Source organism: Streptomyces sp. KMM 9044 (assembly GCF_024701375.2).
In the GTDB taxonomy this organism is placed as follows: Bacteria; Actinomycetota; Actinomycetes; order Streptomycetales; family Streptomycetaceae; genus Streptomyces.
On record NZ_CP113910.1, the window covers coordinates 57,672 to 515,963 of the forward strand.

The following is a 458,292-nucleotide window of genomic DNA, read 5'->3' on the forward strand; positions in this document are numbered from 1 at the left end:
GAGCCGCCCGCGGTGAGGCCGGGCGCGTAGGGGTTGCCGGTGGGCGGTGCGACGCGGCCGAGGGTGGAGGCGCTCCAGCCGTACTCGGAGGTCGTCGTCTTGCCGATGACGACGGCGCCGGCCGCCCGCAGCCGGGCGACGGCCGGGGCGTCCTCGCGGGTCCGCCGGTTCTCCAGCAGCGAACCCCGGGTGGTCGGCAGGTCGCGGGTCTGCAGCAGGTCCTTCACCGAGACCGTGACGCCCAGCAGCGGAGCTCCGCGCCAGGCGTCGGGGCCGCGCTCGCGGATGCGCCGGTCGGCCTGCTCGGCCGTCTGGAGGGCCTCGTCGCCCGCGGCGGTGACGAACGCGCCCAGTGTGTCCCGCTCGCGGACGGCGGTCAGCACGGACTGGACGTGCTCGACGACGGTGGCCTCCCCCCGGCGGAAGCGTTCCGTGAGCTCGCCGATACCCGGGGCCGTCATCGGGTGGCGCCCAGGGGGTCGGGGCGGGCCGCGTCTACGCCGACGATCGTGCGCCGGTGCCACCCGGCATCGAACGCGGTGACCTGCACCGGAACCCCGTCGGCGGCCAGTTCGGCAGCCAGGCCGGTGGCGCGGGCGACGAAACGGGACGCCCGGTGGGCGGCGAGCAGGTCCTGCTCCTCAAAGGGGGTGTCCGCGCAGCGCAGCAGGCGCAGGTCGACGAAGCCGTTGAACGTGCGCCCGGCCACCTCGACGGACTGCGGGGAACGGACGGAGAACCGCACCTTGTTGGTGACGTGCCCGTGGTGGTGCTGGTCGGAGAAGAACGCGACGTCCGGGATGGTAGGCGGCACGAAGTGGTCCCGGGCCACCACGGCGGGGTGCCGGGGCAGGTTGCCGGGGACGAAGTGCCAGGAGTTGTACTGCATCCGGGAGGACATCGCCCACGCCGCGTCCGCCACCGCCTCCGCCGAGCCGCCGAAGTGGGCGTGCGCCTCGGGCCGGGGCACCACGCAGCAGAAGTAGTGGGTGATGTCCCAGTCGCAGATCTCGGCCCAGCTCTCCGACCGCAGCCCACTGATCAGGGCGGGCAGCGAGCGCATCCCGCGGCTCATGGCGAAGTCGGCGCGGAAGACCTCGGCGGCGGCTGCCACGGTCTCGTGCACCAGCGCTTCGAGACCGGTACCGAACTCCCCGTGCGGCTGGGCAAGCCATTGCGGGGACGCGGCGGCGCTCCGGCCGAGCTCGTCGAGGGTGACGCCGGTCAGCGGGAGGCGCTCGGTCAGCCACGCGCTGATCTCCTCGTCGCGCCTCCGCGTCCTCTCGTCGTCCGTGGCGATGCGCTCCACCTTGTGCATCAGCGCGCCGTGGATCTCGCGGTAGAGCGGAGCCTGCTTGATCACCTGGCGCCGACGGACGCCCAGCGCCTCGGCGAGGGCCTTGAGGTCCTCCACGCCGTGCGACGCGGCGGGGCCGACCGGTTCGCCGGGGACGCTGTTGTAGGACCGGCGCACCCGCTCCAGCATGGCCGCGACGTGGTCCACGCTCAGCTGCGTGCCGTTGGCCTCCTCAACCCGGCCGAAGCCGGCCGAACGGATGAGCAGGGTGAGGCCGACCACCAGTTGGACGTCGTTGTCCGACCACAGCTCGAGCGGCAGTTGCTGCAGGCTGCTGAGGGCGCAGTCCGGGTGTCCCGGCCACAGGGTCTTGCCAGTGATGTTGTTCTGGTCACGGAAGTTGGTGTACTGCCGGTGTTCCTGGTACAGCACGAACGGGGCGGTGCGCAGGGCCGCTTCCTTCGCCCGCTCCAGGAGTTCGTCGCGGCCCTTCTCACCCTGCCTGTCCAGCCACGCACGGCAGTCGGCGACCGAACGGGCGGTCCGCGCGGCCGCGCGGCTCATCTCGGCGTGGTAGGCGCGGGCGGCCTGCAGCGACCACGGCACGCGCAGCACCCCGCCGACCAGTTCCCGCCGGGCCAGGGGATTTTGTGCGGGGCCGCGCATGACGATCCGGCCGCTGGTGGCCAGCGCCAGTTCGCCGACGAACACGGGCTCCTCGTCGGCCGCCTCGATGAGGTCGGCGGCTGCCGCGGTGCCGGGGTCCTCCGCGCTGTCGCCGGGGCCGTCCTTTCGCCAGGTCAGTCCCCACAACGCCCTGAACGCCGCCTCGTCGGAGGTGCTCAACGCCCGCAGTTGCACCCCTTCGGGCATGTGCCCGTCGAGGCTGAGCAGGACCTCCACGGACGCGCGCAGGTCTCCGGCGGCCCGGGCCCGTTCCCAGACCCGGCCGAGGAGCCCGGGGAACCCGGCGCCGGGCTCGCGTGCGCGATCCGGTCCTGCTGCGGTGCCCGCGAACGTGCCCAGCCTGCTGGGGCGGCGGCTGATCCGCTTCCTGGCATTGGCTGCGCGGCGGCTCTCGCGCTCCGCGGACCCGCTCATGAGGTGCCTGCGGACAGGTCGATGTGGCTCCACAGACTCTCGTCGGTCGGGGTCCAGTCCTCGTCGACGTAGATGCAGTCGACGGGGCACTCGAGCACGCAGGCGGGGCAGCCCGAGCACAGTTCGGGAATGATGACGACGTCCAGACCACGGTCGAATATGGCACCGAACTCCTCGGGACAACTGCGCAGGCAACTGTCGCAGGTGATGCACTCCGAGGTTTCTATGCGGCGCGGTGGTTTCTTCCAGTTCTCGCCGCGAGTCCGCGCGGCGATCCGCTCGGAACGGGCGGATTTCGCCGCCGAAAATGCGTTCTCGCTCACGGACACTCACCCTTCGGGTCGGTTCGAAACGACCATCACTGCCGTCCATATCGTTACGGCGTCGTCTCGACCAATCCATGAGCTTCGGTGGTGGCGTACTCGACCGCTTCGTTCAACCGGAGAAATGCCCAGTTGAACAGCGGTGACCGGCGGATAACGTCGTCACGGGAAAACAGCCCGGGCAACCGAACACGAACAGGAGCAGCCACGATGCCTGCAACGCCGGCGCCGAAAATCATGACGTTCCTGACTTTCAGGAGGGATGCCGAGGAGGCACTGCAGTTCTACACCTCGATCTTCGACAACTCCGAGGTGCACCGGATGATCCGGGCACGCGCCGGAGAGCCGGGGTGGGAGGAAGGAACGCTGCAGCACGCCCTCTTCACTCTCGACGGGCAGATGTTCATGTGCACGAACATGCCTCCGCCCGGGGCCGTCGGATACGATCTGGCCCCGTGGGACTCGTACGGTTTCTCCCCGGCGACCGCGATATACGTGCAGTGCGAATCGGAGAGCGAATTCGACCGGTTCTACACGGCCCTCTCCGAGAAGGGTGAGGTCATCATGCCGGCAGGCGCGTACGAGTTCAGTGCCCGGTTCGCATGGTTGACCGACCGGTTCGGGGTCTCGTGGCGCATCAACCTCGTGCCGTCCAGGGGCGCCCGCGGGCGGTGATTCACCGGACACGGCTGAGGCCCGGCCCACCACGTGGTGGGCCGGGCCTCAGTCGTGTCCGCGCCTGTCAGCCCCAGGCGCCGGCCACCTGCTTGGTGGTCACGTTCAGACGGTTGAAGAAGTTGGTCAGTCCGACCATCAGGATCAGCGCCGCCAGGCCCTTCTCGTCGTAGTGGGCGGCGGCCCGCTCCCAGACCTCGTCCGGCACGGGGTCGGTGCGGTCGGACAGCCGGGTGGAAGCCTCGGCCAACTCCAGCGCGGCCCGCTCGGCGTCGGTGAAGTAGGACGTCTCGCGCCAGGCGGCGACGGCGGACAGACGCTCCTCGGTCTCGCCGGCCTTGCGGGCACCGCGGGCACCGGAGTCCACACAGGGGCTGCAGCCGTTGATCTGGCTCGCGCGCAGGTGGACCAGGTCGAGGGTCGCCTTCGGGACACCGCCGGAGTAGATCGCCTTGTACATCTCCTGAATGGGCTGCGTGGCGTCAAGGATCATCGCCGGGTTCTGCAGGCGCGCTTCCATGGTCATTCCTCTCTTCGATCAACATCCGACGCCGCTGGCCGACGGCGTCACTTCTATGACGAACGGGGGTGGGCAAGTGTGACAGAGGCAGGTCACCGGGTCTGTGGAGACCTGCCGGCCCGCCCGTGCGGGCGCCGCGCCGCGGGGGATTCGGCGCGGCGCCCTTCCGTCCGGCGCGTCGGTCAGGCACCGACGTCGACCCGGGCGGTCTCCAACGGGCGCTCGCTCCGGGGCGGCGCCTCGTCCTCGGGGTGACCCGGGCGCCAGATGCGTGGGCCGATGCCGAGGGAGAGTGCGGGGATCAGCAGACTGCGCACCAGGAAGGTGTCCAGGAGGATGCCGATCGCGATGAGCAGGCCCTGCTGCAACGACGCCACAGTCGGGATCGCGGCGAGGACGCAGAACGTGGCCGCCAGCACGACTCCTGCGGACGTGATGACCCCGCCGGTGACCGTGAGCCCGGTGAGGGTGCCCTCGCGGTGTCCGCGCAGCCGGACCTCCTCCCGGACCCGGGCCATCAGGAAGATCGTGTAGTCCACCCCGAGAGCGACCAGGAACAGGAAGCCGATCAGCAGCAGTCCGCGGTCGATGCGCGGGTAGTCGATGGCGTGGAAGAGCAACGAGGCCGCGCCCACGGCGGAGGCGTAGGAGAGCACCACCGACGCCAGGAGGACGAGCGGGGCGACCACCGCGCGCAGCACCAGGATCAACATGAGCAGGACGACCACGAGGATCAGCGGGATCAGCAGCATCTCCTCGTCCTGCTGGGCGTCGGAGGTGTCGAGCGCGATCGCGGCCTGGCCTCCCACGACGGCGTCGGCGCTGTCCTCCTGTCCCTTGTCGAGTGCCGTGCGCATCCGCTCGACGGTGTCCTTGGCCGCCTGGGTGTCGGGGGCGTCCTCGAACACGGCGGTCAGGTGGGTCCAGCCGCCCGCGGTCCGCTGCGTGGCCGCAGACTCCACACCCGTTACGGCCTGGACGGTCCGCAGCGCGGCGTCCGCTCCCCCGGCGGGCACGTAGATGTCGGCGGGCGCCGAGGAGCCCGCGGGGAAGTGCTCGGCGAGGAGCCGCTGGCCCTCGACGGAGTCGACGGTCTTGGTGAACTGCTCGGCCTGGGTCTGGCCGGTCTCCACTGTGGTGGTCCCGATGGCAAGGACGGCCAGGACGCCGAGGGAGGCGGCCCAGATCAAGCGGGGCCTGCGCCCCACGGCCTGCGCCACGCGGGCCCAGGCTCCGTGCTCCTTCTCCACGCCCGCGTCGTAGCCCGGGGCGTAGCGCGGTACGAAGGGCCAGAACGTCCACCGGCCGAGGATGACGAGCAGGGCGGGCAGCAGCGAGGTCATCGCCAGGAACACCACCGCGACACCGATGGCCACGACCGGGCCGAGACCGCGGGTGGAGTTCATGCTGCCGAAGACCAGGCAGAGCGTGGCGACACCCACGGTGGCCGCGGAGGCCGCCAGTGCCGGCAGCGAGTGGCGCACGGCGATCCGCATCGCCTCGTGACGGTCCTCGTGGCGGTGCAGCTCCTCACGGTAGCGGGCGATGAGCAGCAGGGCGTAGTCGGTGCCGACGCCCACGCACAGGATCATCAGGATGTACGCGCTGAGCCCGTTGACGAGCAGGCCCGCGTGTTTGGCGAGGAGGTAGACCACGCCACTGGCGACCTGGCTGGCCAGGAAGACGGTCAGCAGCGGGACCAGCCACAGAACCGGGCTGCGGTAGGTCATCAGCAGCAGCACCGCGACGACCCCGAGCGCGGCACCCAGCAGCGCCCCGTCCATACCGCTGTAGACCTCGGCGAAGTCCCGGACGCTGCCGGCTTCGCCGGCGATCCTGATGTCGAGGCCGTCCGGCGCACCGTTCTTCACGATGTCCTCGGACTCGTCCACGGCGTCGGTGAGCACCCCGTTGTCGCTGGGGTGCGTCCGCAGGGGGTAACCGAGGAAGGCGGCCTTGCCGTCCTCGGACACCTGGGGCTGGGCCACGTCGCCCACGGCGACGTCGTCCTGCAGGGCGCTCCGGTCCGCCTCGATCTTCTCCTGGTCGGCGGCGGTGAGTCCGCTGCCGCGGGCGTAGATGATGACGGCGGTGCTGCTGTCCTTGTCGGCGAAGTACTTCTCCGCCAGTTCGACCGCCTGGGTCGACTGGGCACCGGAGGGCAGCCACGTCTCAGGATCGTTGTCCTGCACGTCGCCCAGCTTCGCCGCCAGGGATCCGCCCGCGGCGATCAGCACCAACCAAATCACCAGCACGGCCCACTTCGAGCGGCGGCCGCTGACCAGCCGGGCGTAGCGGGCCAGAAAGCCGGCTCCGATGCCCGGATCATCACTCCGAGTGACTGTTCGTGAACGCAAAGTCGTCATGGATGCTCACAAAGGGTCAGGGAGCCTACTCGCGACGGCTCCGATCGGAATCCGGGAGAGCGCGACAGGGGGCGCGGCGCCCTCAGTAGCCCTGTGGCCGCATCCCGTCACACGCGGATGGTCCCGTTCGTCACTGCTATGACGGCCGGCAGCGCGAAGATGTGACAGGCGTTGGTCACACACCGACCGAGATCGAAGGGGACGACGGTGGTCATACAGGAGAACGAATGGCTGGCACGCACGTTCGAGGAGAAACGCCCGCGGCTGCACGCCGTGGCCCACCGCATACTCGGTTCGACCGACGAGGCCGAGGACGCCGTGCAGGAGGCCTGGATCAGGCTGCACCGCAGCGACACCGACACCGTGGAGAACCTCGACGGCTGGCTCACCACGGTCGTCGGCCGGGTCTGCCTCGACATACTCCGCGCCCGCAACCGCCGCGAGGAGTTCCTCGAGGAGCATGCCGACCCGTCGGCCGGGCCCCTCTCCGAGAATGTCTCCGACCCGGAGCAGGCGGCCATGCTGGCGGACTCCGTCGGCCTGGCGCTGTTGGTGGTCCTGGACACGCTCGACCCGGACGAGCGGCTCGCCTTCGTCCTGCACGACATGTTCGCCGTGCCGTTCGCCGACATCGCCTCGGTCATCGGGCGCAGCCCGGCGGCCACCCGCCAGCTGGCCAGCCGCGCCCGCCGACGCGTGCACGGCGCCTCTCCGCTGCCCGACCTGCGGCGCCAGCACGAGATCGTGGACGCGTTCCTCACCGCCGCCCGCAACGGCGAGTTCGAGCACCTCCTGACCCTGCTGGCCCCGGATGCCGCCATGCGCGCCGACGACACGGCGGTCCGGATCGGTGCCGCGCCGGTCACCCAGGGCGCCCAGGGCGTGGCGAGCGTCTTCTCCGGCGGCGCCGAAGCGGCCCGCATCGCGCTCGTCGACGGGTCGGTGGGAGCCGTGTGGCAGTCGAAGGTGCGCCCGATCGTGGTCTTCAACTTCACCATCGAGGACGGGAAGATCGCCGCCATCGACCTGGTGGCCGAGCCCGAGCGACTGAGGGAACTGGATGTCGTGGTCCTCGACGGCTGAGCCACCGCCGGGGCGGTCAGTCCCCGGAGCCGCCGGGCACGGCGGCGTCCGGGAGCAGGCACTCCTCCAGGAACGCCAGGGCCCGCAGGTGGTAGGCGCGGGCCGCCCAGCCCAGGCTGATGTTGTGCCCCGCGTCCGGCTGCCGTTCGAGCAGGACGCGGGGGGAGGCGGTGAAGCCGGCCGCCAGGCCGGCCAGTTCGGCGTCCTCGTGCCGCCACCACAGCTCGTGCTCGGCGAAGGTGACCCGTACCGGAACCCGCACCCGGGGGGCGAGCCGGGTGAACAGCCGCGGCCAGTGCGCGAGGTCCGCCGCCTCCCGCGCGGGCATGGGCGCGACCATGCCGACGCTGGCACGGAAGGTTCCCGGCGGGTACAGCCGCAGCGGCCCCCAGTGCCGCCGCCGGTCTCCGGGACTGCCGGAACGCACGTCGTCCTCGGTGGTCGGCGCGTACCGCCGGCCGCAGCCCGAGACGTCCACGCCGAGCAGCCCGTCGCCGTCCTCGGCGTGCGCGGCGACCGAAAGGGCCAGCTTGCCGCCGAAGGAGTGCGCCAGCAGGAAGACGCCCGCGCCGACGGGGTGGCGGCGGGCGAAGTCGGCGATGCCGGCGCGGAGCAGCGGGGTCTGCTCCGCGACGCTCAGCCCGTCCGGCAGCGCGGCGGCGGACCTGCCGTAACCGGGACGGTCCACCGCCAGCACCGTGTAGCCCAGCCGAGCCCCGAGCCGGAGCAGGGACAGTCCCGGCCGCGCCTGCCCGTCGAAGTACCCGGCGGTCATTCCGCCGCCGTGCACCGCCACGACCAGCGCGCGCGGGGCGCCGCCCGCGGGTTCGCTCAGCAGGGCGGACAAAGTGACCCCGGCCCCATCGAGGACGGCCTCGCGGACGTCGTCCACGGGCTCGTCGCGCCGCAGGCCGGCCGCGGACGCCCCGGTGGCCGCCGCCACTACGCGGCTCGCCCGTCGCCGAACCACCGGTCCAGCGCACCGGCGAGCCCGTGCGGCGAGCCCTCACCCGTCCACACCACGTGGCCGTCGGGCCGGACGAGGACCGCGTCCAGGCCGGCCACCACGTCGGTGACGCCCTCCACCGGCTTGGCTGCGACCGTCACCACGTCGACACGGCCGTCCCAGCGGGCTGCGGTGTCACGCACCTCCACGTCGTCGGCCAGGTCGAGCAGGACGCCGCGCGCCGGGTGCAGCAGGCGGAAGGTGTCGGTCTCGCCGTCAGCGCCGGTCAGCGGGCGCTTGGCGAGACGGCGGCCGAGCAGGGGGTGGTGGGTGGGGGCCGCGTCCTGGCCGGCTCCCTCGGATGCGCCGGCCACGTCCACGTCGTAGCGGATGTCGAGGTGGCTGACGATCCCCGCGAGGTGCTTCTTGACCGCGTCGTGCTCGATGAGCTCGGCGAACAGGGCGCGCAGCGGGTCCGACTGCTCGCCGCCGAGGAACACGGTCCCCTGCGCGCGCGTGTTCATCGTCAGCCGCTGCCCGACCGGGTGCCGCTCCCCGTGGTAGGTGTCGAGCAGGCCGGCCGGGGCGGTGCCGCGTACCGTAGCGGCCAGCTTCCAGCCGAGGTTGGCCGCGTCCTGCACGCCGGCGCTCAGCCCCTGACCGCCGGCCGGGAGATGGATGTGCGCCGCGTCGCCCGCCAGCAGCACCCGGCCGCGCCGGTACTCGCCGACCTGGCGGGTGGCGTCGCTGAAGGAGCTCACCCACTCGGCGCTGCCGCCGCTGATGTCCTCGCCGGTGATGTGCTGCCAGGCCGCCGCGACCTCGGCGAAGGTGATGTCGTCGTCCCGCTCGCGGGCCGGGGTGCCGTGCGGGCAGACGATGATGCGGTCGACGCCCTCCTTCAGCGGCGCCGCCATCACCATGCCGTTGGGCAGCCGCTCGCCCAGGAACCGGGGCTTGAGCCCGCAGCCCACGACGTCGGCCAGGAACATCGCGCGGCTGGCGAGGAGTCCGGGGAAGTCGAAGCCGGCCGCCTTGCGGATGCCGCTCTGCCCGCCGTCGCAGCCCACGAGGTAGGCGGCGCGTAGCCGCTCGGTCCCCTCGGGGGCCTCGACGGTGACCTCGACGTGGTCGCCGTCGAGGAAGCCCTCGGACAGGCCCACCACGTCCCAGCCGCGCCGGATGTCCGCGCCGAGCTGCCGCACCCACTCCTCCAGGACGGCCTCGGTCTCGTTCTGCGGGATCCCGCGGGCCCCGAAGTGCGCGTCCTCCAGCGCGGTGTAGTCGAACTGCACCCCGCCGAAGTGGCCCATGGGGCTGACTGCGAGCGTCTCCCCCTGCCCGAACCGCGGCAGCAGCCCGCGCTGGTCGAACACCTCCATGGCCCGGACGGTGAAGCCGAGCCCCCGCGACTGCCCGGTCGGCTCCGCGAGGCGCTCGACGACGATGACGCGTGCTCCGCCCAGGCGCAGTTCCCCTGCGAGCATCAGCCCCGTCGGTCCGGCGCCGACCACGATGACGTCGGTGTCCACCGCTGTCCCTGCCATGATTGTCCTGCCTCTCCTCGCTCGGGTCTGGTCTGTTCGTTCGTACGCTCGAAGGCGGCCACGCACCGGGGCGGTGGCCGGCGAGCCAGGGCCGGGCCGCCGGTCAGCGGGATGTGCCGAACCAGCGCTCCAGCACGGCCGGGAGGCCCGCTACGCCTCCGGGGTCCGCGCTCGTCCCCGGGCCGGCCGCCCACACGACGTAGCCGTCCGGCCGCGCTGCCACGGCGCCCACCCCGTCCAGCTCGCCCGGGTCGCTGCCCGGCTCGGGACGGGCCACGACCAGGTCGACGCGGTCGGCCCACCGCTTGCCCACGGCCGGCACCCGGCCGTCGAGGCCGAGCAGCAGCCCGCGTCCGGACCTGAGCAGTTCGAGGGTGGTGCAGGTGGAGCTGCCCACCCGCAGCCGGGCGTGCGGCAGCCGCAGGCCGACCAGCGGATGGCCGGACCCGCAGGTGTCGTAGCGGATGTCGAGGCCGCTGATCATCCCGGCGAGGCGGGTGCGCACCTGCTCATGGGGGATCAACTCCGCCAGGACCGCGCGCAGCGGCTCCACCTCGCGGCTGCCGAGCAGCAGCGCCGCCTGGGCGCGGATGTTGGAGAGCACGGCGCTGCCCACGGCGTGTCTCTCGTCGTGGTAGGTGTCGAGCAGTCCGTCGAGGGCGTGGCCCGCGATCACGGCAGCGAGTTTCCAGCCGAGGTTGAACGCGTCCTGCAGGCCCAGGTTGAGCGCCTGGCCGCCGATGGGCATCTGGCGGTGCGCGGCGTCGCCCGCGTACAGCACACGGCCGTGCCGGTAGTGCGTGAGCTGGCGGTTGGCGTCGTCGAAGTGGTTCACCCACAGCGGTTTGCCGCCGCTGATGTCCTCGCCGGTCACCCGCTGCCAGGCGGCGGTCATCTCCTCGAACTGCGGGGGGCCCGTCCGCTCCCGTACGGCCGCTCCGAACTCGTGGACCATCACCCGGGTCACGCCGTCCCGGCGGCGCGCGGCGATGGCCAGGCCTCCCGGTAGCCGCTCGAAGCGCCGGTCGGGGATGTCGATGCCGTCGACGTCTGCGCGCAGCAGCTCGCGGGACGCCTCCTGGCCGGGGAAGTCGGCTCCGGTCAGCCGGCGCACCGTGGAGTCCTGGCCGTCGCAGGCGACAAGGTAGCTGCCGCGCAGCCGGACCGGACGCCCGTCGCGCCCGACGGCCTCCGCCTCGACGACCTCGCCGTCCTGGGTCAGGTCGAGCAGTTGCAGCCGGTGGCCGCAGCGGATGTCCGCGCCGAGCGACAGCGCCCACTCCTCGAGCACCGACTCCGTCTTGGTCTGTGGCACCTTCCACTGCCCCGGGTAGGCGCCGGGCAGCATGAGGTCGAGGAGCATGCCGCCGAAGTGCCCCCGCGGCTCGTTGGGCGGGCTGCCGAGGTCCGTCAGCAGACCACGGCTGTCGAGGATCTCCATGGTGCGGGCGTGGAGGGTGGAGGCGCGCGACTCCGTGGTGGGGCGGTGGCGCTGCTCGACGACGGACACCCGGACGCCGCGCAGGCACAGCTCGGCAGCGAGCAGGAGCCCCACAGGCCCGGCACCGACGATGATGACCTGGGTCTCCATCACGTCGGTGCGGCCCGTTCCGGCCCGGTGGGTGCGGTCCGAGTCCTGCGCGGCCATGTCAATTCTTCCGCTCCGCGTAGTCCTTGGCGTGCCCCAGCGTGGTGCGGCTGTTGGTGCTCAGCGCGCTGTGCACGTACTCGCGGGCGTCGGCGACCGTGGCCTGGTCGCCCAGCACCTTGGCGATGTTGGCGGTGTTGATCGACACGGTGTGCTGCGAACTCGCCTCGGTGGTGCCTCTGCCAGTGCCGGCGAACGTCCACACACCGGTGTGCAGGGTCATCAGGGCGGGCAGCGTGACCTGCTTGTACGCGATCTTGCTGGGCTCGAAGGCGACCCGGTACGACTTGGTGGTGTGCACCGAGCCGTCCTTGGCACGGGTGTCCATCTCCAGGGTCTGCAACCCCGGGGTGGGCTCGTCGAACCGTACGGTGGCCACGTGCGGCAGCCGCTCGGGCCACCGGCCGGCCTCGTTGACGAAGTCGAAGACGTCCTTCGCGGCGCCGTTGATCTCCACGGTGTCGGTGAACGAGAAGAGCAGCTTCTCGGACTCCGCGGCGTGGGCGCGCTCGACGTTCTCCTTCAGCGCCGCCAACTCCGACGTGCTGTTGGTGTCCACGGCCTTGTCGATCCACTGCAGCTCCTGCGGGTCGTCGTCGACGGCCCGGTAGTCGTGCAGCAGCCGGACCCGGGACGTCTCCTCGCCCAGGGGCTCCACGATCCAGGTGCCGCCCATCGCGGCGACCGGCGGAGTCGTGACCTCCTGCCGGAAGGCGATGCGCAGGCCCTCCGGGTCCAGGGTGCGGCGCGACGTCCAGTTCTTGGCCTCGCCGTTCGCGGTGGCCCAGATGCGGATGCGCTCCTCGTTCTCGCCCGTCTCCTCCCGCTCGACGTGGATGGTGGGCGGGAAGATCTGCGGCCAGTGGCTCACGTCCGCCAGCAGGCGGTAGACCGTGGCCGTGGGCGCGCCGATGGTGATCTCGTGCTCGACCTCACGCGTCGTCATGACAGCTGCTCCTTGTCCGGGGCGGTCAGAAGTTGCCGAGTCCGCCGCAGACGTTGAGCGCCTGGGAGGTGATGGAGGCGGCGGTGTCGGAGGCCAGGTAGCCGATCAGGCCGGCGACCTCCTCGGGGGTGCTGTAGCGGCCGAGCGGGATCTTGGCCTGGAACTTCTCCAGGATCGCCTCCTCGGTGGTGTCGTAGGCGGCCGCGTACCCCTGCCGCACCCGCTGCGCCATCGGCGTCTCCACGTAGCCGGGGCAGACGGCGTTGACGGTGATACCGGTAGGGGCGAGCTCGTTGCCGAGCGCCTTGGTGAAGCCGACGACGCCGTGCTTGGAAGCGGAGTACGGGGCGCCCAGCACCACGCCCTGCTTGCCCGCGGTGGAGGCGACGTTGATGATGCGGCCCCGGTCCCGGTCCCGCATGCCTCCCGTGGTGAGCACCTCGCGGGTCATCCGGAAGACGCTGTTGAGGTTGGTGTCGATCACGTCGTCCCACAGCGCGTCGCCGATGTCCGCGGTCACGCCGCCGCCCGAGCGACCGGCGTTGTTGACCAGCACGTCGATCCGGCCGTACGTGCCGACCGCGGCCCGGACGAAGGACCTGACCGAGGTGCCGTCGCGCACGTCCAGGGCCTGGCCCTCGGTCTCGAGGCCATCGTTCCTCAGGGACTTGACGGTCGCAATGACGTCGGACTCCGTGCGCGCGCCCAGGAAGACCCGGTGGCCCTGCGTGGCCAGCAGCCGGGCGGCCGCCAGGCCGATGCCGCTCGTGGCGCCCGTCACGAGCGCGACGCGGGAAGGTGGCTGTGTCATGTCGGGTGTCCTCTCAGGCCACACGAGCGGCGGCCAGCCGCTCGTTGACGGTGTCGATCAGGTCCCGGGGGGTCAGGGCGTCGGTCAGGGTGTCGTCGTCGAGCGATATGCCGTACTCGCGTTCGATACAGCCGCCGGTCTCCAGGAGTGCGAGCGACTCATAACCCAGCAGGTCGAACGTGGTGTCCAGGATGTCGTCGTCGAGACCGGTGGCCTCGTCGGCGCCCGCGGCCTGGAGGAGGATCCGCTTCAGGTCGGCGAGGGTGAAACGTTGGTCCGTCATGTCGGTCTGTTTCCTTCGTCTCGGGCTCGGTCGGCTGAGCAGTGCTCTCCCGCCGGTGCGCCGCGGGCAGCTCACCGCCCGGCGCGCACGACCATCGCGGAGTTGAACCCGCCGTGGCCCCGGGCCAGCACCAGCACGGTGCGCACGGTGGCCGGGCGCGCCTGGTGCAGAACCAGGTCCAGGTCGTACTCGGGGCAGGGGTCGATGTGGACGGTGGGCGGGATGGTGCCGGCCTGCATCGCCAGCAGCGCGCAGGCCACGTCCAGTGGCGCGGCACCGGAGTACAGGCGGCCGGTCATCGCCTTGGGCACGGTGACCGGGACCCCGCCGGAGCCGAAGACCTCGCTGATCGCCTCGGCCTCGGCACGGTCCAGCTCGGGCACGCCCGCACCGTCGGCGAAGACCGCGTCGACGTCGCCGGGAGCGGCGTTCGCGTCGTCGAGGGCGATGCGGACGGCGGTGCGCAGAGTGGAGCCTCGTCCGCTGCCGGGCGGCGGATCGAAGGTCGCTCCGTACCCGGAGATCTCGCCGTACACCTTGGCGCCGCGGGCGCGGGCCGCGGAGGCGGACTCCATGATGAGGATCGCCCCGCCCTCGCCGGGCACGTAGCCGCGGGCGTCACGGTCGAACGGCAGGTACGCGCGGGTCGGTTCGTCACTGCCGCTCATCCGTCCGCCCGCGAGCTGGGCCACCCAGCCCCACGGGCAGACCGAGGCGTCGACGGCGCCGCACACGATCAGCGGGGTGCCCTTGCGCACCAGCCGCCTGGCCTGCGCCAGCGCGTCCAGGCCGCCGGCCTGGTCGCTGACGACGACGCCGCTGGGCCCCTTCATCCCGTGCCGGATGGAGATCTGGCCGCTGTTGACCGCGTAGAACCAGGCGAAGGACTGGTAGGCGGAGACGAACTGGCTTCCCTTGGCCCACAGTTTCTGCAGCTCGCCCTGGCCGAACTCGAAGCCTCCCGCGTGGCTGGCGGTGACGACTCCCATGTCCAGCGGGTCGAAGGACTCCGGGTCCACGCCGGCGTCCGCGAGCGCCCAGTCCGCCGCGGCCAGCGACAGCCGGGTGACGCGGTCCGTCTGCGGCAGCAGCCTGCCGGGCAGGTGCTCCGCGGCCTCGAACCCGGGTATCTCCCCCGCCAGTTGGGTGGGATAGCCGGAGGGGTCGAAGCGTGTGATGCGACCGATGCCGCTCTTTCCACCAAGGGTCGCCGCCCAGTAGTCGGCGGCTCCCAGGCCGTTCGGGGCGGCGACGCCCATGCCGGTGACCACGACCGGGGTCATATGGTGCTCCTTTGTGCGGAGGTGAGCACCATGGCGCTCTGGAACCCGCCGAAGCCGCTGCCGACCGTCAGCACGGAGTCGACCCGCTGGTCGCGGGCCGTCAGCGGGACGTAGTCCAGGTCGCACTCGGGGTCCGGCGTGTGGAGGTTGGCGGTGGGCGGTACGACGTCGTACTCCATCGCCAGTGCGGAGGCGGCGATCTCGATGGAGCCGATGGCTCCCAGCGAGTGACCCACCATCGACTTGATCGAGCTGACCGGCGTGCGGTAGGCGTGGTCGCCGAGGGCCTTCTTGAACGCGGCGGTCTCGTGCCGGTCGTTCTGCTTGGTGCCGGAGCCGTGGGCGTTGACGTAGTCGATCGCCTCGGGGTTCATCCGGGCCTCGCCCAGGGCGACCCGGATGGCCTCGGCCATCTCCGCGCCGTCCCGTCGCAGTCCGGTCATATGGTAAGCGTTGGAGCGCGTGGCGTAGCCGGCGATCTCGGCGTAGATGTGCGCGTTGCGCCGCCTGGCACTCTCGAGTTCCTCCAGGACGAAGAAGGCGGCGCCCTCGCCGAGCACGAAGCCGTTGCGGGTGCCGTCGAAGGGACGCGAGGCGCGTCCGGGCGCGTCATGCCGCGGTGTGGTCGCCTTGATCGCGTCGAAGCACGCCATGGTGACCGGCGAGATCGGCGCGTCCGACGCCCCGGCGACCATGACGTCGACGGACCCCTCCCGCACCAGCTCGACGGCGTAGCCAACGGCGTCGATGCCGGAGGTGCAGCCGGTGGAGACGACCGTGGCGGGTCCCTCGGCGCCGACCGCCCAGGCCACCTCCGCCGCGAAGGAGCTGGGCACCAGGTAGTTGTACAGGTGCGGGACGGCGTAGCGGTGGTCGACCAGGTCGAGTCGGCCGCCGTCGCTGACGACGCGGTACTCCTCGTCGAGGCCCATGGTGGCGCCCACCGCACTGCCGACGACCACGCCGATCCGGTGAGGTTCGAGCGCGGCCAGCTCAGCGCCGCTGTCCTCGACCGCGCTCCTCGCCGTCACCACGGCGAACTGCGCGGCACGGTCCATCCGCCTTGCCTCCTGCGGGCTGAGCCCGTGTTCGAGGCCGCAGAAGTCGGCCTCGGCCGCCACCCGGGAACGGAACGGCGAGGGATCGAAGAAGGTGATGCCCCGGGTCGCGGTGCGTCCCCCGCTGATGAGCTGCCAGAACTCCTTGCGCCCGAGGCCCCCGGGTGCGAGGACCTCCAGCCCGGTGATGACGACGCGGCGCTCCGTCATGCGCCGGCCTCCCAGGAGTAGAAGCGCCGGGCCATGGCGTCGGCCGGGGAGCGCCAGGTCGCCGGGTCGTAGGCCTCGATGAAGGGCTTCAGGTCCTCGCTGATTCTGACGAAGCGCGGGTCGTCCTTGGCCTCCTCGATCCGCGAACCTCCGTCGTCCGCGTCGAAGTCCTGGAGGTGGAAGTAGAGGCCGCGGTAGGCGAAGAGCTGGCGGCGCCGGGTCCCCATCCGGTGGGGCATGTCCGTGGCGTCGAAATCGGTGAACAGTCGGGCGACGTCGCGGCTGGAGCCAATCGCCATCCGGGCCACGATCAGCGTGCTGTGCATACCTCGCTCCTTGCGGTGGACGCTGTGCACGACGGGGGCGGGGACCGGCGGGCCGGCCGTCGAGCGGCCCGGGGCCGGGCGGGGCGCCCGGCCCCGGAGAGGAACCGGGCGTCCCGTGTGCTCGACGTGCCTGCCCGCGCGGTCGGGCCTGGCGGTGGTTACTCGCCGGCCCCGCGGGTGTGGATCACCCGGTAGGAGTTCCAGTCGCTCTCGGTCTTCAGGGCGTTGACGCGCGCCTCGGACTTCTGACGGACCTCGGACTTCTCCGTCTCCGCCTGGTCACGGTGGGCGTCGTACAGCTCCTTGCTCGCCCACTGCGAGTAGACGACGGCGAAGGGGCCGTCCAGGAAGCGCGCGCGCAGCCCCTTGAAGACGCTGTGCGACCGGTAGCCGGGCGCGTCGACGAGCCAGGACTGGCCCTCGCCCAGTTCCGCGATCAGCTCGTCCTGGTTGCCTTCGGAGACCTTGAAGATCTCGATGACGGTGTAGTCGTCGCGGTCGGGCGAGATCTCGGTCACGTCGCCCTCGGACGGGTGCCGCTGGGTGTGGACAATCTCGCTCTGCAACAGCCGGATCGAGGTCGTGATGTCCTGGAAGACCGGCAGCGTGCGGTGCCTGAACTCCTCGCCGGAGTAACGCTTCTCCAGGTCCTCGCCGCTGCGCCACTGGATGAGGTTGGCGGTTCCCGGGCTGTCCTGGCCGGCGTGCACGGTGGAGGAGATCCACCCCTCGTAGGTTGCGGCGTCGACGATCTTCCGCATCTCCTGGATCAGCTTGTCCTGCTTCTCCGGCTGGTCGGTGGTGAACAGGTTGAGGACGGTCAGGTGCTTGTCCTGGGGGGAGAGGTAGGGCATGGCTTGGTTCACTTCCTGTCAGGAGTGGACGTGGAATGCGCGGCCGGGCTCACCCGACGGGGCCGAACCAGCGCTCCAGTGCTTCGGTCAGGGTGCTCGCACCCTGGTCGGGAGAGATCCAGGCGATGTAACCGTCGGGGCGCAGCAGGATCCCGTCAACCGCAGGCAGGTCCTCGCCGCGTTCTGCCCCGACGGTGTCGACGCGGTCGGACCAGGGCTTGGCGGTGTCCAGCAGCGGGCTGTCGCCGCCGAAGTCGAGCAGGAGTCCCCGGCCGCTGCTCAGCAGGTCGTAGACGGTCGTCCGCTGCCCCTCCCGGGTCAGTCCACCGTCCTCTAGACGCCGGCCGAGCAGCGGGTGCTCACCCGGCCCCACCTCGTGCCGGATGTCGAGTCCCGTGACCATGCCGACGAGGTGACGCTGCACCGACTCGTACTGCGTGAGCTCGGTGAAGACGTCGAGCAGAGGGGTGATCTCGTCGCCGCCGAGGTAGAGGATGCGCTGCGCCAAGGTGTTGGTGAGGATGCGTGCGCCGACCGGGTGCCGCTCCGTGTGGTACGTGTCGAGCAGTCCATCAGGGGCCAGCCCCTTGAGGGCGAGCGCCAGTTTCCACCCGAGGTTGACCGCGTCCTGCACTCCGGCGCTCATGCCCTGGGCACCGATCGGCAGGTGGATGTGCGCGGCGTCGCCCGCCAGGAACACCCGGCCGCGCCGGTACTCGGCGGCCTGCCGGCTCACGTCGGTGGTCGAGCTGACCCACAGCGGGGTGGCTCCGTGGATGTCCTCGCCCGACAGCTTCTGGAAGGTGTCGGCGACCTCGTCGAAGGTGATCGGGTCAGCGCTCTTCCGCAACGGCTCGTCGCGGTCGTAGTAGATGATGCGGCAGCGGTCGGGCCCCAGCGGCAACACCATGATCATGCCCCCGGGCACCCGCTCCCCGGCGAAACGGGGCCGCAGCCGCACGCCGGCGACGTCGGCGAAGCGCAGCTCGATGGCCGGCCCGGTGCCGGGGAAATCGATCCCGGCGGCCCTGCGCACGGCGCTGCGGGCGCCGTCGCACCCGATGGCGTACCGCCCGCGCAGCTCGCCGCCGTCGGCCCCGGAGAGCTGCAACGTCACGCCGTCGTCGTCCTGGACCAGGCCGGTGACCTCGACGGACCGGCGGATCCGGGCGCCCTTCTCGGTGGCCCAGCCGGCCAGCATCGCCTCGGTGCGGGACTGGGGTATGCCCCGTGCGCCGTAGGAACCGCCGCTGAGCACCCGGTAGTCGAGCGGCACCCCGCCGAAGTGCCCGGCGGGGATGACGTCGACCTCACCGAGGCGGGACAACAGTCCACGCTGCCCGAATTCCTCGATGGTGCGCGCGGAGAATCCGAGAGCACGTGACTGCTGCATCGGCTCAGCGAGCCGGTCGACCACGAGAACGGAAATTCCGTGCAGGCCGAGCTCACCGGCGAGCATGAGTCCGGTGGGGCCGGCACCTACGATGATCACGTCCGTGTCATAGTTGTCCATCGTCGCCCATCTGCCCTCTTCTGGTTGATGTTCCACGAGTATGGACAGCACCGGACCGGGCGGTAAAGAGATATCGGTACAGGGCTTCTACAGGCCAGTACAGAAGCGTGCCGAAAATGTCAGATCTTCTACAGGCGGGGTTGGTCGAAACGTCTTTCTGGGCTCATGCTCAAGCATGACCTCAACTGACGATGAATCATTCGCTCCGGGCGCGGCCATGGCGGACGCCTTTACAGTGGGCGGACTGCTGGATCGGTATCTCCTCGCATTGGACAGCGAAAAGCTGGACGACGTGTGGGCGCGCAGCCTCTTCACCGCGGACGCCGTCGTCGCGTTCCCTCTGAGCCAGCACGAGGGAATAGACGGACTCTCGGAATGGCACCGCAACTCGCTGGCGCATTTCGCACGCACCCAGCACCTGAATTCTCCCGCGGTGGTGGACTGCGCGGGAGACGAGGCGACGCTCCGCGCCAATCTCGTCTCCACACATGTCCACCATCCCGGCGGCAGGGGACCCGAGTTGTTCACCGCAGGCACCTCGGTGAGCGGCGCGGCCCGCCGCACCCCGGACGGCTGGCGGCTCACCCGGCTGTCGTTCGGACTGATCTGGGTGGACGGCGAGCCGCCCGGCGCGCGCGGCTGATCCCCGGCCGGCCCGCCGCACGCGTGGTCACGCGAAGGTGCGCCCTCAGCAGTTGAGGCTCAGCACACGGTCGACCGCGATCTCCACGACCACTCGTCCCGGCGGGTTCGGCGGCCCGGAGCAGTAGCGTTCGGCGTAGCGGCGGACCCCTTCGGCGACGCGCTCGGGGACGTCAAAGACAAGGGCGGTGCCCTCGAGGGTGACCCAGCGGAAGCCGTCCACCTGGCAGAGCGCGACGCGTGCCTGCGGTGTGGCCAGCACGTTCCTGACCTTGCGCGTCGTGTTCACCGTCAGGACGCGGGCAACGCCCGCCCAGGGGTCCCAAGTGAACCGCACGGGCGTCAGGTGGGGCGACCCGTCGGGTCTCAGCGTGGTCAGCACGGCGGTCTGCGGCGCCGTGAGGAACTCGTTGACCGAGGGGGACACCGTCGTCGTGCTGCCGCGCTGCGGGGAGAGCGTCATCGTCTTGGATTCCTCTTTCGGTCACCGGCGCAACGCGCCCTGGTATACCACCGTCGCGGTTCGTCGGCCGTGCCGGAAAGGTGGTCGGTCAGTCGATTCCACGGACCACGTTCGGCTCCGACGGGTCGTCCTCGTCGTCGTCCACCCCGGCGAGCCGGAGCACCGGCGCCGCCCCTTCGACACCGCGTGCCTGCCGCTCACGTTCGCCCTCGTCCATGGGCCTCTCCTCCCGCGACCGTGCGCCCTGCGGAGCCCGACTGCTCCACCCGGCAACGTTGGCAAGCCGCTCTGGAGGCTGGGCGGATGCGCGACTGGAGCCCGCCTCGACACCGCGTCGACCGGAGCGGGGAGCGCGTGACCGTTCCCCCGGCGTGCGGTGACCGGCGAGGCGGGAGTGTACGGAGCGGGACTGCGGGCTTGCCGGGGGCGCGGTGCCGCCGCAAGGGCTCGGGAGCAGCCGGGCAGCAGCACTCTGACGGCTCGGCGGCCGTGGTACTGCCGTGAGGCGCGGGCGCAACTCGGTACGCACGGCGCGACGGCGGCACGAGGCGTCCTCGGCTGCGGTGCCACCGTGAGGCGCGGGCGCCGCCCGGTGCGCACGGGATCCGCCCATGGCCGGCTTGATCAGACGTCTCCTGCACGGGGGGTACGAAGCCCTGCGGGCCCACGGCGCCATCCACATGCCGGGAGCCTGGGCCCCACGAGCACACCGTCGCCGGACGAGGAGCCGACGAGGCCGCACGGCCCGCCCACGGCCCATCCGGAACGGCTCCGCCCGGACGTCGCCCTGCCCCTGGTGGAGTACACGCCCAAACGGCAGCTGGAAGCCGGATCCTGACACCCCCGCCGGGACGTCACACCGCTTCCTGCCGGCTCCTCAGCCGCTCGGCGAACAGGCTCCATTCCTTGCTGACGCTCTCCGCGATGGGAGCGATGACACTGAGCCAGTGCGTCGGAATGGCGTTCACGAGTTCCTGCCACCCGCCCGGATCGGTCGCGTGCAGCGCCATCCACTGGAGAAACTCCTTGCCGCCCTCGGTGTACCGGATGCACGGGTCGTTGGCCACTTTGGCCGCGACCACCTCCCAGGCAGAGGGCACGCCGGTGGGGTTTCCGCACCGCAAGGGCGTCCCGTCGGTGTCCGGAGCGTCGACACGGCCCGCCACCGGAGCGGCGTCCGCGACCCGGTCGGCCGGGTGCACAGCCAGCCGTGCACCCGGCCCCCGGAGCCCGTTCCGCTCCGGGCTGATACCACGGCGCAGCCGGGCGCTCACGTCATGGACCGTGCCGAGGGACACGCCGGTCTCCCTGGCAACTTCCCGGAGCGTGGCGTTCGGATGGGCGTTGATGTATTCGGCAGCGCGGCGCCGGCCCTCGCCGGCGGTCACCGAGCGCAGCTTCCCGTCGCGGCCGAGGCGTTTCCCGCCGGACGGTGTGCCGCCCGCGGAACGGTCGCGCAGTGACGCGATCGTCTTCGCGCTCAGTCCCGTGACGCTCGCAAGGGCACGGTCGGACCATTCGGGATGCGCCGACAGAACGCGTTCGGCTCCGGAAACGCGATCGGTCTTCGACAACGGCAGTCCGTGCGAGCTGTTGGCCTTCATGGCGAGGACGAGCGCTTCGGCGTCCGTGCAGTCGACGAAACGTGCTTTTATGCTGTGGTCGCCGCGGAGCTTCGCGGCCTCCAGCCTGTGCAGCCCGTCGATGACACGCCAGCCGTCTTTCCGAACGAGAATGGGCGGCAATTCCGAATGACCCGATGCGTCGATGAGCATTTGGACGTGAACGGCGTTGATCCCGCCCTGACGCAGATGCAGTCCGGGCGACAACGCATGTACCGGGAGTTCCTGTGCCGGCGTCTTCTCGATGTTCTTGGAATTGAGTCCGTCACCGGCCGCCGATTCTCCGTACCTCAACCTGGCGGAACTGAAGCCGTCTGCGATCACCATAGCCCGCCCATCTTTGAAAGCCATCCGGTGTGCCCTTCTCTGCTGCCGTTCCTGACGAGGGTCGCAGCGGGGTCTTTAGCCGCAGTCGAGGGTTGGTTGACGAGCCTCGGGCCGCGGCCAGGCGGATGGATAAGGAGCGTTGAGGGCGACGAGAGCCTCCGGAATGGCTCAGCTCTTCACCAGCAGGCCGCGGCTGCGCAGGACCCATCGTTCCAGGGGGCTGAAAATGAGCAGGTCGATGGCGACGCCGACGATGAGGATGAGCAGGATGGCTTCGAAGACCATGGCCATGTCACTGGCGTTGCGGCCGTTCTCGAGCAACTGGCCGAGGCCGACGCCGAGGTCGGGGAAGGAAGCAATGATCTCGGCGGCCATGAGCGAGCGCCAGGAGAACGCCCAGCCCTGCTTGAGACCGGCGACGTAGCCGGGCAGGGCGGCGGGGAGCACGATGTACCAGGTGCCTTTCAGACCGGTGGCGCCCATGGTGCGCCCGGCCCGCAGGAACAGCGGCGGCACCTGGTCGACGCCGGAGACGAGGCCGTTGGCGATGGAGGGGACCGCGCCGAGCAGGATCACGGCATACATCATCGAGTTGTTCAGGCCCAGCCAGATCACCGCGGGCGGCACCCAGGCGACGGAAGGCAGGGATTGCAGGCCGGACAGGATCGGGCCGATCGCCGCGCGGATGAACTTCACCCGGGCGACGAGCAGGCCCAGGGGGGTGCCGATGATCAGGGCGAGGCAGAAGCCGAGCAGGCCGCGCGAGACGCTGGTCCAGATGTAGCCGAGGAGTTCGCCTTCCAGCCACGCCTGCTGCACCACGTCCCACACCGCACCCGGGGAGGGCAGCTTGCTGGGGTCGTCGACGACCTTGAAGGAGACCAGCGCCTGCCACACCACCAGCACGAGCGCGACGGCGGTGATGGGGGGCAGGATCTTTTCCCGCAGGGTCTGCGCGAGAGGCTTGCGGGTCTGCTGCTGCGTCTCGAGGGCGTCGAGTCCTGCTTCGAGGCCGGCGAGGTCGTTGCCGTCCTCGGCCGCCGTCGTGTCAGTGCTGGCCATGTCGGCGGATCTCCCCCCGCAGTTGTTCGGTGATCTCGACGGACAGCTCCGCGACGGCGGTGTCCTCGATGCGGCGTGGCTGCGGTATGTCCACGGTCCACTCGCGGGCGATGCGCCCGGGGCGGGAGGACAGCAGGATCACGCGCTGGGCGAGGCGCACGGCCTCGCGCACGTTGTGGGTGACGAACAGCACCGACACCTGCGTCTCACGCCAGATCCGGGTCAGCTCGTCGTGCAGCACATCCCGCGTGATGGCGTCGAGGGCGGCGAAGGGTTCGTCCATCAGCAGCAGGTTGCTCTCCTGCGCCAGTGCACGCGCCAGCGCAACCCGCTGGCGCATGCCACCGGACAACTCGTGTACCCGCTTGCCATAGGCACCCTTCAAGCGGACGAGCTCCAGGAGCTCTTCGGCGCGTTCGCGTCGCTCCTGTTTGGCGACGCCGCGGAGTTTGAGGGCGAGTTCGATGTTCTTGCCGGCGGTCAGCCAGGGAAACAGGGCGTGTTCCTGGAACATCAGCGCGGGTCGGCCGTCGGTGGTGATGTCTCCGGCGGTGGGCCGGTCGAGGCCTGCGACGAGGTTGAGCAGGGTGGATTTACCGCAGCCCGAGGCTCCCAGGAGGGTGACGAACTCGCCGGGTGCGGCATCGAGGCTGATGTCGTCCAGCACGAGCTGCTGCCCGGCGGAGCCCGGGAACGACTTCGAGACGTGCTCGATGCGGGCGGCGTGGAGGGCCGTCGCGGTGCCGTCACCGGCCTTGGCGAGGGTCGTGGCCATGGTCGTCGCCTCCTGGAAACTCATCGGGACGGGTTACTTGACGCCGAGACCGGCGTCGTCGACCGCGCTCCCACCGGCGGTCTTGAGGACCTTGTTGAGCAGCGTGAGGTCGTAGATGCCGGTCAGGTCGGGCTTGTCGAGCAGGCCGGCCTTGACGGCGTGAGCCGCTTGGGTGTCGAGGGTGGCGGCCAGCGGGTCGTTGATGAAGTCGATCGACTCCCACGCCGGGTCCAGCACCTCCACGGGCAAGGGCTTGCCGGAGTCGGCTTCCAACTGCTTGTTGGCGGAGGCCTTGGCTTCGGCGGGGTTGGCGTCGATCCACTTGTTGGTCTCCACCGACGCCTTCAGTACCGCCTCGACGACCTTGGGGTGCTCGGTGAGGAACTTCTGCGACACTATGGTGTTCGTGATGACGAACTTGCCGTCGGGCCACAGCGTCCTCTCGTCCAGCAGGACCTTTCCGCCCTCGGCGGCCAGCTTCGACGCGATTGGCTCCGGCACCCACGCACCGTCGACGGAACCGGCCTTGTAGGCGTCCGGAGTGACCTTGTTGTCACTGCGCACCACGGTCACGTCGCCCTTGCCGCTTTGCGGGTCGACCTTCCAGCCCTGCTCCGCCGCCCAGTTGAGGAAAGCCACGTCCTGGGTGTTGCCGAGCTGCGGGGTGGCGATCTTCTTTCCCTTGACGTCCATCAGGGACTTGATCTTCCCGGGGTTGACGACCAGCTTCACACCGCCGGAAGCCGAACCACCGATGACCCGCAGGTTCTTGCCCCCCGACTTGGTGAACCCGTTGATCGCCGGAGACGGACCGATCCAGCCGATGTCGATCGAACCGGAGTTCAGTGCCTCGATCTCGGACGGACCGGCGTTGAACGTCGCGTACTCCGCCTTCGTGGCGCCCAGCGCCTTCTGGAAGAACCCCTTCTGGTTCCCCACCAACGCGGTCGCGTGAGTAAGGTTGCCCAAGTAGCCGATCTTGACGGAGTCGAGACCGTCGATCTTCTCCGCGCCGGCAGCGACCTTCGCGGTGTCGTCGGCCTCGGCCTCGGAGCCGTAGCCGCAGGCGGCGAGGGCGAACAGGGGAAGGGCGGCGAGGGCCGCGGCGCCGCGGCGGCGCAAGGTGAAGCGGTTGGCAGGCACGGGGGATCTTCCTCTCGTCGGCCCGGGTCCCTGACGGCCGGGGGCACCACTGCCGACACGATCGCCCTCCTTCGCGGACCTTGCGTGGTGGTCGGCGGGACGCATGCTCAGAAGCCCCACCCGTCGTCCTCCGCCCTGTCCCTGGCCGGATGCGGGGCGGCGAAGGACGCGCCGACCATGCCCGCGGTGAGCGTGGTGCCGTCGCTCGGGTCGATCAGGATGAACGAGCCGGTGCGCCGTGAGTCGGCGTAGGAGTCGACCGGCAGCGGCTCGGCGGTGCGGATCTTCACCCGGCCGATGTCGTTGGCGGCGAGCGTGCCGGGGTGCGGATGCAGCGACAGGTCGTCCAGCGTCAGCCGGGCCGGGATGTCCTTCACGATCGCCTTGACCGTGCGGGTGCCGTGTTTGAGCAGCACCCGGTGGCCGACCGTCAGGGGCTGGTCGGCGACGTGGCAGACGGTGGCCTCGACGTCCTGCGTGGTGGCCGGCGCGTCCTTGCTCGGCACGAGCAGGTCGCCGCGGGAGATGTCGATGTCGTCGGCCAGCAGCAGCGTCACCGACTGCGGCGTCCAGGCCGTCTCCACGGGCGTGCCCAGCAGGTCGATCCCGGTGACCGTCGTGGTCCGGCCGGACGGCAGCACGGTCACCTCGTCGCCGACGCGGAACGTGCCCGCGGCGATCTGGCCGGCGTATCCCCGGTAGTCGGGGTGCTCGGCGCTCTGCGGCCGGATCACGTACTGCACGGGCAGCCGGGCGTGGCAGTGCGTCAGGTGGTGGCTGACCGGCACTGTCTCCAGGTGCTCCAGGACGGTCGGGCCGCCGTACCAGTCCATGTGTGCGGACGGCTCCACCACGTTGTCGCCGGCGAGTGCCGAGATCGGGATCGCGGTGACCTCCGGAACGCCCAGCTCGGTGGCGTACGCCGTGAATTCCTCGGCGATCCGTGCGAACACGGCCTCCTCGTAGTCCACCAGGTCCATCTTGTTGACGGCGAGGACGACATGGGGCACGCGCAGCAGGGCGGCGATGGCCGCGTGACGGCGGGTCTGCTCGACGACGCCGTTGCGGGCGTCGACCAGGATCACCGTCAGCTCGGCGGTGGAGGCACCGGTGACCATGTTGCGGGTGTACTGCACGTGCCCCGGGGTGTCGGCGAGGATGAACCGGCGCCGAGGGGTGGCGAAGTAGCGGTAGGCCACGTCGATGGTGATGCCCTGCTCCCGCTCGGCCCGCAGCCCGTCGGTGAGCAGGGCCAGGTCGGGAGCCTCCTGGCCGCGGCTCGCCGACGCCCGCTCCACGGCCTCCAGCTGGTCGGTGAGGACCGACTTGGAGTCGTGCAGCAGCCGGCCCACCAGGGTGGACTTGCCGTCGTCGACGGAACCGGCGGTGGCGAACCGCAGCAGGGTGGTCTCTGCGAGCGCCTCGCTCGTGATCGTGCTCATGTCTAGAAGTACCCCTCGCGCTTGCGGTCTTCCATCGCGGCCTCGGAGAGCTTGTCGTCGGCGCGGGTCGCGCCGCGCTCGGTCAGCCGGGAGGCGGCGATCTCGGTGATCACCTTCTCGATGGTGTCGGCGTCGGAGTCGACCGCGCCGGTGCAGGACATGTCGCCCACCGTCCGGTAGCGCACCTGCCGCTTCTCGACACTCTCGCCGTCCTTCGGGCCGCCCCACCCTCCGGCGGTCAGCCACATGCCGCCCCGCTGGAACACCTCGCGTTCGTGGGCGAAGTAGATCTCCGGCAGTTCGATGCCCTCGCGGGCTATGTACTGCCACACGTCCAGCTCGGTCCAGTTGGACAGCGGGAAGACCCGGACGTGCTCACCGGGCGCGTGCCGGCCGTTGTAGAGGTTCCACAGCTCGGGCCGCTGACGGCGCGGGTCCCACTGGGAGAACTCGTCGCGCAGGGAGAACACCCGCTCCTTCGCGCGGGCCTTCTCCTCGTCCCGCCGGCCGCCACCGAACACGGCGTCGAACCGCTCCTGCTGGATCCTCTCCGTCAGCGGGACCGTCTGCAGCGGGTTGCGGGTGCCGTCGGGGCGCTCGCGCAGCACACCGCGGTCGATGTAGTCCTGCACCGAGGCGACGTGCAGCCGCAGCCCGTGCCGGCCCACCGCGCGGTCCCGGTAGTCCAGGACCTCGGGGAAGTTGTGCCCGGTGTCCACATGCAGCAGCGAGAAGGGCACCGGCGCCGGCGTGAACGCCTTCAGCGCCAGGTGCAGCATGACGATCGAATCCTTGCCACCCGAGAACAGCACCACCGGGTTCTCGAACTCGCCCGCGACCTCACGGAAGATGTGCACCGCCTCCGACTCCAGCGCGTCCGGGTGCGAGAGGGCGTGCGGGGTGTCCGTGCCCCCGTCGTCCCCCGTCTCCGGGTCGACGGTCGGCGTCATAACAGTCCCCTTTCGGTGAGCACGGCGTACACCGCGGCGGCGGACTCCTGGACGGTCTGGTGCTGCGACTCGATGCGCAGGTCCGGCGACGCGGGCTCCTCGTACGGGTCGTCCACCCCGGTGAGGCCCTTCAGCTCCCCGGCGGCCTGCTTGGCGTAGAGGCCCTTCACATCCCGCTCGCTGCACACCTCGACGGGGGTGGCGACATGCACCTCGGCATACGGTGTGCCGTTGCTGTCGTGGTGCTTGCGTACCGCCTCCCGGCTGTCGGCGTAGGGCGCGATCACCGGGACCAGCGCCAGCACGCCGTTGCGGGCGAGCAGTTCGGCGACGAATCCGATGCGCTGCACGTTGGTGTCCCGGTCCTCACGGGAGAAGCCGAGGCCCGCGGAGAGGAACTCGCGGACCTCGTCGCCGTCCAGGACCTCCACGCGGTGGCCCCCCGCACGGAGCCGGCCGGCCAGCTCGTAGGCAATGGTGGTCTTGCCGGCGCTCGGCAGACCGGTGAGCCAGACGGTGACTCCGGTCGTCACGTGTGTCTCCTGGGGGTTGGTGGTCGTCATCCGTGCAGCTCGTACTCGTCTCGCCGCGGGCCCGGCCGTGCGCGGGTCGCGGCACAGACCGGGGATCGCGGTCGAGCGGTTCCGGTCCGTACACGGCGTCCCGCTCGGCGACCGTCCGCGGCCCGGGCATGAGGGATCGAGGTGTCTCACGGCCTCGGTCGCGTCGCGGAGGCCGGTGGTCTCATGGTGCGAGGGCTAGGCAGGCTGTGCGGTGGCGCGGGTGGTGCCGAACCAGTGGGCGAGTACGTCGGTCAGGTCGCCGTCGCTGCCGGGGGACGTCCAGGCGACGTAGCCGTCGGGCCTGACGAGCACCGCCTCCGGCGCGGCCTTTGGGCCGTCCGCCCAGGCGCCGGTGACGATGTCGATCCGGTCCGCCCAGTCCTCGGCCGACTGCGCGGCCGCGCCCGCGCCGTCTGTGGCGACGAGCACGCCACGCGCGGAGTGCAGCAGACCGGCGATCCGGGTCCGGCTGCCGTCGGACAGGACCAGTTCGCGGTCGGGCGGCATGCGCCTGCCCAGCAGCGGGTGATCCCCCGGCCCCATGCCGTAGCGGATGCCCAGCCCGCTGAGGATACCGGCCAGGTGCGCCGCCGCGTCCTTGTGCGCCACCAACTCGCTCAGCACACCGCGCAGCGGAGCCGTCTCCTCGCCGGTGAGCCGTAGTTCGATCGCGGCGCGGGCGTTGCGCGCCAGTTGCTGCCCGATCGGGTGGCGTTCGGCGTGGTAGGTGTCGAGCAGCCCTTCGGGCGCCCAGCCGTTGACCGCCGCCGCCAGCTTCCAGCCGAGGTTCACCGCATCCTGCACGCCCACGCTCAGCCCCTGCGCCATCGCCGGCGGCTGTACGTGCGTGGCGTCACCCGCGAGGAACACCCGGCCGCGCCGGTACTCGGCGGCCACCCGGGAGGCGTCGGTGAAACAGCTGATCCAGCGGCACTGCCCGTGGTGGATGGACTCGCCGGTGAGCCGCTGCCACGCGTCGGCGAGTTCGGTGTACGACAGCGAGTCCCGGTCCTTCGGCCGCATGCCCCTCTCGTACGCGACGACCCGGGTGACGCCGTTCTCCAGGTCCATCGCCATGATCATGCTGCCGTCCGGCAGGTTCTCGCCGATGCGCCGACGACGGGTCTCGATGCCGGTCACGTCGGCCGTGTAGAAGCCGCGCGTGGGCTCCGGGCCGGGGAAGTCGATGCCGACCAGCTTGCGAATGGTGCTCCGTCCGCCGTCGCAGCCGACCACGTACCGGGCGGTGTCCTCGCCGCGGCCCTCCGGCCCCTCGAAGCTCACGACGACGCCCTCCGGCGTCTCGCGCACACCGGTCACCTCGTACCCGCGGCGCACCGGCACCCCGAGCTCGGCCGCCCAGTCCTCCAGCATCCGCTCGGTGCGGAACTGGGAGACTCCCCTGGCGCCGCGGTGGTTCTCGTCCAGCATGCCGAGGTCGATCGGCACCCCGCCGAAGTGGCTGTCGGCGGGCTCCGTCTCGCCGAGCCTGCCGAGCAGCCCTCGCTGGTCGAAGCTCTCGGCTGTGCGCCGGGTGAAGCTGGCGCCGCGGGACTCCCGCGGCGGGGCGGGCAGCTTCTCGTAGACGACGACGTCGACGCCGCCGAGGCGCAGTTCGCCGGCCATCATCAGCCCGACAGGACCCGCGCCGACGACTATCACGTCCCTGGTCATGCTCACGCTCCTGTCCGGTGGGTGCCGCTGGTTGCAGGCTGTGCGGTGGCGCGGGTGGTGCCGAACCAGTGGGCGAGTACGTCGGTCAGGTCGCCGTCGCTGCCGGGGGACGTCCAGGCGACGTAGCCGTCGGGCCTGACGAGCACCGCCTCCGGCGCGGCCTTTGGGCCGTCCGCCCAGGCGCCGGTGACGATGTCGATCCGGTCCGCCCAGTCCTCGGCCGACTGCGCGGCCGCGCCCGCGCCGTCTGTGGCGACGAGCACGCCACGCGCGGAGTGCAGCAGACCGGCGATCCGGGTCCGGCTGCCGTCGGACAGGACCAGTTCGCGGTCGGGCGGCATGCGCCTGCCCAGCAGCGGGTGATCCCCCGGCCCCATGCCGTAGCGGATGCCCAGCCCGCTCACGATACCGGCCAGGTGCGCCGCCGCGTCCTTGTGCGCCACCAACTCGCCCAGCACACCGCGCAGCGGGTCCATGTCGGCGTCGCCGAGGTACAGCATCGACGCCGCCTGGGCGTTGCGAATCAGTTGCTGCCCGATCGGGTGGCGTTCGGCGTGGTAGGTGTCGAGCAGCCCTTCGGGCGCCCAGCCGTTGACCGCCGCCGCCAGCTTCCAGCCGAGGTTCACCGCATCCTGCACGCCGGCGCTGAGCCCCCAAGCGGCCAGCGGCGGCATCTCGTGCGCGGCGTCGCCTGCCAGGAGCACCCGGCCGCGCCGGTACTCGTCGGCCAGGCCGGCCGCGTTGCCGCAGGCCCACATCCACTGTGCCTCGGCATGGTGGACGGACTCGCCGGTGAGCCGCTGCCACGCGTCGGCGACCTGCGCGAACGTCAGCGAGTCGGGGTTCTGGTGAGGGGGCAGGCCCTTGTCGTGGATGACGATGCGGTAGCGGCCGTCGCCCAGGGGCGTGCACACCACCATGTGGCCGCCGGGCAGGCGTTCACCGATGGGCCGCGGGCGCAGCGTCACACCGGTGATCTCCGCGGTGTACATGCCCCGGGTGGCCTCCCAACCCTGAGCAGGGATGCCCGCCGCCGCGCGGACGGTGCTCCGGGGGCCGTCGCAGCCGACCACGTACCGGGCGGTGTCCTCGCCGCGGCCCTCCGGCCCCTCGAAGCTCACGACGACGCCCTCCGGCGTCTCGCGCACACCGGTCACCTCGTACCCGCGGCGCACCGGCACCCCGAGCTCGGCCAGCCGACCGCCCAGCATGCCTTCGGTCCGGGCCTGGGACAGACCCAGCACGCCGCTGTGGTTCTCGTCCAGCATGCCAAGGTCGAAACGGACACCGCCGAAGTGTCCCATCGGGCCCCACCGGAATTCACCGAGCTGGGGAAGCAGTCCGCGCTGGTCCAGCGATTCGGCTGCCCGTCGGTTGAAGCCGAGCGCGCGGGATTCCCCGGACGGGGCGGCGAGCTTGTCGTAGACGGTGACATTCACACCGCCCAAGTGGAGTTCGCAGGCCAGCATCAATCCGACCGGCCCGGCACCGACAATTATTACGCCAGTTTCCATTTTCGACCTTCCACGCGGGGCGGCTGAGGAATCGTCGGTGTCAAACTACACATCACCATGTTCCGCTGCAATGACGTGATGAATTCATAAGTCGGGCCGGTCACTTGGGCGTTCAACCGCGGATTTCACGCGGTTGAACGTGGAGGACGGGTTCTACGGTGTCGGCACCGGCGCCGGGTTGGCCTCGCAGGTGGCGTCGGCGCCCTTGCCGGAAGCTGGGCGGCTGCCGTCCCTCAGGTAGGCGCTGACGTAGCCGTTGACGCACGTGTTGGCGTTGCGGGACAGGGACGTTTCGTGCTCGTAGCCGTTGCGCTCCAGCACCAGCCGGGAGTTGGGAAACCGCTTGTGCACGTCGTGGGCGCCCGCCAGCGGGGACCCGGCTACGTGCTGACCTTGCACCACCAGGACGTCCACCCCCTTGGCGCCGACCTTCTGCGGCTTGCCCGCGGGCACCGGCCAGAAGGCGCACGGCGCATTGTACCAGACATTGTACCAGGTCAGGAAGGTGTTGCCGGCCCGGTACTGGCGTGAGTAGTCGTTGTGCCAGCGCTTCCAGTTGCGCGGCCAGGGCGAGTCGCTGCACTGGACCGCGTTGTACATGGCCTGCTTGTTCTGCGTCGGGTAGCCCGGGTCGTTGAAGTTGGCCTTCAGCCCCGCCGGGTCCTTGCGCAGCACCCAGTCGGCCAGCGCCTTGGTGTGGCCGACCCAGGAGGAGCGGCGGTACAGGTTGACCAGAAACACCTCGGTGTACTCGGCCGGGCCGATCCTGCCGTCGACCGGCGCCTCGCGCACCATTGCCATGCCTTCGTAGTACTTCGCCTCGACCTCGGCCCGGGTCGCGCCCAGGTGGTAGGTCGCGTCGTGCCCGGCGATCCAGGAGAAGTAGTTCTCGGCGCTCTTCTCGAAGGTCACGTTCTGCTCGAGGACGCCCTTGTACCAGCCGTTGCTGGGCTGCACCACGGTGTCCAGCACCATCCGGCGCACCCGGCCCGGGAAAATCGAGGCGTAGACCGAGCCTAGGTACGTGCCGTAGTCCCAGCCGAAGTAGGTGAGTTGCTCCTGACCGAGTGCCTGACGGATCAGGTCCATGTCGCGGGCGGCGTCCTTGGTGCTGAGGAAGTTGAGCGCGTCACCGTAGGCGCGGCCACAGCTTTCGGCGAAGTCACGGGCCTTGTTCAGCCACGTCCGCTCCTCGGCGGCCGTGCTCGGCACCAGGTCGGGACGGGCCGCGCCCGGCCAGACGTAGGTCGGTTCGCAGGTGACCATCGGCTCACTGGCCCCGGTACCGCGCGGGTCGAAGCCGATCCAGTCGTAGGTGGCGCCGACGGCCGGGGACAGCCCGGACGTGCCCTTGGCGAACCGGGTGGGCAGGTCACGCCCGAACTGGCCGGGCCACTGACCCCGGTTCAGCAGCACGATGCCCTGGTACTGATCGTCCGGCACGGTGTGCTTGGCGCGGGTCAGCGCCAGCTTTATCTTCCGGCCGCCCGGTCGGCCGTGGTCGAGCGGGACCTCGAGCGAGCCGCATTCCAGCCCTTTCAGGTAACCCCCGATGACCGGGTCGTCGTCCGGGCAGGGCGACCAGGAGACGCCGGTCACCGGCAGGTCGGCCGACGCCTTCGCCGGTGCCGCGACAGCCGCGCCTGCCAAACCGGTGGCAGCCGCCATCGTAATTGCTAGGAACTTCCTCACGTGATCCCCTTCTTGAGCGCAGGCCCGCCGCCGGACCCGAATCACGGGCAGGTCGACGAACCCGATTTTTACGGGCATTTACAGGGGGGCGGCGAGAGACTATCGGAGTGAGAAGTGGCGTGAAAACAACTACGGTTGAACACCGACTGCGGTCAAGCGAGGCTGGAATGGCACCCCGGGCCGACCACGGAAAATAACCGTCATCGGGCGGACCGTAAACGCGAAAAACCCCGCGGAGCAGCCGTCGGCTCGGCTTCTCCGCAGGGACAAAGAAAAAAGAGGGCGGCGTCTAGCGCACTCCACCGGGTGCGAGCGGGCCGCCACCGGCGGCCATCTGCTGCATCCTTTCGCGCATGTTCGCGGTGGTGTTGACGTGCGGGAATTCCGCTGCCGGCGCGCCGGTCCCAAGGAACGCGCACAGCGGTTCCCAGCCCTGCTTCACGTCGTAGACGAGGAGGTTGTCCGCGGGGACCGCGTCCATGATCTCCTGGTTGCGCCGATGGTAGACCTTGATGGCGTGGTCCTTGTCGGAGAACCGTCCGTCGAACAGGCCGTCCCAGGTCATGACACTGGTCATGCGGTAGACCCGGGCCTGCCTGGATCCCTCCTCCGAAGGGTTCTCCTTGTTCTTCAGGACGAACTGGTACAGCGTGTTGTACGTGCTCTCGTACCAACCGTCGGCGTCACGCACCGTGAGGACAACCTTGGCGTCGGGGAACGCCTCCGTGATCTGGCGGTAGTAGAAGGAAGGAGGGCCGTCCACCGCGGACGTGTACCCGTCGAACACCGCTTCCCAGTCGGGCTGGTGCTCATCGCAGATGATGCGTTCCCACTGCTCCAGACGCTTCTCGTGGCCGACGATGTCGAACATGTGGTAGCAGGGTCCGTAACCGAGCTGTTCCAGCGCCACCTGCAGTGACGTCGTCCCGGTCCTGCCTAAACCGGCGTTGATGAGCTTCAACAAGGTGAGGTCCTTCCCTCCGGCTGGGTGGTCGGCTGGGAGCATGCTTTCCCGCGGCCCTCATGGAGTCAACAGCCTCGCCCGAGGCCGAACTTGACGTCGGGCGCGGCGACGCTCGGGGTCGCTCAGCGCCAGGCTGCCGGCACCTGCCTGGTGGAGACGTTGATGCGGTTCCAAAGGTTGACCAGGCCGATGTGTATGACCAGCGAGGCGAGTTCCTCCTCGGTGTAGTGCCGGGTCGCCTCCTCCCAGACCTCGTCGGACACCGGGTCCTCCTGGCCGCTGAGGTCGGTGGCGCCCTCGGCCAGCGCCAGCGCGGCGCGCTCGGCGGGGCCGAAGCAGGCCGCCTCCCGCCAGCCGGCCACCAGGGGCAGGCGCTCGTCCGCCTCGGCCGCCTTCCCGAGATCGGCGGGGATCGTGTAGACGCGGCCGTTGATCTGGCTCACCCGCAGCCGGACGAGGTCGAGCGTCTGCTGCGGGACACCGGCCTTGCCGATCACCCTGGTCAGCTCGAGCAGGGGCTGCAAGGCGTCGGGGACGACCAGCGAAGGGTTGTTCATCCGGGGTGGCATCGGGGCTTCTCCTGTGAGTCGGTCCTGCTCCGCCGCTGCTCTGGCGCCCCCCGGCTGGGAACGGAGGGGCGAAGAGGGGGCGGAGGCGTGCAGCGGCGAGTGCCGGTGCACCAGGCTGCCGCCGCTCTGTCCGTCCTGCAAGTGCCTGCCGGGCCGTGCGGCCCGCCACCTGTGTTCGACCGCGGAATTCCCGCGGTTGAACACCACGGGCGTTCACGACGGCATCGGGTGTGCCGCCGAAACTGTGTGACTCTTCGGTGAGTTCCGACGCACGTGCCCCCCTACGACGGAAGGGACTTCAGACGTGCCGGTCGAGAAGATTGCACTCATCACGGGCGCCAACAAGGGCATCGGACACGAGACAGCACGGCAGTTGGGCAAGCAGGGAGCCGTCGTCCTCGTCGGCGCCAGGGACGAGGTGCGCGGCAAGCAGGCGGCCGCCTCGCTGACGGACCACGGCATCACGGCGGTGTCGCTGCGGATCGACGTGACGGACGCGGCCTCCGTGACCGACGCCGCGGCCTTCGTCGGGCAGCGGTACGGCCGCCTGGACATCCTGGTCAACAACGCCGGCGTCGCCGGAGGTTTCACCGGTGCGCCCAGTCAGGCGGTCGCGGGCGACCTGCGGGAGGTGTACGAGACCAACGTCTTCGGCGTGGTCACCGTGACCAACGCGATGCTGCCCCTGCTGCGCCGCTCCGAAGCCGGACGCATCGTCAACTTGTCGAGCCACCTCGGGTCGCTGACCCTGAACGCCGATCCGGTGTCCCCGATGGCCCGCGTCAGCATGATCGCCTACCAGTCCTCGAAGACCGCGCTCAACGCGATCACGGTCGCCTATGCGAAGGAGCTGCGGGACACACCGATCAAGGTGAACGCAGCCCATCCCGGAGTGGTGGCCACGGACATCAACGGCCACCGGGGGCAGCGGACTCCCGCGGAGGGCGCCGTGATCGTGGTCCGGCTGGCACTGCTGGACGCCGCGGGACCGTCGGGGGCGTCCCTGTCGGAGGACGGCCCCGTTCCCTGGTAGCGGACCGGACCCGCCCACCGGCCCGCGAGCGCCCGGCCGGCCGGGAAAGGCTCCAACGAACTTCGTCTTCTCCTCATCTCATCCTCAAGAGCCGGGGCGGAAGGTGGATCGATGTGCGTGAGACCAGGGATATGCCGGACCGATTCAGGAGGAGAGCCGAACCGATGAGCTTCGTCAAGGTTTGTCCGGTGGACAAGATCCCGGCCGAGGGCGCGATCGCGGTGGAGGTCGACGACACACCGGTCGCACTGGTGCGCAGGGACGACACGGTGTACGCGGTCAGCGACCTGTGCTCCCACGCCGAGGTCTCCCTCTCCGAGGGGGAGGTCTACGACACGACGATCGAGTGCTGGCTGCACGGGTCGTGCTTCGACCTGCGCACCGGCAGACCCGTCAACCCGCCGGCGACACAGCCGATCGCCACCTACCGGGTGAAGGTCGAGGACGGCTTCGTCTACGTGTCTCCGGACTCCGAAGGCTAGGGACAGGTGGTCATGAAGTCAGCACCCGAGGGCTTTGACCGGCAGCCGGTGATCGGGATCACCGCACGGACGGTCCCGGTCACACTGCAGGGCACCGACATGGTGGTGAGCCTCGCGCTCCAGTCGCACGTGGACTTCCTCGCCGCCGCGGGCTGCCTCCCCGTGCTGCTCCCGCTGCGGCACGGGGTCGAGCGGATCGTCGGTGACCTCGACGGCCTGCTCGTCCCGGGCGGCCCGGACGTCGATCCGGCGCTGTACGGACAGAGCCGGCATCCGAGGACCCGCGGCGGCAGCCCGGAGATGGACCGCGCCGAACTCGCCCTGCTCGGTGCGGCACTCGAGGCCGGCCTGCCCCTCCTCGCCATCTGCCGCGGCATGCAACTGCTCAACGTGCAGTGCGGAGGCACCCTGCACCAGCATCTGCCGGAGATCACCGACAACGACACCCATCGCCCGCAGACCGCCGGGTTCGAGTTCGGCCGGCATGTCCTGGACCTCCGGGCCGACAGCCGCATCGCCGGGATCTTCGGCGACGACACGCCCAAGACCGCCTGCCACCACCACCAGGCGGTCGACCAAATCGGCACCGGCCTCACCGCCACCGCCTGGGCGCCGGACGGCGTCGTCGAGGTGGTCGAGGCGGTCGGCCACCCCTTCGCGATCGGCGTGCAGTGGGAAGCCGGCCAGACCGAGGACGACCGGCTCCACCTGGCACTCGCGAAAGCGGCCGGGCGCAGCTGAACCACCCGGCGGGGTCCACCCGTCGTTGACCGGGGCTAAAGAGACCCCGGTCATATTACGCAGGAATCTCCAATCAGGACGCACAGCCGAGCACGACCACATTCCGTGTCGATTTCAATCCCGGCACATGCGGCAGTCCCCGTGAGCGTGAGGCTGTCACCTTCCGGAAGGACGAAAATGGGAGCAGTCGAGGTTCCGGTTCTTATCGTGGGCGGCGGCGGATGCGGTCTTTCCGCTTCCAACTTCCTGTCCGATCACGGTGTGGACCATCTGCTCGTCGAACGGCACGCGGACACCTCGCACGTGCCGAAGGCTCACTACCTCAACCAGCGCACGATGGAGATATTCCGTCAGCACGGGCTCGACGGGCCGATGGTGGAGCAGGGGGCGCCCCTGGAACTGTTCGGGAAGCTGCGCTGGCTGACCTCGCTCGCCGGTGACCGGGCGATGGACGCGCAGCACATCCATGAGATGGACGCCTTCGGCGGCGGCTCGCTGCACGAGAGGTACACGGCGGCCGGCCCCGTCCTGCCCGTCAAGCTGCCGCAGGTCCGGCTGGAGCCGATCCTGCGCCGCACCGCCGAGGAACGCAATCCGGGGCGCATCCTGTTCGGCCACGAAATGGTCGGCTTCTCGGACGAGGGCGACCGGGTAATCGCCGAGATCCGCGACACCGCCACCGGGGAGACGGCCACGGTCACCGCGCGCTACATGCTCGGAGCCGACGGCGGCCGCACGGTCGGCAGCGCCCTCGGCATCGAGATGCAGGGCGTGCACGGCCTGCTCGACGTGACAACCGCGTACTTCACCGCCGACCTGTCGGAATGGTGGCAGGAGGGCACACTCCTCACCCACCTCCTCAACGCGTACGACCCGGACCTGTGCAGCAACCTCATCGAGATGGGGCCGAGCTGGGGGAAGACCTGCGAGGAATGGGTCCTGCACTTCCCCCCGATGGACCCGGACCACCTCGACGAGGAGGCGGTCGTCGCCAGAATCCGTGAGCTGCTGGGCCTGCCCGGCCTGGAGCTGACCCTGCACCACGTGACGAACTGGACCGTGGAGGCGCTGATCGCCGAGCGGTACCGCAAGGGACGGGTGCTGCTGGCCGGCGACTCCGCACACCGCCAGCCGCCCACCGTCGGCCTCGGCCTGAACTCCGGCATCCAGGACGCCCACAACCTGGCGTGGAAGCTGGCCGCGGTGCTCAGCGGGCGCGCCCACGACAGCCTCCTCGACACGTACGAGACGGAGCGGCGGCCCGTGTGCAGGCTCAACGTCGACTGGGCGGTGTCCGCGGCCTCCCACCATCAGGCCGTCCTGGACACCGTCGGCCTCGGCCCCCACGCCCCCGCACAGCGCCGGCAGCGGATGTTCGCCGCGTACTTCGACCAGTCCCCCATCGGTGAGGTCGTGCGGGCCCGGACCTCGGAGATCCTGGACACCCACCGCGCCGGCTGCCAGGCGCACGACTTCGAGATCGGCTTCAACTACGAGGAGGGCGCGGTCGTCCCCGACGGCAGCCGACCGCCGGCGCGCGTGCCCATGCGCGACGTGTACCACCCCACGACCCGGCCCGGGCACCGGCTGCCTCACGCGTGGATCGAACGGGACGACGGCCAGCGCCTGTCGACCCACGACCTGACCGGCTCCCCGGCCGGTTTCGTGCTGCTCACCGGCCCGGACGGGGCGGCGTGGGCCGAGGCGGCCTCGCAGGTGGCGGAGAAGTTCTCGGTCCCGATCCACGCGGTCCGCATCGGCGAGGGCGCGGAGTTCGCCGACATCGACGGAGGGTGGGAGACCGTCCGCGAGATCTCCGGGGACGGCGCCGTCCTGGTGCGCCCCGACAACCACGTGGCGTGGCGCAGCATGAGCGCCGGCGAGAATCCGGCGGGCATTTTGGCAAACGTGTTCTCCCGCGTTCTCGACCACAGTGTCACTGAAGGTTCCGCTTCCTGAGCTCAGAACACATCCGATTGGCGGGGCTCCTGTGATGTTGCTGTCGGCGCATTCGACATCCCCGCGGCAATGAGCAGGACCTCCGCCTTGTCACGAAATTCCCGGCAGACCGGGATGACGCATCGACGAGGCAATGGACGACGGAGGAATACGGTGACGGTAGACGGAACGGTCCTGGTGCTGGGCGGAACCGGCCGGCAGGGAGGCGCGGTGGCCCGCGAGTTGCTGTACAGGGGGCGGGCCGTGCACGCCCTGGTGCGTGATCCGCGGGCGCCCGCGGCGCTCGCGCTCGCGGAGGCGGGTGCGGTGCTCGTGCGCGGGGACCTGGACGACGGGGCGTCGCTGCGAGCGGCGATGCAAGGGGTCCAGGGCGTGTTCAGCGTCCAGACGTTCAGGGGCCCCGGCGGGGTGGAGGCGGAGGAGCGGCAGGGCAAGGCGGTGGCGGACGCCGCCGCCGAGGTGGGCGTGGCCCACCTCGTGTACAGCTCGGTGGGCGGCGCGGAACGCTGCGACGTCATCCCCCACTTCCGGAGCAAGTGGAACATCGAACAGCACATCCAGAAGCTCGGCCTCCCGGCGACGGTGCTGCGGCCGACCATGTTCTACGACATCCTCCTCGACCTCGGTCCCCGGCTGGTGGACGGGGAGCTGGTCCTGGGCCTGTGGCTGCGCCCCGAGGTCCCTGTCCAGGTCATCGCGACCAGCGACATCGGCGCGTTCGCCGCGGACGCCTTCGACAATCCGGCCGCGTGGCTCGGCCGGCAGATCGAGATCACCAGCAACGAGCTGACGGGTCCGCAGATCGCCGAGGTGTTCGGGCGCGTGGCCGGCCTCCCGGCCCGGTACGAGCAGCGGTCCTTCGAGCCGCTGCGCACGGCCCGCGGGGACCTGGCCGCCATGTTCGACTGGCTCGACAACGAGGGGTACCGCGCCGACCTGGCGGAGCTGCGCCGCGTCCGGCCCGACCTCGTCAGCCTCGAGACCTGGCTGCGGAGCAACTGGACCATCCCGGTGGGCTAGTCGCACCGCCGTGGCCGACACGACGAAGCCGGCTCCCCCGCTGACAGGGAGCCGGCTTCTCTGGCGCCGGCCACGCCCGCGCACCCGTCCTCAGGTGGTGGCGAACCCGGCGAGGACCCGGCCGAGAATGTCGGTGTCGATGCGGTGCCACGAACCGGGCAACTGCATCCCCCAGCCGTTGGGCAGCGCGGTCGCGGTCGTCCGGGCCGCGTCGCGCAGCCAGTCTCCGGTCGCGTCGCTGTTGACGACCAGCGTCGGCGTCCGCAGGATGGCCAGGCGCTCGGCGGGCACGTCGAAGTCACCGAGGATGGTCGTGTCGTACAGGAGGGTGTGGGCGTTCGCCTCGTTCGTCGCCCACAGAGGGGCCTGCCGCCAGTCCGCGATGACCTCGGAGCTCAGTCCCAGCAGTTCGGAGAGCCAGTACTCCGCGGCCTCGCCGCGCCTGCCGTCCGCGAGCAGTGCCCGCAGGGTGTCCATGCAGTCGGCCGGGGGCTTCGGGTGGGGGGCGGTACGGAAGTACGGTTCGTGCAGCGCGAGTTTGGTGATCGGGACGCCGGCCAGGGCCGCCTCGAGCGCCAGGTTCGCGCCGGTGGATCCGGCGAAGACGACCGCCTGCCCGCCGGCCTCGTCGATCACCGCCGCGAGGTCCTCGATCTCGCGCTCGACGGCGTACTCGGGGGAGTCACCGCTCTGTCCCCGTCCCCGGCGGTCGTAGACGTAGGTGGTGCAGCGCGGTGCCAGCTCCGGGACCAGCGGATCGAAGATGGTGTGGTCGCGGAACGCGCCGTTCATCAGCACGATCGGCGGACCGTCGCCGGTGCTGCGATAGGCGATCGTCGTGCCGTCCCGGGAAACGACCTTCCGCATGCCGCTCTCCTCATGCTCCATGGGTGGGTTGTCGCAGCGGTAATGTCCAGCAATCCGGTCGACGGCCGGTCGAGGATGGATCGGACGCGGCGCCGGGAGCGTGCGGCCCCGGACGGCGGTACGGCGGGCACCGCGCGAAGGTGACGCCACCGCACGGGCCGCCCCTCGACCAAGCCGAATCCACCCTCGCTCGACCGGGATTATCGGCGCCCCTTCGAGACTGGTGCGACACCGTATCCACGAAGGAGCAGGTCGAATGGCGGACAACGAAATGGCTCAGGCCGGCGGAGCTCCGCATGTCGTCGTCGTCGGGGGCGGTGTCGCGGGTCTGGCGGCGGCGTTCTTCCTGCGCGACAAGCCGGTGCGGGTGACCGTCCTCGAGGGCGCGTCCCGGCTCGGCGGGCAGTTGGCCGTGTCGGAGCTGGCGGGCGTCGTCGTCGACGAGGGCGCGGAGTCGATGTACGCCCGGCGTCCCAAGACCGCCAGGCTGCTCAAGGCGGCCGGCCTCGAGGACCGGGTCGTGGCGGCGGGGACCAAATCGATGGCGATCTGGACCCGGGACCAGATTCGGCCGCAGCCCGACCGCCAGTTCATGGGCGTGCCCTCCGACATGGACGAGCTCGCCAAGTCCGGCATCCTGTCCGATTCCGGGGTGGCCCGGGCACGGGAGGACCTGACGCTGCCGCGGGCCGAGCGGGGCGGGGACGTCTCGGTGGCGGCGTACGTCGGAGGGCGGCTCGGCCGCGAGGTTGTGGACCGTCTCGTGGATCCGTTCCTGTCCGACGCGTACTTCGGCCGCGCCGACGAACTGTCGTTCGAGGCCACGCTCACCCCGCTGGCCGCCGCGTCCCGCCGGCACACGTCGCTCGCCGAGGCGGCCGGGGCGATGATCCCGGCGCCGCTCCCACCGGGGCAGGAACCCACGACGGGCATCTCTACCCTGACCCTGGGGCTCGGCTCGCTGCCCCAGGTACTCGTGGACGGCCTGCTCGCCGCCTCGCCGGACTCGGTGGTGCGGACCGGGACCACGGTGCGGGAACTGGCGCGCCGCGAGCACGGCTGGCGGGTGACCGTCGGCATCGCCGCCGAGCCGGAGCACATCGACGCGGACGCCGTCATCGTCGCCGTTCCCGCCGCCCGGGCCGGCCGGCTGCTCGCCGGGGCACCCGGGAGCGCCCGGGCCACCGCGGCGCTCGCCGAGATACCGTACGCCGGCTCGGTGGTCATCACGCTCGCCTACCCCCGCGAGGCGCTCGCCGGGATGCGCGCCCTGGGGCACAGCGGCTACCGGGTGCCGGCGGTGGACGGGCGGGCGCTGAAGGTGGTCACGTTCTCGACCATGAAGTGGCCGCACCTCGCGGGCGAGGTGGACATCGTGCGATGCCAGGCCGGGGGCAGCGGCGGCGAGGACCTGCTGGAGCGCGACGACGCCGACCTCGTCGCACTCGCCGCGTCCGAGGCCGCCGAGGCCACCGGGGTGACCGGCGGGCCACTGGCCTCGCGGGTGAGCCGGTGGAACGACGCGGTGCCGCAGTACACGGTCGGGCACCTGGATCGGGTGGCGCGCATCCGTGCGGCGGTGGAGACCCAGCCCGGGCTCGCAGTGTGCGGCGCCGCGTACGACGGCGTCGGGGTCGGCCAGTGCGTGGCCAGTGCGCTCAAGGCCGTCGAGCAGGTGCTCGGCGAGCTGCGCAAGAACGCCTCCGCCCCTTCGGCATGACAGGGTCGCACGCCACCGGTAAAACAGGATCTCTGCAGAGGGGGCTGACGTGTCTCAGGGCAACGTGACCACCGTCGACTTCTGGTTCGACCCGCAGTGCCCGTGGGCATGGATCGCGTCACGATGGATCCACGAGGTGGAACGGCAGCGGCCCATCAGCACCCGCTGGCACGTGATGAGCCTCGCCGTCCTCAACGAAGGGCGCGACGTGCCGCGCAGGTACCGCGAGGGGATGGGTTACGGGCCGGTGCGGGTCTGCACGGCCGCCGAGCAGAAGTACGGCCCGGAGGTACTCGGTCGGCTCTACACCGAACTGGGCAACCGGTACCACCACGAGAAGGCGCCCAAGGACCGGGCCACCGTCGAGGCCGCGCTGGAGGCGGCCGGCCTGGACCTCGGGCTGGCCACGGCGATGGACTCCACCGAGTACGACACGGCGCTGCGCAAGTCGCACCACGCCGGCATGGACCGGGTCGGCTACGACGTCGGCACGCCCGTGATCGCCGTTGACGGCAACTCGTTCTTCGGTCCGGTGGTGACGCCCGTCCCCCGTGGAGAGGCCGCGGCGAAGCTCTGGGACGGCGTACTGCTCGTCACCGCGACGGACGGGTTCTACGAGCTCAAGCGCACCCGGGACCGCAAGCCGCTGTTCGACTGACACGGTCCCGGCCGTCGGCCCCGCCACACGGATGGTGCCGATCCCCGCCCCCAGGACGCCCGCCCCCGTCAGGATGTGACACAGCACGGTCACCGATGGACGGACATGACCGTCACACCGCGAGCTGACACACGTTGACAGGAGCAGATGATGAAGTTCCGAACCTACGTCGAGCCTCCGGAGCCCATGCGGGGTTTGGAAGTTCCTCCGGAGGTCGTGGAGGAGCTCGGCGGAGGCAAACGACCAGCCGTGACCATCACGGTCAACGGCCACTCCTGGAACAGCCGGATCGCGATCATGCGGGGCCGCCACCTGATCGGCTTCAGCAAGGCCAACCGGGAGGCCGCCGAAGTCGAGACCGGCGAGGAGGTCGAAGTGGAACTCGCACTCGACACCGAACCCCGTGTCGTGGTCGAACCGCCCGACTTCGCCGAGGCCCTGGACGCCGATCCGATCGCCCGCAAGGTCTACGACCGGTTGTCCCCGAGCCGCAAGAGGGCGCACGTGCACGCCATCGAGAGCGCGAAGAAGCCCGAGACGCGCCTGAGGCGGATCCAGAAGGCCCTGGCGGCCCTGCGCGACGAGGCGTTCGCGTGAGGGGGAACCGGCCGGCCAGCGGATTGGGCAGCAGCAGGTAGCGTGCGTCGGCGCTGTCCGCACCCGTCCAGCGCAGGAGCCGGTTGGTCCTGCCGGACAGGGTGGGGGGCGGTGAGCAGGGCTGTGACCCCGGGCAGACAGCGCACGGCGGACGGCGGGCCGGGGGTCTGGGGGTCTGGGCCCCAGTGCTGTTCGGCGAACGCGCCGGCCGGTTCAGCGAGGTGGTTGACGACCAGGCAGTACACCAACCGCTCCACGTCCGTCAGCAGCTTCACGCCCTCGGCATCCCGGAACAGCGCCTGCACCGGGATGCTGTAGGCGCCGACGGCGACCAGGGTGTTCTGCAGATGCGCCTTTGGCACGACGCCCTGGCCGGCACCCAGCAGACCAGGGGCGTTCTGGCGGGGACCCCGGGCCGCATCGCCGTCCCGGTCGCGGCCGACTCCGACGAGGCACGGCGTGTGACCATGCGCCTCGTGGACGACACCGGCTTCGGCCCCCTCGACGCCGGCGCGCTGCCCGACTCCTGGCGCCAGGAGTCGGGCACCCCCGCCTAGCCCTTGAGGACCTGGAGCCGGCCCTGGCCGCAGCCGACCGGGCCGAGGCACCGCGCACGCGTGACCGCCTGATGGAGCGCTTCGCCACCCTCACCTCCACGCCCACCCTGGAGGAGGTCGTCGAAATCAACCGCTCCGCCCACCGCTGGCGCCTTCCGCTGCCGCCGCGCTCGTGCCGTGGAACGCGGCACGAGCGCAGGCCCGTGGTACCGGCGGCGCGGCAGGGACGCGGAGAGCCTGAGTTCCGCAGCTGAGGTGGCGCTCTAGTACGCGAGTACGGGGTTTGACCTGCGGATATGTGTGAGCGCATGTCGGATCGGCGTGTGTCTAGGCGGGGGTGTTCGTGGAGGTCAGGTGGGTGTGCCGGGTTCCAGGGTGATGATGCGCTTGGGCTCGGGGACGCCGAGTTCGGCGAGGGTCGCGCGCTGGGCGGGAGTGGTCTCGGTGCGCTGGCGGAAGGTTCCGGCGGGGCCGGCGAAGGTGCCGACGTGGATGCGTTCGAGTTCCTCGCGCAGGTTCGTCCAGGTGTTCTCGCAGGTGGTCTCGGCGATGCGGATCAGGAGCAACGCGAGCCAGCAGAGCAGGACGTGGGCGCGTATCCGGTCTTCCTTGCGGTGGTAGACGGGCCATAGATCGATGATCGTCTCCATGTCGCGCCAGCCGCGTTCCACTTCCAGCAGTTGTTTGTAGCCGGTTGCGATGTCTTCGGCGGACAGGTGCGGGGCGCTGCAGCGCAGGGGGAACTTGCCGTCCAGGCGTTCCTCGGCTTTGATCACCGCCTCGTCGATCCGCAGCAGCCCTTTCGGGGTGACGCGCAGGAAGCGGTTCGGGCCGGGCTTGGTGGACAGGCGTCCGCGCAGTTCGGCGCGCTTGGTCGCGCTCAGCTTGTCGGTGTCGGCGATCGTCCCGCCGAGCTGGGCGAGGAGGTCGACTCGGATCGCGGCGTCGCGTTTGGCCTGCTCGGGGTTGTGGCAGATAACGAACCGGTCGGCGGTGTCGTCGAGTTGGACCTGCTTGACCTGCATGTTGTCGGCGACGTGCGCGTATCGGCCCTGGCGGGACAGTGTGGCCTGGACGGCGGGTGAGGTTTCCTCCGTCCGGGCCGCTTCGTCGCCCTCCACCGCGGCGCCCACCGCCGGGCCCGTGCCAGACTCCGCTGGACGTCCGGCACCGGCCGCCCGACCTCACCCGCCTCAGCCGGCCACGGACTCCGGCTCCCACGGGCGCGGCCCCACGCCGTCCTGCCAGCGCAGGAGCTCTTGACCGTCCATACACACGATGCCGCACTGCTCGGCGTACTCGATCGCGGGAGCGGTGAAGTCGCTGGTGGTGACCACGACGGCGACATCGGCCCCATGAATGGTGAAACACGTGCCGCCGAACCGCTGCACGTCCTGGGAACCGACCCGGTTGGCCTCGCAGTACTGCTTGCACTGGATGACGACCAGGCGCCCGTCCGGCGTCCTCGCCACGACGTCGGCGCCCAGGTCACCGGCCCCGCCCACGACATCCACGTCGAGGCAGCCGTCGCGTCGGCACAGCTCGGCTATCGCCTGCTCGAACTCGGTGGGGTCCAGTTCCTCGTAGCCGGTCTCCCCGGTGTCCGCGGACACCTCGTTCACGGGCTCAAGGAGGGCGACGGTCCGTTCCGCATCGATGCGACCGCCGCAGGGATCGGTCCGTGCTGCTACGGGACCGGCGGCAGGAGGCGGTGAGGCAGTGTCGAGGGCTCCGGCCGCCGTCCTTGTGGCCTCGTCCAGGGCTCCCGCGGCGTGGCGCGCGAGCCTCGCCGCCGATATCCGGCGCCTTCTGCGGCAGGCGGCCACGACACCGCCGGTGCCAACGAGAACGAGCGCGACGGCCCAGGCAGGACGATGTTCGGCGGCGGCCGTCGCGGTACGGACAACCGTGCCCACCAGGGTCAGAATGACGGCGAGAAGGACGAAGTACAGGGCTGTTGCCCGTAGTTCGAACCGGCGGGAGCGGCGCACGGCACGCGGGGCACGTGTGGGTACGGCCATGGTGATGCTTCCCCTCCAGGGACGACAATGAAAATCAAGAGGCGTCTGCCCAGGTACGGAAGGTTCTATCGAGCCGGCGCGATCACCCGTGTCGCCGAGCTTCCACACTGTCGACGAGGCCCGCGCCGCTGTGCCGGCTGCATCACCGCATGAAGAACCGCTGCCACTCGAACGGTTAGTCGGAGGTCAGTCCGCGTACACGAAGATCAGGCACAGAGCCCGCGAACGGCACGACGGACGAGCCGAACAGCGTCAGCGCTGCCGGGACCGCCGCTGTCAGCCGCTCGCTGCCCTTGTGCCGGCCCGAACGGAACACCACGCGGGCCAGGACGAGCGGCAGCGCCACGAGGGCGAGGAGGATCACCGGGACCCAGAGCCTGCTGAACGCGGTAGTGCCGGTGTCGGTGACCAGGTGCCAGGCAGTCGTGCCGAAGATGACTGAGGATCCCCCGCTGTGCGGGAGGTGGTCGTCCCGGATCCTGGGGGCGCCGGGGCCCGTTCCCGCCGCTGAGGACGGCCGGGGATGGGTGGCGCCAGTGGATCCGGAGGGGAACGGGTTCTGTGTCGAGCGCGGCGCCGCCGAACGTACGGCCTGGCGGCCCAACGACCGCCGGGCCCCGGATCCCCACTCTGCAGCCGGTCCTTGCCGACCGGAAAGAGCGGAGTCCAGGGCAGTGCCGTACGCCAACTGTCGCCGCCGCGCATCCAGTCCCCGATGACCTGCACGTCGCCAAGAAGCGGTAGGTGCAGGGGAAGGCGCGCAGCTTCCGGTCCGGCCCGGGTTCCTGACATGTCCGCCTGCTCATGTGCTCGATCAGGCCGGGCGGCGCCGGTTGCTGTCGGCATGCAACGAAGCCGGGCGGGCAGACGGAGGTTCGGAACGGGAGGAAACATGAGCTTGACTGTGGAGTCGACCGAGCGGTCGGAAGTGGAGACCGACCGGTGCGGCGGGTGCGGCGGTCACGCCACCTCTCCTGGGGCCGAGGCGTCGGAGACCCCACATGAGCGCGTCAATCGCCGGTGGAACGAGGTCATGCAGGAGACGCGCGTCGCGCAGACAGGAGTCCAGATCCTCTTCGGTTTCCTGCTCAGCGTCGCCTTCACGCCCCTCTTCCACGACTTGGGCACGTTCGACCACGTCGTCTACGTCATCACGGTGGTGTCGGGTGCGGCGGCGACCGCATCCCTGATAGCGCCGGTGTCGATCCACCGTTTCCTGTCCGGGCAGCGCATGAAGGACGAGATGGTGGAGGTGGCGCACCGGCTCATGATGGGCGGCATGGCTCTACTGGCCATGACGATCGGCTGCACCCTGCTCCTGATCCTGCACGTTGTCGTGCCGGGCCTCATGGCGAAGCTGCTTGTCGGCGCGGTGATGCTGTGGTTCGCACTGTCCTGGTACGCCCTCCCCCTGTGGCTGCGCCGTCGCTCGAACCGCCGAGCAGCACAACAGGACTCTTCCTGACGGATGCTCTGCAGGCATCGCTTCGACTGCTTGTCTTGAGGTGCCCCGAGGTTTCCGGACGGAGACCCAATAGGATCTCTGTCCAAAGGAAACGAGGTAACTGTGGCGCCACCCAGTAAGTACTCACCGGAATTTCGCGAAGAAGCCGTCCAGGTCACGCCGAGGTCAAGTAAGACCATCACCGAGGTTGCTCGGGAGTTCGACCTCAATTATGAAACCCTTCGCGGCTGGGTGAAGAAGCATCAGATACAGCAGGAGCCTTCAGTGGGTGCGGAACTGACAGTAAATGAGCGCGCACGCCTGAAGGAACTTGAACGAATGAACCGCGAGCTCGAGATGGAAAACAGTTTCCTGAAAAAAGCCGCAGCGTACGTGTGTCCTGAACGGAGGCGACTGCCGGTATAGGTCGGTAGACATCGATGGTGCTGCACAGGTGATGAGGGTTTGGCCCCTTGGAGTCGCTCGGCGGAGAGAGGCTTCAAACGTAGCTGTTCAGCAGGGGTGACGGATCTTCAGGCTGCTGTGGTGAGGTGACCGGGTGTGAGGGCAGGCGGGAGCCACGCGCCGGTGGTGAAGAGCTCCTCCAGTGCGTCGAGTTTGTCCCGGCCCCACTTGCCCGCGGTGGACAGGTAGGACTGGACGACAGCGAAGTCGATCAGTCCCTGGAGGGTGCGTCGGCAGCCGCCGGAGGCGCGTTGTTGCACCTTGACGGGGCGTTGGTCACGTTCGGCGACATTGTTCGAGAAGGGGACAGCTAGATCGGTGGCGAAGCGGAGGATCATGTCCTCGTTGGTCTCGAACCGGCGGATCAGGGTGCGGGCTTCCTTGGCCGGCAGGCTCTGTCTGCCGAGGTTGTCGTCCCGGCCGCGGGCCAGCGCGCCGAGGTAGCGGCTACGGATACCGGCCAGGACACGGGGGCGAGCGTGTCGCAACCGGCCGCGCGGGCGGCGTGGGCAGCCTTGTTCGCCTCGCACAAAGTGGTGGCCATCGCCTCGGCCCACAACTGCCCGTCCGCATCGCCCTCGTGGATGCTGTGCAGGTCACGCAACAGGTGGGCACCGCACCAGGCGTGCAGGATGTGGTCGAGGTGGGTGTAGCCCGCGTAGCCGTCGCGCACCAGGATGCCGTCGAAGGCGGGCCAGATACCGCCCTCGTCTATGGCCTCCATCGTGCGCTTGCCGACGTGCATCGCGGTCAGGTACTCGGTGCAGGCCACGTGCAGATAGCGCAGGGCGCCCTCGGCGCGGGCGCAGGTCTCGTCCGCGTGCGCGACCGGAGCCGCAGCGATCAACTCCCGCACCCGGGGCGGGAAGCCGGTCTCCGGCAGGCGGGCGGCCCTGCCGCGCAGCGCGGCCACCCAGCCACCGGAGACTGATGCTCCCAGCAGGGCGGACAGCACGGAAGCGGCCCGGCGGACGGGGAGATGGTGGGCACACCAGCCAAGCGGCCCGCGCCATCAGCGCGGGGCCGTACTGCACCCGTCCGCGCGCCCAGTCCAGGATGTCACCGACCGTGGTGGTGCCACAGCCGGTGCAGGTCCGCGATACGGCCTGGTACTCGGTGACGTGGGGGCGCGGCGGAGGCGGCGGGGCGTCGAAGACCTGGTGACTGCGCTCGTCGAAGACCGGGGCATCGGTCAGGGAGGCACCGCACCCGCAGTAGGTCCGCGGATCGTGGCGGACGACCTCATCCGGATCCCCGACCCGCTTCAGCGTGCTGCCCGGGGTGCCGTCCTGCTTACCCGGGCGACGCCCCGAGCGGGTACGCGAGGACCGCTTCGGCGCCGGCCTGGTAAACGGAGTGTCCGAAGACGGCGGCTGCGAAGAGTTCGACGAGTCCTTGCCCAGCCGACGCTCCAACTCCGCAACCCGCGCGACGAGCTGCTCGACCAGCTCAGTCAAGGACGTGATCGTGGCATCCTTCGCCGACAACAGGAGCAACAACTCCTCGCGCGTCGGCTCACCTTGGGACTCCACACCACAAGCCTACCGATCACGCGATAGCGAGGTCCAACAGACCGTCACCCCAGCTGAACAGCTACGTTCGAGGGCACCTCCGGACTCGAGAGGGAAGACCTCGCCACCCTGCACCCCGACCCACGAAGATCACAAACAGCAAACTTCCAGGTCAAACACCTGGCTGGTTGAACAACAGCTAGTCAGTGACCGGTGAGCATGCCTTCCCGCAGCCGGGTGAGAGTGCGCGACAGCAGTCGGGAGACGTGCATCTGGGAGACACCGAGGCGTTCGCCGATCTGGGCCTGGGTGAGTTCTTCCACGAACCGCATGTGGATGATCTGCCGGTCCCGCTCATCGAGTTCCGCGATCAGTGGGGCCAGGGTGTGGAAGTCCTCCACCAGCTCCAGAGCCTGGTCCTGGGCGCCGATGAAGTCCTGCAGCGCGGCTTCGCCGTCCTCACTGCCGCTGATGGTGGCGTCCAGGGAGGAGGAGTTGTAGCCGTTCGCCGCGAGGCGGGCCTCCCGTACCTCTTCCTCGGGAAGGTTCATCAGCTCCGACAGTTCCTTCACCGTCGGGGTACGCCCCAGGCGGCTGCGGAGTTCCTCAGTGGCGCGTGCGAGCTGGACGCGGGCTTCCTGCAGGCGGCGTGGAACGTGCACGGCCCAGGTGGTGTCGCGGAAGAACCGCTTGATCTCGCCGACGATGTAGGGGATGGCGAAGGAGGTGAACTCCGCCTCCCGGGAGAGGTCGAACCGGTCGATCGCCTTGATCAGGCCGATCATGCCGACCTGGACGATGTCCTCCATCTCCTCCGGCCCCCGGCTGCGGAACCGGCCGGCCGCGAAGCGGACCAGGGACATGTTCATCTCGATCAGCGTGTTCCGCGCGTAGCTGTACTCCGGCGTGCCCTCCTCCAGCACCGCAAGCTGGTCGAAGAACAGCCTGGACAGCTCGCGAGCATCCTTCGGCGCCACCTGAGAAGGATCGGCAACCTCCGGCAACTCGTGCGCCTGCGTGTCCGTTGCCGTCACGTTCATGAGCGCCATGACAGATCCCTCCCACCGTCGAAGCCAACCGCGCCGCCAGTCCGATGCAGTCGACGCCGCTGCGCGGATACCCCCTCGTCCTGCCTCTATGCCTGCACTCGCGCAAAAGAGGGAACACACTTGTCGAGCGGCCCGGCACCCAAGGGGACGATCCAGTGCCCCCCGGTCAGGCAGCACGACGGAACGGCATCACGGCAGCCGGGCCCACCGAGCGGGGCCCCGACTTGCCGCGGACCTTGTCCATGACCTGTCCGGAGACGAGTCCGGCCTCGCGGGTGGCGTCCAGGCCGATCCGTTGGGCGACCAGGCCGGCATCGATGAGGTCCTCGGCTCCCAGGCCAATCCTGGTCAGGCGGACACGCCGGAGACCGGCGGCGTCCATCGGCTGGCAGGCGAGGGGGCGCAGGTCGTCATCATGTGCGGAGGGCCCGGCAAGACGGCTGGTCTTCTCCCAGCTGTGCCGCCCGCGAACGTCAAGGTCAGGGTGAGCGCTCGTGCGGCCTGACCGCAGCGGCGCGGCAGTCGGAACGGACGCCCAGGTCCCGCAGGGTGGCCCGGACGGTGGCGCTGTCAAGGGTGTGGGCTCTGTTGCTCAATTGCGGAGAGTGACGCCGGCCTGTCGACGGGGCGCAGGGAACGGGTCTCGCGAGGAGGCGGTCCGGCCCCGGACCCTCTCGGATGCGGTGCGTGACCATCCCCTGAATTGAGCAGCAGAGTCGGCGTGGTGGGCAAAGCGGTGCCGCACGGCGGGCCGCTGCGGCTCAGCGCTGCGGGTCCGGTCTGGTCTCGGCCGGTCTGGGATGTTCGCCGTGCCAGTCCAGTATCAGGACCGTGGCGTCGTCCTTGAGGTTGCCATGGCAGGCGTCGAGCACCGCGGCGGTCAGGCTTCGGACGGCTGCTCTTGGATGCAGCGTGCGGGTGTCGTGAACGATCGAGGCCAGGTCGACGGCTGCGGCACCGCGCTCCTGCATTCCGTCGGTGAGCAGGATCAGGCGGTCTCCGGGCTGCAGTTGCAGTTCCTGCAGACGATAGGAGGCGGGTGCCGCCACACCGAACGGCAGGTTGACGGCGAGTTTGACCTCTTCGACGGTGCCGTCGCGCAGCCGCAGTGGCCAGGGGTGGCCGGCGTTGACCAATTCACACAGGCCTGTTTCGAGGTCGACGCACAGCAGTTGCCCGGTGGCCAGGCCCTGGCTGTGGCTCAGCAGGGTCTGGTGGGCGTGCTGGGCTTGCGTGAGGGCGTCACAGCCGCTGCGGCGTGCCCGCCGCAGCGCGCCGACCAGCAGGGTGGCCAGCAGAGCGGAGTCCGTGTCGTGGCCCATGGCGTCGGTGATGGACAGGTACAGGGTGTCGCGGTCGAGGGTGTAGTCGTAGGTGTCGCCACCGATGTCGTCGGCCGGGATCAGCCCGGCGGCGAGGGTGAACTGGGCCGCCTCGCAGCAGGGGGCCGAGGGAAGCAGTTGGTGCTGGATCTCCGCGGCCAGGCTGGTCTCGGTGGTGCGCCCGCCCAAGTGGTACAGATCGGTGAAGCGGCGGTCCGTGACGATGACGTAGGCCAGCGCGTGTGCCGCCTCGCGAACCTGTCGGAGCACGGTGTCGTCGGCGGACTGCAGGATCATCTCCAAAAGGCCGATGCAGTCGCCGCGGTTGGTGACCGGCGTGATGACGCGCCGTCCATCCTGGCCCTCCGGTTCCACATGCTGGCACTGGCTCTGCAGAACGGTGTCGTAGACACTGCCCTGCAGGTCGATCGGCTCGGCATGGTCCACGGCATCACCGCTGGTCGCGGTGAGCCGTACCAGCCGCCGACCGACGAGATCGACGAAAAGGAAGGACACGCATTCCGCACCGAATCGCTTTTGCAGGTCGCGTGCTATCACATCCACGGACTCACTGGGCGGCGCCGCCTCCGCAGAGGCCAGCAACTCGCCCAGCTCCAGATCTCCACCCTCCACGGCAACCTCCGATCGACTGCCGAAACCTTTTCCCCAAGTTTCCGCGATATCACCCGACGCACCCGTCGTGACTGGTCAGGACGGTTAACTCTTTCCAGCCCCGGTGACAGGTCGGGCCGTTGGAACTCCCCACGAACTCTTTTCCGGGCGACTTCGGGTACCTCCGGGAGACACTCAGCCATGGCGCGGAGTGGCCGCTGCACGGAAGTCGAGCCAGAACCGGGAAACACGAACGCAGCCATGGCCGTCACCGCCCGAGCGACCTCGCCCCGGTCGAAGTACAGACGGTTCCTCCCGGTCTTCGGCATCAGCGGTGGACCACCCCACGTGATCTTCGGGCCGCCTAGTAGTCGGGTCGCCCGGGGGAATCTCACCCCCGGGCTCCCACGGAACGGAACGTGACAGTCTCCCGTCATTCCGCTCTTGTCGTCCTGGTCCTCAGCCCGTCGGGGCCACCCAGGTCCAGTGAGCGAAGTACTTCGGACGGCGTGCATGGCCCTCGGTCAGCCGCCGCAGGGCTTGCTTCATCCCCACCCGGTACTTCTTCCCGATCCACCGCAGCAGGTAGGTGTTGATGCGGTCGAACAGCGGGTACAGCGCCGAGCGATAGAAACGCCCGTAGTAGTTCGCCCATCCCCGGACCACCGGATTCATCATCCGGGCCAAGTCGGTCGACTCCCACGTGGTGCGCCGGTGCAGTCGCCAGGACCGCACCGTCCTGCTCAGCCTCTTCAGGGCCTGCTTGCTGATCGCGGGCAGAAACGCGGTGAACATCACCCCGTGCCTGTCCTTGGCTCCTCGCGGCCGGAACGTGAACCCCAGAAACGTGAACCCGGTGACCGGGAACCGGCCACGTCGGTTGTCGTCCTTGCAGTACACGATCCTGGTCTTGTCCGGATGCAGCTCCAGACCGACCTCCGCCATCCTCGACCGCAACGCGGTCAGGACCCGTTTCGCCCCGGCCAACGTGCGGCAATGGATCACCGCATCATCGGCGAAACGCTCGAACGGGCAGTCCGGGTACTCCCGGACCATCCACATATCGAACGCATAATGCAGAAAAAGGTTCGCCAAGACGGGCGATACCGCAGAACCCTGCGGCGTGCCCTCTGCCCGTTCAGTTGTGGACCCGTCAGGAAGCCGCAGTCCGGCGGCCAGCCACCGCCGGACGTACAGCACCACCCAACGAGCGTCGGTGTGCGCCTCAACCGCGGCTACGACCTTGTCCCATGGGACGGTGTCGAAGAACTTCCGGATGTCGAACTCGACCACCCAGTCATACCGCCAACACCGCTCCCGGCAGACCTGGACCGCATCCAGGGCCGACTTACCCGGCCGGTATCCGAAGGAATCCGGATGGAACACCCGCTCCACCCGTTCCGACAGGTGCCGGGCCACCACCGTCTGCGCCACCCGATCAGCAACAGTGGGCACACCGAGAACACGCGTACCTCCTGCACTCTTCGGGATCGGCACCGCCTTGACGTCCGGCGGGAAGTAGGTGCCCGAGGACATCCGGTTCCAGATCTTGTACAAGTTGTTCTTCAGATCCTTCTCGAACGCCTCGATGGACACTCCGTCCACCCCGGACGCGCCCTTGTTCCCTCTCACCTTCTCCCAGGCGTCCCACACCTCCCGCTTGGAGATGTCGAACGGCTTGGCTGACGCTTTCAACTCGTCCATCCCGCTCCTCCCGGAGAACTTCCGGTTGACGACACAAACCAGTCACGAACGACCCGGCCCCTTCGCTCCACTCCCATTACAGGAGCTTCGGCACTACTACGAGCCGGTCCGCCGGCGCGCCGCGCGACGATACTCAACGCCCAGCCGGAGCACTTCCGCACCGGGCTCTCCCTGTCGCCCCGGCCGCTGAGCCAGGGCAGTATCGCGACACGCCTTCCCACGTTCCGCACGGAAGCCGCAGACCGGGCTCGCGCCGCCTTCATGCCGGACACCGCCTGGCCAGTAAGCGGTCACCCGCCAGGCTCATCCCGGGATCCTGTAGACACCCCGGTTTCGATGTCACCTACTACTCACGACACGTCATCAGCGGTTCACTCGCGTTCGCCTTCCCGGTCCCCACCTGACACCTGACCAGCGCCTTTTCCCCGGACGCTCACCACGACGGTCTTCAGCCAACGCAGCTCGGGGTGGTTTGGCGCCTCCCACCGCAGGGCGACGCCGAAGGGCCACAAAACCTTCATCTTCCGTGCAGCACCACATCAAGCAGGGTCTCTACCCACATCAACCTCACTCTCTGCGTTCGTGGCACACCTACAGCCGTAGATCGTGATCTTGCTTGGCCTCTGACTGAATCTTGGCCGTTTGCCAGGAGGTCTGGCGGTGTGTCAGCAGCTCCTGGTCACAGTCGCTCCGCCGACCGCGCGGCAAACATGCAGGTCGCGGCGCAGACTCGCCCTTGGCGTCGAGCGGGTCACCTGTCACCATCAAGCCGTGGTCAACCTTTCGAAGATCGTGAGGCAGGCAGACGTCCTCCTCGACCTGATGGGCGTGGCAGTCGGCTCGATGCTGTTGGTGGTGGGCATCGAGACGTACCGCGACGGTGGATCGGTGGGCTGGCCCATAGCCGGATCGGTGCTGTTCCTGATCAACCTCTGGGTAGCCGGGCGTCGATTCGCCCGGTGCAGGAGGCCGCCTCCGTCGCCGTAGCGGCACCCCCGCATTTCCCGCCCGCTGCCGCCCGATCGGGCACGTAGGGGACACGGGCGGCTGCCTGGGACGGTCAACGGTCAAGATCACTTGCCGAAGGTCATTGCTGGTAGAGGTCGGCGTGGAGACGGGTGCGGCTGGGGAGTGTTCAATGAACGGCGGATCCGATGATCGAGGAGACGCCAGATGGGCGACATCACCATCGAGCGGATACCGGGCAGCGAGCCGGTGGTGGCCGTGCCGGCGAGTGATGAGCAGTTGGTTGCGATGCTCGTGGACCGGGCCCGCAGCGAGGGGCTGCAGCCGGCTGGGGAGGGCGGGCTGCTCCAGCAGTTGACCGAGCGGGTCCTGGAGTCCGCTCTGGGGGGCGGGATCACCGATCGCCTCGGCCACGAGAAGCACGACGCCGGGGGCCGGGGCGGCGGCAACTCCCTCAGCGGGGCCCGGGCGAAGACGGTGCCGGCCGATGTCGGTCCGGTCGGGGTGGAGGTCCCCCGTGTCAATCCCCTGGTTTCGTAGAGACCTCTTCTATGCGGCCTGACGCCTCTGGGCACTCTGGTCGCGTGCTTCGATGATGATCCGTTCGAACTCTTGCGGCGGCACCCCGCCGGCCGCGCTGTGCCTCCGGCACGGGTTGTAGAACCCGGTGATCCAGGTAGCGATCTTCAGTCGAGCCTCTGTCCGGGTCTCGAATTGGTGCCGGTGAATGTACTCGACCTTGATCAGCGAGTTGAACGATTCCGCGGCGGCGTTGTCCAGGGCTGACCCCACTCGCCCCATGGACTGCACCACGCCCAGCCGGTCACACAGGGTGTCGTACGCCTCGGACGTGTACTCGCTGCCCCTGTCGCTGTGAAAGATCGTTCCCTCCACCTGACCACCCCGTATCGCGGCTGCCATCTTCAAGGACGCGCCGACCAGAGCCGCGTCGTGGTTCTCGCCCATCGCGTAGCCGAGGCAACGGCGAGAGAACGCGTCGATGACCGTGGCCAGGTAGATCTTGCCCTCACCGGTCGCAATCTCGGTCATGTCGCCGTACCAGAGCACGTCCGGAGTGACCGCTTCGAACCGGCGGTGCACCAGGTCAGGAGCCGCTTTCCGCTTGCCCTGCCAGGTCAGCGACCTGCGTCGACGCGGAAGCTTGCGGCCCTGCAGGCCGAGCTCGGCCATGATCTCCGCGACGGTGTCCACCGAAACCTTCCAGCCCCCTGCCCACAGGTCCAGCGTGATCCGCGGTGAGCCGTAGGTCTCACCGGACTTCCGGAAGAAGTACACGATCTTCTCCCCCAGCTCCGCGCGTCCGACCTCGCGCCATGTGGGCTCGTCCGGGCGCCGGCGCCACTTGCAGAACCATGCCTCGCTCACCCCGACCACCCGGCAGATCACCCGGTGCGGGACGTCGTGCTCGACCCTCTGGCCACCGATGAAGGCGACCAGCGCCTCCGGGATGTGCTCGGTCACTTCACCCAGAGGGCCCTGCATCGCTTGAAGACATCACGCTCCGTCCCCAGCCCCCGGATCCGCTTGTTCTTCTCGCTCATCTCGCGTCGCAGCCGATCCAGCTCCGCGCGCTCGGCCTCCCGCAGACGCCCGCCAGGCACAGTCGACGCGGGCGGCGCGGGCGGCGCGGGCCGGTCCGACGACGTCGTCCCGTTGCGGCGCCAGCGCGAGACCCAACTGTGCAGGGTGCCCGGGTTGATCCCCAGCTCCTCGGCCACATCCCCGACCGGCTTCCCCGTCTCGACCACGATGCGGACGGCGCCCTCACGGAACTCGGCGTCGTACAGCGGCTTCTTCTTGGACCCCATGAACCCCAACTTCCCCTGCAATCACGGGCTCTACGCCACGAGGGGATAGTCAAACGCGACAGACCGCCTGCGGCGCACGTGCTCGTGTCCCGGCTCGCCCTGCCGCCCTTCCGCATGCGTCGAGGTCGCGGCCGGGAAGCCGGCCGGGGTCGGCCGCTGGCGGGACGTACGGGAGCGGAACCAGTGGGCCTGCTCCTGCAGGAGCGCGATACACCGGCGCAGTGCAGGGCCGGCGTCGGCGGCGATCAGCAGGCCTGCAGCAGTCAGGCGCGTGACGCACGGTAGCGGAGGACACGGAATCCCGCGCGGCGGGCGTGAATGGCCGGCGGCCGGTCGTGAGACGGCCGATGAGGGGTATAGGAAGTGCCGTCAGGACAAGAACTTCTCCTGTGAGGAACCGAAGATGACCGATGACGCCTACCTCGTCCTGCTGAACGGCACGGCCGTGACGCTCGGCGTGCCCCCTTCGGCCGTCGGGGAACTGACCTGCATGGAGGCTCCCGCGGTCCGGGCGTGGCTGCAAGCGCAGGGGGTCACCGCGACCTCCCCCGGGCTACGGCTGGTGCCGCCGGAGGAGACGGCAGCCCTTCCCGACGATGTCGAGCGGCTGCCCGTGCCCCTCGGGGAGGAGGAACTGAGCCACGTGCGCCGCCATGCCGCGCCGCACGACGTCGCCCGGCTGGAGAAGGAGTTGCTGGCCTACCGTTCCTACTCGGACGGCAGGGACGCGCTGCTCGCCCGTGCCCTGGCAGCCGGGGTGCCGGCACACCGCATCGCGGAACTCACCGGTGAAGACCTGGTCACCGTCAAGGCGTTGGCGCACTGACACCGCCCCCGCCGGGCCGTGACCGCGGCTGGAGGCCGGCTGACGGTGACGCGCCACAGGCCGGTGTCCCATCCTCCGGCCGCCGTGGCCCCGCCCTGGTGTCCTCGCGTCGGCGAGGACGGTGACACAAGGCCAAATGTTGCCCTCTGCAATCGCTTTCGCTGCAAACAGGGGCGTCGGGATAGCACGCCGGTACCGCGGTGGACCGGCACGCGCACACCTGGAAGGAGACGCATCACATGGTCAGGTCGGGCGGCAGCAGCCGGGGGGCAACGGCGACCGTGGCCGGTGTTCTGGCCGGCACAGTGCTGGTCGGTTGCGTCAACGAGGGCGGCTCGCCGGAGGAAAAGGACCGGCCGGTCGGGGCGGGGAGGTACTGACGGCCCGGTTCCTCACCATGTCAGGGCCAGCGAACCCCCGACCGGCAGCGCGTGCCAGCGGTCGGCGCAGTCGTCGAAGCGGGACACGATCCGGTCGACCACCGTGGGCATCTCCCCCGCCGTCACATATGCGGGCAGTCCCTCCGCATGGCCGCGCCGCACTTCCCACACGGGTACGGCGATGCCCGCCAGGTACTCCGAGCGGGCCATGTCCGCCTGCGCCCGGGGAGAGGGTTTCACCGGTTTCGACTTGCGACGCCGCGCGGCCTTGGCGCGCTCCGCGGGATCGATTGGCCAGAACAGGCCGTTGTCACCGGCGGCCAGCCGCCCATAGACCCCGAGCCTGATGCCTGCCTCCGCCTCGACCAGGAAGTGCACCAGGTCGTGGGGCAGGTACGGATGCCCGCCCGGCCCATTGCGCGGGGCGAGCCGCGCCCCGGTCTCACGATGCACCGCGATGTCGTAGCTCGTGGCGGGGCCTTTGGTGAAAACGACGCGCATGACCGCACTGTAGGAGATCCTCACGGCCGGGCGCACCCTGATATTCCGGCACATGGTGCCCCCCCCAGGACGGGACACCGTCCTCGGGGGCGTTGCGGGCAAAGGACCGGAAGCCACCGTATTCACCGGCGGGGTCCGCAATACGCTGCACAGGCTGCTGCACAGGCGCCCTTCGGGGAACCGCTGCCGCGGGCGGTGCCGACCACCGGGATGGGGGTGCTCGGAGTGTTCGCGGCGCCCCCGAGCACCCCGTCACGCGGGTCAGCGGTCGCAGGGTCCTCCGGGGTCAGCGCCGGCTCCTGGAAGCCCAGCCCGCACCGATTCCCGCCACATGCAGAGCCAGGGCAGTCAGCCCCAGCAGCATCACATTCGTCGAAGAGAACACATCATTGGTGCCGATGTCCGCCGCGTTGATCAAGAACGCGAAGAAGAACAGCACGGCGGCCACTATGCCAAACATGAACAGGCTCCTCCCAGTCAGGTGAAGCCCGTCTGCCCCGACAGCCCCCTCACAACCCTCTCTGCCAGCCTTGGCGGGCCGGGCCTCTTCGACGGGAGAGGCCCGGCGGGACCGCCGGGCGACTCGGAGAACACGTGCCGGAAGGCTTTCCGTTGAGATGACCGCGGCGGTCCACAGGGGGAGAACCCTGGCCGGGAGTGACTTGATGGAAGCCTGCTGAGCCGTCACCATCCGCCCAGGCTGAGGACTACGACTTCACGAAGGCAAGAAGGTCGGGGTTGAGGATCTCCGGGTGGGTCGAGAGCATGCCGTGTGGGAGCCCTTCGTACGACTTCAGGGTGCCGTTCTTCAGAAGTTCGGCAGACAGGGGCGCCGAGTCCGCGTAGGGCACGACTTGATCGTCCGTGCCGTGCGCGACGAGGACCGGGACGTCGATCTGCCTGAGGTCGTCGGTGAAGTCGGTCTCGGAGAACGCCTTGATGCACTCGTAGTGCGCATTGGCCGCGCCCGCCATCCCCTGCCGCCACCAGTTGTCGATCAGGCCCTGGTGCACCTTTGCGCCGTCGCGGTTGAAGCCGTAGAAGGGACCGGACGGCACGTCGATGTAGAACTGCGCGCGGTTGGCGGCGAGGGCTGCGCGGAATTGGTCGAACACCTCGATCGGCAGACCTCCGGGATTGCTCTCGGACTTGACCATGACCGGTGGAACGGCGCTGACGAGCACGGCCTTCGCGACACGGCCCGGCTCGGCGCGTGCCACATAGCGCGCGACCTCGCCGCCGCCGGTCGAATGTCCGATGTGTACGGCGTCATGCAGATCGAGCGCGCCGGTCAGTGCCTCGACATCGGCCGCGTAGGTGTCCATCTCGTGGCCCGTCGAGGGCTGGCTTGAACGCCCGTGACCGCGGCGGTCGTGGGCTATCACACGATAGCCGTGGGAAAGGAAGAACAACATCTGGTTGTCCCAGTCGTCGGCGCTGAGCGGCCAGCCGTGGTGGAAGACGATCGGCCGGCCCTCGCGCGGCCCCCAGTCCTTGTAGAAGATGGTGGTGCCGTCGGAGGTGGTGACTGTGCCCATTACTGGTCCTTCCACGTGTACGGCTGAGGCGGCTGGGTCGTGCGGAAACCGCTGGTGTACACAGCGGGAGGGACGGGCGGACCCAGTCATACGAGGGCGCTGGACCCGCGGCCTGGCTGCCACGGACGAAAGTCCGTGGCAGCCATCCTACGCGCATGTCCGGCATACCTCATGTTCCGTCATGCAGCGGTCAGTGATCCGGTCCGACGGTGGACCGCAGGGCACGTGCCACGGGCTCACCGGCCCGGGAGGTCCTGTCCCTTGTCCAGGGGTCTCGTGGCCGGACCGAGGGGGCGTGGAAGACCCGGTGATCGGCATCGTGCACGCGAGGCACCGTCGGGGCCGACCGCCGACACGCGCAGAGACCAAGGCCGTCATGGCCACCTCAGCCCACTGTCCGGTCCGCTGTGACCGTGCCCGACGAGCGGCTGCGGGTGATGGCGTAACCGAAGGCCGCCGCCAGGACGTACATGAGCACCGAGTAAACGGCACTGGGGACTGCCGCCTCCGAGTTGTCCAGGACGCTCAGGGCGATGGTGAGGGCGACGGTCGTGTTGTGGATCCCCACTTCCATGGCGTTGGTGATCGCCTGAGGTTCGTTCAGACGAAGGACCTCCGGCACCGCCGCACCCGATGCCAAGGCTCGCCAGACAGAAGATTCCGGTGACCAGACCGACCTGCCGAAGGTAGTCCGCGAGGTTCTCCCGTTCCCCCAGCAGCGCCGCCAGGGACACCACGACCAGGACGGTGACGGAGAATACGCGGGCGGGGCCGTCGGCCCGGGCCGCGAAGGCCGCGGAGCGGCGCCGGACCAGCATGCCGACCCCGACCGGGACCAGCACGATCGCGATCACGATGCGCGCCGAAGCGCCGGCGAGCGCGTCCGGGTCGGGACGGTGGCCGCTCACTCCGCCCACGAACAGTCGGAATCGGTCTCGGTTTGGCCGGCCCTCGGGTCGTGCAGGCGGCAGGGCCGAAGAGGTGACGTCGTTCTGGGATCCCGCTGTCGACCGGTGCGAGAGCGGGCACGCGGACGGGTCGGCCCCGGGCAACTCTCCTGCCCGGGGCCGACCTCCGGGTTCTTCCTGTGCGCGTATGCCCCGCCGCACAACCCCCTGCAGAATGGAGCAATGCTGCCTTCCGACGCTTCCGCCACACCACCGCACTGGCACGCCTTGCCCGCGACCGACGCGACGGGCCGGCTCGACGTCGACCCCGGTGCGGGGCTCTCTTCGGACGAAGCGGCCCGGCGGCTGGCGGAGCACGGGCCGAACCAGTTGGACGAGGCTCCGCGTGAACCCCGGTGGCGAGCCTTCCTCCGACAGTTCCAGGATCTCCTGATCATCATTCTGCTGGTGGCCGCCGTGGTCAGCCTGCTGGTGTCCCGGGAAGGGGAGACCCCGATCGCGATCGCAGTGGTGGTGCTGCTCAACGCAACGATCGGGTTCGTGCAGGAGTCCCGGGCCGAGGCGGCGCTGGACGCCCTGCGGGAGATGACGGTCACTCATGCCACGGTCCGCCGCGACGGCCGTCTGATGCAACTGGCCGCCGGTGAGCTGGTCCCCGGGGACGTGGTCACCCTCGCGCCGGGTGACCGGGTTCCCGCGGACGGGCGGCTGCTGACGTCGGCTTCCCTGGAAGTGCAGGAGTCCGTCCTGACAGGCGAGGCGCAGGCCGTGGCCAAGGACGCGGATGCCGAGGTCGCAGAGGACGCCCCGCTGGCCGACCGGTCGACGGCGGTGTTCATGAACACCGCCGTCACGCGCGGCCGGGGCGAGGTCACGGTCACCGCCACCGGTATGGACACCGAGACCGGCCGCATCGCCGACATGCTGCACTCGGCCAAGCCCGGTCCGACGCCGTTGCAGCGTCAGATCGACGCGCTCAGCCGCACCCTCGCCCTGATCGCCGGGCTGGTCATCGCGCTTGTGTTCGTCCTCGGCCTGGTGCGCGGGCAGGACTTCGGCGACCTGTTCATCAGTGCCGTGTCGCTGGCGGTCGCGGCCATCCCCGAGGGCCTGCCCGCGGTGGTCGCGTTCACCCTCGCGATGGGCACGGGCCGGATGGCCAAGAAGGGGGCGATCGTCAAGAAGCTGGCGTCGGTCGAGACTCTCGGCAGTACCACCCAGATCTGCACGGACAAGACCGGCACGCTGACGCTGAACCAGATGACGGCGCGGGAGATGCTGCTGGCCGGCCGTCGGCTCACCCTCTCCGGCGAGGGCTACTCCTCCGAAGGGCGGATCCGCACCACCGACGGACAGCCCCTGCCGCAGACGCTGGACCACGCGCTGACCGCGATGGCCCTGTGCACCGACGCGGTGATCCGCGACGGTGACGTCATGGGTGACCCGACCGAGGGCGCCCTGGTGGTCCTGGCCGAGAAGGGCGGCGTCGACGTGATCGGACTGCGGCAGGAGCGGCCGCGGCGGCTGGAGGTTCCCTTCGACTCCGACTACAAGTTCATGGCGACCTTCCACGACTGGACAGACGACTCCGGGCGCGCGGTGGTCCGGTGCTTCGTCAAGGGTGCTCCCGATGTCCTGGCCGGCCGTGCGGACCGCCTCGTCGGCGAGGAGGGGATCCTGCCGTTCGACGACGCGGCCCGCCGTCGGTTCGACGAGGGCAACGCCTCGCTCGCCGAGCAGGGCATGCGGGTCATGGCGCTGGGCACGGAGGATTTCCCCGCCGACGGCTTCCGGGCTCCCGAGGACCCCAAGGATCTCCTCGACCGGATCGTGCTGACGGCCATGGTGGGCATCGTCGATCCGCCCCGCCCGGAAGCACGCACGGCGATCGCCGAGTGCATCGATGCCGGAATCCGGGTTCGCGTGATCACCGGTGACCACGCGGTGACCGCGGGCGCCATCGCCCGCGAGCTCGGTATCCCCGGAGGCGCCGTGACGGGGGCCGATCTCGACCGCATCGACGACGAAACCGCCCTGGCCGACCGGCTGGACGAGGCGGGTGTCGTCGCCCGGGTGTCCCCCGAGCACAAGATCCGTATCGTCCGGGCGCTGCAGGACCGCGGTGACGTGGTCGCGATGACCGGTGACGGCGTCAATGACGCCCCCGCGCTGCGCAAGGCCGACATCGGGGTGGCGATGGGCGTCACGGGGACGGAGGTCACCAAGGAGGCCAGCACGATGGTGCTGACCGACGACAACTTCGCCACCATCGTGTCCGCGGTCCGCGAAGGCCGCGGCATCTACGACAACATCGTGAAGTTCACCCGGTTCCAGGTCTCCACCGCTCTGGGTTTCGTGGCCGTTTTCCTGATCGCCTCACTGACCGGTCTGGCGGGCGGGGCACCGTTCACCGCCCTGCAGATCCTGTTCGTCAACCTGGTCATGGACGGGCCGCCGGCCATGACCCTGGGCGTCGACCCGGTCAGTCCGGACGCGATGAAGCGCGCGCCTCGCGCGGCCGGCGAACGGATCCTCAGCAAGCAGCGTCTCACCCGCATCCTGCTGGCGAGCACAGTGATGGCGGCCGGCACACTGGCGGTGCTGATCTGGGCCCCGGGCCCGGAGGCGGAACTGGGAGAGGCGACCGTCGCGGGCACGATGGCCTTCGTCACCTTCGTGTTCTTCCAGGTCTTCAACCTGCTCAACGTGCGGCATGACACCCGCAGCGTGTTCAGCCGGGAAACGCTGCAGAACACCTCCGCGTTCGTCGCCACGGGTGCCGTGATCGCCCTGCTCATCGCCATCGTCGAAACCGACGCGCTGCACGGCTTCTTCACCACCACCGATCTCGCTCCCGGTCAGTGGCTGGTGTGCGCTGCCGTCGGCTCGGCGATCCTGTGGACCGGCGAGGTGCTCAAGACCGTGCTGCGTGCGCGTGCGCACGGCACGCGCGGCACCGGTTCGCAGCAGCCGACGCCCCGGCAGGCGGCGTGAGGGCAGTGCGCTCGGTGCGCCCCCGTGTCCCCGCGATCGCCGGGGTCGACGGCCTCTCACTGGTGTCACGGCCGCCGGGCGTGAGCGAGGGCCGCGGGTGTCTCGCAGCCCACGATGGCCGGGGCCTCGTGGATCAGTTCGTCGTCGGTGACCGCCTCCACCATGAACAGCGCGAAGTCGACCCGCCGGGTGAGGTTGTCCGCGAGAACCGGGGCACCGACGTGCCCGCTCCGCAGTGGAGGTGATCACCGACGACGCCCGGCAGCCCTGGCCCCCGCCCTCCTCCAGATCGTTCCCGCGTACGACCGTTCAGCGGGTGTCGCCGGCGAAGACGCGGCGGCGTGCCTCCACCTGGTCGCGCAGGTCGGCGAAGCGCGCCAGCCGTGCCAGCCGTGCCGAAGACCACGACGAGCGCACGCAGCTTCAGCGAGTGCGCATCCTTGCCGTCACGGGTGATGTGCCGGCCGCAGGAGAACACCAGCCGCGCCCCCGCGGGGGCCAGGCCGAGCACCGCCTGGGCGGTCTTGCTCGCGTAGCCCCGCACTCCCCAGGGCGCCAGGGCCGTCAGCACCGCGTCACAGCCGGCGACCGCCCGACGGATGGCCTCACGGTCGTCCGTCGGGCCCGCGACGACGGTCATCCGCACGGCGAACCCGTCCAGTCTCGGCACACTCCTCTCACGGCAGACGCCCACGACCTCGTAGCCCCGCTCCAACGCGTGCCGCACCATGTACGTCACCGACTTGCCCGAGGCGCCGACGATGCAGACCCCCAGGCTCCGCTCCCCGTCCGTGGCTCGTCCTGGTCCCGTCGCGTCCATGGCTGCCCCGTGACGCACCCACACCTCGCGGGGGTTTCGCGCTGTCCGCGACCACCGCGGGAAGAGGCGTGCAAGCCCACAGGACAGGGCCCGTACGCCCCTCGGTTCTAACTGGACCGCTGTGATGCCGCCGCCAATTCCGGAACCGGTTTCCGCGCAGGTGCCGAGGCCGCCGCGGGGACCTGCTGCCGGAAGGCCCGGTCCATCTTCGGCTCGAACACGGGGCGGAAGACCTTCCGCACCGGTGCGGTGCACAGGGCGGTCACGACCACGGCGGCGATCGCGGTGACGGCGGTCTCGCCCACCGGGGTGTGGAACCAGTCGTTGCGGGACCAGTGCCAGTGGTTGGCGGCCTGGATGAAGAAGCCGTGCAGCAGGTACCCGTACAGTGTGCCGGCACCCAGTGCGGTGAACCACGTGCGGCGCCGGGGGACGAGGGCGACGAAACAGGCGACGAGGACCGCCGAGCAGCCGAAGATCGCCAGGGTCATGAGCGGCCCGTGCCAGGCGGGCGACCCGAGATCCTCGGCGCTGGAGTTGTGAAAGAACCAGGCGTAGTCCATCCAGGTTACGGACCAGTAGGCCACAACCAGCGCCCCCGCGAACACCGGTACAGCCAGGATGCGCACCTCACGGCGCCGCACCATCTCGAAGTGCTCCTTCTTCAGCAAGAGGCCGAGCACGAAGTACGGCAGGAACTGCAGGGTGCGGTGCAGGTCGAGATCCTTGCCGATGGACGGGGCAAGGGTGGCCAGTGCCGCGACGGCGAGGGCGACGGGCAGCGGCCGGCGCAAGGTCTGCCAGATCGGGGTGGTCAGCCGCCAGATGAACAGCGCGGCGAGGAACCACGTCAGGTACAGGGGGTCCAGCAGGCTGATCGAGCGGTCCGGTTCGTTGTCGCTCCACCGGGTGAAGAAGGTGTACGCCACCTCGAAGACGACATACGGCACGGCGACGCCGGTGATCAGGCGCTTGATCTTCGCCGGGCTCCAGTCGAAGCCGCGCGAGAAGTAGCCGGAGATGATGATGAACGTCGGCATGTGGAAGGCGTAGACCAGGGTGTAGAGCGCCGTGACGGTACGGCTCTCGCTGCGCAGCGGTTCCCACGCGTGGCCGACCGCCACCAGCACGATGGCCAGGTACTTGGCGTTGTCGAAGAGCGCGTCCCGCGGTTTCGCCGGCCGCCTCCCCCCGTCTGTCCCCCCGCCGGCCCGCGCGGTGCCGGCGGCGCTCTCGTCCTTGTCCGGTCTCGTCGGAGGCCTGTCCGTCTCCCCGGAGCTGCGCGAGGGCAGCGTTTCGTTCACGATTCCTTCCTTCGGGAACCCAGACAGAGCAGAACACCTCTTACAGGAGCTGTGTAGGTAACACGAGAGTAACGACCCCGAAAACCGTAGCCGTGGCCGACGTCCGGGTAAACCCGAACCCATCATCCGACCATCACACTCGCGTACGGTGGCGGTGAGGGAGCTCCCGTCTCAACCGCCGGCGCGGGTGCCCACTTTCGGCCATTCCCGCCGCGTCGGCAGCGAGTGCACGCCTGCCCGGACATCGCCACCCTATGCTTCTACGTGCTTGTAGAAATTCTGTGCCGTGCACCCACGGGGCGCGCGGCACTGCGTTTACGGAACACTCGCACGTGAAGGAGTGGACGCCCCGATGGTGTTCAAACGACTGCTCGGCTCGCTCGGCGTGGGCGGCCCCACGGTCGACACGGTCCTCGACCCCGGTGCGCCCCGGCCCGGAACCGCACTGACCGGACAGGTCCATCTCAAGGGCGGTGAAACCGACTTCGACATCGAGCACATCACGCTGGAGCTGGTGGCCCGGGTCGAGGCCGAGCACGAGGAGGGGGAGAGTGAGGGCGTCGTCGTCTTCGAGCGGTTCACCGTGGGCGGCGGCTTCCGGCTCGGCGCAGGCGAACTGCAGAGCGTCCCGTTCACCGTGGCACTGCCCTGGGAGACCCCCGTCACCGAGCTCCACGGCCAGGGCCTCGGCATCGTCCTGGGAGTGCGGACCGAACTCGCCGTGGCGGGCGCCAGGGACAAGGGTGATCTGGACCGGCTGAGCGTCGGGCCGCTGCCCGTGCAGGAAGCGATCCTCGAGGCGTTCGGCGGGCTCGGGTTCGGCTTCCGGTCCGCCGATCTCGAGTACGGCCGCATCGGCGGCACCGGCCAGCAACTGCCCTTCTACCAGGAGATCGAGCTAACCCCTGGGGCACAGTACGCCCACCAGGTCACCGAGATCGAGGTGACGTTCCTCGCCGGCCCGGGCGGTATGGAGGTCGTGCTGGAGGCGGACAAGCGCGGCGGGCTCTTCTCCTCCGGCCACGACGCGGTGAACCGGTTCACGGTCTCCCACGACGGTGTCGAGCACCAGGACTGGAACGCGATCGTCGACGAGTGGATGCGCCGGCTCGTGGAGCACCGGGCTTCGTACGGCTCTCACGCCGGACACCACGGGCACGACGGGCACCACCACGACGGCCACCGCTCCGGCCCCGGCATGGGGACGGTCGTCGCGGCGGGCGCGGCCGGGCTGGCCGTGGGGGTCGTCGGTGGCATGGTCGCGGCCGAAGTCGTCGACGAGGTCGGGGACTTCTTCGAGGGTGACGAGGAAGAGGCGGAGGACGAGGGCTGACCGCGCCCGGGCGGGCCGGGCGCGGTCAGGGCCCGGCCCGCCCGGGCGCGTTTCGTGCCCATGGCCATGGGCACAGCCCGACGGTCACCGGGACCTCTCGTCGCACGACACCCCCACCCCGAAACTTCTACAAAAATGTAGAGGTTAGGCTTGCCCGTGCACGGATGCCCGCTGTGCCGCGTTGCCGGCCGGTGGGCACGGCACGACGACACGGCAAGGAGGGGGCGTCATGGGCGTCATCGCATGGCTGGTCCTGGGGCTGCTCGCAGGGGCAATAGCCAAGGCCGTCCTGCCCGGACGCGATCCGGGCGGGCTCATCGGGACGACGGTCATCGGCGTCGCTGGGGCCTTCCTGGGCGGCTGGCTGTCGTCGCGGTTCCTGGACCGGCCTGTACAGCGGGAGTTCTTCGACGCCGCCACCTGGGGCTCGGCCGTCGTGGGCGCGCTCGTCCTGCTCATCGGCTACCGCGTCCTCTTCGGTAACTCGCGCAGTTGAGTGTCGGCCGGGAACGGCCCATCGATCGCGGACACCGCGAATACTCGATACCACCGAGAACGACCGAGAAGGAGTACCCAGTGGGAGTTTCCCTTTCCAAGGGCGGCAACGTCTCTCTCAGCAAGGAGGCCCCGGGCCTGACCGCGGTCGTGATCGGCCTCGGCTGGGACGTCCGCACCACCACCGGCACCGACTACGACCTCGACGCCTCCGCGCTGCTGCTCGACACCTCCGGCAGGGTGCCGTCCGACCAGCACTTCGTCTTCTACAACAACCTGAAGAGCCCGGACGGTTCGGTGGAGCACACCGGGGACAACCTCACCGGTGAGGGCGAGGGCGACGACGAGTCCGTCAAGGTGAGCCTCGCCGGTGTCCCCGCCGAGGTCGACAAGATCGTGTTCCCGGTCTCGATCCATGACGCGGAGAACCGCGGCCAGAGCTTCGGCCAGGTCCGCAACGCCTTCATCCGAGTCGTCAACCAGGCGAACAACCAGGAGATCGCCCGCTACGACCTCTCCGAGGACGCCTCCACCGAGACGGCGATGGTCTTCGGCGAGCTCTATCGCAACGGCGCCGAGTGGAAGTTCCGCGCCGTCGGCCAGGGGTACGCCTCCGGCCTCGCCGGAATCGCCGCCGACTTCGGCGTCGGGGTCTGAGGACCGGCTGTCACATCCGGCCGGGGTCACCCGGCCGGATCGGCCGCCTGGCCGGCTCCTTCGTGGCCGCTTCGGGTCCGTCCGGGCGCAGGTCGAGGCGCATCAGGACCCGGGGGGTCCGGCAAGCACCGAGGTGGTGTCGGCGGCATGGGTGAACCCGGCGCGCTCGAAGTTCTTCCGGATGCCGGCGTACGCCATCGTGAGGTCGACCCTGGCGTCACCGTTGTCGAGGGGGTACGCCTCGATCGCGGGTGCCCCCTGGGTGCGGGCGAACTCGACCGCACCGGTGATGAGGCCGTGGGAGATCCCTTGTTTGCGGTGACCGGGGCGGACCCGGATGCATCACAGCGACCACACCGGCAGGTCGTCGACGTGCGGGATCGTGCGGTTGCGGGCGAAGGACGTGGCCGAGCGCGGCGCCACCGCGGCCCAGCCGGCCGGTATGTCACCGGCGTAGGCGAGCACCCCCGGCGGGGGCGAGGCACTGCACAGTTCGGCGACGTGCTCACCGCGGGCCGGGCCGCGAAGCTCCCGGTCGAGCTTGGACGGGATGCGATAGCTCAGGCACCAACAGACTTCGGCCGAAGGGGACTTGGGGCCGAGTACGGCACGGACGCCGCCGAAGTCGAAGGCCGGGCGCACATCAATGCTCATGGCACCACGATGTCACGGGGCGGGCGCCACGGCCCGCCGGGAAGTCCTCTGCGCCGGCCTGTCTCCCGGGCTCGGCCGAAGGCTTGGCCGGGTACGCGGATGCGGGCGGACGGCAGACGGCAGACGGCAGACGGCAGACCGACACGTGGGAGCGCGACTCGACGGTGAAGGAGGCGCCCGTCCAGTCCGCGTGCCTGGTCTCCAGGCCGAAGCCGGCGAGTTGAGCCATGAGGCCGAGTTCGGCCGGCCAGATATAACGGTGCGGGGTACGGTCCAGCCGCGCCTGCCGGGACCCGTCGAACCGGAAGTGGTGCGACACCACCCGCTGGTGCAGGACGTCGTACGTGTCCAGGAGGATGCGTCCGGATTCGGACCGCCTGACCGTGGCCGCCTGGCCCGGTGGGAGCCTGCGCAGCTCCGGCACCCAGAGCTCGACCACGAACCGGCCACCAGGGACGAGGTGGCGGGCCGCGTTACGGAAGCGCTCGACCTGCTCGGCCTGGGTGAGCAGGTTGGCGATCGTGTTGTAGACAAGGTAGACGAGGCGGTACTCCCCCGGCGCGGCGGTGGTCGCCATGTCGCCGATGACCACCGGGATCGTCGCCTCGTCCGCCTTGGTGCGCAGCCGCTCCGCCATCGGGCGCGACAGCTCGATACCGGTGACGGGAACGCCTCGCTCGGCGGGGGGCACCTCCACCCTGCCGGTCCCGACGGCGAACTCGAGCGCCGCTCCGCCTTCGGCGAGCCGGGCGAGCCGGGCGAGCCGGTCCACGGCCGGCCGCAGGGTTTCGGACGCGAACATGCCGGTACCGGGCGTGTCGTAGCGCTGGGCGTCGTCGTCCCAGAGGTTCTCCTGCTTCACTCCGTCAACGCTCTTCTGCGGCAGAGGAGTTGTCCAGCGAATTTCGGGGCGGGGTGGGGCCGTTGTGCTGTGCGGGCACGGGGGTGGCCGGCGCGGTGGGCGGGACGGCCGCACCGGCAGCTGTGCAGCGGCGGCCCAGGCGGGTGAAGGCGGCCCTGAGTTCGGGCGGGCCGACGACCTCGATGCCGGCGTCGAAGAGGCCGACGGTGGCGGCGAGGCCTGCCCATGACCACGCGCCCAGGGTGAGCCGGCAGCGGTCCGGGCCGAGTTCCTCTACGGCTCCGTCGTGGGCGTGGCGGGACACCTCGGCGGCGGGCAGGTCGAGGATCACCTCGCCGCGGCAGGGCCACTCCCCCGAGTCCCCGGAGCCCCGGAACCTGGCGGCGACGAAGCGGGAGACCTCGCCTCCGGGCAGTCCACGCGGGGTGAAGCGGGGGCCTGTGGGGGTACGTGGGGTGATCCGGTCCACGCGGAAGGTGCGCCAGTCGTCGCGGTCGAGGTCCCAGGCGACGAGGTACCAGCGTCCGCCCCGGGCGACGAGATGGTGCGGTTCCACCCGGCGCGGCGGGGGTCCTGCGGGGACCTGTCCGCCGTGCCGGGACGAGAAGGCGGGGGTGTAGTCGAAGCGCAGTACCTCCCGGGCGTGGACAGCGCCGCCGAGCGTCATGAGGACGCCGCTGTCGGCCTGGAGGTCCGGGCCGGCTCCCGGCCGTTCGACGGCGGTGACCCGGAGGGTGTCGACACGGTGGCGGAGCCTGGCCGGCATCACCTGGCGGACGGTGTTCAGCGCGCGCACCGCGGCCTCCTCGATGCCGGCGCCGGTGACGGTGGCGGTCCGGAGGGCGACCGCGAGGGCGACGGCCTGCTCGTCGTCGAACAGCAGCGGAGGGAGGTCCGTGCCGGCGCCGAGCCGGTAACCGCCGTCGGGTCCCTTGACGGCCTCGATGGGATAGCCGAGCTCGCGCAGCCGGTCGACGTCGCGGCGCACGGTGCGCGGGCTGACGCCCAGCCGTCCGGCCAGCAGCGCCCCCGGCCAGTCCCGGCGCGCCTGGAGGAGAGAGAGCAGGGCCAGCAGTCGCGCTGATGTCTTCGGCATGGCGTCCATGGTGCCCCGGGTAGAGGCCACATCCTGACGGGCCTTCCCTCCGCGAAGTGGACGCGTTTCGTGTACTTATGCGGCAAGGTCCATACTTTGTGAATGTTCGTAGGCCACGGGGCTGATCTGGCCGTTGGTCGAGTGCCGGCGAAGTGAGTTGTATCGCACCAGCCGGCGGAACACCTCGCCGCGGCACTGCTCCGTGCCCTGCCAGCGGCGCCGGTCCTGGAGCACCTCCCGTTTGAGGGTGGCAGGGAAGGACTCGCACGCCGCGTTGTCCGCCGAGGTGCCCACCGCACCCATCGACTGGGTGACGCCCAACTCGCCGCACGGAGCGGCGAATTCGGTCGAGGCGTACTGCGCTCCGTGATCGGAGTGGAAGACGGCATCTTTCAGGCCGCCGCGCAGCGCCGCGCCCCCCGTGAGGGGGTCGGCGACCGGCTCGGTGCGCATGTGGTCGGCGATCGACGAGCCGGCCACCCGGCGGCTGAAGCCGTCGATCGCCGTCGCCGGATACAGGAACTCTCCGTCACCCACCGGCAGGCAGGTGATGTCGTCCATGTGCTTGATGTTCGGCGCATCCGCGGTGAAGTCCCGCCGGAACAGGTCCGGGACCGGCTGCATCGAGGGGTCCGGGATGGTGGTGACGTGCCGGCGCCTCTTGCGGTATCCGGCGATGCCGAAGGCGCGCATCACCCGCGTCACCTTCTTCTCGTCGATCTCCATTCCGTGCACCTCGCGCAGCTCGGCGGTGATCCTGGGCGAGCCGTAGGTACCGCCCGACTCCGTGTGGATGCCGGCGATCAGCTCGGCCGGAGAGGCGTCCGCGCGCTCCCGCTCGGCGCGGGCCGGCTGGGCGGCCCGCCACTTGTGGAAGCTGGAGCGGGCGACGTCCAGCACCTCGCACAACCGCTTGACCGGGAAGGTCTTGTGGTGGTCCTCAATGAACTGGAAGCGGTTCACCAGTTCATCTCGGCGGCGAAAAACTTCGTCGCCTTTCGCAGGATGGCGCGCTCCTGGGCGAGCTTCTGGTTCTCCTTGCGCGCGTCCTTCAACTGCTCGCGCAGGGCGGTCGGTTCGGTCTCCAGGTCCTCGCGCGTGGCTGTTTTCGCCACCGTGCTGCCATCCCTTGTACTTGTGGTGCCGGTGTTCGGTCCGTGGCCTGTGGCGGCGCGGGTGCGGTGGGAGCGCACCCGGTTGCGCAGCGTCTCGCGGCTGACGCCGAGGTCCTTGCCGATGCCCTCACACGTGTGGCTCGGGTCCGACAGGTACAGCGCGACCGCATCCGCCTTGAACTCGGGCGAATAGACCTTCATCACCATAATCGATCCACCTTCTGCCGGCCCTCGGCGGGGCCGGCCGTCGGGTGTCCACCAGGCGGGGGGAAGTGCCGAGTTGGTGATCGCCGGGCGGGTGCTGCACCGACTGGCCGAACGGGACCGGGCCGAGGTTGAGGCCGCCGCCCGGGTGGCTCCGGTGAAAGCGCAGGTGGCGGGGCGTGCGGTGTTGCTGATTCCGCACCGCGGCGATGCCCCGGACGAGACCGGGCTGCCCGATGACTACCGCAAGATCCTGGCGATCGTCCGGGCCGCCGATGGTCCGGTGCAGGTCAGGGCGGTGGGCGAGGAGCTGGGGCTTGAGGTGGGGTTGCGCGGGAAGCTGGAGCCGCTGCGGGCGAAGATGACCAAGCTCGCCGACCGTGGGTGGCTGCACAAGCGGCTCGACGGACGGTTCACCGCACGCCGGTAATCTGCGCCGGGATGACGGCCGTCGGGGCGTAACCGGCGGGCCCCCGGCGGCAGTTGAGTCTGGTGTGAAGAAGAACAGCCCTCGCGCCGAGGGCCCTGACGGCCTTGTCTGCACTGCCCGCCTGCCGCTGTCGAGCGCCATCCTGAACTACCTCGCCATCCTGTTACGCGGCCACCTGGAGAAGATCGGCTCACCATGGCGGGCCCTGCCCGCGGGGAAGATCGCGGGGATCGTGCTCGCAGTACTGCGCTGTGACCAGCGGCCCGGCGATCTGGCCGGCGGAAACGGGGTGCACCGCACCACGGTCACCCGCTGGGTCCGCGAGGTCGTCGGCCTGCCGGCCGCCCGCGCCCCGCGCCTGGACCGCGCGTTGAAGAAGATCGCTCGAAAGGGTGGCGGGATCGTACTGCTGGACGGCTCGCCGATCCGCACCCGGCGGCGCACCGGGACCGATAACCGGACGTCCCGTCAGTCCGTTTTTCCGCGAGCAGTTCCGCTAGGGTTCCGTCCGGGTTCCCTGTTGGTTCCGGCCTGGTTTCCCTCGCATCCGCCGACACGCGTTCCGTGTCGGCGGCGTACGGAAGACAGGCGTGTGAGGGTCTGGTGAGGGTCGCCAAGTGGGTGAGAGGGCATGGGTTTTGTGCATATGCAGCTGATAAGATCATCGAACTTTCAGTAGACTGACGGCGCGTCATGAACGCGTACGGGGGACAGTCTCTAAGGCCCCATCGCCAGGGAGTGAGGTGTGGTCCGCCCGTGGGCCCGAGCCGTTCGGCGGCCGGGTCGCTCTGTGCGGATCGGCGGACCTCCCGCATTCCCGGCACGATGCGACTTGAAGAGAGTCTCATGACGTCATTGATCCGGGATCCACTGTTGTGGATCTTGCTGGTAGTGCTCATCGCTGCGTCGTTCGCAGTGATGAGGGCGCGGAGAACCAATCTGGCTCTCCGCAGAACGAGGAAGGACCTGGAAGCAAGCCTGGGGCAGACCCAGGGTCAGCTCGCCCAGCAGCAGGGGCAGATCACCGCGCTCAACGCGCGGCACCAGGGCGACCTCGCCGACGTCCGTGCGGATGCCGAGTCGTCGACCAAGGCCGTACTGAAGTCGGCGATGGGAACGCTGCAGTCCCTCGCCGAGGAGCAGCAGCTGCTGCTCGACGAACTGCTGAAGAAGTACGGCAACGACACCGAGGTCCTCGCCGACCTGATGTCGGTGGACCACACCGGCAGCCAGTTCAGCCGACGGGCCAAGGGCATCTCCGTACTGTGCGGCGGATGGCTGGGCCGGCGTGACGGCGCGGCGACCGTGTACGACGTGGCGCGCAGCGCCCAGGGACGGATCAAGGACTTCGACCGGGTCGGCATCCATGCCCAGGCCAGTGTCTCCGTCTCCACGAAGGCCGTCGAACCGGTGGCCGTCGTACTGGCCGAGCTGCTGGACAATGCGACCACCTACAGTGCTCCGGGCACGCCGGTCGAGGTCAACATCCAGGCCGTCCCGACGGGTGTGTGCTTCATCGTCGACGATGCCGGACTGGGCATGGACCAGGAGACCAAGGACCGGGCGGCGGCGTTGCTGTCCCCCGAGGGTGCGGTCGACATCACGGGGCTGGGCGATCCGCCCCGGTTCGGGTTCGCGGTGTGCGGCATGCTCGCGGCGCGGTACGGCTTCGCCGTCTCCGTAGGCTCGGTGTCCCCCTACGGCGGAGTGCGTGCAGTGATCCGTGTGCCGGAAAGTCTCCTTGCCGCCGAAGCGCCCGCACCTGCCGTGCCCACCCAGGAGACCTCCGGGGAGGAGGCCGCCCCGCAGCGGCTCGCTCCCGTGCCGGTGGGTCCCTCCCATGTGGTGGGCAAGACCAACGGAGGACTTCCCAAGCGGCGCCGACGGCAGGGCCCCATCTCGGTGGTGCCCTCGCCGGACGCCACGGTCACTACCGACGAGCCCACGTCCGAGCAGGCCAGCGGGGTGACCGCGTCGCGCCTCGGCGCGTTCGCCCGCGGCACCCAGCTCGGTCGGATCACGAACACCATGGAAGGACCTGATCAGCAGTGAACACCGACCTGTCGTGGGTGCTGAACGACGTGCTCGAGGTGCGCGGTGCCCGTCACGCCGTCCTCGTCTCGGGTGACGGCCTGCTGCTGCAGCGTTCGGACGACATCTCGCGCGACGACGCGGAGACGAACGCTGCGGCGATGAGTTCCATGCAGTCGCTCAGCCGCGCGGTCTCCGGCTTCGTCGGTTCGGGCAAGGGTGTCTGGAAGCAGACACTGCTCGAGTACGACGGCGGCTGGATCTTCCTGAGCGCCGCCGGGCAGGGCGCCTACCTGGCCGTCTCGGCGGCTCCCGACGTGGACATGGAAGCCGTGTCGTTCCGTATGCAGAAGACGGTGGTGGCGCTCAGCAAGGCGATGAGCGTCGCACCACGCTCGGACCACGGTGGCGGCTCATGACGGCTCCCGGCGAGGAGGAGTCCGTCTCCAGCGACTTCGTCCGCTCCTACGTCATCACCGGTGGCCGGAGCCTGCCGTCCTCGGACGATCTTGCACTGCACACCCTCGTCACGCTGGCTCCCGAGCGGACTCCTCCGCTCGGGGCCGGGCCCGAAGTGACGGCGATCTGGGACCTGTGCTCGGGGGGCTACCTGTCGGTGGCCGAGGTGGCCGGTCACCTCGGGCTGCCGGTCGGGGTGGCCCGCCTGCTGCTGACCGACCTGTTCGAGCAGGGGCACCTGCTCCACCGCGCCGAGCCGCCCCGAGCCCAGAACGTTGACAGAGCGACCCTCGAGAAGGTTCTGCATGGACTCCAATCCCTCATCAGCTGAGACGGCCCAGGGCTCCATCTACGTCTCCAGCGCGGTGACCAACGCCGCCAAGATCCTCGTCGTCGGGCATTTCGCCGTGGGCAAGACGACACTCATCGGTTCTCTGTCGGAGATCACTCCGCTGCGCACCGAGGAGAAGATGACCCAGGCCTCCGTGCACGTCGACGACCTGCGGGGCGTGACGGGCAAGACCACTACCACGGTCGCCCTGGACTTCGGCCGTCTCACGCTGAGCGAAGACCTGGTGCTGTACCTCTTCGGCACACCGGGACAGCAGCGCTTCATGCAGCTGTGGGAGGACATGGCCCGCGGTGCGCTGGGAGCTCTGCTGCTGGTCGACCCCGCGCGGCTGGAGGAGACGTTCCCCGTCATCGACCTCGTCGAGGGGTACGGCCTGGAGTACGCCATCGCCGTCAACACCTTCAACCCGTCCGACACCTACGGCGAGGCGGAGGTGCGTGAGGCGCTCGACCTGCTCCCGGACACCCCTGTCGTCTACTGCGACGCCCGCGACCAGCGGTCCTCCGCGCAGGCACTGATCGCGCTCGTCCGGCATCTGCTCGAGCGTGCGGCCTGACTACCGCGCCCACCCCGCCCGGGAACGGCCGTTCCCGGTTCACCAAGGAAGACTTCATGGATCTTCAGCAGACATCTGCGCCCACAGGCAGCAGATGCCCCATGCACGACGCCACGTTCGCCGCCGATCCGCAGGCGCTCTACGACCGGTTGCGGGCTCACGCTCCGGCCGGTCCGGTCGAGCTCGCCCCCGGCGCGGACGCCACGCTGGTCGTGGGGCACGAGATGGCGCTGCGCGTCCTGCAGAACACCGAGCTCTTCGCCCGCGACGCCCGCCGCTGGAAGGCGCTGAACGAGGGACGCATCGGGATGGACAACCCGGTGCTGCCGATGATGGCGTACCGGCCGAACTGCCTGTTCACCGACGGGGCGGTGCACCTGCGGCTGCGCAAGGCGGTCACCGACAGCCTGTCCCGGCTCAACCTCACCCGGGTCCGCCGCGACGTGGAGCCGATCGCCGACTACCTGCTCGACCAGTTCAGCGAGCGGGGTCGTGCCGACCTGCTCAACGACTACGCCAAGCTGCTGCCGCTGCTGCTGTTCAACAAGCTGTTCGGCTGCCCCGCGGACATCGGTGACACCCTCACCGCCGCGATGTCGGCGATCTTCGACGGCAAGGACGCCCTGCGCGCCAACGAGGACCTCAACGCCTGCCTCATGGAGCTGATCGCCCTCAAGCGGCGCCAGCCGGATGACGACGTCACCTCGTGGCTGATCCAGCACCCGGCCGGGCTGACCGACGAGGAACTCAAGGACCAGTTGGTGGTGCTGATGGGCGCCGGAGTGGAACCCGAGCGCAATCTGATCGGCAACGCCCTGTTGCTGCTGCTGTCCGGCGAGGGCGGCCGGCAGAGCGGCATGATGATCGAGGAGGCCCTCGATCATGTGCTGTGGAACGAGACGCCCATCGCCAATTACGCGACCCACTACCCGGTCCAGGACGTCGACCTGGGCGGCCATGTGGTGGAGGCCAACACCCCGGTCGTCATCTCCTTCGCGGGTGCCAACAGCGACCCCGCGCTCGCCGAGGCCCGCCGCACGCACAGCAAGGGCGCACACCTGGCGTGGGGGGCAGGACCGCACGCATGCCCCGCCAAGGACCCGGCGACGGTGATCGCGACCACCGCGATCGAGCGGCTGCTCAACGCACTGCCCGACCTGGCGCTGGCCGTACCGCGGGAGGAACTGCAGTGGCGGCCGGGACCGTTCCACCGGGCCCTGGTGGCGCTGCCCGCGACCTTCGGCCCGTCACCGGCCACCCGCATGGCGGCGGCCCTGCAGAGCCGTGCCTCGCTGCCCGGTGCGGAGCAGCCCCTGGCCGTGGCGCCGTCCGCCCCGGCCCGGCAGGAGTCGGGACGGAAGAAGGGGTTCTGGAGCAGCTTCCTCGACGTCTTCCGTGTCTGATGCACGGCATGTGACGGCGGCAGCACTCCGGGGGGCATGACGGGAGAGGGCAGAAGGAAAGGTTCCGGTGGTATCGGCGGTGCCCGGTGAAAAGGGCTCCGCGCGACCTCCCTTGGCGGCGTACGTGGTATCGGCACCATCCCTGGTGCCCCGGCCCCGGCCACCGGCAGCCGAACCGTCGTCCCCCTCCTCCGTCGACCGGTTCCAGCGAGGGCGGGCAACCCTCTTCCCGCCCGCTCGGGGCTGCGTTTTCCGCAGGCCGTCGTACGCGCCCTCCGGGGCGGCTGCTTCGGCACGGATTCGAGGAGTGCAGCCGGGGTCTGCGTGCCCGGGGCCGTAACTGTTCTTGACGTCCTGGCCCGCGGTCGCGGACCGCTACGGGCCTCAGTCCAGGACCGCGACGGCCTCGATCTCGACCAGGTGGTCGGGGATGTCCAGTGCCTGTACACCCACCAGCGTGGCCGGCGCCGCCGGGGTGGTTCCCAGCTTCTGTGCCGCGCGGGTGGCGCCCTCCATGAACTGCGCCATCTTGTCGGGCGTCCAGTCGACTACGTAGGCGGTCAGTTTCGCGGCGTCGGCGAACGTGGCGCCGGCCGCGGCCAGGGCGGTGGCGACGTTGAGGTAGCACTGCTCGACCTGGGCGGCGAGATCGTCCGCGCCGACGGTGACGCCGACGGCGTCCCAGGAGACCTGCCCGGCGATGAAGACCATCCTGGAACCGGACGCGATCGCCACCTGCCGGTAGACGTCGATCTCCGGAAGCCCTTCGGGGTTGATCAGGGTGATGGCCATGCTGTCTGCCTCCTTGTGCTGTGAGCCCGTGGGCTCCCCGCCGTCGGGCCGGTGACGGTCCCGGCGGCCGGTCCTGGTCACCTTTGGTTACTCGGAAACCATAAGAGAGTCGCTGCTGACATGGAAGAACGCACTTTCTGGTGACTGGGGAACCGGAAGGTGACCGAGCATGGAACCCGCGCCACGCGGGAGCACGTCCTGAGGACAAGGATCGTGTGGGCGGGGCGTCGGGACAGCGGGGAGGAACGGGTGGGCAACGGACGGTGGGGCGCTCGCGGCGGGTCGGTCTGGACGCGGGGACGGGTGATCGCGGCGGCCTCGGGACTGACGGCGGGACTGCTGGTGTTCCACCGCGCGGTGCCCAACTCCGTGGGCCGGGTGGGCAGTCTGCTGGAGTCGTTCCTGCCCTGGCTCGGGTTGGTGGTCGTGGTGCTGTTCGCGGCGGCGCTGCTGCGTCGTTCGGCGACCGCACTGCTGGCCCTGCTGCTGCCGGTGACCGCCTGGACGTATCTCTTCGGCGGGTTGCTGCTGCCCGAACCGCGGGCCGGTGCGCGGGATCTGGTGGTGGTGCAGCACAACGTCAGTGACGAGAACACCGACCCGGCGGGCACCGCCCGCGCCCTGGCCGACGTCGGCGCCGACCTCATCGCGCTGGAGGAACTGGTGCCGGCGGCACTGCCGGTCTACGAGCGGACACTCGCCCGGCGCTACCCGTACCACGAGGTCCGGGGCACCGTCGGCCTCTGGTCGAGGCACCCGCTCACCGGCGCCCGGCTGCTGGACATCAAGCCCCGGGGGATCACCGAGCCGTGGAGCCGAGGGCTGCGGGCCGTGGTCCGCAGCCCTCACGGGGACATCGCGGCCTACGTCGCGCACCTGCCCTCGATCCGGGTCGTCCCGGGCGGCCTCGCCTCTGCCGACCGGGACGAGAGTGCCCGTCTGCTGGGCCGGGCCATCGATGCCGAGGAACTGGAGCCGGTGATCCTTCTGGGCGATCTCAACGGCACCGTCGACGACCGCGGCCTGGCTTTGCTGACCTCCTCGATGAACGTGGCGGAACGCGGCTTCGCCCTCAGTTTCCCCGCCGCGCTGCCCCTGACCCGTATCGACCAGGTGATGGCCCGCTCGGCCGCCGTCCGCCACCTCCGCACCCTGCCCGAGACCGGCAGCGACCATCTGCCGGTCGCCGCGCGGATCACCCTCGACCGAAGCGCCCGGCCAGAACGGCAGGCCCGACGCGGGTCCGGAACGCGGTGTCCACGGCCGCCTCGTCGGCCGGGCCGAGCACGGAGGCCCTGACCGCCGGCGTCGCTCCCGCCACGGCTCCGGTACGCTTCCCGGCCGTTGGCCACGCCGGGCAGGTGCCGCCCGGTCACCATCGCTACGATGCCTGGTCACACCGGCCGGCGCGCGGTACTCCGCCGTGGGGGCGCCCCAGGAGCCGGCGAGCTCGGCGGTGCGGCGGACCGCCGAGGAAACCGTCGCGAGACACGGACCCGTGCAACGCGAGCCTCGCCATGACGTCCTCCGGAAAGGATCCCGGGTTCTGTGTTCCGCGTTCCGGGGCCGGTTTCCTGGTTCCGTACGAGGTGGGCCCGCTGCGGGCCCACGGACCCATCGGCCGCGCGGCGGGCGGGTGAGTGTGCACGCGGGGTAGGGGGCCGTGGGGCAGACTGAACCCATGGGCGATCTCAATGCCCCCGGGGCACCCTCACAGCGGTTCCCCCCGGAGCCGGAGAGCGTGGCGGAGGCCCGGCGGTTCGTGCGGGCCAAGCTCGGCGACGCCGCACCGGGGACGGTGGACACCGCTCAGCTCCTGGTCAGCGAACTGGTGACGAATGCGGTGCTGCACGCACGCACCGAGATCGAGGTGACGGCCCGGACGGGCGACGGCGGAGTCCTGGTGCGGGTGAGCGACCGGCGGCCGGAGCGCGGGCTCGTGCCCTACGGAGGTCCCGCGTACACCGGTACGGGCCAGGGGCTGGCTCTGGTCGAGCGGCTGGCGTCCCGGCACGGCGTCGACATCGGCGACGCGGTCAAGACGGTGTGGTTCGAGCTGTGGCCCGAGGGACCCACGTCGCCGCCTCCCTCGGACGGGTGGGCGACCGCCACGTCCTGTCCCGGGCGGGGCAAGACCGTGACACTCCTGGATGTACCGGCGGCGCTCTGTCTGACCTGCATACAACACCGGCACACGCTGCTGAACGAGGTCGTTCTGGCCCTGGCCGCCGGGGAGGTGCCGGGTGTGACGGCGGAGGACCTCGCGGTCGCCCTGGACATGAACGACGTGATCAGTGCGGGGGTGGCTGCCACGCTGCGGCAGCAGCACGCCGAGACGGAGTTCGGAGCTCTGCAGCTGTGGGTGCCGTCGGACGCCGGAGCGTCGGTGAAGACCCTGCTCTCGGTTCTCGACGTGGCCGAGGAGGCCGCCCGGGACGAGCGTCTGCTGACGCTGCCGGCGCTGCCGCGTGGCCGGGGCTTCCAGGAGTGGCTGTTCGACCAGATCGGCGGCCAGCTCGCCGGCGAACGCCCCACTGCGTGGGCGGTGATGCCCCGGGAACCGGGCGCCGGTGCCTCGGAGCCGGTGCTGTGGGACGCCGGTCAGGTGCAGGCCAGCGGGGTCGCGATGATCGCCGCCGACGAGTCGAACCGGATCATCGCGGTCAGCGGACCGGCGGCTGACCTGCTCGGCTGGCCCGTGGACGATCTCATCGGGCAGCCGCTCACCACGCTCATCCCGGAGCATCTCCGCAAGCGTCACACCGTGGCGTTCACGTCCCTGCTGCTCAGCGGGCGGCCACGGATCCTGGGCCGGTCACTGCCGCTCCCCGCGTTGCACCGCGACGGTGAGCTGGTCCCCGTCCGGCTGTTCGTCGAGAGTCAGGAGACCGCCGACGGCCGCACCGTGTTCGTGGCCCAGTTCTCCCCGAGGGGATCGGTGCCGTCGCCCCCGGCCCGTCCGCCCGGCCGGATGCGGCCCGGGGCCCGGCGGGAGGCGGGAGGAGCCCTCTGGTCCGCCTCCCCCGGGCAGGACCGGAGAACGGGCGTGGGCCGGGCCGGCGGCGCATCCGAGCTGGAACGGCTTTCCCTGCTGGCCGACACGGGGACCGCCCTGAGCTCTCTCGCGGACCTGAACGAGGGCCTGCGGAGGGTGGGCCGGGCCCTGACCCGTTGGCTGGCCGACTGGTGCCTGGTGGACCTCTTCACGGCACAGGACGAGGTGGAGCGGGTCTGCGTCGTGCACCGTGTTCCCCAGGGGTCGTGGCCCGCGGAGTACGAGGGCCGGCTTCCGCCGCTTTCCGAGACCGCCCAGGGGCCGCTGGCCCGCGCGCTGCGCGGGGCGGGTCCCCTGCTGCTCAGCGAGCCCCCGCCCCCGGGCCGGGCCCCGAGCCCGCTGGACGCCCACTACGTGGAGCTGTTCCGGAGGCTGGGTGCGAACAGCGCGGTGGTCGTCCCGCTCCGGTCGCCCCGAAAGGTCATCGGCGCGCTCACGATCGCGCGGATGGGGCAGGGAAGGCCGTTCACCGAGGGGGATCTGCCACTGGTCGACGAGCTGGCGCGCGCGATCGCCCTGCGGGTGGAGAACGCCCGCCTCCACCAGGAGACGCGGACGATCGCCGAACGCCTTCAACGCTCGCTCCTGCCGCCGCTGCCCGAGATCCCGCGTCTTTGGCTGGCCGCCCGCTACGCGGCCTCCTCCGCCACGGCCGAGGTCGGCGGCGACTGGTACGACTGCTTCGCCCTGCCCGACGGGGACACGGCGCTGGTCATCGGTGACGTCGCCGGGCACGACCTCGACGCAGCCATCGCCATGAGCCAGCTGCGCAGCATGCTGCGCGGTATCGCCGTGGACCGGCAGGAGCCGCCGGGGGAGGTCCTGCGCCGCCTGGACATGGCGAACCACACCCTGCGTCAAGAGACCACCGCCACCTGCGTCTACGGTCTGATCAAGGAACTCGGAACCGACCTCTGGGAGCTCGTTCACTCGTCCGCGGGCCATCTGCCGCCGCTGCTCGTCAGCCCGGACGGCCGCACCCGCTACCTGGAGGACGGGGCGGGGCTGCTGCTCGGCGTCGACCCCGCGCTGGTCCGTCCCCAGGCCAACGACGCGATCCCGGCCGACTCGACCGTGCTGCTGTACACCGACGGCCTCATCGAACGCCGCGCCGAATCCCTGGACCACGCCCTGGACCGGCTCCGCGGACACGCTGCCGGGCTGGCCCACGAACCCCTCGACGTCTTCTGCGACGAGCTGCTCATCGGACTGGCCGCCGGCAGCGACGACGACATCGCGGTCCTCGCGGTCCGCCCCGGGGCTGTTCCCTGACCCGACGGGGCGTGCGGCGAGGCCGTTCATCCCGCCAGTCTCGCCACGCTGCTGAGCGTCGTACTCGGGGTCAGGGACGGGGTGACCGGTGGAAATCTGGTCGCCGTACTGGCGAGCGTCACCCTGGCCAGCAGCCTGGCCGGGGCGGTGCGCACACGCCGCGAGCGTGTCCTCACGGCCGTCCGCTCCGTCGCCGAGACCGCGCAGCACGCCCTTCTCCAACCGCCGCCTGCCGCCGTCGGCCCCTTCCAGGTGGCCGTCCACTACAGCGCCGCCGCGGAGGCCCGGGCCGGCGGGGACCTCTACGCCCTGATTCCCGCCCCTCACGGGGTGCGGCCGATCGTCGGCGACGTCCGGGGCAAGAGTCTGCCGGCCGTGGGGACTGCGGCTCCCGTCCTCGGTGTCTTCCTCGAGGCGGCTTGCGACGAGCCCGACCTGCTGGACGTCGTCGGCAGGATCGAGCGGAGTCTGGCCCGCAACCTCGGCAACGACGACTGCGTCACCGCCGTGGTCGCCGGATACCCGGAAACCGGACGTCCGAAGCTGGTGAACTGCGGGCACGTGCCTCCGTTGCTGGTCCGGGGAGCCGGCGTGACGGCGGCGGAGTCCGAGCAGCCGGCGCCCCCGCTGGGGCTGCGCGCCCTGGCCGGTGAGGCCCCCGGCCTCCAGGTGCTGCCCTTCGGCGACGGGGACCAGCTGTTGCTCTACAGCGACGGGGGCACCGAGGCCCGCGACGCCGGCCGCGCGTTCTACCCGCTCGCCGAAGGGCTTGCCCGGCACCTGTACGACGATCCGGCGCGCACCGTCGCGGCTCTGCACGAGGAACTGCTGACGCACGAGGGCGGCAGGCTGCACGACGACGCGGCTCTCCTCCTGCTGCGCAAGCCCGCCGTCACCCGGACCGTCCGCCCCGGCTCCGGCGTCCACCCCGCGGCGGGGCCCGGCGGCGGCACGCCCGACGGCGCCGCCGAACGAAGGAGCACCGTCTGACCACCCGCCGGGGCTTGCACGGCGCCCTCTTCGGCCGGTCGATGCCCCCGCCGGACACCCATCTGCACTGCCCCCGCACCGCGCAGGGATGGCCGAGTGCGAGGAGGGCCCGGTGGCGGCGGCGGGCCTGCCGAAGGCCGCGCTCAGCCCTGAGGTTCCTGCGGCCGGACGTCCACCTCACGCAGGTTCTGGTCCTTGCGTTCGGTGCGGGTCTCCGTGCGGTGGCCGCGGGCGATGTAGTCCCGCACCACGGCCTCGACGGCATCCTGGGGCGACCCGACTCCGGCCAGCACCATGACTTCCACGACCAGCTCGGCGTCGAGCGTGACGGTGACCCTGGCCATGGGCTCCCCCTCTCGGCATCTCCGGGTTGCGCGCCGGCCCGGATCACCGCACCTTACAGGGGGCCGCGTCGCCGTACCCACCGGGCACGTGCACTTGCCCCCCCTGCGCACACGCGTCGCTCCTCCCGGCATTCATCCGGTCTTTCCCGAAATCTTCCCCTGCCGAGCCCCCGGGCGCTGAACTGCAGACAGCGACCTGCACCGACATCACCCGAAGACAACGTCGTCACCACGTGAGGGCACTGGTGACCACCACGGGACGCAACCGGGCCTCGGCGGTGTCGACACCGTGGAGACCAAGGCCTTCGCCACGCGGCCCCGGCTGCTGGATCCGGCCAAGCGGGTCGCCGTCGTCGTGCTGCCGCAGGGCAGCGACCGCGGTGTCATGCATGTGTTCGACGTCGCGCTCACCGGCAAGCCGGACCTGGAGACTCCGGGCGCGGCTCCGGAGCACATCGTCCTGACGCCGACCGGGACGCCTCGGACCTCGCAGGCCGTCACGTGGAGCACGACCGCCGCCCCCACCTCGGGCGAGGTGCGGATCCGCGAGGCGGGCGGCGAACAGCGGCGGACCGTCCGGGTGCACGCCAACGGGAGGGCTGACCGCCGGCGGAGAGCAGGTGCGGACTCACTCCGCGGTCCTCGACGGCCTGTCCCACGGCACCGAGTACGAGTACCGGGTGGGCACGGGCGACCGGTTCGGCCCTGCCCACCGGTTCACGACGGCGCGCCCCGCGCGTGAGGAGGAAGCAGGCCTACGAGCGCTGTCCGGACGCCGTGAGCAGCGTGAGCGCGGGTGACCTGGTCAACACCTCGGGCGACGACAGCGGGTGGCGCGACTGCTTCGGTGCGATCGACGGCCACAGCCAGACGACGAACGTCACCGCCGCGCCCGGCAACCACGAGTACGCGGGCAGCACCTTCCCGAAGAAACGGAAGTCGACGTTCCCGTACCCGGCCGACGGTCCGCGCGGTACCCCGGCCCGTGACGACAGTCCCGCCGAACGGCAACGGGCCACGTACGAGGCGCACATGGCGAAGGCGCTCGCCGGGACCGCGTGTTACACCGACTACCAGGGGTGCGGCTCCTCTCCCTCATCGCCGGCACGGGTGACGCACGGCAGCCGATGCCCCCGGACGACCTGCCGGCGTGCAGCGAGAACTGCCCCCGGTCCCGAGAAGCTCTGACTGGACGCGCAGGGCCGCCGGCTGGACACGGCCGTCGAGGGGAAGCCGGGCAAGTGGGCGGTGGCGGTCCTCCACCAGCCGGTCCTCCCCGGTGCCGGGGGCCTCGACGGGAAGGCGGTGCGCGACGCCTGGCTCTCCGTGTTCCGGAGCAGCGGAACCGACCTGGTGCTGATGGGCCACGACCACGTGTGCGCCCGCGGATTCGCCGACGAGGACGCCACCGGCACCCCTGGCGTGACGACCGGGCCCGTCTGCACGTTGTCGTCCTCGGGACCGAAGTACTACGAACGCGTCCCCGAGGACGACACCATAGGGGCCCGCAAGGTGCGACGCAGGTGGCCCGCGCCGGTCACACCTCCACCTTCCAGGGGGGGGGCAGGGTCACGCAGGACCGGCTCCACCACGAGGCCGTCGTCGCGGCCGAGTGGGACGGCCGGTCGACGACCGACAAGGAGGTCGGCGAGGTGCTGGACTCGTTCACCGTCACCGAGTAAGACGACGGCACCACATACTGACGGAGAAGGGGATCGAGGTGCCGCCCGCGCCGTAGGCCGGCCGCTGAGGCACGGCGATGGGCATCGGCCCATGCTTTCGTCCGGCTCCGTCCTGGTTGACACGGGCCGATGCCGTGCCGGGGCCCCTGGCGGCCCGGCGGCCTCACACGGTCGGGGGAAGGGGGACCCGACGGGGCCGGAACGTGATCCTCCTGTTCTCGTTCGATGCTCCCGACCGGCGATGATGTCGGTGACGGCCGCGTGCGCACAGCGGTCGTCCGTCGGTCGGACCTGTGCCAGGAGCAGAGAGGAACTGCCGCAATGAGCCACCAGAAGGTGCGCGATGTGATGAGTGACGCCGTCGTCCGTATCCAGGGCGGAACGCCGTTCAAGGAGATCGCGCACCTGCTGCTCGAGTACGACATCACCGCCGTCCCCGTGGTCGACGCCGAGGACCGTCCGGTGGGTGTGGTGTCGGAGGCGGATCTGCTGCACAAGATGTGGGGCCGTCAGGAGGGCGATGCCGGTGGGTCCGGTGGGGCACCCCGGCCGGAGAAGGCGTGGGCCACCGACGCCGCCGGGCTGATGACGTCGCCCGCGCTGTGCGCCGCCGAGGACTGGAGCGTGGTGGACGCCGCCCGGGTGATGGCACTGCACGGGATCAAGCGGCTGCTGGTGGCCGATGCGGCGGGACGGCTGAGAGGTGTGGTGAGCAGGAGCGACCTGCTGCGCGTCTTCGTGCGCGAGGACCGGGCGATCCGTACGGAGATCGTCGAGGACGTGCTGGTGCGGGCGCTCGGCGAGGCACCCTCGGCGGTCGAGGTGAATGTGACCCACGGTCACGTCAGGCTCATCGGACAGCTGTCGTCCCAGACGATGGCCGAGGAACTCGAGGAGCTGTGCCGCAATGTCGACGGCGTCGTCGACGTGGAGTTCCGTACGGTGCCCGAGTCCGGCGCCGACGGCCCGGCGCAGGCGGGCTGAGCACCGGCGAGCCGGGTACGGGGCGGGCCGGCCGCGGCACCGCGAGGCCGGGAAGGGGCCGTCGCCGCACGGGACGGCCCCGGTGCCCGTCGTGCGGGGCGGCTCAGGGGTGCTGTGCGGCGATCATCCGCCGGTACCAGTGGTAGCTGTCCTTCGGGACGCGCCGCTGGGTGTCGTAGTCGACGCGGACGATACCGAAGCGCTTCCCGTAGCCGTAGGCCCACTCGAAGTTGTCGAGCAGGGACCAGACGTAGTAGCCGCGCACGTCGACGCCCCGGTCGATGGCGGCGCGCAGGGCCGTGAGGTGGTCGCGCAGGTAGGCCACGCGGTCGTGGTCGTGGACGGCGCCATCGGTGACCCGGTCGTCCTCGGCGGAGCCGTTCTCGGTGATGTGGACGGGCGGCAGAGCGGCCCCGTACTGCTCCTTGAGGTCCACCAGCAGGTCGGTGAGGGTGTGGGGCACCACCGGCCAGCCCATCGCGGTGTGGCGGGCACCGGGTGTCCGTACCTCCTCGTACCGGTTGTCGGTGGCCACGCGCCGGGCAGGGTCGCTCTCGCGGTACGGGGCGTCGGCGACGGTGATGGGGCGGTAGTAGTTGATGCCGAGGAAGTCCAGCGGCTGCGAGATCAGCTCCAGGTCGCCGTCTCGGCGGAAGTCCTGGCCGATGATCAGCTCGCCCCAGGTGTCCTGTTCGGTACCGGGGTAGCGGCCGGCCAGGACGGGTTCGGTCCACGCCAGGTTGTGCAGGGTGTCGGCGCGGACGACGGCGGCCCGGTCGGCGGCGGAGTCGGTGGCGGGCAGGTGGTGGTCGAGGTTGAGGGTGATGCCGACCTCGCGCACACCGGCCGTCCTCAGTGCCTGTACGGCGAGGCCGTGGGCGGCCAGCAGGTGGTGGGCGGCGGCCAGGGCGCCTCGGCCCTCGCGGGCGCCGGGGGCGTGGCGGCCGACGGAGTAGCCGAGGAAGGCGCTGCACCACGGTTCGTTGAGGGTGATCCAGCGCGGTACGCGGTCGCCGAGCCGGTCGGCGACGGCGGCGGTGTACTCGGCGAACCGCTCGGCGGTGTCGCGCACGCGCCATCCGCCCCGGTCCTCGAGGGCCTGCGGGAGGTCCCAGTGGTAGAGGGTGGCGGCGGGTTCGATGCCGGCGGCCAGGAGTTCGTCGACCAGGCGCTCGTAGAAGTCCAGGCCCTTGGGGTTCACCGGTCCGCTGCCGTCGGGCACGACGCGCGGCCAGGCGACGGAGAAGCGGTAGGAGCCGACGCCGAGGTCGCGCAGCAGGGCGACGTCCTCGGGGTAGCGGTGGTAGTGGTCGCAGGCGGTGTCCCCGGTGTCGCCGCCCTCCACCAGGCCGGGGGTGTGGCTGTAGGTGTCCCAGATCGACGGGCCGCGGCCGTCCTCCCGGACCGCTCCCTCGGTCTGGTAGGACGCGGTCGCGGCGCCGAGGACGAATCCGGGCGGGAATCTCGGGAAGTCGGACATGCGCTGGAGGCCCTCCTCGGGTCGTGCGGTGGTCACTTGACGGAGCCCCCCGTGATGCCGGCGGCGATGTACTTCTGGGCGAGGACGAGCAGGATCGCCGCGGGCACGGCGGAGAGCACGGACGCGGCCATCACCGAGCCCCAGTCGCCGACGTGGGCGCCGATGTACTGATAGATGCCCAGGGTGATCGGTTTGACGTCGTCGGTGGTGTTCAGGGTGAGCGCGAACATGAAGTCGCTCCACGAGAACAGGAAGGCGAACAGGCCGGAGGTGATCAGGGCGTTGCGGCTCATCGGCAGCACCACGCGGACGAAGGTGCGCACCGGGCCGGCGCCGTCGATCTGCGCGGCCTCGACGACCTCGCCGGGGACGGACACCATGAAGGCGCGCATCAGCACGATGGAGAAGGGGATGCCGAGCGAGGCGTCGGCGAGCATGAGGCCGAAGTAGGAGTTGACCAGACCGAGGTCGACGTAGGAGTTGTAGAGCGCGTTGGCGATGACGATGCCCGGGACCATCTGGGTGATGAGGGTGCCGAACACGATGGTGCGGGTGCCGCGCAGCCCGAAGCGGGCCAGCCCGTAGGCGGCGGGGGCGGAGACGGCGAGGCATATGGCGACGGCGCCGAGGGAGACGACCAGTGAGGTGAGCAGGTGTCCGCCCTGGTCGCTGACGGCCTTCGAGAATCCGGACAGGTCCAGGCTGCCGGGAACCGGGTCGACCTGGAGCAGTCCGGACTCGGGCTGGAGTGCCGTGTTGAGCATCCAGTAGAGCGGGAAGAGCATGACGCCCAGGACGAGCAGGCCCGCCACGGTGGAGCCCAGGCGGCGTCCCCGTGCGCGTGGTGCGGCGGGGGCGGGTGTGTGAGCGGCCATGTCGGTCACTTCCCGTCGGTGCGGTTGGCCCGCAGGTAGAACACGGCGAACGCCGCGGAGATGAGGATGAGGACGTTGCCGACGACGGCGCCCGCTCCGAAGTCGAGCTGGACGAAGGAGTTCTGGTAGGTGAGCGTGCCCAGGGTCTGGGTGGCGTCGGCGGGGCCGCCGTCGGTGAGGGCGAGGATGAGGTCGAGGATCTTCACCGTCGACATGAAGCCGAGGACGAGGACGACTGTGATCACCGGCCTGAGCATGGGCAGGGTGACGGAGCGGAAGGTGCGCCAGGCCGAGGCGCCGTCCAGGGAGGCCGCCTCGTACAGCTCTCTCGGTATCTCCTGGAGGCCGCCGTACAGGATGACCATGTTGAACGGGATGCCGATCCAGATGTTGACCAGGATCACCGACAGCAGGGCCACGTCCGGGCTGGTCAGCCACGGGGTGTCGCCGCCGAGGCCGATGACGCCCAGGAAGGTGTTGAGTACGCCGGTGTCCTGGTCGAGGATGCGGCGCCAGACAATGCCGGAGACCACCATGGGCACCAGCCAGGGCAGCAGGATCAGGGACCGCAGGACGCCGTTCAGGGGGAACCTGCGACTGAAGAAGACGGCGAGCGCGAGCCCGATGCAGAACTGGCCGAGCAGGGAGCCGGCGGTGAAGACGAGGGTGTGCCACAGGGCCTTGCCGAAGAGGGCGTCCTGGAGGACGGCCGACCAGTTGTCGGTGCCGTTGAAGGGCGCCTCCGATGTGAAGAACGTCTTCGGCGTGTAGTGCTGGAAGCTCATCACGACGTTGCGGACGAGCGGGTAGCCGAAGAAGAGCAGCATGAAGACGACGGCGGGGGCGACGAAGCCCCACTGGGCGAGCCGGCGCCGGCGGCGCAGCCGGGCCGGGTCCGGGGCGGCGGCCTTCCCGGGCGCCTTCGCCGCAGCGGTGACGGTGGACGTGGTCATGGGCGCGTACCTCAGTTCCCGCTCGTGGCGCGCTGCTGGGCGCGCTTCAGGGCGGCCTCGCTGGACTGGCCGGTCAGGGCGGACTGGAAGGCGCTCTGCAGCGCGAGGGAGGCGGAGGACCAGCCGGCGCCGAGCTTGCCGGTGCGGGAACGGGCCTCGGCGACCTGGTCGGCCAGCGCGTCGAGTTCGGGCACGCGGTCGCGCCAGACGGCGGCTGCCTTCTCGTTGGCCGGGACCATCCAGCTGTTCAGGGCGTAGGTGAGCTGTTCCTTCTCGCCGGCGAGGCAGGCGACGACGCGGCCGGCCGCCCTCTCGCGGTCCTCGTCACCGGTTTTCGGCACAGTGAGCACCGCGCCGCCCAGCGGTCCCACGGAGGCGTCGCCGGCCTGCGGGACGGGGATCTGCGCGATGCCCCAGTCAAGGGACTCGTCGGTGTTAAGGGTCTCCACCTGCCACGGGCCGTTGATCATCATGGCGGCGTTGCCGGCCATGAACTGGTCGTTGACGTCGGCCTGGGTCCAGTTGACGGTGGACCTGGACAGCGAACCGTCCTGGAGCAGCGCCTTCCAGTAGTCGAGCGCCTCGACGACCTGCGGGCTGTCCAGCTCGGTCTCGTCGCCTTTGTTGGACCACATGAACGGGGTGAACTGGAAGACGCCGTCCTCGGCGCCGCCCGCGCTGAGTGCCAGGCCGTAGCGCCTGCCCTCGGTGAGCTGTCCGGCCGTCTCGCGCAGTTCGTCCCAGGTGGCGGGGACCTCGAGACCGGCCCGGTCCAGGATGTCCTTGTTGTAGAAGAGGGCCAGGGTGTTCACGGAGCGGGCCGCGCCGTAGTACGTGCCCCGGTAGGAGCCGAACTCGACGATGCCCTCGGGGATGCCGTCGGTTTCGAGACCGAGGGTGCGCAGGTCGACCAGTCCGCCCGCCTCGGCGAAGGTCGGCATCTCGGAGGCGTCGAACTGCACGATGTCCGGCAGTGACTTCGACGAGGCCATGCGCAGCGCCTTCGTCATCACCTGCGCGGCGGGGACGCTCTGCTGCTCGATGCGGATGCCGAGCTGCTTGCCGCAGCGGGCCATCGCCTCGGCGTCCCAGCGGTGGTAGGACTCGTCGGTCGAGGAGTTCATCACGGTGTACACGTCGCTGTCCCGTTGCTGTGCGCAGCCGGTGAGTGCCGCCCCGGTGACCAGGACGGCGACGGCGGCGAGGGACGTGACGGCTCTGCGGGGGCGGCGGGGCCCGCGCTGTGCGACGACCAGGGGATGTGCTGTCACGGTGGGTGCCCTTGGGTGGGACCGGCTCGGCGTTCACCGACCCGGCGGCTCGTGGGAGGGGTGGGGACGAGAGGGAGCCCAAGCCGGCGAAGCAACTGGTGAAGCGCTTCGACGATTAGTCGGTCCCGCTCGTGGGAAAGTCGGCTCTGAGGTCGGGTGTAATTTGTTTTCCCTGATTACTAATACGTCAGCGGAAGCCGGTCACGCTAGCCCCCCAGCGAGGCGATCTGCGTGCACCAGGGCGTGACAGGAACCCCTGAACCTGTCATAGTTCCTGGTCAAATACTGCTTCCCTCCCCGCCATCGCCCGCTCCCCCTCCGAGGAAGATCATGAAGTTCACCGACGGCTTCTGGCGCATCCGCGAGGGCGTCCAGATCTCGTACGCCACTGAGGTCCGCGAGGTGCGCCCCGAATCGAAGCGCTTCACTACGTACGCCTCCGTACGGAAGGTGACACGGAGGGGCGACACCCTCAACGCGCCACTTGTCACGGTGGAGTGCTTCTCTCCCGCCGAGGGTGTCATCGGTGTCCGCGTCACGCATCACGCGGGCAAGCGGCGACCGGGGCCCGACTTCGCCCTGGGCGCCGACGCCGACGGCGCCGGGACGGTACGCCAGGACGGCCCGGTCACCGAGCTGACCAGCGGTCCGCTGACGCTCCGCCTCGACGGGTCCGGCCCCTTCGCGCTCGCCTTCCACGACGCGCTCGGGCGCGAGCTGACCCGTGCGGACGCCAGGAACACGGCCTTCGTCACCACCGGGCACGGGGCACGGCACCACATGCTGACCCGGCTGGCACTGGGTGTCGGGGAACAGGTCTACGGCCTCGGCGAGCGCTTCACCCCGTTCGTCAGGAACGGCCAGACGGTCGACGTGTGGCAGGCCGACGGCGGCACGAGCAGCGAGCAGTCCTACAAGAACATCCCGTTCTACCTGTCGTCCCGTGGTTACGGCGTCTTCGTCAACCACCCCGGTGCGGTCTCCTTCGAGGTCGGCTCGGAGTCGGTCGGCCAGGTGCAGTTCAGCGTCGAGGACCAGTCGCTCGAGTACTACGTCGTCGCCGGTCCCACCCCGAAGGACGTCCTCAGCCGTTACACGACCCTCACCGGCCGCCCCGCCCTGCCGCCCGCCTGGTCGTTCGGCCTGTGGCTCAGCACCTCGTTCACCACGTCGTACGACGAGGCGACGGTGACGTCGTTCGTGGATGGCATGGCCGAACGCGGCATCCCGCTCACGGTGTTCCACTTCGACTGCTTCTGGATGCGTGAGTACCAGTGGTGCGACTTCCAGTGGGATCCCGACGTGTTCCCCGACCCGGACGGCATGCTGGCCCGGCTCAAGGAGAGGGGGCTGCGGATCAGCGCCTGGATCAACCCGTACATCGCCCAGAAGTCGCCACTCTTCGACGAGGCCGCCGCCCTCGGGCACCTGGTGCGCCGGGCCGACGGCGACGTGTGGCAGTGGGACCTGTGGCAGGCCGGCATGGGGCTGGTCGACTTCACCAGTCCCGAGGCGCGGGCCTGGTTCCAGTCGAAGCTGAAGCCCCTGCTCGACCAGGGTGTGGACTGTTTCAAGACGGACTTCGGCGAGCGCATCCCCACCGACGTTCTCTGGCACGACGGCTCGGACCCCGAGCGGATGCACAACTACTACACGCAGCTCTACAACCGGACGGTGTTCGAGCTTCTGGAGAAGGAGCGCGGGCAGGGTGAGGCCGTGCTCTTCGCACGGTCCGCGACCGCGGGCGGGCAGCAGTTCCCGGTGCACTGGGGCGGCGACTGCTGGTCGTCCTTCGAGGCGATGGCCGAGTCACTGAGGGGCGGGCTGTCGCTGTCGCTGAGCGGGTTCGGTTTCTGGAGCCATGACATCGGCGGTTTCGAGGGCACGCCGGACCCTTCGGTGTTCAAGCGGTGGCTCGCCTTCGGTCTGCTGTCCTCGCACAGCCGGCTGCACGGATCCACGTCGTACCGGGTGCCGTGGGAGTTCGGTGACGAGGCGGTGGACGTCGCCCGGCGGTTCACCCTGCTCAAGCACCGGCTGATGCCCTACCTGTACGGCGCTGCCGTCGAGGCGCACGACACCGGGGTGCCGATGATGCGGCCGATGATGCTGGAGTTCTGGCACGATCCGTCGTGCCGTCAGCTGGACCGCCAGTACATGCTGGGCCCCGACCTGCTGGTCGCCCCCGTGTTCGACACGGACGGGGAGGTGGAGGTCTACCTGCCGGAGGGCACCTGGACCCACCTGCTGAGCGGGGAGAAGGCCACCGGCCCGTGCTGGCGCACCGAGCGGCACGGCTACGACAGCCTGCCGCTGTACGTCCGGGAGGGCGCCGTGCTGCCGCTGGCCGGGGACGACACCCGGCCCGACGGCGACTGGCTGGACGCGCCGGTGCTTCTCGTCCACCCTTCCGCCTCGCCCGGCTACGAGGCCGAGGTCACCGTGCCCGACACGACGGGTGCGCGGGCGGCGGGCTTCCGGGTGGTGCGGGACGGCGACGTGCTGCGGGTCACCGCGTCGGGCACCGAACGGCCGTTCACGGTGCGGGTCGCGGGCGGTGCCCAGGCCCGGGGGACGGGCGAGGTGGCGGTGCCTCTGGGCTGACCGGGGCCGGGTGCGGCCTCCGGGAAGGCTGTCGGCGGCTCTGCCCACCCGGGGGGAAGCCCTCGGGCGGGCAGAGCCGGGCGCGACGGTCCGGCACCCGGGTGATGTCCGGCCGGACGAGGTACCGGGCGGGTACCTGCGGGGCCGGGCAGCGTGAGGTCAGCGGAGCCGGGCGACGCCCGCGTAGATGCCGCTGTCCTCGGGTGCCGGGGCCTCGGTCTCCCGGAACCACTCCGTGGCCGTGACCAGGCCCGGCTCCACCAGGTCCAGGCCGTCGGGGAAGAGGGCGGCTTCAACGCGGGAGCGGAAGCCGAGCCGTATGCCGGCCCGGGCGTACTCGGCGGTGACCTGGGCGGCCAGTTCCGCGTGGCGGTCGGACGCCGCGTGCGACAGCACCAGGTAGCTGCCCGGCGGGAGTGCGGAGAGCAGCTCTTTGACAATGGCGCGGGGTTCCTGGCCGTCGGGGATGAAGTGCGGGAGGGCGATCAGGGACAGCGCGACGGGACGGCCGAGGTCGAGGACGGTCCGGGCGTGGTCGACGATCTCCCCGGGACTGCGCACATCGGCCTGGAAGTAGTCCGTGGCACCCTCGGGACTGCTGATCAGGAGGGCCTCCGCGTGCCGCAGGACGATCGGGTCGTTGTCGGTGTGAACGACCTTCGCGGCCGGGGCGACGGCCTGCACGATCTGGTGCGGGTTCGGCTCGGTGGGGATGCCGGTGCCGACGTCGAGGAACTGGTCGACGCCCTGCCCGGCGAGCCAGGCCGCGGCCCGGTGCATGAACCGGCGGTTCTGCCGGGCGGCGTCCCGGGCCTGGGGTGGCAGCCTCTCGCCGGCGGCCTCGTCCACCGGGTAGTTGTCCTTACCTCCGAGCAGCCAGTCGTAGACCCGCGCGGGGTGCGCCTTGCTGGTGTCGATCCGCGGAGGGCTGGACCTGCCGGCCGGCATGACGAACTCCGTCCCACGGTGGAGCACTGCCGATGGTGATCAACGAGTCTCGCACATCAACATGCGATCAGGCAGAGCGAGTTGAGTCAGATCGAGCCGCCTCACCCACCCGCCCACACCTTCTCCGCCGGCGGCGGTGCCGTACTGGCGCGCGTCACCAGGCGGGTCGGGACGAGGGTGGTCCCCCGCTCGGGGCCGCCATGGCGCACCTTGCCCAGGACGGCCGCCACGCAGCGCCGTCCCACCTCGGCGAAGTCCTGGTGGACGGTGGTCAGCGGGGGCAGGAACGAGGACGCCTCGGGGATGTCGTCGAAGCCGATGACGCTGACGTCCACGGGGACGCGTCGGCCGCGCTCGTGGAGGGCACGCAGCAGGCCGAGGGCCATCTGGTCGTTGGCCGCGAAGACGGCGGTGCACTCGTCGCGGGCGGCGAGTCCGAGGCCCGCACGGTAGCCGGACTCCGCGGACCAGTCGCCGCGGACCAGCTCCGGCGGGACGCGTCCGGCGTCGGTGAGGGCGGCGTGCCAGGCGTCGGTGCGGCGCTGGGCGGCGAAGGAGTCCTCGGGGCCGGCCAGGTGCCACACCGTGCGGTGGCCGAGGCCGAGCAGGTGGCGCACGGCGGTACGGGTGCCGCCGGCCTGGTCGGTGTCGACGACCGTGTAGTGGTCACCGGCGTCGGAGTCGACGACCACGACCTGGGCGTGCGGGGGCAGCTGGATTGTCGCCGCATCCAGCAGATGGACCTCCATGATGACGATCACCGCGTCGACGGCGAGTTCCTCCAGTCGGGAGAACGCGCCGCGCACCTCGTCCTGGGTCGGTATCGCGACGGGCAACAGGGTCACCGCGTAGCCCTCGTGTGCGGCGGAGGTGGCGATCGCCTCCAGGGTACGCACATTTCCGGTCGTGGACAGCGAGAAGGTGATGACGCCGATGGTGCGGAACTCTCCGCGTTTGAGCGCGCGGGCCGCGCTGTTGGGCCGGTAGCCGAGCTCCTGCATCGCGGCGAGCACCTGCCGCCGGGTCTCCTCGTTCACCCCGGCGTAACCGTTGGACACACGGGAGACCGTCTGGGACGAGACCCCGGCGAGGCGGGCCACGTCCGCCATGGAGGCCCGGGTGTGTCGGCCGCCGCCCCGCGGGCGGCGGCGCGGCGGGGCATCGTCGGCCGGGTCCGTTCCTGCGGGGTCCACACCCGCGGACTGCCCGCCCGCCTGGTCCGCGTCGGCCGGATCCCTGCCGACTGCGGTCGCCTCGGGGCCGAGAGCCCGTCCCGGCGTGCTGTGCACCGTCTCCACTCGCTTTCCAGCCGCCTTCCCGTCGCCACCCGCCGCGTCAGGGTTTCCCGGAGGACTCTTGACCGTCGTCATCGGGGCAGTGTAGACATGCCGCCACCGAATGTTTACGTAAACATAACACCTCGCCGCATTTCTGCGGCGTCCGGTGTTCACGTAAACATCGGCTGTGGGGAGCACGGTTCCCGGCCCGGGACAGGGCGCCGTGATCGCCTGGCCCGAACGTGGACGAGCGAGGAACGACATGACAACGCTGCAACCGCCGGCGACCGCCGAGCCGCGGCCGGCACCACCTCCGGCGAGACGGGACCGCCGCTCCTGGACGGGGTGGGGGTTCGTCGGCCCCTTCGTGGTCGTGTTCGCCCTGGTCTTCCTGGCACCGATCGTGTATTCGGTCCACCTGAGCCTCTTCCGCGACCAGCTCATCGGCGGCACCAGCTTCGTCGGGCTCGACAACTACCAGCAAGCCCTGCAGGACGAGCGGTTCTGGGCCGCGCTCGGCCGGGTCTCGCTCTTCCTGGGCGTCCAGGTACCGATCATGCTCGGCGTCGCCCTGCTGGTGGCCCTGGCGCTGGACAGCGGACGGCTCTACGGCAAGAGCTTCTTCCGCATCTCGATCTTCCTGCCGTACGCGGTGCCCGCCGTCGTCGCCACGCTGATGTGGGGCTTCATGTACGGCACCCGGTTCGGCCTGGTCGGCGACGTCAACGAGGCCTTCGGGCTGTCGCTGCCCGACCCGCTCTCCCCCGACCTGGTACTGGCGTCGATCGGCAACATCGTCACCTGGGAGTTCGTCGGCTACAACATGCTGATCTTCTACGCGGCGCTGCGGGTGATCCCGCACTCTCTCTACGAGGCGGCCGAGATCGACGGCGCCGGGCAGCTCCGCGTCATCACCGCCATCAAGCTGCCCGCGATCCGCGGCGCCCTGGTCATCGCGACGATCTTCTCCATCATCGGCAGCTTCCAGCTCTTCAACGAGCCCAGCGTCCTGCAGAAGCTGGCGCCCAACGCCATCACCACGGACTACACGCCGAACTACTATACGTACTCGCTGTCCTTCTCCGGCCAGCAGCACAACTACTCCGCGACGGTCGCCATCATCATGGGTCTGATCACCATGGTCGTCGCCTATGTCGTCCAGCTGCGCGGCATGCGCAAGGGAGTGTGAAGCAGCGATGACCACCACCGTCTCCCCCGCCTCCGCGGACCGGACCGGCTCCGCGTCCGGCGCCCCGGATGCCGTCCCCCGGTTGCGTACGCGCCGGCGCGGCTCCACGCCGGGGCGCCCCCGCCGCAGTGTGCTGCTGACCGTCCTCACCGGCCTGGTGCTGCTCTACAGTCTGGTGCCGCTGGTGTGGCTGGTCATCAGCGCCACCAAGACCCAGGAGGGACTGTCCCGTTCGTTCGGCCTCTGGTTCGACGGCGACTTCGCCCTCTGGGACAACATCGCCGAGACGTTCACCTACGACGACGGCGTCTTCGCCCGCTGGCTGCTGAACACCATGCTGTACGTGGGGCTCGGCGCGGGAGGCGCGACCCTCCTCGCCGTGCTCGGCGGCTACGCCCTGGCCAAGTTCGAGTTCCCCGGCCGCCGGGCCGTCTTCGCCGTCGTCATCGGCGCCGTGGCCGTACCGGGTACGGCCCTGGCGGTGCCTACCTTCCTGATGTTCAGCAACATGGGGCTGGCCAACACCCCGTGGGCGGTCGTCATCCCGTCGCTGATCTCTCCGTTCGGCCTGTATCTGATGTGGGTGTTCGCCAGTGAGGCCGTCCCGAACGAACTCCTCGAGGCGGCCCGGATCGACGGCGCGGGTGAGCTGCGCACCTTCTTCCTGGTGGTGCTTCCGCTGCTGGCGCCGGGCATCGTCACCGTCTCGCTGTTCACCATGGTCGCGACCTGGAACAACTACTTCCTGCCGCTGATCATGCTCAAGGACCCCGCCTGGTATCCCCTCACCCTGGGCCTGCACAGCTGGAACGCCCAGGCCGAGACGGCCGGCGGGCAGCCCGTCTTCCACCTGGTCATCACCGGCTCGCTGATCACCGTCGTCCCGCTGATCGCCGCGTTCCTGCTGCTGCAGAAGTACTGGCAGTCGGGACTCGCCGCCGGAAGCGTCAAGGAATAGCACCGGCTGCCGCCCCTCCTGGGCGCGCGGCCCTGTGCCCCCCCCACCAGCCCCACCGCCACGGCACACCACCCCAGGGCTCCGGAATCCAAGCCCACGAAGAAGTGGAAGCACGCCCATGCACAAGCAATCCCGCCGCCTGCTGCGCGGCATCGGCATCATCTGCGCCCTGACCCTGGGCGCCACCGCCTGCGGCGGTTCCGACGACGGGGACGCCGCTCCGAAGGCAGTCTCCGAGTCGGACGTCGAGGCGGCCCTGGAGAAGGGCGGCACCGTCACCGTCTGGGCGTGGGAACCCACGCTCGAGCAGGTGGCCGCCGACTTCGAGAAGGAGCACCCCGGTGTCGAGGTGAACCTCGTCAACGCGGGCACCGGCAACGAGCAGTACAAGGCGTTGCAGAACGCCATCTCCGCGAAGAAAGGCGTCCCCGACGTCGCCCAGGTCGAGTACTACGCCATGGGCCAGTACGCGCTGACCGACGGGCTCACCGACCTCAGCGGCTTCGGCGCCGACCAGCTCGCCGACCGGTACTCCCCCGGCCCGTGGAACGGTGTGAAGGCCGGCGGCGAGGGGATCTACGGCCTGCCGATGGACTCCGGTCCGATGGCGCTGTTCTACAACAAGAAGGTCTTCGACAAGCACAGGATCGAAGTGCCCACCACGTGGGACGAGTACGTGGACGCGGCCCGCGCCCTGCGCAAGGCGGACCCGAAGGCGTACATCACCAACGACGCCGGCGACGCGGGCTTCACCACCAGCATGCTGTGGCAGGCCGGTTCGCGCCCCTACAAGGTGAACGGCACCGAGGTAAAGATCGGGTTCGGCGACAAGGGGGCCCAGGACTTCACCGGCACCTGGCAGAAGCTGCTCGACGAGGAGCTGGTCGCCCCGGTCACCAGCTGGTCCGACGAGTGGTACAAGGGCCTCGGCGACGGCACCCTCGCGACCCTGGCCATCGGGGCCTGGATGCCGGCCAACCTCGCCTCCGGTGTGAAGGAGGCCTCCGGCGACTGGCGCGTCGCCCCGCTGCCGCAGTGGACTGCGGGCGCCGACGCCGGTGCGGAGAACGGCGGCAGCGCCCTCACCCTGCCCGAACTCGGCAAGAACGAGGCGCTCGCCTACGCGTTCGTGGAGTACGCCAACTCCGGCGACGGTGTCGACACCCGGGTGAAGAGCGGTGCCTTCCCCGCGACTACGGCACAGCTCGGCTCCGAGGAGTTCCAGAACACCGAGTTCCCGTACTTCGGCGGGCAGCAGGCCAACAAGGTCTTCGCCGAGTCGGCCGCGAACGTCGCCGACGACTGGGCGTACCTGCCGTACCAGGTGTACGCCAACTCGATCTTCAACGACACCGTCGGCAAGGCCTACGTCTCCGGCACCACGCTGGCGGACGGCCTGAAGGCCTGGCAGGACGCGTCGGTCGAGTACGGCAACGAGCAGGGCTTCACCGTAGCGAAGTAGCCCACCGGGGCGGCACGCGCGCCGTGCCGCCCCGGTGCGAGACCCCCGGAAGGACCGCCATGATCTCCACCCTCCTGTCCCGTTCCAGCAGAGCTGACGGTGACCGTGCTCCCGGTCTCCTGTACGGCGCCGACTACAACCCCGAGCAGTGGCCCCCCAGCGTCTGGGAGGAGGACGTCCGGCTGATGCGGAAGGCCGGAGTGAACGTCGTGTCCGTGGGGATATTCTCCTGGGCGCGGCTGCAACCGGCCGAGGACGCCTGGGACTTCGGCTGGCTCGACGAGGTACTGGACCTGCTTCACGCGGGCGGCATCGGCGTCGACCTGGCGACCGCCACCGCATCCCCGCCGCCGTGGCTGACCACGGCCCACCCCGAGATCCTTCCGGTCACCGCGGACGGCGGGACGCTGTGGCCGGGGGCGCGCCAGCACTGGCGTCCCACCTCCCCGGTGTTCCGCGCCCACGCGTTGCGCCTGGTAAGGGAGTTGGCGACCCGCTACGCAGACCACCCGGCGCTGGTCGCCTGGCACGTCAACAACGAGCTGGGCTGCCACAACGTCTACGACTTCTCCGACGACGCGGCGCGTGCGTTCCGGCACTGGCTGCGGTCCCGTTACACCACGCTGGAAACACTCAACTCCGCCTGGGGAACGGCCTTCTGGTCCCAGCGCTACACCGACTGGGAGCAGATCCTGCCGCCGCGGCAGGCGGCGTCCCATCCCAACCCCACCCAGCAGCTGGACTTCAAGCGCTTCTCTTCGGACGCGCTCAAGGAACATCTGCGGGCCGAGCGGGAGATCCTGCGGGAGATCACCCCGGACGTCCCGGTCACCACCAACTTCATGGTGATGGGCAACACCAAGGGGATGGACTACCCCGACTGGGCGCAGGAGATCGACTTCGTCTCCAACGACCACTACGTCCACCCGGGTCCGCAGGACCGTGACGAGCTGTCCTTCTCCGCGAACCTCACCAGCGGCATCTCCGGCGGCCGGCCCTGGTTCCTGATGGAGCACTCCACCAGTGCCGTCAACTGGCAGCCGGTCAACGTGGCCAAGCGTCCTGGCGACCTGGCCCGTGACTCGCTGCTGCACGTGGCGCACGGGGCCGACGCGGTGTGCTACTTCCAGTGGCGGCAGTCGGCGGCCGGCGCCGAGAAGTACCACTCGGCGATGGTCCCGCACGCCGGTGAGGACAGTGACCTGTTCCGTGCGGTGGCCGAACTCGGCGCCATCCTCAAGGCACTTGCCCCGGTCGCGGGCAGTGAGCGGGAGGCCGCCCGGGTCGGCATCCTCTACGACTGGGATTCGTGGTGGGCGAGCGAGCAGGACTCGCACCCTTCCGCGCTGCTCGACTACCGGCAGGAGGCGCTCGACTGGTATTCGGCGCTGCTGGCCCTCGGTGTCCGCGCCGACCTCGTCACCACCCGCGCCGACCTGCACCGCCACCAGGTGCTGGTGGCACCGGTGCTGCACATGGTCCCCGCCGACCTGGCCAAGACGCTGACCCGGTACACCGAGCAGGGCGGGCACCTGATCACCACGTACTTCTCGGGTGTCGTCGACGAGCACGACCACGTCTGGCTCGGCGGCTATCCGGGGGCGCTGCGCAATCTGCTCGGCATCCGCATCGAGGAGTTCGGCCCGCTGCTCGCCGGTGACACGGTGGAGCTCGACGACGGGACGACCGGCAGTCTGTGGACCGACCGGATCGACGTCGTGGCCGGGACGGACGTCCTGGCCCGCTACCGCACGGGCGTGCACGCCGGCCGGGCGGCGGTCACCCGGAGGGCCACGGGCGCCGGTTCGGCCGCCTACGTCTCCACCCGGCTCGGTGTCGAAGGGCTCACCTCGCTGCTGCCCCGGCTGCTCGCACCGGTCGGCGTGGAGAGCGAACTACCTTCCGAGGTATGCGGGTTGGTCGAGACGACGGTACGCAGCGGTCCCGGTGGTCGGTTCCTGTTCCTGGTGAACCGGACCGACACGGCCATCCCTGTGCGCGGTCTCGCCGGGGAAGTGCTGCTCGGCGCCACGGAGGGTGGCGACGGTGCCCTCGTCCTCGGGCCGCGCGCCGTCGCCGTACTGCGGCAGCCGGCCGGCTGAGTCGGGGCGACTGCGCGCAACTCCCCGCAACGCCCCTGGAACGGCAAGGCCGTTCCAGGGGCGTTCCTCTCCTTCGGCCCGTGCGGTGGGCGTGGGTCGAAGGGTTCCACCAGAGCGCGACCACACCTCAAGGTTGGGAGCACACCGATGGCACGCCGCACCCGCAGAAGACGGCTCCTGTCAGCCGCCGGACTCACCGCCCTGGCCACCGGGGCCGTCCTGATCCCCGCCCCGTCCTCCACCGCTCAGGCAAAGGGCGTCGTCCCCTCCGTCACCGTCCGGCCCGATCCGTCCTACCAGCAGGAGGAGTTCGAGGGCTGGGGGACCAGTCTGGTCTGGTTCGCCAACGCCACCGGCGACTACCCGCCGGAGATACGCGAGAAGCTCGCCGAACTCCTCTTCGGCGACGAGGGACTCGCCCTGAACATCGCCCGCTACAACGTGGGCGGCGGCAACGCCCCCGACGTCAAGGACTATCTGCGCGCGGGCGGCGCCGTCGAGGGCTGGTGGAAGGCGCCGGAGGGAATCACCCGCGAGGACACCGACTGGTGGGACGCCGAGGACCCGGCGGGCCGCCCATGGCCATGGTGTGGCAGCGGCTGACCGGACCGGAGCTGCGGGCCACGATGAGCACGTTCTTCCTCATCGGCTCCCTGACGAGCCTCGCCGCGCTGGGGGCGGTCGGGGCTGGCACCCTGCGCAGCACCGTGCTGCTCGCGCCCGCCGCCGCGGCCGGAGTGCTGCTCGCCCGCCCGCCGGCCCACGGGTTGGACGTGCGCCGGACCCGGGCAGTCGCCACGGTGCTCGCCGTGGACGGCGCCTCGGTGCTGGTGCTGCGGCAGTTCGTCTGACCCTGGCTCGGCCGACCGGGCCGGCGTCGTCGGGCCCTGCCTCGATTCACCGACGCCCGGCCTCGGTTCACCGGCTGCCGGGGGCCTCGTCGAGGGGCACCACCCGGGCCCGGCAGGGTGGTGCGTCCGGCCGGTACTCGGGGTTGTCCTCGTCGTACGAGGAGGCGTCCGCGCGGCGGCGCGGGAACAGGCCGGCCACCGTCCGGCACGAGGGACGCCTGTCCGGCCGGGGAGCCTGACCGCCCGTCAGCACCATGAGGGCGTCCGGCAGGGGACGCGACCGGAGGGCCGTGGCGAAGCCCGCGCGCAGATCCGTACCGCCGCCGCCCAGCCGGTTCCGGGAACCCCGAAGCAGGAATCCCGCGACCCGAATCCCGTTCGGCAACCGTGGAGTTCATCCGTGCGGCGTGATCACGACGCCTGGCCGAGCCGAACGTTGACGGGCTGTTAAGCCGGCCGGGGTGTGAAGGAGAGGACACCACGGGCACCTCCTTGTCATGCACCTGTAGCCCGATGGTCGGGTCACAGTCCCTGAAGGTGTGGGATGCACCGTAAGCTCGCCACCGCTCTGGCCACCTCGGCTCTCGCCGCCGTCGGGGTCCTGGGCACCGCCACCGCCGCCGAGGCCGCTCCCTCCGACAAGCCACAGGCACTCTCCGGCTGGACGCAGACCAGCGCGTCGAACTACAACCAGTGGGGCGCCGCCCGGTCCGACCAGGCCGCTTGGAGCGCCTACGGGTTCGACTGGAGCACCGACTACTGCTCAGCCTCCCCCGACAACCCGTTCGGCTTCCCCTTCTCGGCCTCCTGCGCACGCCACGACTTCGGTTACCGCAACCACAAGGCGGCCGGCTCCTTCGACGCCGACAAGGCACGCCTCGACAGCGGCTTCCACGAGGACCTCAAACGCGTCTGCGCCCGCTACACCGGGGCCACGAAGACCGCCTGCAACAGCACCGTCTGGACCTACTACCAGGCGGTCAGGGCCTTCGGGTGACCCGTTCTGCCGGTCTGCCGACCGGGTGCCGCCGGTCACCCAAGTGCCCGGCGGCACCCCCGCTTCCTCTTCCGCTACCGCCGGCTGCGCACGAGCACGTACAGGAAGTACGGCGTGCCGATGACGGCCGTCATGAGACCGGCGCCCAGTTGGGCCGGTGCGATCACGGTGCGGCCCAGCAGGTCGGCGGTGCAGACCAGTACGGCACCGAGCAGCACCGCGACCGGAAGGACGCGGGTGTGCCGGCGTCCGACGAGGGCCCGTGCCGCGTGCGGGGCGACCAGACCCACGAACCCGATGGTGCCCGCGGCGGCCACCGCGGTCGCGGTGAGCAGGACGCTGACGACGAGGAAACCCAGCCGGCCGCGCGCCAGCCGGAGTCCGAGAAGCCGCGGGGTGTCCTCGTCGAGCGAGACCAGGTCGAGCTCCCGGTACCGCACGGCCGCCACCGCGAGGCCGGCGACGAGGACGGCGGCCAGCGGCAGGACGTCGGGGAGGGTCCGGCCGTAGGTCGAACCCGACAGCCAGGTAAGGGCCTTCGTGGCGTTGAACGGGTCGGTGAGCACGATCAGCAGACTGGTCAGGGCCGTCGTCCCGGCCGCCGCACCGACGCCGACGAGCACCAGCCGGTTCTGCTGGAAGCCCCCGCGCGCCGCGAGCCCGAAGACGACGACGGCGGTGACGGAGGCTCCCGCGAACGCCGCACCGGCGACGCTCCACGCCCCGGCGACGGGCACGGTCGTCACGAGGATCACCGCGCCGAGCGCGCCGCCGCCCGAGACGCCCAGGACCGCGGGCTCCGCGAGCGGATTGCGGGTGACGGCCTGCACCAGAGTGCCGGCGAGCGCCAGGGCCGCCCCCGCGAGAAGCGCAGCGAGGACGCGCGGAACCCGGGTGTCGAGGACGAAGGAGATGGTCCGGCCGGCCCGGCCCTGCATCCAGTTGAACACGTCGCCCAGCAGGAGCACGCTGTCGCCGACGAGTGTCGCGGCGATCGTCAGACCGGCCAGGGCGACGGTCAGAACGACGAGCCAGGCCACGAAGACGGCGCGGCTGCGGATCCGCAGTCTGTCCGGCGCGGGTGAGCCCGCGGTGTCACGGAGCCGGGCCGCCATGACGACCAGGAACACCGCGCCGACGAGGCTGGTGACGACGCCGGTGGGTACCGCGACGGAGATGTCGGCGCTCACGAACGTACGCAGCAGCACGTCCGCCCCGAGGACCAGCGCCGCGCCGACCAGCCCGGCGACCGGCACGCCCGCACGCAGCCGGTGGATACCGCGGAACCAGCGCGCCAAAGGGCGGACCAGGGCGGGGGCGCACAGGCCGACGAACCCGATGGGCCCGGCGAGGGTGACGGCCGCCGCGGAGAGCAGCGTCGCCAGGACCACCGCGGTGACACGGGTCGCGCGCACCGGGACGCCCAGCCCACGGGCCGTGTCGTCGCCGAGGGCGAGAGCGTCGACCCGGCGGGCGACGAGCAGCAGGCCGACCAGGCCGACGGCCGCGACGGGCAGCATCTGGAGCACGCCGTCGAAGCCGTTCTGGGCGATGCTGCCCTGGTTCCACTGGTACAGGCCCTCGGTCTGCTCCGGGAACAGCAGCAGAAGGCCCCCGGTGACGGCCGTGAGGCCGAGGGCGAGCGCGGTGCCGGCGAGGACCAGCCGTACCGTTCCGGACCCGAGCCCGGACAGCCCGAGGACGACGGCCGCCGCCATGAGACCGCCGGCGAAGGCGACTCCGGAGGAGGCGAGCAGGGGCAGCGGGACACCGGCGACGGCGACGACGCTGAGGGCGAGGTAGGAGCCCGCGTTGACGGCGAGGGTGTCCGGGGAGGCCAGGACGTTGCGGCTGACGGCCTGCAGGGCGAGGCCGGCCATGCCGAGCGCGGCGCCCACCAGCAGCCCGGCGGCCATCCGGGGCAGCCGTGAGGCGATGATGACGGACGCGTCGTCCGGATCGGCGCGGCCGGTGAGCGCCTTGAGGACCTCGGCCGGGCCGACGGCCGCCGTGCCCTGGGTGATGTCGACGACGGCGAGCACGGCGACCAGGAGCACGAGTGCCCCGGTCACCACGGCCGCGCCCGTCCGGGACACGGCCGGGGCCGGCACCGTCTTCGGACGGACGGGACCGGGCGTGGCGGTGACGGCCATCGCGCTACTTCGTCAGCGCCTCGACGACGGCGTCGGTGTACGCCCCCATCGAGCCGGGACCGCCGAACATCCAGATTCCGTCGGGCAGCCGGTGGACGTCACCGGCCTTGACGAACGGCAGGGACTTCCACACGGAGTTCTTGGCGAGCTGGTTGCCGAACGGGTCGCTGTTGGCGTCCCCGTCGCTGCCGATGTACGCGAACTGCACGTCCTTGCCCAGATCGGTCAGTCCCTCGACGTCGGTGGCGGCCAGGCCGTAGGCCTTGTCGCCCTCCATCTTCCAGGCGCTCTCCAGGCCGAGCCGCTCGTTGACCGCACCGATGAGGGAGCCGGAGGTGTACGGGCGTACGGAGACCTGGTTGGAGGTGACGTAGCCGTCGGCGAAGGCGATCTCGGAACCGTCCAGACCAGCATCGGCCAGGACCTTCTTGCCCTCGGCGAGCTTCGCGTCGAAGTCCTTCTTCAGCGTGGCGGCCTGCTCGGTGGTGCCGGTGGCCTTCGCGACGAGGTCGACGTTCTCGAGTATCTGGCCTATCTGGTCGGAGGCGTCGGCGGACGTGACCGTAAGGACGGGGGCGACCTCGCGCAGTTGCTTGATGGCATTGGGCTGCAGGTCGCTGGTGGCGACGATGAGATCGGGCTTCAGCGAAGCGATGGTGTCCATGCTGGGCTCGCCGCGGGTGCCGATGTCCTTGGGCTCGTTGGTCAGCGGGACAGCGGTGTTCCAGGTCTTGTAGCCCTTGACGTCCGCGACCCCGGCCGGTTCGACGCCGAGCGAGATCAGGGTCTCGACGACGTTCCACTCGGTGCCGACGACGTTCCTGGCGGGGCCGTCGAGTTCGACCTTGGTGCCGGAGGCGTCGGTCAGGGTGATGGTCTCGGTGGACTCCTTCGACTCGGTGGCGGCGGGTTCGGTGGTTCCGCAGGCGGTGAGCAGGAGGGCCGTGGCGGCCATGGGCGCGGTAAGCAGGAGTCGTCTCATGAGAGGGTGCTGAGCCTTTCGGTGCGGGTGTGGTGGCGGCCGATCGCGCGGGTGCGCAGCCGGCCGGTGAGCGGGTCGGTGCCGACCTCGATCCGGATGCCGTAGACCTCGGTCAGGCGCTGCGGCGTCAGGACTTCCTCGGGCGTGCCCTCGGCAACGATGTGCCCCTCGGCGAGCAGCACGATCCGGTCGGCCACGGCCGCCGCCTGGTCGAGGTCGTGCAGGACGACGCCCACGGCGATGCCGTGGGCGTCCGCCAGATCGCGGATCAGGTCGAGGAGTTCGACCTGATAGCGCAGATCGAGGTAGGTGGTGGGTTCGTCGAGGAGGAGGACTCCGGTCTCCTGTGCCAGGCAGCCGGCCAGCCAGACGCGCTGGAGCTGTCCGCCGGAGAGGTGTTCGGCGCCCCGGTCGGCGAGTTCGGCGACGCCCGTCATGGTAAGGGCGCGGTCGACGGCGGCACGTCCGCCCGGGTCGGCGCCGCCCCAGCGGCCCCGGTGGGGGTAGCGGCCGAACTCGACGACGTCGCGCACACTCAGACCGCTGGGCGTGGACCGTCCCTGCAGCAACAGGGCCACGCGGCGGGAGAACTCACGAGGGCTGAGGGCCAGGCCGTCGGTGTCGGTGTCGATCGTGAGCGTGGCCCGTCGGGGCGACTGGAGCCGCGCCACGGTGCGCAACAGGGTCGACTTGCCACTGCCGTTGGGGCCGACCAGTACCGCCACTTCACCGGGCCGCAGGGTCAGCGCCGCGGCGTGGACGACGTCCACGCCGTCGTAAGCCACGGTCACATCGGTCGCCGCCAGTTCATGGCCGCGCAGGCCCGGGGACGCCTCTTCACCAGGTTTCACGCCGCAAGGTTAGCCTACCCTTAGTTTGCGTTATGCGCCGGTGACCTGCTTGCGGTCGTGATCGTGGTCCGGCGTGTCGCCATGTCGTCACGCCGGGAGCACCCCTCGGCCCGTCGGGCTTCGAACCCGGGAACCCCGAACCCGGCTCCCCCTGACCGCTGTTCATCCCTCGTACGTGTGGAGAGCGGCCGCTGATATCGTCCGGACGGGTGACGGCCGACCGGATGAGGGCCGTCGTGCCGATACGGTTTCGCGGTGTCCACGACCTCCACCTCAGCGCAGTCCTGGAACTCCGCCGACCTGGGTTCCGTCGTCGTCATGGCCTGGCGCAGGGAAACACCGGACGGCGGCATCCCCTTCCTTATCGCCTGTTCCCTGGGGGACGGGGCAAGCGGCCCGGACGTCACCGCGGACGCCGTACGGCACCTGCTGCGCGGGGCGGGCCTGTCTCCCCAGGGCCGCCTCGTCGACGCCACCGAGGAGGACGGCTCGTCCGGTGTCGTCGTCGTGCCAGGAGCGGCTGCGCTCACCATGCCGGGCTTCGACGCCCAGTTCGTCCCGCCGCCGAAGTGGGCCGACGCCGCCGGTGAACGCGGTTACGTGTATCTCGTCTTCACCACCCGGCCATGGCCGTCCGGCGCCGAGCCCGGCGACCTCGCCACCCTGGACGCGTTCACCTCCGACCAGGACACCCTGCGGTCCGCCGCCCACGTCCTGCTGCCCGCCCGCACCCTGCGCGACGGCTGACCGCGTGCGGCGGCGCACCGGACCGGATCAGAACAGGTGCTCCTGCTCGGCGGGCACGCCGCCACGCAAAGGACGGTGCGGGCCGGGACGCCGGACCGGCGGCTCCTCGCCGAACAGGGGCGCCGTGCCGTACTCGTCGGGCTCCGCCGGGACCACGACGGGTCCGGTGCCCACGTTCAGGCACAGCGGAGCGTCCCGGTCGAAATCTCCTGGCGTCATGTCCGTCCAGTCGCATTCCTGACGCTCGCTCACCGACGCTCCGCTCCCCGTCCGTGCTTTCTGTCCGGCTTCCCGGCCCTTCATTGCCCCCGTACCCGGGCCGGGTTTCAGCGGGTGCCCTCTCGTGAGGAGGCGTGATCCTGCACGCGGCCAGGCTATCGCCCGTTCGCCGCTTCCCGATCGTGCCTCCGCGGCTGCGCCCGTCCCGTCCGGGCCCTTTCCGGCAAGCGCACCCCACCAGGGAGACGTACGTCACACCCCGGTCCTGTCACATCCCGGCGGGCTGTCCCATCAGGAATACGGCACCACCATCGCGCCACGGGAGATCACCATGGACGCCCGTCTCAACTTCTTCGGCAACGCACTCGGCGCCAAGGTGCTGAAGCACATCAACTCGGCGGGCAAGGTGGCGTCCGACTCGGGCCTGCCGCACGCCACCCAGGAACTGGTGAAGATCCGCGCCAGCCAGATCAACGGCTGCGGCTTCTGCACCGACATGCACACCAAGGACGCCGCCCGCGCCGGTGAGACCGCCAGCGTCTCCACCACGTCGCCACCTGGCGCGAGGCCATCGTCTTCACCGAGGCCGAACGCGCCGCACTCGAACTCGCCGAACGGGGAACCCGTATCGCCGGCGGCGGCGTCACGGACGAGGCACGGGCCGTGGCGGCCAAGCACTACGACGAGGACCAGCTCGTCGCCCTCATTTCCCTCATCGCCGTCATCAACACCTACAACCGCATCAACGTCATCAACCGGCAGCCCGCCGGCGACTACCAGCCCGGCCAGTTCGGCTGACGGGCGCCTGCCCGCCCTCCCGGCCGAGGGCCCAGTGACCGGTACCGGCGGGACCGACCCTGCTGCTCAATTCGAGGGAGGGTCACGCACCGCATCCGAGAGGGGCCGGCCGGGGCGCCGGACCGCCTCCCCGCGAGACCCGTTCCCTGTGCCCCGCCGACAGGCCGGCATCACTTTCCGTAGTTGAGCAACAAAGTCGGGACCGACTCTGCTGCTCAATTCGGCGAGCGATCACGTGCCATGTTTTCAGGGCTCGGCCGCGCCCGGCCTGCCTGCATCTGCGACGCGCTCTGAAGGCCGTATCGGCACGGCGTCATCACGCCGGGTAATTGCGCAGCAGAGTCGGGACCCGCCCCAAAGCGGCGGTCGAGCCGGCCGGAGCCGGTCCGGGCACCGCTCTGGGCACCGGCTGAACGCCGGTGCTCCGGCCCGGAGCCCCGGCGCCGCGCACCTCGGCGACTCAGGCCTCCGCGCGCCGGGGCAGGCGCCAGCCGGGGCGTACGAAGTGGCAGGTGTAGCCGTCCGGATACCGCTGGAGGTAGTCCTGGTGCTCGGGCTCGGCCAGCCAGAACGGACCGGCCGGTGCGACCTCGGTGACCACGGGCCCCGGCCACAGACCCGACGCGTCGACATCGGCGATCGTCTCCTCGGCGACGCGCTTCTGCTCGTCGCCGAAGTAGAAGATGGCGGAGCGGTAGCTCAGCCCGATGTCGTTGCCCTGCCGGTTCCTGGTGCTCGGGTCGTGGATCTGGAAGAAGTACTCCAGGATCGTGCGGTAATCGGTGACCGCCGGGTCGTAGGTGATCTCGATCGACTCGGCGTGGGTACCGTGGTTGCGGTACGTGGCGTTGGGGACGTCGCCGCCGCTGTAGCCGACGCGTGTGCTCAGGACACCTGGGAACGTGCGGATCAGCTCCTCCATGCCCCAGAAACAGCCGCCCGCCAGCAGCGCCTTCTCCTCGGTCCTCGTCATCTCGTCTCGCCCTTCTGCCGCGTCCTTCGACGGACACGTCCGCCTCGCACTCATGGTCCCGTACGACCGCCGCCGTACGCGCACCGGTCTCAACCATGCCGGGCCCCCTGTTGTTCCGTCCACGCCCGCCCACTCCGGGGATTCCGCCCTGGCCGGACAGCGTTCGTGTGTACGATTTCGCACATGCCCGGTACACCCGCCCCGGCACAGCGGCTGCGCGATCTCGCGCGACGGCGCCGGGTCCGCGACCGGATCGACCGGAAGGACGCGCAGCCGCTGGACGTGGAGGCACCCGCTCGGGTCATGTGCATGTCGGCCGGGCATCTGAGCCGGGAGTTCCGGACCACGTACGGCGGGTCTCCGTACGGCTGCCTGATGACGCGGCGCATCGAGCGGGCCATGTCCCTGCTCCGCCGCGGCGACCCGAGTGTGACCGAGGTGTGTTTCGCGGTGGGTTCCTCGTCGCCGGGCACGTTCGGCGCGCGCTTCACCGAACTCGTCGACGTCCTTTTGAGCGCCTGCCGGCGCCTTGCAGCGGACACCGCGGAGGGAACGCCGGTGCGCGAGGCGAAGCGGGTGACCAGACCGGTCAGGAACCGAGAGGCTTCCGGAGCCGGGCCCTCTGGTGTGACACCCACGGACATCGCCGTTCAAGCGAGCTTCCTCCCACACGACGCCCCCCGGGCCTCCCCGGCCCTCCACCGCGACGCCCTCGGCTTCGAGGCCCGCAAGGACGTCGGGCACGGCGGCATGCGCCGGATCACCGTCGCTCCCGTCGGCCGGCCCGCCGCGTCCATCGTGCCGGCCCCGCCGGCCGCCGGTTCCGGTGTCACCGACGACGAGCGGCGGCGCATGGTCACCGGGATGACGGCCAAGGCGCCTACGTCGGCCTGCTGCTGTCCGAGACAACCTCGACGGTGTGTCCGCGGAGCCGCAGGGGCCGAGAGCGCCGAAGTCCGAGCGGCCGTACAGCGTGCGCGGCTGCGCCTTCCGTGACCCCTCGGGCAATCCGATCCGCGTCCAGGAAGTGCGCTGAGCCCGTCCCCAGACCACGGATCGAACCACGGAACCTACGAGAGGACTGAGCCCCGGCATGGCCACGAGAACGAAGACGCAACCGCCGGCACCGCACGGCGCCGACAGCCATGAACTGATCCGTGTGCACGGCGCGCGCGTGAACAATCTCAGGGACGTCAGCATAGAGATCCCCAAGCGCCGGCTGACCGTCTTCACCGGCGTCTCCGGCTCGGGCAAGAGCTCGCTGGTGTTCGACACGGTCGCGGCGGAGTCGCAGCGGCTGATCAACGAGACGTACAGCGCCTTCGTGCAGGGCTTCATGCCCACCCCGGCGCGGCCCGACGTCGACGTCCTCGAAGGGCTGACCACCGCGATCATCGTCGACCAGCAGCGGATGGGGTCCGACCCCCGCTCCACGGTCGGCACCGTCACCGACGCCCACGCGATGCTGCGTATCCTCTTCAGCCGGCTCGGCACTCCGCACATCGGCCCGCCCAGCGCGTTCTCCTTCAACACCGCCTCGGTCCGGGCGAGCGGGGCGATCACCGTCGAGCGTGGGGACAAGAAGGCGGTGAAGGCGACCTACGAGCGCACCGGCGGGATGTGTAGGCGCTGCGAGGGCCGGGGCAGCGTTTCCGACATCGACCTCAGCCAGCTCTACGACGACACCAAGTCCCTGTCCGAGGGCGCGTTCACCATCCCGGGCTGGAAGTCGGACAGCTTCTGGACCGTCCGGGTGTACGCCGGGTCGGGCTTCGTCGACCCGGACAAGCCGATTCGGGAGTTCACCGAGCAGGAGATGCAGGACTTCCTGTACCGGGAGCCGGTCAAGGTGAAGGTCGAGGGCGTCCATCTCACCTACGAGGGGCTGATCCCCAAGATCCAGAAGTCGTTCCTGTCGAAGGACAGGGAGTCGATGCAGCCGCACATCCGGGCCTTCGTGGAGCGGGCGGTCGCCTTCACCACCTGCCCCGAGTGCGACGGCACCCGGCTGAGCGAGGGGGCCAGGTCGTCGAAGATCAAGGGCGTCGGCATCGCCGACGCCTGCGCGATGGAGATCCGGGAGCTGGCCGAGTGGGCCCGCGGCCTGTCCGAGCCCTCGGTGGCGCCACTGCTCACCTCGCTGGGCGGCACCCTCGACTCCTTCGTGGAGATCGGGCTCGGATACCTCGCGCTGGAGCGGCCGTCGGGCACCCTGTCGGGCGGTGAGGCGCAGCGCGTCAAGATGATCCGCCATCTCGGTTCCCCGCTCACCGACATCACCTACGTCTTCGACGAACCCACCATCGGCCTGCACCCGCATGACATCCAGAGGATGAACGACCTGCTGCTGCGGCTGCGGGACAAGGGCAACACGGTACTGGTCGTGGAGCACAAGCCGGAGACGATCGCGATCGCCGACCATGTCGTCGACCTCGGCCCCGGCGCAGGTGCGGCGGGCGGCACCGTCTGCTTCGAGGGAACCGTCGAAGGGCTGCGGCGCGCCGGCACGGTCACGGGCCGCCACTTCGACGACCGGACGACGCTCAAGGAGTCGGTACGCAAGCCCTCCGGGGCGCTGGAGATCAGAGGGGCGACGACGCACAACCTGCGCGGCGTCGATGTCGACATCCCGCTCGGTGTGCTCACGGTCGTCACCGGTGTTGCCGGTTCCGGCAAGAGTTCGCTCGTGCACGGGTCGCTGGTCAAGCAGTCGGGGGCCGGCGACGAGGGTGTGGTGTCGGTGGACCAGGGCCCGATCCGCGGCTCACGGCGGAGCAACCCCGCGACGTACACGGGGCTGCACGAGCCGATCCGTAAGGCGTTCGCCAAGGCCAACGGCGTCAAACCGGCGCTTTTCAGCGCCAATTCAGAAGGCGCCTGCCCCACCTGCAACGGTGCCGGTGTCGTCTTCAGCGACCTGGCGATGATGGCCGGGGTGGCCGGCACCTGCGAGGACTGCGAGGGCAAGCGGTTCCAGGCGTCGGTGCTGGAGTACCGCCTCGGCGGCCGCGACATCAGCGAGGTGCTCGCGATGTCGGTGGCCGAGGCGGAGGAGTTCTTCGGTGCCGGTGAGACCCGTACTCCGGCGGCGCACCGGGTCCTCGGCCGACTCGCCGACGTGGGGCTCGGCTATCTCACCCTCGGCCAACCGCTGAACACGCTGTCCGGCGGCGAGCGGCAGCGGCTCAAGCTGGCCGTGCACATGGCGGAGAAGGGCGGCGTGTACGTCCTGGACGAGCCGACCACCGGCCTGCACCTCGCCGACGTCGAGCAGTTGCTGGGCCTGCTCGACCGGCTGGTCGACTCCGGCAAGTCGGTGGTCGTCGTCGAGCATCACCAGGCGGTCATGGCGCACGCCGACTGGATCATCGATCTCGGGCCGGGCGCCGGGCACGACGGCGGCAAGATCGTCTTCGAGGGCACACCCGCCGACCTGGTCGCCGCCCGCTCCACCCTCACCGCCGAGCACCTCGCATCCTACGTCGGTGCCTGAGCCCCGACTCGGGTCATCGGCCCGGACGCCGGGCTCCTGCCCGGCGTCCGGGCCGGGTGTCCGCCGCGCGGCACCCGTGCGTCGCCTTGGCGGGTGCCGTCACCGGCCACCGGTCTCCACGAGGGAGACCAGGGCCGTGATGCGTTTACCGGTCGGCTCGGGCTGCACGTCCACCCCCTGGGCGACGGCCAGCACGATCTCCAGGCCGTGCCGGCCCACTCGGTCCGGGTTCGCGCCCCCGGCCACGGGCAGCACGGTGCTGCCGTCCCGGACCATTACCTCGAGGGTGTCGCCGGCGATGCGCAGATCCAGTTGGACGGAGCCGGGTGCGTACTTGCGTGCGTTGGTGACCAGCTCGCTCACCACGAGCTGGGTGACCTCCACCGCGTAGCTCGACACGGTCAGTCCGTCCTCCGTCCGAACGCGTGTCAGGAACGCCTCGGCAAGCCGCCGGGCCTCCGCTATCCATGCGCCGTCGCCGTCCAGGGCGTAGGACGCTCGCCGCGGTGCGCCGGGCACCGGGGCCCCTTCGCCGACAGGAACTGGTTCCATCCAATCCGCCCTCACTCACCGATCACACGGCGCGACTACCCAAGATGCCCGGCCGCACTCCCCCGGGCCCACGATGGCGGGCCGGGCTGTCTCCTGCCTCCTCTGCCGGGGAATGCGCCAGGTGCCTCGACACCCTTCAGGCGCTCCCGACGGGGTGGCGAGCGCCTGGTGCCCGGGTGTCCGCCGGTTCGGCCGGTTCCGCCGGTTTCGGAGCGCGGCACTCGGCGGGCAGGCGGCGTCCCGCGGCCGCGGCGGTCACCGCCGCGTTCGCCCCCGGCCGCGGCGCGAAGGCCGTCGCCGTGGTCAGCCGGAACTTCGTCCGGGCCCACCGGTGCCTCGCCCATCCCCATGGAATGCCCAGGAACAGCGGCAGTCCGCTGATCAGGGTGAGCCGGGCAAGGGGAACCACGAGCCGTCGGCGACGAGTTTCATCGCGCGGCCCGAAGTCTGCCGGGTGACCGCAGAGGCCGTGGTGGCGGCGGCACTGAGTGCGTGCGGCCCGGGGAGCCCGAGTCGACTCGCAAAGGGGTGCCGTGGACGAGGAAAGCCCGGCGTGCGGGGCGGCGGAGTTTCGCCTGCCCCACGGCGCCGGGCCCGGACGGCGCGGGCCCCACAGCGGAAGGAGCCCCGCGCACCGGCCTCGGCGCACCCGAGGAGTTCCTCACCGGTGGCGCAGCCGCCCCACCCCCTCCAGGGCACGCCGGGCCGCACCGGCCGGCCGGGGGCGGTACCGGGCGTACCATGGCGCCCTCGTAGACGGACGGTTCCCAGGTTTTCAGCGAGTCGTTGTAGCGGGCCGGCCCGCCGCCCAGGTCGACCATGCGGATCCCGTTGACGAAGACGAGCGTCTGTGCCGAAGGCGGCGACTCGGGCGGCTCGTTCATCAGTGGTGACCCGGCGCGGGGCGTCACCTCCGGCGGCTGGGGCAACTGCTCCTCCGGCGGCCAGACCTGGTTCCAGCCGATCAACGAGATCCTGAGCCGCTACGTCCTGACCCTGCACACGGCGTGACCCGGCCCAACGTCCCGAGCGGCCCTCGATGCACGTAGCGCCAACGACGCAAGCCCCACCCCCGGACGATCCTTCGGGGGCGGGACTTGCAGTGGAGCGCTGGGCAGGCCTTGCACCTGCATTTCCCCGCAGGAAGCGGGGCGTCTTTCCTTGGACCACCAACGCACGGGAGGGCTCCGGAAGTTCCGGCGCCTTGACCTGCGTCAACCATAACCGCATTCGCCTCGGTAGTCACATCGGACAGGTGAGCAGCGTGCGGGGTGGTCCGGTGCGCACGGCGGGACTGCCGGTCAGTCCCTGATCAGCACGGCTCGAGGCACCGGCCCCGTCGGCCCTGTCCGTTCCGTCCGTTCCGGTGTGCCGGAGAGGGCACCCGCGAAGTTGTCCTCGACCTCCGCCTTCTCCGCCGTGTTCGGGTGACGATTGGTGCACGCGGTTCCCGCGCTGGAGCCGGACATCAGGCTGGAGCAGGGTCCTGGCTTACGGTCCGGCAGGCCCAGGATGTGACCGAACTCGTGGGCCGAGATGCGGATCGTGTCGTAGCCCTGGTTCACGGCCTGGCGCCCGATGTAGACAGTGCCGTTGCCCAGGGTGGTGGGCAGGGCGCGCGGCCAGCCGTTGTCCGCCAGGACCCGGATGTTGGCGCGCTGTCCGGACGCGGCCGGGCGGAGTTCCACGGCGTCGACGCTCTCGTTCCAGATCGCCGCGCCCCGGTCGACGGCGGACCTGAACTCCGCGGAGCCGCTCGCGTCGTAGGTGAGCAGGCGGGCGGCCGACGTCTGTTCGGGCGCGCCGGACGGGGCGGCCACGGCCTGGCCGCCCCACAGCAGGGGGGAGGAAAGCACCAGAACCGCGGCCAGGCTTCCGGTCAGCGTACGGATGTGCATGGTCGACCTCCTTGTGGGGGCAGGTTAGTCGTGCTCATGACACTCATTGCCTCCCTGCCCACCCGGCGAGGGCGGCAATCCGTCAATCGACCCGCGCCGGTCCCGCACGTTGGCCCCTGCTCCCCACCGGGCCCGTACCTGCTCCCTCGGTCCAGAAGCGGCATCGCTGAATTCCATGAAAAGGATCGGTTGGACTTCCGGATCCTGCGGGGGCACTGTGGGCAGGGTTCCCCAGCCCCTGGGACACCCCTGAATCGCACCCGGAGACCAGCCGATGAACCACGTGACCAACCCCGAGCGCTACGACGGCACCATGCGCTACCGGCGCACCGGGCGTTCAGGGCTCGACCTCCCCCTGCTGTCCCTGGGCTACTGGCACAACTTCGGCGACGACCGGGCCTTCGGGACCCAGCGTGAGATCGCGCTGCGCGCCTTCGACCTCGGCATCACCCACCACGACCTCGCGAACAACTACGGACCGCCCTACGGTGCCGCGGAGGTCAACTTCGGCCGACTGATGAAGCAGGACCTCGCCCCGTACCGGGACGAGCTGGTGATCTCCACCAAGGCCGGCTGGGACATGTGGCCGGGTCCCTACGGTCAGGGCGGCGGATCACGCAAGTACATGCTCGCCTCGCTGGACCAGTCGCTGGAGCGGATGGGCCTGGACTACGTGGACATCTTCTACTCCCACCGGCTCGACGCCACCACTCCCCTCGAGGAGACCATGGGCGCACTGGACACCGCGGTCCGCCAGGGCAAGGCGCTCTACGTCGGGATCTCCTCCTACGACGCCGAGCGCACCCGTGAGGCGGTCGCCATCCTCCGGGACCTCGGGACTCCGCTGCTGATCCACCAGCCCTCGTACAGCATGCTGAACCGCTGGATCGAGACCGAGGGGCTGCTGGACGTGGCCCAGGAGGAGGGCTTCGGGATCATCGGGTTCACGGCGTTGGCCCAAGGGCTGCTGACCGGACGCTATCTGGACGGTGTGCCACGGGATTCACGGGCGACGCAGGGGAAGTCGTTCGACACCGCGTGGCTGACGGACGACATGCTGCACCGGCTGCGCGCCCTCAACGACATCGCGGCCCACCGTGGGCAGACGCTGGCGCAGATGGCGCTGGCCTGGGCCCTGCGGGACCGGCGCGTCACCTCGCTGGTGATCGGCGCGTCCCGCACCGAGCAACTGGAGCAGAACGTCGCCGCGCTGAAGCGCCTCGACTTCAGCGGCGAGGAGCTGGCCGAGATCGACAAGTACGCCACCGACGGCGGCGTCGACCTGTGGCGCGAGGCCCGTCGCGGCAACCTGGGCTGAGCCGCGGGGTGTGCACCGCGGCGTAAGGGGAACTGCGACGGGGTGGGCCGCGCGTTCCGCGGCCACGGTGACCCCAGCCCCCGGGACGGCCCGATGCAGACGTTCCTGCCCTATCCAGGCTTCCAGCGGTCGGCGTCGGTACTCGACCGCCGTCGGCTCGGCAAGCAACGGGTGGAGGCCCTCCAGGTCCTGCGCGGCCTGATCGTGCCGGGCTACGGGTGGCGCCGGCATCCGGCGGTTCGCATGTGGACCGGCTACGAGGAGGCGCTGGTGCGTTACGGCCTCGAGATCTGCCGGGTCTGGCGCGACCGGGGGCACCAGGACAACTGCGCCGCCACGCTCGTCGCCGATCTGGCCACCGTCCGGCCCGGCGCACCGGTGCGCGGTCAGGGGGAACTGGCCGAGGCGGGTGAACTGCCACCCTGGATCGGGGACGACGCCCTGCACCGCAGCCACCGTTCGGCCCTGGTACGCAAGGACCCGGCCTTCTACACGGAGTGCTTCCCCGGGGAGCCGGACGACCTGCCGTACGTCTGGCCGGCCTCGGACCGTTCTCCCCGGGTCCTCCCCGGCTGAGGCCACCGTTCCGTCACCTTCGCACCGCCCGTTCTCTGCCCCGCTCCGAACGCACGGACGCCCCGGCGTTCCCCTCCGCGGGGTCCGCCGGGGCGGACCGGACGGTAGGCGCGGTGCGCCTACCGTCCGGACAGGTACTCCTCGACGCCCGGTGCGGTGTACGCGTCCTCGGCGTTCACCACGGCACCCGTCGCCTTCGCGTCGGGCTTGAGGACGTACGTCTCGACGCTCGCCGGGCGGTCGACGTCGGAGAAGTTCTGTGCGGTGCCGAGGCCGATGTCGGCGTTCTTCTGTGAGCGGTGCGCCTTGACGACGTCCTCACGGCTGAGGCCGCCGGCATCGCAGGCCGCCTTCAGGTCGGCACCCATGAGCTGTGCGGCGTTGTAGCCGGACAGCACGCCGGAGTCGACGGGCGAGTCCGGGTACTTCTTCTTGTACGAGGTCACCATGCGCTGGACCATCGGCAGTTCGGAGCTGACCGCGGGTGCGGCGCTCACCACGTGCAGCATGGCGGCCAGGGCCGGCGCGGCCGGGGTCTCCATGAGCTGGGGCGCGTAGCCCGGTGCGCTGCTGACGACGGGGACGCTCAGACCGCGGGAGGCGGCGACGCCGACGAGGGAGGCCGTCTGGGCGGGTCCGGCACTGATCAGGACGGCCTTGACGCCCTCCTTGCCCAGGGCGGAGACCTGTGCGGACAGGTCGGTGTCCGTGGCCTGGATCTTCTGCCCGGCGATTTTCAGTCCGGCCTGTTCGGCCGCCCAGGTGGAGCCTTCCAGCGCGTTGGCGCCGTAGTCGCCCTCGAAGTAGACGTGACCGATGGTGTCACCCTTCTTCACTCCCTTGGTGCGGGTGAGGAAGTCGACCGCGGCGATCATGTCGATGTCGTAGGTGGTGCCGAGGACCTGAATGGCGTCCTTCCCGAGCAGGGATGCGGCCCAGGCCTGCGGGAAGGTGAGCACCTTGTCGCGCTCGATGTCGTCGAGCAGGGCCGCGACGACGGGCGAGCCGATGACCTGGGGCAGGGCGACGACGTCCGGCGCGATGTCGGCGTAGGCGGTCACCGCCTTCTGCACGTCGTAACCGTGGTCCTTGACGACGATCTCGATCTTGCGGTCGCAGATGCCGCCGTCGGCGTTGGTCTCGTCGGCCCACATCTGCTGGACCTGCACGATGCTCTTGCCGAGCGTGGCGTACGGGCCGGTGAGGTCGGTGAGGGCGCCCAGCCGGATGGTGTCGGCGCTGACGCCGGGGCCGGTGCGGACGCCGTCGGCGGATTCGCTGCCCCCGTTGCCGTCGTCCGCCTTGGAACTGCACCCGGTGGCCGCGAGCAGCAGGACGAGGGCTCCGGCGAGGGCGGCGCCGCTGGTGCGGCGCCGGGTGCGGGGCCGGTGATGCATGGTGTTCACGGGGTGTGCTCCTTGGGTCGTGCGGCTGCGGCCGGTTGCGGTGGTGTCTGGGCTGGGTCGGTGGCGGGGGCTCGGGTGCGTCGGCGCCGTACGCGGTCGCGGGCCCGGCGGGCCAGCCCGTGCAGGCCGTCGGGCGCGTACAGCAGGACGAGGACGATCGCGGCCCCGTAGAGGTAGCGGGCGGCCTCGGTGGGGCCGAGGGAGCCGTCGCCCGAGCCGGGGGCTGCCACCAGGGGGAGTTGGTCGGCGTAGCGGGCCATGAGCAGCGGGAGCGCGGTGACGAAGACGGCTCCCGCGGTGGCTCCGGCGGCGGAGCCGAGCCCGCCGATGACGATCATGGCGAGGTAGTCCACGGAGAGGACCAGGGAGAAGTAGTCCGGGACGACCCGGCGGAAGGAGAGGGCGAGGAGAACACCCGCGAGCCCTGCGTACATGGACGACACCACGAAGGCCGCCGAACGGTGGCGGGCGACGTCGACGCCCATCACGGCGGCCGCGGTCTCGCTGTCGCGCAGGGCGGCGAGCGCCCGCCCGGGGCGCCCGCGCAGCAGACCGCGGGCGGTGAACCAGGTGACCGCGAACAGCGCCAGGCCCAGGAACCACAGCCGCTCCTCCGCGCCGAACGGCACACCGAGCACGGTGAGTTCGGGGCCGTCGGCACCGAAGGTGAAGCCGCCGAGGTTGAGCGGGGGCACGGAACGGCCGTTGAACCCGCCGGTAACGCCGTCGGCGGTCAGCAGCACGTGGTGGCCGAGGAAGACCAGCGCGAGGGTGGCGATGCCCAGGTAGATGCCGCGCACCCGGGCGGCGACGGGGCTGAACAGCCCGCCCGCCGCGCCGGTCAGCAGGACCGCGAGGAGGGCGGCGAGGGCGGTCGGCAGTCCCGGGCCGGGCTCGCCCGCGAGCCAGGTGTAGCCGTAGGCGCCGACGGCGAGGAAGAAGGCGTGGCCGAGGGAGAGCTGTCCGGCGGTGCCGGTCAGCAGGGCGAGACCGATGGCGCCGATGGCGGCCGCCATGGAGAACAGGCCGATGCGCAGCCAGAAGGCGTCCAGGTAGAACGGCGGGAGGCACAGGACGACGGCGAGGAGTGCCATCCGTGCCCCCCGGCCGGTCAGGACTGTGGGGATGCGGTCAGACACGGGCTGCTCCCTTCGCGCCGAACAGTCCGGTGGGCCGTACCAGGAGCACCAGCAGCATCACTGCGTACGGGGCGACGTCGCCGAAGCCCTCACCGAGGACGTGCAGGTCCGACTGGTAGCCGACGACCAGTGCCTCGGTCAGGCCGATGAGCAGGCTGCCCGCGAGGGCTCCGGTCGGGGAGGCGAGGCCGCCGAGGATCGCCGCGGGGAAGGCGTTGAGCGCGATCAGGCCGGTGCTGCGTTCCAGGCCGGGTGCCGGGAAGGCGGCGAGGAACACGGCGGCGAGTGCGGCGAGCGCGCCCGCCAGGCACCAGGCGATCGCGCGGACCCGGCCGAGCCGTACGCCCATGAGGGACGCGGCCTCGATGTCCTCGGCCGCCGCCCGCAGGGACAGCCCCCAGGAGGTGAACCGGAAGAGCGCGAACACGCCGCCGATGACCACGGCGGACACCACGATCGCCGCGAGCCGGCTGTCGGCGACGGTCACCGGGCCGAGTTCGGTCACGGCGTCGCCCCAGGGGTCGCCGAGGTTCAGCAGGTCGCCGCCGATGCGCCGGGCCAGGTCGGTCAGCAGGACGATGTCGATGCCGATGGTGACGATGGTCTGCACATGGGCGGAGTGTGCGTCCTGTCCGCCGCGTTGCAGCAGGAACCGGTCGAGGGCGCCTGCGAGGGCGGCGGTGGTGAGGACCGCCAGTGCCAGCGCGCCGGCGAAGCCGAGGTCGTCGTGGAGGACGGCGGTCAGGTAGCCGCCGAACAGGAGCAGGGAGCCGTGGGCGAAGTTGAGGACGCCGGACGCCTTGAAGATGACGACGAAGCCGAGGGCGACCAGTGCGTAGACCGCGCCGAGGGCGATGCCGCCGAGGATGTTGTCCAGGAATACGGTCATGCCGCGTCCTCCCCCTTGGTGTCGGTGCCGAGGTAGGCGCGCAGCACCTCGGGGTCACGGCGGACCTCGTCGGGGGTGCCGTGGGCGATGGACCGGCCGAAGTCGAGCACGGTGACGTCGTCGGCGAGGCGCATGACCAGTCCCATGTCGTGTTCCACGAGGACCACGGACAGGCCGAGTTCGGCCCGCAGTTCGCCCACGACCTCGGCGGTACGGGCGCGTTCGGTGGCGTTCATGCCGGCCACCGGCTCGTCGAGCAAGAGCACGCGTGGCTCCAGACAGAGGGCGCGGGCGAGTTCCACGCGTTTGCGGTCGCCGTACGACAGGAGGGTGACGGGGCTTTCGAAGTGGGCACCGAGGCCGGTCAGTTCGGCGATCTCGCGGGCTCGTGCGAGGTGTTCGCGCTGTTCGCGCACGGCGCCCGGCAGACGCAGGGCGGTGGCGGCGAAGCCCGCGCGGGTCAGGGCGTGGCGGCCGAGCATCAGGTTGTCGGCGACCGTGCCGTGGGTGGTGACGATGTTCTGGAAGGTGCGGGCCACGCCGAGTGCGGCGATGCGGTGCGGGGCCAGCCGGGTCAGTTCGGTACCGCCGAGGGTCACCGTGCCGGCGGCCGGGCGGCACAGGCCGGACAGCACGTTGAAGCAGGTCGACTTGCCGGCGCCGTTGGGTCCGATGATCGCGTGCACCGTGCCGGGTGCGACGGTGAGGGAGACGGTGTCGAGGGCGGTGAGTCCCGCGAAGCGCACGGTGACGTCCCGTACGTCGAGCACGGGCGGTGCGGTGGTGGTGCGGTCGTTCACGCCGCCCCCCGGCCCTCGGCCACCCGGTCGTCGGCCGTCTGGTCCTCGGCCGCCTCGCCCAGGTAGAGGCGTCGTACGGCGTCGGTGCGGGAGAGTTCGTCGGCGGGGCCGGACAGGCGGGTCTCCCCGACCTCGAGGACGTGGGCGTGGTCGGCGAGGGAGAGTGCCATACCCGCGTTCTGTTCGACCAGGAGCACGGCGGTGCCCTGGGTGTTGATCTCGCGGATCACCTCGGCGATCCGGTACACCATCTGCGGTGCGAGGCCGAGGGACGGTTCGTCGAGGAGCAGCAGGCGGGGAGCGGCCATCAGTGCGCGGCCGATGGCGAGCATCTGCTGCTCGCCCCCGGACAGCAGCCCCGCGGCCTGGTGAGTGCGCTCTGCGAGCCGGGGGAAGAGCGTGAACACGCGCTCCCGTGCCTCGTGGACCTGGGCCCGGCCCCGACGGCCTAGTCCGAGTCCGCCGCTGCGCAGGTTCTCGTCGACCGTGAGCCCGGCGAACACCCGCCGTCCCTCCGGGACCTGGACGACTCCGGCGCGTACCGCCCTCACGGGGTCCTTGCCGTCGAGCACGGTGTCGCCGTAGCGGATGCGGCCGGCCGTGATGGCACCGCGGTGCAGGCGCAGGGTGCCGGACACGGCCCGCAGCAGGGTCGTCTTGCCCGCACCGTTGGCGCCGAGCAGGGTGACGACGCCGCCGTGCGGCACGGTGAGCGACACGGAGCGGAGGGCGGACAGGGCGCGCCCGTACGTCACGTCGACGTTCTCGACGTGGAGCGCGGGCCGGTCGTCCGGTGGTGCTTCGGGCATCACGGCTCCTCGGGGCCGTACCGCACGGCGGCGACGGCTTCGACGGGAAGGGGAGCTCACGACAGCACGGGCGCGGGCGGGCGGAACAGGCTTCCGGCCCCGCTCGCTGCGACGTCCCAACGGGGGCGCGCGGGGGTTGTGCGGCTGCCCAGGGACGGTCCCGGGTCTCAGCCTCGGGCGCGCAGGTACGCGTCCAGTTCGGCGGCTCCGGTCAGCATCGTCCGCCCGCGGGCGGACAGCCGGGCGTGCCAGTCCTGGAGGGTGGCTTCCAGGGGCTCGAGGCCCCCGGCGGACCGCACCTGGGCGATGAACGGGGCGATCTGCCCCAGCAGGTAGCCGCCCCGCCGGAGCTGGTGGACGAGGCGGGCGTCCCGTACGTCGGCCTCGTCGTAGACGCGGTAGCCGGTCAGCGGGTCGCGGCGCGGGCTCACCAGTCCGGCGCGCTCCCACTTGCGCAGCGTCGCGGGCCGGAGGCCGAGCCGACGCGCCAGTGGCCCGATGAACGTGCCGTCGGTGCCGGGCACCGCGCGGGACACCGGGCCCGGCACCGGGCCGGGCCGCTCCGTGCCGGGCGCCAGGTCACCAAGAGTCCGCTCCACGGCGCGGAGTGTGCGGCGGTCCTCGAGCAGTTGGGCGTGACTCTCGTCGACGATCCGCAGCGCCTCGTCGACCGCTTCCTGGTTGACGGCGCGCATGATCGCCGTCGCCGTCGCGTGGCCGTGGCCGGGTACCAGGGCGCGGAACGCGGCCAGGGCCTGCGCGTGCAGCGGGGTGTAGGTGCGGTAGCCGTGGGGGGTGCGGTCGGCGGGCGGGAGAATGCCGGCCTTCTCATAGTTCCTGACGGCCTGCGTGGACAGACCGTGCCCGCGTGCCAGGTCGACCGGTCGAAGTCGCCCCCCACTTTGAAGGTTTTGCCCCATGGAACCAACGGTATCGCGGAAAGTTTCCACTGGAAGTTCAGCGATAGCGTTGACGGCGTGACTATTCGCATCGAGGACGTCGTCCGTGCCGCGGACGCCGGGAGCGTCAGGGAGCTGCTTCCCGGCCGGCCGCGCGTGCTCGCGCCCGGGGAACCCACACACGGTGAGAACGCTCTGCTGGGCCTGCGCAACGAACTGTTCCGACAACTTGTCGAGCAGGAGGGCTACCGGACGATCGCGAGCGAGAGCGACTGCCTCATGGGCCTGGTCGTGGACGACTACGTCACCTCGGGCACGGGCGCCCTCGACGAGGTGGTGGAGCGCGGATTCAGCCACGGCTGGGGCGCCTTCGCGGCGAACCGCGAACCCGTGTGCTGGATGCGGGAGTACAGTGACGGCCGACCCGTGTCCGAGCGGCTCCGTTTCGCCGGTTTCGACGGCCCGCTGGAGATCAGCGGCGCCGCGAGCCCCAGGCAGGCCCTCACCGCACTTCACGGCTACCTCGCCGCCCGGGTCGCCCCGGACCTGCTCCCCTGCGCCTCGGAAGCACTGGACCGTCTGCTCGGCGCCGACGACCGGTGGACCCGTCCCACCGTCATGATGGAACCGGCCCGGTCCGTGGGGCGGTCGGCAGAGGCCGGGGAACTGCTGCTGCTCGCCGACGACCTGGTGGCGCTGCTCGACGCCGAGACGCCGCATCTGATCGCGGCGACCTCGCGGGACGACTGGGACCGGGCGCGCCTGCACGGGCGCACCGCCACCGGCCTGCTGCGCTACCACTACTGGCTGGCCGGCACCTCACCCGGCCGCATGACACGGCTGCTGGGCCAGCGGGACCGGATGATGGCCGACCACCTCCTCTCTCGCCGAACGGGGCCCGGTCCTGGTCTTCGCCCACAACAGCCATCTCCAGCGGCACAAGAGCACGATGCGCATGTGGGACCAGCCGCTGCTGAGATGGTGGAGCGCCGGCGCGCTCGTGAGCGCCTGCCTGGGCGAGAAGTACGCCTTCCCGGCCACGGCTCTCGGCACCATCCGCCACCAGGGAGTGGACACCCCGTCCCTGGACACCGTCGAGGGAGTGCTGTACGCGCTCCCTCAGGACCCCTGCCTCATCGGCGGCCCCCGGCTGGCCGGCCTCCTCGACTCTGTTGCTCCATTGCGGAGAGTGACGCCGCCCCGTCGACGGGGCGCAGGGAACGGGCCTCGCGAGGAAGCGGTCCGGCCCCGGCCGGCCCCTCTCGGACGCGGTGCGTGCCCCTCCCCCGAATAGAGCAGCAGAGTCCTCCTCGACTCTGCTGCGCAATTACCCGGCGTGATGACGCCGTGCCGATACGGCCTTCAGAGCGCGTCGCAGATGCAGGCAGGCCGGGCGCGGCCGAGCCCTGAAAGCACGGCACGTGATCGCTCGCCGAATTGAGCAGAAGAGTCCTCCTCGGCGACAAAGTGCCCCCCGCCCGCGTGTCGCCGTGGTTCGGGTACAGCCCGTTCGACCCGGCCCGCCTGGAGGAACCGACGGGGTCCTGTTCGTCGGGGACGTCCCGGAACGCCGGAGGACGGCCCCCCCTCCCGGGCGAAGCCGAGAGGGTGAAGTGACGACAACGCGGCCGGGGGCACCCCCTGCTCGAAGAGCTGGGGAAGTGTGTGCCGGATCACGCGTCCTCGGCATGATCCACCGGACGGGCCCCGAGGCGTACGGCCCGCCCCGGGGGGGCCGGTCAGCGTGGGAGGAGCCTGCGGGCGGTCAGGGCGAGGGTGACCTCGACCAGGTCGAAGGGGCGGGAAAGGGAACGTCCGGTCAGCTGTTCGTAGCGGCGCAGGCGGTTGAGGACGGTGTTGCGGTGGCAGTACAGCAGTCTGCTCGCCCGCTGGGCGGACCCGTCGCAGGCCAGCCAGGTCGCCAGGGTGTCCAGCAGGACCTCCGCGTCGGCGGGCTCCAGCCGTGCCAGCGGGCCGAAGAGCCGGTCGGCCAGGGCGGCGCCGAGGTTGGGGGAGGACACCACCAGGGCCGCCGGCAGGTGTTCCGTCAGCCGGACCGTGCCGCCGGTCTCCGGGCACAGGCTCAGCGCGGTGTCCGCCAGCCTGCGTGCCTCGCCCACCGCGGCGAGCCCTTCGACGGCGCTGCTGACACCCGCCCGTACGCCCGGCGGCTGCTCGTCCGCCACCACCGGCTCCGCGTCGTCCTGGACCAGAACGATGCCGTGGTCGGCGTCCACGCCTGTGTGCCAGTGCACGCGCACACCGGGAGCGAGCACTGCCTGGGCACGGGGACAGGCGGCGAACCGGCCGCCGCCGACCGCGACGACCACGTACCGGCCGTGCTCCGGCAGGTCCAGTGCCAGCGCGGCCTCGGGCAGGTCGACGATCCGGCTGGTCCCGTCGAGCAGCGCCGCGGCCAGCAGCCGCACCCTGTTCTCCCTCCGCCAGGACATCTGACGCTCGGTCTGCCGGTAGGCGTCCGCCACGACGATGCAGTGCTCGTCGACGAAGTTCCACACGTCGGCCGCCACGTGCACCAGCAGCCGTACGTCCTCGGGGGCTGTCCGTGAGGTCTCGTCGACCAGGCTCTGCCACACCAGGGAGCCGCCCAGCCGGAAGGCGTGCAGCAGCGCGTCCAGCGGCAGCCCCTGTCCGGCGCGGGTGGCGCCGATCTTCCAGGAGCAGCGACGGGCCGCGTCCCGGACACCGCGCGGGTCGAGAAGCGCGGAGACGCTGTGCCGCAGCGAGCGGTGCACCTCCTGCCAGATCTCGGTGGCGTCGTTCTCGATCGCCGACCGGTAGGCGGGCTCCTGGTCCTGGAGCAGGGCGACCAGCTGGTCGGAGAGCCGGGGCAGGTCGTCGAGCAGCACCCGGGCGGCCCGGTGCAGCACACCCAGTGCGTCGGCGTCGATCAGTGACCGCACACGCGGTGCCCGCGGTGCGGGCACGGGTCCGGGGCGCGGCAGGCTTCGTGGCCGTACGGCGTGTTGCATCGCGCATCTCCCCCAGGGTCGGCTTTCCCGGTGGCGCCCGCGTGGCGGTCCCCGTACCGGCTCCACGGCCGGCCGTGGAGCCGGTGAGCGGACCGCCACCCGACTCGTCCTGCCCCGAAGGATGACATACCGTCCGGTCGGTCCCTAGAGTTGTGCACCGGTCTTTTCCGCCTGTTCGACCAGTCGGACCAGCTCGACCCGGGAGCGGACGCCGAGCGTGGCGAAGACGTTGCGCAGGTGGTAGTCCACGGTGCGGGTGCTGACGGACAGGCTCAGCGCCACCTCCCGGTTGGTGGCCCCTTCCGCGACGCACCGTGCGATCCGCAGTTGCTGCGGGGTCAGCCGGGACAGGCCGCGCGCGCCGTGCCGGGACGCTTCGCCCGTTCCCGGCCCGTTCGGCGCCACGCCGTTGGCGCGCAGTTCCGCGGCCGTCTGGTGTGCCCAGAGCTGCGCGCCGCAGCGCTCGAAGTCGGCCAGCGCTTCCCCGAGCCGGGCGCGGGCTTCTCGCAGTCTGCGCCGGCGGCGCAGCCACTTGCCGTGCAGCAGTCCGGTACGGGCCCGTTCGAAGTCGCCGAACGTCTCGTCGTGCCGGTCCAGGGCGCGCAGGTACAGCTCGTCGGCGTCCTCCGGTGCGGCCAGCAGGGCGCGGCAGCGCAGTAGCTGGGCGGGGGCCTGCGGGTCGGCACCGCTGCCGGCCCACAGCTCGAACTCCTCGACCACCGCGCGGGCGTGCTCGGGCCGCCCGGCCAGTGCGGCGGCCTCCACGAAGCAGGGGACGGCGAGCATCCACACCGCGAAGTGGCCGCGCCGCGCGCCGGGACGGACCAGCGGGCCGAGCCGGTCGGCAGCCGCCTCGGGGCGGCCCGCACCCAGATCGGCGCGGGCCGCCGCCCACTGGGCGAGCAGGGCTGCCTGGGCCAGGCCGTGCCGGCGGGCCGTGGTGAGCGCCGCCGTCGCGTGCTCGGTGACGCGCGTCCGGTCGCTCTCAATCGATGCCGCCAGCGCCAGTACGGCGTGGTGGTGGGCGGCCGTGTTCCGCTGTCCGGCCCGGCGCGCGGCACGCAGCCCCTCCTCGGCGTGGGTACGGGCCAGTTGGTGGCAGCCTGCGCGCAGCTCGGCGTAGGCCAGGTACTCCAGGGCTCGCGGTTCCAGGGACGCGGCGCCCAGCGTGCGTGCCGCCGCCAGGGCCCGTGCTCCGGCCCGGCGGGCGGCGGCGACGTCGCCGAGCATGAGGGCTGCTGCGGCCGACCGCAGCAGCCGTTCGGGCTCGGTGGCGGGACGGCCCCGGTCCACCACGCGGGTCAGCGGGTCGGCAGCGAGGTCGAACCGCCCCAGCAGCACGGCGCGCATGCCGTCCCGGTGGTCGCGGAGCAGGGCGGGCAGGGAAGCGGAGGGCCGCGCCGGGACGGTGCCGTGGCGGGCAGGGCCGCCCCGGGATGCCTCCCGTGCCGGCGTCTCCTGCGGACCCGTCGTGGTCGCAGCCGCGGCACGGGGATCGAGCGCCCCCGCGACGGCGGGACAGGCGGAGGCGTCATCGTGGGTGAGAGCCCGGAGACAGGCCTGCCGGTCGCCGGCGGCCCAGGCCGCGTCCGCCGCGCCGAGGACCGCCGCGTCGGCCTCCGCCGGGCTCGGGCCCGCCAGGATGCGGGCTGCGAGCAGGAAGGACTCGCGGGCGTCGTCGACCGGGCCGTCGGCCAGGAGCACTCTGCCCCGGAGCAGTTCGGCGCGGCCACGTACCGGTGCCGGTGCCGGCCGGCTTCCGGCGGCGTCGAGCAGGCGCAGTGCCCCGCGCGGATACCCGGCGAGGAGAGCCTGTTGGGCGGCGGCTGTGTACCGCAGTGCCCGCTGCGCGTCGTCCGGCGTCAGTTCGGCGGCCCGCACCTGCGCCGTACGACGCAGGGAGGACGGTATGCCGGAGGTCAGGTCGGTGACCGCGCGCTCAAGTCGGGTGGCCAGGGCCGCGTCGGGGCCGAGGACGGTCCATGAGAGGTGCAGCAGTGCGGGCACGCCATGCGGGTCGGGGTGCGCCGCGGCCAGCGCGCGGTGCGCGGCGCGGCGGCGTTCGGACGGCGCACCGGCGTACACCGCCCTGCCGAGCAACGGGCTGCGGAACCGGAGCCGGCCCTCGGAGACCGTGACCAGCTCGGGCTCCTTCGGCGGCTCGGACGGTTCGGGCGGTCCGTCGTCCTCCCGGCCGCCGTAGCCGCTCGTCGCCCGCCGTACGAGTGCGGCCTCGGCATCCTCCTCCCCCGTGGCACGCATCGCCGCGGCGACGGCCAGCAACAGGCCAGCCCGATCGGGCTGTCGGCCGCTCAGGCATCCGCCCGCGACAGCGGTCAGCGTCACGGCGTCGGCCAGAGGGCGGGGCAACGCGTGGTCGCCTCGGAGCTGGGCCGGCGAGAGGCGGTGGGCCAGGGCCAGCAGCAGCGCGGGATTGCCCTGCGCCTCGGTCACCAACTCGTCGCGGACGACCGGGTCGACCGCGCCGTCCGTCAGATCGTGCAGCAGACCCGCCGCGTCCCCGGGCGTGAGCGGGGCGAGCTCCAGTACCGGAAGCCCCTCCAGTTCCTTTCCCACGGGCTGGTGTCCGGGCACGCTGACGAGCAGACCCACCCGGTGGACGCCGTCCGCCGCGTGCACGCACGCCGCCGCCCGGCCCAGCGCCGCGCGCGAGGCGGTGTCCCACAGGTGCGCGTCGTCCACGCACACCAACAGGGGCGATCGGGCGGACGCCGCCCGCATGATGTCCAGGAGCACCTCCCCGCCCGCCGTGCCCTCGCCAAGGACGCGCCCGGCGTGACCGGCGGCGCGCAGCAGGGTGCGCAGACCACTGTGGGGCTGCGGAGACCAGGTCGGTTCGGTGCGGACGTGCCACACCGGTCCGGCGTGGAAGGAGCGTGCCGCGAACTCCAGGAAGGCCGTACGACCGCCGCCGGGTTCGCCGGTCACGACGCGGGCACCGCCGTCGGTGCGCAGTCCGTCCAGCAGCGCGGCGAGCGCCTGCCGGCGAGGTCCCGCGCGGTACCGGAGCGGAGCGGGTCCACGGATCGTCTGTCCGGTCATTTCCACGACGTTACTCACGCGTAAGAACTGGTGGAAGGTGTCCGTCCGGGTGCCGGAGGCAGCTCATCCGCCGTTCCACCAGCGGATTCTCGTGGCGTGTCCGGTGGACTTCGTGTGCCGCCGCCCAACTGGGAAGCCTCTCGGTGGTGCACGCGCACAACGCCGGTGGCGGCCCGCACCGTACGCGGGCCGCCACCGGAGCCTGCCGGTGTCCGACGGGACGTCAGGAGGTGTGCGGACAGTTGCCCCGCGCCTCCTCGATCGTGAGACTCCGCTGCGGCAGCGGGCACAGGAACTGCTCATAGCGGGTGTCGTTGTCGATGAACCGCTTCAGCCACGAAATGCTGTACTTCGCGATCGTCGTGTTGCTGGAGGTGGGCGTGGAGTGGGAGGCGTTGTTCAGCTCCAGGTAGGCCCGGTCGAGGGAGGACGGCAGGCCGGTGTAGAGCGGTTCGGCATGGCTGGAGACCGGGGCGACCGTGTCACCGTCGGCCCCGAAGATCAGGGTGGGGGTCCTGACCTCGGGCCATGTCTTGTCGAGGTTCCAGGGCGTCAGCGGAATCGACGCCTGGAGCGAGGGCCGGTCCTTCGTGGCCTCGAGGCTGCCGCCCCCGCCCATCGAGTGGCCCATGACGCCGAGGCGGCTGCTGTCGACACGGCTGCGGACCGAGCTGCGTCCGGTCAGGTAGTCGAGCGCGGCGAGCAGCTGGTCGCCGCGGGAGGCGGGCTGGTCGAGGGTGGTGTTCGTGTCGATGGTGAACACGACGAACCCCTGGGAGGCCAGGCGGGGGCCCAGCCAGGCGATGGAGGACTTGTAGGCGGTGAAGCCGGGCGAGACGGCGATCGCGCCGAACGTGCCGTCGGCGGTGCTGCTCGGGTAGTAGACGGTGCCCCCGCCGAAGCCGGTGACGGAGAGCGAGGAGACCGAGGTCTCGGAGACGGCGTACGGGCCGCGCGACGCCTCGATGCTGGACTCGGTCGGCGCCGGACCGCGCTCGTAGGGGTTGTCCGCGGCGTGTGCGCCGGGACCGGTGAGGGTGCTCAGGCCGACGACGGCCGCGACGGCCGCGGCCAGTCCGGCGAACCGTCCGGTCCTGCCGCGCCGGGTCCGGGAGGGGCGTGCGGTCGGGCCTGCGGTGCCGGTGTGGGGGTGCTGCTGCACGGCGGGTGGTCCTCTCTGTCGCGGCGGTCCGCCCGGTGGCCGGTGCACGGGAGTACGGCGTGGGAAGTGACCGTGCACCGGCCGTGGGCGCCGCCGAGGGACTGGGGGTTGCCACTGTCGGAGAGGAGGGCGCCCGCGCGGACCGGCAATCTCACCGGTCTCATCGGCCCGCCGGGCGAGCGGCAGGGCAGCGGTGACCGACCGGGGGTCCTCGGTGTCCGGCACCGTAGGCGCCGGCAGGGCCGGGGTGGACGAGGAGACGCGGTCACCCGCGGAGTCGGCGCCGGCGGTGGCCGCCGTACGGAAACGCACCCGCCCCGCACATCACCCGCATGGCCCTCCCCGGACGCCACATCGGCCCGCGCCGTGCTCGTATGGAAGCGGCCTGCCTACCCGGAGGGAGCTGGGAATGCACGAGATGTGGTGCGGTGCGGACACTTCGGGGGAGCCTGTGTGGCATGTTCTGACCGTCGACAGAACGACCACGCTGTGCGGGGTCGAGAAGGAGGACGAGCCCCGTCGCCGGGACACGACGGACCGCCACTGCTTCCCCTGCATGGAGTCGTTCCAGGAGGTCGTGGAAGCCCGCTGAGGACCCCGGCACGCCGTTCGCCCCGTTCGCCCCGTTCGCCCCGGACGCCCCGGCGCCGGGGCGCCGGGGCGCCGGGGCGCCGGGGCGCCGGGGCGTCCGGGGCGTCCGGGGCGTCCGGGGCGTCCGGGGCGTCCGGGGCGTCCGGGGTCTTCGGGGCGTCCGGGGTCTTCGGGGTCTTCGGGGTCTTCGGGCTCAGGCGCAGTGGCAACCGTCCCCGGTGGCGCCCGCGTCCGCGCCGGAGGCCGCCGGCCGGGTGTCCAGCCGGCAGAAGCAGGACGCTTCGATCGGCACGTCCGCCAACGCGGCCGCGGCCTTCAGCTGCTGGGCCACGATCGCGGCCTCCCCCGTCCTGCCGGTGCGCGTCAGACACTCGTGGAACCCGTGCAACGCCCAGACGTTCCCCGGGTGTTGCAGTGGCCGGGGCAGGGTGGGATCGAGGCCGAGGTCGGCCCGGTAGACCACCTCCGCCTCGTCCACGCGACCCTGTTCCAGCAGCAGGGCCCCGTACGCGTGCCGGGTGGGCTGCATCCAGCCCCAGGGCTCGTCGTAGGGGAGGTTGTCGTCCAGCTCGATGGACCGCTCCAGTGCGGCGAACGCCTCGTCGTGATCGCCCTTGCGGTAGGCGAGTTCGCCGTCCAGCATCGCGGCGGCGATGGCGAGGATGTCCTGGCAGGTGTTGTTGAACAGCATCCGCGTGTCCGGCACCCGGTCCACCGCGGCGCGAAAGCTCTCCCGCTCCGCCTCGGCCCGGTCGGTCTCGCCGGTCGCCGAGAGGGCGACGCCACGGGCGTAGTGGAGCATCGCCGTGGTCACGCGGTACAGCGTCGGGTCGACGGGGAACGGCAGCGCCAGGATGTCGTCCCAGCGGCCGAAGCGGATGAGGACGTGGAAACGCATCGCCATGAAGCCCTCGAGCCAGTCGGCCATCGGCGGGCTCTGCACCCTGAGCAGTTCCTCGGGGACGGCGGCTTCGAGCTGCGCGGTGGCGTCCAGGGCCACCTCCGAGAGGCCCGCGAACAAGGCGCCGTAGATCCTGAAGTGGTGGTTGTGGGCGCGGTAGAGGGTGTAGAAGTTCATGGCGCCGGACCGCGCGAGGTACTTCTCGTCGGCGGCGATCGCGAGGGTGTTGTCGGACACGACGCGTCGGTAGTCGCCGCACAGCACCTCGAGGTGCGAGGGCATGTGGCGCAGGTGCCCGGCGTCCGGCACGGCGCCGCGCAGCCGGTCGGCGACCATGAGGGCCGCTTCCGGAGTGGGGGACATCTCCATCAGGTGGATGTACAGGTGCAGGATGCCGGGATGCCGGGCGCCGCTGTCACCGGCGAGCGCCCGGTCGAGTACGGCCTTGGCCTCCAGGGTGCGGGCACCCGCGGCGGGGCGGCCGGTCCTCAGGTCCCACAGCTGCCAGGGGGTGAGGTTCATCAGGGCGTCCGCGCAGAGCACGGCGACGTCCGGGTCGTCGGGGGCGCTCTCGTACACCGCGAGCATGCGGTCCGCGTAGGGCTCGTTCCACACCGAGCAGTCCTCGACTGCCCTCTCCTGGGGGTAGCGGGCGCGCAGGGCTCCGATGAGGGCCCGTTCCACGGGCGTGGCTCCCGCGGCCCTCTCGTGCGCCGATTCGACAGCGGTATGGGTGCGTTCGACGCTGCGGACGAGGTCGTCGCTGTCGAAGGCCTCCCAGGGCTTGTTGTAGTTCGGGCCGAGGGCGTAGGCGATGCCCCAATAAGCCATGGCACAGTCGGGGTCGGCCGCGGCCGCCCTCCCGAAGCAGGCGACCGCTTCCTCGTGGTTGAACGCGTAGGTCCACAACAGTCCACGGTCGAACCAGAGTTGAGCCTTGGCCACGGCAGTCGTCACGGGGCGGCGATAGCTGCCCAGGTCGTAGTAGTCGTCCATGGCGTCCATGACTGCCTCCCGGGAAAACGACTGAATCGGCCGGCCTGCCTCGCCCGCCGCACGCGCCGACGGGGATGAAAGAGACGATACCGGCACATCAATGCCGATACAGATCATCGCTCAGTGCGGTCACCCGGTGACAACCGGTGCCGACAACGATGGCCCCGTCATTCCCGCGGGGCCTTGTGCACCGATGCGCTGGCCCCACACGCGCAGCGCCACCTAGGATGTATTTCCTTTCCAGCCAGCCCAGTTGGCGCGGCACTCCGCAGGGGGAACGATGCACACCGGCAATCAGCTGTCCACCGAGATCGACGCAACCGTGCCGACAGCCGCACGCATGTACGACTACTACCTGGGCGGCAAGGACAACTACGCGGCCGACCGCGCCGCCGTGGAAGAGCTCGACAAGGTGGTACCCAGCACGCGCCGCCTGGCTCTGAACAACCGGCGCTTCCTCCAGCGGGCGGTCCGGGTCCTCACGCAGGAGTACGGGATCCGGCAGTACCTCGACCACGGCTCCGGCCTGCCCACCCGGGACAACGTCCACCAGGTCGCCCAGCGCATCGACCCGACCACCCACGTGGTCTACGTCGACAACGACCCGATGGTGCTGGTGCACGGACGCGCACTGCTGGAGCAGGACGAGCGCACGGTGGTCATCCAGGCCGACATGCGGGAGACCGGATCGATCTTCGACCACGCCGAGACGCAGCGCCTGATCGACTTCTCGCAGCCGGCCTGCGTGCTGTTCAACTCCGTGTTCCACTGCATCCCGGACAGCGACACCGACGGCCCGGTCGCCGTGGCCCGCCGGGTCCGGGAACGGCTCGCGCCGGGCAGCTTCCTGGTGATGTGCCAGCTGGTCAGCGAGGACCCCGAAGTCCGCAGATCCGTCACGGAGTTCATGGACCAGGCGACCCAGGGGAACTGGGGCCGGGTGCGTACGGAGCGCGACGTCGCGTCGTACTTCGAGGGTCTGGAGGTCCTGGAGCCGGGCCTGGTGGAGGTGTCCACCTGGCGTCCGGACACCGAAGTGGCGCCCCGTCAGCTCACCCAGGAGTGGATCGAGTTCGGCGGCGTGGGCCGGATCCCGCTGTAGGTTCCCGCGGGCGTATGCCCCTTCCGCGCGGCCCCGCCGAATCCCCTTCCGCGCGGCCCCGCCGAATCCCCTTGTGCGACCCCGGTGATCCGGAGCGGGCAGGGGGCGTTCGCGTCGCGTTCCGGCTCGAGGTGCCGGGTGTTACGAACCGGACTGCGGCTCCGGGTAGCGGTCCCGCATGGTGGCACGCAGCAGGTCAAGGGATTCGCGGGGGCGCAGGGACTCGTCGGCGAGGCGGTCCAGCGCGATCCGGTACTCCTCCGTCTCGTCGAGGTCCTCGAGGAAGTTGGCGCTCTTGATGTGTTCCAGATAGACCACGTCGGGAAGATCGAGACCGCCGAAGCGCAGATACGTCACCGGGATGGCGGGAGCCGACGCGTTCGTCACGCCCAGCGGCACGATCTGCACGGTGACATTGGGGCGCTCGGCCATCCGCACCAGGTGGGCGAGTTGTTCCCGCATCACCTCGGCACTGCCCAGCACACGCAGCAGAATCGACTCGTCGATGACCGCCCACAGCTGCGGGGCACCCTCGCGCATCAGCAACTCGGCCCGCCGCATTCGGAGTTCGACACGACGCTGCACCTCGCTCACCGGCGCGTTGGGCAGGCCGCGCTTCACCACCGCTCGGGTGTAGGCGGCGGTCTGCAGCAGACCGGGGACGTACTGGATCTCAAAGGTGCGGATGGTGGCGGCGGCCTCCTGCAACCCGACCAGCCGGTCGAACCACTCGGGCATCAGCCGCTTGTCGTACCGCTGCCACCAGCCCGGCTCACCGGCCCGCCGGAGCAGTTTGACCAGGACGGAGACCGCGTAGTCGTCAGTGCCGTACAGCTCCAGCAGGGCCCGGACGTCGCTCTCCGTCGGTGGGCGGCGGCCCTTGCCGGACTCGATGCGGGACAGCTTCGCCGCACTGAAGCCGACGGAGCGCGCGGCCTGGTCCTGGGCCAGCCCGGCGTCCTCACGGAAGCCGGCCAACTGCACACCCACCAGCATCTTCAGCAGGGTCGGAGCCGGTTCGGGCCGGTCCAGATAGGGCTCCAGGCGGGAGATACGATGCGACGCGGCGGACATCCTGACTCCCAGCAGGCCGGCACAAGGGCGGTTTACACTATCGCACCTCGCTGTGCCGCAGCGCATGCGTCTCGCGGAAGCCTTACGCGAGTGGCCAGTTGAACTCCACTTCACCGCTCCGGCAGGACGGGCGGCGCGGACCGGGCCGCCCCACCGGGCCGGCCGACCGCATCAGACCAGATGGTCGAACTCGCCGTCCTTCACCCCGGCCAGGAACGCCGCCAGTTCCGCCGGCGTGTAGACCAGCGCGGGCCCGTCGGGGTCGCGGGAGTTGCGCATCGCCACATCCCCGCCGTCCAGCGGGGCCACCTCGACGCAGTTGCCCTCGGCGTTGCTGCGCCGGCTCTTGGTCCAGCAGGCGTCCAAGGAACTCGCCCGCACCCCGTTCCGCACTCCTGGCACCGAAGCCTCCTTGCTGTTCCTGTGCGCTGCCGGGCGGTGCCCGGCCGTTCGCCGGGACGGGCCGAGCCGGATCGCACTCGGTCCACCCCGGCCCGTTCCTGTCCACCCCAAAAAACTTCACGCAATTTCTCATGCAATTGCACGCGAGCGTTCTCGGTGTGGATAATAGCTGGGGCGTCAACCCCCTTTTTTGGCGCCTTGTCCTGACGCCGCATCGAGGAGATGGCATGCCCTCACCTGCGCACCAAGTGATCCGGTCGACCGCCGGAGCCGATGCCCCGTCCGAGGCGTGGGGCCGGCCCCCGGCACCTCCGGCGCACAGGACGGTCCGGGCCCGGCTGTCGGCCCGGCCGCCCGCCTGACCGTCCCCCCATCCGACACGACCGCCGCGAAAGGCCCCACGCGATGCGCAGCGCTTCTACGGAACAGTCGAGCAGCGAGCGCCCTGTGCGCCACACGTCCCCGACCGGAATGGCCCGTACGACACCGCTCACGTCACTGTCCCGCGTGCCGTGGCGCGTCCTCCAGGACTCCACCGGATCGGCGGCGGCCGTTCCCCTGCTGCTCAACGCCATCGCCTGGGGAGACGCCGACACCGCGCGGTCCGCCCTGGAGGACCTGCGGAAACGGATCTGCCAGTACGGCTTCGTGGTGGAGCAGGCGACGGCCGCCACCGTCCCCTTCCTCTGGGAGCTGGCGCAACTGCCGCGCGTGACCTGCCGTGCCGAGATCATCCGGCTGCTCAAGGCCATCGCCGACGCCCGGCAGTGGGAGAGCACCGCCGCCGCGTATCCCAAGCTGCTCAATCACCGTGAGAACCCGGTCGTCTGGGAGCGGGCTGCCCGGCAGGCCGTGCGCGCCCGGCGGAGCGACCTGCGCCGCCTGATGGACGACCAGGACACCACGATCGCCCGTGCCACGACGGAGCTGGCCCACGCGCTGGCCGAATGAGCCCCGCTCGAGCGCCGTTGGGGGACGAGCGCCGGGGGGCCAGTGGCACGGGGAGCGGGCCGCGCGACCGGTAACGCACCACCGGTCGCGCGGTCCGTGGGGGGCCGGCCGATCCCCGGCCCCCCGCACCGAGGAGTAACGCGCTCCGGGCCGCCTCTTCGGCCTGCTTCACGAAGCGGTGCTTCAGGTAAACGGCGACGGGCGAGTCGACCACCCGGACCGCCTCGGGGGTCCGCCGTTTTGCACCGGACTCCTCGAAGAGCCGCAGTCCCGCTCCGAGGAACGCGGGCACCACGTGCGACGGCAGCCCGTCGATGAGCCCCTTCCCGGGGTACTGCCGCACTGTGCTCGCCCTGCCCTTGAGGCCCGCGTTCCCGCCCCCGGCAACGAACTTCGCCCGGTCGAGGCGCTGTGGATGCCGTCGGTGACGAAGGTGAAAGCGGTTCCGCCCTCCTTGGCCGGGATCGGCCGGGGCCGGTGGGTGAGCACGAAGACCGGGGTGTAAAACGGCGGGTCGTCACCCCCGGAACTCCTCGCCCAGGTCATACGCCGTCCGGCCCATGACCATCGCTCCGGTGGCATCGAACCACTCGCGCACGCTCTCAAAGCCGCGGTTCCCCTCGGCGCCGGCGCCTTCCGGGTTGTCAGGGCGACACCGGTGCCGGCCACGTGGCCGTGGAGGGAGACGGCCGTTCCTGCGGCCATGGTCACTGTCACGGTGGATTCTCCCGGAGCGGTGGGAACGTACTGCTTCCACTCCCACCTCGACCGTGAACCAGCGCTTCCGGCATACTCCGGCGGTTCCTCCGCCTGCTGCTCGGTCCCCGGCTCCACGTCCCCGTCCTGCCGAAAGCGCGCGTTTCCGGGCTGTGGGTAAGCTCGGCACATGGTCCGACTGATGGGTCGATCTCCGGCCCGGTCGCCCCAGCGGCCCAGCACCACGGTCTCCTCCGTACGTCGGCAGCGACAGGACGGCGGTGGCTCGCGGTGGCGCCCACCGAAGTGGCTGCGGTCCTTGCTGAGCGCCCGCAGCGTCGCCGGACAGGTCTTCATCCTGCACGTCGTGATCGTGCTGCTGCTGGTCGTGTCCGCCGTGTTCGCGCTGGTGCTGCAAGTACGGCACGACAGCACACTGGAGGCCCGCAACCGCTCCCTCGCCGTGGCTGAGGCCCTGGCCCACTCGCCGGGCATCGTCGAGGCACTCGAGTCCCCCGATCCCACCCTCCTGCTCCAGCCGCGGGCGGAGGCCATCCGCAAACAGGCCGGGGTCGACTTCGTCGTCGTCATGGACACCGACGGCATCCGCTACACGCATCCGAAGACGGACCGGATCGGCAAGAAGTTCGTCGGCGCCCTCCAGCCCGCGCTGGCCGGACGGCCGATGACCGAGGAGATCACCGGTACGATCGGCCCGCTGGTCCAGGCCGTGGTGCCGGTGAACGACCCCGACGGCGTCGTCGTGGGTCTCGTGTCGGCCGGCATCACGACCGAGAACGTCGGCGGCGTCGCCGAGGAGCAGCTGCCGCTGGTGCTGGCCGCGGGGGTCGTCGCGCTCGTGCTGGCCACCACCGGCGCGGCGCTGGTCAGCAGGCGTCTGCTGCGGCAGACCCACGGGCTGGGTCCGCACGAGATGACCCGTATGTATGAGCATCACGACGCGGTGCTGCACGCGGTACGGGAAGGCGTGGTCATCGTCGACGACGGCACCCTGCTGCTCGCCAACGACGAGGCGCACCGGCTGCTCGGCCTGCCCGAGGACGCGGAGGGCCGTGACGTGCTCGACCTCTCCCTCGACCCCGGCACCGCCGACCTGCTGTCCTCGGGACGGATCGCCACGGACGAGGTGCACCGCGTCGGCGACCGGCTGCTGGCGGTCAACCAGCGGTCCACCGACCGCGTGGGGGGCCCGGCCGGCAGCGTCGCCACGGTCCGCGACTCCACCGAGCTGCGCGCCCTGTCCGGCCGGGCCGAGACCGCGCGGGAGCGGCTCGACATGCTCTACGACGCCGGTGTGGGCATCGGGACCAGCCTGGACATGACGCGCACGGCCGAGGAGCTGACGGAACTGGCCGTACCGCGGTTCGCGGACTTCGCCACGGTGGACCTGTTCGAGACGGTGCTGGCCGGCGGTGAGCCGGACGTGACGGGGTCGGTGCGCCGCACGGCGATGACCGGCATCCGCGAGGGCACCCCGTTGTACCCGGTGGGTACCCAGAACCGGTTCGTCGCATCGTCCCCACAGGGCCGCAGCCTGGCCTCCGGCCGGTCGTTCATCGAGCCCCGGCTGGGCGACGCCCCGGGATGGCGGGCGCAGGACACGGAGCGCTCCGGGCAGATCGTGGCGTACGGGATCCACTCGCTGATCACCGTGCCCCTGCGGGCCGGTTCCCTGGTGCTGGGCGTGGTCAGCTTCTGGCGTTCCGAGAAGCCCGAGCCGTTCGACGAGGAGGAGAGGGCCCTGGCGGAGGAGCTGGTCGCGCGGGCCGCGGTGTCCATCGACAACGCACGCCGGTACACGCGCGAGCACAGCATGGCGGTGACGCTCCAGCGCAGCCTGCTGCCGCGCACCCTGCCCGAGCAGAGCGCGCTGGAGATCGCCTACCGCTATCTGCCCGCGCAGGCCGGGGTGGGCGGCGACTGGTTCGACGTTCTGCCACTGTCCGGTGCGCGGGTCGCGCTGGTGGTCGGCGACGTCGTCGGGCACGGGCTGCTCGCGGCGGCCACCATGGGCCGGCTGCGCACGGCGGTGCACAACTTCTCGGCGCTCGACCTGCCGCCCGACGAACTGCTGGGCCTGCTGGACGAGCTGGTCGGCCGCATCGACCAGGACGAGACGGAGGAGGAGCACAGCGCCCCGGTGACCGGGGCGACCTGCCTGTACGCCGTCTACGACCCGGTCACCCGGCGCTGCACCGTCGCCCGCGCGGGACATCCGCCGCCCGCGCTGATCCGTCCGGACGGCACCGTGCAGTACGCGGACGTGCCCGCCGGCCCGCCCCTGGGCCTGGGCGGGCTGCCGTTCGAGACGGCCGAACTGGAGCTGGCGGAGGGCAGCCGGCTGGTCCTGTACACGGACGGTCTCGTCGAGGACCGGGCCCATGACATCGACGTCGGTCTGGAGCTGCTGCGCGAAGCGCTGTCCCGGGCCGGGGACTCCCCCGAGGACACCTGCCGGGCCGTGCTGCAGGCCCGGCGCCCGGTCAGGGCGCGGGACGACATCGCCCTGCTCGTGGCGCGTACGCAGGCGCTCACAGAGGACCGGATCGCCCGGTGGCCGGTGCCGTCCGACCCGGCGGCGGTCGCCGAGATGCGTGCCACGATCGCGCGGAAACTGTCCGAGTGGGGCCTGGACGAGCTGGTCTTCACCACGGAGCTGATCCTGAGTGAGCTGGTCACCAACGCGATCCGCCACGGCGGCGGCCCCATCGAGGTACGGATGCTGCGCGACCGCAATCTGATCGTCGAGGTCTTCGACAACAGCAGCACGTCTCCGCATCTGCGGTACGCGACCATGAACGACGAGGGCGGGCGCGGCCTGTTCCTGGTGGCGCAGATGTCGGAGCGGTGGGGCACCCGCTACCTGCCGGCCGGTAAGATCATCTGGGCCGAGCAGCCCATCCCCTGATCCGCGGAGGGCCGCCCGGAGATCCACAAGGGCAGTCATAAGGTCCGCTTATGAGCCCATAGACCGGACCCGCGTACCAGGTTAGGCATGCCTTAGTTTAGGATTTCCGGCGAGGCTCTTGTCACCGCTCGAAGGGAACCTGACCATGCCCCGCCCCCTGCGGGTAGCCGTCGTGGGATCCGGCCCCGCCGGGATCTACGCCGCCGACGCCCTGCTCAAGTCCGACGTCTCCGCCGATCCGGGTGTCTCGATCGACATCTTCGAGCGCATGCCGGCACCGTTCGGTCTGATCCGTTACGGCGTCGCTCCCGACCACCCGCGGATCAAGGGCATCATCACGGCCCTGCACCAGGTGCTCGACAAGCCGCAGATCAGACTGTTCGGCAACGTGGACTACGGCACCGACATTCACCTCGACGATCTGCGCGCGTTCTACGACGGTGTGGTCTTCGCCACCGGCGCGACCGCCGACCGGGCCATGCCCTCCCTCCCGGGCATCGGCCTCCACGGCTCGTACGGTGCCGCAGACTTCGTCTCCTGGTACGACGGACACCCCGACGTGCCGCGCACCTGGCCGCTGGACGCGGAGAAGGTCGCCGTACTCGGCGTCGGCAATGTCGCCCTGGACGTCGCGCGCATCCTCGCCAAGACGGCGGAGGAACTGCTGCCGACGGAGATCCCGCCGAACGTCCACGAGGGACTGCAGGCCAACAAGGCGCGGGAGATCCACGTCTTCGGCCGCCGTGGCCCCGCGCAGGCGAAGTTCAGCCCGATGGAGCTGCGCGAGCTGGACCACTCCCCCAGCATCGAGGTCGTCGTCGACCCCGAGGACATCGACTACGACGAGGGGTCGATCACCACCCGGCGGGGCAACAAGCAGGCCGACATGGTCGCGAAGACGCTGGAGAAGTGGGCGATCCGTGATGTCGGCGACCGCCCTCACAAACTGTTCCTGCACTTCTTCGAGTCGCCGTCGGAGATCCTTGGCGAGGACGGCAAGGTGACCGGCCTGCGCACCGAGCGCACCGAGCTCGACGGCACCGGCAACGTCAAGGGCACCGGTGAGTTCAAGGACTGGGACGTCACTGCTGTCTACCGCGCGGTGGGCTATCTGTCCGACAAACTCCCCAAGCTGCCCTGGGACATCGACTCCGGCACCGTTCCGGACAAGGGCGGCCGGGTCATCCAGGAGAACGGCGAGCACCTGGCGTCGACGTACGTCACCGGCTGGATCCGGCGCGGCCCCATCGGCCTGATCGGTCACACCAAGGGCGACGCCAACGAGACGGTCTCGAACCTGCTGGACGACTTCGCGAACGGGCGGCTGCAGACGCCCGCGACGCCCGAGCCCGAGGCCGTGGACGCGTTCCTCGCCGAGCACTCCGTCCGCTACACCACCTGGGACGGCTGGTACAGGCTGGACGCCGCGGAGAAGGCACTGGGCGAGCCGCAGGGGCGCGAGCGCGTGAAGTTCGTCGAGCGCGAGGACATGCTGCGGGAGAGCGGCGCGTGACCTGATCCCGGTCGTGACGGCGCGCACGACGGAGCGCCCGCCCGGTCCTGACGGACCGGGCGGGCGCTCCGTCGTGCGCGGGGAGGGCTCGGCCGGGCCCATGGGGCGGCCCCACCGAGGCTGCGAGACCCGCTCGGTGGAGGCGGGATCAGAATTGCGCACCATCCGACCCTTCACCGAATCACCACACGATCCTCACGCAAGGGCCATGCAGGGGGGATGAGTTCATGCGTATACGCACCGCTGCCGTTGCGACCACCGCCGTCGCGGGGGCCCTGGCCACTCTGACGGCCGTTCCGGCACACGCCGCCGAGTACACCTCCGCGCTGAAGGTCCGGGGCGTCCAGTACGACGCCCCGGGGCGCGACTCCAACAAGTGCTTCACGGGCAACACCCACCAGGAGTACCTGACGGTCAAGAACTACTCGCCGACGAAAACCGTGAACCTCAAGGGCTACGTCGTCGAGGACACCGTCGGGAACCGGTTCGTCTTCGAGGCCGATCACTACCTCCAGCTCCGCGACTACGTGAAGCTGCGCGGCGGCTCCGGCTCCGGCTCCGGCTCCGGCTCCGGCAAGAACAGCGTCGTCTACCGCGACAACTGCAATTTCATCTGGAACAACGACAAGGACACGATTTACCCCGTCAAGCCGACGGGGAGCCGCGCCGACGCGCACGCGTACACGAAGCGCGGCTCCGACCGGGACGGCAACGGGTACATCTCGTTCCACAAGTGACCTTCACCTGATGGCCTGTTGCCGCCGGACCGTCAGTCCGTGAGGGGCAGGTGGCCCGTCTCCCCCGGCTGGAGGCGGGCCGTACGGTCCGGGAGACGCACGTCCACGGGCCCGGGCCCGGACGAGGGTACGGCGATCTCCACACGCCCGCGTTCCAGCCGCAGCCGGACGCCCCAATGGCCGTGGTAGCGCAGGGTGAAGCCGTAGGAGGACAGCTCCGGCAGGGGCACGGGGTCCAGCCGCAGGTCGCCGTTGCGCGTCTCCAGACCGGGCAGTCCGCGCTGGACCAGGTCGAGGGTGCCTGCCATGGCACCGAGATGGATGCCCTCGCCGGTGGTGCCGCCCTGGATGTCGGCGATGTCCCCGCGCAGGGCCTCCTGGCAGAAGGTCCAGGCCTCGGCGCGCCGGTCCCGGGCAAGCACCCATCCGTGGACGAGACCGCTCAGGGTGGACCCGTGACTGGTGCGGTGCAGGTAGTGGTCCACCGTGAGGCGCCAGGTCGCCTCGTCCATCCCGTACCCCAGCCGGCGGAAGAGGCCTCGCAGTTCGGCCGGGGAGAACAGATACCCGAGCATCAGGACGTCCGCCTGTTTCGAGGCCCGGTAGCGGTTGACGGTGTCGCCCTCGGCCTCCAGGATCCGGTCCAGTCGCCGGATGTCCTCGTAACGCCGCCGGTAGTCCCGCCAGTCGAGTTCGGCGAGCTTTCCGTACCCCTCGAACTGGCTGACGACACCGTCGTGGAAGGGCACGTGCAGAGCTCGGGAGACCTCCTCCCACCTCTCTAGTTCGCTCCGTTCGAGGCCCGTGTGTTCGTCGAGTTCCCGTCGGCGCGGCTCGGGCAGGTTGCGCAGCACGTCCAGGGTGTGGGCGAGCACCCAGGCCGCGGTGACGTTCGTGTAGGCGTTGTCGTCGACTCCGGGCCCGGAGGCGTCGGGGTAGGCGTCGTGGTACTCGTCGGGACCCATCACCCCCTTGATGCGGTAGCGGCCCAGGAGCGGGTCGTAGACGGCGGCGTCCGACCAGAAGCGGGAGATCTGCAGCAGCAGTTCGGCGCCCTTGGTGTGCAGGAACTCGGTGTCGCAGGTGGCCTCGCAGTACTGCCACACGTTGTACGCGATCGCCGATCCCACATGGTGCTGGAGGCGGGAGTGATCGGGCACCCAGTGACCCGACCGCGGGTTGAGGTGGACCTGTTGGGCCTCCTCCCGGCCGTCGCTGCCGCTCTGCCAGGGGTACATGGCCCCTCGCCGTCCGGCGTCCCGGGCTGCGGTGCAGGACCGGTCGAGACGTCGGTGGCGGTAGAGCAGCAGGGCCCGGGAGACCTCGGGGAAGTGCAGGTTGAGGTAGGGCAGCACGAACAGCTCGTCCCAGAAGACGTGTCCGCGGTACGCCTCTCCGTGCAGGCCCCGGGCCGGTACGCCGACGTCCAGGTCGGCGGTGTGCGGGGAGAGGGTCTGCAGCACGTGGAAGAGGTGCAGGCGCAGGATGGTGCCGGCCTCCCCCGGCACGTCCAGCTCGCCCCGGCGCCACAGCCGGCCCCAGGCCGTCCGGTGGGACTCCACCAGCTCCGCGAAGCCGGCGACGCGGCCCACCCGGTCGATGGCAGCGTGCAGGGGGTCGCTGATCGCCGGGTCACGTGAGGTGTACAGCGCGACGATCTTGTCCACGGTCTCCGTACGGCCCGCGGTCAGGTGCAGCCACGTCAGCTGGACGGCCCGCGGGTTCTCCTTGTGGAGAGTGACGGGCGCCTCGGAGAGCAGCCGGGACGCCTGCGCGATCCGGAGGTCGGAGGTGCGGGTACGGCAGCGCAGCCACACGGTGTCCGGTGTCGTGCTGCCGCTGTGCACACGGGTCAGGTGACGGCCGTCCAGGTCCCGGTAGCGGGCCACCCCGGCGTTGGTGACGCCGCCGTCGAGGGCCGCCTCGACCTCGAGTGGGCCGGAGTGCCGCTCGGGCGTGAACTCGGTGCGCAGCGCGGCCAGATGAGGGTCGGCCATGTGCACCAGGCGTTCCTGGCGCACCCTCAGTACCCGGCCCTCCCCCAGGTCGTACCGGGTCAGGCGCTCCAGCAGCCCCGCGGAGAGCAGGAGGATCTCACGGTGGTCGAGCACGGTCGTCGTGTCGGGGGTGAGCCACGGCCCCCCGGGCAGCCGGAACCGCAGGGACAGCCAGTTGGGCAGGTTGACCAGGTCCTCGTTCTCGATGCGCCGTCCGGCCACCTCGGAGGTGAGCCGGTCGTAGCAGCCGGCCGCGTACGTTCCCGGGTAGTGCACGTCGTCGCCGGCGCATTCCGGCAGCGCACCCCGGGTGGCGAAGAAGCCGTTGCCGAGCGTGCACAGCGACTCCCGCAGGCGTACCTCAGCGGGGTCGTATCCCTCGTACTCCCAGGTCCAGCCGACCACGTCGACTCCTTCCCCCACCAGGCCCAGCGGGCTCCGGTGGTTGCGCACGGGGTACCCGCGCGGGACAGGAACACACACCGGCCGAACCCGCCTACGGACCACCGGCGCAAAGCGCGTACGGGGCGGCTAGCTCCGTCCTCCGCAGGTCACCCGTTCGGGAAGATCAACTGATCACAGCTGGTCAGCCACCGATCAGCGCAGCGGTCCGCGGTGCAGAACCCGCCGAAGCACGACCGCTTCGGGACCGTGATCAAGCCCGGAGACTGTGCAGAGGAGTGACCCGCGGAGGACGCATCTAGCCCTCCCGCACAGGCACGCGCCACACCAGGGTGGTGCCACGGCCGGGGGCGCTGTCGATCTCCAGATCGCCGCCCAGCTGCGCGGCGCGTTCGGCCATGTTGCGCAGGCCACTGCGGCGGCCGTCCTCCGGGATACCCGCACCGTTGTCGGCGACGGTCAGCCGCACCTCGCGGCCGTCGGTCTCGAGGGCCACCTCCACCCGATCGGCACGCGCGTGCCGGGCGATGTTGGCCAGGGCCTCGGACAGGACGGCCACCAGATGGTCGACGGCCCCCATCGGCACAAGGGTGTCGACCAGGCCCTCCATCCGCACGCTGGGCGCGAAACCCAGCACGGGGGCCGCCTCGCCGACCACCCGTACGGCGCGGGCCCGCAGTCCGGCCCCGGATGCGGCGGCGTGGGCGCGCAGGCCGAAAATGGTCGATCTGATGATCTTGATGGTCTCGTCCAGGTCGTCCACCGCCCGGGAGACCCGCTCCGAGGCCTCCTTGTGCTCGATGAAACGGCCGGCGCTCTGCAGCGTCATCCCGGTGGCGAACAGCCGCTGAATGGCCAGGTCGTGCAGGTCCCGGGCGATCCGGTCGCGATCCTCGAGCACCGCGATCTGCTCGGCGTCGCGGCGACGCTCCGCCAGTTCCATCGCCACCGCCGCCTGCGCGGCGAAGCCCTGCAGCGGCTCGATCTCCTTGTCGGAGAACTCGCCGCGGCCGGCGGCGCGCACCAGCAGGAGGATGCCCCGTACCCCGTCCTCCGACCCGACGGGCACGGCCACCGCCGGGCCGAGGCCGGCGAAGCTCGGTGGTCCGGACGACACCCGCTCGTCGCAGGAGACATCCGGACTGGTGACGGGGGCGGCGCTGGTGAACGCCCGGCCCAGCAGGTTGTCGTCGACGGGGACGACGAGCCCCCGCTGGGCCTCGGCCTCCTGGCCCATGGCGAGTTCCACGGTCAGCGACGCGGTGCCCTCCATCGGCACCGCCACCTCGGCGAGCGCCGCACCGGTGATCTCCATGGCTCGTTCGGCGATCAGCAGGAGAGCCTCACTGCCGCCGCTGCCGGACATCAGGGCGTGGGTGATCTCCGTGTTCGCCTGCAGCCACCGCTCCCGCAGCCGGGACTCCTCGTACAGCCGGGCGTTGTCGATGGCGACGCCGGCGGCGACGGCCAGGGTCGACAGGACCGACTCGTCCTCCTCGTCGAACTGTGCCCCGGCGCGCTTCTCGGTGAGGTACAGATTGCCGAAGATCTGGTCGCGGACCCGGATGGGGACTCCGAGGAAGCTGTTCATCGGTGGATGGTGGGCCGGGAAACCGAAGGACGCGGAGTGCTCGGACAGCTTCGCCAGCCGCAGCGGCTGAGGGTGCCGGATCAGCTCCCCGAGGATGCCGTGGCCCTCGGGGTAGTGGCCGATGCGGGCGATCTCCTGGTCGCTGACGCCGACCGTGTGGAAGGCCGACAGCCGCCTGCCGTCGGGGCCGATCACGCCGAGAGCGGCGTACTCGGCGTCCACCAGTACGGCTGCGGCGTCGACGATGCTGTGCAGGACCTGTTTCAGGTCCAGTTCGCGGCCCACCTCGAGGACGGCCTCCAGCAGGCTGTGTACCCGGTCGCGCGTGCCGCGGGCCGCGTCGATCCTCGCCTGGAGCTCCTCCAGCAAGTCGTCCAGCCGCAGCTGCGGCAGCAGCGGACGGGGGGCCCCGTCCCGCTCGGAGCTCTCCACCCGTGATCCTCCCGTTCGCTCGCTCTACCGGCAGCCTGCCCCCGGCAGGTGCCACGCTAACGGGCGAGGCCCGGGCGTATCCGGCCGGTCGGCGAACCCGCGCGTCAGCGATCCGTGCGCCGCAGCCGGTCCTGTGCCTGGGTGGCGATCACGGCGGCCTGGATACGGCGCTCCACGCCGAGCTTCGCCAGCAGCCGGGAGATGTGGTTCTTCACCGTCTTCTCCGCCAGATAGAGCCGCTGGCCGATCTGACGGTTGGTCAGCCCCTCGCCGATCAGGGCGAGGATCTCCCGTTCGCGTTCGGTCAGTCCGGGCAGGACTTCCTGCTCCTTCTCCGGCTCCTTCTCCTGCCGCAGCCGGGCCATCAGGCGGGTGGTGGCGCTCGGGTCGAGCAGGGACTGTCCGGAGGCGACCGTCCGCACGGCCGTGACCAGGTCCGAGCCCTGGATCTGCTTCAGCACATAGCCGGAGGCACCCGCCATGATCGAGTCCAGCAGGGCCTCCTCCTCGTCGAACGAAGTGAGCATCAGGCAGGCCAGGTCCGGCAACGTCGAGCGCAGCTCACGGCACACGGTCACACCGTCGCCGTCGGGCAGGCGGACGTCGAGGACCGCCACGTCGGGGCGGAGCGCGGGGACGCGGGCCAGTGCCTGCTCTACGGTGGCGGCCTCGCCCACGACGGTGATGTCCGGTTCGTCGTTCAGCAGGTCGTGCACTCCGCGGCGGACCACCTCATGGTCGTCCAGCAGGAAGACCTGGACGGGCCGGTCGGATCCCGGCCGTTCGCTGTCCGCCATCTGACGCTCCTTGTCCTCATGTGCCGGACCCTCGTGTACCGGGCCGTACACCGTGTCCCGGTGCCCCGGCCGGCTGTTGCCGGAAAGTCCCTCACCGGGATCCTTCTCGATTCCGGGCCGAACGGCCAGGGCCGGTCGGCCTTGATTCCTGTCGGCCACCCGTTCTCCGCGGAGGGCCCGCGCCCTCCCGCCGGCCGGATCCCCGCGCTCCCGACGCGCCGCGGACCGTACGGGCGTGAGCGGGCCGGACGGCCGGAGTGCCGGGGCCCTCGGCACCTGGAAGGTGACCGGCGGATGGACCATCCTCGGAGACAGGAGCGGCACCGATCCCCCGCGGCCTCGCTCCGTCCACGGTACCCGGGCGGCGAACCACTGGACCGCCGGACAACTCCCGACGCCCGTAAGACACCCGCGCAACGCCTGTCCGGTGCCCGTCCGCAGGTCCCCTACCGATCGGTAGCGCCATTCGGCTCCGGCGATCCCGGCCGGTAGGGCCGGGCGGCCCTACCGGCCGGCCCGCCGCTGCGGGTTGGCTGACCTGCATGTCCGAAAACCATGGCAGTTCCGCGGCGGAGCCGACCGAGCGGGTCGCCGCCGGAACGACGGTCGTCGCACCGCGGGGAGTAATCGACCTGCTGACCCTGACCGCGCCGGTCCTGGCGCGGCGCCTGGACGTGTTGGCCACCGGCACCTTTCCGACCTGGTGCTCGATCTGCGCGACGTGTCGTTCATCGGCTGCTCGGGCCTGCGCGTGCTGTGCCGTGCGCGCAGGCTGGCCCTGTCCCGTGGGGGGGTGGCTGCGGCTGATCACGCGCAGCCCCGGTCTGCTGCGGCTCCTCCGCCACGCCCGGCTCGCCGGCGCGTTCGAACTCCTCCCCCGCCTGCCGGCGGAACTCGACGCAGCCGCCGTCCGTCCCGGAGTGCGCAACGGGGCCTGCTCCCCGAACAGCGCGCCATGAGTCCCCGGGGCCGAGCCGACCGGCCCCGTTCTCCGGGCTCCGCCCGGGACGGAAGGTTCTCCTCTGCCGGGCCGATGGACCCGCAGCACCCCCTCGAACGGGGGTTACCACCAAAAACACGCTCGTCGGATTGCTCTACAGAAGTGCCGCCGGCCCGGGCCGGACAGTACGTGAGCGTGCGGCTGCCCGACGGGGTGCACCGGCTGCGCAGGTACGGCCTGCCCTCGGACCCGGGCGGCGATCTCCGCCGTATCACCGTCAAGCGGGTCACCGGGGCCCGGGGACGGGCGTGGGCCCTTCGCGCCTGCTGTGCGCGAAGGGCCCACGCCCGTCCTGCGTCCTGACCGGACCGGCCTGGTCCCTCCCGGGCGGGCCCGGCTCAGACCTCCAGATCGTTCTCGATCCGGCGCAGTTGATGGCGGGCCATCGCCATGTTGGCACGGCTCGCGTCCAGCACGAGGTACAGGAACAGACCGTTGCCACCGCGCCCCTTGATCAGGCGGATCAGGTGGTACTGGCTGCCCAGGGTGATCAGGATGTCCTCGATCTCCTCCTTCAGCCCCAGGAGTTCCATGGTCCGCAGTTTCGAGCGCACGATGTCGGTGTTGCCCGCGGCGGCGACCTCCAGGTTGAAGTCCTTGCTGCCGCCGATCGTGCCGAGCGCCATGCCGCTGGTGTAGTCGACGAGTGCGGCGGCCGTGGCACCGTCGATGGAGCTGAGGCAGTCCTTGAGCGAGGTCTCGGTGTTGGCCATGAGAGGTGTCCTTTCGATCGTGGTGGTTGGTCCGGCCGGTCGCCAGGTCGTGTCACGGCGGCCGACCGAGGGGAGAAAGCCGGTGTTCAGCCGCCGTGCTGGGGCCGGGGCTGGTGTACGGGCCGCTGCGGGGTGCGCACCGGGAGGGTGCCGATCCGGCGGTCGGCGTCCGGAAGCGGCGGGGCGTGCGCGTCGAGCGCCGCACGCTCCGCGTGCCTGCCCCCGCCCGGACCGACGCGGGTGTCGATCAGCTCCGCGATCCGGGCACCGCTGCGCCTGCCCTCCAGATGCAGCCGGCCCACGTTGACCCGGTCGTCGGCGAGCAGGGTGAGCACGGCGGTGCTTCCGGCGGCGTAGGTCGCCACGTATCCCCCGGTGCCGCGCACCAGCAGCTCGCGGAACTCGCCGCGGGCGGCCGCATCCGTCATGCGGTACGCGACCCCGAGCGCGGCGGCGGTGAGCGCGGCCAGTCCCTCCGGCTCGGTGTCGGGCACCTCGTGGGCGAGGACGAGTCCGTCGACGGTGGCCGCGAGCGATCCCGCCAGCCGGGGGACTCGGGTACGGAGCCGACGCAGTTCGTCCAGCACGTCGGTCTCGACGGCCATGAGCAGTCTCCTTTCGGCACGCTGTCGACGCGCGCGGATCACAGGGCCTCCAAGGCGTCCAGGAGCCGTCGCAGCAGTGCTGTGTCGGGCTCGTCCCACGCGCCGCCGGGTGCGCCGGTGCCCGGACGGACGGAGACGACCGGCGGGGGCGGCGCGGGGGTGATCAGTCCGTCGGCGGCCAGGCGGCGCAGCTCGACGAGGGTGTGGAAGGTGCGGCACGCGAGGGCCGAGGCGATCTGCGCGGCGGTGCTGGCGCCGTCGACCCGGGCGAGGGTCCGGCTTCGGCGGGGCGGCAGGTCCGCCTGGCCGACGCCGGGAGCGCGGGTGAGCGGGGCGGTGTCGACGGCGGGGTCGGGCCAGATGCGGTCCAGCAGGTCACGGCGGCGCCGCGACTCGCGCAGCACGCTTGTCACCGGGACGGGGCGGACCGCCCCGAGCCAGTGGGCGGCCTCGGGTCTGAAGCGGAGCGCGACGGTGTCCCGGGCGAGCGCGAAGTACGCGGCGTCGAAGAGCGCGCCCAGATGGCACAGCTCCAGCGCGCCGGCGGTGAGCCGGCCGCTGTCCACGAGCTGGCGGCCGACGCGGTGGCGGGCGCCGGCCCGCTCGACCGCCTCCCACCAGCCGTCGGCGGGGAGCGCGCCGCTGCGGGTGAGCAGATCGCCGAGGTCTGGGCTGTACGCGGATTCGACGTGGACGACGTGTCCCGCAGCCAGGTAGAAGACCCCGGACCCGGTGGAGAGGGCGCCGGTGGCGCGGTCGGCCGCGAGGCTGCCGAGCATGGCGGGCGCCGGTCCGTCGGTGGCTGCCGCGGTGGTCATCCGAGCACCAGCCGGTCCGCCATCTCGGCCAGCCGGATGCGCGCCAGGGCCAGGTTGCCTTCGCTGCGGTCGAGCCACAGATACAGGAACACGGTGCTGTCGAAGGTCGTGATCACGAACCGGAGCAGGTGGTAGGCGTCGACGGTGGTGAGGATCAGGTCCTGGACCGGTGCTTCCTTTCCCGACAGGACGGACGCCCCTCCGTCGGCCGGTGCGAGCGTGCCGCTCTCCATGGCGAGGCGGGCGAGTTCGGCGGTCTCCGCCGCCGTGGCCTCCGAGTCGTCGCCCGGCGCCTCGCCCACCACGCCCAGCGCGAGTCCACTGATCCAGTCGACCACCAGCGCTCCTCGCGCACCGGGCAGTCGCATGGCTTCCAGCAGACTCTCGTCGATTCCGGGCACGCCGGATCCCCCTCCCTCGCACGGCTGTACCGCGAACGTGACGTCGAAGCTACGCTGCGTGCTCGACCGAGGTGAGGGCTTTGGCGTTTTCCCTTGGAATATGCGACACGGTCCCTTCGGCGCTGGTAAGGTCGGCGCTTTTCGAGGTCCGGCACGATCACCGGGAAGGGCCCGCGGCCCCGCCGGGAGGGGTTCCGACGACGGGGGCAGGGTGCGGGCAGGGCCTTCCCCTGGCGGATGGCGGGCCGGCCCTGCTCGCGGGAACCCATTGCGGTCACGGGGTACCGTCGCGACCACGAGTGACGGCCCTCCACCACGTGTGCGCTCCGCACACCCCGTGCGCGGCACACACCCGCGCGCAGAACATCGAAGGACGACACGTACGGGCTGACACGTGAGGGCCCCGCCACACGGGTGACGGGGACGAGAAACGCCGCCCGGCGGACCACCCGTGTCGGTTCCGCCGTCCGACAGCGACGACAATGGCAGGACGCACGTGCCCCCGTTTCCCCCTGGACCCATGCCGACCTCACGCACAGCCCGCCCCGTGACCCCGCCCTCCGTCTGGCTGACCGCCGGCCGGCACGCCGGGGGTTCCGCCCACGACGTACTCCGGCGCACCCTGCGCCGGCTGGAGGGCGGCGGGGGCATCGACTCGTTCCTGGAACTGCCCGAAGAACCGCCCGAGGCAGGGCCGGAGCCGCGGGGTGACGCGCCGGACCTGGTGTTCCAGGCCCGTGTCCGGGTCGCCGGCGCGGTGACCGTGCGCGCCCGGCTGAGTGTCGGACCCGGTACCGGCGAGGGGCAGCCGTGGATCCTGGTCGCCGAGGCCGAACAGCGGTGGGACCACATGTGGCCCTCTCCCACCGGCATGTTCTGGCCCGTGGACGAACCGGACACGGGCTGGAACCACGACGCGGCCACGGGACTGCGGCTGGGAGAGATCAGTTCGCTCCCCGAGGACAACAAGGCCGTACGACGGCTGATGCGCGACTGCGCGCGGAGCGCGAGCGGGTGGAACATCCACGTCGTCGTCCACGAGGCGATGACCACGGACGACCGTGGCCGGGTGCCGCTCTCGCACTGGCTGCCGCCCGGCCTGCAGCACCGCGTGGTGGAGCACCGCGCCGCGCCGCACCAGCTGCGGGTCGTGAACTGGGCGCTGCGCGACTGTGGCGTCGAGGTGCCGCGCGGTGGTGCGGTGGTCCTGCCCGGCAGCCCAGTCCCGGAGGGCTACGACGCCGGGGATTTCTCGGTGCGAGCGGTCTTCCTGGACGGCACCCGGCCGGCCGGCCTCGTCGATGCGGTGACCCGGTTCGCGGCCCTGCCCCGTGCACTGCCGGACGGCGCCGAGGCGGCGCTGACCGCGCTGCGGGAGGACTGGCGTCTGCTGAACCTGGAGGAGGAGCTCGCCCGGGAGCGCCGGCTGGTCGCCCTGTACACCGACGCGCTGGAGGCCATGACCAAGTCCCGCGACCTGTACCAGGAGGCCGCCGAGAGCGCCCACGAGGCGCTGGCCGCGTACCGGGAGGCCGCCGGGGGCCCGGGCGTCCGGGCTCTGCCGTCCGGTATCCCCGCTGCGTCCCCGATGCGGCAGCTGACCCGCACGTTCGAGCGCCTGAGGTTCGGTCCCAGGGGACGCCGTCCGTCACCCTCCGGGGAGGAGCACCAGGCCCCGCCCGCCGCCGGCGCGCAGTCGACGCCTTCCGGTCCGTAGGGCGGCCTGTCCGGCGCACCGTGCCGGACGGCCGAGAGCCGGACAGCTGGGAGCAGGCCGCGCGCCGGGGCAATGCGCCCGGACCGTACGGCGGTCAGTCCGGCATCCGGGGGGTGCCGGGTTCCGGCCACACCGCCCAGTGTCTGCCGGGGAACGGGGAGGCCACCCGGACGACCAGGGCCGTCAGCGCCAGGAGCGCGGCGACGACGGCCGCCGCGCCGGCGAGCCACTGCGGGGCGAGCGCGAGGCCGACGGCCCGGGACAGGGCTGCGGACGGGAAGGAATCACCGTAGGCATGGGCTCCGGCCAGGGCGGCCGGCAGTACGACCGCCGCCGCCAGGACGAGTGCGCCGGGGCGTACGACCAGGATCAGGGCCAGCACCGTGCAGAGCACCGGCAGGCCGACCGCGAGTGCGTGTGGGACCAGGGAGGAACCGTCACCGCGGAGCGGGAAGTGGACCACCGCGCACACGGCGAGTGCCACCACGGCGGACCAGCTCGACCAGGTCACGGACCGGACGGCCTGCGCGTGCGCCCGGCGGCCGGGGCGCCGGGCCCTTCGCCGCGAATGCAGGGCCGCCGCGCCCCGTGCGCCGCGGCGCACGGGCGGGAGGCCCGCCCCCGGTCGCTCCCGGCGCTCGTCGTCCCGGACGCACCCGCGTTCCTCCCCGCGCCGGTCCCCGTCGGCGTTCCCGGTCCCGTACCCGCCGTCCGGGTCCCCTCGCTCACCCTCGTACCGGAACGGTTCCGGCGTGGGGCGGCCGGTGGGGTCCGGTGAGGGCTGCGCGGCCAGACGGTCTATCAGCTCGATCAGTTCCTCGACGGAGCGGCCGGAGGCGGCGGCCCGCAGTGCCTCCTCACGGCAGTGGGGGGCCAGTTGTTCACTGTGCAGCAGTGCCACCAGCCGGGTCACGTCCTCCACCGGACGGTGCGCCGCCGCGGCCCGGATCACCTCGTCCGCGCTGTCGGCGTCGCGGGGCGGCCGGGTCAGCAGGACGACCAGACGGGCCACGTCCTCCACGGAGCGGCTCACCCCGATGGCCCGCAGGACGTCGACCACGGCCCGCGTGTGTTCGGGTGAACGGGCCAGCGACGTGATGAGGTCGGCAACCTCGTCCAGGGGGCGGTCCGACACCGCCGCGTACACCAGGTTGCCCACGGGGTCTCCGTACTCCTGCCGGCGCTGCCCCTCGCCGGGGCGCAGCGGCTGGGCCGGATCCCTGTCCGCACGCAGTCCGCCGATACCGTGAACCGTCCCGGCGGTCGGAGGGGGCGTCGGTGGTGGTTCCGGCGGGAGGACCACGTTCGTTCCGCCGGGTATCTCGGAGGCAGTCGAGACGGTCGAGTTGTTCGAGGGACTCGAAGCACTCGACGGAGGTGTCGATGAGCAGGTGGTCATGCTCGGCTCCATGAAGAAGGCTCAGGCCGCTCCCCGCCCCCGAGCGTACGAAGAGCGACGTTACGTGGACCATTACTAGGCGCCCGCGCCCGCCACGGCCACTCGGCTGGGCCACCGGTATGACCTGCGCCACTTTGCCGGCTCCCGCGGGGGCCATACCGAAGCCGTTCCCGGGCATCCAGAGGGAGAGACCCGTCTCCCGCCGCACCCTGAGGAGGACAGCCCGTGGACGCCACCACCGTGGCACTCGTCGTGGCCGCCGTCGCCGCGGCCGCCGTGCTGGCCTGCGCCGTGGCCGTCACGGTGCGGCTGATGCGCACCCGGCGCGAGCTGCGGCGCGCCGGTCTGCCCACGGGCCCGCGCTGGGTGTTCTGGGGCGCGCTCCTCTACCTCGTCCTGCCGGCCGACCTGTTGCCCGACCCGGTGTACCTGGACGACATCGGCGTACTGCTGCTCGCATTGCGCTCGATGCGCGGTTCCCTCGGCGCGGGTTCGCCCGGGGCGGCGTCCCGGCGACCGGATCGCGAACCCGCCGATGACTACGCTCCGTGAGGAAACCAACCACCCGTTCGATTCGTATAAGTCTCTGGAAGCCAAAACAAGTCGGCGGACCAAGCGGCTGCGCGCAGTGGGCCGTCGCCTGGTCGGCGTAGCACCGACGAGGGAGAGACGATGCAACCGTTCGCGCTCAACTACGCACGTCCGGCAATGGAGTTGGCTGTAAATACTCCGTATGTGTACGACTCCGGAATGCAGTTGAACGTTCTCGCCGACGGACGGGTGGCGGCCTGCGATCACGCACTGTTGCGAGAGGTGGGCACCACGACGTCCACAGCGGGCTCCAAAACCCACTTCGACGACTGACCGTGGGCCACAGACGATGACCATACTGATCCTCACCTGCGAGGAGGACGTGACCGCCGACATGGTGGTCGTGCACCTGCACGACTCCGGGGTTCCGGTGGTACGCCTCGACCCTGCCGATCTGACCGGCGGCGTCTCGCTCTCGGGTGAATACGTCCACGGCCGCTTTCGCGGCCATCTCTCCGCCGGTGGGCGGCTGGTGAGCATCGGCGGGCTGCGGTCCGTGTGGGTGCGCAGGCCGGGCACCCCGGCCGGGCGGGCGGCCCGGCCGTCGCCCTGGCTGACCGAGGAGGCCACTCAGGCCCTCTACGGGATGCTGCGCAGCTCGGACGCCCGCTGGATGAACCACCCGGACGCGGCTCGGCAGGCACGCCACAAGCCGTGGCAGCTCCGTCTGGCGCAGCGCTGCGGCCTGCCCGTGCCGGCCACGGTGATCACGACCTTCCCGCGCGCCGCCCGGGAGTTCGCGGAGCGGTTCCCGGACCTGGTGGTCAAACCGGTCTCCGGAGCGCATCCGCAGGATCCGCCGCGGGCCGTGCCGACCAGCAGAGTGGCACCGGACACCGACTTCGCCTCGGTGGCGCTCGGACCGACGCTGCTCCAGCGGAGGATCGCCAAGCGCGCCGACATCCGGCTCACCGCCGTGGGCGAGCGGCTGATGGCCGCCCGCAAGGCCGCCGACCCAGGAGCCGACCCGGCGGAGGTGGATGTGCGTTTCGCGCCGCCCGGGGCGCCCTGGGAGCCGACCGACGTACCGCCGCGCGTCGCCGACTCCGTCCGCGCCTACCTACGCAAGGCCGAACTGACCTACGGCGCCTTCGACTTCGCAGAAGATGCCGACGGGACGTGGTGGTTCCTGGAGTGCAACCAGTCGGGACAGTTCGGATTCGTCGAGGTGGAGACGGGACAACCGATCGCGCGCACCGTCGCCGAGTGGCTGGCCCGGCCCGTTCCCGAGGAGACGGCGAAGGCCGACAAGACGCGCACCACGGCAGGATGAGGGCCCGTCACCACGCGGAGGCGTGGTGACGCGGGCACGTCCTCCGGTCGGGTGCCCGGATCAGCGCGGCCTGGGGCCGGGCAGCAGGGCCGCGGTGCGCTGCCAGCCGTTGCCCGGGGACTGCGGCCGGTCGAGGCCGCCCTGGGAGTACCCGGGGGACTGCAGGGGACGCATGGCCTGCTCCAGTTCCCTGCTCACTCGTTCGGCTTCGCTGCGGACCTGTGCGGGCACATCACCGCGCTCCGTGACAAGTCGGTCGTAGATGGGGGATTCCTTGAACACCCGGCAACGTGCCTCTCTGTCTCGTCGGCCCCGGGGCGGGGACGCGACTGACGAGTGTAAGCGCCCGGACATCATTCAGGGGGAATTCACCCATACGGCTTGACGCAGACCTGCACACGAAGGACAGCCGCCGCGTCCCGGGGCGGGGCGCACGCGCACCGGCACCGGCTTCGGTCAGGCGCCCGTGGTCGAACCGGGACGGACGATCATGAGGACCGTGACGGTCGCCCACAGCAGGTTGAACACGCCGGTGAACATGGCCAGTCGCACTGTCTTTTGCCGGTCGACGGACCGGTGCCGGACCAGCTGCTCGACGAGTTCGTCCTGGCGGGGCAGTACGAACCCGATCAGGACGGCCGCGGCCGCCGCCGTCAGGCCGATGGAGGTGACGAGCCAGCCGTCACCCAGGACGCCCATGGCGAGCGCCGTGGCCAGCCCCAGCACGGGCACCACGATGCCGACGCGGGCGTAGACCCCGCAGATGCGGTGCAGCACCTCGACGGTGGTCCCCGCCGTCGCGACGGGCCCGTCGCCCCCGGCGGGGACGGCACGGCGCGCGGCCGGCGGGAACATGCTCGCCGCGACGGTCACGGGGCCGACGGCAAGGATGGCGGCAAGGACGTGGAGGGACAGCAGGAACTTGGTCACCGGGGCTCTTTCCTTGGCGTGATCAGCGGCGAGGGCTCACGCTAAGGGTCTTCCGGACCTCCCCCCAGGGGCTGGATCGACAGCTTCCGACGGGTTCCCGCCAACCTCGGCCATCCGCTCTCCCTCGGGCCGCCGTACCGCAGTGCCTCCGCCACCCCGGTTTTCACGAGTGGCGGGAATCCGATTACCGTGGCGTTCATGCACTCCGTGGCGATTCTGCTGCTCGACAAGGTCATCCCCTTCGACATGGCCGCCCCCATGCAGACCTTCGACTGGACGCTGCTGCCCGACGGCCGGCCCGCCTACCGGGTGCGGCCGTGTGCCGAGACGCCCGAGGTGGCCGCGGACGGCGGGCTGATCCTGCGCGTCGACCGCGGGCTGGAGGCGCTGGCGGACGCCGACACGATCATCGTCCCGGGCCGCGCCGAGGGCGCCGCTCCGCCCTCCCCCGCCGTCGTCGCGGCGCTGCGCCGGGCGGCCGGGGCGGGCACGCGGATCGCGTCGGTGTGCGTGGGCGCGTTCGTGCTGGCGGAGGCGGGGCTGCTGGACGGGCTGCGCGCCACCACGCACTGGGCGGCCGCGGACCAGCTGGCCCGCGCCTTTCCGCACGTCGAGGTAGAACCTGACGTGCTCTACGCCGACAACGGGCAGATCCTCACCTCGGCCGGTGCGGCAGCCGCGCTGGACATGTGTCTTCACATGATCCGTCGGGACCTCGGCTCGGCCGTGGCCGCGAACGCGGCCCGGATGTCCGTCATGCCGCTGGAACGGGAGGGCGGGCAGGCCCAGTTCATCGTGCACAAACAGCCGCCCGTGCCCCGCGGGTCAGCTTTCGAATCCCTGTTCGAATGGCTCGAGGACAACCTGGCCCACGAGGTCACCCTCGGGACAATGGCCGCGCGTGCCGGGATGAGCGAGCGCACCTTCGGCCGCCGTTTCCGCGAGCAGACGGGCACCACACCGGTGCAGTGGCTGTTGCGGACTCGGGTGCGACGCGCCCAGTACCTGCTGGAGAACAGCGACTACACGGTCGAGCGCATCGCCCAGCAGTCCGGGTTCGGCTCGCCCACGGCGTTCCGCGAGCGGTTCCGCAAAGTGGTGGGCACTACACCCCACGCCTACCGGTCGGCGTTCCACGGGCGCCGGGCCGTCGCGGACACCGGCGGCTCGTAGCGGACCGTGTGACCGGCCGGTCACACGGTCAGGCAGCGGCCGTTCTCGCCGTCCGGGTCCGCGGTCCGGCCGTCGGCCACGGTCCGCTCCCGGGCGAGCAGCGCGTCCGCGTGGGTGACGGCCTCGCGGATACCGGGCGTTCCCGTCATCACGCAGAGCGTGTACGTGACATCCTCCAGCTCACGCGACGCGACGGGCGAGGGCCGCTCCGCCTGCGCGATCTGCAGCGTCGCGTAACGCGTCAACAGTTGCCTCAGGGTCTTCGGATCCGGTACCAGCACGAAGGCGCCTCTCTCTGGGTGTGTGGCTGCGCCTACCCGCACCGCGTGCAAACATTCCGTCAGGCCGCCTGCCCACTGTGCAGCGCGGTGTACGCCCCTCCCCGGCGCACCAGTTCGTCGTGGGTGCCGATCTCCTGGATCCGGCCGTCCGCCATCACCACGATCCGGTCAGCACCCCACGACATTTCGGCCGGCGCCGGTACTCCAGTCGCACTTCGTGATGTGACGAGGTGCCTGGTCGGTTGGGGGCGCCGGGGCGTGGGCGAGGCCACCTGTTGATCATGGTGTTGTGACGCAACATGAAGATCAGGCGGCCTCTGCCGCCAGCATGGATGCGCTGCTGTTCCAGGAGAAGTTCGACGAGCTCTCCGCCGGGTTGGCCCCGCTGTCCGCCCGCCGCGAGCCGCGGGCCCACGCCGCGGACTACCTGCGCGGCCTGCTGGCCGGCCTGCCGCGCAAGAAGGCCCTGTTCTCGTATGGCTTCGGCGAACGGACATGTAGCGCTGCGTGACCGGTGTAGTCGTCGTTTCCCCTCGTTGGGCGTCTCATTGAGCTGAACGAGTGATCTCGGGTGGAGTAGAGGAGCACGGGTGCGGCAGGACTGGGAACCGGAGGACCTGATCGAGGTCTGGACGCTGCTCGAAGACGACATGAAGAAGGTGCGGAACAAGTCCGGGACGACCAGGCTCGGGTTCGCGCTGTTGCTGAAGTTCTTCGAGGTGGAGGCCCGGTTCCCGGAGTCGGCCAAGGAGGTGCCGGCCGCCGCAGTGGAGTACGTGGCCCAGCAGGTGAAGGTACCTGCGGAGGCGTGGATGGACTACGGCTGGCAGAGCAAGGCGATCCAGCGACACCGGGGGCGATTCAGGATCATCTCCCCGGCGCTGATGAACGTGGCCTTGCACGGGATGGAAGAGGCTGCCGGAGTCCGCTGCCGGCTCACCGGCCCACGGGCTGGTGAACCGGCAGTCGGCTCGCCGACTCTGATCAGGTACGCCGACGACCTGGTGGTTCTCTGTCACAGCCATGACGAGGCCCAGCAGGTCAAGGAACGGCTCGCCCGGTGGCTCGAGCCCCGAGGTCTGGCGTTCAACGAGGACAAGACGCGCATCGCGCACCTCGATGAGGGCTGTGACTTTCTGGGCTTCACCGTCCGCCGCTACCACGGCATGCTGCTGATCAAGCCGAGCAAGGCATCCGTGCGACGGATCCGGGCACGGCGCACCGCCGAAGTGCTGGCCCTTCGGGGACAGAACGCGGCGGCGGGGAGCGCCAGGCTCAACCCGATCATCCGGGGGTGGGCTGCCTACTTTCGGGGAGTGGTCTCCAGCGGGGTGTTCACCTCGCTGGACAACCACGTGTGGAGGCTGGTCTACAAGTGGGCCCGGCACACACACCCGAACAAGCCGAACGGCTGGGTGACCTCCCGGTACTTCGGCCGGTTCAACGAGTCCCGGCAGGACCGGCGGGTGTTCGGCGACCGCGAGGGCGGCCGCTGTCTCACCAGGTTCGCCTGGACCAGGGTCGTCGGACATCAACTCGTCATCAACCGGACGACCACGGGGTGGAGCGCTCTCCGCACGTTCCGTCTCCTGCCGCCCGACCGGACTTAAGCGACCCTTAAAAAGCACTTAAGCACTCGTGTGGCCCCCTCGAGAAATTCAGGAAACCGCTGTTCAGAGCGGAGTGAGGGACAAGTCGGACCCGTTGGCGGAAGTAGTTCCGGTCCGTACCATCAGGGCCACGCGCCGGCGCCGATGTACGACAGGAGAGCGCTCTCACCACATGAGTGAGGGAGCACTCGAGACCTCGGCCCCGCACCCGGCCGGCGCGTTACCAGCCGCCGCTCACCAGGAACGGCTCGTCAGGAACCGCTCGATCACTCCAGGAAATCCCCCACATGCCCCCCCGTCACCAGCGCTCCCTCGGCCGCCGGAAAGTTCTTTTCGCCCTCGGCGGGGCGGCCGTGGCTGTGCCCGCCGCCGCCGCGCTCGCCCCCCACGCCCTCGCGGAGGTCTCCCCGGACACGCAGCCCGCGGCGGCTGCCGCGGGCCCGCTCCCGCTGACGATCGTCAACAACAGCGGCTCCTTCGGCAACGCGAACGTGCACCTCTACATCGTGGGCAACCAGGACGGCCGTCAGGTCCGGGTCGCTCCGGACGGCAGCCTGGCCCCGGTCTCCCTGTCGGACAACGGTGCCGACGGCTTCACCGACTACGCGATCGGCCTGGCCGGCGGTGGCGAGACCCGGCTGTCCCTGCCGTACATGTCCGGCCGCATCTACGTGGCCCTCGGCCAGAAGCTCAAGTTCAAGGCCGTCGCGGACGGCAACGGCAACGCGGCGTTGCAGTACCCGGCAGGCTGGGTCACCTCGGACCCCAACTACGGCGTGTTGCACGACTGTGCGGAGTTCACCTATAACCCCGCCGGCATGTTCTGCAACACCACGATGGTCGACATGTTCAGCGTGCCGATGAACATCCGGCTCACCGGTTCCAAGGACCAGTCCGTCGGCGTGTTCCGGGACGGGGGCCGCGGTGCCGCGTTCGACGCGCTCAGGCAGGTGGAGGCGTTCTCCCGGCTCGTCGTGGACGACACCCGGATCATCGCGCCGGGACACGGCCTGGATGCGGGCCTGTTCGCCGCGGACTACCTCGCCCCGTACATCGACGAGGTGTGGAGCACCTACACCGGACGTGACCTCAAGGTGACCACGAACGCCGGTACCTTCACCGGCCGGGTGCGCGGCGACCGGTTCACCTTCGACGGGCCCGCCCAGGTCTCCTTCGCCAGGCCGTCCACCCGGGACGTCCTCTTCTGCGACGGGGCGCTCGCTGCCCCGAACGACGGCACGACCGGTCCGGTAGCCGCCGTGCTCGGTGCCGGCTTCAACCGTTCGACGCTGCTCAGCCACCCCGACCAGCCGACCACCGACGCCTCGGCCTTCTACCGGACCGAGCTCACCAACCACTACTCCAAGGCCGTGCACACGGCCACGGAGGACGGCAGGGCGTACGGCTTCGCCTTCGACGACGTCGCCGACTTCGCCTCGTACATCCAGGAGACGGCTCCCACGGGCATCCGCCTGACGCTGTCGCCCTTCTAGTCCGAGAGGCCGAAGCACTGAAGGACCGGAAGACGGGCGGCGCCCTGCCTGGCGTCTGCGGTGGCCCGAACGGCGTGCGCCGCCGACGCGGGCAGGTTTTCCGCGGGCCGGGGAAGGTACCCCTGCACATGAGGAGCGGCCCCTTCGAGGCGGCGCCCCCCGTGTTCCGGATGCACAGCGGGCTCCCGCGTTGAATGGTGATACCGGACCCGAGGACCGCACCGGGGCCGCCACGTCCATCCGGACCCGAGGAGTCAGAGATGTCGACGTCCCAGCCCGAGGAGTCCCGGCCGCCCGAGGACCGCACCACCCCGGACGGCCTGCTCCACGCCCGAACCGGTACCGATGTGTCGCCGGAGGACCTCGTCCTTGCCTCCGGCAAGGATCTCACCCCGCACAATCTCGAATGGGCCAGGCGCAAGCTTGAGGAGGAAGGGCCCGCCGCGCTGGACAAGATCCTCCCCTGACCCCGGGCCGGTCCTTCCTCGTCCGTCACCCCGGCCCGTCCGTCACCCCGGCCCGTCCGTGGCCGCGGCCCCTGGGGCGGCCTGCCCCGGCGTCGGCGCGATCCTGACCTGGAGGTCGCCGACCGTGTGCGCGGGCCAGTCGCGGACATGGCCGGGCGGGGTTCTGCCGGGGGCGGTGGGCGCGGCGACGGGCACGCGGTTCGCGGCGCTCAGGATCTCCGCCACCGTGATGTTCTCGTTGTTCCCGCCCGTCCCGCCGGAGGAGCAGCCGGTGGAGCAGCCGGTGGAGCAGCCGGTGGAGCAGCCGGTGGAGCAGGCCACCGGGATGGCTTCGTGGCCGGTGATCAGGCAGGGCGGGCGGACGCCGAGCCGGTGCAGTTCCCCGGCGGTGCGGGCCCCGTCCCGGCGGCTGTCGGTGTTGCGGTCCACGGTGTGCACCAGGACGGTCAGATGCCCGGCCAGCGCGAGCGCGACCAGTGACGTCACGACCGACCGCCATGCCCCGGCCGATGTTCTGACCAGATGCCACAGCACGTCGGCGACGGGGATCTCGAGCAGGGCGTAGGCGGTCTGGAGGAAACGGGGCGCCGCATACCCGATCATGAAGAGATACGGGAGGGCGGCTGTGGCGGCGCAGGCCGGCGGCAGCGCGGTGCGCAGAGCGCGCCGGGCCCGTACGGCGACGACCGGCGCGAGAACGGCCGGGAGCGGCAGGGCGAACCACCAGAGGGCGATCACCGGAGGGGGCATCGCCCCGGTGCACGGACGGCACAGACCGCGCCCGCCCAGGCTGCGCAGTGGGTCGTCGCCGGCGAGGTGCAGGCCGAGCCCGCCCTGGACACGGGAGGCCTCGGCCAGCCGCTTCCCCGGGCCGCCGTACCAGGCGCAGGCCTCGGCCAGCCACTCGGCCGCGCCCGCCCCGAGACCCGCCGCGAGTGCGAGCAGCAGGCGGACGTGCCGGCCGGCCAGGGCGAGGACCAGCAGCGGAACCGTCACCCATACGGCGTCGGTGGGCCGCATCAGTGCCATCAGCGCGGCCCCCGCCACGATGCCCCGGAGCGCTCCGCGCGCGTACCGGTCGGCATGGGGGCGCAGGAAGCAGCCGACGGTGATCAGGGCGCCGAGTGCGACCCACTGGTTGGGCATGGCCTGGGGGCCGTAGAAGAGGGTCACCCACAAGGATGGGAAGAAGGCGGCGCCTGTGACCAGGACCCGGGTGGGGAACAGGCCGTGCCAGGCACGCAGCGCCAGGTACAGGCCCAGGCCGGACAGGACGGCGAGGTAGACGCGCAGCAGTGCGGTGGACTCCGACCAGGAGGCGACGGGTGCCACCAGGAGGGGGACGCCCCGGGAGCCCGGGGCGCTGAAGAAGGCGGCCGGATGGTGGGAGGTGACCTGGCTGACGTAGACGATCTTGTCCCAGCCGAGTCCCAGCGCGGGGCGGACGAGGGCGAGTTGGGCGACGGTGAAGACGGCGGCCAGGACCGCGAGCGGTGCGGTGCCGCTCGTGGCACGAAATGCGCGCGGCGAGGACGTACGAATGTGCGCGTCGCCGTCCTCCGGTGAGAAGGCCGCTCTTGCCGTCGGCCATCGTCCGCCCCTCGTCCCGCGCGCCGTCGATCCAGCCGATCATCTGCGTGCAAGCAGGAACGAATTAACCCGTAGGGCGCGCCGAGGCAGGCGGGGCGGCGGATGCGGTCACCGCTCTGCGGGGTCCTTCGGCCCTCCGGGTTCTCCGGTGAGCTCGGCGAGGTCCGTCACGACCCGGTCGGCGCCATGGGCGTAGAGCGCGTCCGGCCGGCCGACGCGGTCCACACCGACGACGTATCCGAAGCGACCGGCGCGGCCCGCGTCCATGCCGGCCAGCGCGTCCTCGAACACGGCGGCCCGGCCGGGCGGGACGCCGAGGTCCCGGGCGGCGGCGAGGAAGGTCTCGGGGCGCGGCTTGCCGGGGAGGCCGCGCTCGGCGGCGACCACACCGTCCACGCGGGTGTCGAAGAGACACTCGGCGTCGATGGCGTGCAGCACGTCCCGGCAGTTGGCGCTGGCGGAGACGACGGCAGTGCGCAGGCCGTCGGCACGGGCCGCCCGGATGTAGCGCAGAGTGCCGTCGTAGGCCTCCACTCCGCCGGCGCGGATCCGTTCCAGGAACAGCTCGTTCTTGCGGCGGGCGAGCCCGTGCACGGTCGTGGCCCCGGGTGGGTCGTCCGGCGCGCCCTCGGGCAGGTCAACGCCGCGGGAGGCGAGGAAGGCGCGTACGCCGTCGGACCGCGGGCGGCCGTCGACGTACTCGGCGTAGTCGGCGTCGGTGAACGGCCGGAAGTCCGTGCCGTCCCGCTCGCGGAGGAAGGCGTCGAGCGCCTGCCTCCAGGCCGCCGCGTGAACGGCGGCGGTCCTGGTGATGACACCGTCGAGGTCGAAGAGGCAGGCCAGGATGTTCTCGGGCAGACCCAGATCCGTCATACGGGACATGGTCCCCCGTCCCGGTGGACCGTACCCGGCGACGGGCAGGCAGCGGGCGGGGCGGGCAGGGGTGGCACACTCTGCCGTATGGCGCCGACCTTCGACGATCTCCTCCACCGGGCCCGATCCCTCGGCCGGGACGGCCGGCGCGCGGTACTCGGCATCGCGGGCAGCCCCGGGGCCGGGAAGTCCACGCTCGCCGGGGAGTTGGTGCGGGCGCTGAACGGCACCGGGGAGCGGTGGGTCGCGCACGTCCCGATGGACGGCTTCCATCTCGCCGACGTCGAACTGGACCGGCTCGGCCGCCGGGACCGCAAGGGTGCCCCGGACACCTTCGACGCGGCCGGGTACGCGGCCCTGCTGGGGCGGCTGCGCGGGGAGACGTACGGGGACGTCGTGTACGCGCCCGGTTTCGAACGGGGGCTGGAGCAGCCGCTCGCGGGGGCCGTTGCGGTACCGCCGACGGCCCGGCTGGTGGTGACGGAGGGGAACTATCTGCTGCTGGAAACCGGTGCGTGGGCGCGGGTGCGGGCGCAGCTCGACGAGGTGTGGTTCTGCGAGCTGGGCGAAGAGGAGCGGGTCCGGCGGCTGGTGGCCCGGCACGTGGAGTTCGGCAAGTCCCAGGACGAAGCGGTGGCCTGGGTCGCGCGCTCGGACGGGCCCAACGGCGAGCTGGTGGTGCGGACCCGGCACCGCGCGGACCTCGTGGTTCCGGCGTCGGCGGTGCCGTGTGTGCGCCGTTGACGAGCTAGATTGAACCGTCGTGGGAGACGAAGGAGGCGCCCCGGTGCCATCGCCGCAGCAGGCACGCGCCCAGGCATCCGCGATCACCTCGGGGAAGGCGGACCAGGACACGGAGGTGTCCCCGACGTCCCAGCTCCGCACGCTGTTCGACCGTCCCCGGCTCTCCCCCGGGCAACGGCGCATCGCCCAGTATCTGATCGAGCACCTCACGGAGGCCGCGTTCCTGTCGATCACGGACCTCGCCGAGCGCGTCGGGGTGAGCCAGCCCTCGGTGACCCGGTTCGCCTCGGTGGTCGGCTTCAGCGGCTACCCCGCACTGCGGGAGAAGCTCCAGGCGATCGCCCTCGGCACGCTCCCCGGCGGGCTGGCGGAGGAGAACCGGGGCAACGAACTGCAGGCGGCGGTGGACGCCGAGATCGAGAATCTCGAGAACCTGCGGCGGGACTTCGCCGATCCCGACCGGGTCATCGAGATCGGCCGCATGCTGGCGGCGTCCGTGCCGCTGACCGTCCTCGGGCTGCGCATCTCCGGGTCCCTCGCCGAGCACTTCGGCTACGCCGCCCGCCGTATCCACCCGGACGTCCGTCTGGTGACCCGGGGCGGCAGCGTCGCCTACGACGCACTGCTGCAGTCACGGGAGGCCGGCGGCTCGTGGGTGCTGGCGTTCTCCATGCCGCGGCACGCCCAGGAGACCCTGACGGCGGTGCGGGTGGCCCGGGACGCCGGGCTGAAGGTCGCGCTGATCACCGACCTGACGCTGGGCCCTCTCGCGGACGAGGCCGACGTCGCCTTCGCGACCGGCACCGGGTCACGTCTGGTGTTCGACTCGTACGCCACTGCGGGCGTGATGTGTGCGGCGCTGCTCCAGGCCATGACGGACGCGGACCCGGAGCGGACGCAGGCACGGCTCGACGCATACGAGCAGGTCGCCGACCAGCGTCAGTTCTTCCTCCGGGACTGACGGCGCCGGCGAGTAGACCCTCGACTCTGCTGCTCGATTCGAGGGGGGGCACGCACCGCGTCCGGGAGGGGCCGGCCGGGGCCGGACCGCCTCCTCGCGAGGCCCGTTCCCTGCGCCCCGTCGGCAGGCCGGCGTCACTCTTCGCAATGGAGCAACAGAGTCGACCTGGACTCTGCTGCGCCATTCGGCGAGCGATCACGTGCCATGCTTTCAGGGCTCGGCCGCGCCCGGCCTGCCTGCATCTGCGACGCGCTCTGAAGGCCGTATCGGCACGGCGTCATCACGCCGGGTAATTGCGCAGCAGAGTCACCCTCCACTTCAAAGCGAGCATGAATGTTTTCATACGCCTTGAAAACCGGATGGCATATATAAATACTGCTGGCGGATCACGACATGTCCTGCGCGAACGCCCAAGACCGTCGGATCGCCCCCTGGACCGGGGCAGCCCCACCCGTCGCCCACCCCAGCGACGCCGCACACCCGGAAGCGATGATCATGACCGTGACGTCCACGCGCCTCAGTCCGGACTGGCCCTGCCAGGTCAAGGCACCCGGCAGCTACGACTGGGAGCGCTCGGCGGCCAGGTGGCTGCGCGAGCTGGTGCCGGCGCGCTACGCGAGCTACCCCGCGTTCATCCGGCACCCCGTCCTGCTGGCGCGGCACGCCCAGATCCAGGTCGAGCACGAGATCCGGGTGGCGCGCACCGCCCTGCAGACGGCACGGGCCGACCTGCCCCGGCTGGGCCTGCACGAAGGGGTCATCGAGCACACGATCAAGCTGTACGCGGCCGAGGTCATGCAGTTGCAGCACATCGCCCGCAGCGTGCGCGCGGTCACCCGGGCGCTGGTGGAATCGGGCCGCTGACCGGGACGGCGGGCAGCCGCTCGGGCGTCATCCCGTACGGGACTCCAGCGCGCGGCGGGTGTCGTCGCCGTAGACGCCGGTCTCGTCGCCCTGGACGCCGTACCAGAGCTGGAACCGGGCGACGGCCGCCGACAGGGTGGCGTCGTAGCGGCCGTTGGCGGCGCCGTCGCGGTAGACGTCCGGAATGCGCAGGAGCCGTTCCTGAAGTTCGGTCACCTCAGGGCCCGAGTCACCCTCGCTGAGGAACCCGGGGGTGGCCGGAGCCCGCACGGGCGGCGTGGTGGGAGCGGTCGCGGGCGGGCTCGCGGAGGGGCGGGGGCCGGGCGTGGCACGGTCGTCGGAGTTCTGCCCCAGAAGCAGGACCGCTCCGCCGAAGCCGAGTACCGCCGCCGCGGCCACGGCGATCGCCAGGGCGGCCCGCCGCGTCGCGGGGCTGTGTGTGGAGGCGTGCGGGGGCCGGCCGGGCGCGGCGCTGTCGTCCGAAGGGCCGCGGGGCGAACGGCGCCGGGGGGCCGTGCGGCCGGATGCGGGAGCGTGACGCGTGAAGCTCTCGTGCGCCGGGCCGGGCACGGCCGTCGGCGGCCGGGTGGGCGGTTCGGGGGCGAGCGACGGGAACTCCTGTGTCTCGTCCTCCGCACCGGTCGGGGGCCGGGACAGGGTGACGGACTCGTAGCCCTCGTGCTCCTCCCGTTCGAACTCCTTGAACAGTTCGGCGAGCGCGTCCGTGCGGCGGGGGCGCAGGACGCGGACGGGCTCGAGGGGTGGCGGGCCGTCGTGCGGCTGACCGGGGTCGGACGGCGTCGGCACGCTGCTCTCCTTCCGCTGCCCACGAGGGCGGGGCCGCCCACGGGAGGAGATACGCGCCGGGAGCGGCGGAGGTTCAACCGGCGGCACGCAGAAAACGGTGCAGGGAAGCCGTCATGGCGGACACGAAGGACTCCCGGGACGCCGCGTCCAGGACGTCGAGGGACAGGTACGGGTTCAGGTCCTCCAGCTCGACCAGCAGCAGTTCGCCGTCCGGGGCACGGCAGGCGTCGACCCGCTGGATGCCGTGGTCGAGGGTGTTCCAGCCGACGAAGCCCCGGGCGAACTCCAGGTCGCGCGGGGTGGCTTCGTACGACTCCAGCTGCCAGCGCCGGCCGGAGTCCGGGGCGTACAGGGCGCACTGGATGTCGTGGTCGACGAAGGAGAAGGAGACCTCGTACGCGAAGTCGACGTACGGCTGCACCAGCACGCTGCCGCCGACGAGCTCCCGCACCGCGTCCGCGGCGACGACACGCAGCCCCATCGAGTCGGCGCCGAGCCTGGGTTTGACCACGTACCGGTCCGCCGGGGGCAGCACGTGCAGGTCCTCCGCACGGCCGACGGTGGGGATCACCGGCCACCCGGCCGCGCTCAGTTCGAGCAGATACTGCTTGCCGGCCGTGTCGCCCCGGCCGGCAAGCGGGTTGTAGACCGGTTTCCCGGTCTCCGCGGCCCGCTCGCGGAAGGCGTCGTAGGCGTCCCCGGGTATGTCATGACCGGGCCGCTGTTGCGGACGATCACGGCGTCGAACCCGTCCGTCGGCGCGGCGGCGTCCCTCGGACGACAGAGCGTCAGGTCGAAGTCGGCGCGCAGTCGGGAGGCGAGCTGGACGTCCTCGTCGCCGTAGCGACGCCCGCGGGCCGGATACGCCGGATCGGTGACGTACAGGAGGCGGGGACGGGGGCGGACGGGCGCCATACAGGGCTCCTCGAGGGGACGACAGCGACCTGATCATACGAATGATCCATAGGTGCCGAAACGGCGCAGGAACACGGGTGACACAACCGAGGGGTACAGAGTGCCTTTACCGGTGGCACTGAGTGCCATACCCTGTCGCCGTGCACGGTGGCACAAGACACGCCGGGTGCATGCGTGCCGGGGCACCGTGCACGCGGGATGGCGACCGAGTGCAGGGAGTTGACCAGCGTGCACCACCACTCAGGAAGCGTGGCTCAGCAGACAGCCGGCGCCACGACGGGGCTGCTCGAACCCCGGGGCACGAACAGCGCGGAGGCTTTGGCCTTCCAGCGGTGCACCTGGTGCGGCACCGCGATGTACCACCGGCTGCTGTGCCCCGTCTGTCAGGGCAGCGACCTGCGCACCGAGCGCAGCGCGGGCGTCGGCACGGTCCGTCACTCCACGACACTGCACCGCAACACGCCGGCCGCCCGGAACGTGTCCTTGATCGAGATGGCCGAGGGCTTCGTCGTCCGCGGCAGGGTCATGGGCCCGCCGATCGGCATCCACAGCGGGGACCGGGTGCGGCTGTCCACGGCCAAGGACCCGGTGCGCGGCGAGCCGGTCTTCCAGCTCGTCGACGAGCCCTACCGTGCCTGGACCTGACCGTCCGCCCGGCATCCTTTGGACAGCGGGAGTCGGGCCGGCCGGAGTTCAGCCGTCGAGTGTGACGCGGATGCCGACGGTGCCGTCCCGGCCCCGGCGCAGCCGACTGCCGAGCAGCGCCAGCCGGCCCGACAGGCCGTACTTGCGGGCGATCAGCTCGCGGTAGCGGGCGGTGGTGGCCGCATCGCAGAGCGCCGCGGTGGCCGGGACCTGGTCACCGCTCGGACGGCCGCGCACGTCACAGGGGCCGACCAGGACATCGGCACGGGCCCGGATCCGCTTCACCTTCCAGGAGCCGGCGGCGGTCCAGACCCCGAGCGCGTCCCCGTCCCGCACCACCCACACCGGGGTGGCCACCGGCGTGCCGTTCCGCCGGTGGCTGGTGACCAGCAGATACTTTCCCGCTCCCAGCCGTTCGAGCAACGCGTTGTCCATACCCTGCAGTCTAGGCCAGCCGTCGCCTCCTGTGGTCGGTGCGCGGGCCGGTCGAGACCTCCCGGCACCGGGTCGCTCCGGCGGTGAACACGACGGGGTCCGCATCCGTATGGACTGAGGGCACTCGACTCAGGGGAGGCCCCGCGGTGTTTCGCACCGCGCTGCTCTGGTTCGGGAGTCATGCATGAGGCACGCACGACGACGGGTCGTTCGGCGAGTGACACGGCTGGCGGCCGTCGGCGGACTCCTCCTCGGAGCGACGATGGTGACTCGCGCCGTCGCGAGTGAACCCCCGGCGCCGGACCCGGTCCCGTACGCCGCGTCCGAGGAGGACACCGGACCCGGCTCCGCACTCGTGTCGCGGCTCGGTTCCTCCCGCACGGCGGGCAGCTGGCTCGGCGAGAACGGGCGGACGGTCGTCGCGGTCACCGACGAGAAGGCCGCGGCCGAGGTGCGGGAGGCCGGCGCGGACCCGAAGATGGTGCGCCACAGCATGCGCGACCTGAAGTCGGCCACTCGGACGCTGGGGTCGGCGCCACGCGTGCCGGGGACGGCCTGGGCCATGGACTACCGGTCGAACGAGGTGGTCGTACGCGGCGACAGCACGGTGTCCGCTGACGACTGGTCCGATCTGACCCAAGTGGCAGAAGGAGCAGGTGGTTTTGTCCGTATGGAACGCACCGAGGGCACCTTCACCACACGGATCAACGGGGCTGAGCCCATTCTGTCGACCGCCGGACGCTGTTCCGCGGGCTTCAACGTGACCGACGGCAAGCGTGAGTTCATCCTCACGGCCGGGCACTGCGGGCCGGACGGGTCGGTCTGGTTCGCCGACGACGGAGGCAGGAAGAAGGTCGGCACCACGGTCGGCGGCAGCTTCCCCGGTGACGACTACTCCCTGATCGAGTACGACGGCGGCCGGGCCGGCGAGGGTGCCGGCGTCGTCTCGGTCGGCAACGGCCAGGGTGTACGGATCACGGGTGTCGGCGACCCCACCGTCGGCCAGCGGGTGTTCCGCAGCGGCAGCACCAGTGGGCTGCGCGACGGCGAGGTGACGGCACTCAACGCGACGGTGAACTACCCGGAGGGCACGGTCGGCGGCCTCATCGAGACCAATGTGTGCGCCGAACCCGGTGACAGCGGCGGCCCGATGTTCTCCGAGGGCATCGCGCTCGGTGTGACGTCGGGCGGCAGCGGCGACTGCCGGCAGGCGAGCGGTACGACGTTCTTCCAGCCGGTCACGAAGGCACTGGCGCAGCTGAAGGTGGACCTCCTCGTGGCCCCGACTGGCGGGGGCGACGCGGACACGGCCGCCCCCGCTCCGTCGGGGGAGGGTGCGGCGGCTCCGGGCGCCGCGTCACCGGGTTCGTCGGCGGGGATCAGCGCGTCGACGCTGCTGCCCCGCCTGGCCGACCCGCGGAACGTGGGGCCCGGGATGCTGGTCATCGGGGGCAGCCTGATGGCTCTGGTGGCGACCCGCTGGATCCGGTCGGAGCAGGACCGCAAGGCGTACCAGCGGTACTACTCGGCGACATGGGGCTGAGCCGGTTGCCGGCCCGAACCTCGGTGAGGAGGCTCACACGTGACCCGGGCAGCTCCAGCCACGAGGACGGCGGACGCGCCCCGGCCAAGGTTGGGGCGGGCCGGGCGGCAGGGCAGGCGGAAGGAGGAGCGGCGAGAGTGGAAGACTCTGTTGCTCCATTGCGGAGAGGGACGTCGGCCTGTCGGCGGGGCACAGGGAACGGGTCTCGCGAGGAGGCGGTCCGGCCGTCGGCCGGCCCCTCCCGGATGCGGTGCGTGACCCTCCCCCGAATGGAACAGCAGAGTCGATGGAAGGCGGCAAAGCCCGTGCGGCGCCTCAGGCCGCCTCGGCCCGCTCGGGGAAGGCCTCGGCCCACTCCTGGACGAGGCGCTGGTACTCCGCGCGCTGCTCGCCGCTCAGTGTCCCGCCCGACCGGAGCCACAGGGCCCGGATCTCCTCGTTGACCTCGGCAGCCGATCGCTCGGGTGACGGTTCAAGAGTGGTGGACATGCTGTGAAGCATAGGGCCGTCGGCGTGAAAGCCGCGCGAGCATTCACGAACCAATCGGACATAACCGACAGTGTCGCTGATCACGTCCATCTACCATGGAACGTGGGCGAGTTCACATCCCGGGCTCCCGTCCGGAGCCGTTCTGGGCCCTCCCCAGCCTTTTCGACTCCGCCTTCACAGCCAAGGGGCCCACGGGCGAGCGCACGACGACGAACCCGACCGGGCCAGCAGCCGGACCAGTCCGATCGTCTCCGGTGAAGGGCACGCGTTCATGACGTTCTCGCTCGGCATCGTCGGCGCCGGCCGGTTCGCCGCCCTGTTCCAGCCTGTTCCAGGCGTACCCCGGCGTCGGTGACATCCACGTCACCGACCTGTTGCCGCAACGGGCCCGGCAGCTCGCCGCCGCGCACGGACTCGCCGGCACCTTCCCGCGCCGTACGAGGCCGTGCTGGGGTCGGCGAGGATCGACGCGGTCGGGGCGACCGGTCCGGCGTACACCATGGGCGAGACCGGTCGGCACCACCCCACCCGGCCACGGTCCACGCCCGCAACCGGACCGCCGAAGGCGCCTTCGGGCGGCTGTTCCACGCCGAGGGCGGCTACGTCCACGACATGGACCCCGGCTTCTACGAGGCGTACCGGTGCAGCGACGACGACGGGAAGGCCACCGCCGGCTGTCCCCCGCTGCTGTACCCCACGCGCGCGGTGGGCGGAGTGCCGGGTGTCTGGCGGACGCACGCGACCGGTGTCTCCGCGACCGGTGTCGGGGACGAACGCGGGGATGGCGTCCTCGACAGGGAGATCAGCCGGTTCGACAACGCCACCGCCCTGTTCGAAGTGGCGGGCGGCGGCGCGTTCCGCACGAACGAGTTCCGGCGGGTCGGTTCCTCGCACCCCGGGGAATCACGGTTCCGGTTCTTCGGTACGGAGGCGAGCATGGAGCAGCTCGCCACGGTCTCGGTGTGGCAGGACAAGAGCAGCGTCCAGGGGCTCCGCGAGCTGCTGCAGCCCGCGGAGCCCCTGGACCCGAACGCCCCTCCGCGCATGACTCTGCTGCTCAATTCGGGGGAGGGTCACGCACCGCATCCGGGAGGGGCCGGCCGGGGCGCCGGACCGCCTCCTCGCGAGACCCGTTCCCTGCGACCCGTCGACAGGCAGGCGTCACTCTCCGCGTTGGAGCAACAGAGTCGCGCATGACTCTGCTGCGCAATTACCCGGCGTGATGACGCCGTGCCGATACGGCCTTCAGAGCGCGTCGCAGATGCAGGCAGGCCGGGCGCGGCCGAGCCCTGAAAGCACGGCACGTGATCGCTCGCCGAATTGAGCAGCAGAGTCGCGCATCGCGCCAAAGCCCCGCTCGGCCCTCGCCTCGGGTTCGGCGGCGCACGACCGCTCCCGGCTCCTCCGCGAGTTCGGCCTGCTGTCCGACGGGTACGAGAGCAGCCACCACCGTCCCGCGGACGACTTCGTGACCGCCGTGAGCACCTGTGTCCTGCCCTCGGTGAGCGCCCGGGTGGCCGCCCGTCACACCCTGCCCGGCATCGTGGCCCACCAGCCGGCGCTGCGGGGCGGCACCAGGCTGGAGATCCCGGACTTCGGGGACGCGCCGCAGGTGTGACCGCGGCACCGCGGAGGTCGGACCGTCAGCGGTAGCCCGTGGCGTCCGCCGGTCTGCCCGGGTCCTGGACCTCGACGAGGTAGCGCCAGGCGTCCGGGCGGCTGCCGTCGAGGTCGGTGAAGCCGTACTCCCGGGCGAGGCCGCCGCTGGAGAGGGAGGCACCGTTGAAGCGGGACACCCGCGGGTCGGCGGCGAGCGCGGCGACGGCCCGGCCCACGTAGCGCGGGGACTCCGAGATGGCGAAGTGGGGGACGCGGGCCAGGGCGTCCCTCCAGTTGTCCTCCCCCACCCCGAACTCGTCGAGCATGATCTCCGAGCGGAGCCAGCCGGGGGTGAGCGCGAGGGCCGTGGCGCCGCGCGGGCCGAGTTCGTGGCCGAGGGCGAAGGCCATGCGCAGGACGGACGACTTGGCCAGGTCGTAGAAGAAGGAGACGCGGTAGGTGTCGCGGTTGTAGTCCGCGGTGCCGTCGGTGACCTCGACGACCAGGCCGCCGGGGTGGCGTAGCAGCAGGGGCAGGGCGTGGTGGCTGGTGACGGCGTGGGTGTCCACCGCGAGCCGGAGCAGACGCAGCCCCTTGTCGAGGTCGTGCTCCCAGACGGGGGTGTCCCATTCGAAGAGCTTCTCGCCGCCCCAGATGTCGTTGACGAGGACGTCGAGGCGGCCCTGCTCGTCGGCGATGCGGTCGACGAGGGCCTTGACCTGGGCGGGGTCCAGGTGGTCGGCGGGGACGGCGATGCCCCGGCCGCCGGCCTCGGTGACCAGGTCGGCGGTGTCCTCGATGGTCTCCGGGCGGTCGTACTCGGAGCGCTCGGCGCGGGTGCTGCGTCCGGTGACGTAGACGGTGGCGCCCGCCGCGCCCAGTTCGACGGCGATGCCCCGGCCGGCTCCCCGGGTCGCTCCCGCGACCAGTGCGACCTTGTGCTGCGACGACCCGTCGTTGTCCGACGAGCCGTCGTTGTCCGACGACCCGGTGGTCGACTCCGGCATGATCCGGCCTCCCGTCACGTGCGACAGCGATCTGCTGTCACCATGAGCGTGACGGGTAAGCCGGACATCCTCTGTCACCTTTTCCCGGGAGCCGCCCGGTCGGACTCGACCGGGGTGAAGTCACCGGAGCGGGGTCGCCGAAGCGGTCTCAGTGGCCGCGGGCGATCCACGCCTCGAGGTGCGGGGTCTCCGCGCCGATGGTGGTCGGGTCACCGTGGCCGGTGCGGACCGTCGTCCGGGGCGGGAGCGTGAGCAGTCGGCCCCGGATCGAGTCGATGATCGTCGGAAAGTGGGAGAACGAACGGCCGGTGGCACCGGGGCCGCCCTGGAACAGGGTGTCGCCGGTGAACACGGTGGCGAGCCCGGGGTCGTACAGGCAGACCGCGCCGGGCGCGTGCCCCGGCGTGTGCAGCACGGTGAGGTCGGCGCCGGCCGCCTCGATCACCTGGCCGTCGACCAGCCAGGCGTCGGGGTCGCGGTCCGGGTGGGTCTGCCTCCAGAGAGGCAGGTCGTCGTGGTGCAGCCAGATGGTGGCCCCGGTGCGCTCGGCCAGGGCAGGTGCGGCGTCGATGTGGTCGTTGTGGGCGTGGGTGCACACGATCGCCTTCAGGCGGCGGTCACCCACGGCCTCGGCGATGGCGTCGGCGTCGTGGGCGGCGTCGATGACGATCACCTCGTGGTCGTCGCCGACGATCCACACGTTGTTGTCGACGTCCCAGGTGCCGCCGTCGAGGCTGAACTGCCCCGAGGTGACGAGGTGTTCGATGCGGGTGGTCATCACAGCACCACCACCGAGCGCAGCACGTCGCCGTGGTGCATCCGCTCGAAGGCTTTCTCGATCTCGTCGAGCCGGATCGTCTCGGTGACGAACGGCCCGAGGTCCAGGCGTCCTTGCTGGTGCAGGTCGATCAGCATGGGGAAGTCGCGCGAGGGCAGGCAGTCGCCGTACCAGGACGACTTCAGGGAGCCGCCGCGGCCGAACACGTCGGCGAGCGGCAGTTCGAGCTTCATCTCCGGGGTGGGCACGCCGACGAGGACGACGGTGCCGGCCAGGTCACGGGCGTAGAAGGCCTGTTCGTACGTCTCGGGGCGACCTACGGCCTCGATGACGACGTCGGCGCCGAAGCCGCCGGTGAGTTCGCGGATCGCCCCGACCGGTTCGGCCGTACGGGAGTTGACGGTGTGGGTGGCGCCCATGGAGCGGGCGGTCTCCAGCTTGCGGTCGTCGATGTCGACGGCGATGATCCGCGCCGCTCCGGCGAGCCGGGCTCCGGCGATGGCCGCGTCGCCGACGCCGCCGCAGCCGATGACGGCGACGGAGTCGCCCCGGCCGACGTTGCCGGTGTTGATCGCGGCGCCGATGCCAGCCATCACGCCGCAGCCCAGCAGTCCGGCGACCTGCGGGGAGACCGCGGGGTCGACCTTGGTGCACTGTCCGGCGGCGACGAGCGTCTTCTCTGCGAATGCTCCGATGCCGAGCGCCGGGGAGAGTTCGGTGCCGTCGGTGAGGGTCAGCTTCTGCTTCGCGTTGTGCGTGTCGAAGCAGTACCAGGGGCGTCCGCGCAGACAGGCACGGCACCTGCCGCACACCGCGCGCCAGTTGAGGACGACGAAGTCACCGGGGGCGACGTCCGTGACGTCGTCGCCCACCGACTCCACGACGCCCGCGGCCTCGTGGCCGAGCAGGAAGGGGAAGTCGTCGCTGATGCCACCCTGCTTGTAGTGCAGGTCGGTGTGGCACACCCCGCAGGCCTGGATGCGGACGACCGCCTCGCCCGGTCCCGGGTCGGGTACGACGATCGTCTCGATGCGTACCGGTTCGTCCTTGCCCGATGCGATCACGCCGCGTACTTCCTGCGCCATGGTGCTGGCTCCTTCGTCTCCCGGTGGTACGTCCTGCCGACCCTACGCGACCTGCCCCGACCCGGCCGGTCGGCTCCACGGCAGGCCGTGACGTCCGTACCGGTATTCCGCGCCCGTGTTCCGTGCCGGACGGACGGAGGCCCCCGGCGTGTCCCGGGGCCACCACGACGACGTAGCCTGAACTCTCCGCCCGACGTCCAGGGAGTGACGTGACCAGCGCAGCACCGAAGGCAGTGCACAAGTCCGGTCCGCCCGCCTGGCGGACGCTCCTCGGTTACGTACGGCCGCACCGGTGGGCCCTGCTGGGCGGCGCCTCGCTGTCCCTGCTGACGGGCGCGACCGGTCTGATGCTGCCGCTGGTCGCCCGGGACCTGATCGACGACCTGTCGGACGACCGGGCCGTCACCGGCGCCCTGGTGCTGATGTCCGCCCTCGTCGTCGCCAACGCCGCGCTGGGCGCGCTGGGTTCGTACGTGCTGCGACGTACCGCCGAATCGGTGGTGCTGGGGGCCCGGCGTTCGCTGTCGTCGTATCTGCTGCGGCTGCGGATCACGGCCGTGGACCGCAGTGAGCCCGGCGACCTGATGGCTCGCATCACCTCCGACACCACGCTGCTGCGGGAGGTCACCACGGACTCGCTGGTGGGCCTCGGTACGGGCGGTCTGACGCTGGTCGCGACCGTCGCGCTGATGGGCTTCGTCGACCCGGTGCTGCTGGGGGTCACCCTGGCCGTGATCGTGGGCGCGGGGACGGTCCTCGCGCTCATCGTGCCGCACATCAGCCGGGCCAGTCGGCAGGCGCAGGACGCGGTCGGCGTGATGGGGGCCTCCCTGGAACGGGTGCTGGGCGCGCTGCGCACGGTGAAGGCGTCCGGTGCCGAGCCGCGGGAGGAGCGCGCGCTGCACGAGGCGGCCGAGGAGTCGTGGCGGCAGAGCGTGCGCGCCGCCAAGTGGTCGGCTGCGGCGGGCAACACCGCGGGGCTCGCGATGCAGGTCGCCTTCATCACGGTACTCGCGGTGGGCGGGGCGCGGGTGGCGACGGGCGCCATCGACATCGGCACACTGGTGGCGTTCCTGCTGTTGGTCTTCTACCTCATGATGCCGATCCAGAGTGTCGTCGGCGCGATCACGCAGTACCGGACGGGCAGCGCCGCCCTGGCCCGTATCCAGGAGGCGCTGCGGCTGCCCGCCGAGCCGGTCGCGGACCCCGTGCCCCTGCCCATGCCGGGTGCCGCGCCCGCCGCACTCGCCTTCGACGACGTGCGCTTCCGCTACGCGGACGATCTGCCGTACGTGCACCACGGGGTGTCGTTCACCGTGCCCGCGCAGGGCATGACCGCCTTCGTCGGCCCATCCGGCGCGGGCAAGACCACCGTCTTCTCACTCATCGAGCGCTTCTACGACCCGGACTCCGGGGTGATCACCCTCGACGGGCAGGATCTGGCCGACTGGGAGCTGTCGCGGCTGCGGTCCTCGATCGGCTACGTGGAGCAGGACGCGCCCGTCCTGTCGGGTTCCCTGTGGGACAACCTCCTGCTCGGGAACCGGGAGGCGGACGACGACGCGGTGGCGCGGGTGCTGAAGACGACCAGGCTCGACGGTCTCGTGGCCAGGCTCCCGGACGGGCTCGGCACACTGGTGGGACATCGCGGCACCAAGCTCTCCGGCGGCGAGCGCCAGCGGGTCGCCATAGCCCGCGCGCTGCTGCGCAGCCCCCGGCTGCTGCTGCTCGACGAGGCCACCTCTCAGCTCGACGCGGTGAACGAGGCGGCGCTGCGCGACACCGTCGCCGATGTGGCCCGGACGACGACGGTGCTGGTGGTCGCGCACCGGCTGTCGACGGTGACGATGGCCGACCGGATCGTCGTGATGGACGCGGGCCGGGTCCGCGCGGTCGGCACGCACCGGGAACTGGTGACCGCCGACCCGCTGTACGCGGAGCTGGCGGCGACGCAGTTCCTGGCGACGAGTGGGTGATCCCGCACGGCCGGTCCGGCCCGGACCCGGACAGAGGGTTCCGCTCCCCGGCGCCGGGGAGCGCGCGGGCCGGGCTTGCCGTACTCACCGGGCAGGGGGAGGCTCGTAGGTGAGGCCCGGTGTGGCCCGCTCCGGACCGGGCCAAGGCCCTCGAAGGAGGTCATCATGACAACCTCGGCAGAACCCCGCTTCGGTACCGACACACTGCGCCGAGGTCTCGAGGCCCCGACGTCCGCGCCCCTGATGGCGCTCTACGCGGACGGCGCCGAGCTGCGCGTCGTGGACCGCACCACCCAGCCCAGTCACCCCATGGTCCTGCACGGCCGGGACGAGATCGCCACCATGCTCGACGACGTCTACAGCCGTGACATGACACACCAGCTGGAGCGGTGCGTCGTCCAGGACGACCAGGCCGCCTTCAGCGAGACCTGCGTCTACCCGGACGGGGTGCGGGTGTACTCGGAGTCGATGGTCTCGCTGCGCGACGGCAGGATCACCGAGCAGACGATGATCCAGGCCTGGGACGAGTGACCGGTCCGTTCCGTCCGGGCGCGACGTAAGGCGCGAGGAAGCACAGGACACGGTCGGGCACCCGCCCTCCGGTCGTGGAACGCGGGTGTCTGCGCCGCGGATGTCGGCCGTGAACGGCGGCGGCCGTGGCCCGGATCGGCGGCTTCCCCGGCTACCGTGTCACCTCGTCCGCGACGTCAGCCCGGTGTTCGCCGCGCCCCGGCGTTTCCCGGAGGACGTCGAGGTGCTCGTGGACCGGCCGCACCGGTATCCGCAGGGCGCGGAGACCGATGAGCGCACGGTGATCCGTGTCCTCACCCGCGGTCCGAAGTTCGATGTGCCGCTGCTCCAGGAGACGCCGCGCCGGCCCCCGCCCGCGTCGGCGCGACGGGCAACCGCCGCACCCGCACGGAGCGGAGGGACCGGCTGAGGCCGCCACGACCGGCGCGGCGCAGACCGTCCGGCGTGCCGAGGCCCCGCCGGACGAGCCCCTCGACCCGCTGCGCACCGCCGGTCCGCGGCCGCCGAGCGGGCCGCCGTAGCGCTCGCGGACGCGGCCGTGACCGGCCTGCCGGTGGTGCGGCTCTGCAGGCGGCACCGGATCTGACACCGGGATTGACAAATCCACACAAAAGGCGCGTGTGAACCGCGCCGGGCGGGGTAACCGGCCCCATGACACCTCCGATCGCGGAAGGAGGTCCGTGAAGAGCGCATCTGTTCATAGCGTCCGGGCCGCTTCCACCGACACGAAGCGGTCCGGCCCTCCACGTGTTGGCGCACCGGCCCTTCAAATGCCTGATCAACCATCAAGTGCCCCTCGCCGCAAGCGGATAACCCCTTCGCGCGAGAGCTGATCACGGCACGGTCTCGACGGCGTTTGGAAGGCGGGACCGGGGTGGCCGCGGGGTTACGATCGGGCAACGCGTACCAAGCCGCCCGTTCGACGGCAAGCGACCCGAAGGGCCACAAATCCAGATGCCGGTCAAGGTCAGCGTCATCGTCCCCGTGTACAACCCGGGGATCTACATCGAGGACTGCATCTCCTCGCTGCGACGGCAGTCCCTGCCCCCCGAAGAGTACGAGGCGATCTTCGTCGACGACGGCTCCACCGACGGGACTCCCGCACTGCTCGGCCGGCTGGCCGCCGAGGACCCGCGGATGCGGGTGATCCACCAGGAGAACTCCGGCTGGTCGGGCAAACCGCGCAATGTCGGGATCGCCTCCGCCCGCGGCGAGTTCGTGATGTTCGTCGACAACGACGACTACCTGGGCGACGAGGCCCTGGAGCGGATGTACGCGTACGGCGTGGCCAACGGCGCGGATGTCGTCGTCGGCAAGATGGCCGGCAAGAACCGCGGTGTGCCGGTGGAGTTGTTCCGCCGCAACCATCCGCGGGCCACGGTGGAGAACGCACCACTGATCGACAGCCTCACCCCGCACAAGATGTTCCGCCGGGCGTTCCTCGACGAGATCGGGTTGCGTTTCCCGGAGGGGAGGCGGCGGCTGGAGGACCACGTCTTCGTCACCGAGGCGTATCTGCGGGCGGCCAACGTCTCCGTGCTCGGCGACTACGTCTGCTACTACCACGTCCGGCGTGACGACGCCTCCAACGCCGGTTTCCAGCGGTTCGATCCGGTGGGCTACTTCACCAACCTCCGCGAGGCACTCGACGTGGTCGAGCGGTACACCGGGCCCGGCCCGGTGCGTGACCGGCTGTTCCGCCGGTGGCTGCGGGTGGAGATGGTGGAACGACTGCGTGCCCGGCGGCTGCTGGGGCTCCCGGAGGACTACCGTCAGGAGCTGTTCGTCGAGATCCACAAGGTGGTCGTCGAGCGGTTCGGGCCCGCTGTCGCGGCCGGGCTGCAGCCGACGCAGCAGGTCGTCGCCTCGCTGACGGCGGCGGACCGGTACGACGACGTGGTGGCCTTCGCCGAGTGGGAGGCCGGCATCGCGGCGACGGCGACGCCGGCCGGCGTGGAGTGGGAGGGCGGTTCGCTGCGTCTCGGTTTCACCGCCGAATACGCCTCCGCGGGCACACCGATGACCTTCCCCGCCGGTGCCGTCCGTGCCCCGCTGGCCGACACGCCGAAGAACGTGGAGGAGGCGGTGGCGTGGGTCGGCGCCGAGACCGCGGCCCGCTTCACCGAGGCGACCGTCGATCTGCTGCTGCGCGAGCGCTCCAGTTCCGCCCAGTACTTCCAGCCCGTGGAGTTCACCCGGGAGACGGTTGCGGTGGACGGCGGGGAGCAGGTGCGGCTGGTGCTGCGTGCGACGGCCTCGGTCGACCCCCGCGTGCTGCCGGGTGACGGGGTCTGGGACGCCGTCGTGCGGGTCAAGCTCGGCGGCTGGACCAAGGAGTGCCGTCTCGGCCCGGCCCCGCACGCCACCCGCCCGGAGCCGTACGCGGGCGTCGCCGCCGGCCGGGCGGTCCTGCCGTACTGGACGGAGCCGCACGGCGACCTCTCCCTGGACGTCGCGGTGAGGGGCAGGCGACTCGGCCTCGGCCAGGTGCGGCGGCCGGACGTCACGGTCTCCGGGGCGCGGCTGCGCGCCCGGATTCCGCTGCACGCGGCGGACGGCACGCCGGTGCGGCTCCGGTTCTCCTCCGCGGGCCGGACCCTGTGCGCGCCGGGCACACTCACCGCCGAGCCCCGGCGGCCGGGGTCGCGGCTGGAGGCGACGCTGCCCTCGGGACTCCCCCGCGGTGTCTGGCGAGTGGCGCTCGGCCTGGATCCGGACGCCGCCGAACCGCTTTTCTCCGGGCTGCCGTTCGCGCTCCGCGCCGGCCGGGGCGGGGTACTGGTGGTGCGGGTTCCGCGCCCCGGTACCGGACAGAAACTACTGCGCAGGGCACGGCGGATGCTCGGTGTCGCCCGTGCGAGGGTGGCGCCGCTGATCAAGGGAAGGCGGTGACCGGTGCGCGCACTGGACCTGGAGGGTGCCTGGGTGCTGGAGCCCAAGGTGTTTCCGGACGGCCGGGGCAGTTTCCACGAGTGGTTTCGTGGTGAGGAGTTCCGTGAGACCACGGGCTACGACCTGTCGCTCGCGCAGGCCAACTGCTCGGTGTCGCGCCGCGGGGTGCTGCGCGGGGTGCACTTCGCGGCCGTGCCGCCCGGCCAGGCCAAGTATGTGACCTGTGTGCACGGCGCGGTCCTCGACGTGGTGGTGGACCTGCGGATGGGGTCACCGGCGTACGGGAGCTGGGAGGCTGTCCGGCTGGACGACGACAGCCGGCACGCGGTGTTCCTCGCCGAGGGGCTGGGGCACGCCTTCATGGCGCTCACCGACGACGCGACGGTGGTGTACCTGTGCTCGACGAGCTACACGCCGGGCCGCGAGCACGGGGTGCACCCGCTCGACCCGGCCCTGGGCATCGGATGGCCGCAGGGCATCGACCCGGTGTTGTCGCCGAGGGACGGGCAGGCGCCGACGCTGGCCGAGGCGGAGCACCTCGGCCTGCTGCCGTCGTACGAGGCCTGCCGCGCACGCTCGAAGGAGTTGCGCGGCAGAGGGCTCAGCGGCTGACGCCGACCTGGTCGAGAGCGCGGCGCAGGGGCTCCCAGCCCAGGCGCCGCGGCAGGCCGCGGTTGCGGGCCTGGGTGAGCGGGCGCCAGAAGCCGGCCTCGGTCAGTGCCTCGGGCGGCACCGCGCCGGCCCGCTCCAGGATCGTCTCGGGCACCTTCTGCGGGTCGGGCACCTTGTACTCGGCCATGATCTCGTCGTACTTGTCGTGCAGCACGGTGTTGTCCGGGTCGGCGCCGAAGATCGCCAGCTGGCCGGTGGGCTGGGTGTCGACGAGAATCGTCACCAGGTCGGGGCGGTGGCGCGCCAGCACCTCGGTGATCTTGTAGACGTCGCCGGTCCAGGCCGTGGTGTGGCGGTCCCGGGCCGCCTCGTCGACGCTGCGCGGCAGCATGTCGTCGAGGACGATCACGCTGGCCCAGTCGGAGTACTTCTCGACGTTCATGAAGTCGCGCAGGGCGTACTCGAACAGGTGCATGCCGTCGATGAAGGACAGGTCGAGTGTGGTGCGCCGCCAGTGCCCGATGGGGCTGCGGCCTCGGCGGAGGTTGCGCAGCGGGTGCCGGCCGCCCTTGAGGTGGGCCAGCGGGTTGTCACGGGCGAAGAAGTCGTCGCTGGTGGCCTTGACCAGGTGGACGTCGCACTTCAGTTCCGAGACGACCTTGAAGGCGGGGTCGACCGCGATGCTGGGGACGCGTGACAGGCGCAGGCTGCGGCCGTCGTTGACGCCGATCTCCAGGTAGTTGCGGTTGGCGCAGGTCTTGTGCAGTGCGCGCAGGAACTCATGGCGTTTCACGAAGGGGGGCTCTCCTTGCGGATCCGGGGCAGTGCTTCGTACAGGGCGACGCGCCAGTCACGCGGTGTCGGCAGGCCGATCTCCTGCCAGCGGTCGTGCGCGAGGACGCTGTACGCGGGGCGCGGGGCGGGCCGGGGGAAGGCCGCCGAGGTGGTGGGCCGTACCCGGTCGGGGTCGGCGCCGATCAGCTGGAACACCTCCCGGGCCAGGTCGTACCAGGTGGCCTCGCCGGAGTTGGTGGCATGCAGGACGCCGCGCACGTCGTCGCCGAGACGGGGGCCGAGGTCGGCCATGCGTGCGGCGACGTCCACGCTCCAGGTGGGCTGCCCGCGCTGGTCGTCGACGACGTCGACGGTGGGGCGGTGGGCCTCGAGACCGATCATCGTCCGCACGAAGCTGATGCCGTGGACCCCGTACAGCCAGGCGGTGCGCACGACGGCGCTCGCGCCGGGCAGTTCCTCCAGCACGGCCCGCTCTCCGGCCAGCTTGGAGCGGCCGTAGGCGGTGCGCGGGGCGGTCGGGTGGTCCTCGGGATAGGGGGTGGCGCGGGCGTCGCCGGAGAAGACGTAGTCGGTGGAGACGTGGATCAGCCGGGCGCCGTGCGCGGCGCAGGCGCGGGCGAGCAGGCGGGGTCCGTCGCCGTTGATCCGGGTGGCCCGGTCCTCGTCGGTCTCGGCGTCGTCGACGGCGGTGTACGCGGCACAGTTGACCACGATGCCGGGGCCGTGCTCGGACAGGGCGTGCTCGAGCGCCTCGGCCCGGGTGATGTCGAGGGCGGCCCGGTCGAGGCCGGTCACCTGTTCGCCGCGCCGGGCCAGTTCGTCGACGGTGTCCCGGCCGAGCATCCCGCCCGCGCCGGTGACCAGCCATCTCATGGCTTTCCTCCGGTGACGCGCTGCTTGAGCGGCTCCCACCAGGTGCGGTGGTCCCGGTACCACGCGACGGTCTCGGCGAGGCCGGCGGTGAAGTCGTGGCGGGGGCGGTAGCCGAGTTCGTCTCGGGCCTTGGTCCAGTCGACGGAGTAGCGCAGGTCGTGGCCCTTGCGGTCCTCGACATGCTCGACCCGGTCCCAGCCGGCGCCGCACGCTTCGAGGAGGAGGCCGGTGAGGTCCTTGTTGGTGAGTTCGGTGCCGCCGCCGACGTTGTAGACCTCGCCGGCCCGGCCCCTGGTCCGCACGAGGTCGATGCCCGCACAGTGGTCGTCGACGTACAGCCAGTCGCGGACGTTGAGGCCGTCGCCGTAGAGCGGGACCTTCGCACCGTCGAGGAGGTTGGTGACGAAGAGCGGAATGACCTTCTCGGGGAACTGGTGCGGGCCGTAGTTGTTGGAGCAGCGGGTGACGCGGACGTCCAGGCCGTGGGTGCGGTGGTAGGCGAGGGCGAGCAGGTCGGAGGAGGCCTTGGAGGCGGAGTACGGGGAGCTGGGTTCGAGCGGGTACGTCTCGGTCGCCGAGCCCGACGCGATCGACCCGTACACCTCGTCGGTGGAGACGTGCACGAAGGTGTTCACGTCGTGGCGCAGGGCTGCGTCGAGGAGGATCTGGGTGCCGAGCGCATTGGTGAGGACGAAGTCGGAGGCGGTGAGGATGGAGCGGTCGACGTGCGACTCGGCGGCGAAGTGGACCACCTGGTCCGCCTCGGCGGTGAGTTTGCCGACGAGGTCGGCGTCGCGGATGTCTCCGCGAACGAACTCGAGTCGGGGGTTCTCGAGTGGGAGGTTGTCGAGGGTGCCGGCGTAGGTGAGCGCGTCCAGCACGGTGATCCTCGGTGCATCGGCGGCGTCGGGCGCATCGGCGGCGAGCAGCCCGCGGACGTAACGGGACCCGATGAAGCCGGCGGCTCCGGTGACGAGAAGGTTCATGAGTGGATCTGTACCTTGCTGTGGTCTCCGAGGACGAATCGGTGGGCGCTGGGAACGCTGGGGGCCGGGGTCACCTCGACATGGCGGCCGATCAGTGAGGACTCGATGCGGCGGACGCCGTCGATCGAGGAGTCCCGCAGCACGATGGAGAATTCGAGTTCGCTGTCGGTGATCCGGCAGTTCTCCGCGACGGAGGTGAAGGGACCGACGTAGGAGTCGCTGACGACCGTGCCTGAGGCGATGACAGCGGGGCCGACGACGCGCGAGTTGGTGATCCGGGCCCCTTCCTCCACGACCACCCGGCCGATGGTCTCGGAGGCGTCGTCCACTTCGCCGTCGATCCGGCGCTCGACGCCTTCGAGGACGGACCGGTTGACCTCCAGCATGTCGACCACGTTGCCCGTGTCCTTCCAGTAGCCGTGGACGACCGTGCAGCGCACCTCGGCACGGGAGTCGATCAGGTGCTGGATGGCATGGGTGATCTCGAGTTCGCCGCGCCAGGAGGGCTTGACCGCGCGCACCGCGTCGTGGATGGCGGGGGTGAACAGGTAGACGCCGACGAGAGCGAGGTCGCTCTTGGGACGTTCGGGTTTCTCCTCGAGGCCGATCACCTGTCCGTCCGCGTCGAGTTCGGCGACGCCGTAGGAGCGGGGGTCGGCGACCTGGGTGAGCAGGATCTGGGCGTCGGGCCGGTGCCGGCGGAACTCGTCGACGAGTCCGGTGATGCCGCCGACGATGAAGTTGTCGCCGAGGTACATCACGAAGTCGTCGTCGCCGAGCCAGTCGCGGGCGATCAGCACCGCGTGGGCCAGCCCCAGAGGGCGTTCCTGGGGGATGTAGGTGATGCGCAGGCCGAACTTCGATCCGTCGCCCACCGCGTTCTCGATCTCCTCGGCCGTGTCGCCGACGATCATTCCGACGTCGGTGATGCCGGCGTCCGCGATCGATTCCAGCCCGTAGAAGAGCACGGGCTTGTTGGCCACGGGGACCAATTGCTTCGCCGAGGTGTGGGTGATCGGCCTCAGCCGGGTGCCGGCGCCGCCGGACAGCACGAGAGCCTTCATCTGCCTCACCATAGTGGTGTGCGGCGTACGGAACATCACTTGTTTTAACGCTTCACGACCAAATTCCGACGAGCCCCCTCCCGTCACCGCGCTTCCGGCCGGTGACCGCCGATTCGCGCCACGCGGGAACGTCCGCCCGGGCTGTCGGGCGCATCGGCCCCCCGGCCCGGTGTGTCAACGCCCTTACGCGGACGAGGGGTTCTCGCGGTGCGGTTCGGGCAGGTCGGGTGCGGAGGCCTACCGGGCCGGTGACGGCGACGCGGGACCGGGTCGCCGTCACCGGCCGCCCGTCACCCGAAGGGATGACACCGGTGCCGGGAGTGCTGTCGACGCCCGGGACCGTGCCTGCTCACCGGTGCGCGCCGAGTTCCGCCCACACCTGTTTGCCGCCGCTGACCGGCAGGGTCCCCCAGGCCGCCGACAGAGACTCGGCCAGTAGGATGCCTCGGCCGCCGGTGGTCTCCCATCCGATGCTGCTCGGTCTGGCGGAGCTGCGGGGCGAGCCGTCGGCGACCGCGAGGCGCAGCCGGTCGCCGACAAGGGTGAGGTCGGGGCGGATCTGCCCCTCGGTGTGCACGAGCGCGTTGGTGACCAGCTCGGAGACGACGAGCAGGACTGCGTCGAGGTCCTCGGTCGGGCCCCAGGAGCGCAGGGTGCGCCGGGTGAAGCGTCGGGCGTGGCCGATGGCCTGCGGCACCCGCCACACCGTCCAGGTCTCCCGCAGCGGGCGCAGGGTCATGCCCTCGTAGCGCATCAGCAGCAGGACGACGCCGTCGCTGCGCGGGGCCTTGCCGAGCAGGCCGTCGGCGACCAGTCCCAGGTCGGCCGGATCGGCGGCGGCCGGCCAGCGGGCGGGCGGGCGAGGTGGTCCATGCCCTCGTCGATGTCGGCCTCGACGGTCCCGACCAGGCCGTCCGTGGTGAGGGGCGACCACCGTGCCGGGCCCCAGCCTCAGCGGGCTCATCGGGAAGTCGGCCTGGGCCGTGACGCCGAGCGGCGGGCCGCCCTCCACCTCCGCGATCTCGGTGGTACCGTCCGGGTGGCGCAGCACCGGCGGCAGATGCCCGGCGCGTACGCACCAGGCTGATCCCTGTTCCAGGTCGACGTCGACGTCGCAGCAGGTCGCGAAGAGGTCGCTCTCCATGTCCACGAGCAGCCGGTTGGCGTGCGACACCACCACGTCGGGCGTGTGCTCCTCGACGGCGTAGGCGCGCAGCGCGGTGCGCATCTGTCCCATGAAGGTGGCGGCGCCGGCACTGTGGCCCTGGACGTCGCCGATGACCAGGGGCACGTGGTTGTCGGGCAGGGGGATCACGTCGTACCAGTCGCCGTCGAGCTCGAGGCCGGCGGTGCTGGGCAGGTATCGGGCGACCGCGATCCGGTCGGCCCTGAGCGGCCCGCGCAGGGCCGCGACCATTGCCTTGCCGACGTCGCGGACGGTGACCGCGGTGGCGAGTGCGCTGCACCCGGGCCACGTCGGTGACATCGGCGCGCAGGGTGGACGCGTCGGCGACGGAGCCCACCAGGCGGGCCGGACGGCCCTCCCCTCCCGGCAGCAGCCGGCCGCGCGGTCTGAGCCGCTTCGGCGGGCGGGCGGGCCGGCGGGCTGCACGACCTGGAGCTCCAGTTCGCGCTCGCCGATGGCCATGTGGTCGGACTCGACGACCGACATCACGGAGGGCAGGTCCTCCGGCACGGTCAGGCCCACGAGGGTCTCGACACGTCCGTCGAAGTCGTCCGGGCCGAGGCCGAAAAGGTCCAGGATGTCGTCGCCCACCCGGATCCGTCCGGTGTCCATGGCGAGGACGAGGGCATCAGGTGCGGGGGCCCTGTCGCCGTCGGCCGCGGGCTGCCGCCCGGGAAGGGCGACCGCGTCGGCGACGAGTCCGAGGCAGACGCGGTCGTCGGTGTCGAAGCCGCCGGGGCGCTCACTGACGGCGAGCAGGCAGCCGCTGAAGGCGTGGCGCACGGGCAGCGCGGCGAGAAAGAAGTCGCGGGCCGCGACGCGCCGTGCCGGGGCCTGGGCGGCGAGCCCCTCGGGGCCGAGCCACACCGGGTGCCCGCCGCGTACCGCGTCGGCGGCCGGGGAGTGCCCGGCGACGGAATAGCTGTCCCGCACCCCGCACAGGGTCCGCGGGATCCCGGCCGACTCCACCAGGCGCAGCTGCTCGCCGTCTCCGCTGGGCGTGTACCCGGCGACAATGGCGGTGCCGTCGAAGACCAGGGCCTGTTCCAGGATCCGGCGCACCCGGTGCGGCGACTTCGGCTCAGCGGTGATCGTCGTGAGGGCGGGCACCTTCCGCACGCAGCGTTCTCGTGCTGCGTCCCGCAGCGCCCTCACCGACCACGTTGGCCATTACAGCGCTTATACGACACCTGCGCAGCCCCTGCGGCGTTCCCGCCCTTCCGGTGGGGCGCCGGGACAGGGGCGGACGGCAGACGGCCGGGGCCCGGTCCGCGGGCTGGGCCGGCCTCGGCCCTCGGGCGGGCGGGACGCATGCGGGTCGCCGCTGCCGGCGTGCCGCCGCCCCCGGTCCGCCACGGTGTGTCGTGGCGGACCGGGGGCTCGGCAACTCTTCGGCGGGTGACCGTCAGTGGGTCTCGGTCAGGCCGTCGTCGGCCGCGCCGTCCTCGGCGCCCTGGCCGGCTCCGCCGTCCTGGCCCGCTTCCTCTCCGCCGACGGCGGCCTCGCCGGCCTGGTCGCCCGCACCGGCGTCCTCGCCGCCGACGTCACCGACGTCCCCTTCGCCGCCTGCCTGGTCGCCGGCCACCGCGCCGCCGTCGCCGAGGGTCGCGCCGACCGCCGCCAGGGCGGTGGTGACCGGCTGGAAGAAGGTCTCGCCGCCGACCGTGCAGTCGCCGCTGCCGCCCGAGGTGAGGCCGATCGCGAGGCCGTCCTGGGTGAACATCGAGCCGCCGCTGTCGCCGGGCTCGGCGCAGACGTCGGTCTGGATGAGGCCGGTGACCGTGCCCTCGGGGTAGTTCACCGTGGCGTCGAGTCCGAGGACCTGGCCGTCGGCGAGCCCGGTGGTGCTGCCCATCCGGAACACCTCCTGGCCGACGGCGGCCTCCGCGGCCTCGGTGATCTGGAGCGTCTGGCCGCCCACGTCGACGTCGCTCGGTGCGTCGGTTGCCGGGTCGTCGTACCGGACGAGTGCGAAGTCGCCCTCACCGGGGAAGACCGCCTGGTCGACGGTGGCGATCGGCTGGCCGTTCTGCACGTCGGACCACTCCTCGGCCGCGACCGCGCAGTGACCGGCGGTCAGGAAGGCGGGCGCACCGTCGTCCGCGGTGACGTTGAACCCGAGGGAGCAGCGTGCCCCGCCGGAGAAGATCGCGTCGCCGCCCGAGGCGAAGGTCCTGAACGTGCCCGCGGACTTCTTGATAGTCGCCATGCCGGAGCCGAGGCCCTGCACGGTGGACTCCAGTCTGTCCCAGTTCTCGCCGGTCACCGTGGAGTCGGCGGTGACCAGGATCTTGTTGGTACGCGGGTCGACGGCCCACGAGGTGCCGGGGATGGTGGCCTCGGTCTTCAGCGTCCGCTCGCCCGCGGCCAGCTCGGTCATGCTGTTGTCGACCTCGCGGACGGTCGCACCCGCCTTCTTCGCCTGCACGACCACGTTGTTGTTGTCGCCGGGTACGACGTTGACGACGAGCTGCTGCTTGTCGCCGTCGTAATAGGAGCCGGCGAACGCGTCGCCGAGGAGCCCGGCGAGCTGTGAGGCGAGGTCCGAGGCGTCCGCCGCCTTGAGGGTCCTCGGCGCGGCTGCCGCGTCGTCCGCCGCGCCGTCCTGCGACGCGTTGGCGCTGGGGAGCAGGATCGCCGCGGCGCCGAGCGCCACCACACCGCCCACCGCTATCGCGGCCTTGCGCTTCGGAATTCGCTTGTGACTCAAACTTCTCGACCTCCTGGGGGACCGGAGTCGTGCCGCCGTTCGACGGCTGTCGGGGCGCCTGGATGGCTGTTGGTACGCACGGGTCCGGCGGAGCGTTCAAATCCCTTTGCGGTCAGTCGGTTTGCATCACGGAATCGACCGGTCGGCACGTGCAGCACGGCAGCCCGCCAATCCTCGGGACGGAGACACCCACCGCAATCACGCGTGCACGCTCCGCCCCTTCCCCCGCCCGGGATCCCGGCTTCGGTGAATCTGCACATCGCATGCCCAATCCGGTCACCCCAGCGGGGGGTCACCCACGGGCCGGCCGCCCCCCTCATACCTTGCCGATGGGGCTGCACACCATCGTCTCGGGCAGCGGGGCGGTCTCCGGCGGCAGCGGCAGCGGCAGCGGCTGACGATCGCCCAGGCCCTGATCCGCCGGCCGCGCATCCTCTTCTTCGACGAGGCGACCAGTGCCCTGGACAACGAGACGCGGCGCACGGTGACCGAGAGCACCAAGGCGCTCCGGGCGACCCGGGTCGTCATCGCCCACCGGCTGTCCACCGTGCTGGACACGGACCGGGTGGTGGTGATGGAGGACGGCAAGGTGGTGCAGCAGGGCCCGCCGGACCGGGTGTACGCCGATCCGGGCGGCCGGCTGTACGAACTGGTGCGTCGTCAGCCGGCGTGACGGGGGCTGGACACCGCGGCCGCGGGTCCCGGACGCCCGCCCCGGACACGCCGGAGGCCGGCGGGCGGCCCCACTCCGCCCGCCGGCCTCCCTCTACGGGACCGCACGTTCCGCGAGGAGGTCGGCACTCCCCAGTACCCGACCGCCGCGCGGTCACGGGAACCGCGCGGTCCCGGTCTCAGAACGCGAGGACGCCCGAACCGTGGGCGTTCATCACGCACTCGTTGGCGAAGGTGCGCTCGTACGAGAGCCGCTGTCCCTGCCACACCCCGTCGACAGTGACGACGACCGGGTTGTACTGATGGGTGCAGAAGACGCCCTCTCTCGGCGCGAGGGCCTGCAGATCGCCGTCCACCTCGGCCAGTTCCCCGCACGCGGCGGCCACGGCCGGGTGGGTGCCGGAGGGCCCGGGGGCGCAGGTCAGGGTGACCGCGCGCTCCGGTGTGACGGCCGTGGCGCTCTCCCCGCGGCCCATGGTGAGCACCAGGGCCGACGGGGCGTAGAGCGCGGACGGTGCGCCGCCCGGCGCGGCCGACGCGGCCCCGGACTGGGGTGCGCAGACGGCTGCGGCGGTCAGGCCGATGGTGGTGGCCCAGCGCGCGGTGTTCCGCATTGTGTGCATCCTTCCGCTCGTTTCGACGAGTCGCCGGTCCGTGCTCGGTGGTGCCGGACCGGCGAGCGGGAGTCTGCCGAGTCCGCCGCGGAAGCACACGTCAACCGGGCCGCTTTCGGTAACATTAAGTATTGAATCAGTGGCGTGAAGTCACGGAACGCGCGGGCGTGAACCCGGTAACCGCACGGGCGGTGCTTGCACGAAGTGGCCAGCTGGCCGAATTCCCGCTGCTTCGCAATAGGCCTGAAACATTTCGTTTCCGTTGCCGACAGACCGTTCCGCGATACCTTCTGTTCATGATTCAGTCGGCTTGACGAGGAGAGACGGAAACATCGTATGGTCAGGCACTGGGCGGACTTCCAGTACGAGATCTACCTGGACGAAATGACGGGTGCCGTGCCCCGGCTGCCCACGGACCTGACCCGGCTGGAGGAGCTGACCGAGCGGCGGCTCGGGCCCGGTCCGGTCGGTTATGTGGCGGGGAGCGCGGGCGACGGCAGTACCGCGCGCGCCAACCGGGCGGCTCGGGCCCGCCGCCGGATCGTGCCGCAGCATGCTGCGGCACGTGCACGAGCGTGACCTGTCGGTGGAGGTGCTCGGCCGCGCGCTGCCGGCACCGGTGGCGCTGGCGCCGGTCGGAGTGCTGTCGCTGATGCACCCGGACGCCGAGCCGGACGCCGAGCCGGACGCCGCGCAGAGTGTGCCGTTCGTGCTGTCCTGTGCGTCCAGTACGCCGATGGAGCAGGTCGCGGAGGCGATGGGGGACGCGGAGCGCTGGTTCCAGCTGTACTGGCCGAAGGCCCCCGAGGTGGCCCGGCGTTTCCTCGGCCGGGCGAAGACCGCCGGGTTCACGGCTTTGGTGGTCACCCTGGACACCCCCCTGCTGTCCTGGCGTCCGCGCGATTTGGACCAGGCCTTTCTGCCGTTCCTGCACGGGGTGGGCAACGCCAACTACTTCTCGGACCCCGCGTTCCGGGCCGGCCTGGCCAAGCCCGTGCACGAGGACCCGAACGCGGCGGTGATGCATTTCGTCGGCATGTTCTCCGATCCCGCCAAGACCTGACCGGACCTCGCGTTCCTGCAGGAGAACGGGGACAGCCCGATCGTCCTCAAGGGTGTGCTGCACCCGGACGACGCCCGGCTCGCGGCCGACGCCGGGACGGACGGGGTGGTGGTGTCCCACCACGGCGGCCGTCAGGTGGCCGGGTCCGTCGTGGCGGCGGACGCGCTGCCCGGCGTGGTGGCCGCTGTCGGCGACCGGCTGACGGTGCCGTTCGACAGCGGTGTCCGCACCGGTGACGACGTCTTCACGGCCCTCGCCCTCGGCGCGCGGGCGGTGTTCCTGGGACGGCCGTACGTCTGCGGACTCGGCCTCGACGGGCAGGCGGGGGTCGAGCATGTGATCCGCTGTCTGCTCCCGGAGCTGGACCTCACCCTGGCTCTGTCCGGGCATGCCACCCCGGCCACGGTCGGGCCCGGCGACCTCGTGGAGGGCACCGGCTGACCCGGCCGGGACGGTGGGCGCCGGGCTCCCGGGCCCGCTCCCCCGCCCCGGCCGCGCGCTTCACGTCACCGGCCCGGCCGGTTCCATGTGCTGTACCGCCGCGGTACGGGACCGGCCGACCGACAGGACGTCCTCGGCCGAGGACACCGGCTCGGTCAGCCAGCGCTGGTTCTCGGTCCGGTCCCGCACCCCGATGACGATGTCGGCGTTCGCATCGGGGGCGGCCGGCACGAGCGCCAGCCGTTCGTCCCAGCGGGGCAGCAACTCGCCCTGCCCGGTGAGGTCGTAGCGCACGTCGTCGGCCCGGCTCTCGCCGGCGTCGGCACAGGTGGCGAGGACGACGACCCCGGCGTCCTTGTGCGCGTCCAGGCACAGGCCCGGGTCGGCCACGCTGCGCAGCAGCCCGTCTTCCTCATGGGTCCACTGCTGGCTCAGCCTCGAGGAGCACCCCGCGAGCCGGGCGCCGGCGCCGTCCTGGGGCTCGCCCCGGGTGTCGAGGCACAGTCCGGAGGCGATGTTGCGCAGGAGGACCGGTTCCGGTCCTGCGGGCAGTCCGGCCACGCCCGGCGGGGACTCGGTCGGTACGACCCCCCGGCCGCCGACCGCGCTGGTGGCACCGGTCGGGTCGGTGCCACTGCCGTCGGACGGGGAGCCCCCGGCGATGAGTACACTCGCCAGCACGCCGGCCGAGACGGCTCCGAGGCCGGTGAGCAGGGTCCTGGTGGAGCGCACGGCGTCCGGGCGTCCGAGACCGGTGAGGCGCGTGGGGGCGGGGATCCGGGACAGCAGGCCGTGCCGGCCGCCACCGGACCGGCCGCTGCCGGAGCGGTGCCCGCGGCGGGCCGCGCGGCCGCCGCGCGGGGCCGGTGCCGCCCGGCCGGGACGCGAGTCGAGGTAGCGGCGGGCACCCCAGCCGAGAACGGCCTCGGCGATGAGCGTGCCGAGGTCCCCCTCGAAGTGGCTCAGTTGCTCGGCCGCGTTCCGGCAGTAACGGCATTCCACCAGGTGCTGCTGGACATCGGGAAGCAGTGTGCCGCCACGGCGGATGGGAACGTCGAGGAGCCGGTTGTAGAACCGGCAGTCCTTCGTCGGCGCGAGTTCCTGATGGGCGTGGACACAGCCCTGACGGAAGGTGTCACGCGCCTGCTGGAGCGCGCCCGAGGCGATGTCGACATCGATGCCGAGGAGGCCGGCCGGGACGGACACGGGTTCGGCCTCGACCTCGACGTGCCAGAGCACACAGCGGGCGAGGGCGGGCAGGGACCGGAACGAACGATGGGCCAGTGCGCGGTTCTCCGGCGTCATCGTCTTGGCCGCACGCATGCCGCGCCCGCCGGCCGGCTTGAGCAGTTCCGGCAGGGCACCGGCGGTCCGGTCGTCCGAGGCCCATTCCCGGACCGTGTCCCGCACGGCCACCAGCAGCACCGGCCGCAAGGCCACGGCCGGTTCGCCGAGGGCGACCCGGTTCAGGACGCGGTGCTGCGCCGCCGCGGTGACCACGGCGGCGGCCGGCCCCGAGGAGGCGAGGCAGACGGTCGCGTAGTCGTGCATCGCCGGCCAGTGACGTGCGGTCAGCATCGCGACGGAGTCGGCGGCCTCGCCCTCCGGACGGCCTCGCAATCGTGCGGCGAGGGACTCGTCGGACCTCCCCGTATCCCCTCCGGGAGGGGGATACGGGGACCGGGGGGAATGAGGAGTGGGCACTGAGGTGGTTCCTTCCCACGCGCAGGTGACACAGAAGTTCTGACGCCAAAAGGGAGGTCCCACGTGGTCCACACCTCTTTGGCGGCGTTGCGCGGAAGGGGCCAATTCACGACGGTGAAAGCGGACCCGGTTCATCAACGCGCGTGCGGCCTCGTATTTTACCCCCTCACGGGTGGCTCACTCTCGCACAACCGGCACACGACCAACAAGGCGCCGGGGAAGCCTCCGCTCGTTGACAGGAAGTCAGAAGGAAAACCGTGAACGGAGTCACTGGAATCTTCTTTCCACCTGCGTTTTCCTGTGGTTCACCCGGTTCTCGTATTCCGGCGGTGGCGTCAGATCTGCCAGGAGCGGAGCCGGTCGGCAACCCCGTGGACGTCCGTCGTGCCGGACGTCAGATCGCGGGCGAGGTCGACGATGGCCCCGTAGGGCGGGTCGATGCCGACGCCGCTGACGAACATGTATGCCACCGCCGTGGCGCACGCGAAGCGTGCGTTGGCCGAGGGCAGGGGGCGGAGCAGGGCGAGGGTGTGCAGCAGGGCGGCGGCCCGCCAGGCCGCGTCCGAGTCCACACCGAGGCGGGGCGGGTCGACACGGTGCCGGGCGACGGCCGCGACCAGCGCCGAGAAGTCGTTGATGACGGGCTGGTCCGGAAGGACCTCCTCGTGCCGCTGGAGCAGCCAGGGCACGTCGATGTGCAGAACGGACGTCATCGGTCAGGCGGCCCGTCCCGCGCCCTTGGCCTGCGGTTCGTCGTCCGGGAAGGCGGCGGCGAACTCGTCGGCGTGCGAGTCGAAGAACCGGCGGAAGGCCTCCGCGCCCTCCTGGAGTGCCCGGTGGCGGGCGATGCCGGCCGCGGCCGCTTCACGTACAAGCGCCTTCATCGATGTACCGCGCTCCTTGGCGATCTGCCGCAGGTCCTCGAGTTCACGGTCACTGAACTCCACATTCAGAGCAGGCATGCCATTACGGTACCGCTCAGGTACTCGATCGTAAATACCACCAGCTCAGAGCGGTTATGAGGCGGTACCGAAAGGGTGCGCCGGAAGGGCCGCCCCGGAAAACGGGACGACACCTCCGGCGCCGGCGCGGGTACCCCGGTCCGTTACCCCTGATCGGCCACGAAGGAGGCCATGCGGGTCAGGGCCGCGTTCCAGTTGACGGTGTGCTCGTTGGTCGACCAGGACTGGATGTCGTCGATGAAACAGAACTGGCCGACGCAGCCCTGGAGCATCGACTGGGCGTAGGGGTCCTGGATGCTCGAGTTGGGTCCGCCGGAGAGGGTCCCGGCGGGCGGGTTCGGCAGCGCCGGGTCGAGCTGGCGGGCGTACCAGCGGCTGTGCTGGTTCTGCGCGCTGACCTCGCCGTACCCGGTGACGTAGGAGATGTTCAGGGCGTTGCGGCCGAGGATGTAGTCCATGCTCTGCAGCGCGCCGTCCCGGTACTTGGCGGCGCCGGTGAGGTCGTGGGCCGTGGCGAGGACGACCGCGTTGTTGAGCACCTGGTGGCTGGAGCCCCAGTCGTAGACGTTGCCGGCCGGCGCGTACGGCATGCCGTACGGGTGGGCCTTCAGCGTGGCCAGGTAGCGGTCGGCGCCCTTGACGACGGAGCTGCGGACCTTGTCCCGGCCGGGCAGCTTGTTCGGCACCGTCGCGAGGTCGAGGCGACCGGCTGCCGCGGTGCGTGACCAGTCGAAGCCGAGGGGACCGAAGATGTCGGTGGTGTGCACCGGGGAGTTCAGGACGTACTCCTTGAACTGCTTCTCCTCCGTGGTGAGATACAGCTCGGCCGCCGCCCAGTAGAACTCGTCGCTCACCTCGTCGTCCGGGTAGGCGCCGCCGCCGATGCCGTCGTCCGGGCTCGCGTACTCTTCGGGATGGGCCAGCGCGGCCGTCCAGGCGGTGCGCGCCGCGGCCAGGGCCTCGGCCGCGAACTCCCTGTCGTAGGGCCGGTACAGGCGGGCCGCCTGGGCAGCCGTGGCCGCGAGGTTCAGGGTTGCGGCGGTGCTCGGCGGGTGCAGTTCGCGCTTCTGCGGGTCGTCGCCGGGCAGCAGCGGCAGCCCGGTCCACTGCTCATCGTGGATCTTGTGGTGGGCCATGCCGGCCAGCGGCTCGCCGGCGGGCACCTGCATCTTCAGCAGGAACTCCAGTTCCCAGCGGGCCTCGTCGAGGATGTCGGGCACCCCGTTGCCGCTCTCCGGGATGTCCAGGGTGCCGTCGCCGAGCTTGTCCGCCTGGCCGGTGCGGGCGTGCCGGGCGCGTTCGTAGGTGCTGAGCACCTCCCAGGCGCTGATGCCACCGTTGACGACGTACTTGCCGTGGTCGCCGGCGTCGTACCAGCCGCCGGTGACGTCGAGGGAGTAGTCGCAGACGCCCTGCTGGCAGGGCACGGCGCCGTCGCCCTGGTTGGGGGCCGTGTCCAGGTGGCCGGCCGGGCGGGCGTAGCCGGGGCGTAGGGCGTGGCGGATCTCGATGCCGCTGCGCTGGGTGTAGTAGTACTTCACCGAGTCCAGCCGCAGCCTCTCGTAGGCGCCGGCGCCGATGTCGAACGGCCGGCTGGTCTCGCCGTCCGCCGTGAGGGTGTAGCCGGTGCCCCGCGCGCGGTGGGCGCCGAAGTCGACGGAGTGCACGTTCTGCCCGGAGGACCCGTCCACACCGCGCGGCAGGGTGGTGCCCTGCCGGACGACCTTGCCACCGGCGTCCTTCAACTGCCAGGGCAGCCGCTCGGTCGCCCCGGTGACCAGCGTGGCGTTCTTCGGGCCGGCGGGGAGGTAGCCGACCTGGTTGACGCGGACCCGGGGTCCGGTGTCGGGCTCGTACGGCTCGGGCTCCACGCCGCCCAGCAGGGACACGTCGTCCATGCAGAAGCGCCAGGGGTCAGGACTGCCGCCGAGTTGGAGAGCGACCTGGCCCTGCGCGGTGTCCACGGGTGCGGTGAAGGTGTAGGAGTACGTGTCGCCGGAGACGCTGAGCTGCGGGGACACCTCGTAGTAGGTGTCGTACGGGGCCACGGACAGGCCGACGACCGCCCGGACCACGTGGCCCGCGGGCGTGCCGTTCGCGGCGAAGGAGAAGCGGTACGACTCCCCCTTCACGAGGGTGATGTCGTTCTGGCCGACGGCGGCGTCCCACCGGTTGGCGGTGCCGCCGGGGACGTCGGCACACAGGCGGCCGTCGGACAGGTTCGTGGTGACACCGGCGGAGGCCCACCAGGGTTCGGTGGTGGTGTCGAAGGCGCCGTTACGAACCTGCTCGGTCTCGTCCGCCCCGGCCGGGGCGGCGGGCAGCGCGGTGAGCGCGGTTGCCAGCAGGCCGGTCAGGGACAGCAGAGCGGTTCTGCGTCTGTTCACGTCTGGCTCCTCTGGTGGGAGGACACGGCGGCGACTACGGATGGGAGCGCTCCCATCCGTACGGAGCCATCGTTGTGGCAGGTGTGACGCTCCGTCAACGGGCGGGACGGGACTGGTGGCAAACGCCGGTGGGCGACGCGCGAATACCGGCCACGTGCCGGACCGGCACCGGACAGAGCCCGGACAGGACCCGGACGGTGGGCGTCCCCGGGGCCGCTCCTGCCCCCTCCCCTCCCGCCCTTCCCCTCCCGCCCGCGGGACCCCGCCGGGGCGGGGTCCCGATCCACGCCCGCCTCCGACGCACTAGGGTGGAACTCTGGCGATCGACCGGTTCACGGTGAGTGTGCGCGATGGAGTGACGACGATGAGGGCGGACGACTCGTTCGACGATCCGGTGGCGGCTCGTGCCGTCATCGCCGCCGACGGCACCGTCACCCGGTGGAACGAAGGCGCCCGGCAGCTCCTGGGTCACCGGGCCGAGGACGTGGTCGGCCGCCCGGCGGCCCTTCTGCTCGCCGACGGTGCGCAACCGCCCCCGCCACCGGCCGACCCGCGCTGGAGCGGCACGCTCGCGCTGCGGCACCGGGACGGCGGCACCGTCACCGTGTGGATGCTCGCCCACCGCGGCCGGCCCGAGGACGGCGGCACCGGCGACTGGCTGGCCGTCACCCCACTGCCGTCCGGGCGCACCGATCCCACCGGAGATCCGGTGCTCTGGGCTGCGATGGTCCAGTCCCCCTGTGCCACCGTCGTCTTCGACACGAAGCTGCGCCTGCACGGTGCCAACAAGGCGATGGCCGATCTCCTCGGGCTGCCGGCCGCCCACCTGCGCGGTCTGACACCCGGCGACATCGGCGGCCGGCCCCGGCACGCGGAGCTGGAGCGCCACATGGCCCAGGTGCTGCGGACTGGCCGGGGACACGACGTGCAGACGCGCGTGCGGGCGCTCGGCAAGGGCCGCGACGAGGCCTGGCTGGCCCGGATCGCGCCTCTCACCGACGACGCCGGCCGGGTCGTCGGTGTCTGCGTGACGGCCCACGACTTCACCGAGCAGAGCAGGGCGCGGGCCCGGCTGCAACTGGTCAACGAGGCCAGCATGCACATCGGCGCCACCCTCGACGTCACCCGGACGGCACAGGAGCTGACGGAGGTCTGCGTCCCCGCGCTCGCCGACTTCGTCAGCGTCGACCTCCTCGATCACGACCATGGTGCCGACCCCACCGGCCCGCTCGCCCTGCCGGTCTCGCTGCGCCGGGTCGCCCACCGGTCCCGCACGGCGGGCAGCCCCGAGTCGGTCGCCGACGCGGGCGAGGTGGTCGTCTACCCGGCCGCCGCGCCTCATGCCGACTCGCTGATCGCCGGGCACAGCGTCGTCGCCTCGGTGCCCTCCGGTGACCTCGATCCGTGGCTCGCGGTCGACGACGCCCGCGCCCGGCAGGTCCGGGAGTTCGGCATCCACTCGATGCTGTCCGTCCCGCTCCAGGCCCGCGGTGTCACCCTCGGTGTCGCGGCGTTCACCCGGTTCCAGCACCCCGAGCACTTCACCCACGACGATGTGCTGCTGGCCGAGGAGATCACCGCACGTGCGGCCGTCTGCATCGACAACGCCCGCCGCTACTCCCGCGAACGCGAGACCACCCTCACGCTCCAGCGCAGCCTGCTCCCCCGCGGCCTGCCCCGGACGGCCGCGGTGGACGCAGCCTCCCGGTATCTGCCGACCGCGCGCACCGGTGTGGGCGGCGACTGGTTCGACGTGATCCCGCTGTCCGGGATGCGGGTGGCCATGGTGGTGGGGGACGTTGCCGGCCACGGCATCCAGGCCTCGGCGACGATGGGCCGGCTGCGTACGGCCGTGCGCACCCTCGCCGACATCGATCTGGCGCCGGAGGAACTGCTCACCCACCTCGACGACCTGGTCCTGCACCTCGCGCACGAGTCGGGCGGCGTCGCCGGCCCGGGCGAGGTCGGCGCGACCTGCCTGTACGCGGTGTACGACCCGGTGTCACGGCGCTGCACCCTGTCGAGGGCGGGGCATCCGCCGCCGGCCCTGGTCCCGCCAAAGGGGCCGGTGCGCATGCTGGACATGCCGTCCGGGCCACCGCTGGGCCTGGGTGGGCTGCCCTTCGAGTCCGTTGAGGTGGAACTGCCCGAGGGCAGTGTGCTGGCGTTCTACACGGACGGACTGGTCGGCGGCCAGGGGGACGACAACGACGCGGACGCAGGCTCGCGCATGTTGTGCGACGCGCTGTCCCACGCGGCCCCCGGGTCGCTCGACGAGGCCTGCGACCGTGTCCTGCACGCCATGCTCCAGCCGGGTCCCGCCACGGACGACGTGGCGCTGCTGCTGACCCGTACCCGCGGGCTGCCGTCCTCCCAGGTCGCCACCTGGGACATCCCGGCCGACCCGTCGCTCGTTGCGCCGGTGCGCAAGCAGGTTCTCGACCAGCTGGGCGTGTGGGCGCTGACCGAGGCGTCGTTCACCGTCGAACTGGTGGTGAGCGAGCTGGTCACCAACGCGATCCGCTACGGGGCGCCGCCGATCCGGCTCCGGCTGATCAGCGACGCGTCGGCGCTGATCTGCGAAGTGTCCGACACCAGCCACACCGCCCCGCATCTGCGGCGTGCCAAGAGCTGGGACGAGGGCGGCCGGGGGCTGCTCCTGGTCGCCCAGCTCACCCAGCGGTGGGGCAGCAGACACACCCCCGAGGGCAAGACCATCTGGGCCGAGCTGGGTCCGACGGAGGAGCTGTGAACGCCTGACCGGCCCGCTCCTCCCCCGGACCCCGGACCCTAGCTCGCGTCCTCGTCCTCGACGAGGTCCCAGGTGACGACCTTCATCTGGAGATCGGGATCCGGGGCGTCGATCGCCCAGCGCTGGGCGTCCGTGTCGTCACGGGCCTTGAGGACGAGGGCACCCGAGCCGTCGGTCGCCGCGGGTGCGAGGCCCAGGTCCTGGCCGGAGCGGGGCACCAGGGTGCCCTGGACGGTGAAGTCGTAGCGTGCGCTGTCGGCGTCCTTCGGGGCCTCGCCCGTGCACCGGGCCAAACGCACCGAGTAGCCGAGGCGGGAGTCCAGGCACAGGTCCGGTTCCGCGGCGTTGCGCAGCCGCCCGTCGGTCTCGTACGTCCACTGCTGGACGCTGCCCGCCGAGCAGGCGGTGAGTTCGGTCTCGGCGCCCGCGACGGCCCGGCCGCCGACGACACCCACGCACAGGCCGGAGGCGGTGTTGTGCAGCCGGCCGCGCAGGGCGCCCTTGGCGGCTTCTCCGGAGTGGAACCGCGACGGGTCGTCGGGCGGGTTGCCCACGGCGGCACCGGGGGATTCGGAGAGGCGGTCCTCGCCCCGTGCGGCGGCGTCGTCGGTACCGCCCGTGGTCCACAGCACCAGCGGGAGGACGACCAGCCCGCTGACCGTGAGGATGCCCGCGGCGAGGTTGCGCCGGCGCGCGGCCCGGCGGGCGGCCTTCCGGGTGACACGGGAGCCGGCGCGGAGCACGGCACCGCGAGGACCGGTACGGGAGGCCGCGCGCCGCCGGGAACGGGTACCGGGCCGGGAGGCCGTCCGCGCCGCGGTGGTCGGGGGGGCGCCGGCCGGAACCGGGGCCGTCGGGGCAGTGCCCTGTACCGGGGGCACCATGAGGGCCGCGGAGATGGTGGGCGTGGTGCGGGGGGCCTCGGTGGGGAGGGGTGGGATCGGCCTCCCCGTCTCCGTGAACGACTCGCCCTCCACCGCCGGAGGTTCGCCCGCAGACACGGCGAACCGACCACCCGCGTTGTCCGGACGTCCGTCGGCGGGGCCGGGGAACGCCGCGCCGATGACGCCCTCGGGCGACGGCCGCTCCTCGGCGGCCGACTCGTCGGTGACGTCGGCCGTCTGTGCCTGTGCCCTGCTCTGTGCGTACTCCCGCGCGCTCCAGCCCAGGACCCCCTCGGCCAGGGCCGTACCGAGTCCGCTGGTGAAGCAGGCGAGTTGGTCCGCCGCGTGCCGACAGTGGATGCAGTTCTCCAGGTGGGTGCGCAGGTCCGGGTCGAGTTCGGTGCCCGCGCGCCGGTAGCTCACCTCCAGCAGGCGCAGATACCGCCGGCACTCCTGATCGGAGGCGAGCTCGCCGTGAAGCTGGAGGACTTCGTCTCGCAACCGCTCCTGGCCCCGGCGCAGTTCGATGCGGGCACCCTCCTCGTCGAGGGCGAGCAGCCCGGCGGGTACGTGGAGCGGTTCGGATTCGACCTCGGTGTGCCACAGCAGACAGCGCGCGGACTGCGGCAGTCGTTGGAACGCCCCTGACAGTAGGCGCCGTTCGGGCGGTGGCAGAAGCCGTGCGGCCGGCCGCCGGCCTTCGTCGGCGGAGGCGGTGAGACCGGGGTGGAGCATGTCGCGCCGGTGGTCCGTGTCCCACTCTGCGGCGATCCGGCGCACAGTGACGAGGAGTTGGGGCCGCCATGCGGAACTCGGGCCGTTGTGCCGCAGGGTCTCGCCGAAGAGCCGGGTGAACGCGGCGGTGGTGAGCATGCCGGCGGAGCGCGGGCCATCGGTGCACAGCCGGGCATAACCGAAGACCGATTCCCAGTGTCGGTCGAGGAGTTCACCGACGGGGTGCAGTGCCGGGGCGACCCCGGTCCACTTCCGCAACTCGTCGCCCAGTTGTTCGTCCGTCACGTCGAACGTGTGGGCCGGGGCCTGGGAATCCGACAGGCCGGTGTCCTTCACGGATGCAATCCTCTCGGGGACGCGCGAAATAAAGTCTGTACCAGCGGACGCGGGGCCTCGCCGAGGATACGACGGGACCCCGCCCGTACTGGATTCGAGATCTCGAACACCCGCACGGAAAAGCTCTTTCGAAGCCTGGGTGGCACGCTGGAGCGGCGTCACGCTCCCCAGGACAAAAGGTATTGTCCGCGCGACGGCAGGACCCACTTTTGCACAGGCCAACGACCAGGAACAAGGGATTCCGAGGTTTCCCGCATTCCCCGTACGCCCGCAGTTGTTTGACAGCCCGTCAACGACTTTCGAGCCGCTTAATTCACGCGCCCAATCATCCGATTCGACGGCCGGTGTCCGAAAAGGCAACGCGCACGCACACCGCGCAACCCTCTCCGTTCCCGTATGCGCGTGCGCGGGTCCCGGCACCCGGGGTCTGCGGGTGTACGCAAAATCACTCGGCGCCTGTCGCACTCATCGCGGACGTACGAGGTCCAGAGCCCGCTCCCAGTGGAACCCGGGCCGTCCGGCGTCGTCTCCCCGGTGCACGGCTCGCCGAAGCGGACGCCCATGGCGGTGAGCCGTTCCAGGCTGTCCCGGTAGGCGGGGTGGGCGACCAGCGCGTCGCCGACGCACGGCAGGACGGCGATCGGCACACCGAGCCCCGCCGCCTCGCACAGGGTGCCCAGCGCGAGCGTGTCGGCGATTCCGGCCGCCCATTTGTTGACGGTGTTGAAGGTGGCGGGCGCGACCACCACCACGTCGGGCCCCGGGAAGGGGCGCGGTTCCCCGGGAGTACGCCAGGCGGACCTGATCGGCCTGCCGGTCTGCGCGCGGACCGCGACGGTGTCGAAGAACCCGTTCATGGCGGTGGGTGTCGCGATGAGGCCGGCCTCCCAGCCCCGCTCCTGCGCGGCGGTGATCAGCTTGCTGACGTCAGCGGCGACACCGGCGGCGCAGACGACGACGTGGAGAAAGGGCTTCCGGGTTTGTTCGGCCACCCGGAAAGCCTATGGCCCGGCCGGCGGCCGCGGTGCGAATGCCCGGTGCACGGAGAGGCTGTCCTCGTAGACGTGGTGGCGGACGACCAGGCCGTCCCGGACGCTGAGCAGCAGGGCGAAGCGCGCGTGGTAGGGCCGTCCGGTGGGCCGGGCGGTCTGCCGGATCTCGCCGAACACCACCGCGTCGTCGCCGTCGACCAGGATGCGTCCGATCTCGGTGGCGACCGCGTCGGGCACGTGGTGGGCGGCCAGTTCCCGGTAGTGGGCGGCGGCGTCGGCGCGGGTGGCCCGGTGGCGGATCCACGGGGTCGCGGTGCTGCCGTGCTCGTCCTCCGGCCAGTCCAGCCGCCAGTCGCAGGGGTCGGCATACAGTTCGGCGACGTGGTCCGGGGCGCCGCGGCCGATCCGGCGCAGCAGTTCCTCCACGGTGGCGCGGGTGCCGGCGGACGGGGCGGCCGGGGTCGGCGTGGTCTCGGTCATGGCAGGGGTCTCCTGTGGCCAGGGGTGGCCGGAGCCAGGAGCTCCGGTCCGGGGAACGGTCATGACTCTGCCGTGGACACGCCGATGACGCCATGACGTCGGAGGTCATGTGCGGTCCGGCCGACACTGATACGGAAAGAGTTGGTCTGCTTGGTCCGACGGCCGTCCCGAAGACCGGTCCGGCCACGGGCCGCGACGACGGGACGGATGGCATGCCCCTTCAGGGCGAGTACGAGCCCAGCCCTACGCAGTGGGGGCACGACCAGGTGGAGCTGTACGAGAGCTCCGGCGGCACCGAGGGGACAACCCTGCAGGGCAGGCCGGTGGTACTGCTGACCACACGGGGGCCAAGAGCGGCAAACTGCGGAAGACCCCGGTGACGCGCGTCGAGCACGAGGGACGCTACGCGGTGGTGGCCTCGCTGGGCGGAGCACCCCGGCACCCTGTCTGGTACCACCATCTCAAGGCCGATCCACAGGTGGAACTGCGCGACGAGCAGGTCCTGAGGGACACGACAGCCCGTGAGGTGACCGGGGAGGAGAAGGCGCAGTGGTGGGAGCGGGCCGTCTCCGTCTTTCTCCCGTACGCCGATTACCAGGAGAAGACGGACCCGGTGATCCCGGTCTTCGTGCTGGGGGCGCGCGACTAGGGTCTTTCGTCCGGGAAGGCCGCAGGGAGCGGCCCGGACGGCATTCTCCCGGTTCGCTGTGCATGAGGCACCGGACGGCGGGCACCCGCGGTTCAGGCCCCGCCGCGTTCCCCCGTCGCGGCGGGGCCCGCCCCTGCCGCCCTTCTCGTGGGGGTGCCCCGATCGGGCCCGGTCGGGCCGTGCCGGGGGCGGAAAACGGGGAACGTGGGTCGCAGGGACTTTCCGAACGCCGACACCGACTGGGAGATCCACGTGGCGAAGATGAAGAGCAAGAAGAAGCTGCCCCTGGCCTACAAGCCCATCGGGTTCGCGTTGGGCTGGACGAGTGGCGCCGTGGCGGGGATGGCGTTCCAGAAGACGTGGAAGCTGATCCGGCACGAGGACGACGCGCCCGACGCACTGGACCGGGACCGGCGCTGGGGCGAGATCCTGCTGGCCGCCGCGATCCAGGGCGCCATCTTCTCGGTGGTGCGCAGTGCGGTGAACCGGGCGGGCGCCAAGGCCGTCGAACGCTCGACGGGCTCCTGGCCCGCCGGCGACAAGGGCAACGCCTGACCACCCCCGGCCCGTCCCGCCGTACGAGGCCCCCGGCCCCCAGGGGGCCGGGGGCCTCGTACGGCGTGGATCAGCCCAGTTTCGGCGCCACCGGCACCTCGCAGCGCAGGATGAAGGAGTGCCCGGACGGATCGGAGTAGCCGCGTTCCTCCAGGGGGCCCGTGGCGTCCTTCGTCTCCACCGGGCGGCCTCCAAGGCCCACGATCCGGCGTTCCGCGGCGTCCAGGTCGTCGACCTCGAACTCCAGGTGTGCCTGGAGCGAGTTCTCGGGGCGCGGCCAGCTCGGCGCGGTGGCGGTGGCGTCCCGGCGCAGTGCCAGCCGAAAGCCGTCGGCGGCCCGGATCTCGACCCGGTTGGCGTTGGCCTGCACCACCTCCGCCGCCAGGAACTCGCGGTAGAACTCGGCGAGTTTCTCGGGCTCGGCGCAGTCGAGCACCACCACTGCCGCAGGCACGGTCGACATGTCTCCTCCACAGGGTCCGGGGTCGTCCACGGGTCGGGGCGGCTCCCCGGCCTGTACTGGGCGCCTTTCCCCGTTCCGGGGATTCAATCAGTGGCAAGTCCACTGACTCCTGGGTCACTTGATGCGACATGTACCTCAAGTTCCTTGTGCGGTAACGAATATCACGACGGTCATTGGGTGTAGATCATCTAGGATCTGGGCAACCTCGTTCCGCTTACCGGTTCAAATTTTCTGCTGTGTAGCAGAGTTCGAGTGTGCGGGCCGTCTCCGCGACGGCTCGCCCGCAGGACGGGGGATTCCGCGTTCCGTCTCCCGAAAGGAAGCACATGTCTCAGGACGTCCGGTTCGACCTCCCTTTCAACACCCCGGTCAGCGAGCACCTGGAGTACGCGCGGGCGCGTCATCTGCGCTGGGTGTGGGACATGGGGCTGGTGCGCAGCCGGGCCGGTTTCGACGAGTACCGCTCCTGGGACCTGCCACAGGCCGCGGCTCGCACCTACCCGTACGCCTCGGCCGAGGACATGGTCGTCCTGATGAACTGGTTCTCACTGGCTTTCCTGTTCGACGACCAGTTCGACACCGGACGGCCGGACCGGGCGGACGTGATAGCCGACGTGGCGCGGGAGCTCGTCGTCGTCCCCCTGCGGCCGGCGGGGAGTACGCCCCGGGTGGTCTGCCCGGTCACGGTGGCCTGGGCACAGGTTTGGGAGCGCCTCTCGCATGGCATGTCCCTGACCTGGCAGAACCGGTTCGCCGCGTCCTGGGGCCGGTTTCTGGTGGCCCACTGTGAGGAGGTCGACCTGGCGGCCCGCGGACTGACCGGGACGCTCGGCCTCGACGAGTACGCCCTGTTCCGGCGTCGCACCGTCGGCATTCACCACAGCATCGACGCCGGTGAGCGCAGCCGCGGATTCGAGGTGCCGGCCCGGGTGATGGCCCACCCCCTGATGGAGCGGATGCGTGATCTGGCCGCGGACACCATCGGGTTCATGAACGACATCCACTCCTTCGAGCGGGAACGGCGCCGGGGGGACGGCCACAACCTGATCGCGGTACTGCACCGGGAGCGCGGCTGCTCGTGGGAGGAGGCCGCGGCCGAGGCGTACCGCATGACGACCGCCTGTCTGGAGGAGTACCTGGAGTTGGAGGCACGGGTGCCCCGTATGTGCGACGAGCTCGGGCTCGACGCGGACGAGCGCGAGCGGGCGGACAAGGGTGTGCAGGTCATCCAGCACTGGATCGGGGGCAACTACGAGTGGGCTCTGACCAGCGGCCGGTACGCGGCGTCGAAGGAGGGTGCGGTGGCCACGGCCGAGCAGGCTGGCCGCGGCTCGGTCGACGATCTGCTGACCGTGTGAGACGGCCGTGCTGCCCGGCCCCGGGGCGGGGCCGGGCGGCACGCCGGTCGCGGCGGCAGGTGTCAGGCGGCGCTGAACTCGACCGGCAGGCGGTCCAGCCGGGTCTCCCAGGTGGAGGCCGTGGAGGCCAGCTCGTCCGGCGGCACCGCGAGGCGCAGGTCCCGCAGCCGGTGCAGCAGCACGTCCACGGCGATCTCGATGATGGCCCGGCCGATGTTCTGGCCGGGGCATTCGTGCGGTCCCCCGCTGAACGCCAGGTGCGACTGGTTGCCCTGGACGGACACCCCGGTGTCCGGGCGGATCTCGGGGTCCCGGTTGCCCGCCGCGAGACCCAGGAGCAGCAGATCGCCCTCCCGCATCCGGTGTCCGCCGATCTCCAGGTCGCTGGTGGCGAAACGGCCCGGCAGCACCGCGAGCGGCGGGCTGTTCCACATGACCTCCTCGACCACCGCCGAGATGTTCAGCCGACCGCTGATCAGCCCGGACAGCCGGGCGGTTTCGGTGAGGACCAGTTGGAGCACCCGGGCGAGCAGGTTGCTGGTGGTGGTGTGCCCGGCGATCAGCACCAGGCGCAGATGGCTGACCACCTCGTCCTCGTCGAGCCCGGCGTGGTGGGCCATCAGGGCGGTGGTGAGGTCGCTGCCGGGTTCGGACCGCTTGCGGACGACGAGCGCGCCGAGCATCTCCTGGATGCGTATGTCGTGCGTGACGGCGTCCTCGCCCCCCTTGAGGACCTGGGCGCAGGACTCGACCAGGTCACGCCCCTCGGCCTCGGGCAGCCCCAGGACTCGGGTGATGACCAGCATCGGCAGATAGTCGGCGTAGTCGCTCACCAGGTCGGCACGTCCGGTGTCGGCGAAGGCGTCGATCTCCTTGTTGGCGAAGTGCGTGGCGTGCCGGCGGATACCGCGGCCGGTGGCGGCCTGGAGCCCGTCGGTGACGGCCCCGCGCAGCCTGCGGTGCGGTTCGCCGTCCTGGGAGACGCAGTCGGGGCGCCAGCCGAGCATCGGGACAAGCGGTGAGGTGTCCGCGACACGCCCATCACGCTGGTCGCGCCAGATCCGGGCGTCCCGGGTGAACTGGCGGGGGTTGTCGAGGACCCGCCGGTTGTCCCGGTAGCCGAGCACCAGCCAGGCCGGCACGTCGCCTTCCAGGAGCACCGGCGCGACCGGTCCGTGTTCCTTGCGCAGCCGCTCGTGGAGGCCGACCGGATCGGCGGCCAGATCCGGCCCGTACAGCCGGGCGAGGTCCGCGCCGTGGTGGGCGACGGGGCAGCCTCGGGTGGCGCCGGGGCCGTTCCTCCCGGCCGGGTCGCTCACCGGGACTCCGCGGCCACGGCCGAGCGGTCCCGCAGATGGTGGATGAGGGTGACGAGCACGTCGCGACTGGCGGACCGGTCGCGTGCGTCGAAGGCCACGACCGGGATGTGCCCGGGGATGTCCAGGGCGTCCCGGATCTCGTCCACCGGATAGTCCTTGGAGTCGGGGAAGACGTTGAGAGCGATGACGAAGGGCACGCTCTGCCGTTCCATCTCCTCGATCGCCCGGAAACTGGAGGCAAGCCGCCGGGTGTCGACCAGCACGACCGCGCCGAGCGCCCCCTTGAACAGCCCGTTCCACAGGAACCAGAAGCGTTCCTGGCCGGGCGTGCCGAACAGGTACAGCACCAGGCTGTCGTTGATGCCGATCTTGCCGAAGTCCAGGCTGACGGTGGTCTCCGTCTTGTCGGCGACGCCCACGAGCCGGTCGACGCCGGCGCTGGCCTGGGTGAGGGTCTCCTCGGTGGTGAGCGGCTTGATGTCGCTGACCGACCGGACCATCGTGGTCTTCCCGGTGCCGAAGCCGCCGGCGATCATCACCTTCACCGAGCGGGTGTCCCCGGCCGTTCGGGGGCCGGCTTGGTCAAAGCCTTTCAAGTCCACTGAGTACCTCCTCAAGGAGCGTGAGGTCGGGCCCGCGGCCGGCGTCGTGGGCCGGAACGGGGTCACGGACTTCGACGCGGCCTCCGTCCAGCAGGTCCGACAGCAGTACGGCGAGAATGTTGAACGGCAGCCCGAGGTGGGCGCCGAGTTCGGCCACGGAGAGCGGTTCACGGCAGCGCCGGACGATCTCCTCGTGCTCGTGCTGCATCCCCGGTACGGGGACCGAGCGGGAGACGACAAGAGTCGCCACGTCGAGACTCGACGCCGAACCGCCCGGTCCGCTGCGCCCTCCGGTGAGGACGTAGTAGCGCTCAAGACCGGACGGGTCCGACGGCCGTCGGGGAGCACTCATCCAGAGTGCTCCTCCAGGCGCACGGTGGTGCCGAGCAGCTCGCCCATCCTGCGGGCGAGGTCCCTCATCTGGTGCCCGAGCAGGCCCTGGTCCAGGCCCTCGCGGGCGAGGACGCCGAGGTAGGTCTCCACGCCCGCGCGGACCACGAACAGATGGCCGCCGTCCACCTCGATCATCGCCAACCGCAGTTGCCCCGCGTAGACGGGGAACTGTTCGGCGACCGGCTGGGCCAGTGCCTGCAGGCCGGCGACCACGGCCGCGAAGCGGTCCACGTCGTCGGGGTCCTCCGCCCCGAAGGAGGTGATGGCCTTGCCGTCGCTGGAGGCCACAAGGGCGAAACGGATCTCCTGGATACTCTCGACGAGATCGCGGAGTGCCCAGCTCACGTCGTTTCCCTGATGCGTCATGGGGTGTGGTCGCTCTCCTCGGTGCGGTGCTTCGTGGGCTCACGTCCTGCGGGGGTGTCATCGGCGGCCGCCCCGGGCGCCGTGTCGCGCCCCGCGATGTCTCGGCCGGCGGTGGCGAAGGCGGCGAGTCCGGTGAAGGACGCGTCCGGTGGTGCGGCGGTGACGGTGCTCCGGTCGCCGTGCCCGGTCCGCCCGGCCTGCCGCGGCTCGGCCTCGGTCCGCCTGTCACTGCGGCGGCGGGGCAGTCCGCCGGGTGTGGTGTCCACCGCCCCGGCGGACTCGGGGAACGTGCCGGAGCCGGGTGCCTCGGCGGAGCAGGCCGGCCGGAGACCGGCCTCCCCGTCGTCGGCGACCGCGGTCCACGGCAGGACGGGCGCCCCGGCACGAGCGTCCACGGCAGGGGCGGATGCGGCCGGGGCCTCGGTGGCCGTGGACAGCGGGCTGAAGTACTTGTGCGGTACGACGACCACCACCGAGGTGCCGAGCCAGGGCGAATCGGCGAAGGTGACGCGGATGCCGTAGCGTCGGACGAGGACACCGACGACCCGCAGGCCGATGTTCGCGTCCTCGGTGATGCCGCCGATGCCCGCACCGGGCGCGGTGCCCGCGAGTGCGTGCTCGGCCTCGCGCTTCTTCTCCCCGCTCAGGCCCTTGCCGGAGTCCTGGATCTCGATGCCGACGCCGTTCGGGACCTCCTTGCCGGAGACGACCACGGGCTCGGTGGGCGGTGAGTAGCGGGCCGCGTTGTCCAGCAGGTGGGCGAAGATCAGCGTGAGGTGGTCCACCAGGCCGCCGTCGACGCCGAGTTCGGGCAGCCGGCGCAGCTGGACGCGGTGGAAGTCCTTGATCCGGCCGATACCGCCGCGCATCACGCTCAGCAGCCGCTGCGGCTCCTGCCACTGCCTGCCCGGCCGGTCCGAACCTCCGAGGACGCCGACACTGGCGGCGAGACAGTCGGCGGGGCCGATCTCCTGGTCGAGTTCCATCAGGGCCCGGGCGACGGCCGGGATGCGGCCGTGCTCCCCCTGCAGCTCGTGCAGCCGGCCACGGAGTTTACTGGTCAGCACGTGGATGCGGTTGCCGATGCTGATGACGGCCTGTTCGGCGGAGGTGGAGCGGTCGAACTCCTCCTCGAGCGCCATCAGGGAGATCCGCAGGATCTTGCGCAGTTCTGTCTGGAATTCGGCACCGGCCGCGACGCACGGGGGGACGCTCGGCAGCAGGTCGTCGATGGTGTCGCCGGCGCGCAGCCGCTCGATCGCCCCGGGCAGCTGCGTGCCGGCGAGATGTGCCACCGCGGCGAGCTGGTGCGTCAGCCGCTCCTCCACGCGCCCGGCCTGCTCGGCGAGCCGGGCCTCGTGTTCCCCCGCCTGCTCGGCCAGCCGGGCGTCGTGGCGCTCGGTCAGTTCGGTCAGCCGCGCCTCGAAACCCTTTCCCTGTTCATGGAGTCGACTCTCATGGGCCATGCTCCGTTCAGCGAGAAGCCGTTCGTGCGCGGCGTTCTGCTCGGCGAACCGCTCCTCCTGGGCGGTGCGCTCCGCGACGAAGTCCCGCTCGCGGTTCGCCGCCTGCTTTTGCCATTGCAGTGACTTCTGCGACTGCTCGACTCCGGCGGCGCGGAGTGCGTCCTCGGTCCGGGACAGCCGGGTACGGGTGCGGAGCAGCAGCCGTACGCACAACGCGCCGGTCGCGGTGGCGGCGGCGCCGGCGACTGCGGCCGTTATCCGCTCCGAGCTCACGAACGTGGCGGCGATCGTCCCGCTGCCCAGGCCCAGCGGCATCAGCCACCAGCTGTACCAGGCGACAGGGGGCCGCGCCGCCGGTGGCGGAGGGGCGAGTTCCATCTGCATCCTTCGAAGCAACACGATCAGACATGGGGGGATGTGCAAGGGGATCGCACTCATGGGTACGTATCGCGGACCGACACGGCGCGATCACTTCAACTCGCAGCGCTGACAAGGAGCTTATCGGTTCCGGCCGCAAAAGGATCAAGTTCGGAAGATGGCGGAGGTGAGGGTTCCGTCACGCCGGGGGGAAGATGCGGTGCCGACAAGTGGCTTGATTTATATGGGTAGTTCACCGCCCAGACGGATTCCGACCGCCCAGGAGCGTGCCACGCCGCACCGGACCGGCCAGAACCAGAAAATTCGGTCGCGATTCGAAGACGCATGACGATCAAGCATGCCCACATTCCGGCGCCTGAGGTTAACTTGCAGTGCGGGGGCTGGCGTTGGGGACCGGTCCGTGCACGAAGCAGGCTGGAGGCGATGGCGTGGTGCGGCACCAACCTGCACCGCCGACCCGGTTTCTCCACGTCCGTCAGGACCGGGGGTACACGGTGCTGGATTTCCGCGGCGAGATCGACATCGTCGCGGAGGTGGAGGTCGTCCCCCACCTGGACGCGGCGACCTCGGCCCCGAAGTGCCGCGTCGTGATCGACCTGACCCGGGTGGAGTTCCTGGACGCCTCCGGTCTTCGTCTGCTGTACCGCGCCCGGCAGCGGGTCCTGGAACAGCACGGCAGGCTGCACCTGGTGTGTACGGACGCGCTGACACTGCGTGTGCTGCGGATCACCGGCCTGGCCCGGCTGCTGCCTCCGCGACCGACCCTGGAGGCGGCCCTGGGCCGGGCCGAGGCCACGCCGGGCCCGGTATGACGGGCAGCGGGCGGCAGGGCAGCCGGTGCTACTCGGCCGACGGTGCGTCGAACAGGGCGCTGACGGACTCACCGTTGTGAGTGCGCCGTACCGCCTCGGCGAGCGCCGGGGCGATGGACAGGACCCTCAGCTTGTCCGTGCGCTCCTCGGCAGGCACCGGAACCGTGTTGGTGCACACGATCTCCAGTACGTCGGCTGCTCGCTCAGCCGCTTGAGCGCCCCGGCCACGAACAGGCGGTGGGTGCAGGCCACTCGGATCGTGCGAGGGCCCAGTTCCCTTAGCCGGTCGAGCAGTTCGAGCACCGTGCTGCCCTTGGCGATCTCGTCGTCCAGAACGATGACGTCCCGCCCGGCGACCTCACCGATGACGGAACCGATCCGCACCCGGCCGGGGCGAACCGCTGCTTCGCCCCGGCCGCGGCCTGCGCTCCGATGAGACGGGCGAGCGCCGCCGCCTCCTTCGCTTTGCCCAGGTCGGGGACTCTGCTGCTCAATTCGGCGAGCGATCACGTGCCATGCTTTCAGGGCTCGGCCGCGCCCGGCCTGCCTGCATCTGCGACGCGCTCTGAAGGCCGTATCGGCACGGCGTCATCACGCCGGGTAATTGCGCAGCAGAGTCGTCGGGGACTCTGCTGCTCAATTCGGGGGAGGGTCACGCACCGCGTCCGAGAGGGGCCGGCCGGGGCCGGACCGCTTCCTCGCGAGGCCCGTTCCCTGCGCCCCGTCCACGGGCCGGCGTCCCTCTCCGCAATCGAGCAACGGAGTCGTCGGGTGAGACGACGGTGGTACGGCTGAGGTCGTACTGCCGGAAGTGCAAAGCGATTTCACGCAGTGCGTGCAGATGGTCCACGGGCACCGAGAAGAATCCGTGCGCCTGTGGCGCATGCAGGGTCATCGCCAGGACACGGCTCGCTCCGGCTGCCACCAGCAGGTCCGCGACCAGTCGTCCGCCCATGGAGATGCGCGGGGCGTCCTTCTTGTCGGAGCGGGCGTAGGAGTAGTGCGGCATCACGACGGTGATCCGGGAGGCGGACGCCCCGCGGGCCGCGTCGCACATCAGGAGCAGTTCCACTAGGTGTTCCTGTACCGGTCTGACCAGCGGCTGCACCAGGAACACGTCGCGCTCGCGGCAGTTGGCCAGCAACTGCACCTCCAGGCAGTCATTGGCGAACCTGCTGCTCCGGACGGGGCTGAGCGGAACGCCGAGATGCGCGCAGACCTCCGCCGCCAGTTCCGGATGGGCGCTGCCGCTGAACACGGCGATGTCTCACACGGGTCGGCTCCTCGAATGATCATGTCGACCGGAAGGCTCATGCTACTGGCCTCGGGCCCTCGGGCCGCCACCGTCCGGCCGCCGCGAGGCCGCCGGACGGTGGCCCCTTCGGCCATCCTTTCGACGACTCTCAATGCCTCCGGGCGCTCCCGGCACACCGTGCGCCCCCGCGTGCCCTCACGGTGTCCTTCAAACCTCAACTCACTTGTCTGTTCGGTGAAGTGAGGGGCATCTGGTCAGTAGGAAGGAGGGCCGTCCCCATGACGACTGCCATCAGGCGCCTCCCGGGGCGCATGCCGGGCTGGGCGAAGGTACTCACCGCGGTGGTGGTGGTGCTCGCCGTGCTCTTCGCAGGGATCCGGCTGAGCGTGCTGCCGGGCCTGAAGGACCTGTTCGGTACGGAGACCCACGACCGCTCCGGTCCCGCCCTGCTGGAGTCCATCCAGGACATCAGCCGGTACGACGCCGCGACCGGCAACTTCCAGGTCGTGGTGGACTTGGAGAAGGACACCAGGTTCCTGCCCGACGCGATCCGCGGCACCCGCACCCTGTACGTGGGCGCGGGCACTGTCGACGCCTATGTCGACCTCGGCGAACTCGGCAAGGACGACGTACGGGTCGATGAGGACCGTACGTCCGCCACCCTGCGGCTGCCGCACGCCCGCCTCGGTACTCCCGCGCTCGATCCCGAGCGCTCCTACGCCGTGTCCAAGGAACGCGGGCTGCTCGACCGTCTCGGCGACCTCTTCTCCGACAACCCCAACAGCGAACAGGCCGTGCAGAAGCTCGCGGTGCGGCACATCGGCGCCGCGGCGAAGGAGAGCGAGCTGACCACTCGCGCCGAGAGCAACACCACGGGGATGCTCGAAGGCCTGCTGCGCTCCCTGGGGTTCACGAAGGTGAACGTCTCCTACGGCGACTGACCGGCAGAGGCATCCCCACCGGCCGGGCGTGAAGACGGCACCACGGGACAACCGGCCTGTCCCCTCCACGACAGCAGTCGACGACCGGAGAACGAAATGACCCGTACAGCCTCACGCTCGCGCTTCGGGTGGCGCCGGAAGCCGGGCAGCCCTCCGGCCGGACACGACACCGGCGGCGGGAGCGAGCGCCGTCCGCTACCGCTGCCGGTCCGGCTGCTGGTGATGCTCTGCGCCTTCGCGTTCATGGTCGTCTTCGCAGTGGCGCTGGCCCGGGTCACTCTGCAGCCCTCGCCCGCCTCCGAGGCGCTGATCCACACCAACCTGCATCCCGGCCGTTCCCTGCGGGCCTATCTGGACCAGCCCGCGCTGCGCGACGCCCTCCGCCAGGTCGGCGGAAACCTCCTGCTGGGTGTGCCCTTCGGCATCCTCACGCCGGTGCTGGCGCCGCGCACCCGGGGATTCATACAGGTGCTGCTGCTGACCGGGACCGTGATGCTGTTGGTCGAGTTCGCGCAGGGCGCGCTGCTCACCGGCCGTGCCTTCGACATCGACGATGTCATCCTGAACACCAGCGGGGCGCTGACCGGCTATCTCCTGCTGGGCCGCCGGCTCGGCCGGGCCGTGCACGCGCGCAAGCCGAGGGCCGAGAAGGCACCGAAGAGGAAGACCACGAGCAGGACCAGGCCGGCCACCAAGCCGAAGAGCGCGCCGAAGGGCAAGGCACCGAGCAAGCTGCGGAGTCTCGTAAAGGGCAGGGTCCGGACCGAGACGGGATCCGACGCGAAGTCCAGGACAGGGACCAGGACGCAGGCGTGACCCGGGCGGCGGCGACCGCGCGGCATCCGGACCTCTACCGGCGCGGGGTCCAGGTGTGCTTGTCCCCGCCGACCCAGCGGACCACGTCCGGGTCGTCGAGATCATGGACGGTGATCCCGAACGCGGCGGCGGCCAGCAGCACGTCGGTGATGGTCCTGGCCTCGCCGATCACCTCTCCGTCGATCTCCACGATCCGGAACGGCGGCTTACCGGGCTGGACACCGAGCACCATGATCCGCGGATGGGCCATGTACGGGCTCACGCTTTCGGTCATGCATACGAGCGTAGAGCGCAAACCGGACAAGCGCGGGCCGCGCACGGGCGCCGGGGCGGTTCGACCGGCAGATCATCGGGTGCGTCCGCACCCGGGAACGCGTGGTGGCAGGGGTCGGCGAGCAGGCCGGGAGAGTGACACACATCACCGCAAAGTCGGAGTATGGGGCGGAGTACCCGGAACACACCGGGGCCGGTCTCCGTTGAAGAGAACGTGGGTGCGGAAGGAACAGTGCCCCCGGGCCACACCTTCCGCCCACAGGGACGATCGTTCGGCCGAAGCCCTGTGGAGCCTTTGCCGCGAGGCGGCCGCCTTCCGTACCCGTCATCAGGCCGCCCCGACCGTGATTCCCCCGTCGCGGTCGGGGCTTTCCCTTTGCGCGCTATGCGGAGGACTCGTCCGGTACCGGCTGCTCGGGGTCGGCGGAGGCCGAGTGCGGCGCACCCCGCCGACCGGTCCCGGCCTCGTCGGTGTCCGGTACCTCGGGCCGACGCTCACCGGAGTCGTCCTCGGACTCCTCCCTCGCGGTGTCCTCGTCGACGCCCGGGGCAACCTCCCATGGGTCCTCCCCCTCGCCCGCCTGCTGGTCGGGCAGATCCCGGGGGACGCCCTGGCCGTTCTCTCCCGGCCCTTCGTGGCGGTGGTCGGTCACGGCACACTCCCTTCTTCCCCGCGCCTACGTCCGTACGCGTGCCCCGCCGGGTACCGCCTCGGCACCTGGCGAAACCCTCAGCGCGACGTCCGTTCCCTCAGGGCCCTGCGCCAGGCAAGGGGCGGGGACTGCGGGTCCGGGTCGGGGCGACGTCCGCCGCGGGCGAAGAAGTCGGCGAGCGGCAGGACGGCGGCGCCGACGGTGACGGCGTCGGGGCCGAGGCCGCCCAGTTCGATCGTCACGTTCTCGGCGGGATGGCGCAGCGCGTACGACAGGGCGTGCTTGCGGACGGCCGGCAGGAAGCGGGAGCCGAGCTGGAGGCCGGCCCAGCCGCCCATGAGGATGCGTTCTGGCTGGAAGAGGTTGATCAGGTCGGACAGGCCGGCGCCCAGGTACTCGGCGGTCTCCTCCAGTACGCCGAGCGCGACCGGGTCGGCGGCGCTCCCGTCGGGGGGGTAGGCGGCGGCGAGCATCGCGGCCAGCGCCGTCTCCTCGTCGGCGCCCCCAGGGGCCGGGCCTCCCTCCTCCTGCCACCGGGCGAGCAGCGACTCGGCGCCCGCGTAGGCCTCCAGGCAGCCGAGTGCACCGCAGCGGCAGCGCCGCCCGCGGACCCGTACGGTCAGGTGCCCCCACTCGACCGCACGGCCGTGCTCCGCCTCCGGGGTGACGAGGCAGGCACCGACGCCGGAGCCGAAGAGCACGACGAGGGCGTTGCGCGCGCCGCGTCCCGCCCCGAACCACATCTCGGCCTGGCCGAGGGTCCTGGCGCCGTTGTCGATGAAGTAGGGAACGCTGTCGGGCAGGGGCGAGCCGCCGCGCAGCAGGGACTCCAGCTCGATGGCGTCCCACCCGATGGTCTGCCCGTGCACGACGGCGCCCCGGTCCGGGGTGTGCTCGACGGTGCCGGGGACGCCTATGCCGACACCGAGCAACCGCTCGGGGGCGAGACCGGCGGCGGCGAGCACCTCGGTGATTCCGGCGCGGATGTGGTCGACGATGGCGTCGACCTCGTAGCGCTGCTGCTCCAGCGGGCGCTCGGCACGGGCCAGTTCGGCGAGGGTCAGATCGAACAGTTCGACGCGGACCCGGGTCTCGCCGACGTCGACGCCGACCATGTGGCCGCTGACCGGCGCCACCCGCAGCAGGGTGCGCGGACGGCCGCCGTCGGAGTCGACGCTGCCGGCCTCCTCGACCAGGCCGTCACCGATCAGGTCGGCGACGACGTTGCTCACCGAGCCGGAGCTGAGCCCGGTCACCGGGCCGAGTTCGAAGCGGCTGAGCGGTCCGTCGAAGTAGAGCCGCTGCAGCACGGCCGTACGGTTGGCCCGTCTGAGGTCGCGTACCGTGCGCCCGTTCCGCCCCGTCATGTGGCTGCTCCTCCCGAACCCCTGCCCGACCTGCAACATACCGCCGGGAGCCATCTCGGCACGACTTTCCGACACCCTTATTTAATGTGGTGAACTAAAGGAGTGTCGGCCCGGTCCCGGGAAAATGGTTGGCTCGGGCACCTTCCAGATCCTTACCGTGGGACGGGAACCCGGGTCTTCCTGGTTTCGCAAGCCGTCCCAGGAGAACGCCGGAGCCCTCCATGAGATCACTCACTGAACAGGACATCCGCGGTTCCTTCGTCAATTGCTCGAAGGGGGAGGCCAAGCGCCTGTTCGTGCCACCCGATCTCGGGGAGCTCGCCTGGGACGATCTGGACTTCTTCGGCTGGCGGGATCAGGGTGCGCCCGACCGCAGTTACCTGGTCACCGAGCGCGGGGACCAGGGACGTCTGGTCGGGGTGGCGCTGCGGTTCCAGCCCGCGCGGCGCGGCTTCCTGCATCGCAGCATGTGCTCACTGTGCCTGACGCCCCACCCGCGTGGGGGCGTCTCCCTGATGACCGCGCGGAGGGCGGGCGCCGCCGGGCGCGAGGGCAACTCAGTGGGTGCCTACATGTGCACCGACCTCGCCTGTTCCCTGTATCTGCGGGGCAGGAAGGTGTCGAAGTCGGGGATGCGGATCGAGGAGTCCCTCACCCTGGACGAGCAGATCGCCCGCACTCTGGGGAATCTGTACGGCTTCCTCGAAAGGGTGTGAGGTCCCGGCGGCGCCGGGGTGCCGGAGGTCCGTGAGCGTCCCCCAGGGTGCGTCTCCGGGGGGTCCGCGGCCTCGTCCCTTCCCCCGGGCGGCTGTGGCGCCCACCGAAGACGTTCGGCACTTCCGATGAGAGGGAAGCGTCGAAGGATGCGAGTGGTACGTGAGTGGACGGCACGGGTCAAAGAGTTCGTCAGGCAGCGCCGGGATCCGGTGGCCGTGCAGACGACCCGCTCGGCGGCCGCGGCGACGGTCGCGTACGTCATCGCGCTGCGGTTCAGTCCGGAGGCCGCCCCGCTCACGGCGCCGCTGACGGCACTGCTCGTCGTCCAGGTCACGCTGTACTCCACGCTCACCACCGGCTTCCGCCGGGTGAACGCGGTGGTGGCCGGGGTGGTCGTCGCCATCCTCTTCAGTCTTCTGGTGGGCCTGACCTGGTGGAGTCTGGGTCTGCTGATCCTGGCGTCGCTGATCGTCGGACGGATCGTGCGCGTGCACGAGTTCGTGCCCGAGGTGGCGATCAGCGCGATGCTGGTGCTCGGCGTGACGTCGGTCGGGGACATGGCGTGGGCGCGCATCCTGGAGACAGTGATCGGCGCTGTCGTCGGGCTCTCCTTCAACCTGCTCCTGGCCCCGCCGGTGTGGGTGGAGGAGGCCGGTGAGTCGATCGAAGGGCTGGCCCGGCGGGTGCGGCAGCTGATGCTGCGCCTGGGTGAGCAGGCCGCCGAGCACACCCCCCACCACGAAGCGGCGGCCCGGCTGCACGAGGCCCGTCGGCTCGATCACGACATCTCCGAGGTGGACGCGGACCTCCGGCAGGCCGAGGACAGCCTGCGGCTCAACCCGCGGGTGCGCGAGGGCCTGCTGAACCGGATCGTGCTGCGCACCGGACTGGACACCCTCGAGATCTGCACGGTCGTCCTGCGGGTGCTCGCGCGCACCCTCACCGACCTCGCGAAGGAACGCGAGCCGGGCCCCCTGTTCAAGCCGGAGACGGGCGTCCTCGTCGAACAGCTGCTGTCCGAGATCTCCGACGCGGTGGTCAGCTTCGCGGTGTTGGTCACGTCGAGCGTCAGTGAGAGCGCGGAGTCGGCGGAGGACCGGCTCAGCGCCGAACTGAGGCAGGCCGCCACCACCCGCGACCGGCTGGCCCGGCTGCTGCTGGAGGACGTGCGCGCGGACGCCCGGCAGTGGCAGCTGTACGGCGCTCTGCTGGCCGAGGCGGACCGCATCCTGGACGAGATGGACACCGAGCACCGTTCGAAACGGCTGTTGGAGGAGCTGGACCGGCACACGCGTGAGCAGCGGGAGCGCCTGCCCCGGATCACCCGGGCACGGGACCGGCTGCGCGTTCCCGGCCTGCCACGCCGGAACCGTCGGAGCCACTTCGGGCGTTCTCAGTGAGGGAAGCCGGCGGCGGGCGGGTACGCCGCCGGCACGAGCACACGAAGGGGCGCGAGGATGACCGACACCAGCGTGCGGATCGACGGGAACGCCTTGCGGCTGCCGGGCGGGGCGGCGGTGCGGTTCGTCCGCACGCTGCGGCTGCCCGGGACGGGGACGCACGCCCTGCCGCCGGGCCTGGGCGAGTTCCCGGTGCGGCGGGTCGCGGACTACGCGGACTCGGTGCCCGAGGCCTGGCGGGCGCGCGGCGGCGTGATGCTGCCGGTGTGTCTGCGCGAGGCGATGTGGCTGAGCTTCGCGGGGACGAGTGAGCCGGCCGCGCTGCAGGTGGGCGTCGGCAAGGTCTGCGCGGTCTCGGGCCGCCCGTGGAGCGACCGCCTGGCCCGCTCGCCACAGAACTACGTCGTGCCGCCCCGGCAGCGCTGGCTGGACGGCATCAACTCCGGCAAGGGCACGGTCCGCCAGTTCGTGGCCGTGCCGCTGGGCCTGGGCGCGACAGTGGAGGGCCAGGTCACGGGCGAGGAGGTGTGGGGCGGCGTCCAGCTGCAGTCCTTCGCGCTGAACGAGGGCGCGCTGGCACGGTGGCGCCGGGCGGAGCAGGAGCGGCTGGAGCGGCGGCGGGCGGAGCTGGCGGCCCGGCCGCCGGCCCGTACCGGAGGGTACGGTCTCGCGCGCGCCGCGGCGGCGCCCGCCCCGAGCGGGACCCCCACGGCGTTCAGCGGCACGCCCCGGCCCGTCGCGGCGATGGGTCTCGGTGTCGGCGGCTCCATGCGCCAGGAGATCTACCAGGACGAACGGCCGCTGACGGACTGGGCCGAGCAGCCCTCGGGGCGGTTGTTCGTCCACCTGGTGACGCCCCCCGAGTGGCGGCGCATCACGGGCGGGGCCCCGCCGCCCTCCCCGGTGGACCGGGCCGCCTACACCCGGGCGGGCCTGCCCTGGTTCGACTACTACGACCAGGAAGCGCAGGACCTCGAGCCGGCCGACCCGCTCCAGTCGGTCAAGCCGGTCGGCGACTGGCTCGGGGACGACCACGAGCCCTGGCAGCCCCCGTCGCCGCACCAGGTGAAGCAGCTCGGGGACGCGCCGGGCAAGCCGGTGGAGGACGGTGACTGGTAGCCGAAGGGCGTCAAGGGCAGGAGTGGGCGGCGGCCGTGTGGTGCGGCGGCCGTTCAGCCGTCGCCGTCGGCGCGCTGCCGTTGCGGCGGGCGGGGGCAGGTGACGGCGCTCGCTTGGGAGAGGAGGACGTGCATGCGTTCGGTGAGCTGGCCGAGGTCGTCGGCGGGCCGATGGAACGGAAGCCGTACGTCGCCGCCCGCGCGGACGCGTTCGATGCGCAGCGTGAGTCCATGGCGGTCGACGGCGAGCGGCTGGACGCGGACCACGCCGTGCAGGCTGTCCGGGTCGACCAGGCGGGTCAGCCTCTCGACCGCGCCGCCGTGGCAGTCGGCGAGGTGGGTCAGCAGCCCGGCCTCGGCGGTGGCGAGCGGATCGGGTCGCGCCGCGGCGAACTCACCCGGATCGACGACGACGGCTCCGGACTCCCGCCGCAGTACCACCCGGGTGGGGGAAAAGGCGAGATGGCCGTCCTCGACGGCGAACCAGCCGGCGAGCCACAGCCGGGCACGGACCCTCTTGCGCACCGGGACGGGCGCGACGTCGGCGAACTCCAGTACGGCGGACGGCTCCCCGCGGGGGGCGCAGATCGCGGCGGTGAGCAGCGCGCTGTCCTCGGGCACGTGCAGCAGGATGCGGCCGTCGCCGGCCACGCTGTGCGCGCCGACGAACTCCTCGCGCGAGCCCTCCGCGGTCACCGCGCAGGACCATGCGGCGGCGAGCACGGAGCGGGCCCGCTCCGCCGCGCCGGGTTCGGCCGTCCAGCCGTGCGTGTCGTCACCCATCCTCGAACCTCCCATTAGGTAAGCCTCGCCTAACCTAGCGAAGATCGAGGTGTACGCCAAGCGGATCACGTGACCTCCGCGCCCTCTTTCAGGACGCGAGCCGGACTACGAGCAGGTGGCCAGGCTGCGGTAGGTACGCCGGGTGCTCGACGAGTCGCTGCGGCTGTGGCCGACCGCGCCCGCCTTCGCCCGGGAGGCCCGCGCGGACACGGTGCTGGCAGGGGAGCGTCCGATGCGGCAGGGAGCGTGGACGATCGTGCTGACGCAGATGCTGGACCGGGACCCCGTGGTGCGGGGCCCGGACGCCGAGCGGTCCGACCCGGATCGTTTCGACGCACCGGCCGTACGGTCCCGTCCCCCGCACACCTTCAAGCCGTTCGGCACCGGGGCGCGGGCCTGCATCGGCCGGGCAGTTCGCGCTGCACGAGGCGACGCTGGTGCTCGGGCTCCTGCTGCGTCGCTACGAGCTGCGGCCCGATCCGGCCTACCGGCTGCGGGTGACCGAACGTCTCACCCTGATGCCGGAGGGGCTGCGGCTCCGCCCGGAGCGGCGGACGGGGCCGACGCCGGTCTGACCCACGGCGGATCAAGGGCTGTCGCAGGTCGGCCGTGGCGGGCCGCCCGGCTGGACATTCGAGGGTCCCGCACAGGCAGTGGCCTGTGGGCGAGGCGGTTGTCAACGGAGCTCGCCCGACGCGCGACCGGCTCTCGTTTGGCTCAAGCTCTCCGTCGGCGGCCCGCGCCACCCCCTTCAGCACCCGTGGGATGTGGCCCGGCCGACGACGGCGAGCCTCCTGTTCGGCGGTGTCCAGGGGCGGATGGGGTGTCCCGGCCCGGCGGCGGGGGCGGCCGACGCACCCGGCGTCGCCCGTACCCGCCGGCGCGGTGTCAGGCTCCCGCCGTCCAGTGCGCGGGGCGGGTGACCGATCCCGGCAGCGTGGTGCCGACGCTTCCCCGGGCCGCGTTCAGCTGTGGCTGCGTGAGGAAGAACGCCCCGGTGAGATCGGCGTCCGTGAGGTCGGTGTCGCGCAGGTCGGCGCCGATCAGGTCCGCGCCCCGCAGATCGGCGCCGGTGAGGTCGGCGGCGATGAGGTAGGCGCCGCGCAGACTCACTCCGCGCAGGTCGGCCCCCTTGAGGCGGGCGCCCATCAGATCGGCGCCCCGGCGGTGCTTGCGGCGCCCGCGTACCCCGGACCGGGCCAGTTCGCTGGCCTTCAGCAGCAGCACGTTGACGTCCTGCCGGTGCGCACCCACGTCCAGCTCCGCCAGCTCCTGCGGAGTCCCCCGGGTGAGCCGCTCCGTCGTCTCCAGCGCACGATGCAGGTCCGCGTGCACGGGGCGGGCCGCGGGCAGGGTGAGCGCCTCGGTCAGGTACCACAGCAGCTCGTGCAGCTGCCGGACGACCGGGAAGACATCGAGCATGCGGCGGGCCCGCTCCGGTGGACCGGTGCGCCAGCCCTCTCCGCCGAAGGTGACCTGCGAGACCTTCTGCCCGGCACCGAAGCAGTCGTACACCGTGCAGCCGCTGAACCCCTCCTGCCGCAGCCGCGCGTGGATGCCGCAGCGGTGGTCCTCGCGCAGGTTTCGGCAGGGACGGCCGGCCTGCTTGTCCACCGCGAAGGCGGCGGAGGCGGTGAACGGCAGAGCGACGCAGCACAGTCCGAAACACTGTGCGCAGTCACCACGCAGTTCGGGCAGGCCGGTCTTCGGTTTCGACATGCGGTTCAGGATACGGACCCGGGGCGGGCGCCCGCCCCGGGTCGGGAGGGGCTCTTCCCGCCGGGCCGTACCGCCGTCGTCACTGGGGGAACACCTCGAAGGCGACCGCGGGCCGGTCGCCGAACCGCCTGCCCGTCTCCCGGGCGTTCTCCGTCAGGAAACCGCGCACGTACTCCTCGGGGTCCTGGTCGGTCAGCGCCCCGATGTAGGTGCGGTGTTCCAGCAGGGAGAGCACCGCCCTGTCCAGACCGTCCGTCGCGTCGACGGCGTGGGTGGGAGTGCCGGAACCCGCCACCGCGACCCAGCGCACCCCGTTCCAGGGTTCGAGGCCCTGCTCTGTCAGTTCCGGGAAGATCCACCGGTTGCCGGCGTCGCCGGCCGCGTCGAGCACCGCGCGTCCGACAGCCACGTGGTCCGGGGTGTTCCAGAAGGTGCCGTCCCAGGTGTCCCGGTGGTTCAGGGTGATCACCAGCTCGGGACGGTGGCGGCGGACGGCGGCGGCGATGTCCCGGCGCAGGGCGGTGCCGTACTCGATGACGCCGTCCCGGTGGTCCAGGAACTCCACCGTGGCCACGCCGACCACGGCCGCGCTCGCCCGTTGCTCCCTCTCCCGGAGCGGGCCGCACTCGGCGGGCGCCAGGGTGTCGATGCCCGCCTCACCGCGGGTCGCCAGCACATAGGCGACCTCGCGGCCTGCGTCGGTCCAGGACGCGATCGCCGCGGAGCAGCCGTACTCCAGGTCGTCGGGATGGGCGGCCACGGCCAGCGCGCGCTGCCAGTCGTCGGGCAGGGGAGGGAGTCGAGTGGGTGTCACCTCGGTCATGCCCGCAGACTAGCTCCCACCAACGACAACGCTCCGGGACGCACACGGCGCACCCGATGCGCGGAACGTGCGGGGCGTGCGGGCTCAGACCTCGTCGCGAGCCATCCCCAGCAGTCGGTCCAGGACGCGGGGACCGCCCGCGCGTATGCCGTCGTGCTCGAACTCGTCGGTGACCCAGGTGCGCAGGCCGCGGATCGCCCGCGCGGTGCGCAGCGAATGGGCCGTGTCGACGTACATGTCGTCGTGGTAGACGGCCGCCACGGCCGGGATCTCGTTGGCGGCGAGGCGGGCCGGGTCGTACAGGGGGGCCCAGCCGGTACGGGCGGCGAGCAGTTCGGCGGTCTCGCGCAGCGGGCGCAGGGCGGGGTCGCAGTGGAACATCCAGGGGTGCACGGACTCCCCGGTGAACAGCAGCGGTCCGTTGCCCGCGAGGGCCTTCTGCGCGTCGAACCGCGGGAACTCGGCCCGGACCCGTTCGGCCGACCAGGCGGTGGGCCGGTCGTCCTGGCCGTAGGCCGGCTCGTGGATGAGTGCGTACAGGGGGTGGCCCGCGTACGAGAGCAGACCCTGCGCCTGCTCCTGGAACGCGTCGGAGAGCGCCGGGCCCGCCGGGGTGGGGACGAAGGCGTCCTCCAGGAGGTGGTGCAGCTGGTGGCTGCCGTCGCCGCCGCCCAGCATGCGGCCCAGGGACTGGAACGCCTCGACGGTGAGCCGGTAGCCGTTCGGGAGGACGACCTCGTGGTCGAGGAGGTGCCCGGCGATGCGACGGGCGCGTTCGACGTCCTGCGGATAACGGGCGTAGTGGGCGGCGACCTTGCGCTCGATGCGCGGGTAGGCGGCCCGGTAGACGTCGTCGGCGTGGGCGTCCAGGGAGGGCAGGCCACCGGTGATCACGGCGGTCTCGAGGCCCTCAGGTGCCGTGGAGAGGTAGGCGACGGCGCAGAATCCGCCGAAGCTCTGGCCGAGGACGGTCCAGGGGGCGCCGCCGGTGACCTGCGGGCGGATCGCCTCGCAGTCGCGGACGATCGAGTCGGCGCGGAAGCGGGCGAGGTAGTCGGCCTGCTCGGCGGGGCCGCCGCGCAGCGGGAGCGTCTGCCGGTTGGCGGGGGTGGAGCTGCCGGTGCCGCGCTGGTCGAGCAGCAGGACACGGTACTCCTTCAGGGCCCTTCCGAGCCAGGACGGCTTCCCGACGAATCGGTTCGCCCCGAATCCGGGGCCGCCCTGGAGGTACAGCAGCCACGGCAGGTCCTGGCCCGCCCGGTCACCGGCGACGGCCTCCCGTGCGTACAGCTCTATCGTCTCCCCCGAGGGCACGTCGTGGTCGAGGGGGACGGTGAAACGGCGGTCGGTGAGGACGACGCCGGGCTGGCGGTAGCTGACGGTCAACGGGGCTCCCGGAACGGACGGACGGACCGCGACCCATTTCAGCACATGGTGGTCCGGCTGTCGGACCCGGGATCACGGCATGTGTACAGGACCCGCTGGTCAGCGCGCCGACAGGCTGGAACGCCGGACGACGAGTTCCGGGCGCAGCACGACCCTGCGGTGTTCGTGGGGCGTGGCCGCGGTCCCGGTCTTCGTCTCCTCGATCAGCAGTTCCGCCGCCAGTGCGCCCATGGTGACGGCGGGCTGGCGTACGGAGGTGAGGGGGACGGCCGCGGCGGCGGCGAACTCGATGTCGTCGTAGCCCACGATCGCCAGATCGTCCGGGACGCCGACCCCAGCCGCGTACATCGCCTGGAGCACGCCGAGGGCGAGCAGGTCGTTGGCGCAGAAGACCGCGGTGGGGCGGTCGGCGAGCCCGAGCAGTCGCGCGCCCGCGTCCCGTCCGGCGGCGACGTCGAGCCGCTCGGTGGGCAGTTCACGCAGTGCCTGTGGGCCGAGTCCGGCCTCGGCGAGGGCGTTCAGCGCGCCGGTGCGTCGGTCCCTGACCTGGTTCAGGCCGGGCGGCCCGCTGACGTAGGCGATGGACCGGTGGCCCGCGTCGACGAGGTGCCGCACGGCCAGTGCGCCGCCGGCGACGTCGTCCACGGAGACCGAGCACTCGGTGGTTCCCTCGGCGACCCGGTCGACCAGGACGAAGGGGATGCCGTGCCGGCGGAAGGCCTCGATGTTGCGGCCGGTGGCGTCGGCCGGGGTGAGCAGCACGCCCCGCACCCGCTGCTCGGCGAAGAGGGAGAGGTACACGGCCTCCTCGCTCGCGTTCTGTGCGCTGTTGCAGACCATCACGCCGAGGCCGGCCGCTCGTGCGGCGCGTTCGGCGCCGCGCGCCACGTCGACGAAGAAGGGGTTGCCCATGTCGAGGACGAGCAGGCCCATGATCCGGCTGCGGCCCGCGCGCAGTTGTCGTGCGGACTCGCTGCGGACGTAGCCGAGCCGGTCAATGGCGGACAGCACCCTGGCCCGGGTCTCGGCGGCGACCGTGTCCGGGCGGTTGATCACATTGGAGACCGTGCCGACGGAGACTCCGGCGACGCGGGCGACGTCCTTGATACCCACCGACTGGGCCATCGGGCAGGGACCTCCGAGGAGACGAGGGTGACGGGTGAGGGGCGGCCGGTGGTCGTTCACATTACCGGCCCGGCCGCCCCGCGATCGGCGGTGGGCGGGCGGGGTGCGTGGAGGAGGGCCAGGTGGGGGGGACGGAGGGTCAGGCGGGCAGCCGGAAGTCGGCGACGTGGAGCGCCGACGGGGTGGTGCCGCCGGAGCGCTCCTGGTACATGACCGACAGCACGCCGTCCTGCGCCGGCCAGGTCTCGTCGATCAGGACCTCACCGAAGGCGTTCAGGCCGGCGCCGTCATACAGCAGGGTCCAGTCGGTGTGCTCCGAGGCCGCGGAGGCGGGTAGGACACGAAGTGGACGGCCCGGTCGTCGAGGGTGGTGCGGCCGGCCAGGGTGACCGACGGGCCGGGGCGGCGGCGCAGGCGGCGGGCCCGCCGAGGGCGGGTCCGGTCGCAGTGCCGAGCAGGGCTCCGGCCAGCAGGGTGCGTCGTCTCATCTCGGGGCTCCTCGGGTGGGGTCCGTGGTCAGGCGAGGTGGAAGACTTCGGTGAGCGGTTTCATCGCCTCGTCCGGGCGGGCGCCGTCGAGGGTCTCGAAGAGGGGGGCCATCTCCGCCTGCCAGCGTGCGTTGACGTCGGTGGCCTCCATGGCAGAGCGGGCGGCCTCGAAGTCCGGGGTCTCGAGGTAGCCGACGAGGAGGCCGTCGTCGCGCAGGAAGAGGGAGTAGTTGTGCCAGCCGGTGGCCGAGAGCGCCTCGCGCATCTCGGGCCACACGGCGGCGTGACGTACGCGGTACTCCGCGATCCGGTCCTGGCGGACCTTGAGCAGGAAACAGACACGCTGCATGAAGTGCCTACCCTCCAATACGAGTTCACGAGTTCACGAGGTGACACAGCGAGCGTCCGAACGGGGGGCGTGCAGCGTGACCACGGCGATCGCGAGCAGCACCAGGAACGGCAGCAGCGCGTACGGGACGAAGGTGTCGCCGATGCGTCCGGCGGCGAAGTCCAGGTACGGGGCGGGGAAGTCGGTCACCGCGTCGGAGCCGAGCACGATCTGTGCGATGCCCCGGTAGGCGGCGAGGGTGCCGAGGGTGACGACGAGCGCGGGCACCCGGCCGAGGCTGACGAGCAGTCCGTTGAGCAGTCCGAAGCCGATGCCCAGCAGCACCGCCAGCGCGAGGGCGACGACCGGGTTCCCGCCGCCCTGGAGGTAGAGCCCGGCGACGAGGGCGGAGATACCGAGCGTGGAGCCGACGGACAGGTCGACGTTGCGGGTGATGACGACGAGGGCCTGGCCGGTGGCGACCAGGACCAGGATGGTCGCATGCAGCAACAGGTCCTTGATGCCCTGCCCGGACAGGAACTCGCTGTTGCCTGCCTGGGTGAAGGCGATCATCACCAGGAAGACGAACAGGATGGCGAGTTCGCGCACCTTGAACACCCGGTCGGCCAGCCGGGTGCCACTGGACTTCGGCACCTCGACGACGGGGGGTGGGGTCGGGACCGACGACCGTCATGCGGCCCTCCCCGTGGCTGCGGCCATCACGGTTTCCTCGGTGGCGTCGGTGCGGGGGATCTCGGCGGTGAGGCGGCCTTCGTGCATCACCAGCACGCGGTCGGCCATGCCGAGGATCTCGGGCAGGTCGGAGGAGATCATCGGCACCGCGACGCCGTCGGCGGCGAGCTGGCAGAGCGGCCGGTGCACCTCGGCCTTGGTGCCGACGTCGATGCCCCGGGTCGGCTCGTCCACGATGAGTGCCTTGGGGCCGGTGGCGAGCCACTTGGCGAGAACGACCTTCTGCATGGTTGCCGCCGGAGAGCGTGTTGACGGTGTCGGCGATCCGGGCGTACTTGACGTGCGGCCCGACCGCCCAGTCCAGGGAGCGGCTGCGTTCCGCGCCCCGGTCCATCAGGCCGGCGCGGACGGTCGTACGCAGTCCGGTCAGGCCGATGTTGCGCTCGATGGACATGTCCATCACCAGTCCCTGGGCGCGCCGGTCCTCGGGGACCAGGGCGAGGCCCGCGGCCACGGCGGTGGACGGGGCGCCGTTGGTGAGCGCGCGTCCGCCGATCTCGACCTCGCCGGCGTCCCAGCGGTCGATGCCGAACACGGCGCGGGCCACCTCGGTGCACCCGGCGCCCACGAGCCCGGCGAGGCCGACGATCTCGCCGCGGCGCACGTCGAAGGAGACGTCGGTGAAGACGCCCTCCCGGGTCAGCCGGCGCACGCTCAGGGAGATCTCGCCGGGACGCACCTCCTGCTTGGGGTAGAGCTTCTCGAGGTCGCGTCCGATCATGCGGCGCACCAGGTCGTCCTCGGTCATACCGTCCAGCGGTTCACTGGCGGTCCGGGCGCCGTCGCGCAGGGTGGTGACCCGCCCGCAGATCTCGAAGATCTCCTCCAGGCGGCGGGAGATGAACAGCACTGCCGCGCCATGTTCGCGCAGGCTGCGTACGACGCCGAAGAGGCGGGCGACCTCACTGCCGGTGAGGGCGGCGGTCGGCTCGTCCATGATCAGGACACGGGCGTCGAAGGAGAGCGCCTTGGCGATCTCGACGATCTGCTGGTCGGCGATGGACAGGCCGCGGGCCGGGCGGCCGGGATCGAGTTCTACGCCGAGCCGCCGCATCAGGGCGGCGGTCGCGGTGCGGGTGGCGCGGTGGTCGGTCCGGCCGAGGGCGCGCCGGGGCTGGCGGCCCATGTAGATGTTCTCGGCGATCGACAGGTCGGGGAAGAGGGTGGGTTCCTGGTAGAGCACGGCGATCCCGGCGTCGTGGGCGCCGCCGGGTCCGTGGAAGAGCACGGGCGCACCGTCGAGCAGCACGTGGCCGACGTCCGGCCGGTGCACTCCGGCGAGCGTCTTGATGAGGGTCGACTTGCCGACCCCGTTCTCCCCGGTGAGGGCGTGCACCTCGCCGGGGAACAGATCCAGGGAGACGTCCCGCAGGGCACGGACCGCGCCGAAGGACTTGGAGATGTCCCTCAGCGCGAGAACCGGGGCCGAACCCGTGTCGGACGGGTGGGTCATGAGGTCTCCTCGACGACGTCCGGCGGGCGGCCCTCGCGGCGTCGTGAAAGGTTTCAATTGGATTGCCGGGACGGTAGGCGCGCGGCGCACGTCACGTCAATGGATCCCGGTCGAAAAACTTTCGACAGCTTCAGGTCACGCCCTGATCACGGAGGGCGGTCTTGGCCGGAGGGGTTGACACCTCTTCGAGGGCGCCATAGCTTCCCGTTCTGAATCGTTTCACTCAGTCATTTCACTCAGTCGTCTTATCCAGTGGTCGATACGACCCGATGTCACAGGAGCCCTGACGTGACCGAGTTCGCCGCGGCGAAGGCCGCTCTCAAGACACAGGCCGTCGAGACGCCGTCGTGGGCGTACGGCAACTCGGGGACCCGTTTCAAGGTGTTCGCGCAGCGGGGTGTGCCCCGCACGCCGCAGGAGAAGCTGGACGACGCGGCCAAGGTGCACGAGTTCACGGGGGCCGCGCCCTCCGTCGCGCTGCACATCCCGTGGGACAAGGTCGACGACTACACCGCGCTGGCCGAGCACGCCGAGGACCGCGGTGTGCGGCTCGGCACCATCAATTCCAACACCTTCCAGGACGACGCCTACCGGCTCGGCAGTGTCTGCCATCCGGACGCGGCGGTCCGCCGCAAGGCCGTGGACCATCTCCTCGAATGCGTCGACATCATGGACGCGACCGGTTCGACGGACCTGAAGCTGTGGTTCGCCGACGGGACGAACTATCCCGGCCAGGACGACATCCGCGCCCGTCAGGACCGGCTCGCCGAAGCACTCGCCGAGGTGTACGAACGGCTCGGCACGGGCCAGCGGATGCTGCTGGAGTACAAGTTCTTCGAGCCGGCGTTCTACACGACGGACGTCCCGGACTGGGGCACCGCGTACGCGCACTGCCTGAAGCTCGGACCGCGGGCCCAGGTCGTCGTCGACACGGGCCACCACGCGCCGGGCACCAACATCGAGTTCATCGTCGCGACGCTGCTGCGCGAGGAGCGGCTCGGCGGGTTCGACTTCAACTCGCGCTTCTACGCCGACGACGACCTGATGGTGGGCTCCGCCGACCCGTTCCAGTTGTTCCGGATCATGCACGAGGTGGTGCGCGGGGGCGGGTTCGCCTCCGGGACCGCGTTCATGCTCGACCAGTGCCACAACATCGAGGCGAAGATCCCGGCGATCATCCGGTCCGTGATGAATGTGCAGGAAGCCACGGCGAAGGCGCTGCTCGTCGATGCGGAAGCGCTGGCCGCCGCGCAGCGGGAGGGGGACGTCCTCGGCGCGAACGCCGTGTTGATGGATGCATACAACACGGATGTGCGGCCGTTGTTGCGTGAGGTGCGGGAGGAGTCGGGGTTGGCCCCGGAGCCCCTGGCCGCGTATGCCCGTTCCGGGTGGGCCGAGAGAATCGTCGCGGAGCGGGTCGGTGGGGAGCAGGCGGGGTGGGGGGCGTAGGCGTCTGCCGGGTTCTGCACCGTGCGGGCCGCGGGCCGTGTGCGGCCGGTCGCACCCACGCGGCGGTAGCCGCATATTGACACCGCCCCGCGCCCCTGTGGGGCGCGTATTTCCTACCCTCCTTCGACAAGGACTGATCACTTATGCCGACCCGGCCCGAAGCCGACGCCCTCCTCGCCCGTTCCCACCGTCTCGGTGCCGACCCCCGGAACACCAACTACGCCGGCGGGAACACCTCTGCCAAGGGCACCGCTACTGATCCCGTCACCGGGGGCGAGGTGGAGCTGATGTGGGTCAAGGGGTCCGGTGGAGATCTCGGGACGTTGACCGGGGCGGGGCTTGCCGTGTTGCGGCTGGACCGGCTGCGGGCGCTGACCGACGTCTACCCGGGCGTCGAACGCGAGGACGAGATGGTCGCCGCGTTCGACTACTGCCTGCACGGCAAGGGCGGTGCGGCTCCCTCGATCGACACCGCGATGCACGGACTGGTCCAGGCCCCGCACGTCGACCATCTGCACCCCGACTCCGGGATCGCGCTCGCCTGCGCGGCCGACGGGGAGAAGCTGACCGCCGAGTGCTTCGGCGACACCGTCGTGTGGGTGCCGTGGCGTCGGCCCGGTTTCCAGCTCGGCCTGGACATCGCCGCGGTGAAGGAGGCCAACCCGCAGGCCGTCGGCTGTGTCCTGGGCGGGCACGGGATCACCGCGTGGGGCGACACCTCCGAGGAGTGCGAGCGCAACTCGCTGCACATCATCCGCACCGCCGAGCGGTTCCTCGCCGAGCGGGGCAGGCCGGAGCCGTTCGGGCCGGTGCTCGACGGGTACGAGCCGCTGCCCGAGGCCGAGCGGCGGGAGCGTGCAGCGGCTCTCGCGCCGTACGTGCGGGCCGTCGCCTCCCAGGACCGGGCGCAGGTCGGGCACTTCGACGACTCCGAGGCCGTCCTGGGCTTCCTGGCCCGGGCCGAGCACCCGCGGCTGGCCGCGCTCGGCACCTCCTGCCCGGACCACTTCCTGCGCACCAAGGTCCGGCCGCTCGTCCTCGATCTGCCGCCGGCGGTCCCCGTGGACGAGGCCGTGGCCCGGCTGAAGGAACTGCACGCCACCTATCGCGAGGAGTACGCCGCCTACTACGCGGCCCACGCCCTGCCCGACTCCCCCGCCATGCGCGGCGCCGACCCGGCGGTCGTGCTGATCCCCGGCGTGGGCATGTTCAGCTTCGGCAAGGACAAGCAGACCGCGCGGGTGGCCGGCGAGTTCTACCTCAACGCGGTCAACGTGATGCGCGGTGCCGAGGCGGTCTCGACGTACGCGCCGATCGAGGAGTCGGAGAAGTTCCGCATCGAGTACTGGGCCCTGGAGGAGGCCAAGCTCCAGCGGATGCCGGAGCCGAAGCCGCTCGCCACCCGGGTGGCGCTGGTGACCGGGGGTGGCAGCGGGATCGGGAAGGCGATCGCGCGGCGGCTGGCGGCCGAGGGCGCGTGTGTCGTCGTGGCGGACCTGAACGGGGACAACGCGGCAGCCGTCGCCGGGGAACTGGGCGGACCGGACAAGGCTGTCGCCGTGACCGTGGACGTGACGTCGGAGGAGCAGATCGCAAAGGCGCTGCGGGCGGCGGTGCTCGCGTTCGGCGGGGTCGACCTGGTGGTGAACAACGCCGGGATCTCCGTCTCCAAGCCGCTGCTCGAGACGTCCGCGAAGGACTGGGACCTCCAGCACGACATCATGGCCCGCGGTTCCTTCCTCGTCTCCCGTGAGGCGGCCCGCGTGATGATCGCGCAGCGGCTGGGCGGCGACATCGTCTACATCGCTTCCAAGAACGCGGTGTTCGCCGGTCCGAACAACATCGCCTACTCGGCCGCCAAGGCCGACCAGGCCCACCAGGTACGTCTCCTCGCAGCCGAGTTGGGAGAGCACGGCATCCGGGTCAACGGCGTCAACCCGGACGGTGTGGTGCGCGGCTCGGGCATCTTCGCCGGCGGGTGGGGCGCCAAGCGGGCGGCGGTGTACGGGGTGCCGGAGGAGAAGCTGGGCGAGTTCTACGCGCAGCGCACGCTGTTGAAGCGGGAGGTGCTGCCCGAGCATGTCGCGGCCGCCGTTTTCGCGCTGACCGGCGGTGACCTCACTCACACCACGGGCCTGCACGTACCGGTCGATGCCGGCGTCGCCGCCGCGTTCCTGCGATGAACGCGGACGTGCGGCCGTACGCGGCGGTCGACCTCGGCGCGTCCAGCGGGCGTGTCATGGTCGGCCGCGTCGGCCCTGGCAGTCTGGAGCTGACCGAGGTCCACCGCTTCCCGAACCGGCCGGTGCGGGTGCCCGAAGGGCTGCGCTGGGACGTTCTCGGACTGTACGCCGGAGTGCTGGAGGGGCTGCGGGCGGCGGGCGGCGGGCTCGCATCCGTCGGTATCGACAGCTGGGCCGTGGACTACGGCCTGCTGGACGCGGACGGCGCGCTGTTGGGCAGCCCGGTGCACTACCGCGACCCCCGTACGGAGGGGGTCGCGGAGAAGGTGTGGGCGACCCTGCCGGCCGGGGAGCTGTACGCGGCGACCGGTCTGCAGTACGCGCCGTTCAACACCCTCTACCAACTGACCGCGGCCCGCTCCACCGTCCAGCTCGCTCAGGCCCGGCGTCTGTTGCTGATTCCGGACCTGCTGACGTACTGGCTCACCGGCACGCAGGGCACGGAGCTGACCAACGCCTCGACCACGCAGCTGCTCGACCCGCGCACCCGCGACTGGTCCCACGAGGTCGCGGGGCGTCTGGGCATCGATCTCTCCCTCTTCGCACCGCTGCGCCAACCCGGTGATCCGGCTGGGGAGTTGCGACCCGAGGTGCTGGAGGAGACCGGGCTGGCCGGCCCCGTGCCGGTGACGGCGGTCGGCTCGCACGACACGGCGTCCGCGGTGGCCGCCGTGCCCGCCGCCGGTGAGCGGTTCGCGTACATCTGCACCGGCACCTGGTCGTTGGCCGGTCTCGAGCTGGACGCCCCGGTGCTGACCGAGGAGAGCCGCACCGCCAACTTCACCAACGAGCTGGGGCTGGACGGCACGGTCCGGTACCTGCGCAACATCATGGGCCTGTGGCTGCTCCAGGAGTGCGTACGGGCCTGGGGCGAGCCGGATGTTCTGGGGACGCTGCTGCTGGACGCGGCCGGGGTGCCCGCGCTGCGGTCGGTGGTGGACGCCGGGGACGCGGCGTTCCTGGCACCGGGACGGATGCCGGAGCGGATCGCCGAGGCCTGCCGGCTCTCGGGCCAGCCGGTGCCCGGCTCGCCCGCCGAGATCACCCGCTGCATCCTCGACTCGCTCGCGCTCGCGCACCGCAGGGCCGTCGAGGAGGCCCAGCAGCTCGCCGGGCGGCCGGTCGACGTCGTGCACATCGTGGGCGGTGGTACCCGCAACGCCCTGCTGTGCCAGCTGACCGCGGACGCCTGCGGGCTGCCGGTGGTGGCCGGCCCGACCGAGGCGGCCGCGCTGGGCAACGTCCTCGTGCAGGCCCGGGCGCACGGACCGGCCGGTGACCTGGCCGGGATGCGGCGCCTGGTCGCCCGCACCCAGCCGCTGACCCGGTACGAACCGCGCGGTGACACGCGGCGGTGGGAAGCCGCGCGGGCCCGGCTCGCCCGGGGCTGACCGGGGGCTGCCCCCGCGCGGCACCCGCGCACTACCCTGCATCCACTCGACGATCGATCCAGAAGGAGCCGCGATGCGTGTCGCCCTGTTCCTGACCTGCGTCAACGACACGCTCTATCCGGACACCGGGCGCGCCGTGGTGAAGCTGCTGACCAGACTCGGTGTCGAGGTCGACTTCCCGATGGCGCAGACCTGTTGCGGCCAGGCGCACTACAACACCGGGTACCGGCACGAGGCCGAGCCGCTTGCACGGCACTTCTCCGAGGTCTTCGGGGACTACGAGGCGATCGTGACACCGTCCGGGTCGTGCGGGGCGATGGTGCGGGAGCTTTATCCACGGATGGGCGAGCGGGCCCGTGCCCAGGGGCGCGGAGACGCCCTCGCGGCCGCCCTGGCGCCGGTGGTGCCGAAGACGTACGAGCTCACCGAGTTCCTGGTGGACGTGCTGGGGGTGACGGACGTCGGCGCGTACTACCCGCACACCGTGACCTACCACCCCACCTGTCACGGCCTGCGCTCCCTGGGGCTCGGCGACCGGCCCCGGCGGCTTCTGGAGGCCGTGAAAGGGCTGAAGCTGGTGGAGCTGCCGGGGGCCGAGGAGTGCTGCGGCTTCGGCGGCACGTTCGCGCTGAAGAACTCCGACGTCTCCGCGGCGATGGGAGCCGACAAGGTGCGCAGCGCCGAGTCGACGGGCGCGGAGGTGCTGTGCACGGCGGACAACTCGTGTCTGATGCACATCGGGGGGACGATGAGCCGGCTGCGCACCGGCATGCGGCCGGTGCACGTCGCGGAGATCCTGGCGAGCACGGAAGAGGAGAGGCAAGGGGAGGAGGTGGCGGCCGCATGAGCGGTACGAGCGAAACGTTCGTCGGAATGCCGGCCTTCCCACAGGCGGCGCGGGAGGCGGTACGCGACACCACTCTGCGCGGCAACCTCCGACATGCCACGCACACCATCCGGGCCAAGCGGGCGAAGGCCGTCGCCGAGGTGTCGGACTGGGCCGGGCTGCGGGAGGCCGGCAAGCGGATCAAGGATCATACGCTCCGTCACCTCGACGAGTACCTGGTGCGGTTGGAGGAGACGGTGACAGCCGCGGGCGGCACCGTCCACTGGGCCGCCGACGCCGCCGAGGCCAACCGGATCGTGACCGGACTCGTCAAGGAGACGGGCGAGTCGGAGGTCGTCAAGGTCAAGTCCATGGCCACGCAGGAGATCGAGCTCAACGAGGCCCTCGAGGCGGCGGGCATCCGCGCCTATGAGACCGATCTGGCCGAACTGATCGTGCAGTTGGGCCAGGACCGCCCCTCGCACATCCTCGTCCCGGCGATCCACCGCAACCGCGGGGAGATCCGGGACATCTTCGCCCGCGAGATGGGCGGCTGGGGCCGCCCGGCGCCCGAGGGGCTCACCGACACGCCCGCCGAACTGGCCGAGGCCGCGCGGCTGCACCTGCGGGAGAAGTTCCTGCGGGCCAAGGTCGGCATCTCCGGGGCCAACTTCATGGTCGCCGAGACCGGCACGCTGGTGGTGGTGGAGTCCGAGGGCAACGGACGGATGTGTCTGACCCTGCCCGAGACACTGATCTCGGTCGTCGGCATCGAGAAGATCGTGCCGACCTGGCGGGACCTCGAGGTGTTCCTGCAGACGCTCCCGCGCTCCTCGACCGCCGAGCGGATGAACCCGTACACGTCCACCTGGACCGGCACCACCGACGCGGACGGCCCGCGCGCCTTCCATCTGGTGCTGCTGGACAACGGCCGCACCGACACCCTCGCCGACGAGGTGGGCCGACAGGCGCTGCGCTGCATCCGCTGCTCGGCCTGCCTCAACGTCTGCCCGGTCTACGAGCGGGCCGGCGGCCATGCCTACGGCTCGGTCTACCCGGGCCCGATCGGAGCCATTCTCAGCCCTCAACTGCGGGGCACGGCAAGCGAGATCGACGCGTCCCTGCCGTACGCCTCGTCGCTGTGCGGGGCCTGCTACGAGGTGTGCCCGGTCGCCATCGACATCCCCGAGGTGCTGGTGCACCTGCGGGAACGGGTCGTGGAAGGCGGCCAGGTGGTCCGGGACGGCAACAAGGTGGTGCTGCAGCCCGCGAGGGGCCACGCCGCCGAGCGCGCCGCGATGCGCGCGGCCCGCTGGGCGTTCTCGCACCCGGGCGCGCTGCGCACCGGCCAGCGCCTCGCCTCCCGCACCCGGCGCCTGCACCCGCGCACCCTGCCGGGCCCCGGCCGCGCGTGGAGCGGGACCCGGGATCTTCCTCCGGTGCCGGCGGAGCCCTTCCGCGACTGGTGGCAGCGCACACACGGCGCCGGGGCTCCCCCCTCGTCGGGCGCGGCCGGGGCCCCGGCGAAGGACGAGGACAGGAGCAAGGACAAGGACGGTAACCGGTGAGCAGCAGGGAACGGATCCTGGGCCGGGTGCGGCGCGCCCTCGCCGACGTCCCGCGCGCCGACGACAGGCCGTACGAGCAGGCTGTCCCGCGCGACTACCTGCGCGAGCACGGTGACCGCACCCCGGCCCGGACGCTGGACCTCCTCGCCGAGAACCTCGCCGACTACCGGGCGGTCGTCCACCGCACCGGCGCCGACAAACTGGCCGAGGTCGTCGCCGGGCTCCTGGCCTCACGCGGTGCGTCGTCGGTGCTCGTACCACCGGGTCTTGACGAGAGCTGGCTCGCCCGGACCGGGGTGACACGGGTCGCGGACCGGGCGGAGAGCACTCCGCAGGAACTGGACCGGGTCGACAGCGTGGTCACCGCCTGCGCGGTCGCCGTCGCCGAGACCGGCACGATCGTCCTGGACGGCTCCCCCGACCAGGGCCGGCGCCGGATCACCCTTGTCCCGGACCACCACATCTGCGTCGTCCGCGCAGCCCAGGTCGTCCCCTCCGTCCCGTACGCGCTCGAACGTCTCGATCCGGCCCGCCCTCTCACCTGGATCTCCGGCCCGTCGGCGACGAGCGACATCGAACTCGACCGGGTGGAGGGTGTGCACGGCCCGCGCACCCTGGAGGTCGTCCTGGTCGGCTGATCCCGCGGCCTCCACCCGGACCCCGACGGCCCGGGCGCGAGATCGGCCGCGGCTCCGGCGGCACCGGCCGGTGCCGCGGTGGGCCACCACTGCCCGGCGCGCTCGTCTCGTTGGAGGGTTAAGTCGGCGGCCTTCGCATAGCTCTGGGCCATGGCGCCCGCGAAGTCGTACACCACGACCTGTTCCTCGCCGACAGCCCAGGCGTCGTGGCCGGGTGTGCAGACGAAGGCGTCGCCGGGGCCGACCTCGCTCTCGGCGCCGTCGTCCATGCGGATGTGCAGCCGGCCCTGGAGGACGTAACCGTTGTGGTGGATCCAACAGCTCGGGGTTCCGGCGATGGGCCCGACGGATTCGGACCAGCGCCACCCGGGCTCGAAGACGGCCACGGCGAAGTCCGGTCCGGTCATGTGGACGGCTTCGAGGTGTCCCCTGGGGAAGTCCCGCCGCTCGTCCGGCTTGTCCGGTGTCTTGATATCGAGCATGTCCCTGCTCTTCCGGCCGTCGCTCTGAGCGGCCGGGGCCGGTCTCCGTCCGTCCGTAACAGCACCGGCGGGGCGGGCCTGGCCCCACCACTCCATCGTCCGTCCGTCAAGGCGGGCGCGCCATTCGGGTGACGGGGCCGGTACCGGTGTGTCCAAGGGGTGCCCGGCGGTCACGCGTGTCCGATTCGTTCAAGAGGACGGAGACGGTGTCCCGCTACCGTCGCTGCCATGAAGAGCACCCGGAGAGAATCGCGCCACCTCAGCGTCCTCGTCGACCGCACCGTCGCCGATGTCTACGCCTATGCGTCACAACCGGCCAACCTGCCCGCATGGGCCCATGGCCTGGGCGGCTCCGTCGAGAGGATCGAGGGGCAGTGGGTCGCGGAGTCCTCCCCCCCCTGGGCCGGGTCGTGGTCGCCTTCGCACCGCACAATGAGTGGGGTGTGCTCGACCACGACGTCACGCTGCCTTCCGGGGAGACCGTCCACAACCCGGTCCGCGTGCTCGTCGACGGTTCGGGGAGTGAGGTGGTGTTCACCCTCCGCCGGCAGCCGGGGACGAGCGACGCCGCATTCGAACGTGACGCCCGTATGGTCGCCGCCGATCTGACACGGCTCAAGGAGTCGATGGAGACCGCCTAGCCCCATCCTCCGCAGGTCCCCCATTCGGGAAGATCAACTGATCACAGCTGGTCGGCCACCGATCAGCGCAGCGGTCCGCGGTGCAGAACCCACCGAAGCACGATCGCTTCAGGACCGTGATCCAGCCCGGAGGCTGTGCAAAAGAGTGACCCGCGGAGGACGGACCCAGCCACCGGAGCCGCGGAGAGGAGCGAGGCGCGCGGACCCGGCGACGAGGGGCTGCGTCGGCCTGCGCAGCACGTTCCGCCGCGTGTCCTTCGGCGCGGCACTCAGCACGCCCACCGGCATCCAGAGCGCCGGCCAGCGGCAGCGCGACGGCCACCCACCGCAGCACGGCCGGCCCCCTCCCTCCGCCGGATGCCCGGGCCGCCGCCTCGATGAGCTGGTGCACGCCGAGCAGCAGCGGCAGCGCGGCCTGCGGAAGGTCACCGCTTCGCCCGAGCGCACCGCGCGGGCCCCGCAGGCCGCCGCGATCCCGACACCCGCCACAAGTCCGGCCTCCGCACTCCAGCACGTCACTCCGCCTTCGGGGCACCGGCAGGAAAGCCCATCCTCGCGAACCCGGGGCAGCCGGAGGCCGACGGCACGAAGGCGCGGCCCTCCTGTTGCCCGGTGCGCTCCCCGCCCCGCTTCGGCTTCCGGGTGCCGGGGGCGGTGTCGCGGCTGCGGTGGACGACGTACGCGGGTGGAATGGTCGCGCACCGCGTCGGGGGCTGCCCGCTGCTCGGTGCAGAGGGTCGCGAGCGCGGCCGGGAAGACGCCGTCCTGTTCCTTGAGGATGTGGTAGCGCGGCATCGCCATCGCTTCCATCAGCCGGCCCGGCCCGGCCGGGTCGCCTGACGTACCACCGCCGACGGGCCGGACCGGCACCTCGTCGACGTGCCGGTGTTCCGCATCCAGGGTGGCGGTCTGCTCGGGGAAGTCCTCGGCCGTGGCGGGGAACAGCCGGCGTTCCTCCACCCGGGTGTGCGGGCCGAGCACGGCCGCTGTCCCCCGGGCCGCCCGCGCCGTCCGGGAACGTCGCGGGCCTCGTGGGCGGGACGCAGGTGACTGATCAGGCGGGCGGCCCCGTCGTGCTCACGGGCCAGCCCGTCGGTCGACGCCAGGGACCGGCGGCCGCGTACTCGTACGCGGGGCTTCCCCTCTGCCTCCTCCCCCGGCCCTGACGACGTGTCCGGTACTCGTCCTCACCCTCTTCCGGCCGTACCGGAGCACCTTGCTGCGGTCCTCGGGCCTCTCCCGGGGCGTCGCCGGGCCGGATGCGCGGATCCTCGCCGATCAGTACGGTGGCGTCCAGGTGTTCGACCTCGGAGACCTTGGAGAGAATGACCCGACCGCCGATGGCGCGGGTCACCGGGTGGTGGAGGCGGCGGCATGGCCGGCAAGAAGATGACGAAGCTGCCCCGGGCGGCGTACGAGAGCGAGTTGCTGCGGCTGCAGACGGAGCTGGCGAAGCTCCAGGAGTGGGTGCGGGCGGAGGGGGCCCGGCTGGTCGTCGTCTTCGAGGGCCGGGACGCCGCGGGCAAGGGCGGCACCATCAAGCGGGTCACGGAGCACCTCAACCCGCGCGTGGCTCGGATCGCGGCCCTGCCCAAGCCGACCGGGCGCCAGCGCACCCAGTGGTACTTCCAGCGCTACGTCGAGCACCTGCCGGCCGCCGGTGAGATCGTGCTGTTCGACCGCTCCTGGTACAACCGCGCCGGCGTCGAGCGGGTCATGGGCTTCTGCACGAAGAAGGAGTACCAGCGCTTTCTGCACCAGTGCCCGATCTTCGAGCGGATGCTGGTGGAGGACGGGATCCTGCTGCGCAAGTACTGGTTCTCGGTGAGCGACACCGAGCAGGAGACACGGTTTCGCAAGCGGCTGGAGGATCCGCTGCGCCGCTGGAAGCTGTCGCCGATGGACCTCGAGTCGATCACCAGCTGGGAGGCGTACTCCCGGGCCAAGGACGCGATGCTGGTGCACACCGACATCGTCGAGGCTCCGTGGTACATCGTGGAGAGCGACGACAAGCGCCGTGCCCGGCTGAACATGATCGCCCATCTGCTGGGCACGGTGCCCTACCAGGAAGTGGGGCCGCCGGTCATCGAGCTGCCGGAGCGCCCGCCGTCCACCGGCTACCAGCGCCCGCCCCGCGACCTCCAGACGTACGTCCCTGACCACGCGGACGGCCTCCGACCCGGGGACCGGACGACGTGACCGGGTGATGCCCCCGGCGGCCCGGGCGTTCACGCTCTTCGTGCATGATCGGTGATGGCCCCTCGACCTTCACGGCGGGGAGGCGACTCACCGGACCCCGAAGGAGATGGCCTTGTCCATCTGGGAGGCGCTGGCGGTCTTCGCCGCCGGAATCGGCGCCGGCACCATCAACACCATCGTCGGCTCGGGCACGCTGATCACGTTTCCCGTCCTGCTCGCCACCGGGCTGCCCCCGGTGACCGCCACCGTGTCCAACGCCCTCGGGCTGATCCCCGGTTCGGTCAGCGGCGCCATAGGCTACCGGGCGGAGCTCAAGGGCCAGCGCCGTCTCGTCCTGCGGCTCGGCGCGGCCGCGGCGGTCGGCGGACTCGCCGGGGCGATGCTGCTGCTCACGCTCCCCGCGACCGCCTTCGAGACGATCGTTCCCGTGCTGGTCGCACTCGCGTTGGTCCTCGTCGTACTCCAGCCCCGTGTCTCCGCCCGCGTCCAGCGCCGCCGTGCGCGCACGGGCACGGTCACCAGGGCCGACGGCGGCCCCGTCCTCTTCGGCGGGCTCCTGCTCGCCAGCGTCTACGGCGGCTACTTCACAGCGGCCCAGGGGATCATCTACCTCTCCCTGATGGGCATGCTGCTCGACGACACCCTTCAACGTCTGAACGCCGTCAAGAACGTCCTCGCCGCCGTCGTGAACAGCATCGCGGCCCTGTTCTTCCTGTTCGTCGCCGACTTCGACTGGGCTGCCGTCCTGCTCATCGCCGCGGGCTCGGCGATCGGCGGCCAGGTCGGCGCGAAGGTGGGGCGCCGGCTCCCTCCGCGCATCCTGCGGATCTTCGTCGTCGTGGTCGGCATCATCGCCATCGTCCAACTGCTTCTGCGCTGAACCAGCACGCGGCGCCATCTCCTGACTTCCAGGAGTTCGCGAGCCCTCCTACTGGGACCATCTCCCTCGCGTTTCCGCAGGCAGGAAGGCCCTTTTGAACCCACTCCCCCACAAGGAGCCACTCACGCTTGCATATGGCGCCACAATGGCGCCATCATGGCATCATGGATCTCACCCCGTATGTCGACTCCATCCGCCGCGAACTCGCGGTGGCCGCCGAAGCCGGCGGCGACGAAGCGCGCGAGCTGGCCGAGAGGCTCACCGCTCCCCTGGAGTCGGCGACCCGGCTGACCCTGCTCAACGTGCTCTCCGCCGCGATGGACGAGATCACCCGCGAACTCGCCCCCGGCTCGGTCGACGTACGGCTGCGCGGACTCGACCCCGACTTCGTGGTGACACCGCCGCCCACCGACGGCGGCACCCCCGTGGAGCCGGCCGCGCACAGGGAACCGCTCAGGACCCCGGCTCCGGCCGACGGCGACGAGGGCGGCACCGCTCGCGTCAATCTCCGCCTGCCGGCCCACCTCAAGGCCCGCGCGGAGGAGGCCGCGACCCGGGAGGGCCTGTCGGTCAACGCGTGGCTGGTGCGCGCCGTGTCGGCCGCGGTCGACGGCGGCGCCCGGCCGCACACGACGGAGAAGACCCGGACCATCGGACAGAGCTTCACGGGCTGGGTGCGGTGACCGCGCCCCGTCGGCTCCACTCCACCGCAGCGCTTCACCCACACCACGCCCCACCGGCGAAGACGACCTGAAAACCCAGGAGGACGGGACAGCCATGCCTTCTTTCGACACTCCCGAACCGATCTCGGCCACGGCGCGCGTGGAGGCCGGTTCCATCCGGTTCACCGCGGGCGACCGCCTCGACACCGTCGTCGAGGTGCGGCCCCGCGACCCGAAGCGGGACCAGGACGTACGGACGGCCGCCCAGACCGAGACCACGTACGCGAGCGGCGTACTGACCGTCAGGACCCCCAAGCCCAACCTGCTCGGCCGTACCGGCACCGTCGACGTGACGGTCGAACTGCCCTCGGGCTCGCGCGTCGAGATGGCCGGCGCCTGGGCCCAGGTGCTCGGCGAGGGCCGGCTGGGCGAGGTCCGCGTGAAGGTCTCGTCCGGCGACGTCCGCCTCGACACCGCCGGCCCGCTGCAGCTGACCGCGTCGCACGGCTCGATCACCGTGGAGCGGGTCGAGGGCATGGCCGAGATCACCACCAGCTCCGGCAGCCTGCGCGTCGGTCTCCTCGACGGCCCCGCCGTCCTGAAGAACTCGCACGGCACCACGACCGTCGGCGCCGCGACCGGCGAATTGCGGGTGAGCGGCTCCAACGGTGACATCGAGATCCGGCGTGCCGAGGACTCGGTCACCGCCACCACCGCGCACGGCACCTTGCGCGTGGGCGAAGTGGCCAGTGGGACGATCCAGTTGGAGAACTCCTACGGCGCCATCGAGGTCGGCGTCCGCGAGGGCACGGCCGCCTGGCTGGACGTCAGCTCGGGCTCCGGCCAGGTACGCAACACACTCACCGCGTCCGAGTCCCCGCAGGAGACCGAGGACACTGTCAAGGTCCGCGCCCGCACCCGGCACGGCAACATCGACGTCCGCCGTGCCAAGGCCTGACCCCCACTCACAACCGGCTCCACCTCCCACCCGCTTCAGCCTTCGAACGGAGGACCTCATGCCTTCATCTGTCATGCCCATGCCTAATACCGGGCAAGGTGACGGTCGCCCGTCGCCGGTCGCCGTCTCCACGGTCGGTCTGCGCAAGTCGTACGGCGACAGGACCGTGCTCGACGGCATCGATCTGCGTATCCCGGCCGGGTCCGTGTTCGCGCTGCTCGGCCCGAACGGCGCCGGCAAGACCACCGCGGTGAAGATCCTCTCCACCCTCGTCACCGCAGACGCCGGCGAGCTGCGCGTCGGCGGCCACGACCTGGCCGCCGACCCGCAGGCCGTGCGCGCCGCGATCGGCGTCACCGGCCAGTTCTCCGCCGTCGACGGCCTGATCACCGGTGAGGAGAACATGCTCCTCATGGCGGACCTGCACCACCTCTCCCGCAGTGAGGGCCGCCGCACCGTCGCCGGACTCCTGGAGCGCTTCGACCTGGTGGAGGCCGCGAAGAAGCCCGCCTCCACCTACTCCGGCGGCATGAAGCGCCGCCTCGACATCGCCATGACCCTGGTCGGCAGCCCGCGGATCATCTTCCTCGACGAGCCGACCACCGGCCTCGACCCGCGCAGCCGCCACACCATGTGGGGCATCATCCGCGAACTCGTCTCCGACGGCGTCACCGTCTTCCTCACCACCCAGTACCTGGAGGAGGCCGACGAACTCGCCGACCGCATCGCGGTGCTGAACGACGGCAGGATCGCCGCCGAGGGCAGCGCCGACGAGCTGAAGCGCATCGTCCCCGGCGGGCACGTCCGGCTCCGCTTCACCGACCCGGAGGCGTACCGGTCGGCCGCCGTCGCCCTGCGCGAGGCCACACGGGACGACGAAGCGCTGTCCCTGCGGATCCCCAGCGGCGGCAGCCAGCGCGAGCTGCGCTCCGTCCTCGACCGGCTGGACTCGGCCGGCATCGAGGCGGACGAATTGACCGTGCACACCCCCGACCTCGACGACGTGTTCTTCGCCCTGACCGGCCCGGCCGACGTCACCGACCAGCCCAAGGAGAACGTCCGATGAGCGCCCTCTCCCTCGCCGTCCGCGACTCGAACACGATGCTGCGCCGCAACCTCCTGCACGCGTGGCGCTACCCGTCCACCACCCTGAACCTGCTGCTCACGCCGATCATGCTGCTGCTGCTCTTCGTCTACGTCTTCGGCGACGTGATGAGCGCGGGCATCGGTGGCGGCGGCGCCGACCGCTCCGAGTACATCGCCTACATCGTCCCGGGCATTCTGATGATGACCATCGGCAGCACCGCGATCGGGGCCGCGGTGTACATCTCCATGGACATGAACGAGGGCCTCATCGCCCGCTTCCGCACGATGGCGGTCTACCGCGGCTCCGTGATCGTCGGGCACGTCGCCGGCAGCGTGCTGCAGTGCGTCGCCAGCGTGGTCCTCGTCGGTGCCGTCGGCGTGGCCACCGGCTTCCGGTCCACCGACGCCACGGCCCTGGAGTGGCTGGCGGCATTCGGGCTGCTCGCGCTGTTCGCCCTGGCGCTCACCTGGATCGCGGTCGGCATGGGCATGGCCAGCCCGAACCCCGAGGCGGCCAGCAACAGCGCGATGCCGCTGATCCTCCTCCCTCTCATCTCCAGCGCCTTCATCCCGGCCGACACGATGCCGGGCTGGTTCCGGCCCATCGCCGAGTACCAGCCCTTCACCCCGGCCATCGAGACCCTGCGCGGACTGCTGCTCGGCACCGGGATCGGCCACAACGGCTGGATCGCGATCGCCTGGTGCGTCGGCCTGTCCGCCCTCGGCTACCGCTGGACGACGACGCTGTTCAACCGCGACCCGAAGTAACCGCCATGACAGCGCGGACCGCCTCCCGCAGTTCGTCCCGTTCCAGAGCGGCGTACTCCGACACCGCGCCGGCGTACGCCGCCCCGGCGGCGTTCCCGGTGCCCGCCCCGGCACGGACCTGGAACACGGCCCTCCTGCGTCTCTCCCAGAACCGCGGGAACGCTCCGGGCACAGCGCCCGTGCGTGAACGAGTGCCGGAGCCGACCGGCCCGGTCACCCGTCCGGACGGACCGGGCCGGGCCTGGGGACGGTGGCCGGGGCGGGAGGCACCGTGCTGCCCGTGGCCCCTGTGCGAGGGAGAGCCCACGGGCACACGCGCCCGGGGTTCAAGCGGGACGCTCCGCAGCGACAAGCGGCTTCGGCCGTCGCACGCGGAGCCGGTCACGTCGCAGCAAGGGCCGTTCGAGGAGGACGTACGAGGCAAGGGCCGCCGCGACCGTCACCGAGAAGCCCGCGGGGAGCAGCCAGCCGCCGTCCACCCCGAGGTCGAAGAGCAGCCGGATGACGGGGTAGTGCCACAGGTACATCCCGTAGCTGAGACTGCGTCCGGCCCAGGCCAGCGCGGAGAAGGACAGCAGACGGGAGGGCCACGACCGGGGGCACAGTTCCATGGCGGCCACCACGACGGCCGCCAGAACGGCGGCCGTCAGGAATCCGGCCGTGTACCACACGGGGTTCCACGCGCCCGCCTCGGTGATCGGGACCTGCCAGGCGATCAGCCCCAGCAGCGCGAGCGCGGGCCAGCACAGCCGCCCCGCCCATCGGCGCAACAGCGCCAGTCGGGGGTCCTCGGCGCGCAGCCGGGCCAGCACGAGGGCCAGCAGAGCCCCGACGAGGAGTTGGTCGAGGCGGGTGTCGGGGCCGTTGTAGATGCGGTGCGCCGCCGTCGGATCCCAGAGCACCGTCCGCCAGAGCATCGGCAGGACGCACAGCACCGCGACCCAGCCCAATACCGTCCGCGCCCCGGTGCGCCGTAGCAGCACCAGCAGCAGGAGCGGCCAGACCAGGTAGAACTGCTCCTCCACCCCCAGGGACCAGGTGTGGCCGAGCGGCGCGGTGAGGTCCGAGTACGGCCCGGACTCCCCGGCCCGGACGAGATTGACCACCGAGGCCGCGGCCAGCCCGGCCGCCATCCACGCCCCGTCGAACAACGGCAGCGGGAAGGCCACCGGCAGCAGAGCGGTGACCGCGCACACCACCAGCAGTGCCGGCCCCAGCCGCAGCCACCGCCGACGGTAGAAGGACCGCAGGCCGATGAGGCCGGTCCGCGTGTACTCGGCGACCAGCAGCCGGGTGATGACAAAGCCGCTGAGTGTGAAGAAGACGTCCACGGCCACCGCACCTCCGGGCACCGCGTCCGGCTCCACGTGGTAAACGATCACCAGTACCACCGCGACCGTCCGCAACCCGTCCAGCCCTGCCACCCGCCCGCCCCGCGGCGCCGACGGAAATCCCCGCTCCCCGTCCCTTCGCCGCTCCGCCTGCGAGAGGACGTGGGGTGGCGACGCTCGCGCGCCCGGGCTCTGCTCCGTGGCCTCGTCCGCCGTGCTCGGATGGGGAGTGCTCATAGAAGCGGCGTCTGCCCCGGCTCGGCAAAGACCACGCCTTTTTTCCACTTCTCCCACCCGATCGGCGCCGTCACTCCTCACCGCATGGAGTGGTTTCCGCCTCGGCCGGACGTGTACCGCAGGCCCGGCGTGAACGGCCGCGGCGGCCCGGGACGGTCCGGCGCCCCTCAAGCTCCCCCGTCTCCGGGGCAGCGGCCGGTCACACCGCAGTGGAACTCGGCGGAGAGGCGCCCTTCGCCCCCTTCACTCCCCCCTCTCGTCCGCCGGTGGCACCTGGTCGTCGGATCCGATGTGAACCGCTGCCTCCTCGGCACCTGCCGCCCCGCCGTCAATGCCCCGGTCATCAGCGACGAGTTCTCCGGTGGCGTCCGTTCGTGTGCCCTCGTCGGGCGCCACCAGGCGGCCGGCCCGGCCGGTGCCGACCTCCTGGTCGCCCGGTTGCCCCACGTCGTCGAGTGGTTCGCCGATGCCGTCCCCTGCCGTCTCCTCCACGTCGGGGACCTCCTGCCGTGTCTTCTCGTCGAGGGATTCGCCCTCGTACTGCTCGGACGCCGTAGTGCCGGTTTTGGTGACACCCAGCGGCCTTTCGGGCGGCGAGTAGCCCTCGTCCAGTATGTCGTCATACGTCCGCTCGTCCACAGCGTCCTGCAGATCCAGCGGGGACGCGTCCTCCTGTTCCTCATTGCCACCAGTGGGCTGATAGACGTCGTCCGCCATGTTCTCGTCGCTCATGTTCGCCTCCCGTCCGTGATCGGCTCACGCTTCCTGTCAGGGAGGAGGCGGGTACCCGGTTCACGGCCCTCTAGCCCCGTCCTCCGCAGGTCACCCATTCGGGAAGACCAACTGATCACAGCTGGTCAGCCACCGATCAGAGCAGCGGTCCGCGCAGCGGTCCGCGTTGCAGAACCCGCCGAAGCACGATCGCTTCAGGACCGTGATCAATCCCGGAGGCTGTGCAAAAGAGTGACCCGCGGAGGACGGATCTAGCGTGACCGCCCCCGTGAGCGACATGCCGTCGCGACCGACTGAGCACAATGTCCACTTATGGGTGATGTCGGGCGTGGTGCGCCGTCGGCAGGCCGCCGAGGACGCGCGGCGGGACGTGGCCGTCACCCGGCAGAGGACCTGGCTCTCTTCGGCTGTGCGGGCGGAAGCGTGGCGGCTTCGTCCCCCTGTGTGTTGGGTGAACAGCTGATGGATGCGCAATGGTCGCCGCGGTCGGGGACAGGGGCGCGTTCGGGGGGGTTGCTGCACGTGCCGCCGCACGGATGGGCGTCGACCCCGCCGCGTACGTGGTGGTCGAGGACAGCCGCCCGGGCGTTCTGGCAGCCCGGGCCGCCGGTATGCGCCGCCTCGGGTACGGGGGAGGCGTCACCCCCGCCGGCCGGCTGGCCGGGCCCGGGACCGCTGTGTTCCACGACCTGCGCGAGCTGCCCGCCCTGTTGACCGGGCGGGGCGCCGTCCTGACGGGGACTGATAAGACGGCAAAGGCTTCTCGAGCTGCCCGCGCCAGGGGCCCACCGGCCGGTGGCCCGCACAAGCGGCGCGGCTGATGCGCCGCTCAGGCCCTGCGGAAATCGAGTCGGTTCAGAAAGACGAGTTGGGCCCGCTTCCCGGGGAGCTCGATCTCCGGTCCTTTCACAAAACCGGCCCGCAGAAAGCGTGCGATCGCCCGGTCGTTACGGGCGTCCGGCTCCGCAACGATCCTCGTGCGGCTCCGATCCTCCAGCAGGTGGGTGAGGAAGGAGCCGAGCAGGGCGCCGGTGAAGCCCGGCGTGACCGGGCCGGCGGGCGGACCGATCAGTACGTGGATGCCGAAGTCTCCGGGCTGGACCTCGTAGCACTCGGCGACCGGGTCGTGTTCGGGCTCGTAGGTCTGGAACAGCGCGACCGGCCGGTCGTTCAGATGGACGAGGTAGGCATGATGAGTGGCCAGGGAGTCCACGTACTCGTAGATTTCCCGGACCCGCTCCCGGTCGGTGCCGAGCATGCCCCAGTATCGGGCGCGCTCCTGGGTGACCCAGGAGTGAAGGACGTCGACGTCCGCGCGCGGATCGACAACGCGCATACGGACGGTGCCGAAACCGTCGATCACCTCCTGATGGGCAGTTGTATCGCGTCGTGGGGAGGCTGTTTCACCATGGTGAGCGTGCGTCATTCGCCTGCAATTCTCTCGGCCGACAGCCCGGACCGGGGGCCGTGGTGATCTCGCGGAAGGTGGTCACAAAGGAACGGAAGTGCCTACTTCGAATACATGTAGGGTACCTACGGAATGCCGCCGGGAGAGGCAGGGAGAGAGAAGGGGACGCTGCCGTGACCATCAGGGAGATCCGGGTCGACGGAACGACGCGCGTGGCTGACGGCCCGTCAACGTTGCTTCAGGAGATGCTGTTCACGTCGATGTCGGCGAACCCCGGCGAGAACCGGGCCTTCAACGTGGAGAACGTCCACACCATCCGGGGCCCCTTGGACGTGGCGGCCTTAGCAAGAGCCGTGGACCTCGTCGTCGAGCGCCACGAATCCCTGCGTAGCGTCTTCGTCCCCGGCCCCGGAGGAGTCCGGCTCCGGACGCTGCCCGCCCCCACCGGTGCGCTGATCCAGTACGGCCGAACCGGAGCCGGTAGCCCGTCACCGGCCGAGGTGGACACCGCCGTCCGCGCCGACGCCGAGCACCTCTTCGACCTCGCCCACGAACGGCCCAGCCGATTCACGCTGCACCGCATCGACGAGGACGAGCACGTCCTGGTCGTCGTCGTGCACCACCTCGTCCTGGACGGTTGGTCCATGGGCGTTCTGCTGGACGACCTCGCGACGGCGTACGAAGCAGTCCGCGTGGGCCGGTCGCCCTTCCACGGCCGACTTCCCTGCCGGCTGACCGACTTCGCCCGGCATCAGCGAGCTCTGATCGCGTCCGCCGACGTCGTGCCGCTCCTCGACTTCTGGGCCCGGCAGTTGGCCGGCCTCCAGGACGGCTCCACCGTCCCTTACGACCGCCCCGCGCGTCCCTACCAGACCTTCGCCGGTGACCGGCTCGACTTCGAGCTGCCCGCCGCGCTCGCCGGCGGAGTCCGTGACGTGGCGCGCACCGAACGGGTCACCGTCACCGCCGTCGCCCTGCTCGCCTACCAGATACTGCTGCGCGAGTACACCGGTCAGGAAGACGTCGTCGTCGGGGTCCCGACGGCGAACCGGTCCCGCCCGGGGACCCAGGACTGTGTGGGGCTCTTGATGAACACCCACTGCGTCCGGATGGGGCTGCCCGACCGCGCGCCGTTGCGCGACCTGCTGCACTCGAGCGCGCGGACCCTCACTGCCGCACTGCGGCACCAGGAAGTGCCGCTCGTCACCGTGTACGAGGACCTGATCGCGCGGTACGGCGCGGACAACCTGCCGCCCTACCTCTTCCGAACGCTGTTCATCTGCCACACCCACCGGGTTGGTCCGCTGACGCTCGAGGGAACCGTCTGTGAGCGGAGGCCCTTCTCCCAACATGCCAGCAAGGCCGACATCACACTCAATGTCTGGCCCGACGACTCCGGCATCCGCTGCCAGATCGAGTACAACACCGACCTGTACGACGCAGCAACGATCCACCAGGTGGCCGACCGTTACCAGGCCCTCATGTCGCGGATCGTCAACGACCTCGTCTGGTAGCCGTCGTTCTTCGCCCGAGTGAGTATCCGCCCGCTCTCAGCAACCCGTACCGCTTCTGTGTCACCTCGTCCCGCCTCGCACGGCGGCAACGCACCGTGCCGCCCCCCCACCGCGCCCTACCAGCGCCGTCCGTCCACCGACCGAGGAATCACGATGCCCACGACCAGTGGCCCCCCGCCCCCCACCCTCCGGCCCGACCCCGCCGAGCAGGCGGTGACCGCACTACTGACCGCCCTCGGCGTGGGCCTGAGCGGTGCGTCCCTCGCCGACACCCCGCGCCGCGTCGCCGCCGCCTACCGCGAGCTCCTGGAGCCACACGAGTTCACGGCGACGGCCTTCCCCAACGACGGCGGCTGCGACGAACTCGTCCTCGTCCGGGCCATCCCTTTCAATTCGCTGTGCGAGCACCACCTGCTGCCGTTCTTCGGCGTGGCCCGTGCGGGCCACGTCCCCGGCAAACGCGTGCTCGGTCTGTCCAAGCCGGCACGCGTGGTCCAGGCGTCGGCACGCGGTCTCCAGATCCAGGAGCGCATGACCACCCGCATCGCCGACTGGCTGACCGCCGAGCTCGAGCCGCTGGGTGCGGGCGCGGTGATCGAGGCCCAGCACACCTGTGTGTCGATACGGGGCATCAAAGCGATCGGCTCATGGACCACGACGTCCGCCCTGCGGGGCGTCCTGCGCGAGGATCAGCAGCGCCGCGAGGAGTTCATGCGCCGTACGGAGAACACGGGCGACAGCGGAACGGGCTGGTGATGACCTTCCGGCAGCCCGTCCCGGCACCGGAGCGGGTCGACCTGCTCGGCCTTTGCCTCGGTGCCGCACCCGCCCAGGACGCTCCCGCCGCAGACGCGCCCGCCCTCCGCGATACCCTCGGCCACACCCTCTCCCACCGGCAGCTGGCCGCCGCGGTCACGAGACGTGCCCAGGAACTGAGAACCGCCGGGGCCGGACCGGGCCGGCTGGTACGCGTGGACGCGGAACGCACCACCGCGGCGATCGTGGACGTCCTCGCCGTTCTCGCCGCCGGAGCGGCCTTCGCCGCCCTTCCGCCCGGCGCGCAGCCCAGCCCGGGCGTCACCGAAGCCCTGGCCGGCCGGCGTGACCTGCCGGCCGGCGCCGCGTACGTGATGACCACCTCCGGCAGCACCGGTGTCCCCAAAGAAACCGTCGTGACCCGCGAGGGCCTGCGGCACGTCTTCGGCGCCCTGCGCGACGCGCCGCAACTCGGCTTCCCCAAGGACCTGGTCTGGGCACAGTTCCACCCGCTCTCGTTCGGCTACTCGATGTGCGAGATACTCGGCGCCCTCGCCTTCGGCGGCGAGATCGCCCTCGTGGAGCGTGAGGCACCGCTCACCTGCGACGGACTGCGCGCGCTCATGGGACCGGTACGGGCCGAGGGCCGCAGGACGGTGCTCTGCCTCACCCCGTCCGAACTGTCCCTGCTCACCGCGCGGCTGCTCGAAGCGAACATGGCCGCGCCGGAGTTCGTGCTGCTGAGCGGCGAGCCCGCGCACCGGGGACAGCTCACCGAGTTCCTGGCCCTGCCGGGCGGTGACGACAGCGTCGTCGTCAACACCTACGCGGCCACCGAGACGGCCGGGCAGATCACCGCAGACCGGGTCACCACCGCCTCCGTGTCCAGCATCATAGCCGGATACGTGGGCCACCCCCTCCCTGGTACGACAGTCACCCTGCTCACGGCCGACGGCACACCCGTCCCCCCGCGCGACCACGGAACCACCGGCGAGGTCCATGTCCAGGGCCCCGGCGTTGCCGCCGGTTACCTCGACCCGGGACAGACAGCGGCCCGCTTCGTCCCCGCCGGCCCACTCGGCGAAACCGCCTTCCGCACCGGTGACCTGGGCCGTTGGGCCGAGGACGGCGGCCTGCGGATCGTGGGCCGGGGTGGAAGGCGCCTCAAGGTCGCGGGCCGCTGGGTGTCGCTGGACGCCGTCGAACACGCCCTCCTCACCGGGGGGTGCGTCCGCGAAGCCTTCGCCGCGGCTGCGGAGATCCGCCTCGACGGGCCGGCCCCGCAGGAATGCCTCCAGGTCGTGGCCGTTCCCCGGGACCGCTCCGGGGTGACGGCGAAACGGATCCGCGGCCAGGTCGCCGCCGCCCTCGGCACGCCCCTCACCGTCCGCCTGGTGCTCGTCGACGCGCTGCCGCGTACGCCCCATGGCAAGGCCGACACCCGGGCACCGGCCATTCCCCCGGCCAGTGTGGCGGCCGTCGGCGGTCCGGCGAACCTGGTGCGGGCGGTGTGGGAGGAGATCCTCGGCGCCGGAATCCCGTACACCACCAACCTCTTCGAGGCGGGAGTGGACTCCCTCGGTGTCGTCACGGCCGCCGCCCGGCTCACCCGCGTGCTGGGCCGCCCCGTCACCGCGGCCTTCCTGCTCGACCACCCCCGCCTGGACCTCCAGATCGCTGCGCTGGCCACGAGCACCAGCCCCCCGGGGGCCGCCCCGGCGGCCCGTGGCGCGGCGGCCCGGCGGCCCGGGCTCGCCGAGCAGCGCACGCGCCGACGGGCCGCACGAGGCGTCACCCCCACTTCTGAAGAGCCGTCCACCCACCCCACCCTCGGATCTCAGGAAGAGGAGTCAACGAGTTGAACGGCAAAGGTACAGCCGTCCTCGGTTACGCGTGTCGCGTGCCGGGCGGACGCGACGTGGCGGACCTGTGGAGCATCGTGGCCGATGGCCGTGACTGCGTCACCCGGGCCTCCACCAACGTCGGCGCCACCACCGGGGGCCGCGTCCACGCCTATGGCGTACTGGACGACATCGGCCTGTTCGACGCTGGTTTCTTCGGATACTCCCCGCGGGAGGCAGCCGAGATCGACCCACAGCAGCGACTGCTGCTGGAGTGTGCCGTGGAAGCCCTGGAGACAGCCGGTGTCCGCGCGGACGGACTCGGCCACGACATCGGTGTCTACGCCGCCACAGGACTGAGCGGCTACCTGCTCGCCACCCACAACGGGCAGGCGGCGGCCGACGACAGCCTCTCCACCCTCATGGGCTCTGACGGCCACTACGCCGCCACCCGCATCGCGTACAAGCTCGGGCTGACCGGCCCGGCCATGTCTGTCGGCTCCGCGTGTTCTTCCTCCCTGCTCGCCATCCACACCGCCGCGCAGGCCATCGCCGCCGGCGAATGCGATCTGGCTCTGGCCGGCGGCATGGACGTCGAGTTTCCGCAGCCCGTCAGCTACCTCCACCAAGAGGGCGGCATCATGGCGCAGGACGGCGTCTGCCGCCCCTTCGACGCCGCCGCGAGCGGCACCGTCTTCGGCTCGGGCGGCGGCCTGGTCCTCCTCGCCGATCCCGATGTCGCCGAAGAACGCGGCTGGCCCGTCCGCGCGGTCCTGATGGGCTCCGCCGTCAACAACGACGGCTCGGAGAAAGCCTCGTTCACCGCCCCGCGCGCTTCCCGTCAGGCAAAGGCCATCGCCCAGGCCATGGAGATCGCCGAGGTCGAACCTGCCCAGGTCAGGTACGTGGAGTGCCACGGCACGGGCACCCAGCTGGGTGACCGCAGTGAACTCTCCGCGCTGGCGGACGCGTTCGGCGACACCCCGCTGCCGCCACTCGGTTCCGCCAAAGCCAACTTCGGACACCTGCGAGTCGGCGCCGGCGTCGTCGGATTCATCAAAGCCTGTGAGGTCGTTGCGCACGGCGTGATCCCTCCGCTCGCCAACCTCGACCGGCCCATGGACGCACTCCGCCCCGATGACGCCCCGCTGCCGCGTCAGGCCCGCGCGCTGGATCTGCCCGCCGCCGAGCGGTTCGCGGGCGTCAGCTCCTTCGGCTTCGGCGGCACCAACGTACACGCGGTCGTCCGCGGTCACGAGGACACCCGGCCGGCCACCGCCGTCTCCGAGGGGCCCCATGTGCTGCGGGTCTCCGCCGCCGACCCCGACTCCTGCCTGGCCACCGCCGGCGCCCTAGCCGGTGTGCTGCGCTCCGCGCAGGCCCCCCTCGCGGCCGACGTCGCGCGCACTCTGCGCGACGGCCGTGACGACCACGCCTACCGCCTCGCCACCGTCGGGGACGACCCCGCCACGCTGGCCGCCGGACTGGAAGGAGCCGGTGAGCACACCGTCGAGGGGTGGCACCGGCCGGGCGCCGAGACCCTGCTGATGCTGCCCGGTCAGGGCAGCGACCTGCTGCCCACCGCTCGCGCGCTGTACGGCTGGGAGGCCGTGTTCACCACGGCCCTCGAACGCCTCTGGGACACGGCACGATCGATCGAGCCGACGCTGGCCCCCCTGGAGGCCGCGCTGAGCGCGACCCCGGCAGAGACCGGCGGTCCCGGCCTGCCCACCGATCACGCCCTGCACACAGCCGTCCTGCTGGCCCTGGCGGAACAACTCGCCGCTCGTGGTGTGCTCGCCGACCGGACCGTCGGGTATTCGCTGGGCGAGTACGCCGCCGCTGCTGTCGCCGGCGTCATCACCGGCGAAGACGCTCTCCGCCTCGTCGTCGCACGCGCCCGCGTCCTGCGGGACGCTTCCCCCGGCGCCATGATCGCCGTACGACTGCCCGCCGACGGTGTCGCTGCCGTCCTCCCCGAGGACCTGGCCTCCCCCGCCGTCACCCTGAGCGCGGACCGCACCGCCGTGTCCCTCGCCGCCGACGCCCTTCCGCAGGTCACGGCCCTGCTCACCGAAGCCGGCGTCCCGCACCGGGTGCTCGGTCCGGCGCTGCCCTATCACTCCTCCCTGCTGGCCGGGGCCGCTGCGGCATTCGCGCCGGTCGCCGATGCCGTCCCCGTCCGACCGGGGTCGGCCCGCCTCGTGACCACCGCCGTCGGACGCACCGGCCTGTCAGCCGGATACTGGTCCGCCCACCTCTCCGGGCCCCTCGACCTGACGCCGGCCGCCGAGGCGGTCGCCGAGGCCACCACCGGCCGGGGCTGCGTCATCGTCGATCTCAGCCCCGACGGGTTCCTCGCCCGCGCAGTGGAGGACCCGGCCGCCGGCGCCGCCGTGCGCCCTCTCCGCGCAGACAAGGATCCGCGCGTCGCGTGGTTGCACGGCCTCGCCGCACTCTGGGTCGCAGGCGTCCCCGCCGACACCGCGCCGGCGGGCCGCCCCGACGGCGCCCGGACGATCGAGCTGCCCGCCCGCGTGTTCTCCCGCGAGCAGCACCTGAAAGAGCCCTCGTCGCCTGCCGGTACCGACGGCCTCTCCCAGGCCGGGGGCACCGTCCGCCGCGAGAAGTCTCTGGACCGCTGGGCCTACTACCCGAGCTGGCGGTTTCGCCGCCGGGGGCCGGGCGTGCACGACGCCGTCGGCGAACGCTGGCTGGTCCTGGCGGAGAACGACGGCGAGAGCGCACGGGTCGTCGAAACCCTGCGAGCCCGGGGTGTCGACTGCATCCACCTGGTTCCGGACGAGGCCGGCGCCGGCCGGAACGGCGACGGCGTCTTCGTACGTCCGGGCGACGAGGAGTCCGTGAAGACGGCCATCCGCGGCCTCGGCCTGGACCACCGTCCCGTGGACCGGGTCGTGCACCTGTGGTGCACCGGCCCGGTCACCGACGGTGAGACGCTGGACGGCCGGCTGGCCGTCCTGAACACCGAGTACGACCGCGGCTTCTACACCCTTCTGTACGCCGTTCAGGAGATCGGCCTGCTCCAGGGATCGCGCCACGTGCGCATGGACATCGCCGCCCGCGGCATGCACCCCGTCAGCACGGACGCCGCCGGCATCGTGCCGGACCGGGCCCTGCTCGCCGGCCCCGGCCTGGTCGTCCCGCAGGACTTCCCGGCGATGTCGGCCCGGACCCTCGACATCACCGGACTCCCGGCGGACGGCTGGTCCGCGGAGCTCGTGGCGGAGCTTCTCGGCACGTCCACCGACACCACCGTCGCGCTCACCTCCGGCTCGCGTTGGGTGCGTTGCTACGAGCGGGACGAGCTGCCTCCCGTCCCCGAGGGCCGGCTCCCCCTCCGTCTGCGCGAGAACGGCGTCTATCTCATCACCGGTGGCCTCGGTGGCATCGGCATGACCCTCGCGGAATACCTGGTTCGCGCGTGCCGGGCCCGACTGGTTCTCACCGGCATGGAGTCCGTCCCGGACTCCTCGCTGTGGGAGGACGGCAACAGCGACCCCCTGGACAGCGACGACGAAGCCCTGATCGAGCGGGTGGCCCGTATCCGCAAACTGGTCGCCCTCGGCGGTGAGATCTTCGCCGCTCGTTGCGACGCCGCCGACCGCGAACAGACCGCCGGACTCTTCGCGACCGTCGAGAAGCGGTTCGGCCGCCTCGACGGTGTCGTGCACGCCGCGGGCGTCTTCGAGACCCAGCGGGCCTTCCGCGGTCTCGACGACACCGGACGTGAGGACTGCGTCCGCCGCCTGCGCCCGAAGGTCGAGGGCACTCTCGTGCTCGCCGAGTTCCTGCGCGGCCGGAAGCTGGACTTCGTCCTCATGCAGTCCTCCCTCTCCTCGCACCTCGGCGGCCTCGGCTTCTACGCCTACACCGCGGGCAACGCCTTCATGGACGCCTTCGCCGAACGCCACCGCGACGCCGACATCCCCTGGATGACGGTCAACTGGGACGGCTGGATCTTCCGCGAGCGCGACGACGACACCCTGCACCAGTCCGTGGTGTCGCCCTCCTTCGCCTCACCGGACTTCGGTGTCGTCGCCGAGATCGCCATCCGCCCCAGCGAGGGCCAGGACTTCTACAGCCGGCTGATGAACATGACCGAGCCACACCAAGTCCTCATCTCCACAGCCGACTTCGAGCGCCGCATCGACCAGTGGGTGCGCGCAGCCGCCGAGCGGCAAGCACCGGCCGCCGCCACCGATGAGACCGCCGCCACCGCCGGCACCGACATCGAGACCGGCATCGCGGAGATCTGGACAGACGTTCTCGGCGTCGGTGACCTCACTGGCAGCAGCGACTTCTTCGCCCTCGGCGGGGACTCCCTGCTCGGCGTCACCGTCGCACACCGGCTGAGCCTGCGCTTCGACGTCGTCCTGTCGGTGATCACCATGTTCGACAACCCCACCATTGCCCAGACCGCCGCGGAGATCCGCCGCCTGCGCGGTCGTGCGGCCGCCGGAGGAGCCAAGTGAGCGCCCACGCCCACGACGAGACCGCGACGTCGGTCGCCCGCGCCGCCGCGCCTGGCGGGCACCCGGCCGCCGCGTTCACCGTGACCAAGCTCTTCGACGACCTCCCCTGCTGCCACCGTTCGTGGGCGCACGACGGCAAGTGCCGCTTCCTGCACGGCTACGAGCGGTCCTTCGAGATCGAGTTCGCCTGCGCCGAACTCGACCCGACCACCGGGTTCGTCGTCGACTTCAGTGCCCTCAAGAATGTCAGGGACCTGCTGAACCGACAGTTCGACCACACCACCCTGGTCGCCGGGAACGATCCCGAACGGCCTCTCTTCGAGGAGCTCGCCGCCCGCGGCGTCATCGACCTGCGGATCATGGAGCACACCGGAATGGAGGGAGCCGCCGCCTGGGTCATGGACGAGGCCGGACGCCTGATCCACGAGGCCACCAGCGGGCGGGTATGGATCCGCCGTGTCGAGGCCCGCGAGTGCCGCAAGAACTCCGTCACCCTCAGCGCCGTCCCGGGAGACTCTCCGCGGTGAGCGCTTTCACCCCGCGCACGGACGCGGCCCGCGCGGCCGCGTCCGTGCGGGCCGTGCTCCCCGGTGCCCGTAGCGCCGGGGAGCGCCTCCTCCTGCTGCCCGGACTGGGCCAGACCCCGGCGCACTGGGGGCCGTTCGCACGCTGGCTGACCGGACGGGGCCTGACTCTGCTCGCCGCCGAACCAGCCGCCCTCGCCGCGGGCAGCACCGCGCCCCGGGGCTCGTACGCCCGTGTGCGGGAGATGGCGGGCGCGCTGGCGGCGGCCTGTCGTGAGCACGGCGTCGCGGGCGTCCTGGGGCATTCGGCGGGTGCCCCGGCCGCTCTCCTCACCGCCTCCCTGGCCGGTTTCGCCACCGTCACCCTGATCGAGCCGGTGCCGGCGCACTTCGGGCTCCGCGCGGCGACCCCGGACCCGGTCCTTCGTCGCCACGGCCCCGGTGGCCCGGAGACCTCCCATCTCGTCGCCCTGCCCGACGAGGAACCGGGTGACTCCCTGCGGCGGCTCCACCCGCTCGCCGCCGAGACCACCCTGCGGGCCATCACCGCGGCCCTCAGGGCCCAGAGGCCGGCCCCGGCGCCCCCGCCTCCGCTCCCGGCGACGAAGCACTCTCGTCTCACCGACCGGGCGGAACAAACCGCGGCAGCTCTCGCCTCCCACCATGGCCAGGTGCTCGTCCTGCGCGGGGCTCACTCCGCCCTTCTCACCCGGGCGGACGCCGAGACGCTCACCGCCCGCGCGGCCAACGGAACCCTGCGTGTGGTCGAACGAGCCGGGCACTCACCGCACATCGACGCCCCCCGGGCAACCGTCGCCGCCCTGCTGGAAGGCCGGTCGTGACGGCCGTGACCGCCAGGACCTCGGCCCTCCGCAGCCGTGACTTCCGGCTGCTGCTCGCCGGGCAGAGCCTGTCCATGGTCACGTACGGGGCCTACCTGGCCGTACTGTCGTGGTACGCCTACCGGCTCACCGGCTCTCCGAGTGCCTCCGGCCTCGTCCTGGGCGCCGCCGCCGTGTCGGAGGTGACCACCCTGCTCCTCGGCGGCGCGCTCGCCGACCGCTGGGACCGCCGCTCGATGATGATCCTGGCCGACACCGGCCGCCTGGTGTCCGTGCTGGCACTCGCGGTCCTCACCGCCGCCGGGCACACCGACCTGGCCGTACTGACCGTGTGCGCGTCACTCGTCAGCCTCTTCGACGGCCTCTTCTACCCCGCTTTCGGCGGGATGGTCCCGGCCACGGTGCCCGCCGAGCTGATCGGCTCCGCCAACGCCGCGCTCGGCTTCGTTCGCTCCGTCAGCGCCGTCGCCGGACCGGCCCTGGGCGGGGCCGTGTACGCATCGGCGGGGATGGCGGCCGTACTCGGCCTGACCGCTGCCGCCTTCCTCGTCGCCCTCGGCACCGCCATGGCGCTCCGGTCCCCACCGCGCACGCTCCCGCCCGCTCCGTCCCGCCCGCTGCGGGACATCGCCGAGGGTGCCCGGTACGTCGTATCCGTACCGCTGCTCGTCTCCATACCCGTCGCCGCGGTGGCGCTGCTGCTCTCCGAGGGCCCGACGCAGACACTGCTGCCACGCCTGGTCGAGGAGCACTTCGCGGGAGGCGCCGGCACCCTCTCCCTGCTCACCACCGCCTACGGTGCGGGGGCCGCCGCCGGAGCACTGCTCTACGCGCGCCTCATGCCCGTACGACGGCGAGCCGTGATCGTGTACGTGTCGTGGACCACGGCCCATGTCCTGTGCGCCGTCATGGCCCTGACGACGTGGCTGCCCGGTGCGGTCGCGCTCGCCGCCGTGCGCGGACTGTGCGGCGGATTCGGGTTCGCCGTCTGGGAGACGCTGCTGATGCACGTCGTCGCACCCGACAAGCTCTCCCGGGTCTACTCGGTGAACCTCTTCGGCACCAAAGCACTCATGCCGATCGGGTTCGCGATCGGCGGCTGGCTGGGCGCCCACGCACCCGCCGCCACGGTGATCGCCTGCGGCCAGCTCGCCGGTGCGGCGCTGATGGGCTCGCTGCTCCTCGTCCGTCGGATCCGCACGGTCCACTGAACGCGCACCTTTCACGAAAGGCACCACGATGAAGATCGTCATCCTCGGCACGGGGCCGGTCTGCCAGGTCCTCGCCCCGGCCTTCCTCGCCCTCGGCCACCAGGTCGTCGTCGGCACGCGCGACCCCGGGGCCACCATGGAGGTCAACCTCGGCTTCCGCCGCCTCACCGCCCGCCACCCCGCTCTGGAACTCGCCGGCTTCCGGGACGCCGTCGCCGCGGCAGACCGGGCCGGCCTGGTCGTCAACGCGATCTCCGGGCCGGCCTGCCTCGACGCCCTCGCCCCGCTCGCCGGCAGCCTGGCCGGACACGTGGTCGTGGACGTGTCCAGCCCGTACGACTGGTCAGGGGAGGACGCCGTCCTCGACCCGGTCAACACAGACAGTCTCGGCGAGGCGATCCAGCGCGCCCTGCCCGGCGCGTTCGTGGTCAAGACCCTCAACACCCTGGCAGCCGAGGTGATGCCCGACCCGGACGTGGCAGGGCAGGACCACACGGTGTTCGTGAGCGGCGACGACTCCGCGGCCAAGGCCCGGGTGGGTGACCTGCTGCAGTCGCTGGGCTGGCGGGACGTCCTCGATCTCGGGGGCATCCGCACGGCCCGCGCCACCGAGATGATGCTGCGGATGTGGATCGACACCTCCCAGGCACTGGGCACCCATCTCTTCGGGTTCAAGATCGTCCGCTGACGTCGCCGGCCGCGTACCGGTCGGTGACTCAGTGTCCGGCGCCCCGCCCGGACGCCCGCCTCGCGGGCGGGACTCCTCGGTGAGCACGGCCCAGTCGGTGACGACCGGCAGCGGTTCGCCCCGCAGCCACAGCGGAAACTGGTGGGGGGGGAGGAGGCGGAGCTGTCCGGGGCGCCGAGCGGTGTGGTGCACGCGCTGCCGGACACTTCCGGGCGCGAGTGAACCCTCCTGCCCGAGCCCCGGCCAAGATCCGGGCCGTTCCCGGACCAGCGGCCCTTCCCGATATCCCCCACTGGTACCCCAGCTCTGGCCAGCAACTCCGGGGCGTTTCCGGGCCGAGGCCCCGCCAAGTCGCCCTCCGCGTCGCCCATCGGCGCCTTCCACCGCTGCATGGACTCCCCGATCAGCCGGTTCGCGTGGTTCCGCGCTTCGGCCGGGAACTTGACGTGGTAGCGGAAGGAGACCTGGGTGCTTTGTCCGGCCCGGCGCGCTCGACGTGTCGGGACGGGTGAATCGTGGTTCTGGATCACTTTCAGTGCAGGAACCACGGAGGGTCACCACCACCGCGATCACGAACGGCCCCGTGCTGTGAGAGGACCCGTTTGCGGAGCAGGTCGGAGTTGGCGCGGCCGAACATCCGCCGCTTGATCGTCCTGATCTTGTTGTCGTGGACTTCGACGGCGCCGGAGCTGTAGCGGAGGGTCTGTCAAACGAGTGGTGTGTCCAGGGTGGTTGGGGTTACTGGCGGGCTGAGGGGAAGCGGCCGTCGAAGGTGATGGCGAAGGCGTTCGAGGCGGTCTTCCAGCACATGGCCCAACGGGCCCGGGCCCTTGCCGGTGGATCCCGGCGACGTGATGGCCATGCAGACGCGCCCCAAGGCCGCGGTCTCGTTCGGGAAGTGGCCGCGGGCCTTGACCGCCCGCCGGATCCCGGACGTGACCGACTCGCCCTCGGTCACGTCGTCGCTGGTCATCGATGCATCCTCCTTGATCAGGAGTTGTACCGATCGTCTTACAGCCCCTCGGCAGAGCGGGCTACGGCGCAGTGAAAACGATCTCGGATTTCCTTTCCTGCCTGTCTCTTTCCCTCTTGCCTCTCGTACGTTTCCGGCCAATAATTTGAGCCGTTGCCGTCGGTCCGGCGATATCCAGGCAGCTGGATTCCGGATAGCGCACGGGCCCGCGCGCTTCCGCCGGGGTCTTCTCCTCCGGCGGGGTGCGCGGCGTACGGCGCGTCGGCGGCGGGGTCGCGTTCGCCATCGGGAAGGCTGCGTATGCCGTCGGCGACGGGCGTGGCGGTCGTGTCCGGCGGTCGTGGCGGGGCGTCGTGGCGCGTGGTGCGGCCGGGGCCGGTCGGCAGCGTCCCGTCCCGCCCCTCACACAGTTCAGATGCCGTCCCCCGCACGGAGCGGAGAATTCCGGCTCATGTCCGGCGTGGTCGGCGACGATCCACAAAGGGCTCCACCCGCCCGGAAGATTCATTCGGCGCCGCGAATGCCAAAGCGAAGCGGAAACCCCGGGCGCCGTGCCGTCACCGCCCGAATTCACCATCCTGGCACGGTGATCGCGGATGGCGGGCACGGCAAGAACCACTCGCCCCGATGCCGATGCGCAGGGGCCCAGGCGCGCCCCACACCACTCGTGTGAAATCGAACCAGCCCTCGCCCAAGCGTCCTTGTCCTCCGCATCGGCTCCTGGTTAAGCTCCCGAGTGTTTCAATTCCTGCACCTTTTCTACGCATCTTTGTCGACTGTGGCGCTATTTCGCATGCGCCTTCGAGTGTGACGGCGGAAACGGAGAGGGCTCTGCATGGGATCTTCTGTTCCCGAAACAGGGGCCTCGCGCGTCCAGGCCGTTTCGACCCCGCCGGTCCTGATCAAGGACACCGAGCCCTCCAAGGACACCGACCCCGCCACCCGCGACGTCCGGCTCTTCTGGTGCGCGAACGCTGCCGACGCCCTGGGCAGCCAGGCGTCCGGGGTCGTCCTGCCGCTGCTGCTCCTCGGGCTCGGCTACTCGCCGGCGGTGGTGGGGCTGGTAGCGGGGGTGTCCACGGCGACCGGGCTGGTGCTCGGCCCGCTCGTCGCCGTACCCGCCGACCGTGGCGCGCGTAAGCGGGTGATGTTCTGGTCGGCGGTGGTCTCGGCGCTCGCAATGGGCTCCGTGGCCGTGGCCCTGGCCGTCGCGGAAGGGCGGCCGTCACTGGTCCATCTACTCGCCGCCGTACTCGTGGAGCGTACCGCCACCTCCTGCTACGAGGCTGCGGCCCGCGGCACGGTGGCCCTGATCTCCACGCCCGGGAACCTCCCGCGCGTGGTGGCCGGGCTGGAGGCGGGTGACCGGGGCGCCCTGGTCGCGGGCCCCGCTCTGGGCGGCATGCTGTACCAGGTCTCGCGCACGCTGCCCTTCGTGCTGGACGCCGTCTCGTACGCCGTCACGGCCGTGTGCGTCCGGGCCATGCGCTCGAACCTGCGGGCCGACCGGACCGACAGCGCGGACGCGGTGGACATGACGAACCGGGTGGACGGGGCGGACCGGGCCGACGGCGCGCCGGAGTCGGCCGGGAGCGCGGCCCAGGACGGTCCCGTGCCGCGGCACGTGCCCCAACCCTCGCCTCGCTCCGCACGCGGCACCTGGTCCGCTCTGGCCGCCGAGGCGAGCGCCGGAGTCCGGCTCGTCCGGGCGACGCCCCTGCTGCGGCTGGTACTTGTGTGGACCACCACCGTCAACGGCGTACTGGCCGCGCTGTACTACGACGCCGTCTTCACCTTGCAGGAGAGCGGCCACGGCGGCACGTCCATGGGGCTGGTCCTGGCTCTGTCCGGCGCCGCCGGACTCGCCGGTTCGCTCGCCGCGCCCCGGCTGATGCGCGGACTCAGCCCCGTGCGGGCGGTTGTGACGGTGTCCTGGCTCATGATCCCGCTCGCCGCCGCGCTCGCGACGGCCGGGGGACCGTGGGCGTACGGGGCGCTGTTCGGCGGGTTCTGCCTGATCATGCCGCTGGCCACCGTGATCCTCCAGGCCCGGGCCATCCAACGGACGCCGCCCGAACTCCAGGCCCGCGCGGGATCCGTGCTCGCCACCGCCGCCGGCGGGGCCGCCGCTGTGGCGCCCGCGCTCGCCGGGTTCCTGACGGCTCACGCGGGGGCTGCCGTACCCGCGCTCGCCTCCGCCGGAGTGCTGGTCCTGCTCGCTCTGCACACGACCCTCGGCGCGGGACGCATGCTGGCGCCGGGCGTACCGCCGAAGGGCACACCGGCGGGAGACGTTCCGGCGAGGGGGCGAAGCGTGTGACCGGCTCCCGCTACCAGGTCTACCTCGCCGCCCTGCCCGAGGTCTGCGCCGCCGATCCGGCGCTGATGGCGTTCACCGCGGACGCGAAAGGCCGGTGCGAGGTGTTCGCCTGGGACGCCGGGACCGGGCGCGCCCGTCAGGTCACCGACCGGCCGCGGGGCACGCTGCACGGAACGATCGACCGGGACGCGAACGTGTGGTGGTTCGACGAGGACGCGTACGGCGAGGGGCACTGGCTGTTCCAGCCCTTCCACGGCGGTCCCGACCTCCCCGGGCTGACCGGGGTGCCCCCGGGCACCCCGCGCGGTCTGGCCGTGAGCGACGACGGGATCGTCGCCATGGGGCTGGGGGACGGCCGGACGACCACCGTCCACCTGGGCCGGCGTGGCGCTTCCGCACGCGAGGTGACGCGCGTCGACCAGCACGCCACGCTGTCCGGGATCACCTCCGCGGCCGGTCTGCTGGCGATCAGCGGACCCGCCGGTTCCGCGCACGCCGTGACCGTCCTGGCCGCGGACGGCACACCGCGCGCCGTACTCTCCGGCTCCGGGGAACACGGCAGACTCTGGTCGCTCGGCTTCGCACCCACCGCCGAACGCGACGAACTGCTGCTGGTGCGCGAGGACGACGACCGCTATCTGCTGGCCAGTTGGCGGGCGGAGACCGGGATCCGTACGTACCCGTGGTGCACGTTCGACAGTGAGATCACCGCCCGCTGGTACCCGGACGAGGACGAGGGGCGCACCGTCCTGATCCGCGAGGACCGTCACGGCCGCAGCACCCTGCACCGGGCCCGCCTGGACACCGGCGCCCTCACGCGCGTGCCGACACCGCCCGGCAGTCTGCTGGCCGCGGCGCCGCGAGCCGGCGGCGATGTGCACTACCTGTGGACGGACACGGCCCACCCTCCGCGTATGTACTCCACGGCCGGTACCGCGCTGCCGGCCCTCGGCACCGTGCCGGGTCGCGTACCGGGCGACCACCGCGACCTGTGGACGCCGACCCCGGACGGCCCCGTGCACACATGGCTCAGCCTTCCCGAGGGCCACGACCTGCCACAGGGTCCCGGACTCCCGCGGCGCGAAGCCTCCGAGGGCCGGGCAGCCAGGGGGCGGGGCGCGCCGCCGCCCGTCGTCTTCCTCGTACACGGCGGTCCCGCCGACCACGACCGTGACGCCTACGACGGTGTCGTGCACTCGCTCGTGGCCTCGGGCTTCGCCGTCGCACGCGTCAACTACCGCGGCTCCACCGGCTACGGCCCCCGCTGGCGCCGTGCCTTCGGCGCGGGCGTGGGACTCACGCAGGTCCAGGACCTGGTGGCGGTGCGCGCCGACCTGATCGGGCGCGGGCTGGTGCGCCCGGACGCCGTCGGGCTGTGGGGCACCTCGTGGGGCGGCTACCTCGCGCTGCTGGCCCTCGGCACCCGCCCCGGGCTGTGGCAGGCGGGGGTCGCCGTCAAGCCCGTCGCCGACGGCGTCGCCGCCTACCGCACCACCACGTCCGCGCTGCGCACCCTGGACGAGCGCCTGTACGGAGGCACACCCGACGACGTGCCCGAGGCGTACGCCCGCAGCTCGCCGATCCGGTACGCCTCGCGCGTGCGGGCACCGCTGCTGGTCGTGGCCGCCGCCCGGGACGCCAAGTGCCCGCCCGGCCAGGTGCGCGGCTACCTCGCCGCGCTGCGCGCCGCCGGAGCCCGCCACGAGTCGATGTGGCTCGACAGCGGGCACGACGGCTACGAGGGCGGCGACCACGTCGCCGTACTGCGCCGCGCCGTGGTCTTCCTCGACCGCGAGCTGCGCGGCACGCACCGCACCCCCACGACGTCCCCCGCCGACCGGAGGGGGGATCCCGGCCGCGTCCGTACCGCGGCGGCGGCCGGGACAGGTACCGCCGAACACACCGAGAGGAGAACCGCCCATGCAGAAGGACATCATCCACAACGACCCGCTTGAGGGTGACGAGGAGAACCGGAAGCCGAGCGTCGGCGTCACGGTCACCATCCCGTTCCGCAACGCGGAAGACGCGGAAGAGGACTGATCCTCGCCGGCCGGCCCGGCGGCCACCGATGCCGGGCCGGCCGGTCGGCCCGTCACCACAGGGGCGTCTGCCGCAACGGGGGTGTCCGTCCCAACGGGGTCGGGTGCGTCCCGCCACGGCCGCGGCCGGTTGCCCGAAAAGCCCCGCCTCGCGCCTCCCTTTTCCGCCGTCTTCCTCCGTTCCCCGTCCTCCGGCCGTCCCACGTGGAGCTGACATGCGCGTACTGCTGGTCAACATGCCCTGGTCGCCCATCGACCTTCCGTCGCTGGCCCTGGGAATCCTCAAGCGGAGTGTGGACGAGCACGTGCCGGACGGCAGTGCCGAAGTCCTGCACGCCAACCTCGAATTCACCGACTGGATCACCCGGCGCATGGAGTTCACCGCCGAGGACTACGAGTACTACGCACTGGCCTCCTACTTCATGGGCTGCGGCGACTGGGTCTTCTCCTCCGCGCTCTACGACGACCCCGGCTGGCGGGACGACGAGTTCGCCGCCGCGATGAAGGGGAAGCTCGGCGCGTCCCGGATGCGGATGACCCGCGAACTGCATCGGCTGGTACCGGAGTTCGTGGCGGATATCGCCCGGCGGATCGTCGACGAGGCACCCGACGTCGTGGGCTTCACCTCCACCTTCCAGCAGAACACCGCCGCGCTCGCGGCCGCCCGCCAGGTCAAGCAGCTCGCGCCGCACATCGTGACCGTCATCGGCGGCGCCAACTGCGACGGCGAGCAGGGCGAGACGGTCCACCGCAACTTCCCGTTCGTGGACTACGTGATCCGGGGCGAGGGCGAAGCCGCGTTTCCGCGGCTCCTGTCCGCACTCGGTGAAGAACACCCGGACCTCTCCACCGCAGCCGGGCTGTGCCACCGCGGTCCGGACGGGGTGAGCACCGCCAACGCGATGGCCACCAGCCCGCTGCCGCCCGCCGCCATCCTGCCGCCCGACTACAGCGGCTACTTCGAACGCCTCGGCGCCTCCGTGGCCCGCAACTGGGTCGAGCCCAAGCTCGTCGTCGAGGGCGCCAGAGGCTGCTGGTGGGGCGAGAAGCACCACTGCACGTTCTGCGGACTCAACGGTTCCTTCATGCAGTTCCGCAGCAAGAGCCCGGACACCTTCTACGACGAGATCATGGATCTCGCCCGCCGCCACCGTGTGCTGGACATGTACGTGGTCGACAACATCCTCGACATGGGCTACCTCTCCACCGTCCTGCCCCGGATCATCGAGAGCGGCTACGACCTGCGGCTGCACATCGAGATCAAGGCCAACATGCGCCGCGCCCAGCTCCGTACGCTCTCCGACGCGGGCCTGATCTACGTGCAGCCGGGCATCGAGAGCCTGAACAGCCGCGTACTGGACCTGATGGACAAGGGCGTCAGCGGCTGCCAGAACGTACGCATGCTCCGTGACGGCGCCGAGACCGGCCTGTCGGTGTCCTGGAACTATCTGCACGGCTTCCCGGGAGAGAGCGCGGAGGACTACGACCCGGTCATCGCACAGATACCGGCGCTGGAACACCTCAACCCACCGGTCGACCTCTCGGCCCGCATCGCCATCGAACGGTTCAGCCCTTACTTCAACCGGCCCGAGCTGGGCTTCTCCGGCTTGCGCCCGGAGGCGCACTACCGATTCACCTACGACCTGCCGGAGGAGGAGCTCTACGGCCTCGCCTATGTCTTCGAGGCGCCGGAGCGGGGCATCGGCAAACCCACCGTCACCGCGCTCAACGCCGCGCTCGCCGCCTGGCGCAAGCACCACGCCGACGCGCGCCTCACACAGGCCGATCTGGGCGACCGCATCGTCCTGGTCAGCAAGCGCCGGACCTTCGAGTGGCGGGCCATGGAGCTGACCGACCCGTACGAGATCGCCGCGTTCCGGCTGCTGGACCAGCCGCACACGCCGTCGGCTCTCACCCGCAAGGCCGCGGGCCGGGTGCCGGGCGGGGCACTCCAGGAGGACGAGGTGCAGGAGCTGCTCGACCGCTGGGTGGGGCTCGGGCTGGTCTTCACCGACAACGGGCAGTACGTGCATATCGCACCCTCGGCGGTGAACGAGGACCTGCTGCGGCTGGACTTCATGCGGCACCGGCACGCGGCGCGGGTGGAGTCGCCCGTGGCGGCGCCCGTGGCGGCGCCCGTGGCGGCGCCCGTGGCGGCCGAACCGCACATGACCGGAGTCTGACCCGCCTTTTCTCCTCCCTCCCTCTTTCCTCAGCCCTCGCCCGGGCGTTGTCCGGCCCTCGCCCGGGCGTCGTCCCACCGCCGTCCGACCGTTCAGGCGTACCTGGAGGCCAGTCCGATGAGTCCCAGCTCCACCCTCACCCCGTCCGCCGCCGTCTGGCGTGACTACGACCCCGTCGCCTGCGCGCTGCCGGGGATGTTCCTCGGCGACATCGCGCTGACCGGTCCCGTCGCCGAGGAGTGCGACCGGCTGTGGGAACGGGGCGCGCGCCGCGTCCGGCTGTCCGGCGTCGTGGATCTCGGGGACACGGGAACGCCGGACACGGCGGCCCGTGCCGTACGAACCCTCAGTCTGGTCAGGGACCTGACAGCCCGCGCGGTACTCGTCGAGTGGGACCTGCGACCGGATCCGGACGGGGGGCCGACGGCCGCCGAGGACATCAGCCGCCTCCTGAGCCACCTCCAGCCGCCGCAGCGGATCGAGGGGGTGGACCCGGCGAGGGCGGACGAGGCGCTGCGGACCTGGCGCAACGGCCACTACCTAGGCAAGTGCCTCTGGCGGCAGGGGCCGGGCTTCGTCCAGATCCGCGACCGCCGCTGGGGGGATCTCCGCCGGTTCACGGTGGACGAACCGCACTACCAGGAAGCGATCGAACGTCTGGCGTACGGCGCTCCCGCGTCGGCGGTGTCGTCGGAGGCGCTCGCCGACCTCCGCGAGGAGCGACTCGTGCTCGCGGTCGGCGGGGTGGAGTGGTGGCTGCCGTACCGCGTCAACCGCTGGATACAGGAGGCGATGACGATCTGAGGCGTCCCCCGGAGTGGGGACACGGGGCTCATGCTGCGCGTGTGACTCCGCGTTCTCTCTGATGCTGCTGTTCGAACTCGGCAGGTGAAGGGGAGTGGAGGGCGTTGTGGTGCCTTCGGGCGTGGTGGTGCCTTCGGGCGTGGTGGTGCCTTCGGGCGTGGTGGTAGGTGAGCCACTGGAAGATCTCCAGCCTTGCCTGGCACATCGCCGAGAACAGCTTCTTGTGCACCGTCTCCCTCTTGAGCCCCTGCCAGAACGATTCGGCGAGGGCGTTGTCACCACTCGAGCCGACTCTGCCCAGGCTCCTGCGGATCCCGACACCGTCACAGACCTGCGCGAACGCGCCCGACGTGTCCTGCGAACCCCGGTCCGTGTGGAAGATCACCCCGGCCACGCTGCCGCCCCGCGTGGCCGGGGCCGTCCTCAGGGCGCCGGTGACCGGTCCGGCCCGCACGTGGGAGGCCATGGAGCAGCCGAGCATCGGCGTGAGCAGATGTCCAGGACGCAGGCGAGATACAGCCACGAGCCACCGACCTGCACGCATGTGATACCGCCGCACCACTTCTCGTTCAGTTGCTCGGCGAAGAAGTCGCGTTGGACGAGGTCCGGGACGGGCGGTGCGAGGCGGTCCGGGACGGTGGCGCGCCTGCGCCGGCGCAGGCGGCGGCCCTCGATCCGGTGCAGACGCATCGACCGCTCGACACGCTTGCGATTGACTGTGTGCCCGGCGCCCCGCGGTTCGGCATGGACGCGCCTGACTCCGTACGTTCCCCTGTGCGTGGTGTGGACTCCGCGGATCTCCGCGACCGGGGCGCCGGCAGCGACCTGCCGCTCCGTTCGGGCTTTCGTACCGGCGGCCCACCGGCAGTGGCCGGGGCAAGAGACCCGAGGAACCCGGCCCTGGCGCACCCGGCTCCGCGAGGTCCCCCCCCCGGCATCCGCCGCGACCGCCGCGTACCTGCGTTTCCCGCCCGCAGCGCGGTACAACACCACCACATCGTTCCCGAACTCCTCCCGACACGGAGACTGACGTCCCACCAGGGCACCCTTCCGCAGGGCACCCTTCCGCAGGGCACCCTTCCTCGGATCAACAAGATCCATCGCCGGAGTGCCCACACCGCCGGGGCACCTCAAGCCCGGTACGCCCCCGCGTAGGCAGCGGGCCCGCGACCGGCCCGGCCTTGTGCAGTGATGTCACGCGCGCCGGTGCCCGGTTCCTCCCGGAGGGAGGCCGGGCACCGGCGCGCGTGCGGTTCGTCCGGACGTGCGCTCCGGCTACGGCGTCCGCGCCGCCCCGGCCGGTTCACCGTGCTCGGCTCCCCCGGCCGCCTCCACTCCCTCGGCTCCCCCGGCCCCTACCTTCCTCCGGCCCCGCCGGTGTGCGATCTCCCCGAGGACGATGTCGACGGCGAGGAAGGCGGCCAGCGGGATGCCGAGCAGCGGAACGAAGTAGCCGACTACGGCGACCAGTGCCAGGAGCGGGACGAGGATGTGCGGCGGGACCTGCTGCCAGGCGCCGCGCGGGATCGGCCGGCCGAAGACCGAGCCCCGGCCGCGCTGCCACCACATGCGGTAGCCCCACAGGATCAGCAGGACCAGAGAGGCCGCGAGCAGCATCAGCACGATCTGGTTGGGCAGACCGAAGAGGCTGCCGGTGTGCAGGTCGATGCCCCAGCGGCTGAGCTTGGCGAGCACCGGGAAGTCGGCCCACCGTACGACGTCGGTGACCTGTCCGGTGGCCGGGTCGACGGCGACGGCGTCCTGCTTCTCCGGCCAGCTGCGCTGGATCTGCTTGACGACGTACGCGGAGTCCGCGTCGGCGGGCGGGACGATCTCCACCGGGTTGTCGAGCCGCTCGGCCCGTGCCGCCGCAAGGACCTGGTCGAGGCCGGCCCCGTGCGCCGCGTCGCCCCCCGTGCCCCCGGCCGTGTCGTGCTCCGCGTGTTCGCCGCCCGCCGCGGCCGACACCGCGGGCGTCTCCTGGCCGAGCGAGGTGCGCAGGTCGGCGATGTTGGCGCCGGTGTACGTGGACCAGGTCAGCCCGGTCGCGGAGAGGAAGAGGAAGCCCACTGCGGCCCAGGCGCCGATGCCGCCGTGCAGACCCAGCGTGCGCCGTCGGCCGCTGGTGCCGCGGACCCTGCGCAGGGCGCGGCGGCGGGAGAACCACAGCACCAGGCCGCCGCCGGCGATCACCCACAGCCAGCTGGCCGCGAACTCGCTGTAGAGGCGGCCCGTTTCGCCGAGGTGCAGGTCGCGGTGGAACTCGTCGATCCAGGTGCGCAGCGGCAGCGCGCCGCTGGAACCGTACTGCTCGAGCGCGCCGCGCACCTCCCCGGTGTACGGGTCGACGAACACGGCAAGGGTGTGGTTCGGGTCCACGCCCGCCACTCCGGACAGCATCACCCTGGTCGTCGAGTCCGCCTCGGGCGAGGGGCGTATCGCGGACACCGCGCCCTCGGGGTGGGCCTTGCGGGCGGCGGCGACCTGTTCGGAGATCGGCAGTTCGCGGTCACCGACGGGGACGGTCAGCTCGTGGTCGTAGACGATCTTCTCGGCCTGGAAGGACGCGGCGTACAGCAGGCCGGTGAGGGCCGCGACGAGCAGGAACGGGGCCACCACCACGCCCGCGTAGAAGTGCAGGCGCAGAACCAGGGGGCGCAGGGTGCTCCAGCCGGATCTCTGCCGTGCGGGGGCGGAGGGCCGGGGGGCCTCGTCCGTGGTGGTAGAGGGGACGGTTGTCATCGGTGAGCTTCTTTCGAGGGAACTTGGCGGCCGTGATGCTGCTCCAGTGGTCGGAGCGACAGGGCGCCGAGTTCCCGGAGGAACGTGTGGCCTGTGCCACTCAGGGCGGCGGCCGTCCGTCCGGCCCATGGCATCCTGACGCGATGGGAACTCCGAACGATCGCGTGCCCCTGACCGAGCGGGTCGAGCAACTCATCTCCGGTGACGGGCCGTTGCCCATCGTCACGGCCGGGGACCCGGTGCTGCGGCGGGTGTCCGACCCCTTCGACGGCCAGTTGGACTCCACGCTGCTGGCCCGGTTCGTGGAGGCGCTGCGGGTCACCATGCACGCCGCGCCGGGGGTCGGGCTGGCCGCGCCGCAGGTCGGGGTGGGGCTGCGGATCGCGGTGATCGAGGATCCGGCGCTTGTCCCCACGGAGGTGGCGGTGGCGCGCGCTCGGGTGCCGCAGCCGTTCCGGGTGCTGGTCAATCCGGTCTGCACGCCGGTCGGCAGCAAACGGGCATCGTTCTTCGAGGGGTGCCTGAGCGTGCCCGGGTACCAGGCGGTGGTGGCGCGGCACGCCGAGGTGAGGCTGACCGGACAGGACGAACACGGACGGGCGGTGGACGAGGTGTTCGGCGGCTGGCCCGCCCGGATCGTGCAGCACGAGAGCGACCACCTCGACGGCACGCTCTGCCTCGACCGGGCAGAGCCGCGCTCGCTGTCGTCCCATCAGGCAATGACGGAGCACTGGGCGCAGCCCACACCGGAAGAGGCCGCGCGGGCACTGGGTTTCGAACTGCCGTGAGCAGGTTCGGGTTCGGGGGGAGGGCGGGTCCCTGGACCGGGCCCGGGCGGGGCGCAGGAGCCCTCCACCCCCCACCTCCCGTTCCGCCCCCTCAGGCGTCCCGGTACGCCTCCAGCAGCCGGAGCCACACCTCGCTGATCGTCGGGTACGAGGGGACCGCGTGCCACAGACGGGCGACCGGTACCTGGGCGGCGACCGCGACGGTGGCCGAGTGGATGAGTTCGCCCACGCCGGGGCCGACGAAGGTGACGCCGCGCAGTGTCTCGCTCCCGAGGTCGACGACCATGCGGGCGCGGCCCTTGTAGCCCTCGCCGTACAGGCCTGCGCCCGCGACCGAGGCCAGGTCTACGTCGACGGCACGGACGCGGTGCCCCGCTTCCTGCGCCTCGGCAAGGGAGAGGCCCACCGAGGCCGCCTCCGGGTCGGTGAAGACGACCTGGGGGACGGCGTCGTGGTCGGCGGTGGCGGCGTGCGCGGCCCACGCCCGGTCGGCCACCGGCTCTCCTGCTGCCCTGGCGGCGATGGCGGCGCCCGCGATACGGGCCTGGTACTTGCCCTGATGGGTGAGCAGGGCGCGCTTGTTGACGTCACCGACCGCGTAGAGCCAGTCCCGGCCGGTCACTTGGAGGCTGTCGTCCACGGCGAGCCAGGAGCCGGGTTCCAGGCCGACGGTCTCCAGACCGATGTCGTCGGTGCGCGGGGCACGGCCGGTGGCGAAGAGGATCTGGTCGGCCTCGATCCGCTCCCCCGTGTCGGTGACGACCGCGACGACACCGTTCTTCCTGGTCACCGAGGTGGCGGAGGTGCCGGTACGGAGGTCCACGCCGGCCTCGGTGAGCGCCTCGGCGACCAGTTCCCCGGCGAAGGGCTCCATGCGGGGCAGCAGGCCCTTGCCGCGTACCAGGAGGGTGACCCGGGAGCCGAGCCCCTGCCACGCCGTGGCCATCTCGGTGGCGACGACACCGCCACCGACCACGACCAGCCGGCCGGGCACGGTCTGGGCGCTGGTGGCCTCCCTGCTGGTCCAGGGCGCAACCTCGTCGAGTCCGGGCATGCCGGGCAGCAGCGCGCGGCTGCCGGTGCAGACGGCGACGGCGTTCCGGGCGGTGAGGACGCGCCGTGTTCCGTCGGCGGCGGTGACGGTCACCGTGCGCGGGCCGCTGAGCCGCCCGACGCCGCGGTGGAGGTCGACGCCGACGGACTCCAGCCACTGGACCTGGCCGTCGTCCTTCCACTGGGAGGTGTACTCGTTGCGGCGGGTCAGGACCGCGCCCGCGTCGAGCGCCCCCTGCGCCGACGCGCTCAGACCGGGAAGGCGGCGGGCGTCGGCCCGCGCGAGGACGGGGCGCAGCAGGGCCTTGCTGGGCATGCACGCCCAGTAGGAGCACTCGCCGCCCACGAGTTCGCTCTCCACGATCGCGGTGGTCAGCCCTGCCGCGCGTGTGCGGTCGGCGACGTTCTCCCCCACGGGCCCGGCACCGAGCACGACGACGTCGTAGTGGAAAGTCCCCGATTCCGGCGATTCCGGTTGTGTCTGTGTCATGACGCCAGTCTGGTGGGTGGTGTGCGTGGTGGCCACATGGGTAGGGGCGCGGAATACGTGACCCGACGGCCGTGGTTGTACCGACCGCCCGCCCCGACATCAGGAAGAGGGACATGAGCGATGAGCAGCACCGTGGAGCTCACCAAGGAGAACTTCGACCAGTTGGTCACGGAGAACGAGTTCGTTCTGATCGACTTCTGGGCGTCCTGGTGCGGACCGTGCCGTCAGTTCGCGCCGGTGTACGACAAGGCGGCGGAGGAGAACCCGGACCTGGTGTTCGGCAAGGTGGACACGGAGGCGCAGCCGGAGCTGGCCGCGGCCTTCGACATCCAGTCGATTCCGACGCTGATGATCGTCCGTGACCAGGTCGCCGTGTTCGCGCAGCCGGGCGCGCTGCCCGAGGCCGCGCTGACTGACGTCATCGGGCAGGCCCGGAAGCTGGACATGGACGAGGTCCGCAAGTCCATCGCCGAGCAGCAGGCCGCGCAGGGCGACGGTAAGACGGACGCCTAGAACCGGGGGCGGGTGACCGCCCCCGGCTCCGCAACTAGAACGGGTACTGGGCGACGTCCCCGCGCACGGTGGTCCAGCGCACGTCGGTGAACGCCTCGATGTTGGCGTCGCCTCCGAAGCGGGAACCGGTGCCGGAGGCGGCGACGCCGCCGAACGGGGCTACGGCCTCGTCGTTCACGGTCTGGTCGTTGATGTGCACGATCCCCGTCGGAATGCGCTCCGCCAGTTCCAGGCCGCGGGCCGCGTCCCGGGTGACGATGCCCAGCGAGAGCCCGTAGGGGCTCGCGGCGGCCAGGGCGGCGGCCTCGTCGACACCGCCGAAGGACCGTACGGGTGCGACGGGCCCGAAGACCTCCTCCGCGTAGGCGGGGGTGTCGTCGTGGGTGTCCGCGAGGACGGTGGGCCGGTAGAAGAGCCGGTCGTGGGTACCGCCCGCAACGAGTTTCGCTCCGTCGGCCGTGCTGGACTCGACGAGGGCGTGCACCTTCTCGAGCTGTCCCTGGTCGATGAGCGGGCCGAGGTGGACCTGGTCGCGGTGCGGGTCGCCGACGGCGAGCGAGTTCGCCTTGGCGGCCAGCCGTTCCACGTACTCGTCGTAGAGCGAGGCGTGCACCAGGTGGCGTCCGGTCGTCATGCAGATCTGGCCCTGGTGGAAGAACGATCCCCAGGCGGCTGCGGAGATCACCGCCTCGATGTCGGCGTCCTCGAGCACGACCACCGCGGAGTTTCCGCCCAGTTCCAGGTGGGCCCGCTTGAGGTGACGGCCTGCGGCCTCCCCGACATGCCGGCCCGCCCCGGTGGAGCCGGTGAACGAGATGACGGGGATGTGCGGGTCGGCGACCAGTGCCCGGCCGGTCTCGGCACCGCCCGGCAGGACGTGCAGCAGCCCTTCGGGCAGTCCTGCCTCGGCGAACACCGCGACGAGCGCGAGTCCGCCGCAGACCGCGGTGCGCGGGTCCGGCTTCAGGACGACCGCGTTGCCGAGCGCGAGGGCTGGTGCGACGGAGCGGATGGACAGGATCAGCGGCGCGTTGAACGGGGCGATGACTCCCACGACACCGACCGGCACCCGCCGTGTGTACGACAGCCGGGACCCATCGGTGGGCAGCACCTGGCCGACCGGGCGGGAGGCCAGGGCCGCGGCCTCGTAGCACTCCTGGGCGGCGACATGCAGTTCGAAGTCCGCCTTGCCGGGGATGCTGCCGGACTCGCGGACCAGCCATTCCCGCAGCTCGTCGGCGTGCGCGGCGAACAGGTCGCCGGCCTTGCGGAGCACCGCGGCACGGACGAAGTGCGGGGTCCCGGCCCACTCGGCCTGTGCGGCGTGGCCCGCTTCGGCTGCGGCCCCGACGTCATCGTCGGTGGCGAGGGTGACGGTGGCCAGCTGTTCGCCGGTGGCGGGTTCGCTGACGGTGCGGCCGGGTCCCGAGAGGGGGCGGGACTGCCAGGTCGTGGGGTCGAGCAACGGCATATGACGGCTCTCCGATCAGCCGCCGGGGCCCCGCGCGAGCACGAGCCCGGCTGTCCTTGTGCGCACCACATGGTTGAGCGCACAACACCCTAGTCACGCCGCATCCGAGGCGCAGGACGTCCGGCGTCCGTCCCGGCCGACGGCTTCCCGTCCGCCGGGACGGTCCGGCTCCCCCCATCATGCGACGAGGTGATCGCGCTCCGCATGCCCACCGGCCCCGGGCCGCCCGCGTCATCCCTCGTCGGCCCGTGTCAGCCGGAATCGCGCTGGATCACCGACGCGCCCAGCACCTTGTGCGCCTCGGGGGCGGCGGCCGGATCGCGCACCGCGCGGTCGACGAGTTCGGCGAGCTCGGTGCCGGACGGCACGTCGAGGTGGACGGTGGTCAGCCGGGGACGCAGCAGCCGGCCCAGCATGAGGTTGTCGGCACCGACCACGGCCGTTTCCTCGGGGACGCGGACGCCGGCGTCCTGCAGAGCCCGCATCAGCAGCATCGCGTACTCGTCGTTGTACGTGAACACCGCGTCGAGGCCGAGCTCGCGCCAGCGGGCGGCGAGCCGTGCGGCGGCGCCCTCGTCGTGGGCGAGGGGCAGTGCGGTGACCGTGGCGCCGGTGCCGCGCAGGGCCGCCCGCACTCCCGCGAGCCGGGGCGCGGAGAACGCCTCCAGGCCGGGCTCGCGCGGGACGACGACGCCGATGCGGCGCCGGCCCCGGTCGAACAGGTGGGCTCCGGCGCTGTGGCCGACGACGTCGTGGTCCATGAGCAGGGCGTGCGCGCCCTCGACGGTTTCCGGTCCGAGGGTGACCACGGCCCGCGCGCCGGAGCGTTTGAGGACGGCGACGCCCCGGGGGCCGAGTCCCGAACCGGGGACCAGCACGGCCACGGGACGCAGCTCGGCCCAGGCACGGGCGGCCTCGTCGTCGTGCACGCCGACGGTGCCGTACTGCACCACGGTGTAGTCGAGGCGGCCGAGCGCCACCTGGAGGTCGTTGATGAACTGGCTGTAGACCGGGCCGACCGGGAAGGCCGGGGCGGGCATCAGCACCATGCGGCTGTGCCCGGCGCGTAAGCTGCGGGCCGCCGCGTGCGGCACGTACCCGAGTTCTCTGGCGGCCTCGCGGACACGGCGGCGGGTGGGCTCGCTGATCCGGACGGCGTCGGCCTTGTTCAGGACGTAGGAGACGGTCGCGCGCGACACGCCCGCCAGGCGGGCCACATCGGCGCTCGTGGGCACCGCGCCCGGCAGGGGGCGGGCGGGCACGGAACGTGCGGGCACGGGTTGCGCGGGCACGGCACCTGCGGGCACGGAGCACGTCGGTGCGGTGGATGCGGGCGCGGGCGGGTTCGGTATCTGCACCATGACGTAACGCATCCTTGCAGAAGCGTGAACGGGCCGTTCGCCCGGGGGAGTTGAGTGCGTGACGCACCGCGTCCGCCGCAGTTCAGGACGGTCTTGCCGGTCCGGCGGCCGGGCGGACGCGGATGGCCGCCCCCGGGTCAGCGGGCGGCCGCGGCGGGCGCAGTCAGACGGTCGACGACGTCCATCCACGCGGTTTCGAGCCGCGGCAGCGGCATCCCGCACTGCCGGGTCAGGTGGTGCACCAGCGCGGGGTCGAGCTGGGTCATCAGGGTGTGGGCGAGGAGGCCGCAGTCCGCGTCCGGGACCGCCGCGCGCAGCAGCAGCGTCACGTGCCGGTGCAGCACACGATAGGGCGGGTTGGTGAAGCGGCGGTCGGCGCAGGGCTGGGCGGCGAGCTGAAGATCCAGCTCGTCGGCCGTGCGGCGCAGCATGGCGACGCCGAAGGCCCGCAGCCGCTCGGCGGGCGGCGCGCCGGGGCCCAGCGGCGGGGGGCCGCTGAGGAAGGCTGCCTGGAACTTCTTCTCGGAGTGGTCGAGCAGGGCCGTCAGCAGTCCGGTGCGGTCGCCGAAACGACGGAAGACCGTCCCCTTGCCCACCTGCGCCGCCGCGGCCACCGCCTCCATGGTGAGACCGTCCGCGCCGCGCTCGGCGACCAGCAGAGCGGCGGCCTCCAGGAGCCGGGCACGGTTGCGCGCGGCGTCGGCTCGCAGACAGGGTTCGTCGGGCTCGACACCGAGTTGCAGCAACTCCTGCGGCCGGACTGGCTCCTGCGGCATCGGGGCGGGCGGCGGGACAGCGGACATGAGGCCAGCGTAAAGCATCGGGAAGAAATTGGACCGCGGTCCGCTTGGAGTGCTAGAAACTTAACCGGACCCCGGTCCGGATGATTGCGGCAACGTTTCGCCGGCGGCCTCGCCCTGCGTTCCACCGGATGATTCACCCTGCCCGCCGCCCTCCGTGCCACACCTTCACACCCCCAGGAGTCTCGTATGTCTGTTCGCATCCTCGCTCTCGTAGGCAGCCTTCGTTCCGGTTCGCACAACCGTCAGCTCGCGGAGGCCGCGGTCAAGTTCGCACCCGAGGGCTCCGAGATCGTGCTCCACGAGGGACTTGGGGAGATCCCGTTCTACAACGAGGACATCGACGTCGAGGACACCGTCCCGGCCGCCGCCCGGCTGCGCGAGGCCGTGGCGGGCGCCGACGCCCTGCTGTTCTTCACTCCCGAGTACAACGGCACGATCCCGGCCGTCCTGAAGAACGCGATCGACTGGCTGTCCCGCCCGTTCGGCGCCTCCGCCCTCGGCCAGAAGCCGGTCGCCGTGGTCGGCACCGCCTTCGGCCAGTACGGCGGTGTCTGGGCGCAGGACGAGGCCCGCAAGGCCCTCGGTATCGCGGGCGGGAAGGTGATCGAGGACATCAAGCTCTCCATTCCCGGCTCCATGACCCGTTTCGCCGGGATCCACCCCGCCGACGACTCCGAGGTGGCAGGCCGGCTCACCGAGGTCATCGTCCGCCTGAACAGCCACGCCACCGCGGCGACCGCCGCCTGACGGGACCCGCACGACCTGGCGCGACCTGGCGCGACCTGGCGCGACCTGGCGCGACCTGGCGCGACCGCGCCCAAGTCGCCCGGAGGGGCCGAAGCCGCGCCGCGGGACCACGGCTTCGGCCCCTCCGGGCGTGCGGTCTGACCGGCGCCCCCGCTCAGACCCCCGCCGCCGCCCGTTCCTCGCGGTGGATCGGTGTCCGCGTGCCGGTCAGCGGCGCGCCCGTGCCGCCCCGGCGGGCCGCGACGATCTCCGCCGCGATGGACACGGCGGTCTCCTCCGGCGTGCGCGCTCCGAGATCGAGGCCGATCGGCGACCTGAGCCGGGCCAGCTCCCGCTCGCCCACACCTGCCTCGCGCAGCCGCCGTTCCCGGTCCGCGTGAGTACGGCGCGACCCCATCGCCCCGACGAACGCCACCGGTAGCGCCAGCGCCAGCGCCAGCAGCGGCACGTCGAACCTGGCGTCGTGGGTGAGCACGCACAGCACCGTGCGCCCGTCGGTGACGGCGGTACGCAGGTAGCGGTGCGGCCAGTCGACGACGAGCTCGTCCGCCTCCGGGAAACGTGCCCGGGTGGCGAACACCGGCCGGGCGTCGCAGACGGTCACCCGGTAGCCGAGGAACTTGCCGGCCCGCACCAGCGCCGCCGCGAAGTCGACCGCACCGAAGACGATCATGCGGGGCGGCGGCTGCGCCGACTCCACGAACAGGGTCGCCCCGCCGGGGCAGTGCGATCCGTCCGCCGAGAGGCCGACGGTGCCGGTGCGTCCGCCGTCCAGCAGGGCCCGTGCCTCGGCCGCCGCCGTACGGTCCAGCTCCGGATGTCCGGCGAGGCCGCCCTCGTACGACCCGTCGGGGTGGACGAGCATCGCGCCGCCGAGCAGTCCGGCCGGGCCGCGGACGACCCGGGCGAGGGCCGTGGGCTCGCCCTCGGCCACCGCGGACAGAGCCGACCGGAGCACCTCGCGGGCGGGGGCGTGCGCGCCGACCGGGGCGACCACGATGTCGATGATCCCGCCGCAGGTCAGACCGACCGCGAAGGCGTCCTCGTCGCTGTACCCGAACCGCTGGACCCGCGTTACGCCGTCCGCGAGCGCCTCCGCGCACAACTCGTACACCGCTCCCTCGACACAGCCGCCGGAGACCGAGCCGATCACCGCGCCCTCACCGTCGACCGCGAGCGCCGCGCCGGGCCCGCGCGGTGCGCTGCCGCTCACGGAGACGACGGTGGCGACGGCGAACTCCCTTCCCTCAACGAGCCATTGACGCAGCTCACCGGCGATGTCAAACATGCGGCCCGCCCGCGGTGAGGATCCGGTCCGGCCGGATGGGCAGGGCCCGGTGCCGCACTCCGGTCGCGTGCCAGACGGCGTTGGCGACGGCCGCCGCGACCCCGACGATGCCGATCTCGCCGATGCCCTTGATGCCGACCGGGTCGTCGGGGTCCGGGTCGTCCACCCAGTACGCCTCGACGAGCGGTACGTCGGCGTGACTGGCGATGTGGTAGCCCGCGAGGTCACCGCCGTAGTGGGAGCCCGAAGCCCGGTCACGGATCCCTTCCTCGTGCAGGGCCATGGAGATGCCCCAGATCATTCCGCCGACGAGCTGGCCGCGCGCGGTGAGGGGGTTGACGATCCGCCCGGCGGCGAACACTCCGAGCAGGCGGCGCACCCGCACCTCTCCGGTGGTGACGTCCACGGCGACCTCGGCGAACTGCGCCCCGAAGGAGTGCCGTTCCACCTGCGCCAGGGCGCCGAGGGCCGCGGTGGTGTCGGAGCGTACGGTGACGCCCTCCGGCGGGATGCCCTCCGGGGGAACGCCGGCCCCCGGCGCGAGGCGTTCCCGCAGTTCGTCGGCGGCGACGGTGATCGCCCAGGCCCAGGAGCGGGTTCCCGTGGAACCGCCGGCGATCATCGCGGGACCGAAGTCGCTGTCACCGATCCGCATCCGGATCCGCGCGGGCGCCACCCGGAGCGCGTCGGCGGCGATCAGGGTGAGCGCGGTACGGGCCCCGGTGCCGATGTCGGCCGCCGCGATCCGCACGGTGAAGGTGCCGTCCGCCTCGGCCGTCACCGCGGCCGTGGAGGGGCCGGCGCCCGCGGGGAAGGAGGCCGCGGCCGTGCCGGTGCCGATCAGCAGGTTCCCCTCCCGGCGCAGGCCGGGTCGCGGGTCGCGGTCGGCCCAGCCGAAGCGGCGGGCGCCCTCCCGGAAGCAGGCGTCGAGGTTGCGGCCGCTGAACGGCATCCCGGAGACCGGGCCCCGGTCGGGTTCGTTGCGCAGGCGCAGCTCGATCGGGTCGACGCCGCACCGCTCGGCGAGTTCGTCGAGCGCCGCCTCCAGCGCGAAGGCTCCCGGGGCCTCGCCCGGCGCCCGCATCCAGGTCGGTGACGGCACGTTCAGCCGCAGTGCCTCGTTCGCGGTGCGGTGGGCGGGGGCGTCGTACATCACCCGTGCCACGCCGGCGCTGGGCTCGACGAACTCCCAGACCGTCGACGTCTGGCTGAGCGAGCGGTGCTCCAGGGCGCGCAGCCGGCCGTCGGCGTCGGCGCCGAGCCTGATCCGCTGGGCGGTGGGGCTGCGGTAGCCGGTGAGCGAGAACATCTGACGACGGGTCAGAACCACGCGGACCGGGCGTCGCAGCGCGGTGGTGGCCATCACCGCGGACACCTGGTGGGCGCGCAGGCCCTTGCTGCCGAAGCCGCCGCCGATGTGCTCGGAGCGCACCCGCACGGCGGACGGGTCGAGGGAGAACATCCGGGAGAGTTCGTCGGCGACCCAGGTGGTGCCCTGGTTGGAGTCGACGACCTCGAGCCGCCCGCCGTCCCACAGGGCGGTCGCCGCGTGCGGTTCCATCATGCTGTGGTGCTCTTCTGGGGTGGTGTACTCGACGTCCACGACATGGGCGGACGCGGCGAGTTCGGCTTCCAGGTCGCCCTTCTCCGTCACCCCGGGCATGTGGCCGTCCACCGGATACGCCTCGGGGCGCTCCCCGTGGAACTCGATGTCGTGCGGCTCCTGTTCGTACGTCACGACGAGCGCCTCGGCGGCCTCGCGGGCCTGCTCGGAGGTCTCGGCGACGACGAGCGCGACGGGCCAGCCGGCGTGCGGGATCCGGTCGTTCTGGAAGACGGCGGCGGTAGGGTCCGGCGGGACGCCCAGCAGACCGACGTAGTCGAGGTGGAGGCGCGGGGCGTTGCCGTGGTGCAGCACGGTGAGCACACCGGGCATCGCGAGCACGGGGGCGGTCTCGACGGAGCCGATCCGGCCGCGGGCCACGGTGGACAGCACCAGCCAGCCGTGGGCGAGGCCGGTGAAGGGGATCTCGCCCGCGTAGCGGGCGGCTCCGGTCACCTTGTCACGGCCCTCCACGCGGGTGTGTGCGGTGCCCACCGCGCCCGTGAGGGTGGCCCGGTCGGTTGTGGTGGCGGTCATCGGGCGGTCTCCTCGGCGAGTTCGGACAGGACGGCCACCGCGAGGTTGCGCATGAGGGTCACCTTGTACGCGTTGCCGGGCAGCGTCCGGGCCCCGGCCAGTTCGGCGTCGGCGGCCGCGGCGAAGCGGTCGGCGGACGCCGGGGCCCCGTTCAGCACGTGTTCGGCCGCGTACGCCCGCCACGGCCGGGACGCGACCGCGCCGAAGGCCAGCCGCGCCTCGCGCACGACACCGTCGCTGACGTCGAGGGCGGCGGCGACGGAGCCGATCGCGAAGGCGTACGAGGCGCGTTCGCGCACCTTGCGGTAGCGGGAGCGGGAGGCCGACGGCACGGGCGGCAGCGTGACGCCGGTGATGAGCGCGCCCGGCGGCAGGGCGGTCTCCCGATGCGGTGTGTCGCCGACGGGCAGGTAGAAGTCGGCGAGAGGCACCTCGCCTGCTCCGTCGGCGGTCCGATACGAAACGACGGCGTCGAACGCAGTCAGTGCCACCCCCATGTCGGAGGGATGGACGGCGATGCAGTGCTCGGAGGCGCCCAGGACGGCGTGGTTGTGGTGCTCGCCCTCGACGGCGGGGCAGCCGCTGCCGGGGAGACGCTTGTTGCAGGGCTTGGTCACGTCGGCGAAGTAGCCGCAGCGGGTGCGCTGCAGCAGATTCCCGCCGACGGTGGCCATGTTGCGCAGTTGTCCGGAGGCTCCGGCGAGCACCGCCTGGGACAGCGCCGGGTAGCGCCGGCGGACCTCGGGGTGGGCGGCGAGGTCGCTGTTGGTCACGGTGGCGCCGATGCTCAGCCCGCCGTCATCGGTCGACTCGATTTGGTCCAGGGGTAGTTGACGTACGTCGACGAGCCGCGCGGGGCGTTCGACGCCGGTCTTCATCAGGTCGACGAGGTTGGTGCCACCACCGAGGTAGCGGGCGTCGGGGTCGGCGTCGAGCAGGGCGACCGCGCCGGGGACGTCCTCGGCGCGCCGGTAGTCGAACTCCCTCATGCGGCAGCCTCCTCGGCGGCTCCGGCGGTTGTGACGTCTTCGGGGACACCGGCGCCCCCGGGGCTTTCGGCAGCGGCGCGGGCGACGGCCTCGACGATCGAGACGTAGGCGCCGCAGCGGCACAGGTTGCCGCTCATGCGTTCGCGGATCTCCCGCGGGGTCAGCGGCGGCGGTCCCGCTTCGGGCCGTACGTCGTCGGTGACGGCGCTGGGCCAGCCCGCTGCGTGCTCCTCGATGACGGCGACGGCGGAACAGATCTGGCCGGGTGTGCAGTAGCCGCACTGGAGGCCGTCCAGGTCGAGGAAGGCCTGCTGCACGGGGTGCAGCCGCTCCCTCTCGGCGAGGCCTTCCACGGTGGTGATCTCCCGGTCCTCCGCCGCCACGGCCAGTTGCAGGCAGGAGAGGGTCCGACGGCCGTCGACCAGGACCGTGCAGGCGCCGCACTGCCCCTGGTCACAGCCCTTCTTGGTGCCGGTCAGATCGAGGCGCTCACGCAGGGCGTCGAGCAGGGTGGTGCGGGGGTCGACGGACAGCACGTGCTTCTCGCCGTTGATGTTCAGGGTGACGCTGCTGAACGTCGAGGGGGGCATGAACAGCCTTCTTTCGCGGATCCGTGCAGGCCTGCGGGGCCCTCGGGAGGCGGACGGAAAGGAATCGGTCAGAAGGTCGGCAGGGGGATCCTGCACACGGACCGGGAGCGCCGGCGCCGGCCGTCCGCGGTCACGCCTGCCCGCTCTCCCGCACCGTCCGCGGTCACCGATACGATGCGCCGAAGCGGACGGTTGTCCGTTACCGGAAATTTAGTGGACAGCTGTCCGCTTAGCAAGGACGGGTTTCGGCCATGCCCGGAAGGAGGACGGACGAATGGGTCAGGACACGGGGCAGACGCCGGGCGGCGAGGACAAGCCTCGGGACAAGCCCGTACCCCCGCGCGCGCAGGCGCCCCTGCGGTCGGACGCGCAGCGCAACCGCGAGCGCATTCTGGAGGTCGCCCTGGTCGAGCTGACCCGGTCGGCCGACACCCCGCTGAGCGTGATCGCCAAGAGGGCGGGCGTCGGTCAGGGGACGCTCTACCGGAACTTCCCCAGCCGGGAGGACCTCGTCCTGGAGATCTACCGCCACGAGATGCGCCAGGTCGCCGACAGCGCTGCCCGGCTGCTGGAGACCCGGGAGCCCGACCATGCCCTGCGCGAGTGGATGGACCGGCTCGCCCGGTTCGCGATGACCAAGGCCGGGCTGGCCGATGCCATCAGGCAGGCCACCGGCGCGCCGGGCGGCCCGGCGAAGCCGGGACCCAGCCCCGTGATCGAGGCGGCCGGCCTTCTGCTGCGCGCCTGCGAGGAGGCGGGAACCATCCGGCCCGGAGTGACCGTGGACGACATGCTGCTCGCGATCGGCGGCCTCTGGCAGCTTGATCCCGCCGCAGACTGGCAGCCGAGTGCCGCCCGGGTGCTGGACATCGTCATGGACGGGCTGCGCGCCGGGGCGCCCGGACGGCGGTAGGCGCGGACAGCCGGTGCCGGCGGGACCGGAGGCCCTCTGCGCGACGTGACGACCGGAGGCTGTGCGCGTGGCGGGTGCTCCGGCCGGGGGTACGGCCCGGTTCGCGTATCGGCCCCGCCGGCCTGACCGCCGCCCTCGTCGGCATCGCCCTCGTCCCGGCGGCCTGCGGGAGGTCCTGGAGGCAGTCGGCTGCGCCGCGGGAGATGCCCCGTTCCCCTCACGGCCCCTCTCGCATTGCGGGTTCTTCGGCCTGCGGCTGAGATGGACGGCAGGCCACGGCACTCCCGCGGGTTCCGCGGGGCACGGTGCGGGCGCCTCCACGAAGGACCTCGGCCCCGCTCCCCCACGCCGTGCCCGCACGGCGGCCGCCCAAGACCCGGCCGCGGTCCACCGTGATTGCCCCCGCCCGACCGGGATACATGGGTTGCCCCGGGACTCCGCCGGGCCGGACCCCGGACCGGATTGACTCAGCGGCTCCGGGGCACGCGACCTACCGGGGTCGGGCGGTCCGGAGCAGGTGCTCCGGGTCTCCGGGTCCCGGGGGGAAAGCACCGGGGCTCCTGTGTCACAGCCTCCGGACAGTGCCGAGGAGACCCGGGTCCGTGTCGTGCGGAGCCCGGCACGTCACCACCGAACGACGAAAGGCAGACCCATGACAGACACCTCGCCTGCCACCACGACGGACTCCGGTGCCCCGGCGGAGAGTGACGAGCACTCGCTCACCGCGGGCGCGGGCGGTCCGGTACTGCTGCAGGACGCCTACCTGATCGAGCAGATGGCCCAGTTCAACCGGGAGCGGATCCCCGAACGCCAGCCGCATGCGAAGGGAAGCGGCGCTTTCGGTCATTTCGAGGTGACCCACGACGTGAGCGCCTACACGAAGGCGGCCGTCTTCCAGCCTGGCACCCGTACCGATCTGCTCATCCGCTTCTCGACCGTCGCGGGCGAGCGTGGCAGCCCGGACACCTGGCGCGACCCGCGCGGCTTCGCGGTGAAGTTCTACACCAGCCAGGGCAACTACGACATGGTCGGCAACAACACGCCGGTGTTCTTCGTCAAGGATCCGATGAAGTTCCAGCACTTCATCCGGTCGCAGAAGCGCCGGGCGGACAACAACCTGCGCGACCACGACATGCAGTGGGACTTCTGGACCCTCTCACCGGAATCCGCCCATCAGGTCACCTGGCTCATGGGGGACCGCGGCATCCCGCGCACCTGGCGCCACATGAACGGCTACACCTCCCACACCTACATGTGGATCAACGCCGACGGCCGGCGGTTCTGGGTGAAGTACCACTTCAAGACGGACCAGGGCATCGAGTGCTTCACCCAGCACGAGGCCGACCAGATGGCGTCCGCCGACACCGACTACCACATGCGGGACCTCTTCGAGCACATCCGTGACGGCGAGTACCCGAGCTGGACCCTGTACGTGCAGGTCATGCCGTACGAGGAAGCCGCGGACTACCGGTTCAACCCGTTCGACCTGACCAAGGTGTGGCCGCACGGCGACTACCCCCTCGTCCCGGTCGGCCGCATGACACTCGACCGCAACCCGACCGACAACCACGCCGAGATCGAACAGGCCGCCTTCCAGCCCAACAACCTGGTCCCGGGCATCGGCCCGAGCCCGGACCGCATGCTGCTGGCACGGCTCTTCTCCTACGCCGACGCCCACCGTCACCGGATCGGCGCCAACTACCAGCAGCTCCCCGTCAACGCCCCGGTCGTCGACGTCCACACCTACTCCAAGGACGGCGCGATGGCCTACCGGAAGACGACCGATCCGGTCTACGCGCCGAACTCCAAGGGCGGTCCCGCCGCCGATACCGGGAACTACGGCACCCCGCCCAGCTGGGAGACCGACGGGGCCATCACCCGCACCGCCTATGTCAGCCACGCCGAGGACGACGACTGGGGGCAGCCCGGCACCCTGGTGCGCGAGGTCATGGACGACGCCGCACGCGACCGGCTGGTGGACAACGTCGTCGGCCACCTCCTCAACGGCGTGAGCGAGCCCGTCCTCCAGCGGGCCTTCGAGTACTGGTCGAACATCGACAAGACCATCGGCGACCGCATTGCCCGGGGCGTGCGCGCGAAGGCGGACGAGAAGGACCCCAAGGCCGCCGCACAGGCCAACCCGGCCCGGAGCTCCATGCAGGACAAGGCCTGACGCCTTCGGCGAAGGGCCAGGGGCCGTCCTGGGGTCCCGCCCCGGTGCGGGGCATGCGCCCGCAGCGCATGTCCCGCACCCGCACACCCCTCACCCTCACCTGCACGCACGCGCCGAGGCCGGCACCGCGCAGGAGTACCGGCCTCAGGCGACGGCCGTCGGCGCGAGCTCCCGCAGTTCCCGCAGCGCGGCCTCGACCGCAGGGCGGGCGTGGCCGCCCCCTCGGGTGCAGGTCAGCAGTTTGCGGTGCGGGTCACCCGCGCAGCGTACGCGGGTGACCGGCAGGTGCGGGGACAGCTGGGCCAGCCGCGGGATCAGGGCGACGCCGAGCCCGTGCGCGACGAGATGAGCGGTGACGTTCCAGTCGAGGGCGTGGTGGACGACGTCCGGGGTGAACCCGGCGGCACCGCAGGCCGACATCACATGCTGCCGGCAGGGGCTCTCCGGCACCGGCACGATCCACGGTTCACGCGCCGCCTCCTCGAGGCCGGCCCGCTCCCGGCCTGCCAGCGGATGCCCTTCGGGAACCACCAGGTCGAACGGGTCGTCCAGCAGGGGTTGTTGGTCGAAGCGCGCGTCGCTCAGCGGCGGGTTGTGCGGGGTGGCCTCGACGATCGCCAGATCGGTGGCCCCCTCGAAGAGCAGGTCGAAGCTCTTCGGTACCTCCGTCTCCAGAATCCGTACCGTCAGCCGCGGGTGGCGGGCGCCCAGCCGGGCCGCCACCGGGGCCAGCAGGACCGAGATCGCCACCGGGAACCCGGTGACCCGCAGCAGTCCGGTGGGGGCGCCATGGTCGGCCCGCAGGTCCAGCTCCGCCTGTTCCCAGCGGGCCTCGATGGCGTCGGCGTGCGCGAGCAGGCTCTCGGCGGCCGGGGAGAGCCGTACACCGCGCCCCTGCGGTTCCAGCAGGTCGACGCCCAGGTCGCGGGCGAGCTGGCGGATCTGCTGCGAGGCGGCGGACGGGGTGAAGTGCAGGGCGCGGGCGGCCGCGGTGACCGTGCCGTAGTGGGCGACCGCCCTGAGGACATGCAGCCGGCGGAGGTCAATCATGTAGCTCAGGCTTAACGGTCGGATCCACAAAGTCAACCTGGACGTGTACGGAGAATGCGACGCACCCTGGTCCGTGTCACGACGGCCCACCGGGCCATGCCGTCCCGGGAGCCGAGCACTTGAGAAGCCGAGGAGCCACCATGACCAGCGCGCACAAAACCACCGGCACGACAGGCGTCGTCTGCCCCTACTGCGGATGGCCGGACGACGCCGAGCCGTTCCAGCTGGTGTCACGGCACGGCACCGCCGACGGCAGCACCGTGTGGACCCGTTGCGGCTGCGGCTCGCTCCAGGTCCGTGCCGTCGACGGCCGCGGCACCCGCGTCGTCACCCGCAGCAGGCCGCCCGCCGGCATCCCGCCGGCCCGGACATGCGGGACACGCGGCTGAGCGGGCCGGGCCGTCCGGCCCGCTCAGCCGCCCGGCTCCGGACGGATCAGACCGCCCCGGGGACTTCCTCCGTGACGCCGTTGAGGGGGGAGTCGGGGTCGGTGCCGTAGGGGCGGGTGATGACTTCCAGGCCATGGCCCGCCGGATCGAGGAAGTACACGCCGTGGCCGCCGTCGTTGCGGTTGACGCGCCGCGGGTGACGGCCGTGCGGATCGGCCTGGATGGGGATCCCGTCGTCCACGAGCCGGGCGAGGACGGGGCCGAACTCGTCCTCGGAGACGAGGAACGCGTAGTGCTGCATGGGGATGTCGGCGTCGATGGTCGCGAAGTCCAGGGTGACGCCGTTGGCCGTCGTCACCGGAAGGAACATCCCGGCCGGCTCGCCGACCTCCAGGCTCAGGATCCGGGCGAGGAAACGGGCGGACTTCTCCCGGTCGCGGGTGAGAACGATGGTGTGGTTGAACTCGACTGACACTGTTTCAATGCCTCCACGGGCATCCGCGGCGCCTCCATGCCTCACCCGACCGGTGACCGACACGCGATGCCGCACCGGCATGGTAGTCACCTGCGCCGGGGTCGTCGAGGCGTTTTCCACGAGGGCGGCGGGCCGTCGCCCCGTCGGCACCGTCCCGACATCTGTCAGGGGCCCGTCGACCGTGCTTCTCCCCAGGGTGCCGAGCACGGACCGCGTCGGCCGACCTCCGATCCGGGCCGCGCGAACAACCCGCACCGTCGCATGTCCGGGGGGACGGAATGAAGAACCTGACGCGCCGCACCGCCACCGCGCTTGCCGCGACCGAAGCGCAGGGCGACCGGGTCCAGGCGGGCGCGCTTGGCCCCGGTGCGGCCGCCGTCCGCCGGGGTTCCGGTGTCCTCGCCGAGGTCGAGCCTCAGCTTGGCGAAGGCCGGGCAGCCGATGTGACAGTTCACCGCGGAGCGGGTCAGACCACGGCAGGACTCCAGCGGGCGCAGTCGCCGGGCGATCTCCCCGACGCCGGGCAGCGCCGCGTCGGACGGGTCGCGCAGCAGCGGTTCGCAGAAGGCGACGAGGACGAAGAGGACGAGGAGGACGAGGAGGACGAGGAGGACGAGGAAGTACTTCGCCGTCGGATCCAGCACGAAGGGGTGGACGGTCGTTCCCCGAGGCCCTGCACGGACCGCTCGCCTAGATAGGCGTGCTGAGGGGGGCGAACACCTTGAAGGCGGCGGCTTCGGTCAGGGCGGGTGGCACCACCCGGGAGAACTCGGAGGGCACGGGTGCGCCGAGCCGGCCCGGGGCCACCGTGATGTACTCGCCGGCGCCCTCCGGGTTCTCCATCACGTAGGACACGCTGCGGCTGAAGTTGGACAGCCGCCGGTAGTCACCGGCCGCCTCCAGCTGTCCGGCCCGGCGGGAGATTCCGGGATCGCCCAGGGCGATGGACACTCCCCCGCCGACGGCCGGCCCCCGCCCGAAGTCGACGACGTCGCCCGGTCCGGGGTGGAGCAGTTCGGGCTTGCCCGACCGGCCCGCGCTCCGGCGGCCGTGCGGGTTCCGGTAACCGGACGATGATCCTTTCCACGGCCTCTCCCCCGGTCGGTCGCCGAAATCACCGGAATTGCAGGGGCGGGAGATGCCCGGGAGCCGAGGCGCGCCGGTATCGGGCCGGTGTCGTCAATCCGCCCACAGTTCTGCGCTGTCGCACACGTCCACGTTCATGTCGCGCTCCATCATCCGCAGGGCGGCGTCCGCCAGGTCGGCGTGGATGTGGGCGACGGCGTCACGTGGAACGGTCACCTCGACGGCACGGATGTGGGCATCGAGCGAGGAGTACAGCACGCACGGTTCGGTCACCTGGCCGCACAGGACGAGCCGGTCGATGCCCTGCTCGTGGAGCAGGTAGTGCAGCGGGGTCTCGAAGAAGATCGAGTGGCGGGCCTTGACCACGAAGAGGGAGGAATCCGTCGGCCGCAGCGGTTCGACGAGATCCGCGTGAGGTCCCGACAGAGCCTTGTCGAGCAGTTCGCCGTGGTGCGATCGCCGTGGTGCGATCGCCACTCTCCGAAGTTGTCGTTGACATAGATCACCGGCACGCCCCGCCCCCGGGCCCGCCGCAACAGGCCGGAGATGACGGGTACCACCGACCGTGCGGCCGGTATCAGCAGCCCGGCGTCCGCGTGATCATAGGTGTTGATCATGTCGATGGCGATCAGTGCGGTCTTGCCCATGCCGACGGGCCCTCTCGGACAGAACTCGATCGGAACTCACGGCAGGGCCCGGCCGTCCCTGCCGGGCCCTGCCGGAACCGGGGTACCCGCTGGGAGCGCCCTCAAGCGCCGGTACGCCTCATCAGGGCCGTCCGGCCCTAGTCCGGCGGGTTTCCGCCACCGACGATGGACTGATGTTCCCCAGCGATGGTTTCCGCGCGCTCGACCGTCAGGAGTGCCTGCGCCTGCTGGCCGAGGTGCCGGTCGGTCGCGTGGTGTACACCCGGCAGGCCCTGCCCGCCGTCCTCCCGGTCAACTTCTCCCTGGACACGGACGACTCCGTGCTGCTGTGCACCTCGCGGGACTCCGACCTGGTGCGCGCGATCGACGGTGTCGTGGTGGCCTTCGAGGCCGACGGCTTCCGGCCCGAACGCCGGTCCGGCTGGAGTGTGGTGATCACGGGCCGGGCCTCGGTGGTGACCGACCCCGCCGAGCACGAGCGGCTGCTGCGCACCGGTCCCGACACCTGGATGCCGATGCGGGACGGGGTGTTCGTACGGGTCGAGGCCGGGATGGTCTCGGGACGGGAACTCACGGGTCTGCGCGTCCGCCGCACCGCGTGAACGGCCTGAACGGTTCGAACGGCGCGGGACCACCGCTGCCGCACGGCGGTTGATCACGGTCCCGGGGCATCCCGTACCGTACGCCCGTGACCGAGTACAGCACTGATGAAGTCCCGGGACGCTTCGGCCCCACCGCCACCATCGAGGCCGAACCCGGTGAGGTGGGCAGGGTGCGCACGGAGTACTCGCCCGAGCACGACGGCGACCCCGATCCCGGGGAGATCGTCTGGACCTGGGTGCCCTACGAGGAGAACGACGGCAGGGGCAAGGACCGTCCCGTGCTCGTGGTCGCGCGGGAGCCGGCCGGAACGTTCCTCGCGGTGCAGCTGTCGAGCAGGCAGCGCAGCGGGGACCGGGACCGGGTGCCGATCGGCAGTGGACCGTGGGACCGCGCGGGCCGTGATTCGTGGGTCGCCGTCGACCGGGTGCTGCGGCTGCACGAGGACGGCATGCGCCGCGAGGCGTGCGCCCTGGACCGGATGCGGTTCAATCTGGTGCGTCACCGGCTGCGGGAGCGGTACGGCTGGAACTGACCTCCCCGGTGACCTCGGTCCGGGCCCCCGCCGGCCGGAACGCCGAGGACGGCACCCGGCCGGCATCCTGGGCCGGGCCCGAGGAGTTCGCCGAAGCCGACATCGGCACCGGCACATACGCCGGGACCCGCACACGCAGCGGCTCCGGCCCGTACATCCGCGTACCGCGTCCCGTGCGGCCCCGATCGCCGCCGCCAGGCGCACCTCGCGGCCGTCGGCCGGGGCGCGGTAGAGCCCGGCCGCCACGATCTGCTCGGTCGCGCGGGCCATGCCGCGCAGGCGCGCGCTCACGCCGCGCCCCCCGTACGCGTCGTGACCGCGTGCCCCGCGCTCTCCCCTGTGGTGCGCGCCGGCGTGTCCGCCGGCTTTTCCCCCGTCGTGCCCATACGGGCATCGTGAGCGATGCTGAGGAGGCGACGCAACGGAGTTTCCTCCCCGGAAGGCCCGGGGAGGCGGTGGGAGGGCCCCTGGAAGAGCCCTCGGAAACGGACTGGACGGAAAAGGTTACCGACCCGGGACGCCCCGCCAGGCGCTCTTGTGCCGAGCCTCGTGAGGGTTTTGGGTGGACGGGTTGATGCCCGCCCGGCCGAAGGGCGCCGGGCGGGCGACATGGCGGCATCTCAGGAGGATTCCCACATGTCCGATTCGGCAAGTGGCTGTACCGAACCACGTCCCGCCGTCACCGAAGCCGAGGTGGAGGCCCTCGTACGAGGCATCTGCTTCAAGACCGGACCACCGCGCCGCCTCGGTGTGGAGGTGGAATGGCTCGTCCACGAGCTGCGCACCCCGCGGCTCCCCGTGACACCCGAACGACTCGAAGCGGCCTACGCCGCTCTGCGGACCGTGCCCTTGGATTCGGCGCTCACCGTCGAACCCGGAGGCCAGCTGGAGCTCAGCTCGCAGCCTGCCGCCTCCCTCATGGAGTGCGTCGGCACCGTCCGCGCCGACCTCGACGCCGTCCGCGCGGTTCTGCGCGAGGACGGGCTCGGCCTCGTCGGCCTCGGCCACGACCCCTGGCACACTCCGCGCCGGTTCCTGCGCGAACCGCGCTACGACGCCATGGAGACCTGTCTCGACCGCACCGGGCCCGCCGGCCGCGCCATGATGTGCGCGTCGGCGTCCGTGCAGGTGTGCCTGGACGCCGGGTACGAGGAACCCGGCACCCTCGGTCATGTACGGCGCTGGTGGCTGGCGCACCAGCTGGGCGCGGTGCTCGTGGCCGCGTTCGCCAACTCCCCGCTGGCCGGTCGCCGGCCCACCGGCTGGATGTCCACGCGGCAGCTGCGCTGGACGCAGCTCGGCACCGGCCGCGCGGGCGGCCCCGTGCTGGACTCCGATCCACGCGGCGCCTGGGCCCGGCACGTCCTGGACGCGCCGGTGATGTGCGTACGGCAGGACAGCGGGCCGTGGGACGTGCCGGAGGAGCTGACCTTCCGCGAGTGGACCAGGTCCGGGGCGCCGAGGGTGCCCACCCGGGAGGACCTCGACTACCACGTCACCACGCTGTTCCCGCCGGTCAGGCCGCGCGGCCACCTGGAGCTGCGGATGATCGACGCGCAGCCCGGTGACGACGGCTGGATCGTGCCGCTGGCCGTGACGACGGCGCTGTTCGACGATCCGGAGGCCGCCGAGACGGCCTACCGGGCGGTGAAGCCGCTGGTCGAACGGACCCATGGCAGGCCCGCGCCGCACAACTCGCTGTGGCGGGACGCGGCCCGCGGCGGCCTGGCCGACCCGGAGCTGCGCGAGGTGGCCGCCGTCTGCTTCGCGGCAGCGCTGCGGGCCCTGCCCGGGCTCGGTGCCACGACCGATGTCGTGGAAGCGGTGGCCGCCTACCAGGACCGCTATGTCGCCCGCGGCCGCTGCCCTGCCGACGACACGCTCGACGCCCTGCGCACCGGAGCGGTCGCGAAGCACCCGCGAGGCACGCCCGGCGCTCGCCCCCGGACCGCGCCCCGCTCCCCGGGCGCTCCCACCTCCTACGCGCACGGAGCACGTCCACACGGGAAGGACACCTCCTCATGACCGACCCCGCTTTCGACGCCGAAGCCCTGCGCGAGCGCGCGGTCGCCTCGCTGGTCACCGCGCGCGACCGGACCACCCTGCTGACCGGCTGTGTCGACGGGCCCGATCTCACCGCGCAGCACTCACCGCTGATGTCGCCGCTGGTGTGGGACCTCGCTCACATAGGCAACCAGGAAGAACAGTGGCTGCTGCGGACCGTCGGCGGTCAGGAGGCGCTACGGCCCGAGATCGACAACATGTACGACGCCTTCGAGCACCCGCGGGCCGAGCGGCCGAAGCTGCCGCTGCTGCCTCCGGAGGAGGCCCGCCGGTACGCCTCGGAGGTGCGCGGCCGGGCGCTGGACGTGCTGGAGAGCACCGCCTTCCACGGTGAGCGGCTGACCGAGGCGGGGTTCGCCTTCGGGATGGTCGCGCAGCACGAACAGCAGCACGACGAGACGATGCTGATAACCCATCAGCTGCGCAGCGGCCCGCAGGTCCTGACGGCCCCGGACCCGGAGCCGGTGCCGCTGTTCACCGGTCCGTCCGAAGTGCTCGTCCCGGGCGGCCCGTTCACCATGGGCACCTCTGACGAGCCGTGGGCGCTGGACAATGAACGTCCCGCACACCGGCGCGAGGTGGCACCGTTCCGCATCGACACGACGCCGGTGACGAACGCCGCGTACCAGGCGTTCATCGAGGACGGCGGCTACGACGAGCCACGCTGGTGGGCCGCGGAGGGCTGGGCCCACATCCGCCGGAACTCCGTCGGCGCCCCATTGTTCTGGCGCCGGGACGGCGGGCAGTGGCTGCGTCGTCGCTTCGGTGTCACCGAGGCCGTGCCGCCCGACGAGCCGGTGCTGCACGTGTGCTGGTACGAGGCGGACGCGTACGCCCGCTGGGCCGGGCGCCGGCTGCCCACCGAGGCCGAGTGGGAGAAGGCCGCCCGGCACGATCCGGCCGGCGGCCGCGCGGCACGTTACCCCTGGGGCGACGCCGAACCCGGTCCGGAGCACGCCAATCTCGGCCAGCGCCACCTGCGGCCCGCGCCCGCGGGCAGCTATCCGGCGGGTGAGTCACCGCTCGGGGTGCGCCAGTTGATCGGTGACGTGTGGGAGTGGACGTCGAGCGACTTCCTGCCCTACCCGGGGTTCAGGGCATTCCCCTACAGGGAGTACTCGGAGGTGTTCTTCGGGACCGGGCACAAGGTGCTGCGCGGCGGTTCGTTCGCGGTGGACGCGGTGGCCTGCCGGGGCACGTTCCGCAACTGGGACCATCCGGTCCGGCGGCAGATCTTCTCCGGGTTCCGCACGGCCCGCTCGGAGAACATCTGATGTGTCGCCATATCGCGTACGTGGGGCCCGAGGAGTCACTCGGCCGACTCCTCGTGGACCCGCCGCACGGGCTGTACCGCCAGTCGTGGGCGCCCCGGCACCAGCGGTACGGGACGGTCAACGCCGACGGTTTCGGGGTGGGCTGGTACGCGCCCGGGGACCCGGTGCCGGCCCGGTACCGCAGGGCGGGACCGGTCTGGGCGGATCTGTCGTTCGCCGATCTCGCCCGGGTCGTCCGCACCCCGGCGCTGCTCGCGGCCGTACGGGACGCGACCCTGTCGGGTGCGGACGCCGAGGCCGCGGCGGCCCCGTTCGCGGCAGGGGCCTGGCTGTTCAGCCACAACGGGGCCGTGCGGGGCTGGCCGGGCACGCTCGCACCGCTCGTGGCCACCCTGCCGCCCGAGGACGTGCTGTCACTGGAAGCCCGGAGCGACTCCGCGTTCGTGTGGGCCCTGGTGCTCGCCCGGCTGCGGGCGGGGTACCCCGGGGAACCGGAGGGGCAGGCACTGGCCGACACCGTGCTGGAGATCGCCGCGGTGGCCCCCGGGTCCCGGCTCAACCTGCTGCTCACCCAGGGCGACACGATCACCGCGGTCGCGTGGGGCGACACGTTGTGGTACCTCGCCCGGCCGGGCGGCGGTACCGTCGTGGCCTCCGAGCCCTACGACGACGATCCGCACTGGCGCGAGGTCCCCGACCGCACCCTGCTGGCCGCCAGCCGCACGGACGTGCTCCTCACGCCGCTCAAGGAGCCGGGCGACGTCCTGGCGAGCACCGGCACACCGGCACGACCCGCATCGGTACGACACACACCGGCGTCACCGAAGGAGCCCCGCACGTGAGTCCGTTCCGTCTCACCCGCACCCTTGCCGAGGACGCCACCGGCGCCGCCCTGCGCGCCGACGTCCGTGAGGGCCTGACCGGCAGTCCCAGAACGCTGCCGCCGAAGTGGTTCTACGACGCGCGGGGCAGTGAGCTGTTCGAGGAGATCACCGGACTGCCCGAGTACTACCCGACGCGTGCGGAGCGCGAGATCCTGCTCGCCCGCTCCGGTGAGATCGCCGATGCGTCCGGTGCCCGCACCCTCATCGAACTGGGCTCCGGTTCCTCGGAGAAGACCCGCCACCTGATCGACGCGCTGGCCGGGCTGCACACCTACGTCCCCGTCGACGTCAGCGAGAGCGCCCTGACCCTGGCGGGTCAGGCGCTCGCCGCCGAGCGGCCGGGGCTGAACGTGCACGCCCTGATCGACGACTTCACCGGCCGCATGACGCTGCCCGACACCCCGGGCCCGCGCCTGGTGGCGTTCCTCGGCGGCACGGTCGGCAATCTGCTGCCCGCCGAGCGGGCCGCGTTCCTGGTCTCCGTGCGGGCGATGCTCGCCCCGGGGGACGGGCTGCTCCTCGGTACGGACCTGGTCAAGGACGAGAAAGTGCTGGTCCGGGCGTACGACGACGCGGCCGGGGTGACGGCCGCGTTCAACAGGAACGTCCTGGCCGTCGTCAACCGGGAGCTGGGCGCCGACTTCGATCCGGCCGCCTTCGACCACGTGGCAGCGTGGGACGCCGGGCACGAGTGGATCGAGATGCGGCTGCGCTCGCGCGAGCGGCAGACCGTGAAGATTCCCGCGCTCGGCCTCGCCGTCGACTTCGGTGCGGGCGAGGAGCTGCGCACCGAGATCTCGGCGAAGTTCCGCAAGGAGCGCGTACGGGAGGAACTGACTGCCGCCGGGCTGGACCTGACCCGGTGGTGGACGGACCAGGAGGGACGGTTCGCGCTGTCACTGAGCGTGGCGCGCTGACCGGGAGGGGCCGGCGCGAGGCGGGCGTGTACCCCGTACGGGTGCACCGTGCCTTGGTGGGCCGATGCGCGGGTCGAGGGGTGCCGGACATCCGGTGCCCGCTACACCCGACGTCTCGCGCCCTGGCACCGCTTCGGGCACGTTGGAGGGACGTGTGACACAGGAGGCGGCTCTCGAACCGGTGGGAGCCGCCGACGAGAGGAGCACCCGTATGTCGAACCACACCTACCGGGTCACGGAGATCGTCGGCACGTCGCCCGACGGCGTGGAACAGGCCGTCCGCAACGGCGTCGAGCGTGCCTCGCAGACCCTGCGTCATCTGGACTGGTTCGAGGTGACCCAGGTGCGGGGCCGGCTCGAGGAGGGCCGCATCGCGCACTGGCAGGTGGGTCTGAAGGTCGGCTTCCGCCTGGACGACTCGGCCTGAGCCACCCGTCTCCACAGGAGAGCGGGAGGGACGGATGTCAGGTCCGCCCCTCCCGCTCCTGCGCCGCTCTCAGTTCCCCCGACGGTGCCGTCCAGCGGGCGTGCACGACGGTGAATCCCGCCCGCCGGGCGTCCGCGCAGACCAGTTCGTCGTCGTCCACGAGCACACGGATCTCCCGGGTGCGGGCGAGACGGCGCAGGATCGCCAGCTTGGTGTGCCGGGCGGGCCGCCGGTCCGCGTCGCCGCGCATGTGCACCGGCCCTTCGGGCAGCTCCTGGGCGGCCAGCCACTCCAGCGTGTCGCTCCGACAGCGCTCGGGACGCCCGGTGAGGTAGACGATCTCGCACTCCCGCGCCCTCTCGCGCAGCAGCGCGATGCCCTCCGCGAGGGGCGGATCCTCGGGCGCGGCGGCGAAGAAGGCGTCCCAGTCCCGTGGCCTGCGCTCCAGGAACCGCTGCCGGTGCGCGGTGTCGGCGAGGGTGTTGTCCAGGTCGAACACGGCGAGCGGGTGCTTGTCACGGTTGGTCACGCCGCCCAGCCTAGACAAGCGACGCGCTGCTGCCCGCCGTGCCCGGAGGGAATGCGGCCACAGGGAATGCCGCGCCCGTCCGGACGTTGAACCGGATGTGACCCCGCTGATCTCCCGGACCCGTTTCTCCGTCCTCGACCGTTCCCGCACCCGTGAGGGGCACAGCGGTCCCGAGGCGCTGCGCGACACCGTGCGCCTCGCGCGGGAGCTGGAAGGGCTCGGCTACCACCGGCTCTGGGTCTCGGAGCATCACGGCGTGTCCGGGGTCGCCGGCTCCGCGCCGACGGTGCTGGCCGCCGCCGTCGCCGCGGCAACCCGGACGATCCGCGTCGGTACCGGCGGGGTCATGCTGCCCAACCATCGACCGCTCGTCGTGGCCGAGCAGTTCGGCGTGCTGGAGTCCCTCTTCCCGGGGCGGATCGACATGGGCCTGGGCCGCTCGGTGGGATTCACCGACGGGGTGCGCAGGGCCCTGGACCGTGACAGGGGCGACGCCGAGGACTTCGGCGCGCAGATCGACGAGCTGCTCGGCTGGTTTCGCGGCACGTCCCCCACCGGCGTGCACGCCCGTCCGGCCGAGGGCCTGACCGTGCCGCCGTTCGTGCTGGCCATGGGCGAGGGCGCGACGATCGCCGCCCGCGCGGGTCTGCCCATGGTCATCGGCGACCTGCGCGGCCGCGACCGGATGCGGCGCGGCATCGACCACTATCGGGAGCACTTCCGCCCGTCCGCCTGGGCGGGCGAGCCGTACGTGGTGATCTCCGGGACGGTCGCCGTGGCGGACACACCCGAACGGGCCCGCCGGCTCCTGGTCCCGGAGGCCTGGTCGATGGCGTATTCACGGACCCGCGGAATTTTCCCTCCGCTGCCGCCCGCCGAGCGCGTCGAGTCGCTCAGCATGACGGCGAAGGAACGCGGCCTGTACGAGTCCGGGCTCGGCGGTCACCTCGCCGGCACGGAGGAGCAGGTGGCCGACGAGTTGGAGACGGTGCTGAAGGAGACGGAGGCCCAGGAGGTCCTCGTCACCACCAGCACCCACGACCGTACGGCCCTGCTGGACTCCTACCGGCGGCTCGCCGCCCTGACGGGTCTCGCCGGGCTCACGGATCTCACGGACACGGAGGACGGCAGCGCGGTGCGCCGGTGAGCGGACTCACCGGCGCGCTCACGGTGTGCCATCCGGTCATGGGCGGCCCCGGCGTGGAACGTCGCGGCCCTGTCCGGCGGCGTCGTCCCGCCGCGTGGTGTCGTCCGGTACGCCCTCGCTCTCGATGCGCTCCTTGCGGACCCGGCCCCGTACGGTCTTGTTCTCGGTGCGCTCCTCCATGGTCAGCCGCACCCGCTCGACGGGCACCGCCCTGGTCTCCACGACGGGCCGTTCCTCGTGCAGCGTGACCTCGTAGTCGGCCTCACCCATCTCGGCGCCGGGCATCGCGGCCTCGCGGTCGGCCTCCGTGATCGGCTCGCGCACCACGTGTACCTCCTCGTGGCGCACGGGCACGGTCTGTTCGACGTCCTCCGTCACGACGTACTTGTGCAGCTTGGCCCGTCCGGTCTCGCGCCGCTCGACGCGGACGTGCATCTCCTCCTCCATGCGGGTCATGGACTCGGCGCCCTGCCCTGCCCGCACGCCGGTCCGGCCGGTGGTCGCGGCCGCACTCGCGGGGCCGGCCTTGCCGGTCGTCGCCGACGTGCCCGCCGATGCCGTTCCCGCGGTGGTGGTCGTCCTCGTCGCCGTCCGGTCCTTGCCCGGCGTAACCGCGGCCCCGGCGGCACCCGCGGCCCCGGCCATACCCCTGCCGGGGTTCTTGTCCGTGCGGCCCTCGCCCGAGTCCTTGGCGTCGTCACGCAGCACACCGCCCCAGTCGATGCCGTAGTAGTCGAACAGCCGGTGTTCCTCCGACTCCGACAGGTGGCCCTGCGAGTCGACGTCGACGTCGGGTGCGCCCTTGATCTTGTCCTTGAGATACGGGACTTCGAGGTGGTCCTCCACCAGTTCGGCGTCACGGATGGGAATGAACGACTCGCTGGTGCCGAACATGCCCGTCTTGACGCTCACCCACTCGGGGCGACCGCTCATGTCGTCGAAGAAGACATGCTTGGCCTCACCGATCTTGTTGCCTTCCCCGTCGTAGACGGGGTGGTCCAGGAGGATCCTGACCTCATCACGGGTGATCATCTGGCCTCACCCTCCTTTCAGGTGTCACTCCCGTCCGGATGTCCTCCTCAGCGCGGTAAAAACTTCACATAGAGAACAAAAGCCACTTAATTTTTGGTAGCGCTCACTTCCGGTGACCGCGACCGACGGTTCTCGCCGGGGTTCCGGCCGGGTCCCCGACCCGGCACCCGTCCTGGTGTCCGAACTTGGTGTCCGATCCGCTGCCCTGCCACCCGCACGGCTCGCGGACCGGCCCGATGGTCCCGTACCGAACCGTCGTACGGCTGCGCGGCGGCGGCCAGAGTCCGGCGGTCCGGGTGGCTGCCCGGCGGGATGGCGGCCCGTATCCCGACCTCGGCGACCAGACCCCGGGCCGAGACCACCCGCCACAGGGACACCACCAGGGTGTCGGCCCCCACGAAGGCCGGGGCGGTGGCAGGTGCTCCGTACGCGTCGCGGTAGTGGATGCGGACCGGCTGGACCGGGACCCCGGCGTCGAGTGCCGCCTGGAAGGCGGCCCGGCGGAAGGAGCCCTGGCCGCGGCCGCACCAGGTGCTGCCCTCGGGGAAGACCGCGACGGCCGAACCCTCGCCGAGCGCCCCGGCGATCCGGGCGACCGTGCCCGGCAGGGCGCGCAGCCGGTCACGGTCGATGAACAGGACGCCGCTGCGCTCGACCAGCGCCCCCGCCAGCGGCCACTGCCGTATCTCGGCCTTCGCCAGCATGCGGGCCGGACGGACCACGCCCAGCAGCGGGATGTCCAGCCAGGAGATGTGGTTGGCGACGAGCAGCAGCCCGCCGGCGGGTGCGGCGCCGCCGGTGACACGGACCCGGACCCCGGCGGCCCGCACGATCCACCGGCACCACCGGCCGACAAGACCCGCCGGAATCAGTTGCCCGACGGGCAGCAGCAGGACCCCGGTGAGGACCAGGGCGAGGACCGCGGCCAGTCTCAGCACCGCCCCCGGTACGGCCCTCGTGGCCCCCGTCGGCTCCACGCAGCCGTGCGGGGTGCAGGGAGCGCCCGGCAGCCAGACGCTCATTTCGCCGGTACGAGGGAGAGGAAGTGCCGCAGATAGCGCTGGTCGACCCGGCTCATCGGCAGCAGCACGTACAGGTCGGCGACGCCGAAGTCCGTGTCGTGCGCGGGCTCGCCGCAGACCCAGGCGCCGAGCCGGAGGTAGCCGCGCAGCAGGGCGGGCAACTCGGTGCGGGCCGCGGGCGCCGCGGCCGTCGGCCGCCACGGGTGCAGCGGACGCACTCGGTACTCCTCGGGGGCGAGGTGCTTGCCCTGGACACGGTCCCAGGTGGCGGCGGCGAGCGCGCCACCGTCGGTGAGGGGGATGGAGCAGCAGCCCGCGAGCCACTCGTGGCCCCGGTCGGTCATGTAGCGGGCGATGCCGGCCCAGATGAGGCCGATGACCGCACCGTCGCGGTGGTCGGGGTGCACGCAGGAGCGGCCGACCTCGACGAGGCCCGGCCGGATCGGGTCGAGGGCGGCGATGTGGAACTCGGTCTCCGCGTACAGGCGGCCGGCGACCGCGGCCCGCTCGGGCGGCAGCAGCCGGTAGGTGCCGACCACCTGGCCGCTCACCTCCTCGCGCACCAGGAGGTGGTCGCAGTGGGCGTCGAAGGGGTCGATGTCCAGGCCCGGCTGGGGAGTGGTCAGCAGGGCGCCCAGCTCGACGGCGAAGACGTCGTGCCGCAGCCGCTGGGCGGCACGCACGTCGTCCTCGTCGCGGGCGAGGGTGACGGTGTAGCGGGTGGGTGCCGGGGGCTTCACGGGGTGGTCTACGGTCAGGACGCCGGTCATGGCTCTCTCCTGGTCACGCGCCGGAGCGGGGAAGGTGGGGTCTCCCCTTGTTTCTGCCGATGCCGGTTGGCGTGTACGTGACCTGAGCCGGGAGCGCGGATGTGGGAATGCTGAATGCCAGGCGTTGCCCGGCCGGCATCGGACGTCGCCCGGACAGCAGACGGGACCGGGGATGAGCACCACTCCCGGTCCCGCCCGTCCGCCCTCTGGCGGACGTCTCCCTGTTGCCCGCAAAGGTGGCTACCGGCCGGCTCCCCTGGCCGTGGCGCGCAGCCACTCCTTGTTCATCCCCGTGATGGAGGTCAGCGGGATGCCCTTCGGGCAGGCTGTGGCGCACTCCCCGGCGAGGGTGCAGCCGCCGAAGCCCTCGTCGTCCATCTGCGACACCATGTCGAGCACCCGGGTCTCGCGCTCGGGCGCGCCCTGCGGCAGCACGTTGAGGTGGTTGATCTTCGCCGAGGTGAAGAGCATCGCGGCGCCGTTGGGGCAGGCCGCGACGCAGGCGCCGCAGCCGATGCACTCGGCGTGCTCGAAGGCGAGGTCCGCGTCCGGCTTCGGGACGGGCGTGGCGTGCGCCTCGGGCGCGGAGCCGGTGGGGACGCTGACGTAGCCACCGGCCTGGATGATCCGGTCGAAGGCCGTCCGGTCGACGACGAGGTCCTTGACCACCGGGAAGGCCGCCGCCCGCCACGGTTCGACGTCGATGGTGTCGCCGTCCTTGAAGGACCGCATGTGCAGCTGGCAGGTGGTGGTGCGCTCGGGGCCGTGGGCGTCGCCGTCGATAACCAGCGAGCAGGCGCCGCAGATGCCTTCGCGGCAGTCGTGGTCGAAGGCGACCGGGTCCTCGCCCTCGAGGGTGAGTTCCTCGTTGAGGGCGTCGAGCATCTCCAGGAAGGACATGTCGGGCGAGATGTCGTCCACTTCGTACGTGGACATGGCGCCGTCGGCGTCGGCGTTCTTCTGCCGCCAGACGCGCAGGGTGAGCTTCATGCGTAGCTCCGCTGGGTGGGGTGGACGTACTCGAAGACGAGGTCTTCCTTGTGCAGGACGGGGGCGTCACCGGTGCGGGTGAACTCCCAGGCTGCGGCGTAGGTGAACTCCTCGTCCCGGCGGGCGGCTTCGCCGTCGGGGCTCTGGGACTCCTCGCGGAAGTGGCCGCCGCAGGATTCGGCGCGGTGCAGTGCGTCGAGGCACATCAGCTCGGCGAGCTCGAGGTAGTCGACGATGCGGTTGGCCCGCTCCAGCGACTGGTTGAACTCCTCGCCGGTGCCGGGCACCTTGATCCGCCGCCAGAACTCCTCGCGGATCTGCGGGATGCGCTCCAGCGCTTTGCGCAGGCCGGAGTCGGTGCGGGCCATGCCGCAGAACTCCCACATGAGTCCGCCGAGTTCGCGGTGGAAGGAGTCGGGGGTGCGGTCGCCGTCGACGGACAGCAGCAGGTTCAGCCGGTCCTCGGTCTCGGCCAGTACCTCCTGCACCACCGGGTGGCCGGCATCCACCTCGGCCTTGTGCGGGTTGCGCGCCAGGTAGTCGTTGATGGTGGCCGGCAGGACGAAGTAGCCGTCGGCCAGGCCCTGCATCAGCGCGGAGGCACCGAGCCGGTTGGCGCCGTGGTCGGAGAAGTTGGCTTCGCCGATGGCGAACAGGCCGGGGACGGTGGTCTGCAGGTCGTAGTCGACCCACAGGCCGCCCATCGTGTAGTGCACGGCGGGGTAGATCCGCATCGGCACCCGGTAGGGGTCCTCGTCGGTGATCCGCCGGTACATGTCGAAGAGGTTTCCGTACTTGGACTCGACGGCCTCGCGGCCCATGCGCTCGACGGCGTCGGCGAAGTCCAGGTAGACACCCTGGCCGCCGGGGCCGACGCCCCTGCCCTCGTCGCAGACGTTCTTCGCGGCGCGGGAGGCGATGTCGCGGGGCACCAGGTTGCCGAAGGACGGGTAGATGCGCTCCAGGTAGTAGTCGCGCTCGTCCTCGGGGATCTTGTTCGGCGGGCGGTCGTCGCCCTTGGCCCTGGGCACCCAGATGCGGCCGTCGTTGCGCAGCGACTCGCTCATCAGCGTCAGCTTGGACTGGTGGTCGCCGGTACGCGGGATGCAGGTGGGGTGGATCTGGGTGAAGCAGGGGTTGGCGAAGTACGCGCCGCGCCGGTGCGCCCGCCAGACGGCGGTCGCGTTGGAGTTCATGGCGTTCGTCGACAGGTAGAAGACGTTGCCGTAGCCGCCGGTGGCGAGGACGACGGCGTCCGCGAAGTAGGTGTCGGTCTTCCCCGTGACCAGGTCCCGGACGACGATCCCGCGGGCCCGGCCGTCGACGACGATCAGGTCGAGCATCTCGGTGCGCGGGTGCATCTCGACGTTGCCGGCGGCGATCTGCCTCGAGAGTGCCTGGTAGGCGCCGAGGAGGAGCTGCTGGCCCGTCTGGCCGCGGGCGTAGAAGGTGCGGGAGACCTGGACGCCGCCGAAGGAGCGGGTGTCGAGCAGGCCGCCGTACTCACGGGCGAACGGCACGCCTTGGGCGACGCACTGGTCGATGATCTCGACGGAGATCTGTGCGAGGCGGCGCACGTTGGACTCGCGTGAGCGGAAGTCGCCACCCTTGACGGTGTCGTAGAAGAGGCGGTGCACGGAGTCGCCGTCATTGCGGTAGTTCTTCGCCGCGTTGATGCCGCCCTGCGCGGCGATGGAGTGGGCCCGGCGCGGGGAGTCCTGGTAGCAGAACTGGATCACGTGGTAACCCTGTTCGGCCAGCGTGGCACCGGCGGAGCCGCCGGCCAGGCCGGTACCGACGACGATGACGGTCTGCCGCCGCCGGTTGGCGGGGTTGACCAGCCTGGCCTCGAAGCGGCGCCTGTCCCAGCGCTCCTCGATCGGCCCGGACGGGGCCTTGGTGTCGACGACCGGCTCACCGGTCGTGTACTCGACATAGGTAGTCATATCAGCTCACCACTCCGGTCATGACGCCCACGGGGACGGCGAGGAAGCCGATCGTGAGCAGCAGCGCGAGGACGTTCGCCAGGTACTTCAGGGCGCGGTCGCGGGTGCGGCTGCCGACACCGAGGGTCTGGGCCGCGCTCCAGAAGCCGTGCCGGATGTGCAGGCCGAGGGCGAGCACCGCGATGCCGTAGACGACGTTGCCGTACCAGGTGGAGAAGGTGTCCACGACGTTCTGGTAGGGCTTGCCCGTCTCGAAGCCGCCGGAGTGCACGTGTCCGGTGGTCAGGTCGAGGATGTGCCAGACGATGAACAGGGCGAGGATGATCCCGCCCCAGCGCATGGTGCGCGTGGCGTAACCGGCCCGCGCCTTCTTGTGGACGTACCTGCTGGGACGCGCCCTGATGTCGCGACGGCTGAGCTGGTACGCGGAGACGGCGTGCGCGACGACCGCGACGACGAGCACGAGGCGGACCGCCCACAGGGCCCACTCGTGGTGCAGGAGGGGCTCGCCCAGGGTGCGCAGCCAGTGCGCGTACTCGTTGAACTCGAGCGCCCCGAAGTAGATCTTCAGGTTGCCGAGCATGTGGACGACCAGGTAGAGCAGCATGATCAGGCCGCTGACGGCCATCACTGTCTTCTTGCCGACGGTCGAGTCCCACACGGTGCGTGCCATGGACGGTCGTCGGTCCGTCCGCGTTGCCAGAGCCATGCCACAGCACGCTAGGGCCGAAGGCCCCCATCGGTCCAAGACATGAAATACCTCGTTTCCATAGGTTTCTCCTATAGCGACACTATGCTGGGCCCATGCAGTTCCAGCAGCTCCAGTACTTCGTGGCGGTCGCCGAGACCCGGCACTTCACCCGGGCCGCGGAGAGGGTCCATGTCGCGCAGCCGTCCCTCTCCCAGCAGATCAAGGCGCTGGAGCGGGAACTGGGAGCGGATCTGTTCCTGCGGGCCCGTGGCAACATCACGCTGACCGACGCGGGCGAGGCGCTGCTGCCGCTGGCCCGGCGCATCCTCGCCGACGCGGACACGGCCCGGCACGAGGTGCAGGAGCTGGCGCAGCTGCGCAGCGGCCGGGTCAGGCTGGGGGCCACCCCGAGCCTGTGCACCGGTCTGCTGCCGGACGTGCTGCGCGCCTTTCACGACCGTTATCCGGGCGTCCGGCTGCTGATCGAGGAGGGTGGCTCCCACGACCTGGTGCGCGAGCTGGCCCGCGGCGCCCTGGACCTGGCCCTGGTCGTGCTGCCCCTGCCGACCCCCTCCCCCGCGCTCACCACGGTGGAGCTACTGCGCGAGGACCTGGTGGTGGTGTCCTCCCCGGACGTCCCGAAACCCGGCCGGGGCCGGCGCACCGTACGCGTCGCCGACCTGGAGGGTGAGCGTCTGGTGATGTTCCGGCACGGCTACGACCTGCGGGAGCTGACGGTGGCCGCGTGCCGCGCGGAGGGCTTCGAGCCGGACTTCGCGGTGGAGGGCGGGGAGATGGACGCCGTGCTGGGCTTCGTCCGGGCGGGCCTTGGCTTCGCCGTCGTGCCCCGCATGGTCGCCGCGCGGTCCGGTCAGGGGCTGCGGGTCACCCCTTTGGCCAGCCCCGGCTTCGACCGCACCATCGCCCTGGCCCACCGCAGCGACGTGGCTCCGCCGCGGGCGGCCCGGGAGCTCCAGCGGATGCTGCTTGAGCGGTGAGCGCTCCGGCCGCGCCGCATCGGGCGACACCGGCCGGCGCCACGGCCGACGGCCCGGCGATCGGCCGGTTGGCCGGTCGGGCGGGCGCGGGACCGGGCCGTCGCGGAGGCCGCCGTCGGCGCGTTGTGACGGCCGCTGCCCGGCGTCGCCGTGCCGCCTCGGTCAGGACGTCGGCACGAGGTGGTCACCCCGTCGCGTCCACCAGGGCCAGTTCGTGCAGCCGCTCCGGTGGCCCCGGGCGGGCGTAGTACCAGCCCTGGGCGGTGTCACAGCCGAGTATGCGGAGCTGTTCGGCCTGGGCCCCCGTCTCGACGCCCTCCACCGTCACCGCGAGGTCGAGGCTGTGGGCCAGGGAGACGATCCCCTCGACGATCTTGAGGTCGACCGGATCCGCCGGAAACTGCTGCATGCTCTGGGTGAAGGAGCGGTCCAGCTTGAGGACGCTCACCGGGAGGCGGCGCAGGTTGGCGAGGTTGGAGTAGCCGGTGCCGAAGTCGTCCAGGGCGATGTCGACGCCCATCTCCGCGAGCCGGCGCAGCGGCTTCAGCAGGTCGTCGTCCGCGCCGATCAGCGCCGACTCGGTCACCTCCAGGCACAGCACGTCCGGCTCGACGCCGGTGCGCTCCAGGATGTCCACGGTGTCCTGGACCAGGCCGGGGTGGGTGAGCTGGCAGGGCGAGAGGTTCACGTTGATGCGCAGCGGGCCGAGCACGTCCGAAACGCCGTGCCGCTCCTGCCATGCGCGGGCCTGCCGCACGGACTGCTCGAGCACCCAGCGGCCCAGCGGGACGATCAGCCCGGTGTGCTCGGCGAGCGGGATGAACCGGTCCGGCGACAGCACCCCGTGCTGCGGGTGCAGCCAGCGCACCAGCGCCTCGGCGCCCCGGACGCTGCCGTCACCGAGGTGGACCAGAGGCTGGTACTCGATGAAGAACTCGCCCCGTTCCAGCGCCGCGGGCAGCGCCGTGGTGAGGCCGTGCCGGGTGATGGCGCGGGCGTCGGACTCCGGGTCGGCGAGCTCGAAGCGGTTGCCGCCCGCCGACTTGGCCCGGTACATGGTGATGTCGGCACTGCGCAGCACCTCCGCAGGACTGCGCTCCCCGGCCGGCCCCTCGACCACGCCGATGCTGCCCCGCACGGTCAGATCCCTGCCGTCGACGCCGATGGGGGCGAGCAGCGCGTTCATGATGCGGGCGGCGAGTTCGTCGACCGTGTGCTGGGTGTCGGGGCCCGTGGTCAGCGCCACGAACTCGTCGCCGCCGAGCCGGGCGACCATCTCACCGGGCGCGGTGGCACAGGACTGGAGCCGGTCGGCGACCTCGACGAGCAGCCGGTCACCGGCCGCGTGCCCGAGGCTGTCGTTGACGGTCTTGAAGCCGTCCAGGTCGAGGTAGCACAGGCCGAAGCGCTGTTCCTCGCCCGCGTTCAGCGCCTTCTCGAGCCGCTCGAAGAAGAACGTGCGGTTGGGCAGACCGGTCAGCGCGTCGTGGGTGGCCTCGTAGCGCAGCCGGAGGTTGAGCAGCCGCCGCTCGGTGGTGTCCTCCATGAGCGCGAGCTGGTACTGCGGTTCACCGTCGGCGTCGCGCAGCAGGGACACCGTGAGGTTGGTCCACAGCACCGTGCCGTCGGGCCGGTAGAACGCCTTCTCGAGGTGGTAGTGCTCGCGCTCGCCGCGTACCAGCTCGTCGTAGAGGGCCCAGGTCTGCGGAGCGTCGTCGGGGTGCGTCCACTCCGGGACACTGCGGCTGCGCAGGCTCTGCTCCGACAGGCCGAACATGCGCCGCAGGGCGGCGTTGACCTGGAGGATGTTGCCCTTGAGGTCGGCGATGCCGATACCTATGGCCGCGCCCTCGAAGACCGCACGGAACCTGGCCTCGGTGTCGTGCAGGGCCTGTGCCACCACGCCCTGCGCCCGCAGCGCGGCCTGGGCGATGGCCTCTTGCTCGGCCAGCGTCCGCTCGCGCAGCGCCTGCGCGTATCCGGCGGCCATGGCGTGCTGCAGCCTGGCACTGCGCGCCCGCAGGTCCTCGCGGTCGCCGTCGCCGCCGCAGTACAGGACGAGGTAGGCGTCCACGCAGTCCAGGGTCCGGCTGAGCGCCTCCGGGTCGGTGCACTGCGCCTCCACCAGGGCGGCGCCGACCGCCTTGCCGGTGTCCGGGTCGAAAGCCCTCGCCCGCAGCGCCTCGCTCAACCGCCTTGCCAGCGGCAGCAGCTGCTCCTCCAACTCCGGCCGGGTCGATGAGGTCGAGGTCACCGGGAAGACCGCCCGGCTCCAGATCGTCGCGAACCGGCGCAGTCGGTCCTCCGGCCCGTCCGGCTCCGCGCTCACGCGGTACGCCCCACGCCCGCGTAAGCGGAGAAGGCATAGGGATCCTCGTCCTCCGGTGCGGTGTCCGGCCGCCACTTCGGCATCGGCACCAGTCCGGGTTCCACCATGTCGTACCCCTCGAAGAACCGCGCGATCTCGTCGCGCGAGCGCATGATCAACGGGTTGCGGATGTCCTTGTACACGTCCACCGCGCCACCGGCCCGCTCCGGCGGCAACGGAATTCCCTCGTAGGAGGCATGGGTGAGCATCAGAATACTGCCGGGCGCGAGCGCGTCGCGCAGCTGGGCCACCGCCGCGTACGGGTCCTCCGCGTCGTCCACGAAGTGGAGGACGGCGACGAGCAGCAGCGCCACCGGGCGGTCCGGGTCGATCAGGCGTCCGACCTCGTCACTGCCCAGGATCTCCTGGGGTTTGCGGAGGTCCGCGGCGACGACGGCCACGTCCTCGTTGCCCTCGAAGACGGTCCGACTGTGTGCGACGGCCACCGGGTCGTGGTCGACGTATACCACCCGCGCGCCGGGAACGGCCGCCTGCGCCACCTCGTGCACATTACCGAACGCCGGGATGCCGGAGCCGATGTCCAGGAACTGGGTGACGCCCTCACCGGCCGCGAACCGCACCGCCCGGCGCAGGAACCCCCTGTTCGCCTGCATGACCTTCGGCAGCCCCGGCATGAACTCCATGGCCCTGCGGGCCGCTTGCCGGTCGACCTCGAAGTTGTGCGAACCGCCCAGGTAGTAGTCGTACATCCGGGAAACGCTGGGCACCGTGATGTCGATGCTCCGTGGGGCCCAGGCGGGACGCTCCATCTATCTCTCCACAGCGTTGGCGATCCGGTGTCCGAGCCGAGGCTACTGATCGCTCGCCAATGGAGCGACCCCAAACGGAAATTGACCATCCGTTCCCGGTCACTGCCTACGGCATGTGCCGAATGGACAACTGCGAGCACACTACGAAAAGTGTGCACGGCATTCCGGAGAGTTCCGGCACACGGAGAAGCCGGGCGTACGGAATGGCGTGACGCGCGGAGAATCGGGCGGGTGGCACAGGAACAGCGAAGAGCGCCGGAAATTCAACGAGTTACGGTGAATCGCGGCAAAACGGTCCGCCCCTCCGCAGGACACGGAGAGGCGGACCGGGCTCGACGGTACCGGAGGGAAACGACGCCCCGGGGAGGCTGCGCTACTTCTCCGGCGCGCCGACGGGCTCTCCGTTCGGCCGCACCGCGTACCAGGTTCCGCCGACACCCTGGCCGTTGGTGTCACCGGCGGCCTCGTCACCCACGAAGGTGTAGATCGGCCAGCAGTTGATCGTCTGCTGCTCGGCCTTGTTGTCGGGGCGGGTGAAGGTCATGTAGTTCTTCTTCTGGATGCCCTTGGTGTCGTTGATGTCGACCGGCGCCACCACCGGCCACTTCTCCAGGCAGGCACCGGTGCAGGCGGAGACCGGCTCCGGCCAGGCCTCGTCCTTCATGAAGCGGTAGACGGTCCTGCCGTCCTTGTCGACGACGATCTCACCGAGTTCGGGGTCCTGCCGGGTGGACAGGCCGGGCTGCTCGCCGGCCTCCTGCGCCTTCTTGCCCTCGGGGGTCAGCGCGAACCACTTGCCGCCCACGCCCTGACCCTTGACGTCACCGGCGTTGACGTCCTTGATGTAGTGGTAGGCGGGCCAGCCGTCGACGGTGAGCTGCTTGGTGCCGTCGGCCCGGGTGACCTCGCCCAGGAGGGACTCGTCGATACCCTCACCGGCCGCGGCGTCGGCGGCGGGTACCGGCGGCCAGGTCTCGGCGCAGTCCCCGTCGCAGTTGGACTTGGGAGGCTCGGCGGTGTCCTGGTCGAAGCGGTAGAGCGTGAGTCCGAGCTCGTCCGTCACCAGCTTGCCGAGTTTGGCGTTGCTGGCGACGGCCAGCTCGCCCGCGCCGCCGGCCGGGCTCGCGGAGGCCTCCGCACCGGCCCCGGTGTCGATGCCTCCGAGGTCTCCGGGCGCGGCCGAGGCACCCACGTTCTGACTGCTGGCGGGCGGCGGAGTGTCCTGACCGCACGCCGTCGTCAGCGTCAGCACCGCCGCGGCGCTCACCACCAGTGAGGCGGTCCGCCAGGAGGTCTTCATCTCAACTCCAGATCATTGCAAGGGTGTTGCAGCGCCCTGCTGCGCCGCCGCTCGACGTGGAGTACGCACGAGTGCACCTGCCGTGTTCAACGCGGGCCGATATTTCTTTTGAAACCCGCGATTCCTCCCCTTCTCGCCCGGTCCGCCCCTTCCGCATCGCACATCCGCGCGCACGCCACCATCGGGCGATCAATACCGGACCAAACAGGAGTTGCCGGATTTACCTCTATCGGGTTAATCATCCGGCACTCGCGCGCGTTCCGGCGGGACACGGCTCATGATCTTCGTCGTGCAAGGACTTGTACCGAACCGATCCGCCCTCGTCGCCCGGGCGCTGGCGGCGGCCACGCTGACCTGGGCGCTCACCGGCGCGCCGGGCACGGCGGTGGCCGACGCGTGCGCCTACGCCTCGACGGGCCCGGGGGGAACGAAGGCGGTGGCGATCACCGGAAACATGACCTGGCCGCTCCCTCCGGCCTGTTCAGCCCCCGCACCCCCACCCACACCTACGCCCACACCGGACCCACCCTCTCCGCCGCCCGCGCCCGACCCCACTCCGCCTCCGACACCGCCAGCCCCTCCACCGCCGAAGCCCGTGCCCACCACCACGAAGCCCGAACCCCCATCCCCACCCCCACCGCCTCCGCCTCCGCCTCCGCGCCAGGCCCGCCCGGCACCACCCCCCGCTCGTCCGACCCCACTCCCTCCTCCCGCCCCTCCCCCGCCGCCACCGAGCCCCTCACCCACACCGTCGGCCACCCCCACCCCCACACCCCGCCCCTCCGTGACGCCCGTGCACTACCCCCGGTATCGCGCGGCGCTTCCGGTCAAGCGGCCGTCCGGCGGCGCCATGGCACCACTCACCTTCGTCCTGCTCATCACCATGCCCGCGGTCGTCGCCATCGCCGCGCTGCGGCCCCGCTGAGTGCCGGGCCCGCGTGTTTCTGCCGAACCCCACAACCCGCCGTGGAGGCACCTCTTGCCGGAATGGCTTGTTCTCACCCTCGCGATGCTGGCCGTCTGCGCCGTGGTGGTCGCCACCACCCTCGTACGTCACCGCGCGGCCCCCGACGACGAGGACCCCAGCGAGACCCCGGACGTCATTGAGTACATGACGATGTGGATCGGCGTGGTGTACGCCATCGTCCTGGGCCTTGCCATCGCCGGAGTCTGGGAGGGGCGCGGCGCCGCCCAGGACCACGTACGCGCGGAGGCGGTGGCGCTGCACGAGATCTCGGAGCGGGTGCGGATCTATCCGGCCGACGTCCGTGACCGCATTCGGGACGATGTCAACGCCTATGTCGGTCACGTCGTGACCACCGAGTGGCGCGCCATGGCCGACGACGGGCAGGTCACCGCTCGTGGGAGCGAGTTGCTCGACCGGATCCGCCGGGACGTCACCGACTACCAACCGCGGACGGACTTCGAGGCCCAGGCCTATCAGCCGCTCGTCGACCAGGTGTCCGCCGCCGACCAGGCACGCGCGGCCCGTGCGGAGTCGACCGGGGAGACCATGCCGGGCGTGGTGTGGTTCGGGCTGATCGGCGGGGCCGTCATCACCATCGGGATGATCTTCGCGCTGCAGATCCGGCGCACCCGGCGGGAGCTGATCCTGGCCGGCCTGTTCTCGGCGCTGATCGCCTTTCTGCTCTTCCTGATCTGGGATTTCGACGCGCCGTTCAGCCGTGGCCTCGCCGCGTCGGCCGATCCGTTCCGCCTCCTGTTCCCCGACGTCGGGAGTTAGGTGTATCGGCCCGCGGCGTTGTTCACACGGCCGACCGGGGGCCGGGGCGTCCAGCCCCACGGCGGACGGGGTGGTCGACGCCGGGCGTTGGGGCCCTCCCGCTCGGACGACGCCGAGAGTGGGGAGTGTGACGGCAACGCCACTGGGCACACCTCCTGCTCGAAGAGTTCGGGGGCGGGCGTGCCGACCGCCACGTCTCCGGCATGATCCGCCGGACAGGCCCTGACCCCCTGCACCACGGTTCAGGTCCCGGGGGCGTGCGCCACGCCGTGCGCGTCCCCCTCCCGCAGTATTGGTTGTCCCTCGTGCGGCCCACAGAAGTGACCCGTTCGCGCGACTGCGATCGCGCCACTCGATGCGACTTCCTAGCGTTTCGGACATCAGGGCGTATTCCTGGCACGAGCGGAACAGGTCCGCCGCTGCTCCTCGGGACCCGGAGGACTCACCATGCACGCGATACGCGTCACTTTCGCCGCACTCCTGGGCGTCGGTGCCCCGGCTCTCGCCTCCGCGCCGGGTGCCGTAGCCGTGGGCGGCGATGTCGCACCGTTCTGCTTCGGTGTCCGGCCCGCCCTCGTCAAGCCCGGCGGCCAGGTCACTCTGTGGGTGGACCGGGCGGACGGCGAGTGCGAGGGGCAGGTGGCGGTCTCCTCGCCGACCCTCGACACAGTGGCCATACCGGAGGAGCGCTCGAAGGCGACGACGGAGGTGTACCGGGACGCCGGACCCGGCGCGGTCCACCGGGTGGCATTCGCCCGTGAGGGTGTCACCGGTACCACGAGCCTGACCGTCGCCGGTGGCCACCCCGTACCGCTCTCCCCGCTGCCCGTGGAACCCGGGGGCGCGACCGGCCACCCGGGGGGGTGCGCACGCCGGGGAGGGCGGCAGTCCGGCCGACCTCGATGTCGGCGCGATCGGGCTCGGCGCCGTGCTTGTCACGGGCCCGGTGGGCGCCGCCTACCGCTTCACCCGCCGTGACGGTGCACGGGACGGCACCTGAGGGTCCCACACGACTGCGCCCCGGGTCCGTCGGGGACCCGGGGCGCGGCCTCCAGTCACACGTGCGAAACGGCCGCCGGAAAGGGCTGGGCTCAGAACTGCTTCTCGGCGCGGCGGCGCATCCAGAAGACACCGCCCGCGGCGGCCGCGGCGGCCACCAGTCCACCGCCGATGGCCATGTCGGTCGGGGTCGCGCCGTCGGTGCTGCTGCCGCCGAGGCCGCCGCGGACCCCACCGATGACGGTGAAGGCGGCCGGCCGGGTCAGGCTCCGGCCGGAACAGTGCACCGTGATGTCGTACGAGCCGGGGCGGGCGTCGTCGTTGACGGTGGCGGTGCCCTTCGCGGCGTCGCCGGCACCGTGGACCGGAGTCAGGTCGGTCCTCGGGAAGGCGTTGGACGCGGCGTGGCCACCGTTGGGGCAGCCGTCGACGGTGATGGTCAGCTGGCCGCCACGGGCGATGACGCTGGGCAGGGCGACGATGTTGGACGGGCTGGGGACCCGGCCGCCGTCCGCGACGGCGGCCGGGGCGGCGAGCCCGAGGGCGGCGACCGCGGCGCCGATGGACGCCAGGGCACGTGACTTTCGCATGTGATCCTCCGCGGAAGGCGCCCCGGGGCCGGTCCCCGGTCGATCGGCGAGAAAGCGCCTCCCAGCAAGACCCTCAGTTGCCCTGCCCCGGCGCGCATTTCGGCGATGGTCCGTCCCGGTGAGGCCGCGGCCCTCCCGCATCCGTGATTTCGGATATCACCGCAGGTCACGAACCGTCAGAAGATCTTCGTTCGGCGGCACCCCGGATGGCTTACCGATCACCGCGCGGCCACCCGTTCGCCTTTGCCCCGTCGCCGGTTCTCCGCACCGCCTCTAGCGTTTCTGCCATGCGCGAGTGATACGGCGACGGCCGTGTCGAGAGGGGAAAAACGAATGTCTGCTTTCGAACCGGCCGAATTCGAAGAGGAGGCGCGGCGGAAGAAGCGTGCTCCGTGGGGCGTGATAGCGCTGGTCCTGCTCACCGGCCTCGCGCTCATCCGTAACGGTTCGGGGGAGTTCGACGAGGGACCGCCGCAGCCCGCCGGTGCCGCCGCCACGGACAGCCGGGTGCCGGGTGCCGCCACGGCCGCGGCGGTGCGACCGCTGCCGTACTCGGTTCCGGGCCAGGTCCGGATTCCGGCGATCCAGGTGGACGCGCCGGTGATGGCGGTGGGCCTGGACGCGGAGGGGTGGGTGGACGCGCCGCCGCCCGAAGACCCCAATCTGGCGGGCTGGTTCACCGGTGGGGTCACCCCCGGCGAGAAGGGCACGGCGGTCGTGGTCGGCCATGTCGACAACCATCTGGGCCCGGCCGTCTTCTACGGGCTCGGGGCTCTGCAGAAGGGCAATCGCGTCGAGATCGAGCGCAAGGACGGAAAGACCGCGGTCTTCGAGGTCTACGGCATCGAGGTCTTCGCGAAGAACGACTTTCCCGGTGACCGGGTCTACAACTCGAAGGGCGCGGCGGAACTGCGGGTCATCACCTGCGGCGGTGGTTTCACCCAGCAGGACGGTTACGACGGGAACGTAGTCGTCTTCGCCCGCCTTGCCGAGGTCCGCTGAGCGGCCGGCTCCCGCCGGCCGGGCGGACGGGACCGGCCGGCGGGGCGGTACGCGCTCAGACGTGCTGTCGGCGGGGCACCGTCACCCGGTAGCCGGAGTCGAGCAGTTCGGGCAGGTACGCGCGCAGGGCCTGCACGCTCTGGGAGCGGCCGGCTCCCGCCGGCCGGGCGGACGGGACCGGCCGGCGGGGCGGTACGCGCTCAGACGTGCTGTCGGCGGGGTACCGTCACCCGGTAGCCGGAGTCGAGCAGTTCGGGCAGGTACGCGCGCAGGGCCTGCACGCTCTGGGAGCGGTCGCCCCCGGCGTCGTGCGAGAGCACCACGACGCCGGGAGCGGCACCGTTCTCCACCCGGTCGACGATGGTGCGGGTGCCGGGACTGGTCCAGTCGAGGGTGTCGACGGTCCAGGCGAGCGGCTCCATGCCCAGTTCTGCGCCGAGTTGGAAGGCGGCACGGTTCCAGGCTCCGTAGGGCGCGCGGAACCACTGGGGGCGCTCGCCGTACCCCTCCTCGATGATGTCGCAGGTGCGTTCCATCTCGGAGCGGATCCTGCCGCGGGTCAGCCGGGTGAGCAGGGGGTGGGACCAGGTGTGGTTGCCGACGACGTGTCCCTCGTCGGCCATGCGGGCGAGCAGGTCCTTGTTGTGGGAGACCATTTCCCCGCACACGAAGAACATCGCGCGGACGTCGTACGCGGCGAGTGTGTCGAGGATGTCCGGGGTGTAGCGGGGGTCGGGCCCGTCGTCGAAGGTCAGCACCATGGTGCTGCCCCGTCCGGACAGGCGCAGCAGCGGTGCGCTCCGCACCTGGGTTCCGCTGGGCAGAGCCTGGGGCGAGCCGTAGCCGGTGAGGGGTCTGAGGCGGTACGCGGAGGGCTTGAGCGGGCGGCCTGCGGCCTGGGCGCCGGCGGCGGGTGTGGCGGGACGTGCCGCGTCGGTGCCGGAACCTGTCGCGAGGAGTCCGGCCGCGCCGGCCGCCCCCGCGACGGCGGCGCCGGCGAGCAGGGCCCGGCGCCGTGTGAGCAACTGATCCTTCTGCATGACTCATCAGTCGCCCGCCCTGTGGCGGTTGGACCTCCCCGACACCGGTACGGCGGGGCCTTTCCACCCGCTCGGCCCAGTACGACCACCGTACAGACGTCCGATGACCTCGGCGCCGTGACGGAGAAGCGCCCGACGCAGTTCGAACGGGGTACGGACGGCCGGAAGGTGATCGTGGTCGGAGTGGACGGCTCCGGTTCTTCCCTCCGGGCGCCGGCCCACGTCTCCGGTACGGCCCGGCGTCGGCACGCTCCGCCCGCCGTCGTGTACGTGCAGCCGGTACTGGCGGCAGGCGCGGTTCGGGGCGCCGGTGGCGACCGACGAGATGCCGAGGACCCGGTGAGGCAGGTCAGGGAGGTGTCCGAGCGGATGCGGGGGTGTCGACTTCCGCTGGGAGTTCCGCACGTTCCGCGGCGACCCGTACAACGGCATGGCGCAGACCGCGGACGGCCTCGGGGGGGGGACGCCTCGGAGCAGGCGGGCCACCGGTTCGTGGGGCCGGTGGCGGTCCGGCTGGTGAAGGCGGGACGCCAGCCGGTGACGGTGGTGCCGTAGGTACCGCCGCGCCAGAAGGTGCGCGGGAGGGCGGGCGGTATCAGAGGGTGCGCAGAAAGCCGAGGAGGATCTCGTTGAAGAGCTCGGGCCTTTCCATGCACGCGTAGTGTCCCGCCCCCTCGATGGTGGCGGAGCGGCCGTCGCGTACACCGCGGACGAGACGCTCGGCCGCCGCGGTCAGGTCGACGGGCTCGAGTGAGCCGTTGACCGCGAGCACCGGCACATCGATCGTCGGCACACGGTCCCAGGTGCCGGTGACGGGGACACGCCGGTCCTTCTCGTCCGGAGTGTGCTTGGAGAGCGTGTGCAGCGCCATCTCCCGCAGCCGGCGCAGGATGTCCGGGTCGACGGCGTCGGTGCCGCGGTGCTCCCCCGCCGCGCCCCGCACGAAGGCGTTCAGCCAGCCCTCGATGTCACCGGTGCCCAGCGTGCGCGTGAACTCGGCCAGGATCCGGCGGGTCCATGGATCGGTGTACTCGAACTCACTGGTGGCCGCACCGCAGACAACGACCGCGCGTGCCAGATCCGGATGTTCGAGGACGGTGTCGGTCGCGATGGCGCCGCCCATCGACACCCCGACCAGGACTGCCGGCCCCGCGTCGAGGTGGCGCAGCAGGGCGGCGAGGTCGTCCGCCCAGCGGAAGGGTTCCGTGGCGTTGGCGGAGGAGCCGTGGCCGCGTACGTCGGGCGCGATCACCCGGTGGTGGGCGGCGAGGGCCGGGATCTGGCGCTCGAAGAGCCGGTGGTCGACAAAGCCGGAATGGAGGAGGACGACCAGGTCTCCCGCACCGCTGTCGTGGTAGGCGAGGTCACCGTCGGAGGAGGTGAAGTACCGGAGTCCCGCAACCGTATTCATGACAACCAAGGTGTCACATTCGACAAGCTTTGGCAACCCAGGTGTCATGATGAGTGGGTGAACGACACCGGGAACGACACCGACAAGCCCCTTCCGTCCGACGAACTCGGCCCGCGCCTGATGGAGGTGTTCGATCTGCTCGGCCCGCTGTACCGCCGGGTGCAGCGCAAGGTCGAGCAGGGTGAGGCAGTCGAGGGTCTGTCCGTCGGGGTGCGCGCCGTGCTCGACCTGCTGCACAAGCACGGCCCGATGACCGTGCCCCAGATGGGCCGCGCGCAGGCGATCAGCCGCCAGTTCGTGCAGCGTATGGTCAACGACGCCGCCGCGCGGGGCCTGGTGGAGACCACTCCCAACCCCGCCCACCAGCGGTCGTCGCTGATCCGGCTCACCGACGAGGGCCGGGCGGCGATCGCCGCCGTCGTCGCCCGTGAGCACGCCGTACTGCGGGAGGTCGGCGGGGACCTCACGGACACCGACCTGCGCACCTGTGTACGCGTCCTCGCGCAGATGCTGACGCTGTTCGACACCGTGGACGTGAACTGATCGCCGCCCTGACCGGTGCGGGCCGCTCCCCCATGACCGGGCAGCGCATGGCCGCGCCTCGGCTCGGCACCACGTTCCGGACGCGGTCGCCGACGGAGCAGCGGTGAGGGAGCGGGCGGAAACGAACCGCTGTCCGTCGGGGGTCTCCTGCCACTCGGTGCCCCGGCGCGGGGAGGCGGCAGCCACGGCGGCGCCCGCCTCCCGGACCGCCCGTACCTCGGCGAGGCCCCGGGTCTCGTCGGTCAGGCCCACGGCCCAGGGCACGTCGGGCGGGAGCGGGAGACCGTTGGTGCCGTGGGCGCGGGCGGGACGGGCGGCCTCGGCCTCGCCGCTCCGGCACGTTCCCTGGACCGTCTTCAGGCCGTCCGGCGCGCGAACGGCTGCCAGGACCGTTCGTCGAACCGTTCGTCGACGCGATCGACCGTCCGCCGCACGCCGCGGTGCGCTCTCTGTCCCCGGCGGGCGCCGTACGTTGCCATACCGCCATGACGGCCGGAATGACACTCATGAACGGGACAACCGCCGAGCACGAACTCGCAGCCCTGCAACGCGAGCACGGCCGGCCTCTCTTCGCACTGCTGCTCCGGCTCTGCGACGGGGACCGGCAGCGCGCCGAGGATCTCGTCCAGGAGACGCTGGTACGCGCCTGGCAGCATCCCGAGGCACTGCGCGCCGCCGGCTTCGAGTCCGTACGGCCCTGGCTGATGACCGTGGGCCGGCGGCTCGCCATCGACGCGCGGCGGGCCCGGCAGGCCCGGCCGCCCGAGGTCGGCGACGCGGTGCTGGAGAACGCACGGGTGACCTCCGACCACGCCGAACGGGCCGCGGCGGCGCTCGATGTCCGCCAGGCTGTGAAGACTCTCACGCCGGAGCACCGTGAGGTCCTGGTGCTCGTGTACTTCCAGGGGGCGAGTGTCGCGGAGGCCGCAGCGGCACTGGGCATACCACCCGGTACCGTGAAGTCCCGCGCGTACTACGCGCTGCGCGCCCTGCGCCGGATGCTCCCGGGATACGCCGCCGACCTGCGGTGAAACCGACAGCCAGGTCAAACCTCCGTAAAGCACCTTGCAGAGGACCCCTGTTGGGTAATCGGCTGTCCTCATGCGTGCTGCGGACCGGGGGCCCGGGTTCGGGCGACGCGCACGTACCGGAGGAAGGCTGCAAGGGATGCCGCACAGAGGTCAAGAGAGCACCGACTGCACGGGCGACGGCGAACTGACCGTCCCCATGGCCTGGTTGTACGCCGAGTACATCGCCGACGAGCTGCTGCGCAGCGGCGATCTGATGCCGACGACGTCCTTCGAGTTCCGGGCCGGCCGGGAGGCGCTGGCACTGACCGTCTTCCTGTCCGACACCGACGGCGAGCTCTCCGGCATCCGGGTGATCACCCAGCTGGAGACCTGGCTGTCGCTGACCGCGTACGACCAGCCGTGGCAGGAGTGGGTGGGGGAACGCCTGGCGGAGCTGACCGCGGACGCCGCTGGCCTGGCCTCGGCGGATCCCGACCTGGAACTCGCCCGGTCGGCCTGGCGGTGGCTGCGGGAGACGGAGCTGCTGGCACCCGATCTGAACGCGGTGCCGGGCGGCGTCGCGGGGGCCGGGGAGGACGAGGGGCCGAAGGTGTGGACGCCCGCGTGGCAGCTCGGGCTGCCGCTCGGGCACCTCGCCATCCACCTTTTTTAGTCTTCCGGTGAATCGGACCAATCCGCGGGCCGGAGGGCTCCGAATCATTTGGTTACGATTCGGCATGCGGCTTGAGTGAATCGACTGCCTGGTGCGTACCGGTGGGAGCAAGGAGTAACCCCACCCACACCCAACGGCACGAGGATTCGGCATGAGGTCCCTGGAAAGGCATCGCGACGTCGGCGCGTACGTGCTCGGCGTGCTGGACGAGGCGGAGGCCTTCCGCTTCGAGGACCACCTCATGGAGTGCCCCAGCTGCGCTGCACAGGTGACCGAATTCGGTGCGACGACACGGCAGTTGATGCTGTACCGGCGCTCCACCCCACCGCTGACCCACCCGATGCCCAAGCCGGGCCCGAGGATGCTGGACCGGCTGCTGTCCGAGGTGGCGATCCGGAACCGGGCGGTGCGCCGTCGGCTGCTGTTCGCGCTGGCGGCCTCGGCGGTGCTCGCGACCACCGCCCCGGCGCTCGCCGTGCTGTCGTCGGACGGCGGGCAGGAGCCGGCGAGCATCGCGGCGACCGATGAGCGGTCCGGGGTGTGGGCGGAGATCACGACGGCGGACGAGGACTGGGGCAGCCGGCTGCAGCTGAAGGTCAAGGACGGCGCGGGGCCCCGTGTCTGCCGGCTGGTGGTGGTCGGGCAGGACGGCTCCGAGGAAACCGTGACCAGCTGGAGCGTGCCCCGCCACGACGCCCGCCCCAACACCATGACGGGCGGCTCCACCCTGCACGCCGGGCAGGTCGACCGCTACGAGCTGCGCTCCGCCGAGGGCGAGCACCTGGTGACCCTGAAGCCCGGGTGACATAAGGGTCCCTGAAACTCCGCGGTCACCGGCCCGGCACGGGCCGGACGCGGGGTCGTCTCAGCAGTCGGGAGAGTCTGCGGTCCGCCAGGGGTCTTCCCCGGTCCGGCTGGTGGGGCAGTACTGCAGCGAGGAGTCGCTGCACGCGGCCTCTCGGACGGTGTCGCCGCACACCGGGCACGCCTCGCCGGTGCGGTCGTGGGCCCGCGGTCCGCTCTTCCTCCCAGCCTTCGGCCGCCCGGCGCTGAGCCCGTGCGCACGCCCGAGCGCTTCGGTGAGGGTGGTCCGCAGCGCCCGGTGGAGCCGGGTGATCTCCTGCGGGGTTGAAGAACGCGGCCAGTCCGGACGGGGGCGGCCTCGCCGCGTGCAGGATCTCGCCGCTGCAGGCGTTCCCGATGCCCGGGACCTGCCCCGGGTCCGCCACGCCGTACACCGCGAGACGCTTGTGCGTGCCGGCCTCCGCCAGGTCGAGGTCCGCCCCGGCCTCCGGCGCCACGCGCAGCGTGCGGTGTGTCCCACGGCGTGGTGCGGGGGACCAAGCGCTCGCGTTCCGGTACGAGGCCCGTGGCGGTCTTCGTGGAGGCGGCAGCCCGAGAAGTGTCCCGTTGGGGCGGGTTGAACACCCGAGCCGGCGGGACCGCCGTCCCCGGCCTGTGGATTCCGAGGTCCTGATCCCCTACACCACCTGGCGGGACGCCTTCCCGGCGCGAGCGGCTCCTCGCCGGGGCGCGGCAGTCCGCCGGGCAGCGGGTCCTTCCGGCGCAGCCGGCCCGCGTGGGCCGGACGGGTGACGAGGTGGGGGCCACCCTCCGTCACCGGGGCGAGGAACTTGCCGTGCCGGTGCACGGCGGTGCCCTCGTGGCACTCGACGGCAGTGAGCGGCGGGTCGTAGGTCTTCGGGGCGCCGGTCACCACGGGCGGGGCGCGAAAAATCTCGTGGCCCACCAGCAGCTCGGCGGGGGACGCCCGCAGCGCCTCGGCCTCGGGAAGTTCCGGTACACGCCCGGAGGGCCACCCCGGACCGGGCCGGTCAGCGGGAGCCGCGCCCCGTGCCGTCGGCGGCACGGGCACCGCCACCGGGGTCGTGGTCGTGGTCGTGGTCGTGGTCGGAGGCCTTGGTCACCGAGAACTCGCACCACACGCATTTGCCTCCACCGCGTGCCTCCACACCCCAGTCGTCCGCGAGTATCTCGACCAGGAGCAGGCCGCGCCCCGAGATGCCCGACTCCCCCGCCTCACGGCGTCGGGGCAGGGCGCTGGAGGAGTCGGCGACCTCGACGCGCAGCCGCCGCTCGCCGCCGGTGAGCACTCGGAGGGTGACGACGGCGGACCCCTCGGTGTGCATCAGGGCGTTGGTGATCAGCTCGTCGGCGACCAGTTCGATCTCGTCGGCGCGGTTCCCGGTGCCCCAGGCACCGACCCCGGCGCGGACCATGCGCCGGGCCTCGACGAGGGCCTCGGGGTCGCCGGGGGCCACGTGCTGCTGCACCCGGCCTCCCGCGCGCGGGCTGTCCGGCGGGCGGCGGCGCAGCAGGAGCAGGGCCACGTCGTCGTCCACGTCGCGCTCCTCGGCCACGTCGATGAGCCGGTCGGCCAACTCGCGTACGTCGTCGGGGCCGGTGGTGACGAGCGCGGAGAGGGTCTCGATGCCGTCGTCGAGGTCGGCACCGGGCTGCTCGACCAGACCGTCGGTGCACAGCAGCAGCACGTTGCCGGGGTCCAGTTCCATCGTCCCGACCGGGTACTCCAGCCGGTCGAACTCGGCGGACAGGCCGAGCGGCAGCCCGCCCGGCACGTTGACGCGGTGGCAGACGCCGTCGGCGCGCCGGACGAGCGGGTCGATGTGGCCCGCCCGGACCATCTGGAGGACGCCGGTGGACAGGTCGGCCTCGGCGTACAGGCAGGTCGCGGAGCGGTCGGTGTCGAGTTCGTGCAGGAAGACGGAGGCACGGGCCATCACGGTGGCCGGCGGATGCCCTTCGGCGGCATAGGCCCGGAGCACGATACGCAGCTGGCCCATGACGGCGGCGGCATGGGTGTCGTGGCCCTGGACGTCGCCGATCACGGCACCGACCCGGCCCCCGGGCAGCGGGATCAGGTCGTACCAGTCCCCGCCGATGTCCCGGCCGAGGCCACCGCCGATGCTGGCCGCGCGGTAGCGGACGGCGATGTCGGCGCCGGGCACGCTGGGGATGGTGCGGGGCAGCATGGCCTGCTGGAGTCCCTGCGCGAGGTCCGTCTCCTGCTCGTAGAACATGGCCCGCTGCATGCTCTGGGCGATGCTGCTGCACAGGGCGACGAGGATGTTGCGCTCCTCGGGAGTGAAGCCGCGCCGGTCGCTGTAGAGCAGGCCCATGGCGCCGATGGGACGGGTCTGGACGATGAGGGGCAGGTAGGCCGCCGAGGTGATGTGCAGGTCGGCGAGGTGCGGCCACAGCACCGGGTAGTGTTCGGCGAATTCCTCCGGCGACTCGATGAAGCGCGGGCTCAGGGTCCGTACGGCCTCGCTCATCGGGTACTGCTCGTCGATCCGGGTGATGCGGGTGCCCGGGACGAAGCTGCCGACGGGCCCCTCGGCGACCAGCCGGATCCGGCCGGCCTCGACCAGACCCATGACGAGGCTGGTAGCGCCCAGAAGGGTGAGGCCGTGGGTGTCCTTGGCGACGTCGATGACGTCCTGCACGGTGCGTGCGTGCGCGAGGGCGGCCGTGGTGAGCTGGACGATGTTGGTCTGCTGGCGCAGGGCGTCCTCCTGGGAGGTCTGTCCCCCTCCGGCCTCGCTGTCTCCGAGTTCCTCCGTGGCGTCCCGGACGATGCCGAGGATGTGGCGGGGCAGTCCGGCCGCGTCCCGGCTGATGTAGCCACGGACGTGGGTCCGGCGCAGGGTGCCGTCGCGGCGGCGGACCCGGAAGTAGACGCCGTAGTTCTCGCTTCCGTCCTTCAGGGCCTGCGAGACGGCAATGTCCAGGCGCACCGTTTCGGCGGGCGGGATCCGGGTCGCCAGTACGTCGGGAGCCCCGGATTCGTCGGGGCGCAGGTCGAAGATGTCGCGCGCCTGGGCGTCCATCAGCATCACCCGGGTGTCCAGGTCCCAGTCGAACCTGCCCATGCGGTTGAGCGCCAGGATCGGATCCGGGTGGTCCGGCCAGTCGTCCGGGAGTGACAGGGCGCTCGCTCCCCGATCAGCCATGGACCCACCTTGTCAGGATTCATCCGATTCTTCGACCGGGGCGCCCCGGAGCCCACGGGGCGGACAATGAGCGGGAAGGGAGCGCACCGCCGTGGACTGGTTCACCGCATCCGACTACTGGCTGAGCCGGCTGGTCTTCCAGCGGGCGCTGGCCGGGCTGTACCTGGTCGCCTTCCTGACGGCGGTGCTGCAGTTCCGTGCGCTGGTCGGCGAGCGCGGGATGCTGCCGGTGCCCCGGTTCGTGGAGCGGACCCCGTTCGCGCGGGCGCCCAGTCTGTTCCAGGTGCACTACTCGGACCGGTTCTTCGCGGGGTGCGCATGGACGGGCTGCGCGGTGTCGGCGGCGTTGCTCGCGGGGGCGGACTCCTGGCTTCCGCTGTGGGCCGGGATGCTGCTGTGGCTGGTGCCGTGGGCGTTGTACCTGTCGATCGTCAACGTCGGGCAGACCTGGTACGCCTTCGGCTGGGAATCGCTGCTGCTCGAGGTCGGCTTCCTCGCCGTGTTCCTCGGCAACGACGAGGTGGCGCCGCCGGTGGTCGTACTGTTCCTGCTGCGTTGGGTGCTGTTCCGGGTCGAGTTCGGCGCGGGTCTGATCAAGATGCGCGGCGACGCCTGCTGGCGCAAGCTCACCTGCTTGGACCATCACCACGAGACCCAGCCGATGCCGGGGCCGCTGAGCTGGTTCTTCCACCATCTGCCGAAGCCGCTGCACCGGGTCGAGGTGGCCGCGAACCATGTCACCCAGCTGGTCGTGCCGTTCCTGCTGTTCACTCCGCAGCCGGTCGCCACGGCCGCCGCCGCGCTGATGGTTCTCACGCAGCTGTGGCTGGTGCTGTCGGGCAACTTCTCCTGGCTGAACTGGATCACGATCGTGCTGGCCCTGTCGGCGGTCGCGTTCCCCGTGCCGGCGTTCCCCGCCGGCCCGCCGGACACGGCCGGCGCCCCGCTGTGGTACGCAGTCGTCGTCCTTGTGGTGTCCGCGCTGCTGCTCGCCCTCGGCTACCGCCCCGTGCGCAACATGCTCTCCCGCCGCCAGGTGATGAACCGGTCCTTCGACCCGCTCCACCTGGTCAACAGCTACGGGGCGTTCGGCAGTGTCAGCCGGGTCCGGTACGAGGTGGTGATCGAGGGCACCGCGGGCGACAGGCCCCGGAAGGACTCGCACTGGCGGGCGTACGAGTTCCGGGGCAAGCCGGGCGATCCCCGGCGCTGGCCGCGTCAGTTCGCGCCGTACCATACGCGGCTCGGCTGGATGATGTGGTTCGCCGCGCTGTCGCCGTCCTACGCCGGGCCGTGGTTCGGCGCGCTGGTGGAGCGGCTGCTGGAGGGGGACCGCGACACGCTGCGGCTGCTGCGCGACTCTCCGTTCCCGCCGGGCGCGCCGCCCCGGTACGTCCGTGCCCGGCTGTTCCGCTACCGGTACACGACCTGGCGCGAGCTGCGGGAGACGGGCGCGTGCTGGGAGCGGACGTACGTGCGCGAGTACTTGCCGCCGACCCGGCTGGCGGGGGCGGGTCACAGGCCGTAGACGCGGGTGGCGGTGGCTCCGAAGACCTCCCCCCGTCCGGTGGCGTCGGGGCCGGCTGTCAGTGCCCGGGCAGCGGCCAGGACGTCGCCGTAGGACGCGGCGAGGGTGCACACCGGCCAGTCCGAGCCGAACATCAGCCGTCCGGGGCCGAAGGCGTCCAGGACGACATCGGTGTACGGGCGCAGGTCGTCGACGCTCCAGATGGCCGGGGCGGCCTCGGTGACCAGGCCGGAGGCCGGAGGTTCGCAGACCGTGTTCGGCAGCGCGGCCAGGGCGCGGACGTCACGGGCCCAGGATTCGAGCCGGCCCGAGGCGACGGGCGGTTTGCCGGCGTGGTCGAGGACGAAGGTGAGCCGGGGCAGTGACGCCGCCGCGCGTATGCAGGCGGGAAGCTGGTGGGGCTGGACGGCCAGGTCGTAAACCAGTCCCGCGTCGGCGACGGCGGCGAGGGAGCGCTGTACGTCGGTCCGCAGCAGCCAGGCGGGATCGGGCTCGCCCTGGACCTGGTGTCTGACGCCTTTCAGGAACTGTCCGCCGGGCTGTTCACGCAGCCGGGCCAGCTCGTCGGCGAGGCCGGGGCGGGTGAGGTCGGTCCAGCAGCCGGCGACCCCGGCGATCAGGTCGTGCGCGGCGGCCAGAGCCAGCAGCTCCGGGGTCTCCTCGGAGATGGTGACGGTCTGGACCAGGACGGTACGGCAGCCCCCGGCCGCGCGGGCCTCGGGAAGCAGGTCGTCCATCGTGAACTCCCGTCGCAGGGACTGAAGCCGGGGGCCGGTGATCCAGTCCTGGCTGCGGACGGACGGTTCCCAGACGTGGTGGTGCGCGTCGACGGTCACCGCGTCAGGGAGCATACGGGCAGGAGTCACGGCAGCTCCCCCGGCGACTGCCCCACCCACTCCTCGGCCGGAACAGGGGCCTCGGCGGCAGAAGGCCGGTGGTGCGCGGCTCCTGCCACAGGGCGGCGGGTACGGGGGCGGTGAACTGGTCCGCGCAGTCGTGGACTTCGGCCGCCGAGCGGGCCCCGGCTAGGTCCGTCCTCCGCGGGTCACTCCTTTGCACAGCCTCCGGGCTTGATCACGGTCCTGAAGCGATCGTGCTTCGGCGGGTTCTGCAACGCAGACCGCTGCGCTGATCGGTGGCCGACCAGCTGTGATCAGTTGATCTCCCCGAACGGGTGACCTGCGGAGGATGGGGCTAGGACGCTCGCGACAGCCGGGGGCGGCGCCGAAGGCCAGGGAGGTGGCCTTCGGCGCCACTGCGGCCGAGCCGGTTCACCGGGCTGCCGGGCGCAGCCGCAGGCCCTGCATGCCGCCGTCGACCGCGAGGGCGGTGCCGGTGGTGGCACTGGACAGCGGGCTCGCCAGGTGGGCGATGGCGGCGGGAACCGGACGTCGCACGTGTCGACGGCGGTGACACGGGCGGGAGTCGGAGGCACGAAGGGCCTTTCGGTGTAGGGCAGAAGCGGCACGCGGTCGCTCCTGGCACATATTTGTCAGACCACTTGCGGGATACAACATCCCTGAGCCGCGACTGACGCACCCTGGACCTTCAGTGGTCGGACCACTGTGATGGCTGGGTCCGTCCTCCGCGGGTCACTCCTTTGCACAGCCTCCGGGCTGGATCACGGTCCTGAAGTGATCGTGCTTCGGCGGGTTCTGCACCGCGGACCGCTGCGCTGATCGGTGGCTGACCAGCTGTGATCAGTTGATCTTCCCGAACGGGTGACCTGCGGTGGACGGGGCTGGACTGCGCGCACCGGCGACGGGGGGGGGAGCGGCGTGGACGAGAGACCTCGACCGGGGACACGGGCACCGGCTCGGCCCCGCGGAAGGGCACCGTGACGCAGCGTGCCATCGAGCGGATCAAGGAGATGATCCGCGAGGGGCGGCTGCAGCCGGGCGAGCGGCTGCCCACCGAGCGGGATCTCGCCGTCCGGCTGGGCATCTCCCGCAGTTCGATGCGGGAGGCCATCCGCGCACTCACCGTGCTGGGCGTGCTCGAGGCCCGGCACGGCTCGGGCATCTACGTGAGGCGGCTGGAGGCCGGCGGCCTGCTGGAGATCTTCGGGGTCGTGGCCGACCTGTCCCGGGGACCGCGTCTGGTCGAACTCCTCCAGGGGCGCCGGGCGCTGGAGTCGACGGCGACCGCGCTGGCCACCGCGCGGATCACGCCGGACCAGCTGGCCGAGGTCGCCAGACACCCGGCCGCGAGGAACTCCACCGACGTCCCGGAGGAGTTCCTCGCCGTGATCCTGGGGCTGGAGGTCGGCGCCCCCTTCGGCCCGTTCCTGCCCGTCGACCTGGGCACCGGCGTGACCCTCGACTACTACGAGCAGCGCGACGAGCCCGTCCAGTCCCAGCACTACGCGTTCCTCGTTCCCGAGGACCGGTTCGACACGGCGATCGCCCGCCTGGAGGCGGTCGGGGTCACCTACTACGCCGACCCGAACCACACCGAACCCGGCAGGGTCAACCGCCTCTTCGGCGGTCGCGGCGCCTACTTCGACGATCCGGACGGCCACAACCTGGAGATCATGACCCGGCCCTACGTCCGTCCCTGAGCGAGGCCGCCGGCCAGCTCACAGCGCCCGGTACATGACGTGCAGACCGACCCGTCCGTGCCGGGGATGCTCGTACGCCTCGGGGACCGTCCCGAGGACCGTGAAGCCGAGAGAGGTCCACAGCCGTACGGCGGGGTTGGTCTCGACGACGGCATTGAACACCATGCCCCGGTATCCGGCCGCGCGGGCCTCGTCCAGCAGATGCCCGGCGAGGGCGCGGCCGTGTCCCCGGCCGACGTGGCCGGGGTCGACCATGAAGCCGGCGTTGGCGATCCGGGCCGCCGGGCCACCGTAGTTCGGGGTGAGGTAGGCGGAGGCGACGACCGCTCCGGCGTCGTCCTCGACGACGTACACCTGTTTCGCCGGGCTCATCCACAGGACCCGGGCGTCCTCCTCGGAGGTGTCCGGGTGCCAGGTGTACGTCTCGCCCGCGGCGACGATGCGGTGCCAGAACGGCCAGATGCGCGGCCAGTCGTCGGCGACTGCTTTCCTGATCGGCATGGACGCGAGTCTGGCACGCTCCCGCACCCGGCGATCGTGCGGGGCGCGGGCGGGGGCCGGTGTCAGTCGACGCTGGGCAGGATATGGGGCTCGGCGAGGTCGTCCTCGTAGCCCGCCAGGCGGATCGGGGCCGACCTGGCCCACACGTCGAGGCTGCCGAGCTCCCCGGCCGGGCGGCCAGCTCGCTCGGGGCGTTCCTTGACGGGCTGCTCCCCGTTGGTCTTCTCCGGTGTCACCGCGCACTCCTTATGTGTCGGTCACCCTCGGGACGTGCCGCGCCGGTCCTGCCGCGCCCGCGTCGCACGTCCGCTCGGGCATGATGCGAAAGCCGTTCGGACGCGGTGGCGCCGGTTGGTCGTAGGAGAGCAGGCCGTTGTGAGGCGGCGTGTCCCATGACGGACCGGTGGGTGTGGGTAGGACCCTTTACTGCTGCCCGTCCGCCCCAGATTAGCCAAATGAGCGGACCCCCGCTCGATGGGGCTGAAAACTCGACGTAACGATCTCTTGCCGGACCGCACCCATTCCACCCCCATATACCGCTATTTCACTATGGAAACCGCTGCAACCGGTCACTCGATCGGACTACAGGGGTGTCCACGTTTCCGGGAAGGCCCTGCGGTCATGGCGCAGTTCAAGTCCTGTTGGCCGGCACGCAAGCTCGTCATGGTGTGCTGCCGCACGGCAGAACGGCTGTCTTCCAGGAGGACCGGCGCATGGAGCTGCACAGTGTCGAGGAGCTGATGGACCTGCTGTACGCCTGCCGGGGCGCCCGGGACGTCCCGGTTCCCGGCGGGGCCCCGGTCGACGCGTACGACCATGCCCTGCGCACCGCCGCGCTGCTGCGCCGGGGGCGCCCCGCCGACAAGGAACTTCAGGCAGCGGGCCTGGTCCTGCCGGTCGGACGGCTGCTGCGGCCGGGCCAGCCCGCCGCACGGGCCGACCGGGCCGCGGACGCGGTGCGCACGCTGCTCGGCGAGCGGGTGGCGGAACTGGTCCGCCGCCAACCCCGGCACGGCCTCCAGGGTGAGGAGGACGACCTCCTCGCCCTGTGCACGGCGGACGAGGAGGCCCGTACCGCCCGCTTCGACGCCGGGGTCCTGGAGGACTGGCGCACGGTGCTGGAGCTGCTGGCGGCGCGCAACTCCCGGCTCGGCGCGGTGGACTGACTCCCCGCCGGCCGCCGGGGGCAGCGTCACCACCTGCCGGGCGCGTAGTCCTTCAGGAAGACGCCGTACAGGTCCTCGCCCGCCTCGCCGCGCACGATGGGGTCGTAGACGCGGGCCGCGCCGTCGATCAGGTCCAGCGGCGCGTGGAAGCCGGCGTCCGCGAGGCGGATCTTGTCCGGGTGGGGCCGCTCGTCGGTGATCCAGCCGGTGTCGACGGCCGTCATCAGGATGCGGTCGTTGTCGAACATCTCCTGGGCGCTGGTACGCGTGAGCATGTTCAGGGCGGCTTTGGCCATGTTGGTGTGCGGGTGACCCGCGCCCTTGTAACCGCGGTCGAAGACGCCCTCCATGGCGGAGACGTTCACGATGTACGTCCGCTCCGCCGCTGCGGACGCCATCGCCGGGCGCAGTCTGCTGATGAGCAGGAACGGTGCCGTCGAGTTGCAGAGCTGGACCTCGAGCAGTTCGACCGGGGTGACCTCCTCGACCGTCTGCACCCAGCTGTTGGTGTCGTGCAGGTCCGGGACCAGACCGCCGGCGTCGATCGCGGTGCCCGCCGCGATCCGCTCCAGGGAGGCCGCCCCGGAGACCAGGGCGAGGCCGGTCACGTCCTGTGCGGTGAGCGCGCCGGAGCCCCCGACCGGGAGCTCGGCCACCACACCGGAGCCGAAGCCGCCGATCGCCTCGGCGGCGGGCAGCTCACCGGCGGGCAGCGGCGCGGACTCGGCGGCGACCAGTTCGCTGTAAGCCTGCGGGGAGCGCCGTACGGTCTGCGCGGCGTTGTTGATCAGGATGTCCAGCGGACCGGCGGCGGACACCGAGTCGGCGAGGGCGACCACCTGGGCCGGGTCGCGCAGGTCGATGCCGACGATCTTCAGCCGGTCGATCCACTGGTCGCTGTCGGGCTGTGCCTTGAAGCGGCGAACGGCGTCGTTCGGGAAGCGGGTCGTGATGGTGGTGTGGGCGCCGTCGCGCAGCAGCCGCAGCGCGATGTACATGCCGATCTTGGCCCGGCCACCGGTGAGCAGCGCGCGCTTGCCGGTGAGGTCGGCGCGGGCCTCCCGGCGGCTGCGGTTCTCCGCGGCGCACTTCTGGCAGAGCTGGTGGTAGAAGTAGTCGACCTCGACGTACCGCTGCTTGCAGATGTAGCAGGAGCGGGGGCGCTGGAGTATCCCCGCGATCGCGCCCTCCTCGGTGCGGGACGAGGGCAGGATGCCTTCCGTCTCGTCGTCGATGCGCTCGGTGGAGCCGGTGGCGGTGGCCTCGGTGACCGCCTTGTCGTGGGCGGTCTTGGCGGCGCGGCGCTCCTGGCGGCGGCGCTGCTTGACCATGCGGTAGATGTGCGAGGTGGCGCGGCGGACCGTGATCGCGTCCGGGTGGTCGACGTCGATCGTGTCGAGTTCCGCGAGCACGTCGAGGCACACGGCCAGCCGCTCCGGGTCGATGCCGGGCCCGTGCGCCACCACGTCCTCGCGCGACACGGTGTCCCCGTGGGCTACCGTGTCCGTGGCCCGGGGGCCGTCCTCTGTCACCGTCATCGCCGTTGCCGTTCCTGGTCTGCCGTGGCGGCGCTCCGGTCGCGCCCGCTGTCGAACGGGCGATTTTACGGAGCGACGGGCCGCAGCGCCAAACCCGTACCGGCCTGCGGTCGGGGTGGTGGACGGCGACGGTCGCGGTGGGAGCCGCGGCGGCCGGTCAGGCGTCGCATGCGGTGAGGAGCGTCTCCACCTCATCGGTCGCCGCGGCGGCCAGCCGGTCGAGGTCGGGGACGGCGGCACCGTCGGCGACCAGTCCGTAGTGGACGTGTCCGCGGTAGGTGGAGACGGCGACCGCCAAGGAGTGTCCGGGCGCCAGCGGCGCGAAGGGGAAGACGGCGCCGAGCGGGTCGCCGCCGAGCCGCAGTCCGAAGCCGGGCAGCGGCACGCTGGTGACCAGGACGTCGAACCAGAGCCGGGCCGCCTGGCCGAGCAGCGGTCCGCCGAGTCGGTGCCCGAGCGGCGGAACGTGGTCGGCGAGCAGGGCGACGGCGCCGGCACCCCGGTTCGGCCCTGCGTCCTTGTTGCGGTCCATGGCGGTGCGTACCAGGGCGAGGCGGGCGAGCGGGTGCGCCTCGTCGACCGGAAGCCTCGTCAAGTAGCCGGAGAGCCGGTTGCCCTGGGGATGCGCGGTGCGGGGACGACGTCGGGAGACGGGGACGAGGGCACGCGGGGTGACACCCTCACTGCCGTCGCCGCGCTCGTCGAGCCAGCGGCGCAGGGCACCGGCGACGACGGCGATCAGCACGTCGTTGACGGTGCCGCCGACGCTCTTGCGGATCCGGTGCACGTCGTCGAGGTCGAGGACCACCCCGGCGGTGCGGCGGGTGCCGCTTGGTTCACAGGTGAGCGCGGGCGACGAGCGTACGTCGAGCGTGGAGCGGGCGACACAGGCGCCGATGTCCAGGGCCCGGCCCGCGTCGGACAGGGCTCCGCGGACGAGGCCGGGCACCTCGCGCACGTCCGGGAGCAGTCCGCGCGGAGGCACTGCGGGGATCGGCCGGGGGGCGGGCAGGTCCATCGGGTCCATCAGGGCCGCGGCGAGGGTGAGGGCTCGCAGTCCGTCGGCGAGGGCGTGGTGGAACTTGAACAGGACGGCGAAGGAGACCCCGTCCTCCCCCGGCAGCACATGGGCCTCCCAGGGCGGCCGGGTGCGCTTCAGGGGGTGTCCCATGAGCCGGCCCGCCGCCGCCTGGAAGTCGGCGGCGGGGGCGTGCAGCCGGACGTGGTTCAGGGGATCGAAGCCGGGGTCGGTCTCCCGTTCGGCGCCGCCGAAGGCGAGCGTCCCGCGCAGCGCGGAACCGAGCGGCCGGCGGAGGGTGGCGCCGAGCGCGGTGGCGAGCGGGCGGCGCAGGGCCGGCGGGGAGGAGGGGCGCGTGGCCAGGGGCCGCCACACGTCGCGGATACGCATCCGCAGGCCGGGCACGGCGGCGGCGCGGGCGGCGAGCAGATCCGCGGCCTGGGCGGCCGCGGCGGGCGAATGGGCCGAGAAGACCCCGAGGGCCCCGAGGTGCATGGGGTGCTCGGCGGACTCGATGTTCCAGAACGCCAGGTCGAGAGGAGCGAGCAGGTCTGCGTTCACGGGCTTGCCTCGCGTCGACGACGGGGGGGGACCAGTAGTCAACCGTCCGTGACCGATTACGGTCAAGTACGATCTCACCACACACAGTTAACATCAGATTACGCCTCTGCCCCTCCCGCCTGCCCGGCGGGAGGGGCAGAGCTCAAAGGGCGGACGGCGTCACCGCAGTACGGCCGGAGTCTCCCGACGGAGCGTCAGGAGTCTTTCCCGGAAAGCCATACGGGCGACATCCGGTGCGACTCCGGGAGTGAACCCGCAGCGGCACCCGGGGGGAGGAACGCCACCCGGACGGACGCGCGCCGCCGGAGGAACCGTTCACCTCGCGGCACCCCGTGCCGGGCGCCCCTCGGGCTGCGTACGCGAGGCGTCCCGGATCAGGGCGTCATGGACGGCCTTCACCCGGGCGACGTCCGGCTTCAGTACGCGTCGGTCGTAGGTGAGCAGGCCGTTCAGTTCGCCCTCCACGTCCGAGATCTGCGTGTACACGGCGCCGTTGCTGCCCCGGCAGACCAGGGCCCGTACCTCGTCGAGCTTGGTGAGGTAGTCCTCGGTGCAGGTCTCCGGGTCGGCGTCGGCGTCGGCGTCGGCGTCGGCGTCGGCGTCGGCGTCGGCGTCGGCGTACGATGCTGGACCGCCCAGGCATGACCGGGCACCGCGAGACCGAGGCCGCCGTACTCACCGGTGACCAGGGCGCGCCGTCCGTCCGGGCCCGGTGGGAGCGCCGGGCGGGGATAGCCGTGCTCGTCCATGATGTCGCCGGCGTTGCCGTCGGCGCCGAGGTTGAGTCCCGACTGGTTGTTGACCAGGCGCGACGGGTCCCAGGCCTTGGCCTGTTCGGCAACGCGGCCGACGTCGTACTGGCGGCTCCAGCCCTCGTTGAAGGTGACCCACGTGACGAGGGACGGGCTGCTGAGGTGCTCGTCGATCATCTGCTTCATCTCGCGCTCGTAGCGGGCGCGGGACGAGGCGTCGGGGTTCACCCCGGCTCTCATGGAGGGCATGTCCTGCCACACCATCAGACTCAGCCGGTCGGCCCAGTAGAACCAGCGGTCCGGCTCGGCCTTGATGTGCCTGCGCACCGAGTTGAACCCGAGCTCCCTGTGCACGCGCAGGTCGTACGCGAGGGCTTCGTCGGTGGGCGCGGGTCGCACCGACCGGGGCCCGCCCCTCCCCTACCACCGCGCCCGTCCCTCAGACGGGCGCGCGCACTACGGCACCAGTTGGCCCTTGCCGAGGACGATCACTCCGCCCTCGGACACCGTGTACAGCTTCGCGTCCCGCTCCGGGTTGACACCGATGGTCGCGCCGGGCGGTACCTCCACGTTCTTGTCCAGGACGGCACCACGCACCACCGCACCCCGTCCGATGTACACGTTGTCGTGCAGTACCGAGCCCTGGACCACGGCCTCCTGGTCGATCACCACACCCGGTGACAGCACGGACCGGGTGACCTGGCCGCGGATCAGGCAGCCGGCGCTGATGATGGACTCGCTCGCCATGCCGCCGGCGTTGAACCGGGCCGGCGAGAGCTGGCCGGAGTGGGTGTAGACGGGCCACTGCCGGTTGTAGAGGTTGAAGGCGGGGCGCTCGGCGATCAGGTCCATGTGGGCCTCGTAGTAGGCGTCCAGTGTGCCGACGTCCCGCCAGTAGCCCTGGTCGCGGCTGGTCTCGCCGGGCACGTGGTTGGAGCTGAAGTCGTAGAGACAGGCCTCGCCCCGCTCGGTGAGCCGGGGCAGGATCGAGCCGCCCATGTCGTGCACCGAGTGCTCGTCCTCGGCGTCCCGCTGGAGCACCTCGACGAGGGCCTTGGTGGTGAAGACGTAGTTGCCCATGGAGGCGAAGACGCGCTGGGGATCGCCGTCGAGGCCCGGAGGATCGGTGGGCTTCTCCAGGAAGCGCTCCACGGTCCGGCCGTCCGAGCCCGGGGTGATCACGCCGAAGGAGGAGGACTCGGCGCGCGGCACCCGGATCCCCGCCACCGTGACGCCGGCGCCGCTCTCGATGTGCTGGGTGAGCATCTGGCGCGGGTCCATGCGGTAGACGTGGTCGGCGCCGAACACGGCCACGTACTCCGGCCGCTCGTCGTGGACCAGGTTCAGCGACTGGAGGATGGCGTCCGCGCTGCCCAGGTACCAGCGCGGGCCGAGCCGCTGCTGGGCGGGGACGGGGGTGACGTAGTTGCCCAGCAGGCTGGACATCCGCCAGGTGGTGGTGATGTGCCGGTCCAGCGAGTGCGACTTGTACTGGGTCAGCACACAGATCCGCAGGATGTCGCCGTTGACCAGGTTGGACAGGACGAAGTCGACCAGCCGGTAGGTGCCGCCGAAGGTGACCGCCGGTTTGGCGCGGTCGGTGGTGAGAGGCATCAGGCGTTTGCCCTCGCCGCCCGCCAGCACGATTCCCAGGACCGAAGGACCACCACGACGCATGGTCGCTCCCCTCACGCCGAATTTCCCCATCCATGCCCCTGGGCGGCTACCGTTAAGCCTGCTTGCGGATCTCCTCGTAGAGCAGGGCGGTACGGCGGGCCACCGCGTCCCAGCCGAACCCGCCGACCGCACGCTCCCGCCCGGCCTCGCCCATCCGCCGGGCAGCCACCGGGTCGCCGATGACGGAGTCCAGAGCCCGCGCGAGGCCCTGCTCGAAGGCGTCGTCCATGGGGACGGGCACCCCGGTCACGCCGTCCTCCACGACCTCGGGAATGCCGCCGACCCGCGAGGCGACCACGGGAGTGCCGCAGGCCATCGCCTCCAGGTTGACGATGCCGAGCGGCTCGTACACCGACGGGCACACGAGCACGGTGGCATGGGTGAGGAGTTGGATCACCTCGGGGCGCGGCAGCATCTGCGGGATCCAGTGCACGCCCGCGCGCGCCCGGCTCAGTTCCTCGTACAGCTCACGGAACTCCCGCTTGGTCTCCGGGGTGTCGGGGGCGCCCGCGCAGAGCACGACCTGCACGGTCGGATCGATGCCGCGCACCGCCCGCAGGAGTTGGGGCACGCCCTTCTGCCGGGTGATGCGGCCGCCGAACAGGACGTACGGCCGGGACCGGTCGAGACCCATCCGCTCCAGCGCGTCGGTGCCGGGATCGGGCCGGTACAGCCGGGTGTCGATGCCGTTGTGCACGACGTGCACCCTGGCCGGGTCTCGAGGGCCGGGTAACAGCCGAGGACGTCCTCGCGCATGGCCGCGGAGACGGCGATCACCGCGTCGGCGGCCTCGACGGCGGCGCGCTCGGCCCAGCCCGACAGGGCGTAACCAGCCCGGGAACGGGAGCGGTGCTGCGGAGTGTCCCGCAGCACCCGGGGTACCGCGAGGATGCCGGTACGAAACCCCCTAGGGGAATCGCCGGGGTTCCGTCCGTCCCCGTCGCCCCCCCGGGTGCCCACCCAGGGGATGACGGGGACGGCTTCGTACTCCATCGGCAGTAGGACTCATTGGGTGCTCAGGGACGACGACGGGAACACCGGGAAACGGCATCGTGTTCTTCATGGAAGCAGACTGTTCGCCGCCCCGGGGCCGGCACCCCGGTCTCACGCAGAGGAGCTGCCGATGAGCGCCCTCGCGTTGTCCGTGCTGCTGTCGTTTGTCTCCGCCGTGGCGTACGCGGGCGGAGCGATCGTGCAGGAGCAGGTCGCGGTGTCCTCACCCGGTGAGCAGTACGCACCGCTGCGCCGGCCGGCCTGGTGGGCGGCGGTCGCGCTGAACGGCCTCGGCGGTCTGCTGCACGTGGTGGCGCTCGCCTACGGCCCGCTGAGCCTGGTCCAGCCGCTGGGCGCGCTGACGATCGTGTTCGCGTTGCCGATGGCGGCGCTGTTCGTCGGCCGCAGGGCGGGAGCGACGGCGTGGCGCGGTGCCCTCATGGCCACCGTCGGTCTCGCCGGTCTGCTGTCCCTGGTCGGTGCGTCGGACACGCAGTCCCTCGACACCGGCCAGCGGGTGGCGGTGGCACTGGCCACGGCCGTCTCGGTCGTCGCCCTGATGGTCGCGGCCCGGGCCGTGCAGCGGCATCCGGCGGTGCGCAGCATCCTGCTCGCCGTCGCCTCCGGTATCGCCTTCGGCATGTCGTCCGTCTTCACCAAGACCGTGGCGGTGGACTGGGCCGACGGCGTCTCGGCGGGTGACGTGTTGTCCCTCGCGGTGATCGGTGTGCTGGCCACGGCCGGCCTGCTGCTCTCCCAGGCCTCCTACCGGGACGCGGGACTCGCGGCTCCGCTGGCCACGCTGACGGTGGTGAACCCGGTGGTCGCGGCGGCGGTCGGCCTCACGATGTTCGGTGAGACCTTCCGCTACGGCGCGACCGGCACGGCGCTCGCACTGAGCTGCGGCGTGGTGGCGGCCGGCGGTCTGATCCTGCTGACGACGGAGCGGCTGGCACACGAGCAGCAGCAGGCGGGGAGCGCCGGGGCGGGCTCCCCGGCGGCGCCGGCCGACTCGGAGGCTTTTCGGGGCGCTGCGGGTGTCCCGGTGGCTTTGGGTGGTGCGGGTGCTGCTCCGGAGGTGGCGGTCACGATGGCCGAAGTGGCGGCCGGTGGGCGGTCCGCGGGGGCCGGCGCCGATTCGCTGTCCGGTTCCGTCGAGCGGCTGCTGCGCTCCGAGCTCGCCCGGGACGTACGTGTACGGGTACCGGCCCGGTCCGCCCCGGCCACCGGGGCGGAGGCCGAGGCCGCTGAGCCGTCGCCGCTGGTGTTCGTGTACGCGCCCTTCTACGGCGGCCCGTACTTCCCGACACGCGTGCCGGACCGGCACCGCACGCGCGTCACATCCTGACGCCGCCCGCCCTCAGGTAGGCGACCGGGTCGATGTCCGATCCGAAACCGGGCCCCGTCCGCACCTCGAAGTGCAGATGCGGGCCGGAGCTGTTGCCCGTCGAGCCGGACCGGCCGATGCGCTGGCCCGCGGCGACCGACTGGCCGCTTTTCACCGAGATCGCCGACAGGTGCGCGTACTGACTGTAGCGGCCGTCGGTGTGCCGGACCACCACCTGGTAGCCGAACGAGCCTTCCCAGCCGGCGCTGACGACGGCGCCCGGCGCGACCGACTTGACGGACGTGCCGGTGGGCACGGGGAAGTCGACACCGGTGTGGTAGCCCTTCGACCAGGAGGAACCGGCCTGGTGGTACGGCGTGCCCAGGGGTGCGGCGACCGGGGCCACGTGCGGGCCGCTCTTCTGGGTGGCGCGGTCCGCCCGTTCCTCGGTGCGCTGCGCGGGGGCTTTCTTCTCCGGCGCCTTCTTTTCCGCCGTCCTCTTTTCGGGGGCCTTCTTCTCCGGCGTCTCGCTCCTGGGTTTCTTGGTCGTGTCGACCGTGTCCGCGGGTTTCGGGGCGGGGCGGGCCTGTGCGGTCTTCCCGCTGGGGAGGGTGAGCCGCTGGCCGGGCAGGATCAGGTCGGGGTCGGTGCCGACGGTCGCGCTGTTCGCGCCGTACAGCCCGCGCCAGCCGCCGCGGACCCGCTCCTCCTCCGCGATGCCGGAGAGGGTGTCGCCGTGGACCACGGTGTACATCTCGGCACGGCCCGCACGGGACTGGGGTGTGTTCTGCGGCTTGACGTCCTCGACGGTGGTGGCGGTGCCCGTGCTGCTCTTGCCGCCGGCCTTCGCGTCGGGCTTGGCGTCGCTCTTCGCGTCGGTGCTGCCGGAGCGGCCGGCGGACGGGCGGATGTCGGGGGCGTCGCCGCCCCGGGTCAGTCCGGCCCGTTGCGAGCACACCGGCCAGGCGCCGGGTCCCTGGCCGTCCAGGACCTTCTCGGCGATGGCGATCTGCTGGTCCTTGGTGGCCAGGTCCGCGCGCGGCGCGTACCGGGTGCCGCCGAAGGCCTCCCAGGTGGACTGGGTGAACTGGAGTCCGCCGTAGTAGCCGTTGCCCGTGTTGATGTCCCAGTTGTCGCTGGACTCGCACGCGGCGACCTTGTCCCACGTGTCCACGTCGGCCGCCTCGGCGACCCCGGTCCCCAGAAGGGGAAGCGCCATTCCGGCACCACCCGCGGTGACGGTGAGCGAGGCCCGGTTGATCCTGTTCGGCTGGTACCGGCGATGCCGACCGCGCACGGCCATGGAGCCCCCCTCGACAACGCGTCAGAAGTGGCCAAAGTAAGCGTTGCGAACCGGCCGTGACAAGAGGGCTATCAGCCGCGCGGATGCGCCATGTGGCCGGTACCTTTCATCCGTTGCGCCCCGCTTGGCGCCGTCGCCCGGCATGCTCTCGGCCGGGCGCGGCGCGTACGCCGGGCGCGTACGCGTGTGCCGGAGGAGCCCGGGCGAGCCCGAACCGGTCCGGAGCGTACGTACACGGGTGCGGATGAGTACGGAGAGGGCTCCCGCCCGTATGTGGCGGCGGGATGTCGTACGACCCGCGTGTGCGGACGCGGTAGCGGCACGTCAGGATGGTCAGAATGGTCGACGGGGGAACTGGCGGGCAGCGACCGGCCGCACCGACAGCCCCGCGGTACCGATACCAAGGTCACTAGGAGCCAACCCAATGAGCAGTTCAGCGCAGATCGGCGTCACGGGCCTCGCGGTCATGGGCCGCAACCTCGCGCGTAACTTCGCCCGCAACGGCTACACCGTCGCGGTGCACAACCGGACGGCGGCGCGTACGCACGCCCTGGTGGAGGAGTTCGGGCACGAGGGCGGCTTCGTGGCGGCCGAGACGGCGAAGGATCTCGTGGCGGCGCTGGAGCGTCCGCGGCGGCTGGTCGTCATGGTGAAGGCCGGTGAGCCGACGGACGCGGTGATCGAGGAGTTCGCGCCGCTGCTGGAACCCGGTGACATGATCATCGACGGCGGCAACGCCCACTTCGCCGACACCCGGCGTCGCGAGCGCGCGCTGCGGGAGCAGGGCATCCACTTCGTCGGTACCGGTGTCTCCGGCGGCGAGGAGGGCGCACTGAACGGGCCGAGCATCATGCCGGGCGGCTCGAAGGAGTCGTACGAGTCGCTGGGCCCCATGCTGGAGAAGATCTCGGCGAAGGCGGCCGACGGCGCGCCCTGCGTGACCCATGTCGGCCCCGACGGCGCCGGGCACTTCGTGAAGATGGTGCACAACGGCATCGAGTACGCCGACATGCAGCTGATCGGCGAGGCGTACCAGTTGCTGCGCGACATCGCCGGGTACACGCCGGCACAGATCGCGGACATCTTCCGCACCTGGAACACCGGCCGGCTGGACTCGTACCTGATCGAGATCACAGCCGAGGTGCTCTCCCACGTGGACGCGGCCACGGGCAGGCCGTTCGTCGACGTGGTCGTCGACCAGGCGGAACAGAAAGGCACGGGGCGCTGGACCGTGCAGATCGCACTCGACCTGGGCGTGCCGGTGTCGGGGATCGCGGAGGCCGTGTTCGCGCGTTCGCTGTCGGGGCACGCGGCGCTGCGCGAGGCCTCCCGCGGGCTGGCGGGTCCGACGGCCACGCCGCTCGGCGAGGCAGAGGCCGCGGCGTTCGCGGACCGGGTGGAGCAGGCGCTGTACGCGTCGAAGATCGTGTCGTACACGCAGGGCTTCCACGAGATCGCCGCGGGCAGTGAGGAGTACGGCTGGGACATCGACCTCGGCGCGGTCTCCGCGCTCTGGCGCGGCGGGTGCATCATCCGCGCGGCCTTCCTGGACCGTATCCGCGCCGCGTACGACGCCCGTGCCGGTCTGCCGAGCCTGCTGTCGGACGAGACGTTCGCGCGGGAGATCGCCGACGCGCAGGACGACTGGCGCGAGGTGCTGATCGCCGCGACCCGCCAGGGCGTGCCGACCCCCGGTTTCGCCGCGGCCCTCGCCTACTACGACGCGCTGCGGGCGGAGCGCCTGCCGGCCGCGCTCACCCAGGGGCAGCGGGACTACTTCGGCGCGCACACCTACCGGCGTACGGACCGCGACGGGTCGTTCCACACCCTGTGGGGCGACGACCGCAGCGAGGTCTCCGCGTAAGCGGAGGCTCCCCCGCGGGCGCCCGCGGGCTGTGCCGGCCGTCAGGTGAGCGGCGGGCCCGGCTCCGGGCTCGGTACGGGTTCCGGACCCGGCGGAATCGGCGAGGGGGACGGGCCGGGAGCGGGCGGGCCCGGCATCGGCGGTGGGGGCGCCGGTGCCGGGCCGGGGGGCGGCTCCGGGAGCGGGACCGGATCTGGGTGGGGCTGGGGAGGCTGAGGATCCGGGCCCGGTGCGGGCCCCGGCGGAACCGGGTCCGGTGCGGGTCCGGGTGGGGCGGGGTCCGGATGCGGTTGCGTCATGACGGTGTCCTCCGGCCAGTCGGTCGGCGTGGGCTCTCGACTACTCCCCCGCATACCCGACGGCCGCGTCCCCAGTCACCCGTCCGCCTGAAGCGGAGAGACCCGGGTGGCTCTACCGGCGACCCGCCGCCGCGCCCGCCGCGAGCCCTGCCCGCGGGCTGGACGGCACCGGGACGGTGGTCGTGATGAAGCGCTCCGCAGGGGCCATCGAGACCTGGGCGAGCACGATCACGTCGGCACCCGTGACGGCGTCGGCCGCAGCGGCGACCTGACGTACGTACCTCCGGGTCACCCGCCTCGAAGTGGGCCCAGGCACCCTCGACCAGCAGCGTGCGCGCCTCGACGGGGCGGCCGGCACGGTGCGCCTCCTCCTCGGCCAGGGCCGTCGTCGGACCGAGGGTGCTCGACAGGGCGGCGAGGACGCCCACACGCGGCCCGGCGGTCACGGCTGCCCCCGCCATCGGCCGGTCGACCCGCAACACCGGCACACCGATCCGGTCGGCCGACGCCTCCGCGACCGGGCCGATGGTCGAACACGTGCACAGCACGGTCCGAGCACCCGCGGCGACGGCCTCCCGCAGCCTCGCCCGTACCTCGCGAACCACGGCCTCGGGCCCTTCCACACGGGCCCGGACCAGCAGTTCCTCGTCGACGAGGTGCCGCAGCTCCAGCTCCGGACGGGTGTCGTCGCGCAGGTCGTCGAAGACGGGGACGTGGACCGGTGAGGTGTGCAGGAGGGCGATCACGGGGGCGTCCAACGACCCAGAAGCGCTCGGGGTGCGCCGCCGGCCGCTGCTCCGCCGCCCGGATCAGGGCCGGGGAGACGGCCGGGGCCCGGTCGGGGTGGTGTGCGGCCCGCTGGGTGACGTACGGGCGCAGCGGGGCTACCACGACACCCTCGCAGGCGGCGATGACGTACAGCTCGCTCGCCAGGGAGCCCGCGATGCCCTTGCCCTCGTGGGCGGGCTCGACGACGGTGTGCACCGGCACGAGTGCGCGCTCGGGGGATTCGAGGACGAAGTACCCGATCCGGCCGACGACCTCGCCGTCGCCGCTTCCAGACGGCCCGCCGGCCGGTCGTCGCGGATCTCGATGTCACTCATGGATACGTCATGCTCCTGCCGCTGTCTGTCACGGTGGCCACCGCCCGCAGCGGTCACGCCTTTCAGGCCGTGGCGGCCTGCGGGCTGCGCTGCTGGCCCGACCCCGGCACCGGTGCGGACGGGTCGGTCCCCAGGGCGACGATGCGGTTGTCGCGGTCCACGTGTACCACCCGGGGTTCCAGCGCCCGCGCCTCGGCATCGGTCACCTGAGCGTAACTGATGATGATCACCAGGTCCCCGGGGTGGACGAGATGCGCGGCGGCCCCGTTGATCCCGACGACACCGGAGCCCCGCTCCCCCTCGATGACGTACGTCTCCAGCCGGGCCCCGTTGGTGATGTCGACGATGTGCACGAGCTCACCGGGCAGCAGGTCAGCGGCGTCGAGCAACTCGGCGTCGATCGTCACGGATCCCACGTAGTGCAGGTCGGCCTGGGTGACGGTGGCACGGTGGATCTTGGACTTGAACAGAGTACGCAGCACTTTGGACTCCTGTAAGACGGCTCCCTGCCAGCTTTCTGCAGGTCAAGGGCGGTGTCGACTGTACACCGGAACACGCCGGTCGAGAATTGTGAGGAACATCGCTCCGCTCGGGCGAGACGGCTTCACGCCTGAGCTTTCGCGCCGCACCGGCGTCTGTTCAAGCAATCCTCCAGGACAGGCCGGCGGCTCATGCTGACCGGATGCTGACTTGCCTGACGACACTTCAGGTAGACAGGCGCTGCCTCGAGCACTGGGCCATCCTCGGCACCGGGCCCCGAAAATGTTCAAGCCACCCCGCCGCCTCGCGCCACCAGGTACCGGTGTCTGACTGCCCGTGTAGAACTGGCGCTCTCGGAGAGCACACGGGAAGACCTTCCTCAGGAGCAGGCAGACGAGGCACGGGTACGGCGGCTGCGGTTCTCGCGCACGAACCTGTACGAGCAGCCTGACCTCTTCGTGCCCGACCGGATCGAGCGGCAGGGCGATGGGCCGGGCGCTGCGCAGATTGCCGAAACTCGTTGAGTCAGGCCGGGAGGAGTGGTGATCAGCGTGGAGGACTGGGCGGAGCTCCGTCGGCTTCACCGGGCCGAGCGGATGCCGGTGCGGGCGACCGCGAGGAAGCCGGGAATCTCGAGGACCACCGTCTGCAGGGCGATCGCGGACGACGCGCCGCCGACGTACCAGCGGGCGCCGAAGGGCTCGGTCGTGGACGCGGTCGAGCCGCAGATCCGTGAACCGCTCGAGCAGTGGCCCGATATGCCGGCGACGGCGATCGTTGAGCGGATCCGGCTGGACCGCAGCCTGACCGCGCTCAAGGACCGGGTCCGAGATCTGCGGCCAGCCCATCGGCCCGCGGATCCGGCTTCACAGACAGTCTTTGGGAGCGGGAGCGGGATGCAGTGTTTGACCGTTGCCGCAGCCCAGCTTCGCCGTGAGTCCGCTGCGGGGCATCGCTCAGCTGCCCCTCGCGATGCCCCCTTCTCAGGCGTTCTCGTCATGGATCCGCGCACCCAGATCCTCCGCCCATTCCAGTGCCCACGCCTTGAGTTCGTCGATCTGGCGGGAGGTGAGCCCATACGCGGTGTAGTCCTCATCCTCGTACCACTCCGCGCCAATAAGCCTGTCCCGGAGGTCTTCAAGGCTGAACTCGTCGTGGGCACGACGGCGGCCCAGGGATTCGAGGTCGGCGGTGGAGCGGTGGCGGGAAGCAGCCTGGACGTCGATGAGGTCACGGACGGTGCCGCGGTCGGCGAGGGCACGGACCTTGGTGCCGATCACGTCATCGAGGGAAAGAACAGGGCCGTAGGGGGTCTGAGCGGGAGGGGCCCAGAACGCCTCCTTGAGGACGTCGACCTCGCACTCCTCGCCGGTATCCGGCTCGGTGACGAGGAAACGGCCGCTGAGCGGATCGGTCTGGACGTGCGTGGTCCGCCATCCGCGCTCGCTGAGACCCGCTGTGAGTGAGGCGACGATCTCCTCCATCGGAGCGGGGTTCTCGGTGGCGACGTCGAGGTCGCGGCTGAAGCGTTCGACCAGGCCGTGGGCCTGCACGGCGTATCCGCCGGTGAGGACCAGAGGGTAGGGGGAGCCGATGTCGAGGATGTCGGCGAGGAGACGCTCGTGGAGCGGAGTGAGCTTCACGCGGCGGCCGTGTCGGCCGGAGCGGTGCGGAGCAGCTCGGGGAAGGCGTCCTCCCAGACCTCGCGGATGTAAGGGCTGATCAAGCGCCGCAGCACGGGCCACTGCTCGGCGAGCAGCCGGTGGTGCAGGAGGATCATCAGGTCCTCGCGCAGTCCTTCGGCGAGGACGGTCCGGTAGAGCGTCATGCGGGACTTCGGACGGTCCAGGCTGTAGCTGGTCCGCCCGGACCAGACGATGTGGAGCGGCAGGTCCACGTTGCCCTCGACGGGACCGGCCAGCTCCTGCAAGCGCTCGGGCAGTCGGCTGCGGTAGCGGTCCCGCAACACCTCGGCGCGGGGTGTGGTGATCGTCGTGTCCATGCATCCAGTATCGCTGCTGGGAGGCGGCGGCATGGCGGATACGGGGATCCCCTGTCGTACGTACGGGTTGGGCGGCCGCTCGCCCTTCACTCGGACATCCGACCCAGTAGGAGCTTGACACAACATCTCCTACCCGCGTCGGCCCCCAGGTGGCGCGGCGACCGACGACCCTGCAGACCCGGAACCAGCCCCGCTCGTGGGCGCGGGCGATCATGACGCAGCAGGTCACGGGGAGGGCCGCCGCGGTGGGTCCGGCTGCGGCCTGGTGGGAGCCAGAGACCTGTCGAGGTCACCCGTCATGGCGGCCACCCGTCAGCAAGCTGGGACGCTCCCACGCCCGATGCTGACCGTTTGCTGACCTGAGTGGGGCCATCAAGCCTCTGACCTGCAAAAACACCCAAATGCTAGATCTTGGACTTGAACATGGTACGCAACATCGGGGCACTCCCACAAGTAGGCTCCCTGCCTGCGTTTTTGCAGGTCAAGGGCTGTTTCGACACCCTACAACGAGTCGCATGTCCGGGCAGCTGTCCCCAGGTTTTTCAGGACTCGCGCTGACCGCTTGCCGACTTTTCTGACGCTCCGTCAGGTGACTGGAGGAGGGCTTCGCCCCCTCTCGCGGACCCCACCGTGGCGACGGCCCAAGCCTACGCAGCACCCCCCGAAGGACGTCCGTGATCACCGTCACGTGGACGGTCCGGACGGCGATCAGGAGCGAAGGCGCTCGACCGGAAGTCGGATTACGCACCGCCACGGGTCAGCCGGCCCAGGCCCCTCGTATCCCGTCTCAAAGGAGGAGGCGCCCACAGCCCCATGCATCTGAGCGGCCGAAGCAGCGCGGCTGCATAGCGCCTGATCGCCGGTTAGCCAAACCGGCGATTCTCACGACCATGGCTGTGGCTCGTCCGGTGACTCCTGGCGGTGGCACAGGACGGGCGTCAAGGATGTGGGGAATCCGGCCAGAGCAGACCACGCGACGCTGCCGCGATCAGGTTGCCGTTCGCTCCGGCGATCTCTTCCCACCGGCCCTGGCGCCAGGCTTCGTATTCGGCGGGGATCCGTGGTGCAGTCACGAAGATGCTCCCTTTCTTCTCCGCCGCACCACGGGGGCACGGGGATATTCGCGCTGGGTGCGCGGGCCGGGTCGCTCGGACCGACACGGCGCACACCGGTGCATGGGCATGCTTGTGCATGAGGTGAGAACTTGGGTGTTGGGGCTGGTTGCGGTCGGCAGCCTGGGGTACCGGGGCGTCAGTCTCGGTGGGCGGCCCAGACGGTGCGCTCGGTACGTACGGCGAGATCGTCGCGGCGCAGGATGCTGTTCGGGCTGTCGGTGTCCAGGAGTTCGTCGAGCGCGGTGAGGTCCTCGGGGCTGAGGGCGGGTGCGGCGACGCCACGGATGCGCCGCAGGCTGCCGTAGGCGTAGCGGCCGATCGTTTCGCTGCGCCCGCCTTCGATGTTGACGGTGATGGCGTGCTTGTCCGTGACGGTGAAGCCGGCGGCGGTCAGCATCGGGCCCCAGTCGGCGCCGCGGTGCGGTACGTGCTCGGCGTGGAAGCTGTCGGCCGCGGCATGGGCGCGTTCTTCAAGTCCGGCCCGGTTCTCCGGGGTGTCGGCGGGCAGGAAGCGGGGGAAGCCCGCGAGTTCGACGACGGCGAACAGGCCGCCGTGGGCGAGCAGATCGTGGACGTTCGACAGGGCGCGGTCGGGGTGGGCCATGTGGTGCATGGAGGCCGAGGCCCACACGAGATCCGGTGTGCCGAGGTCGGGCCAGTGGCGTGCGTCGAGGTCGGCCTGCACGGTCCGTACGCGGTCCTCGACTTCGCGGGCGCATGCCTTCTCGCGCAGGAGCTGGAGGTGCCCGGCCGAGGTGTCGACGGCGGTGACGTGTGCGTCGGGGAAGCGTTCGAGGAGCGCGAAGGTGCCCGCTCCCGTGCCACAGCCCAGGTCCACGATCCGACGCGGCTCTCCCTTCAGAGGCAGCCAAGCGGTGATGGACGCTATGTGCTCGGCAAGCACTTCGGCATCGAGGTCGAGAATCTCCGCCTGGCCGCCATCGCCATGCTCCTGGTGGCTGCCATGGCCGTGGTCGAGGAGGTGAACTCCTTCGCCGTGGTGAGAGGTTGACTGGTGCGTTCGGATCATGGGCAACACCGTAGGCCGACAATGCGCCCACCGCACGACTACTTGCCTGAAACGCAAGAAGGTGGCCTGGTGCGCTGCCCGTCGCGCAAAGCCCCTCGGCGGAGCGAGGCCTCCGGCGAGGCCGCCACGCTCTATTCGCAGGAGCCCCGCATGCCCCCGCACTCGGCTTCGTCGCCGGCTGCACCGACGGCTTTCTGGTGACCGCGGCGAGCGTCGCGGTCGAAGATGCCCATGATCTCGCAGGGTCCGCCATCGGCGCCGATGGCGTGCGGCATCATGGTGGGGAACTCGGCCGCCTGGTTGGTCTCGACGCGGAAGCGCCGGTGGCCGAGCATCAGGATGGCGGCGCCGGACAGCACGACGAGCCATTCGCGGCCGGGGTGGGCGCGCATGCGGGCCGGGTTGCCGGGCGGCGGCTCGGTCATCCGCTGACGCACCACGCTCATGCCAGGGTCGCCCTTTATGGGCCAGCGCATCAGCCCGTGGGTGCCGTCGACCATCGGGCTGATGACGACGTCGTCGGCTGCGTTCTCCACAAGCTGGTCCAGCGTAGTGTCCAGAGCCCGGGCGAGGGTGACGAGCTGGTCCAAGGCGAGGCGCCGCTGACCGTTCTCGATGCGGCTCAGCGAGGACTGGCTGAGGTTGGCCCGGGTGGCCAGTTCCTCCAGGGACCAGCCCTGGGCAACGCGCAGGGCGCGGATCCGCTTGCGTACGAGGCTGTCCAGCTGTCCATCTTCTTGCGTCATGAGCAACACTGTATGCCCTTGATGCAATACGGGGTTAACGTCGTGGGCAGATGGTCCGGTACGGGGCCACGCACAACGAAAGGGCGCGACATGTCTGCGCAGATTTCCCACGCCGAAAGCGACGCGCTGACCGGCACGATCGTGGATGTGGTGATGATCGGCAGTGGCGCCGCGGGCCTGAACGGTGCGCCGATGCTCGCGCCGCTCGCTCGTCGTGATCGACAGCGGCGCCCCGCGCAACGCGCCCACCGAGGCCATGCACGGCTTCATCGTCCTGGACGGCACACCGCCGGCCGAGATCCTCCGGCGCGGACGGGCGCAGGTAGGCGCGTACGGTGGCCAGGTCGTCTTCGGCGAGGTGGTCTCAGCCGCACCTGCCGACGCGTCGCCCGAGGTCGACCTGCGGTGCACCATCTGCCTGGTCGACGGCCGCACGGTGACGGCACGCCGGGTACTGGTGGCCACCGGCCTGCGCGACGAGCTGCCCGACGTACCCGGCCCCGGCCGACCACTGGGGCCACAGCGTGGTGCACTGCCCCTATTGCCACGGCTGGGAGGTCCGCGGCGAGCCGATCGGCATCCTGGCCACCGGCCCCGCCCCGGTCCACCACACCGGGCTGTTCCGCCAGCCCACCGACGACCTGGTCTACTTCACCCGCGGCACCGAGTTGGACGCGGACACCCGCGCCCGCTTCGCCGCCCGCGGCATCCGCGTGATCGAAGCCCCGGTCAGCGAAGTCGTCGACGACGAGGACGGTGCCCTGGCAGGGGCGCGTCTGGACGACGGCATCGTCGTGGCACGGTGCGTCCTGGCCGTGGCCACGCGGATGCAGGCCCGCACCGAGGGGTTGGACGGGTTGAACCCGCCGATCGAGGAACTGTCCGACAACATGGGCCGCCGCTTCGCTTCCACCATGGCCGGCACCACCGCGGTCCCCGGCGCGTGGGTGGCGGGCAACGCCACCGATCTCACCGCCCGGATCGGCGCCTCCGCGACGGCCGGAGCCCTGGCCGGCTCCCACCTCAACGCCCTGCTGGCCACCGTGGACACCGACGCCGCGCGCGCGACCACCCGTTGACACAGCAGCCCCGCTGCTGACGAACCGCGCGACCGTGATCCAGCGGTCCGCGCGGTCAGCACGCCCCTCTCTCACCAACGTGGCGACCGGCCTGCCCCGGCGCGGCAGCCGCGCGCGACCACCCGTTGACACAGCAGCCCCGCTGCTGACGAACCGCGCGACCGTGATCCAGCGGTCCGCGCGGTCAGCACGCCCCTCTCTCACCGACGTGGCGACCGGCCTGCCCCGGCGCTGCTTCAGCATGCCCCTTTTCGGAAGGAAAACATGAGTACCCATCAGCCTCTTCAGGCGGCGGCCGCACAGACCAGCAGCGAGGACGCGCCGGATCCGCGTCAGCTGCGCGCGATCCTGATCACCGTCTCGATCGCCCTGATGGCCGTCATCGCCTCGGTGTCCGGACTGAACGTCGCCCAGACCCACATGGCCGTCGAGTGGGGCGCCTCGCAGACCACCGTCCTGTGGATCATCAACATCTACACCCTCGCCCTGGCCGCCCTGCTGCTGCCGCTCGGAGCGATCGGAGACCGCCTGGGCCGTAAGCCCATGCTGATCGCCGGGCTGATCGTCTTCACTGCGGCCAGCGTCGTCGCGGGACTCGCGCCGTCGGCCGGGGTGATGATCGGCGCCCGCGTGGCGGCCGGGATCAGCGCCGCGACGATCATGCCGATCACTCTGGCCGTCATCACCTCCACCTTCCCCGAGAAGGAGCGGGGCAAGGCGATCGGCGTGTGGACTGGTGTCGCCGGAGGCGGCGGCATCCTGGGCATGTTCCTCTCCGCCCTTCTGGTCGACGTCGCCGACTGGCGCTACCTGTTCGTCCTGCCCGTGGCCCTGGCCGTCGTCGCACTGGCGATGACGCTGAAGTCGGTGCCCAACTCCCTTGAGCGCTCCGCCCATTCCTTCGACACCATCGGTGCGCTGCTCTCCACCACCGCCGTGATCGGCCTCATCTTCGTGCTGCAGGAGGGTCCCGAACGCGGCTGGACCGCCCCCGTCACCCTGATCAGCCTGGCCGTCGGCATCGTCGCCGCCATCGCTTTCGTCGCCTGGGAGCTGCACCGCCGGGACGCCTCCCTGCTGGACGTACGTCTCTTCCGTGAGCGTGGCCTGGCCTGCGGCTCGATCACGCTGCTGGTCGTCTTCGGTGTTCAGGCCGGCATCGCTGTGGTCCTCTTCCCGTTCTTCCAGGCCGTCCTGGGCTGGTCCGGGCTGCTGTCGACCGCAGCCATGATGCCGATGGCCGTCATGATGATGATCACCTCCGGCCTCGCCCCCAAAATGGCCGCCAGGATCGGCACCCGCTCCACCATGACCGTGGGCGTCGCTCTGGCCACACTCGGTCTGGCCCTGATGGCCCTGTTCGTGTCCGTCGACGGCGGCTACCTGTCCATCCTGGGCGGCATGCTCGCCATGGGCATCGGCATGGGACTGTCGATGACACCCTCCACGGAGGCCATCACCAGCTCACTGCCTCGCGCCAAGCAGGGGGTTGCCTCCGCGCTCAACGACGTCACCCGCGAGTTCGGCACCGCGCTCGGTGTCGCGATGCTCGGCGCGCTCCTGGCCAGCGGCTACCGCGGCGCCATCGACGGCAAGCTCGACGGTCTCCCCACCGGAGCCGCGGACACCGCCCGCGAGGGCATCGCCAACGCCATCGAGGTCGCCCCGGCGGCCGGCAGCCGCTCCCAGGACTTGGTCCACGCCGCGCAGCAGTCCTTCGTCGACGGCTGGCAGCAGGCCATGTGGATCGGCGCCGCCGTCATGGCCGTGCTGCTCGTCTACGTAGCCCTGCGCGGGCCGAAGAGCACCGCTCCCCTTCCGGCCGACGACGCAGCGACCACGGAGGGCATCCCCGCGGAGAACGTCACCGCTCACTGACCTCGCAGAACCCCGGTCCACGGGCGGTGTACGAGCACCGTCACGTGCCAGCCGGCCGCTGGGTGCGACACGGCCTCGTGACGCACCCAGCGGCCCTCCAGCTCCCGAGCACGGCCCACCACCCCTGTTACCTGCAGGAGTAGCAATCATGAGCACCTTCGAGCTGACCACGGAGACCTTCAAGGCATCGTCCGCTGGGACGTCCCCCTTCCGGCCGGCGGCAGGCGCGCGGTCACGCTGGTCTACGAGCTGTCGGCGAGCGCCAAGGTCGCCGGGCTCCGAGCGGATCCAGCCCGCCCGTGGATCGCTTGGTCGGGCCGCTCGGTCAGCGGGTGTACCGGACGCCCAGCCAGGGCGCACGGTCGGCGATGAGCCCGGGCGGGGTGTGCACCGCGTCCGCCTTGACATGATTCTCGTAACGGACGTTCGATGCGAAATCGCTCGACGGGTGACCGCACACCGATGTCGGCGATCACGGTGTTGATTCGGGTTCGGGGTGTTGGCGTGGCAGGCTGTGCCTTCTTACTGTCCGATCCCAGGAGGTCATCATGGCTGGCGAGTCTTCATCGCACGAAGGTCCGGAGCCGGTCGAGTCCGAGAGCTCTCCTCTCACACCCGAGGAGGAGGGCAACGACGACCTCAAGCGCAAGTTCCGTGAGGCTCTGGAGCGTAAGCGCGGCGAGCAGGTGCAGGGTGCCGCGCACACGGATGCGTCGAAGATCCGCGGCACGCACGGTCCGGCCGCGAGCCAGCGGTCGTTTCGGCGTAAGAGCGGCGGCTGATTGTCACGCCGACGACCTGAGGCCCGCCGCCGCACCCTGCTGGGCGCCGTCGGCGTCGACGGCGGCCCCGCACACCACCGGTCCATGCGTCCCACCGGCACTCCAGTCACGCTGCCTGTGACGGCGGCGGGGAGCGGTTCGGGCTGGCCGCCGTCCTGCTCCACGACGGGCACCTGCGCTGCCGAGCCGGTCGACCGGTAAGCATAGGGGCTGCCGACAGCACGGCGAGGAAGATCAGCGCAACTGGTGCTGGTTTCCTCGCCGTTTGTGACTGGGCTGAGCACTTCAGTTGGCCGTGTGAGCGTCACAGTTGGCCATCACGTGATCTACTCGGCGCGGGTCGGGCACCCGGCCGCGGGGGGCACTGGCTCATCCGGTCTCACCAGTCCGACAGGACCGCGAAGCGGATGCGGCGGGCACGCCGCTGACTCGTCAGCCCGCCGCTTGCTGAAGACCGTCGGGTATGAGGTCCAGTCCAAATTCGAAACCGACCGCGCCTGAGGTTCCTCCTGCCGGCCGCCGCACACGCCGCAGGGTGGTCCGGCCCGTTCCGGGAGCACCTTGTGGGCGGCACGCCCGGCTTCGCCGTCCGGTTCGGCGGCGTGACGCGTCCGGCGGAGCGGGGCGCTCGTCCGCGGCGGCAGGGCCCGAGCGGTACGGAAGCACATATGCACGAGCGCACCGCCGCACCTGACACGGGGCGACGCTCCCGACGACGTCCCCCGCGGGACCGGGGACGCCGCTCCACGGGACCGGGGACACCGCTCCGCGGCGCGACTTGCCCGTTCAGCCGGTCGGACACTCCCTCCGGGCGACACGCATCGAAAGGGTCACGGACGGCGCACCCGCGGCACCGGGAGCCCGGCGGGGAGACTCAACAGACCACATGATTCACGTATGCACATTCACTGAATCGTTTTCTGACAACGTTCGACAATCCCGTCCCGTGATCGGTAAAGCCAATTCTCGCAGGTAGAGACCACCACTCCACACCCTCGCACTGTCGATAACGGTTTGTGTTTGGTTCCGTGATTTCCCGATGGACTGTGTTGACTTTACGAGTCGTTAACAGTCAATGTGTGCGCACCCCGACCGCTCTGGGACACATAGCAGAGCGGCGCGCACCTGAGGAGACGTCATGTCACTGCGGACCCAACGCCCCATGTTGCGCCGGACCCTGGCGGCCCTTGCCGCCCTTCCCCTGCTCGCCACGGCGGCGTGCGGCGGCTCCGGCACCGAGGACAGCGCCTCGGGCGGTCAGGGCACATGTGAGAAGAGCGAGGGCAAGGTCGAGCTGACGTACTGGTCCTGGATCCCCGGCGTCGAGAAGGCGGTGGCCGAGTGGAACCGCCAGAACCCGGACATCCAGGTGTCCGTCAAGTCGACCCCGAACGGCAACGCCGGCACGTACCAGAACATGGCCAACGCCCTGAAGACGGGCAACGCCCCCGACCTCGGTCAGATCGAGTACGACTCGCTGGCGAGCTTCCGCCTCCAGGAGGGCCTCACCGACATCGCCGCGTGCGCGGGCGTCAAGGAGGCCGAGGACGACTTCGCCGAGTGGACCTGGTCGCAGGTGACCTTCGGGGCCGGCGGCGAGGACGGGGTCTGGGCGGTGCCGCAGGACACGGGCCCGATGGCCCTCTTCTACCGCAAGGACCTGTTCGAGAAGCACGGCATATCCGTCCCGGAAACCTGGGAGGAGTACTACGGGGCGGCCAAAAAGCTGAAGAAGGCCGACCCGAAGGCGTACATGACGCACTTCTCGCAGACGGACCCGAACTGGTTCAGCGGCCTGCTGTGGCAGATGGGCTCGAACATGTTCGCCCAGGACGGCGACGCGTGGAAGGTCGATGTCGACAGCCCGGCCGCCGGTGAGGTGGCGGACTACTGGCAGAGGATGATCGACGAGAAACTGGTCGCGACCGATCTGCAGGGCTTCTCCCCGGCGCTCTACAAGGCGTGGAACGACGGCGAGGTGGCGACCTGGGTCAGCGCCGCCTGGGGCTACAGCACCATCCGCGACAACGCCAAGGCGACCTCCGGCAAGTGGGGCGTCGCGCCGATGCCGCAGTGGTCGGCGGGCGACGACACGGCCGGCAACTGGGGCGGTTCGACTACGGCCGTCCTCGGCGGGAGCGAGCACCCCCATGAGGCGGCGAAGTTCGCGCTGTGGCTGAACACGGACCCGAAGGCGCTGGAGATCCTCAACCGTGAGGGCGGTCTCTACCCCGCGGCCATCGAGGGACTCGAGCTGGAGGCCCTGCAGCAGCCGGTGGACTTCTACGGCGGCCAGAAGATCTTCGACGTCTTCGCGGACGCCTCCCTGAACGTCACCACGGACTGGACCTTCGGTCCGACGATGACGGACACCTACCGCTTCATGGGCGACGGCATAGCGGAAGCGCTGGGCGGCAAGGGGACGCTCGAGGACGCGCTTGCGCAGACGGACACCAAGACGGTGGACTCCCTGGAGAAGCAGTCCCTCGAGGTCGCCAAGTAAGTGACGTGGACCGGCGGCGCGTTGGAATGCGCCGCCGGTCCTCTCCCCCCTCGTCAAGGAAGCCTGGGAAGAGACCACGACATGACCGTCGACCGGACAGCCGCGACAGCGGCGCCGCCAGCGAAGAACACCGCAGCTCCCGCTCCGCCGCGCCGCAGACGGAACTGGGCGCCCGTCTTCTTCCTCCTGCCGTTCTTCATACCGTTCGTACTGTTCACCCTGGTGCCGGTCGGCTACGCCTTCTACCAGAGCCTGCTCAGGACGGAACGGACCGGCGGCACCTTCGGCCGCAAGACGACCGTGTTCGCCGGTCTCGAGCAGTACAGGGAAGTGTTCGGCGACGCCGAGTTCCTCGGCAGCGTCGGCCGGGTACTGCTCTTCGGCCTGGTGCAGATCCCGGTGATGCTGGCCCTGGCCCTGGCGCTCGCGCTGCTGCTGGACTCCACGGTCGCCCGCCTCAAGCGCTTCTTCCGCATCGCCTACTTCGTGCCGTACGGCATCCCCGGCGTGATCGCCGCACTGATGTGGGCCTTCCTGTACGACCCACGCCTGTCGCCCGTCGTGGACCTGCTCGAGAAGGCCGGGTCCGCGCCGGACTTCCTCGGCTCGTCGATGATGCTCTGGTCCATCGGCAACATCGTGACCTGGACCTACACCGGGTACAACATGCTGATCATCTACGCCGCGCTACAGGCCGTCCCGTCCGACATCTACGAGGCGGCGCGCATGGACGGAGCGGGCGAGGCGACGATCGCCTGGCGCATCAAGATCCCCATCCTGCGCCCGGCCCTCATCCTGACGGGTGTCTTCTCGATCATCGGGACCCTGCAACTGTTCACCGAACCACAGGTGCTGCGCTCCATCTCCACCAGCGTCACCAGCACCTACACACCGAACCTGGCGGCCTACTCGCTCGCCTCGTCGGACAACTACAGTGAGGCCGCCGCCATGTCGGTGACGCTGGCCCTGGCCACGTTCGTCCTGTCGTTCGGATTCCTCAAGCTCACGGGTCGAAAGGCTGGATCATGAGCCTCCTCACCGACACCGCGGGCGCCCACGCGCCCGCGCCGGCCTCCGGGACGACACCGCGCGGCCCGCGGGAGAGCCGCCTCTCGGTGGTCGTCGCCACCGGTTTCCTGGCCGTGATCGCCCTCTACATGCTGCTTCCGGTGTTCTGGCTGGTCGTCTCGGCCACCAAGAACCAGGGCGACCTGGTCGGCTCTTTCGGCCTGTGGTTCTCCGACTTCCACCTGATCGACAACCTGCGGGCACTGTTCGCCAAGCAGGACGGGGTCTATCTGCCCTGGCTGCTCAACAGCCTCCTGTACGCCGGCGCGGGTGCGGCCGTCGGCACACTGCTGTCCGCCATGGCCGGCTATGCCTTGGCCAAGTACCGTTTCCGCGGGCGGGAGTTCCTGTTCTCCGTCGTGCTCGGCGGTGTGCTGGTCCCGGCCACGGCGCTCGCGCTGCCGCTGTTCCTGCTCTTCGCCGAGGTGGGCGCCACCAACACCTTCTGGGCGGTCTTCCTGCCCAGCGTCGTCAGCCCGTTCGGCGTCTACCTCTCGCGTATCTTCGCTGCCGCCTCCGTGCCCGACGAACTCCTGGAGGCCGCCCGTATCGACGGGTCGGGAGAGCTGCGGACCTTCTTCACCATGGCACTGCGGCTGATGTCGCCCGCCATGGTGACGATCTTCCTGTTCCAGTTCGTGGTCATCTGGAACAACTTCCTGCTACCGCTGGTGATGCTCCAGGACGACCGCCTCTACCCGGTCACCCTGGGCCTGTTCACCTGGCAGTCCCAGGTCAGCCGCGACCCCTCGCTGCAGATCCTCAGCATCACCGGGTCGCTCGTCTCGGTCGTCCCGATCGTCATCACCTTCCTGGTGCTCCAGCGCTACTGGAAGGCCGGTCTCGCGGCGGGGGCGGTGAAGTCGTGAACGACGCGTTCAAGCACCTGTCCGACCGGTCCGGCGGGATCGCCCACGGCGGCGGCTACGACAACGACCGCGTCTGCCGCGAGGTGCTGGAACGCGGCGTCGGTGAACCGGCCGTGGTCGGGCCGGCCCGGCTTTCGCAGAGGGCGGCCTCCTCCGCCCGCCCCCACCCCGGACCTACCGAAAGCGTACGCACGTGACCGCCGACCGTTCTTCCCCTCTCCTCCATTTCCGTGCGGGGGGCACGAGCCTGGTCCTCGACTGCTCGGGGCCCCGCCTCCCACGGGTGCTGCACTGGGGAGCCGACCTCGGAGACCTGGGAGACGGCGCACCGGACGGCGCGGGCGACCTCGCCTCCCTCGCCACGGCGAGCATCGCCGAACTGGGCACCAGCGTTCCCGACGTCCCGGTCCCCGTGAGCGTGCTGCCCGAGCAGTCGGCCGGCTGGCTGGGTACACCGGGGCTGTCCGGGCACCGCGAGGGCGCCGACTTCTCCTGCGCCTTCACCGTCCGGGAGCTGCGGCTGACGGCCCCTCGCTCACTGACGGTCGAGGCCACGGACGGACAGGCCCGGCTCGGCCTGCGGTGGGAGCTGGAGCTGACCTCCTCCGGTCTCGTCCGCCATCGTGCGTTCCTCACCAACCAGGGTGAGGGCCCCTACACGCTGGAGGCACTGCAGCTCGCCCTGCCGGTACCGGCCCACGCCGCCGAAGTGCTCGACATGACCGGCCGCCACCTGCGGGAGCGCTCTCCGCAGCGGCACGGGTTCACCCGAGGCACGCACCTTCGGGAGAACCGTCGCGGCCGCACCGGCGTCGATGCGACGCTCGTCCACACCGTGGGTGAGCGCGGTTTCGGCTTCCGCGGCGGTGAGGTGTGGGGTCTGCACGTGGCGTGGAGCGGCAACCACCGCACGTTCGCCGAGCGGACGAACTCCGGCGTCTCGCTCCTGGGCGGCGGTGAGCTGCTCCTGCCGGGCGAGGTGCGTCTGCGGCCCGGCGCCACGTACGGGACTCCGTGGATGTACGGCTCCTACGGCCAGGGCCTGGACGACATGGCGGCCCGCTTCCACGCCTACCTGCGGCAACGCTCTCGTCATCCCGCCGCACCGCGGCCCGTCACACTCAACACCTGGGAGGCGGTCTACTTCCGGCAGGACCTGGACACCCTCACGGCCCTGGCGGACGCGGCGGCGGAGGTCGGCGCCGAACGGTTCGTGCTCGACGACGGCTGGTTCTGCGGACGCCGCGACGACCGGGCCGGGGTGGGCGACTGGTACGTGGACCCCGAGGTCTGGCCGCAGGGGCTGCATCCGCTCGTCGAACACGTCCGTTCCCGTGGGCTCCAGTTCGGTCTCTGGGTGGAACCCGAGATGATCAACCCGGACTCGGACCTGGCCAGGGCCCATCCGGAGTGGACACTGTCCGCGGCCGGGCGCATGCCGCCGGAGGCCCGGCACCAGCAGGTGCTCGATCTGGGCCGCCCGGAGGCGTACGCGTACGTGCTCGAACGCCTGGACGCCCTGGTCACCGAGTACGCCATCGACTACCTCAAGTGGGACCACAACCGCGACCTCGTCGACGCGGGCAGCGGTGCGCGCGGCATCGGCGGGGTGCACGCACAGACCACCTCGGTGTACGCGCTGATGGACGAACTGCGCCGACGCCACCCGGCACTGGAGATCGAGTCCTGTTCCTCGGGCGGCGCACGGGTGGACCTCGGAATCCTCGAACGCAGCGACCGGGTGTGGACGAGCGACTGCATCGACGCCCTGGAACGACAGCAGATCCAGTGCTGGACGGGCCTGCTGCTGCCTCCGGAGCTGATGGGCGCGCACGTCGGCGCGCCCGTCTCGCACACCACGGGCCGCACGCACGGTCTCGACTTCCGTGCCGGCACCGCGCTCTTCGGCCACATGGGCATCGAGTGGGACCTCACCCGGGCGACGCCCGGGGAACGCCGTCGGCTCGCCGACTGGATCGAGGCCCACAAGCGCCTCCGCCCGCTGCTGCACGCCGGGACGGTCGTCCACGCCGACCACCACGATCCCGCGCTGCTGGTGCACGGCGTCGTGGCCCCCGACCTGTCCCGTGCCGTCTACGCCGTGGTACAGACGGCGACGAGCGTGCAGGCCCCGGCGGGCCGCGTGCGCCTGCCCGGCCTGGCGCCGGACGCGCGCTACACCCTTGCCCCGCTGCCGCCGGGGGACGAGTTCCGGGGGCCGACGACGAGCCCGCTGCCCTGGTGGACACCGGAGGGTGTCACGCTGTCGGGCCGTACCCTGTCCGTCCTCGGCGTCCAGGCGCCCACCCTCCACCCGGAAAGCCTGGTGCTGATCGAGGCCCGGCGGCTCGCGCCCTGATCGTCGGCCGTCGGCTCCTCGCCGGGGCCGAGCCGGCCCGCGACGAGTCGGACCGCTCGCCGTCGGCGGCGGACCGGGGCTGATGTGCCGAGGCCGTCCGCCGAGCTCTGTCCGGCACGGTGCGGGCCACTGATCGCCGGCATGTGCGGCGCGACCTGTGCGAAGCCGCCCCGGGTGCCGGTCAGCGGGCGCGGGCTCTCGCCCGTCAGGGAGTCGAGGGGCCGGGCCAGACGGCGGAGGCGTCGTCGCGATGGGGGCCGGGCAGCCGGATCGGGCGGACCGGGACGGGGTGTTCGCGTCCTTCGGTGACGGCCCTCCACGGGACGGGGTGTCCGGAGCAGCACGGGGTGTTCAGGGCGAACACGTTGTCGGCGTAGACCTCGGCGTGCGCGCCGACCGTGAGGATGCGCAGCGAGGCGGCAGGGTCCGTCAGGACGGTTTCACCGAGCCGGGTGCCGCCGGAGCCGGTGCCCCAGAGGTTCCTGCCGTCGCAGCCCACGGCAAGGGCGGGGCCGTCGCTGTCCGGGGTGTCTGTGCGCAGGGTGATCTCGGCACGGCCGGTTGTGAACCCGGGTGGGCACTGAGCCGCGTGGCTCGGCCCGGCACGGTGCCATGCCGTTGGGACGACGTGCCACGCCCGTCGGCTCCGGTCGCATCAGGCGTTGAGCTGCCAGATGGCGAGGTTGAGGGCCGCTGCGTACAGCGTCCACAGTGCGTAAGGGACGAGGACGAGGGAGGCGGCCTGGCTCGTGCGCCGGAAAAGCAGCATCGTGGTGCCGAGAGCGGCCAGGAGCAGGCAGATGTCGAGGAACGCGAGGCCGTACCGGCCGGCGGTGAAGAACAACGGCGTCCAGGCCAGGTTGAAGGCAAGCTGCGCGCCCCACAGGACGATCTCCGCCTTGACCTCCGCCAGTGGCCGGCGGCGCAGTACGAGCCAGGCGGAGACGGCGATGGTGGCGTACAGCGCCGTCCAGACCGGACCGAACAGCCAGGAGGGCGGGGCCCACGCGGGGCGCTCGAGTGAGCGGTACGTGCTGCCCGGGTCCGCGGCCGCGACACCGCCCAGAGCGGCCACCGCGTAACAGATCGCGAGAAGCAGGAGCAGCAGCAGGAGCGAGGAGGAGCGGGGGCGCAGGTCCTTCCCGGGCGGGGCTCCCGTCATCTGCTGTCTCCTTCCGTTGCACCGACGCTGTCGTGGCCGGGTGCCCCGGAATCCGCCGCCTGATGCGACACGTGGCACGCGGTGTCCGCTCATGCCTGTCCCGTGTGTGGCCGTGCCGAGGCGTCGCTGATGCGACCCGACGCCCGAGGACGCCGAGCGTACCGGCCCTACCGGGCGTGCGGTGGGAGGCGCAACCTCTGCCGATCCCGCGGCACACCTGTGCCGCAGCCGTCTGCCGGTTCGGCCGACGCCCGGCGGAGGCGTGCCGTGCCGGACGGCTGTCGGCCTTCCCTCTTCGGCTCCGACCTGTTCCCCGCCGCACGCGGGTGGATCCGCGAGGCCGCGTGCGTGGGCGGGGACCCCGAGCTGTTCTTCCCTCCGGCCGAGCGGGAGAACGAGTCCCAGGTCGCTCGCGCCCGTGCGGTCTGCCGTCGCTGCCGCGTCCTGCTCGCCTGCCGCCGGTGGGCCGTCGAGCATGGGGAGGACACCGGTATCTGGGGGGCGATCACCGCCGCGCAGCGTCGCGCCATCCGGCGGGAGCTGCTCGACGGCCCGGAGAGACGACGAACGACGGGGAAGACGGTTCGCGCGCGTCGGGAATGACTTCGGCCGCCGCGGCGTCGGAAACGACGACTCTGTTGCTCCATTGCGGAGAGTGACGCCGGCCCGTCGACGGGGCACAGGGAACGGGCCTCGCGAGGAGGCGGTCCGGCCCCGGCCCCTCTCGGATGCGGTGCGTGACCATCCCCCGAATTGAGCAGCAGAGTCAACGACGAGGGCAAAGCCTCGAGGGCCGAGACGGGCGAACAAGTGCTCGGCATTCGGCGTGAACCCTACGAGTCCGCGGACGGCATGCCGGACCATGCGTAACGCGTGCGCAGCTCGCGGACGACGCCGAAGGCGGCAGCGGTGACCGGGACCGCGAGGAGCACTCCGACGATCCCGCCCACGGACGCGCCCGCGGTGAGCGCCACGAGGACCAGCGCCGGGTGGATCCGCACGGTCCGGCTCTGGACCATCGGCTGGAAGACGTTCCCCTCCAGCGCCTGCACCACGAGCACCACCCCGAGTGCCCACAGCGCGACGGCGAACCCCCGGTCGGCGAGCGCGACCAGCACGGCCGCGGCCCCGGAGACGAAGGCGCCGATATAGGGGACGTAGGCACCGATGAAGACGATCGCCCCGAGCCCGAGGGCACCCGGCACGCGCAGGATCAGCAGACCGGCGGTGATGCAGACGGCGTCGGTGAGCGCGACCACGGTGGTGCCCCGCATGAACCCCTCCACGCCCTCGAAGGCCCGCCGGGCCATCGCCTCGACGGCGTCGGCGCTGCCGCGCGGGACGAGCGAGCGCAGCGTGCCGACGGCCTGGTGGGAGTCGCGCAGGAAGAAGAAGACCAACAGCAGCGCGAGCACGGCCATGCCGAGGGCCTGCGCGACGAAACCGGCCCCGGTCACGACGCCGGAGGCGGCCGTTCCCCCGAACCTGCCCAGCAGGTCCAGGGCGTCGTCGGCGAGGTCCCCCAGCGAGGTGCCGTCCGCCCCGAAGTGGTCGGCCAGCCCGCGCACCCCCCGGCGCAGTGAGGCGACGATCTGGTCCCAGGTGTCGACCAGCGCGGCCGTGAGGACGTACACGGCGCCGCCGACCACGGCGAGGACGGCGGTGCAGGCCAGCCCGGCGGCGACGGACCGGTTGATCTTCGCCTTCACCATCCACCGGTGCAGAGGGAGGAGCAGCGCGGTACCGAGCAGGGCGAGCAGCACGGGAACGACAGCCGACCGCAGCGCCACGCACACCTGGATCCCGATGTAGCCGACCCCGACGGCCAACAGGATCACGGCGCACCAGGCGGCGAGCCGGCGAACGGGCTCCGGGAGCAATTGCACATATGCACCGTACGTACCGGCCGCGCCGTTCTGGGTGAACGGCCCGCCCGCTTCGCATGTCGTCGGCTTCCCGAGTCGTTGATCCGGAGGAGGGATTCACCCGAACGCCTCCAGGAGGCGGCGTCACCCGGGGGTGGGCAGGGAGGCCGGGGACGTGCGCGCCCCTGCCACCAGCATGGTGGAACGGATGACCGGCCTGGAAGTCGTGGAGGGGGCTTCGCCGCGGACGGCATTCACTTGCCGGACGAGGGGGGCCGGAGCAGGGCGAGAGACGGGTGACGTGACCGAACGTCCGGGGCCGGACCGCCCGGCGGTCCGCGTCCCGCGACCGGACAGCGGACGGCCTGAGCACACGCCACCGAACATCTCCGGCAGCTCCCCCCACCTGGCCCAAGGAGTGCTGCCACACCGCGGTGGGCGTGGCATGCCTGTCAGCGGCGGCCTGCAGTCCGCCGGAACTCCGGGAGAGAGGGGGCACAGGGATGTACGCGAGAACGGCGGGTGCGTGGCGAAGGGCGGTGCCCCTCCTCGTGGCAGGCTGTCTGGCCCCGTCCTCCGCAGGTCACCCATTCGGGAAGACCAACTGATCACAGCTGGTCAGCCACCGATCAGAGCAGCGGTCCGCGCAGCGGTCCGCGTTGCAGAACCCGCCGAAGCACGATCGCTTCAGGACCGTGATCAAGCCCGGAGGCTGTGCAAAAGAGTGACCCGCGGAGGACGGATCTAGCCGCCGCGGGTACGACGGGATGCGGCAACGATGAGGGCGAGTACAACTCACCGGGCGCCAACGCCCGTGTCGGACCGGTCCTGATCCGCGACGCGCACATCGCCGAGCCCTCCCCCGACGGCCCGTGGGATCCGGGGGACGACGCCCCCTTCTATCTCTGGCTGTTCAACCAGGGGCAGAGCGCCGACAGACTGCTCGGCGCCGAGACGACGGTCGCACGGTCCGTGGACATCGTGAGCGTGGACGGCACGGTCCGGGGCCCGGCCGAGGTACCCACCGGGAAACCGGTCGAACTGGGGGAAGGGCGCGTCCACCTGCTGCTTCGGGACCTGCGCCAGCAGATCCGCGGCGGGGACTACGCGTGGATCACCCTGCGTTTCGAACGAGCGGGCGAGGTCGCCCTGCGGGTGCACTCCCCGGTCCCCGCCTACGTCGACGATGCCACCGACGCGCCGGGACTGCCGTCCCCCTCGCCGGATGAGTGACGTCCACTGACCCGTCCCGCGCTCACGGCGCGCGTCGACGGCCGCCCGCACCGCGCCGGAGGAACGGGAGGAAGAGCGGTGAGGCCGCGGGGGAACCGGGCGGCACCTCGGAAACCTGGTGACGTACGGCATCGGGTGGCGGTCGGGGGAGGGCCGGACGGTGCGGGTGGGCGCCGCACCGTCGTGGTGGAGTCCGACCGGTCCTGTACCGGTCCTGTACGGAGCCCGGGAGACCGTGGTGGCCACCGGGGCTGGTGCTGCTTCCCCCGGCCGCCTGGACGGGCATGCGCTCGGCGTGACCGGACTTCACAGCAGACGGGCCGTGAGCGCACCACCGTGCGTGCGGGACCCGCGGAGCACTGGCCGCCGGCCGTCCGGCGCCGGTGTTCCTGTCCGTGTCACGCCGGGCGGCACTCCAGGATCTCGCCGGTCTTCGCGTCCACCACATGGACCGTCGCCGACTCGTCTGCCACACCGAGGGCATCGACCCGCCAGACCGGATCGCCTTCACGCCCCTGCAGTTCGAGGGCGGTGACGAGTTCACCGTTCGCCGTGCCGGCCGCTTCACGAGCCGCCTCGTCCGGCAGGAGCTGAGCCTCGTCCAAGAGCCGCATCAGCTCCTGGACTCTGTTGCTCGATTCGGGGGAGGGTCACGCACCGCGTCCGAGAGGGGCCGGCCGGGGCCGGACCGCTTCCTCGCGAGGCCCGTTCCCTGCGCCCCGTCGACGGGCCGGCGTCCCTCTCCGCAATGGAGCAACAGAGTCCTCCTGGACTCTGCTGCGCAATTACCCGGCGTGATGACGCCGTGCCGATACGGCCTTCAGAGCGCGTCGCAGATGCAGGCAGGCCGGGCGCGGCCGAGCCCTGAAAGCACGGCACGTGATCGCTCGCCGAATTGAGCAGCAGAGTCCTCCTGCCGCTCAAAGTCCGCCAGGTCGGGACCGGGGCTCGTCCCCAGCACCTCGCCCCGGGTGGCACCGAGCCGGACCGTCGTGAGCCGTCCGTCCTGGTTCGCGATCCGGCTCTCCCACACGGCCGACTTCGACTCGGGCTCCTTGAGCTCCCGAGCAACCAGTTCACCGGCGGGCACCTCGGCCACGGAGAGGCGAATGGCGCGCTCGTAGTCGATGTCGGCCATCCCGAACCGCTCGGCGGGCTCGTTCGGCGGATCCCCCCGGCTACAGGCCACGAGCGGCGACAACGCGGCGACCGGTACACAAAGGGCCACCACGAGTGGCCTCCACGCCCGTCCGCCCTCTTGCCGGAAGATGACTCCCGCCATTCCCATGCGAGTCGCATATCCGCCCTAAATGATATGCATAACACATGTATAGAAGATCCACTGCGCTGCATCAATACGACATCCACCCACAGCACTGTTCTGCGAGTCGCCCTGTTTGCGGTGGTCTGTAGTCTGAGTTCGTGCTGATGCGTGACACACTCCGGGTCCAGCTGTGGCCCGTGCCGACGCTGGGTGTCGTACTCGCCGTCGCCGCGGGCGTGGCACTGCCTCGGCTGGACGAGCGGCTTCAGCACGAGCTCCCGTCCTGGCTGAGTGACTACTTCTTCGGCGGCAGCTCGGATGCCGCACGCGCGGTGCTGGAAGCCATCGCAGGCTCCCTGATCACGGTCACGGCGCTGACCTTCTCGCTCACCGTGCTGACGCTTCAGCTGGCGAGCAGCCAGTTCTCCCCCCGTGTGCTGCGGACCTTCAACTCGGACCGGTACGTCCAGACGACCCTGGCGCTCTTCCTCGCGACGTTCACCTACGCCCTGACGGTGCTGCGCACCGTACGCACCGGCGAGGACGAGCAGGCCAGCTTCGTCCCCGGGCTGTCGGTCACGGTCGCCCTCCTGCTCACCCTGGCCAGCCTGCTCGCCCTCGTCCTGTTCCTGTCCCACCTGGCGCGCGAGATCCGGGTCGAGACGATGATGAGCAGCATCCACTCCGCCGCCGGCCGCACCCTCGGTCGGCTCCTCCCCAAAGAAGAGGACACGGACCGCGGGGACTCCGACGGCGCGCACCCCTCCGACGCCCCGCCGGGACCGCCCGCGGGCGCGCTGCCCCTGAGCGTCGGCTCTTCCGGCTTCTTCACCTCCGTCGATGAGGCGGCCCTTCTGAGGGCAGCCGTCGAAGCCGACGCCGTCCTGCTCATCGACCGCCTCCCCGGGAGTTCGCTGATCGCCGCCACGCCCGTGGGAGCCGCCTGGCCGCGCACCGGGGAGCCCTTCTCCTCCGACGCATGGACCCGTCTGGCCGAACGAGCCGCCAAAGCGGTGAGGACCGGCCCTGAACGCACCGGCCTCCAGGACATCGCCTTCGGGCTCCGGCAGCTCACCGACATCGCCACCAAGGCGCTCTCCCCCGGGATCAACGACCCGACGACCGCTGTGCACGCCCTGTCCCACTCCGCCGCGCTGCTGTGCGAGCTGGCCCGGCACGACCTGGGCCCCCGGCTGCTGCGCGACGACGGCAGGCAGGTCAGAGTCGTGCTGCGGCGCCCCGGCCTGGAGGACCTCCTGGACCTGGCCATGACCCAGCCCCTGCGCTACGGCGCCGCCGAGCCCGCCGTCCTGGCTCGCATCGCGATGCTGTTGCGCGAACTCGCCTGGAGCACCACGCACGACCGGTATCCGCCCATCGTCACCGCCCTCGCCCTGCTGCGTTCCACCATCGGCGCCCAGAACCTCGACGCCACCGAGCACTTCCGGCTCACCGAGCTGACCGGACTCGTCGACGAGGCCCTGGCCGGCCGGTGGGCACACGGCCGCACCCACTGACCGCACGGCCGGCCACGGCCCGTCACGGGCACACCCCGCAGAAGAAGACATGGAGCCGGATCGAGGGCGCGGGGACTGCGCCGTGGCGTTCCGGACCGGTTCCCGGTGTCAGTCCGGGTCCGCCGCCGGGATCACCACCGGCTTGGTCACGGTGCCGTCGTCGCCAACCACGTCGCGCACGTGCCGGAAGCCGAAGCCCAGTCGGCGGCACATGGCCAGGCTGACGGTGTTGTCGGCGCCGACCATGCCGTAGGCCTCCTTCAGGCCCAGGTTGTCGGCGACGTGGCGGAGCAGGCCGCGGACCACTTCTGTGCCCAGGCCCCGGCCCCAGTACTCGGGGGTGAGAGCGGTGATCAGTTCGTGGCCGTCGGCGTTGCCGGTCTTCTTCACCTCCGCGTGGCCGACGTAGACCTCCTCGCGCCACAGTCCCCACACGTCGAACCTGTGCTGCGGGTAGACGTCGGTGAGAATGGCGCGGAACAGCGTGCGCAGGTCGGTCTCCGGCACGCGCTCCTGGCCCATCCAGCGGCAGACCTCCTCGTCACGCAGCAGGGCCACGAAGACGTCCTCGTCCTCGGGGCGGTAGGGCCGGAACGTGAGGCGTTCAGTGTGCAGGACCGGTGTCATGACGGCTCCTCGGGATGAGGCAGGGCGGGTGCAGGGCGGGCGGGGCACGGGCCGGGGGTGCGGTTGCGGACGCGCCCCCGGCCCGTCCTTCGTGGCTGCGCGGGACGCGTCGGGCTCCGGTGTTCTCCATGCGCTCCCGCAGGCTGCGCGGGCGCATGTCGGTCCAGACCTCGTCCACGGAGGCGGAGCACTCCGCCTCCGTGCCCTCCTTGCCGACGGGCTGCCAGCCGGCGGGCACCTCGATGTCGACGGGCCACAGCGAGTACTGTTCCTCGTCGTTGCGCAGCACCTGGTAGCGGGTGTTCTCGTCCATGTCTGTCGGTCTCGCTCTCTCGGGTCGGACAGGTGGCGGGCAAGGGACTGGTGGCGGAGTGTCCGGCGGTGGGGCGCGGATCGCGGGGTGGGGCCTCACCGGCTGTTCCGGGCGGGGTGGGCGATGTGGCGCAAGGCCTCGGCGAAGTCGTCCGCGACACCTCGCACGGTGTCCGTGGGGTGGGAGGGCGGGCCGAACTCGCGCGGATCCACGCGGACCGCTGGCACGTGGAGATCCTCTTCCGTCTGGTTAAGGTGGACCTGCGCACACCGGGAGAAGTCCTGCACTCGCGCACCGCCGAGGGGGTCCGCCAGGAACTGTGGGCCCTGCTCTGCCTCTACCAGGCACTCCGCTCGCTGATCACCCGAGCCGCCGTGATCGCCGGAGTGGACCCCACCCGCATCAGCTTCCCGCCCGTCCTGGATGCCGTCAACGACTCCGTCACGACGGCTTTTCCCCCTGAACACCTCGCCCAGGCCCTGAAGTTCTTCATCGCCGACCTCCCCCGCTGGGTCATAGGCGACCGCCCCGACCGCACCGCCCCGATCAAGACCAAACGCCCCAACCTGCGCTACCAGACCCGCAGCTCAGAAGATCCAGGAACCCGCCTCGTCACCCACACCCTCACCCTGCACCCCCTCGAACCAAGGCCTATCGCGATTTAGATGTTTTTAGGCCATTTGGTCTAGTGGGTTTTTGTTGGGCTGTTCGACTCTGCTGCGCAATTCCCTGTGGGGTGACGGCGGGCACGGGATGATCGCTCGTGCGGTCGTTGTCCTGTCGTGCGGCCGTGGGGGTGGTGTGGGTGTCGATGCGACCGAAGGAGCTGCCGGAGGTTTTGGAGCAGACGGCGGCGGTGGCCCGGGCGGCGTTTCCGCAGGGGAGCCTGGTGATGCGGGCGCGGGACCGGCTCACGGAGGTGTTCGCGGACGAGCCGTTCAGCGACGCGTTCGGGGTTCGGGGTGCTCCGGGGTTGTCGCCGGGGGTGTTGGGCCTGGTCACGGTGTTGCAGTTCGCCGAGAACCTGACCGACCGGCAGGCCGCGGCGATGGCGGTGCGGGCGATCGGCTGGAAGTACGCGGTGGGCGTGGAGCTGACGGACACCGGGTTCGACGCCAGTGTGTTGAGTCGGTTCAGGGCTCGGCTGGCCGAGCACGGCATCCGCATGGAGCGGGTGCTCTTCGACCGGCTCCTTGAGCACTGCAAGGCCGAAGGGCTGGTCGCTGCCGGTGGGATGCAGCGCACGGACTCCACCCCTGTGATCAGTGCGGTGCGGGACTTGAACCGTCTGGAGCTGGCCGGGGAGAGTGTGCGGGCCGTGTTGGAGGCGCTCGCAGTCGCGGCGCCGTCCTGGCTGGCCGGGGCCGTGGACGTCGCGGAGTTCGCTCACCGTTACGGGCCGCGGGTGGACAGCTGGCGGATGTCGTCCTCGCAGACCAAGCGTGACAGGCTCGCGCAGGTCTTCGGCCGGGACGCGCTGGCGTTGTGCCGGGCCGCGTGGGCGCCCGGGGCCCCGGAATGGATACGCGAGATCGAGGCAGTGCGGGTACTGCGGCAGATCCTCGTGCAGACCTACTACCTCCGCACCGGCGCCAAGGGGCGGGAGGTGATCGTGGAGCGGGCCGCCGATGACGAGGGCGTCCCGCCCGGCCAACCCCGCCTCGCCTCGCCCTACGATCTCGACGCACGCTGGGCGGCCCAGAGCGAGGACCTGTGCTGGCTCGGCTACAAGATCTATCTCATGGAGAGCTGTGACACTCCCACCGAAGCCGAAGCCGGTGCCCGGAGGGCACCGAACCTGATCACGGACGTGTTCACCACCGACGCCACCGTGCCCGATGTGAAGGCGACGGCTCCGGTCCGGCGACGTCTCGCCGAGCGCGGTCTGAAGCCCGCCGAGCACTACTTCGATTCCGGCTGTCCCTCGGCCGACCTCATCACCGCCGCCGCCGGCCAGGGCGTCCGCAGGGTCACCCCGGTCCCTCTGAATGGTCACCCCGGTCCTTCTGAACCACTCCGCCCAGGCCAAGGACGCCGCCGGCTTCGACAAGAGCGCCTTCACCATCGACGGGAAGGCCCGCCAGGTCCGCTGCCCTGCCGGGAAGACCAGCGCGCACCGGAACCCGCTCGAACAGCACGGGACGGACGCGATCGTCATCACCTTCGGCGTCCTGACCTGCCGCCCCTGCCCCTTCCGTGAGCAGTGCACCAGCTCCGCCGCAGGCCGCCGCATGCTCACTCTGCGGCCGAGAGAACCCGAAGAAGCCCTCGCCAGGGCCCGGGCCGAGCAGAAGACAGAGACCTGGAAGACGAAGTACGCCCTGCGCGCGGGAGTCGAGGGCACCATCCACCAGGCCCTCGATATCACCGACATCCGCCGGGCCCGCTACCGCGGGCTCCCGAAGGTCCGTCTCCAACACGCCTTCTCCGCAACCGCCCTCAACGTCGTCAGACTCGACGCCTACCGGACCGGTCACGACCAGCACCGCCCCCGCAGCAGCCGCCTCGAACGCCTCGCCCACCGACTCACGGCCTGACTCGCGAATTGCGCAGCAGAGTCGCCGCCGACTCTGCTGCGCAATTCGAGGGATGGTCACGCACCGCATCCGGGAGGGGCCGGCCGGGGCCGGACCGCTTCCTCGCGAGGCCCGTTCCCTGCGCCCCGTCGACAGGCCGGCGTCATTCTCCGCAATGGAGCAACAGAGTCCACGTGACCACCAAAACCCTGATCAACTGGCTGTCCGACCCCGAATACAACATCCGCCGCAGCTACCGCGACCTCATCCACACCGCCTACGAGAACGCCGCCGTCGTCCCCGCCGAACCGATTCCCGGCCATGTCAAGAGGGGCCAGTTCGAGATCAGCGGCATGGTCAAGACGAGCGATGACGAGCGTGAGCGCGGCAGCCGGCGGGCCGCACCTCTGCGTATCGACGGCAGCAGGGGCAGCTGGGACGAGATCGAAGAACTCTGGCTGGCCGACGACGAGTTCGAGGACCACTTCGTCGACGACATCATCGTGGCGGACATCGGTGAAGACACCGACGGATGGGAGTTCCCCGGCGCCTCATACTCCATCGAACTCAGGTAGCAGCAGGCCTTCCTCGGACTCGCCGTCTGCCTGATCACCCACCGGCACATCCAGAGTCGTTGTCAGGGCCAGTTATGGGATGGGCTTCGTCAGCCGGAGCGCTCCTTCCAGCGGGACGCCTCCCTGAATGCCTCCAAAACCCGGGGGTGGTCAGCCCCAAACAAGGATACACAGTCCTGCCCCAGACGCTGACAGAGCGCTGCAGCACCCCGAGGATCGCCCGACTCGCCGGTAAGCCGGGCATGGCGGGCACGGGCGTCTAGTACATCTGTGCCCATAGCCCGGGGGCCGTCGGCATGGCGCTGGATGAACTGTTCCAGGTTCTGGATCTCGGCGACGTGCCGAGTGTCGACGTGTGGATCCCCAGCGTCGTCCGAGACGTATTCGATCTGTTGGATGGCCCAGGCTACGGCCCTGGCGTCGCGCGGGCGGTCCTTTGGGGCCTTCTCCAACAGCCTCAGCACAAGGGCGTCGAGGGGCCTGGGGATACCAGGACGCAGCGCGCTTGGCGGGGCAGGTGTTTCCTCCATGTGGTGCCACATGACGGCGGCAGGCTCCCGGATGTAGCCGAATGGGGACCAGCCGGTGAGCATCTCGTACACGACGCAGCCAAGTGAGTAGAGGTCGCTGAGAGCGCTGCCCGACTGCTCACGAAACCGTTCCGGGGAGGCGTAGTGCGCGGTGCCCCAGCCTGGACCATGCGAGGAGGAGGCATCGAGGAAGCGGGCGAGGCCGAAGTCGACGACCTTAGCTGAACCGGTTGCGTCGATGACGATATTGCTGGGTTTGACATCCCGGTGTACCACGCCGGCTTCGTGAGCGTCGGCGAGGCCGTCGCAGATGTGCCTTGCCCAGCGGACGGTCTGTTCTAGGGTCAGCTGTCCCTGCCTGATGTGAGTGGAGAGCGGGCTCCCCTCGATGTACTCCATGACGGAGTACAAGACGCCGCTGTCCTCACCGTAGTCATGAATGGCAGCGACATGGGGCCGGTTGCGGATGCGCGCCATGGCCTGTGCCTCTTTGTGAAACCGCTCGACGCGCCGGTTCAGCTCCTCAGCGGGCTGGCCCTGCCCGGAGTGGCGGTGCAGCGTGGCTACCTTCACGGCAACTGGGCGGTCGAGGCGCAGGTCGTGACCGAGCCAGACGGAGCCCTGGGCGCCGCTACCCAAGGGCGAGTTCAGTTTGTAGCGCCGGTCGAGTACACGTCCGGATTCCATGGTCACGTCACTTACCCATCGGGTCCCAGGCGCGCAGCTCGGGAAGCCGCGCGGCGTGTTCGTTCCATTCGGCGAAAAACTCGATGCGCTGGCTGAGAACGTCCTGCAACTGATGTTGTGCACGCTGCCGCCTTGCCACGCCGGCCTCGCGGATCCTGCCACGCTCGGCCGGTACGCGAGCAACGTCCAGCAGACCCCACACAGCGGCGACGACACCGAGCAGCAGCATGAGCACCAGGAAGAAGCCGCCCAGGACGAAGGGGGCTAACACGAGGGCGGATAGTCCACCGGCGGTGCCCCCGATGCGACGCGCAAGGTTGCGGTCGACAGCATCGACCTCGGCTTCGGTGCGCGTGAGCAGGTCAGCGTCGAGCGCTTCGGCAAGGGCCCTCGCGTCGACCGGAGCGGCGGGATCGGTCGGCAGAAGAGTGGGCCAGCCGTCGATTTCGATGGAAATCTCCCGGGGACGGTGCCGCAGCGAGGCTGCCACCAGTTCCTCGGCGGCGGCGCGCAGGTTGGGCAGGACCAGCATGAGCGCGAGTCGGCGTGCGTCGTCACCGAGCGCAATCTGACTGGGCTTGAAGACGGCGTTGTCGAGGAGCGTTGCGAAATCCATGACCTCGGCGTCCGCCTCTTGATGCAGCTCGTGCTCCTCCTGCGCCGCACGGCCGTTTCCACGGTGCTCGATGAATCGGCGGAGCGCTTCCTTCCTGGTGTGCAGGGCGGCCTCGTCGGGTTCCAGGTGTCCGATGAGGCGGTCGATAGCCGTCTCGGCATACCGGGCACGCCCGTGGACGGGCGCTGTTTGCTCCGGGGGTGGGAACTCCTTTCGGAGGTAACTGAGGGTGCAGGTCGTGACCGTGGCCATTCGCCATTGGCCGAGAAGTTGTGTCCAATCCCCGTCGTATGCATGGGCCAGGGATGCGAACCGGTCGCCGGGCGAGGCAAGCAGTCTGCGCAGGTGGGGTTTCCAGCGACCCACGCTGGCCCTGGACGCCATGCCGTCCGCGGCCGCCTCCGTGCCCCAGCGCACCATCACCTGGCGGGCATAGCTGTGGGCGAGGTCGCCGAGTTCCCGACTGGCGACGGCGTCGAGCACGACGAGGAAGTCCCTGCCGAGCCGGTCCGGGTGGACTGCGTCCTGGAGGTAGCCATCCATCCAGTTGCCGGCCCGCTGATGGTCGCCCATCCTGGCCGCAGCGAGCGAGAAGAAGAGGTTGGCTTTACCGAGGTCTAGTGCCTGCGCCAGCCCCATGGCTCCGAGCTGACGGTCGTCATCACCGGTGAGCCGGGCTGCGACAGCCAAGGTGGCGTGGGCGAGCCAGAAGTCGGGATCGTGGACGAGGTGTTCCTCCACGAAAAGTCGCAAGTTGTCGGTGCTCAGGATCCCGCCGTCCACGAGCTTCGGGGTGAGCTTTCTGACCAGGCCTCGGGCGAGGGAACGCACCTTGTCCCGGCTGCCGAACCTGCGTTGCCAGTCCTCGGTGATCCGGTCCAGCTCGAACTGTGCTGCAAGGACAGACTGGTCTCGTTCGTACTGGGAGCGGAACTCTGTGAGGTCGGTACTGAGTTGGCTGAGCTCGGACTGAGTTCTGGTCAGATCTTCCCTTACTTGTTCGGTAGCTGCGCCCACCGATTCGACGCCGATGGCGAGTTTGTTCGATTCGCTGCGTAGGGTCTCCAAGCCCTCGGACAGCGTGCCGAACCGCTCGTGGAGGGCCTTCAGATCATCCTCGCGGCGTTGTTGTGCCTCGTGTATCTCCTTGAGGCCGCGCCCCAGCTCCGTGAGGCGGTCATCGGCCTCGGACTGCTCATTCACACCGCTCCCCATTCACCCGGCTGTCCGGTCCTTCCTCAGAAGAGAAAGCTTCTGGCGACGCACCGGGGAGTGCAAGAGCGCGCTGGGGTGCGAGCAGCGCCCAGGCTGCGGCGCTGCCCCCAAGAGCAGCCCGCTCCCGGGCCATGTCCACGTCGTCCAGGATGGCGACGCCCACCCGGCTCAGGTGCTGCTGATGACCGACGCCGAAGCCGCCGGCTGGCTCACCGTCACAGCGGCCGGAGAGAACTGACCCCACTCCGGACACACTACGGGCCCCAGAGAGTGAAAGCATCCCCGGGGCCCGGTGTATGGAGTCGCGTTGCTCAACGACGCCGCGAAGCCGACGTTCACGGAGTGTGCGCACCCGTCGGCGCGTTCAGCCCGCCTCGGGCTGCAAGGGCTCGACCTGGCGCAGGCAGCACGCGCATCTGGACTCCGCATCGACGCGACCCATGCACCGCCGGCAGTCCCCGCGCTCGCGGACCAGGGGCCCGGCCGTCTGCGCAGCTCGGGCAGGTCGTCACCGGCTGTCAGAAGCCGAAGCTGACCACCCACCCCTCGCCCTGCGCGGCGTCGCGCGCCAGCTGCGAGACTCGAATTGTGTGCTTGTGGCCCCGTGGCCCGGCACCAAAGGAGCACATTCCTAACCGGGTTGACGAAGTCACCCCTGCGGCCCAGGAAGCCGCTATGCGGTCGGACTGTCCGTAGCCGGGTACGGAGCCGCTTCTGTCGTAGGTGAGGGAACATGCCCACTGAAAAAGCGTGCCTTTCGCCATGGCAGAAGTAGCGCGCTCGCCATGCACAGCAGGCCGCCGATGAGCAGGGCGCCGCGTACCCCCACTGCCACGGCGATGAAACCACCGGCAACCACGAATGCGGCCTGGCATGTCTTCGCGCCCGCCGACCAGGAGGTGACGACTCGGGACATGTACGCATCCGGTGTGGCCGCCATGCGGTAGGTGGTGAACGACGGGTTGAAGACCCCGGCGGAGAGGAGCAGGCCGAAGTCGGCGGCCACGATGACGAACAGGCCGAGGGCGCCGGAGGGCGTCAGCGGCAGCAGGATCGTCCACACTGTGCGCGCAACGCCAGACACCAGCAGAATGCGGCGCTGTCCGAATCGCCGGGTGAGGAGCGGAGTCAGGCGTGCGCCCAGTACACCGCCCAGGCACGGCAGTCCCAGAGCGAGTCCGTACTGCCACGGTGCCAGACCGAGGTCATCCAGCACGAGGACGGCCATCAGCGGGGAGGCCATCATGACGGATCCGCCGAAGAGCAGCGCGTTGAAGAACAGTGGCCGTAGTCCTGGGTGGCGCAGGAGGTACTGCCAGCCGGCCGCAATGTCCCGGCCCAGGTGAGCGGCGGCGGCGCGTGCCGGTGGCGGGGATTCGGCCTGCCGGATACGACGGATGCCCACAGCCGACCCGAGGAAGGACAGAGCATCGACCACCATCGTGGCCGCCGCGCCCAGTGCTCCGATCAGAAGCCCTCCAACGGGCGGGCCGGCACTGACGCTGATCCAGTTGGTCGTCTCGAACAGGCTTGTGGCACGTAGCCGGTGCTCGGGCAGGACGAGTGCCTTCAGATGCGCTCCACTGGCCGCGTCGAACGCGACAGACGCCGCGGTCTGGAGAATGTCGACGACACACAGCTGGGTAAAGGTGAGCCTGTCGAAAGCCATGGCGACGGGAACGCTGGCCAGCACCACGCAGCGGGCCAGATCGGCAGTGATCATGACCGGCCGTTTGTACTGGTGCTCGATGCGTACACCGAGCGGCAGAGCGATCACCGTGCTGGCCACCGCAGACAACGCAGCCAGCACCGAGACCTGAAACGCCGAGGAATCCAGCACCACAAGGGCGATCAGCGGCAACGCCCCCATGCCCACGGCACTGCCCGCTGCACTGACCACGTAGGCACCCCACAACCGCCGGAAGTCCTGCCCGAGCGTGCTCCGCCGTACCAACCGAACCTCCCGACGCGCGAGGGCGCTCAGCGTGGTCAGCCGGACCAACGACCACCTCGTGATCAAGCCATCAAAGCCGGTCGGCCACAGGTCCAAAGCCTGCTACTCAGTCCTGTCGTTGCCGGATGCGCACGCCGTATCGATCTTGTTGGGCGCGGGCGGGTCGCGGCAACTGCACGATCCTGGCCACGACCTCCGCTTCCCCGTCTACGCCTCGGGCTGCTGTTTGAGGTCCAGGTAGTAGCGCAGTCGTACGCCGGGTTCGCCGGGTTCGTGGGTGGTGCGGTCCGCCGGTACTACAGCCGTGACTCGTGTCCGTGTCCGGTAGTCGTGTGACGCGTTGTTCCCTCCGTGAGTACGGAGCGGGCGGTACAGGTCTGGGCGGGCTGGTTCGATGACTTCTTCGCCGGGTTGGCGGGGGTCTTCGGGAGGGTCGAGCCGCGCCTGATGGCGATGGCCTATCGGAAAGCGCTGGTGGCGCCGGTCGAACGCAAGAACGGGTGGGTGCGCCACGAGGCGCCATGTGACCGAGTGGAGGTGGGAGACCTCTACCGCCGGGCCGTCGCAGCGGCCGGGTAGAAGCTGAGGGCAGTCCGGGCCGGGGAACGCCGGTGAGGACGGGAAGCAGCCCTGACAACGCCGGGACGGCGCGGTACTGCCAGACGCGTCGGGTTCGGCAAGCAAGGCCAGAAGGCGTACGAAGAGGAATCCGTGTAAAGCCCCGTAAGTCTTGTCACCGGGCTCCAATCTGGCGGATATGGGCCCGGGGTGCAGTGCGTGACCGCTTGCTTCGGCTGGGGCGGTCAACTCCGAAGCCGGTCTCCAACTGCCGGTGGGGAGGCCACGCTGAAGGTCTGCGGCGTAGGCGTGGTGATGCTGCCGGGGTAGTAGCGGGACGCCGACCTGGCCGATCGGCACATGGTGAACGTGGGAACCGCCTGCGGTCGCCCTTTCCTTCCGGACAGCCGGTCCGGCGAGGAGGGCAGGCCCGTTGCCGGCTGAGGTCCGCAGGTGGGGCGGAGGCCTCGTAGTAGTCCGAGCGGAGGAAAGCTCCGTGCATGGCGAAGGGGGCCAGCAAGTCGGCAGGGAGGATGCTGCAATGCCAGGAGGTCGCTGGTGAATACCGACGCGCTGGAGTTCGGGCTGCTCAAGGCCGAGCGCCGGGTACTGGAGATGCAGACCAAACTGCACTGTTGGGCGACCGACGATCGTGATCGCCGGTTCGATGACCTGTTCAATCTCGTTGCTGATCCCGCGTTCCTGCTGGTCGCGTGGGTTCGGGTGAGGAGGAACAGGGGCGCTCGCTCGGCCGGAGTGGACGGGCAGACGGCCCGTTCCGTGGAGGACGGGCAAGGCGTCGAGGCATTCCTCGACGAGGTGCGGTCCGACCTGAAGGACCGCACCTTCCGTCCGCTTCCCGTGCGGGAAAGGATGATCCCCAAGCCGGGGACGGCCAAGCGCCGTCGGCTGGGTATTCCGACCGTGCGGGACCGGGTGGTCCAGGCGTCCCTGAAGCTGGTACTGGAGCCGATCTTCGAGGCGTATTTCCTCCCGTGCTCCTACGGGTTCCGCCCGAAGCGCCGGGCTCACGACGCGCTCGCCGAGGCGCACCACTTCGCCAAGAACTCCTATGAGTGGATGGTGGAGGGGGACATCGAGGCGTGCTTCGACTCGATCGACCACGCGGCCCTGATGGGCCGGGTGCGTCGCCGAGTCGGAGACCGGCGCGTCCTTGACCTGGTGAAGGCGTTCTTGAAGTCGGGCATCCTCAGCGAGGCTGGCCAGTCCAAGGACACCGATTCCGGCACTCCGCAGGGTGGGATCCTCTCGCCGCTGCTGGCCAACATCGCCCTGTCGGTTCTCGATGAGTTCATCGCGGCCGGTCCGGGCGGGCCGAACTCCACGCAAGGCCAGCGGGCCCGGCGACGTCGGCAGAATCTGCCCAACTACCGGCTCTTCCGGTATGCGGACGACTTTCTGATCGCCGTGACCGGGACACGCGAGCAGGCCGAAGACATGCGCACCCAGGTGGCGGAAGTACTCGCCCCGATGGGACTGCGTCTGTCGGTGGAGAAGACGGCCATCACCCATATCGACGAGGGGCTGGACTTCCTCGGGTGGCGCCTCCAGCGTCACCGCAAACGTGGGACCCAGAAGCACTACGTCTACCTCTACCCCTCCAAGAAGGCCCTCCAAGCCGTCAAGGAGAAGGTCAAGACGCTGTGCCGACAGGACACGAACCTGCCGCTGGCAGTCGTGCTGCACCATCTCAACCCGGTGTTGCGCGGCTGGACGGCGTACTTCCGGCACGGGGTGTCGTCCGCGACCTTCCAGTACCTGTCGGCCTTCACCTGGCGGCAGGTCTTCGGGTGGCTGCGGCGAAAGCACCGCCGGTCCAACTGGAAGAGTCTTCGCCGTCGTTACTGCGCGGGCCGATGGTGGCCTGCTGATGACGAGGTGGTCTTGTTCAGGTGCGCGAAGGTGCGAACCAACCGCTATTTGTATCGCGGGAACAAGATCCCCTCGCCCTGGCCCAGTGGGAGCACGACGGCCGCGGCCGTCTGAGAGGGCTTGTGGAGAGCCGGATGCCTGGAGAGCGGGCACGTCCGGTTCGGGAGGCGGCTCGGGGAAACCCGCTGGTGGAAACACCAGCAGGGCGCCCCGAGTCGACCTCACCAGATCGCCGAGCACGTCGGGCACACGAGTCCGGATCGGGTGCAGTGATTCCTGGCCCGCTCGACCTGGTGCACGGATCAACTCCGCGACGCGCTGCGGTCGTTCGTAGTCCAGTTCCTGGCCCGGCCGGATGGGGTGCTGGTGCTGGATGAGACCGCGTTCTTGAAGAAGGGACGGATGTCGGCCGGGGTGGCCCCGCAGTACGCAGGGATTACCGGACAGATCGAGAACTGCCAGGTCGCGGTGTTCTGCGCGTACGCCTCCGACACCGGACGCGCTCTGATCGACCGTGAGTTGTACCTGCCCGCCGCCTGGTGCCAGGACGCCGGCCGCTGCCGCACCGCGCGCATTCCCAAGCCGCGCGCGAAGGCCGTGGTCACCAAGCCCGAGCTCGGCCGGCGCATGGTGGAACGCTGCCGCCGGGCCAAGGTCCCGTTCGGCTGGATGGCTGCCGACAGCGCCTACGGCCAGGACCGCAAACTCCGCTCCGCCCTCGAACGCCGCCGCATCCCCTATGTCATGGCCGTGCCGGTGGACGAGACCGTGTCCACCCACGGCACCGGGAGCCTGCGCGTCGACAAGCTCACCGCCCGCATCCCACTGATCTTCGAGCGCCGTTCCTGCGGGAAGGGGGCCAAGGGCCTGCGCTCCTACGACTGGGCGCTGGCCGAGGTCACCTGGCCGGGCGGCGCCGAGAACGGGCCCCGCCGCGGCTGTATTCACCTGCTGCTGGTCAGGCGCTCGATCACCGACCCTGCCCAGATCGCCTACTTCGCGGTGCATGCCAAGGTCAGCACCCCGATCGGCGAGATCGTCCGCGTGATGGGCCTGCGCTGGTCGATTGAGGACTGCTTCGAGACCGCGAAGTCCGACTGCGGACTGGACCACTACGAGGTTCGCACCTGGGACGCCTGGCACCGTCACATCACTCTGTCCATGGCCGCCCTCGCCTTCCTGACCATCACCGACACCCGCTCCCGTGACCTCGAAGACCCCACAGAGCCAGTCCAGTTGCCCGCACCCAGCGACCTGACCCGGGTGCTCGAAAAGGGGGGCCGCCGGGCCGCGTTGAAAAACTGATCCGCTACACCGCCGAGGAGATCCGCCGCCTGCTCAACCGGCTCGTACGGGCCACCTCGCCGCCACCACCGACGATCGTGATCACCCAGTCACACTGACGCCGCACCCACCAGGCCCGCGCACAACGCTGCCACTACGCCACCCGCGACAAACGAGATCGCGAGTCACGGCTGTAGTACCAGGCACGACGGGAGGCACACTCGTGCACGGAACGGCCCCCGGCGAGTGGCGCCACCCCGCAACGAGCTGCGGTCCCCGGGGACCTGCACGTCTGCGACGGTTTCGTCTCGGCGCAGACCCTGCATACCGTCCTGGCCACGGACGGTGTGGCGGTGGGACTGACCACCCTCTAACCGCACGCTCCGCCTGCTGGAGGCCGCCGGGCACGTCGACATGGCGCGTGACAGCGGCGGCGAACGCCTCTACCGGCCCAGGCCCGACGACGGCCACCGTCACTTTCCCGTCTGCCGGGAATGCGGGCTCGGCCTGGCGGTCGACTCCGAAGAGGTCGAACAGTGGGTCGCGAGAATCACACGCGACGTCGGGTTCCACGCGGTGGACCACACGGTCGAACTCACAGGTGTGCGCGACGGCTGCCGTCCCGGGCCGGCCGACCGCCGAACGGACTTCTGACCGGCCGGTGGTGAACGGGCGATCCGCCGAGCCGCCTGCCCGTCGGCGTGCCCCTGATCCGTCCACCGGTCGGGGGCACGCCGACGGGCACTCACAGTGTCGTGAGCTCCGCCGCGTCATCGGCCGCCAGGTCCTCGGCGACGCGCAGGGGATCGAGCACGTCCGCGGCGAAGTGCACACCGGGAGCGATCGCCCCGTGGAGTGCCCGGAGAGCGGCGGCGGCAGCGAGGAACCCGCTCAACTCGTAGGAGTCCGCGGCGCGCAGGACGAGCCTCGCGGTGGGCGGGCCGTCCGTCGCCCCGTCCCAGAGGTGGAACTCCTGTCCGTACCAGGCCCCGTGGCGCCGCACGTCCTCGCCGGCCGCCGCGACCAGGTCGGCGGCCTCCGTGCTGCCCAGTGCCCATGCCATGGCCAGTTCCTCGGCCAGGCGCCCGCCGCCGAAGACGGTGTACCAGCGCACCTGGCCGATGCCCGTGGCGCGGGCCAGCCGGACGGCCTCGGTGGACAGGAAGGGGAAGGCGTCGACGGGTGCGGGGAAGGCGTCGATTCGTACGCCTCGCCGTGGGGCCAGCGCGCGTTCCTGCATCCGGTCCTCCTGCCAGGCGGCCGCCGGCGTGCCGTGCTCCGGTCCCCGGCCGAGCAGCACGTCACCGGCGGCGGCCGGGGTGAGCGGCGCGACACCGCCGACGTAGGCCTCCAGTGCGACGGCACTGGTGGCGCGGGCGGCCAGCGCGCGGGGCAGCAGCGACGACAGGCCCGGCAGCGCGCCGGCGGACAGCACGGCCGTGCGTCCGGCCGCCACCCATCGCCCGGCGCCCCCGTCGGCCGACAACAGGTTGTGGACCGGGTCGTCACCGGCCGCGTCGACGTAGTCCGCGCCGTTGCGCAGCGCGGCCCGCGCGACCGCGTCGAGGACACGGTACGAGGGGCCCGCACAGTTGACGACGAGTCGGCAGCCCGCCGCGAAGCGATCCAGCGAACGGTGGTCGGTCAGGTCGACGGCCAGGGCGCTCACCTCGGGGCCGCCCTCCGGGAGACCGGCGATCAGCGCTTCTGCCCGGCTCCGATCGCGGCCGGCCACCAGCAGCGGGTGGACACCCGCCCGGTGGAGCCGTCGTACGACCGCGCTGCCGACTGCTCCGTAACCGCCTATGACGCCGATGGCTGCCAGGTGTTGCACCGGTATTCCCACCATTTCCCACTGATCCTGTTGATGAAAATGATAATTATTATCGTAGTCATTATTTGCTGGGCCGAGAAGGAAGTGACGACGATGTTCGACGTGATCGTGGTGGGCGGAGGGCCCGCCGGCCTCAACGCGGCGCTGGTGTCCGGGCGTCAGCGCAGGCGGGTCCTCCTGCTGGACTCGGGCCGCCCCCGTAACGCGCCCGCGGCGCGGATGCACATGTTCCTCAGCCGTGACGGCTTCCCGCCCGCCGAACTGCGCCGTATAGGCCGGGAGCAGCTCACCGCCTACCCGAACGTGGCCGTGCGTGAGGCCACCGTCACCACCGCCGCGCCCGGGTCGCAGGGATTCGTCCTGACGTTGGCCGACGGCACCGTGGAACGGACCCGGAAACTGGTCCTCGCCACGGGGCAGGTCGACGTGCTCGACGAACAGGTGGAGGGACTGTCCGCGTTGTTCGGCCGGGGGGGTGTACCACTGCCCGTTCTGCCACGGCTGGGAGACCAGCGGGATGAGCCTGGCCGTCCTGGGACACGAACTGCCGCAGGTCATGCAGGCCCTGTATCTCACCGACCGCTTCAGTCCCGACGTGATCGTGTGCACCAACGGGCATCCGGTGCCCGAGCAGGCCGCGGGCAGACTCGCCGACGCCGGGATCGCCGTGGAGAAGACGGCGGTGGCCCGCGTCGAGGGCGAGGAAGGCGCCGTCCGTCTGGTCCTCGCCGACGGGCGGGTGCTCGAGCGGCAGGGCGTCTACCATCGGGCCCCCACCCGTCAGCACTCCCCGCTGGCCGATCAGTTGGGATGCCGGATGCTGCCGGACGGTTGCGTGCGGGTGGACGAGTTCCAGCGCACGTCCGTGCCCGGTGTGTACGCGGCCGGCGACACCGCCCGGCTGGAGGCCCTGCCGGACGCCCTCACCTTCGTGATCACCGGCGCCGCCGACGGCGCCCGCGCCGCGGTCTGGCTCGACCAGGAACTCTTCCGCGAGGACGCCGGACTGGGCGGCTGACACCGAGGTGCGGCGGGGGCGGGTCCGTCCCCGCCGCACCTTTCTCATCGGTCGTCCGGTTCACGCAGGGCGGCGGCGAGTCCGGCCACCGTGGGCTGCCGGAGGAAGCGGCGGGGTGTCACCCGCCCCAGTCCCTCCCGCGCGAGCGACCCGAGCATCCGCATCGCGAGCAGCGAGTCGCCACCGAGCGCGAAGAAGTCGGCGGTGCGCTCGTCGACCGGACAGTCCAGCAGCTTCTGCCAGTGCGACGCGACGGCTCGTTCCGTGTCGTCCCCGGGCGGTCCCGGTTCCGTTCCGCCGACCTCCGCCGCGGGTACGGACAGGCGCCGGCCGGGCGCCGGCCGGGTCGGCTCCGCCTGCTCGCCGTCGACCGCGTCGGGCAGTTCGACCACGGCGGACCAGCCGTCCGGTTCGACCAGTGACTCCACGGTGGCCATGAGATCGCCGAACATCCGGTCGACGTCCTGTGCCGCGAACAGCTCCTCCACCAGTGAGAAGACGACCACCAGTTCACCGCGCAGCTCGAACAGCCTTACCTCCAGGGCCACCTGGGGCGTCCGCAGCTGCTGGTGGTGGCTCAGCAGGTCGATTTCGCCCAGCGGTCCGGCTTCCTGGGGCACCTCACTGCCCAGCGCCGCGTCCACGCCCAGGGTGGACTGGAAGACGACCGGCGCCACCGGGCGGTGGGTGCCCCGGCGGCGGCCCAGTTCGCGGGAGACCTCCACCCCGGTGATCAGGTTGTGGGCGAGGGCGTCGCCGATGTCCTGCTGGGCGCGGCCGGCCAGGTCGGCGAAGACGGGGGCCGCCGGCAGGTCGACCGGCAGGAGCATGGTGGAGGAGAAGGCTCCCACCAGGCGGGAGACGTCGGGGTGGAGCGGAAGGCGGTTCAGCTGCAGGGTGTTGAGCAGGAAGCGGCGGTGGCCGCAGGCCCGGGCGACGGCGGCGGCGAACGCGGCGAACATCGCGGCGGAAGGGGTCACACCGTGCCCGGTGCACAAGCGGCGCAGCTGCGACCAGCGCTCCGGATCGAGCACCGCCTGCCGGGTGCCCATCAGAGTGGGGCGTACCTCCCCGGCATCGGCCACCAGCGGCAGCGCCGGCGGCAGCGGGAAGCCGTCGAGGCGGTCCCACCACCAGTCGCGGTCCCGCTGCCACGCCTCGGTGCCGGGCAGGTCCCGCAGGGTCGTCACGTAGTCGCCGTAGTCGATGTCCAGCGGCGCGAGAACGGCGTTGTAGTCGGAGACCAGGGCGAACAGGTCGCGGTAGAAGACGCCCGAGGACCAGCCGTCGATGATCAGCAGACTGGTCGAGGAGTGCAGCCGGGCGCGGGCGCCGGGCATCAGCGTCAGGCGCATGTCCAGACCGCAGCCCTGGGACGGGTCGGGGCCCTCGGTGCTCATCGCGTGGCGTATCTCCGCGAGCCGGGACGCGGCCGTCTCCTCGTCGGCGTCGCGCAGGTCGGTGACCTGGAGCTGTGGGACCGCCTCCGGATCGTCCAGGGGCAGGATGCGCTGCCGGCCGTCGGGCAGGATGCGGGCCCGCAGGACGGCCTGGTGCTCGGCGAGGCGCTCCAAGGCGTCCTGCAGCGCCTCGGGGGCCTCGTCGGCGTCGATGTCCTCCAGTCCGATGTCCACGTAGTGGTGTGCGGAGCGGTAGGACAGTTCCCAGGCGTCCTGCTGGCCCACGAAGTAGCCCTGCTGGAGCGGCAGGAGCGGAAACGGGGCGTCCGGCTCCTCGCGCCGGCGCAGGTCCAGGGGCAGCGGGCGCAGTGCGCCCGTTCCCGACCCGGTGCTGCGTTCGTGGACGAGGGCGGCCAGTTGCGCGGCGCTCTGCTCGACGCGGACGTCCGCCAGCGCCAGCGGCGTGCCCAGCCGTTTGCGGAGCATCGCGGCCATCCGGACGGCCAGGACGGAGTCGCCTCCCAGGCTCAGGAAGCTGGCGTCCGCCGGTACGGCGGCCAGGTCGGTCTCCAGGGCGTCGGCCCATACGGCTCGGACGGCGTCGACCAGATCGGCAGGGGCCGGCCGAACGGGGGTGGTGTGCCCGGGGGCGGGTACTGAGGTCAACAGGGGGCTCCAGTCGGGATGATGGGGCGGATGACGTCGTCCACGGCATGGATCCGTGGCAGGGGGAGGGCAGGGGACAGTCGGTCGGCGAGCGCGGCGCGGACGCGGGCGGGATCCGGGCGGGCGCCGTGGGACCTGACACGGCCCGCGACGACGCGCTGGCCCGCGGCCTCGGTGAGGGGATGCCCCTCGTGCGGCAGGACGGGCAGGGGGTCGAAGCCCGCCGCGTCCAGTTGTCGTGTCCACTCCCCGGCGGTGAGGAAGACCCGGTCCTGGCCGGCCCGCAGGTCCGTGAACCAGTCCTGTTCACCGGGCGCCGGTGACATCAGCAGGTACATGGAGATGAGCGCCTGGTAGTGCTCCTGGCACGACTCGACCAGGACCAGCAGGCCGTCGGGCGCCAGCAGTTCCCGCAGGGCCGCAAGACAGCGTCCGGCGTGCCGTGCGTTGTGCAGGACGTTCGCCGCCAGGACGACGTCCTGGGAGCCCGGCCCCAGGCCCTGCCCGAGCGGGTCGGCCTGGATGTCGAACAGGGCGTGCCGCAGGCCGGGGCGGTCGCCGAAGACGTCCCTGGCCGTCCGCAGGAAGAACGGGGAGACATCCGTGAACAGGTAGTCGACAGGCGTGTCGCCGAGCGCCTCCAGGACGGTGCCGGTGGTGCCGCCCACGCCGGCGCCCGCCTCCAGGACGCGCAGGGGAGCCGGTGTCGTCCGGTGATCGGCCTCATCGGTGACCAGGGACGCCGCGGCGTGGTTGGCCCAACGGCTGGGAACACTGTCGCGGTAGTTGCCCCGCGCGGTGCTCGTCTCCCCGTCGGGGAAGAGGACCTCCTGCAGTGACGTGCGGTCCTGGAGCAGCAGCGGGAGCCGTTCGGCCGCGGCCCGGAAGAAGCGGGTCATGGACGCCGGGTAGCCCAGGCCCCGGCAGGCCCCGTCCAGCTCGCGCAGCGCCCGGGCGTGGGCGCTGCGGTCCGGCACCGTGAGGGAGTGGTAGCGGCCCGTCGCCGCGTCCAGCCGGAGCCGGCCCTCCGCGGTCAGGGTGGCCAGCCAGCGCCGGATGATCCACGCATGCCGGGGTGCGACCGCCAGGGCTCCGAGGATCTCGTCGGTGCCGCGCCGGCCGCCGTCGCGGAACAGCCGGGTCCGGTCGAGCAGCCGGGCCGTCGTCAGCAGCGCCGCCTCGTCGAGCTGTCGCATCAGCGCCGGGAGGGCGGCCGGATCGGTACCGCGTACGGCGGCGTCACCGGCGGCCGCGGCCCGGCTCACGGCGCGGGCGTCGTCGCGGGCGTCGTCGCGGCCGGGACCGGCCGGCGGCCGCGTCTCCGGTGGCGGGCCCGCCACCAGCAGGGTGTCCTGCCCGCCGTCGCGCACCAGTTGCCAGGCCGTCACGCCCGGCAGCCCGGTGAGGACCGCGTCGGTGAGGGCGCCGTTCACGAGTGGCCGTCCTCGAGGGCGTCCACCACGGTGATCATCGGTGGCGGCGTGTCCGGCCCGGTCCGGCGCAGGTGGTCGCGCAGTATCTCGGGCAGGCGACGCCGCACGAACAGGGGGAACGGCTCGTGGGCGGTCGGACCGGAGGGCCTCGCCCCCGCCACGGCCGCGGCGGGGGCGCAGTCAGCGGGCACCGCCACGGCCAGCATGCGCGGGTCGGCGACATCGAGCAGCACGGCGGCGTCCTCCCCCTCCAGGGCCTCGCGCAGGGTGTACGGGGTCACCGCCCCGGGAGCGTCGTGGAGAAGGGCGTTGGGAATCCCGTGGACGATGACGGGACCTCCGTCGAGCGCCTCGCGCAGCGCTTCCCGGACGCCGTTCCCCCGGTGTCCGCCCCAGGACGTGCGGCGCACCTGCCGGGTGCCCGGACCGCCGGTGGGCAGGCCGACGCGCAGGACGACGTCGTAGCGGTAGCGGGTGAGTTCGGTGTCCCCGGCCATGGTGCGGGCGTGCACGCTCATGCGGACCGGCCGCGGCTGGGCCACGACCGCCGCGGCGACGGCCGCGGGGGTGAAGGACAGTTCCTCGTCCGCCTCGGCGGCGGCCGCGGCCCTGGCGGCGATCGTCGTGTCGTCCGCCTCGGGGTCGCGCGCCCGTTCCAGCCGTCCGAAGTGGTCGAGCAGCAGGCCGGAGTGCCGGATGTCTCCGACGATCACGGTGCCGCCGTCCTCGACGGTGGACAGTGCCCCGTGCAGCACGGTCGTCAGGTAGGCCAGGTCGGGGAAGCACTGGGTGACCGAGTTGAGCAGCAGGCAGTCGGGGAGCACGTCGGGGCCGAAGACGGCGTCCACGGCGTCCCGCACCCAGGAGGCGGTCGCCTCGTGGGCGGCGGCCCGGACGAACGCGGTGCGGGGCAGGCCGGCGCCGGTGAGTCGGTCCACCGCGACCCGGGCGACGTCGGTGCCGACGTACCCGTCCAGGTACGGGTGCAGGCGGTGGGCGAGCAGACCGGTGCCACAGCCGAGTTCCAGCAGCCGCGTCGGGCGCTGGGCCAGGACGAGGTCCACCGTGCGGTCCACCCAGTCGCGCATGTGGGCCTCGGGCAGCGGCGCTCCGGTGTCGGACGCCCGCCACCCGGACAGGTCCAGGTCGTCGGCGTGCCGCCCCTCGGCCGTCTCGTACACCCACTCGTAGACCTCGGCCCACTGTTCGAGGTGCTCGCGCAGCAGGGGGCCCGGCCCGGGTGAGGCGGTCACGGCGTCCGGATGCGGGACGACCAGGACGCCGCCGTCGGGTGCGGGTCGTGCCCGGGCCACCCAGGGATGGGCTGCCAGCAGGTCCGCGATCCGGCTGGTGTGTTCAGCCGTCGTGTGGTCGGACACGGGAGTGCTCCGTTCTCTCGTCGGGGGGATGCCCGGAGGGCATGGGCGGCCGGGGGGCCAGGCGGCGCCCGGTCAGGTGGAGGACGCGGTCGGCGCGGGCGGCCGTGCCGGCGTCGTGCGTGACGGTCAGGACGGCGGGGCCGTTTTGCCGCAGCCGGTCCAGCAGGTCGAGGACGAGTCGTGCCGAGTCCGGGTCCAGACCCGCGGTGGGTTCGTCCAGCAGCAGCACGTCGGGCTCGGCGGCGAGCGCCCGGGCGAGGACGACCCGGCGGCGCTGGCCGCCGGAGAGTGCCACCGGTCTGCGGCCGGACAGCCCGGCGGGGAGTCCCACGGCTTCGAAGAGTTCTCGTACACGTTCCCGCCCGGCCGTTCCGGTCGTGCCGTGGAAAACCTGCAGCGGCCGGGCCACCGCTCGGCCGGCGGTGTGCGCCGGGTTGAGTTCCGCCACCGTGTCCTGTCCGGCCAGTTGGACGGCGCGCAGCGTCCGCCGGTCACGCGAGCGGGTCCCGGCGGGCACCGGGTGTCCGTGCAGCAGCAGTTGTCCGCCGGCCGGCGGACGGCGGCCCGCGAGGGCGTGCAGCAGGGTCGTCTTGCCGCTGCCCGACGGTCCCGTGACGGCCAGCCAGCCGCCCGCCGGCAGGTCCAGGTCGCCGGCATCGAGCAACGGTGTGCCGTCCGGAGTGAACAGGGTCAGGCCCCGCGCCGACAGCGCGGGAACCGGAGACGGGGCAGGGCCCGCCGTGCGGGGCGGACGCCCGGCCCGTGGCGGGGCGGGGTCGGCGGACTGCCGGAACGTCTCCTTCCACAGGGTGCGCGTCGTCCGTCCGCGTACGGCGGTCGCACGCGACGTGTGCCGCGCGGCGTCCGCACGGGAGGCCGCCGCGCGCGCGTCGGCGGCCAGCACCAGTGTCCGGTCGGCCAGTTCCGCGGCCAGCCGGGCATCGTGCGTGACCAGGACGACGCACCGGCCGGGGGTCCCGCGGAGGGAGTGCACCACTTCGGCCACCAGGTCGGCCGTCGCGCGGTCCAGCGCCGAGGTCGGTTCGTCCAGGACGAGCAGCTCCGGCTCGGCGCACAGGGCTCGGGCCAGGGCGACCCGTTGGGCCTGTCCGCCGGAGAGTTCCCCCGCCCGCCGGGAGGCGAGCCCCGGCGGGAGGCCCAGTCGGTCCATCAGGGCCTCGACCCGCCGGGCGCGGGCGGCGGTGTCACCGGTGAACTCCTCTCCGATCAGCCGGTCCACACGCCACAGCGGATTGAGGGCCGCGCCGGGGTCCTGCGCCAGCCAGCCGCACCGGGCACGCCGCCACCGCCCGGCCGCCCGGCCCTGCGGCACCGTCGCACCGCGCCAGCGCACGGTGCCCGACGCGCGGTGCAGTCCGTCCGGGAGAACGTCGAGCAGGGCCCGCAGCAGCGTGGACTTACCGGCACCGGAGGCGCCGGTGACGGCCAGCACCTGCCCCGGGCCGACGCGGAGGTCGACCGGCGGCAGGACGGGGACCTCGTCCGGGGCACGGCGAACGGTCAGGCCCTCGGCCGTCAGCAGCGGGGCATCGGCGGGAACGAACTCGTCGGGGGCACGGACCGTCATACCGCCTCCCCCGGAGCACGGGCGGCCGTCCGGGCTGCCGCGGCGAACACCCAGGCGCAGCCCGCCAGGGGAAGCGCGGGCGCCAGCAACGCCCAGGGATTGAGCGCGGCACCGGGCAGGTTCTCGCTGAGCATCAGGGCCCAGTCGGGGTCCGGGGGCTGGGGCCCCAGGCCGAGCACGGCGAGGGCCGCGGCGATCTGCAGTGCCGTGACGAGCCGGAGCCCGGCGTCGGCGGCGACCAGGCGGCGCAGGGTGGGCAGTACCTCGTGGAGCAGGACGGCGGGTGTGCGCTCGCCGCGCTCGGCGGCGGCGTGCACGTGCCCGCTGTCGCGCAGCTGCGCGCACTGCGTGCCGACGATCCGCGCGGTGAGCGGGGCTCCCGCGAGTACCGACGCCACGACGACCGCCGTCGCCCCCGGCAGGGCGGTGGCCAGCACCAGCGCCAGGACCAGGGCGGGGACGGCCAGCAGCACGTCGCACAGGGCCCGTACGGTGCGGGCGGTGCGGCCGCCCGACCAGCCCGCGGCCAGACCGAGGCCCGTGCCGCAGACGACGGCGGCGACCGCGGCGAGCAGGGACACGGTCAGGAGCTGGGTGCCCCCGGCCAGGACGCGGGACAGCACGTCACGTCCCAGGACGTCGGTGCCCAGCGGATGCCGTGCGCCGGGCGGTGTCCACGGGGCGGCGACCGTTCGCTCCGGCGGGTGCGCGGCGGCGTACCGGCCGAGCGGCACGCACACCAGCAGCGTGAGGGCCGCGGTCACGGACACCGGGGGGCGGACGGCTTTGGACAGGAGCGGCAAGGACCTGCCGGTCACACGGTCCTCCCCGCATCCGGCACCGAGGGGCCGGTGTTTCCCGCGGGGCCCGGCACCGCGGTGCGGCGGGCGGCCAGGTCGGCCAGCAGCATGCCCAGCAGCAGGACGACGGCCGGGAGGAGGGCCGCGGTCTGGATGACGGGGACGTCGCGCACCGCGACGGCGGACACCAGCAGCTGCCCCGTGCCCGGATAGCCGAACAGGGTCTCCGCCAGGGCGGTTCCCGCCACGAGACCTCCGGCCAGCAGGGCCGTCACCTGAAGTGCCGGCGCGTACAGGAAGGGCAGGACGTGCCGGTGGAGCACGAGCGGCGCGGGCAGTCCGCGCAGCCGTGCGTCGGCCACGTGCGGGCGGCGCAGGGCGTCGCCGAGCGCCCCGCGCAGCAGGACGGTGGCGAACGCGGCCGAGGGCAGCGCCAGGGTGAGGGCGGGCAGCACCAGGAGCCGGGGGTCCGCCAGGAACGAGCCGCCCGGCGGCAGCAGGGACACGGGGGGCAGCCAGCCCAGCAGCCCCGCCAGGACCGCGCCGAGCACCGCCGCGTAGACCGGCTGTGGCACGGCGGCCAGTCCGGTCGAGGCCGAGCCGCCCCGGCCGCCGCGCAGGTACGTGACGGTCAGGGCCGTCGCGGTCAGCAGCACGGTGACCGCGAGCGCCACCGCAACCAGGGCGGCGGTGGCGGGCAGCCGCTCGGCGAACAGCGCCGCCACCGGCCTGCCGCCCGCCAGCGAGCGTCCCAGGTCCCCCCGGGCCAGGCCGTACAGCCAGTCGAGGTAGCGCACCGCGGCCGGCCGGTCCAGCCCGAGGCGGCCCCGCTCCGCCGCGACGTCCTCCTGGGTGGCCCGGCCCGTCGTCCTCAGCTCCCCGGCGTCGCCGGGGAGCAGTTCGGTGGCCGTGAAGACCACGGCCGTGGCGGCGACGGCCAGGACCGCGGCCCGGCAGACCGGGCGCAGGGCACGGCCGACAACGCGCAGCGTCACTTGGCCATCCACACCTGGTCGATGAACATGCGCTGGAAGCCGGGCCCGGCGGGCAGGCCGCGGACGCCGGGCGCGGCGAGGTCCAGGCCGTCGCCGGTGCCCCAGACGACGTAACCGCCGTCCTTCCACAGCTCCCGCTGGATGCCGGAGAGCAGTTCCTCGCGCCGTGCCTCGTCCGCGGTCGACATGGCCCGGGCGAAGCCGTCGTCGAAGGTCCTGCTGCGCCAGGCGGTCTCGTTGGTCGGGGAGTCGGACAGCAGCCCGACGCGGACCAGGTCGGGGAAGGAGATGCCGCCGTAGTACCCGGTGTAGAAAGCCTTCTTGGCGTAGACGGCGGTCCAGTAGGTGTCAGCGGGCTCGACCTTCACCTCGGCGTCGACGCCGATGTCTGCGAGCTGCTGGGCGTAGAGGGTGGCGGCGGTGTCCATGCCGGGGTAGGACGTGGTGGTGTGCAGGGTGACGGACAGTCCGTCGGTGTGGCCCGCCTCGGCCAGCAGCCTCTTGGCCTTCGTCACGTCGCGGGTGCGCTGCGGCAGGTCCTCGGGGGCCGAGGGGTCGTAGGGGGTGGGAAGGTCGTTGGCGACCTTGCCGTAGCCCAGGAACACGGTGTCGACCAGGGCCTTGCGGTCGGCGGCGAGGCGGAACGCCTCACGGACCCTGGGGTCGTCGAACGGTTCGGTGTCCAGGCGCATGACGAACGGGTACTCGGTGACTCCGTCGCGCCGTACGACCTGGGTCTTCGCCGAGGAGCCGGCGCCCTTGACGACGGCGGGGCTGACGCTGCCGGCGACGTCGGCCTGCCCGGAGGCGACGGCGTCGGCACGTGCCTGGGGATCGGCGACGGCCTGGATCTCGATCCTGTCCAGGTGCGGACGTTCGCCCCACCACTTCTCGTTGCGGGTCAGGACGGTGCTCTGGGCGCCGGTCCGCTCCACCTGGTACGGCCCTGATCCGGTGACGGGGCGGGAGAAGTCCTTGGTGCCCTCGGGCACGACGAAGGTGACGGATTCCAGGGCCCGGGGTGCGTCGGCCATCGGGGTGCGGGTGGCCAGGACGACGGTGTGCTCGTCGGGTGCGGTGGACTTCGCCATGTCGAAGTCGGCGAGCCGGCCGTAGTTCTCGGCGGCCTTGCCGCTGATGCGCCGCAGGGAGTACAGCACGTCGGCGGCGCTCACCGGCTCGCCGTCGGTGAAGCGTGCGTTCTCGCGCAGGGTGAGGGTCCAGCGGTCCATGGCGTCGTTGGGCTTCCACGACGTCGCCAGGCGCGGCCGGGTCCTCCCGTCCTCGCCTGGGACGGTCAGGACGTCGTAGGTCAGGGCGAAGCGCAGGACGTCGGACTCGTTGCCGAGGCCGCCGTGCGGGTCGTCACCGGCGGTGGCGGGGGATCCGGCGACGGCGTAGCGCAGGGTGCCGCCGTCGACGGGGGCACCCGTGGCGGATGCCGGGGTGTCGGTGGTGGAGGTGGTGGTGGAGGTGCCGGAGCAGGCGCTCAGCAGCAGGGTGCCGACCGCCGCGAAGGCGGTGAGGGCGGATCTGCGCGACAGGGGGGTACGGGGTGACGGATGCTGGTGCATGGGTGCTTTCCGCGAGGGGTTCGGTTGTCGGGGCGGGCGGCCGGGGTTCACCGGCCGGTGTGTACGGCGGCCAGGGCCCGGTCGATCAGGGCGGCGGTCCGCCGGACGGCGGGGTCGTGCAGCAGGGAGTAGTGATGGCCGTCGACCGTGTGGGCGTCCACGGGGCCGTTGACGTGCGGCAGCCAGCCCAGGGAGGGCAGGTCTCCGGCGTCGTCGACGCCCATGCCGACGCCGGCGTTGTGCGGCGAGGGACGGGACGCGGCGATCAGCAGCACGCGGGTGGCCGGGTCAGTGAGGTGCCCGGCCCGGTGGTCCGCCAGTGCCCGCAGGTGGCGTTCGAAGACCTCCAGACGGGTGTCGGCTGTATCGCGCGGGCCGAGCAGGCCGGCCGGTCGCAGTCGTTCGGTGACGGCCCGGCGTACCGCCGCCGGGTCCGGGGCGGTGCGGATCGTCTCCGCGTCCGTGCCGAGGTCCAGGTCGAGGTCGAGGAACGCCTCCAGCGAGCGCAGGTAGCGGACGGCCGCGAAGGCGGTGTCCTGGGTGCGGTCGGTACCGCCCAGCGCCCGGATGCGGTCGGGGGTGTTGGAGTCGATCAGGACCAGCAGGTCGGTCCGCTCACCGCGTCGTTCGAGCTCCACGGCCATCTGGTGGGCGACCGTGCCGCCCATCGACCAGCCGCCCAGCAGGTAGGGGCCCTGCGGCTGGTGGGCACGCAGTGCGGCGAGGTAGCGGTCGGTCATCCCGGCGATGGTCCGCGGGCCGGTGCCGCCGGTCAGGGCGGGATCGGTGAGGGCCACGACGGGCCGGCCGTCGGTGAGGAGACGGGCGAGTTCGCCGTAGCACAGCACGTCCCCTCCGGAGGGGTGCATGAGGAACAGGGGGCGGTCGCCGTCGCCGTCGCGCAGCAGCAGGGCCGCGTCGGGGCTCGGGGCGCGGCCGGCCGGTTTCCGTGTCCGGGCGACGTCGGCGGGGGCCGCCCGTCGCGGTTCGCGGACCGGGGTGGAGGGCTCAGTGCGGGGCTCGTCGAGGTCCCATGCTCGTGGTGCGTCGGCCAGCCGGCGCACCCGCTCCGTGTAGGCGGCGAACGCCGCGTCCGCCGCGTCGGCGGGCAGGGCGCTCTCCAGCACGTCCCACTGGAGCAGCAGCGCCCCGTGCTGCTCGATCACCTGGTGGTCCAGCCAGGTCTGCGGGGTGCTGCTCGCTCCGTACACCGGTGTGCCCGCCCAGTCCAGGTCGTGTCCGCCGCCGAGCGGTCCGGACAGGCCCAGGGCGCTGGTGAAGACCACGGGAACGGACTCGGAGCGGCCGGTGCGTGAGGACTTCTCGGCCAGCAGGTCGAGCGCGGAGAACTCCCGGTGGTCCAGGTCCTCGAAGAGGGTGCGCTGGGCCCGTACGGCCGCCTCGGCGAAGCAGCGGGTGTCCGAGCGGTCCACTTCGTGCAGCATCAGCGAGGTGAAGTCGCCGACCACGGCGTCCGCGCCGGGGAGTCGCGTGGGCCGGTCGAAGAGGGTGAGGGTGACGGCGAACCGGTCCTGCCCGGACCAGTCGGCGAGTGCCTCGCCGTAGGCCGCCAGTAGGACGGCCGTGGGGGTCAGCCCGCGCCGGGCGGCCTCGGCCTTGAGTGCGTCCCAGCGGTCCGGCTCCAGACGGGCGGTGCGCCGTGCGAAACGGGGCCGGTCCCCGGGGCTCCCGGCCTGGACGGGCAGCGCGGGTGCGCCGGGCAGGTCGTCCAGCCTGGCGCGCCAGTAGGCGGCGGCCCGTGCGTACTCGGGTCCCTCGGCGCGGCGCTGGAGCTCGGCCACGCAGTCCGCGAAGGTGGTCTCCAACGGCGGTAGTAGAGTGTCGGGGTCGTGGTAGAGGGTGCGCAGTTCGCGGTCCCAGACCAGGTAGCTGGCGGTGTCGCACACCAGCACGTCCACGTTGACGAACAGGCGCACGATGTCGCCGGGCAGCCGGGCAGCCCGGATGTCGACCAGAGGCCAGCGGCCCGGGCGGGGCTCGCGGCGCACCATGCGCTCGCGGACGCGCTCCAGCTTCCGGGCGCGCTCGGTGTCTCCGTCCTTCGTCAGGTCCTGCACCCGGATCCGGTAGGGGGGCACCTTGTCGAGCACCCGGTTGCGGCCCTCCGGCGAGACAACCGCGCGCAGCATCGGGTGGCGGGCGATGACCGCGTTCCAGGCCGCCTCGTAGCGGCCGGTGTCCAGTCCGGGGCAGTCGTATTCCAGGTGGAAGGAGCAGGGGACGTCACCGAGGCGGTAGCCGCCCGACCCGCCGACCCAATAGGCGTGCTGCACCCGGGTGAGGGGGAACTCCCGCGGACCGTCACCGGTTTGTGGGGACGGCCCGCCCGTGTCCTTCGGTCCGGCGGGGGCGTGCCGGGGTTCCCCGCCGGGCAGCATCGGGGCCAGGGCCGCGACGGTGGGCCGGGCGAGCAGGTCCTGCAGTCGCAGGTCGGCGCCGTGGTCGTCGCGCAGCCGGGCGAGCATCCGGGTGGCCAGCAGGGAGTGTCCGCCGAGCGCGAAGAAGTCGGCGTCACGGTCGGTGACGGGGAAGCCCAGCAGGTCCGACCAGACCTCGGCCAGGAGTGTCTCCGTGCCGGTGGTGAATCCCGCACCGGTCTGCGGCTGTGCCGCGGGCTCGCCGGGAGCCGGTACGACCGGGGTGGGTACGGCGGTGGGCGTGCCGGCGGTGCGGGGCGCGAGATCGGCCGGCGAGACGGCGACGGAGGCCGGGGCGCGGCCCCGGGCCGCGAGCGCCAGCAGCCGGTCCACGGTGCGCATGCCGTCCGCCAGGCCGATCGAGTGCCGTGAGGCGACGGTGCGCTCGCTCCGGCCGGGGCCGACCCGCCAGCCGTCCCAGGCCACGCTGATCCAGCGGGGCGTTCTGGTGCCGATGGTGTGCTCGTGCTCGGCGAGGGCGTCCAGGTACCGGTTGACGGCGGCGTACGGGGCGAGGCCGAGCCCGCCGACGAACGCCGTGGCCGAGGACATCAGCAGGACGGTGGCCGGGCGGCGGCCGGGCGGGAGTCCGTGCACGGCGCCGCGCAGCGCGAGGGCCGCGGTGACCTTGGCGTGCGCGTGCGCGTGGACGGCCTGCTCCCCGGTGGCGCGCAGGGGGGCGACGGCGGCGGAGGCGACCACGCCGGCGGCGTGCACGACCAGGTCCAGCGGGCCGTCGCGGTCGGTCAGTTCCCGCAGCAGTTCCGTCGTGGCGGCGGTGTCCGCGGCGTCCGCGGTACGGATCTCGATGTCGGCGCCGGAGTCCCGCAGGACACGGATCGTCTCCGCCCGTTCGGCTTCACTGCTGCCGGGTTCGGGGTCCGGGGCGAGCCCGGTGCGGCCGGTCACCACGACCCGCCGTCCGGAGCGGGCCAGGTGTCCGGCCAGGGCCAGGCCCACGTCTCCGAGTCCGCCGAGGATCACCGCCGTGCCCGTCCCGCCGTCGGCGCCGGCCGGGCCGTCCGGGTCCGGCGGGGGCGCGGACGGACGCCAGGGGGTGATGCCGCGCGTCCAGCGGTGTCCGCCACGCAGAGCGCACTCGACGCCGTTCGGGCCTCCCGACAGCAGGTCGGCGGCCTCCGCCGGCACGGCCCGGACGTCGTCGGCCTCCGGCGGTCCGGCCGGCAGGTCCACCGAGCGCCAGCGCAGGCCGGGGAACTCCTGGGCGAGGACGCGGGGAACGGCGAGGGTGGCGGCGGCGTGGGCCGTGGGCCGGTCGGCGCTCTCCACCTGCTGGGCGTTGTGGCTGAGGTGCAGCAGGCACGTGCGGTGTGCCCAGGAAGCGGTGGCCCGCGCCACCTCCGCGTAGTGCAGAACCGACGCGCCGACGGTTTCGGCGGGGTCGTCGCCGGTGTCACCGTACGGGCCGACCACGACGACGCCCTCGCACGGAGTGCCGGGGTCCCGGGCCACCTCGTCGAGGGTGACGGTGCGGGCCCCTGCTGCGGCGAGCGCGGCGCGCACCCGCCCGGCCGACGGTGAACCGGGCGGAGCGGCCACGAGCCAGCGGCCTCGCAGCACCGGCCGGTCCGCCTCGACGGGGGGCGTGCGCCGCCAGACGGGCAGTTGGAAGGGCTCGGACTCGTTCGGGGCGGCTCGCCCGGCACGGTGATCCCGGCCGGCCGCCGCACCGGCCGCTGCGGTGGCCCGCGCGGTGGTGTCCGGTGGATCGATCCACAGCCTGCGGCGCGTCAGGGGCAGGCCCGGCAGGACGACACGGCGTCGCCCCGGGCGGTGCAGGGCTGCGGCGTCCAGGGGGACTCCGTGCGTCCACAGCTCTCCGGCGGCCTCGAGCAGCGCGGCACGTCCTTGGCGGGGCTCGTCGCGGTCGGGGAAGGTGGCCAGGGTGGCCAGGGGTCGCCGGTCCCCCTGCTGACGGGCCAGCTGGAGCAGTGCGCCGCCCGGCCCTGCCTGGACGAGGACGGCCGGCCCTTCGCCCAGGGCGGTGGCCAGGGCGTCGGAGAAGCGCACCGTGGAACGCAGGTGCGCCACCCAGTGGTCGGTGCCGGGAGCGGTGTCCAGCAGCTTCCCGGTGAGGGTCGTGGCGAGTGGGATGCCCGGGACACGCGGCCGGACGGTTTCGGCGGCCGCGCGCAGCTCGGGCAGGACCGGATCGACCAGACGCGAGTGGGCGGCCGCGTCGAGGGAGAGCCGCACTGTGCGTTCACCGCGTGCGGTCAGGGCCCGCTCCACTTCGGCCACGGCCGGCGCGGATCCGGACACCACACAGGACTGCGGGCCGTTGACGGCGGCCAGGTCCACTCCGGTGTGCTCGGCGAGCAGGGCGAGGGTCTGCCGCTCGGTCAGCGGGACCGTCAGCATCACCCCGCCGCCGGCCGCCCGGGACATGCCGTGTGAGCGGACCGCCACCAGCGTCGCGGCGTCGGGCAGGGACAGGGCTCCGGACAGCACGGCGGCCACGTACTCGCCGAGGCTGTGGCCCACCACCGCGTCCGGTTCGACCCCCCAGGAGCGCAGCGTGCGCGCAGCGGCCAGGGAGACGGTGAACAGGGCGGGCAGTCCGTGGCCGGGGTCGCGCAGCAGCCGGCGTGCGTGCTCGTCGGACGGGTCGGCGGTGATCAGCGCGGTGAGGCCGGTGCCGGTTCCGTCGTCGAAGAGGTCGGCGCACTCGCGCACGGTGCGGCCGAACTCCTCCTCCTCGGAACACAGTTCACGGCCCATGCCCGCGTACTGCGCTCCTCCGCCGGGAAAGGCCAGCACGACCCGGGGCGCCGTGGGGCCGGGCCGGCACCGTGGGGCGGTGCGCAGGGCGCGACTGTCGGCCTCCGCCGCCCCGGTGATCACCGCGGCGGCACGGTACGGCAGTGGGGCGCGGCCGGTGTGCAGGGTGTGGGCCGCGTCGGCGGGCGTGACCGCCGTGGTGTGCAGGGCGGTCGCGGTGGCCTCGGCGAGGCGGGTGAGGGCGTCGTCGCGGTGTGCGCTGAGCAGGGCGAGCTGCGGGCGCGGATCGGCGGGGGGTTCGGGGCGGACGGGGGCGCTGCCCAGGACGACGTGACAGTTGGTGCCGCCGATGCCGAAGGAGCTGACGCCCGCGTACCGGGGCCCGGCCCACTCGGTGGTCTCGTGGACGACGGTGAAGGGCGAGTCGTCCAGCTGGAGGTCGGGGTTGAGGGGCAGGGCGTCCAGGGTGGGCGGCAGGAGTCCGTGGTGCAGGGCGAGCACGGTCTTGGCGAAACCGGCGATGCCGGCGGCCGAGTTGGCGTGCCCGATGTTGCTCTTGACCGAGCCCAGGGCGCACCAGGCCGGGCCGGTGTCGCCGAAGACGCGGCGCAGGGCGGCGACCTCGACGACGTCGCCGAGGCGGGTGGCGGTGCCGTGGGCCTCGACGTAGGTGATGTCCCTGGGCGTGAGGCGGGCCACGGCGAGCGCCTCGGAGACGACCCGGGCCTGTCCGCGCGGCGAGGGGGCGGTGAAGCCGGTGCGGTCGCCGCCGTCGTTGTTCGCAGCGGAGCCGTGCAGGACGGCCAGGACCGGGTCGCCGTCGTCGAGGGCGTCGCGCAGCCGTCGCAGTACGGCCACGCCGACGCCCTGGGTGTGCACGATGCCCGTGCCCCCGGCGGAGAAGGTGCGGACGTGTCCGTCGGCGGAGAAGATCCCGTCGGGGACGTGGAGGTAGCCCCTGCCCTGCGGGACGATCAGGGAGGCGCCGCCGGCGAGGGCGGTGTCGCACTCCCCCGCCAGCAGGGACTGGGCGGCCAGGTGCACGGCGACCAGGGACGTCGAGCAGGCGGTGCCGACCGCGACGGCGGGCCCGGTGAGCGCGAGGCGGTGCGCGACGTGCAGGGGGAGATAGTCGGCGACTCCCGCGAGGGCCGCCTGGAGGCTGCCCACGGGGTCGGTGTCGGAGGCCGCGTACCGGTCGGCGAGGTTGCGGGCGAGGTAGTCGCTGTGGGCGGCGCCGGCGAAGACGCCCACAGCGCCCGCTCCGACGCCTCCGCCGTGCCCGGCGCTCTCCAGCGCGCGCCGGCACGCTTCGAGGAAGAGCCTCTGCTGAGGATCCATCACGGCTGCTTCGGCGTCGGTCAGGCCGAACGGCTCGGGGTCGAACCGGTCCTGTTCGTCGATGATCCCGCTGACGGGTATGTGGGCGGGGTTGGCCGGCGGCCGTGCCGGGATGCCGCGTTCGGCCGGTTCCCGTTCGCTCTGCCGGGTCAGCCCGCTGCGGCCGCCCACGAGCAGATCCCAGTAGGCCGCCGTGTCGGGGGCGCCGGGGAACCGGCAGTCCAGGGCGGTGACCGCGATCAGGTCGTCACCGGCCTCGTGGTCGGGCCGGGGGATGTCCACCGTGTCTCCTCGGGAGGAAGGCTGTTCGCTCATCGCGTGGTCTCCTCGGCCAGGGCGCGTGCGGCGACGCGGGACGTTCTGCGCATGGGCCGTTCGGATGGCGGGGGCACGGGTGGCGCAGCGGCGTCGGTACCGGCGGCGGCGAGACCTCGCTCGGTGTCCGGGGCGCTCTGGGCGGTGATGCGGGCGGCCAGGGCCGCGACGGTGGGGTGCTCGAACATGTCCGCCAGTGCGAGGCGGGGGGCGATGCTCTCGCGGAGCCTGCGGTGGGTGAGGACCAGGGTGAGGGAGGCGGCCCCCAACTCCCCGAAGGTGCTGTCGGGTGTCACCGGCACATCCGTGAAGTCGGCCAGGATGCCGCTCAGAGCCTCCAGTACGGCCGGGGACACGGGCGCGTCCGCGCCCTGCCCGCGGTGCCGGGGCGCCTGAGCGGATGCGGTGCCGTACCGGTCCGGGGCCAGAGCGCCGGGCGCCGGCCCGGACGGGGAGGGCGCCGGGGGGGCTGGAGGTGCCGGGGGGTCCGCGGGCTGGGGATGGCAGACCACCTCCACCAGCCCTCCGGGGCCCAGGCGCGGCGTTGCGGCTCTGCCGGCGGCGGTCCGCGCCACGTGCCGGAGCCATTGGGCGGACGCCTCCAGTGCCTGGTCCGGCCTGAGCCGTCCGGGCCGCACCACGACGGCGGCCTCCAGGCCCAGGGCAGCTGCCTCGGCCAGCGCCGCGGCGACCCAGTCCCCGCCCGGGGCCGCGACGGAGCCGGATTCGGTGTCGGACTCGGCGTCGGACTCGGCCGGAGCCGTACTCGGTGCCGCGGAGGGCCCGTTCGTCACGGCGGCGGCCGGGTCTGGTCCGTCGGCGCCGGCGGGCCGGCCGTCGGTGGGTGCGGCGGTCAGCGCCGCGTGGTCGATCTTGCCGTTCTCCGTGACCGGCAGTTGGTCCAGGATGACGAACCGGCCGGGCACCATGTAGTCGGGCAGCCGTTCACGCAGAGCGTCCGCCAGTTCCTGGGCGGTCGGCGGTTCGCTCGCGCCCCGGGGCGCGAGGTGCGCCACCAGCCGGGGCCGCCCGTCGGGACCCCGCACCGACGACACCACGCACTGGCGGACCGCCGGATGGCGGGCCAGCACCGCCTCCACCTCGCCCAGTTCGATGCGGTGCCCGCGGATCTTGACCTGCCGGTCGACGCGGCCGAGGAACTCGATGGTGCCGTCGGCGGTCCACCGGCCGAGGTCACCGGTGCGGTACAGGCGGCGGCCCAGCACGGGGTGGACGGCGAACCTCTCGGCCGTCTGGACCGGATCGGCGGTGTAGCCGCGGGCCAGCCCGTCGCCGCCGATGAACAGCTCCCCCGCCTCACCCACCGGACAGGGCGCGCCGTCCTCGTCGAGGACGAGGAGGCTCTGGCCGCGCAGCGCCCTGCCGTAGGGGATGCTGCGCCAGTTCGGGTCGGTGCGTTCCACCGGATGGGTGATGGACCAGATGGACGCCTCGGTGGCTCCGCCCAGGCTCATCACCCTCGCCCGGGGCGCGAGCCGTCGCAGCCGGTCGGGCAGGGTCAGGGGGATCCAGTCGCCCGAGAGTATCACCAAGCGCAGGGAGCGCAGCGCCTCGGCTGCCTCCTCCGGTTCCATCTCCGCGTACTCGACCAGCATTTCCAGCAGAGCGGGTGCGGTGTTCCACACGGTGACGCCGTGTCGGCCCGCCTGTTCGAGCCAGTGCTGCGGGTCGCGCTGCCGGGCGGGGTCGGGCAGCACCAGAGCGCCGCCGACGCCGAGGACGCCGTAGACGTCGAACACGGACAGGTCGAAGCTGAGCGCCGACAGCGCCAGCACGCGGTCGTCGGGGCCGAGCGCGAACCGGTCGACGATGTCGTCGATGGTCGTGCGCGCGGCCCGGTGTTCGATCTCCACGCCCTTGGGGCTGCCGGTGGAACCCGAAGTGAAGATGGTGTAGGCGATGTCCTCGGGACGCGGGGTCGCGAGCGGCGCCACGGGTCCGGTGGGGCCCGCGGCGGTGCGGGCGGGGCGCCCCGCGGCGGTCAGGCGGTGAACGGTGACGCCGTCGGGCCAGTCGGTCCTCACTCCCCGGCCGACCAGCGCGTGCCGGACACCGGCCCGCTCGCAGACAGCGGCGATCCGCGCGGCCGGCCAGGAAGGTTCCACCGGCAGGTAGCCCGCCCCGCTCAGGCTGACGCCGAGCACGGCGGTGATCTGCGCGGCACCCTTCTCGCAGGCGACGGCGACCATGTCGCCGGGGCCCGCCCCGTGAGCGGCCAGGAGTGCCGCGGTGGCGGCGGCGTTGTCCGCGAGGCGTGCGTGGGTGACGGTGGCGGTGGGGGTGCGCAGGGCGGTCCGCCGCGGATGCCGCCGGGCCGCGTCGGCGGCCGGATCGTGCAGCAAGGGGCCCGCGGTCGTGAAGGGCACGGCGTCCAGGGGCTCTTCGGGGTGAAAGGAGGGGTCCCAGCCCAGGGCGGTGTCGTGCCAGGCGTCGGGGCGTGTCAGGGTGCGGAGCAGGCGTACGTAGGCGTCGAGCAGGGCCGGTGTCCAGCCGTGGGGGAACGCCCCGTCGACGGCGTCCCAGGCCAGGCGGAGGCGTCCGCCCTCGTCCCACACGATGTGGTCGAGCAGGACCTGCGGGGTCTGGGAGATGCCGTACACCTCCTGGCCGATCCAGGCGGCCGGGGACTCCCCATCGCCCGCGAGACCCACCCCGCTGGTGAAGACCACCGGATGGCTGGGGGCTCCCACCGACGGCGGGTTCTGCGCCCGTACCTCCCTGAGCACCTCGACACCGGACACGGACCGGTGGTCCAGGTCCTCCCAGAAGCGGTGGTTGACGGCGGCGGCGTAGTCGGCGAAGCCCTTCCAGTCGACGGGGTCGAAGCGGGGCGTGCCGACCAGGGCGGTGGTGGTGAAGTCGCCGACCACGCCCTCGGCTCCGTCCTCGTCCTCCGGGCGGTCGAACAGGGTGGTGTTGAGGCAGATCCGCTCTCCTGCACCCCACCGGCCGAGGACGACGGCGAAGGCCGCGAGCAGGGCGGCGGTCGGCGTGACGGCGTGCTCGGCGCACCGGGCGCGCAGTTCCGCCCAGGCCGTGGCGTCGATTTCGGCGGCGGAGCGGACGAAGCGGGGCGGGGTGGTGTCGGCGGGGTCGCGCAGCAGGGGCAGCCGCGGCGACGGCGGCAGTTCGGTAGCGCGTTCGGCCCAGTAGGCGCGGTCGCGGGCGCGCCGGGCCCTCCGCTCCGGGTCCCCGGAGCGGGCGCGCTGCAGGTCGGCGAACCGGGCCTTCGGCTCGGGAAGCCGGTGGGCCGGGTCCTCGACGAGACGGCCCCACTGCCGCATCAGCAGCATCCAGCCGGCGAGGTCGGTCAGGAGCACGTCCACGCCGACGTGCAGCCGGGTCCGTCCGTCGGGCAGCAGCGTGGTGTGGATGTCGAAGAGTGGCCAGGAACCGGTGGGCCGGTTCTGGTGGGAACGCTCTCGCCGCTGGGCGGACAACGTTTCCCTCACCTGTTCCGCGGGCTCGCGGCGCAGATCGGTGACACCGATCCGGTAGGGGCAGGGAGAGGCGGTGATGCGCTGGCGGCCCCGGGCGTCCACCGTCATGCGCAGCATCGGGTGGTGTTCGATCAGCCGGTTCCAGGCGGCTTCCAGCCGGGCCACGTCCACGAGGGGGTCCGCGTCGCCGGGGGTGCGGTCGTACTCGTAGTAGTAGAAGGTGGCGACCCCGCCCAGCGGCATACCCTCGGCCCGCCCCGCGAGATACGAAGCCTGGATGGGCGTCAGAGGAAAGCCCTCCCCCTCCGTTTCCCCGTCGGGCCGTGTACCGCCGGGCTCCGCCCCCGTCCGCGCCCCGGTACCGAGAGGACCGGCATCAGGGACCTCCTCCGGCATGCGATCGGCGAGCAGGCGGTCCGCCACCGCGCGGGCCGTCGCACCGTCACCGAGGAAGGCGGTCAACGGCAGGTCCTGGCCGGTACGTTCGCGGATACGCCGCCTCAGCCGCACCGCGGTGAACGATTCGAGTCCCAGGGCCGCGAACGGAGTCGTCCGTGCGACCTCCTCCGGTGGCGTGCCGAGGACTTCGGCGATGCAGTCGATGACGCGGGCGAGGACGTCGTCACTCGGCACAGGCTGGTTCATCCGGTCTCCGTCACAAGGCGGGCAAGAGAACGCTTCCCCCTGCCGGAGGGCCCGGGGGAAGCGGAACACCAATGAACCTAGATGAAAACGATTATCAGATCAACTAACGTGCGGCGGCAGATCATTCGTGCGCTCCAGAACACACAACCCCAGCCCGGGATCACCCGCCCGGCGCAGCGTGAACCCCGCCTCGGCGGCCTCGGCCGCCAGTGCGTCCTCCGCGGCGACCCACCAGCGGTACTCGACCGACGTCCCGGCCAACGGCCGGCCCTGACGCAGGACGCCGTACTCCATGCACCAGGTGATCTCGTCCGTCCCCGTGGGGCACGCGCTCGCCCAGCCCTCGTACTCCAGTTCACCGACGACGACCCGGGCCATCCGCACCCGCTCCACCTCCACCGGGGCGAACGGCGGAGTGATGTTGAACACCAGCGCCCCGCCCGGCGCGAGTTGCCGCGCCGCGCGGCTCCACAGCGCGCGCCTGTGCCCGGGCGACAGGTGGCCGATCATGTTCAGGGCCACCACCGCGCGCACGCCGTCGGGCCAGTCGGCGCTCGCGCAGTCGCCGGGAACCACCGTGACACGCTTGCGCAGTTCGTCGTCCTCGTGGACTCGGGCGAGCAGGACGGCACGCATCGCGGCGGAGGGCTCGACGGCGAGGACCGGCACCTGCGGCAGCGCCTCGCAGATGACTCGCACACCCCGGCCGGACCCCGCCCCGAGGTCCATCACGGCCCCGGTCGAGGCCCGGAGGTGCGACAGGGCGTCCGCCAGGGCCGGAGCCATCGGCTCCCACGACTCGGCGATCATGATGTCGAGGTACTCGGCGGACCGCTCATAGGGGTCGCTCATCACTGCTCCAGAAACTCGGTGCCACACGGTTCGTCAAAGGGTGAACGCGCACACGGGCACCACGGTCCGCCGGCACGGACACCGCGGGGGCTCCCGACGGCCGCCGGGGCCCGCTCCCGGACCAAGTCGCGCGACGCTCACCCCACACAGTAATCGGAAATGAATTTCACTGCCAGAAGTGAGTGAGGGGATCGGTGTGTTCGGGGTGCCAGCCCACGGAGGCGGCGAGGCGGCGTTCGGCGGGCACCATCTCCCAGGCGGCTTCGGGCAGGACGGCCAGCCGGGGTCCGGCCGACTCCGCGCGCAGTGCGCCGGGTGCGGCGTCCCACGACAGCAGGGCGTCGGGGCGGTCCGCCAGCCAGAACCGTCCACGGCTGCGGGCGGCGGCGCAGGTCAGGGGTGGCTCGCCGAGGAGATCCCGACGTCGACGACCGGGCAGGTGCCGCCGTCCTCCCACTCGACGGTCTTGTCGCTCGTGGCCGTCGAACGGGTCAGGAAGGCGAAGCCCGCGGCCCGGTCACGGAGGACGCCCGGGCGGTACTCGGGGTGGATTCCGGGCTGCGAGGCTCTCAGCGCTCCTCACGGAAGTCGACGTGGCGGCCGGCGACGGGGTCGTACTTGCGCAACGTCAGCCGGTCGGGGTCGTTACGGCGGTTCTTGCGGGTCACGTAGGTGTAACCGGTGCCGGCTGTGGACCTCAGCTCGACGATCGGGCGGAGTTCACTACGGACCATGGACCGCACCCCGCACTCTATTGATTTTCATTTTCATAAAGCTGCCGGTGTGCTGCCCCTCGCCCCTGACAGCACTCGAGGAGGAACCATGTCCGCCCACTGCCGACTCACCGGCCGACAGCCCGGCTTCGGTCATCGCGACTCCGTGGACGGCCGCCCCCGCGGCCACCTGCGCGACTTCGGCCTGTCCCGCATCCGCCTGCGCGAGATGGCCCATGCGGACGAGCTCCCGGGCGTCACCAAGAGCAGTTGGTGAACCGCACCGGCGCGTGACCGTCCAGGGGACCGGTGACCGCCTGTGCGACGGTCGCTGTCACGCCACCGAACCAACATGAGGATGGTGGCCGGGCGCGCTGCGGGGGGGGCGCCCGGTGACGACCGGGACGAGATCCTGATGAGCCTGGCCCTCTGAAGCCGCTCACCTCTCCCGTACGGCTCCTGCCTCGACCGGGGAACCGGCCCCGGTCGCGCCGCCCATGACCGCCACCAGTACGGCACTGTCGCCGAACTGCCAGACCGGCGCGACATGGGCGAAGCCGGCCCGGCGCAGCAGCTCGGCGTGACGGCACACCGTCATCTGCTCACCGCTTTCGCGGTGGGCCGGCCGGCGTTGCCCGCGCTCCGTGAACAGGTCGGCCAGTTCCGGCTCCCTGGCCGCCGCCTCCCACCAGGACCGCCAGTCCTCCTGGGCGCGTTTGCCCGTGCGCTCCGACCGGCGGCGGCCCACATGGGCGGTGAGGTCCGAGCACGGTGACGTGTCCGGCGGGAAGTGGTCGCCGTTGACGAGGACGCCGCCGGGGCGGAGCAGGGACGCGAGGCCGCGGTAGGCGCGCAGCAGTACCGGTTCCGTCAGGTAGTGCAGCGCGGTCGTCGAGACGGCGGCGTCCAGGGGACGTTCCAGCCCGAGGGTGTCGGTCCAGCCCTCTTCACCGATGACGGTGTCGACGTAACGGGCGGCGTCGGCATAGTGCGTGCGCCCCAGTTCCAGCAGCAGGGGGTCCATGTCGGCGGCGACGATCTCCGCGGCCGGGAAACGGGCGGCGAGCCTGGCGGCCAGGGAGCCGGGGCCGCAGCCCAGGTCGAGCAGGAGGGGCCGGGAAAGGCCGGCGGTGGCGTGCTCGACGACATCCGCGACCACGGTGAACCGCTCCTCGCGGTCCACCGCGTACCGCTCCTGCTGCCGCTCCCAGCGCTCCACCCATTCCCCGGCCGTCGCCATGCTCACGCCCATCGCGCGCGCCACCTCATCCGTCTCTCACGTGTTCCTGGACAGTGACGAATCTACAGGTGGAAACGGTTATCAGTTGCCATTCACGCCAAGGACGCGAGGACGGTCAGCAGGCGGTCGATCTCCTCCACCGTGTTGTACACGTGCAGGCTCACCCGTACCGACCCCTCCCGCGGGTCCGCGCCGGCCTGACAGAGGCTGTCGGCCCGCACCATGAAGCCGTGGCTGAAGAGGATGAACCCGAGGTCGTCGGACGGGATGTCCCGGTGCCGGAAGGTCACGATGCCGTGCCGGCGCTGGGAGGCCGCGAGCGCGGAGTCGGCCGCCAGGCTGGCGGGGCAGCCGAGGAGCTCGTACGGACCGATGTGCCGCAGCCGGTCGGTCAGACGGGTCGTGAGACCTGCCGTCCAGCGCGCGATCCGGTCGGGACCGGCCGCGTCGAGCCAGTCGAGCGCGGCCCGCAGCGAGACGATGCCCACGGTGTTGGGCGTGCCCTGCCAGCCGTCCGGCCGGAACGCGGGACCGCGTGTGTTGCGCGCCCAGACCGCTCCCGTCCCGGGCAGGGCCATCGCCTTGTGTCCGGAGAAGACCACGAAGTCGACGTCCAGCGCCGGATCGTCGAGACGGACCGGCAGGTGACCGACGCTCTGGGCCGCGTCGAGACAGATCGGTACGTCAGGGCCGACCACCGCGCGGATGCGGTGCACGTTCATGTCGCCGCCGTAGACGTGGTGGACATGGGTGGCGGCCACGAAGCGGGTCCGCGGGCCGACGACCTCGCCGAGGGCCCGGTGGTCGTAGTCGCCCGAGACCGTCTGGTACGGCAGCGCGCGCACCTGGACGTCGATGCCCCGCCCGGCCAGCAGCCGCTGGGCCTCGAGCCAGGGCTCCAGGTGGGCCCGGTGGTCGGCGAACGGGACGAGGATCTCGTCTCCGTCGCCGAGGTACGGGACGAGCCAGTCGCGGGCGACGGTGCGCAGGCCCTCGGTGGTGCCGCTGGTGAAGTGGACTCCGGAGCGGCCCGGTTCGGGATCGTGGAGGAACTCCTTGACCCGCTCCCGGGTCGATTCCACCAGTTCCGTGGTCCGGTTGGCCCAGGGATAGGTGCCGCGACCCGCGTTGGCGTTCGACGTCGTGAGGTAGGTCTGCACGGCCTCCAGTACGGCGCGCGGCTTCTGGGACGTCGCCGCGCTGTCGAGATACGCCAGTTCGGGATGGCCGGCGACGAGGGGGAACTGCTGCCTCAACTCCCGCTGCCACAACGAGTCCTTCTCCCCGTCCGCCGTGGGAAGCGGCTGCGCGGCGCTCACTCGCGCACCAGCGGTGCGCCCGCGTCCCGCCAGGCGACGATCCCGCCGGCCAGGCTGCGGACGTCCGGGTGGCCCATCCGGGTCAGCGCGGCGGCATGGCGCAGCGACTTCTCGCCGACGGGACAGGCCAGCAGCACGGGAGTGTGCTTGCTGAAGGGAAGCCCGCCGCGGAGCAGTTCCTCGAACAGTTCGTCGACGATGTTGACCGAGCCCTCGATGTGCAGGGCGGCGTAGGCGTGCGGGCTGCGCAGGTCGACGACGAGCGGACGGGGATCGCCCGCAGTGGTCCAGCGCCGGGCGTCGTCGACGTCGATGACGCGGGCCTGCGCGCGGGCTTCGGCGTCGGTGAGTTCCGAGGCCGCGTGCCCACGGCCCGCCGCCCGGCCCAGGAGTTCCGGGCGGCGCTGACGCACGTAGCTGAGGTAGCTCTCGGCCCGGTCGCACACGATGAAGACCGCCGTCCGGCGCTCCCCCGTGTCGTCCAGCTCGGCGTCGGCGTGCCGCAGGTGCCGGACCGCGCCCTGGTAGGCGGCGCCTCCGGTCGGCCCCGACAGCAGTCCGCAGCGCCGGATCAGGGTGAGCATCCCGTCGATGGCCTCGCCGGAGGTCACCGACTCGATGGTGTCGTACGTCGACGGGTCGAACAGGCCGACCTGGTGCACCTCGTCGATGGTGCGGATGCCGGGTATGAAGTCCGACTTGTGGGCGACCAGGCCGAGGACCCGTACCCGCGGGTCGTGCTCGCGCAGGACCCTGGCGACGCCGGTCGACGAACCGGCCGTGCCGACACAGGCGACGAACCAGTCCGGCACCCGCCCGTCCAGGTCCTTCACTATCTCGGGGCCGGTGCCCGCCGCGTGCGCCTCGACGTTGCGCGGGTTGAAGTACTGGTCGGTGTGCAGGTAGGTGCTGCCCGGGCCGGAGAGCGCCTGATGGAAGTGGGTCAACGGGTCGTCGGTGTCGGTCGGGTCGAGACACTCGCTGCGCCCGGGGAGTTCCTCTATCTCGGCGCCGAGGAGCAGCAGCAGTTCCTTGATCTCGGGGACGCGCATGCGGTTGGTGACGCTCTTGAACCTCAGTCCGTGCATGCCGGCCAGCAGGGCAAGGGCCTTGGCGGTGTTGCCGCTGGAGAGTTCCACGACCGTCCCCTCGCCGTCGGCCGCGGCCTCCAGGTGGGGCCGGGCCATGTGCCAGGCGGGCCGGTCCTTGACGGACCCGAACGGGTTGAGCATCTCCAGCTTGGCGTAGAGGTCGATGTTGCGCAGCCCGTGCACAGCGGGGTCGATGCGCACCAGCGGTGTGTTGCCGATGGCCTCCGTGATGCTGTCGTACCTCATACGGGTGTTCCCCCCGGGGATGTGATCGGCCAGTAGTCCTCGTCCGGGCACCATTGCCAGGACTCCCCCCGCCGCTCCACCGCGACCGTTCTGGCGAGCGGCTGCCGCTGCGCGCGGTGTGCGTGGAAGTCCATGGCGTATCCGGCGGTGTTGACGAAGGCCAGTAGATCCCCCGTACGCGGCAGCCGGGGAAGGTGGACCAGACGGCGGGTGATGAGGTCCGCTTCCAGGCAGAGGTTGCCGGTGAGGAAAACGCCGACCGGTTCCTCCTCGCCCTTCTCCGGCTCGCCGCGCGAAAGCAGCACGGGGTCCACGAGGACTCCGTGCTCCTCGAAACTCATGTCTCCCGCGTTCATGCCGAGGCGTACCAGATACTGTCCGGAGTCCGAGTCCGCGGGCCGTACGTCGAGCACGCGCGCGAGCGACAGCCCGCACTGGTCGACCAGGGAGCGACCGGGTTCGACGTAGAGGTCGTGGAGGTGCTCCAGCAGGAGGGTGGCGGTCGGCCGGCCCAGCACCGGTGCGGGCAGCGAGAGCAGTTCGTCGAGGTAGCCGGGGCCTGCGGTGGAACGGTGGGCGGGGTACAGCGCGGCGGTTCCGCGCACCGTGCCGCCCTCGTTACGCAGCCCGTAGCCGTGACCGCGCCAGGTCAGCGGTGGGCGTCCGCCGAGCACCGCCTCGCTCAGCGCGGTGGTCCACCGCTCCCACTCCCCGGCCTCGGCGAGGTAGCCGACGCCGAATCCGCCGCCGATGTCGACGGCGCGCGGTGTGAGCCCCCGCGCCCGGCAGTCGTCCATGAACAGCACGCACTGCTCCAGCGCCCGTGCCTTCTCCTCCAGGCCGGTGGTGTCGAGGTGGTAGGCGACACCGGTCAGTTCCACGGCGTCCGCGTGCTGTTCGAGAGCCGACAGCAGCGTCCGCGCCTCGCCCAGCGGGGTGCCGAAGCGGCTGCGTCGCGAGAGCATCCGGGTGCCCGCTCCCCCGTGGCCGGCGGCCGACTCGAATCCGGACAGGCGCACCAGCACCTCGACCCGGCCCGGACCATGCCGGCGCACCAGGCCGGCGAGTTGTTCCAGCTCACCGGGCGAGTCCAGGTTCACCGTCGCCCCCACACGCGCCGCCAGCCAGAGGAACCCGGCGTCCTTGGGACCGGTGGCCATGATCCGACTCCCGGTGAATCCGCAGCTCAGGGCGTGCCGTAGTTCCTCCAGAGAGGCGACATCGACGCCGACGGCGGCCACGTCCTCCGCCGCCAGTCTCCGCACCAGCGCGCTGGACCGGTTCGCCTTGTGCGCGAAGTACACCCGCCCGGCGAGGTGGTGGCGGCGGTAGACGTCACGAAAACGTGCCGCGTTCCCGGCGACGACCTCGGGGAGCAGGACGTTGAGCGGAGAGCCCAGCGCGTCGACGAGTGAGTGCAGGAACGTTTGGTCCTCCAGTAGTGAGGCGAGCGGCGGATCCGCCCTCGGCCTCAGATACAAGGGCGTGTCCACGTAAGCTGCCTCCCCGTGTCGACCGGCCATCGCCGCGGCAATCGTTCGGGAATAGTCGTTTCCCGCTAAACCCGCCGCTAAGCCTTACCGGGGCGCGGCCGGGGCGGCGCCGTCGCAGCAGTCGGTGCGCCCGGCCCTCAGGAGGGGATGCGGGCGAGGCTCCGGTTGAGTGCGCTGTCGGGGCGGGCGGCCAGCTCCTCCCAGGTGCCTTCCTCGGCGATGCGGCCGGCTTCCAGGACGGCGATGCGGTCGGCCCGGCGGATGGTGGCCCGGCGGTGTGCGATGACGATCGTGGTGCGGCCCTCCTCGCGGAGCGCGGCGGCCAGTTGGGCGTCACCTGCGTTGTCCAGGTGGGCGGTGGACTCGTCCAGCACGAGTACTGCCGGCTGGACCAGCAGCGCACGGGCGAGGGCGATGCGGGCCCGCTGGCCTCCGGAGAGGGTGGAGCCGCGCTCGCCGACCGGGGTGTCCATCGGGGCGATCAGGTCGACACCGCACAGCCGTGCCGTGGCCGTGAGCAGGCCGTCGTCCGCCTCGGGCGCGGCGAGCCTCAGGTTCTCGGCGAGCGTGCCGTGGAAGAGGGGGGTGTCCTGCCCCACCACCGCGACGGTGCGTCGCAGTTCCGCGTCGTTCACGTTCCGTACGTCGACGGGCTCGCCGTCGGCGGGTACCAGCTGGACCGCTCCTTCGGCCGGGTCCCAGAACCGGGCCAGCAGGTGGGCGCAGGTCGACTTGCCGGCCCCCGAGGCACCGACCAGTGCGAGTGTCTGCCCGGCGCGGACGGTCAGCTCGATGCCGTCCAGCACGGGCCCGTTGCCGTAGTCGAACCTCACCCGGTGCAGCCGGACGCCCAGCGGGCCGGGGGGCAGTGGGCGGGGGGCGGCGGGCGGCGGGGCGAGAGCGGGGGCCTTCACGGCCGCGTCGACCCGGGCGGCGGCGGCGCGCAGTGCCACGGCCTGGCTCAGGGCCCGGGCCGACTCGGCGACCGGACCGAGCGCCGACAGGGCCAGTGTCATCGCCGCCGGGGCCCACGCCCCGTGCAGCCGTCCGGCGGTCACGGACTGCGCGGCCGCGGCCACCACACCGAGGACCGCGGCCACGATGAGGAGGTCCCGGACCGCGGCGGCGACGGCCTCCCAGGTGGCCTCGGCACGCTGGGCGTCGCCCACCTGCCGCCCGCGTTCGGCCAGCCGGCGGCGCCGCTCGGTCAGGGCGCCGAAGGCGAGCAGCTCGCGCAGCCCGTCGACGGTCTCCACCGTGTCGGCCGACAGTCTCGCGACGGCCGTCCGGGTACGGCTCCCGCGCGCCGTGCGTCCGCGCGCGTCGGCGAAGGGAGCCACCGCGAGCAGCGCCGCGACCGGCAGCACGGCCGCCGGCAGCCACGGCTCCACCGTGGCGAGGACCGCGGTGGAGCCGGTGAGGACCGCCCCCGACGCCAGGAGCTGGGCGGTGGTGTGGGCGTAGAAGAACTCCAGGGCCTCCACGTCCGCCATGGCCGTGGCGGCGAGGTCTCCGCTGCGCCGGCCGGCGACACGGGCGGGTGCGCTGCGGGCGAGCCCGTCGAAGACGCGTACGCGCAGGGCGGCCAGCACCCGGTAGGCGAGGTCGTGCGAGAGGTCCATCTCGCGCCAGGTCATCAGGGCGCGCACGAGGACGAGCGTGACGAGTGCGGTGACGGTGGCGGTGGAGGGGGCGCGCCCCTCGACGACGGCCGTTCCCACCGTGTGCGCGGCCAGCGTCAGCAGGGCGACGAGGGAACCCTGTTCGAGGAGTGCGGCGGCGCAGGTGCGGACCGTCATGGCCCGGTGCTCGGCGAGGGCGGGGAGCATGGCGCGCAGTGAGCCCCGCGCGGGCAGGTCCGCGTCGGTGGTGGCGGTGTCGACGGCACTGCTCATGCGGCGAGTTCTCCCCGGTGGGCGTGGCCGGCCTCGACGAGTCGCGCGTAGACGCCCCCCGCCTCGGTCAGGTCGGTGTGCTCGCCGACGGCGTCGACCCGCCCCTCGTCGAGGACGACGATGCGGTCGGCGTGCCGGACGGCCGCGAGCCGGTGGGCGACCACCAGGACGGTGCGGCCGCCGGTGGCGGTCAGCAGTTCACGGACGATGTCCGCCTCGCGGCGTTCGTCGACCGAACTCGTGGCCTCGTCGAGGACGAGCACCGGGGCGTCGGCGAGCAGGGCCCGGGCGAGGGCGAGCCGCTGGCGCTGGCCGCCGGACAGGGTGGCGCCGCGTTCGCCGAGGACGGTGGCGTAGCCGTCGGGGAGGGCGGCGATCTCGTCATGGATGCCGGCGGCCCGCGCCGCAGCCGTCAGTTCGTCGTCCGCCGCGTCCGGTCGGGCCAGACGCAGGTTGTCGGCGATGGTGGTGGGGAAGAGGTACGTCTCCTGGGAGACCACGGCGATGCCCCGGCGCAGCGAGTCGAGGGCGTAGCGGGTCGTGCAGCGCCCGTCGAGGGTGATTCGGCCCTCTTGCGGGTCGTGGTGGCGCAGGAGCAGGGAGACGAGCGTGGACTTGCCCGCGCCGGACGGGCCGACGATCGCGGTCGTACGTCCCGCCGGCGCGGTGAAGGAGACACCGTGGAGGGTGGGTGCCCGTGCGTCGTCGTAGGTGAACCCGATGTTCTCGAAGCGCAGTTCGGGCGGTCCCGGCCAGTGGGCGGGCGCCGTTCCGGTGTCGCGGACGGCGGGCCGGGCGGTGCGCAGCGCCGCGAGCCCGTCCGCGGCCGAGGCCCCCAGGTATCCGGCGTGCCACTCGCGGGCGAGGTCCCGGACGGGACGGAAGCACTCGGAGGCCAGCAGCAGCATCAGGTAGGTGCCGGTCGCCGTGGTGGATCCGGTGCCGGCCGACCAGCACGCGAGGAGCGCGGCGGCGGCGGTACCGCCCTGGACGGCGAAATCGGTGATGCCGGTGTCGACCAGGGACACCCGCAGTTTCGCCACGGTCGCCCGGTGCAGCGCCGCCGAGCGCTCCTCCAGGCGTGCGCGGGTGCGGCCGACCGCGCCGGCGGCCCGCAGGGCGGGCATGCCCTGCAGTGCCTCCAGGTAGTCGGCGCCCAGTCCCTCGTAGGTGTCCCAGTGCTCCTTGCCGCGGGCGGCGAGGAGCCGGTCCCAGGCACGCGGGCCGCACAGGGCCAGCAGCAGCGCGGGAACGAGACCGAGGAGGGCCATCGGTTCCACGGCGGCCAGGACGGCGAGCACCAGGGGCGGCACGGTGAGGGTGATCAGGAGCTGGGGGAGGTAGCGCGAGACGTACGCGTCGACGCCCTCCACCCCGTCGACCAGGGTGGTGCGTACGGCCCCGGCGCGCGCGGTGGTCAGGTGCGCGGGTCCCAGGTGTCCGAGGTGGGCGAGGAGTTCGTCCCGCAGGGCCACCCTGACCCGGGCTCCGGCGCGGGTGGCGGTGCGCCGCTGCCAGGTGGCGAGCCCGGCGCGGGCGGCGACGGCGGCGAGGACCGCGGCGAGCAGCCACGGGAGCCGGCCGGTGTCGCCGCGGGCCAGGCCGGCGAGCGTGACGGCCAGCAGGGCAGCCTGAGCGAGGTGGGTGAGGGTGACGGCGCCCTGCAGGAGGGTGGCCGTGAGCAGGGGGCGCCGTGCGCGCCGGGCGGCGCGGCGCAGCTCGGGGTGGACGATCACGTGGTGTTCTCCTTGTCGGCGTGGCGGGTACCGAGGGCCAGGGCGTGGACGATCCAGTCCCGGCCCGGGGCTCCGCCGAGCGCGGCACCGAGGTCCGCCTGCTGCCAGGAGCCGACGGGCCGGGCGGCCAGCCCGTGGCGCAGGGCGGTGACATGGGCCAGGTGGACGGCGAAGCCGGCCCGCAGGTGGGTGCGGCGGATGTGCGGTGTGTCGGCGTCCGCGGGGCAGCCGCGGGCGAGCAGGACGGCGCCCGCGTCCGCGATCCACGCCTGGCCCGCGGCCCAGGCCGCGAGTGTGCGGCGGGCCTCCCCTGTCGCACGCCGTCGCAGTGTGGTGCCGTCGGCCGCCGGCTCGACCAGGCCTGGGCGTGGTGGTCCGACGGCGGCGGACCAGCGCAGGTCACCGGTGCCCGCCCGTTCGGCGGTGGCGAGAACCGCCCGCAGCGCGTCCGGGGGCGGAGCGCCCGAAAGCGGCGGCGGCGTGCTGCGCCGGGCCAGCAGTTCACCGGGAGTGGGCGCGCTCGCCGGTGGCTGCGGGCGGTGCGTGCCGTCCGGCGGGCGTACCGGGCCCCGCCCGCCGGGCGGGGCGATGCGCACTACGGCCAGAGGGCTCCCGGCGAGTCCGTCCAGCCGTACCTCTGGCTCGTCCGCGCCCAGTGCGCGGGCCGCGAGAAGGAGCGCCGCGGCGGCGTGCCCGGTGTCCAGCAGCAGCAGGGGCCAGGCGCGGTGGCCGTAGTGGGAGACCGTGCGCCGTGCGGTCACGGAGAGTTCGGCACTCACGCCCGGCGGTGTGTCGCCGGGTGGCCGGCCGATGCGGTGGACGCGGTGGCGCAGCGGGTCGTAGCCGTACCGGCCGGGTGGCAGGGGGCAGCCGGTGCCCACGACCAGTTCGGTGTCCACCGGGTGCAGGGCTCCGGCAGAGGATGCGGGCCGCAGCCGACCGGAGTCGTCCGAGGCCGCCAGCGAAAGGCGCAGCAGGGCCTGCAGATCGAGGTCCGCCGGGCCCGCCTCCGGGATCGGGTGCGACGGTCCCGGCCGGGCCCGGACGGCGGGCCCGGCGGATGTGCCGGGCCCGGGACGCTCCGGGGAACGGGCGCGGGCCAGCGCGGCGGCGAGGTCCACCGGGTGGTCCTCGTGGGCGTGTTCCACGGCAGCGGCCCTCACATGTGCGGCGGGGGCGCCAGCGTGAAGTCCTCCGGCGCGCCCGGTGCGGTCGTGCGCCAGCCCCTTCGGACGGCCGCTTCGGCGAGGCGTGGGCAGCCGAAGTAGCCGAAGGCTGCGGGGGCGTTGGGGAGCAGCCCGGAAACGAGGGCCCGGGCGACGCGCAGGGACGTCTCGGCCACGTCCTCGGTGGTGAGGTCGAACGTCATGACGCGGTGGCCGCCCGTGTGCAGCGCGCGCTCCAGCCGCTCCCGCCCGCCGGGCTCGACCGCGTCGGCGGACACGGTCTTGTGGGCGGGTTCGGTGAAGCGCCGTGCCTCGGCCGCCATCCGTTCGTCCAGCCACACCTGCACGTGCGCCCCCAGGTCCCGCACGTGCTCGAACTGCTCGCCGCACACGTCGAGGTAGCGGCCGTCGGCGCGGTGCTCCAGGTACAGCCCGCGGGCGAGCAGCCCTGCCTCGACGGCCTGGAAGACCCAGCCGTCGGAGTCGGTGAGACCCTGGGTGAACACCCAGGTGTGGACCGCTTCGAGAACCGCCTTGCGGGCGGCCTCGGCCGGGTCGTACTTGCACGCGAACCCGGCGGCGTACAGGCCGAGCCGCGGATCGTGGACGAGCGCGGCCATGCAGGGGGCGAACTCCGAGGGCATCTCCACGATGTGGACGTCGAGCGCGGATCCGGCGAGGTCGTCGGTGAGGCCGGGCACACTGGCCGGGTCGATGCCGCGGGCCGGTCCGTCGAGGTGCCACCACAGTTCCAGGGCGTCGCGTTCGACGATCTCCAGCAGGGCGCGTTCGACGGCGTCGTCGAGGCCCTGCCCGGTGGCGATGCCCGCGTAGTTGAGGTGGTGGGTCCGGGGCAGCTCACGCAGGTCGCCCTGGCGCCAGTTGAGGTGGGTGAGGGCGACGGGTGCCCAGACCTCTGCCGTTCGTCCGTCGGGCAGCCGCTCGGTGCCGCGCGTCCACAGGGACGGGGTGTCGGCGGTGAGGCGGCGATAGGGGAACTTCTCCCGGGCGTACTGCCACGGCGCGTAGGCGGGCAGGTCGTCGGGGCCGTAGAGCCGCATGCCCTTCCCGGCCAGCTCGGCGGCGGTGGCGCGCAGCGGGGCGTCGGGGTGGCCGGGTGGCGGCACGCGGTTGCCGCAGTACCGCTCCATCCCCTCGGCTATCGCCGCGACACGTGCTTGCCCGGGGTCGCCGAAGGTGGTGCCGAGGGAGACCCGGTCGGCGGGCCACAGGCCGAGTCTGCGGGCGTCGGATATCTCGGCGGTGAGCGCGGTGTAGCGGGGCGGGGCGCCCGCGGGGTGTTCGACGGGCTTGACCTTGCGGACGATGCCGCAGACGGGGTCGACGAGAGCTTCCAGCGGCAGCGTCGTCATCGCAGGATCTCCTTGGCGGGATCGGTGGACGTGGGACGGGACGGGAGTACGGGCAGCATCAGTGCCACGCTCCGTGGGTCGACCTCCCGCCGGGAGGCGAGCAGCCGGCCGGCCGTGACCGGGTCCTCCCCGGTGTGGGGGTTGCGGGCGTGCGTCGGGAAGTGGTGTCCGGCGATCTCCAGGCGGAGCCGGGTACCGGCCCGCAGTCGACGCGCGAGCCGGCCGAGTTCGAGGGTGAACCCGGTTTCCCGGCCTGCCGGTTCCTCGCGCCTGAGGACACCGGCGGCAAGTCGCTCGGCGGCCCCTTCCGGTGTGAGGGCGACGAGCCGGGCGGCCCAGTCGGCGGACGGTGTGTGGGCGGTGGCCCGCATCCGTACGCGCACGGGTCCGACCACGTCGAGCGGACGCGGCAGCGGCGGGGTGACCAGCAGGCAGCGGTCGGGCGGTCCGCCGGTGGGGACGGTGAGGTCGTCGGAGCGGACGGGGCGGTCGGGGTCGGCGGTGAAGTCGGAGCCGTGCAGCAGTCGCAGCCGCTGTGCGCGGGGCTCGCCGTCGGTGCCGGAGGGCAGCCACAGGTCGCCGCCGCCGAGCGCCAGTGCGCCGTGGCGGCCGGGGGCGAGCTCGCCGGCCAGGGCACGGCGGGCCCAGCGCACGTACAGGTCACCGAGATTCACCCGGTGGGCGGGGCCGGCGTCGGGGCCGGCCGCGGTGACCAGACCGTGCCCCCAGGGGCCCAGCAGCAGTCGTGCCGAGGGCCCGCCCCAGGTGCGCCACAGCGCGACGGTGTCCTCGGTGAAGTGGTCGTGGTGGCCGCCCACCGCGAGCAGGGGCATGCCGGCGTGCTCAGCCCGCGACGCGAGCCGGCCGTGTTCGCGGTGACGCCACAGGCCCGCCCAGGAAGGCAGGGCCCGCCCCAGCCGCGCGGGGAGGCCGGTGAGCGGCAGGTGGGTGAGCAGGCCGGGGTCCGCGGTGAGGGACTTGTCCAGCGCGCTCTCGTCGGAGTCCCGCCGGTCGCCGTGGGCGGCCCACCATCCGGCGCGGGCCAGCAGCCTTTCCACGCCCGAGGGTTCGCGCGCCGTCTCGGCGGCACCGAGGGCGGGCACGGCGGCGATGACGGCGTCCGGCCGGGCCTCGCCGGACGCCTCGAGGGCGAGGACGAGAGCGCAGTGGGCGGCGTAGGAGGCGCCGGCGGCGACGAGCCGCCCGTCGCTCCACGGCTGTCGCCGGATCCATCGGGCCGCCGCCGCCCCGTCGGCGGCCTCGTTCTCGTACGGGCGCCACTCCCCCGCCGACGCGAACCGGCCCCGCACGTCCTGGACGACGGCGGCGAACCCCCGGCGTGCCCAGCCGCGCGCCTCGGCCCGGTGCCGGGCACGGTCGTAGGGGGTGCGGATGAGGACGGCCGGGAAGGGTTTGTCACCGTCGGGGAGGCGGACGTCCGTGGCGAGGCCTTCGGCCGTCGCGCTGAAAGGCGTCATCCGTCCTTCTTCGGCATCGGTGCGACGTCGGGGACCGGAAGGACGGGGCGCTCGGTGACGGTCAGGGTGCGCAGGTCGACGCATCGGAGCCGGCGCCGTGCCGGGAGACCTGCCGCGTCGGGGGTGCCGGTGGCCCACCGGCTGAGGTCGTCGGCCAGCAGAGCCGCGAGCAGCACGGCGGCGGGAACGGTGAGCCGGACCGGTGGGCCGGACGTACGGGGACCGCTCCAGTAGGCGGCCAGTTCCCGGTGGGCGGGGGTGGCCGCGAGCCGGCGGGCCCGGACGTGGGCCGCGGTGACGTCGCCGGGAGCGGCGGCGAGGGGCTCGACGTACGCCTGCCAGCCCTCGCGGTGGCAGCGCAGCCAGGCGACCCCGTGCCCGGGGAGCCGGTCGGCGGCGTCCCACAGCCCGTCGGGTACGGGTCCGTCGAGGCACCACACGACGGCGGCGGGGTTCTCGTCGAGCAGTTCCTCGATCTTCACCGGCGGCGCGTCGGGACCGGTCGCGGGCGACGTCGTACGCGGCTCGGCGCCCAGGGCGGCCAGGTGCGCGGCCAGCGGTCCCGTCAGTGCCGGTTCGCCCAGCAGCCGGACGCCCCGCCGGGCGGCGGGCCACTTCGGGTGCTGCGGCTCGCCCGTCAGGTAGCCGGCCTCCTCGAAGGCCCGCACGACATGGTTCAGTTCCCCGTCCGCCGGGACTGCGGCAGCGCCGGAGAGCAGGGAGAGCAGGGTGCCCTGGTCCGCGTCCCGTGTCCTGATGCCGAGGAACTCTCCTTCGGTGGTACGGAGGGCGAGGCCCCGCCCGGGCACGGCGACGACCTCGACACCGGGGACGAGCCGGCTGCGGGACACGGTGATCCTCCTGACGACGGGCGCGGGATGGGCGTGGGCCCGCCCGGAAGGCAACGGGCGGACCCACGGTCGAGGGCGGTGGGGGCCCTCGTTTACTCCTCGGTGTCCTCGAAGGGGTTCTCGACGAGCGCGTTGGAGTGGGAGGCCGAGTCGTGGGCCAGCTGACCCGGGTCGGCGATGGGCGCGAAGACCTGCTCGTTTTCCATGAACTCTCCTTATGCGTAAGAGAGATACGACGTCCGGACGCACGCCGCAACGACACTCTAATGAATCTGATTTTCATATTCCATACCTGAGAGGGGGTGATCTGGGTAACACACCGGCCAGCCCCCCTCGGGATCCCGGCCGACCCGGCCGGCCACCTTCAGCACGTCCGCCAGCAGCCCCGGCGTCACCACCTCCTTCGGCGTTCCGTCGGCCGCCACGCGACCGTCGCGCAGGGCGACGACACGTTCGGCGAACCGGGCCGCGTGAGCCAGGTCGTGCAGCACCATCACCACGGTGAGCCCGCGTTCCTCGCGCAGGCGGACCACCGTCTGCAGTACGTCGAGCTGGTGGTGCAGGTCCAGATAGGTGGTCGGTTCGTCGAGCAGCAGGATGCGGGTGTCCTGGGCGAGTGCCATCGCGAGCCGCACCCGCTGCCGCTCGCCCCCGGACAGCGCGTCGACGTCGCGGTCGGCCCACTGCTCCACACCGACGTCGCGCAGCGCCCGGTGCACGAGGGGGTCGTCGCCCTCGCGCAGCATGCCCAGCGGGCCACGTGCCGCGTACCGCCCCTGTCGCACCAGGTGACGCACCGTCATCCCCGGTACGGCAGGAGCGGACTGGTGCAGCAGTGCCACCCTTTGGGCCGTGGCGCGCCGGGAGAGCCGGGCGAGGTCGTCCCCGCCGAGCAGCACGCACCCCCGGTCCGGCCGCAGCAGCCCGGCGGCCAGTCGCAGCAGGGTCGACTTGCCGCAGCCGTTCAGGCCGATGAGGGCGGTCAGTTCGCCCGGCCGGACGGTCATGTCGACGCCCCGCAGCACAGCTCGTGCGGGGTAGCCGAAGTGGACCCCCTCGACATGGATCCCCACGGACTCGGTCATGCTCTGTCCTTAAGTCGACTTCAGAACGTACGGCTCGGCGTGCGGCGCACGACGACCAGCAGCAGAGCGGCACCTAGGCAGGCGGTGAGCGCCCCGACCGGCAGCGTGAGCCGTCCGGAGTCCAGCGCCACCGCCAGCAGCCGCGAGGACAGTTGCGCCGCCGCGTCCGCCCCGCACACCACGACCGCGCCCACCAGGGCGGCGCCGGGAAGGCTCGCCCGCAGGTCCGCGCCGAAGAGGGACACGGCCAGGTGCGGGACGAGCAACCCCACGAAGCCCAGCGCCCCCACGGCGGCCACCGCACCCGCCGTCAGCGCCACCGCGCACAGCAGGGCGAGGGTCCGGGCCCGCCGGGCGGAAAGGCCGACGGCGAGGGCGATGTCGTCCCCACAGCGCAGCAGGGTCAGCGGGCCGGCCAGCAGCCAGGCCGCGACCCCCCAGAGGAGCGCCCACGGCCACAGCAGGTGCCAGTGCTGCCACACCCGGCCCTCCGTGGTGCCCACCAGCCACTGGACGACGCTGCCGAGTCCGCCCGGCTCCACGAGCAGCACCATGGCGGTGAGCCCGCCGAGCACCGCCGACACCAGCACTCCGTGCACGGCGGTCTGCGCGGGATCGTCACGGCCACGGCCGGCGAGCAGCAACAGCAGCGCCGCTCCGGCGCATCCGCCCGCGCACGCGGCGAGGACCACGGCCAGGGGCGAGTCCCACCCGGCGAGTCCCAGGGCTGTCGCGGTGACGGCCCCGAGGACCGCTCCCGGTGTCACTCCCGTCACCTCGGGCCCGGCGAGGGGGTTGCGCAGCGCGGACTGCAGGACCAGTCCGGCCACGGCGAGGCACGCGCCCGCGCCGAGGGCCACCAGCATTCTGGGCAGGCGCAACTGCAGGAGGATGTGGCGTTCCGTCACATCACCCCCGCCTCCCAGGACATCCCAGACCTCCGCCGGGGACATGCCACGCCCGGCCACCAGTTCCGCCCCGGCGCACACGACGGCCAGTGCCGCGAGCGCCGTGAAACGCCGGCTCACCGTGCGTCCTCCGTTCCAGTCGTTCCAGTCGTTCCAGAGGGGAAGGGGGAGGCACCGCTGGGGCTGCGGGCCCCGGGCTCGTCCCGGCGGGCGTCCCTCCGCGTCCCGGCGCGAGGGGCCCGGTCCGCGGCGCCGGAGGTCCCGGCCCGCGGTCCGTGCAGCAGCGTGCGCACGGCAGCGGAAGGGGCCGGCCCGCGCCGGGCCGTCCGGCCGCGGCCACCCGACCGCATCAGGACGACCCCGGCCGGCACCCCCAGCAAGGCCGTCCAGGCACCGGCCGGCGTCTCCACGGGCGCCAGCGCCAGCCGGGCCGGGACATCGGCGACCGCCACGACGACGGCACCCCATACGGCGGACCACGGAAGCCAGCGCACCGCTCCCGCGGCAGGGTCGAACCGTCGGGCCAGGTGCGGGGCGAGGAATCCCACCCATGCGACGGGTCCGCACACAGCCGTGACAGGCGCGATCAGCACGACGGCGATGGCCAGCGCGGCCAGCCGCGCCCGCTGGGCGCGCACGCCCAGGGCCGCCGCGTCCTCGTCGCCCAGCCGCATCACCGAGAGCACCGGCGCGCACAGCACGAGGGCGGGGGCCGCGACGAGCAGCCACGGCCACAGTCCGGTCACGTCGTCCCAGGTCCGGGCGGAGAGGGAGCCCAGCAGGTAGCGGTAGATGAGCTGGAGGTCGAGTTGGTCGGCCATGACCATCAGGACGAGCAGCGCGGCCTGCAACGCGGCCGCGACCGCGGCGCCGGTCAGCAGCACCGCGGACGGGCTGCGCCCCAGCCCGGCGGCGAGCAGCGTGAGCCCGCCGCCGAGCGCGGCCCCGCCGATGGCCAGCAGGGGCTGGACAGCGGCGGGCAGTGACAGGGCCAGCACCAGCGGCGCGGCCACCCCCAGCGCGGCCCCGGACGAGACACCCAACATCTCCGGCACCGCCAGGGGGTTGCGCAACGCCTCCTGGAGCACGAGCCCCGCCGCGCCCAGACAGGCTCCGGCGACCAGCGCCAGCACCAGTCGGGGCACGCGCAGTTCGGTGACGACGATCCCGGCGAGCGTGGTGTCCCCGTCCAGCACCGCACCGGCGAGCCGGTGCGGTGGGACGTAGGGAGTGCCGAGGCTCAGTGCGCACACCGACGAGACGGTCAGCAGCACGGCCACCAGGAGTGGCTGCCATCCCCGCGTACGGGGTGAAGGCCACCGGGACCGTGCTGCCGCGCGATCCGCCGCGGTGCGATCCGCCGCGGCGGGCGCCGAGAGGGGCGCCCTCACCGCAGCGCGGCCGTGGCCTCGTCGAGGACGACGCCCAGGGAGCGGGTGCCACGCCCCTTGGCCCACACCTCTGAGTTCACCTCGTGGACATCACCGTTCTTCACCGCCGGGATCCTGCTCCAGAGAGGGTTCTCGGCCAGTTTCTCCGAAAGCTTGCCGTCCGCGCCGCCGAAGCTCATCGTCTCGACGAACAGCACGTCCACGCCTTGGGCGAGGATCTCTTCGAGGCTGTAACTGCCTTCCACACCACGGGACTTCCACGGGTAGTCAGCGATCTTGGGGAACAGGCTGGCGGCCACGTCCCCCTCCGGGGTCGCGACGCCGAAGTTCTCGTCACTGCCGTAGATGATGAGGGCGGTCTTCCCGCTCGGGGCCTTCTCGGCCTCGGCGAGCTTGGTCCGGAAGGTCTTCTCTGCCTTCTCCCCCTCGGCGGTGCGGCCGGTGAGCGCGGCGAGGTCGCGCAGGTATCCCACGCTGTCCTCCCACGTCTCGGGCTGCATGGCCCAGAACGTGGTGGCGCCCTTCAGTGCCGGGGCGAGCTTGCCGTGGGTGTCCCCCAGGCCGATCACCAGATCCGGCTTGTGGGAGAGGACCGCCTCCACCTCCGGGGCGATGAACCCGCCGGGAACGATGTCGGCCTTCTTCGCGCCCTCTTCCCCGAGGAAGCCCGGGTGGGCGAGCAACGCGCTGTTGGTGGCCGTCGGGGCGATACCCAGTTCGGTCAGGATGTCGTCGCAGAGCGCGAACAGGCAGACGATCCGCTCCGGTTCCCTGTCCAGGGAGATCTTGACACCGTTCACGTCGGTCAGCTCCGTCGCCGCCTTGATGGGTTCGACGGTGACATCGGTCTTCGCGGCGGGCCTGGCCTCGTCACTCGCGGGTTCGTCGGACGACGAGCCGCAGCCGACCAGGACGGAACCCACCACCGCTGCGGTGAGCCAACTGCGGACGAATGTCGACGATGAGCGCAGCATCAATGCCCTCGCTTCTTTTCAGGGACCGGGAACACACTGAAGATACATGATAATCATTTTCACAAGACCGATTTCCTGGAGGCTCCCATGCCCGCCGCCGCTCCCGTACTGCTCGTCTCCGACCACGTGGAGGGATCCGTACACGTGCTGACCGTGCCGGACGGCACGGTCACGGCACGACTGACGGGACGTCATCTCTCCGAGCACGCCGGGTTCCTGGCACTGCCGGGAGGGCGGGTGGCCTGTGTCGACGACCGGCGGGGGGAACTCCTGGTGCTCGATCCCTTCGTCGAGGAGCTCGTGGAGTTCGCGGTCCCGGTCGCCGTCCCGGCCGAGCACCTCGCCTGCGACCCGTCCGGTCGCCGGCTGGCCGTCACGACCGGCCTGGGCAAGAACACCGAGCCGTGGTCGGACCTGCTGACGGTCGTCGACCTGGCCACCGGGGAAACCGCACGGGTGCGCACGCGCGTCGGCGAGCCGGGCGTGACGGTGCTGGGCGGCGGCGACCCTCTGGTCGTACTGCGGCACCGGGAGCCCGGGGCACTGGCCGTCCACCGGTTCGCGGACCTCCTCGCGGCTCCGTCCGGCTGCCCGGCGGTCGCACCTCATGCGCTCCTGCCGCTGCCGGACGACGGACACGGGGACGCGCAGGCGCCTGGCTCGGGGCGCGTGTTCGCGGCCACGGGCGAGGGGGTCAACCGGGCCCGAAGGAAGGGCGACACACTCGTGGCCGAGGCGGTGATCCCGTGGGAGTCGTCCGCCCGGGGCTGGTACCTGCGCCTCGACCCCCGTCGGCAGGCCGTGTGGACCACACTGCGCGGTGGTGTTCCGGACCCGCTGCGGTGGCCGGAGTGGACCAACCAGGCATGGCGCCATGAACTGGAGACGGGCCGTACGCTCCTCACGGAGCTCGGCCGCGGCCTGGTCTTCCGGCTGGCCCTCGCCCGGCGCCACACCGCCTTCACCCGCGTCCACCCCGACGGCGACGAGCTGATCCTTCTGGACGCCCACGACAGCGTCCGCCGCTTCGCGCTGCCCGCCATGGACGGCGCTCCGCGTCGCGGCAGCACCCCCTGGGAGGGAGTCCAACGCCGAGCGGTGGCCGCCTCGCCGGGCTCCGACTGGGTCGCCGTCACCCGTGGCGGCCACGGCGAAGTGCACATCGTCGACGCGGAGACGGGCCTCGAGGCGACCCGTCTGCGGTTGAGTACACCGCTGCACCACGGCGGCCACGTGATGCTGCGCACCAGGGGCGACGGCGCCGACGGTGATCCCGTGGGCCGGTGACGACGCGTTCGGGCCGGTCCCCCGAAGGCCTCCGCACGCGGCAACGCTTCATCGGCCCGGTCTGTGACCCTCCGGAACGAATCCACCTCTCGGCCGGTTGCCCGGTATACCCCGCCAGGTACGAGAGAAGGGGCGGGAGGGCATGCCCGCCATCGAGCCCCGGGAACGACTTCGGGAAAATCGTCACCAGCCCCGCCGACGCGGCCCGAATCGGCACACGCGATACCCCCCCCACGGGCGACATCAAGGAGCGATCGTGGAACCGGATCTCGAGGGTGCGGACCTCAAGTCCGTGCTGAACCGACTGCGTCGCGCACAGGGCCAGATCTCCGGCGTCATCAGGATGACCGAGGAGGGCCACGACTGCGAGGACGTCGTCACGTAGCTCCCGCCTGACCGAGGAGCTGGCCCGTGCCCAGCGCGCCTCCGCGCACCGTCTGGCGGCCGAGCTGCCGGCGTGCTGCCGACACACGGCTTCGGCAGCTTCTGCTCCCCGGCGCGGGCCGACGGGGACACCAGGGAGCGGCCCTGCCGAGCGCGGCCAGGGGACGGCCGCTGGTGGTGATCTGCCGCAGCGGGCAGCCTCCCTGCTGGCCGGACGTGGCGCGGAGGCGGTGAACGTCAAGGGCGGCATGACCGCACGGGCCACCGCCGGACATCCGGTCGTCGACGCACGCGGGAACAGCGGCTCGGTGGCATGACGTCCCTGGTTCTCGCGCTCGTCGCCGGTGCCGTCGTCGGCCTGGCCCTCGGCGGGCTGGGCGGTGGCGGCAGTGTCCTGGCCGTGTCCGCCCTCAGGGGAGCACGAAGGCGACCTGGGGCATGGAGCTCCAGGTCCGCCTGACCGCCGGCTCGGTCGTCCTGCTGGGCCTGGCCCTGGGCGAGTTCGTCCACCCGGCCTTCCGGCTGCTGTCCGCCCGTATCGCCGGTGGCCTGGTCCTGTTCGCCGTGACCAACGCCTGCGGCATGGCCGCCATGCTCGCCAGGCTTCCCCACAACCGGCCCCGCAAGGCCGACCTGGACGCGACGCTGGCCCGGCTGCGCAGCAACTCACCCCGAGGCCGAGGTCCGTGGGCTGCCGGCCGCCCCGCACGCGCGGGACGCGCGGGGCCCGTTCCCGTCTGCTCCCGTCGGACGGGAACCGATGCCGTGCCGGCCTGTCGTCGACGACGGCCCGGGGCCGGGCCGTTTCCTGTGGCCCGCAGAACGGTGAGGGTTCTCGGACAGGAGGCACGCTCGGCGTTTCGGCCACTGCCGTTGTGTGCCCGCCCCTTTGCCCGGCAAGGGGCGGTGCACTCCGCATGCTCCGCCGCGCCCCCGGTCCCGGGGTTCGGCACCCGACCGAAACACATGCGTTCGAAACCCGGGCGGGGTCGTTGAGCCTGGCAAGTCAGTCGCAGAGACCGTCAGGGGGACCACTTTGACCTCGGCCAGTACACAGGAACAGCCTGATCCCGGAGCACCGGGCGCGGGCACAGGAACGGGCGCCCCGCGTGGCAAGGGCAGCGTGCAGGACGAGGAGTTCCTGTACAGGGACGAGTCCAGGCACCGGGCCGGTGCGCAGTTGACGACCGGGACGATGGCGCGGCGGCTGCCCGTGTTGGTGCGCCGCTCCCTGAGGATGGCCTGGCAGGTGGACCGCGGCGCGACGGCCGGACTGCTGGCCTGCCAGGTCGGCTCCGGCGTACTGGCGGCGCTGGGGCTGCTCGCCGTCACGGGAACGATCACCGCGCTGATCTCGTCGGGCGACATCACCGGGCGGCTGTGGGACGCCGCCCCGCAGTTGGCGGTGATCGCCGTGGCGACCGGCCTGCGCGCGCTGCTGGGGATCGCCGTGGCGTGGCTGACCGGGCGTCTGCGCCCGGTTCTCGGCCGGGCGGCGGAGCTGACGATGATCGAGGCCGCGCTCGGCGCGGAGCTGGCCGCCAACAACAAGCCCGGTTACAACGACTTCTACGACATCGCCGACCGCGGCGCCCAGGTCACCCCGGACCTGGTGGAGGAGGCACAGGACGTGCTGGCCTCGACGGCGACGCTGGCCGCGGGCGCGACCGTACTCGCCGTGCTGCACCCCGAAGTCGCTGCATAATCGTCGTGTCGCTTTCCTCGCGGTACACCTTGGAGTGATTCATCCAAGTCTGTTGCATTGAGGTCGTGTCGAATATCTAGGCTCCACGCCATGCAACTGATCGGCTTCTCCGCCACCGGCTGGGAGTCCTGGGATGTGGCTCAACAGCCGCTCATCCGGGACCGGATGCCCGTGCTCATCGATGACGACCTGAGATTCGAGGACGCTCCAGGAGTGCCCCGGCCGACGGTTTTCGTCAATCGCTGGCTGCGTGAGCTTCCGCTGAACGGTGCCCCAGCCACGCGCACTTGGCAGAACGGCGCCAACTGTCTCCGCGACTGGCTTGCCTTCCTCCAAGTCCGCGGTGTCAGCCCTCTGGGGGACGGTCGGGACCTGCGCGCGGCCTTGGGCATGTACGCCGAGTACCGGCTGGCCGGCGAGCTCAAGGACCGCTGGGACCCCAGCACGTGGAACCTGAACATGGGCATCCTGTCGGGCTTTTACAGGTGGGCCCGTGAAGAAGGCATCGCCTCCGCCGTGCCGTTCAGCTACCGGACGGGCCGGCGCATGGCGGAGGGGGTTCTGGTCGAGGTGGAGCGGAACCTCGCCAAGCTGCGCACTCCGAGGCCGCATACGACGATCAAGTACCTGGAACGGGACTTCGCGGAGCTGTTCGTGCGGGGCCTGGCAGGGCTCGGCCCGGACGGCGAGCCGGACCCGCGCTACCGCGGCCGGGAAGAGGCCCGCAACGCGGCGATGGCCCACATGGTGCTGTCCAGTGGCCTGCGGCGGCAGGAGTTCACTCACCTGACGATCTACGAGGTACCGCCTCTTCCGGCCCGCCCGCGAACGCTGCCCGTGCTGTTTCCGCTGAGCCATGCGATCACCAAGGGGCAGAAGGCCCGTACATCGTGGATCAGCTATGAGGCGCTGGCCGAGGTGCACCAGTACATCGAGTTGGACCGGGCGGCGTCGACCGAGGGCTTCACGTGGCGGCCGCCGTCGAAGCTGGGTGAGCCGCTGGTGGTGGAGGCGCCCGACTGGGAGGGTGCATTCCTCAACGGGGAGCGGAGGTCGTGGCGGAAGTTACGTCCGTCCGAGCGGCTGCGCCTGGTCGCTCCGGATGGCGGGTCGCCACTGCTGGGCCTGCAGTCCTCGGGGAAGCCTTTCGTGGACTGGGCGACGGTCTTCCGTCGGACGTCGGCCCGTATCCGCGAGCGGTTCGAGCCGCGGTTTCCGACGGTGGCCCCGCACCGGCTGCGTCATTCGATGGCGATGGCGACCCTGGAGTGGCTGGTCACGGGCTACTACCAGCGGGCGGCTGCTCTCGCGGCGGACACCGGAGACGACGCCGCGATGGCTCTTTATCTGACCCGGAACGATCCGATGCTGATCCTGCGGGACTTACTCGGCCACCAGAGCGTCCTGTCGACGGAGCTTTACATCGCGCGCTTGGACGTCACACGGATCTATCGCGACGCCTACAAGGACACGACTGGCGAACTGCTTCCGGAGGCCGCCGCCGAAGCTGCGGCCGAGTTCGATGACGAGGAGGCCGGCTGATGCCCGCGTATGTGATGGACGAGCCGTTGGCCGTGCACTTCGTGTTCCCCAACGGCCGTGAGTGGACGGCTGTTCTGGACGGTCTGCCCAATCCTGGGCTGGCGCGCGACCTTGCGAAAGGGCTCGCGGCCAACGCGCATCCCGACGGCGGCATCGGTGCGAAGAACACGGTCAAGGCGTACGCGGTGGCCCTGCGCCAGATGGTGAGCGCTTTGGCTGAGGCCGGGTTCACTGGGAGTGTGCCGGATCTGACGCGGGCCACGCTGGTCCGCTACTGGATGGCCAGCACGTATACGCGTGAGCGCGAGACCCGCATGCTGTTGAAAGGCTTCGACGCGGTCACCGGAGCCCTGCGTCCGGAGGTGCGCAAGTACCTCACAGGGAACCAGATCCAGGCGTATCGAAGCACCAGCCCGTACAAGGCGTACACCGATGGAGAGTGGGAGCGGCTGGAGACGTCGTGCCGGGCGGTGGTGGACGACAGTTGGGCCCGTCACCGGCGGGCTCTGGAGCTGGCCGCGCGGGGCGGCGAGCCGCCGACGAGCGCGCACCACAGTCCGCAGGACATCGCCTGGCTGCTGTTGCGGGACGGCCCGTTCCCGGACCGGCCCGTGTACCGGGCGCAGACCCAGGGCACGAAGTCGTCGCAGTGGGACCTGCGCCGGGCAGTGCGTCAGGTACGCGGCGACCTGTTTCCGCACCCTGTCGTCCAAGTCGCCTACTCCGTCTTGTTCGGCATGTACTGCGGGGTCGTGCCGGACGGCATTGACGATCTGGGGCTGGACGGTCTCGAGTGGACCGGCGACACCTCAATAGTGATCACCTACATCAAGGGCCGTACTGCACGGGAGAGTTCGAATCTGCCGAGCCGGGCGGTGCGGCTCCTGGAACGGTGGCTGGAGTACTCGGCTCCGCTGCGGAGCTTCGCCGAGGACAAGCTCCGAGGACAGCTGTGGATCTCGTACAGCCCGAAGTGGTTCACGACGGGTGGAGGGTTCAGCCCGATCGTCGGTCCTCCCTCGGACACGGACCGCCATCGGGATCTGGTGAAGCAGGTGGGCCTGGTGGACGATGCGGGGAAGCCGTTCGTGATCCATCGCGGCCGGATTCGCGCGACGTACCACGAACGACTGGCCCGGCGGGGATGGACCGGACGGGCCACGATCGATCCGAACCACACCGCCCGCACCGAAGGCGATCACTACGTCACTCCGACCAGCCCCGCCCAGCTCGACGCGGTGGAGTCGATCATCGAGGACGGCCAGGCCGACGTGCTGCGCAAGGCGCTGCCGCCGGTGGTGCTCTCGGCGGAGCAGGCAGCGCGGTTCGCGGAGGACTTCCCTGACGACGTGAAGCGGCTCGAGCTGGATGCCGTGGCCATCGCCGAGTTGGTCGGCGGCGAGCGTGATGTGTTCACTGCGGCGTGCGCCGATCAACTGGCCGGGGTCCACGGTCCAGCCGGGCAGCCGTGTCCGGCCCGTCCATGGGTCTGCCTGCTGTGCCCGCTGTCGGTGTTCCTTCCACGTCACGCAGCGAATCTGCTGCGGTTGAACGCCTTCTTCTCGCGGCAGTTCCGGCAGATGTCCACGGAGAACTTCGTCCGGGTCTTTGGTCCGTACGCCGACCGCCTGGCCACCGAGATCCTGCCGAAGCTCTCCGAGGAGACCAAGGAGAAGGCCGCACGCGAGGTGGCAGACGACGACACTGGTCTCCCGCTCCGACCCGAGGAAGGAACTCTGTGATGCGCCGGTCCGTATCCGCGTCCCTGCCTCGTCACCGTCGGGCTATCCCGGTCTTCGCCCAGGTGGACGTGTGCGAGATCGCCGGGCTGAGGCTGGCCGAGGGGCGATGCGCCCGCGATTCGAGCAGGATCGCTGGGTGTTCTCCGGTCTGGTGGACGCTCACCGGATGATGACCGAGCGCGAGCAGATCTGGGACTTCACCGAGATCATCAATCCGCAGTGGCGGGTCGTGGCCAAGGAGATTCTGTTGGCGATGCTGGCCCCGCAGTACGAGGCGGTGCTGGAGTGCGCGCATGCGCTGCGGGCTGCTCGCTCCCCTCGGACTCTCTACGGCTTCCTGGAGAAGTACATCGAGTGGTTCAACTGGCTTACAGAGAAAGGCATTACCTCTCTGCGTGGCGTCTCGCAGGAACTGTGTGAGCGCTATCTGGAGGAACGCTCATGGAGCGTTCCTCGCCTTGGGCGGCACCGACGACGTCTGGAGCCGTACTCGACCGTGGCGCACGTCAGGATCCTCAAGCTGATTGCCCAGTACGAGGAGCTGCTGTCCGGCGACGGCTACGACGCGGGGTTCGTACCGTGGAAGGGGAAGACCGCCACCCAGGTCGTCGGCTACAAGTCGAAGGGGCCGAACCTGACGCCTCCCGTGCCGGACTCCATGCTGCAACCGTTGCTGGCCACCTGCCTGCACCTGGTCAACGATGTGGGGCCGCATCTCGTAGATCTGATGGAGACGGTGAGCGCCGACAGAGCGGCCCTTCCGACGTCCGGCGGCGTGACCCTCGCGCAGCTCCCCGCTCTGCGGCAGGTCCTGGAGCGCATGCGGACATCGGGAGCGCCCCTGCCGGCAGTCGATGACGCTCAGCTGCGCAAGCGGACCACGCTGGGAGAAGAGGGCCCGCTGAAGCATCTGGGCTGGGAAGCCCTCGCCCGCACGGTCGGCGCCCGGAGATTCGGGGACGACGCGCGGCAGGCTCTGATCCCGGAGCTGACCGCGCTGGCCGCCGAGGTCGGCTTCCAGCCGCCGCTGGCCAGACAGGCCGCGGGAATCCCGCGTGTGGTCGACGGCGAGCTCGTGCCATGGACGCTGCCGCTGGCCGACGGTGATCTCTTCTTCATGGTCGATCACGCGGTGACGGCCTGTCTGGTGGTGACCTGCGCACTCAGTGGGATGCGGACCAGTGAACTGCTGGAGCTCGAAGCTGGCAGCCGACTCCCCGCCGTGGCGACGCCCGGGGGCGGCCCGCGGTTCCGGCTCGCCAGCCGCCTGATCAAGGGGCAGAAGTTCGGGGGTGTCCCCGACGAGTGGGTGGTCATCGAGCAGGTGGACCGCTCGGTGGCCCTTGCCGAACGGCTGGTGAACCGTTCGGCCGGTGAGGCGCTGTTCGGCACCATTGACCTGGCGGGCCGGTTGAGGAATCTGCGCGGCTGGCTGGAGCGGACCGGCAACCGGGAACGCTGGGGCTTGCCGGTCATTCCCCAAGGTCCGCTCAGCGCCCGGATGTTGCGCCGGACGCTGTCCCTGGCCATCGCAGAACGGCCCGGCGGCCTCCTGGCGGCGAAGGTCGCCCTCAAGCACATCTCCGTGGCCACCACGGAAGGCTATGCCGCTCGCCCCGGCGGCTCCCAGCGACTGTTCCATGCCGAGGTCGAGGAAGCCGAGGAGGCCCATCACGTGCAGCTGACGGTGGAGGCATTCCGGGATGTCCAGGCGGGCCGGATGCCCGCCGGTCCGGGTGCTCGGAGCCTGATCGAGGCGTTCCACCATGTGGACGCTCAGTTGAAGAACGCGGCCCGGACGGACCCGAAGATCCTCAAGGACGACCGTCACCTGGAGGGACTCCTGCGCAAGCAGGCCAGTACCCTCCACGTCGGGCCCGCCAACTTCTGCTGGTTCCGCGACCCGTCCAAAGCACTGTGCCTGCGCCTGGCCGGCACGCCTAATGCCACGAAGCCGCTGGTGGGGATGTGCGACTCGGCGCGCTGCCCGCAGGCCACCCACCATCCCTGTCACCGCCCCGTGTGGGCCGGGCAGGCCACCGCCATCGACGTGTTCATTCAAAGCCCCCGGGTCGCCAAGGGCGAGAAGGCCCGGCTGACCCCCGAACGCGACCGCGCCCTGCGAGTCGTCGCCGAGATCGACGCCGCCCAGACCGTTTCCATTGGAGAGGACTGAGATGGCCCGGCTCACCGAGGAATCCAAGACCCACAACGAGGCCGCGATCCGAGCTGCCATGGAACGGATCCTGAAGGGAGATCTCCCATCCGGCGGCAAGGCCGACCTGAAGGCCCTCGCCGCCCTGGCCGGCGTGACCCGCACCGGCTTCTATCCCAAGAAGAACCGCGACGGAACCACCCGGCCCGGGGCCTACCAGCACCTCGCCGAGGAGTTTGAACGCAGGCTGAACGAACTCCGCGACGCCGGAGAGATCGCCGATCCCCGGATCGCGCAGATTGAACGACTCAAGGCACAAAATGCCGAGCTCAAATCGCGCATCGTCACCCGCGACGAGCAGATCGCGCAGCTCACCGAGTTCAGAAACCTGGCGATCTCTCGCCTTGCCGCTCAGCACGACGAGATCGAGCGTCTGCGCAGGCAAGTCACCGACAACGGCGTCGTACGACGGCTGCCAGAAGCCACGAACCACATCGCGCCCTTCGGCTCGTGTAGTTAGGGGCGGTCGCGGTTCAGCTCGAACCCAGGTGGATTCCTGGTCGCGCCGTCGGCGGGCGGCGCGACCGGACGGGGCTCAGCTAATCGGGCCGAAGATCTCGGTGCGGTCGAAGTCAGCGTCCATGTCGTCCAGCACCGCTCCCAGTTGCTTTTCCTCGTACTTGAAGTGCGTCTCCATGACCGCCTCGATCCCGTCCAGGTGGCGGTGTGCCACCTCCGGGTCGGTCGAGTCGGCCACCGCCTTCTGCAATCCACCGATGAGGTGCTCGATCATGTTGTGGTCCTGAGTCAGCTTCGCGACCACTGGCGCCAGGTCGGGTTGCGCCCGTACCAGTTCCGGGAACAGCGAACCGTCCTCGGCGCGATGGTGGCCGGACAGGGCAGCGCAGAACCCGTGGCAGAACAACAGCAGGTCGGTGGCGGCGTCGGCGGGGTTGCCGCCGTCCAGTCCCGCCCGCGCCAGCGCCAACGCATTGCGCAGCTTGCCGTGCACCCGCTGCAGTTCCCCGCCCCAGGCGGTGACGCGGTCAGTCGGCAAGAACGCCCTCCCGTCGCAGCCAGGCCGCGCACGCGGTCGTCCAGGACGCGGTGTGCGGCTCGCGCGCAATGAACTTATGCGGCTCGCCGCCGTATTCCACGCCGTCGGCCAGGCCGATGCCGTGGCTGCCGCCCGGGTAGACGTGCAACTCCACCGGTACCGCGGCCGCCGCCAGCGCCCGGGTCCACTCCAGGGCGTTGGGCAGGCCCGGCGGGTCCTGAGCGGTGGCCCATACGAAGGTCGGACACACCGACGCGTCCACATGCTTGGCCGGGGATAGCTCGTCCTTGATGGGCAGCAGGTCGCCGAGCAGGTTCTCGACCACGGACGGCGGCAGCAGGTCGAGGTCGGCCAGCGCATAGGCCAGGACCGCGAAGTCCGGTCGGGGCGGGTCGGCGACGCCCTCCTCGATGGACAGGACCCGGCCGGTCATGAGCAGGCCCGCGAGTTGGCCGCCCGCGCTTGATCCGATGACGCCGACCCGGCCGACATCGAGGCCGTGGTCGCCGTTGCGGATGTGGTCCAACCCGGCCCGGGCGTCTTCGAGCGGGGCCGGGAACCGGTCCGGCAGCAGCCGGTAGGACAGGACGAAGGCGTGGATGCCGAGGCCGGACAGCCAGCGCGCGTAGCCTTCGCCCTCGTGCGGTGGAAGTTCCCGGAAGCCGCCGCCGGGCAGGACGAGGACGGCGGGTCGGGGGCCGAAGAACCGGTCCTCGGCGGGGTAAAGCGTGATCTTCTGTGAAATTGGGGTGGGAATGGCCGGAGCCACCTTTCGAGACGACGCCTCCATGCCTGACGATCCATCCGCCACCGGCACGCGACGCTGCCTGAAACTATAACCACCAAGGCCAGATAGGCGGTTGCGTCGCGCTGCCGCAATGGCGTCAGAGTGAGCACGCAGTCTCCGAGGACCGCGAGTCGGCGTCATCGCCTCACACTGCGTTCTCGGCAACGTCAAGCGCGCCTTGCGCATGCCGCCTTCTCAAGCAGCCGCGCGGCGGCCCCTCCGACTGGGATGCTGGTTACTCGTAACACCCGCGAAAGGCACACACCGATGCACCGCAGCGCGTCACAGGCCGGGGCGCCGGCCCTGCGGAATGCGACACAACCTGCGGGGACACGGTGTCTGCAACGACTAACCCCGCGCTGCTTCCGCTGCTGCTCCTGGCGTGTCTGCCGCAGGCTGCGTCGTACGTTCGGGCCGCGCGGGTGGTGTACCTGGCGGGCCTGGAGACCTCGGGGCGGCGGCGGATGCTGCACAAGCTGCGCTGGCACATGGCGTACGTGGAGTCCAGCGAGGAGATGCGGGCCTGCCTGGCCGGGCCGTTCCTCACAGCGCGGTACCGGCGGCTCGCCGCCTCGGTCAACGCCGCGGAGCGCGGGGCCGCGGACACGGGTGCGTGGATGGGGCTGGGCGGTGCCCTCGCCGGCGGTGTGACGTCGGCCGCGGTGTGGGCCGCGTTGCTGTGGCTGCTGGCCTCCGGCCGGATGGACCTCGCGGCCGGGGGCGGCGCGGTCTTCGCCCTCCAGACCGCGACGACGTCCGTGCGTGGCATCATCAACGGCGGGGCCCGCCTGGTGCGCACCGGCTGGTACGTCCAGGACTGGCAGAACTTCCTCGACAACGCCCACGGGCAGGCCATGGCATCCTCCCGCGGCGACCGGACCCTGTCCGGGGCTCCTGAGCGGTTCGAAGTCCGGGACATCACCTACCGGTACGACGGGGCGGAGCGGGACAGTCTCAGCGGGGTGTCCCTGCGGGTGCGGCGCGGGGAGATCGTGGCGCTGGTCGGGGAGAACGGTTCGGGCAAGTCCACTCTGTCCCGGCTGATCTGCGGCCTGCTGCTGCCCACGTCCGGCGAGGTGGCGTGGGACCACACGACCACGGCCCGGCTGGAGCCCTGGGAGGCGTGGAAGCATGTCGCCCTCGCCCCGCAGAAGTACACCTACCTGCCGCTGACACTCCGCGACAACATCACCTTCGGGCAGGGAGACACCGGCGACGCCGCCGTCCTCGCCGCCTGCGAGGCGTCCGGGGCGTCGGACATGCTGCCCGGTCTGCGGTCGGGGATCGACACACTCCTGACGTCGGAGTGGTACGGAGGCCAGCAGCTGTCCGGCGGCCAGTGGCAGCGTGTCGTGCTCACCAGGGCCTTCCACCGGCAGGCGGCGCTGCTCGTCATGGACGAACCGACGGCCGCCCTGGACGCGCGGGCGGAGCACCACGTCTTCACCGGGCTGCGGGAACTGGCCAAGGACCGGGCCATCCTGCTGATCACCCACCGGCTCACCAACGTCGCCGTGGCCGACAGGATCGTCGTCCTCGACCAAGGACGGATCGTGCAGGAAGGCACCTACGACCAACTCACCCGGGAGCCCGGCCTGTTCCGGTCCTTGTGGGAACTCCAGCAGCGCACCGGCGGGGAGACTCCTTCGTGCCCGGCCTCCGGATGAACCACCCCGGGGCCGGCGGGAACGGCAGGGTGTCCTGCCCGCCAAGGCGTTCGAGGTGGCCGGGAAGGCGGTACCCGCGCGCGCCGGAGCCGGGCATGCGGCAGGATGCCCTGGTGCTGCCCCTTCACGAAACCCACGAGCGCGCCGACACCGGCACCGGCCCGCTGCGGACCCGGCTGGTGGCGGCCGGGGTCGTGGTGGTCGTCGGGCTCGGGCTGGGGTTGCGGGCCGTGGTGGTGGGGAGCGTGGCCGGGTACGGCGGGGACGCGCTGTACACCGTGCTGGTTATCGCTCTCGTCGTCGCCCTGGCTCCACGGGTGTCGCCGAAGGTGGCGGCCGCGAGTGCGCTGGCCTTCAACTGGGGGATCGAGTTCCTCCAGCTCACTGACGTGCCCGCGGAACTGCCCGAGCGCAGTACCGCTGCCCGTCTCGTGCTCGGTTCCACCTTCAACGCGCCCGACCTGTTCTGATACGCGGCCGGTGCGGCAGTGGGCCTGCTCGTCCACACCGCGGCGGTCTCGCGCACCGCACACGCGTCTACGGGGCCCGCCTGACGCTCGGGGGAAGCCCCCGATCGCCACGCCCCAGTACCTGGCCGCCGCCGCGTCGGCGGAACTGGAAGCCACCGAGGACCCGGAGTTCCGGCGGCTGATCGACGTCGCCCAGTACGGCGCCGCATCCGCCCGCGCCATGTCCGGCGTCCGGTACGCCGACCGCGTCTATGTCCTGCACCAGGGCCGCCTGGCCGAACAGGGCGGCCACGAGGAAATGATGGCCGCGCAGGGGCCGCTACGCCGCGACGTACCAAGCCCAGGCAGCCCAGTACGCCCCGGCACCCCCGTCCCGCGCCCGACCTCGCCCCCCGTCACGGATCCCGCCTGAACACGCCCCTCGCCCGCTTCCGCTCTCCGGGAGTTCACCTGACCGTCCTCGAGGATCTCGACCCCGTCTCTCCGTCCCCCGTGCGATCTCACCTCGGCGGCCACCTCGTCGTCGAAAGCCCGGCGACCGGCGCCACCATGCGCGACGGCGGGATCGCCGGGCTCCGCCACAAGGACGGGACACCCCCGTACGACGTGCGCCGGCCGGACACACAGGCGGTGACGCTCGTGTGTCCCGGACCCGACACACGCATCCTGTCCGGGAGCAGTCCACGGACGGGGCGGTGCCGGGTCCGGGGCGCCCCGGACCGTGGAGTGCGGGCCCGCCACGGGCGCGGCGGGCGGGGCGGTTCTCAGAGCAGCCAGCGGTTGCGGCTGACGAGGGGGAGCCGCGCCCAGGTCCTGCCCAGGCCCCAGGTGGTGCCGGCGCCCGCGGCGGCGAGGGCGATCAGGGCGACGGCGTAGATCAGGTGGTAGTCGACGAACGGGTTCGTCGACATGCTCGGCGATCCGTCCGACAGGTGCCGGGCCGGCGGCCATTCCGCGACCCACATCAGCGCCATCATGACGCTGCCGCCGGCCGCGGCGAGCCGCAGGCCGATGCCCGCGGTCAGGGCGAGGCCGATGCCGAGCAGGCCGAGCATGAACAGCCAGTCGGCCCACGCCGCACCGGCCCAGGCGTGGAAGGTCGACTCCATCGGCCCGACAGCGACGCCGCCGAGGAACCCCCCGGTCGGCGAGCCACCCTCGACCCATGCCCGGCCGGAGGGGGTGGAGTAGCCGAGGCCGAACGTCTTGTCCAGGAACGCCCACAGGAAGACGAAGCCCGTCAGGATCCGGAGCCCGGCCAGCACGTACGCGCCGCTCGCGGTAGTCGCCGCCGTCGGCTCGGCGGACGCCTGAGCCGTCCTCCCGGCCCGGCGCAGAGCCGGGACACGCAATCCCGGACGCCGTGGGGAACTGTCGTGAACTGCCATGATGCTCATCCCTTCCCGGGGTGATGCGATGTGCAGGAGGTGAACGACTCTCGTCGCACCTTCAATGTCCCGCGTCGCCACTGCCCGCCCCCAGGGGCTGCACGACCCTGCATCCGGGCCGAACGGCCCTGTGTGCGGTACAAGTTGGAGGAGTCCGGGAACAGACCGGGAGGAAGCCGGAAGATGTTCAGATGGTGAGGTCCACCCCCGTACAGGGTCTGTCCGCCGACGAGTTCACGCCCGGTGACCAGCTCGGGCACGATGCAGACGAAGACCTCCCGCGTCGCGGGCACCCAGGAGACCGGGCCGGTGCGGGTCAGGCGTGCGTGCTCGGCCGGGTCGGTCACCACCATGGCCGGGCCCGTGACGACCACGCTCCAGCCGGCCCGCCGGACGGCGTCGACGGTCTCGAAGGCGACCACCGCGCCGTCGATCGCGCGGACCGGTTCCGAGGCCGCGGCAGTACGCAGCAGGACCGAACCGTCTTCGTCCAGAACGAAGTTGACCGGCAGCACGGCGGGCAGGGCTCAGCGCGTGCAGACGATGCGGCCGACGGGCACCGCGCCCATCAGCCGTAGACACTCCTGCCTCCCGAGTTCGCGGAAGCCGTCACCGGGGTACACCCATCCTCCGCGCGTAGCGGTATCGGTTGAATCCGCTGGTGGGCCGTAACGGTGGGCGGGGTGTCGGTGTTGTCTGAGCATGTTGATGACTCCGCCTCCTGCCCGCCGTGTCGCTGTCCGGCGTGAGCGTGGCCCGCTGCGCATGCGTGCGGTGGTGACGCAGGTGGTGACCAAGCGTCTGGGCGCTCTGCCCGTGGTCGCGGAGTTTCTGCATCGACTGCGGGTGGCCGATACCGTCGATGGGCTGTGTCCGGTGCGGGATCTGGCGCTGGCCACGCACGGCGATGTGATCGAGGCCCTGGTCGCCAACCGGCTCACCAGCCCCCGGCCTTTGGTCCGTGTGGAGGACTGGGCCCGGACCTGGGCGGTCAAGGAGGTCATGGAGCTCGATCCCGGGCTGCTCAACGACGACCGGCTCGGCCGCGCCCTGGACGCGATCGCCCCGCACCTGGACGAGATCACCGGATCGATCGCCGCCCGGGCGATCTGCGAGTTCGGGATCGACACCGCCACCTTGCACTGGGACATGACCTCGATGTCGCTGACCGGGGCCTTCGACCCCGAAGACCAGGACCCGGACTATCCCACGGTCGCCTACGGGCACCCGAAGGACCGGCGGGTGGACCTCAAGCAGATCCAGGCCGGCCTGGGGATCAGCGCGGACGGGGCCATCCCCTGCTGGCCACCGCGGTCTCCGGCCAGAGCGGCGAGATCACCCAGGTGGTCTCGGCGATGGCGCGGTTCCAGAAGACCGCCGCCGTCAAGCGCTTCCTGATGATCGGGGACAGCAAACTGGTCTCCTACGACAACCTCACCGCGCTGTCCGGCGCGCAGGTCGAGTTCATCGCACCGCTCGCGGCCTCGGCCACCGACACGGCGGTGTTCGCCGCCCTCGACCCCGCCACCGCGGAGCGAGTCGACTACGTCCCGGTGCGGGTGGCCGACCGCCCCACCATGGACCGCCCCGACTACCGGGTCCTGGAAGACACCCACACCCTGACCGGCAAACGCAGAAGCGACCCGCCGATCACCGTGCGCCGCATCCTGGTCCACAGCGCCGGCAACGCCCTCGCGCAGGCCAAGGCCCGCGACAAACGCCTTTCCAAGGCCCGTGAAGACCTGGACAAGCTCGCGCGGCTGGCCGGCAGTCGCTACTACCCGACCCGCGACAAGGTCTCCGCGAAGATCGGGGTGATCGCCGCCAAGCGGCGCGTCACCGACTGCCTGCGCACCCACATCACCGACGGCCCCGACGGGAAACCCGCCCTCACCTGGCACTTCGACCAGGACGTGCTCGACATCCAGGCCAACGCCGACGGCTGGTACGCACTGATCACCAACCAGGACCCCATCAAAGCCGACGCCGCCGCGGTGTTCCTGGCCTACAAGGGCCAGCCCCAGGTCGAGCGCCGCTACAGCGAACTCAAGGGCCCCCTGGCCGTCGCGCCGCTCTTCCTCCACGACAACAAACGCATCGCCGCACTGCTGCACGTACTCATGCTCGCCCTGCTGGTCTACAGCCTGATCGAACGACAGGTACGCCGAGCCCTGGAACGCGATGGCAGCCCGGACGGCAGGATGACCGGCCTCTACCCGGACAACCGCCGCGAACGCCCCACCGCCCGCATGATCTTCTACCACCTCGGTGAACTCGACCTGGCCACCAGCCCCGGCAACTGCACGCCCCAAGTACTCCACATCACCCGCGGCGTGCAGCTGCACCTCCTCGACCTGCTGGAAATCAACCTGTCCTGACCAGCGCCAGCCCGACAGACGTCACTCAGACCAGTGACGTGCGGAGGATGGGGCTAGACCGGCACGGCCGGTTCCGGGAGTCCGGCGGCCAGGTGGTCGAACACCGTCCGGAAGACGGCACGCGGGGTGCCGGACGCGCCTACGGGTTCCGTGCGGTCCGTACGACGGTTCATCCGTTCATCCGGGCGTCGTCCAGCGGGGTGCCGTCTCGGCCCAGGCCCTCTCCCATGCGGCGAGGTTGCGGCGCCGCACGGCATGGCGGGCCGCGGCGTGGGCGGCGACGCCGGTGAGGGCGGTTCCGACGGCGGCGAGAAGGGCCCAGCCCATGCTGCGGCTGCGGATCTGCTCACGCGTCAGCGGCGGTTCGGTCACCTGGCCTGCGGCGGTCGTCCAGATGCGCACCCGGCTGTCGGCGGACAGGCCGGGTGGGACCTCGGCCCGGGTGATGGCGGTACGCCCGTCAGGAGTGGTGAAGCGGACCTCGGCGAGGTAGCGGGCGAGCTTCGCCTCGTCGGATCCGGGCTCCGGGTGGCGGGGTACGTCCTCGGTGAGGGTCGCGTCCGTCTCGTGCCGGGTCAAGGACTGGTGGCGGGCCGTGTCCCCGTAGTGGCGGTGGGCGAGATCCGCGGCGGCGACGCCGGCCACGGGCGCCACGGCCGGCACGGCGAGCAGCAGTCCGAGGCCGATCCATGCCTGGAGAACGTCGGTCGGGCGGCGCAGGGGGTTGGGCCGCCGACGCCACCGCCGGGGAGTCGGCGGCGGGCCGAGACGGGGGCCCGGGGGCGGCTGTGCGGGAGGAAGGGGGCCCGCCACGGTATGACTCCTTCGGGGTGGGTGGGCAGGTGGGTGGTGTCGGGGCGCGGGATGCCGTCGTCCAGGCCGCCGTGGGACGGTTCGGGTGCACGGGTCACCGCCGCCCGGCGGGGCGGTGCCGGGCGGCGGGGCGGTGCCGGGCGGCGGTGACGGTGCCCTCCGCGCGGCACCGCCCCGGTGAGGTGCGCCCCCGGGGCGCCCCGTCGGGAGCGGTCCGGCGGGGTGGGTGTCCGCGGCGGGGGCGGCCACCGCCCGCGCGCCCGGGACGGTGGGTGCAGCGCGCGGGCGGAGCATTCCGGCGGCCGTGCGGGTCACCCCCGTACGTGCCGCGTATGCGCGTGCCGCGTGCGCGCGTGCTCCGGCCGGTCGTCCGGCGGCCGGTGGTGTGCCGTGGTCATCGCACGGCCTCCCGCACCTGCTGGCAGCGGGCGCAGTAGCGGGCCTGCGGGACGATCAGCAGCCGGTCGCGTTCGACGGGACCGCGGCACAGGTGGCAGACGCCGTAGTCACCGGTGTCCATGCGGGTGAGCGCCGCCTCGACGTCGGCGAGCACCATGCGGGCGGACGCGGCGAGCCTGACCTGGACCTCGATCTGTCCGGCGACCTGCGGTACACCCGGGCTGCCGGGCCCGCCGGGGAGCACCCCGGCGTCGACGGCGAACTGCCGCAGCTGGTCCCGGCGGAACAGTTGTTGCTCGCGCAGGCTCGCACGCAACGCCCCGAGGTCCTCGGATGTGCGGACCTCGTCGTGCTCGTCGATCGTCTGGTGGGTCACCACTTCACCCCCTTGGGCAGAGCGGGAGAGGATTACGGGCGGGGCCGGGTGCGGATACGGGGCCGGACGGGGTCAGGCCGCACGGCTCTGGCACGAGACGCAGTACCGGGTGTGCGGCAGGATCTCGAGCCGCTCCGCCGGGACGGGTTTGTCGCAGCCCAGACAGGTGCCGTAGCTGCCGTCCGCGACGCGGGCGAAGGCCTCGTCGATCTCCTTCAGGACACGCCTGATGGAGTCCTGCTGGTTGGCCAGCAGGTGATCGTCGGAGCCCTGTCCGGTGTCGTCGAGCGCCTTGAGCTGCGCCACCCGTGTGGTGCGCGCGTGTTCGAGGCGCTGCCTGATCTGGTCCACTGCGGGGTGGTCGGCAGGCGATTCGGTGAGGGGCAGGTCGAGCGACACGGAGAGTCTCCTCTGGTGACGGATGGTGGATCTGGCCGATCCATCACCCTCGCCGCTTCCCCGCCCGGAACCCATTGGGCGCGGTACCCATCTGCGCCGGGTCCGAGGGCCCACTCCGGACGGCGTGGGCCCGCCGGGCGGGCCGAAATGGGTCACGGAGCCCATCGACCGGAGTCCGCCGGCTCGTGCACTCTGTCCGTTTCGCTGTTCGCCGGGATCAGGGACCGCTGCCGCACCGGGCGCCGCGGTGCCCGACAGTAGAGGCAGACGAAAGAGGAAAGGCGTGACCTCCGTGTCCCTGTACTGGCGGATCTTCGGACTCAACGCGGTGGTGCTGGGCGCGGCCACCTCGTTGCTGCTGTGGGCTCCGGTGACCGTCTCCGTGCCGGTACTGCTGACCGAGGCGGTGATCCTGGTGGGCGGCATGGGCGTGATGCTCGTCGCCAACGCGGCCCTGCTGCGGATCGGGCTCGCCCCGCTGGACCGGGTGACCCGGCTGATGGCAACCGTCGACCTGTTGCGGCCCGGTCAGCGGCTTCCGGTGCGCGGCGGTGGGGAGGTCGCCGAGCTGGTCAGTACGTTCAACGCCATGCTGGAGCGGTTGGAGAAGGAGCGCGCCGCGAGCAGCGCCCGTGCCCTGCTCGCCCAGGAGGCGGAGCGGCGCCGGATCGCCGCCGAGCTGCACGACGAGGTCGGGCAGAGCATGACCGCCATCCTGCTGGCCCTGAAGCAGGTCGCCGACGAGGCGCCCGCTCCGCTGCGCGGCGAGATCCAGCAGGTGCGGGAGATCACCCGGGAGAGTCTGGACGAGGTCCGACGGCTGGTGCGCCGGCTGCGTCCGGGCGTACTGGACGATCTCGGTCTGGTCAGTGCCGTCACCTCGCTCGCCACCGAGTTCGCCACGCACACCGGGCTGCGGGTACAGCGCCGTTTCGACGCCGACCTGCCCACGCTGGACAACGGTACGGAGCTGGTGATCTACCGTGTGGCACAGGAGAGTCTGACCAATGTCGCCCGGCATGCCGAGGCGCGCTCCGCCACGGTGAGCCTGTACCGGGACGACGACCAGGTCGTCCTCGAGGTCACCGACGACGGCCGTGGGATCGGTGTCGCCCACGAGGGGGCGGGCCTGCGCGGTATGCGTGAACGGGCCCTGCTCATCGGGGCGACACTGGACATCACTCCCGTCACCCGGACCGGTACCCGGATCCGGCTGGCCGTGCCCGTCGTCAGGAAGCAGCCATGAACCACCAGGCCTCACCGACCACGATCCGGATCCTGCTCGCCGACGACCACGCCCTGGTGCGCCGCGGCGTCCGGCTGATCCTCGACCGGGAGCCGGACCTGGAGGTCGTCGCCGAGGCCGGTGACGGTGCGGAGGCGGTCGCCATGGCCCGCGCCCGGGAGATCGACCTGGCGGTGCTGGACATCGCCATGCCCCGGATGACCGGTCTGCAGGCCGCCCGGGAGCTGTCCGCACTGAAGCCGGGCCTGCGCATCCTGATGCTGACGATGCACGACAACGAGCAGTACCTGTTCCAGGCGCTCAAGGCCGGGGCCGGCGGGTACGTCCTGAAGTCGGTCGCCGACCGTGATCTGGTCGCCGCCTGCCGGGCCGCGATGCGTGACGAGCCCTTCCTCTACCCGGGGGCCGTCACCGCCCTGATCCGCAACTACCTCGACCGGGTCCAGCACGGCGAGGAGGCACCCCAGCTGCTGACGCCGCGCGAGGAGGAGGTGCTCAAGCTGGTCGCCGAGGGACACTCGTCGAAGGAGATCGCCGGACTGCTCTTCATCAGCATCAAGACCGTGCAGCGGCACCGCGAGAACCTGCTGAACAAGCTGGGGCTGCGGGACCGCCTGGATCTGACCCGGTACGCCATCCGCGCGGGGCTCGTCGAGCCTTGAACGCCACCCCGCCGGGACGTGCCGCCCGCACCGCCCGCCCTCCGCTCCGCGCCGTCGCGGTCCTCGCCGCCCTGGCCTGCGTCCTCCTGGCCCTGGGGTTCGGCCTCACCGACGCCCCGCGGGCCGTCCGCGCGGCGCAGTCACCGGCCCACGACGCCCCGGCGGCTCCCGGTGCCCCGGCGCCCGACGGGCCGGGGCCGTCCGTTCCGGATCCCTCCGCCGCGCCGGGAGCGGGCTCGTCCGACGCACGTCCGCAGACCGACGGCGGCTGCACCGTCCGTACGGTCCCTCTCAGGCCGCAGCGCGACGCCGGGGAGCGCACGGTGCCGGCGGGCCATCTGCTCTTCACCCCCGCGCACACCCCCCGCATCCCGCCGCGGCCGGCCCGCCCCGCCCCGGCGGCCGGCCACGCACCGCCCGCCGCCGCGCACACGCCGGCCGACCTCGGCCGGGCGCCGCCCGGCCCGTCCAGCACATGAGAGTCCCGTTCCTCTTCCTCTCTGCCGCGTGCCCGACCGGCCGCGGTGCGACTGCTGGAGTCATCCGTGAAAAATTCCGCCCGTATCCGGGCGTTGTTCGCACTCGTCGTGATCGCCGTGTCCGTCTACATCGCCGTGACGGTCCCCGTCCGCCTGGGACTCGACCTGCGCGGCGGTACCCAGATCGTGCTGGAGACCCGCTCCACCGAAACCCTCGAGGCCGACGGTGAGGCGACCGACCGCACGCTCGAGGTCCTGCGCGGCCGGATCGACGCGCTCGGCGTCGCCGAACCCACCATCGTCCGCTCCGGTGACAACCGGATCATCGTCGAGCTGCCCGGTGTGCAGGACCCCCGGCAGGCCGCCGAGGTGCTGGGCCGTACCGCGCAGCTCACCGTCCACCCGGTACTCGGACCCGGTACCGGGTCCGACCCCGACGATCCGCTGCCGAAGGGCGAACGCGTCCTGTCCGACGAGGCCGGGGAGCGGCTCCGCCTGGCCCCCGCCGCGCTCACAGGCGAGGACGTGGAGGGCGCCGAGGCCGCCTTCGACCAGCAGGGCGCCGCCGGCTGGCTGGTCACCGTGGACTTCAAGGACGACCGGGGCTGGGCGAAGCTGACCGGCGAGGCGGCCTGCCACCCGGCGGGCGATCCGCAGCGCCGGGTCGCGATCGTGCTGGACGACAAGATCATTTCTTCGCCGCAGGTCGATCCCTCCGTGGCCTGCGGTGCCGGTATCACCGGGGGATCCACCCAGATCACCGGTTCGTTCACCAGCGACGAGTCCCGCGAGCTCGCCCTGCTCATCAGCGGCGGCGCCCTCCCGGTGCCGGTCGAGACAGTCGAGCAGCGGACCGTGGGACCGACGCTGGGTGCCGAGGCCATCGAGTCGAGCGCCTGGGCGGCCGTCGTCGGCACCGCCCTGACCGCGCTGTTCATCATCGTCGTCTACCGGCTGATGGGGCTCCTGGCCACCCTGGCTCTGGTCTGCTACGGGGTGATCTCCTATGCAGCCCTCGCGGCCCTCGGCGCGACGCTGACCCTGCCGGGTCTGGCCGGCTTCGTCCTGGCGATCGGTATGGCCGTCGACGCCAACGTGCTGGTCTTCGAACGAGCGCGCGAGGAGTACGGCCATCGCGGCCGACCCAGCAGCCGCTCGGCGCTGACCGCCGGTTTCAGGGGCGCGTTCAGCGCGATCGCCGACTCCAACATCACCACGCTCATCGCGGCGGTGCTGCTGTTCCTGCTCGCCTCCGGCCCGGTGAAGGGCTTCGGCGTCACCCTGGCCATCGGTGTCGTCGCCTCCATGATCAGCGCGCTGGTGATCACCCGGGTGTTCGCCGAGTTCGCCGTGGCGCGCCGGTGGGTGCACCGCCGGCCGGAGGTCACCGGGCTGGCCTCCCTCGGCCGGGTCCGCAAGTACCTCATCCGCCGTGACCCGCAGCTGATGCGCCGCCCGCGCCGCTGGCTGACGGTGTCCGTCCTCGTACTCGTCGTCACCGGCTCGGGCATCCTGGTGCGCGGGCTGAACTTCGGTGTGGAGTTCACCGGCGGCCGCCTGATCGAGTACTCGACCAGCGGCACGGTCGACCCGGACCGGGCTCGGGCGGCCCTGGCCGACGCCGGTTTCCCGCAGGCCGTCGTGCAGTCCTCCGGGGACAACCGGCTGACCGTGCGCACCGAGGAGCTGAGCAACGCCGAGGCGGTCGAGGTCGCCGAGGCCGTCGGCGAGGTCGGCGGCGGGGCGGAGAAGGTCCGCGACGAGCTGATCGGTCCGAGCCTCGGGGACGAACTGCGCCGCAACGCGCTGATCGCGCTGGGCCTGGCCCTCGGCGCCCAGCTGGTGTACCTCGCTGTCCGGTTCCGCTGGATGTTCGGTACGGCCGCGGTCGGCACCCTGGCGCACGACGTGGTGATCCTCACCGGCATCTTCGCCTGGTTGGGCAAGCCGGTCGACGGGGTGTTCCTGGCCGCGCTGCTCACCGTGATCGGTTACTCGGTGAACGACTCCGTGGTGGTCTTCGACCGCGTCCGGGAACTGTGGGCCAAGAACCCCGGGGCTCCGCTGGCCTCGTCCACCAACCGGGCGATCCTGCAGACGCTGCCCCGTACGGTCAACACCGGTATCGGTGTGATCTTCATCCTGACCGCGCTGGCGGTGCTCGGCGGTGACTCGCTCACCGACTTCGCGCTCGCGCTGCTGATCGGCATCGGGGTGGGCACGTACTCGTCGGTGCTGACCGCCTCACCGCTCGCCATCGAACTCGACGCGTACAGCGCGGGGCATGGCGGCGGCGGGCGTGGGGGCGCCGGCCGCAGTCATGGCCGGGGCAGTCGTGGCCGTGGCGGTTCGAAGAGCGGGAAGCCCGGAGACGGGGAGAGTTCCGTGCGGAGCGGGGCGGACCCCCGCGAGGAGTGACGCGGGACGGCCCTCCGCAGGAAACCGCAGGCGGCCGTAGGCAGCCGGGCGCCGTCGCCGGCCCCGGACCCGGACCCGGCGCTCACGCGTACGCCCCACGGGGGGGGCGTCGGGTTTCAGGTCCTGGACGCGGGACGGGCCCTACACCGCCCCCGCCGCGCTCCACTCCTGGTCCGCGGGCCGGCGGGCGCGCAGCGCGAACTCCTCCGGCTCCTCCGACTCCTCCCCCGGGCGGCCGAAGAGCTTGACGAGGGTGGCGCCGGGCGCGGAGAAGTGCTCGGTCATCCGGGTGCCCGTGGCCGCGTCCAGGGCGGCGGCCTCGCGTTGCATCCTGGCCGTGCGGCGGCCCATGCGCCGGGCGGGGACGACGGACGCCGGCAGCAGGAGCAGGGCGAGCAGGGTGATCCGCCAGGACAGGGTGAGCATCACCACCAGGGCGAGCACCAGCGTCACCACGTTGCCGACCACGGTGGACAGGGTGTTGCTGAAGGCCCGCTGGGCGCCGATCACATCGTTGTTGAGGCGGGAGACGAGCGCGCCCGTACGGATACGTGTGAAGAACGCGACCGGCATCCGCTGCACATGGTCGAAGACGGCGGTCCGCAGATCGAGGACGAGTTCCTCCCCGAGGGACGCCGACAGTCTCCGGCCGCGGATGCCGAGCGCCGCCTCCACCACCGCGATCAGCGCGATGAGCAGGGCCAGCCGGACGACCGCGGCCGAGTCACCGCCGGTCACGCTGGTGTCGACGACGCGTCCGGCCGGTACGGGGGTGGCGACGGCGAGCGTCGCGGTCGCGGATCCGAGCAGGACGAAAAGGGCCGTGCGGCGGTGCGGGCGGGCGAACCCCGCGATGCGGCGCAGCGTCCGGCGCACCAGGGAGCGTTGTTCCTCCGCTGCGGTCATGACGCTGCGCAGCTGGGTCCAGGCTGTGGTCCCCATGCTCATGCCGGAAAAGGTAGAACCTCAACCATTGTCGAGGTCAAGACCTGCCGCCCGCACGGGGTGGGCGCGGCCTGTCCGACCCGGGTGGCCGCCGCGTGCACCCGGCGGGGCGCGGTCCTCGAACGGCTGCCGACGGCGCGGCTGCCGGCCACCCGGTTCGCGGTGGGGGGGCGGCCGCGGTGGCCACGGCGGTGGTGCTGGCGTTCCGGGTCGCCACGGTGTGGCTGCCGCTGCCGCCCGGAGCGCTGACGCTGGGCGCGCCGGTGCGGCCGAAGGCGATCTGACCAGGGCCGCAGCAGGCCGCCCCGCGGCCACGGCGCGGTACGAACTGCCCTTGTGGATACGGCAGGATGAGCGATTGCGCCGACCGCCGGCCGGCCCGGCACGGCACAACCCTCCCGGGCCCCACTCTCCCGGGCATCCCCGAACGCAAGCAGGTGACGAGACGTGACACGACATCACATACGGTCCACGGCAAGGTCGTTCGCCGGAGGTGAGCGATGACGCGCGCGCTCACCATGAACGACATGCTGTACGCCGGTATCGCGATCGTCGCGGGCCTGCTCGCGGCGTTCCTGCTGCGCATGCTGCTGCGCTGGCTCGGCCGGCACGCGGACCGCACCCAGTGGCGCGGTGACGACGTCGCCGTGGCCGCCCTGCGCATGATCGCGCCGTGGGCGGCGGTCGCGGGCGGCGCCGCGTCCGCGGCGGCGGCGCTGCCGCTGACCCGGACCGTACAGCACAACATCAACCAGACACTGACGGTGCTGGTCATCTTCGCGGCGACGGTCTCGGTGTCCCGGGTGGTGGCCGGCCTGGTGCAATCGGTGACCCAGGCCCGGTCCGGCGTCGCCGGCTCGGCCACGATCTTCATGAACATCACCCGGATCCTGGTCCTGGCGATCGGCTTCCTGGTGATGCTCCAGACGCTGGGCATCTCCATCGCCCCCCTGCTCACCGCCCTCGGCGTCGGCGGTCTGGCGGTCGCGCTGGCGCTCCAGGACACGCTCGCCAACCTGTTCGCAGGCATCCACATCCTCGCCTCCAAGACCGTTCAGCCCGGGGACTACATCCGGCTGAGCAGCGGCGAGGAGGGCTACGTCGAGGACATCAACTGGCGCCAGACGACGGTCCGCGAGCTCTCGAACAACCTGGTGGTCATCCCCAACGGGCAGCTCGCGAAGACGAACATGACCAACTTCATGCGCCCCGACCAGGAGCTGACCATCCTGGTGCAGGCCGGGGTGTCCTACGACAGCGACCTGGAGCAGGTGGAGCGGGTCACCATGGAGGTCGTCGCCGAGGTGATGACGGAGATCACCGGGGCGCTCCCGGAGCACGAGCCGGCGGTGCGCTTCCACACCTTCGGCGACTCCCGCATCGGTTTCACCGTGATCCTGGGCGTCGGCGAGTTCAGCGACCAGTACCGGATCAAGCACGAGTTCGTCAAACGGCTGCACCGGCGCTACCGCCAGGAGGGCATCCGCATTCCATCGCCCGCGCGGACGGTGGCGCTGCAGCAGGGCTCGGTGGTGTTCCCGCAGCAGCGCGGCGCCGAGCCGGAGCCGGACGGTATGACGGCGTCCCGGCCGATCTGACGTACGGCGGGCCGACCGGTCCGCAGGGGTCCGAAACCCACGGGAGCCGGCACGGTCGGCTCCCATCCGGTCCGGACCCCTGTCGAGCTCGGGGCGCGTACGGGATATCTTGATGTCGAGCAATGTTGCAGACGTGGAGCGGAGCACCCGGTGACTGACTCGACCATCATCTATACGCACACTGACGAGGCCCCCGCCCTGGCGACGTATTCGTTCCTGCCGGTGGTTCGGGCGTACGCCTCCCAGGCCGGTGTCCCCGTGGAGACGCGTGACATCTCGCTGGCCGGACGCATCATCGCCGTGTTCCCGGAGCACCTCACCGAGGACCAGCGCATCCCGGACGCTCTCGCCGAGCTCGGCGAGCTGGCGAGGACCCCCGCAGCCAACATCATCAAGCTGCCGAACGTCTCGGCGTCGATCCCCCAGCTCAAGGCCGCGGTGACCGAGCTCCAGGGCCAGGGCTACGCGCTGCCGGACTACCCGGACGACCCGAAGACCGACGAGGAGCGCGAGATCCGCGCCCGTTACGACAAGATCAAGGGTTCCGCCGTGAACCCGGTCCTGCGTGAGGGCAACTCCGACCGCCGCGCCCCCGCCTCGGTGAAGAACTACGCCAGGAACCACCCGCACCGCATGGGTGCCTGGACCGGCGAGTCCAGGACCGGTGTGGCGACGATGGGTGAGAACGACTTCCGCTCCACCGAGAAGTCCGCGGTGATCGCCGAGGACGGTGCGCTGCGCATCGAGCTGGTCGGCGACGACGGCACCACCACGGTGCTGCGCGAGTCCGTACCCGTCCTGAAGGACGAGGTCGTCGACGCCTCCGTGATGCGGGTCGCCGCGCTGCGCGAGTTCCTCACCGCGCAGGTCGCCCGCGCCAAGCAGGAGGGTGTGCTGTTCTCCGTGCACCTGAAGGCCACGATGATGAAGGTCTCCGACCCGATCGTCTTCGGTCACGTGGTACGCGCCTTCTTCCCGAACACGTTCGCGCGGTACGGCGAGCAGCTCGCCGCGGCCGGTCTCAGCCCGAACGACGGTCTGGGCGGCATCTACAAGGGTCTCGAGGGCCTGCCCGAGGGCGCCGGGATCAAGGCCTCCTTCGACGCCGAGCTCGCCGAGGGCCCGAAGCTGGCGATGGTCGACTCCGACAGGGGCATCACCAACCTGCACGTCCCCTCGGACGTCATCGTGGACGCGTCCATGCCCGCCATGATCCGCACCTCCGGCCACATGTGGGGCCCCGACGGCCAGGAGGCCGACACCCTCGCCGTCCTGCCGGACTCCAGCTACTCCGGCGTCTACCAGGCCGTGATCGAGGACTGCCGCGCCAACGGCGCCTTCGACCCGTCCACCATGGGCTCGGTGCCGAACGTCGGACTGATGGCGCAGAAGGCCGAGGAGTACGGCAGCCACGACAAGACCTTCGAGATCCCGGTCACCGGAACCGTCCGCCTCGTCGACCAGGCCGGCAACGCCGTCCTGGAGCAGGCCGTCTCCGCCGGTGACATCTTCCGCGCCTGCCAGACCAAGGACGCGCCGATCCGCGACTGGGTCAAGCTGGCCGTCACCCGTGCCCGCGCCACCGGCTCCCCGGCCGTGTTCTGGCTGGACGGGACCCGCGCCCACGACGCCCACCTGATCGCCAAGGTCGAGCGGTACCTCGCCGAGCACGACACCGAGGGCCTGGACATCCGCGTCCTGAACCCGGTCGAGGCCACCAGGCTGTCCGTGGAGCGCATCCGCCGCGGTGAGGACACCATCTCGGTCACCGGCAACGTGCTGCGCGACTACCTGACCGACCTGTTCCCGATCCTGGAGCTGGGCACCAGCGCCAAGATGCTGTCGGTCGTCCCGCTGATGGCGGGCGGCGGCCTGTTCGAGACGGGTGCGGGTGGTTCCGCGCCCAAGCACGTGCAGCAGCTGGTCAAGGAGAACTACCTGCGCTGGGACTCCCTGGGAGAGTTCTTCGCCCTGGTGCCGTCCCTGGAGCAGTTCGCCGAGACCACGGGCAACGCCCGCGCCAAGGTCCTCGCCGACGCCCTCGACCGTGCCACGGCAACCTTCCTCAACGAGGACAAGTCCCCGAGCCGTCGCCTCGGCGGCATCGACAACCGCGGCAGCCACTTCTACCTGTCCCTGTACTGGGCGCAGGAGCTGGCCGGGCAGACCGACGACGCGGACCTGGCGAAGGCCTTCGCCCCGCTCGCCGAGACCCTCACCGCGAACGAGCGGAAGATCGTCGACGAACTGGCCGCCGTCCAGGGCGAGCCGGCCGAGATCGGCGGCTACTACCGGCCCGACCCGGCGAAGGCCGCCACGGTCATGCGTCCGTCCGCCACGTGGAACGAGGCGCTGGCGTCCCTGAGCTGACGCCACCGGGCAGTCCCGCGAGGCCGGGCCTCGCGGGACTGCCCGTTCCGCCCCGCCCGGCAGCACGCCCGGCCGGGGCGGAGCCGTGTCCGCGGGCCCGAGCCGTCGTCTCCGGCCACCCTCTTCGGTTCACCACTCGCGGGGGGCGATCAGCTCCTCCACGTCGGCGTCAGTGAACCCGTAGGACTGGGCTACGAACCAGAAGTCCTCGGCTATCGCCTCGCGGGCCACCGTCTCGATCTCGCTGCCCGCCTCCACGAACACGGTCTTCAGGTCGTTGAACTCCTCGGTCGCTGCGTGGGTGAGGAGGTGGAGAGCGGGCAGGCCAGCGGGCCGTTCCGCCTCGATCCGCGCGCACAGGGCGAGCAGGATGTCGCGGCCCCGGTCGACGACGTGGTCCGGGTAGTAACCGTCCCGGTACAGGTCCCGGAGGAACGGATGGGCGGTGACCTGTGCGTTGGTGAGGGGCATGGGATCGGTCCTCGGTCTCGGTGCGCCGGCTGCGTTGTCAGTGGTGTGTGGCACCTTGATCCTGCCGTACCCCACTGACAACGCCCCTGGAGCGGCCGTATGACCGAGGTCCCGCCGGTACCGCAGTCCTTCCGTCTTCTTCCCGGTGCCGGGGACTCCCCCGTGATCCTCCATGTGCCGCACTCCTCACGGAAGATACCGGCCGAGGTGCGGTCCGGGATCGTACTGGGCGACGCGGAGCTCGAGCGGGAGCTGGACCACATCACCGACGCGCACACCGCCTCGATCGCCGAGGCCGCCGCCGAGGCGGCCGGGATCACTCCGTGGCGGTTCGTCAACGGGCTGTCCCGGCTGGTGATCGATCCCGAGCGGTTCCCGGACGAGCGGGAGGAGATGCTGGCGTCCGGGATGAGCGCGGTCTACACCCGGACCACGCACAAGGAGGTCCTGCGGCCCGACGGATTCGAGCACGGGCCGCTGGTCGAGCGGTACTTCCGTCCGTACGCACAGGCCATGACCCAGGCGGTGGCGGACCGCCTGGCGACCACCGGGCGAGCCGTGATCATCGACGTCCACTCCTATCCCACCGCGCCCCTGCCCTACGAACTCCACGGCGAGGGCCCCCGCCCGCCGGTCTGCCTGGGCACCGACGGCTTCCACACGCCGGCCGGCCTGCTCGACGCGGCCCTCGATGCGTTCGCGCCCTGCGGGAAGACGGGACTCGACAGCCCGTTCGCCGGGACGTACGTACCGCTGGAGTTCTTCGGGAGGCGGGCGGAGGTGACGGCGCTGATGGTGGAGATCCGTAGGGACACGTACATGACCGAGCCGGGCGGTCCCGCGGGCCCGGGCCTGCGGGACCTCGCCTCGGCCCTCGGGAGCCTGGTGGACGCGGTGTCACGCTGACCGGGTGCGGGTCCCGCCCGTCACCCGGCCGTGCGCGGCCGTACCGCGTACGGCCGGCGGTGTCCGGTCCGCCGTACGGCTCAGGTGCGCAGCCACTCCGTCTCGACCACGTTCCCGGCAGTCCACAGACGCAGGGCGAACGGGCCGGAGGGCGGGGTGGCTCCGGTGAAGCGGCCCATGTCGTCGGCGGTGAGGGAGGGGCCCGGCTGCGGTCCGCCCAGCACCTCGATCCGGGCCGGCCGGGGCGGCAGGAGCTGCCCCATGAGGCCGTGTGCGGTCACCTCGACGTCCACGGTCACCTCGCCCACGCTGAACGTGAGCATCCGCGGCGGGTCCTCGGCGCCTCTGACCGGGATGGCGTCGACCAGCGAGTCGAAGGTCAGCTCGGCCACCCTGGTGTCCAGGTCGTGCAGCGCGTGGGCGTCCACGGCGATCTGCAACAGCGCCGGCGGCAGCGGGTCCAGGACCGCGGCGGCCTGCCGGAGTTCCTCCTCCAGCAGGTCGACGTCGGCGTCCCCGGCGGCGGACTCCGCCGTCCCGGGGTGCTCGCCGAGCGCGCCGTCGCCCGGGCCGCCGTCCATCCCGTCCATCCCGTCCATCCCGTCCGTGCCGTTCACGGCGTTCACATCGCCCCCCGTGCCTCGAGCCGGGCCCGCAGCCGGCGCAGACAGCGCTGGCGCAGGGGCCCGATACTGCCCACCGCGATACCCAGCGCGGCGGACACCTCCTGATAGCTGGGCGGCGGCGAGGCGATCAGCACGCGCAGCAACTGCCTGCACCGGTCGCCGAGTTCCTCGAACTCCTGCCACATCCGCCGTACCCGTTCGCTCTGGGCGGCGGCTTCCTCCGCCTCCAGCAGCGACTGCTCCGGTGTGCCGTCCTCGCTGACCCGGTCCAGGAACTGCGGGTCGTCCGTCAGGGTCAGCCGACGCGCGTTCCTGAGCACCTTCAGGCACTCGTGCCGTGCCGTGCTGGCCAGCCAGGCCCCGGTCTTCTCCGGTTCACGGATGCGCCCCAGGTTCTGGGCGAAGCGGAACCAGACCGTCTGGTAGACCTCGTGCGCGTCCGCGTCGGAGAGCCGGTGGGCCCGCACCACGGACCACACCAGGGGGCCCAGCCCCTCCACGATCGCCTTCCAGGCCGCCGCGTCGCCGCCGACGGCGGACTGGACCAACGCGCCGACATCAGTACGGTCCACGTCCCCACCCCTCGTGTACGGCACGTCATCGTACGCCGTGGAAGGGACGGTTCCGGACCTCATGTCCGGGGGGAGGGGAGCGCGACCGGCGTGGGACGCCAGGTGGCCGGAATGAGCGCCGGTACGTTCATCCCTCGCACCTCGGCGACCTCGCTGTTCGCGTCCATCAACTGCTGCCGGGCCTTGCGCGGGTCGGCCTCGGCCCGCGCGGTCATGTGGGCGGCGACCATGCCGACGGCGACGGGAGTGGCGAACGAGGTGCCGCTCCACTGGGCGAGGCCCTCGAACATCACCTGGTCCGGCTTGCCGGAGCCGTGCTCCTCACTGAGGACACCGGTGTGCCGGGGGTGGCTGCAGGTGCAGGCGTAACCGAAACCGTAGCGGCAGGCGTCGTAGGTGGAGTGCTGGTACACGTACGGCACGGGGGTCTCGAAACCGGTGAGTGCGCTGGTGAGGCGCTCGCCGGGGGCGTAGGCCTTCACCCAGGCGCCGTGGTTGCTGAAGCAGGCACCGAAGTCGCCGTCGCCGCGCAGGGCACCGATCGACAGGACGGCGTTCTCGAAGCCGGGGAGGTCTGCGTAGGCGGCGGGCCAGAACGGCGTGGCGCTGGAGTTGTTGCCGGCGGCGGCGACCAGCAGGGTGCGCTGCTGCCTCAGTTCCCGCATGAAGGCGTCGACGCCGAGCAGTCCGTCGGTGCGGCCGTTGGAGGTGCCGGCGGAGAGGCTGATGACGTCGGGCCACCCGCCCTGGTCGACGGCCTCGAACAGCTTCTCGCCGAACTCGGACTCCAGGATGGCACCGGCGTCGTTCAGGGTGCCGCGGACGGTGATGTCCGTGTGGGGCGCGACGGCCGCGACGAGCCCCGCGATGAATGTGCCGTGACCGCAGTACTGCCTCAGGACGCCGTCCTCCCCGCACTCCTCGACCTGGGCGTCGCCCCGGGTGTGGGCGAGGAGGGGGTAGGACCGGTAGTCGTTCATGAGGCCGGTGTCGACGACGAGGACACCGACGGCACCGTCCCCTGCGTGCGCGCCGTCGGCGACGGCCGGGTTGGGCTGCGCGTCGGCCCCCACGGGGACGGGCTCGTCGCCGGGGCAGGCGTTGACGGCGATCGACACCACGTGGTTGCGGCTGACAAGCCGGCGGCCGGTACGGCCCTCCGGCTCCCGCAGGGCGCGCAGGGCGCCCGCGACGGCGGGGTCGCCGCTGCCGTCGCCCTGCCCGGGGTCGGCGACCCGGATGCGGGTGATGCCCGAGCGGTTGCTCTCCGGGCCCGCCCGGCGCACGTGGTCGGCGGTCAGGCCGGCGAACGTGGTGAAGTGCTGTCGCACGGTGTCCTCGACGAGGCGGGCCTCCTCGCCGTCGCGGGCGAGCACGACGCCCTTCTCGTAGAGGAACTCTCCCGCGTCGTCCGGGCCGATCGCCAGGGGGACGTCGGGCATGGAGCGCTGGATCTGGCTGTACTGCTCACGGAATCGCTGTGGTGCCATGGCGTGTCCTCCACCGGGGCGATGGCGGCCGGGGCCGCGGGAACTGTCGTGGAGCGGAGTCGATGTCGTCGGGTGATGCTGTCGTCGGTCGGTGCTGCAGTCCGACGGCGTCGGTTGGACGGCGCGTCGTGAATCAGAGTCACAGGAAGGTTTTTTGATACGACGTCATACCTTTGGGGCGCGGTTGCGGAGCACTACCATCCATGAGGTGACAGCGGGAAGCGAATCGGTGCTGGAACTGCTGCCGATGGTGTTCGCCGACCCGGGCGAGGCCCTGGCGGGGGCGGAGAAGGTGCTGGGTGGCCGTCCCACGCCGCTGCACGCGTCCGTCGCCCACCAGGTGATCGGCATGTGGCAGCGGGACTTCGGCGACATGCGGCTGGCCCTGACCCATCTGCGGCGGGCCCGTGACTGGGCGGCGCGCGCGGACTCGACCGAGCGGGAGGCGGACGTCCTGGGCACCCTCGGGGTGGCGTTGGTGCACGCGGGGCGCACTCGGCAGGGCCTGGAGGCCCTGAGCCGTGGCGTCGAGCGGTGCACCGGGCACACACGCGCGCGCGTTCTGTTCCGGCGTGCGTACGCGTGGTGGGTGCTGGGGCACCACAAGGAGGCGCTGGAGGACGTACGGCGGGCGATCGCCGTGCTGCGGCAGGTGGACGACGTGATCTGGACGGCGCGCGCCCTGACCCTGCGCGCGACGGTGCATCTGGCGCTGGGCGCGGTGGAGCGGGCGGAGGCCGACTTCACCGCGGCGGAGGCGCTGTGGGACACCACGGGCCAGGAGCACGACAAGGCGGACGCCGTGGAGAGCCGGGGTCTCGCCGCGTTCCGCTCCGGCGACGTCCCGGCGGCGCTCAGACTGCTGGACGAGGCGGAGGAGCGTTACGCCAAGCTCGGCACACCGACGTTCATGCTCGACATCCGGCGCTGCGAGGTGCTGATGGCGGCGGGACTTGCGTCCGAGGCGCTGGCCGGGGCGGACGCGGCGGTCAAGGCGCTCGACGGGATCGGCGGCCAGTCCACCCGCAAGGCGGAGCTGCTGCTGGCCGCCGCGCGGGCGGCCCGGCTGACGGACGACCCGCAGACGGCGATCGCCCGCGCGGCGCTCGCCGTACGGCTGTTCTCGGGACAGCGGCGCACCTGGTGGGAGACGCACGCGCGGCTGGTGCTGATCGAGGCGCGGCACGCTGCCGGACGCGGTTCGGGGCGGCTGGTCGCGGAGGCGGCCGCGGTGGCCGACCGGCTGGCCGCGCTGGGCGCGCCGACGGCGCCGGAGGCGTCGCTGCTCGCGGGCCGGATCGCTCTGGACCTCGGCTGGACGGCGGACGCCGAACGGCATCTGACGGTCGCCGCCCGCAGCAGACGCAGCGGACCTCCGCTCGCGCGGCTGACGGGCTGGGCGGCGCAGGCGTTGCGGGCGCAGGCGGCCGGGTCCGCTCGGGGTGTGCTGGAGGCCTGCCGGCGAGGGCTCGACGTGCTCGACGACCACCGGATGACGCTGGGCGCGTCGGAGCTGCGGGCCCGTGCCACCGCGCAGGGCGCGGAGCTGGCCGCTCTGGCGCAGCGGGCGAGCCTGGTCTCGGGCGGGCCGCGGCGGCTGCTGGTGTGGAGCGAACGCTGGCGGGCCACCGCACTGTCCACGCCGCCCACCCGGCCGCCCGCCGACCCTGCGCTGCTCAGCGGCATGACGGCCTACCGGGAAATCACCGCCCGCGCGGAGGAGGCGCGGAAGGACGGCAGGGCCGTACCGGCACTGGAGCGGGAACAGCGGCGTCTGGAGCGGGAGATCCGTTCCCGCACCCTGCACGTGCGCGGTACGGCGGCCGGCGGCCGGGGCCGCTTCGACGTCGGGGACAGGTTCGATGTCGGCAGGCTGCTGCGGCGGCTGGGCGACAGCGGTGACGTCCTGCTGGTGGAACTCGCCGTGCTCGACGGGCGGGTGCAGGTGCTGCTGTGCGGGCAGGGGCGGGTCCGGCGGTTCGAGGCGGGGCAGTTGGCAGCGGCGGAGACCGAGGCCGAGCATGTGCAGGCCGGACTGCGGCGCCTCGCCCATCCGGGGGCTCAGGCACGGCTGCCGGTGGTGGAGGCCGCGGGCAGGCGTCTGGAGGAGCTGCTGCTGGGTCCGGCGGCGGCGCATCTGGGCACCGGTCCGCTGGTGGTCGTACCGCCGGGGCGGCTGCACCGGGTGCCGTGGGCGCTGCTGCCGTCTTTGCGGGACCGGGTGTTCAGTGTGTCGCCGTCGGCGAGCGGCTGGCTGCGCGCACGGGAGACCGCGCCGCCGTCCGGGGGCCGCCAGGTGCTGGTGCGCGGCCCCGGGCTCGCAACGGGCGGCGCGGAGGTGGCGGAGCTCGCCGGCCGGTACGGCGGGGCGCGGGTCCTGGAGGAGGACGACGCGAGGGTGGAGCGGGTCCTGGAGGAACTGGACGGGGCCGAGCTGGCGCACATCGCCGCGCACGGCGAGTTCCGTGCGGACGGCCCGCTGTTCTCCTCGCTGCGGATGGCCGACGGGCCACTGATCGTGCACGACTTCGAGCGGCTCGACCGCAGCCCCTACCGGATCATCCTCTCCTGCTGCGACACCGCGCGGTTCGCCAGCGTGGGTGCGGACGAACTCCTGGGCCTGGTCACGGCGTTGCTTCCGCTCGGCACCGCGGGCGTGGTGGCGTGCAGCGCGCCCGTCAACGACGCCGCGGTGGTGCCGTTGATGCTCGCGCTGCACAGAGGGCTCGACGCGGGCCTTTCCCTGGCCCAGGCCCTGCGCGACGCACGGGCCTCCCTGCCGGGCGACGCGGTGCACCGGGCCACCGGGTGGGCGTTCTCGGCGTTCGGCGCGGCCTGAGCGGAGTTCTTGGGGCCGGGGTACGGAAGTCAGACGGGCTGGGCCTCCCCGGGTCCGGCCGACCGGTGTCCTGCCATGCGTGGTTCGGCCGACCGGGGTTCCGTCGGCCGGAGTTCCGTCAGCCGGGGCAGGGCGGTGCGGTCGCTCGCGCCGAGGCGGGTGTAGGCGCTGTACAGGTGGTTGCCGACGGTGCGGACCGACAGGGTGAGGCGCTCGGCGATCTGCCGGTTGCTGAGACCGGTGGCGGCAAGGGTGACGATCTGCCTCTGCCGTGCGGTGAGTTCGCCCAGGACCAACCCCGCCAGC

The 458,292-nt window shown here is 71.6% G+C and carries 381 protein-coding genes and 59 pseudogenes (2 of these 440 running past the window's edge); 193 read left to right on the top strand and 247 right to left on the bottom strand.

The features are described 5' to 3' along the window. The 4 genes in view from HUV60_RS00240 to HUV60_RS00255 are tightly spaced (at most 53 nt apart) and all read right to left on the bottom strand, a layout consistent with a single transcriptional unit that may run on beyond the window. Positions 1-461, bottom strand: partial view of an amidase gene (locus HUV60_RS00240; RefSeq protein ID WP_257853064.1) — the 5' end (the start) only. The gene continues 937 nt to the left of window position 1, outside the view; only the first 461 of its 1,398 coding nucleotides appear in the window; the start codon lies at positions 459-461; the stop codon falls past the left edge of the window. Next, positions 458-2,398 (bottom strand): hypothetical protein, encoded by a 1,941-nt coding sequence (locus HUV60_RS00245; protein WP_257853063.1) that lies wholly within the window; start codon positions 2,396-2,398, stop codon positions 458-460. Before HUV60_RS00245 ends, HUV60_RS00240 begins: the two co-directional genes overlap by 4 nt. After that, the gene (locus tag HUV60_RS00250; protein WP_257853062.1) at positions 2,395-2,721 is read right to left on the bottom strand and encodes a 4Fe-4S dicluster-binding protein; all 327 of its coding nucleotides are present in this window, start codon (positions 2,719-2,721) and stop codon (positions 2,395-2,397) included. The genes HUV60_RS00245 and HUV60_RS00250 overlap by 4 nt, the downstream gene beginning before the upstream one ends. Before the next feature lie 53 nt (positions 2,722-2,774). Further along, positions 2,775-2,960, bottom strand: a complete 186-nt coding sequence (locus HUV60_RS00255; RefSeq protein ID WP_257853060.1) for a hypothetical protein — start codon at positions 2,958-2,960, stop codon at positions 2,775-2,777. On the opposite strand from HUV60_RS00255, the gene HUV60_RS00260 reads away from it, so the two are divergent. Continuing rightward, complete coding sequence (locus HUV60_RS00260; protein WP_257853059.1) at positions 2,959-3,396, top strand: VOC family protein; 438 nt, start codon at positions 2,959-2,961, stop codon at positions 3,394-3,396. The genes HUV60_RS00255 and HUV60_RS00260 overlap by 2 nt on opposite strands. Before the next feature lie 67 nt (positions 3,397-3,463). On the opposite strand, the gene HUV60_RS00265 is transcribed toward HUV60_RS00260, so the two are convergent. Together HUV60_RS00265 and HUV60_RS00270 are read right to left on the bottom strand one after the other, a co-directional pair. Beyond that, entirely contained in the window at positions 3,464-3,916 is a 453-nt protein-coding gene (locus HUV60_RS00265) for a carboxymuconolactone decarboxylase family protein (protein WP_257853057.1), read from the bottom strand. A gap of 182 nt (positions 3,917-4,098) precedes the next feature. Continuing rightward, positions 4,099-6,282, bottom strand: coding sequence for an MMPL family transporter (locus HUV60_RS00270; protein WP_257853056.1), 2,184 nt, complete (start codon positions 6,280-6,282; stop codon positions 4,099-4,101). 213 nt (positions 6,283-6,495) lie between these two features. On the opposite strand from HUV60_RS00270, the gene HUV60_RS00275 reads away from it, so the two are divergent. Then, a complete protein-coding gene (locus HUV60_RS00275; RefSeq protein WP_257853207.1) occupies positions 6,496-7,365 on the top strand; it encodes a sigma-70 family RNA polymerase sigma factor in 870 nt (289 codons plus the stop codon). Between the two features lie 16 nt (positions 7,366-7,381). On the opposite strand, the gene HUV60_RS00280 is transcribed toward HUV60_RS00275, so the two are convergent. The 11 genes from HUV60_RS00280 to HUV60_RS00330 form a co-directional block, all read right to left on the bottom strand. Continuing rightward, the gene (locus HUV60_RS00280; RefSeq protein ID WP_443047486.1) at positions 7,382-8,308 is read right to left on the bottom strand and encodes an alpha/beta hydrolase; all 927 of its coding nucleotides are present in this window, start codon (positions 8,306-8,308) and stop codon (positions 7,382-7,384) included. After that, complete coding sequence (locus HUV60_RS00285) at positions 8,308-9,858, bottom strand: FAD-dependent monooxygenase (protein WP_257853054.1); 1,551 nt, start codon at positions 9,856-9,858, stop codon at positions 8,308-8,310. Before HUV60_RS00285 ends, HUV60_RS00280 begins: the two co-directional genes overlap by 1 nt. A gap of 103 nt (positions 9,859-9,961) precedes the next feature. Then, on the bottom strand, positions 9,962-11,506 hold the full coding sequence (locus tag HUV60_RS00290) for an FAD-dependent monooxygenase (protein WP_257853053.1): 1,545 nt from the start codon (positions 11,504-11,506) through the stop codon (positions 9,962-9,964). Between the two features lies 1 nt (position 11,507). Next, a complete protein-coding gene (locus tag HUV60_RS00295; protein ID WP_257853051.1) occupies positions 11,508-12,452 on the bottom strand; it encodes an aromatase/cyclase in 945 nt (314 codons plus the stop codon). A 25-nt stretch (positions 12,453-12,477) separates the two neighbouring features. Then, positions 12,478-13,263 (bottom strand): SDR family NAD(P)-dependent oxidoreductase, encoded by a 786-nt coding sequence (locus HUV60_RS00300; protein WP_257853049.1) that lies wholly within the window; start codon positions 13,261-13,263, stop codon positions 12,478-12,480. A gap of 13 nt (positions 13,264-13,276) precedes the next feature. Beyond that, positions 13,277-13,546: an acyl carrier protein gene (locus tag HUV60_RS00305; RefSeq protein WP_257853048.1), complete on the bottom strand. Its 270-nt coding sequence runs from the start codon at positions 13,544-13,546 to the stop codon at positions 13,277-13,279. 71 nt (positions 13,547-13,617) lie between these two features. Continuing rightward, positions 13,618-14,829, bottom strand: coding sequence for a ketosynthase chain-length factor (locus tag HUV60_RS00310; protein ID WP_257853047.1), 1,212 nt, complete (start codon positions 14,827-14,829; stop codon positions 13,618-13,620). After that, positions 14,826-16,097, bottom strand: a complete 1,272-nt coding sequence (locus tag HUV60_RS00315; RefSeq protein ID WP_257853045.1) for a beta-ketoacyl-[acyl-carrier-protein] synthase family protein — start codon at positions 16,095-16,097, stop codon at positions 14,826-14,828. Before HUV60_RS00315 ends, HUV60_RS00310 begins: the two co-directional genes overlap by 4 nt. Continuing rightward, complete coding sequence (locus HUV60_RS00320; protein ID WP_257853043.1) at positions 16,094-16,423, bottom strand: TcmI family type II polyketide cyclase; 330 nt, start codon at positions 16,421-16,423, stop codon at positions 16,094-16,096. The genes HUV60_RS00315 and HUV60_RS00320 overlap by 4 nt, the downstream gene beginning before the upstream one ends. Positions 16,424-16,581: 158 nt before the next feature. Beyond that, a complete protein-coding gene (locus tag HUV60_RS00325) occupies positions 16,582-17,277 on the bottom strand; it encodes an antibiotic biosynthesis monooxygenase (protein ID WP_257853042.1) in 696 nt (231 codons plus the stop codon). A gap of 49 nt (positions 17,278-17,326) precedes the next feature. Continuing rightward, entirely contained in the window at positions 17,327-18,769 is a 1,443-nt protein-coding gene (locus tag HUV60_RS00330) for an FAD-dependent monooxygenase (protein WP_331461965.1), read from the bottom strand. Positions 18,770-18,965: 196 nt separating this feature from the next. Between HUV60_RS00330 and HUV60_RS00335 the strand changes: the two genes are divergently transcribed. Further along, the gene (locus HUV60_RS00335) at positions 18,966-19,433 is read left to right on the top strand and encodes a nuclear transport factor 2 family protein (RefSeq protein WP_257853041.1); all 468 of its coding nucleotides are present in this window, start codon (positions 18,966-18,968) and stop codon (positions 19,431-19,433) included. A 45-nt stretch (positions 19,434-19,478) separates the two neighbouring features. Here the strand turns inward: HUV60_RS00335 and HUV60_RS00340 are convergent, their stop codons facing one another. The 14 genes from HUV60_RS00340 to HUV60_RS00405 all read right to left on the bottom strand — a co-directional run bounded on the left by HUV60_RS00340 (position 19,479) and on the right by HUV60_RS00405 (position 34,180). Further along, the gene (locus tag HUV60_RS00340) at positions 19,479-19,895 is read right to left on the bottom strand and encodes a pyridoxamine 5'-phosphate oxidase family protein (RefSeq protein ID WP_257853040.1); all 417 of its coding nucleotides are present in this window, start codon (positions 19,893-19,895) and stop codon (positions 19,479-19,481) included. Positions 19,896-19,983: 88 nt separating this feature from the next. Continuing rightward, positions 19,984-20,112, bottom strand: a complete 129-nt coding sequence (locus HUV60_RS00345; protein ID WP_257853033.1) for a hypothetical protein — start codon at positions 20,110-20,112, stop codon at positions 19,984-19,986. A gap of 637 nt (positions 20,113-20,749) precedes the next feature. After that, positions 20,750-21,844 (bottom strand): ParB/RepB/Spo0J family partition protein, encoded by a 1,095-nt coding sequence (locus HUV60_RS00350; RefSeq protein ID WP_257853032.1) that lies wholly within the window; start codon positions 21,842-21,844, stop codon positions 20,750-20,752. A 168-nt stretch (positions 21,845-22,012) separates the two neighbouring features. Continuing rightward, positions 22,013-22,906 carry an ABC transporter permease gene (locus HUV60_RS00355; protein WP_257853028.1) on the bottom strand — a complete coding sequence of 298 codons (894 nt, stop codon included), beginning with the start codon at positions 22,904-22,906 and terminating at the stop codon, positions 22,013-22,015. After that, positions 22,893-23,681 carry an ABC transporter ATP-binding protein gene (locus HUV60_RS00360; protein ID WP_257853203.1) on the bottom strand — a complete coding sequence of 263 codons (789 nt, stop codon included), beginning with the start codon at positions 23,679-23,681 and terminating at the stop codon, positions 22,893-22,895. The genes HUV60_RS00355 and HUV60_RS00360 overlap by 14 nt, the downstream gene beginning before the upstream one ends. 33 nt (positions 23,682-23,714) lie before the next feature. Beyond that, positions 23,715-24,824, bottom strand: a complete 1,110-nt coding sequence (locus HUV60_RS00365) for an aliphatic sulfonate ABC transporter substrate-binding protein (RefSeq protein ID WP_257853024.1) — start codon at positions 24,822-24,824, stop codon at positions 23,715-23,717. Positions 24,825-24,931: 107 nt separating this feature from the next. Beyond that, entirely contained in the window at positions 24,932-26,266 is a 1,335-nt protein-coding gene (locus HUV60_RS00370) for a sulfate adenylyltransferase subunit 1 (RefSeq protein ID WP_257853023.1), read from the bottom strand. A gap of 2 nt (positions 26,267-26,268) precedes the next feature. After that, positions 26,269-27,216, bottom strand: coding sequence for a sulfate adenylyltransferase subunit CysD (gene cysD, locus HUV60_RS00375; RefSeq protein ID WP_257853022.1), 948 nt, complete (start codon positions 27,214-27,216; stop codon positions 26,269-26,271). Continuing rightward, a complete protein-coding gene (gene cysC, locus HUV60_RS00380; RefSeq protein ID WP_257853021.1) occupies positions 27,213-27,779 on the bottom strand; it encodes an adenylyl-sulfate kinase in 567 nt (188 codons plus the stop codon). The genes cysD and cysC overlap by 4 nt, the downstream gene beginning before the upstream one ends. Positions 27,780-27,974: 195 nt before the next feature. Beyond that, positions 27,975-29,453, bottom strand: coding sequence for an FAD-dependent monooxygenase (locus HUV60_RS00385; RefSeq protein WP_257853020.1), 1,479 nt, complete (start codon positions 29,451-29,453; stop codon positions 27,975-27,977). Positions 29,454-29,455: 2 nt separating this feature from the next. Then, on the bottom strand, positions 29,456-30,967 hold the full coding sequence (locus HUV60_RS00390; RefSeq protein ID WP_257853018.1) for an FAD-dependent monooxygenase: 1,512 nt from the start codon (positions 30,965-30,967) through the stop codon (positions 29,456-29,458). 153 nt (positions 30,968-31,120) lie between these two features. Then, positions 31,121-32,659, bottom strand: a complete 1,539-nt coding sequence (locus HUV60_RS00395; protein WP_269441101.1) for an alpha/beta hydrolase — start codon at positions 32,657-32,659, stop codon at positions 31,121-31,123. Between the two features lie 289 nt (positions 32,660-32,948). Continuing rightward, positions 32,949-33,623, bottom strand: coding sequence for a sulfotransferase family protein (locus tag HUV60_RS00400; RefSeq protein ID WP_257853015.1), 675 nt, complete (start codon positions 33,621-33,623; stop codon positions 32,949-32,951). 122 nt (positions 33,624-33,745) lie between these two features. Continuing rightward, entirely contained in the window at positions 33,746-34,180 is a 435-nt protein-coding gene (locus tag HUV60_RS00405) for a carboxymuconolactone decarboxylase family protein (RefSeq protein ID WP_257853014.1), read from the bottom strand. A gap of 316 nt (positions 34,181-34,496) precedes the next feature. Between HUV60_RS00405 and HUV60_RS00410 the strand changes: the two genes are divergently transcribed. The 5 genes from HUV60_RS00410 to HUV60_RS00430 all read left to right on the top strand — a co-directional run bounded on the left by HUV60_RS00410 (position 34,497) and on the right by HUV60_RS00430 (position 39,427). Further along, the gene (locus tag HUV60_RS00410; protein ID WP_257853012.1) at positions 34,497-35,225 is read left to right on the top strand and encodes an SDR family oxidoreductase; all 729 of its coding nucleotides are present in this window, start codon (positions 34,497-34,499) and stop codon (positions 35,223-35,225) included. Between the two features lie 164 nt (positions 35,226-35,389). Further along, a complete protein-coding gene (locus HUV60_RS00415; RefSeq protein WP_257853011.1) occupies positions 35,390-35,707 on the top strand; it encodes a Rieske (2Fe-2S) protein in 318 nt (105 codons plus the stop codon). A gap of 12 nt (positions 35,708-35,719) precedes the next feature. After that, positions 35,720-36,448 carry a gamma-glutamyl-gamma-aminobutyrate hydrolase family protein gene (locus tag HUV60_RS00420; RefSeq protein WP_257853010.1) on the top strand — a complete coding sequence of 243 codons (729 nt, stop codon included), beginning with the start codon at positions 35,720-35,722 and terminating at the stop codon, positions 36,446-36,448. Between the two features lie 177 nt (positions 36,449-36,625). Next, positions 36,626-38,407: an FAD-dependent monooxygenase gene (locus tag HUV60_RS00425; protein WP_257853008.1), complete on the top strand. Its 1,782-nt coding sequence runs from the start codon at positions 36,626-36,628 to the stop codon at positions 38,405-38,407. Positions 38,408-38,560: 153 nt separating this feature from the next. After that, complete coding sequence (locus HUV60_RS00430) at positions 38,561-39,427, top strand: NmrA/HSCARG family protein (RefSeq protein ID WP_257853007.1); 867 nt, start codon at positions 38,561-38,563, stop codon at positions 39,425-39,427. A gap of 90 nt (positions 39,428-39,517) precedes the next feature. Here HUV60_RS00430 and HUV60_RS00435 read toward each other — a convergent pair whose 3' ends face one another. Next, a complete protein-coding gene (locus tag HUV60_RS00435; protein ID WP_257853006.1) occupies positions 39,518-40,294 on the bottom strand; it encodes an alpha/beta fold hydrolase in 777 nt (258 codons plus the stop codon). Between the two features lie 256 nt (positions 40,295-40,550). Between HUV60_RS00435 and hemG the strand changes: the two genes are divergently transcribed. The 3 genes from hemG to HUV60_RS00450 all read left to right on the top strand — a co-directional run bounded on the left by hemG (position 40,551) and on the right by HUV60_RS00450 (position 43,269). Beyond that, positions 40,551-42,014: a protoporphyrinogen oxidase gene (hemG, locus tag HUV60_RS00440; RefSeq protein ID WP_257853005.1), complete on the top strand. Its 1,464-nt coding sequence runs from the start codon at positions 40,551-40,553 to the stop codon at positions 42,012-42,014. Positions 42,015-42,063: 49 nt separating this feature from the next. After that, the gene (locus HUV60_RS00445) at positions 42,064-42,672 is read left to right on the top strand and encodes a DsbA family protein (protein WP_257853004.1); all 609 of its coding nucleotides are present in this window, start codon (positions 42,064-42,066) and stop codon (positions 42,670-42,672) included. A 186-nt stretch (positions 42,673-42,858) separates the two neighbouring features. Then, positions 42,859-43,269, top strand: coding sequence for a YdeI/OmpD-associated family protein (locus HUV60_RS00450; RefSeq protein WP_257853202.1), 411 nt, complete (start codon positions 42,859-42,861; stop codon positions 43,267-43,269). Positions 43,270-43,279: 10 nt separating this feature from the next. Here the strand turns inward: HUV60_RS00450 and HUV60_RS00455 are convergent. From HUV60_RS00455 to HUV60_RS00470, 4 genes and pseudogenes are all read right to left on the bottom strand, one after another. Next, a pseudogene (locus HUV60_RS00455) lies at positions 43,280-43,646 on the bottom strand (ferric iron reductase); the annotation flags it as partial. Positions 43,647-44,176: 530 nt separating this feature from the next. Then, positions 44,177-44,911, bottom strand: a pseudogene (locus HUV60_RS00460) (IS1634 family transposase); the annotation flags it as partial. A gap of 108 nt (positions 44,912-45,019) precedes the next feature. After that, positions 45,020-45,847, bottom strand: a complete 828-nt coding sequence (locus HUV60_RS00465; RefSeq protein WP_257853000.1) for a restriction endonuclease — start codon at positions 45,845-45,847, stop codon at positions 45,020-45,022. A gap of 175 nt (positions 45,848-46,022) precedes the next feature. Further along, positions 46,023-46,211, bottom strand: a complete 189-nt coding sequence (locus HUV60_RS00470) for a hypothetical protein (RefSeq protein WP_257852998.1) — start codon at positions 46,209-46,211, stop codon at positions 46,023-46,025. A 528-nt stretch (positions 46,212-46,739) separates the two neighbouring features. Here HUV60_RS00470 and HUV60_RS00475 point away from each other — a divergent pair. Then, positions 46,740-47,312, top strand: a complete 573-nt coding sequence (locus HUV60_RS00475; protein ID WP_443047197.1) for a DUF6328 family protein — start codon at positions 46,740-46,742, stop codon at positions 47,310-47,312. Between the two features lie 102 nt (positions 47,313-47,414). Then, complete coding sequence (locus tag HUV60_RS00480; RefSeq protein ID WP_257852997.1) at positions 47,415-47,717, top strand: transposase; 303 nt, start codon at positions 47,415-47,417, stop codon at positions 47,715-47,717. A 107-nt stretch (positions 47,718-47,824) separates the two neighbouring features. Here HUV60_RS00480 and tnpC read toward each other — a convergent pair. The 5 genes and pseudogenes from tnpC to ltrA (HUV60_RS00505) all read right to left on the bottom strand — a co-directional run bounded on the left by tnpC (position 47,825) and on the right by ltrA (HUV60_RS00505) (position 53,954). Beyond that, positions 47,825-49,252, bottom strand: a pseudogene (gene tnpC / locus HUV60_RS00485) (IS66 family transposase). Between the two features lie 218 nt (positions 49,253-49,470). Beyond that, on the bottom strand, positions 49,471-50,316 hold the full coding sequence (locus tag HUV60_RS00490; protein ID WP_257852995.1) for an RNA polymerase sigma factor SigF: 846 nt from the start codon (positions 50,314-50,316) through the stop codon (positions 49,471-49,473). Positions 50,317-50,482: 166 nt separating this feature from the next. Continuing rightward, positions 50,483-50,698: a hypothetical protein gene (locus tag HUV60_RS00495; RefSeq protein ID WP_257852994.1), complete on the bottom strand. Its 216-nt coding sequence runs from the start codon at positions 50,696-50,698 to the stop codon at positions 50,483-50,485. 379 nt (positions 50,699-51,077) lie between these two features. Further along, the gene (locus HUV60_RS00500) at positions 51,078-52,271 is read right to left on the bottom strand and encodes a PP2C family protein-serine/threonine phosphatase (RefSeq protein ID WP_257852993.1); all 1,194 of its coding nucleotides are present in this window, start codon (positions 52,269-52,271) and stop codon (positions 51,078-51,080) included. Between the two features lie 438 nt (positions 52,272-52,709). After that, entirely contained in the window at positions 52,710-53,954 is a 1,245-nt protein-coding gene (gene ltrA / locus HUV60_RS00505) for a group II intron reverse transcriptase/maturase (RefSeq protein WP_257852991.1), read from the bottom strand. Positions 53,955-54,725: 771 nt separating this feature from the next. Between ltrA (HUV60_RS00505) and HUV60_RS00510 the strand changes: the two genes are divergently transcribed. Both HUV60_RS00510 and HUV60_RS00515 read left to right on the top strand, forming a co-directional pair. Then, positions 54,726-54,941: a hypothetical protein gene (locus tag HUV60_RS00510; RefSeq protein ID WP_257852990.1), complete on the top strand. Its 216-nt coding sequence runs from the start codon at positions 54,726-54,728 to the stop codon at positions 54,939-54,941. 186 nt (positions 54,942-55,127) lie between these two features. Beyond that, positions 55,128-55,439: pseudogene (locus HUV60_RS00515) on the top strand (transposase); the annotation flags it as partial. 30 nt (positions 55,440-55,469) lie between these two features. Here HUV60_RS00515 and HUV60_RS00520 read toward each other — a convergent pair. Continuing rightward, positions 55,470-56,402, bottom strand: a complete 933-nt coding sequence (locus HUV60_RS00520) for an IS3 family transposase (protein ID WP_257848367.1) — start codon at positions 56,400-56,402, stop codon at positions 55,470-55,472. Beyond that, on the bottom strand, positions 56,399-56,749 hold the full coding sequence (locus HUV60_RS00525) for a transposase (protein WP_257848366.1): 351 nt from the start codon (positions 56,747-56,749) through the stop codon (positions 56,399-56,401). The genes HUV60_RS00520 and HUV60_RS00525 overlap by 4 nt, the downstream gene beginning before the upstream one ends. Before the next feature lie 403 nt (positions 56,750-57,152). On the opposite strand from HUV60_RS00525, the gene HUV60_RS00530 reads away from it, so the two are divergent. After that, a complete protein-coding gene (locus HUV60_RS00530; protein ID WP_257852989.1) occupies positions 57,153-57,575 on the top strand; it encodes a DUF6003 family protein in 423 nt (140 codons plus the stop codon). Between the two features lie 392 nt (positions 57,576-57,967). Here HUV60_RS00530 and HUV60_RS00535 read toward each other — a convergent pair whose 3' ends face one another. From HUV60_RS00535 to HUV60_RS00550, 4 genes are all read right to left on the bottom strand, one after another. After that, complete coding sequence (locus tag HUV60_RS00535) at positions 57,968-58,456, bottom strand: hypothetical protein (protein WP_257852988.1); 489 nt, start codon at positions 58,454-58,456, stop codon at positions 57,968-57,970. Between the two features lie 286 nt (positions 58,457-58,742). Continuing rightward, entirely contained in the window at positions 58,743-58,916 is a 174-nt protein-coding gene (locus HUV60_RS00540) for a hypothetical protein (RefSeq protein ID WP_257852987.1), read from the bottom strand. 247 nt (positions 58,917-59,163) lie between these two features. Further along, positions 59,164-59,994 carry an alpha/beta fold hydrolase gene (locus HUV60_RS00545; RefSeq protein WP_257852986.1) on the bottom strand — a complete coding sequence of 277 codons (831 nt, stop codon included), beginning with the start codon at positions 59,992-59,994 and terminating at the stop codon, positions 59,164-59,166. Between the two features lie 385 nt (positions 59,995-60,379). Continuing rightward, a complete protein-coding gene (locus HUV60_RS00550) occupies positions 60,380-60,616 on the bottom strand; it encodes a hypothetical protein (RefSeq protein WP_257852985.1) in 237 nt (78 codons plus the stop codon). A gap of 508 nt (positions 60,617-61,124) precedes the next feature. On the opposite strand from HUV60_RS00550, the gene HUV60_RS00555 reads away from it, so the two are divergent. Beyond that, complete coding sequence (locus HUV60_RS00555) at positions 61,125-63,896, top strand: cation-translocating P-type ATPase (RefSeq protein ID WP_257852984.1); 2,772 nt, start codon at positions 61,125-61,127, stop codon at positions 63,894-63,896. A gap of 133 nt (positions 63,897-64,029) precedes the next feature. On the opposite strand, the gene HUV60_RS00560 is transcribed toward HUV60_RS00555, so the two are convergent. Next, on the bottom strand, positions 64,030-64,716 hold the full coding sequence (locus HUV60_RS00560; RefSeq protein ID WP_257852983.1) for an NAD(P)H-binding protein: 687 nt from the start codon (positions 64,714-64,716) through the stop codon (positions 64,030-64,032). A 107-nt stretch (positions 64,717-64,823) separates the two neighbouring features. Beyond that, positions 64,824-66,023: an acyltransferase family protein gene (locus HUV60_RS00565; RefSeq protein WP_443047487.1), complete on the bottom strand. Its 1,200-nt coding sequence runs from the start codon at positions 66,021-66,023 to the stop codon at positions 64,824-64,826. Between the two features lie 349 nt (positions 66,024-66,372). On the opposite strand from HUV60_RS00565, the gene HUV60_RS00570 reads away from it, so the two are divergent. The 3 genes from HUV60_RS00570 (at position 66,373) to HUV60_RS00580 (ending at position 68,505) form a co-directional block, all read left to right on the top strand. Next, the gene (locus HUV60_RS00570; protein ID WP_257852981.1) at positions 66,373-67,353 is read left to right on the top strand and encodes a sporulation protein; all 981 of its coding nucleotides are present in this window, start codon (positions 66,373-66,375) and stop codon (positions 67,351-67,353) included. 229 nt (positions 67,354-67,582) lie between these two features. Next, positions 67,583-67,849: a GlsB/YeaQ/YmgE family stress response membrane protein gene (locus HUV60_RS00575; RefSeq protein WP_257852980.1), complete on the top strand. Its 267-nt coding sequence runs from the start codon at positions 67,583-67,585 to the stop codon at positions 67,847-67,849. Between the two features lie 80 nt (positions 67,850-67,929). Next, complete coding sequence (locus tag HUV60_RS00580; protein WP_257852979.1) at positions 67,930-68,505, top strand: TerD family protein; 576 nt, start codon at positions 67,930-67,932, stop codon at positions 68,503-68,505. An 85-nt stretch (positions 68,506-68,590) separates the two neighbouring features. On the opposite strand, the pseudogene HUV60_RS00585 reads toward HUV60_RS00580, so the two are convergent. The 4 genes and pseudogenes from HUV60_RS00585 to HUV60_RS00600 all read right to left on the bottom strand — a co-directional run. Beyond that, a pseudogene (locus tag HUV60_RS00585) lies at positions 68,591-69,159 on the bottom strand (GNAT family N-acetyltransferase); the annotation flags it as partial. A 121-nt stretch (positions 69,160-69,280) separates the two neighbouring features. Further along, positions 69,281-69,961 (bottom strand): annotated as a pseudogene (locus HUV60_RS00590) (class I SAM-dependent methyltransferase); the annotation flags it as partial. Positions 69,962-70,025: 64 nt separating this feature from the next. Beyond that, positions 70,026-71,117 carry a helix-turn-helix transcriptional regulator gene (locus tag HUV60_RS00595; protein WP_257852978.1) on the bottom strand — a complete coding sequence of 364 codons (1,092 nt, stop codon included), beginning with the start codon at positions 71,115-71,117 and terminating at the stop codon, positions 70,026-70,028. Between the two features lie 75 nt (positions 71,118-71,192). Continuing rightward, positions 71,193-72,439 (bottom strand): IS3 family transposase gene (locus HUV60_RS00600; RefSeq protein WP_257852976.1). Its coding sequence is split into 2 segments (ribosomal slippage): positions 71,193-72,103 and positions 72,103-72,439, totalling 1,248 coding nucleotides; the frame shifts between segments, so codons are not numbered across the junction. Positions 72,440-72,515: 76 nt separating this feature from the next. On the opposite strand from HUV60_RS00600, the gene HUV60_RS00605 reads away from it, so the two are divergent. The 7 genes from HUV60_RS00605 (at position 72,516) to HUV60_RS00635 (ending at position 77,667) form a co-directional block, all read left to right on the top strand. Then, the gene (locus tag HUV60_RS00605; protein WP_257853199.1) at positions 72,516-72,866 is read left to right on the top strand and encodes a hypothetical protein; all 351 of its coding nucleotides are present in this window, start codon (positions 72,516-72,518) and stop codon (positions 72,864-72,866) included. Between the two features lie 64 nt (positions 72,867-72,930). Next, entirely contained in the window at positions 72,931-73,473 is a 543-nt protein-coding gene (locus HUV60_RS00610; RefSeq protein ID WP_257852975.1) for a hypothetical protein, read from the top strand. Positions 73,474-73,712: 239 nt separating this feature from the next. After that, on the top strand, positions 73,713-74,918 hold the full coding sequence (locus HUV60_RS00615; RefSeq protein ID WP_257852974.1) for an ATP-binding protein: 1,206 nt from the start codon (positions 73,713-73,715) through the stop codon (positions 74,916-74,918). Beyond that, the gene (locus tag HUV60_RS00620; RefSeq protein WP_257852973.1) at positions 74,915-75,316 is read left to right on the top strand and encodes a roadblock/LC7 domain-containing protein; all 402 of its coding nucleotides are present in this window, start codon (positions 74,915-74,917) and stop codon (positions 75,314-75,316) included. The genes HUV60_RS00615 and HUV60_RS00620 overlap by 4 nt, the downstream gene beginning before the upstream one ends. Beyond that, on the top strand, positions 75,313-75,687 hold the full coding sequence (locus tag HUV60_RS00625) for a DUF742 domain-containing protein (protein ID WP_257852972.1): 375 nt from the start codon (positions 75,313-75,315) through the stop codon (positions 75,685-75,687). The genes HUV60_RS00620 and HUV60_RS00625 overlap by 4 nt, the downstream gene beginning before the upstream one ends. Further along, on the top strand, positions 75,662-76,264 hold the full coding sequence (locus HUV60_RS00630) for a GTP-binding protein (RefSeq protein WP_257852970.1): 603 nt from the start codon (positions 75,662-75,664) through the stop codon (positions 76,262-76,264). Before HUV60_RS00625 ends, HUV60_RS00630 begins: the two co-directional genes overlap by 26 nt. A gap of 101 nt (positions 76,265-76,365) precedes the next feature. Next, positions 76,366-77,667, top strand: coding sequence for a cytochrome P450 (locus HUV60_RS00635; protein ID WP_257852969.1), 1,302 nt, complete (start codon positions 76,366-76,368; stop codon positions 77,665-77,667). A 384-nt stretch (positions 77,668-78,051) separates the two neighbouring features. Here HUV60_RS00635 and HUV60_RS00640 read toward each other — a convergent pair whose 3' ends face one another. Continuing rightward, entirely contained in the window at positions 78,052-78,459 is a 408-nt protein-coding gene (locus HUV60_RS00640; protein ID WP_257852967.1) for a RidA family protein, read from the bottom strand. Positions 78,460-78,708: 249 nt separating this feature from the next. On the opposite strand from HUV60_RS00640, the pseudogene HUV60_RS00645 reads away from it, so the two are divergent. The 3 genes and pseudogenes from HUV60_RS00645 to HUV60_RS00655 all read left to right on the top strand — a co-directional run. Further along, positions 78,709-79,659, top strand: a pseudogene (locus HUV60_RS00645) (endonuclease/exonuclease/phosphatase family protein); the annotation flags it as partial. 481 nt (positions 79,660-80,140) lie between these two features. Continuing rightward, positions 80,141-82,786: a SpoIIE family protein phosphatase gene (locus tag HUV60_RS00650; protein ID WP_257852966.1), complete on the top strand. Its 2,646-nt coding sequence runs from the start codon at positions 80,141-80,143 to the stop codon at positions 82,784-82,786. Positions 82,787-82,825: 39 nt separating this feature from the next. Then, positions 82,826-83,776, top strand: a pseudogene (locus HUV60_RS00655) (PP2C family protein-serine/threonine phosphatase); the annotation flags it as partial. A gap of 143 nt (positions 83,777-83,919) precedes the next feature. On the opposite strand, the gene HUV60_RS00660 reads toward HUV60_RS00655, so the two are convergent. After that, a complete protein-coding gene (locus HUV60_RS00660) occupies positions 83,920-84,120 on the bottom strand; it encodes a type II toxin-antitoxin system VapB family antitoxin (protein WP_257852965.1) in 201 nt (66 codons plus the stop codon). A gap of 226 nt (positions 84,121-84,346) precedes the next feature. Continuing rightward, positions 84,347-84,511, bottom strand: coding sequence for a hypothetical protein (locus tag HUV60_RS00665; protein WP_257852964.1), 165 nt, complete (start codon positions 84,509-84,511; stop codon positions 84,347-84,349). Between the two features lie 229 nt (positions 84,512-84,740). Between HUV60_RS00665 and HUV60_RS00670 the strand changes: the two genes are divergently transcribed. From HUV60_RS00670 to HUV60_RS00685, 4 genes are all read left to right on the top strand, one after another. Beyond that, positions 84,741-84,920, top strand: coding sequence for a fibronectin type III domain-containing protein (locus tag HUV60_RS00670; RefSeq protein ID WP_257852963.1), 180 nt, complete (start codon positions 84,741-84,743; stop codon positions 84,918-84,920). Continuing rightward, positions 84,907-85,308: a hypothetical protein gene (locus HUV60_RS00675; protein ID WP_257852962.1), complete on the top strand. Its 402-nt coding sequence runs from the start codon at positions 84,907-84,909 to the stop codon at positions 85,306-85,308. Before HUV60_RS00670 ends, HUV60_RS00675 begins: the two co-directional genes overlap by 14 nt. A gap of 335 nt (positions 85,309-85,643) precedes the next feature. Further along, positions 85,644-85,802 carry a hypothetical protein gene (locus HUV60_RS00680; protein ID WP_257852961.1) on the top strand — a complete coding sequence of 53 codons (159 nt, stop codon included), beginning with the start codon at positions 85,644-85,646 and terminating at the stop codon, positions 85,800-85,802. 321 nt (positions 85,803-86,123) lie between these two features. After that, the gene (locus tag HUV60_RS00685; protein WP_257852960.1) at positions 86,124-86,786 is read left to right on the top strand and encodes a CBS domain-containing protein; all 663 of its coding nucleotides are present in this window, start codon (positions 86,124-86,126) and stop codon (positions 86,784-86,786) included. A gap of 103 nt (positions 86,787-86,889) precedes the next feature. Here the strand turns inward: HUV60_RS00685 and HUV60_RS00690 are convergent, their stop codons facing one another. From HUV60_RS00690 to HUV60_RS00705, 4 genes are read right to left on the bottom strand one after another with little or no spacing between them, the layout of a single operon-like run. Further along, positions 86,890-88,266 carry a GH1 family beta-glucosidase gene (locus tag HUV60_RS00690; RefSeq protein ID WP_257853197.1) on the bottom strand — a complete coding sequence of 459 codons (1,377 nt, stop codon included), beginning with the start codon at positions 88,264-88,266 and terminating at the stop codon, positions 86,890-86,892. A gap of 32 nt (positions 88,267-88,298) precedes the next feature. Then, entirely contained in the window at positions 88,299-89,141 is an 843-nt protein-coding gene (locus HUV60_RS00695; RefSeq protein ID WP_257852954.1) for a carbohydrate ABC transporter permease, read from the bottom strand. A gap of 5 nt (positions 89,142-89,146) precedes the next feature. Then, positions 89,147-90,094, bottom strand: coding sequence for a carbohydrate ABC transporter permease (locus HUV60_RS00700; RefSeq protein ID WP_257852952.1), 948 nt, complete (start codon positions 90,092-90,094; stop codon positions 89,147-89,149). An 11-nt stretch (positions 90,095-90,105) separates the two neighbouring features. Continuing rightward, complete coding sequence (locus HUV60_RS00705) at positions 90,106-91,365, bottom strand: ABC transporter substrate-binding protein (protein ID WP_257852950.1); 1,260 nt, start codon at positions 91,363-91,365, stop codon at positions 90,106-90,108. Positions 91,366-91,695: 330 nt separating this feature from the next. Here HUV60_RS00705 and yicI point away from each other — a divergent pair, with 330 nt between their 5' ends. Further along, positions 91,696-93,969: an alpha-xylosidase gene (gene yicI / locus HUV60_RS00710; RefSeq protein WP_257852948.1), complete on the top strand. Its 2,274-nt coding sequence runs from the start codon at positions 91,696-91,698 to the stop codon at positions 93,967-93,969. 159 nt (positions 93,970-94,128) lie between these two features. Here yicI and HUV60_RS00715 read toward each other — a convergent pair whose 3' ends face one another. Continuing rightward, positions 94,129-94,917 (bottom strand): SAM-dependent methyltransferase, encoded by a 789-nt coding sequence (locus HUV60_RS00715; protein ID WP_257852946.1) that lies wholly within the window; start codon positions 94,915-94,917, stop codon positions 94,129-94,131. A 101-nt stretch (positions 94,918-95,018) separates the two neighbouring features. Then, on the bottom strand, positions 95,019-96,026 hold the full coding sequence (locus HUV60_RS00720) for a LacI family DNA-binding transcriptional regulator (RefSeq protein ID WP_257853196.1): 1,008 nt from the start codon (positions 96,024-96,026) through the stop codon (positions 95,019-95,021). A 430-nt stretch (positions 96,027-96,456) separates the two neighbouring features. Between HUV60_RS00720 and HUV60_RS00725 the strand changes: the two genes are divergently transcribed. The 6 genes and pseudogenes from HUV60_RS00725 to HUV60_RS00750 all read left to right on the top strand — a co-directional run bounded on the left by HUV60_RS00725 (position 96,457) and on the right by HUV60_RS00750 (position 102,756). Continuing rightward, positions 96,457-97,383: a carbohydrate ABC transporter permease gene (locus HUV60_RS00725; RefSeq protein ID WP_257852945.1), complete on the top strand. Its 927-nt coding sequence runs from the start codon at positions 96,457-96,459 to the stop codon at positions 97,381-97,383. A gap of 7 nt (positions 97,384-97,390) precedes the next feature. After that, positions 97,391-98,341: a carbohydrate ABC transporter permease gene (locus HUV60_RS00730; RefSeq protein WP_257852944.1), complete on the top strand. Its 951-nt coding sequence runs from the start codon at positions 97,391-97,393 to the stop codon at positions 98,339-98,341. Between the two features lie 118 nt (positions 98,342-98,459). After that, positions 98,460-99,803 carry an ABC transporter substrate-binding protein gene (locus tag HUV60_RS00735; RefSeq protein ID WP_257852943.1) on the top strand — a complete coding sequence of 448 codons (1,344 nt, stop codon included), beginning with the start codon at positions 98,460-98,462 and terminating at the stop codon, positions 99,801-99,803. Positions 99,804-99,862: 59 nt separating this feature from the next. Beyond that, positions 99,863-101,905: a beta-galactosidase gene (locus tag HUV60_RS00740; RefSeq protein WP_257852942.1), complete on the top strand. Its 2,043-nt coding sequence runs from the start codon at positions 99,863-99,865 to the stop codon at positions 101,903-101,905. A 147-nt stretch (positions 101,906-102,052) separates the two neighbouring features. Continuing rightward, a pseudogene (locus tag HUV60_RS00745) lies at positions 102,053-102,475 on the top strand (ricin-type beta-trefoil lectin domain protein); the annotation flags it as partial. Positions 102,476-102,483: 8 nt separating this feature from the next. After that, complete coding sequence (locus HUV60_RS00750) at positions 102,484-102,756, top strand: hypothetical protein (RefSeq protein WP_257852941.1); 273 nt, start codon at positions 102,484-102,486, stop codon at positions 102,754-102,756. 67 nt (positions 102,757-102,823) lie between these two features. Here HUV60_RS00750 and HUV60_RS00755 read toward each other — a convergent pair whose 3' ends face one another. Next, entirely contained in the window at positions 102,824-103,141 is a 318-nt protein-coding gene (locus HUV60_RS00755) for a hypothetical protein (protein ID WP_443047198.1), read from the bottom strand. 159 nt (positions 103,142-103,300) lie between these two features. Here HUV60_RS00755 and HUV60_RS00760 point away from each other — a divergent pair, with 159 nt between their 5' ends. Further along, positions 103,301-103,753, top strand: a complete 453-nt coding sequence (locus tag HUV60_RS00760) for a phospholipase (protein ID WP_257852940.1) — start codon at positions 103,301-103,303, stop codon at positions 103,751-103,753. A gap of 74 nt (positions 103,754-103,827) precedes the next feature. On the opposite strand, the gene HUV60_RS00765 is transcribed toward HUV60_RS00760, so the two are convergent. The 3 genes from HUV60_RS00765 to HUV60_RS00775 are packed head-to-tail and all read right to left on the bottom strand — an operon-like array spanning position 103,828 to position 107,739. Continuing rightward, entirely contained in the window at positions 103,828-105,906 is a 2,079-nt protein-coding gene (locus tag HUV60_RS00765) for an iron ABC transporter permease (RefSeq protein WP_257852939.1), read from the bottom strand. A 4-nt stretch (positions 105,907-105,910) separates the two neighbouring features. Then, positions 105,911-106,888 (bottom strand): ABC transporter substrate-binding protein, encoded by a 978-nt coding sequence (locus HUV60_RS00770; protein ID WP_257852938.1) that lies wholly within the window; start codon positions 106,886-106,888, stop codon positions 105,911-105,913. After that, positions 106,885-107,739: an ABC transporter ATP-binding protein gene (locus tag HUV60_RS00775; RefSeq protein ID WP_257852936.1), complete on the bottom strand. Its 855-nt coding sequence runs from the start codon at positions 107,737-107,739 to the stop codon at positions 106,885-106,887. Before HUV60_RS00775 ends, HUV60_RS00770 begins: the two co-directional genes overlap by 4 nt. 255 nt (positions 107,740-107,994) lie before the next feature. Between HUV60_RS00775 and HUV60_RS00780 the strand changes: the two genes are divergently transcribed. After that, a complete protein-coding gene (locus tag HUV60_RS00780) occupies positions 107,995-108,486 on the top strand; it encodes a DUF5949 family protein (RefSeq protein WP_257852934.1) in 492 nt (163 codons plus the stop codon). A 27-nt stretch (positions 108,487-108,513) separates the two neighbouring features. On the opposite strand, the gene HUV60_RS00785 is transcribed toward HUV60_RS00780, so the two are convergent. Beyond that, complete coding sequence (locus tag HUV60_RS00785; protein ID WP_257852932.1) at positions 108,514-108,738, bottom strand: hypothetical protein; 225 nt, start codon at positions 108,736-108,738, stop codon at positions 108,514-108,516. A 298-nt stretch (positions 108,739-109,036) separates the two neighbouring features. Between HUV60_RS00785 and HUV60_RS00790 the strand changes: the two are divergent. Further along, a pseudogene (locus HUV60_RS00790) lies at positions 109,037-109,503 on the top strand (carboxymuconolactone decarboxylase family protein). A 460-nt stretch (positions 109,504-109,963) separates the two neighbouring features. On the opposite strand, the gene msrA reads toward HUV60_RS00790, so the two are convergent. Next, positions 109,964-110,476 (bottom strand): peptide-methionine (S)-S-oxide reductase MsrA, encoded by a 513-nt coding sequence (gene msrA, locus HUV60_RS00795; protein ID WP_257852931.1) that lies wholly within the window; start codon positions 110,474-110,476, stop codon positions 109,964-109,966. 183 nt (positions 110,477-110,659) lie between these two features. On the opposite strand from msrA, the pseudogene HUV60_RS00800 reads away from it, so the two are divergent. After that, a pseudogene (locus HUV60_RS00800) lies at positions 110,660-111,094 on the top strand (helix-turn-helix transcriptional regulator); the annotation flags it as partial. A gap of 475 nt (positions 111,095-111,569) precedes the next feature. Then, a complete protein-coding gene (locus HUV60_RS00810) occupies positions 111,570-113,969 on the top strand; it encodes an excinuclease ABC subunit UvrA (protein WP_257852929.1) in 2,400 nt (799 codons plus the stop codon). Between the two features lie 99 nt (positions 113,970-114,068). Here HUV60_RS00810 and HUV60_RS00815 read toward each other — a convergent pair whose 3' ends face one another. Next, positions 114,069-114,521, bottom strand: coding sequence for an ATP-binding protein (locus tag HUV60_RS00815; protein WP_257852927.1), 453 nt, complete (start codon positions 114,519-114,521; stop codon positions 114,069-114,071). A gap of 831 nt (positions 114,522-115,352) precedes the next feature. On the opposite strand from HUV60_RS00815, the pseudogene HUV60_RS00825 reads away from it, so the two are divergent. Further along, positions 115,353-115,532: pseudogene (locus tag HUV60_RS00825) on the top strand (trypsin-like serine protease); the annotation flags it as partial. Positions 115,533-115,822: 290 nt separating this feature from the next. Here the strand turns inward: HUV60_RS00825 and HUV60_RS00830 are convergent. Beyond that, positions 115,823-116,419 carry a snapalysin family zinc-dependent metalloprotease gene (locus tag HUV60_RS00830; RefSeq protein WP_257852926.1) on the bottom strand — a complete coding sequence of 199 codons (597 nt, stop codon included), beginning with the start codon at positions 116,417-116,419 and terminating at the stop codon, positions 115,823-115,825. A gap of 274 nt (positions 116,420-116,693) precedes the next feature. Here HUV60_RS00830 and mgrA point away from each other — a divergent pair, with 274 nt between their 5' ends. Both mgrA and HUV60_RS00840 read left to right on the top strand, forming a co-directional pair. Beyond that, the gene (mgrA, locus tag HUV60_RS00835) at positions 116,694-117,737 is read left to right on the top strand and encodes an L-glyceraldehyde 3-phosphate reductase (RefSeq protein WP_257852925.1); all 1,044 of its coding nucleotides are present in this window, start codon (positions 116,694-116,696) and stop codon (positions 117,735-117,737) included. Between the two features lie 93 nt (positions 117,738-117,830). Beyond that, positions 117,831-118,313 carry an MSMEG_6728 family protein gene (locus HUV60_RS00840; protein WP_257852924.1) on the top strand — a complete coding sequence of 161 codons (483 nt, stop codon included), beginning with the start codon at positions 117,831-117,833 and terminating at the stop codon, positions 118,311-118,313. Positions 118,314-118,432: 119 nt separating this feature from the next. On the opposite strand, the gene HUV60_RS00845 is transcribed toward HUV60_RS00840, so the two are convergent. From HUV60_RS00845 to HUV60_RS00870, 6 genes are all read right to left on the bottom strand, one after another. After that, on the bottom strand, positions 118,433-119,719 hold the full coding sequence (locus HUV60_RS00845) for an ABC transporter substrate-binding protein (protein ID WP_257852922.1): 1,287 nt from the start codon (positions 119,717-119,719) through the stop codon (positions 118,433-118,435). Further along, positions 119,716-120,858 carry a branched-chain amino acid ABC transporter permease gene (locus HUV60_RS00850; protein ID WP_257852921.1) on the bottom strand — a complete coding sequence of 381 codons (1,143 nt, stop codon included), beginning with the start codon at positions 120,856-120,858 and terminating at the stop codon, positions 119,716-119,718. The genes HUV60_RS00845 and HUV60_RS00850 overlap by 4 nt, the downstream gene beginning before the upstream one ends. Beyond that, the gene (locus tag HUV60_RS00855; RefSeq protein WP_257852919.1) at positions 120,851-121,747 is read right to left on the bottom strand and encodes a branched-chain amino acid ABC transporter permease; all 897 of its coding nucleotides are present in this window, start codon (positions 121,745-121,747) and stop codon (positions 120,851-120,853) included. Before HUV60_RS00855 ends, HUV60_RS00850 begins: the two co-directional genes overlap by 8 nt. Beyond that, the gene (locus HUV60_RS00860) at positions 121,744-122,547 is read right to left on the bottom strand and encodes an ABC transporter ATP-binding protein (protein WP_257852918.1); all 804 of its coding nucleotides are present in this window, start codon (positions 122,545-122,547) and stop codon (positions 121,744-121,746) included. Before HUV60_RS00860 ends, HUV60_RS00855 begins: the two co-directional genes overlap by 4 nt. After that, entirely contained in the window at positions 122,544-123,356 is an 813-nt protein-coding gene (locus HUV60_RS00865; RefSeq protein ID WP_257852917.1) for an ABC transporter ATP-binding protein, read from the bottom strand. The genes HUV60_RS00860 and HUV60_RS00865 overlap by 4 nt, the downstream gene beginning before the upstream one ends. A gap of 167 nt (positions 123,357-123,523) precedes the next feature. Next, positions 123,524-124,276 carry a TioE family transcriptional regulator gene (locus tag HUV60_RS00870; protein WP_257852916.1) on the bottom strand — a complete coding sequence of 251 codons (753 nt, stop codon included), beginning with the start codon at positions 124,274-124,276 and terminating at the stop codon, positions 123,524-123,526. A 57-nt stretch (positions 124,277-124,333) separates the two neighbouring features. Between HUV60_RS00870 and HUV60_RS00875 the strand changes: the two genes are divergently transcribed. Continuing rightward, positions 124,334-125,665, top strand: a complete 1,332-nt coding sequence (locus HUV60_RS00875) for an erythromycin esterase family protein (protein WP_443047199.1) — start codon at positions 124,334-124,336, stop codon at positions 125,663-125,665. Positions 125,666-125,994: 329 nt separating this feature from the next. Here HUV60_RS00875 and HUV60_RS00880 read toward each other — a convergent pair whose 3' ends face one another. From HUV60_RS00880 to bdeA, 3 genes are all read right to left on the bottom strand, one after another. Beyond that, positions 125,995-127,248 (bottom strand): PucR family transcriptional regulator, encoded by a 1,254-nt coding sequence (locus HUV60_RS00880; RefSeq protein ID WP_257852915.1) that lies wholly within the window; start codon positions 127,246-127,248, stop codon positions 125,995-125,997. Between the two features lie 144 nt (positions 127,249-127,392). Further along, entirely contained in the window at positions 127,393-130,311 is a 2,919-nt protein-coding gene (locus HUV60_RS00885; protein ID WP_257852914.1) for a helix-turn-helix transcriptional regulator, read from the bottom strand. Between the two features lie 223 nt (positions 130,312-130,534). Then, a complete protein-coding gene (bdeA, locus tag HUV60_RS00890) occupies positions 130,535-131,473 on the bottom strand; it encodes a bis(hydroxyethyl) terephthalate hydrolase (protein ID WP_257852912.1) in 939 nt (312 codons plus the stop codon). A gap of 451 nt (positions 131,474-131,924) precedes the next feature. Here bdeA and HUV60_RS00895 point away from each other — a divergent pair, with 451 nt between their 5' ends. Continuing rightward, positions 131,925-132,065 (top strand): hypothetical protein, encoded by a 141-nt coding sequence (locus tag HUV60_RS00895; protein WP_257852911.1) that lies wholly within the window; start codon positions 131,925-131,927, stop codon positions 132,063-132,065. A gap of 192 nt (positions 132,066-132,257) precedes the next feature. On the opposite strand, the gene HUV60_RS00900 is transcribed toward HUV60_RS00895, so the two are convergent. After that, on the bottom strand, positions 132,258-133,961 hold the full coding sequence (locus tag HUV60_RS00900; protein ID WP_257853193.1) for a hypothetical protein: 1,704 nt from the start codon (positions 133,959-133,961) through the stop codon (positions 132,258-132,260). Positions 133,962-134,241: 280 nt separating this feature from the next. On the opposite strand from HUV60_RS00900, the gene HUV60_RS00905 reads away from it, so the two are divergent. Next, on the top strand, positions 134,242-135,063 hold the full coding sequence (locus HUV60_RS00905) for an SAM-dependent methyltransferase (protein ID WP_257852910.1): 822 nt from the start codon (positions 134,242-134,244) through the stop codon (positions 135,061-135,063). A 141-nt stretch (positions 135,064-135,204) separates the two neighbouring features. Here the strand turns inward: HUV60_RS00905 and HUV60_RS00910 are convergent, their stop codons facing one another. Both HUV60_RS00910 and HUV60_RS00915 read right to left on the bottom strand, forming a co-directional pair. Then, positions 135,205-136,137, bottom strand: a complete 933-nt coding sequence (locus HUV60_RS00910; RefSeq protein WP_257852909.1) for a helix-turn-helix domain-containing protein — start codon at positions 136,135-136,137, stop codon at positions 135,205-135,207. Between the two features lie 171 nt (positions 136,138-136,308). Further along, positions 136,309-136,539, bottom strand: coding sequence for a DUF397 domain-containing protein (locus HUV60_RS00915; RefSeq protein WP_257852908.1), 231 nt, complete (start codon positions 136,537-136,539; stop codon positions 136,309-136,311). 405 nt (positions 136,540-136,944) lie between these two features. On the opposite strand from HUV60_RS00915, the gene HUV60_RS00920 reads away from it, so the two are divergent. The 4 genes from HUV60_RS00920 (at position 136,945) to HUV60_RS00935 (ending at position 143,365) form a co-directional block, all read left to right on the top strand. After that, the gene (locus HUV60_RS00920; protein WP_257852906.1) at positions 136,945-137,490 is read left to right on the top strand and encodes a hypothetical protein; all 546 of its coding nucleotides are present in this window, start codon (positions 136,945-136,947) and stop codon (positions 137,488-137,490) included. Positions 137,491-138,388: 898 nt separating this feature from the next. Then, positions 138,389-141,115, top strand: a complete 2,727-nt coding sequence (locus HUV60_RS00925) for a SpoIIE family protein phosphatase (RefSeq protein WP_257852905.1) — start codon at positions 138,389-138,391, stop codon at positions 141,113-141,115. Between the two features lie 145 nt (positions 141,116-141,260). Beyond that, positions 141,261-142,628 (top strand): FAD-dependent oxidoreductase, encoded by a 1,368-nt coding sequence (locus HUV60_RS00930; RefSeq protein ID WP_257852903.1) that lies wholly within the window; start codon positions 141,261-141,263, stop codon positions 142,626-142,628. A 227-nt stretch (positions 142,629-142,855) separates the two neighbouring features. After that, positions 142,856-143,365 (top strand): lamin tail domain-containing protein, encoded by a 510-nt coding sequence (locus tag HUV60_RS00935; RefSeq protein WP_257852902.1) that lies wholly within the window; start codon positions 142,856-142,858, stop codon positions 143,363-143,365. Between the two features lie 32 nt (positions 143,366-143,397). Here HUV60_RS00935 and HUV60_RS00940 read toward each other — a convergent pair whose 3' ends face one another. The 3 genes from HUV60_RS00940 to HUV60_RS00950 form a co-directional block, all read right to left on the bottom strand. Beyond that, positions 143,398-145,767, bottom strand: coding sequence for a glycoside hydrolase family 65 protein (locus HUV60_RS00940; protein ID WP_257853191.1), 2,370 nt, complete (start codon positions 145,765-145,767; stop codon positions 143,398-143,400). 295 nt (positions 145,768-146,062) lie between these two features. After that, on the bottom strand, positions 146,063-147,787 hold the full coding sequence (locus HUV60_RS00945; protein WP_257852901.1) for a sensor histidine kinase: 1,725 nt from the start codon (positions 147,785-147,787) through the stop codon (positions 146,063-146,065). A 104-nt stretch (positions 147,788-147,891) separates the two neighbouring features. Further along, positions 147,892-148,584, bottom strand: a complete 693-nt coding sequence (locus tag HUV60_RS00950) for a response regulator (RefSeq protein ID WP_257852900.1) — start codon at positions 148,582-148,584, stop codon at positions 147,892-147,894. 542 nt (positions 148,585-149,126) lie between these two features. Between HUV60_RS00950 and HUV60_RS00955 the strand changes: the two genes are divergently transcribed. Beyond that, positions 149,127-149,543, top strand: coding sequence for a hypothetical protein (locus tag HUV60_RS00955; protein WP_331461966.1), 417 nt, complete (start codon positions 149,127-149,129; stop codon positions 149,541-149,543). A gap of 379 nt (positions 149,544-149,922) precedes the next feature. Here HUV60_RS00955 and HUV60_RS00965 read toward each other — a convergent pair whose 3' ends face one another. The 4 genes from HUV60_RS00965 to HUV60_RS00980 all read right to left on the bottom strand — a co-directional run bounded on the left by HUV60_RS00965 (position 149,923) and on the right by HUV60_RS00980 (position 152,121). Then, positions 149,923-150,297 carry a hypothetical protein gene (locus HUV60_RS00965; protein ID WP_257852899.1) on the bottom strand — a complete coding sequence of 125 codons (375 nt, stop codon included), beginning with the start codon at positions 150,295-150,297 and terminating at the stop codon, positions 149,923-149,925. An 86-nt stretch (positions 150,298-150,383) separates the two neighbouring features. Beyond that, entirely contained in the window at positions 150,384-150,902 is a 519-nt protein-coding gene (locus HUV60_RS00970; protein WP_257852897.1) for a roadblock/LC7 domain-containing protein, read from the bottom strand. A 38-nt stretch (positions 150,903-150,940) separates the two neighbouring features. After that, a complete protein-coding gene (locus HUV60_RS00975; protein WP_257852896.1) occupies positions 150,941-151,720 on the bottom strand; it encodes a hypothetical protein in 780 nt (259 codons plus the stop codon). Next, complete coding sequence (locus tag HUV60_RS00980; protein ID WP_257852895.1) at positions 151,717-152,121, bottom strand: hypothetical protein; 405 nt, start codon at positions 152,119-152,121, stop codon at positions 151,717-151,719. The genes HUV60_RS00975 and HUV60_RS00980 overlap by 4 nt, the downstream gene beginning before the upstream one ends. A 520-nt stretch (positions 152,122-152,641) precedes the next feature. On the opposite strand from HUV60_RS00980, the gene HUV60_RS00985 reads away from it, so the two are divergent. Beyond that, a complete protein-coding gene (locus HUV60_RS00985) occupies positions 152,642-153,838 on the top strand; it encodes a hypothetical protein (RefSeq protein WP_257852894.1) in 1,197 nt (398 codons plus the stop codon). A gap of 94 nt (positions 153,839-153,932) precedes the next feature. Here the strand turns inward: HUV60_RS00985 and HUV60_RS00990 are convergent, their stop codons facing one another. Beyond that, positions 153,933-154,997: a hypothetical protein gene (locus tag HUV60_RS00990; RefSeq protein ID WP_257852892.1), complete on the bottom strand. Its 1,065-nt coding sequence runs from the start codon at positions 154,995-154,997 to the stop codon at positions 153,933-153,935. Between the two features lie 465 nt (positions 154,998-155,462). Here HUV60_RS00990 and HUV60_RS00995 point away from each other — a divergent pair, with 465 nt between their 5' ends. The 3 genes from HUV60_RS00995 to tgmB all read left to right on the top strand — a co-directional run bounded on the left by HUV60_RS00995 (position 155,463) and on the right by tgmB (position 157,101). Next, the gene (locus HUV60_RS00995) at positions 155,463-155,789 is read left to right on the top strand and encodes a YkvA family protein (protein WP_257852891.1); all 327 of its coding nucleotides are present in this window, start codon (positions 155,463-155,465) and stop codon (positions 155,787-155,789) included. 120 nt (positions 155,790-155,909) lie between these two features. Next, positions 155,910-156,101: a putative ATP-grasp-modified RiPP gene (gene tgmA, locus HUV60_RS01000; protein WP_257852890.1), complete on the top strand. Its 192-nt coding sequence runs from the start codon at positions 155,910-155,912 to the stop codon at positions 156,099-156,101. A 16-nt stretch (positions 156,102-156,117) separates the two neighbouring features. After that, positions 156,118-157,101: an ATP-grasp ribosomal peptide maturase gene (gene tgmB / locus HUV60_RS01005; protein ID WP_257852889.1), complete on the top strand. Its 984-nt coding sequence runs from the start codon at positions 156,118-156,120 to the stop codon at positions 157,099-157,101. A gap of 60 nt (positions 157,102-157,161) precedes the next feature. On the opposite strand, the gene HUV60_RS01010 is transcribed toward tgmB, so the two are convergent. Continuing rightward, positions 157,162-157,383: a hypothetical protein gene (locus tag HUV60_RS01010; protein WP_257852888.1), complete on the bottom strand. Its 222-nt coding sequence runs from the start codon at positions 157,381-157,383 to the stop codon at positions 157,162-157,164. Positions 157,384-157,557: 174 nt separating this feature from the next. Then, positions 157,558-158,031 (bottom strand): hypothetical protein, encoded by a 474-nt coding sequence (locus HUV60_RS01015; RefSeq protein WP_257852886.1) that lies wholly within the window; start codon positions 158,029-158,031, stop codon positions 157,558-157,560. 198 nt (positions 158,032-158,229) lie between these two features. On the opposite strand from HUV60_RS01015, the gene HUV60_RS01020 reads away from it, so the two are divergent. After that, positions 158,230-159,204 (top strand): GlxA family transcriptional regulator, encoded by a 975-nt coding sequence (locus HUV60_RS01020; protein WP_257852885.1) that lies wholly within the window; start codon positions 158,230-158,232, stop codon positions 159,202-159,204. Positions 159,205-159,224: 20 nt separating this feature from the next. Here the strand turns inward: HUV60_RS01020 and HUV60_RS01025 are convergent, their stop codons facing one another. Together HUV60_RS01025 and HUV60_RS01030 are read right to left on the bottom strand one after the other, a co-directional pair. After that, positions 159,225-159,485, bottom strand: a complete 261-nt coding sequence (locus HUV60_RS01025; RefSeq protein ID WP_257852883.1) for a DUF5133 domain-containing protein — start codon at positions 159,483-159,485, stop codon at positions 159,225-159,227. A 59-nt stretch (positions 159,486-159,544) separates the two neighbouring features. Further along, positions 159,545-159,661: pseudogene (locus HUV60_RS01030) on the bottom strand (ABC transporter ATP-binding protein); the annotation flags it as partial. Positions 159,662-159,774: 113 nt separating this feature from the next. Here HUV60_RS01030 and HUV60_RS01035 point away from each other — a divergent pair. The 4 genes from HUV60_RS01035 to HUV60_RS01050 all read left to right on the top strand — a co-directional run bounded on the left by HUV60_RS01035 (position 159,775) and on the right by HUV60_RS01050 (position 163,055). Next, positions 159,775-159,996: a hypothetical protein gene (locus HUV60_RS01035; RefSeq protein WP_257852882.1), complete on the top strand. Its 222-nt coding sequence runs from the start codon at positions 159,775-159,777 to the stop codon at positions 159,994-159,996. A 79-nt stretch (positions 159,997-160,075) separates the two neighbouring features. Beyond that, a complete protein-coding gene (locus HUV60_RS01040; protein WP_257852881.1) occupies positions 160,076-161,095 on the top strand; it encodes a group II intron maturase-specific domain-containing protein in 1,020 nt (339 codons plus the stop codon). A gap of 287 nt (positions 161,096-161,382) precedes the next feature. Then, entirely contained in the window at positions 161,383-162,588 is a 1,206-nt protein-coding gene (locus HUV60_RS01045; RefSeq protein WP_257852879.1) for a glycoside hydrolase family 64 protein, read from the top strand. Positions 162,589-162,848: 260 nt separating this feature from the next. Then, entirely contained in the window at positions 162,849-163,055 is a 207-nt protein-coding gene (locus tag HUV60_RS01050) for a hypothetical protein (RefSeq protein WP_257852878.1), read from the top strand. 42 nt (positions 163,056-163,097) lie between these two features. On the opposite strand, the pseudogene HUV60_RS01055 reads toward HUV60_RS01050, so the two are convergent. Together HUV60_RS01055 and HUV60_RS01060 are read right to left on the bottom strand one after the other, a co-directional pair. Beyond that, positions 163,098-164,646, bottom strand: a pseudogene (locus HUV60_RS01055) (hypothetical protein). A gap of 107 nt (positions 164,647-164,753) precedes the next feature. Further along, positions 164,754-165,518, bottom strand: a complete 765-nt coding sequence (locus HUV60_RS01060) for an HAD family hydrolase (protein WP_257852876.1) — start codon at positions 165,516-165,518, stop codon at positions 164,754-164,756. 87 nt (positions 165,519-165,605) lie between these two features. Here HUV60_RS01060 and HUV60_RS01065 point away from each other — a divergent pair, with 87 nt between their 5' ends. The 3 genes from HUV60_RS01065 (at position 165,606) to HUV60_RS01075 (ending at position 168,087) form a co-directional block, all read left to right on the top strand. Beyond that, positions 165,606-166,262 (top strand): nucleoside/nucleotide kinase family protein, encoded by a 657-nt coding sequence (locus HUV60_RS01065; RefSeq protein WP_257852875.1) that lies wholly within the window; start codon positions 165,606-165,608, stop codon positions 166,260-166,262. Between the two features lie 43 nt (positions 166,263-166,305). Next, complete coding sequence (locus HUV60_RS01070; protein ID WP_257852873.1) at positions 166,306-167,223, top strand: MurR/RpiR family transcriptional regulator; 918 nt, start codon at positions 166,306-166,308, stop codon at positions 167,221-167,223. A gap of 489 nt (positions 167,224-167,712) precedes the next feature. Beyond that, positions 167,713-168,087 (top strand): hypothetical protein, encoded by a 375-nt coding sequence (locus HUV60_RS01075; RefSeq protein ID WP_257853189.1) that lies wholly within the window; start codon positions 167,713-167,715, stop codon positions 168,085-168,087. Between the two features lie 27 nt (positions 168,088-168,114). On the opposite strand, the gene HUV60_RS01080 is transcribed toward HUV60_RS01075, so the two are convergent. Together HUV60_RS01080 and HUV60_RS01085 are read right to left on the bottom strand one after the other, a co-directional pair. After that, positions 168,115-168,894 carry a peptidoglycan-binding domain-containing protein gene (locus tag HUV60_RS01080; protein ID WP_257852872.1) on the bottom strand — a complete coding sequence of 260 codons (780 nt, stop codon included), beginning with the start codon at positions 168,892-168,894 and terminating at the stop codon, positions 168,115-168,117. Positions 168,895-168,967: 73 nt separating this feature from the next. Continuing rightward, positions 168,968-169,809: pseudogene (locus HUV60_RS01085) on the bottom strand (hypothetical protein). Between the two features lie 228 nt (positions 169,810-170,037). On the opposite strand from HUV60_RS01085, the gene HUV60_RS01090 reads away from it, so the two are divergent. Continuing rightward, positions 170,038-170,454 (top strand): Zn-ribbon domain-containing OB-fold protein, encoded by a 417-nt coding sequence (locus HUV60_RS01090; RefSeq protein ID WP_257852871.1) that lies wholly within the window; start codon positions 170,038-170,040, stop codon positions 170,452-170,454. Between the two features lie 48 nt (positions 170,455-170,502). Here HUV60_RS01090 and HUV60_RS01095 read toward each other — a convergent pair whose 3' ends face one another. Next, positions 170,503-170,889, bottom strand: coding sequence for a PPOX class F420-dependent oxidoreductase (locus tag HUV60_RS01095; protein ID WP_257852870.1), 387 nt, complete (start codon positions 170,887-170,889; stop codon positions 170,503-170,505). Positions 170,890-171,073: 184 nt separating this feature from the next. On the opposite strand from HUV60_RS01095, the gene HUV60_RS01100 reads away from it, so the two are divergent. Further along, complete coding sequence (locus HUV60_RS01100; protein ID WP_257852869.1) at positions 171,074-172,432, top strand: S1 family peptidase; 1,359 nt, start codon at positions 171,074-171,076, stop codon at positions 172,430-172,432. Between the two features lie 315 nt (positions 172,433-172,747). On the opposite strand, the gene HUV60_RS01105 is transcribed toward HUV60_RS01100, so the two are convergent. Beyond that, positions 172,748-172,933, bottom strand: a complete 186-nt coding sequence (locus tag HUV60_RS01105; protein WP_257852867.1) for a hypothetical protein — start codon at positions 172,931-172,933, stop codon at positions 172,748-172,750. A 259-nt stretch (positions 172,934-173,192) separates the two neighbouring features. Here HUV60_RS01105 and HUV60_RS01110 point away from each other — a divergent pair. Together HUV60_RS01110 and HUV60_RS01115 are read left to right on the top strand one after the other, a co-directional pair. Continuing rightward, positions 173,193-173,959 (top strand): annotated as a pseudogene (locus HUV60_RS01110) (gfo/Idh/MocA family oxidoreductase); the annotation flags it as partial. A gap of 301 nt (positions 173,960-174,260) precedes the next feature. Next, positions 174,261-174,539 (top strand): annotated as a pseudogene (locus HUV60_RS01115) (gfo/Idh/MocA family oxidoreductase); the annotation flags it as partial. A 25-nt stretch (positions 174,540-174,564) separates the two neighbouring features. Here the strand turns inward: HUV60_RS01115 and HUV60_RS01120 are convergent. The 3 genes from HUV60_RS01120 to HUV60_RS01130 form a co-directional block, all read right to left on the bottom strand. Beyond that, positions 174,565-175,527 (bottom strand): SDR family oxidoreductase, encoded by a 963-nt coding sequence (locus HUV60_RS01120; RefSeq protein ID WP_257852866.1) that lies wholly within the window; start codon positions 175,525-175,527, stop codon positions 174,565-174,567. Between the two features lie 148 nt (positions 175,528-175,675). Further along, positions 175,676-176,305 carry an MBL fold metallo-hydrolase gene (locus HUV60_RS01125; RefSeq protein WP_257852865.1) on the bottom strand — a complete coding sequence of 210 codons (630 nt, stop codon included), beginning with the start codon at positions 176,303-176,305 and terminating at the stop codon, positions 175,676-175,678. Continuing rightward, positions 176,305-177,390: an S-(hydroxymethyl)mycothiol dehydrogenase gene (locus HUV60_RS01130; protein WP_257852864.1), complete on the bottom strand. Its 1,086-nt coding sequence runs from the start codon at positions 177,388-177,390 to the stop codon at positions 176,305-176,307. Before HUV60_RS01130 ends, HUV60_RS01125 begins: the two co-directional genes overlap by 1 nt. A gap of 209 nt (positions 177,391-177,599) precedes the next feature. Between HUV60_RS01130 and HUV60_RS01135 the strand changes: the two genes are divergently transcribed. The 5 genes and pseudogenes from HUV60_RS01135 (at position 177,600) to rfbC (ending at position 183,401) form a co-directional block, all read left to right on the top strand. Then, complete coding sequence (locus HUV60_RS01135; RefSeq protein ID WP_257852861.1) at positions 177,600-179,366, top strand: ABC transporter ATP-binding protein; 1,767 nt, start codon at positions 177,600-177,602, stop codon at positions 179,364-179,366. 165 nt (positions 179,367-179,531) lie between these two features. Further along, entirely contained in the window at positions 179,532-179,897 is a 366-nt protein-coding gene (locus tag HUV60_RS01140; RefSeq protein ID WP_257852860.1) for a nuclear transport factor 2 family protein, read from the top strand. A 116-nt stretch (positions 179,898-180,013) separates the two neighbouring features. Beyond that, positions 180,014-180,305, top strand: a pseudogene (locus HUV60_RS01145) (XdhC family protein); the annotation flags it as partial. A 546-nt stretch (positions 180,306-180,851) separates the two neighbouring features. Continuing rightward, on the top strand, positions 180,852-182,789 hold the full coding sequence (locus HUV60_RS01150; RefSeq protein ID WP_257852858.1) for a glycosyltransferase family 2 protein: 1,938 nt from the start codon (positions 180,852-180,854) through the stop codon (positions 182,787-182,789). A gap of 3 nt (positions 182,790-182,792) precedes the next feature. Then, positions 182,793-183,401, top strand: a complete 609-nt coding sequence (gene rfbC, locus HUV60_RS01155; RefSeq protein WP_257852857.1) for a dTDP-4-dehydrorhamnose 3,5-epimerase — start codon at positions 182,793-182,795, stop codon at positions 183,399-183,401. Here rfbC and HUV60_RS01160 read toward each other — a convergent pair. The 6 genes and pseudogenes from HUV60_RS01160 to HUV60_RS01185 all read right to left on the bottom strand — a co-directional run bounded on the left by HUV60_RS01160 (position 183,391) and on the right by HUV60_RS01185 (position 191,015). Further along, positions 183,391-184,194, bottom strand: coding sequence for a class I SAM-dependent methyltransferase (locus HUV60_RS01160; RefSeq protein ID WP_257852855.1), 804 nt, complete (start codon positions 184,192-184,194; stop codon positions 183,391-183,393). The genes rfbC and HUV60_RS01160 overlap by 11 nt on opposite strands. Beyond that, on the bottom strand, positions 184,191-185,069 hold the full coding sequence (rfbD, locus tag HUV60_RS01165; protein ID WP_257852853.1) for a dTDP-4-dehydrorhamnose reductase: 879 nt from the start codon (positions 185,067-185,069) through the stop codon (positions 184,191-184,193). Before rfbD ends, HUV60_RS01160 begins: the two co-directional genes overlap by 4 nt. Beyond that, positions 185,066-186,055, bottom strand: a complete 990-nt coding sequence (gene rfbB, locus HUV60_RS01170; protein ID WP_257852852.1) for a dTDP-glucose 4,6-dehydratase — start codon at positions 186,053-186,055, stop codon at positions 185,066-185,068. Before rfbB ends, rfbD begins: the two co-directional genes overlap by 4 nt. After that, positions 186,052-187,119: a glucose-1-phosphate thymidylyltransferase gene (locus HUV60_RS01175; protein ID WP_257852851.1), complete on the bottom strand. Its 1,068-nt coding sequence runs from the start codon at positions 187,117-187,119 to the stop codon at positions 186,052-186,054. The genes rfbB and HUV60_RS01175 overlap by 4 nt, the downstream gene beginning before the upstream one ends. A 349-nt stretch (positions 187,120-187,468) precedes the next feature. Beyond that, positions 187,469-188,992, bottom strand: a pseudogene (locus HUV60_RS01180) (SpoIIE family protein phosphatase); the annotation flags it as partial. A 718-nt stretch (positions 188,993-189,710) separates the two neighbouring features. Further along, entirely contained in the window at positions 189,711-191,015 is a 1,305-nt protein-coding gene (locus HUV60_RS01185) for a S1 family peptidase (protein WP_257852849.1), read from the bottom strand. A gap of 323 nt (positions 191,016-191,338) precedes the next feature. Here HUV60_RS01185 and HUV60_RS01190 point away from each other — a divergent pair. Beyond that, positions 191,339-191,688, top strand: a pseudogene (locus HUV60_RS01190) (ATP-binding cassette domain-containing protein); the annotation flags it as partial. A gap of 178 nt (positions 191,689-191,866) precedes the next feature. On the opposite strand, the gene HUV60_RS01195 reads toward HUV60_RS01190, so the two are convergent. Next, on the bottom strand, positions 191,867-192,301 hold the full coding sequence (locus tag HUV60_RS01195; RefSeq protein ID WP_257852848.1) for a subtilase-type protease inhibitor: 435 nt from the start codon (positions 192,299-192,301) through the stop codon (positions 191,867-191,869). A 336-nt stretch (positions 192,302-192,637) separates the two neighbouring features. Here HUV60_RS01195 and HUV60_RS01200 point away from each other — a divergent pair. Next, positions 192,638-193,805, top strand: a pseudogene (locus tag HUV60_RS01200) (alpha-hydroxy-acid oxidizing protein). A 60-nt stretch (positions 193,806-193,865) separates the two neighbouring features. Here the strand turns inward: HUV60_RS01200 and HUV60_RS01205 are convergent. The 4 genes from HUV60_RS01205 to HUV60_RS01220 form a co-directional block, all read right to left on the bottom strand. Beyond that, positions 193,866-195,509 carry an RICIN domain-containing protein gene (locus HUV60_RS01205; RefSeq protein ID WP_257852846.1) on the bottom strand — a complete coding sequence of 548 codons (1,644 nt, stop codon included), beginning with the start codon at positions 195,507-195,509 and terminating at the stop codon, positions 193,866-193,868. 335 nt (positions 195,510-195,844) lie between these two features. Then, the gene (locus tag HUV60_RS01210) at positions 195,845-196,222 is read right to left on the bottom strand and encodes a toxin Doc (RefSeq protein ID WP_257852844.1); all 378 of its coding nucleotides are present in this window, start codon (positions 196,220-196,222) and stop codon (positions 195,845-195,847) included. Between the two features lie 3 nt (positions 196,223-196,225). Continuing rightward, on the bottom strand, positions 196,226-196,471 hold the full coding sequence (locus tag HUV60_RS01215; protein WP_257852843.1) for a hypothetical protein: 246 nt from the start codon (positions 196,469-196,471) through the stop codon (positions 196,226-196,228). 143 nt (positions 196,472-196,614) lie between these two features. Further along, entirely contained in the window at positions 196,615-198,858 is a 2,244-nt protein-coding gene (locus HUV60_RS01220; RefSeq protein ID WP_257852841.1) for a glycoside hydrolase family 9 protein, read from the bottom strand. Positions 198,859-199,222: 364 nt separating this feature from the next. Here HUV60_RS01220 and HUV60_RS01225 point away from each other — a divergent pair, with 364 nt between their 5' ends. After that, on the top strand, positions 199,223-201,610 hold the full coding sequence (locus tag HUV60_RS01225) for a SpoIIE family protein phosphatase (protein WP_257852839.1): 2,388 nt from the start codon (positions 199,223-199,225) through the stop codon (positions 201,608-201,610). A 38-nt stretch (positions 201,611-201,648) separates the two neighbouring features. On the opposite strand, the gene HUV60_RS01230 is transcribed toward HUV60_RS01225, so the two are convergent. From HUV60_RS01230 to HUV60_RS01240, 3 genes and pseudogenes are all read right to left on the bottom strand, one after another. Further along, complete coding sequence (locus HUV60_RS01230; protein WP_257852838.1) at positions 201,649-203,565, bottom strand: ricin-type beta-trefoil lectin domain protein; 1,917 nt, start codon at positions 203,563-203,565, stop codon at positions 201,649-201,651. 465 nt (positions 203,566-204,030) lie between these two features. Then, positions 204,031-204,557: pseudogene (locus HUV60_RS01235) on the bottom strand (flavoprotein). 9 nt (positions 204,558-204,566) lie between these two features. Further along, positions 204,567-205,037: a nuclear transport factor 2 family protein gene (locus HUV60_RS01240; RefSeq protein ID WP_257852837.1), complete on the bottom strand. Its 471-nt coding sequence runs from the start codon at positions 205,035-205,037 to the stop codon at positions 204,567-204,569. Between the two features lie 212 nt (positions 205,038-205,249). Here HUV60_RS01240 and HUV60_RS01245 point away from each other — a divergent pair. After that, positions 205,250-205,686, top strand: a pseudogene (locus HUV60_RS01245) (nitroreductase family deazaflavin-dependent oxidoreductase). Positions 205,687-205,947: 261 nt separating this feature from the next. After that, entirely contained in the window at positions 205,948-206,241 is a 294-nt protein-coding gene (locus tag HUV60_RS01250; protein WP_257853188.1) for a DUF4235 domain-containing protein, read from the top strand. A 70-nt stretch (positions 206,242-206,311) separates the two neighbouring features. Here the strand turns inward: HUV60_RS01250 and HUV60_RS01255 are convergent, their stop codons facing one another. Then, a complete protein-coding gene (locus tag HUV60_RS01255; protein WP_257852836.1) occupies positions 206,312-206,704 on the bottom strand; it encodes a VOC family protein in 393 nt (130 codons plus the stop codon). 326 nt (positions 206,705-207,030) lie between these two features. Here HUV60_RS01255 and HUV60_RS01260 point away from each other — a divergent pair, with 326 nt between their 5' ends. Beyond that, positions 207,031-208,062 carry a 7-epi-alpha-eudesmol synthase gene (locus HUV60_RS01260; RefSeq protein WP_257852835.1) on the top strand — a complete coding sequence of 344 codons (1,032 nt, stop codon included), beginning with the start codon at positions 207,031-207,033 and terminating at the stop codon, positions 208,060-208,062. Between the two features lie 62 nt (positions 208,063-208,124). Here the strand turns inward: HUV60_RS01260 and HUV60_RS01265 are convergent, their stop codons facing one another. The 5 genes from HUV60_RS01265 to HUV60_RS01285 are packed head-to-tail and all read right to left on the bottom strand — an operon-like array spanning position 208,125 to position 212,586. After that, complete coding sequence (locus HUV60_RS01265; protein ID WP_257852834.1) at positions 208,125-209,381, bottom strand: cytochrome P450; 1,257 nt, start codon at positions 209,379-209,381, stop codon at positions 208,125-208,127. Then, entirely contained in the window at positions 209,378-209,983 is a 606-nt protein-coding gene (locus HUV60_RS01270; RefSeq protein WP_257852833.1) for a GTP-binding protein, read from the bottom strand. Before HUV60_RS01270 ends, HUV60_RS01265 begins: the two co-directional genes overlap by 4 nt. Beyond that, a complete protein-coding gene (locus HUV60_RS01275; protein WP_257852832.1) occupies positions 209,964-210,335 on the bottom strand; it encodes a DUF742 domain-containing protein in 372 nt (123 codons plus the stop codon). Before HUV60_RS01275 ends, HUV60_RS01270 begins: the two co-directional genes overlap by 20 nt. Continuing rightward, entirely contained in the window at positions 210,332-210,742 is a 411-nt protein-coding gene (locus HUV60_RS01280) for a roadblock/LC7 domain-containing protein (RefSeq protein WP_257852831.1), read from the bottom strand. The genes HUV60_RS01275 and HUV60_RS01280 overlap by 4 nt, the downstream gene beginning before the upstream one ends. After that, a complete protein-coding gene (locus HUV60_RS01285; RefSeq protein ID WP_257852829.1) occupies positions 210,739-212,586 on the bottom strand; it encodes an ATP-binding protein in 1,848 nt (615 codons plus the stop codon). The genes HUV60_RS01280 and HUV60_RS01285 overlap by 4 nt, the downstream gene beginning before the upstream one ends. Positions 212,587-213,080: 494 nt before the next feature. Between HUV60_RS01285 and HUV60_RS01290 the strand changes: the two genes are divergently transcribed. Further along, complete coding sequence (locus tag HUV60_RS01290; RefSeq protein WP_331461967.1) at positions 213,081-213,398, top strand: anti-sigma factor antagonist; 318 nt, start codon at positions 213,081-213,083, stop codon at positions 213,396-213,398. Positions 213,399-213,426: 28 nt separating this feature from the next. Here the strand turns inward: HUV60_RS01290 and HUV60_RS01295 are convergent. Both HUV60_RS01295 and HUV60_RS01300 read right to left on the bottom strand, forming a co-directional pair. Then, a pseudogene (locus HUV60_RS01295) lies at positions 213,427-213,877 on the bottom strand (phosphoribosyltransferase family protein); the annotation flags it as partial. A gap of 287 nt (positions 213,878-214,164) precedes the next feature. Beyond that, positions 214,165-214,656, bottom strand: a pseudogene (locus HUV60_RS01300) (ribose-phosphate diphosphokinase); the annotation flags it as partial. Positions 214,657-214,931: 275 nt separating this feature from the next. Here HUV60_RS01300 and HUV60_RS01305 point away from each other — a divergent pair. Together HUV60_RS01305 and HUV60_RS01310 are read left to right on the top strand one after the other, a co-directional pair. After that, the gene (locus HUV60_RS01305; RefSeq protein WP_257852825.1) at positions 214,932-215,594 is read left to right on the top strand and encodes a DUF4230 domain-containing protein; all 663 of its coding nucleotides are present in this window, start codon (positions 214,932-214,934) and stop codon (positions 215,592-215,594) included. A 96-nt stretch (positions 215,595-215,690) separates the two neighbouring features. After that, on the top strand, positions 215,691-216,410 hold the full coding sequence (locus tag HUV60_RS01310; protein ID WP_257852824.1) for a VanZ family protein: 720 nt from the start codon (positions 215,691-215,693) through the stop codon (positions 216,408-216,410). A gap of 34 nt (positions 216,411-216,444) precedes the next feature. On the opposite strand, the gene HUV60_RS01315 is transcribed toward HUV60_RS01310, so the two are convergent. From HUV60_RS01315 to HUV60_RS01325, 3 genes are all read right to left on the bottom strand, one after another. Then, positions 216,445-216,684, bottom strand: a complete 240-nt coding sequence (locus HUV60_RS01315) for a hypothetical protein (RefSeq protein WP_257852823.1) — start codon at positions 216,682-216,684, stop codon at positions 216,445-216,447. Positions 216,685-217,066: 382 nt separating this feature from the next. Next, a complete protein-coding gene (locus HUV60_RS01320; RefSeq protein WP_257852822.1) occupies positions 217,067-217,336 on the bottom strand; it encodes a hypothetical protein in 270 nt (89 codons plus the stop codon). Between the two features lie 77 nt (positions 217,337-217,413). Beyond that, on the bottom strand, positions 217,414-218,703 hold the full coding sequence (locus HUV60_RS01325; RefSeq protein ID WP_257852820.1) for an ROK family protein: 1,290 nt from the start codon (positions 218,701-218,703) through the stop codon (positions 217,414-217,416). Between the two features lie 221 nt (positions 218,704-218,924). Here HUV60_RS01325 and HUV60_RS01330 point away from each other — a divergent pair, with 221 nt between their 5' ends. From HUV60_RS01330 to HUV60_RS01340, 3 genes are all read left to right on the top strand, one after another. Next, positions 218,925-219,419 carry an FBP domain-containing protein gene (locus HUV60_RS01330; RefSeq protein WP_257852819.1) on the top strand — a complete coding sequence of 165 codons (495 nt, stop codon included), beginning with the start codon at positions 218,925-218,927 and terminating at the stop codon, positions 219,417-219,419. 147 nt (positions 219,420-219,566) lie between these two features. Further along, the gene (locus tag HUV60_RS01335; protein ID WP_257852817.1) at positions 219,567-220,820 is read left to right on the top strand and encodes an aromatic acid exporter family protein; all 1,254 of its coding nucleotides are present in this window, start codon (positions 219,567-219,569) and stop codon (positions 220,818-220,820) included. A 57-nt stretch (positions 220,821-220,877) separates the two neighbouring features. Next, the gene (locus HUV60_RS01340; RefSeq protein ID WP_257852815.1) at positions 220,878-221,939 is read left to right on the top strand and encodes a hypothetical protein; all 1,062 of its coding nucleotides are present in this window, start codon (positions 220,878-220,880) and stop codon (positions 221,937-221,939) included. A 53-nt stretch (positions 221,940-221,992) separates the two neighbouring features. Here the strand turns inward: HUV60_RS01340 and HUV60_RS01345 are convergent, their stop codons facing one another. Next, positions 221,993-222,721, bottom strand: a complete 729-nt coding sequence (locus HUV60_RS01345) for a DUF2470 domain-containing protein (RefSeq protein WP_257852814.1) — start codon at positions 222,719-222,721, stop codon at positions 221,993-221,995. A 100-nt stretch (positions 222,722-222,821) separates the two neighbouring features. Between HUV60_RS01345 and HUV60_RS01350 the strand changes: the two are divergent. Then, positions 222,822-223,296 (top strand): annotated as a pseudogene (locus HUV60_RS01350) (cytochrome P450); the annotation flags it as partial. A gap of 313 nt (positions 223,297-223,609) precedes the next feature. Here the strand turns inward: HUV60_RS01350 and HUV60_RS01355 are convergent. The 8 genes and pseudogenes from HUV60_RS01355 to HUV60_RS01390 form a co-directional block, all read right to left on the bottom strand. After that, entirely contained in the window at positions 223,610-224,440 is an 831-nt protein-coding gene (locus HUV60_RS01355; protein WP_257852813.1) for a pentapeptide repeat-containing protein, read from the bottom strand. A 79-nt stretch (positions 224,441-224,519) separates the two neighbouring features. After that, a complete protein-coding gene (locus tag HUV60_RS01360) occupies positions 224,520-225,263 on the bottom strand; it encodes a PIG-L deacetylase family protein (protein ID WP_257852812.1) in 744 nt (247 codons plus the stop codon). 84 nt (positions 225,264-225,347) lie between these two features. After that, a complete protein-coding gene (locus tag HUV60_RS01365) occupies positions 225,348-226,649 on the bottom strand; it encodes an alpha/beta hydrolase (protein WP_257852810.1) in 1,302 nt (433 codons plus the stop codon). A 99-nt stretch (positions 226,650-226,748) separates the two neighbouring features. Beyond that, positions 226,749-227,774 carry a LacI family DNA-binding transcriptional regulator gene (locus HUV60_RS01370; RefSeq protein ID WP_257852807.1) on the bottom strand — a complete coding sequence of 342 codons (1,026 nt, stop codon included), beginning with the start codon at positions 227,772-227,774 and terminating at the stop codon, positions 226,749-226,751. 139 nt (positions 227,775-227,913) lie between these two features. Further along, a pseudogene (locus HUV60_RS01375) lies at positions 227,914-228,117 on the bottom strand (Tat pathway signal sequence domain protein); the annotation flags it as partial. 173 nt (positions 228,118-228,290) lie between these two features. Further along, positions 228,291-228,611 (bottom strand): L-rhamnose mutarotase, encoded by a 321-nt coding sequence (locus HUV60_RS01380; protein WP_257852805.1) that lies wholly within the window; start codon positions 228,609-228,611, stop codon positions 228,291-228,293. 66 nt (positions 228,612-228,677) lie between these two features. Next, a pseudogene (locus HUV60_RS01385) lies at positions 228,678-229,244 on the bottom strand (ABC transporter permease); the annotation flags it as partial. 36 nt (positions 229,245-229,280) lie between these two features. Then, positions 229,281-230,796, bottom strand: a pseudogene (locus HUV60_RS01390) (sugar ABC transporter ATP-binding protein). Positions 230,797-231,084: 288 nt separating this feature from the next. Here HUV60_RS01390 and rhaI point away from each other — a divergent pair. From rhaI to HUV60_RS01420, 6 genes are all read left to right on the top strand, one after another. Continuing rightward, positions 231,085-232,245: an L-rhamnose isomerase gene (rhaI, locus tag HUV60_RS01395; protein ID WP_257852804.1), complete on the top strand. Its 1,161-nt coding sequence runs from the start codon at positions 231,085-231,087 to the stop codon at positions 232,243-232,245. 143 nt (positions 232,246-232,388) lie between these two features. Continuing rightward, the gene (locus tag HUV60_RS01400; RefSeq protein ID WP_257852800.1) at positions 232,389-234,428 is read left to right on the top strand and encodes a bifunctional aldolase/short-chain dehydrogenase; all 2,040 of its coding nucleotides are present in this window, start codon (positions 232,389-232,391) and stop codon (positions 234,426-234,428) included. Continuing rightward, positions 234,425-235,879, top strand: coding sequence for a rhamnulokinase (locus HUV60_RS01405; protein WP_257852799.1), 1,455 nt, complete (start codon positions 234,425-234,427; stop codon positions 235,877-235,879). The genes HUV60_RS01400 and HUV60_RS01405 overlap by 4 nt, the downstream gene beginning before the upstream one ends. Positions 235,880-235,952: 73 nt before the next feature. Next, positions 235,953-236,726 carry a (Fe-S)-binding protein gene (locus HUV60_RS01410; RefSeq protein WP_257852797.1) on the top strand — a complete coding sequence of 258 codons (774 nt, stop codon included), beginning with the start codon at positions 235,953-235,955 and terminating at the stop codon, positions 236,724-236,726. Beyond that, positions 236,723-238,273, top strand: a complete 1,551-nt coding sequence (locus tag HUV60_RS01415) for a LutB/LldF family L-lactate oxidation iron-sulfur protein (protein WP_257852795.1) — start codon at positions 236,723-236,725, stop codon at positions 238,271-238,273. The genes HUV60_RS01410 and HUV60_RS01415 overlap by 4 nt, the downstream gene beginning before the upstream one ends. Further along, positions 238,270-238,911, top strand: a complete 642-nt coding sequence (locus HUV60_RS01420; RefSeq protein WP_257852794.1) for a LutC/YkgG family protein — start codon at positions 238,270-238,272, stop codon at positions 238,909-238,911. The genes HUV60_RS01415 and HUV60_RS01420 overlap by 4 nt, the downstream gene beginning before the upstream one ends. Before the next feature lie 128 nt (positions 238,912-239,039). On the opposite strand, the pseudogene HUV60_RS01425 reads toward HUV60_RS01420, so the two are convergent. Next, positions 239,040-239,393 (bottom strand): annotated as a pseudogene (locus HUV60_RS01425) (cupin domain-containing protein); the annotation flags it as partial. Between the two features lie 228 nt (positions 239,394-239,621). On the opposite strand from HUV60_RS01425, the pseudogene HUV60_RS01430 reads away from it, so the two are divergent. After that, positions 239,622-240,034 (top strand): annotated as a pseudogene (locus HUV60_RS01430) (SRPBCC family protein). On the opposite strand, the gene HUV60_RS33495 reads toward HUV60_RS01430, so the two are convergent. Further along, the gene (locus HUV60_RS33495) at positions 240,009-240,569 is read right to left on the bottom strand and encodes a DUF6629 family protein (protein ID WP_331461968.1); all 561 of its coding nucleotides are present in this window, start codon (positions 240,567-240,569) and stop codon (positions 240,009-240,011) included. The pseudogene HUV60_RS01430 and the gene HUV60_RS33495 overlap by 26 nt on opposite strands. Before the next feature lie 839 nt (positions 240,570-241,408). On the opposite strand from HUV60_RS33495, the gene ppk2 reads away from it, so the two are divergent. The 6 genes from ppk2 (at position 241,409) to HUV60_RS01460 (ending at position 246,587) form a co-directional block, all read left to right on the top strand. Beyond that, positions 241,409-242,233: a polyphosphate kinase 2 gene (gene ppk2, locus HUV60_RS01435; RefSeq protein ID WP_257852792.1), complete on the top strand. Its 825-nt coding sequence runs from the start codon at positions 241,409-241,411 to the stop codon at positions 242,231-242,233. A 106-nt stretch (positions 242,234-242,339) separates the two neighbouring features. After that, a complete protein-coding gene (locus tag HUV60_RS01440; RefSeq protein WP_257852790.1) occupies positions 242,340-243,113 on the top strand; it encodes a sulfite exporter TauE/SafE family protein in 774 nt (257 codons plus the stop codon). A gap of 164 nt (positions 243,114-243,277) precedes the next feature. Beyond that, positions 243,278-243,796: a type II toxin-antitoxin system HicB family antitoxin gene (locus tag HUV60_RS01445; protein WP_257852789.1), complete on the top strand. Its 519-nt coding sequence runs from the start codon at positions 243,278-243,280 to the stop codon at positions 243,794-243,796. Positions 243,797-243,890: 94 nt separating this feature from the next. After that, positions 243,891-244,733, top strand: coding sequence for a DUF4097 family beta strand repeat-containing protein (locus HUV60_RS01450; protein ID WP_257852787.1), 843 nt, complete (start codon positions 243,891-243,893; stop codon positions 244,731-244,733). A gap of 58 nt (positions 244,734-244,791) precedes the next feature. Next, complete coding sequence (locus HUV60_RS01455; protein WP_443047200.1) at positions 244,792-245,799, top strand: ATP-binding cassette domain-containing protein; 1,008 nt, start codon at positions 244,792-244,794, stop codon at positions 245,797-245,799. Further along, positions 245,796-246,587, top strand: a complete 792-nt coding sequence (locus HUV60_RS01460) for an ABC transporter permease (protein WP_257852780.1) — start codon at positions 245,796-245,798, stop codon at positions 246,585-246,587. Before HUV60_RS01455 ends, HUV60_RS01460 begins: the two co-directional genes overlap by 4 nt. On the opposite strand, the gene HUV60_RS01465 is transcribed toward HUV60_RS01460, so the two are convergent. The 3 genes from HUV60_RS01465 to HUV60_RS01475 all read right to left on the bottom strand — a co-directional run bounded on the left by HUV60_RS01465 (position 246,568) and on the right by HUV60_RS01475 (position 248,887). Next, entirely contained in the window at positions 246,568-246,714 is a 147-nt protein-coding gene (locus HUV60_RS01465; protein WP_257852779.1) for a hypothetical protein, read from the bottom strand. The genes HUV60_RS01460 and HUV60_RS01465 overlap by 20 nt on opposite strands. A 199-nt stretch (positions 246,715-246,913) precedes the next feature. Further along, a complete protein-coding gene (locus HUV60_RS01470; RefSeq protein ID WP_269441102.1) occupies positions 246,914-248,155 on the bottom strand; it encodes an acyltransferase family protein in 1,242 nt (413 codons plus the stop codon). A 243-nt stretch (positions 248,156-248,398) separates the two neighbouring features. Further along, on the bottom strand, positions 248,399-248,887 hold the full coding sequence (locus HUV60_RS01475) for a DUF5709 domain-containing protein (RefSeq protein WP_257852777.1): 489 nt from the start codon (positions 248,885-248,887) through the stop codon (positions 248,399-248,401). Positions 248,888-249,360: 473 nt separating this feature from the next. Between HUV60_RS01475 and HUV60_RS33740 the strand changes: the two genes are divergently transcribed. Further along, complete coding sequence (locus HUV60_RS33740) at positions 249,361-249,708, top strand: HAD hydrolase-like protein (RefSeq protein WP_443047201.1); 348 nt, start codon at positions 249,361-249,363, stop codon at positions 249,706-249,708. An 8-nt stretch (positions 249,709-249,716) separates the two neighbouring features. Here the strand turns inward: HUV60_RS33740 and HUV60_RS01485 are convergent, their stop codons facing one another. Then, a complete protein-coding gene (locus HUV60_RS01485; RefSeq protein ID WP_257852775.1) occupies positions 249,717-250,250 on the bottom strand; it encodes a GNAT family N-acetyltransferase in 534 nt (177 codons plus the stop codon). Between the two features lie 218 nt (positions 250,251-250,468). Here HUV60_RS01485 and HUV60_RS01490 point away from each other — a divergent pair, with 218 nt between their 5' ends. The 8 genes from HUV60_RS01490 (at position 250,469) to HUV60_RS01525 (ending at position 262,167) form a co-directional block, all read left to right on the top strand. Next, positions 250,469-251,809: a condensation domain-containing protein gene (locus HUV60_RS01490; protein ID WP_257852774.1), complete on the top strand. Its 1,341-nt coding sequence runs from the start codon at positions 250,469-250,471 to the stop codon at positions 251,807-251,809. 153 nt (positions 251,810-251,962) lie between these two features. Beyond that, a complete protein-coding gene (gene folE, locus HUV60_RS01495) occupies positions 251,963-252,565 on the top strand; it encodes a GTP cyclohydrolase I (protein WP_257852773.1) in 603 nt (200 codons plus the stop codon). After that, entirely contained in the window at positions 252,565-254,427 is a 1,863-nt protein-coding gene (locus tag HUV60_RS01500; RefSeq protein ID WP_257852772.1) for a non-ribosomal peptide synthetase, read from the top strand. The genes folE and HUV60_RS01500 overlap by 1 nt, the downstream gene beginning before the upstream one ends. Then, positions 254,424-258,902 carry a type I polyketide synthase gene (locus HUV60_RS01505; protein WP_257852771.1) on the top strand — a complete coding sequence of 1,493 codons (4,479 nt, stop codon included), beginning with the start codon at positions 254,424-254,426 and terminating at the stop codon, positions 258,900-258,902. Before HUV60_RS01500 ends, HUV60_RS01505 begins: the two co-directional genes overlap by 4 nt. After that, entirely contained in the window at positions 258,899-259,429 is a 531-nt protein-coding gene (locus HUV60_RS01510) for a 6-pyruvoyl trahydropterin synthase family protein (RefSeq protein WP_257852770.1), read from the top strand. Before HUV60_RS01505 ends, HUV60_RS01510 begins: the two co-directional genes overlap by 4 nt. Next, on the top strand, positions 259,426-260,268 hold the full coding sequence (locus HUV60_RS01515) for an alpha/beta fold hydrolase (protein WP_257852769.1): 843 nt from the start codon (positions 259,426-259,428) through the stop codon (positions 260,266-260,268). Before HUV60_RS01510 ends, HUV60_RS01515 begins: the two co-directional genes overlap by 4 nt. Continuing rightward, on the top strand, positions 260,265-261,479 hold the full coding sequence (locus tag HUV60_RS01520) for an MFS transporter (protein ID WP_257852768.1): 1,215 nt from the start codon (positions 260,265-260,267) through the stop codon (positions 261,477-261,479). Before HUV60_RS01515 ends, HUV60_RS01520 begins: the two co-directional genes overlap by 4 nt. A gap of 28 nt (positions 261,480-261,507) precedes the next feature. Then, a complete protein-coding gene (locus HUV60_RS01525; protein ID WP_257852767.1) occupies positions 261,508-262,167 on the top strand; it encodes an NADPH-dependent F420 reductase in 660 nt (219 codons plus the stop codon). A gap of 738 nt (positions 262,168-262,905) precedes the next feature. Here HUV60_RS01525 and HUV60_RS01530 read toward each other — a convergent pair. Then, positions 262,906-263,113: pseudogene (locus tag HUV60_RS01530) on the bottom strand (IS256 family transposase); the annotation flags it as partial. Between the two features lie 862 nt (positions 263,114-263,975). Between HUV60_RS01530 and HUV60_RS01535 the strand changes: the two are divergent. The 4 genes from HUV60_RS01535 (at position 263,976) to HUV60_RS01550 (ending at position 270,486) form a co-directional block, all read left to right on the top strand. Continuing rightward, positions 263,976-265,460 (top strand): MFS transporter, encoded by a 1,485-nt coding sequence (locus HUV60_RS01535; RefSeq protein ID WP_257852766.1) that lies wholly within the window; start codon positions 263,976-263,978, stop codon positions 265,458-265,460. Next, entirely contained in the window at positions 265,457-267,415 is a 1,959-nt protein-coding gene (locus HUV60_RS01540) for an alpha/beta hydrolase family protein (RefSeq protein ID WP_257852765.1), read from the top strand. Before HUV60_RS01535 ends, HUV60_RS01540 begins: the two co-directional genes overlap by 4 nt. 299 nt (positions 267,416-267,714) lie before the next feature. Continuing rightward, complete coding sequence (locus HUV60_RS01545; RefSeq protein ID WP_257852764.1) at positions 267,715-269,682, top strand: RiPP maturation radical SAM C-methyltransferase; 1,968 nt, start codon at positions 267,715-267,717, stop codon at positions 269,680-269,682. A gap of 117 nt (positions 269,683-269,799) precedes the next feature. Then, the gene (locus tag HUV60_RS01550) at positions 269,800-270,486 is read left to right on the top strand and encodes a DUF5825 family protein (RefSeq protein ID WP_257852760.1); all 687 of its coding nucleotides are present in this window, start codon (positions 269,800-269,802) and stop codon (positions 270,484-270,486) included. 28 nt (positions 270,487-270,514) lie between these two features. On the opposite strand, the pseudogene HUV60_RS01555 reads toward HUV60_RS01550, so the two are convergent. Next, a pseudogene (locus HUV60_RS01555) lies at positions 270,515-271,524 on the bottom strand (IS3 family transposase). 237 nt (positions 271,525-271,761) lie between these two features. Further along, on the bottom strand, positions 271,762-273,228 hold the full coding sequence (locus HUV60_RS01560; protein ID WP_257852759.1) for a PepSY-associated TM helix domain-containing protein: 1,467 nt from the start codon (positions 273,226-273,228) through the stop codon (positions 271,762-271,764). A gap of 143 nt (positions 273,229-273,371) precedes the next feature. On the opposite strand from HUV60_RS01560, the gene HUV60_RS01565 reads away from it, so the two are divergent. Next, positions 273,372-274,016, top strand: a complete 645-nt coding sequence (locus HUV60_RS01565; RefSeq protein WP_257852758.1) for a peptide deformylase — start codon at positions 273,372-273,374, stop codon at positions 274,014-274,016. Between the two features lie 91 nt (positions 274,017-274,107). Here the strand turns inward: HUV60_RS01565 and HUV60_RS01570 are convergent, their stop codons facing one another. Further along, a complete protein-coding gene (locus HUV60_RS01570; protein ID WP_257852757.1) occupies positions 274,108-275,559 on the bottom strand; it encodes a dihydrolipoyl dehydrogenase family protein in 1,452 nt (483 codons plus the stop codon). Positions 275,560-275,679: 120 nt separating this feature from the next. Between HUV60_RS01570 and trxA the strand changes: the two genes are divergently transcribed. Beyond that, positions 275,680-276,072, top strand: coding sequence for a thioredoxin (gene trxA, locus HUV60_RS01575; protein ID WP_257852756.1), 393 nt, complete (start codon positions 275,680-275,682; stop codon positions 276,070-276,072). A 34-nt stretch (positions 276,073-276,106) separates the two neighbouring features. Here the strand turns inward: trxA and HUV60_RS01580 are convergent, their stop codons facing one another. From HUV60_RS01580 to HUV60_RS01590, 3 genes are all read right to left on the bottom strand, one after another. Then, positions 276,107-277,543: a benzaldehyde dehydrogenase gene (locus HUV60_RS01580; RefSeq protein ID WP_257852755.1), complete on the bottom strand. Its 1,437-nt coding sequence runs from the start codon at positions 277,541-277,543 to the stop codon at positions 276,107-276,109. A gap of 251 nt (positions 277,544-277,794) precedes the next feature. Beyond that, the gene (locus tag HUV60_RS01585; RefSeq protein ID WP_257852754.1) at positions 277,795-278,916 is read right to left on the bottom strand and encodes a LacI family DNA-binding transcriptional regulator; all 1,122 of its coding nucleotides are present in this window, start codon (positions 278,914-278,916) and stop codon (positions 277,795-277,797) included. A gap of 125 nt (positions 278,917-279,041) precedes the next feature. Further along, positions 279,042-279,707, bottom strand: coding sequence for a TetR/AcrR family transcriptional regulator (locus HUV60_RS01590; protein WP_257852753.1), 666 nt, complete (start codon positions 279,705-279,707; stop codon positions 279,042-279,044). A gap of 186 nt (positions 279,708-279,893) precedes the next feature. On the opposite strand from HUV60_RS01590, the gene HUV60_RS01595 reads away from it, so the two are divergent. Further along, on the top strand, positions 279,894-280,454 hold the full coding sequence (locus HUV60_RS01595; protein WP_257852751.1) for an NADPH-dependent FMN reductase: 561 nt from the start codon (positions 279,894-279,896) through the stop codon (positions 280,452-280,454). A 154-nt stretch (positions 280,455-280,608) separates the two neighbouring features. On the opposite strand, the gene HUV60_RS01600 is transcribed toward HUV60_RS01595, so the two are convergent. From HUV60_RS01600 to HUV60_RS01615, 4 genes are read right to left on the bottom strand one after another with little or no spacing between them, the layout of a single operon-like run. Further along, positions 280,609-281,742, bottom strand: a complete 1,134-nt coding sequence (locus HUV60_RS01600) for an XdhC family protein (RefSeq protein WP_257852749.1) — start codon at positions 281,740-281,742, stop codon at positions 280,609-280,611. Then, positions 281,735-283,882, bottom strand: coding sequence for a xanthine dehydrogenase family protein molybdopterin-binding subunit (locus HUV60_RS01605; RefSeq protein WP_257852748.1), 2,148 nt, complete (start codon positions 283,880-283,882; stop codon positions 281,735-281,737). The genes HUV60_RS01600 and HUV60_RS01605 overlap by 8 nt, the downstream gene beginning before the upstream one ends. Then, on the bottom strand, positions 283,879-284,871 hold the full coding sequence (locus HUV60_RS01610; protein ID WP_257852747.1) for an FAD binding domain-containing protein: 993 nt from the start codon (positions 284,869-284,871) through the stop codon (positions 283,879-283,881). Before HUV60_RS01610 ends, HUV60_RS01605 begins: the two co-directional genes overlap by 4 nt. Continuing rightward, on the bottom strand, positions 284,868-285,461 hold the full coding sequence (locus tag HUV60_RS01615) for a (2Fe-2S)-binding protein (RefSeq protein WP_257852745.1): 594 nt from the start codon (positions 285,459-285,461) through the stop codon (positions 284,868-284,870). The genes HUV60_RS01610 and HUV60_RS01615 overlap by 4 nt, the downstream gene beginning before the upstream one ends. Before the next feature lie 274 nt (positions 285,462-285,735). On the opposite strand from HUV60_RS01615, the gene HUV60_RS01620 reads away from it, so the two are divergent. Both HUV60_RS01620 and HUV60_RS01625 read left to right on the top strand, forming a co-directional pair. Then, entirely contained in the window at positions 285,736-286,374 is a 639-nt protein-coding gene (locus HUV60_RS01620) for a TetR/AcrR family transcriptional regulator (protein ID WP_257852743.1), read from the top strand. Between the two features lie 652 nt (positions 286,375-287,026). Continuing rightward, positions 287,027-288,547 (top strand): catalase, encoded by a 1,521-nt coding sequence (locus HUV60_RS01625; protein ID WP_257852742.1) that lies wholly within the window; start codon positions 287,027-287,029, stop codon positions 288,545-288,547. A 144-nt stretch (positions 288,548-288,691) separates the two neighbouring features. On the opposite strand, the gene HUV60_RS01630 is transcribed toward HUV60_RS01625, so the two are convergent. After that, positions 288,692-289,597 (bottom strand): LysR family transcriptional regulator, encoded by a 906-nt coding sequence (locus HUV60_RS01630; RefSeq protein WP_042166769.1) that lies wholly within the window; start codon positions 289,595-289,597, stop codon positions 288,692-288,694. 140 nt (positions 289,598-289,737) lie between these two features. On the opposite strand from HUV60_RS01630, the gene HUV60_RS01635 reads away from it, so the two are divergent. Then, positions 289,738-289,986, top strand: coding sequence for a hypothetical protein (locus tag HUV60_RS01635; RefSeq protein WP_042166771.1), 249 nt, complete (start codon positions 289,738-289,740; stop codon positions 289,984-289,986). A gap of 46 nt (positions 289,987-290,032) precedes the next feature. Here the strand turns inward: HUV60_RS01635 and HUV60_RS01640 are convergent, their stop codons facing one another. The 3 genes and pseudogenes from HUV60_RS01640 to HUV60_RS01650 all read right to left on the bottom strand — a co-directional run bounded on the left by HUV60_RS01640 (position 290,033) and on the right by HUV60_RS01650 (position 292,194). After that, a complete protein-coding gene (locus tag HUV60_RS01640; RefSeq protein WP_257852740.1) occupies positions 290,033-290,461 on the bottom strand; it encodes a VOC family protein in 429 nt (142 codons plus the stop codon). Positions 290,462-290,781: 320 nt separating this feature from the next. After that, positions 290,782-291,548: pseudogene (locus tag HUV60_RS33745) on the bottom strand (serine/threonine protein kinase); the annotation flags it as partial. Between the two features lie 92 nt (positions 291,549-291,640). Beyond that, positions 291,641-292,194, bottom strand: a pseudogene (locus HUV60_RS01650) (cysteine hydrolase family protein). 173 nt (positions 292,195-292,367) lie between these two features. Here HUV60_RS01650 and HUV60_RS01655 point away from each other — a divergent pair. Beyond that, positions 292,368-292,796: a pyridoxamine 5'-phosphate oxidase family protein gene (locus HUV60_RS01655; RefSeq protein WP_257852737.1), complete on the top strand. Its 429-nt coding sequence runs from the start codon at positions 292,368-292,370 to the stop codon at positions 292,794-292,796. 86 nt (positions 292,797-292,882) lie between these two features. Beyond that, entirely contained in the window at positions 292,883-293,329 is a 447-nt protein-coding gene (locus tag HUV60_RS01660) for a type II toxin-antitoxin system PemK/MazF family toxin (RefSeq protein WP_257852736.1), read from the top strand. On the opposite strand, the pseudogene HUV60_RS33750 reads toward HUV60_RS01660, so the two are convergent. After that, positions 293,325-293,620, bottom strand: a pseudogene (locus HUV60_RS33750) (TIGR02452 family protein); the annotation flags it as partial. The gene HUV60_RS01660 and the pseudogene HUV60_RS33750 sit on opposite strands and share 5 nt — an antisense overlap. 345 nt (positions 293,621-293,965) lie before the next feature. On the opposite strand from HUV60_RS33750, the gene egtA reads away from it, so the two are divergent. The 5 genes from egtA (at position 293,966) to HUV60_RS01690 (ending at position 298,895) form a co-directional block, all read left to right on the top strand. Then, a complete protein-coding gene (gene egtA, locus HUV60_RS01670) occupies positions 293,966-295,354 on the top strand; it encodes an ergothioneine biosynthesis glutamate--cysteine ligase EgtA (protein WP_257852735.1) in 1,389 nt (462 codons plus the stop codon). Beyond that, positions 295,351-296,667 carry an ergothioneine biosynthesis protein EgtB gene (gene egtB / locus HUV60_RS01675; RefSeq protein WP_257852733.1) on the top strand — a complete coding sequence of 439 codons (1,317 nt, stop codon included), beginning with the start codon at positions 295,351-295,353 and terminating at the stop codon, positions 296,665-296,667. The genes egtA and egtB overlap by 4 nt, the downstream gene beginning before the upstream one ends. Beyond that, the gene (gene egtC / locus HUV60_RS01680) at positions 296,667-297,509 is read left to right on the top strand and encodes an ergothioneine biosynthesis protein EgtC (protein WP_257852732.1); all 843 of its coding nucleotides are present in this window, start codon (positions 296,667-296,669) and stop codon (positions 297,507-297,509) included. The genes egtB and egtC overlap by 1 nt, the downstream gene beginning before the upstream one ends. Then, positions 297,506-298,468: an L-histidine N(alpha)-methyltransferase gene (gene egtD, locus HUV60_RS01685; RefSeq protein WP_257852728.1), complete on the top strand. Its 963-nt coding sequence runs from the start codon at positions 297,506-297,508 to the stop codon at positions 298,466-298,468. Before egtC ends, egtD begins: the two co-directional genes overlap by 4 nt. Before the next feature lie 211 nt (positions 298,469-298,679). Continuing rightward, positions 298,680-298,895, top strand: coding sequence for a dodecin (locus HUV60_RS01690; protein ID WP_257852727.1), 216 nt, complete (start codon positions 298,680-298,682; stop codon positions 298,893-298,895). A 37-nt stretch (positions 298,896-298,932) separates the two neighbouring features. On the opposite strand, the gene HUV60_RS01695 is transcribed toward HUV60_RS01690, so the two are convergent. Continuing rightward, positions 298,933-299,424 (bottom strand): phosphatase domain-containing protein, encoded by a 492-nt coding sequence (locus HUV60_RS01695; protein WP_257852725.1) that lies wholly within the window; start codon positions 299,422-299,424, stop codon positions 298,933-298,935. Between the two features lie 97 nt (positions 299,425-299,521). On the opposite strand from HUV60_RS01695, the gene HUV60_RS01700 reads away from it, so the two are divergent. Beyond that, the gene (locus HUV60_RS01700; RefSeq protein WP_257852723.1) at positions 299,522-300,571 is read left to right on the top strand and encodes an LLM class flavin-dependent oxidoreductase; all 1,050 of its coding nucleotides are present in this window, start codon (positions 299,522-299,524) and stop codon (positions 300,569-300,571) included. 36 nt (positions 300,572-300,607) lie between these two features. Here the strand turns inward: HUV60_RS01700 and HUV60_RS01705 are convergent, their stop codons facing one another. The 6 genes from HUV60_RS01705 to HUV60_RS01730 all read right to left on the bottom strand — a co-directional run bounded on the left by HUV60_RS01705 (position 300,608) and on the right by HUV60_RS01730 (position 307,004). Further along, positions 300,608-301,603, bottom strand: coding sequence for a PRC and DUF2382 domain-containing protein (locus HUV60_RS01705; RefSeq protein WP_257852721.1), 996 nt, complete (start codon positions 301,601-301,603; stop codon positions 300,608-300,610). A gap of 86 nt (positions 301,604-301,689) precedes the next feature. Next, the gene (locus HUV60_RS01710) at positions 301,690-302,625 is read right to left on the bottom strand and encodes a lysophospholipid acyltransferase family protein (protein WP_257852720.1); all 936 of its coding nucleotides are present in this window, start codon (positions 302,623-302,625) and stop codon (positions 301,690-301,692) included. After that, positions 302,622-303,395, bottom strand: a complete 774-nt coding sequence (locus HUV60_RS01715; RefSeq protein ID WP_257852718.1) for a GNAT family N-acetyltransferase — start codon at positions 303,393-303,395, stop codon at positions 302,622-302,624. The genes HUV60_RS01710 and HUV60_RS01715 overlap by 4 nt, the downstream gene beginning before the upstream one ends. Positions 303,396-303,635: 240 nt before the next feature. Further along, positions 303,636-304,385, bottom strand: a complete 750-nt coding sequence (locus tag HUV60_RS01720; protein WP_257852717.1) for a succinate dehydrogenase/fumarate reductase iron-sulfur subunit — start codon at positions 304,383-304,385, stop codon at positions 303,636-303,638. Beyond that, positions 304,382-306,331: a fumarate reductase/succinate dehydrogenase flavoprotein subunit gene (locus HUV60_RS01725; RefSeq protein WP_257852715.1), complete on the bottom strand. Its 1,950-nt coding sequence runs from the start codon at positions 306,329-306,331 to the stop codon at positions 304,382-304,384. The genes HUV60_RS01720 and HUV60_RS01725 overlap by 4 nt, the downstream gene beginning before the upstream one ends. 1 nt (position 306,332) lies before the next feature. After that, the gene (locus tag HUV60_RS01730) at positions 306,333-307,004 is read right to left on the bottom strand and encodes a succinate dehydrogenase (RefSeq protein WP_257852714.1); all 672 of its coding nucleotides are present in this window, start codon (positions 307,002-307,004) and stop codon (positions 306,333-306,335) included. A 131-nt stretch (positions 307,005-307,135) separates the two neighbouring features. Between HUV60_RS01730 and HUV60_RS01735 the strand changes: the two genes are divergently transcribed. Further along, positions 307,136-308,020 carry a LysR family transcriptional regulator gene (locus tag HUV60_RS01735; RefSeq protein ID WP_257852713.1) on the top strand — a complete coding sequence of 295 codons (885 nt, stop codon included), beginning with the start codon at positions 307,136-307,138 and terminating at the stop codon, positions 308,018-308,020. Positions 308,021-308,204: 184 nt separating this feature from the next. Here HUV60_RS01735 and HUV60_RS01740 read toward each other — a convergent pair whose 3' ends face one another. The 3 genes from HUV60_RS01740 to HUV60_RS01750 all read right to left on the bottom strand — a co-directional run bounded on the left by HUV60_RS01740 (position 308,205) and on the right by HUV60_RS01750 (position 312,458). Beyond that, entirely contained in the window at positions 308,205-310,349 is a 2,145-nt protein-coding gene (locus tag HUV60_RS01740; RefSeq protein WP_257852711.1) for a putative bifunctional diguanylate cyclase/phosphodiesterase, read from the bottom strand. Then, complete coding sequence (locus HUV60_RS01745; protein ID WP_257852709.1) at positions 310,346-311,158, bottom strand: SAM-dependent methyltransferase; 813 nt, start codon at positions 311,156-311,158, stop codon at positions 310,346-310,348. The genes HUV60_RS01740 and HUV60_RS01745 overlap by 4 nt, the downstream gene beginning before the upstream one ends. A 373-nt stretch (positions 311,159-311,531) precedes the next feature. Beyond that, positions 311,532-312,458, bottom strand: a complete 927-nt coding sequence (locus HUV60_RS01750; protein WP_257852708.1) for an SCO0930 family lipoprotein — start codon at positions 312,456-312,458, stop codon at positions 311,532-311,534. Between the two features lie 793 nt (positions 312,459-313,251). Here HUV60_RS01750 and HUV60_RS01755 point away from each other — a divergent pair. The 3 genes from HUV60_RS01755 (at position 313,252) to HUV60_RS01765 (ending at position 315,180) form a co-directional block, all read left to right on the top strand. After that, positions 313,252-313,383 carry a hypothetical protein gene (locus HUV60_RS01755; RefSeq protein ID WP_257852706.1) on the top strand — a complete coding sequence of 44 codons (132 nt, stop codon included), beginning with the start codon at positions 313,252-313,254 and terminating at the stop codon, positions 313,381-313,383. 54 nt (positions 313,384-313,437) lie between these two features. Continuing rightward, complete coding sequence (locus HUV60_RS01760) at positions 313,438-314,202, top strand: bestrophin-like domain (RefSeq protein WP_257852704.1); 765 nt, start codon at positions 313,438-313,440, stop codon at positions 314,200-314,202. 447 nt (positions 314,203-314,649) lie between these two features. Beyond that, a complete protein-coding gene (locus HUV60_RS01765; RefSeq protein WP_257852702.1) occupies positions 314,650-315,180 on the top strand; it encodes a hypothetical protein in 531 nt (176 codons plus the stop codon). Between the two features lie 113 nt (positions 315,181-315,293). Here HUV60_RS01765 and HUV60_RS01770 read toward each other — a convergent pair whose 3' ends face one another. Further along, positions 315,294-315,791 carry a hypothetical protein gene (locus HUV60_RS01770; RefSeq protein WP_257852700.1) on the bottom strand — a complete coding sequence of 166 codons (498 nt, stop codon included), beginning with the start codon at positions 315,789-315,791 and terminating at the stop codon, positions 315,294-315,296. A gap of 333 nt (positions 315,792-316,124) precedes the next feature. On the opposite strand from HUV60_RS01770, the gene HUV60_RS01775 reads away from it, so the two are divergent. After that, positions 316,125-316,793 carry a class F sortase gene (locus HUV60_RS01775; protein ID WP_257852699.1) on the top strand — a complete coding sequence of 223 codons (669 nt, stop codon included), beginning with the start codon at positions 316,125-316,127 and terminating at the stop codon, positions 316,791-316,793. A 55-nt stretch (positions 316,794-316,848) separates the two neighbouring features. Here HUV60_RS01775 and HUV60_RS33755 read toward each other — a convergent pair. Together HUV60_RS33755 and HUV60_RS01780 are read right to left on the bottom strand one after the other, a co-directional pair. Next, a pseudogene (locus HUV60_RS33755) lies at positions 316,849-316,953 on the bottom strand (polysaccharide deacetylase family protein); the annotation flags it as partial. A 40-nt stretch (positions 316,954-316,993) separates the two neighbouring features. Then, a complete protein-coding gene (locus HUV60_RS01780) occupies positions 316,994-317,833 on the bottom strand; it encodes a polysaccharide deacetylase family protein (protein ID WP_257852698.1) in 840 nt (279 codons plus the stop codon). A 117-nt stretch (positions 317,834-317,950) separates the two neighbouring features. On the opposite strand from HUV60_RS01780, the pseudogene HUV60_RS01785 reads away from it, so the two are divergent. Then, positions 317,951-318,388 (top strand): annotated as a pseudogene (locus HUV60_RS01785) (universal stress protein). 40 nt (positions 318,389-318,428) lie between these two features. Here HUV60_RS01785 and HUV60_RS01790 read toward each other — a convergent pair. After that, complete coding sequence (locus HUV60_RS01790; RefSeq protein ID WP_257852697.1) at positions 318,429-319,244, bottom strand: alpha/beta fold hydrolase; 816 nt, start codon at positions 319,242-319,244, stop codon at positions 318,429-318,431. A 120-nt stretch (positions 319,245-319,364) separates the two neighbouring features. On the opposite strand from HUV60_RS01790, the gene HUV60_RS01795 reads away from it, so the two are divergent. From HUV60_RS01795 to HUV60_RS01810, 4 genes are all read left to right on the top strand, one after another. Beyond that, complete coding sequence (locus tag HUV60_RS01795) at positions 319,365-319,787, top strand: MarR family winged helix-turn-helix transcriptional regulator (RefSeq protein ID WP_257853184.1); 423 nt, start codon at positions 319,365-319,367, stop codon at positions 319,785-319,787. A gap of 485 nt (positions 319,788-320,272) precedes the next feature. Beyond that, on the top strand, positions 320,273-320,818 hold the full coding sequence (locus HUV60_RS01800; RefSeq protein WP_257852696.1) for a sigma-70 family RNA polymerase sigma factor: 546 nt from the start codon (positions 320,273-320,275) through the stop codon (positions 320,816-320,818). 136 nt (positions 320,819-320,954) lie between these two features. Beyond that, entirely contained in the window at positions 320,955-321,470 is a 516-nt protein-coding gene (locus HUV60_RS01805) for a hypothetical protein (protein WP_257852694.1), read from the top strand. Between the two features lie 151 nt (positions 321,471-321,621). After that, on the top strand, positions 321,622-322,275 hold the full coding sequence (locus HUV60_RS01810; protein ID WP_257852693.1) for a zf-HC2 domain-containing protein: 654 nt from the start codon (positions 321,622-321,624) through the stop codon (positions 322,273-322,275). 25 nt (positions 322,276-322,300) lie between these two features. Here HUV60_RS01810 and HUV60_RS33760 read toward each other — a convergent pair. After that, positions 322,301-323,247 (bottom strand): annotated as a pseudogene (locus HUV60_RS33760) (Fpg/Nei family DNA glycosylase). 58 nt (positions 323,248-323,305) lie between these two features. Next, complete coding sequence (locus HUV60_RS01820) at positions 323,306-325,465, bottom strand: SpoIIE family protein phosphatase (protein ID WP_257852692.1); 2,160 nt, start codon at positions 325,463-325,465, stop codon at positions 323,306-323,308. Between the two features lie 91 nt (positions 325,466-325,556). On the opposite strand from HUV60_RS01820, the gene HUV60_RS01825 reads away from it, so the two are divergent. Continuing rightward, positions 325,557-326,993 carry a lipase maturation factor family protein gene (locus tag HUV60_RS01825; protein ID WP_257852691.1) on the top strand — a complete coding sequence of 479 codons (1,437 nt, stop codon included), beginning with the start codon at positions 325,557-325,559 and terminating at the stop codon, positions 326,991-326,993. Here the strand turns inward: HUV60_RS01825 and HUV60_RS01830 are convergent. Together HUV60_RS01830 and HUV60_RS01835 are read right to left on the bottom strand one after the other, a co-directional pair. Further along, the gene (locus HUV60_RS01830) at positions 326,981-327,829 is read right to left on the bottom strand and encodes an amidohydrolase family protein (protein ID WP_257853181.1); all 849 of its coding nucleotides are present in this window, start codon (positions 327,827-327,829) and stop codon (positions 326,981-326,983) included. The two genes, HUV60_RS01825 and HUV60_RS01830, sit on opposite strands and share 13 nt — an antisense overlap. A 435-nt stretch (positions 327,830-328,264) precedes the next feature. Then, positions 328,265-328,378 (bottom strand): annotated as a pseudogene (locus HUV60_RS01835) (short-chain dehydrogenase); the annotation flags it as partial. A gap of 452 nt (positions 328,379-328,830) precedes the next feature. Here HUV60_RS01835 and HUV60_RS33510 point away from each other — a divergent pair. Further along, positions 328,831-329,010, top strand: a pseudogene (locus tag HUV60_RS33510) (FadR/GntR family transcriptional regulator); the annotation flags it as partial. 162 nt (positions 329,011-329,172) lie between these two features. Then, positions 329,173-329,553, top strand: a complete 381-nt coding sequence (locus HUV60_RS33515; RefSeq protein WP_331462038.1) for a VOC family protein — start codon at positions 329,173-329,175, stop codon at positions 329,551-329,553. Between the two features lie 18 nt (positions 329,554-329,571). Here HUV60_RS33515 and HUV60_RS01845 read toward each other — a convergent pair whose 3' ends face one another. Continuing rightward, positions 329,572-330,054 (bottom strand): GNAT family N-acetyltransferase, encoded by a 483-nt coding sequence (locus HUV60_RS01845; protein ID WP_257852687.1) that lies wholly within the window; start codon positions 330,052-330,054, stop codon positions 329,572-329,574. A gap of 62 nt (positions 330,055-330,116) precedes the next feature. After that, positions 330,117-330,290 carry a hypothetical protein gene (locus tag HUV60_RS01850; RefSeq protein ID WP_257852686.1) on the bottom strand — a complete coding sequence of 58 codons (174 nt, stop codon included), beginning with the start codon at positions 330,288-330,290 and terminating at the stop codon, positions 330,117-330,119. A 477-nt stretch (positions 330,291-330,767) separates the two neighbouring features. Here HUV60_RS01850 and HUV60_RS01855 point away from each other — a divergent pair, with 477 nt between their 5' ends. Beyond that, a complete protein-coding gene (locus tag HUV60_RS01855) occupies positions 330,768-331,220 on the top strand; it encodes a hypothetical protein (RefSeq protein WP_257852685.1) in 453 nt (150 codons plus the stop codon). Between the two features lie 26 nt (positions 331,221-331,246). Here the strand turns inward: HUV60_RS01855 and HUV60_RS01860 are convergent, their stop codons facing one another. From HUV60_RS01860 to glgA, 5 genes and pseudogenes are all read right to left on the bottom strand, one after another. After that, on the bottom strand, positions 331,247-332,758 hold the full coding sequence (locus HUV60_RS01860; RefSeq protein ID WP_257852683.1) for an SDR family NAD(P)-dependent oxidoreductase: 1,512 nt from the start codon (positions 332,756-332,758) through the stop codon (positions 331,247-331,249). Positions 332,759-332,915: 157 nt separating this feature from the next. Continuing rightward, on the bottom strand, positions 332,916-334,337 hold the full coding sequence (locus HUV60_RS01865) for a wax ester/triacylglycerol synthase family O-acyltransferase (RefSeq protein WP_257852682.1): 1,422 nt from the start codon (positions 334,335-334,337) through the stop codon (positions 332,916-332,918). A 315-nt stretch (positions 334,338-334,652) separates the two neighbouring features. Beyond that, positions 334,653-335,482: pseudogene (locus tag HUV60_RS01870) on the bottom strand (glycoside hydrolase family 2 TIM barrel-domain containing protein); the annotation flags it as partial. Between the two features lie 63 nt (positions 335,483-335,545). After that, a complete protein-coding gene (gene glgC, locus HUV60_RS01875) occupies positions 335,546-336,766 on the bottom strand; it encodes a glucose-1-phosphate adenylyltransferase (protein WP_257853180.1) in 1,221 nt (406 codons plus the stop codon). Between the two features lie 52 nt (positions 336,767-336,818). Next, a pseudogene (glgA, locus tag HUV60_RS01880) lies at positions 336,819-337,597 on the bottom strand (glycogen synthase); the annotation flags it as partial. Positions 337,598-337,889: 292 nt separating this feature from the next. Here glgA and HUV60_RS01885 point away from each other — a divergent pair. Beyond that, positions 337,890-339,107, top strand: a complete 1,218-nt coding sequence (locus tag HUV60_RS01885) for a DMT family transporter (protein ID WP_257852679.1) — start codon at positions 337,890-337,892, stop codon at positions 339,105-339,107. Here HUV60_RS01885 and HUV60_RS01890 read toward each other — a convergent pair. Continuing rightward, on the bottom strand, positions 339,097-340,389 hold the full coding sequence (locus HUV60_RS01890) for a transglycosylase family protein (RefSeq protein WP_257852678.1): 1,293 nt from the start codon (positions 340,387-340,389) through the stop codon (positions 339,097-339,099). The genes HUV60_RS01885 and HUV60_RS01890 overlap by 11 nt on opposite strands. Positions 340,390-340,813: 424 nt before the next feature. On the opposite strand from HUV60_RS01890, the gene gndA reads away from it, so the two are divergent. Further along, the gene (gene gndA, locus HUV60_RS01895) at positions 340,814-342,253 is read left to right on the top strand and encodes an NADP-dependent phosphogluconate dehydrogenase (protein ID WP_257852677.1); all 1,440 of its coding nucleotides are present in this window, start codon (positions 340,814-340,816) and stop codon (positions 342,251-342,253) included. A gap of 411 nt (positions 342,254-342,664) precedes the next feature. Here gndA and HUV60_RS01900 read toward each other — a convergent pair. The 7 genes and pseudogenes from HUV60_RS01900 to HUV60_RS01930 all read right to left on the bottom strand — a co-directional run bounded on the left by HUV60_RS01900 (position 342,665) and on the right by HUV60_RS01930 (position 348,177). After that, a pseudogene (locus tag HUV60_RS01900) lies at positions 342,665-343,298 on the bottom strand (aspartate/glutamate racemase family protein). A 19-nt stretch (positions 343,299-343,317) separates the two neighbouring features. Further along, a pseudogene (locus tag HUV60_RS01905) lies at positions 343,318-343,655 on the bottom strand (GNAT family N-acetyltransferase); the annotation flags it as partial. A gap of 62 nt (positions 343,656-343,717) precedes the next feature. Further along, positions 343,718-344,137, bottom strand: coding sequence for an aspartate 1-decarboxylase (gene panD / locus HUV60_RS01910; RefSeq protein ID WP_257852676.1), 420 nt, complete (start codon positions 344,135-344,137; stop codon positions 343,718-343,720). Positions 344,138-344,715: 578 nt separating this feature from the next. After that, positions 344,716-344,952, bottom strand: a complete 237-nt coding sequence (locus tag HUV60_RS01915) for a hypothetical protein (RefSeq protein WP_257852675.1) — start codon at positions 344,950-344,952, stop codon at positions 344,716-344,718. Between the two features lie 166 nt (positions 344,953-345,118). Next, on the bottom strand, positions 345,119-345,778 hold the full coding sequence (locus HUV60_RS01920; RefSeq protein ID WP_257852674.1) for a nucleotidyl transferase AbiEii/AbiGii toxin family protein: 660 nt from the start codon (positions 345,776-345,778) through the stop codon (positions 345,119-345,121). Then, positions 345,775-346,137 carry a hypothetical protein gene (locus tag HUV60_RS01925; protein WP_257852673.1) on the bottom strand — a complete coding sequence of 121 codons (363 nt, stop codon included), beginning with the start codon at positions 346,135-346,137 and terminating at the stop codon, positions 345,775-345,777. The genes HUV60_RS01920 and HUV60_RS01925 overlap by 4 nt, the downstream gene beginning before the upstream one ends. Before the next feature lie 1,251 nt (positions 346,138-347,388). Further along, a complete protein-coding gene (locus tag HUV60_RS01930; protein WP_257853179.1) occupies positions 347,389-348,177 on the bottom strand; it encodes a class I SAM-dependent methyltransferase in 789 nt (262 codons plus the stop codon). Between HUV60_RS01930 and HUV60_RS01935 the strand changes: the two genes are divergently transcribed. Further along, a complete protein-coding gene (locus tag HUV60_RS01935) occupies positions 348,142-348,264 on the top strand; it encodes a hypothetical protein (RefSeq protein ID WP_257853222.1) in 123 nt (40 codons plus the stop codon). The two genes, HUV60_RS01930 and HUV60_RS01935, sit on opposite strands and share 36 nt — an antisense overlap. A gap of 149 nt (positions 348,265-348,413) precedes the next feature. Here HUV60_RS01935 and HUV60_RS01940 read toward each other — a convergent pair whose 3' ends face one another. Continuing rightward, on the bottom strand, positions 348,414-349,028 hold the full coding sequence (locus HUV60_RS01940) for an XRE family transcriptional regulator (RefSeq protein WP_257852672.1): 615 nt from the start codon (positions 349,026-349,028) through the stop codon (positions 348,414-348,416). Between the two features lie 90 nt (positions 349,029-349,118). Here HUV60_RS01940 and HUV60_RS01945 point away from each other — a divergent pair. The 8 genes and pseudogenes from HUV60_RS01945 to HUV60_RS01980 all read left to right on the top strand — a co-directional run bounded on the left by HUV60_RS01945 (position 349,119) and on the right by HUV60_RS01980 (position 359,566). Beyond that, positions 349,119-350,107: pseudogene (locus HUV60_RS01945) on the top strand (NAD(P)/FAD-dependent oxidoreductase). 264 nt (positions 350,108-350,371) lie between these two features. After that, positions 350,372-351,985, top strand: coding sequence for an MFS transporter (locus HUV60_RS01950; RefSeq protein WP_257852670.1), 1,614 nt, complete (start codon positions 350,372-350,374; stop codon positions 351,983-351,985). A 548-nt stretch (positions 351,986-352,533) separates the two neighbouring features. After that, a complete protein-coding gene (locus tag HUV60_RS01955; RefSeq protein ID WP_257852669.1) occupies positions 352,534-352,767 on the top strand; it encodes a DUF5302 domain-containing protein in 234 nt (77 codons plus the stop codon). 1,138 nt (positions 352,768-353,905) lie between these two features. Continuing rightward, complete coding sequence (locus HUV60_RS01960; protein WP_257852667.1) at positions 353,906-355,270, top strand: ABC transporter substrate-binding protein; 1,365 nt, start codon at positions 353,906-353,908, stop codon at positions 355,268-355,270. A gap of 81 nt (positions 355,271-355,351) precedes the next feature. Next, positions 355,352-356,299: a carbohydrate ABC transporter permease gene (locus HUV60_RS01965; RefSeq protein ID WP_257852665.1), complete on the top strand. Its 948-nt coding sequence runs from the start codon at positions 355,352-355,354 to the stop codon at positions 356,297-356,299. Continuing rightward, entirely contained in the window at positions 356,296-357,207 is a 912-nt protein-coding gene (locus HUV60_RS01970; protein WP_257852663.1) for a carbohydrate ABC transporter permease, read from the top strand. The genes HUV60_RS01965 and HUV60_RS01970 overlap by 4 nt, the downstream gene beginning before the upstream one ends. Continuing rightward, positions 357,204-357,404, top strand: a complete 201-nt coding sequence (locus HUV60_RS01975; RefSeq protein WP_257852661.1) for a hypothetical protein — start codon at positions 357,204-357,206, stop codon at positions 357,402-357,404. The genes HUV60_RS01970 and HUV60_RS01975 overlap by 4 nt, the downstream gene beginning before the upstream one ends. After that, positions 357,401-359,566 carry an alpha-galactosidase gene (locus tag HUV60_RS01980; RefSeq protein ID WP_257852659.1) on the top strand — a complete coding sequence of 722 codons (2,166 nt, stop codon included), beginning with the start codon at positions 357,401-357,403 and terminating at the stop codon, positions 359,564-359,566. The genes HUV60_RS01975 and HUV60_RS01980 overlap by 4 nt, the downstream gene beginning before the upstream one ends. Before the next feature lie 205 nt (positions 359,567-359,771). Here the strand turns inward: HUV60_RS01980 and HUV60_RS01985 are convergent, their stop codons facing one another. Both HUV60_RS01985 and HUV60_RS01990 read right to left on the bottom strand, forming a co-directional pair. Continuing rightward, a complete protein-coding gene (locus HUV60_RS01985; RefSeq protein ID WP_257852658.1) occupies positions 359,772-360,065 on the bottom strand; it encodes a hypothetical protein in 294 nt (97 codons plus the stop codon). 156 nt (positions 360,066-360,221) lie between these two features. Next, complete coding sequence (locus HUV60_RS01990; RefSeq protein WP_257852657.1) at positions 360,222-360,728, bottom strand: TspO/MBR family protein; 507 nt, start codon at positions 360,726-360,728, stop codon at positions 360,222-360,224. 267 nt (positions 360,729-360,995) lie between these two features. Here HUV60_RS01990 and HUV60_RS01995 point away from each other — a divergent pair, with 267 nt between their 5' ends. Then, on the top strand, positions 360,996-361,331 hold the full coding sequence (locus HUV60_RS01995) for a WhiB family transcriptional regulator (protein WP_257852656.1): 336 nt from the start codon (positions 360,996-360,998) through the stop codon (positions 361,329-361,331). Between the two features lie 230 nt (positions 361,332-361,561). On the opposite strand, the gene HUV60_RS02000 is transcribed toward HUV60_RS01995, so the two are convergent. Beyond that, entirely contained in the window at positions 361,562-362,614 is a 1,053-nt protein-coding gene (locus tag HUV60_RS02000; RefSeq protein ID WP_257852654.1) for an AI-2E family transporter, read from the bottom strand. 693 nt (positions 362,615-363,307) lie between these two features. Here HUV60_RS02000 and HUV60_RS02005 point away from each other — a divergent pair. Next, complete coding sequence (locus tag HUV60_RS02005) at positions 363,308-363,826, top strand: copper chaperone PCu(A)C (RefSeq protein ID WP_257852653.1); 519 nt, start codon at positions 363,308-363,310, stop codon at positions 363,824-363,826. A gap of 398 nt (positions 363,827-364,224) precedes the next feature. Here HUV60_RS02005 and HUV60_RS02010 read toward each other — a convergent pair whose 3' ends face one another. Both HUV60_RS02010 and HUV60_RS02015 read right to left on the bottom strand, forming a co-directional pair. Continuing rightward, entirely contained in the window at positions 364,225-364,440 is a 216-nt protein-coding gene (locus HUV60_RS02010) for a PepSY domain-containing protein (protein WP_257852652.1), read from the bottom strand. Positions 364,441-364,646: 206 nt separating this feature from the next. Beyond that, positions 364,647-365,057, bottom strand: coding sequence for a hypothetical protein (locus tag HUV60_RS02015; protein ID WP_269441103.1), 411 nt, complete (start codon positions 365,055-365,057; stop codon positions 364,647-364,649). Positions 365,058-365,254: 197 nt separating this feature from the next. Between HUV60_RS02015 and HUV60_RS02020 the strand changes: the two genes are divergently transcribed. Next, positions 365,255-366,607 carry a DUF2254 domain-containing protein gene (locus HUV60_RS02020; protein ID WP_257853177.1) on the top strand — a complete coding sequence of 451 codons (1,353 nt, stop codon included), beginning with the start codon at positions 365,255-365,257 and terminating at the stop codon, positions 366,605-366,607. Between the two features lie 108 nt (positions 366,608-366,715). Here the strand turns inward: HUV60_RS02020 and HUV60_RS02025 are convergent, their stop codons facing one another. Further along, complete coding sequence (locus HUV60_RS02025) at positions 366,716-367,234, bottom strand: GNAT family N-acetyltransferase (protein ID WP_257852647.1); 519 nt, start codon at positions 367,232-367,234, stop codon at positions 366,716-366,718. Beyond that, positions 367,212-367,547, bottom strand: coding sequence for an MbtH family protein (locus HUV60_RS33765; RefSeq protein ID WP_443047202.1), 336 nt, complete (start codon positions 367,545-367,547; stop codon positions 367,212-367,214). The genes HUV60_RS02025 and HUV60_RS33765 overlap by 23 nt, the downstream gene beginning before the upstream one ends. Positions 367,548-367,672: 125 nt before the next feature. Between HUV60_RS33765 and HUV60_RS02035 the strand changes: the two genes are divergently transcribed. The 4 genes from HUV60_RS02035 (at position 367,673) to HUV60_RS02050 (ending at position 370,638) form a co-directional block, all read left to right on the top strand. After that, complete coding sequence (locus tag HUV60_RS02035; RefSeq protein ID WP_257852645.1) at positions 367,673-368,212, top strand: hypothetical protein; 540 nt, start codon at positions 367,673-367,675, stop codon at positions 368,210-368,212. Positions 368,213-368,358: 146 nt separating this feature from the next. Continuing rightward, complete coding sequence (locus HUV60_RS02040) at positions 368,359-369,747, top strand: transposase (protein WP_257852643.1); 1,389 nt, start codon at positions 368,359-368,361, stop codon at positions 369,745-369,747. Further along, complete coding sequence (locus tag HUV60_RS02045; RefSeq protein ID WP_257853175.1) at positions 369,698-370,084, top strand: transposase; 387 nt, start codon at positions 369,698-369,700, stop codon at positions 370,082-370,084. The genes HUV60_RS02040 and HUV60_RS02045 overlap by 50 nt, the downstream gene beginning before the upstream one ends. A gap of 173 nt (positions 370,085-370,257) precedes the next feature. Beyond that, positions 370,258-370,638 (top strand): hypothetical protein, encoded by a 381-nt coding sequence (locus HUV60_RS02050; RefSeq protein ID WP_257852639.1) that lies wholly within the window; start codon positions 370,258-370,260, stop codon positions 370,636-370,638. Between the two features lie 89 nt (positions 370,639-370,727). On the opposite strand, the gene HUV60_RS02055 is transcribed toward HUV60_RS02050, so the two are convergent. The 4 genes from HUV60_RS02055 to HUV60_RS02070 all read right to left on the bottom strand — a co-directional run bounded on the left by HUV60_RS02055 (position 370,728) and on the right by HUV60_RS02070 (position 376,102). After that, the gene (locus HUV60_RS02055; protein ID WP_257853173.1) at positions 370,728-371,855 is read right to left on the bottom strand and encodes a serine/threonine-protein kinase; all 1,128 of its coding nucleotides are present in this window, start codon (positions 371,853-371,855) and stop codon (positions 370,728-370,730) included. Between the two features lie 7 nt (positions 371,856-371,862). After that, a complete protein-coding gene (locus tag HUV60_RS02060) occupies positions 371,863-373,674 on the bottom strand; it encodes a hypothetical protein (protein ID WP_257852637.1) in 1,812 nt (603 codons plus the stop codon). Between the two features lie 685 nt (positions 373,675-374,359). Further along, positions 374,360-375,640 (bottom strand): MFS transporter, encoded by a 1,281-nt coding sequence (locus HUV60_RS02065; RefSeq protein WP_331462039.1) that lies wholly within the window; start codon positions 375,638-375,640, stop codon positions 374,360-374,362. A gap of 207 nt (positions 375,641-375,847) precedes the next feature. Then, on the bottom strand, positions 375,848-376,102 hold the full coding sequence (locus tag HUV60_RS02070; RefSeq protein ID WP_443047489.1) for a DUF6207 family protein: 255 nt from the start codon (positions 376,100-376,102) through the stop codon (positions 375,848-375,850). Between HUV60_RS02070 and HUV60_RS02075 the strand changes: the two genes are divergently transcribed. The 4 genes and pseudogenes from HUV60_RS02075 to HUV60_RS02090 all read left to right on the top strand — a co-directional run bounded on the left by HUV60_RS02075 (position 375,992) and on the right by HUV60_RS02090 (position 380,029). Beyond that, positions 375,992-376,219 (top strand): hypothetical protein, encoded by a 228-nt coding sequence (locus HUV60_RS02075; RefSeq protein ID WP_257851802.1) that lies wholly within the window; start codon positions 375,992-375,994, stop codon positions 376,217-376,219. The genes HUV60_RS02070 and HUV60_RS02075 overlap by 111 nt on opposite strands. 537 nt (positions 376,220-376,756) lie before the next feature. Then, complete coding sequence (gene ltrA / locus HUV60_RS02080) at positions 376,757-378,205, top strand: group II intron reverse transcriptase/maturase (RefSeq protein WP_257848168.1); 1,449 nt, start codon at positions 376,757-376,759, stop codon at positions 378,203-378,205. A 6-nt stretch (positions 378,206-378,211) separates the two neighbouring features. Further along, positions 378,212-379,396: pseudogene (locus tag HUV60_RS02085) on the top strand (IS701 family transposase). A 393-nt stretch (positions 379,397-379,789) separates the two neighbouring features. Next, the gene (locus HUV60_RS02090) at positions 379,790-380,029 is read left to right on the top strand and encodes a transcriptional repressor (protein WP_257852632.1); all 240 of its coding nucleotides are present in this window, start codon (positions 379,790-379,792) and stop codon (positions 380,027-380,029) included. A gap of 91 nt (positions 380,030-380,120) precedes the next feature. Here HUV60_RS02090 and HUV60_RS02095 read toward each other — a convergent pair whose 3' ends face one another. After that, complete coding sequence (locus HUV60_RS02095; RefSeq protein WP_257852631.1) at positions 380,121-381,209, bottom strand: saccharopine dehydrogenase NADP-binding domain-containing protein; 1,089 nt, start codon at positions 381,207-381,209, stop codon at positions 380,121-380,123. A 93-nt stretch (positions 381,210-381,302) separates the two neighbouring features. Here HUV60_RS02095 and HUV60_RS33770 point away from each other — a divergent pair. Further along, a pseudogene (locus HUV60_RS33770) lies at positions 381,303-381,620 on the top strand (FAD-dependent oxidoreductase); the annotation flags it as partial. Positions 381,621-381,726: 106 nt separating this feature from the next. Beyond that, entirely contained in the window at positions 381,727-382,227 is a 501-nt protein-coding gene (locus HUV60_RS02100) for an FAD-dependent oxidoreductase (RefSeq protein ID WP_257852626.1), read from the top strand. A gap of 44 nt (positions 382,228-382,271) precedes the next feature. On the opposite strand, the gene HUV60_RS02105 is transcribed toward HUV60_RS02100, so the two are convergent. The 13 genes and pseudogenes from HUV60_RS02105 to rpmG all read right to left on the bottom strand — a co-directional run bounded on the left by HUV60_RS02105 (position 382,272) and on the right by rpmG (position 404,590). After that, positions 382,272-384,293: a condensation domain-containing protein gene (locus tag HUV60_RS02105; protein WP_257852624.1), complete on the bottom strand. Its 2,022-nt coding sequence runs from the start codon at positions 384,291-384,293 to the stop codon at positions 382,272-382,274. After that, a complete protein-coding gene (locus HUV60_RS02110; protein ID WP_257852623.1) occupies positions 384,290-385,726 on the bottom strand; it encodes a class I SAM-dependent methyltransferase in 1,437 nt (478 codons plus the stop codon). Before HUV60_RS02110 ends, HUV60_RS02105 begins: the two co-directional genes overlap by 4 nt. Next, positions 385,723-387,105: a class I SAM-dependent methyltransferase gene (locus HUV60_RS02115; RefSeq protein WP_257852622.1), complete on the bottom strand. Its 1,383-nt coding sequence runs from the start codon at positions 387,103-387,105 to the stop codon at positions 385,723-385,725. Before HUV60_RS02115 ends, HUV60_RS02110 begins: the two co-directional genes overlap by 4 nt. Next, positions 387,083-388,693 carry an ABC transporter ATP-binding protein gene (locus HUV60_RS02120; protein WP_257852621.1) on the bottom strand — a complete coding sequence of 537 codons (1,611 nt, stop codon included), beginning with the start codon at positions 388,691-388,693 and terminating at the stop codon, positions 387,083-387,085. The genes HUV60_RS02115 and HUV60_RS02120 overlap by 23 nt, the downstream gene beginning before the upstream one ends. After that, the gene (locus HUV60_RS02125) at positions 388,690-389,511 is read right to left on the bottom strand and encodes an ABC transporter permease (protein ID WP_257852619.1); all 822 of its coding nucleotides are present in this window, start codon (positions 389,509-389,511) and stop codon (positions 388,690-388,692) included. The genes HUV60_RS02120 and HUV60_RS02125 overlap by 4 nt, the downstream gene beginning before the upstream one ends. Beyond that, positions 389,508-390,488 carry an ABC transporter permease gene (locus tag HUV60_RS02130; RefSeq protein ID WP_257852618.1) on the bottom strand — a complete coding sequence of 327 codons (981 nt, stop codon included), beginning with the start codon at positions 390,486-390,488 and terminating at the stop codon, positions 389,508-389,510. Before HUV60_RS02130 ends, HUV60_RS02125 begins: the two co-directional genes overlap by 4 nt. Next, a complete protein-coding gene (locus tag HUV60_RS02135) occupies positions 390,485-392,062 on the bottom strand; it encodes an ABC transporter substrate-binding protein (RefSeq protein WP_257852616.1) in 1,578 nt (525 codons plus the stop codon). The genes HUV60_RS02130 and HUV60_RS02135 overlap by 4 nt, the downstream gene beginning before the upstream one ends. A 47-nt stretch (positions 392,063-392,109) precedes the next feature. Beyond that, positions 392,110-398,898, bottom strand: a complete 6,789-nt coding sequence (locus HUV60_RS02140; RefSeq protein ID WP_269441104.1) for a type I polyketide synthase — start codon at positions 398,896-398,898, stop codon at positions 392,110-392,112. Continuing rightward, positions 398,895-403,004, bottom strand: coding sequence for an amino acid adenylation domain-containing protein (locus HUV60_RS02145; protein WP_257852614.1), 4,110 nt, complete (start codon positions 403,002-403,004; stop codon positions 398,895-398,897). Before HUV60_RS02145 ends, HUV60_RS02140 begins: the two co-directional genes overlap by 4 nt. Before the next feature lie 99 nt (positions 403,005-403,103). Next, positions 403,104-403,856 carry a class I SAM-dependent methyltransferase gene (locus tag HUV60_RS02150; RefSeq protein WP_257852613.1) on the bottom strand — a complete coding sequence of 251 codons (753 nt, stop codon included), beginning with the start codon at positions 403,854-403,856 and terminating at the stop codon, positions 403,104-403,106. Positions 403,857-404,034: 178 nt separating this feature from the next. Then, positions 404,035-404,253 (bottom strand): annotated as a pseudogene (locus HUV60_RS02155) (cobalamin biosynthesis protein CobW); the annotation flags it as partial. Next, positions 404,253-404,429, bottom strand: a pseudogene (locus HUV60_RS02160) (50S ribosomal protein L31); the annotation flags it as partial. The pseudogenes HUV60_RS02160 and HUV60_RS02155, both read right to left, overlap by 1 nt. Continuing rightward, a complete protein-coding gene (gene rpmG / locus HUV60_RS02165; RefSeq protein ID WP_257852611.1) occupies positions 404,426-404,590 on the bottom strand; it encodes a 50S ribosomal protein L33 in 165 nt (54 codons plus the stop codon). The pseudogene HUV60_RS02160 and the gene rpmG, both read right to left, overlap by 4 nt. Positions 404,591-404,723: 133 nt before the next feature. On the opposite strand from rpmG, the pseudogene HUV60_RS02170 reads away from it, so the two are divergent. Further along, positions 404,724-404,846, top strand: a pseudogene (locus HUV60_RS02170) (30S ribosomal protein S14); the annotation flags it as partial. Positions 404,847-405,008: 162 nt separating this feature from the next. On the opposite strand, the gene HUV60_RS02175 reads toward HUV60_RS02170, so the two are convergent. From HUV60_RS02175 to HUV60_RS02245, 15 genes are all read right to left on the bottom strand, one after another. Next, entirely contained in the window at positions 405,009-405,821 is an 813-nt protein-coding gene (locus HUV60_RS02175) for a class I SAM-dependent methyltransferase (RefSeq protein WP_257852610.1), read from the bottom strand. 80 nt (positions 405,822-405,901) lie between these two features. Next, complete coding sequence (locus HUV60_RS02180; RefSeq protein ID WP_257852608.1) at positions 405,902-407,128, bottom strand: aminotransferase class V-fold PLP-dependent enzyme; 1,227 nt, start codon at positions 407,126-407,128, stop codon at positions 405,902-405,904. Then, the gene (locus tag HUV60_RS02185; protein WP_257852606.1) at positions 407,125-408,465 is read right to left on the bottom strand and encodes a pyridoxal-phosphate dependent enzyme; all 1,341 of its coding nucleotides are present in this window, start codon (positions 408,463-408,465) and stop codon (positions 407,125-407,127) included. The genes HUV60_RS02180 and HUV60_RS02185 overlap by 4 nt, the downstream gene beginning before the upstream one ends. Further along, complete coding sequence (locus HUV60_RS02190; protein WP_257852604.1) at positions 408,462-409,988, bottom strand: Y4yA family PLP-dependent enzyme; 1,527 nt, start codon at positions 409,986-409,988, stop codon at positions 408,462-408,464. Before HUV60_RS02190 ends, HUV60_RS02185 begins: the two co-directional genes overlap by 4 nt. 107 nt (positions 409,989-410,095) lie before the next feature. After that, positions 410,096-411,853 carry an ABC transporter ATP-binding protein gene (locus HUV60_RS02195; protein ID WP_257852603.1) on the bottom strand — a complete coding sequence of 586 codons (1,758 nt, stop codon included), beginning with the start codon at positions 411,851-411,853 and terminating at the stop codon, positions 410,096-410,098. Beyond that, positions 411,850-413,589, bottom strand: coding sequence for an ABC transporter ATP-binding protein/permease (locus tag HUV60_RS02200; RefSeq protein WP_257852602.1), 1,740 nt, complete (start codon positions 413,587-413,589; stop codon positions 411,850-411,852). The genes HUV60_RS02195 and HUV60_RS02200 overlap by 4 nt, the downstream gene beginning before the upstream one ends. Then, positions 413,586-414,737 (bottom strand): SagB/ThcOx family dehydrogenase, encoded by a 1,152-nt coding sequence (locus HUV60_RS02205; protein ID WP_257852600.1) that lies wholly within the window; start codon positions 414,735-414,737, stop codon positions 413,586-413,588. Before HUV60_RS02205 ends, HUV60_RS02200 begins: the two co-directional genes overlap by 4 nt. Positions 414,738-414,748: 11 nt before the next feature. Further along, complete coding sequence (locus tag HUV60_RS02210; protein WP_257852599.1) at positions 414,749-416,128, bottom strand: YcaO-like family protein; 1,380 nt, start codon at positions 416,126-416,128, stop codon at positions 414,749-414,751. Continuing rightward, positions 416,125-417,606 carry a CocE/NonD family hydrolase gene (locus HUV60_RS02215; protein ID WP_257852598.1) on the bottom strand — a complete coding sequence of 494 codons (1,482 nt, stop codon included), beginning with the start codon at positions 417,604-417,606 and terminating at the stop codon, positions 416,125-416,127. The genes HUV60_RS02210 and HUV60_RS02215 overlap by 4 nt, the downstream gene beginning before the upstream one ends. Further along, positions 417,603-418,457: a hypothetical protein gene (locus tag HUV60_RS02220; RefSeq protein ID WP_257852597.1), complete on the bottom strand. Its 855-nt coding sequence runs from the start codon at positions 418,455-418,457 to the stop codon at positions 417,603-417,605. Before HUV60_RS02220 ends, HUV60_RS02215 begins: the two co-directional genes overlap by 4 nt. 92 nt (positions 418,458-418,549) lie before the next feature. Then, complete coding sequence (gene amiA / locus HUV60_RS02225) at positions 418,550-418,663, bottom strand: streptamidine family RiPP (RefSeq protein ID WP_240449383.1); 114 nt, start codon at positions 418,661-418,663, stop codon at positions 418,550-418,552. Positions 418,664-418,720: 57 nt separating this feature from the next. Then, complete coding sequence (locus tag HUV60_RS02230) at positions 418,721-419,542, bottom strand: ABC transporter ATP-binding protein (protein WP_257852593.1); 822 nt, start codon at positions 419,540-419,542, stop codon at positions 418,721-418,723. 20 nt (positions 419,543-419,562) lie between these two features. Further along, positions 419,563-420,570 (bottom strand): FecCD family ABC transporter permease, encoded by a 1,008-nt coding sequence (locus HUV60_RS02235; protein WP_257852592.1) that lies wholly within the window; start codon positions 420,568-420,570, stop codon positions 419,563-419,565. Next, entirely contained in the window at positions 420,567-421,730 is a 1,164-nt protein-coding gene (locus HUV60_RS02240; RefSeq protein WP_257852590.1) for a FecCD family ABC transporter permease, read from the bottom strand. Before HUV60_RS02240 ends, HUV60_RS02235 begins: the two co-directional genes overlap by 4 nt. 107 nt (positions 421,731-421,837) lie before the next feature. Next, the gene (locus tag HUV60_RS02245; protein ID WP_257852588.1) at positions 421,838-422,815 is read right to left on the bottom strand and encodes an ABC transporter substrate-binding protein; all 978 of its coding nucleotides are present in this window, start codon (positions 422,813-422,815) and stop codon (positions 421,838-421,840) included. Between the two features lie 87 nt (positions 422,816-422,902). Between HUV60_RS02245 and HUV60_RS02250 the strand changes: the two genes are divergently transcribed. The 10 genes and pseudogenes from HUV60_RS02250 to HUV60_RS02295 all read left to right on the top strand — a co-directional run bounded on the left by HUV60_RS02250 (position 422,903) and on the right by HUV60_RS02295 (position 432,150). Continuing rightward, complete coding sequence (locus HUV60_RS02250; RefSeq protein WP_257852586.1) at positions 422,903-424,102, top strand: hypothetical protein; 1,200 nt, start codon at positions 422,903-422,905, stop codon at positions 424,100-424,102. A gap of 256 nt (positions 424,103-424,358) precedes the next feature. Next, a pseudogene (locus HUV60_RS02255) lies at positions 424,359-424,484 on the top strand (metal-sensitive transcriptional regulator); the annotation flags it as partial. Positions 424,485-424,621: 137 nt separating this feature from the next. After that, positions 424,622-424,803 (top strand): annotated as a pseudogene (locus HUV60_RS02260) (rhodanese-like domain-containing protein); the annotation flags it as partial. Beyond that, entirely contained in the window at positions 424,800-424,946 is a 147-nt protein-coding gene (locus HUV60_RS02265) for a hypothetical protein (protein WP_269441105.1), read from the top strand. The pseudogene HUV60_RS02260 and the gene HUV60_RS02265, both read left to right, overlap by 4 nt. Continuing rightward, positions 424,892-425,149 (top strand): annotated as a pseudogene (locus HUV60_RS02270) (rhodanese-like domain-containing protein); the annotation flags it as partial. The gene HUV60_RS02265 and the pseudogene HUV60_RS02270, both read left to right, overlap by 55 nt. 373 nt (positions 425,150-425,522) lie before the next feature. Further along, positions 425,523-426,176 (top strand): annotated as a pseudogene (locus HUV60_RS02275) (ABC transporter); the annotation flags it as partial. A gap of 105 nt (positions 426,177-426,281) precedes the next feature. Beyond that, positions 426,282-427,733 carry a site-specific integrase gene (locus HUV60_RS02280; protein ID WP_257852196.1) on the top strand — a complete coding sequence of 484 codons (1,452 nt, stop codon included), beginning with the start codon at positions 426,282-426,284 and terminating at the stop codon, positions 427,731-427,733. Continuing rightward, on the top strand, positions 427,733-429,475 hold the full coding sequence (locus tag HUV60_RS02285; RefSeq protein WP_257852195.1) for a hypothetical protein: 1,743 nt from the start codon (positions 427,733-427,735) through the stop codon (positions 429,473-429,475). Before HUV60_RS02280 ends, HUV60_RS02285 begins: the two co-directional genes overlap by 1 nt. Positions 429,476-429,581: 106 nt before the next feature. Next, positions 429,582-431,651, top strand: a complete 2,070-nt coding sequence (locus HUV60_RS02290) for an integrase (RefSeq protein ID WP_269441106.1) — start codon at positions 429,582-429,584, stop codon at positions 431,649-431,651. 1 nt (position 431,652) lies between these two features. Further along, positions 431,653-432,150: a hypothetical protein gene (locus HUV60_RS02295; RefSeq protein WP_257852193.1), complete on the top strand. Its 498-nt coding sequence runs from the start codon at positions 431,653-431,655 to the stop codon at positions 432,148-432,150. 75 nt (positions 432,151-432,225) lie between these two features. On the opposite strand, the gene HUV60_RS02300 is transcribed toward HUV60_RS02295, so the two are convergent. Then, entirely contained in the window at positions 432,226-432,687 is a 462-nt protein-coding gene (locus HUV60_RS02300) for a hemerythrin domain-containing protein (RefSeq protein ID WP_257852191.1), read from the bottom strand. After that, complete coding sequence (locus HUV60_RS02305; protein WP_257852190.1) at positions 432,677-433,477, bottom strand: alpha/beta hydrolase; 801 nt, start codon at positions 433,475-433,477, stop codon at positions 432,677-432,679. Before HUV60_RS02305 ends, HUV60_RS02300 begins: the two co-directional genes overlap by 11 nt. A 347-nt stretch (positions 433,478-433,824) precedes the next feature. On the opposite strand from HUV60_RS02305, the pseudogene HUV60_RS02310 reads away from it, so the two are divergent. Continuing rightward, a pseudogene (locus HUV60_RS02310) lies at positions 433,825-435,141 on the top strand (ATP-binding cassette domain-containing protein); the annotation flags it as partial. A 95-nt stretch (positions 435,142-435,236) separates the two neighbouring features. Then, a pseudogene (locus HUV60_RS02315) lies at positions 435,237-435,608 on the top strand (ribosomal maturation YjgA family protein); the annotation flags it as partial. Between the two features lie 70 nt (positions 435,609-435,678). Here the strand turns inward: HUV60_RS02315 and HUV60_RS02320 are convergent. Further along, positions 435,679-435,903 (bottom strand): hypothetical protein, encoded by a 225-nt coding sequence (locus tag HUV60_RS02320; RefSeq protein ID WP_257852581.1) that lies wholly within the window; start codon positions 435,901-435,903, stop codon positions 435,679-435,681. A 257-nt stretch (positions 435,904-436,160) separates the two neighbouring features. On the opposite strand from HUV60_RS02320, the gene HUV60_RS33775 reads away from it, so the two are divergent. Then, a complete protein-coding gene (locus HUV60_RS33775; RefSeq protein ID WP_443047490.1) occupies positions 436,161-436,487 on the top strand; it encodes a DUF1918 domain-containing protein in 327 nt (108 codons plus the stop codon). On the opposite strand, the gene HUV60_RS02330 is transcribed toward HUV60_RS33775, so the two are convergent. Together HUV60_RS02330 and HUV60_RS02335 are read right to left on the bottom strand one after the other, a co-directional pair. Then, entirely contained in the window at positions 436,376-436,999 is a 624-nt protein-coding gene (locus HUV60_RS02330) for a hypothetical protein (RefSeq protein ID WP_257852579.1), read from the bottom strand. The genes HUV60_RS33775 and HUV60_RS02330 overlap by 112 nt on opposite strands. A 206-nt stretch (positions 437,000-437,205) precedes the next feature. After that, positions 437,206-437,622 (bottom strand): annotated as a pseudogene (locus tag HUV60_RS02335) (pyridoxamine 5'-phosphate oxidase family protein); the annotation flags it as partial. 166 nt (positions 437,623-437,788) lie between these two features. On the opposite strand from HUV60_RS02335, the gene HUV60_RS02340 reads away from it, so the two are divergent. Together HUV60_RS02340 and HUV60_RS02345 are read left to right on the top strand one after the other, a co-directional pair. Next, on the top strand, positions 437,789-438,397 hold the full coding sequence (locus HUV60_RS02340; protein ID WP_269441107.1) for a DUF4277 domain-containing protein: 609 nt from the start codon (positions 437,789-437,791) through the stop codon (positions 438,395-438,397). After that, positions 438,343-439,377: an IS1634 family transposase gene (locus HUV60_RS02345; RefSeq protein WP_443047203.1), complete on the top strand. Its 1,035-nt coding sequence runs from the start codon at positions 438,343-438,345 to the stop codon at positions 439,375-439,377. The genes HUV60_RS02340 and HUV60_RS02345 overlap by 55 nt, the downstream gene beginning before the upstream one ends. Positions 439,378-439,554: 177 nt before the next feature. Here HUV60_RS02345 and HUV60_RS02350 read toward each other — a convergent pair whose 3' ends face one another. The 3 genes from HUV60_RS02350 to HUV60_RS02360 all read right to left on the bottom strand — a co-directional run bounded on the left by HUV60_RS02350 (position 439,555) and on the right by HUV60_RS02360 (position 441,364). Further along, complete coding sequence (locus tag HUV60_RS02350; RefSeq protein ID WP_257852577.1) at positions 439,555-440,190, bottom strand: Rv1733c family protein; 636 nt, start codon at positions 440,188-440,190, stop codon at positions 439,555-439,557. A 394-nt stretch (positions 440,191-440,584) separates the two neighbouring features. Continuing rightward, complete coding sequence (locus tag HUV60_RS02355) at positions 440,585-440,965, bottom strand: TraR/DksA family transcriptional regulator (RefSeq protein WP_257852575.1); 381 nt, start codon at positions 440,963-440,965, stop codon at positions 440,585-440,587. 72 nt (positions 440,966-441,037) lie between these two features. Further along, a complete protein-coding gene (locus HUV60_RS02360) occupies positions 441,038-441,364 on the bottom strand; it encodes a TraR/DksA family transcriptional regulator (protein WP_257852574.1) in 327 nt (108 codons plus the stop codon). Positions 441,365-441,647: 283 nt separating this feature from the next. Between HUV60_RS02360 and HUV60_RS02365 the strand changes: the two genes are divergently transcribed. The 4 genes from HUV60_RS02365 to secD all read left to right on the top strand — a co-directional run bounded on the left by HUV60_RS02365 (position 441,648) and on the right by secD (position 446,169). Beyond that, the gene (locus HUV60_RS02365) at positions 441,648-442,610 is read left to right on the top strand and encodes a HAMP domain-containing sensor histidine kinase (RefSeq protein WP_257852572.1); all 963 of its coding nucleotides are present in this window, start codon (positions 441,648-441,650) and stop codon (positions 442,608-442,610) included. Further along, positions 442,607-443,272 carry a response regulator transcription factor gene (locus tag HUV60_RS02370; RefSeq protein ID WP_257852571.1) on the top strand — a complete coding sequence of 222 codons (666 nt, stop codon included), beginning with the start codon at positions 442,607-442,609 and terminating at the stop codon, positions 443,270-443,272. The genes HUV60_RS02365 and HUV60_RS02370 overlap by 4 nt, the downstream gene beginning before the upstream one ends. Beyond that, positions 443,269-443,751: a hypothetical protein gene (locus HUV60_RS02375; protein ID WP_257852569.1), complete on the top strand. Its 483-nt coding sequence runs from the start codon at positions 443,269-443,271 to the stop codon at positions 443,749-443,751. Before HUV60_RS02370 ends, HUV60_RS02375 begins: the two co-directional genes overlap by 4 nt. 66 nt (positions 443,752-443,817) lie before the next feature. Then, positions 443,818-446,169 (top strand): protein translocase subunit SecD, encoded by a 2,352-nt coding sequence (secD, locus tag HUV60_RS02380; protein ID WP_257852567.1) that lies wholly within the window; start codon positions 443,818-443,820, stop codon positions 446,167-446,169. A 171-nt stretch (positions 446,170-446,340) separates the two neighbouring features. Here secD and HUV60_RS02385 read toward each other — a convergent pair. Continuing rightward, positions 446,341-447,117, bottom strand: a pseudogene (locus tag HUV60_RS02385) (ABC transporter transmembrane domain-containing protein); the annotation flags it as partial. A gap of 497 nt (positions 447,118-447,614) precedes the next feature. Between HUV60_RS02385 and HUV60_RS02395 the strand changes: the two are divergent. Beyond that, positions 447,615-448,712: a mechanosensitive ion channel family protein gene (locus tag HUV60_RS02395; RefSeq protein ID WP_257852566.1), complete on the top strand. Its 1,098-nt coding sequence runs from the start codon at positions 447,615-447,617 to the stop codon at positions 448,710-448,712. 150 nt (positions 448,713-448,862) lie between these two features. Then, positions 448,863-451,082, top strand: coding sequence for an NADP-dependent isocitrate dehydrogenase (locus HUV60_RS02400; protein ID WP_257852565.1), 2,220 nt, complete (start codon positions 448,863-448,865; stop codon positions 451,080-451,082). Between the two features lie 129 nt (positions 451,083-451,211). Here HUV60_RS02400 and HUV60_RS02405 read toward each other — a convergent pair whose 3' ends face one another. Continuing rightward, positions 451,212-451,553, bottom strand: coding sequence for a DUF5713 family protein (locus HUV60_RS02405; protein WP_257852564.1), 342 nt, complete (start codon positions 451,551-451,553; stop codon positions 451,212-451,214). Positions 451,554-451,652: 99 nt separating this feature from the next. Between HUV60_RS02405 and HUV60_RS02410 the strand changes: the two genes are divergently transcribed. Next, a complete protein-coding gene (locus HUV60_RS02410; RefSeq protein ID WP_257852563.1) occupies positions 451,653-452,459 on the top strand; it encodes an N-formylglutamate amidohydrolase in 807 nt (268 codons plus the stop codon). 80 nt (positions 452,460-452,539) lie between these two features. Here the strand turns inward: HUV60_RS02410 and HUV60_RS02415 are convergent, their stop codons facing one another. Genes HUV60_RS02415 through HUV60_RS02425 form a run of 3 tightly spaced genes read right to left on the bottom strand, consistent with a single transcriptional unit; the run spans position 452,540 to position 455,147 of the window. Further along, positions 452,540-453,058 carry a hypothetical protein gene (locus tag HUV60_RS02415; RefSeq protein ID WP_443047491.1) on the bottom strand — a complete coding sequence of 173 codons (519 nt, stop codon included), beginning with the start codon at positions 453,056-453,058 and terminating at the stop codon, positions 452,540-452,542. A gap of 23 nt (positions 453,059-453,081) precedes the next feature. Next, complete coding sequence (locus tag HUV60_RS02420; RefSeq protein ID WP_257852560.1) at positions 453,082-453,720, bottom strand: RNA polymerase sigma factor; 639 nt, start codon at positions 453,718-453,720, stop codon at positions 453,082-453,084. Next, positions 453,717-455,147, bottom strand: a complete 1,431-nt coding sequence (locus HUV60_RS02425) for a S8/S53 family peptidase (RefSeq protein ID WP_257852558.1) — start codon at positions 455,145-455,147, stop codon at positions 453,717-453,719. Before HUV60_RS02425 ends, HUV60_RS02420 begins: the two co-directional genes overlap by 4 nt. Positions 455,148-455,394: 247 nt before the next feature. Here HUV60_RS02425 and HUV60_RS02430 point away from each other — a divergent pair, with 247 nt between their 5' ends. Beyond that, positions 455,395-457,986 carry a CHAT domain-containing protein gene (locus HUV60_RS02430; RefSeq protein WP_257853169.1) on the top strand — a complete coding sequence of 864 codons (2,592 nt, stop codon included), beginning with the start codon at positions 455,395-455,397 and terminating at the stop codon, positions 457,984-457,986. 29 nt (positions 457,987-458,015) lie between these two features. Here the strand turns inward: HUV60_RS02430 and HUV60_RS02435 are convergent, their stop codons facing one another. Then, positions 458,016-458,292, bottom strand: the 3' portion of a protein-coding gene (locus tag HUV60_RS02435) for a LuxR family transcriptional regulator AbsR2 (protein WP_257853166.1). Its footprint extends 1,544 nt past the window's final position; only the last 277 of its 1,821 coding nucleotides appear in the window; the start codon falls outside the window, past its right edge; its stop codon occupies positions 458,016-458,018.

Coding starts and splice junctions, on each gene's coding strand:
- HUV60_RS01720 (WP_257852717.1), bottom strand. CDS start 304,385: ATGAAGCTCACCCTGCGCGTCTGGCGGCAGAAGAACGCCGACGCCGAC.
- HUV60_RS00415 (WP_257853011.1), top strand. CDS start 35,390: ATGAGCTTCGTCAAGGTTTGTCCGGTGGACAAGATCCCGGCCGAGGGC.
- HUV60_RS02020 (WP_257853177.1), top strand. CDS start 365,255: ATGCGTGACACACTCCGGGTCCAGCTGTGGCCCGTGCCGACGCTGGGT.
- amiA (WP_240449383.1), bottom strand. CDS start 418,663: ATGGAAAACGAGCAGGTCTTCGCGCCCATCGCCGACCCGGGTCAGCTG.
- HUV60_RS02265 (WP_269441105.1), top strand. CDS start 424,800: ATGACGTCCCTGGTTCTCGCGCTCGTCGCCGGTGCCGTCGTCGGCCTG.
- HUV60_RS00530 (WP_257852989.1), top strand. CDS start 57,153: ATGACCGATGACGCCTACCTCGTCCTGCTGAACGGCACGGCCGTGACG.
- HUV60_RS00615 (WP_257852974.1), top strand. CDS start 73,713: ATGACGTCATTGATCCGGGATCCACTGTTGTGGATCTTGCTGGTAGTG.
- HUV60_RS01260 (WP_257852835.1), top strand. CDS start 207,031: ATGTCTCAGGACGTCCGGTTCGACCTCCCTTTCAACACCCCGGTCAGC.
- HUV60_RS00525 (WP_257848366.1), bottom strand. CDS start 56,749: ATGGGGTCCAAGAAGAAGCCGCTGTACGACGCCGAGTTCCGTGAGGGC.
- HUV60_RS01175 (WP_257852851.1), bottom strand. CDS start 187,119: ATGAAGGCTCTCGTGCTGTCCGGCGGCGCCGGCACCCGGCTGAGGCCG.
- HUV60_RS01130 (WP_257852864.1), bottom strand. CDS start 177,390: ATGGCGCAGGAAGTACGCGGCGTGATCGCATCGGGCAAGGACGAACCG.
- HUV60_RS00725 (WP_257852945.1), top strand. CDS start 96,457: ATGACAACGCTGCAACCGCCGGCGACCGCCGAGCCGCGGCCGGCACCA.
- HUV60_RS01890 (WP_257852678.1), bottom strand. CDS start 340,389: ATGGCCGTGCGCGGTCGGCATCGCCGGTACCAGCCGAACAGGATCAAC.
- HUV60_RS00690 (WP_257853197.1), bottom strand. CDS start 88,266: ATGTCCGACTTCCCGAGATTCCCGCCCGGATTCGTCCTCGGCGCCGCG.
- HUV60_RS01105 (WP_257852867.1), bottom strand. CDS start 172,933: ATGCTTCACAGCATGTCCACCACTCTTGAACCGTCACCCGAGCGATCG.
- HUV60_RS01780 (WP_257852698.1), bottom strand. CDS start 317,833: ATGCAGAAGGATCAGTTGCTCACACGGCGCCGGGCCCTGCTCGCCGGC.
- HUV60_RS00390 (WP_257853018.1), bottom strand. CDS start 30,967: ATGGAAACTGGCGTAATAATTGTCGGTGCCGGGCCGGTCGGATTGATG.
- HUV60_RS00865 (WP_257852917.1), bottom strand. CDS start 123,356: ATGCCCGAAGCACCACCGGACGACCGGCCCGCGCTCCACGTCGAGAAC.
- HUV60_RS00420 (WP_257853010.1), top strand. CDS start 35,720: ATGAAGTCAGCACCCGAGGGCTTTGACCGGCAGCCGGTGATCGGGATC.
- HUV60_RS02150 (WP_257852613.1), bottom strand. CDS start 403,856: ATGAGCGACCCCTATGAGCGGTCCGCCGAGTACCTCGACATCATGATC.
- HUV60_RS00490 (WP_257852995.1), bottom strand. CDS start 50,316: ATGGCGCTCATGAACGTGACGGCAACGGACACGCAGGCGCACGAGTTG.
- HUV60_RS01715 (WP_257852718.1), bottom strand. CDS start 303,395: ATGACCGGCGTCCTGACCGTAGACCACCCCGTGAAGCCCCCGGCACCC.
- HUV60_RS01730 (WP_257852714.1), bottom strand. CDS start 307,004: ATGGCACGCACCGTGTGGGACTCGACCGTCGGCAAGAAGACAGTGATG.
- HUV60_RS01225 (WP_257852839.1), top strand. CDS start 199,223: ATGAGGGCGGACGACTCGTTCGACGATCCGGTGGCGGCTCGTGCCGTC.
- HUV60_RS01240 (WP_257852837.1), bottom strand. CDS start 205,037: ATGACCGAGACCACGCCGACCCCGGCCGCCCCGTCCGCCGGCACCCGC.
- HUV60_RS00760 (WP_257852940.1), top strand. CDS start 103,301: ATGCACCGTAAGCTCGCCACCGCTCTGGCCACCTCGGCTCTCGCCGCC.
- HUV60_RS01020 (WP_257852885.1), top strand. CDS start 158,230: ATGCACTCCGTGGCGATTCTGCTGCTCGACAAGGTCATCCCCTTCGAC.
- HUV60_RS00935 (WP_257852902.1), top strand. CDS start 142,856: ATGCGTATACGCACCGCTGCCGTTGCGACCACCGCCGTCGCGGGGGCC.
- HUV60_RS01470 (WP_269441102.1), bottom strand. CDS start 248,155: ATGAGCACTCCCCATCCGAGCACGGCGGACGAGGCCACGGAGCAGAGC.
- HUV60_RS00350 (WP_257853032.1), bottom strand. CDS start 21,844: ATGGTGATCGCAGACGGCTTCAGTTCCGCCAGGTTGAGGTACGGAGAA.
- HUV60_RS01805 (WP_257852694.1), top strand. CDS start 320,955: ATGCCGCACAGAGGTCAAGAGAGCACCGACTGCACGGGCGACGGCGAA.
- HUV60_RS01810 (WP_257852693.1), top strand. CDS start 321,622: ATGAGGTCCCTGGAAAGGCATCGCGACGTCGGCGCGTACGTGCTCGGC.
- HUV60_RS01765 (WP_257852702.1), top strand. CDS start 314,650: ATGCACGCGATACGCGTCACTTTCGCCGCACTCCTGGGCGTCGGTGCC.
- HUV60_RS01630 (WP_042166769.1), bottom strand. CDS start 289,597: ATGATTGACCTCCGCCGGCTGCATGTCCTCAGGGCGGTCGCCCACTAC.
- HUV60_RS00320 (WP_257853043.1), bottom strand. CDS start 16,423: ATGCACAGCACGCTGATCGTGGCCCGGATGGCGATTGGCTCCAGCCGC.
- HUV60_RS33775 (WP_443047490.1), top strand. CDS start 436,161: ATGCGCGACGGCGGGATCGCCGGGCTCCGCCACAAGGACGGGACACCC.
- HUV60_RS00700 (WP_257852952.1), bottom strand. CDS start 90,094: ATGACCACGTCCACCGTCACCGCTGCGGCGAAGGCGCCCGGGAAGGCC.
- HUV60_RS00815 (WP_257852927.1), bottom strand. CDS start 114,521: ATGGAACCAGTTCCTGTCGGCGAAGGGGCCCCGGTGCCCGGCGCACCG.
- ltrA (WP_257852991.1), bottom strand. CDS start 53,954: ATGGACGAGTTGAAAGCGTCAGCCAAGCCGTTCGACATCTCCAAGCGG.
- HUV60_RS00270 (WP_257853056.1), bottom strand. CDS start 6,282: ATGACGACTTTGCGTTCACGAACAGTCACTCGGAGTGATGATCCGGGC.
- HUV60_RS02100 (WP_257852626.1), top strand. CDS start 381,727: ATGAGCCTGGCCGTCCTGGGACACGAACTGCCGCAGGTCATGCAGGCC.
- HUV60_RS00715 (WP_257852946.1), bottom strand. CDS start 94,917: ATGCCGGCCGGCAGGTCCAGCCCTCCGCGGATCGACACCAGCAAGGCG.
- HUV60_RS00465 (WP_257853000.1), bottom strand. CDS start 45,847: ATGGCCGTACCCACACGTGCCCCGCGTGCCGTGCGCCGCTCCCGCCGG.
- HUV60_RS01125 (WP_257852865.1), bottom strand. CDS start 176,305: ATGACCACCCGCATCGAACACCTCGTCACCTCGGGGCAGTTCAGCCTC.
- HUV60_RS01140 (WP_257852860.1), top strand. CDS start 179,532: ATGACAACCTCGGCAGAACCCCGCTTCGGTACCGACACACTGCGCCGA.
- HUV60_RS00665 (WP_257852964.1), bottom strand. CDS start 84,511: ATGCATGACACCGCGGTCGCTGCCCTGCGGCAGCACGACGACGGCGAC.
- egtA (WP_257852735.1), top strand. CDS start 293,966: ATGTCCGATTCGGCAAGTGGCTGTACCGAACCACGTCCCGCCGTCACC.
- HUV60_RS00970 (WP_257852897.1), bottom strand. CDS start 150,902: ATGGCCGTCGAGACCGACGTGCTGGACGAACTGCGTCGGCTCCGTACC.
- HUV60_RS00245 (WP_257853063.1), bottom strand. CDS start 2,398: ATGAGCGGGTCCGCGGAGCGCGAGAGCCGCCGCGCAGCCAATGCCAGG.
- HUV60_RS00910 (WP_257852909.1), bottom strand. CDS start 136,137: ATGTCCGCCGCGTCGCATCGTATCTCCCGCCTGGAGCCCTATCTGGAC.
- HUV60_RS01965 (WP_257852665.1), top strand. CDS start 355,352: ATGACCGTCGACCGGACAGCCGCGACAGCGGCGCCGCCAGCGAAGAAC.
- HUV60_RS01855 (WP_257852685.1), top strand. CDS start 330,768: ATGGAGCTGCACAGTGTCGAGGAGCTGATGGACCTGCTGTACGCCTGC.
- HUV60_RS00885 (WP_257852914.1), bottom strand. CDS start 130,311: ATGACCGGACAGACGATCCGTGGACCCGCTCCGCTCCGGTACCGCGCG.
- HUV60_RS01925 (WP_257852673.1), bottom strand. CDS start 346,137: ATGGACACGACGATCACCACACCCCGCGCCGAGGTGTTGCGGGACCGC.
- HUV60_RS00285 (WP_257853054.1), bottom strand. CDS start 9,858: ATGGCAGGGACAGCGGTGGACACCGACGTCATCGTGGTCGGCGCCGGA.
- HUV60_RS01600 (WP_257852749.1), bottom strand. CDS start 281,742: ATGTTTGACATCGCCGGTGAGCTGCGTCAATGGCTCGTTGAGGGAAGG.
- mgrA (WP_257852925.1), top strand. CDS start 116,694: ATGAACCACGTGACCAACCCCGAGCGCTACGACGGCACCATGCGCTAC.
- HUV60_RS01710 (WP_257852720.1), bottom strand. CDS start 302,625: ATGAGCGTCTGGCTGCCGGGCGCTCCCTGCACCCCGCACGGCTGCGTG.
- HUV60_RS00310 (WP_257853047.1), bottom strand. CDS start 14,829: ATGACCCCGGTCGTGGTCACCGGCATGGGCGTCGCCGCCCCGAACGGC.
- HUV60_RS33740 (WP_443047201.1), top strand. CDS start 249,361: ATGGTCGCCGCGGTCGGGGACAGGGGCGCGTTCGGGGGGGTTGCTGCA.
- HUV60_RS01750 (WP_257852708.1), bottom strand. CDS start 312,458: ATGAAGACCTCCTGGCGGACCGCCTCACTGGTGGTGAGCGCCGCGGCG.
- HUV60_RS01255 (WP_257852836.1), bottom strand. CDS start 206,704: ATGTCGACCGTGCCTGCGGCAGTGGTGGTGCTCGACTGCGCCGAGCCC.
- HUV60_RS00300 (WP_257853049.1), bottom strand. CDS start 13,263: ATGACACAGCCACCTTCCCGCGTCGCGCTCGTGACGGGCGCCACGAGC.
- HUV60_RS01625 (WP_257852742.1), top strand. CDS start 287,027: ATGACAGACACCTCGCCTGCCACCACGACGGACTCCGGTGCCCCGGCG.
- HUV60_RS00830 (WP_257852926.1), bottom strand. CDS start 116,419: ATGCACATCCGTACGCTGACCGGAAGCCTGGCCGCGGTTCTGGTGCTT.
- HUV60_RS00370 (WP_257853023.1), bottom strand. CDS start 26,266: ATGAGCACGATCACGAGCGAGGCGCTCGCAGAGACCACCCTGCTGCGG.
- HUV60_RS01065 (WP_257852875.1), top strand. CDS start 165,606: ATGGCGCCGACCTTCGACGATCTCCTCCACCGGGCCCGATCCCTCGGC.
- HUV60_RS01315 (WP_257852823.1), bottom strand. CDS start 216,684: ATGACCGAAAGCGTGAGCCCGTACATGGCCCATCCGCGGATCATGGTG.
- HUV60_RS00260 (WP_257853059.1), top strand. CDS start 2,959: ATGACGTTCCTGACTTTCAGGAGGGATGCCGAGGAGGCACTGCAGTTC.
- HUV60_RS01410 (WP_257852797.1), top strand. CDS start 235,953: ATGCGTGTCGCCCTGTTCCTGACCTGCGTCAACGACACGCTCTATCCG.
- HUV60_RS01565 (WP_257852758.1), top strand. CDS start 273,372: ATGGGAACTCCGAACGATCGCGTGCCCCTGACCGAGCGGGTCGAGCAA.
- HUV60_RS01820 (WP_257852692.1), bottom strand. CDS start 325,465: ATGGCTGATCGGGGAGCGAGCGCCCTGTCACTCCCGGACGACTGGCCG.
- HUV60_RS01990 (WP_257852657.1), bottom strand. CDS start 360,728: ATGACGGGAGCCCCGCCCGGGAAGGACCTGCGCCCCCGCTCCTCCTCG.
- HUV60_RS00740 (WP_257852942.1), top strand. CDS start 99,863: ATGATCTCCACCCTCCTGTCCCGTTCCAGCAGAGCTGACGGTGACCGT.
- HUV60_RS01775 (WP_257852699.1), top strand. CDS start 316,125: ATGTCTGCTTTCGAACCGGCCGAATTCGAAGAGGAGGCGCGGCGGAAG.
- HUV60_RS02250 (WP_257852586.1), top strand. CDS start 422,903: ATGCCCGCCGCCGCTCCCGTACTGCTCGTCTCCGACCACGTGGAGGGA.
- HUV60_RS01380 (WP_257852805.1), bottom strand. CDS start 228,611: ATGCAGCGTGTCTGTTTCCTGCTCAAGGTCCGCCAGGACCGGATCGCG.
- HUV60_RS01275 (WP_257852832.1), bottom strand. CDS start 210,335: ATGAGTGCTCCCCGACGGCCGTCGGACCCGTCCGGTCTTGAGCGCTAC.
- HUV60_RS01605 (WP_257852748.1), bottom strand. CDS start 283,882: ATGACCGCCACCACAACCGACCGGGCCACCCTCACGGGCGCGGTGGGC.
- HUV60_RS02145 (WP_257852614.1), bottom strand. CDS start 403,004: ATGAACCAGCCTGTGCCGAGTGACGACGTCCTCGCCCGCGTCATCGAC.
- HUV60_RS00450 (WP_257853202.1), top strand. CDS start 42,859: ATGCGGGGTTTGGAAGTTCCTCCGGAGGTCGTGGAGGAGCTCGGCGGA.
- HUV60_RS01280 (WP_257852831.1), bottom strand. CDS start 210,742: ATGACGCATCAGGGAAACGACGTGAGCTGGGCACTCCGCGATCTCGTC.
- tgmA (WP_257852890.1), top strand. CDS start 155,910: ATGCAACCGTTCGCGCTCAACTACGCACGTCCGGCAATGGAGTTGGCT.
- HUV60_RS02025 (WP_257852647.1), bottom strand. CDS start 367,234: ATGACACCGGTCCTGCACACTGAACGCCTCACGTTCCGGCCCTACCGC.
- HUV60_RS02040 (WP_257852643.1), top strand. CDS start 368,359: ATGCGACCGAAGGAGCTGCCGGAGGTTTTGGAGCAGACGGCGGCGGTG.
- HUV60_RS00540 (WP_257852987.1), bottom strand. CDS start 58,916: ATGTTTGGCATAGTGGCCGCCGTGCTGTTCTTCTTCGCGTTCTTGATC.
- HUV60_RS00985 (WP_257852894.1), top strand. CDS start 152,642: ATGCCGACCTCACGCACAGCCCGCCCCGTGACCCCGCCCTCCGTCTGG.
- HUV60_RS01620 (WP_257852743.1), top strand. CDS start 285,736: ATGGGTCAGGACACGGGGCAGACGCCGGGCGGCGAGGACAAGCCTCGG.
- egtC (WP_257852732.1), top strand. CDS start 296,667: ATGTGTCGCCATATCGCGTACGTGGGGCCCGAGGAGTCACTCGGCCGA.
- HUV60_RS00625 (WP_257852972.1), top strand. CDS start 75,313: ATGACGGCTCCCGGCGAGGAGGAGTCCGTCTCCAGCGACTTCGTCCGC.
- HUV60_RS01100 (WP_257852869.1), top strand. CDS start 171,074: ATGAGGCACGCACGACGACGGGTCGTTCGGCGAGTGACACGGCTGGCG.
- HUV60_RS00575 (WP_257852980.1), top strand. CDS start 67,583: ATGGGCGTCATCGCATGGCTGGTCCTGGGGCTGCTCGCAGGGGCAATA.
- HUV60_RS00555 (WP_257852984.1), top strand. CDS start 61,125: ATGCTGCCTTCCGACGCTTCCGCCACACCACCGCACTGGCACGCCTTG.
- HUV60_RS01970 (WP_257852663.1), top strand. CDS start 356,296: ATGAGCCTCCTCACCGACACCGCGGGCGCCCACGCGCCCGCGCCGGCC.
- HUV60_RS02295 (WP_257852193.1), top strand. CDS start 431,653: ATGGCCCGGCTCACCGAGGAATCCAAGACCCACAACGAGGCCGCGATC.
- HUV60_RS01195 (WP_257852848.1), bottom strand. CDS start 192,301: ATGCGGAACACCGCGCGCTGGGCCACCACCATCGGCCTGACCGCCGCA.
- cysD (WP_257853022.1), bottom strand. CDS start 27,216: ATGACGCCGACCGTCGACCCGGAGACGGGGGACGACGGGGGCACGGAC.
- HUV60_RS00570 (WP_257852981.1), top strand. CDS start 66,373: ATGGTGTTCAAACGACTGCTCGGCTCGCTCGGCGTGGGCGGCCCCACG.
- HUV60_RS00290 (WP_257853053.1), bottom strand. CDS start 11,506: ATGGCCGCGCAGGACTCGGACCGCACCCACCGGGCCGGAACGGGCCGC.
- HUV60_RS01735 (WP_257852713.1), top strand. CDS start 307,136: ATGCAGTTCCAGCAGCTCCAGTACTTCGTGGCGGTCGCCGAGACCCGG.
- glgC (WP_257853180.1), bottom strand. CDS start 336,766: ATGCGTCGTGGTGGTCCTTCGGTCCTGGGAATCGTGCTGGCGGGCGGC.
- HUV60_RS01690 (WP_257852727.1), top strand. CDS start 298,680: ATGTCGAACCACACCTACCGGGTCACGGAGATCGTCGGCACGTCGCCC.
- HUV60_RS02010 (WP_257852652.1), bottom strand. CDS start 364,440: ATGCGGCTCTTGGACGAGGCTCAGCTCCTGCCGGACGAGGCGGCTCGT.
- HUV60_RS01960 (WP_257852667.1), top strand. CDS start 353,906: ATGTCACTGCGGACCCAACGCCCCATGTTGCGCCGGACCCTGGCGGCC.
- HUV60_RS00535 (WP_257852988.1), bottom strand. CDS start 58,456: ATGCGCGTCGTTTTCACCAAAGGCCCCGCCACGAGCTACGACATCGCG.
- tgmB (WP_257852889.1), top strand. CDS start 156,118: ATGACCATACTGATCCTCACCTGCGAGGAGGACGTGACCGCCGACATG.
- HUV60_RS01120 (WP_257852866.1), bottom strand. CDS start 175,527: ATGCCGGAGTCGACCACCGGGTCGTCGGACAACGACGGCTCGTCGGAC.
- HUV60_RS00475 (WP_443047197.1), top strand. CDS start 46,740: ATGAGCTTGACTGTGGAGTCGACCGAGCGGTCGGAAGTGGAGACCGAC.
- HUV60_RS02230 (WP_257852593.1), bottom strand. CDS start 419,542: ATGACCGAGTCCGTGGGGATCCATGTCGAGGGGGTCCACTTCGGCTAC.
- HUV60_RS01370 (WP_257852807.1), bottom strand. CDS start 227,774: ATGGCCCAGTCGGTGGGTATCAAGGACGTCGCCCGCGTCGCCGGAGTC.
- HUV60_RS02330 (WP_257852579.1), bottom strand. CDS start 436,999: ATGGCAGTTCACGACAGTTCCCCACGGCGTCCGGGATTGCGTGTCCCG.
- HUV60_RS02420 (WP_257852560.1), bottom strand. CDS start 453,720: ATGAGGTCCGGAACCGTCCCTTCCACGGCGTACGATGACGTGCCGTAC.
- HUV60_RS00595 (WP_257852978.1), bottom strand. CDS start 71,117: ATGCCGAAGACATCAGCGCGACTGCTGGCCCTGCTCTCTCTCCTCCAG.
- HUV60_RS00560 (WP_257852983.1), bottom strand. CDS start 64,716: ATGGACGCGACGGGACCAGGACGAGCCACGGACGGGGAGCGGAGCCTG.
- HUV60_RS02425 (WP_257852558.1), bottom strand. CDS start 455,147: ATGGCACCACAGCGATTCCGTGAGCAGTACAGCCAGATCCAGCGCTCC.
- HUV60_RS01725 (WP_257852715.1), bottom strand. CDS start 306,331: ATGACTACCTATGTCGAGTACACGACCGGTGAGCCGGTCGTCGACACC.
- HUV60_RS00975 (WP_257852896.1), bottom strand. CDS start 151,720: ATGACCACCGCGGCAGCCACCGACGGACCGGCGCCCGCCATGCTCGGC.
- HUV60_RS00660 (WP_257852965.1), bottom strand. CDS start 84,120: ATGGCCAGGGTCACCGTCACGCTCGACGCCGAGCTGGTCGTGGAAGTC.
- HUV60_RS01060 (WP_257852876.1), bottom strand. CDS start 165,518: ATGACGGATCTGGGTCTGCCCGAGAACATCCTGGCCTGCCTCTTCGAC.
- HUV60_RS01475 (WP_257852777.1), bottom strand. CDS start 248,887: ATGAGCGACGAGAACATGGCGGACGACGTCTATCAGCCCACTGGTGGC.
- HUV60_RS02120 (WP_257852621.1), bottom strand. CDS start 388,693: ATGACGGTCCGTGCCCCCGACGAGTTCGTTCCCGCCGATGCCCCGCTG.
- HUV60_RS01535 (WP_257852766.1), top strand. CDS start 263,976: ATGGGATCTTCTGTTCCCGAAACAGGGGCCTCGCGCGTCCAGGCCGTT.
- HUV60_RS02285 (WP_257852195.1), top strand. CDS start 427,733: ATGCCCGCGTATGTGATGGACGAGCCGTTGGCCGTGCACTTCGTGTTC.
- rpmG (WP_257852611.1), bottom strand. CDS start 404,590: ATGGTCCGTAGTGAACTCCGCCCGATCGTCGAGCTGAGGTCCACAGCC.
- HUV60_RS01455 (WP_443047200.1), top strand. CDS start 244,792: ATGCCTTCATCTGTCATGCCCATGCCTAATACCGGGCAAGGTGACGGT.
- HUV60_RS00360 (WP_257853203.1), bottom strand. CDS start 23,681: ATGGCCACGACCCTCGCCAAGGCCGGTGACGGCACCGCGACGGCCCTC.
- HUV60_RS00355 (WP_257853028.1), bottom strand. CDS start 22,906: ATGGCCAGCACTGACACGACGGCGGCCGAGGACGGCAACGACCTCGCC.
- HUV60_RS01215 (WP_257852843.1), bottom strand. CDS start 196,471: ATGCCTGCTCTGAATGTGGAGTTCAGTGACCGTGAACTCGAGGACCTG.
- HUV60_RS01415 (WP_257852795.1), top strand. CDS start 236,723: ATGAGCGGTACGAGCGAAACGTTCGTCGGAATGCCGGCCTTCCCACAG.
- HUV60_RS01075 (WP_257853189.1), top strand. CDS start 167,713: ATGATCATGACCGTGACGTCCACGCGCCTCAGTCCGGACTGGCCCTGC.
- HUV60_RS01560 (WP_257852759.1), bottom strand. CDS start 273,228: ATGACAACCGTCCCCTCTACCACCACGGACGAGGCCCCCCGGCCCTCC.
- HUV60_RS02135 (WP_257852616.1), bottom strand. CDS start 392,062: ATGCACCAGCATCCGTCACCCCGTACCCCCCTGTCGCGCAGATCCGCC.
- HUV60_RS01845 (WP_257852687.1), bottom strand. CDS start 330,054: ATGCCGATCAGGAAAGCAGTCGCCGACGACTGGCCGCGCATCTGGCCG.
- HUV60_RS00695 (WP_257852954.1), bottom strand. CDS start 89,141: ATGGCCGCTCACACACCCGCCCCCGCCGCACCACGCGCACGGGGACGC.
- HUV60_RS02055 (WP_257853173.1), bottom strand. CDS start 371,855: ATGGAATCCGGACGTGTACTCGACCGGCGCTACAAACTGAACTCGCCC.
- HUV60_RS01050 (WP_257852878.1), top strand. CDS start 162,849: ATGTCGACGTCCCAGCCCGAGGAGTCCCGGCCGCCCGAGGACCGCACC.
- HUV60_RS01250 (WP_257853188.1), top strand. CDS start 205,948: ATGAAGAGCAAGAAGAAGCTGCCCCTGGCCTACAAGCCCATCGGGTTC.
- HUV60_RS01655 (WP_257852737.1), top strand. CDS start 292,368: ATGTTCCCCAGCGATGGTTTCCGCGCGCTCGACCGTCAGGAGTGCCTG.
- hemG (WP_257853005.1), top strand. CDS start 40,551: ATGGCGGACAACGAAATGGCTCAGGCCGGCGGAGCTCCGCATGTCGTC.
- HUV60_RS01360 (WP_257852812.1), bottom strand. CDS start 225,263: ATGACCGAGGTGACACCCACTCGACTCCCTCCCCTGCCCGACGACTGG.
- HUV60_RS02415 (WP_443047491.1), bottom strand. CDS start 453,058: ATGGACGGGATGGACGGGATGGACGGCGGCCCGGGCGACGGCGCGCTC.
- HUV60_RS00770 (WP_257852938.1), bottom strand. CDS start 106,888: ATGAGACGACTCCTGCTTACCGCGCCCATGGCCGCCACGGCCCTCCTG.
- HUV60_RS00345 (WP_257853033.1), bottom strand. CDS start 20,112: ATGGACGAGGGCGAACGTGAGCGGCAGGCACGCGGTGTCGAAGGGGCG.
- HUV60_RS00630 (WP_257852970.1), top strand. CDS start 75,662: ATGGACTCCAATCCCTCATCAGCTGAGACGGCCCAGGGCTCCATCTAC.
- HUV60_RS01345 (WP_257852814.1), bottom strand. CDS start 222,721: ATGGGTGACGACACGCACGGCTGGACGGCCGAACCCGGCGCGGCGGAG.
- trxA (WP_257852756.1), top strand. CDS start 275,680: ATGAGCAGCACCGTGGAGCTCACCAAGGAGAACTTCGACCAGTTGGTC.
- HUV60_RS00315 (WP_257853045.1), bottom strand. CDS start 16,097: ATGACGGAGCGCCGCGTCGTCATCACCGGGCTGGAGGTCCTCGCACCC.
- HUV60_RS01460 (WP_257852780.1), top strand. CDS start 245,796: ATGAGCGCCCTCTCCCTCGCCGTCCGCGACTCGAACACGATGCTGCGC.
- HUV60_RS00880 (WP_257852915.1), bottom strand. CDS start 127,248: ATGCAACACGCCGTACGGCCACGAAGCCTGCCGCGCCCCGGACCCGTG.
- HUV60_RS01615 (WP_257852745.1), bottom strand. CDS start 285,461: ATGCCCCCCTCGACGTTCAGCAGCGTCACCCTGAACATCAACGGCGAG.
- cysC (WP_257853021.1), bottom strand. CDS start 27,779: ATGACGACCACCAACCCCCAGGAGACACACGTGACGACCGGAGTCACC.
- HUV60_RS02195 (WP_257852603.1), bottom strand. CDS start 411,853: ATGAGCAGTGCCGTCGACACCGCCACCACCGACGCGGACCTGCCCGCG.
- HUV60_RS01450 (WP_257852787.1), top strand. CDS start 243,891: ATGCCTTCTTTCGACACTCCCGAACCGATCTCGGCCACGGCGCGCGTG.
- HUV60_RS01210 (WP_257852844.1), bottom strand. CDS start 196,222: ATGACGTCCGTTCTGCACATCGACGTGCCCTGGCTGCTCCAGCGGCAC.
- HUV60_RS00435 (WP_257853006.1), bottom strand. CDS start 40,294: ATGCGGAAGGTCGTTTCCCGGGACGGCACGACGATCGCCTATCGCAGC.
- HUV60_RS00325 (WP_257853042.1), bottom strand. CDS start 17,277: ATGCCCTACCTCTCCCCCCAGGACAAGCACCTGACCGTCCTCAACCTG.
- HUV60_RS00950 (WP_257852900.1), bottom strand. CDS start 148,584: ATGGCGGACAGCGAACGGCCGGGATCCGACCGGCCCGTCCAGGTCTTC.
- HUV60_RS01795 (WP_257853184.1), top strand. CDS start 319,365: ATGGAGGTGTTCGATCTGCTCGGCCCGCTGTACCGCCGGGTGCAGCGC.
- msrA (WP_257852931.1), bottom strand. CDS start 110,476: ATGACGAGGACCGAGGAGAAGGCGCTGCTGGCGGGCGGCTGTTTCTGG.
- HUV60_RS02175 (WP_257852610.1), bottom strand. CDS start 405,821: ATGGGCGTGAGCATGGCGACGGCCGGGGAATGGGTGGAGCGCTGGGAG.
- HUV60_RS00925 (WP_257852905.1), top strand. CDS start 138,389: ATGGGTCGATCTCCGGCCCGGTCGCCCCAGCGGCCCAGCACCACGGTC.
- HUV60_RS02190 (WP_257852604.1), bottom strand. CDS start 409,988: ATGGCCGGTCGACACGGGGAGGCAGCTTACGTGGACACGCCCTTGTAT.
- HUV60_RS02090 (WP_257852632.1), top strand. CDS start 379,790: ATGGCGCGTGACAGCGGCGGCGAACGCCTCTACCGGCCCAGGCCCGAC.
- HUV60_RS02395 (WP_257852566.1), top strand. CDS start 447,615: ATGACGCGCGCGCTCACCATGAACGACATGCTGTACGCCGGTATCGCG.
- HUV60_RS00930 (WP_257852903.1), top strand. CDS start 141,261: ATGCCCCGCCCCCTGCGGGTAGCCGTCGTGGGATCCGGCCCCGCCGGG.
- HUV60_RS00635 (WP_257852969.1), top strand. CDS start 76,366: ATGCACGACGCCACGTTCGCCGCCGATCCGCAGGCGCTCTACGACCGG.
- HUV60_RS01150 (WP_257852858.1), top strand. CDS start 180,852: ATGCCGGTCAAGGTCAGCGTCATCGTCCCCGTGTACAACCCGGGGATC.
- HUV60_RS01885 (WP_257852679.1), top strand. CDS start 337,890: ATGAGCGCCCTCGCGTTGTCCGTGCTGCTGTCGTTTGTCTCCGCCGTG.
- HUV60_RS02290 (WP_269441106.1), top strand. CDS start 429,582: ATGCGCCCGCGATTCGAGCAGGATCGCTGGGTGTTCTCCGGTCTGGTG.
- HUV60_RS00735 (WP_257852943.1), top strand. CDS start 98,460: ATGCACAAGCAATCCCGCCGCCTGCTGCGCGGCATCGGCATCATCTGC.
- HUV60_RS00720 (WP_257853196.1), bottom strand. CDS start 96,026: ATGGCGGACGTGGCCCGCCTCGCCGGGGTCTCGTCCCAGACGGTCTCC.
- HUV60_RS01550 (WP_257852760.1), top strand. CDS start 269,800: ATGAGTCCCAGCTCCACCCTCACCCCGTCCGCCGCCGTCTGGCGTGAC.
- HUV60_RS00295 (WP_257853051.1), bottom strand. CDS start 12,452: ATGACGACGCGTGAGGTCGAGCACGAGATCACCATCGGCGCGCCCACG.
- HUV60_RS01310 (WP_257852824.1), top strand. CDS start 215,691: ATGACCCGTACAGCCTCACGCTCGCGCTTCGGGTGGCGCCGGAAGCCG.
- HUV60_RS00685 (WP_257852960.1), top strand. CDS start 86,124: ATGAGCCACCAGAAGGTGCGCGATGTGATGAGTGACGCCGTCGTCCGT.
- HUV60_RS01860 (WP_257852683.1), bottom strand. CDS start 332,758: ATGACGGTGACAGAGGACGGCCCCCGGGCCACGGACACGGTAGCCCAC.
- yicI (WP_257852948.1), top strand. CDS start 91,696: ATGAAGTTCACCGACGGCTTCTGGCGCATCCGCGAGGGCGTCCAGATC.
- HUV60_RS02370 (WP_257852571.1), top strand. CDS start 442,607: ATGAACCACCAGGCCTCACCGACCACGATCCGGATCCTGCTCGCCGAC.
- HUV60_RS01400 (WP_257852800.1), top strand. CDS start 232,389: ATGCCGACCCGGCCCGAAGCCGACGCCCTCCTCGCCCGTTCCCACCGT.
- HUV60_RS01095 (WP_257852870.1), bottom strand. CDS start 170,889: ATGGACAACGCGTTGCTCGAACGGCTGGGAGCGGGAAAGTATCTGCTG.
- folE (WP_257852773.1), top strand. CDS start 251,963: ATGCCCACGACCAGTGGCCCCCCGCCCCCCACCCTCCGGCCCGACCCC.
- HUV60_RS01445 (WP_257852789.1), top strand. CDS start 243,278: ATGGATCTCACCCCGTATGTCGACTCCATCCGCCGCGAACTCGCGGTG.
- HUV60_RS02410 (WP_257852563.1), top strand. CDS start 451,653: ATGACCGAGGTCCCGCCGGTACCGCAGTCCTTCCGTCTTCTTCCCGGT.
- HUV60_RS33765 (WP_443047202.1), bottom strand. CDS start 367,547: ATGGACGAGAACACCCGCTACCAGGTGCTGCGCAACGACGAGGAACAG.
- HUV60_RS00640 (WP_257852967.1), bottom strand. CDS start 78,459: ATGGCCATCACCCTGATCAACCCCGAAGGGCTTCCGGAGATCGACGTC.
- HUV60_RS00810 (WP_257852929.1), top strand. CDS start 111,570: ATGGCCACGAGAACGAAGACGCAACCGCCGGCACCGCACGGCGCCGAC.
- HUV60_RS01950 (WP_257852670.1), top strand. CDS start 350,372: ATGAGTACCCATCAGCCTCTTCAGGCGGCGGCCGCACAGACCAGCAGC.
- HUV60_RS00650 (WP_257852966.1), top strand. CDS start 80,141: ATGGGCGATCTCAATGCCCCCGGGGCACCCTCACAGCGGTTCCCCCCG.
- HUV60_RS00305 (WP_257853048.1), bottom strand. CDS start 13,546: ATGACGGACCAACGTTTCACCCTCGCCGACCTGAAGCGGATCCTCCTC.
- HUV60_RS01355 (WP_257852813.1), bottom strand. CDS start 224,440: ATGTCGAAACCGAAGACCGGCCTGCCCGAACTGCGTGGTGACTGCGCA.
- HUV60_RS01790 (WP_257852697.1), bottom strand. CDS start 319,244: ATGAATACGGTTGCGGGACTCCGGTACTTCACCTCCTCCGACGGTGAC.
- HUV60_RS01285 (WP_257852829.1), bottom strand. CDS start 212,586: ATGGAACTCGCCCCTCCGCCACCGGCGGCGCGGCCCCCTGTCGCCTGG.
- rfbD (WP_257852853.1), bottom strand. CDS start 185,069: ATGAGATGGCTGGTCACCGGCGCGGGCGGGATGCTCGGCCGGGACACC.
- HUV60_RS01590 (WP_257852753.1), bottom strand. CDS start 279,707: ATGTCCGCTGTCCCGCCGCCCGCCCCGATGCCGCAGGAGCCAGTCCGG.
- HUV60_RS01580 (WP_257852755.1), bottom strand. CDS start 277,543: ATGCCGTTGCTCGACCCCACGACCTGGCAGTCCCGCCCCCTCTCGGGA.
- HUV60_RS02405 (WP_257852564.1), bottom strand. CDS start 451,553: ATGCCCCTCACCAACGCACAGGTCACCGCCCATCCGTTCCTCCGGGAC.
- HUV60_RS02215 (WP_257852598.1), bottom strand. CDS start 417,606: ATGACGCCTTTCAGCGCGACGGCCGAAGGCCTCGCCACGGACGTCCGC.
- HUV60_RS01500 (WP_257852772.1), top strand. CDS start 252,565: ATGACCTTCCGGCAGCCCGTCCCGGCACCGGAGCGGGTCGACCTGCTC.
- HUV60_RS01610 (WP_257852747.1), bottom strand. CDS start 284,871: ATGAGGGAGTTCGACTACCGGCGCGCCGAGGACGTCCCCGGCGCGGTC.
- HUV60_RS01595 (WP_257852751.1), top strand. CDS start 279,894: ATGTCTGTTCGCATCCTCGCTCTCGTAGGCAGCCTTCGTTCCGGTTCG.
- HUV60_RS00750 (WP_257852941.1), top strand. CDS start 102,484: ATGGCCATGGTGTGGCAGCGGCTGACCGGACCGGAGCTGCGGGCCACG.
- gndA (WP_257852677.1), top strand. CDS start 340,814: ATGAGCAGTTCAGCGCAGATCGGCGTCACGGGCCTCGCGGTCATGGGC.
- HUV60_RS00955 (WP_331461966.1), top strand. CDS start 149,127: ATGTCCGAAAACCATGGCAGTTCCGCGGCGGAGCCGACCGAGCGGGTC.
- ppk2 (WP_257852792.1), top strand. CDS start 241,409: ATGGCCGGCAAGAAGATGACGAAGCTGCCCCGGGCGGCGTACGAGAGC.
- HUV60_RS01745 (WP_257852709.1), bottom strand. CDS start 311,158: ATGGAGCGTCCCGCCTGGGCCCCACGGAGCATCGACATCACGGTGCCC.
- HUV60_RS01770 (WP_257852700.1), bottom strand. CDS start 315,791: ATGCGAAAGTCACGTGCCCTGGCGTCCATCGGCGCCGCGGTCGCCGCC.
- HUV60_RS01305 (WP_257852825.1), top strand. CDS start 214,932: ATGACGACTGCCATCAGGCGCCTCCCGGGGCGCATGCCGGGCTGGGCG.
- HUV60_RS00965 (WP_257852899.1), bottom strand. CDS start 150,297: ATGGCCAACACCGAGACCTCGCTCAAGGACTGCCTCAGCTCCATCGAC.
- HUV60_RS00495 (WP_257852994.1), bottom strand. CDS start 50,698: ATGGACGCCGCCGGTCTCCGGCGTGTCCGCCTGACCAGGATTGGCCTG.
- rfbB (WP_257852852.1), bottom strand. CDS start 186,055: ATGAACCTTCTCGTCACCGGAGCCGCCGGCTTCATCGGGTCCCGTTAC.
- HUV60_RS00265 (WP_257853057.1), bottom strand. CDS start 3,916: ATGGAAGCGCGCCTGCAGAACCCGGCGATGATCCTTGACGCCACGCAG.
- HUV60_RS00730 (WP_257852944.1), top strand. CDS start 97,391: ATGACCACCACCGTCTCCCCCGCCTCCGCGGACCGGACCGGCTCCGCG.
- HUV60_RS02140 (WP_269441104.1), bottom strand. CDS start 398,898: ATGAGCGAACAGCCTTCCTCCCGAGGAGACACGGTGGACATCCCCCGG.
- HUV60_RS01940 (WP_257852672.1), bottom strand. CDS start 349,028: ATGACGCAAGAAGATGGACAGCTGGACAGCCTCGTACGCAAGCGGATC.
- HUV60_RS01525 (WP_257852767.1), top strand. CDS start 261,508: ATGAAGATCGTCATCCTCGGCACGGGGCCGGTCTGCCAGGTCCTCGCC.
- egtB (WP_257852733.1), top strand. CDS start 295,351: ATGACCGACCCCGCTTTCGACGCCGAAGCCCTGCGCGAGCGCGCGGTC.
- HUV60_RS00905 (WP_257852910.1), top strand. CDS start 134,242: ATGCACACCGGCAATCAGCTGTCCACCGAGATCGACGCAACCGTGCCG.
- HUV60_RS01335 (WP_257852817.1), top strand. CDS start 219,567: ATGCGAGTGGTACGTGAGTGGACGGCACGGGTCAAAGAGTTCGTCAGG.
- HUV60_RS01955 (WP_257852669.1), top strand. CDS start 352,534: ATGGCTGGCGAGTCTTCATCGCACGAAGGTCCGGAGCCGGTCGAGTCC.
- HUV60_RS00545 (WP_257852986.1), bottom strand. CDS start 59,994: ATGGGCACAGTCACCACCTCCGACGGCACCACCATCTTCTACAAGGAC.
- HUV60_RS02280 (WP_257852196.1), top strand. CDS start 426,282: ATGCAACTGATCGGCTTCTCCGCCACCGGCTGGGAGTCCTGGGATGTG.
- HUV60_RS01405 (WP_257852799.1), top strand. CDS start 234,425: ATGAACGCGGACGTGCGGCCGTACGCGGCGGTCGACCTCGGCGCGTCC.
- HUV60_RS01440 (WP_257852790.1), top strand. CDS start 242,340: ATGGCCTTGTCCATCTGGGAGGCGCTGGCGGTCTTCGCCGCCGGAATC.
- HUV60_RS02185 (WP_257852606.1), bottom strand. CDS start 408,465: ATGAGGTACGACAGCATCACGGAGGCCATCGGCAACACACCGCTGGTG.
- HUV60_RS01585 (WP_257852754.1), bottom strand. CDS start 278,916: ATGCGTTACGTCATGGTGCAGATACCGAACCCGCCCGCGCCCGCATCC.
- HUV60_RS00255 (WP_257853060.1), bottom strand. CDS start 2,960: ATGATTTTCGGCGCCGGCGTTGCAGGCATCGTGGCTGCTCCTGTTCGT.
- HUV60_RS00425 (WP_257853008.1), top strand. CDS start 36,626: ATGGGAGCAGTCGAGGTTCCGGTTCTTATCGTGGGCGGCGGCGGATGC.
- HUV60_RS00870 (WP_257852916.1), bottom strand. CDS start 124,276: ATGGGGCAAAACCTTCAAAGTGGGGGGCGACTTCGACCGGTCGACCTG.
- HUV60_RS02210 (WP_257852599.1), bottom strand. CDS start 416,128: ATGACGACGCTGCCGCTGGAAGCTCTCGTCGACCCCGTCTGCGGCATC.
- HUV60_RS01570 (WP_257852757.1), bottom strand. CDS start 275,559: ATGACACAGACACAACCGGAATCGCCGGAATCGGGGACTTTCCACTAC.
- HUV60_RS02305 (WP_257852190.1), bottom strand. CDS start 433,477: ATGGAGGCGTCGTCTCGAAAGGTGGCTCCGGCCATTCCCACCCCAATT.
- HUV60_RS00385 (WP_257853020.1), bottom strand. CDS start 29,453: ATGACCAGGGACGTGATAGTCGTCGGCGCGGGTCCTGTCGGGCTGATG.
- HUV60_RS00900 (WP_257853193.1), bottom strand. CDS start 133,961: ATGGACGACTACTACGACCTGGGCAGCTATCGCCGCCCCGTGACGACT.
- HUV60_RS02430 (WP_257853169.1), top strand. CDS start 455,395: ATGGTGTTCGCCGACCCGGGCGAGGCCCTGGCGGGGGCGGAGAAGGTG.
- HUV60_RS01325 (WP_257852820.1), bottom strand. CDS start 218,703: ATGACGGGGCGGAACGGGCGCACGGTACGCGACCTCAGACGGGCCAAC.
- HUV60_RS02245 (WP_257852588.1), bottom strand. CDS start 422,815: ATGCTGCGCTCATCGTCGACATTCGTCCGCAGTTGGCTCACCGCAGCG.
- HUV60_RS00920 (WP_257852906.1), top strand. CDS start 136,945: ATGCGCAGCGCTTCTACGGAACAGTCGAGCAGCGAGCGCCCTGTGCGC.
- HUV60_RS00405 (WP_257853014.1), bottom strand. CDS start 34,180: ATGAACAACCCTTCGCTGGTCGTCCCCGACGCCTTGCAGCCCCTGCTC.
- HUV60_RS01635 (WP_042166771.1), top strand. CDS start 289,738: ATGACCAGCGCGCACAAAACCACCGGCACGACAGGCGTCGTCTGCCCC.
- HUV60_RS00340 (WP_257853040.1), bottom strand. CDS start 19,895: ATGACGCTCTCCCCGCAGCGCGGCAGCACGACGACGGTGTCCCCCTCG.
- HUV60_RS01545 (WP_257852764.1), top strand. CDS start 267,715: ATGCGCGTACTGCTGGTCAACATGCCCTGGTCGCCCATCGACCTTCCG.
- HUV60_RS01705 (WP_257852721.1), bottom strand. CDS start 301,603: ATGATCACCCGTGATGAGGTCAGGATCCTCCTGGACCACCCCGTCTAC.
- HUV60_RS00335 (WP_257853041.1), top strand. CDS start 18,966: ATGACCTCAACTGACGATGAATCATTCGCTCCGGGCGCGGCCATGGCG.
- HUV60_RS01340 (WP_257852815.1), top strand. CDS start 220,878: ATGACCGACACCAGCGTGCGGATCGACGGGAACGCCTTGCGGCTGCCG.
- HUV60_RS00840 (WP_257852924.1), top strand. CDS start 117,831: ATGCAGACGTTCCTGCCCTATCCAGGCTTCCAGCGGTCGGCGTCGGTA.
- HUV60_RS00765 (WP_257852939.1), bottom strand. CDS start 105,906: ATGGCCGTCACCGCCACGCCCGGTCCCGTCCGTCCGAAGACGGTGCCG.
- HUV60_RS01330 (WP_257852819.1), top strand. CDS start 218,925: ATGAGATCACTCACTGAACAGGACATCCGCGGTTCCTTCGTCAATTGC.
- HUV60_RS00855 (WP_257852919.1), bottom strand. CDS start 121,747: ATGACCGTATTCCTGGACAACATCCTCGGCGGCATCGCCCTCGGCGCG.
- HUV60_RS01045 (WP_257852879.1), top strand. CDS start 161,383: ATGCCCCCCCGTCACCAGCGCTCCCTCGGCCGCCGGAAAGTTCTTTTC.
- HUV60_RS01800 (WP_257852696.1), top strand. CDS start 320,273: ATGACGGCCGGAATGACACTCATGAACGGGACAACCGCCGAGCACGAA.